Raw genomic sequence first — 461,373 nt, 5'->3', positions numbered from 1 at the left:
AGGCCCTAAGCAGTGGATTCACTCGGAAAACCTAATATTCGTGAGGAATTATTGAAAATCCTCATCGTTTTTTCATGAGGTCTGGCGGGGTCAAAAACATTTATCCCTCTGACGCCTGGACTCTATTGGTCAGTACCGGGAATTTCAGTCACTCGACTTTTGGCAATTCTCCTCAATGGGACATGTGATTGGTTCATCATGATTGGTGATTGTATTCACATGGGGGCTGGCGTAGTGTCAAACGCTCTGGAATGACAGAGCGATGCCGCCTGACAATGCAAAAAGAACGGGGCAACCCGGCTGAAGATGTTATGCCCCCTCATGGGTTTTATGGTGGGGTTCACAATGAGTTTTACGCTTCACAGTGGGCTTTCCAATGTGCGGCAGCTTACAATTGAAGTCGTATAAAACGATGACATGGCGCCAATTGTTTTTCGGTTCACCTGAGGAGATCAACATGATTCAAATTTCGAGAATGATCGCTTGCTCATGCACTGCATTTCTTGTTCTGGCCGGGCTGGTTTCAGTCCAGGCCGCTGAACTTAAGGTTGGGGATCATGTTCCCGCTTTTGAGGCTCAAGACGCCAAGGGAAAGAACTGGAAGTCGAGCGAGCATGTGAGAAAGAAGTTTATTGTGGTCTACTTCTACCCGGCTGACATGACAGGCGGCTGCACGAAGCAGGCGTGTGGTTTCCAGGACGATCTTTCCAAACTGGCCGCAAGCGATGTGGAAATTGTTGGCGTGAGTGGTGACTCGGTTCGCAATCATCAACTGTTCGCCAAGAAGCACAATCTCAATTTTACTTTGCTGGCTGATACTGAAGCAAAAGTCGCCGAGACCTTTGGTGTCCCTTACACGAAAGGAGAGAAATCGGTGAAAGCGGAAGTCGATGGCAAGGAAGAAGTCCTGCTGCGTAACGTCACAATCCAGCGATGGACTTTTATCATCGATAAGGATGGCAAAGTGGCTTACAAAAATACGAAGGTGGCCGCTGCCGATGACAGCAAGGCTGTCGCCGAAGCGATTGCTGGTCTAAAGAAATAACGGCTTCAACGTCCAAGCAAATTGATCATTGTGAATTGCCAGAAGCCCGGCATTGCCTCGCGCATGCCGGGCTATTTCGTCAGTGCTCTTTTAGTCGAGAGATCACATTCCCGCCGAGCGATTGGTTCTCAGCGAACTGCTGGTGCCGCAAGACGAATCTCGATTGTGATAGGTGTTTCTACAGCAGGAATCCGTTCCGTGTAGGCCTCGAAGAGCAGGTCTTCGCCGGAAGAGGTACTGGCAGCCGCGACGTCAATTGTGGCGGAAGAAAAATTTGCGACACAGATTAGATCGCCACCATCGGCTAAGTATCGCTGCTTTCCGCTCTCAGGGTCGGCTTCAAACAGACTACCCACAAAAACAAAATCTGCCTTCATTTCGTGAAACTGAGAGTCGGTGAAAAACTGATCAATCGGCTTCTGGAGGCGAGGGTCAGGGACTTGTTTTTTTAGCTCCTCTTTTTTCTCTGGAGTCATGTGACCGTACCAGAGAAGTTCTTTCTGTCGTTCATCCCAGATGAGTCCGCAATCTTCAGGGAACTTGAGATCGTCTTTAATTTCAGGGAGTTTGGCCACGAAGTAACGTCTTGTGGCGTTTCGCACCCAGGACTGTGCTGGTACGCGGTGTTCTTTCCCTTGATCATCTTTCCAGGTCAGGTGAATCTCCAGTTTCTCACCCGTTGGTGGTTGGAACTTCGGTTGAAACTTGACACCTTTGCCTGTCTTGGCCCCCAGAGCCAGAAGTCCCGCATGCACCAGTTGCGCAGTAGAATCGACTGCAACAATTGACTCGTGTTCCTTTGTCTGTTTCGGGCAGGCCAGCATTTCCAACTGACCTTCCCGCAACACGACACGCCCTTTGACCAGCAACCGCTTATTGGCTGTATCGACCAGGACGGTTCCAGCGGGGTTCAACGGTGTGAGCTTTTCTGCGGACTGCTCTTTTGATGGAATCACTGTTGTTGTGAGAGGGGGCCCTTTCTGTGGAACCTCCTGCTGAGCCTTTTCAAGAGGAGGCTGTGCATTGGGAAGTTGAGAATGTGCCCATTCCGTCGCAGCCAGCCAACTGACGCCAGTCACTGTCAGCACTGCGAACAGTCGGGAAGTCATTTTTAACATCATCGCAGATCTTTCATAAGGCGACTGGCTCACTGGGGACAGCGCTCCAGAGACATGGCAGAACATCCCAACTTTCACATTCGGAAACCTGCCGGAGAGAGTCAAGCCTTAAGCCATCGGATAGTGCTTTTCGCCCGATATGAATAAGACATTGCAAGGTGAACCTGGTTGTCATCAATGAATCATCGAAACGGTATTTGCCCAGTGGTTATGGCGGGTATGGGCAGAACGGTTCTATTTGCCGATACAGAAACGACTGAAAATCCGATCCAATAAATCATCCGTCTGCACCGCTCCAGTGACCAACCCCAGAGCTTCAATGGCTTGTCGCAGGTCAGCGGATAGAAGCTCGTCAGCATCGCCGAATTCTGCGGCTTTCCGAGCGGAATCAAGTCGACTGGCGGCTGTGGCGATTGATTCTTGACACCTTGCAGCGGTTGTTCCCAGCCAGAATTGTGACCGCGTCGATTCACGATTGAGATGAGTCTGCAAAAGCCTGGCGAGTTGATCAAGACCCTCGCCAGTCCTGGCAGATAAACCAAATGAGCTATCTTTAGGCTGTAAATGACTGGCGGGATCGTAAGTGTCGAGTTTAGTCACCACTCGGACGGCTTTGGCTGTCGACTGGGTTGCCAATTCAAACAGCTCATCATCTTGCTGTCGTTCATCCAGGATGGCATTGGCCGATGAGCACCAGATTAACAGGTCGCAGGACTGCATCTGTTCTATTCGCTGCTTCTGAGCGGCCTGCGTAATAGGTTCATCCGAGACTTCCCATCCAGCGGTATCGATCAGATCGAAAGACAAGCCATCCCATTGAATTTCCCAGACAAGATAATCGCGCGTGGTTCCTGCAATGGGCGAAACCAGTGCTGCTTCAATACTTGCCAGACGATTAAGCAGTGTGCTTTTGCCTGTATTGGGGAGACCAGCGAGCACCACACGCTTGCGTGAATTCGATGTCATCCGCGTTGATGACTGCTGTTCTATCGACCGCAGAACTTGCCGCGCAGACTGAATGCGTGAGATCACATCAGCCCGCGAGACAAATTCGATATCCTCATCAACAAAGTCGAGACCTGCTTCCACATCCGCCAGAAGATCCAGAAGATTATTGCGAACATCCGTCAGAGGGCGAGAAATGCCTCCCCCCAACTGTGAAAGAGCAAGACGAAGTTCATCTTCATGCCGGGCGTCAATGACACCCAAGACGGCTTCTGCCTGAAGAAGATCCACTTTGCCGTTCAGAAATGCCCGAAGTGTAAACTCGCCTGGCTGAGCGCCACGTGCTCCATGCCGAAAGCATTCTGCTAATGTCGCTTCGAGAAGAGGCTGACAAGCGACGATCGAGATCTCGGCCTGCGGTTGACCACAATAACTGCGATGATTTGGCCAGACTGCCAGACGGGCAGGGATGCGGATTTGATCACCCGGAATCCAGACAAATCCTTCATAGGCTCCTGCGTTTTGAGCCATGGGCCACAGTCGATTCTGGCTTTCAAACAAGCCACGCACGACTTGAATGGTTTCCGGCCCCGCAAGACGGACGACACCTAGACCGCCGATTCCAGCGGGAGTTGCCATGGCAGCAATGGTGTCACCCAATAATAAATCGAGCACCGGGAAATACCCGCTTCCATAGAGCCGATCAAACGCTTGAGCATGTTTTCAGGTCACACATTTTCGATGCGTTTCCTGACAAAATGCCCGTGAATATCAATGAGCATCAGCGACTAAGGGCGAAGATGGCACGACACTCATCAACCCAAAATTCGCAACCAGCTAATGACCAGCATCGGCTTACTTATTGCGACCCTTGCCTGAATTGTTCCCTTTCTGAGAACTTTGACTCGAGGCAGGGGGGAGTTGGCGGGCCTGTTCAGCTTGTCGATCAGCAGCTTCCAATGCCTGTTGCCAGAATTTGGCCACTGCAGAAGGTTTCTTCTCTTTGACCTCAACAACTTTTTGAGGATACCACTCATTCATCCGGTCAAAGAACCAGCGTTCAGCCATCCCCCAGAGGCTCGAGGTAATAAAGTAAATACAAAGGCCGGCCGGAACGCGATAAAACATGACGCCCATCATGATCATCATGACATTCATCATTTTGTACTGCATCGCTTGTTCTTCATCGGCGGGTGGTGGCATCAGGATCTTCTGCTGAGCCACAAACAGGGCCACCGTGATAAAGGGCAGCAGGTTAAATTCTGTCCAACCCAGGAATGGAACTCGAAACGGCAGCTCAAACAGAGCATCTGGAGCGGCCAGATTATCGATCCACAGAAATGATGCACGACGCAAATCGACAGAGACACTCAAAGACCGATAAAGAGCGAAGAAAATTGGCATCTGCAACAACACAGGCCAGCAACCAGCCAGCGGATTGAAACCGTGTTTGCTGTAAAGCTCCAGTTGGGCACGGCGTAGGCCATCCTGGTCACCAGAGAATTTCTTTTGCAGCTCTTTCAGCTTGGGCTGCATTTCCTTCATCCGCTGTGCACTCTGAGCCTGCTTGCGAGTGAGCGGCATCAGACAGGTACGGACGATAATTGTCAGCAGGATAATGGCAATGCCATAGTTAATTCCCAGTGAATGAAGCCCGTTGAGCAATCCCAGCATAGGGATGACCAGCAAACGAACCAGCGGCTCAAGAAAAAAGAATGGATTCCAGCCAATATGATATTCCGTCACATCTCCGGCACCAATGGCTGCCATCAATTGAGAACGCTTTGGCCCAGCATATAGCTGAAATTTGTGGGTCGCTTCAGCCGCAGCACCATCACCTTTTGCTGCCAATGAGATTGGTACTGACTCCAGAGTGACCGACACGTCTGTAAAATGCTTTTCCTGAGCACGATTAGTGACTTCACTGCTCACCTTGGCGATGGTGCGGTCTTTGGTTTGCACTTCAACCGGATGAATCAGAGAAGCAAAATAAGTGGCGTCAACGCCGACATAAGCAATCGGCCGCGTCCATTCTGATGGCTTACCACTCTCTTCGGCATTAAGAACCTCAGTAGCAGACTGGTGCGACGATTCGACCGAAATCCCATCAGGAAGAAGAAAACCCACACGAACGTCGCGATATTTGGTCACATTCTCGGGATTCTCCAGGGGAACACCGACAGGGCCTTGCATCACATATTCGACCTGCGTGGCTTCGTCGCTCAGGTTACGAACAGTGACGGCATACTCCAAAAGATAGCCTCTGGCCAGTTGATCTCGTTGAGCTTTTGTCGCGGGCTTTCCAGCCAATTCCATAATTTTGGGAAGGCGATACGCTTTCTCGATCTGTAATGAACCATCGGAAGATGTAAAACGGAATGTGACACCTTCCGGGCTTTCGCTTCCGGGAACCACTTCCCAATCAATCGTCGCAAGTGACAGCCCCCGCGCCATCAATTGTTTATTGATCGCAGCGATTTCCAGATCGGTTGTCTGCTGTTTGACCAGCGGGTCGCTTCCTACCACAACCACCGGCTTCTTGCTGTCCTCCAGCGAGCGATATCGCGGATCATTCAGCTCGATCGTTTCAATCGAGGCTCCGCGAGTATTCAACGTCACACCAAGAAAGAATGGCTCATCAACAGACAATGATCCCAAGAGAATTTGTCGATTCGGAAACTTGTCAATTTCAGCCTGTGGTGCTGCATCGGCCTGCTTGTCAGCCAGAGGAGCAACAGATGCTGATAGAACATTGGCAGGCTTCAGAGCATCGGCGGCACGCTCCGCCTGGTTGGCCAATACCCGATCAACCCCTTCAAGCAAATTTTGAGCGTCGACGTTTTCCACCCCTTTGGGTTTCGGTGGAAACATCAGCGGCATCACAAATCCCGACCAGCCAAAAATCACGAGGGCCGAGAGAGTGATGAAAGTCAAAAAACGACGCTGTTCCATGGAAAATGGTGCCGACAATCAGGAAAACGAGAGTGAGCTGGGCAGAACCAGTGGCTTCTGCATCATGAGACTCCCCATGCAGTTCCAGCGCGATCCAGCGAAGATGATACCCGCTGGCCACCAAAGCGGCACCGAACGGGGTGATTTTCTCAATCTCTTCAGCCAGATTGCCGTTGATTTTCGCACAGATGGTAGAGTCGGCGACAGGAAATTACCGGCCATCAGCCAGTCGATCCCCTAAGAAATTATCCAGATCGGAGATTTCGTAGATCTTCTTTTGCGTGATACGGAAGTCATATTCAACACGATGAAACCGGAGAGTATCACCATCAAGTGTGACATAAGATGAGCGGGAATCATTGTTTCGGGGTTGGCCCACCGAACCGACATTCACCATCACCTTCGCATCACGGAGGATGTAATTGAAATCAATCTCTTCGGGGGGCAGGAAGTTCAGATCTTCCGTGAAAACCCCTGGAATGTGCGTGTGGCCCTGAAAACAGTGCCTTTCGATCATTCCGAAAATCTTCTCCATTTTACGCTGATTGTAGATATCTTCCGGGAAGACATATTCATTGAGTGGGTTTCGGGCGCTGCCGTGGACGAACATGAGCGTTCCTTCACGATGCACACGGGGAAGTTCGCCCAAGAACTCCCATCGCTTATCAGCTTGGGCGCCGCGACCACTTTCCAGTTGCTTGCGCGTCCAGAAAATCGCCCGTTCGGCACTGGCATTGAAGCCCATCGGGTCAAATAACGCCCCCTGATCATGATTACCCAGTAAAGACAGCTTACAACTGGACATGACCCGGTCGACGCATTCGCAGGGATTTGGCCCGTAGCCCACGATATCGCCCAGGCAATAAATCTCTGTGATTCCCTGGCGGGCAATGTCTGCTAGAACCGCTTCCAATGCCTCCAGATTGCCATGGATGTCACTGAGGATGGCTTTCAACGCTTAGTTCCGACAGAAGTTACGAGCGAATCAAAAAGAACCGATTGAACGACATTGATCGAACCATTCTGCTGTGAACAGGTCGATTGAGGCCGAGCAAACTCCGAAGGTGTGTGGTACGAACATATTCTATCGTTTTCAACGATCGTCGTAGGTTCGCTGGCCACGATTGGCGAGGATTTCTTCACAGAATTACAGTTCCCGCGACGTTCTCACAACTGTTGAGTCGGCACGACGGACTTGAAAAACCCAGAAATTTTCGATGGGTGGCACAGTCCGCCCTTAATGGCAGTGTAGTTCTGCCGAGAAACCAAGGTCAAGGATTCCCTCCCATGGACTTAACTTCGTCTGTGCCGCTGATGTTGACTTATCAATTGGAACCGGATCTTTCAGCGACTGAGTTTATCGACGTTCTCCTGCGGTCAACACTCGCTGCCCGTCGTCCGATTGATCGTCCAGATCTAATCGAAGGGATGCTACGGCAGGCCGATCTGATCGTGACGGCACGTCTTGACGGTCGGTTGGTCGGCATCTCCCGGGCACTCACCGACTTTTCCTTCTGCATCTATTTGAGCGATCTGGCCGTTGATGAGGCTTACCAGAAACAGGGAATTGGCAAGGAGATGATTCATCGTACACATCAGGCCGGTGGCCTTCACACCACCTTGATTCTGCTCGCCGCTCCCGCTGCCCGGACGTACTACCCTCATATTGGTATGGCGCCGCACGATTCGTGCTGGATCATTCCGAAAGCTGATGCCTGCCCACCACAAGTTCATCAGGAAGTCAATTGATGGGACAGCTTTGACTGAACCCATGCTGCTGATCGGTGCTAATGACATCAAAAGGTATCATTGCGTTGGTGTGTTGAGCGGGCTATGAATGCGGATTCAAAGGGAATTTGCATCAAGGAGAGCTCATGATCAACGATCCGGCGGAGAAATCCACCGCCAATATCGGTGACCCGACCAACACCATGCCTCCCAGTCAGGATCCGGCACCTGCCGGGCTGGCGATGAATCCGCCGACGCGCTGGATGGGTCTGCTGGCTCAACTTGGCCCAGGCATGATTATCGCTGGAAGTATAGTCGGATCTGGAGAATTGATCACAACCACGAAGACTGGTGCTCAAGCCGGTATCTGGTTGTTGTGGCTTCTGCTCATCGGTTGTGTGATCAAGGTTTTTGTGCAGATTGAGTTGGGTCAATACGCCATCACGGCTGGCAAAACCACACTGGCTGCCCTCAATGAAGTGCCAGGGCCAAAATTCAAAGTCGGCTGGCTGGTCTGGTATTGGTACTTCATGATGCTGGTCATGCTGGGCCAATTAGGTGGCATTGTGGGAGGTGTGGGCCAATCCATGGCACTGGCCCTTCCGATTACTGGTGATTATGTCGATGCCATCAGTGTTCCCAGTAAAACTCAACTCACAAGTTACCTGAGTTGGGAAAAAGCTCAGGAGGAAAAATCAACTCAATGGACATCCCTGCCATCTTTTGAGCAATCACGAATATTACGTGGGCAGAAAGTCCTGCGGCAGGAACTCGACCAATTGGGTGAAGAAGGAACTGAGATTCTGGAGAGAGCCCGGCAAGGAATCTTCCCGGCTGAAATCTGGACGCGCGATGACCGCATCTGGGCAACGCTGGTGACGTTCGCGACAAGTCTGCTGCTCTATGTGGGTCGTTACGGCATGATTCAGTGGCTGTCGATGGTCTTGGTCATGACCTTCACCCTGATCACTCTGGGGAATGTCGCTGCCCTCCAGATGACGGCCAATTACCACCTGACATGGAACGAACTACTGGCTGGTCTTTCCTTTCAGTTACCGCCCGCCAGTCCGGGAGTTCGCCCCGTGGCAACGGCATTGGCCACGTTCGGAATTATTGGTGTGGGTGCTTCCGAGTTGGTGGCTTACCCCTATTGGTGTCTGGAAAAAGGTTACGCCAGGTTCGTTGGTCAGCGGGATGGTTCTGACGTCTGGATGAAACGGGCCAAAGGCTGGATTCGCGTGATGCGCATGGACGCTCTGGCATCAATGATGTTTTACACGCTGGCTACAGTCGCCTTTTATATCCTCGGTTCGGTTGTTCTTTATCGTGATGGGCGAGACCCGGATGGCATGCGCATGGTCAGCACATTAGCGACGGCCTACGTCCCGATCTTCGGCAATTTCGCTAATATTCTGTTTCTTGCCGGGGCTTTCGCTGTGCTTTACTCCACGTTTCTGATTGCCTGTGCCGGGCATGCCCGCACGATTACTGATGGCCTGAAACTGATGGGGATCGTCAATCCTGTTCGTCAGGATGCCCATGACGCCTCCGTTCTCTGGTTGAGTACGATCCTTCCATTCTTGTGCCTGTCGCTTTTTCTAATCGGGTTAAGCCCGACACAGTTGATTATTGCCGCCGCAATCACTCAAACCTGGATGTTGCCAATGCTGGCTGGCGCGGCCATTTACTTCCGCTATTTCAAAACAGAAAAAGCGTTGCGAGGTTCCAAGGTCTGGGATATCGGCCTCTTCGTTTCCTCCCTTGGCCTGGCAATCGTCGCAGCTTGGGAAATTGGCAACAAAGTCTGGGGGTTGTAAACGCGACCAAAGCGTGGGGAAAGTTTGTGGTTCCCACCAAAGCCGAAAGGAAATTCATTCCCGCGAACCTTTTCTGCGTATAATGCCTCTCCGTACATGCTCATTAGAAGAGACAGCAAGCAGCCGTCTCCTTCTGGACAATCGCCATGTTCTCCGACACACTCAGCTTTGTCTGACTGGGCATCAATCGTTTGACCAGTCCCTGGCCATTTTCGGGAAAATTTCTGTCTCTTACCTTTTGTGAGAAAGCCCCCTTTGACTCAACCGCTCCGCAACGATCTTCAAACCATTGATAAGACGGCTGTCCTGGTAGCCGTTTCCCTTTCGGATCAGAAACAAGACCGTGAGTTTGTTCTCGATGAATTAAAGGGGCTGGTGAAGACGGCGGGAGTGACGGTGGTCGGAGAACTCGTGCAGTTCCGACAGATGATCCATCCCGGAACCTGCATTGGCCCTGGCAAGATTGAAGAGTTGAAACTGCTACTTGAAAGCACACGAGCCGAACTCGTCATTTTCGATAACAATCTCACACCAGGGCAAGGGCGGCGGCTCGAAGAAGAGACTGGGCGTGTGATTGTTGATCGCAGTGAATTGATTCTCGATATCTTTGCGACTCACGCTCGCACCGCAGAAGCGAAGTTGCAAGTCGAACTGGCTCAGCTTCAATACAATCGAACTCGTCTGAAACGACTGTGGACTCACCTGGAACGAATCGACGGGGGGATCGGTGCCAGCCGCGGCCCTGGGGAAAAGCAGATCGAGACTGACCGTCGCCTCATTGATCAGCGAATTTCGGAACTGCAAGTCTCTTTGAAAGAGGTGGAGCGCCGCCGTGAGCGGATCGTCAAGCAACGCCGGGATCACTCTCTGGTCTCGTTGGTGGGATACACCAACGCCGGTAAAAGTACGCTGATGCGGGCATTGACGGGCGAAGAGGTTTATATCGCTGACCAACTCTTTGCGACGCTCGACACCAAGACACGCCTTTGGAAAATCCCCGGTTGGGGCGAAGCATTGCTCAGCGATACGGTTGGATTTGTCCGTGATTTACCGCACTCTCTAGTGGCCTCCTTCAAATCGACTCTCGAAGAAGCCCGGCATGCTGATCTGCTACTGCATGTCGTGGACGCCAGCAACCCCGACGCCGAGTCCCAGGTGGCAACGGTTGAAGCGGTGCTGGAAGAAATTGGTGTCGAGTTAAATAATTTTATTCTGGTTCTGAACAAAGCAGATCAAGTCCCCGATCGTTCAACTCTTGACATGTTGAGAGCCAAATACGAATGGAGTGTCTCAATCAGCGCCAGAACGGGTGATGGCCTGGATCGATTGGCCGAGCTTGTGGTCGATCGGTTAGGTGATGGCCTCGTTGATGTTACCGTTTCGACTGGCATTGAAGATGGAAAACTTTTTGCATGGCTGTCTGAGCACGCGATTGTGAAAAGTTCAAATTACACGGAGACTTCAGCGACCTTCCAATGCCGCATCTCGCGATCAATGCTGCCCAGGCTCCGCCAACGTGGGGAAGTTCTCGATGAATCTGAGTCGGCCCAATTGTCAACTTCTTCATTCACAAGTGTGAAAACCACAGACTCAGATTCTCATGATAACCTGGCATGAGTTTCCCTTGTCATTTTGGAGTACAGGCCTCGCGATGTTTTACGACACTCATCGTGGGGCCTGATTTTTTCCAGTCAGACTTCTGACAGACTGATGTTTCGATTTTTATCAGGAATGTCAGGAAATTCGCCAAGATTGAACAAGGGAGTCCGTAATCCTGTCCGAACCCGTTCAAAAGAACTATAAAAAGTCGTGCCGTGTCACGGCTTTGTCTTCGGGATGATGTCGCCGCAACGTCCTCCGTTGTCGGACTTAACAACAGAAGAGACCCGAATTTTATACTTTGACAATGCAGTAGTTCTTAAGCGGCTAGCTTAATAGCATGAGGGCTTGAGAAACTTCTAACAACCACGTTGAGCGTCTTAAGGGGAAACGCATGTCTGTTGCCGATGAACTCATCAAATTGCAGCAACTTCGAGATGCCGGGACAATTTCTGAAGAGGAATTCGTACGACAGAAAGCCGCTTTGGTAGATCCCAAACCAGCGTTGAATCTGGATGTAAAGCAATGGTCAGTTCTGCTTCATCTCTCGCAGCTCTTGAATCTTGTGACAGGATTTGGAGGTGTGATTGCCCCGGTCGTGATCTGGATGCTCTTTCGTGATCAGTCACCTGAAATTGATCAACATGGTAAGAACATCATCAACTGGTGGATCTCCAGCTTCATCTATGGGATTGTCTCTGGCTTGCTCTGTTTCCTGCTGATTGGAATTCCACTCTTGATTGCTCTGGTGATTTTGACGATCGCATTCCCGATCATCGGCGCCATTAAAGCCAGTTCTGGAGAAGTCTGGAAATACCCAATGACCATTTCGTTCATCAAGTAAGTCACGTACTTGCATCGCATGACTGGCGCGTCAGTGACGCCCCAGTCGCTTGTCGTGGGAAAGGGCTGTCTTTAAAGAACAGTCACCTTTCCCGTTGACGTTTATGCTGGCGATTTTCGTGGTGAGGAACTGAACCAGGCAAAGACAAACAGGGCACCTAAAATCAGATCCACAATCGCAGCACCCAATAATGGCCATGGCAATCGTCCCTGGGCAGCAATGATTAGAGCGGGGATTGCAAAGCCGACCTTTTCAATCACTGCGGGGAAAATCAGCGGGCGAAATCGGCGGATGTCCCACGACATAATCACATAGGCAATCTGCCAGGCGATGGTGACTCCTAGAAAGCCATAATAAAACTCGGAATGAGTAATCGCCGGTGGAAATTCGGTCGCGAAGGTCGACTCTGCCAAATACATTGGCAAGAGGGCCACGAGGCCATAGATCCCGGCGACAAGAAAGATCATTTTCGCGTAGAGCATTCTGAATCTGCCGGTGATGAATAATGATTGGTTATTGTCAGTTCAGCCTCAACACCCGAGATAAGTGCTGTTGAGAGTGAAAACGCGGGCTTATCGATCAAGATCGAATCGACGGATGAGTTCGCGTTCCACAAATGAAACATCTTGCCCGCTCGCTTTCAGCAAGACCATCCAGTGAAAGAGCAGGTCTGCTGCTGCATGGGGGATATCGCCGGGAGATCCTGATTCCTCCAGAGCGCAGGCTTCTACCATTTGATAAGACTTCTCGACCAGCGTGGTGGCCATCATGTGATGACCAGCTTTCGCCAACTCTGTGACATAGGAACCAGCAGGAAGATCCTTAAGCCGCTGTTCAACTGCGGCTTCCAACTTCATCAGTAAATCAGGCATTCGAGGCAATTTCCCAATAGGGCGTTCCAGGTGAATTCATCTCGGCAAGTCAACTCTTAATTCCGCCAAGATCATCGTCAGGCACCTATCATTCAAAGGATCCCCTGGCACAAGGATCAACGGCGGACACGAGATCCAAGCACTAAACTCCCGTTTTTCAGGGGGAGGGGGGGGGAGTCGTTAGGAAAAAGCCTTCAGCAATGCCTGGCGACGGTAGGCAAAACCATCTTCAAATTGCTCAAGGATTCGCTCGGCAGTGACCATCAAGCCGATCAGTCCACCGGGTGGTTCAAACTCGATACGGTTGGTCAACGTGGAGAGGTTTTCGCCATCTGAGGTAATGATGTAGTCGTGATTAAAAGTCTTGATCGGCCCTTTGATCAGTTCTTCCCGGAACGTGAAAGGCGCTTCAAAAACGGTAATCTGGTGCTCAAGCTGCTGCACCACTCCATGGGCCTGCACGCGGCACACTAACTTGCTACCCAACGAAAGAACCTCGGGCGCTTCAAGGAACACCAATCCCGCTTCGGGGGGACTGATCGCGGCGAGATTCTGTGGCCGGGTAATGAAATCAAAGATTTTTTCAGGGCTGGCAGGAAGTTGAACTTTACTTTCAAACAGTGGCATGAAAAAAACCTTCTGACCGCTGAAGCGGCTGGTGAACGGTGATAATTGGGAATATCAAGCGTTGGGAAGTTGGAAATTGTACTCGGATCGGCACTGCTGCTATAGTGCCAGCCCCGTGAATACTTGGGCAGTGTAAGCCACAACCGCACCGTTGAAAACCACCTTGATGCAGTTTCCCGATGAAGTTCTCAGGCAATGCTGGTTTCTCACCGGAGCAACGGCCAGCGGAAAGTCAGCCATCGCTTTGGAACTGGCAAAGCGGATCAATGCAGAAATCATTGCTCTCGATTCCATGACATTATATCGGGGCATGGATATCGGAACGGCCAAACCCTCACTTGCTGAGCAGCAAGAGGTGCCTCACCACCTTTTTGACGTGATTGATCCGTGGCAAGAATTCAGTGTCGCCCAGTATTTACAGGCGGCTCTGTCAGCTGCTCAAGAAATCCTTCAGCGGGGCCGCACACCGCTCTTTGTGGGTGGCGCAGGGCTTTATTTGCGAAGCTTGCTGCGAGGAGTTTTCGATGGCCCCCCGGCTGATTGGAACCTCCGCCATCAGTGGGAATCTTTTGCGGAACTCCATGGAAATATGGCACTCCATGCCGCACTCGCTCAGAGAGACCCTGCCTCCGCCGCTCGACTGCATATCAACGATCAGCGACGGATCATTCGGGCCATTGAAGTTTTTGAAGTGACTGGCCGGACTCTTTCAGAACAACAAACGAATTTTCCAGTTGAGGGCATACGGCATGTCTATGCCATCATGCGTCCCAGAGAATGGCTGGTTGAACGAATTGAATCTCGGTTACGAGACATGGTCGTTCAGGGACTCGTCGCTGAGAACCTGAGGCTTCTGAGACTGAACCAGCCTTTGAGTCGAACGGCCCGGCAAGCTCTGGGATATAAAGAAATTATTGACTGGCTGGAGCCTTTGCCTGAGTCAGACCGTCACAACGAACTGCCTGTCCCTCAGCAAGTCTTTACCCTCATGCGTGACCGCACCCGGCAATTCGCCAAACGTCAGGAAACCTGGTTTCGCAATCTGGAAGAATGCCAGTTAATCCCAGTCTCTCCAGATGAAACCGCCACAGAAATTGCACGGCGGCTTGCGAGACCAGAAACAAGTGGCCATAAGAGCATTGTCTGAGCGAAAAGCAAACTTCTGGTTTTAGCACAAAAAACAGGTGAGTCCGAAAATAGGCTTTGAGATGCTCTTAACGCTTATTTACCCAGGATCCTGGCGATAAAAAAGTAGACTCGACTTTCATCAGTATTCTATTCTTGTCTCTCAAGAGAAACAAAAACCTGTCCTTGAGATGCAAAGATGCACCATAGTGTTTTCACCAACAACGTGAGCACATGCAGGTGTTTATTGCCAGTAATGAGTAAAGAGACTCAATGAAGGCCAAGAGGTGTTTTTACCTCTCATTGGCCCATTAAATATTGTAAATGATAGGCAAATCATGTCTGTGTCAGTGAGCGGAATTCAGAGTGTTTTAGTAGCAGGCGCTGGCACAATGGGCCAGAATATCGCGGCTGCCTGTATTCGGAACGGGTTTAATGTTCAGATCTTTGATACCAACTCGCAGGCGTTGGTCAATGCCGCAGAAACCAAAGTCCTGCTTGGGCAGCTCTATGAGCAGGATCCGGAGTGGGTCAAGGAGAGGGAAGCGATTCTGCGAACGATGGTGGTTCAGACCGACCTCGCAAAAGCCGCGATTGGTGCTGACCTCGTGATTGAATGTATTCCCGAGAGGCTGCCGCTCAAAAAGCAATTTTTTTCTGACATTAGCCGCATGTGCCCAGCCCCTGCGATTCTGGCAACGAATTCGTCTGCTCTCTTGCCCAGCCAAATGCTTCGCGACGTTGAAGGCCCTGAGCGAGTGGCCGCCATGCACTTTCTGGGAGAGCCATTAGCCGTGGAGATTATGGCTCACCGACGAACCGACCCTGACGTCATCAGGCGACTGGAACTCTTTGTCCGACAGATTCGGCATCGCCCATTTACGATTTTGAAAGAAAATTCGGGACACGTCATCAACTATATCTTGATGCCGATCAACTATATGGCCATGTCGCTGGTCGCTAACGGCGTGTCAACCGTGGAAGATGTCGACCGACTCTTTATGATGTGTTTCGGGACGAAATTTGGCCCCTTCGCAAATTTAGACGCCATTGGATTAGATGTCGCACTGGAGATCACCAAGTCGAGTGTTGTCCTTTCAAAGGATCCCCAGTTCAAACGGAATATTGATTTCCTCGCGAGCTATGTCGATGCAGGGCGATTGGGAATGAAGGCGAAAAAAGGGTTTTATGACTACCCCAATCCGACTTTCAAAGATCCGACATTTATCGAAATTAGTGCACTTCCCGGCCCAAAGAGCGTCGTGGCGCATTGTGAAATCCAGCCTGACAAATCAATGGCACTGGTTAAACATCGAATCGATGGTCATGAGTCGTCACTGACTGCCCGACTGGATCCGATGCGAGATGGTTTCTGGCGAGATTATATCTGGCAAGGTGAGACGCACCTTCCTGCAGCCGCTTTCGTTGAAATGCTGGCAGAGACGATGCAGATGACCTGCTCAAAATCTCCCTGCATGATGGAAGATGTCCATTTCCATCGTGAAGTGTGCTCTTCACTCGGTCAAATTCAAGACTTCTCGATCTCTTGTAACGCCGGTGAATTTTCTATTTATCAAGAAGCTTTGAATCCACCTGAAAATCAATCAGAGACTCGTCAACTCTGCGTTACCGCACGCATCTCTAGCCGCAAGCCTGTTATTCACAAACCGCTCGATGCAACATCTGGTGTTGTTGCGGATATCGCTTATGAAAATCATGGTCGGAATTGGTACGGACTCAGCCTGCGAGGATTACAGCAGATTGTATTAAATGAAAATGGCGGAGCAGGGGAGATTGAAGAAATTCCCATGGGAACTCTCTGCCCCGACAGAACAGAGGGCGAATTTGCTCACTCAATCTCAGTGATTGATGCGGCGCTGCTTAGTTGTGCGATATTCACCGAAGAAAAAAAGAAAGGTCATTGGTTAGTTCCTGTTTCCATGGAACGAATTCAATGGGGGCGGGTTCCTCAAGCCTGGGAGACATGCCGGGTGGAATTTCAATCCACGACTGTTTCCTGCCAGGAGAATGAAGCCTTATTCAACATCCAGATCTATGGCTGTGATAAGACCTGTCTTTTAGCCATCGAGGGATACCGTGCGCGCGTGATCCCCATGAGTCATCCCATCGCGACACAACTCGATTTTATAGAGACCACAAACTGCGAGAGAAAAGCCTAACGAAGCTGGCCAGCCACTGAACGAGCTGACAGTACTCTATCTTTCTCTGACGAATCGTCAGAACCCGACTTATCGCTGTTCTGGATTTGATCGACTTTGGGAAACCGATCTGACTGGAACCATCGCTCATAGAGGGTGGCATGCCGAAGGCGTGGATCGTTCGTCGACACCTGATGGTGCTTACCGCGGCGAGTGACCAAATCTATCAGGCCATCGGCACTGACAGCCGTGACAGCCCAGAATTTGTCAACGTAATAGTTGTAAGTCTCGCCAAAGGGGGCTGGGTGCACATCCCGAGCGCGAGGACCGGGGTCGGTACTAAATTTTGTGATCCGGAAAACCACAAGGTCGCCAACACGAAACTGAGCCATGGAACTTACCCCCACCATGTGCCCCACACAAATGACTTTAGCGGCAATCCTCTGCCACTCATTTCGTTTTACGTCGAATGACCACTTGAGGCAAGTTCGTTTCCACAAAGAAGTTGACTCGGAGTAAAATTTACCGAAAACTCACCACTTGCCAACAACTTCCCCACAATCTATTAACGACTTTTGAACAATCCTGGATGAGAAAAGATTTGGGATGTTAATGTCATTCGGCTCCCTAAGAATTGACGCGGTCATTCAAGAGGCCTGTTTAACCATGGATACGCTTAAACAAGGAGACAAAGGGGGTAAAATGCGAGGTGGCCCAGTTTTTTCCAGCAAGAATCTGCCTGGCAGCCACTCAAAGAAGCCGCACGGGTTTTGTTTGCGTCACTGTATTTTATTCGCCAGAGGATTGTTCACTTCATTTGCTTCAAGCGTGTAGTTCTTAAGGTTTAACGTGTAATGGTTCTTAAAGTAGTCAGAAATCTCTCCTGAATAAGACCGATCCCACGTTCTGTCGGTGTGATGAGTCTGGCCGGCGGTCGCCTTTCGCAGCTCACCGCCATCAACAATGATTTCACCGGCTTTGAGGACATATCGCGGCACTTCAAACATTCGCCTCAAGTCGGTTTGCCGGGAATAAATGGTGATATCCGCATCAGCTCCTGGCCCCAGATGCCCTTTTGATGTCAGTCCCAGCATCCGCGCCGGAGCCGCCCGCGTGATGATGGCAATTTCTCTCAGTGTGTACTCCCTTTTCAACTCGCCCAGAATCGACTTTTTCCGGACAGTTTCAGGAAGTTCCGCTAGCATCTCGGCTCGCAAGGTCTCGCTCATCAGCAGGGCGATAATCTGCGGGTAGGCCAAAAACGAAGCCCCGTTGGGATGATCGGTACTCATGGCAATCCGCCACGGATCATTCATTAACAGATACCACTCCAGACCAATGGCCCATTGCAGAGCATGCACCGCGCTCTTGTTTCGATAAGTGATAGGGACGACGCCACAGCCACCTTCCACTTCACTGTCACCACTGAACCACCGGCGGCCGGTGAGCTTATGGAGGTAATACCCCACCTCGCTGTCCCCCGTCATGGAGACAGTGTCACCGAACATCACTTGCCCCACATCCACCGTCAGTTCTGGATGCTGCTGCACATATTCAACAAGCCGACTGGTTGCTGAACCAAACGTGGCTTGATCATTCGGTTCGCCGTCATAACTGTGATACTGGATGTGGGTCAGATGTCCGCGATGCCCCTCCAGCGACTTCATCGTTTCCAGAGTGGTTTTCCAGTTCCCGGGAATCCCCAGATGATTGCAGTGAATGTGGACAGGGTGCGGGAGTTGAAGCTGATCAGCAGCAGCAGCGAGGTGGCGCACAATAGCTCGCGCGGTGACCCGTTCATCACCAATCGGTTGATCCATGTCATCCAGTGGCTGCCGAGCACTTTTCCAATACTCAGCACCACCAGGATTCACAACTTTCACACCATAGCCATAAGTCGCTTCCAGCATCCAGGCGACGAATGCTGTCAATGCCTGGGAATTGCCTTTTCTAAGACACTCCAGAACAAAGCGGTTGTTTCCCAGCAGGGCATAGAACCCCTTGTCAAGAATTGGAACGTCTGCAAACTCGGCGTGTGTCGCCCGGGCATGGAGCGGAGGGATGGCGGCATCAAAAGCCGTAGTATAACCTAAGCCCGCATAGAGATACCCTGTGGCAAAACTGCTGGGAACTGGCCCGGCATTCCCCGCACGAAAGCCTTCACGTTGTGGTAACTGAGCGGCGGCTTGTGTCGCTCCCGGCAGCATTTTCCTTGCGGCATTGACCTTGTGCCCAGCGATATGGCAATGCATATCCACCCCGCCCGCCATGATCACACAGCCACTGGCATCGATGACTCGGCCAGCACTGATGGCGGGGTCAGCAGGAGCCACGATGACCTTGCCATTTTCAATCCAGAGATCTGCCTGGACTCCATCAAGACCATGAGCGGGATCATAGATTTCTCCATGGCGAATCACGGTGCGTGAGATCGTCATTGCCACATCTGCTCCCAGCCTATTTTTAATTCCCACGACTCACTTTTGGGTCGACAGGGTTTCTCAACAGCATTTCCCTTGAGCATAGTCGCTTCGGAGAAATGGCGGCAGAGAAACGGTAGAGGCCACTCCATTTTTGAGAGCAACATTGTCAACGTCGGGACATGATTTCTAATTTGTCAGTGTGACATCCAGCTTCTCTCGTTGGCTCTTTGATTCTCAGGCAGATGAATTGGCGGGGCAACTTAGTTAGTATCTTGTTGAAATCAAACACAACGTGCTTGAAGGGGAATCGGGTGGCCACAGAGAAGCGGGATTTCGACGACTTCCTTGAAAAGTTTCGCAAACATCGCGAACTGATGCAGGAAGAACTGAGTAAAATCATCGTTGGCCAGAAACCCGTGATTGAGCAGATTTTCGCTGCCATCTTTACCGGTGGGCATTGCCTTCTCGAAGGGGTGCCCGGCTTGGCGAAGACGCTCACGGTGGCGACCATCGCGCAGATTCTTGATGTTCACTTCAAACGCGTTCAGTTCACCCCTGACTTGATGCCCTCGGATATCACGGGAACTAACGTTCTTGATGAAAATGAGAGCGGACGCCGCGAATTTCGATTTGTGGAAGGGCCAGTCTTTACCAATGTGCTGCTGGCAGACGAAATCAACCGCACGCCGCCCAAGACACAAGCTGCGCTGCTCCAGGCCATGCAGGAACGGGAAGTCACGGTCGGGCAAACCACTTATCGTCTCCCGGAGCCATTCTTCGTCATCGCGACACAAAACCCGATTGAGCAGGAAGGAACGTACCCGCTTCCTGAAGCGCAGCTTGACCGTTTCATGTTCAACGTGGTGGTGGATTACCCCAATCTCAGTGAAGAAGAGGAAATTCTCACGGCCACCACACGCGGGGAAAAACCCGAGATTCGCAAAGTGCTCTCAGCCAAGTCGATTTTGTTTCTGCAAAAACAGGTGAGCATGATCGAAATTGGCCCCATGACAGTGAACTACGTGGCTCGACTTGTTCGCGCCACCAGGCCGCGAGACGATACGGCTCCAAAGTTTGTCAAAGAGTTGGTCGATTGGGGAGCAGGCCCGCGCGCGGGACAATTTCTGATTGCCGGGGCAAAAGCCATGGCTGCTATGGATGGTCGCCCCAGTGTCTCACTGGAAGACATTCACCGCGTGGCAATCCCGGTTCTTAGACACCGCATTTCGACCAATTTTCAGGCTCAAGCGGAAGGCCTCACCCGGGAAGCGATTATCTCCAAGCTGCTGGATGCCGTCCCGGAACCGACCGTCAAAAAATATACTTAAGGGAAGAAATGCGCCTGACAATGTCAGAAGTCATTCACCGACTTTTGTCATGACGAGTGAAGAATCACTAATGACAGCTAACGGCATCCAGGTGGCGGAAATCACTTCGCTGGAATAGTTTCGTTGGAACAGTCTGGAAGAGATGCCCGCGCGGGGAGGTTTTTGCCCTTGAACTCTGCAGAGCAGTATTTGAACCCTGCCGTTGTCCGCACGGTCTCGCGACTTGATTTGCGGGCACGATTTATTGTTCAAGGCTTCCTTCAAGGGTTGCATGCCAGCCCATTTCATGGTTTCAGTGTCGAATTCAGCGAACATCGCCGCTACACCCAGGGAGATGACCCTAAGGACATCGACTGGTTAGTCTTCGCAAAAACTGACCGATACTACGTCAAGAAATTTGAGGCTGAGACGAATATCTCGGGCATGCTGCTGATGGATCTGTCCGCCAGCATGGGCTACACCTTTCGGCAACAGCTGACGAAATTTGAATATGGCATCTGCCTCGCAGCTGCACTCAGTTACCTGATGATTCACCAGCAGGATCCCGTGGGCTTAATGACTTTTGGCTCGCGGATCAATGCCGCCCTTCCGCCTCGCAGTCGACGTTCTCAACTGGCTGAATTGCTGGGACTACTGGCCAAACTCAAACCGGAAGGCGAGACCGATTTTTCAGGCTCCATGAAGAGGGCTGCCGGGATGCTCAGGCACCGCCATCTGATCATGGTCGTCTCGGATCTGTTATCTGAACCGGAAGAGGTGATCAAAGGCTTGAGGCATTTGAAACATGGCGGCCATGATGTGATCCTCTTTCATGTCCTGGATGAGGCCGAAGTGACGTTTCCGTTCACTGGGGCCGCGCTCATGGAAGATCTGGAAAGTGATCAAACTCTGACAATCGACGCACAGGGCACGCGCCCTGCCTATCTGGAAGCATTAAAAATTTGGCGGGCAAATTTGGCCGCTGAATCATTGAAGTTGGGAGTCGATTACGTTCCGCTGGATACAAGTCTGCCATTTGACCGTGCCCTTGTCGAATACCTCTCGCAGCGCCGTGCGCGAGGTTAACGCTTCTTTTGAATGCGTTTTGAATATGGCATTTGAAAGTCGGATTGATGCGAAATGTTCTTGCGCTGATTCTCGCTGGTGGTAAAGGGACTCGCCTGGAGCCTTTGACTCGTGATCGAGCCAAGCCGGCTGTGCCGTTTGGTGGCGTCTATCGAATCATCGATTTTGCTCTCTCCAACTGTATCAACAGTGGATTGCGTAAAATTCTGGTCATGACTCAGTACAAAGCTGCCAGTCTGGATCGGCATATCAATCTTGGCTGGCGGTTTCTATGCCGGGAACTGGACGAGTTTGTCGATATTCTGCCGCCTCAGCAGCGAATTGATGAAAGCTGGTATCAAGGAACCGCTGACGCGGTCTATCAGAACATTTACTCCATCGAGAAAACACGGGCTGAGTATGTGCTGATTCTGGCTGGCGATCATATTTACAAGATGGATTATTCGCAGTTGATCGCTGACCACATCGTTTCCGGCGCAAAGGTCACGATTGCCTGCATTCCTGCCACATTAGAAGAAGGAAAACAATTCGGTGTGATGCAGGTCGACTCCAATCGTCGCGTGGTGGAATTTTCTGAGAAGCCGCCAGAACCCAAGCCGATGCCGGACGACTCAACCCGCTGCCTGGCATCGATGGGGATTTACGTCTTTAACGCCCAGTTCCTCTATGATGAATTGTGTCGAGACGCCACAGAACCCGGCAGCAATCATGACTTTGGGAAAGACATCATTCCCAACGCGATTCGAGATCACGTTGTCCGTGCCTGGCCGTTCCGCGATAAAAATACAGGCCAGTCGCTCTATTGGCGCGATGTGGGAACGCTGGATGCGTTTTACGAGGCCAACATGGATCTTGTGACGGTTCACCCGGAACTCAATCTTTACGATCACAACTGGCCCATGCGAACCTATCAGCCACAACTCCCACCACCAAAGTTCGTCTTTGCTGATGGCCACCTGACGCCTCCAAGGATTGGTCAGGCTCGCGATAGCATGATCTGCACCGGTTGTATTCTTTCCGGTGGTTCGGTAACGCGATCCGTCTTATCACCGCGAGTTCGCGTCAACAGTTACGCAACGGTTGAAGGTTCTATCCTCTTTGAGGGAGTCGATATTGGCCGCCATTGCCGCATCCGCAATGCCATTATTGACAAAGGGGTCAAAATTCCTGAAGGAGTCGAAATCGGCTACGACCTGGAAGCTGATCGCGAGAGAGGATTTACCGTGACCGAATCAGGCGTGAGTGTGCTGGGAATGGGATACGACTCTCTGTTGATCAACGACTGGCCGATTGATTAACGGCAATACCGACAGGAAGCAGTTTCATCGCTGACATTGGTTTATGTCCAGAGCGAAAACCCGCCTTGCCTTGGCTCGTCATCATCATGCACACTCAATCGGCTGGCGCGGTTGGCACGAAGGTGAACCGGTGGCGGGGTGACATTGGTGTTCACACCTGACAGCTTTTCACCAAGCAGATTCCAGGTCTCCTGATGGATTTCCAGTATTCTCAACGCATTGGAAACGGCTTCCAGATTCCGCTCCACATCGGCGATGACCAATTGTCTGTAGATGAATGTAAAGAGCGACTTTTGTCTGGCTCCCAGTTCGGGGGCTTCCTCTTCACGAACTCCGTCCATCAGTTCGGCGACACATTCACGGGCTTTGGAAAGCGCGACCAGCACAACATTCCGATCCGGTGAATTCCAATGGTCTCGTGCCAGCCGGGAATTACGAACAGCCGCATCCACGACCAGTTTGTGCAATTGATAAGGAGAGGCTGTCTCGATTTGCGAGAGCAGGTATTCATCGTTGTGAAACGTCACTTCTATTTCCCGATCACCTGATGGAGCGGCGTCAGCATCTGGAAATGGTCTCAGTGCACTTCAGCTTGGTACTTTTGCTGGCGATCCCTCATTAATGGAGTGTTCGCCAGCAAAAGTACCAAGCCCACAGTCGGAGACCCTGCCAACGAATCGTCAACCAGAGGACAGTCCCCTTGATCTTTTCAACGCTCGCATCGTCACTGCCACGACCGGAACAACTTATCATCAAGACGCGATAAGATGCTGAGTAACGAAGGCTCACCGAATCGAAAAATCCGGAATTTAACGATTACTGCTCTGCTGCTGAGTCAGCGCCGTCAGGGCACTCCCCTGGCTTTGGAGAGTATTGAGAATCGTTTCCATCTGACTGAATTGCAAAGTCAAACGCTGACGACGCACAGTCAGACGCGTATCAATCCGCCCCACTTGAGCCGTGATAGTTGCCGCAGTTGATTCCAGTGACTTGGTTGTAGTTGTGAGAGCACCGTCGATGGAATCGGTCATGGACTTGGTGAAGGCCTCAAGCTGCTTGCCCAACCCTGTATCAGTTGTGGTAAAGAAGGCGGCCACACTGTCGGGTGATGCCGTTAACGCATCATTCAACTTCGTGGCATCCAGTTGAAGCTGACCTCCCGTCGTCACCGTGACTCCCAGGTCGGAAAGAGATCGAATATCTCCCGTCGCTCCTGAATTTCGATAATTGGCGATCGAAGACAGGCTCGACTGCATTCTCAGGGCGGACGCTTCCCCCTGGAGAATCGACCGTGTGTTGGTCGCTGTATTGAACGCTGTCAATGAACTGACGGTCGATAAGACGGTGTTATAGTTCGTGACAAACTCTGTCACGATTTGTGAAATCGCCGAGTTGTTTCTCGCCACAGTGACCGATGTTGGTGCGGCTCCCAGCCCTTTAATCGTCACATCGACCGAGGCGACAGTGTTATTAAAAACGTTCGTCGATGATGTCAAAAAATACGACGTGGAGTTGGTGTTTCCGACACGCAGAACAGCATCCTGGCCAACAGCTGGGCCGGAAAAATCGAAGAGGTTGTCAGGGTCTTCAATCTGAAAATCGCCACGTGAACCGCTGAACGTGGCATTAATACTGAGCTTATACGGACTGACCAGCGAGCCTGTATTCACGGCTGACCCGCGAACTCGTCCCCCCAGGGAATTCAGCTTGGTAATGACGCTGTTCAGCGTGTCGTCAGCCGCCACATTGACCGACAGCACACGCCGGGCATCGATCATCTGTTTGCCGGTTCCATCATCGACAGCAGTTCCAATCAGATTCAATTCCATCGCCGTCTTGCCGGACGTTTCCGACACAGAAAGTGTTCCGCTCCCACCGGCTTGGTCAACCAGTTCAATCCCATCACCTGAACGACTCAACTGAGCGACAACAGTCCCACCAGTCGCCTGGTTGATCGCATCAATCACATCACCAATCTTTCTGGTCGTTGAACTGACAGTCACAATGGATTGGCCACCGTTAGAATCGGTGATGCGAAACGATCCCGTAGGAACAGAAACTCCAGCCGTCGAATACGTGGAAAGCAGCGTCGCCTCGTTGATATTTCGCTGTTTCAGTGATCCTGAAGAAACGGAATTTGAACTGCCGTCAAATTCTAATCCCAGATCAGCAGCGATCGTGCTGCCGCCTACATCGGTGATGATCAGGTTTGAACTCGTACTCCCTGACGTGTCTGTCAGAGTGATGCCCGTTCTCTGGGTATTGACTTCAGCCCGGAGAGACAATTTGTCTCCACCAGGAGTGGTCGCTGAATTAATGGCCTCTAAAACCTCTTCAAGAGTTTCAGCGGTGGTTAAATCAATCTGAGAAGTTCTTCCTGAACGATCAGTCAGTTCGAGAATTCCCTGGGCATCAATCCCCTGACCTCCATTCAGGTTTTTCAGAAGGACTGTCCCCAAGCCAGCTGCAAGCTTTGACCCTGTCAGTACGCCGGAGTTTGTCGCAGTCTTCAGACCAAGAACGTCCGTGGCATTAGATGAATTCAGGTTGGTGGCAATTAGCGAACCGCTGCCGGATGTCTGGTCAGACAACACCAGACGGCCATTCTGAAGGCTCGCTGACACTTTCCCTTCGTTGTCTGAGTCTTCATTGATGCGGGTCACGATATCGCCAATCGTCGCAACCCCATCAAAATTCACATCAAGCTGTGAACCATCAGCCAGTGTGAGTCGAAGATCATCGACACTGTCCTTTTGATAGAGACCATTACCGTCATTAAGAAGGCCTAGAGAAAAATTCTCAGTCACTTCAAACAAACTGGCTCCCGTGAGCGATGAACCAGTCGCGGTTCCAGCAATTCCGAGGTTGGCAGCTGTTTTCCCCCCGGAAATTTCGGAGATGCTCAGCGTGCCACTACTCTGAGTCTGGTCGTCAATCACGAGACGATTCTGGCTAATCCGAGCGGTCACATTCACATCACTGGAGTCATTGATTGTCCTGACCACATCTTCAATCGTGACAGCACGGGAGAGATCAATTGTTGCCGTGGAGCCAGAACGATCGGTGACACGGATACTGCCCCGCGACACACCAACTCCACCATTTAATAACTCCAGTCGCGTTTCATTCAGAAGTTTACCAGGAGAGGAGACAGTGACCGTACCAGCTTTGCCAACTGTCTGTGTGTCAGCGTTCGCAAAACCACGTGACGTCGTCTGAGCAAAACTGGATTCGCGAATCGCCTGCATCTGGTAGTTGCCAGCCAACGCTCCCGATCGAGTCGCCACTGACAACTGTGCAGAATCCGCAACGGACGCGCTGGTTCCGCGAAAAGTCGAGGCAGTCGCCAGCTTGCTGACAGAAGCCTGCAAATTGAGAAGTGTGGCTGAAAGCTGAGTGAATGCCGCCTGCTTGGACTGAACATTCTTCAGCTTGGATTCGAGACGGGCCGCGGGCGCTCGTTCGGCATTAATGATAGCATCAATTAAAGCGGCATGATCAATACCGCTGATTAATCCGACTCCCGTGGTGATGCCGGTCATAATCTCACCTGCAACAGACTCGGCCCGGAATATCTAAAAATCAAAGAGCAGCCAGGAACTGCCTCAACCTTTCGATATTCATCTCAACTCATAGGGAAATACACCCCCTCATCGGATAGCCCCTGATTTCGACATCACAAGAAATCGGCATTTGGATCAATTCCACAGAAACCACGACGAATAAACAGTTTACGTAAAATGGGTTAAAGTGAAGCGACTTATAAAAAAAAGGAGTCTTCAACAGAATATTCATAAGGAATAGGTGTTTCCTCTTGACGGTTTGGCGACAGTTGGGTTCAATCAGGGTGGGTTAAGTGAAGTTCATATTTCTCGGCTGGGGTTCGTAGGGTTGCGAATTCGAGAAGTGTGATTCTTCAAAATGGAGAAGTCTTCTTGGGCGACAAATGTCTCCTGATGAACAATTTCTCTTTGCATGGTGTGTGACTCGGATTGCAAGGCACGGATGGGGATCTGCTGCATTGCATTAAGAGAAATGTCGCAAGCGACAGCCTGATTTTGCAGTTTCCGTGGCATTCGGTCGATATGACCTCCATGGGAAGCTGATAGTCAAGTTGTGGTAGACTGATCGTTTGCTGGAAGCAATCACTCAGTTTAACGCGGCTTTCCCAATTCTGATCCTTGGAGTGACTTTTTCACTTAAGGAATCGGCAAGCCAGTCGGCGATGGAATGTCCGGCAGGTTCTGAGGGCTGCTATGATGGCAGGCAAATACGACTCAACAAATAAATCACCTCGGATCGTGGTGACGGGCGTTGGAATTGTGTCTCCCATTGGCATTGGGAAAGATGCGTTCTGGCAAAGCCTTAGCACAGGTGTGTGCGGCATCCGCCCGGCAACTAGCAAGATGGGTGGCTCCGAGACGACACGTCTGGGAGCACAAATCAACGGGTTTGACCCGCTGGAACACATCTACCAGAAAAAATTCATCAAAGTCATGCCACGAGAAGTGCAACTCGGCGTGGCCTCTGCTTCGATGGCCATGCGGGATGCCGGAATCACTCTTGGTAGCATCGACCCTTATCGCCTGGGTGTGGAATTCGGCGCCAGCCACATTTCGACAACCGCTGAGGATCTGCTGGATGCAGCCAGAGGCTTAAAGTCAGTCGTTGACCCGGCTTTCTTCGCAACGAGCTTCGGCTCTGAAAATATGGATCAGATCGGCCCCTTGTGGCTCATTAAGCAATTGCCCAATATGCCAGCATGTCATGTGGCTATGGAACATGACGCTCGTGGACCAAACAATACCATCACCAGTTCCGAGTCATCAGCACTGTTGGCATTGGCAGAGGCTGTTCGTGTTATTGAACGAGATGCCGCTGATGTCATGATTGTGGGAGCCAGCAGTTCTCATTTTCATCCTGTCGAATGGACTCGTGTTTCGACCTATGAATCATTAAGCCCAGAATTAGACCCTGACCATGCCTGCTGTCCCTTCGATTTGAATCGTTCAGGGACGGTCATGGGGGAAGGGGCTGGATCGTTTATCATTGAGCGATATGAGCATGCCATCGCTCGTGGCGCCACGATTTATGGCGAGATATTGGGTGTTGGTGCCGGATGCGATGGCTTTGGCGCTGAAAATCGTTCTCAAGGAACGGGCTTGGTTCGCGCCATTGAAAATGTCCTGAGAAGAAGCGATCTGACCCCTAAACACCTGGGCCATATCAACGCCCATGGTAAGGGAACACTGCTCGACGACATGACCGAAGCACGAGCTTATCACCGGGTTCTTGGATCTGTCGCTGAAAGTATTCCAGTGACTGCACTCAAGAGCTACTTTGGCCATTTTGATGCTGGTGCCGGAGCTGTGGAACTTGTGGGAAGTATCCTCGCTCTCCGACATCGCCTGATCCCCCACACTCTGAACTACCGGACTCCTGATCCTGAATGCACGCTTAAAGTCGTCCGTGGTGAGCCTCGTCGCATGACCAGCGATATCGCACTGAGTGTGAATCGTACGCGTATGGGACAGAGCGCAGCGGCCGTCATTCGTGCCATCTAAAAAACTCTAACAAAGCCTCTGATGCTACTGGATCTGAAGAAGCGTTTCGCATTTCCAAACAAGCACTACCGGTTTTGTCAGGGGTTCTCAATTTGCTCCCCATGAGTATCGATCTCTCTTCATCTGCGGCTCCCAAAAAACATCTGGCATTGGGGATCACCATGGGAGATCCCGCAGGCGTTGGCCCGGAGATTTGCCTGCGGTTGCTGGCTTCTCCAGAGATCACTGGGCTATGCCATCCCGTCGTTTTTGGGGATTTGGAGATCCTGAAAGTGGCCTCTCTGGCCATCAACCACCCTTTCCATACGCCGGCAGTTTCACTCGATGAATGGAATCAGTTGAGTGAAATAACGACACCACTCATTGTTGACTGTCGCTCAATCAGACTCAACGATTTCACGCCAGGGCAAATCAATCGACATACTGGCAGGGCAGGCTACTCTTATGTCGATGCAGCGATCACGGCAGCACAGGCCGGGCAGATCGTGGGTGTCACAACAGCCCCTCTTAATAAAGAGGCGTTACATCTGGCAGGAATCCCATTTCCTGGCCATACTGAGATTTTTGCCACTCGGACGCAATCAACGCGCTGGTGCATGATGCAATACTCGGAAGAGATTACATGCACCTTTGTAACTGTTCATTGCGGCTATCATGAAGTCCCCGCGCTACTCACCACAGCCCGTATTCTTGAGGTCATTGAATTAACCGCCACTGCGCTGGAACGCATTCGTCACCGTAAACCCCGGATTGCCGTCTGTGGACTGAACCCCCATGCCGGTGAACATGGATTGTTCGGACGTCGCGAAGAAGAACTGATTATCAAGCCAGCCATCATCCTGGCTCAAGAGCAGGGGATTGATGTCGAAGGGCCGCTGCCTCCTGATACGGCGTTTGTTCCCGCCAAACGCCGCACAACAGATGCCGTTGTCTGCATGTACCATGATCAGGGACATATTCCAGTGAAAGCCCTGGCATTTGACTCTGCCGTCAATACGACCTTGGGCCTACCAATGATTCGCACCAGTGTTGATCACGGCACCGCCCTCGACATTGCATGGAAAGGGTTGGCCAAACCCGACAGCTTGTTTGCTGCGACTCGATTGGCGCTCTTGTTGTCCACTGTTGATTGTTCACCTACAGTCTAAATACGTGAAGACAAAGACTCTTTGACACTCCTGGCAACTGGTGTTTGGATCGCGTCTTTTCACAGCCAAGACAGCCATGCAGGATTTTCTGGGGCGTTGTCATTCTGACGATCAAAATTGCAGAATCGCGGCGCATTCTTTGAATGCCATCGATTGAAATTCACCGTTTTCAGCATAAAAACGCCAGAAGTCCTGCATTTTTTGCCAGTGGCACGGATTGTGCCTTTGAGTCGCATGGGGATCGCAGCGAAGGCCGACAGCGCGAAGTGTCTCTGTGTTGGAGACCCTTCCGGACAGGGCTGTCGGCCTTCGCTGTTTCTTTGATCTGAATGATCGCTGGAGAATAGCCACCAGATCATCAGTCAGATAAGCAGTGTAGAGCGATCAATTCAGGTTAGCCTGAATCTCCAAACAACCAAGTGCATTGTCAAAGTATAAAACTCGGGTCTCTTCTGTTGTTAAGTCCGACAACGGAGGACTTTGCGGCGACATCAACCCTAAGACAAAGCCGTGACACGGCACAAGTTTGCCTTCAATTGATTTCAGCCGTTTCACAACATTTCATCATCTTTTTCCAATGCACCAAGATTTTTCCAAACGAAAGTGAAAGTTCTGGATCAACTTGTGGTATTGCGTTAGTGTCTACTGAAGACTTCCCGTGAGGTGACTGACCATTCGATTGGTCACCACCCGTTAATGGTCAACTTGAAGCAAATGGAGTGAATGGATGAAAAAGTTTTTCTCGACAATGGCCTTGGCCGCTTCTGTGGTTGCCAGTTCAGTTTCTGGTTCGTTCGCTCAGGCCGCTGAAGTTGAATCAGGCCTGTCAGCCGGTCAACGCGTTCCAGCCTTCTATGTGCATGATGTCACTGGCCCACAAAAAGGTGAAGATCTTTGCTACCGCTGCCGTTTCGGCAACCAGCCTGTGATTTCGATCTTCACCAAGGAAGTCGACGATAACGTCGCCAAGCTGACCAAAGCTGTCGATGGTGTAATTGCTCAGAACCGCGATGCCAAAATGGCGGGCTTTCTCGTGCTGACCAGCGATTCGCCCACATCCGCTGAAGCCAAGCTCAGCGAAGTGGCCATCAAGCATTCCATCAAGCAGGTGCCTCTGACCACGTTTGAAGGCGCCGCTGGCCCTAAGAGCTATAAGATCAATCCTGAAGCCGAAGTCACGGTCATGATGTGGGTCGAAGGTAAAGTTAAGGTCAATAAGGGTTATGCCGCCAAGGATCTGACCGACGCCACCATCGCTTCCATCACCAAGGATGCCTCGAAGATCCTCGAATAGTTCAGTATCATCACGACTCGTTGATGACATGAGACCTCGTGTGGAGTTAGACTCTGCACGAGGTTTTTTTGTGTGACAACAAAGCCTGAAAATGATCAAGCAGGGAATACAGCCTCAGATCCAAGCACGTAAAGATTAGCACCATGTCAGGGATAAATGAGATGACAGCAACCTCGCGAAGAGACTGGTTGACACAAGCTTCTACCCTGGTTGCAGCGACTGGTATGGCTGGGGCTTCGCTGGTTGCTCCGCTTTCCAGTGAATGTGTCGCTCAGTCATCGCCGCTCCCCTTAAAAGGAAATATCCATCACTCGCTGGTTCACTGGTGCTATAAGGAACATTGGAAAGATATCCACGAGTTCTGCCGGCAAGCCAAACTGCTGGGCGCAGAAAGTGTAGAGTTGATTGACCCGGTTCACTGGCCAGTCCTGAAATCTCATGGACTCAAGTGTGCGATTTCCAGCAGTCACGGGTTTGTCAAAGGGGTCAATAACCCGGCAAATCATCCAGAATGCCTCGCTATCCTGAAAAAGCGGATCGATCAGGCTGCTGAATTCGGCTGCCCCAGTGTGATCACTTTCACCGGCATGAGAAACACACCTGAGGGAAAGATCATCCCGGATGATGTGGGGCTGGAAAACTGTGTGAAAGCCTATAAAGAAATCGCGGGATATGCGGAAGAAAAAAAGGTGACGCTCTGCCTGGAGCATCTCAACAGCCGAGTCGCCACCCATCCGATGAAAGGGCATCCAGGCTACCAGGGAGACCACGTCGACTACTGTATTGAGATCCTCAAACAGGTTGGTTCACCTCGCGTGAAACTGCTGTTTGATATTTACCATGTCCAGATTATGGATGGTGATCTGATCTCGCGCATCAGGCAACATCGTGACTGGATCGGGCATGTTCATACAGCAGGGAACCCTGGCCGGGGCGAGTTACATATTTCTCAGGAAGTGAATTACCCACCTGTCATGCAGACTTTGGTGGATGTTGGCTACCAGGGGTTTGTGGGACATGAATTCATACCCACCATCGATCCTGCCATAGGACTTCACGAGGCGATCAGGATCTGTGATGTTTGATCGTCGTGTTTAACATCACAATACCAAGGCTTATTCGTCGTCGCCGTCGTCATATCCGCCCTGATGCTTCTGCTTCTTCTTCATATCACGGCGCTGACGTTTTGATAGCCCCTTGAGTTGCTGATGTCCTTCGTCAACCCGAGTGTAATCGTCTTCTTCACCTGATGAGTTACTGGGATCCTCTTCTGGTTCAGGCGGAGGTTGAATTTTGGATTTTCCGGATACCCCTTTGGACGGCTTTTCCTGGCGGCTCGCTGTTTGAACCGAAGAGTTATCAGGGCGCGTCAGTTCTTCCAGACGATCCCAATCTTCTTCATCCATCGCCTTCTGGATTTCCGCATCACGATCGAGTGGTTCATCTGCAGACGAATCGGCATCAGATGTGAAATCCGCAGCTTCATCTTCGGCGTACGAAGCTTCACTTCCCTCTTCTTCCAGCGACTCCAAAGCATCGTCATCATCGGAGACAATGGTTTTGGGTTTGGTCGTCCGTTTCCGGGTGGCCTTTTTACGTGTTGGTTTCTTGGGCGCATCTGTGGTTGCAGTTGCGGCCTTCTTACGTCCCCGTGTGGGCTTGGGGGGAGGTGTCGCTCGTTTCACACCCCACCAGCGCAATAGCTTCATACCTGCCAGCAAACGGGTGAGCCGGTTAAACCGGCGTTCTGTTGATGTGGGAGGATCAGCAGAGAAATAGACCACATGCCGTAAATGCAGCCAACTGGTCACAGCGACTGACGCAGCCGTCCAGACTCTGAGAATTGCCAGCGAAGTTTCTGCCCCCGAGTTCGTCACTCCAGATAAACTGGCCGAACGGTCAATCGCCAGACGGGCACAAAGGCAGATCACGACGAGTGAAACAGAAAGCCGTAAACTCCAGAGCGATAGCTGGCAACCTCGCATATCACGATCAAGATTCCGGACTAAAACCGCAGTGAAAAGCAGAGCCACACCCGTCCAGAGAACATTTGTTGCATTCCAGAACTGCCAGTGAGTCGCATCCAGGAGAATCTCTGCCATCGCCATGTGCATATCGAGTAAACGACAGGCCGCCACGGTCAAAGAAATGATCGCAACCCGGTACCAATAGCGATACTTTCCTTTAAAGTCGAGCAAACTTCGTGAGCGACACCAACCCACCAGCAGGGAAATCTGCCCGGCGACCATCCATCCTAACGATTCCAGAACAACAGCAAAAACAGGATCACTGGAACCAAAAAGACGACGTGTCATGGGATGGAGAAATTGGGGAAGTGACTGAGGTGATGCCAACAACCAACTGGAAATCGCTACCAGCAAGACAAATCCTGCCAGAGTCAACCACATGACCCAAGGGCGAATGGGCAGGCCGGGAACTTGATAAAGCGATCGGCCAGCCATAGATCGTTGCAAAAGTTCAGCGAGCGGAATTGACACATCGCCTGTAGAGCCACCGCCCGTACCGGCATCGTGACCGACAGCCATTCGCCGTCGGCGTCGATCACCTGCGGAGCGTACACCGGCAAACGACATGGAGTTTTCGCGTCGTGAAGAGAGGAAGGGTAGCTGACATCATCTAACGAAGGGTGCTCCATCACACCACCGGATGACTTTGCCATGCCCTGGTGTCGGATTGATCGACAAGGAAGACAGGAGGCTCTCAATCATTCTATTGTGAAAGGCGCGATCCACAAATCTTCACCAGCTTGACATCAAATTGATGGGAAAATCGCATGGGCCGCTCAGGTTACTGAAGGCAAAAAGCGCCGCATTTCAATAAATCCTGATTTTATATCAGCACATCGGCAGCCCCAGCTAAGTGCGTCAGAAACCCGATCATCCCAAACTCATCGCACCCACGACCACAAAAAACTTCAGGGCTGAAGATTCGGAATCCCCATCTGCCGACCATAAGCCAAGACCAGTTGATCAGGAGTAATGCCGAAGGTCAGTTCCAGCGCCTCCTGCCAGGAATATCCTTCCTTAATAGCCGTAATCAACCCGCGATAGGCGTTGGAATCAGTGGAAAGGAGGAATTGCGTCATGGTGGCGGCAACGCCGTATTGCCAGCTTTCCAACTGGCCTTCATCGAGGAAAAGCCCTCCCAGAGAACCCGTCGCGCGGATCATGGGTACGGCAACCGTCATGCGTGTAGAAATATGGTCACTTTGCGGAATAACAACCGAAGAGACCCATTCGGCAATCCCTTCGTTCATCCAGGCAGGAATACGACTGGATGAACGAATTCGATGAAGAAAGCCATGCGCCGTTTCGTGAACCAGCACGACGGCAAAGAACACCGGATCGTCTCCACGACCACAGACGGTCACCACTCGCCCGTCTGGCCATTGATGGCATAAGCCAGCAACTTGATCCGTGTCATTATTATTGAGATGCCTGGCTTCAAAACTACGGAAAGAATTGGGGTTAACAAAGACAATCACCGGACATTTCCCGACCCAGATATTTGTTCCTTGCGGCACGCTGAACAGGGTGCAGAGTTGGTCATACATGCGGTCAAGATTCGCAATGTAACCAGCCACCTGGGCCGGAGGCATATCCGTGAAAAACACGAAATACTGTGTTTCCACCTTACGGAAATGACTTTGTGGATTATCATCCTGAGCCTTTTTCATCAAACCTTGGTAGAAATCCATGGCTTGTGTGACGTTCTCAGGCGAAGGCTCATCCCAAAGTTGATCCCCTTTGGGTTTCAACCGCCGCAACGTGACAGCATCGCGCAGTTTCAGATCAAGCAATTGATAAGACTTGGTGGAAAGATCAAAGACCACTGAATATGCATTCTCAGCCGTCCTGATTTCTTGCATGGAAGCAGGGGCAATTTTTGACGGCACTCCTTTCATCGGCTTAAATAGAATCTGCTTGAAGGTATCTGGTCGATTTCCCAGTTGAAATTGTGTCACCTCCAAATCGGGATATGTCTTCCCGTTGGTGGTCTTAATGGTGATCACAGATCCTTCGCTAATCAGTGGGTTCTTTGCATCCAGATCCGCCACATAATCCCGCTCCAGCTTCATAATCGCACGCGGCACAGGTCTCACAGAAGAAATCTTTGGCGGGGCTGCTTCTGCCAATCGTCCCGTGTGAATCCATAAGACCAATGCCAAAACGGCGACGACAGCAATGCCAATTTGCTGTGATGACTCCCTGCGACCACAACCTGCCCAGCCAAAGTGCAGACAGCGGAATCTTTTGCATCGGGCTAAATGATCGTCCTGCCACATAAATCAACCTCTGAAGCTTGAGAAAATTTTGCAGGAAGCTGGTGAAAACAATGCAAACACAAAGGGGCCCCTGAGCAATTTTGCGCCGCTTCATTTTGCCCGAGGCCAGGAAGGGGTCAAGAGTCAAAACGTGAGTGCTTCGCTTCAATTCATGAGAGATGATATCCTTCATCCTTCGGGAAAGGCTCCATAAACAGTGACTGTCAGAGGAAATTCCGGAACACATGGCCAAGGATCTGAAGTCTTCTGATCCCAGTGAAGTGCGCATTCGCGTACTGATTGTGGATAACGATGAGGCCCATGCTCAGGCGGTTGCAGACAGCCTGATTCGCGTGGGCTATGAATGTACGGTGGCTTCTGCGGGGGCGGAATCCGGTCAGAAAGCGCTGTCGTTGATTGAAGTCGAGAACTTCGATGTGATCATTACCGAACTCATGATGGACGAGGTCGATGGTCTTGAAATCCTGCGACGATCCAAGGCCGAACTACCGGACGCCGAAGTGATTCTGCTGACCGGACACGCGTCTATTAAATCAGCTCTGACTGCGGGACAGCACGGCGCCCATACCTATCTGACAAAGCCACTGGATATCAGCGAATTGCGACAGGCAGTCGATCGTGCCAGTTCCAAAGTGCGACTCTTGCGAAAGACCTTTGAACTCAGTCGACGACTGGACGAAAAGTTTGGCTTTGAAGGGGTGATTGGCAACAGCCCCTCCATGCACCGGTTGATTGAAAAACTGCGAAGTGTCGCTCCCACGGATAGCACCGTTCTCATTCAGGGCGAGAGCGGAACCGGGAAAGAACTTGTCGCCAGAGCACTGCATCAAAATAGTGAACGTAAAAACAAGCCTTTTGTTCCACTCAATATCTCGGCGTTGCCCGAAAGTATTCTGGAAAGTGAGCTGTTTGGCCACGAGGCAGGTGCCTTCACCGGAGCGGCCACCAAGCGAATTGGCAAATTTGAATATGCCAACGGCGGAACGCTCTTTCTTGACGAAGTGGGTGAAATGCCCATGTCGACACAGATCAAACTGCTACGCGTCCTTGAAGAACGCAAGATTACGCGACTGGGTGCCAACGACGAACTGTCCATCAATGTACGTCTCGTGGCGGCCACTAACGCGGACTTACAGGACATGGTCAAGAAAGGGACATTCCGTAAGGATCTCTATTTTCGATTATCGGTCATCACGATTGTGCTTCCTCCATTAAGTGACCGGCGCACGGACATTCCGTTTTTGATCGATCATTTTCTCAAACAGTTTTCTGAACGTAACAAAAAGCCCATCCCCATGATCACACGCCAGGTGCATCAGGCGCTGATGGCCTATTCGTGGCCGGGGAATATTCGCGAGCTTCGCAACGTCGTCGAAGGGATGATGGTGCTGGATATCGATGGCAAACTTGACACCGATGATCTGCCTGAAGGGATTCGTGATCCCGGCATTGAGTCTGGTGAGCAGGAAACCAGTCCCCATCGTTCTGGAAGCGATGGCTTAATCGGGCGATCCCTCAATGACGTAGAAAAATATTATATTGAACGAGCACTAGAACTCGCCGATGGGAAACGCGATGAAGCAGCCAATCTCCTGGGGATCGGTGAGCGCACACTCTACCGGAAAATCAAGGAATTCGGGCTTTAAGTCTCTCATCGAACCGACTGTGACGGCATGAAAGAACTCACGGCTGAATTCATGGCTTCTCTTGAGTATTAAGAATAATTGCCCTCTGTGAACCTGCCGGAAATTCGACTGTCGTATTGAGTGATCTTCAACAATTCACTCGCGCCATCATCGATTGTGCCGTGTCACGGCTTTGTCTTAGGGTTGATGTCGCTGCAACGTCCTCCGTTGTCGGACTTAACAACAAAAGAAACCCGAATTTTATACTTTGACAATGCAGTAGTGATTCATTCAAGAAAGACCGCTGTGACGATTTCTGCGATCAATGATGCTGCCAGCCATGAATTCCCTGGTGACTTCTTTTCGGAAGAAGAAATCAACCAGTTCCATGAACGGGGCTTTGTCGTTGTGCGAGGGTTGGGAACGAGCGAAACTCTCCGGCGCATGATGGCAATTGTCCGCCGAGGTCTTGCGGAACATATCGCACCAGTGGAGTACGAAGCGGAGTTGCAGTATCCAGGCGCTCCGGTCTCGTTTGAAGCGGAGGGTGGGCGAACCATCCGTCGGCTCAAGCAGGCTCTGACCCGCGATTATGTCTTTACCGAATGGCTGGGACAGACCGCCCTGGTGCGACGGCTTCAGCAATTGTTAGGGCCTCGTGTCGTGTGCCCTCTGGCTCACCATAACTGCATCATGACCAAGGAACCGGCTTACAGCAGTGAAACCGGTTGGCACCAGGACATTCGGTACTGGAGCTATACGAAGCCTGATCTGGTCAATGTCTGGCTGGCACTGGGTTCTGAAACAAGAGCCAACGGTTGCCTGCAAATGATTCCCGGTTCACACAGGGAAAAACTGAGTCGCGACCGACTCGACGACGCACTTTTCTTCCGCAGTGATCTCCCGGAAAACGCGGAATGGATCGACAAAAGGGAGTACATTGAACTGGAACCGGGCGATGTTGTGTTCTTCCATTGCCTCGCGCTCCATGCCGCTGACAGCAACACCACTCAGGATACGAAAATCTCTGTTGTCTTCACATTCCGTGGAGGGGACAACCATCCCGTGGCGGGAAGTCGGTCGGCATCCATGCCGGAATTGCTGCTAACCCCGTCTATTACGACATAACTGCCAACACACTGCACTCCACTGAAGGGCAGTTCGCGGATCGCACTGTCACCCCAACAGCATGAGCACCCAATCGTAAATGGTTGCTGGAATCTCAGTTTTCAATGAGTTGACTGGCAATCCGCAATTTTGCGAAACGCTCGCCGCGGGTGTTGTAAAAGTAGAGGTCATTGTTGTCGGCGGCCCAGACAGCATTGAGCCGGACATTACGCGGCCCTTGCAGCATGAACTGAAGCCCGCAAAGTTCACCATTTCTCATGATGCGCGATTCCGAGAGTTGAAACTGCTCGGTCAGCAGATTCTCGAACGCACAGAGTTCCTGATGAACGAAGGTTCGCAGGTCTTCTAACGACCTGACAGAAGAAATGTCACGCACGATGGTTTGCTTCCCAACGCTGATGCGAGTCGACCATGAACTCCTGACAAAACCGCTGGTGCATCTTTGGAAATGCGGACGACGTCGTTAATTCCAGCGACATCAGAGGTTTTGTAAGAGTCTGTAAAGAAATCCAGGTCAGTGCCGTGTCACGGCTTTATCTTGGGGTTGATGTCGCCGCAACGTCCTCCGTTGTCGGACTTGACTGCCTGTTTAACCTCGAATTTTAAACTTTGACAATGCATTAGGTCATTTTGGCCGGCAGCCCAGACCTTGATCTACCAACTTGAAAATCAAAAACGTGGAGAATCGTCTCTCTGAAATCCCCCCTGTCCGCCGTGACATTCGTTGTCATCGGCAAGCAGGGGGTTCTGAGGAAATGCGATCCCTAATACGCCATGCAACTGTTGGATGCGACAAAAGTTGCCGCACCCCACAGTTCCACATGGTCATCAACCACCAGTTGGCGAGAAATGTTCCCTATTGACGATTTTCTTCAGGACGCCTTTGACTACCGCCACGTTAGTGAATGAACTCACTCTGGAGGGTGGTCAAATCAGGCGTGAACGCCTAGCTCGGCATCCGATATTAATCGCGTTCTGGCTGCGTAAAAAACCATTCGTCCCAAGACAAATGGCGCACATACGCAGCCACACCGACCCGGAAACGGGTCTATAGCGGACTTGCGCCATTCACCGGCCTGGTTGCAGAAGCCGGAGTGACTTCCACAGTTCGCTTGGCCATTTCAATATCTGGTCGAACCGATTCCTGGAGACGCCCCTTAAATGCTCCCACGCCTACCATGCCCACAATCCGATCTTCGATGGTCAGGTCAGGTGCCACCACCAGGCAAGTCGGAAGTCCTTTGACTCCGAAAGAACCTACCAGCTCGCGGTGAGCATCGGCATCAAGTTGCACTGCGATAAAGTTCTGGTTGATCATCTGATGCACTTGGGGATGGTTCAGCGTCTGCTGTTCCAGAGTACGGCAGGCTAGACACCACTTGGCTGAGAATGTCACCAGCATCGGCTTGCCAGTCGTTTTAGACTCTTCCCACGCCTTGCGGTAAGACGTACGCCAGACAATTCCATTGGGGGAAGGGGAGGTTGCTCCCGCTTGAGTTGGAGACGTCCCCCCTTGTTCGGCTCCTGAAAGCTCAATCACAAAACTGAGCATGAAAACTGCGGTCACAAAAGACAAGCACATCCTGCGCAAATCAAACACCATTCGTCGTTCACTCCCTGAGGGCTTCCCTTCCTTTTGCCGATGATCAACCGATGGTGACAACCAAGAGAGGCCATAAAGCCAACGGAACCGGCAAAGGTTTCCTAAACTGCCCGAGAAGACTAAGCAAAAGTGCCACTGGACTCCATCCAAATGGCAAAAATTGCCGCAAATTCCGCCAACTTAGGGAGCATGCAAAGCATGAGGGGCTTTTCCCGCGATGGGGAAATTTGAAGATGGGAGGCATACCCTACACAGGAAGTCTGGGGCATCACACAGGTATGTCTACTGTGGCAAATAAAGGCTTCTTAAATCTCACAGCTTAAATCTCACAGTCACCGCTCTAAGCCGCCAGCCTTCAAGATCAGGAGCGAGAGGATAAAGACAGAGAGAGACGAGTAAACCCTTCTTCCATGGAAATCTGGGGGAAGTAATTCAAATCTCGCTGAATCTTCTTTGGGCAATACCAGTGGCTGGTAGAGAGTTGACTGGCAACGAAACGAGTCATGGGTGGCTCTGCCGTCTTTCCCAAAACACTGTAGATCATTTCAAAAGTGACCCCAGCAGCCTTGGCGAAGGGAATCGGAATTGATCTTGTCGTCGGTTTAACGCCGCCGCACTGGAGGATTCGGTTCAACAATGTCCAGAGTTCCCAAGGCTCCTGATTGGTGACGAAATAAGCCTCACCCGCACCCCGTCCTGCAGCCAATGCCTCCATCGCAAGCACATGAGCAGCAGCAGCGTTATCGATATACACGGCATCCACCAGGCACTGTTTGTTACCAAGTTGGCGAAGTTTTCCCTGGCGCCCCCGTTCCAGTACACGAGGAATCAAATGCGGGTCGCCCGGCCCCCAGATCAGGTGCGGCCTGAGTGCGATCGTCTGTAAGGATTCGCTATTGGCAGCCAGAACCCGCCGCTCAGCATCAGCTTTGGTTGCCGGGTAATGAGCGAGATATTTTGCGGGATAAGGAGCGGACTCATCCATTCCCACCTGGTCACTGCCATCAAACACAACACTGGGCGAGCTAGTGAAGATCAAGCGTTTAACGTTGGCTCGACGACAGGCATCGATCACTGCCTGCGTTCCCTGAACATTCACTCGGAAATAATCCAGCCACGAACCCCATACTCCCGCTTTGGCTGCCACATGAAAAACGGTCTCGCATCCTTCTATCGCAGTATCGATAGCCGCGACATCATTGATCGATCCCCGATGACACGTCACACCGGCAGCGGCCAACTCAGGGTAATCTCCCCGCTGCAAACTGATCACCTGGTGCCCCTTGGCAACCAACTGATGGGTAATAGCGCCACCAAGGAACCCGCCGGCTCCCGTCACGAGAATCCGGTGAGAATCCGCTGGCGCAAGCATGTCAGTCATGGTGTTCATCAGTTGGCTGGAGAGAGGCGCATCAATGGTGACGAATCAACTGGGCGATGCCCAAAGGCGGCTACCGCAAAGAAATCACATGCTGGCTTAACCGCTCGTAACCCGTTTCTGTAATCAAGTAGTTATGCTCGATGCGAATCCCGCCGACGCCAGGAACATATAGACCAGGCTCCAGAGTCACAACATCGCCTGCGAGAAGGACATCGGTACTATCTCGAACAAGAATCGGCGATTCCGGGTGAGCCAAACCAATCCCATGGCCAGCATGGTGGCCAAATCGATCTTTCAGGCCAGCTTCAATGATCGGTGCTTCGACAGCAGCAAACACATCCCTGGCCGGACAACCAGCCTTCAAGGTTTGTTCTCCGGCTTGTTGAGCAGCCATGACGATGTCGTAGAGTTTTTGCTGTTCAGCCGTAGGCTCAGAAACGCAGATCGTGTTCGTAAAGTCTGAGCGATACCCATCGAGACAGACGGAGTAGTCGAGGATATACATATCTCCCGGCTGCAAGGCATATGATGTCGGCAAGCCACCCGACTTGGGCGTCGCAGGTGTGGCTGCGCGAAAATCACCATAGACCAGTCCCGCGCGGCCAGCGTTAGAGAGGGCCGCCTCTTGGACTCCCAGATAAATCTCCAGTTCGGTACGTCCTGCCTGGACAAACTCTCGGGCAAAGGCATGGCCTGCATCACAGGCTTGCATGCACTTTTTCAACTGGGCGATTTCATCGGCATCTTTCTGACGTCGCAAAGTCCGAATGGTTGTTCCCAGATCGACAGGATCTTTAGCAGGAAGCCCGTCTCCAACTTCTCGGCTGATCGAGTGAGATTCACGATCCAACCCCAGAACTTCAAAAGCTCCGACAGGGAGCCACTCGGCTTCAACGGCTCCGACACGCCCATAGAGCTTGTCCGCAACCTGTTTGGCAGCAGCCAGAAGCGCATGATCACGGTTAATCACCGAATGCTGATGGTCATACCACTTGATCATAATTTCGTCGTCGACCACGGGATCCATGGCCCGCGAACGAAGCGTGAAGTTATCTCCCAGCAGTGTCGCTTTGCCAGATCGTTCCAGGAGCAGCCAAGCCCGTTCACCAGCCGAAAAACTCAGCGGGTTCACGGCAAAATTCGAGAGATATTGAACATGCCGAGGGTCAGCAATCAGAACCCACTCCATTCGACTGGGAAGTGCATTCCAGAGGCGGCGACGTCGTCCGAGAACACCTTCAGCAGTCAGCATGGTTTTTTCCTGAAAGTCCAGATATCGGGAGGAATGCAGCACAGTGAAACATGCCATCAAGTGACATGAGAAGACTGAGAACTCGTGAACATAACCACTGGTGCCTGCTGGAAAATGCCATGTGATTCACAAAATTCCAGCAGCAGCATGAAGTCTCGTGACTGTTTATTTAATGAATGCCTTGACTTGCGAGCCAGCGTTCAGCATCCAGGGCGGCCATACAACCCGTTCCCGCCGAAGTAATCGCCTGACGATAGTAACTGTCGGCGACATCGCCAGCGGCATAGACACCCTCAACGGATGTCGCAGTGCGGAAGGGCGTCTGATAGACCACATAACCTTTATCATCAGTCTTAATCTGACCGCCGAGAAAATCGGTATTGGGAGTATGACCAATCGCGCAGAACATCCCTGTGGCTTCCAGCGTCCGCTCTGTGTCATCCTTGGTACTCTTAAGGCGCACTCCCGTGACACCTTTTTCGTTACTCCCCAGCACTTCGGTCACATGGGTGTTCCACTCGACCTGAATTTTAGGATTTTCAAGCACACGAGCCACCATAATCTTGCTGGCACGGAATTCATCGCGACGGTGTACCAGATGCACTTTTGATGCAAACTTTGCTAAGTAGGAAGCTTCTTCCATCGCGCTGTCACCGCCGCCGATCACCACGAGAGGTTGGTTGCGGAAACGGGGAAGGGCACCATCACACACAGCGCAGGCCGAAACGCCCATGTTCTTAAATCGATCTTCGCTGGGCAGCCCCAGATAGTTGGCCCGGGCGCCTGTGGCAATAATCAGAGCATGCGCTTCAACTTCTGAGCCGTCGGAAATCTTCAGTTTGAAGGGGCCTTTCGACAAATCGGCTGAAAGGACATCCTCTGTGATCACCCGAGTCCCAAAATTCACGGCCTGCTGTCGCATTAACTCCATCAGTTCCGGCCCAGTGACTCCATGACCGGAATGAGGAGCCATATATTGACGGCGCCCCTTTGGAAGTGCCGTTTCTAGAAACTGAGTCAGATTCGCAGCAGGAAACCCGGCGTAATTCTCAACTTCAGTGGTTAAAGCCAGTTGCCCCAAAGGAAGAGTCCCGCGAATCCGGTTTTCTTCGCTGATGGCTCCTTCAAACACAAGTGGTTCAAGACTGGCACGAGCGGCGTAAATAGCTGCTGACCATCCGGCAGGCCCGGAACCAATAATCACGACGCGCTCTGCCACAGGGTTTCTCCAGACTTTGATGTGTTCAATCAATGGGAATTCGATGATTTCTGGAACGATACAGGTGCCTGACAGATCCATCAACACTGCGACGACTGAAACATCGGAAGACGGAATAGATCGAACATGTCGGCTCAGCCAGCTTACTTGACTAAGTCTGCTATCACATCCCAAGAATGACCCCGACTTGCGAGTCGTCTGGTTAAGTAAAGACTGCCGGGGAATCAGTGGTTTTGCAGCTCATCATCAGGCGTGCCATGGCTTCGTTCGTGGTGGTGTGGAATTCTTCGCCCTTCGACAAACGAAGGCAATTACTGAACGAATCTAAAAGCCACAAAAGCTGAGGAATATCGCTAAACCATTTAGCCTCCAGCAGATCCAGCGAAGATGCTGCCCGCTGCAGTCAACCTCCGGGTGCTCAATCCGTCACTCGCCCTGGGAAAACACCCGGAAACATAAAGCTCCAAGCGACATCCAGAAGGAGGTGTCGCTCTCCGTTCGATGTTGGAGATGAAGACACGGGTTCAAGCCACGGGTTCAAGACACTGAGCCTATGAACGACAACGCCTTCCGGATTGTACCCACTTTTTCATGGGCACAGTCCGGAAGGCGAATCGAAGTAAGTCTAATGCACCCCGGTGGGTTCGAACCACCAACCTTCGGTTCCGTAGACCGATGCTCTATCCAGTTGAGCTAGGGGTGCAGCAATATGGCTGCGTGGCACTCATTATGACCTGAAGTGCTTACGCAATGTAGTCTCCGTCAGCATTAGGGTCAACCGACCACCTGCCATTTATGGACAAGTTTTCGAGCACATTGAGAGGGAGGCGGTACCTCATGAAGGCGCGACGACACAACTCTCTGAGACCATCGCTTTCAAAGCTGAGGCTTACGAAACTCCTTAAGTTCAGTCATCATTAATACCGTGAGGAAAAATGGGAATAAAAAAACCCGTTGCGAGAATGAATGACATTCAGGCAACGGGCTGATCATTTCCGGCTGGAGAGCAAGGAAGCTAACGATGTATCGCGGCCACCTTGCCTTCAAGAAATCATGCAAGCATGTTTCACAACCTCAACGAGTAATTCAGGAATGCAGTGTGCATCCTCAATTGATTAACGACGGCCACCGCCAAAGCGGCTACCACCACCGCCACCGCCGCCACCAAAGCCACCGCTACGCTCTTCGCGTGGGCGAGCTTCGTTGACAGTCAGAGCGCGACCATTCACGTCCTTACCGTTCATGGCAGAGATGGCATCGCTGGCAGACTGTGCGTCACCAAACTCAACAAAGCCGAAGCCCTTTGAGCGGCCGGTGTCGCGATCCATGACAACCTGAGCGGAGCGAACTTCGCCGAACTGGGCGAAGAGCTGCTCGAGAGTGCCGTTGTTGATGTCATATGTCAAATTGCCGACATACAGTTTCGTACCCATGACTTTACGTCCTTTAACAGAAGCGGCCTGCAGTACCCGACATCCGAAAGGACCGGTCATTGCGAGACTCGACACGAAAACCAGCCACTGCGACATTCGCATTGGCGTGGGAAATCTGATTCCAAACTGGAACCAGACAACACTCAGAAAATGAGATCAGAGAATGCGATCCGAGTGACCGCAGAATTAGCGACCAGTAACGGAGTCTCACATGAAGCCATGGGGCGAGTCGAGCTGATTTCAACGGAGGGAAGTTGCTCACTGGAGCCAAGCCATTGAAATTCGCGGACAAAAACACCATGAGCTTGCAAGTTGAAACCAGGCCTGCCAGTGCCATCACTAACTGAAAGCCGGAGAACCGACGATCTGTCTTTCGTGGACTGGGGCGCATTCGGAGAAATTGCGTGGAACTATTCTGCACGACGATCTGCACTAAACCTGACAGCCATTTCCGTCATAACACGGAAGGGTTTGGAATCGATACGGCTGAAAGTGGCAGACGGTTCTTAGAGCCTGTAATTAAAACAGGCTGCCACACAAACGGACACAAAAATTCAAAAATCTTTGGCTCGTTCGTGCTGGTTCCAATTGATTTCCCCAGCGGGAAAGCCACCTGAACCAGGAGGTATGAAAAGAACAGAAACGCAAACTTTCGACAGTGATCAGACATCGGCTAGAGTATCGAGCATTCACGAAGCTGAACAGTCCAGAATTCCTACAAATTTGCCGAATGTTCAAAATCACACCTCTCAGGTTGCGCGGTCTGCCATCATTTTGAGAACAGTGATGACCTGCGTAATGACTTTCATGGCCTGATCGCGTTCATTTTCAGTCAATTCGCTATGCAGACTCAGCCTCAATCGCGATGTTCCCTCTGGAACAGTTGGCGGGCGAATCGCTCCCACAAGAAAACCGGCCTCCTCTATCGCCTGCGCGGCTTTCATGACGTTTTCAGGGTTGTGCATCGCGATTGGGATGATCGGACTGGCAAATTGCCCATCAGGAATCAAATTCGCTTGCCGTAATTGAAAGTCAACCTGTCGAACATGGTGCCAAAGTCTCTGACGGCGCTCAGGTTCACTCTCAATAATGCCAATCGCAGCCGCTGCCGCGGCACAGACAGCTGGAGGGAGTGATGTAGAATAGATCTGTGTACGGGCCTTGTTCAGCAAGAACTCACAAAGGGAGTGGCTTCCCACAACAAAGCCACCCATCGCGCCAAGGGCTTTACTGAGTGTGCCAATCCTGAGAGCCACACGATTCTCTACATGAAAGTGCTCACAAACCCCACGGCCAGAATGGCCAAAGACTCCCGTGCCATGCGCTTCATCGACAACCAAAAGTGCATCATAGGCCTCTGCAAGATCACACAGATCAGGCAGGGGTGCGATATCTCCATCCATGCTGAAAACGGAGTCCGTCACGATCCACCGCCGTCCACCAGCCACGGGTTTCTGTAGTTCTCGCTCCAGACGCTCCAGTTCCAGGTGCCGGTATATCCGCAGCGTTGCTCCACTTTGCCGGCATCCATCGATCAGGCTGGCATGGTTGAGGCGGTCGCAATAAACCGTATCTGAGTCACGCATGACGGCCGTCAACACGCCGACGTTGGCTGCTGCTCCTGTGGGAAAAATCAGGGCATCTTCACAACCCTCAAATGCTGCAATTGTCCGTTCAAGCTGTTCGTGCCAGGGCGAGCGACCGCTGATCAAAGCACTGGCACGTGAACCGACACCCTCTTCCAAAGCGGCATGAGCGGCAGCCAGCACCTGAGGATGGTATGAGAGACCGAGATAGTCATTCCCGGAAAGGTTCACCAACGTGCGAAAATCAGCCTTTAGTAACCCTCTCTTGAGTGGGGTCAGTGTGCGGCGAAACCTGCGCAGTCCAGCTTCGTCGAGCTTGGCGATTTCCTGATCGATGGACTGCTGCCATTGATCAACAGCTCGGAGAGGACGATCCATTATCGCTGTGGGCCGGTAGAGGGAGTGAGGGCTGGTGTTTCCGGAGTCGCCCTTTTGCCAAAAAAGCCGAACTTGCGACCAGCCACCGTCACAACGCCGGCCATATGATCGTGCTCTTTCGTCCATAAATAAGCTTCAGCGGAAACCTGCGCGTTGGCGAGAAAAATCTCAATTCGTGCCTGGTGTGGCAGCGCCGAAACATTTCCCGTGATGTCATACAGGTTCTGGGACTCACGGGATCGAAACTTTCCGGTGATGCGCCCTTCATCATCGACTTTGATTGACCATTCACCATTCCAGCGATTGTCGGCATTTATGATCCAGTCGCCGGCAAAATCCTGTGCCGTTGTCTCGGCTGCTGTCAATGAGCGGGCGGGCACTTCAGATGCTGGGAGAAGTGAGCCGGGCAGGTCAACCATGATCGCAGGCGGGATCACTTCCAGCACACTTTCGGCAGTAAAAGCAATGTCTCCACCGGCTTTGGGTGGTACGACCTGACCGATATCAAAGTCAAACTGAAAACCGGCAAACAGAAGTATGTCATGACCTGTCGCGGTTGTCATATCCGGGCGATCACCTCGATAAGTAACAAACCGCTCAATGAGCAACACGGGGAGACGGTCGTCTCCGTTCTTTCGGAAGCCCCAGCTGATCAGCAGTTTGGCATAATTGCCTTCACTGGTTTTAACGACGAGGCAAGGCGTGCTGATCGATGCGGAGAAGGGCTTCAGCTTGGAAGCTCCTTGCATCGTGATTTTCGTGATGGCAGGCAGTTCTGTGGTTGCGCGCTTGACGACCGAAAAATCATGTTTGTCAAAGAGATCGGCCGCAGACAGATTTCCACTCAGTAACAATGCAGCCGCACCGGTCAATAACCACTTCCAAATAATGGTCATTGAGCAACTGGACGAAGAACGGGAGCAAATCCAGAACATGGTTTGTGCCTTATACTGCTTTTTTATCGCGTTCTTGTCATTTCTGTGACTTCTGATGAGCCGAGAATCTCTCTGGAAGCCGTATCTGTCTGTAACTGGTTCAGATTTCACGATATCAAGTGGCTAAAAACATCGACTGGCAAGACCAATCACCCGGCATGACACGGCTCTGAGCAAGTCCTTACCATTTGGTGCGTCCAGATCGCTCGAGCGAAAGCACGGAACTGCCATTGCGAAAGACGGTCACGGTGCCTGTTGACTGGCTCACAGTGATCGCCATTGCCTGAGTATGCGCCGAGATGGCAGCAGCCGTCTGATGTCGTGCACCCAGGCCATGTGTCACACTTCCTGAGGCGGATTTTGGTGTCAGGTAAGTCCCTGCGGAAAGAACGGTTCCATCCCCCTGGATGATAAACGCGCCGTCAATCAGCGCAAATTCTTTCATCGTCTCTGCCAGACTGGGATCCAGAACATTCCGAAGCTGGCGAGCGTAACCGTGAAACGGGTTGAGAACCAATTGCTGCGAGTGTCGGAGCACCTGGCGGGAATCACCAATTACAAAGAGTGCCCCAATCGGGTGAGCCTCACGGCCCTCTGCCGAGATTTCGATCGCGAGAGTCAGCACCCGAAGCATGACTGCAGGTCGAACAACATCGGTTCCGCGACGATTTTTTTCTGAGAGCATCGCCCGAAAATGAATTTCCGGCTTGGTAACATTGATGCTGTCCAACCTGCGACCGTCAGGCCCCGTCACGCAAACAACGCTGATTTTTTCGATCAGCAGTCCACTTGAAGCTGCCAGCAGAAGACCAAGGTTTGCCCGATCAGATCGCGAGAGAGAAGCGTGTGCCACGTCGAAGATATGCAAATCTTCCCGCTTATGGTCAAAATCCTCGGAATGCTGCGAGGTGATCAACAACAGTCGACCTTTGTACGACGACAAAGCCTCCCAGGGAACATTTTCCACACGCTCGACAGCCAGCAACAAAGCCTGTGCTCCCAAACTTTCCGTCAACTGGATGGCCGTCTTGACCATATTGACTGTCAGTCGCGGAATGCTTGGGCCACGAACTGGTCGATTTTCAGGTTGTATTCCTGCCTGAGTGAGCAACAGGGCATCAATCGCCTTAACGTCTTTCGCGTCAATCAGTGCTTGTCGGAACTCAGGGCTTTTCAGCAATTCGGCCAGTGCCGCCAAAACTTCGACATGGGTCTGCTGCAGTTTGCGACCAATCACGAGAAGCACAATCAGCTGAACATTGATCCCGGCGGGGCCACCATAGTCGACCCGATTTTTGCTGCGACCCAAGACGATACGAAAGTCGCCGTCCCAGTCAATAAAGGCATGTGGAAGCGCAAAATCATTAGCCACAAGAGTTTGCGCTGCAGCTTCACGCTCTTCAATCGCGTCCAGGACATTTTCTGGGTTGATGCCATCATCATCCCAATTTGCTGCTTGAACAAGTGCGCGAATGGCTCCCTGGCGTGTTTTGGCAGTCAGTTCGACAATCCGAATTCCGTTGACAAGATCAGCCAGATCCAAGATGACCACTCTCCCGCCAAAAATGATCCACGCTCGTTAAACGCCTCAACTCCTGAAATATACTGTTGTTATCTCCTGACTGTCGAGAGGCTTTCATCCGGTTGCTCTGGGCAATCTGCTGCCAGGGCAATCTCTCATGGTAAATGATATCGCAAATTGTTCTGAAGGAGTTTGTCAGCCTCTGTCCATACATCTCAGCGGGCAGCCTGGCGCTGTCCAAAGGGAATTCCACTTGGCCGAAACTCTCATGACTTGGGGTACAGAATTCGGCGTCGTGAGGAAAGGTCGTCAAATTGATGATCGACGACGAGATGATTGGTTTTGGAGATAAAGAGAGAGGGTGGCGAGCACACGCATGTGCCAGCCACCCTCTCAAGAGTTACGACAAGTGCGGGCCAACGCCTGTCGCTCCTCTGAAACCAACCACATTGCACCTATCGTGCCATTTAGTGAAAAAGTCAAAAAAGGACGCTTTACCGACGTGCAAAGTGGCATTCAGGCATCACGCTGGTCGACCGGCCCTCGCGCGCATTATTTTGCAACACACCAGCGACCTGAAATAATGCAGCAAAATCAACCACACACTCATTTCGATTGTTTTGGAATCCTTCAGAAGCCAACAATTCGTCAGCAAACAAGAACTTCTGCCAGAAAAACTGAACAAACAAACACAAAGCAAGCCCTCCTGACTTAGGTTCGCATATTTTCCCGGTGATTCTCTCCACAAGGTGGCAACGGAACAGATCTCCCACGAGAATTTCCTGCATCTTCTACTGATTGAAAGCAGCCACAAAAATCGCGAGAACTTTGGCGGCCTGCACCTGTCCTTAGCTCGACATTCGTTTGATTGACCATCCGCCTCACACCTCACAGGTGCTTCTGTTTATGTCACACCATCCTCAGCCCGTTTCTTCTGCGACAGGGTTATCTGGTTCGCGAATGACCGTCCCCAGGTTCATCAATGCCAAGGCCAAGGGGGAAAAAATCGCTATGGCGACCGCTTATGACTTCCTGATGGCCCGAGCTTTTGATGACTCGGGAGTTGATTCGATCCTTGTCGGTGATTCATTGGGAATGGTGGTTCAAGGACACAACTCCACGTTGCCCGTCACTATTGAGCAGATGATCTATCATGGCGAGATCGTGGCACGCGCCTGCCGGCGGGCACTTGTGATTGTGGATCTTCCTTTTTTGAGCTACCAGGTGAATGGAGATCAGGCGGTTGCCAATGCGGGTCGGATCTTAAAAGAAACGGGGGCAGCCGCCGTCAAACTGGAAGGGGGCGCATTACAGGCCAGCACAATTCGCCGGATCGCCGACGCAGATATCCCTGTCATGGCCCATGTGGGGCTGAGACCTCAGGCCATTCACATGTTGGGTGGGCTGGGACGCATTCAACGGAACGCTGAAGTGATTCTGGCCGATGCGAAAGCAGCAGAAGAAGCGGGGGCCTTTGGTATTGTGTTGGAACTCATCCCCGAAGAAATCGCAGCTCAGGTCACCAGAGAATTACGAATCCCCACAATTGGAATTGGAGCTGGCCCTCATTGTGATGGTCAGGTTCTGGTTGGCCCCGACCTGCTGGGTATAACACCTGGGTTTTCCCCCAAGTTCCTAAAACGCTTTGCGGAAATTGATACTCAAATTCGGCAGGCGGCTTCCGCCTATGTCCAAGAGGTTCACCAAGGAACCTTCCCAGGCCCTGAACATAGCCACACATAATGGCCACACAAAATAGCCAGCGGGGATATCGCAAACATAGCCTCAGAGTACACGCAGCCTTTTGGGACTCTCTGGCTATGGGACTCTCTGGCCTGCTGAATGACACAATAAAAGAATAGGACCGGCGGGATTCGAACCTGCAACCAAGGGATTATGCGTGCCACTTCGGCTTTCGCCGCCCCTTTCGGGTTTGTGGTCTGGACTATACCTTCACATTACGTGTCTGCCGTCTAGTCTCTACACCTTCCGCTTTGCAGCGGTTTGGCTCGGGATTGGCATGCCTCAAAGAGGTTTAGCGTTCCCCGAATTTGACAGATTCTACTGAAGTCCTCTCGAAGAAGACGACAGCAACCCAATTGGACTCAACCATGCCTGAAAGGTTTAGGTCAGTCCTCTTAAGTCCCCTGCTCTAACCGTTGAGCTACGGTCCCCAACATTCTTCGCTTCTATTTATCAGATTTGTGAAGCATCGTCGACTCCGCAGGCACCACGAATCTCTGTTCACTGATCTCACTTTTCAGCGGCAAGTCTCCACGCCTCCATTGAGTCAGCGATCCAGACAGAACATGATGTGAGCTGCCACACCATCTTTCAGCCTCAAGATGACGATTTGCCCGGCAGTCCACGACAGATTGCCACTTTTCAATTTGAGCCTGAACTTTGACTTCTCTCAGGCATGGGATCATCACCATTGAATGATTTGCATCAACCCTTCCGTCAAAACAACGTCCAGACATCCGGACAGGGATCGCAGTTGCCACGCCTGGTGAAAGCCTGGCAGACTGAAGAATTTCTCATGAATTCCACTTCGGAATTCCCTCGAACGTCGGGGCATGGGATCGCTGATCTCACATCACAAACTCCTGCATGGGTGATCGATCGCTGGAACGAAGTTGAACAGCATGGATTTCTCAACTGGTTTGTCCCGGCTTCGTTTGGCGGGACGATGGAATCGCACAGCGAGGCCGAACGCCTGGAATTGGGGATGACACTCGCACGAGGCTGCCTGACCACGTCATTCCTGCTTTCACAAAGAAATGCGTCAGTCATTCGCCTGGCAGCATCGAACAATCAGGAAACCAGGGCCAAATGGTTACGACGGCTCACATCAGGAACAACATTCACCACTGTCGGCATTTCGCATTTCACCACGTCACGCCAATTCAGTCAGCAGCCAACAGTCACAGCAGTGCCTGTCACTGACGGCTACCTTCTTAATGGTGTGGTTCCCTGGGTGAGTGCCGGGCAGAGGGCCGACGCAATTCTCACAGGCGGAACCATCATTCCATTGGATGATACCCCACTTCAAGTGCTGGCCATGGTCGATATGTCTCAGCCCGGCGTCACCGTGCAACCACCAGCACCACTCATGGGACTGCGAGCAACACAGACTGGCCAAGTAGAATTGCAAAACGTCTTGATTGCTCAAGATGATCTTGTGGCAGGGCCAGCGCCACAGGTCATGAAAGGGAGTACCGGGCCTGCGAACCAGAAATCCAAAGGGCAGGGGGCAGGTTCACTATCGACCACTTCACTGGCCCTGGGAGCAACACTGGGAACGATTGACCGATTGGCACTGGAGGTGGCTCATCGTCCGGAACTCCAAGAGATCCACGAGGCCTTGCTGAGTGAATCCTTTGAATTGCACAAGCAACTGTTTGAGGTACTGAATGAGACCACAGATTTGACGCCGGAAATTCTTCGTCAAAGGGCTAACTCACTCGTCTCTCGAGCGGCACAGATCTACCTGTCAGCCTGTAAAGGGGCAGGTTATGTAGAAGGGCATCCTGCAGCCCGACTTGTCTCTGAAGCGATGTTCTTTACCGTTTGGTCATGCCCACAAGCCGTTGTTCTTGCCAGCTTGCGGCAACTTTCCTGCAGCACTGGGGAAGGGTGGTAACAGGGGAGGTTAAATTACTTCACTGATTCTCACCGCGACCCATCTTGAGTTCTGGCAATAAAAAACGTTGCAAGCCAGGATCTCTCCCAACTCGCAACGTCTCATCAATCCGAAATTTTTTAGCGTTCCTGCCACATCATTACAGCGGACAACCGCGGTCACGTTGTCGTTATTTCGCAGTTTTTTCGGCAGCCTCTTCTTTGGCCGCAGCAGCCTTCTTCTCGGCTTGCTCCTTTCGGCGGAGTTCCTCCTGATGCTCTCGCATCGGGTTTGTTGACTCGTTTCCGGGAGGAGTGTTGCCTGGAGCATTGGGCGTGCCTGGCCGTGGTGCCGCCCGCGTTTCCCCGGTCGCTGGCTTAGTAATCGTCAGATCCGTTTCACCAATGGTTCGCGGGAAACGATTATTGGAAAAGTTTGTATCCGCAGTTTCGTTGTAAGGGTCAATCACCACCGCTTTCAAAGGCTTGGCAGTGATGATCAGTTTGCCGATCTCGCTTCCTTCCAAGCGCCAGATCTCGGCAGGATAACGCCGAATTTCCTTTGTGCCGTCCTCAAATTCCAACTGGAGAATCAGCGGCATGGGCAATTCACCGTTGTTTCTCATTCGCACTTCATAGAGTAAGTCACTGCTTTCAAGAACGGCTTTCTCTTCAGGCGTCAGACGCTCCATAAACTTCTGAAAACGATCCTGCTTCTTCTCTGTCACAGCATGCGGATCATAGGTGTCATAGAAGTCTTTAAGCGATTCATGTTTTTCCACTCGCTGCGGCAGCATGGCGTCGCGTTCATCCATCAGATTGAGAGACAGCCTGGCCTCGTTGCGATCGGCTCGCTCTTTCTCTTTGGCAGGATCGCCTGTCTGGAGCAGGCGGCGATTGACCGACAGCAACTCCACCTCATTGGATGATGTCGAAAAGAACCAGCCTCGCCAGAACCAGTCAAGATCCACGCCTGAGGCATCTTCCATCGTTCGGAAGAAGTCGGCAGGCTCAGGGCGTTTAAAAGCCCATCGTCGGCAATACTCCTTGAATGCCACATCGAACAACTCTCGGCCAAGAATCGTTTCCCTCAACATCGTCAGACCGACCGACGTCTTGGCGTAAGCATTTTTGGCGACATCCTTAAGGTTATCCGGCTGCGTCATGATCGGCTGATGAGCAGGATTCTGGAGGTATTCCGCAATACGCGATGGCTCACCGGTCTTCCCCATCCGACGCTTCCAGGATCGTTCGGCAAAGCCCTGCACAAACTGATTGAAGCCTTCATCCAGCCACATCCAGTGCCGTTCATCGTTGTTGATGATCATGGGGAACCAGTTGTGACCGGTTTCATGAATGATTACAGAAATGAGTCGATTCTTGACAGCTTCAGTATAAGTGCCATCCTTCTCGGGGCGCGGCCCGTTGAAGTTGATCATCGGATATTCCATCCCACCACTGACGACTCCCATGACTGCGGTGCAATGAGGCCAGGGATAAGGAATGCCAGTCACTTCAGAATAGACTTCAATCGCCTGAGCCACGGCATGTGTTGAGTATTTATCCCAAAGAGGCATCCCTTCCTTCGGATAGAGAGACATACAGAGAACAACCCGGCCGTTCAAAGGGACACCCCAGGTATCCATGACAAAAGTTCGCGAAGTGGCAAAAGCAAAGTCACGAACGTTTTCGGCCTTAAAATGCCAGGCCTTCATTTCCGGGGAGCTTGTCACCTTCCGTTTGGCTTCAGCTTCTTCCTTGGTGATAATGAAGATCGGCGCATCTGAAGTCTCTGATTTTTTCAGAAGCTCTTTCTGAGTGGCTGTAAAGACATCATTAATGTTGACCAGTTCTCCCGTCGCAGAAAGAGCATGATCTGCGGGGACATGGAGGGTGACATCATAGTCGCCGAACTCGACAGTGAACTCGCCACGGCCAATGAACTGCTTGGTTCGCCAACCCCCGTAATCGGTGTAAGCGCAGAGGCGGGGATACCAATAGGCCAGGCCATAGATGGCATTGCCGTCATCGAGCATTTCATAGCCCGTTCGCCCTGGCATCAACTTGGTATCGTTGATCAGGTATTGCCAGTCGAGTTCAAACTCATAGGACGACTTTGGCCCAATCCCGCCGGGAATGGAAATCCGCATCATTCCCTGATGGATATGAAACGATAAAGGTTTCCCGGATTTATCAACCACTCGAGAAATCTTCATTCCGCCATCAAACGTTTCGGGAATCGTCGTTTGACGCAACGTATTAATCGAGACTGAACCGTTATCGCTCCACGTTCGTGTCAGATGACCAATTGATTCTGGAGTGTAGGTATCTGGCTGTAATTGAAGCCAGAGATAATCAAGTTTGTGAGGAGAATGATTTTCGTAAAGGACTTTCTCTGTCCCCCTGATCGTTTTTTTTGCTTCATCGAGCGTGGCGTCAATCTTGTAGTTGGCTCGTTGCTGCCAATAGGCCGGCCCAGGGGCACCGGAAGCCAGTCGTGCTTCGGTCGGTGTTGGTAAGAGGCTATCAATCTGCTGGAACGCATCAGGCCCCACTGGTGAAGTGTTGTTTGCAACGGGTGCATCAGTGCCCTGAGCGATTTCCAATCCGGAACTGGTGACCAATGCCAAACCTGCCACGATCAGACAGCCAAACGTGACACATTTTCCAGGACGCGACTGTCGCCAACGTGAAGAATCTCGAACGCCAAAAAAAGACATGATAACAGGCATCATAAAGGCGGGATGTCCTTCGTAGAGAATGTGAGTTAACAGTCGCCCCGACTACCAGCAGAGGCCCCTTGGTGACACTTTATAAGACCCCCACCGATGGACACAGAAAATTTGTTGTTTCCCATGGAATCAATGAGCTTATGAAAGTGCAGCAATATGCCTGACACAACCTTTTGTTCAGTTTAATCCCGATTCTTTAGGAGAATCGGGATTGCCTGAAAGGCCTGGTGACCAGCGCATCCAAAGAGACCTGCGGGACAATCAGCGAACCGAAAATCGCCAAGTGATGCGGGAGCGCGTCATCACAACGAATCTCCATGAACCTAAAAAGGGCACGGGGGCTACGTCAACAGCATTGGCAAAAAACTGGTGACTCAATGAGGGATGAATCACTCAGCCTGTTCTATCACAAGCCCACATCGAATGACTCTGCCAGAGAAGGGGACAGGCAAACGCTGTCATATGGCAGCATCTTGACAAACTGAAGTGAGTCAGAGGTGATGATCGGGCGACTTTGTCAGACGAGTCATTCATCGCCTTTACGAATAATCGGTTCGTGTGCCAGTCTCATCAGGTGGAGAACCACCAGGCGGTTCTTTCTTCGGCCCCTCGTGTGGCGTCTCTGAAGCCGACTGGTCAGTGACTGGCTTCTGTCCCTCAGAGGCTTCAGCAGAAGTTTTAGAGATCACCGAAGGAGTCTTATTGACGAACCAATATTCCGGTAAACGATGCTGAGCAGGCAAGGGACGCCGGTTCATCCGTTTCAGCCGACGAGCCCAAACCAGCACTAAGACCATCAGCATGACACCCGCGATCACAATCCCAGCCAATGCCGCCAGTCCGGCCCAGGCGCGCGCCCTCATCTCTTTTCGGGAAGCTTCCGATTTGCGTGCCTGATCACGAACGGGTTGATCAGTGGCGAGTTCTTCGGCAGGTCGACTTTCGGTGACTGGTGTTAAGGCAGCTTCTGGCTGTACTTCGGGTGGTTTCGCCCCGGCTGATAATTGCTCGGAAGGTAAGCCCTCTGTTTTCAGTTCGGAGGAAACTTGAACTTCTGCCGCCGCTGCAATGTTCTGCAGCTTTGATGAAAAAGCCAATGACGGCTCGAAGAAGGCGAGAACCGCCATCATCCCTGCCAGAACAGTCCACCTCACCACAGTCGCGAATCTCTGAGTCCATCGCGAAATTCGTGATTGAAACACAGGCTTCATAACCAGATCCCAGTTCGTGGCGCGGGTTGACCATGCTGCTGGAGTTGTTCGTAAGCCGCTTTTTCTTCAGGACTGAGCGTTTTGGGAACAACAATTTTCACAATCACAAACTGATCTCCGGCAGGTTGGGACTTTGAAGCCGCAACACCTTTTCCCCGTAAGCGCAACCTGGCATTGGACGACGTTCCCGGCGGAATAGTCAGTGTCATCAGGCCTTCTTCAAGCGTCGGCACATCGACTTTCGCCCCCAAAGCGGCTTCAGCCGGTGTCAAAGGCAAGTCAATCAACAGGTCACGTCCGTCCCGCTTGAAGAATTTGTGCGGCGAAACGTGAACTTCCAAAAGGACATCACCTTCCTGGTTAGGGCCCATTCCCGATAAACGGATCTTTTTTCCCGACTCAATCCCGGCAGGAATTGTCACCGAGACATTGTCACCTCCTTCGAGATGAGCCAGGTGAACATCGATCTTCCCTCCGAGAATTGCTTTTTCAAAGGGAACATTGACCGGCATTTCAATGTCGCGGGGAGGCCGCCGTGATCGCGATCGCTCACCACGAGAACTGCCGCCACCAAACCCGCCGAAGCCGAAACTTCCCAAAAGATCTTCAATATCGACAGCTGACGCACCGCCGCCGCCACCGGCCCCACCAAACGGAGAACGACCGTAGGGCGCACCGCCGCCTTCTCCATTGGAAGCCCGATAAAAATCATGGCCTAGCTGGTCATATTTTTTACGTTTGTCCTCATCTCCAACCGCGTCGTAAGCCTCCTGGATCTCCTTGAACCGTTGAGCGGCTGCCGCATCACCGGGCTTGGCATCAGGATGATATTCCCGAGCCAGCTTGCGATAAGCCTTGCGGATTTCGTCCGTGGTTGCAGTTTTTGTAACACCAAGTACCGAGTAATAGTCCTGTCCTGGCATGCTGTATGGATTCCTGACGTCCGTAAATTTCACCGTTCCCAAAGTATACGATAAAACGTTTTCAATTGTGGACTCATGAGTTAGGTTCTCACGGCAGTTGTTTCAAAGAATTCTGCTCATAAATTGTCCCTCATCTGGAACATGCTTTGCACTGTTTGGGAACTGGACACGACGTTTGCCAGGAGAGGCGATGTCTCGTGGAGCTTCAAACCTGATTTGACAGATTAAACATTGAACTGTGAGCAGGCCAACGAGACTGCAGCACAGTTCAACAATCTGTCAGGGCAGGGGTGTTGTCCCACCAGAAATTCACCTCGGCTCAAGGGAGTTTGCAGAAGAACAAAATGCTGTCTGCCAATTTGTGTTCCAGTGACACAAATTGAGCGAAAACAGACGGAATTTGATCCTTCATGCAAACTGCTGTCAGTATGTGACGGTTTTAACGATCGGCGAAAGAACGCAAAGAAGAAGCAATTTGACCTGTGCTCAGGGCGACCTATAGTCGTTTTGTCGGGGCAACGAAAGTTTCGTTAAAGAAACATTGCTGCCACCCGGTTACACACGTCACGCTATCTTTGGCTACATTGCCACGCGGGTAATTGCAATGGGCACGGTTTGCGGACGCTCTCGTTAGATCCTTGAGGGGGGCTTCAAGGTGCATCCACCATTTGGACTGCGCTCAAAATCTGTTTGGACATATCTTGCCTTTGCGGCGATCGGCTGGGCAGTTGCCTTTGCCGCCGAAGCCAAGGCAGAGACTCCACTTCCAGCCACTGAATCAGCAGCTCTTGAAAGGGCGGCTGACTTTGAGCGAAGCCGGCAGTGGGCTGAAGCCATCGGACTCTATGAGAAAGGGCTTAAACAATGGCCCGAAAATCCGCAGCTGAAATACGGCCTTCGGCGAACACGCATTCAGTATTCAGTTGATCGCCGCTATGCCGATCGCAGCTACACAGAAGGGCTGACGACCGTTTCGCTGAACGACTCGCTGGTCTTCCTGGACGACGCGATCCTCAAAGTCCGAAAATACTACGTCGACACCATCAGCCCCACAGCATTTGTCGCCCATGGAACAGAGAGTTTGTATATCGCTCTGGCCAATGAAAAATTTATTGCACAAAACGCGGCATCTATTCCGCCAAGAACGATTAGTTCGTTTCGAGTGATGTTGAGGGATCGATACTGGAATAAGCCATGCGGCAGCATGGAAGAGGCCCGGATGGTTGTCAGCGAAGTCGCTCGCCTGGCCTCCAGTGAATTGAAGATTGCTCCCGGTGCCACGGTCATGGAATACGTCTTTGGCGGTTGCAATGCCCTGGATGAATACAGCAGTTTCCTCACCCCTGGCCGCCTGGATGACCTCTACAGCAACATCGAAGGCGAGTTCGTCGGCATCGGCATCGAAATGAAGGCCGAGCCTGGTAAAGGAATGTTTCTGATCAATGTCCTCAGCGATAGCCCCGCAGAAGAAGGGGGAGCCGCTCCGGGTGACTTCATCGTCAGCATCGATGGTGTCAACTGCCAAAACATGAGTACTGAAGAAGCCGCACAACTCCTCCAGGGGTCACCAGACAGCCGGGTGCGTCTGGATCTGAAAAATCCTCGCACAGAACAAATCCGCCAGGCCGACTTGAAACGCCGGGCAGTTAAAGTCAAAAGCATTCCCATCGTGCGAATCGTCGATCCCGTCAATGGCATCGGCTACATTAAAATGACTGGCTTCCAGAAAAATTCGGCAGCAGAACTCGACGCCGCACTCAATGAATTGCACGGCCAGGGAATGAGAGCGCTCATTTGGGATCTTCGTGGTAATCCGGGAGGACTGCTGACAGCCGCTGTCGAAGTTCTCGACCGTTTTCTTGATGACGGCATGATCGTCTCGACCAAGGGACGCACACAGGATCAGAACTGGAGCTACACCGCCACTCGCGGAAACGACTGGAATGTCCCTCTGGCGATTCTCGTTGACGGTGACAGTGCCAGCGCCAGCGAGATTGTCGCGGGTGCCATTCACGATCATGGTCGTGGCGTGCTTGTGGGACGCAAAACTTATGGAAAATGGAGCGTCCAGAGTATTCTGCCAGGGCGTTCATCAACAGGTCTGCGATTAACGACTGCCAAGTTCTATTCGCCCAAAGGGAACACCTATGGAAAAATTGGTGTCGAGCCTGACGTCGCCGTCAAGCTGGCAGAAGAACAATTCGCGGGCTACCGTGGCTTGAGAAACGAAAACCCCGAGGATGATCAGGATCTGGCTGCTGGGATGAACTCACTGCGACGCCAACTCGCCCGAAGGTAATCACCTCAAAAAAGTAAGACGAACCCGCTGTCTTACGACAGAAGGCGCCTATCAACACCAAGCCCGTCATTCCCTATGAATGACGGGCTTGGTTCGTTTCCTGCACACTCGTAATGAAAAACTCTTTGCAAACAACGGTGATGTTTAGCAAAAGGGCAAGAGAATTCATGCAGAAAAATAGTGTTTCAGGATCGTCGACTCAATGACTTCATAACAGCGATTCCAGTGCGACTTCTCTCATATCAGTCACGTTCTGGCGGCGTAAATAACTATACTTTCCAGGACAAATGACGAATATACGCCGCCATACCGAATTGGAAACGGGTCTAAAAGTCCCAATTCACTCGCATTCCAACAAAATTAGCAGTGCTGGTGCCAAAGCCCTGTTTTCTCAGAATCGGATGAATGTAGTTAAACTGAACTTTCATGTAGGGGTTCAAATACCAATTGACACCTACTGTCAGGTCATGCAACTCACCGCCGGCAATGTTGACATCCTGCAAGTCGATCCATGACCAGCGGGCCGCTAATTCCCAAGCACCAGGGCCAGCCGGAACAGGGGTACTTCCGGGAGCGGGAAGAACATTCGTCTTCGGAATGGGTCGCCCGAACATTCCTGTGGGATGCACGACCGAAGCGCTGCGGGTGACATAAGGCCGGTGCTCACCAGTAATAAACCAACTGACAAAAGCATAAGCTCCATGAAACTGCGCTTGTGGGCCATCGATCTGATCGACCTGCACAAGGTTGTATTCTGACTGAAACGATAAAGGCCCGCGGACAAAGGCCATCTCAAAGTTGATCAAATCTACGGTACCCGCGGGAATGTTGCCCGTATCGACGAAGTTGGGAATGCTGGCCCCTCCGGTTTCAGCCATGCGGATTTCGGGCGTGGTCGCAATCCGGTATTGCCGGTCATCAGGACGACGAATGCTATGTGCAAAACCAAAATGATTAAGATAACGAGTATTCGCAGGGTCAAATCCTGGCGCCCAGACGATGCGATGACTAAATGCCCAATCGGGGGAATCGCCCACATCGTCACCGTAATTATCACTGCCTGATTTGAAAAAGCCGTATTGCCACATCAAGCGATCCGACTCAGTCGAGTTAATCGCAATGATTCCCGTATTACGAGCAGGCGCCATCGCGTCGGCCAAACCACGCTCTAAAAATGTGCTGAATCGGTTCGCGGATAACCGTTCAAGGCTAAATGGCTCAAAGAAGTGCCCGACACGCACTGTTCCAAAGAAAGGGACATGCTGGTGTCCAACCCAGACGTCCAGAAAGCTGGGTCGACCTGCCAGCGCAAAATCCATTTCGATACGGTATTCATACCACTCCTCAAATCGACCGATTGCCCCCAAACGTGCACGGCGAAAGTCAGTTCCATTGGGAGCATCGCCGACAGCTAACCGATTTTCCTCTGATTGATCAGAAAAAACGGTGTCAATCTGCAACTGCCCAGTCCACTCGACAGTGGGCAAGTTCTTCTTGGAAGTATTGATGGGTGATGTTTCTTTTTGGATCGAGCGTGCGTGCTCCGCTTCAAGTTGTTTTTCGACATGATCCAGACGCTCGCGAAGACGCCTGAGTTCGTCAGCGATTTCGCTCTCAGCGGCAGTATCCGCCTTTGGGGAAACAACCTCGTTGAAAGGTAATGAGTCTTGAAACGGAATCAGAGGTTCTGAAAGTTGCTCAATACCAGGCGGAGACGAGAAGCCATACGAATCAGTGGGCATCGTGGCAGAAGCGACCGACTGTGATTCGCGGCGCACCTCATCTTGCGCGCAAGCAATTCTGCTACAGAGGTTCAAGCTGACCGCGATGATCACGATCAAGCCGAATCGTGCTGGCATAAGAATCATGTCGCCAAATAAGGCACGCGACAACAACTGATCACGCATCCAGAATTTCAGCATCACAGACGAGATTCTGCACAGTCCAGCAGTCATCCCGCAGTAGGACAGCACACGATGCGATCCAAACGTAGCCGAAACAAGTCACCGTTTCTGTAGGTATCGGTTGTAACGGCTAGCCAGGTGGAGCACTGAGCGGTCAAAGATAGAAAATTACGATGAGACTCCGGATTGCAACGCGCGAAGTCCGGCAAAAGTCGCCACGCGATCATCTCTCAGTTCTCAGCTGATTGGTTCACTGGCCAAAAAAACCACAAATTATTATTGACGGTTGACCACTCAAGTGAACACCAGTAACGTGCGACACAGACTGGCCTGGGGCTTGGATATCATCACTCCCAAGACAACCACGACAGGTTGAACGAGGACTATCCCAAGATGGCCGATTCCGAACAACTGCTTCGCCAATGGTCGATACTCCGGACGCTCACTGCTCGTCGGCACGGAGTGACGTTGAAAGAACTGGCGGCAGAAACCTCGGTCTCTCAAAAAACCGTTCAACGCGACCTGCGTCTGATGCAGCGTCTGGCCTTTCCGATCAAAGAACGTGTGGGAGATCATGGCCGCAAGCACTGGATGATGGACAGCACAGCGGGCCTGCCAGCATTGACGTTTACGCTGGAAGAAGCCGCCGCCCTCTACCTGGGCCGGCAGTTCCTGGAAGGATTAGCAGGCACCATGTTCTGGCAAGGCTCGCAAAGTGCTTTTTCCAAAGTCAAAGCTGCTCTGGGTGAGCCGGCACTCAGGCACCTGCAAAAGCTGGCCACCAGTTTCTATATGACTTCGCACGCCCTGATTGATTATCAATCGCGCGGCGAGCTAATTGACAACCTGATGATTGCTATCGAGGATCGCAAACTGACGGTCATCACTTACCAAAGCCTCAGAGCCACTGAACCAGTCACTTTCTACGACATTCATCCCTACTCTTTAGTCCATCATCGCGGCGCGTTATATATTATTGCCTGGTCGAAAGACCATGAAGCCATTCGGACATTCAAGATCGATCGCATTGCCTCGGCAGAGCATCTCGGCTTGCAATTTGAACGCCCGGACGATTTTGACACAGCCAGTCACCTGGCCCACTCTTTCGGCATTTTTTCTGGTGACGGCCCGCCTCAAGCCGTCCGCGTTCGTTTTTCGCCCAAGGTTGTCCGCATCCTGGAAGAAAAACAGTTTCATCCCAGCCAAAAGCTCATCTCACAACGTGATGGCAGCATTCTGGCTGAATACAACTTATCCAGCTTTGAAGAATTCAAATCCTGGATTCTCAGCTTCGGCCACCTGGCTGAAGTCCTGGAACCGGACACATTGCGAGAAGGTGTCGTTGCCAGCTTATCAAAGGCCTTATCACAATACAGCCAGCAACCGAGTCCACATCATCATCGTAGGCAATCTGCTGATCACAGAAATTAGCCAGGATACGAGCAAATATTAAATCATCACAACAGCAAGTAAACAGATACACACCAGGTAAATAGATAATGACTTTTCAGAAATTCTTCCATACCGCCACCAAAGGGTGCACCCCTTATCCTTATCAGGAGCAGTTCGCGACGGCGGAAGAACTGCCGTTATTATTAAATGCTCCCACCGGAGCCGGAAAGACAGCCACCGCGATTCTTGGCTGGTTGTGGAGACGGCAATCGCGACCGGAGAGCACTCCACGGCGTCTTGTCTATTGCCTGCCCATGCGTGTTCTGGTTGAGCAAACCGCTCGGGAAGCCCGAGAATGGATTCAGCAACTTGCAAAAGTATTAAAGACCCCCGTAGGCGTCCATGTATTGATGGGGGGAATTGAATCGGAACGTTGGTTTCTCCATCCCGAACGACCATCCATACTGATTGGCACTCAGGATATGCTATTATCCCGAGCGCTGAATCGGGGCTATGCTGCCAGCCGCTTTCACTGGCCCATCGATTTTGGGCTGCTCAATAACGATTGCTTGTGGGTCTTTGACGAGCCACAGCTCATGGCAGGCGGTGTCAGCACCTCCTCGCAGATGGCTGGCTTACGAAAAGCCTTTCCACTTACGGTGCTTGCCAATCATTATGGATGTCAGCCACGCTCGAACCCGCGTGGTTAGATACAGTCGATTTTCGCGGGCAATTCAACACCTCTCCCCAAGAATTGACAGAGGCTGACTATGCTCCCGAGCTTCCATTATTCAAAAAAATGACTGCGGCAAAGACACTTTCAAAATTAAGTGCGACTTCATCAAAAGACATGAAGGATGTCGCAAAATCAGCATGGGAAAAGCATCAACCGGGGACACAAACTCTCATTGTATTGAATACCGTTGATCGAGCCAAAGCGGTCTATGATGAGCTACTCAAACTGCGTAAAAAAAACGAACGTCCCACTCTCCTTCTTATTCATTCACGGTACCGTCCCAAAGAACGTGAAGAACGCAATACGCTTCTTCAGGAAAAAGGGGATTCAGCCAATGATCGAATCATTGTTGCCACGCAAGTTGTTGAAGCCGGCGTTGATATTTCAGCAAGAACTTTAATGACTGAACTCAGTCCCTGGGCCAGCCTTGTCCAACGTTTTGGCCGTTGTAACCGAACAGGAGACGATGGAACCTCTGCTGATCCAGCACAGGTTTTCTGGATCAATTTTGATGACAAACTGGCTCTTCCTTACACGACCATTGATCTTGAATTCGCCAGAGAGCAGTTGCTCAAACTGGATGGCCACAATGTCTCGCCTCAGGCACTGACAGAGTTCAAGCGGCAGCAAAAAATTGAACTTCCCTTTGAACACAAGCATGTTCTTCGTCGGCGCGACTTGATCGATCTGTTTGATACCGCTCCTGATCTTTCAGGGAACGATATTGATGTCTCTCGATTCATCCGAGGGGACGATCCTGAAACGGATGTGCAGATTTTCTGGAGAAAATGGGTGGAAAATATTCCCGGTGAATCTCAACCAGAACGCCGGGAGCTTTGCTCGGTTCCCATTGGTCAGGCGATCAAATTTCTGGAAACAATCTCTGAAAAAAAACGAGGCAAGGCCTTCATTTGGGATCATCTCGATGCGGAGTGGGTCGAACTGAATTCACGTGCTGTTCGCCCTGGTATGGTCATTCTGCTCCCCTGTGAGGTGGGAGGCTATTCCGATCTCGGTTGGGATCCCGATTCCACCTCGCTTGTCATAGAACTTCCGCTGGAGCAACGTCCTCAAGCAGAAGAATCGATTGATTCTGATCCCCATTCTTTAACGGATGAAACACCCTATACCATTGAAGAGCACACCGATCATGTTGTCGCCAAGTTAGAAGCAATGTTGCAAACTCTGCCGGAAACGCTCCAGGCAGAAACTCTGCTCCTGGCTGCTCGCTGGCACGATCTGGGGAAGGCCCATCCTGCATTTCAAGATGGATTGCGAGGTGTGAACCCGGAACTCCTGACTGATAAACTGTGGGCCAAATCCGGCAAACAAGGAAGATTGACTTACGGAGACCGCAAACACTTCCGACACGAACTGGCCTCCTCCTTGGCAGCACTTCAATCGGGTTTGTCTTTTGAAGCCGTCTACCTGATGGCATCTCACCATGGCCGAGTCCGCCTGAGCATTCGGAGTCTGCCGGGTGAAACATTGCCAGATGACCCGCAGATGCTTTTCGCACTCGGAATTCAACAAGGTGATGAGTTACCTGTTACGCAGTTGGGAGCAGACACGCTGACCCCAACAATCACACTTGACCTCTCCCCGATGCAATTGGGAGGGGATGCCAGTTGGACAGGTCAAGCCTTGGAATTTTTAGCACAGCTGGGGCCATTCAAGCTGGCTTATCTGGAAGCTTTGCTGCGAGCAGCTGATGTGCAGGCCAGCCAAGAGGAGGCAGGACGATGAATCAGATAGAGCTAACGGGCTGTACGCCAGAACCATTGATGAATTACCTCAAGGCGTTGGGGATTTTCCGTCTGGTGACCGAAGACACCAAACACGGCGACCCCAAAGCCAAGCTCTCCTGGTCAGGCGGCGTAGCCGTTCTCCACACTGAGTTTGATCGTGAACGCCTCATCAAATTCTTCCTGCAGGATTATCATCCCACACCGATTGTGGCACCCTGGAACGGAGGAAGCGGCTTCTATGGAGGCGGGGCAGAACCACTCGAAGCCATTGCCGCTTCATCGTCCCGGCGTCTGGCGCCCTATCGCGAGACCATCGCCACCATCCGGCAGTTAATTCCTTCACAAAAGCCAAAAGACGAAGACAAGCTTCGGCTACTCGTCGCCTGTCGTAACGAACTGAATGATCAGGTCGGTGGATGGCTGGATTGCTGTTTCGTTCTTCGTGACGATGCTGCGGGCTTCTTTCCTTTGCTAGGGACAGGTGGCAATGATGGCCGACTCGACTTTACGAATAATTTCTTTCAGAGACTGGCTGATGTCATTCGATTTGACGAGCAAAGCTCTTCGTCAGACACATCAGAACAACTCCTCAACGCAGCCCTGTTTGCAGACACTATCGTTTCCTTGGGGAAATCTGCGATTGGTCAATTCAATCCCGGAGGCATTGGAGGAGCGAACGGTATTCAGGGGAAATTTGAAGCCGATTCCCGCGTGAATCCTTGGGAATATGTCCTGATGGTGGAAGGAGCAGTGCTGTTTGCAGGCTCCGTCGCACGCCGGCTCGACTCTTCGGGAATGCTGAAAGCATCTTTCCCTTTTACTGTCGACTCCGTAGCCGTTGGCTATGGTTCCGCTATCGGGAATGAAGAGACAACAGACGGTTCCCGCGCTGAACTCTGGTTGCCGCTTTGGAATCCCCCCACATCATACGCTGAAGTGCGAAAACTCTTCGCTGAAGGGCGAGCACAATTAGGTCGCCACCAAGCCCGCAATGCCGTGGAGTTTGCATTATCCATTAACCTCCTGGGCGTCAGCCGGGGAATTGCCTCTTTTGTTCGCTATGGTTTTTTGAAACGCAATGGTCTGGCATTCCTCGCGACACCATTGGGGCGTATCAACGTCACACCTCGTCCCCAGGCGAAATTGCTCGATGACCCCCGATTGACCCAATGGCTAAATCAATGGCGATCAGCCTGCCGGGATAAAGACAAGACACCTCAGAGATATCAATCGGCTCTTCGCAGTATTGATCAGGTGATGTTTGAATTCTCTATTCGTAGCGAACAGGGGAATGATGCCAAGTATTTATTAAACATTCTTCGCACTCTGGGACGTGCCGAAAAGACCCTCGCCACGGGTTTGAAATTTGCGCAAGAAAAACGAATTTCTCCGCTGGGCGGCTTAAATTCTGATTGGCTCGTGCAGACGAACGACAACAGCGCTGAGTTTCGATTGGCCCTATCACTCGCTGGAATCCAGGGGATTCGCGGCAGTGACGTTGGGCCAATCCGCACCTATCTTGAAGAAGTCGTCACACTTCCTTTTCCCAAATGGCAGCCAGGAAGTACCTCTGCAGTCTGGTCGAATCAGTCGTTCGAAAACAACTTGGCCTCAGTTTTTCGACGCCGACAGCTAGAAACCTTTCGCAATGAACGCCAGAGTGAATCGCACAATTCCTATTGTTATGCCAACCTCGACGACATTACTCACTTCCTGCGAGGAAACGTCGATGACACTAAGATTGACGAGTTATTGTGGGGCCTGCTGGGCGTTATCGCTCCGAGCCAGCCGATTTTTGGCAGTCGGTCAGAATTGAATCCGCCATTTGAATATGGCTGCCCACGATTGGTGGCTCAAAATCGCCTGATTGAGGCCGCTAATCATTATTGGACATCGTCTGCATCTCAGAATGCCAATGTCAAGACTGATGGAGAAGTCTTCCATTGCCTGGCATCCAGACGCCCCACAGCGATTGCCGAATCTGTCCACCGAGCAGCACTCCGTTTGAAATCGGGAGGACTGCTGGTGAATGGCTACCGAAATAGCGGTCAATCCGGGAAAACAATTGATGTCACTTCATCGATCTCACCGCAACGTTTGTTGGCGGCCATGCTCTTTCCTGTCTCCGAAAACGATCTCGGCAAATTAGCAAATTCTGTGCTCTATCCCCCTGAAACTGAGGAATAACTCATGACAGTTGATTTGAAATCTCTGGAAAAGTCACCACGCATTCTGATCGAAGCCCCGCTCAAACCTCTGGCGGGATCTCGAATCCAGCCGACGGGCTTTCCTGATCTGGGCGCAGCGACCTACAGCGCTCCAGATGGCCAGGGGGGCACAATTCCCACATTGCTCGTGGAATCGGCACAATCAATGGCCAACCGATTAGAAGCCGTCTGCTGGGACGAAGCGGCTGAAGATCTTGTGCCAGAACTTCAAGGCCTCCCTTATGTAAAAGTTAAAGTGAATCTGCCAGGGGCTGGTGAAGATAATACAACGTCTAGCATCCTTGAATTTCACCGCTTGAATTCGCCCTACATTATGACCGGAAAAACCAGCGATGGAAAAGCCTTTGCCGATGTGCTGAAACCTGAACTCGGTATGGTTTCCGTTGCTGCAACATCCAAGAAAGCCTCGAAAGGCGCAGCACCCGACGAAACTTCTGGCGATGGTGAACCCAGTGATGTTGCAGGAGTCGTCAATCTGCGCAAACTGGCCGCGGTCTGCTTTAAATACGATCCTGGCTCTCTGATTCACGGTGTCTTTCTCGAAAAGATTGCCGGACGCTTACGACATCCGCGCGCCCTTTCCGCATTTATTGAAGCCACAGGTGTCGAACGTGCTGACAGCGGTGGCGTGAAATTTGATCGTGTTCTTCCGAAACCCAGTGTTGCAGGTGTCGATGCGAAGGGTGGCTACGGTAACGTCCCTTTCCATCGCACTGAATTCACCGCCCAAAATATAACCGCATACTTCAGCATTGATTTAGCTCAGATCCGTGGATATGGCCTGGGAACTGATGCCGAGCAGTTACTGACCGCTCTATCACTTTGGAAAGTCAGAAAATTCCTTGACTCCAACATGCGTCTAAGAACGGCCTGTGAACTCGAAGCCATCGACCCCGATAACATTCCTGGAAAAAGACCTCAAGGATTTATTCTCCCTGCAGCCGAAGAACTTGCCGACTTGATCAGCACTTTGATCAAGAAAAATTCTTCACTCTTTTCCAATCCCGTCGTCACTCAACTGACATGGACAAACCCAAAAGGTTAAAGCCACAAAATAGCCTTTCACGGCAATTACCTTGTGGAACTTCAAACCTGATTTGACAGATTAAAATGGATAACAAGCCAGTAGACGAATTTAATAATCTGTCATGACAGAGTGGTCGTACACTCGGCTTTGGGATACGACAATTTGTTCAACTTATATTTCTGGTTTTAAACGACCACCAGGAGAGATGCATCGATGCCTGTAACAATCGAAGTGAAATTTCCCGGTGGTCGCTACCATGCAACCCCTTGGGGACGCCATGTCAATGAAGGAGTTCCCGAATGGCCTCCCTCTCCCTGGAGGCTCTTACGAGGACTCGTCGCAGTATGGAAGCGAACTATGCCAGAAATCGCTGTTGAGCAAATGCAGCGAATCCTGACAACTCTTGCACTACCACCTTGTTTCAAACTTCCACCACATCGTGTAGCACATACTCGCCACTACATGCCGTGGGAGAAAAAAGGGCCTGATGATCGGACACTCATTTTTGATACGTTTGTCGCTATCAATCGAGAAGCCCCCCTCTATATCGTCTGGAGGGAAGCAGACCTTTCTTCAGATGACCTGAAAGTTCTGGCTCAACTTCTTAACAATTTCACATGGCTGGGAAGAGCTGAAGCATGGATCGAAGCCAATTTGTCCCAGGAAACTGTGGATTGTGACACAATCCTTTCTGATCCCTCCGACCCCAATCCCGTTCCAGTCCTCTGCCTGGATCCCGTAACAGCCTTCTCAAGTGAATACTATCCACGACATGATGCAAAAAAACTGGCTTCAGGAAAAATCAATCCCGCCAGTTATTACTTCGACTGCCCGCCGTGGCACCTTTGCCTGGATACCGAAACGATTCACTCCCAGCGTTGGCCCACTGTTCCAGGGAGCCAAGTCATTAATTATTCCCGCCCTCCAGAAGCAACGGTAGCCCCTACATCCAGACGACGCCCCAAGACCTATACTGTGGCTCGCTTCCTTTTGGATGGCCCAGTACTCCCTCTGATCACAGAGACAATCACAATAGCGGAACAATTCCGCTACGCTGCAATGGGGCAATTTGAAAAATGGTGCCGAGCAAACGTCCGTGCTGCAGACAATTTTAATAGAACCGATGATCCGACAAGGTATTCGTCACCGATTCTCTCCGGACGGTCGCTTGATGGATGTTCCACATTGACTCGACATCAGCACGCACACTATCTGCCAACAGCCGAAGGTGTTGATCCAAAAAGAATTACACATCTCACAATGATTGCCAGGGGAGGACTCGGTGAAGAAGAAGCCAGTGCGCTTTCCAACTTGAAATCTTTATATTGTCGCGATCGTGATCCACTACGCATTCAACTGATAGGACTAGGTGATCCCGCCAATTTTCGTAATGAGCTATTCGAGTCCTCGAAAGTATTCACCTCAATCACTCCCTATCTTGCCCCCTCCCATACAGGGAGCAGAACAGCAGCCAGAGATATGAGGAAATCACTCTCTCGCGAATGGAGACGAATAGCAGAACAACTTCCGGAATATCAGGGAATTCATCTGGAGAAAATTGAACAACTTGAGGCTACTGCCCAAGACTGGAAACCTCGTCCGCATCCCATGGAATACCGCCGCGTCCGTTTGAAACACGCTCGGGATGGTTATCGAGTGAGTGGGATTTTTCGGCTACACTTTAACAAAGAAATTATTGGCCCCCTTTCGCTTGGATATGCCAGCCACTATGGCCTTGGCCTCTTTGCTCCGACAAAATAGGAATGATGCGTAATTTTTATTGAATATCCTTTCTAGGGTCTTTACAACACCCTGGAATAGCCGCCTATACTTGCATGACTTGTTTCGTGTGAGTTGCTCAAGGCGGTTTAGCTCTTTGGCAACTTGGTTGAAGTATCGGGGCCGTGTGGTCTTCCGCGGCTTGTGGCGTTCGTCACGGACGACTCCTTCTGCAATAAGGTGTCGAGTCGTGATCAGTCCCAATTTTGGTCAGTCCGGTTCTGATAGCCCATTTCTTGACCTAGCCGCTCTTTTGACCGGTGAAGGTGAGAACCAGTCTCAGTCCGATGACGATCTCGTCCCGGCCCGCATGCTCAATGAATTCACCTATTGCCCAAGGCTTGCTTATCTTGAGTGGGTTCAAGGTGAGTTTCGCGATAATCCTGAGACAAAAGAAGGGACATTTGGCCACAGGAATGTCGATCGCCCGACGGTAAAGTCTTTTGAAGCACCAGAAAAACTCTCGCACCAACCATCGAATTCTGGAGAAGACGAATCACCCACGAACGAATTGACTGCTGATAGTCTGGCTGCACGAGCACTTCTGTTGTCTGCTCCTTCCGAGGGACTGCTGGGCAAGTTGGATCTGATTGAGCTTTCTGGCCGAAAAGCGGTTCCTGTGGATTACAAACGGGGCAGTGTCCCCGACATCCCCCAGAAAGCCTGGGAACCTGAACGGGTACAGCTTTGTGCTCAAGGCTTGATCTTACGAGCGAATGGATACGACTGTGACTATGGCGAACTCTATTATATTGAATCCCGACGTCGGGTTCGTATTGAGTTTGATGAGACCCTCATCGCTCGCACTCGCCTACTGATTAAAGAGATGCGGCAGATGGCGGCTTCGCGCCAGATGCCACTCCCTTTGTTGGATAGTCCCAAGTGTCCACGTTGCTCACTGGTGAGTATCTGCCTGCCTGATGAAACCAACTGTTTAAAAAGCGGTAGTGACACTCAGGCCAATCCCCCGAACACAGAGAAAATTCGGAAACTCCTCCCTGCGCGCGATGATGCCCTGCCACTCTATATCCAGGACCAGGGAACCTATATTGGCAAAGATGGCGAACGCCTGAAACTCACACCAGTTAAATCAGCTCCGCAATTTATCCCGCTGATTCAAGTTTCTCAGGTTTGTCTAATGGGAAATGTGCAAATCACCTCTGCGACAATTCGGGAGTTAGCTGACCGAAACATCCCCATCAGTCACTTCTCTTATGGGGGATGGTTCACTGCCGTCACCACCGGCATGAGCCACAAAAATGTCGAACTTCGGATGGCTCAGTCGAAAGCCGCTTTTGACCCTCAAGCCTCTCTCTCCATCGCCCGAGGCTTTATTTCCGCCAAAATTAAAAACTCCCGCACCTTATTAAGACGGCACTCAGAAGAGAAATACAAGTTAGACCTTGACCGACTGGCCGACTTCATTCAGAAGCTTGAACAGGTCAATAATCTGAACTCTCTGATGGGTTTGGAAGGAATGGCCGCAAAAATCTATTTTTCTGGCTTTGCCAGATTACTGCGAGGGGGAGAAGAATTCAGCCTCGAAGGACGCAATCGACGTCCTCCGACAGACCCCGTCAATGCGCTTCTCTCTTTTGTCTATTCACTTTTGACCAAAGAATTGACAATCACTCTGCAGGCAGTCGGCTTCGACCCATTCCTTGGTTTCCTGCATCAACCTCGGTACGGCCGTCCTTCATTGGCTTTGGATCTGGCTGAAGAATTTCGTCCTCTCATTGGCGATTCCACGGTTCTCACCCTCATTAACAACGAAGAGGTCAGCCCGAAAAGTTTTATCAGAAGGGCAGGCAGCGTAGCTCTCACTGAACCAGGCAGAAAAGCCGTGATTGCTGCTTACGAACGCCGCATGGAGACAGAGATCACACATCCCATTTTTGGCTATAAGATTAGCTATCGCCGAATATTCGAAGTTCAAGCGAGGCTTCTCTCACGTGTTCTCTTAGGTGAACTCGACAAATACCCCGGTTTTTGTACCCGTTGATCAGTCATCTGAATGACAGCCTCAAAGTCACGCTGAAATGTTTCAGCAAGCAAAAAACTCGCTTTTTGCCTTCAGATATTTTCTGAACATCTCACTTTCTCTCAAGATTATTCCAAGGGACAGAGTTGATGAAGACCGTTTATCTAATATCTTACGATATCGCAGACGCAAAACGACTCCGCCTAACCCACCGTAAATTGTGTGGATTTGGTACGTCCTTACAATACTCAGTCTTTCGTTGTGAGTTGTCTCCCATGCAGTTACTCACACTGAAAGAAGGGCTGTGGTCAATCTTGAATTTGGCGGAAGATCGTGTCATGGTTGTGAACTTGGGCCACGCCGGTGCTCGAGGAGACGATTGTGTTGAATTCTGGGGCGAACCTCGCATGGAGATTCCCGAACGAAAAGCCATGATTTTCTGACCACGAAGCCTTGAGAACGCCTGAGAAACGAACAGCTGATTTTTTTTGCATACTTGGGATTTCGAGCGGTTCAGTGCCGCAACAAACCCCGTGATCGCTCGAAGAACTTAACACCCAACAAAGAAAGGAGTTACTTCAACACCATGTTTTCACATCGCCTATTTCCCCTGCTTCCGACTCGACCTCTCGAAAAGCTGCTGCTAAAGTCTGAAATGACAAGCAGTTGGAACCCGGGCGGTCATCCGCGCTAAAACAGCGCGGCCCCATTGAAGCTGGCCGAGACCGAACGGACTGAATCAAAGGAAAACGGTCATCCGCGCTAAAACAGCGCGGCCCCATTGAAGCCGAATCTCACGTATTGGTATCCAACGAGTCCCATGCTTGTCATCCGCGCTAAAACAGCGCGGCCCCATTGAAGCGATCCTCCGTCTGTTGGGAGCAAAGGGAATATTCGCAGTCATCCGCGCTAAAACAGCGCGGCCCCATTGAAGCGCGTTCATGCGGAAGTTTAGCTGCAAGGATGTGGCCGACGTCATCCGCGCTAAAACAGCGCGGCCCCATTGAAGCATACCCCAATGGATAGGGATAACTGGCATCTCTTCTGTCATCCGCGCTAAAACAGCGCGGCCCCATTGAAGCCAGTCAGCGACCAGGGGAGCGGCGGCTTCCTCAGCAGCTTGTCATCCGCGCTAAAACAGCGCGGCCCCATTGAAGCTGGAGTGCCGATAACGGCAACCTCCTGACCGGTGCCGGTCATCCGCGCTAAAACAGCGCGGCCCCATTGAAGCGATCCTCGCATGGTCGCAGAGATTTCCACGGGTTCACGTCATCCGCGCTAAAACAGCGCGGCCCCATTGAAGCACCGCAATTGTGCGGGTTTGGTCGATTCCAGCAGTGGCGTCATCCGCGCTAAAACAGCGCGGCCCCATTGAAGCCCGGTCATAAGGAATTGTCGGAGCGTTGCCCACTGCTGGTCATCCGCGCTAAAACAGCGCGGCCCCATTGAAGCATCACAGACAACACCAGCGAATTGATCAGCATCGAAGTAGTCATCCGCGCTAAAACAGCGCGGCCCCATTGAAGCACGACGATCCCTATTTAGATTCGTAGATATTGAGGCATCGTCATCCGCGCTAAAACAGCGCGGCCCCATTGAAGCTGCACGACGCACTTTGCAGCGGTCACGTATCCGGTATTGTCATCCGCGCTAAAACAGCGCGGCCCCATTGAAGCGATTCAGATTGGAATGTCAGTTGCCACAGGAGGCTTGACCAGTCATCCGCGCTAAAACAGCGCGGCCCCATTGAAGCACAGGCAAAAATCTGTTAATGCAAAAAGGGATTGTAGGTCATCCGCGCTAAAACAGCGCGGCCCCATTGAAGCCCATTACTGGAACAGGTCACAACGAGAGGATGCACCGCGTCATCCGCGCTAAAACAGCGCGGCCCCATTGAAGCATTGGAAGGGAGAGTACGCACGCATCCGCAACGACTGTCATCCGCGCTAAAACAGCGCGGCCCCATTGAAGCTGCCGGGCTAAGATTCTCAAGTGCGGCTGGATTCTTAGTCATCCGCGCTAAAACAGCGCGGCCCCATTGAAGCGCGGTGGTTGTCGCTCCGTCATGTAAAGACTCATGGAGTCATCCGCGCTAAAACAGCGCGGCCCCATTGAAGCTGAATAATCCAACAAGCTCCCCCAAGTGATGTGGTTGTCATCCGCGCTAAAACAGCGCGGCCCCATTGAAGCAATGTCCTGGTTCGCGTGGCTGAAAATCCTTCTCGCCGTCATCCGCGCTAAAACAGCGCGGCCCCATTGAAGCATATCTCCGGGGACTTCTGCTGTCAGGTGTTCGCCGTCATCCGCGCTAAAACAGCGCGGCCCCATTGAAGCGCAAGACATTCTGGCCGGGCCTCAGCACGCATCGAGTCATCCGCGCTAAAACAGCGCGGCCCCATTGAAGCAATCCGCACAAGATCAATCAACGTGACGGCATGGCCCCGTCATCCGCGCTAAAACAGCGCGGCCCCATTGAAGCAAACAGACTCGCGATGGCGCGAGAGTTGGGACGGTTGTCATCCGCGCTAAAACAGCGCGGCCCCATTGAAGCGCAAATCGAAATGGCCGCAATCGATCGCCCCGACCGAATGTCATCCGCGCTAAAACAGCGCGGCCCCATTGAAGCGGCGGAGAGGAAGGTTATATTCAAGCTAAGTATCGTGTCATCCGCGCTAAAACAGCGCGGCCCCATTGAAGCTCGGCAATGGTTTTGTATGCAACTTTGGCATGACTCGTCATCCGCGCTAAAACAGCGCGGCCCCATTGAAGCACGATTTCATCGTGATGCAGAGGCAGGTTATGAATGATGGGTCATCCGCGCTAAAACAGCGCGGCCCCATTGAAGCTTGGCAAACCACCCACACCGGAGCGCTGGCCCATGCCACGTCATCCGCGCTAAAACAGCGCGGCCCCATTGAAGCCAGGGAGGTGTGGTGCCGTACCGCCGGGTGGTCAACTCGTCATCCGCGCTAAAACAGCGCGGCCCCATTGAAGCTCGCGCAGCTCGCCCGGGTCTTGCCCGAGCAGCTCCATGTCATCCGCGCTAAAACAGCGCGGCCCCATTGAAGCACCTGCTCGCGATAATGCTTCACAGAGGACGATTCGCCGTCATCCGCGCTAAAACAGCGCGGCCCCATTGAAGCCGTCTGGCGTATCTCTAAGAGATCATTTTGCCGGTGTCATCCGCGCTAAAACAGCGCGGCCCCATTGAAGCACCTTCCCTTCGTTCATCGGAGTGGAACGAGCACCGGTCATCCGCGCTAAAACAGCGCGGCCCCATTGAAGCCACCTCTTCGGCCCGACACTCTCCCGGGGACTTTTCCGGTCATCCGCGCTAAAACAGCGCGGCCCCATTGAAGCATGTGAGCAACTAAACGATACTGTGAATCGGACATGGTGTCATCCGCGCTAAAACAGCGCGGCCCCATTGAAGCTGAATGGGCTTGCGGTTGTTCTTCCCGAGTCCAAAGGCGTCATCCGCGCTAAAACAGCGCGGCCCCATTGAAGCTCACCGTCCAGGGGTATGGCAGCCACATCATTAGGCCGTCATCCGCGCTAAAACAGCGCGGCCCCATTGAAGCACTGCCCACACTGACGTCGTGTCGTTGCCTGATCCTTGTCATCCGCGCTAAAACAGCGCGGCCCCATTGAAGCAGCCTTCAGTCGCTCTTCACGGGTCTTGCTGGCAGAGTCATCCGCGCTAAAACAGCGCGGCCCCATTGAAGCTCCATCAGCCGGGCCAACTGGCACGCCGGGGCCAAATGGGTCATCCGCGCTAAAACAGCGCGGCCCCATTGAAGCAGGCAACCCATGTCGTCAGGATCAATCGCTACGTTGTCGTCATCCGCGCTAAAACAGCGCGGCCCCATTGAAGCCGATTGGTCTGCCAGATCCCGGCCAAAGGCCCGTCCTGTCATCCGCGCTAAAACAGCGCGGCCCCATTGAAGCTGCCGCTTGGCACTGATCACGAATTGAACGCAACCAGGTCATCCGCGCTAAAACAGCGCGGCCCCATTGAAGCATGACGATGTTTCGCAGCTCGCCGAACGACTCGAAGTCATCCGCGCTAAAACAGCGCGGCCCCATTGAAGCTCAGATCAGCCAAACGCATTGGCATGCAATTGTCCTGTCATCCGCGCTAAAACAGCGCGGCCCCATTGAAGCTGCAGCACTTCCTGAAGCAATCTTCCACTCAAGACGTCATCCGCGCTAAAACAGCGCGGCCCCATTGAAGCCGGACAATCCGAGCGAATCCGAAGCTCGTAGCGCGGGTCATCCGCGCTAAAACAGCGCGGCCCCATTGAAGCTGTCACGAAGACTCGGTGAGTTTATCCAGATTGGCGAGTCATCCGCGCTAAAACAGCGCGGCCCCATTGAAGCCCGTCATGCCACGGTCTCGGCTCTTATGTAGTTGCCTGCGTCATCCGCGCTAAAACAGCGCGGCCCCATTGAAGCAACTCGCACTTTGAATCTCAACGAAGAGGGAGAAGACGTCATCCGCGCTAAAACAGCGCGGCCCCATTGAAGCTAGTTGACGGCCCTAAGCTGGGTTGTCGGTCTGCTGTCATCCGCGCTAAAACAGCGCGGCCCCATTGAAGCTCGGGCCATCGCAGCAGCTTCCCCGTCCTCGTCGGCCACGTCATCCGCGCTAAAACAGCGCGGCCCCATTGAAGCCAATGTTTGGCCGCGACAAGCCGCGACTTATTACACGTCATCCGCGCTAAAACAGCGCGGCCCCATTGAAGCCGAACTTACAAGACTCAGTAAAGATCGTTTACTCAAGACGTCATCCGCGCTAAAACAGCGCGGCCCCATTGAAGCTTGGCGACAATCACATCCCATTCACCGCCGTTGCGGAACAGTCATCCGCGCTAAAACAGCGCGGCCCCATTGAAGCGTGTGTAACCGTCTCAACAGAGTGTTCTCCATCAAGGTCATCCGCGCTAAAACAGCGCGGCCCCATTGAAGCGGCACTACCAGTAGTACAGTATACAAAATCCGTGAAGTCATCCGCGCTAAAACAGCGCGGCCCCATTGAAGCCCACTCGCCCCACCCGTCAAACCACAGAGAAACTCTCGTCATCCGCGCTAAAACAGCGCGGCCCCATTGAAGCCTTCTCGACCTTATCTTTTCCTACGACTCTGATTTTGTCATCCGCGCTAAAACAGCGCGGCCCCATTGAAGCAAGCGCGCGTCACACGCACGCAAGAAACCACAGGCCCCGTCATCCGCGCTAAAACAGCGCGGCCTCATTGAAGCACGTGGTGCAGTAATAACATTACCCGATGGGTCGAGTCATCCGCGCTAAAACAGCGCGGCCCCATTGAAGCACCAATAAATTCCATATTGATGAGTTTGGACTTCTGTCATCCGCGCTAAAACAGCGCGGCCCCATTGAAGCAAAGCCAAAGATGTACTTGACTGTACCGGGAATCCAGTCATCCGCGCTAAAACAGCGCGGCCCCATTGAAGCGGTTATCTCTCTTTTGGCCGTGAGATCATCACTCGTGTCATCCGCGCTAAAACAGCGCGGCCCCATTGAAGCCAGGGAGGTGTGGTGCCGTACCGCCGGGTGGTCAACTCGTCATCCGCGCTAAAACAGCGCGGCCCCATTGAAGCTACGAACGATTCATGGAGATTTGGCAGGGCATCACAGGTCATCCGCGCTAAAACAGCGCGGCCCCATTGAAGCTGATTGGTTACGCTCGTTATCCACTGGCAACCCAGCGGTCATCCGCGCTAAAACAGCGCGGCCCCATTGAAGCTTGTTAGATTTCTTCTAGTTGTGTGGAATACACTTTGTCATCCGCGCTAAAACAGCGCGGCCCCATTGAAGCCTGACCAGCACTTGCCGGGCTTTGGTGGGGACGTCCTGTCATCCGCGCTAAAACAGCGCGGCCCCATTGAAGCTGCCTATCGGCTAACGAACGTCGCCTAATCCGCATGCGTCATCCGCGCTAAAACAGCGCGGCCCTATTGAAGCCAGTCGCTTTTTGAGAATTGGAGTTTTCCACGAATGGCTTGCTCTCAGACGGAGGCCGGTTTGACGCCGAAGCGGTGAAGAACGTTGTGCATGAGTCGGCCCAGTTGCTCGTCGTAGTACACTCCCCAGGGAGCCGCCACCGATCCCATGTTGAAGACCCTCCCTCCTTCGGGACGCTCCCAGTAGATGATCTCAGAAAGCACTTTTGAAGGGTTCTCCTGGGCCGCATTCGCCTCCGCGAGATAGCTTGCGATCTTAAACGAGGATCGGCATTCCGCTAACACGGCAATCCCAGCGGGATCGCGGATGTCTTCATACCCCGCCGGCATTTGTGGAGTGGCCGCGACGAGAATACTGGGGCGTACATCGTATTCATGACCGACGACGCCAATCCCCTTGAAGTATCCGAACATGTCATCCTGCTTCAAGCCAACCTGATGCGGCGAATGGAAGAGGGCGTGATCCGTGTTGACGGCTGTATATGGCAGAAATTTCATGCCGTCGCACCACCCTGCGGTTTCCAGCCCAATCAATTGCCAGGCGGGTTTTCCACAGAATCGCATCAGCCCGCCTTTCGTAGATTCCACTCCGTGATAAGTCTCGCCCGGATGTGTCCAATTGGATGCGAGCATTCCCGTCCCCAGTTTGCGGCAATCCATCCGTCCTGAAGCATCGTATTCGACGCGCCAGAACAGACTGTTTCCGGAAAGGACTGCGACGCTTCCTCCCTGTATTAAAAAGCGGTCGACCGCGTCATACGCGCGAAACGACCAGTATTCGCTATGGCCGGCAATAAACAAGGTCTTGCGGTCGTCGAGCTGCCCTGGATCCGCGTCCAGATCCTCATCGGTAATAACGTCGAATTCATAGCCTTCACGCTCCAGCCAGAGATGCAGCAGTCGCTCGCAGGCGACCCATTGTCCCCAGAACGGGCTTCCCCGGTAACAGCGATACGGTTCCGCCGATTCACAAGGGATTTTCAGCCCCAGTTGATAAGTCGGTTGTCCGGCATGATGGCCTCGATAGAGACAATATGCGGGGAGCGACGCATCCGACTGTGTCGTCTCAATTTGAGACTGGCCCCAGTTGCGGGGGCCCGGCGGAAGATTCTCCGCGAACGGAAACCAGTTGTAGGCTCTCCAGGTGTTATTGGCCGCCAGCACCAGGATTTGCGATCGGCGCAGGGACTTCGCCCGCTTCACGACCACTGTGGCATTGTGTTGATAGGTCTGACCATCCGCCTCATATTCGAATCGCCCGCAATAAAATCCCGGCTTGGCGTCTTCTGGAACACTTACACGGTGCTTCACCGGCCAGCGACAATCGTAAATGTCGTCACTCGCCAGGCGCAACGCATGTCCCCGCTCCGGGTCTTTGCGGGGATCGTAAGTCGAGTCGTACTTGTCGACCGATTGCGCCAAGAACGAAGGACCGCCGATCATCCAGGTGCCATGATTGAAAATCCACCCGTGGTGTCCCCGTCCGCTAACATCCCGGACTTGAAATCCCTGTTCATCGGAGAAGTCCCAAAATGCGGCGGGCTGCGGGTTCTGGCAAGTGGTCAACCCCCGCGCCTCGAAGATCGCCTTCAGTTGAGACTTGTTCAAGGCAGAGTGGTACACCGCGCAGCAGGATATATCTCCATCGAAAAAGTCGGAGGCCAAGCCGTTCCGAATCGCGGAACCCAACCGTAGAGGAGTTCGCACAGGTTCGAGCAGATCATGCCCGGTGGCCTCCGCTTTCAGAAAAAGCTGCTGCTCCGCAACTTTCCGGCCATCGATCCAAAGAGAAACACTCTTATTGGAGCCTGTCACGGCAATCGCATTCCATTGACGCCGGGCAATCTTTCTGGACGCCTCCAGGCGAATCGGCCGTTGATTGGGGCGGGCCACTTCCAGAAACAGCTTTGCGTCCTCCACAAGCAAGACGAAGGCGGATTGTTCGTCGGGATCGTTCCTGGAGATGATCGCTTGCGTTTCGCCTTTGACGCGAAACGGACGGATCCACATCGAGATCGTGAACTCTTTCATCAAATCGATGTTCGGGGGTTGTTCAATCAGGACGTACGATCCGGGATGAATGGGACGGGCTTCCGCTTTGCCATTTTCCTCCCACAAGATCGTATCTGGAATATCACCATGGGGAACCGACCCCAGCTTGACGAATTGAAATCGGTAGTCGACCGTGCTGCTGACATGGAAATCGATGGCTTCGCCCGCATACACGCTATGGTTCGCATAGGCATGCACTCCGCCGACGTGTTTGGGTCGATGCGGTGGCAACGGGGGAGCCACCATCTGCGAGGGGATATGAGAACCGCTGTGACGAGCAGCCTCTTCGGCGAAGGCTTCGTGCGACCCTGAGAGGAACGATAAGCCGACGACCGAACCGGCTATCGATTCCGTGAGCATCTCGCGGCGGGTCAGCGGCTCTCTGGAAGACATTTCACATCTCCTTGATGCGGTGTCATGATGTCGCGAAAATTCAAATTCTGATGAGGGCAAACATCAATTAGATGACAGCTCAAATGAGAGGAAATTATCTCCGGCATCCCAAATTTCCGCCGAGACCTCTGATTTTTCATTGTAGCGGGCTGGCAACATCTCAACGCTTTCCAATGATCCCTCGCCCATGGAGTCCCTTTTTCCTTTGGGAAACGGGCGTTCCACTGTCGACGAGAACGAGACGAGATATTGCCCGGCGAGCAGTCCTTTCGCCTGGGGGATGAGGAACTTGCCGCCAGTGATTGATCCGCCGGAAAGAGACGAGCCACCGTTCTGAGGTAAAAACAGGATCTCGCCGGTCTGCAAAGGCTTGCCGTCCAGATTCACGGTTCCGCTGACCTGATGCCGCTTCGGAGCAGCAGAACCCAACCAGCCACAACCCACCGGAACGCAGCAGGCAATCCCCAGCAGCAGACAAGACACGCGCCGTATCGTGGTCATAAACTTCCCCTTCAGGAAATCGACGGGATCATACCAATCGTGCCGTATCAGGCTTTAGAATATGTCCGCGAGAGGCTCTCCCTGCCCTTTCGTGCCCAGGGCACGCCACGCCTCGATATCGACACTGTTGCCGACAAACCTGACCGCACCGTCACCCAGCACCACGTGAACCCCTCCCGTATGGCGGCTACGAGCGGAAGTGCCCCAATTGGGATTGTTTCCGGCGGCACATGGGAGATCGTCTGTGTTGCGACAGTAGCCGCTTTCCATCCTGTCGGCGATCGCCGTGTTCGGTGGATAGTGTGCGACAAAAACCGAAAGATTTGAATACAGCAGGATGTTGCGAAGATCCCCCGCGCTGGAGGCGCTGTCCGAAGGCGTTCCGACAGTACCCACCCTGGCTTCGCCGATCATTATCGTGTTTGAAAGACCGTCAGTGATTTCCGCAAAACGATAGGCAGTACCAACACTATTTGTATGGTTGTAATAAAACGCCCCCGGCGAAAACTGGACACCGTTGCGGGCATTGTTATATAAGCCGGTATTCCCGACACAGGCCAGATAGTTGTATTGTGGAATATTGCGAAAGTAGGCCGCCGCCGTGTCGCTGGGACAGCGCATCATGGAAATGACGGGGGTCACCAGATCCAAATTCTGGCCCGAGTTGTAGCCGGCATTTTCATCCCAGCTATTGTAACGGGGCGCCTCGCCGATCTGCGGCCAGATCGCGCGAAACCATGTATATCCGCCAGTTGTGGCTGAAAGTGCGCTTCCCGGTTTGACCACTCCAATGGGAAGCCGTTGGAATACATCGTGATAGTTATGCAAGGCCAGGCCAAGTTGCTTCAAATTGTTTTTGCATTGCGCCCGCCGGGCTGCTTCGCGGGCCTGCTGGACTGCGGGAAGCAAGAGCGCGATCAACACTGCGATGATGGCAATCACCACCAGGAGTTCAATCAACGTAAACGCACCTCGTTTCATGACACTTCCCTTCAGAGAGCAACCAAAGACATCACGATCAGTGTTAACAACGAAGCGATCACCAGAACACGCGCCGTCCTGTTTTCATTTGCCGGAGGCCCTGACAATAAATCGTTGGAGCAACAGGTGAACGACGGTGGTTTGGCGGCGGGTTGGGCCATCATGAATCGTCTAAAAGCCGTCAAGTCGACCGTCTTATGCTATGCAAACTAAAAGTGGAAAGCATTGATTCACTGCGTAAATAAATTGATTGTTCTCGCCGATATTCCTGATTTCTTCATATTTCCAATCGGCATGTAAATAAAACTTAACCTTCCTCGCTCGCTGGAGTCTGATGAGGCTCAAGTGCAAGCTACGGCAGAGGAATTCTCTGCTGTATAGGCCGGGCCACCTTTCCGACAAGTGGCCTTCTATCGACTTTTTTGTGCCTAAGAGGCTGGCAAAAAAACTAATTTAATAAGTACCCGGTAGTTGGTATGAGATTTTTCGCCATCAAGTAGTTATGTATTAATCTGACCTCTTGGGAACCAAATCATGCAGGTGCCGTAGCCCAGGACTGGCCGACGGTGGCAGCAGCAACTCGTCGCGAGGTCGTCTGTGGTAGCGCGAACTACAAACGTTCGCCACCGAGACCGGCCTGACAATCACCATCTGCCACTATCCGCCGGGCACCTTGAAATGGAATTGGAACGAACATCGGCTGTTCCTTTTCATCACGCTCAACTGGGCTGGAGAACCGTTGTGAACGCTCCACGAACTGCTGTCGCTGATTCGCGTATCTCCCACCCTCCCGGTATCTGAAATTCCTGGGCTAGCGCACGTGAAGCGGTGCCCACAGAAACGTTCAAGACAATGAACAATTTGTCAAAAAGGAGAAACACACAATCGTGAAAGGTTTTCAGGGACGAAGCATTTGAGCATCAACACGCTAAAGTCATCACATTCCTCCCAATTGACCGTATTGCAGATGCTCTGAATCTCGGTATTCTTCTCGAAGAGTATTGAATTGCCTGGCATTGGCGCGTTTAGGCCACAGGCAGCTGGAAATCTGGTTGGTTCGATTTTCTGAGATGAGAGCGAATGATGTTTCGAATATTTGCAGCCGCGATCGTTGCTGGAACTTTGGCGATGTCGTTGAATACCAACAATGACAACCGCCTGGAAGCCGGGCATCGACATCGAGCCAATTGCTCTGGATGCTCAGCACCCTCTTGTGCAGGCTCATCCTGTGCGGGTTCCAGCTGTGCTGGATCGAGTTATGTAGGAAACGGTTATTCCGGCCCGGTCTGGGTAGGAAGCGGTTGTAGTGCTCCCTCCTGTGCGCGATCGAACTGCTCCGGTGCTGTTTGCTCTCGCCCGGTTTGCTCTTCTCCAGCCTGTTCTGCCCCGATGTGTAGTGGCTCTATCACCACATGCAATGGCTGTTCAGGCTCTCATCGTCGTTGGCATTCTGCTCGTCGTGTTTTAGTTTGTAGTTCTCCAGCGCTGGATATGAGCCTGGAATCAGGCGCTACCTGGGCAGCCGATGACCTGACTTTCACTGGCAGTGGCAGTGAAGGGAATGGGGACGTGAATTGGGACGCTCAAGCGTATACAGAATCTGTTGTACCAGCCCCAGCCCTCTGTGCTCAGCCTGCGATGGTGAATGGTGACTTCACTGGATCAAGCCATCTCGTTGTTGATAGCAACGCCGCCACATACACACTTCCTGCGATGGGCCAAACCACTGTTCGCTACATTTCGCCTTATGACGCTCCTCTTCCGCTGTCCTATCCTGCGATCCCACAGGCTCCTGCCGCCGAAGAACTGGTCTGGTAAGGGAGAGGGAACGCCAATCCCTGTTTTATTATCTGGACGGTTATCCTGTGGATATTCCTCTGGCAAAAAGCATTTGAGAATCTGTGACTTTTATCAATCCTTGCTGCTGACAGAGTGCTTCTGTTGACAGCAAGGATGTTTTTTTGAAGGAAAACCTCCCGTTGTCAGTTCAGAATACGAGAAGTTTCTCTTGAGGGAATGTGAGCCTCGCTCTGGACACTCTCTATCGGTTCGATTACTAAGAGCCGCAACCCCAACAAGGAGTACTGTGCGGGATGTCGCGGCAATCGCCCAATGAGGCCTTGGTTAAACTCGCTCGTCAACTGGGCGTGAGCCGAGCGGTCGCTTTTGCTGTCTTTTCACGAGGATGGCAACTGCTGAGTGGCCCCATCACAGTCCTTCTGGTTGCATCTCACCTCACCGAAAATGAGCAGGGGTTCTTTTACACATTCGGCAGCCTTCTGAATTTGCAAAATCTCTTTGAACTGGGGCTTGCCCTCGTCTTTATGAATCTGTCAGGACACGCTCTGGCCAACAGTCGCTTCGTCCGGACTCTTTCACCAGGGAGGTGGTCAGCAGACCAGGTGACTTGGCAAGCCAGTGAGAAGAACAAGTCACTGGCAGCCAGCCTGCTACGCCAGGGTCTGGTTTGCAGTTCAATACAGGCTGGCTTCTTCCTGATCGCGGTGCTGAGTCTGGGGATCTGGTTTTTCGTCAATCGTCCCGAGAGCACCGCCATCTCTTGGCAGGGGCCATGGATGACCGTAGTGGCTTGCGCTGCGATTTCTCAGGTTGAAAGTATTCCGATCGTCTTTCTGGAATCTGCCGGAGAAGTCCTTTCCGTTCAGCGGATGCGATTCATCATGGCTTTGCTGGGAACGGCCACGATGTGGATTGCGTTGACCTTGAATCTTGGTGTGTGGAGTGCGGCGGCCGTCGCGATCACGCGTGTTGCGGTCGAGACCACCTATCTGGTTTTGATTCAGCGCAGGATTCTGGGGGCTGTCTTCTCTCAGCCTGTGCATACTGTTTATGACTGGTGGGGTACAGCCTGGCCCATTCAATTGCGGGCTGGCCTTCAAGGAATCCTGTTGACAATCTCCCATGCCCCCATGATTCCCGTGGTCTTCGCTTATCAAGGATCGGCCATGGCCGGGCGCCTGGGGTTGGTCTATGCGATCCTGACATCCATTCAGACAGCTGCTAGTGCATGGTTGCAAACGCGGCTACCAACACTCACCACGTTGGCGGCACAAAAAAAATATCGTTCATTTAGCGAATTGTTTTCTCGATCCTATCAGCAGTCCAATTTTTTCCTCATCACAGCGATCCTCACGTTTCTAGCGGCAGTGGCCTTGCTGCCGGTTCTTGCTGACCCTCCCGAGATAATCCGGCCGGGAACCATCGGATGGCTAACTCAAAAGGTCAAGCCCAGGCTGCTCCCTCTTGTTCCGACGATTCTTCTGGCGATCACTCTGGCCATTCAACATCAGTGTGCGGCGAACATTCTTTATGTCCGCGCGCACTTGTATGATCCATTCTTCCGGGCCGCGCTGGCCACTCATCCTTTAGCCGGTTTTCTTATTTGGCTGGGAGCGAGCCAGTTTGGCGTGATTGGTGCGATTCTCGGCTTTCTCGGGCCAATGGCTTTAATTCTCTGGCCATGGACGGCATATCTCAAACACAAATGCCGCTTGACATTTTCCACCGAAAATACAGATTCAAGTGGCGAGACTCTTACGAACGAGACCCAAAAAGATAGCGGGCAGCCACCGGGATCCAGTACAACGTTGTCAGTTCAGCAGCCAAATTCACCTCAGTAATTTTTCAACCCGATCAAAACAGGAAAAGGCATCATGGGAGAACGGATTCTCAGTATTTCGGGCCTTCGCGGCATCATTGGCAACGGGCTTGATGCCGAATATGTCACACGCTTTGCCGCTGCTCTGGGAACATGGCTGCAAGGTGGGCACGTTGTCCTCTCACGGGATGGGCGAACAACGGGAACTATGCTGAGGCATGCGGCGATTGCCGGGCTGACGGGCGCTGGCTGCAAGGTGACCGATCTGGGGATTGCCTCCACTCCCACTTGTGGTGTGGCTGTCACAGAACTGAAAGCCGCTGGCGGACTACAAATCACCGCGAGCCACAACCCCATCGAATGGAATGGACTCAAGCCTTTTTCGTCGCGAGGTTCTGTCCTGAATGCCGCTCAAGGAACCGAATTACTGGCGATCCTTGAGAAAACCGGCCCCGTTTACAAAACCTGGGAATCCATTGGTGAACTGGTCGAAGATCCAACGGCTGCTCTGGCACATATCAAGCGGGTTAACTCCCTTATTGACCTGTCAGCGATTCAATCCAAGAAGTTCAAAGTCGTACTTGATTGCACTCATGGTTCAGGCTCGATTCTCGCACCGGAATGGCTGAAATCACTCGGCTGTGAAGTGATTGTGCTCGGTGGGACTCCCGATGGACGGTTTGAGCATCCTGCGGAACCTCTTAAGGAAAATCTGGTGGCGTTAATTGATGCCGTTAAACTGCATCAAGCAGATGTTGGCTTCGCGCAAGACCCTGACGCCGATCGTCTGGCGATTGTCGATAACAACGGCCAGTACATCGGAGAAGAACTGACACTTGCCCTCTGTGTGGATCATGTCCTTTCACGGAAGAAAGGCTCAGTGGTAGTCAATGGTTCGACAAGTCGTACGACGGCTGATATTGCCGCAAAATATGGCTGCACGTTCTATCGGTCAGCAGTTGGAGAAGCGAATGTTGTCACTCGCATGCTCGAAGTCAATGCCCTCATTGGCGGCGAAGGAAACGGCGGGGTGATTGAACCACAAGTGGGCTATGTCCGAGACAGCTTCGTCAGCATGGCCTATCTCCTGCATGGGCTGGCATTACGACAGGCTCGTCTGGTCGACTGGGTCAGCACGCTTCCCAAGTACATTATCGTGAAGGACAAGCTGACATGCCCCCGTGAGTGCGTGGCTCCTGCGTGTTTATCGCTAAAACAGACCTTCACAGATGCCATTGCGACAGAAGGGGATGGTCTTCGGCTCGATTGGCCAGACCGCTGGGTTCAAATCCGCGCCAGCAATACAGAGCCGATTGTTCGCATCATCGCGGAAGCCCCCGATGAAAACGCGGCCCGGGCACTCTGCGACCAAGCCAAAGCGATCGTTGCCGCTGTCGCTTGATCCGATCGTTGCCAACTCGACCATAATCAGTCGATTGAATTACTTCCCGGACTTCACTGAATCAGATCCAACTGACGACTTGGCAAGATGGAGAATTGCCTGTTTGAGCAGAAGGGGAAATTCGGGTCGGGAAAAATCATCGACATGGCCCAGTGATGTATAGAAAGAAGTGCCCCCGTCCTTTCGGGTATATAACCACGCCACAGGTTCTGCCTGCTCAATAGTATCTGCCCGTCCGGTCAACAACACATTCGCATCGGAAGCCAACGGAGAAACCTGATAGAGGCTTCCGCCAGTCGGAAAAGATGTTTCAGGCAACCCATTCGTGATCGCATGACTCAATGGACTCTTTACAACCTGAGCGGTTGTCTTTAACTGCGCACCGTAGTGATTACGATAGTTACCACCAAAGACCTGCGGATCGAGATTGGGCCAATCGACAGTCCCTTCTGGAGAGGGTTGATTTCGCAATGAGAACGCATGGCTGGCAGTGCGAATTCCCACAACAGGGCGTCCTTCATCGACATATTGACGAATGACTTTCATATCACCTGGTATCAGGGGATGTCGTCGGACGCTTAATAAAAGCACATCTGCATCCTTGATTGCTTCAATCCCTTCAAAATGGTTCTGGGATTGATCATCAAGATGCAGAACTGTCACACGGCAGTCCTTGCCTAAAGATTTGACGGCGAAGGGAGGAAGTGTCAGCGCGGTTTGATACTCAGGTTCCCCAATCAACATCACGACATGATGACGCCGGTCATCGGCAAAACGGAATTCTTCACCGCCTAAAAACTGATTACTGGTGACTGAAGGGCACCAATACTTTTCAATATGCTCAACGACCAGATCGGTTCCGGTGAAATGGCTGACAAAAGGGGATTTAGCGGGATTGTACATACTATCAGTCAAATCACGCACCAGAGCGACGTTTAATCCTTGCTTGACCATCTGGCGAATGGAAAATGGCCGCCCCAAAATGCACATATTCGTATGTACGCCAACAACCAGCAGATTCTTGATTCCTCGAGCCTTCAGGAGATAGTAGGCTTCCTGAGAATCGGTAATCGCATCTCCTTCAACAATTTCAATCGATGCGATCTGCCTCGTCCATGGATAAGGAGGCCCTGATTTTTTTGGCTGTTCGCAATCACAACCGCCGTCGGTGTCGTCGATCGGCAGAGGCGCCTCATGCGTGGCGTCCAAGGGCGACCATGACTTCAGAGGAACAACAGGTTCGACGACAGGAGCAGATTGAGCCAGCGTACGGCCTGGGTATCCCTGATAAAATTTCATGGTGTTACTGGGGGCGTGAATCACCAGTACGCCGCGCTGGCGAAGGGTTTTCAGCAGATCGTTGACACGTGGCGCCATTTCAGCCACGCGTTTGGCTGCATTCGGGCATGTGTGCGTGTCCCACAGATCACAGACCACAATGGCTGTCTCACGAGGGTTCCACTCAGCGGGCTGGAACTGAAGCCGATAGGGGACAGCCAGAGAGGCGTGACCGGACTCGGTGACTGCCAATATCTGAGAAGTCTTCTCCACCAAGGCTGTTCCACCAGCCACCGGCACACGACTTCGCAGCGTTACATGCAGTCCTTCCCCAGCAAATGATGTCATCGAAATGCTGCTGGCCAGCACCACAAGCATCACACGCAGGATATGGCGGAAAGCAATCATCTGAAGTTCTCAGCAGTATTTTTCAGGGAATTTGAACAATCCATCTCACTATGCAACACAGAAATGATGTGAATCGCAAGCAGGTTTCTGCACAGATGCCATCAAGACCATCATTCTTTAATTTCGCAATGCTGTAAGATTCTGGATGATGATCGGTAAAGCTGCCAGCCACATTCTCCGGAAAACCGAGTACGTGAACTCAATGCGGATCTCTGAGTGTCGAGAGTTTCATCTTCACAGGAACAAGGATAAAGATCATGGAATACCGATATCTGGGACGGTCAGGGTTTCGAGTTCCCGCTTTGACGCTGGGAACAGGAACTTTCGGCGGCACCAATGAATTCTTCAAGGCGTGGGGAACGACGGGGCCGGAAGAAGCTCGTAGACTGATTGATCTCTGCCTTGAACATGGCCTGAACATGTTTGATTCGGCTGATATCTATTCTGATGGTGCATCAGAAGAAGTTCTGGGCGCTGCCATTAAAGGCCGGCGTGACCAAGTGCTCATTTCAACAAAGGGAACGTTCCGCGCCGGCAATGGCCCCAACGATGCAGGTTCCTCACGCGAGCGACTCATTCGGGCTGTTGATGGAAGCCTCAAGCGATTGGGGATTGACTATATCGACCTCTATCAACTCCATGGGTTTGATGCAAAAACTCCTATCGAAGAAACCTTACGAGTGCTTGACGATCTCGTCACCGCGGGCAAGATTCGCTATATTGGTGCTTCCAATTTTTCCGGCTGGCACCTGATGAAGTCTCTCGGGGTTTCCGACGTACGCGGTTATTCCCGATATATTGCTCACCAAGCCTACTATTCTCTAGTAGGACGAGACTATGAATGGGAATTAATGCCCCTTGCTCTTGATCAAGGGGTTGGCGCCGTGGTCTGGAGTCCATTAGGCTGGGGCCGTCTGACAGGGAAAATTCGTCGCGGTCAGCCTCTACCAGAAACCAGTCGCCTCCATAGTCAGGTCTCTAACGATAAGGGGCCACCTGTCGATGACGAGTTTCTCTATCACGTGGTGGACGTGCTGGATGAAATCGCAAAAGAGATCGATAAAACGATTCCCCAAGTGGCACTGAACTGGTTGCTAGGCCGCCCCAGTGTCTCCACGGTGGTTATCGGTGCTCGCAACGAAGAACAACTGCGGGCGAACCTGGGATCTGTCGGGTGGTCACTCTCCTCCGAACAAGTCGAGCGGCTTGATAAGGTAAGCTCCCGCCAGATCGCGTACCCCTACTGGCACCAGAATTTCTTCCAGGAACGCAACCCCTCACCGGTCAAGTGGTAGAAGCGATTCATAAAAGATATCAACTTATTTCCTATAAACTTTCACAAGTTAACATCATCTTGAGTGCCATGCCCGGAGATATCCTGGGCATGGCATTTTTTATGTGCGTCCACAATTTCAATAACCCAATAATGAATATCTATTAACCCTTGAAATCGCTAGCATCTCATCAGTGAGTTAGCGTTCTATTGTATTTTTTCATTTACCCCGACGACTTACGAAATTCACCTGGGGTCGTGCCGATTTTTCTGCGAAAACAGCGTATAAATGCGCTTGCATTTTGAAATCCCGAGCGGACTGCCACAGTTTCCAATGGCAAGTCGGTCTTCCTGAGGAGATCCTTTGCCAACCCCAGACGGATATTTCGTAAGACTGATGAAGGTGTTTCGCCAATTTTATTTATAAAGAGATGCTCAAGTTGACGACGACTCAAGCCCATTTCTCTTTCAAGATCCGACACTGAGAAAAGCGAGATGGCACGATCTCTGAGTATTTTAAGTGACCTTTTTATAATGGGATCCATTATTGCAACATAATCCGTAGATAGACGCTCAACAATTTTCAATGGTGGTATCAGAACTGGCTCAGATGGTGACGGATAGCCATACATCATCTGTTCCAAAGTAGCGGCAGCTTTATATCCAACGGCATCACCGTCTTGATCGACAAAAGAAAGAGGAACGGGACAGAGGGCTGAGAGTAGGGGGTCGGCTTCCAGACAAAGTACAGCGATTTGCTCTGGTATTTCCAGACCCGCAGAAAAGCAGGAAAGCACAATTTCGTGACATAAACTCCCATCCCAGACGATTAAAGCAATTGGCTTCGGCAACTCCTTCAGCCATCGAGTCAGACGTGACCGATTCAGGGATGTTCCTGCCGTTTCTGGATCAAACCGAAAAAAACGACAGCCATTCATCTTTAATATAATCGCTTGCTCAAAGCGATTTGAATAGCCTTCACGCCTGGGGCCAACAAAAGCAAACTGATCATATCCTTTCTTTAAAAAATAATCAGTGGCAAGCTCACCGCACAATCGTTCGTCTGAGACAACTTTAGGAACTGAAGGACTGTGTTCAGATAACCAAGCCACATTAATCGCTGGTATCTTGTGACGAACGACGGCAGCGCGAAGCGAAGGGTGTGTTAATCGAAGAATGACGCCATCGGCTCGCCAGTCTTTGGGTAAAGCCATTTGTTCATCGAGTCCACGCGGCTCAAGATAAAAATCCCAGCCTCCCCGCTCATCTGCAAATCTCGCAATCCCAGAAAGCACCTGACGACTCCAATCTGTGGCTGTCTGAATCAGCAATGCCACGCGAAATCGATTAAGGCGTGATTGACGGATTTCAAGAAGACTTTTTTTCATGTGATGGCTCTCTAAACGAAGCATGCGCGAAAAACCACATAAAACATTCACACAAGCTGCCATCCATGTGCAAATGGAACATTGGATTGTAAAAAAGGCCATTGAGAAAGCAACCAGATAAAGGACAATCTGCTGTCTCAATGTCATCTGTGCGTGGTCTTTGTCACATTCATAAAAAGGTTTCCAACATGCCAACACAAAAACGACAAAGTGCAAACGGGTTCACCTTGATCGAACTCCTGGTAGTGATAGCGATCATTGGAATACTCGTCGCGTTGCTACTCCCCGCAGTTCAACAGGCACGCGAGGCAGCCAGACGCAGCCAATGCAAAAACAATCTTAAACAATTAGGCCTGGCCCTTCATAATTATATCGACGCATTTGGTACACTTCCCCCTGGTCAAGTCAATGTCTACCCTACTTCAGTCAGCACTGAACTTGGCAACTGGGCGTGGGGAGCCATGATTCTCCCGCAACTTGAACTCGCTAATACCTATAACACTGCTGGAGTGAGCACCAGCAGGTTGTCCGTTGCTCTACTCGATCAAACGATCGTCTCCATGTTGCAAAAACCAGTCAGTGTTTTTCGCTGCCCCAGCGACATTGGGCCGGATCTGACGGATCGTGACATCAACGCCCTCGGAAGAACAGCGGGAGCAGATAATATTTATCTGACCAAGGGAAACTATGCGGGCAATGGAGGCTCATGGAGACTTTACAGCAGTAAAGCGGCGGCGGCATCTGCAGGGCGTGACATCGGATGTGTCAACGGCGTTTTCTGGGCAGATAGTAAAGTCTCATTTCGCGATATCACCGATGGAAGCAGCAACACAATTCTGCTAGGCGAACGTTGCTGGACGGCCCCACGCTATGGAAGTGCCTCTAAAACGGAATATCCCGGATCTGCCCATGTTTACGGATCATCTTCCAATCAATCAAACAGCTATTACGGCATGGCCGATGCATTAGGCTGTGGAGAATCCTACCTTAACGGCGCCTCTTATCCTCGCAACAGTTTTAGCAGTCTCCACACTGGGGGATGTCATTTTGTATTCATGGACGGTTCAGTACGTTTTATCAGTGAAAACATCGATCATAATAAATCCACGGCAGCGATCGACAGTACTTATGAACGACTTTTAGGACGTGATGACGGTCAGGTTGTTGGTGAAAATTAATAACAACCTATGACGAATCTCCCTTGTCAGGTTTTTGCAAATTCGCACACACAGCATCGGTGCTCGCATGCACTAAACACTTTGCCCCAGCAACAGCTTCGCCATTTCGCGCAAAGGCTACTTATGTATCGGTCAGCTTTATTTTTGATTTGTCTTTGCTATTTTGGCTGCACAAAATCAGATATGCCACCCCTGGGGCATGTCACTGGGATAGTCACAATTAATGGATCGCCACTATCTGGTGCTGAAATTACTTTTCAACCCAGTTCAGGACGCGGTTCTGTTGGTAAAACCGACAATAGTGGTCGATACGCCCTTGAGTACTCTCATCAAACTCCTGGAGCGGCCTTAGGACTGCATACGGTATACATCACCACATCAAAAAGGGCAGATAAAGATACTGGCGAAAAAGAAGTGGCTGAATCTGTCCCTGACCAGTACAACGAAGCCTCGACATTGACTGCCGAAGTCTTTGTTGGCGAGAATGATATCTCGTTCGATCTCACAGGGACTGCTTCCCGCAAATCAACTAAAAATGGAACGAGAAAAGCGACTGAGGCATTCCATTAAACGCTTTGTGAACCTTCTCCAGACATGCCTGTTTAGTGCCCACGAGTAGCACTGCAGCATCGCCTTCAGAGGCGCAGACGACTGGGCATCCATATGTTCAATAAAGTGCTGCTGCATGCAGGCGGTGATCTGTCAGTTCGACAAGATGAAACCCTGTATACCTAATTACTAGCCGGTTCACCTACCCACTTCAGTTTCTCCAGCATGTCGTAATTGCCCCGCGGCAAGGGTGATTTTGCTGATTGATGGAGGTCTGGTGAAATGTCCTTTTCAAATGGCTGCAAATGGCATGGTCATCAGACTGGGATAACGACCAGAGATGACCTAGCTTGCTGTGGCGGCGGACTCCTGTTGGATGGACGCGTCAATCCTGCATGAACACATGCTTCCCGCAGGATCGGTCGGCAAACGATTTTGAGGCTGACTTTTTGCTCACCGGCTTGGGAAAGTTTGTCGATATTAACGACTAGCATAACTTTTCCATTCACACGCCTCGCCAAGTGGCGATATCCGCCGCAAGACAGGCTCCTCTCGCCAATGAAACGGAGCCATGAATAGTTATTCCCAGGTTCCATTCAAGTTCAGGAGTTCGGTGCGCTGGCTGACAGTGTGCCTGATTCTGTTTGCACAGGCGTTCGTACTGGCATTCGCACTGGTTTTTGTACTGGCGTTTACGCTGGCAAATGAATCTTACGGCCAAATGCCCTCATCATTGCCTGCAATCGATTCGCCAGCGTTGGCAGTACAAAATGGTGCAACACAAGTTGGTGCTGAGACGACAGATTCACCAAGTTTCTCGACGCCATTGATTTCTCTCCCGGCTCAGGCAGAGATTCAGCCAGCACAATTCCAGAGCAGTCTTGATACGAACTATCAGTCCGGGCCACAGTTACCGGCTTATCGATCGCCCTATGCAGCGCCATTTCCAGCCGATTTTTATGAATCGTCGCGACGTGCGTATGACTCCTTGGCAGAGCATTATGACGATCTTGCAACGGGAGCTAAGCCTTATGCGGATTATGCCCCTGAAGGCTATTACCCACTCGACTATCAGGAAGCTCCTGGCGCCGGTTTGTATCAGCAGCTGACACCTCCGCCCACCATCAGCCCTGAGGACTTTGGTCGCCTGGTGATCCGTGGGCCAGTTCCGGGATCATTTTTACTGCCGGGGACAGGGACGGCGTTTCGCTTCAGCGGTTTTGTTCGCATGGGAGCGAACTACGACTTTGATCCGATTGGTACTCCTGATCTCTTTGTGACCCGAACAATTCCTGTCCCACAAAGCGCCGGCCAGAACGTTAATTATAGCGCCAGACCCACACGTATCAGTATGGATACCTGGACTCCCACAGAATACAACGACTGGGTTGTGCATACGTTTGTGCAATTTGATTTTCTGAGTGGCAATCCACCCGCCGTCGGTTCCTCTAGTAACCCTCGTCTCCGGTTCGCATTTGTTGATTATGGTTATTTCCGAATCGGGCAGGATACGACGGTATTCATGGACGCGAGCGTCTTTCCTCGAACGGCGGACTTTCAGGGGCCTAACGGGATGGTTAACTCCCGACAAGGATTAGGCCGGGTGACGATTCCTATTGGCGAAAATATGTTTATTGCTGCTGCGTTAGAACAACCGTTTTCGGATATCACAACAGACAATCTCGGGATCAATGTTCAAGACGTTCCCGATTTCACAGCTCATTTTCGCTATCAGCGTGATCTCTGGCATTTTCAGGCTGCGTCGATTGTCCGGTCGATCGGGTTCCGTGAAACAGAGGAGGGGGTCACTCGCCGTACAGGGTGGGGTGTCAATCTGACAGGCAGTCTTCATCCGTGGGCGGTTCTGATGGGAACCAACCCCGTGCGCGACGCCAACCCGACACCTCTCTCTCGTAGTCGGATGCTATTGCAATTTGCTGTCGGTTCGGGGATTGCTCGATACATTCAAGATACGAGCGGCATTGGACTGGATGGGGCTGTCACTGCCAATGGTGGTTTTGAGACATTAGGCATTAACAGCATGACCGCCTCCTATGAACATTGGTGGGCGGATCGCTGGATGACGAACGTCACATACTCCAACGTGAATGTGGATCATACAGATGCCATGCCCGGCACGACGTTCGCTGGCTCTGACTATGTAGCCACCAGCCTTTGGTATATCCCCGTGCGGAATATGTCTGTGGGCGTGGAGTACCTGTGGGGGCGCCGGGAAAATCAGAACGGCCAGTCAGGCCGCGCGGATCGTATCCAGACGGTCTTCCAATACAATTTCTGATGGGCGGGGTCAGGCGTTTTTAACTCAGGAAAATGCCGTTTGACTGGGGATTCAAAACCTGAAAAAGGGGATCTCTGCTTCCATGGCCTCCCTTCAAGCTCTTTGGCGATCCGCTTACTGACGCAAGAATCTCGGTAAAATTCTCGCCTGATAAGAGATGCGAAAATTTCAGGACTTTCTGCCGACAAGCTTTCCAATCTTGCAATCATGGGTGTAGAACAATCCTGTGATTTTCAGGAAAGCTGACTGACAGGCCAACCTGATCGATCTTCTTTTGATGCTCTCCACGTCTGCCATGGAATCGACATGACGTTTGAATTAGGCATGGTGCTTGCGCTCTTGGCGTTGGCAATCTTCATGTTTGCCACCAACAAGCCACGGATGGACATCGTCGCATTGATCATGCTGACGGTGCTTCCGTTGACGGGCGTCATTACGATGAATGACGCGCTACGCGGATTCGCCGATCCGAATATTGTGTTGATTGCCGCCCTTTTCGTGATTGGAGATGGCCTTGTCCGCACAGGCGTTGCGCGGAGCCTGGGAGACTGGCTCAGTGCCCGGGCGGGAAGCAGTGAAACGAGACTTCTGGTGCTGTTGATGATCGTTGTTTGTGGGCTGGGTTCCACCATGAGTTCCACGGCAGTCACGGCCATCTTCATTCCCGTTGTGCTTCGCATCTGCCATAGCACGGGAACGCCACCCAGTCGGCTGATGATGCCATTGAGCTGTGCTGCTTTGATCAGCGGGATGATGACACTGGTGGCGACGGCGCCAAACCTTGTCGTCAACAGCGAATTGATCCGTTTCGCAGAACAGCACTCGACAGATAGTACCGGCTTTCGTTTTTTCAGCTTTGCCCCATTCGGTGCCCCAATCTTGGTGGCAGCGATTGTCTACATGTATTTTGCCCGTCACTGGCTGCCCGCTGGCACGGCTTCCTCAACCACTCCACAGTCGCAGCGGCCGACACTGGCGAGTTGGGTCGAAACGTATCACCTGGCTCATCGTGAACAGCGTGTGCGAGTGAAAGCCGGGTCTCCACTGGTGGGGAAATCCATTGACGAAGTGGGCCTGCGTGACTCCATTAATGCCAGTGTGGTGGCCATTGAGCGTGAACGGTCGATGCTGCAACCCACTGCCAAAACGATCCTGAACGCTGGTGATATTCTGCTGGTCGACTTCTATGGCCCACCGGCGGATTCCGAGGCGCTCCGGGAAAAATACATCCTCGATGCGTTGCCACTGACTGGCACCTATTTCACCGATCGAGCACAAGAGATCGGCATGGTTGAAGTCATGATTCCCGCTGACTCCGATCTGGTGGGGCAATCACTCTTCTCCAGTGAATTCCGTAGCCGGACGGGATTGACGGCCATTGGACTTCGCCGGGGAAAATCAGCTATTTCAGAGGGATTGAGAAAAGAGACATTAAAAGTTGGCGATACCTTACTGGTCATCGGAAAATGGAAGTCCATCCGCTATCTCAATAACGAAGGAAATCTTGTCATCCCTCTTCAGCTTCCGGCTGAGTACGACGACATTCTTCCGGCGCATGGTAAAGCCCCACAGGCTGTGGCCTGCCTGCTGCTTGTGATCGGACTGATGATTAGCGGTCTCGTTCCTAACGTGCAGGCGGCTCTGATTGGCTGTCTCCTGATGGGGTTGTTCCGCTGCATCACCATCGAGACGGCTTATCGCTGTATTGATTGGAAAACGTTGATCCTGATTGTCGGTATGCTTCCCTTTTCCACGGCTCTACAGAATACAGGGGGAGTCGAGTTAGCCGCTGATGGGCTGATGGTGATCACTGATGGCCTCGGGCCGCGCGGGGTGTTGACGCTTCTCTTTCTGATCACTGCGATTCTGGGAATGTTTATTTCTAATACCGCCACAGCCGTTCTCATGGCACCAGTCGCGCTAGCAATGGCTGCTGACATGAATGCGTCACCTTATCCTTTTGCGATGATTGTGGCACTGGCGGCTTCCACCGCGTTCATGACTCCCGTTTCATCTCCCGTGAATACTCTGGTCGTCACGCCTGGCAATTACTCTTTTGGTGACTTTGTTAAAGTGGGTATTCCCCTGAGTCTGATTGTGCTGATCATCAGCGTGGCGATGGTTCCCTGGTTGTTGCCATTTTATCCGGCCACTCACTAATGCCTGGTATCGCTTTATTGATTTTTTGTCAGATGCTGACAGCGACGCTCTTTCACGGTCTTCTGGCCTGGATCCGTTCAATGCGACATGACTTTTTCGTTCAAAACATCCCGGCCTCATGTCGCTGATAATTTATTGAGGATTTTTCTGGCTAGAGATCCAGCCGCAAGCTTCAATCTGTTTGAATTTCTGTGATTGATGTTTTTCAAGGCAGGCCTGATGAATCAAGTTCCTGACTCGGCACCCACGGCATCTGTCGAAACTCGCCCTTCAGTCATGCAACAACTGCTTGACTTTGTTGAGGCCGTCGGCAATCGGGTTCCTCACCCCGCCGTCATTTTCCTCATCCTGATTGGTCTTGTGATTGTGCTCTCTCATGTCATGGAAATGACTGGAGTGGCTGTTAATTACGAAATTCTCAACGCAGAAACACATGCTGTTGAACAAGCGAGTGCTAAAGCGAACAGCCTGCTGACAGGCAGTGGTCTCCGTTTCATTTACACATCGTTAATTCCGAATTTCATGGGTTTTTCCGCTGTTGGTCTGATGATTGTCGCGATGGTGGGCGCGGGGGTTGCCGAAGAAGCAGGGCTGGTGCAGGCACTCATCCGCAAATTGGTAATTCTCTCTCCGCGGGCCATACTGGCCTATATTCTTGTCTTCGTGGGAATTCTTTCGAGCGTGGGGGCCGATGCCGGTTATCTGGTGCTGATCCCTCTTGCAGGCACGGCGTTCCTCAGTATTGGAAGGCATCCTCTCGCGGGTCTGGCTGCTGGTTTTGCCGCTGTGGCTGGTGCTTTTACCGTAAATATGCTTATTAAGCCGCTGGATGCGGTGTTAACCGAATTTACTAATGACGCGATTCATCTAGTCAATCCCGAATTGTCCATTGGGCTGACAGCCAATCTCTGGTTCTCTTTAGTCTCGGTTCCATTTTTGACTGTCATCATCACGCTGATTACAGAACGAGTGATTGAACCGAGACTGGGAAGTTACACTGGCGAAAAACCGCAGGAGACGGGGGGAACCTTGTCGCCAGAAGAATCAAAAGGACTGCTCTACGCTGGCCTTGCGCTTGTGGGCGTTCTGATTTTCTTTGGGTTATTGACATTTCCGCCGGGTGCTCCGCTCCGCGATCCGGTCACCGGAGCGATCATTGGTAATTCTCCGTTCATGAACGGCCTGATTGCCGTGATTATGGTGCTCTTTCTGGCGACGGGAATTAGCTATGGGGTGGGAGCAGGGACGATCACCAAGACGAATGACGTGATTAATGCGATCAATAAAGCAATCAGTGGATTGGGGGGAACGATCTTTCTGCTATTAATTATTAGTCAGTTCGTGGCCTACTTTAATTATACAAATATGGGAACAATCCTCGCGATCAATATGGCTAATGTCCTTAAGGATGCGAATGTCGGTCCTTTCTGGCTGCTTTTGGGACTGATCGGTGTTGTGGCTTTGCTCGACTTTCTCATCACGGGTGCCATTGCCAAATGGGCGATCTTCGCCCCTATCTTTGTGCCGGTGCTTGTCAAGCTGGATGTTGATCCTGAAGCGGCCTTGGCGGCATATCGTATCGGTGATTCACCTATCAATATGATCACTCCCCTCAATGCCTACTTTGCACTCGTGGTTGGTTTTGCCCAGAAGTACGATAAAAACGCTGGCGTGGGGACTGTTGTTTCTTTGATGCTGCCCTATGTCTTCGTGATCTTCTTTGCGTGGACGGCCCTCTTTATTGCGTGGTACCTGCTTGGGTTGCCATGGGGGCTGTAGTGTTGGCCATTTTGAACTCATCACTTATCAGTACACACGCCCCTATCGAGGAACCTTCCATGGGTGCTAACACATCACCAATTGATACTGAAGCAACGATTGAACTGCTATTGCGACTTCTGAAAGTCCCTGGCCTCAGTGGTCAGGAACAGGACATAGCCGATGCTGTGCGAAATGAATTGATTGCAGTGGGTGTTCCTGCTGATTGCATTCTCAATGACGATGCGCCGTCTCGAATCGATCTGCCTTGTCAACTGGGCAATCTGTTCGTGACGCTACCGGGAACAACAAGCGGCCCGAGAATTGTCCTGTCGACTCATCTGGATACTGTTCCGATCTGCGCGGGTGCTCAACCGATTCGTGAAGGGAATTGCATCAAGACCGATGGTAGCACAGGGCTTGGTGGCGATAACCGCACAGGCTGCGCCGTCCTGATTGCGACAGTGGCCACGCTGTTTAAACAGAATTTGCCACATCCGCCGATTACGCTCCTGTTCACCATTCGTGAGGAAAGTGGCATTCAGGGTGCCCGTTATCTCGACCCAGCGGCTCTCTCGGGGGCTGAAATGTGCTTTAATTTTGACAGTCAAGTTCCCGCTAATCTGATCACGGGAGCTGTGGGACAGGAAAGCTTTACCGTGGAGATTCACGGTCTGGCCTCTCATGCTGGCGTGGCTCCCGAGAAAGGGGTCTCCGCGACACTCATCGCGTCATTGGCTCTCGCCGATCTTCATGCTCAGGGATGGTTCGGCAAGGTCAAAAAACCAGAGGGACACGGCACGAGCAATCTTGGCGTTTTCGGGGGTAAGAAAGGTTTGGCGGCCGGCGACGCGACCAATGTCGTGACGGACTATGTTTTCCTCAAAGGGGAATCCCGTAGTCCAGACGAGGCTTTTACCTCACAAATCACAGCCGCTTACCAGAAAGCCTTTGAAAGAGCCATCGAACAAGTGACAAGTGCCGATGGGCAGAAAGCGACGCTCAAATTCACGTCGCATGCCGCTTATCCGCCCTTTCATCTTGCGGATGATGCTCCCGTGGTTCAACGCGCCATCCTGGCGGCTCAATCGCTGGGACTTGAAGCGACAACCAACTTCTCCAATGGTGGTCTCGACGCCAACTGGCTGGTGAAGCATGGTGTTCCCACAGTGACGATGGGGGCCGGACAACATGAAATTCACACGGTAAAAGAGTTTATTGATTTAGATCAGTTTATTGAGGGTTGCCAACTGGCACTCGCGATTGCCACACTGGTGACGCATGACTGAATGCCTGATGGTTTAGAGACAGTGGCCTGATTACTGGCATTCGGTCTGTTTTCCGATTGGAATACTTCAAAGGAACCTCTGATGGCATCGCTTGTTGTAATTGGTTACGAAAACGAACTGACCGCTGAAGAGGTGCGTCTGGCACTCCTGAAGATGCAGAAGGAATATCTGATCGATCTGGCCGATGCTGTGGTGGCCGTTCGTGACGACAAGGGCAAGGTCAAGCTGCGTCAGATGTATGATCTGACGACCGCTGGTGCCTTGAGCGGTGGTTTCTGGGGGACACTGGTCGGGATGATTTTCCTCAACCCGCTGTTTGGTTTGGCTGTCGGAGCCGGGGCAGGGGCACTTTCCGGTTCTTTGACCGATGTCGGGATCAACGACAATTTTATGAAGCAGCTTGGTGAGACCCTCAAGCCGGGAACAGCTGCTCTGTTCGTTCTGATTCGTCAGATGACAGCTGATAAAGTGCTGGCTGAAATTGAAAAATTTGGTGGTACGTTAATCCAGACGAGCCTCTCGCATGAAAGCGAAGAAAAACTGCGAGCGGGTCTTGCCGCTGCGGTGCCTGTGGCTCCTGCGACTTAATCTGTTTCAAGTGACGTTACTGTGATACTCATGCGGCGACACTCACGCGGTGTGCTTGATACCAGGCACGCCGCGTGTTTTTTTGACACGGGTTCAGTCATGTCGCGTTTCAAATAGCTCACGCAGTATGTCCGCCGAAATACGTCATCAATATCCCTTAGGCCACAATGATGGATACCAGTTCCCTCCGCGATTATGCGACGGTTGTGGCTGCAACGGTTGCGCTTCTGGTCTTTATTCTCAATTCCTTCTCGCTCGTGCGGAACCGAAGAATTGAGAACCTTGCCCGCTTTATCGAAACACACGACCGCCTCTTTGCACCCAACGGTTATCTTGCATCCAACATTATTGCATTGGAGAAGGGAGAACTGGTTCGAGACTTCGCAGATGCCGAAATGGAAAAGCGGTTTCTGCTGATGCTATTGGAGATCGAACAAATGGCGCTTCTCGCGAATAACCATGCTGTCTCTCGACACACACAGGTCTATATGTTTGGTGCTTATTCCCGAAGACTACAGAAATTGTTTACGGCCAAAGAACGCGAAAGTATGTTCTGGGAACTGGCGATTGGTTACCTGGATGAACTCGTCAGCGATACCGATCGCTACGAAAAACTCACCCGAAAAGACCGTGAGCGCTTCTGGCATTGATGAGACCCGAATTTTAAGCATTTGACAATGCACTACTTGTCTCGCATGTTCTGCTGATTTGAAAGAGATGTCTCTGATGACCACCTCCCTGATTTCCTTTGGGCAATCCCTCTCTCGCTGGATTCTAGGTTTTGGCATGCTTTCTATCAGCCTGGCAGGTTGTGGGACGCAAACGGCTGCTCCAAAAACGGGGACGCCAACCGCCAATCCGCCATTGATCAAGTCAGAAACAAACATTCCCGCACTTGAAATGGCACCACTGGAAAATGGTGAATTGCGATTGAGTCTGGCAGACTTTGACTCTTTTCCCGAAGGCCCTCACACGTGGAGTGAAGAGGGCGCGATCCTGCGGACAGTCGGCAAGCCCAAAGGTTACCTCTCTACCAAAGCTTCGTTTAATGACTTCAGGCTCCGGTATGAGATCAGATTCCCGAATGCCAGCTTGTCACCATCCGATGATCTGAAAGAAAACTCGGGCGTGCTGGTGTTTATCACGGGTGAGCACAAGGTCTGGCCCCTGTCTATGGAAATTCAAGGGAAGTATGTTGACCTGGGATCAGTGAAAGAGAACGGGGGAGCCGCTCCCGCTCAGCAGGAGTTTCAACGGGAGCGCCAGAAGCAGGTGATCCGACCTCCCCAGGAATGGAATGAGATTGAAGTCATGGCCAAGGGGGGGGCACTGACGGTGAAGCTTAATGGCAAAGAGATCACGACTTCACAGCCAAATTTCTTAAGCAGTGGTGCGATTGGCTTACAAGCTGAAGGGTTTCCTGTCGAGTTTGCGAATTTGCGTATTTTGCCGCTGGAATCGAATTAAGCGAGCAAGTTAAGTGATGTCATCGGCATGGAAAACCAGCCGAAAAAACAGGTGAGAGGGGTTGCGGCCACGGCCTCGGGAGTGATGTTCCTTTCGTGAAAAATCTTACAGTGCTCCATCGGTTGGTAAATATTTTTCACGAAAGGGTTTTTCTCAGCCCGTGGACATGGTAACACATCAGCACTTTCCGATTGATTGTTTGGGAATTTTCACCTCGCATCTCAATCGGGAGGAGAAAGGCCTTGTGAATGTGGTTTGAGTGCAAAGATCTCGTTTGATTGCCCACCGACCGTTGGCACCTGAAATTCATCCCGCTGCCGCCAGATGTTCCGCAACTTCAGGATACTACCAGCTGTGAAATTGACGTTACGTGTTCCCAGAGATTTCTCGTTTCGACGCTCCCTTACTCAATGGGCCACTCAATGGGCCACAGTGGCAAGTGGGCTACTGGTCTCTAGGCTAATGGCCTCAGGGCTGATGGTCATGGGATTGATGCTGGCTGATGGCCGGCTCGGCCATGGCGCAGAAGCTGGCCCCCTGGCGAGTGTTTCTCCTCGAGTCGCTGGTTATGACCGCTATCATGGTACCGTCCTTGGTGACGCCTCTGATGAAGAGGAAGATCGAAAGCCAGTTGATGAATTGGCACTGGGACGTTTACTGATTGGAGAATTGAACTGTACTGCCTGCCACGCGGCTAATCATGACTGGAAAAAGACATGGAATGCGAAGCAGGCTCCGCGTCTCACTGATGTGGCTCAGCGGGTCAAACCTCAATGGATTCTGGAATATTTGAAGAACCCTCATGGTTCCAAACCGGGAACCACGATGCCGCATCTGTTGGGGAATTTGCCCGAAGAGGAACGGGACTCAGCGGCGTTGGCGCTGACGCATTTTCTGGCATCAAATGCGCCGATCACGAATCGTTTTGTCGATCGAAGTCTGGCCAGTCAGGGTGCTAAAACATTCAGCAGAATCGGGTGTGCGGCATGCCATAATCTGTTGAAGGACGACGCCAAAGACTGGAATACGTCGATCTCGCTCGCTCATGTCGGACAAAAATATACTGTCGAGAGTTTGAGCCAGTTTCTCCGAAATCCGCATGAGGCGCGTCCTGCCAGTCGGATGCCGAATTTGAATCTGAAAGATCCCGAGATTCGTCAAATCACGGCGTGGTTCTTCCGTGATGTCGTTGCTCCTGCAAATCTCCAGTTCGATTACTACGAAGGAACGTGGGATCGCTTGCCCAATTTTTCTTCGCTTAAGCCCAAGGCTCAAGGAGAAGCCTCTGCCTTTGACCTTGAGGTGGCGCTTCGCGACAAGGATTATGGGCTGGTCTTCCGGGGGACAGTCAAAATCCCGACCACTGGTGAGTATCAATTCTGGATCACCTCGGATGACGGCAGCCGATTGAAAATCGGCGACAAGACCATCGTCACGATGGATGGGATTCACCCGGCCCAAACGCAAGATGCCAAACACAAACTGACGGCAGGGGAATATCCGCTGGCTGTGGAATTCTTTCAGCAGGGTGGAGGTGCTGAACTGCGGGTGGAAGTCCAGGGGCCTAAACTGACGCGGCAAGCACTGGAATCGCTTTTGATGCCACTGCCCGGTTCAAACCAAAAACCAACGGTCGAACCACCCTTTGAAGTTGACGATCAGTTAGCGATGAAAGGTCGTGAGCTATTTACGACTTTGAATTGTGCCTCATGCCACGAATACAAGTCCAACGGAGAGGCGTTAAAACCCAGCCAGTCGGCCAAAGCACTGGCGTCACTCGATCTCTCAAAAGGTTGCCTTGCAGATGCTGTGACTGGCAAGGCGGCTCACTACCAGCTTCGAGCCGATCAGAAAAAGTCGATCCAGGAGTCACTCACCAACCTGAAGCAAGCCGCCGCTTCTCCTGAAACATGGGAGGCATTAGTCACTGGGCCGGCAAAGATTCATCAGACAATGCTTGCTTTTAACTGCTATGCCTGTCATCAGCGCGGTGAGTATGGCGGGGCAGAGGCACAGCGGGATGACGTCTTTGATACGACAATGAAGGAAATGGGGGATGAAGGCCGGTTGCCACCTGCACTCAATGGAGTGGGGGATAAACTTCGCGATGACTGGCTGGAAAAGTTGCTCAATGAAGGAGCGGCTCATCGTCAGAACTATATGCTCACGCGGATGCCGCGCTACGGGACAGGGGCGATTGGACACTTGAAGGATCTGTTTGTTGCAACGGATCGTCGCCCTGAACCGGATCCGAAAACCATCCCTCCTTTCACTGAACCTGATTATCGTGTTAAAGCTGCGGGACGTCATATGGTGGGTGGCAATTCATTATCGTGCATTAAATGCCACGATTTTGGTCAATACCCGTCGATTGGCATCCGCGCGATTAACTTGACATCGATGCACAGCCGTCTGCGCGAAGACTGGTTTGTCCGCTATCTGGGCAATCCTCAGGAATATCGCCCTGGGACACGCATGCCTGCGGCCTGGCCTTTTGGCACAACAAGCCTTCCTGATCTTTTGGGAGGTCAGGCGGATCAACAGATTCGGGCCGTCTGGCGGTATCTTGAAGATGGGGATAAGGCTGCGATTCCTTCGGGGCTTGTTCGCGAACCCATTGAACTGGTGGCCACGAACGGCCCGCTGGTCTATCGCAATTTCATCGAGGGTGTTGGGCCACGCGCCATTGGCGTGGCTTTTCCAGAGAAAGTTAATCTGGCCTGGGATGCCAACGACATGCGATTGTCTATGATTTGGCATGGCGCGTTTATCGATGCCTCACGACATTGGAGCGGTCGCGGACAAGGTTTTACCGGCCCTTCCGGCGACGACATCCTGACTTTCCCCGCAGGTCGCTCTTTGGCCTATCTGGATCATCCTGATCAGGCCTGGCCAGTTGGTGCGGCGAGAGAGCAGGGCTTTAAGTTCCAAGGCTATGCCCTGACACCGATCAACTCCTCTGCCTCTGCTAAGGGCAATACTTCGTCAAAGGCTCCTCATTCGCCCCAGGGAGTTACATTCCGCTTTGGAATGGACGAGCAGAAGATTTCCGATGAATTCGCCCCTTTCAAAGTGAATCCTCAAGATTCAACAACGGATCTTGTTCGCACTATCCAGGTAGAACCCGCGAACAATGCGACGACCAAGAAAGCTGATGCCGATAAAGCTGATACAGACAAGCAACTCATGTTCCGGTTGGCAACGGCCAAGAAGATCGAACTTGATCCGACATCCCCCACGGATGCTACGAACCGGGAGCGTGTTTACCTCATCGATGGGATCTGGAGACTCTCGATCCAGGCCTTGTCCCCAACACCGACAGACCCTGTCATTCGGACTTCAGGTGATCAGCGGGAAATTCTGCTGCCACTTAACCCAGGAGCGACCCCTACGGGTTGGAAGATTAAGTACATATGGTAAACCCAATCGTTTTTTATCATCCTGACGAGTGCCGTGTCACAGCTATGTCTTCGGTTTGATGCCACAGTATCGTCCTCTGTTATCGAACTTAGCAACCTGTATCTACCCACTATTCAAGTTTGACGAACCACTCGCTTCTTATGTTCCGCCGAAAGAGTCTTCCGATGAATCTGCCCCCTGCCATTTTCAGAGCTGTCTATCGAAGCACGATTTGCAGCTTACTTCTGGTCGCACTCATCGCCACACCAAGCTCTCTCTCCCTCGCTGCGGATGAATCAACTTACTATCCGCTGGAGGCTGTTCCCCTTCCCAAGGATGTTATGCTTGAAGTGGGGGCACTGGAATTTCTTCCGGATCGTCAACTGGCAGTCTCGACACGGCGGGGCGAAATCTGGTTGGCAACAGGAACCGGTGAAAAGGATTTGACCCATGTGAAATGGAAACGGTTTGCAGAAGGATTACATGAAGTTCTCGGTCTGGCCTGGAAGGATCATGCTCTCTACGCCACGCAACGAGGCGAGCTAACCCGCGTCAAAGATACGAATGGCGACGGGACAGCCGATACGTTCGAGACCGTGAACGATTCCTGGCAAATCAACGGGGATTATCACGAATACGCGTTTGGTTCCAAGTTCGATAAAGAGGGGCACCTGTGGGTGGCTCTTTGTCTGACGGGATCATTTAGCAGCGAAGTCCAGTTTCGTGGCTGGTGCTTGCGGATTAGTCCTGAAGGTGTGGCGATTCCCACTTGCAGTGGCCTTCGCTCACCCGGTGGGATTGGTGCGAATGCAGACGGAGAGATGTTTTTTACAGATAATCAAGGGCCCTGGAATGGCACGTGTTCTCTGAAGCATTTACAGCCCGGCAAGTTTGTCGGACACCCCGGGGGCAACAAATGGTACGACAAGGCTCCCAACATGGGGCCGAAGCCTGTTGAGCCAGTTTCCGGCAGCCGTTTTATGACAGAAGCCGCGAAGATTCCGGAATACGAACCAGCGGCTATTCTGTTCCCTTATAAAAAAATGGGACAGTCTGCCTCGGGGATCGCCTGTGATCTTTCTCAGGGGAAATTTGGGCCTTTCAGCGAACAGATGTTTGTGGGAGACCAGACTCACAGCACGGTGATGCGATGTTTCCTTGAGAAGGTGGATGGCCACTATCAGGGAGCCTGCTTTCCGTTCCGTGCGGGGACAGGTTCTGGCTCTCTGGCACTTCAATTCAATCCCCAGGGAGAATTGTTCGTGGGCGGAACCAATCGTGGTTGGGGATCACGCGGGCCTAAACCTTTTGCTCTTGACCGGATTCGCTGGAGTGGAGAAATCCCGTTTGAAATTCAGAAGATGGAAGCACAGCCGGACGGATTTCTGCTGACCTTTACCAAGCCCGTCGATGCCTCTGTTGCTGGCAACCCTGACAATTACAAGATGACCAGCTACACGTTCATCTATCAATCATCCTATGGTAGCCCGGAAGTGGATCATGCCACACAGAAAATCACGCGGGCCGAAGTCAGTAAAGACGGCAAGCAGGTCAAAATCATTGTTGAGAATCTGCAGGCTGGCTCTGTCCATGAACTTCATGCTGAAGGAGTCAAGTCTGCGGTCGGAGAACCGCTGCTCCATCCGGAAGCTTATTACACATTGAACCGGATTCCCGGACAGTCGTTAGCCGCTGGCCAGTAAGTTTCATATTTCATGTCGAAGAGAGTGTCCTGTCGTCAGCCTGTCTTCCTGCTGGTCACTCACGGATGAATCATCGATTTCGTAATTGGCTGGGTCGGGTGCTGCCCAAGATCGCTGCGCCAATTTTTGACAGCGCGCTGTGGGAATTTCCGCCTGTTTCGTCGCATGACAAACAACCCTTTGACCTGAACTTACCCGCACTGTTTCGGCCAGCAGCACTCACCTTTGATGATGGGCCTCATCCGGTCACGACTCCATTAATTCTGGAGGCGCTGAGTCGTCGGAAAATTCCTGCGACATTTTTTCTTCGTGGTGACCAGGCAGAGCGTTATCCCCAATTAGTTCGTGAGATTGTGGCTCAAGGTCACGCGGTTGGTAACCACTCTTATGGTCATCTCGATGCCTGGCGAACGCCACGGCAAGTCATGAAGGATGATCTGTTGCATGCCACGCAGATCATCGAACAAATCACTGGCCAGCCGTTGATGTGGTATCGCCCTCCCTTTGGGCATCTCACTTTGGCCACGATTCGCTGGTCACGAGAATATGCCCAGCGGATCGTGATGTGGAATACGCTTCCTCCCGATTATGACCCTCGACTATCAGCTGATGTAATCGTTGAACTTGGTCAACGGTCACTCCCCAAGCGTCCATTGATCTGTTTGCACGACAATGAGACGATTGCTCAACAGCAGCGTGTCACCACAGTTCTGAACCCGCTACTGGATCACTGGGCAGAGCAGGGGCTTCAATTTCTGCCGTTGCCGCAACAGGAAGCGGGACAACGTCAGATAAAACACCCGGCCAGCCACTGATCGTCATCGATCAGTTTTGCTAATTTGTCTCGGGCGGATGCTTCAGCCAGCATGGAAAAATAGTGAGGTTTCATGCCTGGAGCCTGCTCAATGGCAGCCAACCATTCGTTTCGCAGGAACGGGTCACGGCGGATTTCATGCCAGAAGCCGGTTTCGTCAAATAGTCTGGCAATCTGCTCAGCGCCGATCTTCTGGAGTCGTGCCATGAGATAGGTCGCGACTCCGACTTGCAGGCCATGCAGCCGGGGACGCACGGAGATTTGGTCGAGGGCGTGAGAGATCAAATGCTCGCTGCCACTGGCGGGGCGGGAGTTGCCGCTGATTTCCATGGCAATCCCATTCAGCATGAGCGCGGTCGCCAGTAGTTTCATCCCATCCAGATCATGCAAAGGACGAGAAATAAACTGGTAGACGGTGGCATCTGAGAGTAAGGCCGCCAAGTCATTCACAGGTTCGCCGCACGCATGAAAAGCGATCTTCCATTCATGAACTGCGGTCAGCTTGGCAGCCAGATCTCCGACCCCAGAAAGCCAGAGTGCTCGTGGCGCCTGAAGGCAGACCAGAGTATCAATCACAACCCCATAAGGGAGTCTGGCTCCCATCGATTTTCTTTTACCTGCCAACGTCAGGCTCGATTGAGGGCTGCAGAAACCGTCATTGGAAAGTGAGGTTGGTACAGCGCAATACGGCTTTCCTGCCAGAAACGCGACAAACTTCGCTAAATCGAGGGCTTTGCCGCCGCCCATTCCGATAACGGCATCGGCATCGCCTGGAATTCTTGCCAGTAACTCCAGAGCGGCCTCACCCGATGCGATCTCGACCTCTTCACAAAGGAGAATCGAAATGCCAGAGGCCGCTAGCGAATGTTGAAGACTATTTAACAACGATTCCTGTAAACCATGACTGATCAGCAGGACGACGCGCCGATATCCTGCGCGCTCCAGATAGACCCCTACGCGTTGCAAGGCTCCGGGTTTGATTCGGAGGAGAGCTGGTAACGCAATCGTCGGGATTAACATGGAGAAGCCGCTCTTATGCCTGGAATTGCGAAGATGATCGTCTGGTGCCGTGTCACGGCACTGTCACGGCACTGGGCCACAAGAAATCCGTCATCAGAAGTCAGGATTATTCTGCTCAGGCGGGCCAAGAAAACGTCCGCCATCAACGCGAAGTGTTTCTCCGGTGACGAAGTCTGTCCCCTCAAGGAGATAGAGTACGGCCTGACTGACATCATCAGGCGAGCCAACCCGCTTCATTGCGCCGCTTAGACGAATGGCTTCCAGATCTTCCCCGGAAATTCCCGGTGGAGGCAAAATGGTTCCTGGTGCGATGGCATTCACTGTGATTGACGGGGCCAGTTCCACTGCCAGCGCTTTGGTGAAAGTGGCCAGACCGCCTTTAGCAACAAGGTACGGCAGATAATCTCGATAGGGACGATCCAATGCCCAATCAGTAAAGTGGATGATCTTCCCGCGAATTCCTGCGTGCCCCTCGCCAACAGGTTCCTGGCTGAGCATCTGGCGAGCGACTTCAACAGCGGTGTAATAAGGTGCCCTCAGGTTGGAGTCGAGCATCTCATCGAAATCGGTTGGCTCCAGTTTGCTCCACGGTGTCCTCGTGTAGATGCTCGTCAGGTTTACCAGGACATCGATGCGGCCAAAGGTCTTGACGACTTCGGCCACAACCCGCTGGTTGTCTTCTAATCGCCTTAAGTCGCTTTGGATATCGAGGGTTCGCACGCCTTGCAATTGGCAAGCGTGGAGAGCATCGCGAACAGGGGACTGGTTTTCAAACCAGGTCATGGCGATATGAGCACCACGACTGGCCAGAAGTTGAGCCAGATGAGCGCCGAGTCGACGTCCACCGGTAATTAACACGACTCGATCGTTGAGTTGCATAAGCGTTCTGTCCTCGAAGGCCCGTCCGGCAGAAACCGCCGACATTGATCACCAGATTGCGATTGCTGTGACTTCGTATTTCCGAGTACCTCTTGTCATGTCTTATTCTTGCTTATCGCCCATTCTTTTTCGCCTCCCTTCAGAAAAACGTTGGAAAACATGGCCTGCCGGTGAACTCAAGTTTCAACTGGCAATCGCTGTTGGTTCAACCCCTCCTGCTATTCCATCCACAGGTTGCCTCTATCATGCCTCACAATCTCCGAGTGCCGTATCACGGCTTTGTTTTCGGGTTGATGTCGCCGCAACGTCTTGCGTTGTCGGGCTTCACTACAGGCGAGACACGAATGATCAACTTTCACAAAGTACGAGTGACTGAGTTCTCGAGAACATCAGCACATTGGGTCGCCATCGTGCTGATGGGATTGACAGCGCTGTTTGCCAGTCATGTTGCCGCCATGGGCCAGGAACTTCGGGTCTACACGACCGTTCGTGACATACGTCTGGATCAGTCAGACAAAGCACCCGTTGTGGCTCGAAGCCTCACGCTGTTTCACGCGGGTAAGGCTTACGACTTTATTGAAGGAGCGCAGGAAGTCACAATTTTTGAGCCAGCGCTGAAACGATTTTCCATTCTTTCTCTGGCACGGGGACTGGTGACTGAGGTCACGCAAGATGAGATTCGCCATTTCCTCTCGTTGGCAGAAACCGAAGCCCAGAAGGTCGTCCTCAGTCTTGAGAAGCAAGATTCAGCGGCCTCGCGAACGGCAGCCGGTAGCTTGTCATTTCAATTGAAACCCGCATTCACTACGGAACTGAATGCCAGGAGTGGTCTGTTGTCAATGAAATCAAATGGTGTGAACTATCAAGTCAAAACAACTCCGTTTGCTCATGAAGATCTCATGGAGTCCTATTTGCGATTTGCCGATTCCACGGCGCAGTTGAATTCGGTGCTCTATCCGCGTGCCCTGCTTCCCGCGCCACGACTGGCTCTTAACGAACAGTTGCGAGCGAGATCTCTGATGCCGCTGACAGTGGAATTGGAAATCACCGACGGCCAGCCCATTCATTGGCGGGCACAGCATGAGATTGCCACCAAGTTTGCGAAGCTCGATCGGGAATATATTCATCACTGGGAATCGAAACTCAACAACGGCACTTTGCGAAGCATTCCGTTTCGTCAGTTTCAGCAGGAACACCTTGGAAGCCTCTCGACATCTCGACGATAAGACGCAGGTGATGTGAAAGGCACAGACAATTTGATCGGCCTAATCCCTACATTCTGCGAGGTAAGAAGCTGGAAATAGCAAGCCGCTCATTTATGAATCGGGAGCGCGCAACCATCTTGATTCTAGATTCGTTAGCACAATTCCGGCTATTAGCAATCAAAGTCCTCCGGAATTGGCCCCCGAGGCTGTCAAATTTGACATAAATGACATAAGCCATTCAAAACATGTAACCTCACCCGATCTGATGTTGATGATGTGGCGGTCAATTGTGTGAGTAAGCAAGTGTAATCCCCTATCTGTTAATCTCTTGCGGCAACATTCTGACTCTGTGAAACGAATGATGTTGATGAGCACGGAGTGATGACATGAAGTCTCAGACGATCTCACAGTGTCGGATTCCGTTGTTTGACCAAGAAACAACACCAATCTTTTGCACACATTCAGTTAACCATCGCCACATTCGCTGAGTTGCGAACTAACTTTCCCATGCAGACTTCCTGAAGTCGCCACATAGGAAAGTAAAGTCGATGGCCAGTATTACAGTCGAACCCGGAACCGAAACTCTCGTGCGGAACGATATCGCGGGAGAAGATCTCTATTTCCCGGGCACAATATCAACTCCCATGGAAGTCTCTTGCCGGGAAATTCTGGCCGAGGCGACAGCAGCGATGGGACTTCCGTCTTTTGTGTGGGTTCCTTCACATCAGGTGCAAGTGACAGGGCAAAATATCCCGTCATGGTTTAGTTTACCCGCCCATTTGTGTGACCAGATTTATCATTCAAACTCATCTGCCGTGGTGAATTATGGCAATGGGGTCTGCCTGCTAGGCTTTACTTTAGCCACTTCCCTGGGGGCAACAGCCGGGGTTGGAGCACTGGCCCGAGAGTCAGAAGGAAGTATTCCCGCAGAATGGGTCCTAGCGGCAACGGAAGCCGGCTGGAACTTGTCTGATCTCATGCTGTTTTATCGTTCGATCCCGGTCATTCCCCGGGCCACATTAGAACGACTTGCCTCGCTGACGGCGGCTCAATTAACCAACCGCAGAGTCGAGCAGCGATTGGAGAACGAAGTCCTCCAGCTCTCTTCGCAAATTGAATATACCTTTGAAGAAATCAGTCTGCTTCACAGTCTCACTCAACGGCTTCAGTTGTCGCGGTCGCCTTTAGAATTGGCTAACCACTGTCTGTCACGATTGCACTCATTGATCCCCGCAGCGGGCAATGCGATCTGGATGCAACTGGATTATGACCGGCATCATTTCTCGGTCGAAGGGGATCTCCCTTTAGACGAGTTTCAACTCGCCCGCCTGACCTCGCGGTTTGAAGACCATGACTGGTCTCGTCCTATCGTCAAGAACCATTTGGCCAAGACGCTCCTGGGAGCCGATTTTCCGGGGATCGATAACTTTATCCTGGTGCCAATTGGTGAGCCGCCGTTCCGGAGAGGGTGGATTGTTAGTTGCAATCTGGCCGGTGACAAAGAATATGGCTCTGTTGAAGCCAGCCTTCTGAATTCAATCGGGACGATTCTCGGAACGCATTTGCGAAATATCGAGCTGTATCGTGAGCATCAAATGCTGGTGATCAGTTTTGTTCGATCGCTGGTTCAGACTTTAGACGCGAAAGATCCTTACACACGTGGTCATAGCGAACGTGTGGCGTTGATTTCCCGGCGTTTGGCCCAGGAACTCTGTCTTCCCATCGATGATCAGGAAGATATTTACCTGGCGAGCATGCTGCATGACATTGGCAAAATTGGTGTGGACGATCGGATTCTTCGTAAGCCCGATCAATTGACCCCCGATGAATTCCGGGAAATCCAGCAACATCCGATGATTGGCTATCGCATTCTTAAGCAGCTCAAAAACCTGCAGCATATTTTGCCGGGGGTTCGCAGCCATCACGAGTCTTTCAACGGGAAAGGATATCCCGACTGTCTCCATGGGGAGGAAATTCCTCTGATGGCCCGAATTATCGCGGTGGCGGACAGTTACGATGCGATGTGCAGCGACCGTCCTTACCGGAAGGGAATGCCACTGGAACGGCTTGAAGAGATTTTCCGGCGTGGTTCTGGCGTTCAATGGGATCCAAATATCATTGACGCTTATTTTGCGGCTCGGGAAGAAATCGCGGAGTTATGCCGGGGGTACTCGCCGACAGGTGTGGATCTCTTCGCCGAATGGCCGACCAACACGGCAACGCTGCGTCGCTTTCTGTAATTCGATGAGTGATTGTTCGCAGTCAATGGCTGATGGTGGACAAATGGAAGCGAGAGTCATTAACACTGAAGCGTTGATTTCTCACGAATCCAGCGGCATCCTGCTTATCGTAGTCACTCCGGCGTCATCTGCATCCTTCGATGTTGTCTGACGAATTCCTGCACCTCTTCCGGAAGACTCACTGCGGAAGTGTGCATGCCCGGCTTGTCAATCATTGAAGCGATTTTCTGTCTTGCCAGTGAAGAGCAGGGCACCGTTCAGATCATGACGGTGCTGACCGTGGCATGGTTTATCATGCTGGGCAGTTCATTGGGCAGCTTTCTGAACGTGATTGTTTATCGCGTTCCACTGGGACGTTCCCTCTGGCGGAGTTCATCGGCCTGTCCCCATTGTGGAACGCCAATTCGCTCTACGGATAATGTGCCGATTTTCGGCTGGATCAAGCTGAAAGGGCGTTGCCGTAATTGCCAATGGGCTATTCCTGTTCGGTATCCGCTGGTTGAACTTGCGGTAGCACTGCAATTCGTGCTTCTGCTTTTCGCCATGGTGGTGACTGGGGGAAAGTCGCTTCCTGTTCGCACTCCCGATTATCTGACGGGTATTTCCTGGATGGTCTGGGAAGCAAAATCTCCCGATCTTTTATTCATCTATGGCTTTCAGCTACTTGGCTTATATCTGCTGTTGGCTGTTTGCCTGATGGGATTTGATGGGCGGCGAATTCCTCAGGGTTTCATCTCCTTCGTGCTGGCGGTGTTGTTTGGTTTTGCCTTTCTCTTTCCCGGAGTTTATCCACAGTCAGGATTTCTGTTGTCCGCCGAGGGTTTCACTTGGGATGATCGATTTTATGCCGTTGGATGCGGCCTGGGAGGTTGGCTGGTCGGTGGATTTTATGGAGCATTAATTGTCTCTGGTCGATTGCCGCATACGGTTTCGTGCCTGCGTTCTGGCTGGATTTTTTCACTGGGGATTTGCGGCGTCATTTTTGGCTGGCAAGCGGCGCTCACTATCGCAATTTTCTCCTTACCTGTCTGGTGGTGTGTGGCTGGCTTCAGTTGGTTGTTACGTGTCAATCACATGCGAATGATGCTGTTGATTCTGCCAGTTCTCGCTACGGTTCTGGCATTGAACTGGAGACAGATTGACGAAACCGTTTCTGCCATTCTTTCAGCACGTCTGGGACTCGTTCTGGTGATTACCGCTATTGTCAGCCTGCTGACATCGGCCATTCCTGTTCCGCCACGTCAGCGATCGTCATCATCGGAGCCGTTCGATTCATCCTGTGATTTAGCTGTTCTCGATCATTCAGGAACACATAATGAAGGCTCGCTTGAAAGCGTCTCTGAGCCATTGGACTTGAAGACTTCGCCAACAGAGAATCCCGTGGTTGATGGATCAGTTTCTTCTGGATCGTCCTCCGCACCTCAGATTTGAAAGCCGGGTCGCATGTCAAAAATCACTCTCGATGCGAGCGGTTGGAAAGGCTGGTTGATTTCACTGGCCAGTGCCCTGGCTTCGTTATTGCTGATTGTGGCTCTGGCCAGTAACGCACCTCCTCGCTGGCGGCTCCTGGGATTGTTCTGGCCAATCGCTGCGGCCACATGCGTGCTGCTTTCTCGCTGGTTTGAAATTGCGATTGAACGGACTCAGGTTTCTTCCGCTGCCCTGGAAGCCAATATTGAGCCAGCAAGTTCACCACAATCCCAAAAGGGGAGGCTTTGGTGGCTTCACGCCGCCGTATTGGGAGTCCTGACGGTGGGCATTGGCGTTGGTTGGGAAGCCTGGCGACAGCCTCCTCCGATGCCCGCGCTGAAGTTGTTTCAAGATATGAAACTGACGACTGAGCAAAGAGAAGCCATGGGAGATGACATGGCGAATTTTCTATCTCCCTCTCATCCTGTGAATCCTGTGGCGGATTTCTTTTTGCACTCGTTCCCCAATTACCTCATGATGCGCATAGGAACAATGCGACCGGCGTTAGCCTCTCTGTTGTTCTTGTGTGAACTGTTGGCCGCTGGAGTGCTCTCGGTTTACGTGGCGAAAGCTCATGAAGATCAGCTGGCATTTGAGATGAGTCTTGACCACAACAAACCATCGAGTTCTGGCATGGCTAAGACAGCAATACCATTATCGACTCTGTCGGCTCCATCGGCTGCTGAGCCGTCTGGTACAGTGAATGACGTGTCTTTGCCTGTTGAATCTGATTCCCCTTAAAAACTGACGACTTGAGGCACACCGTGATCGTTGGCATGGGCACAAGTCTGTGCGAGACCATTCGTATCGGTCGTTTGATCGAGCGGCACGGCGAGCGTTTTCTCCATCGCATCTATTCATCTTCCGAGATTATTGCTTGCCGTGAGCGGACGGAATATCTCCAACACTTCACGATGTTCTGGGCAATTAAAGACGCCACAGTGCGTGCGATTGGCCCTTATGCGGGGCCGGGGCTGAGTTGGCGTGAAGTCCTCGTTCAGGAAGATGGTGGCTACCGGCACGAGATTGTTCTCAGGGGGGAACTGGCACTCGTGGCGGCCCGTCAGAAAATCGGGCCGCTGATGGTTTCGGCGGCTCACTGTCGCACGATGGCAACGGCCACCGTCATTGCCTTGCAGGAGTCAGCGAGTTAAAGGCTACCTGAAAGCGCTCAAATCCTTCTTCGGTTGAGGGATCTCTATAAGTCTTTCTCCCTGAGGGAGAAGGTGGCCTCTGGCCGGATGAGAGGATTGGTCTTGGCTTTGGAAACACGACTGGTTCATCGGCCCTCACCCCAGCCCTCTCCCGCGAGCGCATTGGTCTCTACACATCTCTGAGTCAAGATTGAACTCGAAAAAACATCCTCTGAAAAAGTAGAAAAACGTCCTCAAAGAGATCGTTAGATTCACAGAATAGGCAAGACAGGATGGCTGGGTTTCAGGTGATGTCCCTCTACGCTTCGTGTTTTATCCTATTATTTTGGGGTTTTTGAGATGTGTAGAGACTAATGCGCGAGCGGGAGAGGGAGCCTTCCCGGATAGACTCTTAAAGCGACTTGATATTCAGGTTATTGGCGACGGCAAAGTGCTGCTGGAGAGTGACTTCACAAACGCGTGAAACTGCTCGCCGCGATCCCGGAAATTCTGAAACCAGTCATAGCTGGCACATCCTGGTGAAAGGAGCACGACATCACCGGGCTGAGAGTGATTCCAAGCCGCTGAAAATGCTTCTGCCGGGTTGCTTGTGCGGATCAGTGAGAAGTGGTTCGTATTATTTTGCAGCTGAGACTTTTCCGAACATTCTGCTTCGTCCACGCTCTTAGCATTGCGGGATGAAGCGAGGATCTGTTGCTCAATCTGATCTGCGGTCTGCCCCATCAGAATTGCGACGCGACAACGTTGAGCAATCTCGCGAGACATCACTGACAGATCGACGCCTTTGTCATAGCCACCCGCCAAAATCACGACTGGCCGGTCGAACGCCTGCATTCCGACAATCGCTGATTCGGGAGTCGTGGCGAGGGAATCATTGTAGAAATCTCGTCCTTCCACACTCCCAACGAACTCCAACCGGTGTGGCAATGCCTGATAGGTGTTGAGTGCTGCTTCAATTGTGGCGAGTGGCACTCCACAGGCCAGAGCGCCCGCGGTGGCTCCCATGGCATTCTGGAGATTGTGATTGCCTGGAACAGTCAGCCAACTCTTCAATGGAAAAGAACAGCGAGAATCTGCTGTCCGCCAATGGGTGATCCATTCGCCCGGATCACTTGTCTGTTCGCTGAAAATTTCTGCGGATAACTCTGAAGCGTTTTGACTGGGATGAAGCCCAAACGTGATACGTTTTCCCTGGGTCGTCCATGTGGCGACATCAGAGTCATTGGCATTCAAGACTGCAACGTCGCTCACAGTCTGCCATCGGAAAAGGGACTGTTTCGCAGTTCGATAGTGGCTGAGAGTCTCGTGCCAGTCAAGATGATTGGGTGAGAAGTTTGTCACGATCCCAAGAGCCGGCGACCAGTGAATGCGATCAAGCCAGTAAAGCTGAAAACTGCTCAGTTCCATCACGATAATATGATCCGGCTTAATTTCCGGCAGCCGGTTTAAGAGGCTGATTCCCAGATTGCCCCCCAACCAGGATTGGCCGCACCTCCCTTGTTGGTGAGCCGTTTGAAAAATTTGATGGATCATCGCCGTGGTGGTCGACTTCCCATTGCTGCCAGTGACAGCCACCACGGGAGCAGGGCAGCGTTCCAGAAAGAGTTGCACTTCTGTCGTGACAGATACCCCCGCCGCCTGAGCCTGCTGCAACAAGGGGTGATCAAAACGGACAGCGGGATTTGCAACGATCAAATCCGTCTCTAAAAAATCATCCAGATCATGACCGCCCAGCGCATAACGATGAATGGGCAGGTCGCTTAATTCCTGAAGGCTGGATCCCAACTGAGCCGCTGACTTTACATCAGTGACAGTGACCAAGGCCCCTGCGTTGGCCAAAAAACGGACGGCTTGTGTCGCACCGCCGAGTGTTCCTAAACCCATCACAGTCACACGCTGGCCCTGAAGCGACGTCGCATGACTGCGAAGATGCCAGGGATAAAGCGGAAATGGTGGCTGGTTTTGGTTCATGCCCGTGAGTTTCCATCACGATGGCGGCGTTTACAAGTGGCACTGACGCGGAAGCTTTTTCAGTTTCACTGACAAGACTTCCGCGTCTCATGCGTTCTGCCATTCAAAAGCTGTCCTTTATCCACAAGTTTTGTCATTTCCTTGAACAGTGTCACGGGATTTACGCCATCAAGGAATGATGGCCAGATCGACCACGGCAGTTCCGGCCTGGGGGAAAAACCCGTGCAACGGGATGACCCCTTCGCGTTCTTCGCGACTTAGCGGTGAAGCAAAGAGTTTTTACCGCGAAGAAAAGAAGATCGCGAAGGAATTCGGAGGAGGTAGGGGAGAAATCAAATGATCTTGGGCGTGAGCTTACCTTACTATTTATAGTTAGTATCAATGCCGTGAATTCACAGTGCTGTGTGCCACTGCTGGGCAAGCCAGCAGTGGCACACAGAATAGCCAGATATTGAGGTGACGACCGCAAGGTACTACGTGCCACTACGATCTACGACTTAAGAAAACTTGTGTATAAACGACAGCATTCGGAGGTGGTGAGGATCAATGAACTTGCGAGGTCTGCTCAATGACATTTCGGGCAAATACTTCATATGGCGCCCACATATTTCGAGCCATTGAGTCAGGGAAGACGTGAAATTCTCCGTTTTCCAAGGCGTGGATCAGCGCATCAGCCACCAGCGTGGGAGGCTCGGCGATTTCAATCAGTCCCGCGTCCACGGCCATGTCCGTGGCAATCGGGCCGGGATGCACACTGACCACAGCCGTTCCCTGACCGGCCAGTTCTTCGCGCAATGCCTGGGTAATGGAATAGGAGGCTGCCTTGGAAGCGGAGTAGGCTGCGACAGCCGGAAATGACTTCAGTGAGACCACGGAGTTCAACTGAGCGAAGGCACCGCCACCATTGGCTTTGAGGATCGGCGCAAAGGCATGAGCCATCTCGATGAGGCCGTAGACATTGACTTGCATCTGTGTTTTGAGTGATTCGATCGCATCTTCACTCATGGTTGAAGAGACGAGTGCGATTCCGGCGTTGTTGACGACAATCTCGACATCTGTCGCTTTGGCAGCCGCTGCTACGATGGTCTCCCGATCGTTCAGATCAATGACGAGAGGAACGACTTGCCCGGAATATTTCTTGACCAGTTCGTTGGCCGCTTCGATCTTCCTCACCCCGGCATAAACCTTGCGGGCGCCTTTTGCCAAAAGGGTTTCCACAATGACTTTGCCAATGCCCCGATTGGCCCCTGTCACTAACGCCACACGATCTTTCACAGAAATCGCCATTTCTATCACCTTAAATTTAATTGGATCACCGGAAAGCCAGTGACCCGGAGAGTCAGCAAGACTGGAATGAATTACTGGCGGTCTTTCAAGACCCTTACAAACTTGCTGAGAATGGCCGTGATTGTGCCTGGAAATTCGTTGACGGGTATGACAGACCTCATCTGCGTGAGCGGGAGGTTGCCGCTGAGGTTAATTGCCTGTAAGAAAGTTTTTGTTCAAATCTTGTCACCTCGACGGCAATCGAAGAAAGGTCATGAGATATTCAGTGGACTCAACACTCATCACCGTATTGGCCACCCACCTTCCAGCGAGGCGGGGGGCGATTGTTTTCTTTTGGATCTCGATGGTCTGCATCAGCTTGAGCATCACTGCTATCGGAGTTGCCGAATTGTTCATGCCTGACAACGTGCATGGACGACAAGCCGTGCTTACGTTCTATCGATCATTTGGATCATTGGCCTTATTTTGGTCGGTCGGAGCCATTAGCTCCCTGTGGTCTCTTCAATTCGTCAAATCGAGAAAGTCAGTTGCTTAGCCATGGCAGCCGGGCTTCTCGGCGCCGAATACCGGCGTTGAAAAATTCAATTGACGCCTTGCGATTCTGAATCTCTGGAAGATGTCGCCCCAGGCTGGAGGCTGGAAGAAGAATGTGTGGCCTTGAAGTTATTCGCATTCACCTCGCGAATGTTGAAACTGAATCTCAATGTCTGTAGTCTCTGGGCGATGTTATGCGTTGGCCTGACACCAGTTCGTTACTCTCTGACTGGAACTTCTGTCTTATGACTGGTCTCCGAGCGCTCGTAATGAGCCTGTTTTTATTGGCTCCGGCCTTTGCTGGTGCTGCCGAACCCGCCTCACCACACACTGGTTCCCCGCACAGTGTTTACCCGCCGATGCCGGAAGCTGTTTCCAGCTTTGGGGCGGCGGTTCTGGATAAGCACCTTTATATCATTGGCGGAAATATGGGACGGATCGGAGGGAACTCTCTCGACTCGCTCTCTCCTCATTTTTCCCGACTGGATCTATCCCAACCCTCCAATGGCTGGGAAGAACTGACCACTTTGCAACCTTCGCAAAGTCCGGGGCTGGTCTCGTGGAACGGCAAGATCTATCGGGTGGGTGGCCTGAGCTTCAATAATCGAAATGGAGAAACGACGAACTATCATTCACTGGATCTCTTCGCCAGCTTTGATCCGAAAACAGGGACGTGGAAAGAGTTGCCATCACTTCCTGAGCCACGTTCGTCGTTAGATGCTGCTGTGGTCGATGGCAAGCTTTATGTTGTGGGTGGGTGGAATCTCCAGGGGGAAAGTCTCATGGATGTTCCCTGGCACAAAGAGGCACTGGTCTTCGATCTTGCCGATGAGCAGGGAAGCTGGAAAACCATTGCTGCCCCGCCATTTCAAACCCGTGCTCTGGCAGCAGCGGCCCACGACCACAAGCTCTATGTGCTGGGCGGCATGAAAAGCAGTAATCAGGTCACCAAGGAAGTGCATGTCTACGACCCTGCCAAGGATCAATGGACACCTGGCCCGGATCTGTCTGCCGCCGGCGATTTCAGCGGATTTGCGATCTCGGCCTTTGGTGCCAATGGCAAGTTGTACTTCTCTGGTGGTTCAGGCACAGTTTTCCAGTTGGCAGCCGATGGCCAAGACTGGCAACCGCTGGAGCGACTCTTCACTTCCCGCATGTTTCATCGACTCGTGATTGGCCCCGAAGGGGAAATCGTCGTGCTGGGTGGTGTGGGCGGACGGACGTATCTGTCGAATGTGGAATCGGTGAAGGTCACAGAGCCAAGTCCATTCAAATCCACCGCGTGGGATGTCGAATTTGGCGGCAACGCCCGGCATAGCCAGTCATTAGTCATCAGTGGAACGACCTTATATGCCTTTGGAGGCAATAAGAGCACTGCTCCGCATGACTTCAAAAACGACAACTTTTCCAACGAAGCCTTTGCTTTTGATCTGGTCGGTCGCAAGGTCGAAGCCTTGGCTCCCATGCCCCACGCCAATCAGAGCGGCGGAGCGTTTGTTGGCGGAACCCGCATTGACCCGATGATCTCTGTGGTTGGCGGACTCGCTCCTGGAGAAGAAAAGTTCGGCCCCACAGATGTCATTCAGCAGTATCGTCTGCGAAGCAAATCGTGGAATGACAACATTCAACATCTGCCAGCCCCTCGCTCCATGTTTCAACTGGTCACCTTCCAAAAAAATGCGTGGATCTTTGGCGGAAGCGCTGGTCGGGAATTGGCCAAAGAGACCTGGTCCTGGAACACTCAGGATGAACAGGGAATCGAAGTGATTCCCGAAGCGGCTGTTCCTTCGGCTCGTCGCTCATTCGCGGGAGCCGTTCTGGGCAACAAGTTCTATGCCATTGGCGGTCTGGGTGAGAAAAAAAAGGTAGCCGAGAAGTCGTATGCCTTTGACTTTGAGACAAAAACCTGGAGTGAAATCCCATCACCTCAAAGCTCACGTGTCTTCGGCCAAGTGGCTGTCGCTGGTGGCAAGCTGTATCTCTCGGGAGGATTCTCTCAGGTCGATGGTCACTTCGCAGGGGCGACTTCGATTGAAGTGTTTGATCCTGCCACCAACAGCTGGGCCATTGCCTTTGAAGAACTGGCTCCGCAGCTTTCAAAGATGCAACTGCTCAGTTATCAGGATCGGTTACTGTTCTACAGCATTGATGCTGACCAGGCGGGGCTGGCTCATTTTGTGCTGCTGGATCCCGCTCCCACCACCGAAGGTTACGGCCAACCCGCCACACAGAGCGAAGATCGGACGCCGGGTCAGGAACTGATGGCCCAATTGAAAGCCCTCGATAAAAACGGTGATGGTCAACTGACTGTTGATGAGGTCGGTGATCGCTTTCAGCCACTGGTCAAACGACTGGATGCCAATTCTGATGGCACCGCCACCAAAGACGAAATCGCCCAGTTCATCAAAAAGCTGGATGAAGAAGCAGCCAGCCAACAAACAGGCGGGCCAGGTGGCCGGGGTGGAGCAGGTGGCCGGGGTGCAGGTGGCGGTCGCGGTGGAGCAGGTGGCCCTGGTGGAACTCCAGCAGAACGTGTGACACGCCTGTTGGAAGAGCACGATACTGACAAGGATGGCCACTTGAAAAAGGAAGAAGCCTCTGAGCGACTTCAGGCAAACTTCGACGCGATCGACACAAACAAAGATGGCCGTCTGGATCGTGCCGAGCTGGAACACTTCTTCAGTGAACTGGGCAGTGGTCGTCGGAACTCATCAGAAGGTGGTTCAGCCGAAAGGCAAGGTTCTCGTGGTGGAACTCAGTCTGCTCCTTAAGCTGAGATCACACTGAAATCACTGAGAGAGACCGAATGTGATCTCTCAATTCGATCTGTCGCTGGCTTTAGAAATGCAGCCTCTATTTGCGATGAAAGAGAGACAGTGTTCAAGCAACGTCAGGTTGATGACCTGATTGAAGATGCTGACTCTGCTCCACAAATTTCACTCCGATGGGAACATTTTCTGAGAGCTTAGCTGACTTGGCGAGGTGTTAGTTTTCCAAATTCGAATGAATAAATTCCTCTCATTGGAGTTGAGAATGCCAGGTTTGAGTTGGATGCTGCGATTGACCATCGCACCATGGGTTTGTGCTGCGGTTCTTTCGCTAATCAGTCCGCTGAATGCCTCTGAGCGATATGTTTTTGAACATGAATTTGTACTGGGAACGTCCCTGCAACTTCAGGTTGAAGCAGATTCTCGTGAAGCGGCTCAGGGAGCAGAAACTCAGGTTTTAGCCGAGATCCGTCGCCTGGAAGCGATCTTCAGCCGGCATCGACCTGATAGCGAATTGTCGCGCTGGCAGCAGACTTCGCACACACCTGTCAAAATCTCCCCAGAATTGTTCGGAGTGCTGAGTCGCTGCGAACAATGGCGAGAAAAATCGCATGGGGCCTTCAACCCTTCAGTGCAAGCTGCCAGTCTTGTCTGGGAAAAGGGACAACAGCTTCAACAAGTCCCTTCAAAAGTCGAACTTTCTGCGACAGCGCGGCAGATTGCACAATCCCACTGGGTGCTTGACCCCGTCAATCAGACAGCAGCACGGATCACTGCGATCCCCGTCACGCTCGATGCGATCGCTAAAGGAACGATCATTGATCGGGCTGTGGATGTCGCTATGGCATCTTCTCAGCAGATTCATGGGGCCTGCGTCGCCATCGGCGGCGACCTCTGCATGCAAGGGCGAATGACATCGACCGTGCAGATCACTCATCCGTTCCATGATGCGATCAACGCAGAACCTCTCTGCCAGATTCATCTGCATAATCAAGGGGTCGCGACCAGTGGGGGATACCGCCGTGGATTCCAGATCGGCAACCAGACTTACTCACACCTTATTGATCCCCGCACTGCGATGCCCGTGGATCATTTCGCCAGCATGACGGTCGTTGCGAGTGACGCAGAAACGGCTGATGCGCTGGCCACATCGTTCAGTATTTTATCCGTCAGTGACTGTCAGTCTCTCGCGAGCACGCTCCCGGGTGTCCATTTTCTGGCGGTGACAAAAGATGGTGAGACGTTGACCAGTCCTGACTGGGACGAACTTCGTCAGCCACGTCTGCATCGGATGATTGAAGTCGCTCAAGTGACTGAACCTGCCAAAGCCCCTGCCGTAGCTGCTCAGGCTTCCAAGACTGAAGTGAAGACGGATGGCGTGCTGGAACTGGAAGTCAAATTTGAGTTGGCCAAGCCAACCGGTGCACAATACCGCCGCCCTTATCTGGCCATCTGGCTGGAAGACAAAGATGGGTTTCCAGTTCGCACAGGCGCTCTGTGGATGATGACCAAGCAGCCGGGACCACGCTGGCACCGCGATCTGCTGCGATGGTACCGCAACGATCGTACCCGCAAGCTGGCCGACCAGAAGGATTTGATTGGTGTGATTTCTGAAGCGACTCGTGGCCCTGGTGAATACAAGGTGGTGTTTGACGGCAAAGACGATTCTGGCGCTCCGCTTAAGCCCGGCAAGTACACACTTTACTTTGAAGTGGCCCGCGAGCACGGAACTTATCAGTTAATCACTCACCCCCTTGAACTTGGTGCCGAACCTATCGCTGAGGCGAAGCTAAAGAACAATGTCGAAATCAAATCCGCCACCGTCGAGTACCGTCGACCCATCGCATCCGGCAAGTAGTCAGCCAGCCAAGCGAGCACTTCCAGAGGCATTGCGAAGGCCAGCCGTTCGACATGCCTCTGCTCATCTTCCACCGCGCCGCAACCCATTTTATACGTGGTTTGCGGGCACGGTGAGATGGTTGCATATCTATATCTCGCTACTCGGGTTTGCCGCACTGATCTTCTTTGCGGTCACGGGCATCACGTTAAACCATCCCACATGGTTTGGTGGAGATCTTCAGACGACGACTGAGTTTCAGGGAACCATGAATGGAAGCTGGCTCAAACGGCCAATTCCTCAGGGTTCACTTTCTCAGTCCGAGAATGCCACCGCTGAAATAAAGGATGATCAGACTGCTGACGAATCAGTTGATGAGTCATTGACCATCGACCGATTGTCAGTCGTCGAACATCTGCGAAACACCCATCAAATTCGCGGTGCAGTGACCGAGTTTCGGGCAGATGAAGCAGAATGCATGATTCTCTTCAAAGGCCCGGCTTATGCCGCCGATTTTTATATCAATCGTGAATCAGGCCAATACAGTGGCACACTGACCACGATGGGGATTGTGGCCCTGATGAACGACCTGCATAAGGGGCGTGATTCAGGAACTGTCTGGGCGTGGGTCATTGATCTGAGCGCCGTGGTCACGGTGATCATTTCAGTCACCGGCATCATCCTGATCTTCTATCTCAAGAAGAAGAGAAATTCCGGCGTATTGACCGCAGTGGCAGGGACGATACTGCTGGTCGTGATCTATTACATCTGGGTTCCGTAACCGGGCAAAATTTTCGGGTAAGTGATAAGTCTTTGATCTGTCTCCTATCGGCCCCTTGCGGGGTTTGTGGCGGCGTATGTGGGTCAGTTGTTGATCCGCGTTTGGGTCTTACGCCGCCAGGGCGGTGGTGGTTGATGGGGTTGATTGATTTGCTCCTCGCCCATTCCGATGGGAGAGGCTGGGTGAGGGCGAGCCGCTGCTGGAATGGCGATCATGACCTCAGCGATGCGAATAGATACCCAGGCACACTTCTCTGTTGAGAAAGCCTATTGGAAAATCCCTCACCCGTCCCCTGTCGGCCCCTTGCGGGGTTTGGGGCGACGTATGAGGGTCAGTCGTTCATTCGCGAATGGGGCTTACGCCGCCAGGGTGCCGGAATGAGAAGGGAAAGAAGGATGCTTTTCGCGCAACAAAGGGCGTTAGTGTAGAGAGGCTTCGTTTTGGGTGCACCTCGCAGGTTGAGGTCTTTTTCGCCTGTGATTCCGGACAGAAGGCTCTCTCTCGGCTCGGTCAGGGCCAACCCTTTGCCAACAGGAACTCCTTCCTGCTGGCGGAAGCGCCGATTGTGGACGCTTCCCTCGAATTCGAGACTGACAAACAGTCAAACAACAGATGCGAACTGCTCGCGCAGAACACCTCTGATGCCCGACTGAATGTTTTTTATTGGCACTTATTCATTCGCCACTTCTTGTGACGAGGGATTGCCAACACAATCATGTTTGATTCAGCCCAACACTGAATCAGACAGGCCGACGGAATGTTGTCAGCGAGGGTGACTTCGTGGAATGATGTTTCGTGGATTGGCCCTGATCTCTGCTGTTTTTTCACAGCCCCCGATTGCTCGCAAGAGCGGTCGGGGGCCACTTTCGTCCCCTTGCGGGGTTTGGGGCGGCGTATGAGGGCCGGTTGTTTATATACGAATGGGTCTTACGCCGCCAGGGTGGTAGTAGAGATGGTGGGTTGCGCAAAGCCTTAACCCACCCTACTGTTTAATAACGGCTTATAGCTACTTGTAACGAGTCGTTCGGAGTTGGTGCATTGCGCTGCGCTTCATGCACCCTACTTAGATACATAAGATCTGCTTGCTGATAGATAGGCGGTGGTCGTGATTATAAGGATGGAGTGAGGGATGTTGAAAGCTCGGCTCGCCCTCACCCCGGCCCTCTCCCATCGGTATGGGCGAGGGAGCTAATTCTCTCACGCGCGTCATCGTTGGAGAGCGACTCTCTTGAAAATCAACCCTCTCTTTGGCGGCGTAAAACCCATTCGCGGATCAACAACTGGCTTCATACGCCGCCACGAAGCCCGCAAGGGCACCGAAAGGGGGCGGTGTCAGGCCGATTTGCGAATCAACAACCGGCTAGCAGGCCAACGAGCCTGCGGATCTTTGCCCACGTCCCGGCCGTTAGGCCCAAACCCCGCAAGGGGGTCGGGTGGAGGGAGAGGCGAAAACTGGCTATAGTCGAAATTGGCCTGTCGCGACATTGTCTGTTGCCGGTTGACGCCGCTCGGTTCTCATTTTGCTCTCTGATCAAGGTTGACCCGGTGATGGACTTCCTCAAGAAGCTGTTTCAGAGCAGGCCACGTGTCCCGAAAATCGATATCAGCAAGCGATTTGAACTGTATGGGCGTGTCGGGCAGGGGAGCATGTCCAAGGTCTGGAAGGCTCGTGATTCAAAAATCGGCAAAACGGTGGCCCTGAAGATTCTGGATATCGACAAGACAAACCGTCTGGAGGCCCGTTTCAAAGGACTGAAAAAGCCCTCGGAAGGCGAAATCGCGATCACGCTCAAGCATCCTTACATTGTCAAAACGCTTGAGCATGGAATGACCACCAAGAATGAAGCCTATCTTGTGATGGAGTATGTCGAAGGGGTGGCCTTGAGCTTTCTGATTGACTCCCAGAACGATGTGATGAAGCAGAATTGTCTGCGAATGACGATCGAACTGGGTGAAGCGATCAATTATTTTCACCGCCAGAACTGGATACACCGCGATATCTGCCCGCGAAATGTGCTGCTTGATGAGAATAACAAAATCAAGTTGATCGACTTTGGCCTGGTTGTCCCGAACACGCCTCCTTTTCAGGCCCCTGGCAATCGCACGGGAACAGCCAACTATATGGCTCCCGAACTGATCCGGCGGCAGCGAACCGATCAGCGAATCGATATTTTCTCGTATGCGGTGACCTGCTTTGAAATGTTCGCCGGGCAGCTTCCGTGGGAGTCGGGGCAGACGTTGGAAGCGATTCTTTCCCACATCAATTCGCCCCCAGCTGATCTCAAGGTTTATTGCCCTGACCTTGATTCCAGAATCGTGGAGACCGTCATGAAAGGACTGGCGGTTAACCCTGGTGAGCGTTGGTCGCGAATCAGTGAAATGATCGAAGTGCTGCGAACTGTTCATTCCGAACAGAATTCATGAGAATAGACCCGTTTCCGGGTCATCGTGGCGGCGTATGAGTGTTATTAGTCCTGAAAAGTCTGGGTTCTTACGCCGCCAGGACGCTACACTTTTGCGGAAATCGCATTAGCCGGATGTTCTCGGGCAGGCAGATCAGGACTGCCGGGCAGGAAGCCACTTTTTTTCATGTGCGAACGCAATGCTTGAACTCTCGACTTTAAATCCTCCACAGCGGCAAGCTGTTCAATTGCATCAGGGGCCACTTCTGGTGCTTGCAGGGGCAGGAACCGGAAAAACCCGCGTCATCACGTATCGGATGGCGGATCTGATTTCATCGGGGGTTGATCCGACACGAATTCTTTCGGTCACTTTTACTAATAAAGCCGCTAAAGAAATGCTTGAGCGGACGACGCATCTGCTGGGGCGTTCGCTCAAAAAACGTCCCATGATCTCGACATTTCACAGTTGGTGCGTGGGCATTTTGCGGCAGGAAATCGAAGCTCTCGGATACCCTAAGCAATTTGTTATTTATGACCGGGGGGATCAGGAATCGTCGGCCCGCAAGGCGCTTCAAGCATTGAAGATGACAGACACAGCGATGAAGCCCAGCGACCTGCTGTCGCAGATCAGTCGCTGGAAGATGCAGGGGCTACCGCCCGATGTGGCCCAGGAAGTGGCCGATTCTGATCACGAACAGCTCGCCGGGATGGCTTATCGGCGGTATCAATTGGCGCTCAAAGCTTCGGGGGCCGTTGACTTTGATGATCTGTTGTATCTGACATGGCAGCTTTTCAAGAATCATCCGGAAGCGCTGACACGCCAGCAAGACCGCTTTGATTTTGTACAGATTGATGAATATCAGGACACGAATGAGCTTCAGTTCCAACTGGTCGAGTCGATTGTCCGCCGGCACCATAACCTCTGCGTGGTTGGTGATGATGACCAGTCGATTTATGGCTGGCGCGGAGCAGAAGTGAAGCATATTCTGGGTTTCAAGAACGCTTTTCCAACGGCTCGCATCGTGCGGTTGGAAGACAACTACCGATGTACGGCTCCGATCATCCAATTGGCGAACCAACTGGTGAGTCACAATCGTGGTCGTCATGAAAAAACTCTGATTGCCCACAAAGAGGGGCCGAGCGCGACCTTTCGTGAATATCCAGATGAGCAGGCAGAGGCCGAGGGAGTGGTTCGAGACATTGCCTATCTGATTGGACAATTGAATGTGAAGCCATGTGAAATCGCAATACTTTTCCGAACGAACGAGCAGCCTCGCATTTTCGAGCAGGAACTCCGCCGCAAGCAGATTCATTATCGTCTGGTGGGTGGTCAGTCGTTCTTCGATCGGAAAGAAATCAAGGATCTTCAGGCTTATTTGAAGGTACTGGTCAATCCGAAAGATGATTTATCATTACTCCGGATTATCAACGTGCCACCCCGCGGGATTGGTGATGCGACCTGCGAGCGGCTGTTAGCCCGGTCTGTCAAAGAAAAACGCCGGTTCTGGGATGTGATTCCTGATGCAGCGCAGGCCGGGGAAATCACCACCAAGGCATTGGGGAATCTTCGCCTGTTTGAGCAGCAACTGAAGGAGATGCGCGAGGCGTTCAAAAATCGCGGAGCCAAACTGAGTGAAAGTTTCACCAAGCTTGTGGAAGCCATCGGATACAGTCGAGAAATTGAGCGAACTTATAAAAACGCCGAACAGCAAGAGATGCGGAATCTGATTCTGGGGGAATTCACTAATTCGATTGCCCAGTATGAAGGTCAATCACGTGATCCGTCGTTGACTGAATACCTCGATGAAATCTCTTTAGGTGGCAGTGATTTTGCGCCGGCAGAACGTCCTGACGAAAATGCGATTACCCTGATGACACTGCATAGTGCTAAAGGGCTGGAGTTCTCTCGCGTCTATCTGGTCGGGTTGGAAGAAGGAATTCTGCCGCATAAACGGAGCGTTGACGAAGAGTTTGAGAAGCCGTCTTCTATCGAAGAAGAACGCCGTTTGTGCTATGTGGGGATCACTCGTGCGAAGGATTATCTCACAATAACAAGGCCGCAAAGCCGGATTAAGTGGGGTAAAAAGCGGGAAACCAAGCCATCGCGGTTCTTAAAAGAGATGGTCACACCGATTGAGCGACCGGTGGTTCTTGATGGGCCTGCCAAGCTGGCGGCAACCGGTTCCCGTCCCGTCGTTCGCACTGGTGGCTCTCCACAATCGGGAGGAACGCGGTAATGGTTAAACCTTGCGTCACGTTAGGCATTGAAACCGCAGGGGTTGGTGGATCGTTGGCACTTCTGCGAGATGGCCAGCTTCTGGTGGAACGCGTGCTGGAGGTGGCCGGGCGTCGGCATGCCCAGACGCTGGTGGCAGAACTTTCACAGCTTTGCATACTCGCGGGCGTGACGCCTCATGAGATAGGGTTGGTCGCTGTCAGCGTCGGGCCGGGGAGTTTCACGGGCCTGCGCGTCGGGTGTACGCTCGCAAAAACGCTGTGTTATGCCACAGGAGCGAAGTTAGTAGCCGTCGACAGTCTGCTGGCGTCCTCAACCGCCTGGGGTGACGGGCATCAGCGCGTGTGGGCGATTGAAGATGCCCAGCGTGGCGAACTTTTTCTTGGCGAATACCACTTCGCACAGGAGAGTTTCCATCGGCAGGGCGAGATCACGATTGTGAAAGCGGCTCCCTGGCTGGAACAGCTTTCGGCCAATGATGTTGTTCTGGGGCCGGGACTGTCGAAGATTCTCACACTGACGACTCAGGGGTTGCGTCTTGAGTCGAGTGTGGCTCCGCCACCGGCAAGGGTTGTCGCGGAACTGGCAATCCAAGCAGCCCAACGTGAGAAATATGTCGATCCGTGGACGCTGGAACCTTTTTATCTGCGGCTGAGCGCTGCTGAAGAGAAAGCCGCGTTGGCTTCTGGGAGATAGCCTATCAAGGAGCTGATCAGAAGGTTCTATCCGATGAAATTCGACAACAATTGTCCTTACGATAGAGACTTCAAGGAACAGTTGGACGCCATTTCCCCCGAGTTATCCAGCAACCTTTGTCTGGCAACAGAGCTGCCGCCCAGTGCTGTTGATCTCCTGATCTCGCTGATCCTTGAGCATGCGTGCCAATGCCAGAACATCCGCAATATCACTCTGGGCCGGGAAGCTGCGGCATCCATTCCCAGACAGTGGTTTCTCGAACGCATCGAAAGAGTGGCCGAACAATGTCTTGATCTCGACAATGACGAATGGGAGTGTCGTCGATTTCTTGAAATGGTTCAGCCTCTCGATTCCGAATTGTTCATGCGATTAATCTACCGAGGACTGACAAGCCACAACCCTGAAATCATTCAAGCCGCTAAAAAGCAGATTGAGGTAAATTGAAGTGGGCGCAATTCGATATGATGCCCCTCTCGTATCTGTATCGCGTAGCTGATACTTGAGCCTCTTCATGTACACATAAAGTTGAGAGTATGTCGCGGTTAAAATTGCTATTTGTAGCTTTTCTTCTGGTGGCGACGATCACCAATTGGTTACTATACCCACGGATTGCCCGGACAATTGCCTATAGAGAGCTGATTTCAGGCCCTCACGCCTCTTCTCGCCTCGCAATTCAGCCATCCCCGACAGACTTCCAGGTGACTTCTAACACTCAGGTCATCGACACTTTCTACTCGCAATTTGAAGTCCCTGCTGGCGCGTTTACGCAACTTGATTCCCACAAAACCTGGTTAAAACTACACAACTCTGGTGAATGTGAAGTATTACTGACCCAGCTTCATTACGACACAGCATTTTCGGCAGATGGCAACTATACGTTCATCCGACAGTCACTTCATGAGCAGCCTGTCAGCCTATGGAAAGTGATGTTGATGACGGATGACGACTATTTATCACACTGGAAATTGATCGCAGCGAAAATTGCGATCCCGTATGCCGACCATGAGGTATCGACATTTCAGACACCCCATACAAAGGGCATCATTCGTTATGGATCTGCCTCCTCTTACCCACATGTCGTCAACATTGTCGTCTGGGATAATATGTATCCCATTTCTCAAGAGTTGATCCTGACAATTACGGATTCGCAGTTGAAGAAATTAACGGTGCAATCGATCGTCGCTAGTTATCGGTTCACAATTGATACCGTTCCAGCACACGATGTGCTACTGAAACTGGCTGATGAGGCGAGTCAGTCGTTTACGGCTCATGTCGAACAATAAGCTAACACGAGCAACGTATGGCTATCTAACCCGCGTCCGGGCAAACACAAACGCACATGTACACAACTCATTCTGATAAGTATGTTTTATTATGCCTCCAGAACACGCAGGCTGTGCATCAGCTAACCTCAGTTTGAGGATGCTAAGAGTCAGGGTTGGCGCGCTGTGCCTGTTCAATCCCTATGATACCATTCACAAGAAAAAACTGCGCTGTGCGTTGTTCCGAAGTCCAGCCTGTGAAAAGACATGTGGAATTCGAGCAGCGCAGTTATTTCATGGAAACCGTATGAGTTGGTGCATTGGCATGCACCCTACTTTTGAGTTAAATATCTCTCTATTGAATAAATAGACCCTCAATAAAAACATCCCTCGATACAATTTCTCGTATCGAGGGATGTTGCATTCCATCCAATTAAAAAAGCGAACTATTCTGTCGCGGCAGTGCGTGAGAATTGCTTGCGTTCGGATTCTGTCAGACGAATCTTTCGCAGGCGGATCACTGATGGCGTGACTTCGACGTATTCGTCATCTTCAATGTACTCAAGAGCCGCTTCGAGTGAGAGACGACGGGGCGGCTTCAGGATGATGTTTTCATCAGTCCCCGAAGCCCGCATGTTGGTCAGCTTCTTTTCACGGATCGGATTGACGGTCATATCCGAATCGCGTGAGTTTTCGCCGACGATCATCCCTTCATAGACTTCATCGCCAGGTGCAACGAAGAGTTCTGAACGCTCCTGCAACTTACCCAGAGCAAACGCGACCACCTTGCCACGATCCTGAGAAATCAGCACGCCGTTGGCACGGTGAGGAACTTCCCCTTCAACAGGCTTGTAGCAGTCGAACTGGTGGTGAATGATGGCCTCGCCGCGGGTGGCGTTGAGCATTCGGGTACGGATCCCGATCAGGCCGCGGGCCGGAATCGAGAATTCCAGATGCGACATGCCAGTGCTGTTGGTGGTCATGTTGGTCACTTCACCGCGGCGATTGCCGACAATTTCCATGACTGGCCCCACTTCGGTCTGGGGCACATCAACCACTAACACTTCGAATGGTTCGTGGATCTTGCCATCGATCCGCTTACGGATCACCTGAGGCTTGCCAACGGAAAGCTCATAACCTTCGCGTCGCATCTGCTCAATCAACACGGAGAGATGGAGCACGCCGCGACCAGAGACATTAAACGCCTCCTTATCGCTGGCTTCTGTCACACGGAGAGCCACGTTGGATTCGAGTTCGCGATCCAGGCGATCACGGATATGGCGTGTTGTCAGGAACTTGCCGCCCCCGTCTTTCGCTCCGGCAAATGGAGAGCTGTTAATGGTGAAGACCATCGAAATGGTGGGTTCATCCACTGTGATCCGGGGCAAGGCTTTGGGAAAGGCAGGATCGGAGACCGTGTCGCCAATTTCCGGCTTGGTAAGACCGGTCAACGCCACAATGTCACCGGCAAAGGCTTCTTGAACCGGCGTGCGGCCCAGCTTATCGAAGACTTCGACGGCCACCACTTTTTCGTTCTTGATGGTGCCGTCTTCTTTCATGAGGGCAATTGTCTGTCCCACTTTGACTTTGCCACTCGAAATTCGTCCCGTAGTAATACGGCCCACGAACTCTGAGTAAGTCAGTGAAGTGACCATATACTGAAGAGGGGATTCCTCGTCGACTTCCGGGCCGGGGATCTTTTCGATGATCAGGTCAAGCAGAGGACGGATATCGCCTTCACGGGCGGCTGGATCATGCGAGGCATATCCGGCACGACCGCTGGCGAAAACATAAGGAAAATCAAGTGTCGAATCGTCGGCACCCAGTTCCACGAAGAGGTCAAATGTCTCGTTGAGAACTTCGAGAGGACGAGCGTCAGGCCGGTCGATCTTGTTCACGACCACGAGTGGCTGAAGACCAACTTCCAGAGCCTTCTGTAACACGAAGCGTGTTTGTGGACGAGGGCCTTCAAAAGAATCGACGAGGACAATCGCACCGTCGGCCATTCTTAGCACGCGTTCAACTTCTCCACCGAAGTCGGCGTGGCCGGGAGTATCAATGATATTGATTTTTGTATCGCCATACATCAGGGCAATGTTTTTGGCGAGGATCGTGATGCCACGTTCACGTTCCTGATCGTTGGAATCGAGAATGCAGGCCTGCTGCAGTTGTGATTCGCGGAACTGGCCGCTGTGCTTGATGAGGCAATCAACCAGAGTGGTCTTGCCGTGGTCAACGTGGGCAATAATGGCCACATTGCGGATGTCGTTGCGTCGCTTCATGTTCCCAAATCAACAAACTGAGCGGGTCGACAGGGCCGAACTCCGCAAGGAAAAAAAGGCTGACATACCTTGTCAGCAGGTCATCTTGGCAGAGACAGTCCCTAGATTGCCGCTTATCAGCCGGGGCGAGAAAGTCCGCCGCCGCTTAATATCGTCTCAACGTGCAGCGTCCAAACGTGCGGCTCTGCCAAGTCAGCCAGTTTATCTCCGCAGATCGTGACTCGAAAGCCTGCCATGGCCCGTGAATCATGATAATCTTGCGAAGGTGCGTCATTTTCCCCTAATAATGTGGAACAATGGCCCGATTTTCCCCGGAAACCGAATAGCATCGGTGACTGTTGATAAGTTGAACCCCTGGAGAATGATGAAGATCAGAGAGCGATTGGCCTCAACAAATCAACTTCTTGTGAGCGTCAAAGACGCCGCCGAAGCCCAATTGGTCGTGAAAGCCGGGGTGACTGTCCTGGATATCAAAGATCCGGGGCAGGGGGCGCTGGGGCGCGCTTCGACGGCCGTCTGGAGCCAGATCTTAGTGACTGTCCAAAACCACTCAAACCCTTCTCCCTTTGAGGAAGAAGGTCGCCGCGGGCCGGTTGAGGAGATTGGTATTGGCTTTGGAAACACGTCTGGTTCATCGGCCCCCTCACCCCAACCCTCTCCCACGAGGGGAGAGGGAGCCTTACCGGACAGGCTCTTAGAGCAAATATCTGACGTTCAGGCCAAATGTCTCGGCCATACAACCAGTAATGAAAGATTTCCGATTCCACTGGTCTCCGCTGCACTGGGAGAACTTCTTGAGACGGAACCAGTCGCAATCCCTGCGGGTATTCAATTGGTGAAGATTGGTTTAGCAAACTGCGCCTATTTCCAGAACGCCCCTATTAATCAGACCAGTGACTCTCCCGGCAATTGGCAGCAACGCTGGCGATGGTTCCGTCAGCGAACTGAAATGCTTTCCGGGCGAACCTTAGAGTGGATCGCCGTGGCCTACTTTGATCCTCATGCGTCAGCCCCGGGATTGTGGGAGGTGGCTGAGCTTGCCGTCAATGAAGGCCTCGCTGGCCTACTTGTTGATAGCTATACGAAAAAAGGACAGACCCTCTTTGACCATTTTTCAATGGAGACACTCTCAAATTTCATCACTCATGTCCGCGATCGAGGACTGAGCATTGCTCTGGCTGGTCAACTCACGGAGACCACTCTGATCAAAGCACGTGACTTGAATCCGAACCTTCTCGCTGTTCGCTCGATGGTTTGCAAAGCGGGAAATCGGTTAAACGGGATTGATGCCGAGCGACTGAAAGCATTGGTTGAAATGCTCACATGATCGCTCCCACTTTCATAAGAGTCATGCTTTTAAAGTCTGTCCAGAGTCTTCAAATCCTTCTCGCTCAGGGAGAAGGTGGCCGCAGGCCGGATGAGGGGGACGCGTTGCTCTCAATGAAAGGGGAGCATATCTAGTCATCGACGAAATGCTATCAATAGCTACCTGAAACACGGAAAGTTAAATACCCCTCAACCCGGCCCTCTCCCGCAAGCGCGAGGGGGTTTTCTCAGGCAGGCTCTTAAGCAATTACTTCAACGATTCCAGATAACTCAGCAAGTCTTGAAACTCCTGTTTTGTGAGCTGGCGAGCCAGCCCCTTGGGCATGAGAGATTCTCTGGATACGCTCTGTTCCTCGACTTGTTCCAACAGAACATCATGAGTGGCTCCTTCGTTATCACGGATCCGGATCATCCCTTTAGGAGAGCCATCAGCCAACATACCGGTCATTGCCCGGCCATCCTTCAATTCCAGCACCAGAGTCGCAAACTGAGGCGAGATTTCCCGGCTGGGTTCCAGAATCGACTCGGCGAGTTTTTGTCGATTCATTGTCCGGGCGATCGCACTCAAGTCTGGCCCGACATTGCCACCAGATCCATCCACGCGATGGCATTTTGAACAATGGACTCCATCCAGTGCAAAAAAGACCCGTCTCCCGGCTTGAACGTCTCCACCAGCCCCTGCATCAGCCAGAGTGTGTTCTTGATTTTGGGCCTGAAAAGCAAGTTCCAATTGAGCAAGAACTTCACTCCTGGCCTGCGCCCGCAATTGAGTCACTTGCTGGGCTAATGCGACATCGCGCGTTGTTTCCATCGGTAAATGGCCGCGCAGCGCACGAATGGCGGCGACCTGTATTTCTGAGTCGTTGGAGAACATCAACCGAATCAGCAACTGCCGGGTTTTATCCTGAATTGATGATTCCGTGCTGGAGTGGCTTGGCGGCTGAATCAGTCCATTCAGGGCATCAAGCCGGAGAGATTTTGGCAATGACTCATTCTCTGTGATTTCACAGAGCACGGGTTCTTTAAAAGACAGGTTTGATCTGCCGAGCAATCGGATCGCAGTGCTCTTCAAAGGTTCTTCTTGAGTCAGAAAATCCCGTCGATAGAGGTCTTCAGTTAAAGCGGGATCGTTAGGACTGAGCAGACCCAATGCCTGAGCACGCAGAGAAACGGGTTTACTCCGATCCAGTGCAAAGGGCTTGGCCAGAGCGCTGGGCGGGGCCTTTTCATATTCTGCTGGAGGCTGGCCACCAATCATGGCACGAGCCGCCAGCGAAGCAAGAAAGAGATCTGACGACATCACATTGCCAGTCAGAACCTGATCGACGAGTGATCCCGCGTTGGCCAGACGGTCTTCCGCCACGGCCTGCACCAGCAGTCGACGAACAGAGGCGAAAGGGCTTTTCGCCGCCAGATCGAGAATATTCGGAGTGAGGCTCTTTCCTTCTCTCAAGGCCAGAAACGCAAGCTCGGCATCATACTGTGTTTTGGCCTGGATAAACTGATCAGCCAGAGCGCTCGCTGAAGATGACTTGACGAGACGATTCAACTCTTGCCGGAAAACAAAAGGGTCTGAGAGGTCGTGTGAGTTGTCTGTCGTTGAAGAGAGATGACCAGTCTCAGTCTTTGAGACAGAATTGGGCTGTTTTGGCGATAACTTCCAGACACGGCCTTGCCCATGGAGTTGATAGTCACGCTTCACCCAGTCACTAAAGTAAATGTTTCCAGCGGCATCCTGCTGAATTGAAACCGGGCGAAAATCTTCTCCGCCCACCACAATCGTCTTATATTCGGCAGCAAAAGAAGTTCCCCGTGGTTTAAGTAGATATTGCTCAATACGATGATCGCCCCAACTGGTGACGAGAAGTGTTTGAGCATAATCACTGGGAAAGCCATGACCGGAATGGACAATGATCCCCGAGGGGGCTTCGCCGGTGCCGCAAACCATTGGTAATGTGCCGGGAATCTCTCCATTCCATGAAGTGAAAGGATGTGTTCCCTTGCGACCATTTCGGAAGCGATACCCGTAATCGCCCCCTTCAATCACATGAAGTAACCGGCAAGGCGGGCGACTGTCGGGATCATTATCAACGGTGAACCAATCGCCTTTCTTAGTAAAGGCACTGGCGTAAGGGTTCCAGAAACCTGTGGCAACACGTGTCAGTCCATGGCCTTCGATATCGATCTGATAGATATTCCCTCCTTCACCACCGCCGGCAATCACGGTGCCATCATTTCCTTTGAGTTCATAGGAGGCCCCGAGATTCTCGCCACAACCGAAAATCAATTTTCCCGAAGGATACCAAGCCAGCCCCGAGAGGCCGTTGTGTGGATAATTCCCCGTGGTCTCAAAATTGGCCAGCACTTTGGTTTCATCACACCGGCCGTCGCCATTCAGATCCTGACACTTGAGAATCTGCGATCGCGTGGCGATATAAACCACGTTCCTGGTGGCATCGCGCGCCAGCGGATCACGCTCGCCCAGCAGTAAGCTCATCGAGTTTTTGAGGTCATCTTTGAAGACCACCACGGGCACTTCACTGGTCTTGGCAGGTTGATCTGCCCCAGGAGCAGACGGTTGAAAAACCAACACACGATCCAAAGGATGGCGAGCGTAACTGCCGGGCCGGAAGTGTGTGTTATTTTCAATGACCCACACACGGCCTTTGGAATCGACTTCTAACCCGGTGGGAGTGGCAATTGCGGGTGACTCAAGAAGACATTCCAGCTTCAGTCGGTCGTCGAGCACTTGTGGTGGCGATTCTGCCGCATGAAGCGAACCGACAATAGCAACCGAAATCCCCCCCAGGAGTGCGGCTGTCCGTAGAGCGAACGTCATGTGCATGCTTTCACAAAGTCGGAGAGATTCGGTTCAACGCATTGGCTGACCATCATCCGCGACTCACATCACAAAAACAATTGCACACACCTTGATCAGTCAAATTCTGGGGAGATGAAGACGATTACCGAGTGCGTTATCAAAGTCGAAAAGCCGGGTTGAACAGGTCGTCAAGTCCGACAACGGAGGACGTTACTGCGCATGAAACCCCGAGATAAAGCCGTGACACGGCACGAGCCTGTTGTCACGATTTTCCCGACCACCATTGCTGAAAGCGTGACCAAAGACGGCGTTGGCCTGTCTTATTCGCAGTGACCACAGGCGAACGATTGAGGTCAGAGTAAGGATAATCGTTGGCAGCCATCAGTCGCTTCAGTAATGCCTGGCCACCATGTTGGCGGGCATATTCCATTTCCTCGCGATGAATTTCCATGATCAGCATGAGACCGAAGTCCGCATGAGCCTCGGTTGTGCCATAAGCATCGAGAATCAGACAACGTCCACCGACAGTTTCCATCTCGGCTGGAAACTCGACCGTTTCAAAAGGATTGAGCTTTGCCTGGGCACTATAGCGTGCCATCATATTTAGCATCGTATTGATGGACTGGTGCATTTGCCCAAAAGGTGTTGCCGGATTCGATGCATCTTCCAGAGAGAGAGCCTCTCGGGTAAACATCACGAATTCATAGCAACTGAAGGCATCGTTTGTTGAACCTTCACGGGGCTTCTCGCTGAGTTCCTTGGTCGCGATGCCGGTGCCTGGAATCAGGTGAGGATAATAGTAGAGATCGAGTCCGCCGCCGACGGCATAGGGAATGATGGCGTGCATGACCATGTCATGTTCCTCACCCAATAATTCCTCCATGCGGGTCGTTTTTTCTTCATACCACTTTGACTCAATCTCATGATCCCCAGACATCGCTTGCTCCTGACCCGTTCCGCCAGAATGGCCTTAGTCGTGAATGGCATGGATTACCCGCAATTCACGCCTGAGGTGCAAGTCATTGAAGAGAGATTATTCCCAGCCTCAGTTCCATTCCCTATCATTGTCACTGTCACTGTCTCGGCCTCTTTGGTTTCAATCTGTAGGATCTTGATCACAAGAGGCCTGAGAGACCATCTGGTTCAGCAGAGATGCCGCCTGAAAGCCAGTCTTGAAGCACTCAAACCCTCCCTGAGGGAGAAGTTGGCCGCAGGCCGGATGAGGGGGGGGACGCATGGCTCGCGAAGAAAGGGAGCAGATAGTCATCGACGAAGTGTTACCAATATCTCTCTGAAACGCGGATCGTTAAATACCCCTCACCCCGGCCCTCTTCCGCGCGGGAGAGGGCGTGTTTTGAACAGGCCCTTAGTGCTGGCTGGCACGACCACCCACCGTGACGATCTTTGAGGGTATGCCACCCACGCGAAACTCAGTGATTGGTTTGCGATCACTGACTGAGAAAACCGTCAGCGTTCCGTCGCCAGGATTGGTGAAAATGGCCCGGCGGCGGTCTGCATCAAAGTCGAGGGCGTGATGCCCGCTGTGTCCGTCGACGCGAGACTTCCCGACATCATATTCTTCTGCTACGCGGGCATCATTCCATTGACCGTCTCCATCGGGATCAAGTTCTAGCAAGGTGAGACGATTCGGAGCCTCGGTTGTTGAGGGATGATCGTGAAAGATGAATGCCAGTGGTGACCCCTTGCGTGGTTTAACAAAGTAGGGGCCAACCGCCCGATTACCGTCAGCAAGCGCCAAAGGAACTCGAATCAATTCCGGCGTTGGCTTTGAGGCATCTAACAGACCCAGCGCTGAATCCTTCCCGCTGCCAGTCGTGCAGGCCACATACTTGCCAAAGGTAGCAAACGAGCCAGTTCTCAGGGGCTTATCATCCACTTTCCCCAGTGATAAATGATGGATAGCAGGGGCCTGACTGTCGCTCCCCTTGCATTGCGAAACATCGACCCAGCAAACCCCGTCTGAGGGAGCAAAGAAGACTTTCCCCTGGCTGGCGGTCGCTCCGTGAATCCCTCCCGTAGGCAGGTTGAATGACGAAGCGACTTTTCTCGGGTGCGCATCAATGGGAGTCACATCGACCCGTCCTTTGTTCGGCCCTTCGCGATCAATCCAACTCGAGAAACCCAGCGATTTGTCAGCGACGGCCAGAGTAATGTGCCCGCCTCCGCCCGGAACAAACGTGGCCTTCTTACGGATGGCGTCAGCATCGTCGTTTGGTGTCACCGAACGTGGATCAAGCCGGGTGTAGCCGCTCAGTCGATCGTTGGCGAGATAAAAGATGTCATCGTAGCAATAGAGATGCGCGGGATTGCCTTGCTTGTCATCCAGCAGGGAAGCGCGAAAGCGAGGCGTTTTGGGATAGTGCCAATGAGAATGGTCGCCGTGCTCTTCTTCATCGACCCCCGTATCAATCAGCACCCAGCCGCTTTGAAAGTTGCCATCGTCATCATCGCGCACGCCAACAAGCAACATCCCGGCGGCGGCTTCCATTTGAACCAATGTCTGTTGTTCAGGATCAAGCTTGGGAAAACCTTCCACCAGAGCGGGAGTCGTCAGTTGTAAGGTATCACCAGCCGTAACATCGGCCCATTTCAGCGTATGAGTCTCATCATCCTGAAAGAACACACGCGTGGCGATCCTTGATTCCGCACTTTGTGCGGCAGGAAACCGCGAGCTATTCATCACAAACAGCAAGGCCATCAGCAAGAGAACACGAGTCATGGGAAAACCCTCTTTTCAGATCAATCTCAAACACCAACCCTCTCATGCACAAAATAACTTAATGCACACCAATTGCAAGTTAATGGCGAGTTTTCTCAAGAGTTCTTTCTGCACAGTGATAAAAGCAAAAAAACGGAGAAGCGGAAAAAAACACCTGCCCGGCAATTCTTGATCGCCAGGCAGGTGCAGCAAACCAGACTCGATACGGTGTTAATCAGACGCGAACGCCTGAAAGAACACCTGGAAATAGCAGTCTCAATCGACGATTCGTAGCTTGAACTCGTGGGAGTTGCCGCGAAGTTCTGGGGCGTACATGGCGTGGCCGCGGGCGGGGAGGGCACTGAATTGACCGGGAATTTCGGCCCTCAGGCGATAGCTCACCTGATGCCGTCCGCGTGGCAATGAGCGGACAAAGAACGCCACCCGTTCATCGCGGAACTCCACGAAAGCCCCCAGTTCGTTGCCGGTGTAGCCACTGCGCAAATCGACCGCTTCGCTCCCCGCTGCCTTGAGGTCTTCAAAGAGGAGATACTCGTAATCATTCTTGGTCTCGATGATCAACTCAACTTCCAGCAGATCACCGCTCTTCAACTCGGCAAGGCTCTCCAGTTCGGTCTTCTTGAATCCCGCTTCATTGACATCCTTGACCGCACCAGTTTGTGTTGGGCGAACGCCTTCTTTAACGATGGGATCGAGTCTATAGAACTTACGTTCCACCTTGACCTCCAGACCGGCGGCAGGGATAGGATCCTCCAGCGAAAAATAACTGGCATCCACATTAAAGTAGACCGGCCCCTGGCCCTGTCGTCGCAGTTCAACACGATGGGAACCAGTGGTGAGTTCTTCACCAGTGATGATCAGCCGTGTTTGAGCGGTAAACAGATTCTCTTTAGAGAGGGCCACTTCCTGCCGCAGTTTGCCATCCAGCCAGACTTCGACCGTCATTTGCGGATTCAATTCGCCCGTTGCCTTGAGGTAATCGATAAAGGCTTCAATGACGAGCGAGGTATCGCGGGTGCTGTTCCAATATGTCGCATGACGACGGTTATTGAGCAGATACTTGACCAGCCGAGGGGCAACTTCGCTTTTAGGATTCGTTCGTACCAGCAGCTTGAGATAAGTCGCCATGGCTTCGATATCGCTGCCATGCCAGAGCCACCAGCGATTGCTGGCGGGGAACTTGAGATAAGCCGTCTCGTTGGAAGCGTCTTCCACCACGAACTGCCCAATGTTCTCAAGTAACATCGCCAGTTTTTCAGCCTGATTTTCCGCGTGCAGGGCCAAAGCAAACAGACTCATGGAATAGACCGAAAGACCGACCCGGTCACGGTAGAGGAACTCACGCATTTCCGCAGAAAAGTGCTTCGCTTCGCCCAGAACAGAATAGACGAGTGCATCGGTATCATCGGCAGCATGTTTATGGTTGAGTTCTTTTTCAGGAAGTTTCAGCCGGCTGAGTTCCTGTGCCTGATGATTCTTGAGCCAGGCAATACCGCGTGCCAATGATTGTTCATTGACAGAAGCCCCGTTTTCCCTGGCCAGCAACAGGCCATGCACGACAACAGCCGTAGTGTGCGACCAGGAGCGTTCGCCGAAGCCGCTGAACCATCCCCAGCCACCATCGGAAAGCTGCATTTCCACAAGAGCATCCAGCCCCTCTTGTGTCATCCTGGCGACTTCCGCTTCATTGAAGACCGGTTCACGGCTGAAGCGTTTCCAGCGAACAGCCCGTTCTTCCGGGCCAGCCGCTTCTTGCGGATTGAGCTGGCTGCGTTTCGCAGCAATGTCCTTGAGCGATAAGTTCATCGACAGCAGCAACCGCTGTGTGGCGAGTGTCGGCAGGAAGCGGTTGAGAGTCTGTTCGGTACATCCATAGGGGAACTCGACCAGATAGGGCAGGGCATCGACAATGGCCCCAGCCAGTGTGGGCGAATAGCGGATGTCGAGCACCGCCGTCTCGGGACGACGTTCAGCCGGAAGGGTGAATTCCACCACAGCGCTGGCGGCTGTCGGTTTGATCGTCCCGGCAAACGGTTCCTGTCGCGGTGCACCATGGACGTAGACCGGGAACTTCATCTGGGCCGCGTCGGATTCCCTATCCGAACGGGCGATCATGCGGATGGTGGCTGTCCCTTCGTGCATCACTTTCACACGCCAATCGACCCTCACTTCCGATTTGGCATCAATGACAACTTCGGAAGTCGCGGGGGTTAACAACTGGAGAGTCTCCCCATCAAATTCGATACTCACGCGAGCCGCGAGGGCCTCTGCGAATTCATTGCGAACGTTAGCCGACAGGACGACTTCGTCCTTCTCAACGAAAAATCGTGGTGCCTGAAGACGAACGATCAGGTTCTTGCGGGTCACAACCTGAGAAGTCGCTTCACCGACCTGCGCCTCTGGCCCCATCGCCCAGGTGCGGAGCTTCCAGCCGGTGATGTTCTCGGGCATTTTGAACTTCACCACAGCGCGGCCAGACTCATCAGTGACAATGGCACCGTTCCAGAAGGCGGTGTCAGCGAACTCCTGGCGAATCGTGACCGGTGCCTCACTCGCGCCCCCCTCGGCCCCTGAAAAATCGCTGGCAAGAACTTCGCTCTTATCGGCAGAACTTTTAGCGATAGCTCCCATGGGAGCAGAGGCAGGCATCATCTGACTTTTGGCCATGGCGTTCATCCCCAGTGCCGCTCCTCCCCGGCCAACAGCACTGAATCGATCACTGCGTGTGGCATCATCGACGTCCATCCGGCCAAAGATCCCGATCGGCTGGAGCACGACCTGATTGCGCTGGCGAGCAGGTTGCGATGTTCTCGTCAGGTTTGTTTCATTGCCGGGTTGATGACTTCGTTTCCAACTCCAGAAGAACTCACGAATATCACCGGAAAGAGGCCCGCCAGCGATGGCATCAATGCTGCGGTCATAGACCGAAAGAGCCAGTTGCCCAACAAACGGTTGGCCGGCTTTGTCCTTGATCTCCAGCGTGGCCTGAGCTTCGCTTCCCGGCAAATACTCGACTTGCGAAGGCGTTATCGAGACATCCAGTAGTTTACCCGAAGGAGGGACAAGAATTTCCCGCACAGCCGAGTGAACCTGGCCATCTGAAATCGTCAGTGCTTCCACAAAAATGTTCGGCCGGTCGGCAGCATCAAGTGGGATCGGGATCAATATTGTCTGGCCAGTCAGCTGCTTGACATCAGCCTTGCCCACGACTCCGTTCGATGCCCTCACAAAGACCAGTACGGTCGCATCGGGACGGTTGGTCGAGACCATCAATTGAACCGTCTCGCCAGGAGTGTATTCCCGTTTATCAGTGACCAATTCCAGATCATTAAAACGGAAGCCACCCGCCACGGCCTGTTCGCCTCGCACGGTGAAAAGATAGGCTCCTTCGACAGTTTCAAACTGTGTCTTATCATCCGTCTTAGCGATCTTCGCGAGGTACGACAGGCGGTATTGCCCCGCTTTGGCCGCGATGAATGATTGCTTCCCAAAGCCATCCTCGCCGCGTGTTGAGGCCCATTCTTCCAGCTTCGTTTCATGGGGAGTCCCATCCTCAGCATAGCGAATGGAATAGAGCGTGAATTGGCCATCCCCTGCGAAAGGAACCCCACCCGGCTGATTCACGGCGACCGTCGCATTGACAGTAGCACCCGCCTGGAAAAAGCCACGATCAACCCAGACCGTCACTTGCAACGGCTGTCGCGTGGTCAGCACCGAGCCACTTCCAGAGACCGTGCGGCGCGAACCATCCGTCACATCGGCCTGGATGGTGTATTTGTGATCGGTCTTACCAAATAATTCCTTGGCAATGGCCGTATCGATTTCAATCTCATACGTACCATCGGCTGCCAGCGGTGCCTCGCCCGAAGCGATCAATTCGGGGGCTTCCACGGGCCGTGGCCACCAACCGCGATCCGGCCCAAAGCAACCCCAGCGTTCAAAGCCTGGATACCACGTGGCATCAGAGGCGAACCACCACGCGCCACGGCCATAGAGCCAATCCCAAGGAGAAACAGGGAAGAACCGCTCATGCGATGCACGGCGTTCGATCTTATAGCTGACCGTTCCCTGTGATACAGGCGACCCAAAATAATACTTGGCCGTAATCCTGGCTTTGAACTTTTCGCCCAGCCTCGTGGGGGTTTCCGGGCCGTCGACCAGAACTTCAAACTCCGGCTTCTTGTATTCTTCGACGCGGAAGCGGCCCCAGTCGGAATTCTCAACTTCAACGGCATATTCACCCAGAGCAGCGTCTGCGGGTAGTTCGTAATCGAAATCAACGCCACCAAAGCGATCCATCGCCAGCGTTTTTTCTAAAACCACCTCGCCCTGCGGCTTGCGAATGCGAATGACAAGTGGCTGACCTTCAGGAGTGACAGCCGCGCGAATCTCGGCATAAGTCGCCAACTGTTGCCAGATCTTGAAATGGACTGTTTGTGATGGTCGATAAACCGGACGATCCGTCACAACATAGGAACGTTTGCGTTCCTCCTGCTTCATTTCGCGATCGCTATACCAGTAACCCTGCTGGCCCATCTCAGCAAAACGGCCATTTTGAGTCTTTGCCGTAACAAGCCACTGGTATTCGCGAACCGCTTCACGAGGGAAACGGGCTAACCCCTGAGCATCCGTGATCCCCGCCAAAGACTTGGTCACGACATTGACACGCCGGCCGTTCTGTACCCATTCCTGCCTCCAGCCGAAGAGATCCAGTTGGGCGCCCGCGATAGGTTTTCCCGTCACGGAATCGGCCACAAAATAGAGTGGGCCGCCATCCTGAGCCTTCCGCACCACTGCGGTGTCGTTCAGCCACAAGACAATCCGATCCGTGTTCCCATCCGCCATGGTGACGGTAATGAGGTACGCCCCGGCAGGAAGCTTCGGAACCGACACTTCAGCAATGCTGTCACGGTGTTCCGGACGCGGCACAACGTCCTGTGCCCATTGAGCCACGGGCTTACCAACAAACTTGCGGTCACCTTCAGTGACGATCACGTAACCCAATTGATCGATGCTCAACCGCGACCAGTTGAGATCCTTGGGATTGGCCTGAAGCAATCGCTTGATTTCATCGAACACCCCGGAAACATTGATGGGTTCCGCCGTAAAGCTGAGCTTGTTTCCATTACGAAAACGCACACCCAGTTTGGCTTGAGTGGCCGCGACCTGAGTGCGGGCTGGCTCAAACGAGAGCCATTTTCCTGTGATCTGGGCCAGACGCTCCTTGGCCAGTTTTGAATTGGGATCCTGCTTGAGCAGCGCCTGCCACTCAAGAGCCGCCTGCGGATATTGGCGTCGGTTCTCGAAGCACTGAGCCAGCAGGGTTCGAGCACGCTGAGAATAGGTATCGTTGGGGCCATCCGCCAGTTGACGGAAGCTGGGGACAAACGCATAGTCGTCTCGGAGTTGAAAGCGTCGGACGCCAGTCGCCAAACGGGCAACCGTTTCCTTCTCGGTCAAGGTATCGAGCGTGAGAATCGCACCGGTATTTTCGCCTTCATCGGGATCAGGCAGGCGGAACCAACCGCGTGACATGAGCGTTGTCACATCAAACTGTGACTGGGAAAATTGGGCGAACTCCAGATCAACCTGCGGCCCATCGGTTGGCTGAACCTGCTTCTGTTGATCCAGCAACCAGCGGTAACGTTCGCCATCAGACTGAGCGGCTTCCCAACTGGCAGGAATCGAATAATACAGCGGCTCTCCTTCATCCGTGACGGGGGCATCAGAGCCTTGATTCCGTCCAAACCAGGGGGGTGTTTCGTCAAAATCTGGGAGCTTGGAGAGGTCAGTGAGTCGTTGAAGCTGCCAGGCTTGCCGGTCGCTCCGATTCGTCATGAGTGCTTGCTTTAATGTTCGCAGCACACGGACTTTCGATTTCGTCTGATTTTCAGGAGTAAGTTGCAACGCCTCAACCAGAAGTTGCATCGCACGAACACGGTCGCGTTCACTTGTCCAGACATTGCGGCCCTGACCATTGCTATTCCCACGGGAATAAACGCCTCCCACCATTTGACCGTTAGAGGGCAGCGTGAGGTAACTTTCCCCCGCCATGGAGAGCACTTCAGGCTGTTTAATATGGGTGGCAATCGTTTTTTCAAGCAGGGCATCTGTTTCAGAGATTCGGTCAAGCCGTGCCAGGCACTGGATGGCCTGGTGCAAGAATTTAGCAGCCGCTTCCGGAGCGGTCTGGGGGCTGGCAAGCTGTGGTGAAATCAGTTCAAGAGCCTGCTTGAAATTGCCCTGCTTCATCAGCGCGGCCGTTTGATCTACGGTTGCGGATCCCTGCTCCTTCGCTGCCACGCCCAGCCTCCATGTCGTTATTACAAAGAAAAGCGTCAGGCCAATCATCGCCAGCCGAGAGCGGCGGCACGCACGAAAAAGAGCGTTGAGTCGCATGGCAATCCATTCTTCAAGCGAACAGGTACTCTCCCCATGAATAGATCATGGCAAAAGCCCCGGCAAGGGTGTCAATTTTGTTGGTGAATAAGCGGCACGAAACAGAGGGACTCACTCCGTTGAAGTCGAGTTGTTTCTCTCCAGACCATAGCAATTACCGTCGGTATTCGCGGTGAATTTTTGGCAGAGATTTTTTGAATGAAGAGTGCAACAGCGACTGAAAACGTGTCATCCCACTCAATGGAGAGGCATTGCACTGGGAAAGTTCCCAGAAACTGCGAGCACTTTCAAAGAAATTGGAGGCACTCTCAAAAAATGCACCAACTAGCACTCAGAGCAACCTGCCTGATGGCGTTTCCTCACGGTTTCCCACTCGCTCAGCAACACTGTAGGCATCGCTTTCCCGACTGCTGAAATGAACAATCAGTTCAGCCAGAAAGCCCAGCGACATCGCTTGTCCACCCAGCACGGTGAGCGCCAGAGAATAAGCCAGTAATGGGCGACCACCAATCGGTGTCGAAGGCCATGCGTGGAACAGATTCATCAGCACCCATTCACCGGCGAGCCAGGAGAGGCCGACAATCCCGATAGCGAACAGAAATAATCCGGTGGCACCCAGCAAATGTTGTGGCCGCTGTCGGTAAAACGAGAGAAAGGAGACCGTCAGCAGATCAAGAAACCCGCGCGTAAATCTGCGAAAGCCATACTTGGAATGGCCATGTTGCCGCGAGCGGTGATGGACATCAATTTCTGTCACACGGAAGCCACGCATATGCGCCAGAACAGGAATGAAGCGGTGCAATTCGCCATAAAGGCGGATTTCTTTCGCCACATCTGACCTGAAAAGCTTGATCCCGCAATTGTGGTCATGCAGTCGCAAACCTGTCAGGCGGCTGACCATCGCATTGAACACCCATGACGGATAGACCTTGTGCCAGGGATCAAGCCGCCGGATTTTCCAGCCGTTGACCACATCCCAGTCGTCACCGAGAGTTTCCAGAAAACGCGGAATGCCAGCCGGATCATCCTGGAGATCAGCATCCAGCATCATGACCAGTTCACCGCGAGCTGCCAGCATGCCAGCACTCAAGGCAGCCGCTTTACCAAAATTGCGACGAAAACGAATGCCGCGGACACGAGAATCAACGCCAGCCAAAGATTTAATGGCAGTCCACGAAGTATCTCGAGATCCATCATCTACGAACAGAATCTCGCTCGCAAACGGCTGCGCATCAAGCACTGCCGTCAGTTCACGATGCAATTCAGAAAGACTCTCAGACTCGTTGTAAACCGGAATCAAAATCGACAGCCGCATGCAGTCCCTTTTCCGGGTGATTTCACGGGAAGCAGGGCGCCTATCAACGCACCAGCCGGTAGGGTGCATGAAGCGACAGCGCAATGCACCAATCTTCGCGTTTTTTGTAATTGGTGCATTCCAGGAATTTCCTGCACCTGACTTCTTATGATTTCTGGTGCATCAGCATGCACCCTACAAAATAATGACCCTAAGATCATCACTTCGCAGGCTCCAGCAAACTTCTGCGCAACACGTCTTGTGCATCAGCAAAGAACGGCTGCCAGACGATTTCCGGCCGCATGTCTCGCAGGGCATCACGTACTTTTTGCAATGTATTTCGGGCCATGTGAGGACAGCTATTACAAGCGCAAGTTTCGCCCGTGCTGGTCATGATTCCTGGAACAGGAATAAACGTATGCTGCGGCGCAATCTTCTGAAGCGGATGAATCATGTTCGCTTCCGTCGCGACAAGAAACGTCGTGGGTTCTGTAATGGCAGCGACATGGCGACGCATTTTTTCTGTCCCACCAATGACATCCGCGTGCTCCAGAATGTTACGCGGACACTCCGGGTGTGCCATCACCACCGCTTGAGGGTTATTTTTCTTGGCCCGTAACAGATCCTGAATACTGAAGACCTCATGCACCATACATGATCCCGGCCAGAGAATCATTTTCCGACCGGTCACTTCGCTGAGGTAACGCCCCAGATGCTGATCGGGGACGAACAGAATTTCCTTATCCGCAGGAACCCTGTCAATGATTTCCCGTGCGTTGCCACTGGTGACAATCCAGTCACACAAACTCTTCACCGCAGCCGACGTGTTGATATAGGCCACCGTCTGAATATCACGGCCAGAAGCTCGTAACTCGTTCTGGAAACGGGCCAGATCTTCTGGCTGGCAACTTTCTGCGAGCGAACATCCCGCCTGCATGTCGGGCATCAGAACGGTTTTTTCCGGGCTGAGAATCTTCGCCGATTCTCCCATAAAATGGACACCACAGAACACAATGACGGGATTGGTGATTGTCGTGGCATCCCGGGCCAGCTTCAGGCTGTCACCCGTAAAATCCGCAATTTCCTGCAAGTCACCCTCTGTATAAAAGTGTGCGAGAATGGCGGCGTTACGCTCTTTTTTCAGGGCGTCGATTTCATCCATCAATTCCAATGGATCTTCCTCGATCGCCGGACGAAAATTGGCGGAAGGAAAAACCGGCCCCTGAATCACTGGTAAAGACATGGTCAACTCTTTCAACTCTCTGCAGGGCAGGGCCGTGATTTATTGGTGCGGCTGTGCGTGCATTGTACGTCTGACGGCTCTGACAACTGAAGTTTAATGAGGTTTCTGCTGTGAATCGACCCCTCCGCATTCTTGTAATCGGCGCTCATCCAGATGACTGCGAACTCAAAGCCGGAGGAATCACCGCATTATACCGTAAAGCAGGCCACCACGTGACATTTGTTTCCGTGAGTTGTGGCAATGCCGGCCATCATCGTTTGGCTCCTGATGAACTGGCGGCGCTGCGAAAGACCGAGACCGAAGCCGTCACCCGCTTGATGGGCATAAACTATCTCATCATGGGCCAGAATGATGGCGAAGTACTTCCCACGCTGGAACTCCGCCAGCAGATGATCGCCCTGATTCGCAAAGAGCAACCCGACCTCGTCCTGACTCATCGCCCCAACGACTATCACCCGGATCATCGCGGGACGTCACAGGTCGTGGCCGATGCGGCTTACCTTTTGATCGTGCCCAATATTGTTCCCGAGGTTCCCGCTCTGCGCGAGAACCCCGTGATCATGTACCTCTCGGACAATTTCCAAAAGCCGACTCTCTTTGACCCGGCAGTCGTCGTTGATGTGACCCCCGTCTTTGACTCCATTCTCGACCAGTTAGCCTGCCACGCCTGCCAGTTTGGCCAATGGCTCCCTTACACCATGCTGAAGCCGGAAGTCGAAGGTGCAACCGCCATCCGCCAGGCAGCACAGGACTTCTATGAAAGCTTCAACGGCCCACTGGCCACTCGCTTCAAAAAGCAGATCGAAGCCACCTACGGCTCAGAAAAAGCGGCTCAGGTCAAGTTCATTGAAGCCTTCGAGCCTTGTGAATACGGCGCCCCATTAACCGAAGAAAACAAAAAAACACTCTTCCCATTCTTGCCGTAACCACGATTTTTTATAGCAGAGTAGCAGGGTAGCCCCGGTTGAAATTCCGATTTCTACCGGGGTGGCAACGCCACAAGAGGTTTTCACAAAAAAACTCCACAGTGCCATGTGACCCAGACACAAACCTCTTTTGCCTCTGGCACACAGGTAGCCCGATGACGGGCAACCTGTGCGACTCATTTCAACAGAGCGTAAACATCATTCCGCAGCAGGGTAGCCCCGGTTGAAATTCCGATTTCTACCGGGGTGGCAACGCCACAAGAGGTTTTCACAAAATATTTTCACAGTGCCATGTGACCCAGACACAAACCTCTTTTGCCTCTGGCACACAGGTAGCCCGATGACGGGCAACCTGTGCGACTCATTTCAACAGAGCGTAAACATCATTCCGCAGCGACATGCGCACCCTTTTCCTGAGTCGATTTCTTCATGAAAAGCAGCAACAGCAATAGTGAGATAGCCAGAACAGCAAAGAGATAAAAGTCATCGAAGTAGGCCAGCGAAGCGGCTTGAATCTGGCGTTGATTGGCCAGCGTCTGAAGGGCCATCGCCTTGGCCTCGGACGGATCCGCCGTGAATGACTGAAAGTAGAGGGATGTCTGGTTGAGGAAATCTGCCACAGCCGGATTGAGTGGATCAAGAAACTCGCCCATACGGGTTGTGTGAAACTGTTCTCTCCGGATCTCCATCGTCTGAGCAATCGACGTTCCCACGCTGCCACCTTCGTTTCGCAGCAGAGCAAAAATCCCGACGGCTGATGCTCGGAGTTCGCGGGGAATGTAGTGGTAAGCTGCCACGTTGAGCGGAGCGAACATCATCGACAACCCCATAATCATCACAACTCTCGGCCACACCACCTGCCACGGGCTGATATCCATAGTCATGATCGACATCCAGTAGCATCCCGCCGCCATCAACAGCAGGCCGCAGGCGATGAACCAGCGTGAGTCCACACCCCTCGCAAAAATCGCCCCGGTGATCAGAATAGTAATAATGGCAAACACACCCGAAGGCGAGAGCACCAGCCCCGAAGCCAGAGCATCATATCCATAAAGAGCCTGCAGCATCCCGGGCAGTGTCGTGCTTGCCCCATATAGTACCGCATAGGCACTGAAGCAGATCGCACAGCAAACAGCAAAATTGGCATCGCCCAGAGGTTTGAGGTTAATCAGCGGTCGCGAAATGCTCAGTTGTCGCCAGATCAACAATCCCAGGCCAATCACGAAACATCCCACCAGTGTCTGAACGCGCCAGAAGGGATCACCAAACCAGTCCCATTCCTGACCTTTGCTGAGAACCACCTCCCAGGACGAAATGGCGATGATCAGCAGACCCAGGCCAATCCCATCAAACTTCAGCCCCTCTTTAAGAAGTGACTTGCGTTGTTCCTTCAGATATTCGGGATCCTTCAGCACCACAGCCGCAGCGATAACGCCCACCAGTCCGATCGGCACATTGATGAGAAAAATCCATCGCCAGTCATAATTGACGGTCAGATAGCCACCTAATGTCGGCCCCACAATCGGGGCGATTAGAGCGGCCAAACCAAACAACGTCATGGCCGCACCTTGTTTTTCTTGGGGAAAAGAGTCGAGGAGCACCGCTTGGCTTGAAGGTTGTAATCCACCTCCCGCCAATCCCTGAATGATGCGGAAGAGGATCAGTTGCTCCAGACTGGTCGCCATGCCGCACAGCCCCGAAGCGATCGTAAAAACCGCAATGGATCCCAGAAAGTAATTACGCCTCCCCAGGCGTGACGATAGCCAGCCAGAGATCGGCAAGACGGTAGCATTCGCAGCCAGATAGCTAGTAATGACCCACTCGCTATCTGTCACAGCGGCTGACAATCCACCAGCAATATAGCGAAGCGCCACGTTGGCAATCGTCGTATCCAGAACCTCCATGAAAGTCGGAATAACAACGACAGCAGCGATGATCCAGGGGTTGAACTCGCGAGGTAAAACGACCATTTTCTGTAAGGCGGGAGCAACGGCAACAGCCATAAAATGTTCCGCTTGCGAGACCCGATCAGAACTGAAAAACAAAGTAAAGCACGTATTTTCAATAATCAGTAGCGAAAACTTTTACTGATCAATCACTGAGTTCTGGGGAATCATCGGCAATTTTTGAAAAGGTTGTAATACGCGACCAGAATTGGGGCCAGTGGGCGGTTCTTTATAATAAACATAAGGGACAACAGAAAGCCCGGCAAAGATTGGCAACTTGTCGGGATCATAATCAGTCAACTCAATTCGGACGGGAAGCCGCTGAACAATTTTAATAAAGTTGCCCGTTGCATTTTGTGGAGGTAAAAGTGCCAGGGTTTGTCCGGTTCCCATTGTAAATCCAGAAATCCGACCATTAAATCGGTGTTGACTCCCGTACATATCCAGATCCAGCTCTACACGCTGACCAATCCTGAGGTCTCGCAGCTGCGTTTCTTTAAAGTTCGCATTGATCCAGATTTCCGTCAGTGAACGAATCGCCATCAGGCTCTGGCCAATCTGAACAAAGTTCCCCGGATTCACGTTGCGTCTGGTAACTACGCCATCAATTTCGCTGACGACTTGACAATAAGAAAGATTCAATTCCGCCAGCGAGAGATCCTGCTTGGCCTGCATCAATTTAGCCTCAGCTTGTTTAATCAGCGGAGCATTAGGAATCAGCTGGTCATAGATCCGGTCAATATTTCCTTGAGAATCAAGTTGATAGAATTCGGCAATGGCTTGCTCAGGAGTCAGATCCCATGACCGGGGCTTGTAACCAAAAAGAGCAGCGGCTTGCAACAAATTGGCAAGCGACTCTTTTACCAGTGAAAAAGTCTGTGAAAGGTCACTAGGGACATCGAGAGGATTCTTTGTATTTACCGGTAAACCAAGACTCGCACGAGTTTCCTGTACCACCTCAGAAGCGCTGTCAACACGACTGCGAGTTTCATCCCTCTTAGCCTGGAACGAATCAAAATCAGCCTGCGTAATGACGTTTTTTTCCAGAAGCTGCCGATTCCGTTCAAAGTCTCGGTCTGCGAGTGTGTATGTCGCCTCTGCCACTTTCAATTGAGCCACATTCGACCTAAGCAGCGCTATCTGGTTTTGAACATTCTCAATCGCGTGTAATAAAGTAAATTTGGCGCTGCGTGCCTGGCCGACATAGGCCTCAACTTGAGCGCGCGCCGCAGCCACATCTGACAGAGCCACCTCGACCATTGCCCGTTTGATATCGACTTGCACCTGAAAAGGTTCGGGATCAATTTCGATGAGTAAATCACCCCGTTTGACTCGCATATTGTCGTCAACAAGAACCCGAAGAACCTGACCTGCCACACGTGGCGCAACAAACGTGACATGGCCATCCACAAAGGCATCATCGGTAGAAATGGTGTTGAACGACTTGATGACCCATGGCTCCAGAAACCAGATCGATAACCCCACCAGTCCAATTGCCGCAAAGGGAATCAGCCACGGATACTGACTTGTCAAAGAAGAACCCGGTTCGCTTTTTGTGGGAATCGCAGGAGGTGTGGCCACGATGGGCGTAGGAGATGCCGAGCCAAAAGCCTCAGCCTGGTTAGCAGTTGGAGGCGTCTCAGGCAATGTGGGCTTGATATTGCTGCTCATCATCAAATTCCGTCTTTAATCTGCCACGGGGACGGTACCTGAAGCATGTCTTACGATGAGTTACCTCCCGAGTTTCGGACGTCTTACATCACCACATGGCCCAGCAGCATGCAATTCTCATTTTTCTTTTTTGTATAACAGCTTGAATTAAAAACTCGAACGCAACGTCCGCATTGCACCAGCAGGGTAACCCCGGTTGAAATTCCGATTTCTACCGGGGTGGCGCAGCCACAAGAGGGTGTGTATCACCCCGCGTCCCCTACCAACGAGCCGGAAGCGTCAGCGACGGACACTCGCATTAGTGATCTCACAATCAGGAGCAACTAAATTCAAGAAAAATGTTTTCGGTTCGGAGGGGTGTTGAAGATGAACTTGTGGCGGCGGAGTGATTAATAAGTCATGCCCGTCGCTGACGCTACCGGCTCGTAACGCAGGGTAGCCCCGGTTGAAATTCTGATTTCTACCGAGGTGGCAACGCCACCAGAGGTTTTCACAAGTAATCTTCACAGTGCCTTGTGACCCCCGCAACACAAACCTCATTTGCCTCTGGAACACAGGTAGCCCGCAGACGGGCAACCTGTGCTACTCATTTTTGTGGCAACAGCAATAGTGAGATGGCCAGAACCTGGCGTTGATTGGCCAGTTTCGCACACAACTCGAAAATCAAGCCGTAACATGCCACCTAGCCGGCTGCTCCCTGCAATTTCTCCAATCGCTCGCGAGTATCTTTATAGCTATAGTCAACCGCCAGAATTTCATTATAATGGTCTTCCGCCTTGAGGGAATCTTTGGCCTGTTCATAAAGCCGCGCCAGGATGTAATGACATTCCTTATAAGGATCAGGCGTATCCTGATAATTCAGCTTAATGACAGCTTTCTCAAACTGCCGACGAGCGAGATCATTCCGGCTTTCTGCCAAGAAGCATTTCCCCAGATTCACAAGTATCGAGGCTTCATTGCGTGGGTCGTTAGCTGCCTGCTGGTAAAGAGGAATGGCATCTGAATACCGCTTCAGACGGAAGTAGCGTTCTGCCAGCTCATATTTAATTTTCAGATCCGCCGGGTAGCGGTCAATTCGCCGAGCGAAGACATCCACTTCGCGAGCAATCAGTTCTTTGGAGAGTTCAACACCTTTCGCTTTGGCTTCGGCGTTGCCTTTGTTAGCCGCATCGCGTAGCTGCTCCAGTTGCCGCCTGGTCATGAGAATCTCGGCGTCTTCCCATTGTTCCCGCAGGTTAGGGTCATTGGAAAGATCAAGACCTTTCTTAAGAATCTCGACTTGTTCACTGAGTTTATTTTCTTTGCGGTAGTATTCCGCCAGCTTGATGAAATGGCCAACGTTATCGGGTTCTTTACGGATCTGCCGCTGAAGATCGGCCTCAACGGACATCCCGGGGCCGTCAGCTTCATCAGACTTGGTCAATCGGTCATGCTCATAACCTCGCTTGACTTCTTGAGTATCTTTCGCTTTCTCATAACCGCCACGATCGATGGTCTGGCTGGCGCCCAGTTGAGTGATCTTGGAACGATAAGCTCCATTTAATGGTTCCAGGCGTGCCAATCGCTGATAGATACCAACTGCCGCTTGATAGTTACCACGCATTTCGTAGATATCACCGAGCGAGATAAGAAAGACCTTGTTTTCGGGTTCCGACTCAACGGCCTTTTCATAGGCCCATGTGGCCACTTCTTCAAAGCCACGTTCACGACACGCTTCACCGATATTGTGATTAAACTGGCCATCCCAGGGATTGAGCGCCAACCCCTCTTCAGCCGCCTTATCCAGTTCGACCCAGTCTTTCGCACCGCGAGCTTTTTTAACACGGCTACGTAAGCTGTTAACTTTCAAAAAGACCATTTTTGCGCCGGTCTTATTATTGTTATATTTTTTTTCCTCTACTCCACGGAGCGCTTGTCGATAGTTGAGAAACTCGGGAAAAAACTGGACGGCGTTGCCAAACATCTCGATGGCAAAATCCCAGTTTTGCTTGGACATCGCCTCGGTGCCCTTTTTCCACCATTCATTGGCGATTTTTTTTCGACGGGTGATTTCATCCTGAGTTCCGAAGTCGACCATTACTGAAATCCTGGCGTTTGAAACGTGTCCGAATGAGAATGCAGCGACGCAAGAGATTTCAAAGTAACGATTTTGACTTGTCTTTCCAACAGCAGCCACTAACCAGTAGAAGCCAGTGAAAACAATCGCAGCCGGTCGATGATCAGCGTTATCACACAGATTTTCTCGAAATCAACGTCTTCTCCGGCAACGACAACACCTTGTTTCTAACGCGGGGTGAGTCCATCATCGTCCGACACATTGCCTGCCGGGAACGATTCGATCAACCAAGAACTCTCCGCTTCACTGAAAGACCATCTCATGCAGAGGAAATTCTTCATGACTCAACAATCTTGTCGCCTGAATCACGGCACGGCGTTGTGGTGTTCTCAGTTCTGGCCCCGGTTGGCAAAAGTTCTGTTCGCGTGCTGGTTGGTTGTGACACAGGGGTTAGCGTTATTTGCTGCGGGTGAAATTGATCCCAAACAAGTGGATGCTGACTTCGCGTTTCAAGGTGAATACCTGGGAGCCATCACGCTGGAAACGGGAAAAGTCCCTGTGGGCGCCCAGATCGTGGCGAAAGGGAAGGGGGCGTTCCAACTGGTGGGTTACCCGTTCGGGCTTCCCGGAGAAGGGTGGGACACCACCCGCAAATACGAAATCGAGAGTTCAAAAACAGAAAGCGAGACCACACTCCAGTTCAAAGGTGATGAACTCAGCGCCGAGCTTGAAAATGGGCTGATCAGCATCAAGAACGCCTCAGGCGCAATGATTGGCGAGCTAAAAAGAGTCACTCGGGCCAGTCCGACAGCAGGGGTGATTCCTCCCGAGGGAGCCATCATCCTGTTTGATGAAAAAGGAACCAACCAGTTTCCCGGCAGTAAAGTTTCCAAAGAAGGGTGGCTTCAACAGGGAGCGACCAGCGAACCATTGTTCAATGATTTTTTTCTGCATCTGGAATTTCTGCTGTCCTATGCGCCCGACCAGACTGGTCAAAAACGAAGCAACAGCGGTGTCTACCTACAGGGGCGATACGAGGTGCAGATCCTCGATTCATTTGGTCTGGAAGGGAAAGACAATGAATGCGGCGCGATCTACACCGTCAAAGCTCCATCCGTTAACGCCTGCTTTCCACCACTTCAATGGCAGACATATGACATTGATTTTATAGCAGCCAGGTATGATGAAGCCGGGAATAAGACGTCTGACGCACGAGTGACAGTTCGCCACAATGGCGTTCTCATCCATAAAAACGTGAAAATCCCCAATGCGACTCGGGCCGCTCCACTCAAGGAAGGGCCGACCAGCGGGCCGATCTATTTACAAAACCACGGCGACGAAGTCCGCTTCTGTAATATCTGGATCAAGCCTCAGCCTGAAAAGAAGTAAACACATCAATAATTCCTCTCAGCCCCCCATGGTGATTGTACAACATAGGACAAAATCTCTTACTTGACTTTGACCCAACAAAAAGAATACATATGTTCCGCAACAGCAATGACGTGAAATCACGCTGATTTCGTTTTATCAGCCAGAAATAAAACTTCAAAATGGTGTATGACCGGAATAGCAATGGCAAAGTTTCTTAACACAAGCGCTACCAATTACTTTCTAGAAGAATTGATAAAACAGTCTCGAGAACGACTGATTCTTATCAGCCCCTACTTAAAACTGAATGAACGAATTAAAGAGCTGATTGCAGACAAAGATCGCTTAAAAATCGACGTTCGTGTTGTATTTGGTAAAAATGAGCTTCAACCGGAAGAAATCAACTGGCTGAAAGAACTTACTTATATTCGCACCAGTTTCTGTAAAAACCTGCACGCTAAATGCTATCTCAATGAGGATTCTTGCATTATAACAAGTTTAAACCTCTATGAATTCAGCCAAGTCAATAACAATGAAATGGGTGTCTTCATATCCAAAGAATCAGACGGAGAACTCTATCGAGATGCATATGAGGAAGCTCAACGGCTTATTCGGGTTAGTGAAGAAATCCGAACCAGCGTTGAGAAAATCATTGAAGAACCTTCAAGTACCATTGAAGATAGCGAACGAAATAGCAAAATCACCTCATCAAAACTTGCACAAAAAATCGGCATTAAGACCTCAATTCTCATGGAAAAGTTTGTCTCTCTTGGATTGCTCGATTTCCGAGATGGAAAACATTACCTCACTGACAAGGGAAAACAGATGGGGGGCGAATTCCGTATGAGCCAGAAATTTGGCCCCTTTTTCCTTTGGCCTGAAGATCTCAACACCTAGCTTATCGTTAAGTAAAGCATTGCGGCAGCGTAATGATGGCGTCGAACAGGTCGCGGGTGACGTGGGTCTCAACCGCTGTCCGGGGAACCGCGTGAGGATCCAGACGAGAGGCCTGGCCATAACCACCAAAATAGGTAAATGACCAGTCAAACCCATGATAAGCTAATAACTCGCGCGTATCGTTATTAAAACTCCCTTGCCCCCCCACGGGAAAGCTGAACCAGCGGCAAGGTTGCCCCAGTTCTTCAGTCAACCTTGCCTGACAGGTGCCGATTTCAAAATCCTGCTCGGCTCGCGAAAGATTGGCCAGAATAGGATGAGTCGTGGTATGCCCGCCAAATGCCATGCCGCCGCGTTGCATTTCGCGAATCTGATTCCAGTCCATCCACAGTCGGTCACCAATTTCGACCGGTGCCCGTCCTGTCCCGAGTGCATCGGCCAAAAAATTGATATAAGCCCCCGTACGATTGCCATTAAGGATTTTATATCGCTTTAATAATCGCTTAACAGCCTGCTGTCTGTTGGGTTCATCGAAGACAATGTCTTCAAAAATCCACTCATTCGCGTTGAGCTTGTCTTTTTGTGACGTTCTGACCATCCAGGCGATTTCATCCCACCAGGGAACCGTGTGATGGTCAATGAAGCCTGTTGTCAGAAAGAATAAGCAGGTCGTGTTGTAAGACTTGAGAATGGGATATGCAAATTCATAATTATCAATATAGCCATCGTCAAACGTCAGCATGACATAACGACCGCGTGTCTGATTAAATGCGTAAGTCAGATCAGCAGGCCCGATCACATCGAAATCGAGCGAGACACGCTTGACCTGATATTCAAAATCTTCAATTGAGGCGCTCCACAATTCACGATCCAACAAGGAGTTGGAACCGTCACCAATACGGTGATAATTGAGGATCAAGACACCTTTCCAGGCAGGGCAACGGCGAAGAAATGGCCCACAACCTGAAGTATTCAGGGCTTTCGCCAGCAACTCCTGTTTTGAATATCCCCATGGCATCGAAAACGGCCCTACTACTGTACTAACTCTTCATCATGAATTCTGACACAACACTTTAGTGTCAATGCAAATCATGACGACAAAGCACGCCCTATCAGCGGTTGGTGATCTCTGTTGAGAAAAACACTTTTTTCAGATCGATGGCACACGACAAAGATAGCTTTTCCTTAAGGTTGAGCTTCCGGTTTCTTAAGATTTTGTCCATTACTCATGGTGCCACCCTCAAACACAGTTTCATCATCCCTAAGTCTACGTCTTATTCCTCTCGCTCATTCTGACAGGCAAATGATTGGTGGGAATTGGTCTGAGATTCAGGGTTTTCTATCAGATCAAGGTAAGGGAAGACGTTCGCTTCTGGAAGCGATGAAATCGGCTTATCCGTCAGTATCGTTATTATCGATACGATTGATCCTTGCGTCAGGTAAATCACTTAGTCTTTTTCTAAATAATCCTTACAACTGTAATGTTCTGCGACCAATCTTAAGGCTCTCTCAATGTTGAGGTTAGCAGGCAGCAGATGTTGCCAAAATGCAACCTAGGTTTGCTCTAGCCGGCCAGTCCTTCCGAAGTGTCCTTGCCGGTGGGGAATCACTGCCGCACTCCAGTGATTATCACCCGGTATTACTTCGGTTGATTCCCTGCTGGCAGACGAAATGCTCGAACCAACTCAAGCAATTTCACTTCTCTGGGTGACGTGCGCCTCCGTGCTGGTGTTCATGATGCAGGGGGGATTTTGTCTCCTCGAAGCAGGAGTGACCCGCACAAAAAACAGTATTAATGTCGCTCTAAAAAATCTGACCAACTTCTGTGTTGCCGCATTGATTTTCTGGACTTTTGGTTACGGACTGATGTTTGGTGCCTCGGCGCATGGCTGGATTGGCACAACAAATTTCATGCCGGATGAGAGCTTCCGAATTTTGCCTGCTCCCGACACGCTGGCAAGTCGTGGAGCTACAGTTGCCCTGGGCTTCTTTTTATTCCAGATGATGATTTGTGGAATCTCGACAACGATTGCTTCCGGAGCTGTCGCAGAACGCATCCGCTTTGCTGGCTATCTCGTTTTGACGCTGGTGCTCTCGAGCATCGTTTATCCCATCTTTGGGCATTGGGCCTGGGGTGGCACAGAGACAGGAACGCCGACCGGCTGGCTGGCGAAAATGGGATTTGTCGATTTCGCCGGTTCAACCGTCGTGCATGCCATCGGCGGCTGGTTTTCTCTCGCGGCTGTGATGATTATCGGGCCACGGCTGGGACGATTCGATATTAAAGCCCCGCGTATTCGTGGTCATAATCTCGTGCTGGCCACATGTGGCGTGATGCTGCTCTGGGTCTGCTGGTTTGGTTTCAATGGCGGTCGCACTTTCGCCATGAATTATCAAGTGCCACGGATTCTTGTCGCAACAAATCTTGCCGCCATTGCCAGTTGCCTGACCGCTCTGTTTATGTCCTGCTGGATTGAAAAGCGTGCCGTTGTCGAAGTCACACTGAATGGAGTGCTGGGAGGACTTGTCGCAGTGACGGCATCCTGCCATATCATTCCTTTCTGGGGAGCCATTCTGCTGGGAATTGGTGCAGGAGTGATTTCTGTCGCAGTCACTTATCTTCTTGATGACCTCCGAATTGATGATGTCGTTTCCGCAGTGCCCGTGAATGCCGCTTGCGGACTGTTTGGAACCCTTTTCTGGCCGCTATTTACTTCTTCTGAACACTTTCAACACGGCATGACCTGCCTGCAGCAGTGTGGTGTTCAACTTGTAGGATCGATCGCTGCCTTTGGCTGGGCGTTTGGAGTTGGTGGAGGATGCCTTTATCTCATTAACAAAGTGATGCCTTTACGTGTCCGGGCACGCGATGAAATCGTGGGGCTGAACTTTGTTGAACATGGCGCCATGAACGAACTTTCCGATCTGATCGGCACCATGAGTGATCATCGGATTCGTGGCGATTTTTCGCAGCATGTCTATGTTGAACCTCATGGTGAAGTCGGGCAGGTCGCAGCGGAATACAATCGCGTTCTTGATCGAGTCAACGATGAAATACGCGCTCGGGAAGATACGACCCGCGCCTTGAAATCGGCTGAAGAAAAGTATCGCAGCATTTTTGAAAACGCGATTGAAGGGATCTTTCAGACATCGCCTAGCGGTGTCTATATGAATGTCAATCCCGCATTAGCTGAGATCTATGGTTACTCTTCGCCCAATGAGTTGATCGCATCGGTTACTGATATTGGCGCGAATCTTTACGTTGATCCGGGGCGTCGCGAAGAATTTTGCCGCCTGATGGATCGCGACGGCCGTGTCAAGGCGTTTGTATCCGAAGTCCGCCGGCAAGATGGTTCCATTATCTGGATTTCGGAGAACGCTCATGCCGTCAAAAATCACTCTGGCCGGATTCTTTACTATGAAGGCTCTGTCGAAGATGTGACAGAAGTTCAAAAAGCTGAACAATGGCGTGCTGAAAAGGCCGAAGCGGAAGCTGCCAACGAAGCCAAGAGCCATTTTCTTGCAAAAATGAGCCATGAAATTCGCACACCGCTCAATGGTGTGATTGGAATGCTCGACCTGCTCAAGGCAACCTCGCTAGATGAACGGCAACGGCGCTATCTGACAATAGGTCGCAACTCGGCTGACACGCTACTGGGATTGATCAACGATATCCTTGATCTTTCCAAGATTGAAGCTGGCCGGATGGAACTGGATATCATCGATTTTGATCTTCATCAACTCGTCGAAGATATCTCTGATATGTTTGTGCATCGTGCCGAGGGCAAAGGGATTGAGTTAGCTTGCCATATCGCTCCGGATGTACCGATCCGTATCGAAGGTGACCCCGAACGTTTGCGCCAGATTCTGGTGAATCTTGTTGGAAATGCGATTAAATTTACCTCAGAAGGCTATGTCCTTATTAAGGTTTGCGTCAAAAAGAATAAAGAAGGTCAGACCCTCCTTCAGTTTCTTGTCAAAGATACAGGGATTGGAATTTCTCTTGCTAATCAGCAGAAGCTGTTCATGCCGTTCCAGCAAGCGGATGTGACGACATCTCGCCGATTTGGCGGTACGGGGCTTGGGCTGTCGATCTGCCGGCAACTCACGGATCTGATGGATGGAGAGATTCACATCGAGAGCGAAGCGGGAAAAGGGACAGAATTCACTGTAGAGATCCCAATCGCTCAATCGTGTACTTCACCCATGATTCTGGAACATGAAACACTCGCCGGCGTTCGGGTTCTTTTGGTTGATGACAATGAGATCAACCTGGAGATTTTGAGCGAGCATTTAACGGCCTGGGGCTGCCGTGTAAGCCGGTGTTTGTCAGCTGATTCGGCGATGTCGCTGTTATCAAAATCAGTAGGCACTGCGCAACCTTATTCGATCGCGATCATTGATAAGCAGATGCCGGGAACTGATGGCGAGACGCTGGCCAGCCATATCCGGCGTCTCCCTGGAAGCGAAGAGCTTCGCATCCTGATGCTGACCAGTGTTGATTTCAGCGATAACACGCTGACCGGCCACCCTCCCTGGGATGCCTGGATCAATAAACCTGTCCGTGCTGGCCGGCTTCTGGAAACGCTTCAAAAGTTAAGGGATTATGTACCGGTAGTACCTGTCAACAATGTGCCGCCTGAAAGCGAAAGCTATCAGCCACAGCCACGATCGGCACGAATTCTGGTGGCAGATGACAATGAAGTAAATCAATTAGTCACAACAGAACTTTTACAGGCCCATGGTTTTGAAACGGAAACAGCGGACGATGGTGCGGTCGCCGTCGAGAAGATCAAAATTCATGACTATGATCTGATCCTCATGGATTGTCAGATGCCCATGATGGATGGTTTTGAAGCCACCCGGCAAATTCGCCTCTGGGAACAATCACAACAGGCAAGACCTCGTATTCCCATTGTAGCGTTGACTGCTAACGCTATTCATGGTGACCGTGACCGATGTCTGGCCGCTGGGATGGACGGTTATCTGACAAAACCTATCAACTCGGCAGAACTCAACGCAACCATCATCAAGCTACTTGTCACATCACATAAAATCTCATCTGCCCTGGATTCAGGCCCGCAGGAGATTGCAGGTTCAATATCAGCATCAGCGATTCCCTCACCACCGAGTGTGACCCATCGTGCTCCAGAAAATTCCTCAAAAAAATCGATAGAATTCAAGGTCAACTCAACCTTAGTATCCTCTGTTACCCCTGAAACCACTCAAGGCGATGGATCTCATTCAGTGGCGGTTGATTTTCAAGAGCTTCTAGGGAGATGCCGTCGTGATACAGACTTCGCGATCAAGATTTTACAGAAGTTTTTAATTCGAATTCGGGCTGATAAAGCACAACTCGCACTCGCGATGGCATGCGATGATATCAATACTCTCAAATCCGTATCACATTCTTTGAAAGGGGCGGCCGCTAACGTGGGTGCTCGCAAGCTTTCTCAAATAGCAGGAAGTCTTGAAACACAACTTCGCTCCGATTCTCCCTTGCCTCTCGACCACCTTCTGTCCGATCTTATTCATGAAGTTGACTGTGTCGGGAATTGGATAGAAGACAAATTGATGTCTCATTCACTTTCCACTAGCACAATGAGTCAGACAACATGATTTCCGGCCTAAAAATTTCTCAGCAAGGACAGGCGAGATGAAAATCTTGATCGTCGATGACGACGATATGATGCTGGAAATGCTGGAACATGTCCTGGTGCCAGCAGGGTATGAGGTTTTACGTGCCAGTGATGGCCGGCGGGCCTTAGAGATTCTTTCCCAGGAAGCGTGCCGTCTTGTGATCTCCGACTGGGATATGCCAGGCATGACGGGAATCGAACTGTGTCGTGCTGTCCGTTCACAAGATTTTGTCAGCTATGTCTACGTGCTATTACTGACGAGCCATGATGGGCGAGAGTCATTGGTTGAAGGAATGATCGCCGGGGCCGATGACTTTTTAAGCAAGCCGTTTGATCCTGATGAGCTTCTGGTGCGATTGCGTGCCGGAGTCCGTGTGCTTTCGCTGGAAACACGTGAAGTTTTAATTCACTCACTGGCAAAATTGACCGAATCTCGTGACCCGGATACAGGGCATCATCTGGAGCGGGTTCAGCACTACTCGCGAGTTTTGACCGATGAACTGAGTCGTTCGGAAACTTATGAAGACCAGATTGACGCCGAATTTATCCGCCTGGTCTTTCTCACCAGCCCACTTCACGATATCGGCAAAGTCGGCGTCCCTGACAGTGTGCTTCTTAAACCAGGAAAACTGACTCACGAAGAATTCGAGATCATGAAGCGGCATACGTCTCTCGGTGCAGAGACGCTCTCGTCTGCCCTGGAATTGATGCCTGAAGCCCGTTTTTTACAGGTGGCTCGGGATATTGCAGCGAGCCATCATGAAAAATTTGACGGTCAAGGCTATCCGGCGGGCTTAAAAGGTTCCGAGATCCCGCTTGCTGCCCGAATTGTGGCACTGGCCGATGTTTATGATGCGTTGACCACGAAGCGGGTTTATAAAGATGCCTTTTCACCAGAAGAAACCCGTAAAATTATCGTTGAGTCTTCCGGGACTCATTTCGACCCCGTGATCGTTGATGCCTTTCTTGCCTGCGAACATATGTTTGACGTCATCCGGGAACGTTTTACCGACTCGTCTTCCCTGTCTTAACTGGCCGCGCCTTAACTGGCGGGTGCTCATTATTGGCTTGGGCTGTGTGCTAACAATCCATTATCAACGAACAAGCCCGGAATCCACAGGGAACACCGGGCTTGAACAGTTTCTGGATTTATCGCGGCCACCACTACTTACGGCAGCAGATCTTTCACGGTATCTCGCTCAGACTTGAGTTCGTTGACGGTGACGTCGATTTTGGCTCGGCTGAAATCGTCGATCTGGAACCCCTGGATGATCTTCCAGTTCTTACCGTCGCTGGAGAGTGGGAAGCCACTGATGATTCCTTCTTCCACGCCATAACTGCCGTCGCTCAAGACGGCGGCGGAAATACAGGTTCCCGCAGGGGTGGGGTTGACCAGGCTCTTGACGGTATCGAGAGCCGCATTGGCAGCCGATGCGGCACTGGAAGCCCCACGAGCAGCAATCACCGCAGCACCGCGCTGCTGCACTGTCGAAATAAAGCCAGATTTGAGCCACTCATGATCGGTGATGACCTGAGATGCGGGTTTTCCATCAATCTTGGCATTCATGAAGTCGGGATACTGAGTCGCTGAATGGTTACCCCAAATCGCCACGTTCTGCACGGCTGCCACAGGAGTCCCGGCTTTATTGGCCAGTTGAGAGACGGCCCGGTTCTGATCCAGACGGGTCATCGCGAACCAATTGGCACGAGGAATGTCTGGAGCATGGGACATGGCAATCAGGCAGTTGGTATTGCAGGGGTTGCCGACCACCAGGATTTTGGCATCGCGCGAGGCCGCTGCGTTAATGGCTTTGCCTGTGTTCGTGAAAATTGGCCCGTTGATCTTGATGAGATCGCTGCGTTCCATCCCTTTGCCACGCGGAATCGAACCAATGAGAAGCACCCAATCGACATCCTTGAAGGCGGCTTCGAGGTTATCGCTGGAAAATTTTTCCACGCCAGCCAGAGTCGTGAACGCACAGTCATCCAATTCCATGTGGATGCCATCAAGTGCCCCCTGAGCTTGCGGCAACTCGATCAGATGCAGGATGACCGGTTGATTGGCCCCAAAAATCTCACCCGAAGCGAGACGGAACAGCGTGGCATAGCCAATTTGGCCGGCAGCACCCGTGACAGCAACACGGAGAGGCTTGGTCATGTCAGAAATCTCCTCTGATGCCGGAAAGTTGTCCCGGCCGATGGGTGTTCATTCTCAGTAATCATTTCGCACGATGCTTGGCCGTCTAAGGTATCCGTCACCACGGGCGTCGGCAATTGAACGCGAATTTCCCGACTCTCGCCAGCCGTCTCAATTGATGGCATCGTGGACAGTCAGCCATCCAATATCTACGCTGTGAGTTATCCACGCTGTCAGTCACGATCTCATTTCCCCGGTTGGCCAGAGCGGGCCTGCCAAATCACTTGCTTGTGATCACATCTGGAATCATTTTTCATGCCTCGACAGATTCTCGTCACCTCCGCACTTCCTTACGCAAATGGTCAAATCCATCTTGGCCATCTTGTGGAGTACCTCCAGACCGACATCTGGGTGCGATTCCAGAAACTTCAGGGAAATCGCTGCGTCTACGTCTGTGCAGACGATACCCACGGCACCGCGATCATGATTCGCGCCCGCCAGGAAGGCCGATCGGAGCTGGAACTTATCGCCGATATGCGAGAGGCGCATCTCCGCGACTTTACGGGGTTTGGGATTGCCTTCGACAATTACGGCAGCACACACTCAGAGGAAAACCGCGCGTTGTGCGCCGAGATCTGGCAATCGCTCCGTCAGGCAAATCTGATTGTCGAGCGCCACGTTGAACGCTTTTATGACCCTGTTGAAGAAACGTTCCTGGCTGACCGTTTCGTGAAAGGGACATGCCCCAAGTGCGGATCCGAAAATCAGTACGGCGATAATTGCGATAAATGCGGCTCCACTTATGATGCGACGGAAGTCATCAATCCCGTCAGCACTCTTTCTGGTGCGACGCCTGTTCGCCGTGAGTCGCTGCAACTCTTTGTTGAACTTGAAAAAGTGCATGGGTGGCTCAACGAGTGGACACAAACCGGTGGCCATTTGCAGGAAGAAATCGCCAACTATCTGCAAGGTCATTTTCTGCATGAACCACTGCGTGACTGGGATGTGTCTCGTCCCGCACGCTATTTCGGCTTTGAAATCCCTGACTCGCCCGGCAACTACTGGTACGTCTGGTTCGATGCCCCCATCGGATACATTGCTTCAACGCACCAGTGGTGCAAGCAAAATGGCGAGGAACTGGCCCAATGGTGGAAAAGCCCTGAAACGGAAGTGCATCACTTCATTGGTAAGGACATTACTTACTTCCACACGCTCTTCTGGCCTGCGATGCTCAAGACGTCTGGATTCAGTGTTCCTACGAAAGTTCATATCCATGGGTTTCTGCGAGTCAACGGCGAAAAGATGTCCAAGTCGAAGGGCACTTTCGTCATGGCCTCGACCTATTTGAAACATCTCGATCCGGCCTACCTCAGGTACTACTATGCCTCGAAGCTTAGCAGTAAGGTTGAAGATCTTGATCTGAATCTGGATGAATTTGTCGCTCGTATCAATTCAGATCTGGTGGGGAAAGTTGTGAATCTTGCGAGCCGGACAGCCCGGTTTGCCCAGCCAACGGGTCTGTCGGCCAGCTATCCCGAAGATAGCGGATTGTTTGCCGAAGCCGCCGCAGAAGCCAACCGGATCGCCCAGCTCTATGAAACTTGTGAATTCTCGCAGGCCATGCGAGCCATTATGGTGCTGGCTGAAAAGGCCAATAAATACGTTGAAGACAACGCCCCCTGGACATTAAAGAAAGATCCTGCACAAGCAGGTCGTTTACAGGATGTCTGCACGGTGGCACTCAACCTGTTCCGTCAACTGGCAATTTACCTGGCACCTGTTCTTCCTCAATTGGCAGAGCAGACGGGTAAACTGCTGAGCGCCCCCATGACCTTGTGGGACGAAGCTCAGAAACCTCTGATTGCTTCTCCTGTCAACACGTTCGAGCACCTCATGAAGCGGGTCGATCCCGTACAGGTTCAATCGATGATCGAAGAAAGCCAGTCTGCTCCAGCCGCCGCGCCCGCAGCGACACCTGCTATTGATGGTTCCTCTGCTGCCGCCACACCGGCACCCACAACCGCCAACGCGTTTGGGGATACATTGGAAGCTCTGAACAAGGAACCGCTGACCGAAGCCCATTGCACGATTGACGATTTCGTAAAAGTTGATTTGCGGGTGGGTCGTGTTTTGACAGCAGACCTGGTTGACGGCTCTGACAAGTTGCTCAAGCTCACAATTTCGCTGGGCGGCGACCTGACTAAAACCGTTTTTGCGGGCATCCGTCAAGCGTATGAACCAGCGTCACTGGTAGGCCGGCTGGTGGTCTTCTGTGCCAACCTGGCACCCAGAAAAATGCGGTTTGGCACCAGTGAAGGGATGGTTCTTGCGGCTGGTGAAGGGGGAACACAAGTCTTTGTGCTCAGTCCCGACAGTGGCGCAAAAGTCGGCCATCGCGTCCATTAAATACTCATCGATCACTCCCAACTGGAAACAGCAAACTCAGTCAACGTCTTGCGATGCTTACCGCTTTGAGAGTGACATTCTGCTGGCCTGGAATTCCAGCCACCAGAACACGCCTGCTCAAAGCCGCAAGCATGGCACGAAAGCCGTAAGCGTGGCACTTTGAGAGAGGTCAGGATGTTTCAAGTTGGGTTTGGTATGACAAATTCTATTTGTCATCAGGCTTGCGAAATATCCAGAGGGGAACATGGCTAAAAAAACACGCATGACGCGCGAGAAACTCCCAGCGGGGGAGCATCTTTGCAGTTACTGCACTGCCAAGTGCTGTCGATACTTTGCGCTGCCGATTGACACTCCCACCAGTTGGGATGACTTCGACAACATGCGCTGGTACATCATGCACGGTCGCACGTCGATCTTCGTCGATGATGGAACCTGGTATCTTCTCGTTTATGGTGATTGCAAAAATCTTCTGGAAGATCACCGCTGTGGAGTCTACGAAACCCGTCCCGCTATCTGTCGCAGCTATTCAACGGATAATTGCGAATATGAGATTGGCGGTTGTTACGACAAGTTTTTCGAGGCAGCCGAACAGCTCTGGGAATATGCCGAAGCAACCCTTCCTCCGCGCAAGGTTAAGAGAGAAGCCGCTGCCGGACTTCCGATTCTGAGCCTTTGATCCGTTTCTATATTAATAATATCAACGGAAAAAGCTCTCACTCCGCACGACTTGTCACCCTCTCCCACCTGCGTGGGCGAGGCCGCACGGCGGCTTTGTCTTTCCGGCCCCCTCTCCAATTCCGATGGGAGAGGGCTGGGGTGAGGGCGAACCGCTGCTTGAATAGCGATCACACGACATGTTCGCCGATAGCCACCCAGACACGTTACGATATTGAAAATATCAACTGGAAAATCCCTCACCCGGCACGATGTGCCACCCTCTCAAAATGATTATTGGGCCGAGGAACGGCTGCCGTTGGGAGAACCGGCAATGGGCACACCTTTGGGAAGGGGACGAGCCGCGACCATGAAGCCCTGCTGATGAACGAACTTCCGCAATTGCTGAAACTCATCGAAGCTGTCGGGATAGACCCAGAAAGTCAGCGTGACACTTTCGGGAGCCGTCAATAACGATCGATAAAATTTTGAACCGGGATTCATGGCCTGCTCGACAGTTTCGGGCTGCAGGTCAGACGCAGGTTGGATGATCCACTGCGTCACGCTGATGCTATATAGCCCCGGCCCCATTTCGAGTTCAGCCAGCACACCACCGTTTTCCCGCTGAACGGTATAGCCCATCGTGAAGCCTCCCACGGGGCCAACTTCTCCTTGAGCTTTTGAGGTTTTGATCAACCAGTCTTTGCGACTTTCCATCTGCCGTTTGACGAGAGCAACCAGACTATCGATGGGGACTTCAGAAACCCGACCTTTGTCAAAACGGTAATGCCGTTCCCCCCCGTTCACCACTCGTCCTACGGGAGTCACCCGGTGTTCAATTTTCTCTACATTGGGAGGAGAAAATTCCGTCTCAATCACTTGAACCCGCAGGCGGGCCAGTTTTTCTTTGGCCGTGACCAGTTCTTGATGCGCTGTCACTAATCGATCCTGTTTTCCCCGCAAAATCTCTCGTTTCGAGTTAAGATCTGCCGTCATTTCCAACGCGGCTTCCCGCGTCATCTGCAGGACACGCTCTTGATCGGCGCGTTGGGAGTCGAGCATGGCAATCTCGACCTCTAAGTCACGAGCTTCCTGACTGATTCGTTCAGCTTCCCGCTGGAGGGCAGGGCTGGGAGCAAGGGCGATGACACGTGGCTCAAGCGGCGGTTCTTCCACCGGCGTTTCTTCGATTAACTCTGGAGGCATTCGTTCAGGTTCAGCAATTTCCATCGGTTCCGGAAGATGGATTTGAATCGGCAAAGGGTTCTCGACAGGCAGTTCTTTGGGCAACTCGGGAAGAGCAGGAACTTCGTTTTGAAGTGCATCGACAGGTTCAACAAGCGTTACGGCAGACGCTAATGTCGACGGGATCTTCGACACGCTGGGCATTCGCGAGACCTTTAATCCCGCGAGCACGATCAGAATGACGAGAATGCCAACGATGTTCGCAATGACATCCAGAAAGGAATCCGAGCCAAATTCAGATTCACTGGGGGGAGGACGACGGCTCATGGATTCCTCCTGGGGGCCGGGTTCGTGTTCAAAATGAATTCCCGTGAGGATTTCAAACCGGCCCGATTGATTGAGGGATTCAGGCGTTCATAATGCTGAATGCCGCCTGGCTCGACTTGAAATTGAATTTTAGGAACCCAGTAAAAACCTCGGGGAGGACGTCCCCAGTCACGTGCCAGTTCATCAACCGCCAGCAGCAGCATGCGGAGTGTGTCCGCTTTGTTTTCTCCCTGACCAACACGGATCAGAAATTTTTCGTCAACCACCAATGTGTTCGCGGTAACAACCACATTTAAGGGACGCTCCATCCCGATCGTGGCTGATGCTTCAGACATCCCCCAGCGACGCCGCTGGAGATTTTCGGTTGGCATGCCCCGCGCACGGCGACGGCTGTCTTCAGTATCTCCCAATTGCTGCAACGGCGAATTAACGTCTTCCGGCTTGATCTCGGTCGGGCCTTTGGATGCCGAGCCTAACGGGCCACTATTAAGCAGTTTGGCGAACTCCTGATCAGCCTCTTCAATCGCTTTTTCTCGCTGGTTGATCTCTTGATCAATATTCACCATTTGCGAGCCACCATTTTGCCGTCGATGTTCCTGGCCACCGAAATTCTCGACTTTGTTCCAGCTTTCGTCAGAGACGGGAACGTCTGTGAAACCGGTCGACTTTCGTTCGCCGGGCTTGCCGGCTGTTGCAGACTGCCGGTTCTCATGGCGCGAGCCGGTCAGATTCTGCCCAGAGCCGGTGATGGCAGAGTTCTGACCGAGTCCTGTCTCGCTAGAAATTCCTTCGCCACGAAGATCCGATTGCTGACTGGCAACATCCATGCGGGAAGGCATTGTTGAGTCACCTGGCCGCCCTGAAGAGAGATTGCGTGACTGGCCCGAAGAGGAGACGCCTTCCGTTGTTGTGCTTGAGCCAGGTTGACCAGAGGGGCGGCTTTGCCCAGGAATTCCCACCTGAGCCGGCATTCCTCCCATGGCTGACTCGGGGGAGTCCTCTCCGATTCCGACCTTGTTGCCTAGGCGATCTGCGCGAGGATCAATCGCCCCGATATTTCTGGAATGTGCCGTGGAACCGACATGATTTTTGGGAAGCGAATTGCCACCAGAGACATCAAGCTCGCCCTGATCTTGTTCCCCCATAACAAACTCGCCACCTGAACCACCTCCGCGTAATCCCCCCGCCGAGGCGATGGCCTCCCGTTCTTTCAACAAACCCCGCACAGCCAGTTCACAGATCTTGCGGGCTTCGGGATCAGCCATGGGCAAGTGAAGCTGAGTCTCTTCACCGATCAACTCATAGCCGAATGGCTGTCGCATGTTGGAAAGAAGTTGCGTCGCCGCGTAATACGCGACAGTCCCACTGGGACGAACGAGAAGCAGAACATAGGGTTCGCCCGGTGGTTCTCCGGGAAGCCGCGTTCGTGAGGGATTGGCCCAATACCTGGAAAGAGCAATGGCCCCAGAAAGCAGGGGATTGAATTTATTCTGGAAGCCGGCCAGGTCGGCCGCTGTGACAACCACATCTTCAGGCACAAAACGTAACCCGCGCGCGGTGCACTCAATCATGATTGGTCGACGCGTTGTTCCGGTTTGTGTATCGAACGGAACCACCATGAAAACACTGGAACCATTGGAGGGGGGCTTTTCCATCCCTGCCAGTCGTCCTTCCAATGCTGCAATCTGCCGTGTGACGAGATCAATTTCCGCCTGGTCACCTGTCTGGTGCAGCAGTTTGGCCTGTGCCACAAGATCAGCTTGCTCATGGCGCAGCCGATCAACACGATGTTCTTCCTGTTGATTGAGAGACGCCAACTGTTCGATTTGAGAGGCTCGAGAAGCAGCCTGTTTTTCCAATGCCTGCTGGTGAAGCTTCAGCTGATGAATTTGAATTTGCAGTTTTTCCACTGCCGACCGATCAATCACGACTTCCGGTTCAGGGCGGGGAACTTTCACCAGCTTTGGCTCGTGGCTGACTCGTTCTGGCGAGTGAACAACGACGGCGGGTGGTTTGCTGAGGTCTAATTGGGGAAATGCTGGTCTCTCGACGGGATCGATCACAGGTTGAGTCAGCGGCTTGGGCTTTATGATGACCAGAGGCGTCTCAGTGATTGGCTTTGAAAGTTCAGCCGCTGCGACTGCCGCTGCCATCGACTTCTGACGAATCATGCGAGTGGTGACGAGCAATAAAAAAATCAAAGCTCCCATGGCGCAAACGAGAACAGCCAAAAACGGAAAGAGCTGGACTCCTTCGTTTGACTTCGCTCGCGGTTTTGCCATGACTCACCTCTTCTTACCAACTGCCTCTTACCACTGCCGACCAAATTGTCTGTATGGATTAAGGTTAAGCCGCTCGATGAGTCGCACGTGCTGACAGCAGGTGGACTGCGGCGTTCAGGTTGAGCAGCGTTTCTTCAAAGGTGTGTGATTGCTGCAAAGCCGCCAGGTTATTTGCTAATAATTTTTGAGCATCAACCAGTTGTTTCCCGCCATCAGCCAGACTGCCAATCTGAATGGTCTGACGCTCAAGAGCTTCAGCTTGCTCCAGCGAACTTTGGCCAGCGTCTCGAAGCGATGTGGCCAGTGCCACAAAATCTTCGTGCAAAGCAGACGAGGCATTGGTCATCGTGGTTGCTAAAGCGGCCTGGACTTCCCGCTGTGAATCCAGTGCTTCGTTCCATACGTGGAAGACAGTATTCAACTGGCCTGCCACTGATTCAGATAGCTTGGCATGGGTCAATGCCAGTTGCTCTGAAAAAGATCTTCTGAGTTCATCAGCCTGGAATTGTGTGGCATGTTGGACTTCCAGCAATTGCTGACGATGAGCCTCTAAAGTGGAAGCGACGCCTGAGCCTAATGCCGTTGCCAGATCCTGTCCCTGCTGTGTGGCCAACTGATTCCACTGTTGTCGGCAACTGGCAATGGTTTCGTTCCATGCCTCCAGGTGTTGACGTGTCAGCAAATTGGCCTGCTCAAGAAACTGCTGAGCAACTTCGGCTTCGGCCGCCAGTAAAGGTGAAGTGACCGCTTCTTCCTGTGCAGGAAAAATAGCCAGCAAATGCCGCACGGAAAAGTCTTCAACCTGATCAAGGACGCTGGATTCTCCGCGTTCAACCGCGAAGGTTGCAAAGACCAGAATCATCGAGAGAGCAAGTGACAGGGCGGTGGTGTCAAAAGCGACCGCCAGGCCAGATGTCACTTCATTGAGAGAGCTTTCCAGTTGCTCGGGAGTGACGTTTGCAATCGCCATGGTGATCCCGATCACGGTTCCCAAAAAACCGAGAATGGGAATTGCCCAGGTAATTGTCCGGAGAGCACCATAGCTACTGTGAAGGCGAGCCATGGCGGTATCTGCCAGATAGCTCAGATGAGACTCCAGATCAGAGGCGACCTGACGGGTTCGCACATAATAGCAAACGGCACCAATTCGTTTGTACAGTTCCGTTTGCTCATATCGCTTACCGGCGATGCGAAGGTGACTGGCAAGATTTGCCGCTTTGGTCGGCGCATCGGCCTGAGTGTCAGCGAGAAATCCTTCCAGCAGATTTTCACCAAGAACCGCTCGCTCAGTGGGTTGCCGGAGCAATCGACCACCCAATATGGCCATGGCGATACAAAACAGCGTGACGGTCGCGTACTCAATCCAGTGAGATGAAAAGTATCGGTACTTAAAACCTTCATCAATTGGGAGAGATGGCAAAGCCAGATAGAACGACAATGCCATCAAACAGCCGACAATCCAGGAATAATCGCCAGGTTTTTTCGTCGGAACCAATTCAATAGAAACAGGTTGTGCGTTTTTCGACATTCTCATCACTTCCCACATCAAAGATTCATTTCTGAATCATTTGCCCAATAGTTGGCGATCTGGATCTATGGACAAAAGATGGTGTTTTCACCAACAGGCATCTTGAAATCGGACTTGGCAACACCTTTACAATCGTCAAAATCGACAAACCCGACCAGATGAGTTGAATCGAACAGATAAGGTTCTTTGGAAGATTCCGACTTCGTTTCAATTGCTTGTCTGTGGGCTTGTTGTCTATTCTTTGCCATGGAAGTCTTGAACAGGACTGATTTTGCATTCGCAAATGAATTTTGGCTGACGCACTTCGCCCGGCAGGGATCGGCGCATTGAGATCACCTTCGGACAATCAATCTTCAGAAACCGCGCTCCTCGTTCGCGAGATCGCGGGATACCTCAATCTTTCAGGGGGGCGGCCCGATGCGCAGTTCCAGAAACGTCTGGATCAACTGGCGCGTGTGGTTCCTCGCTGGAATGACCAAAGGCAACTTCTCTTAGACACCATGGCCTCGTGTCATGCGTCTCATGAGACGGGATTCGAGAATACTGATCAGGGTGAAGTGGTCGTTACTTTAACGTTTGATCAGGTCTTTCCCGCTTATGTGAATCACCATGCGGATCTCCTGGGACATTTGAAGTCGTCGGACTTTGAATCACCATTCTTTCTTGCTCGCATGTTTGAAGCGGTGCTTCAGCAAGGGGCTCCCTGGAATGAAGACCCGCGGATTATCCATGGTGCGATCACCAAGCTGAATGATTTTCTGGGATACCGCCCGATTGCGGTTCTCGAGAATCGACAAAAGATGGAGCCATATTCGCACGAGCGTTTCCGCCCGCTGCCGCTGTATATCCGTGGGGCAGGTGTCTGTGAATCGCCTTATCGCGAGATCGTAGAGAAGACGATTGAACTCCTTTCGCAAACTCCCCCCGAGATTCTGACTGACGCCTGGTTTCATCTGGAAAACCTGGACGAACTCTCTCTCGACCTGCGTGCCCACGATCATCTTCACCCTGCCAACAAGCGAACCAACTATCTCTTCGGTGAGTGGGATCCTCATCTGATTGACCTCAGTGGCATGTACCGCCGCTTTGTGGTTCGCAAGGTGATTCTTGACTCACTGTTGAAGTGGATGTCTGAACAAAAGAAAGTTCCCAGAGAGGAACTGGTCTACGACGCTGCCGCTGTTCTTTCGGGAACAATTCTGATGGCCTCGGCTATCAGTGGAGCAGGGCCGGAGACCCATGACTCGACTATCACGTTGACATCACTATTGCCACGAGTGGCTCGGCAGCGTGACCGCTTCTATTCCACATTACTGGAATCGGCAGAGGGAGCACGGGCCAAACGACTCCAGCGGCAAGCAAAGATCACGCAACAGCCGTTTGGACATGTCCGGCAATACCTCAATATGTATCTTGCCGAGTATGGGGCACAACAGGTTCAGAGACGCCATCTGGCTTACCTTTTTGCTCGCATGGGATATGCCGAACAAGCCCGGCAACAGGCAGGGATTATCCCGGCTGCCGCCGCCCGGTTTGAGTGCGAAATCCAGTGGCGATTCACCTCTTTCCGAAAGGAAATCGAGAAAGGCGATCTGGATCACGCCTGTCAGTTAATCGACGAGATTGAATTCTACCTGCACCGGGGGATCCGCTGCGGAGCGATCGTTGATCCCTGGAATATCCTGGGTTTCCAGGGTCATTTCCCGTTATTTGCTTCTCGCGAAGATAGTGTTCCTGACCAGCGGGTTGAGCAGCTTCTCAATCTTGTGGAGTTGATTCTGGAAGCCTATGCGATCGCGCTGCAGGATGCTGCTGTCCGTGGGAGAGAAGATCGGCTGTCCGAGCTTAACCGCAAGTTCTCTCGATTTGCAGAATGGTGGGATCGTTTTGGGACACCCACGATTGCCGATCTGCCACTGGTCGCTGGCAAAGAAAGCTATGAATCGGCACTTCATGTGGCGGAAACCCTCGCCGAGTGGCGCACCGCGGGAGAGGCAGCGGGAGATGTGCAGTTCTGGCGTCAGCATGTTGATCGATTTGAGTCATCGAAAGCCTATGCCCAGGTTGTGGAATCGCTGTTGGATCGAAAAGACACAGTGGCTTCGCAGGGGTTGTTGATTCAGTGGCTCAGCCAGGTGGAAGAAGTTGGTCTGGAATCAGGCCCTCATACACTCTTCGGCCTGATGATTGACTGGCTGGAGCTTGCGCTGGATTCGACGTCTCAGCCGCCTCAACCTCAGTGGAAAACCATTCTGAGAATGTTCGACTCGGTGGAGGCCAACGCGGGTGAACTCTGGAATGTCCCACGTTTGACATCCGTGCTGCAAAATGGGCTTGGAAATGATTCTGAGCCACCTGAGGCTGATGAAGATCTGACAGACACGGAAAACACGCTATATGGCGCAGCCTATGATGGCATGGTGTTTCGGGATACAGCGAACGACGGCGGGGAAAGTGATACCGCGGATAGCGGCAGTTCTGAGCCAGGTGAATTTGAAATCATCGAGGCACTGCTTGAGCCACGATTGAAGTTCGCCCGCATGCTGACGCAAATGTGGCAGATTGCCGCCAGTGAATGCACGATGGCGGAAGCCTCGACCCGGATGAAACTTGAACCCGGCGCGGAACGCCCTGCGGCCGTTTTCCCTCCGGAACATGTGGAGGAGTGGCTGAAACAGTGCATTGAACTTCAGCAGCAGCTTAAACTGCTCATGGAAGATCTGGAGAAGCATGGTGTCGTCGAATCCAGCGGCGAGCATGAAGCGAACATCGAGTTCGACATGCAGATACAGACCAAATTCTATCTGCTGCAATCGATCATTCTGATTCAAGTCAGTGCTCAGGTCGCTCAATGGTGCCTGGAGGCGTTGCTGGCAGAGACAACAGGTCATGCGCCTGCCAATGATCGCGACGACCGGTTTATTGTTCAGTCGATTCTGGGAATCCTCCGGCGCGATCCGGCAGAAGTCCGCAAATTACTGCCATCATTACTGAAGGAACTTCAGAAGAGACCTCTGCTTTACATTCCTCTGGAGCATGATGGCGACCCGGGACAGGTACTGACGGCACGCACGGCTCAGGCGATTATCCGCTTCATGCTCTGCCATCTTCCGCGACTGGGATTGCTCAAAGAAACATGGCACCTGCTTCAGGCCGCTCACGACATGGAGCGATCGTCGCGGCCCGCAGGTATGGCTGTGACAGAGTTTGATCGCCTCTTCCGAATTGCACTTCGCAATTCACTGGAAAGCATCATCCATGCGTCACGACAGTGGCAACGCGGCAAGTTTGCCGACGAAGATCTCATTGAAATTGTGGGATCAACTGTCGAACATTATCTCGATCAATGGCTCGATCATAGCGCGACAATGCGGCTCTCGACTGTTGAGTCTCTCAAGCTGGAAGGTGTCTGGGAGCAGACCCGGGACTTCATTAAAAAATATGGCAACGAATTTCTCAATGCGCGGGTTCTGACATTAGGCAACCTGCGAACGATCCTTCATCAAGGGATCGAGAAGTACATTGATTACCTGGAAGAATCGGAAGACCCGCTCAATCCTATTCCTCTTCTGGAAGACTTGAGAACCGAGAAGGTCAACTCGCGCGAAGCCATTGAAACGCTCAAACTGATCTATCAGGTCATCGTTGATCGCTTTGACCGTTTTCTCGAATACAATTCCACAACAACGCAATCTGATTATGGGCAACTGTTCTTTTCTTTGCTCGATTTTCTCCGGTTGGAAACGACCTATGAACGAGACGCCTGGAACCTGCTGCCCGTGGCGATTGCTCATGAAGTCTTGACCCGTCAGGGACGTGAAGAAGCGGCGGAAATCTGGGAAGAAGTCTTTACTGTCAAAACAGAAGATATGTCAGATCGACATCTGGCCGATCTGAAAAAGCTGGAGCGACAGTACGGCATGAGGCTTCCCTCTGTCACCAGTCACTTGCAGGAACGGTTTGTTAAGCCGCTGGCTGTCAACAACATGCTGGGATCAATTCCCCGAGCTGTGGAAGAAGCCCGAAAATCGCCCCCTGAAACGAAGGCGATGGATGCTTTAGTGACCCAGATTGAAGCTTACCTGACAGATTCCGTTGGCTCTGGTCTGGATGTCCCTCATTGGTTACGAGCCTTGGAAGAGGAACTCAACGAAGGCCTGACAGGCGGTGCGTGGACGGGATCCGATGCCGAACCCGAACTGCATCTGCATGGGGTCAATTTCACGTTGAGAGAAATGCGACAGCAACTCAAGACCTGGAAAGCACCGCCCGGCATCCGCAAGAAACCGGATGGAAATGCCGGTGCCTGACCTTCATGAGACTGATGCTGGTTTCCTCTCTTTACCATTCATCTCCGGTGCGGACATCGCTCCATTGTGGTAAGTCATGCGAGAGACTTTTGGTGATCCGGAGTTGAGGTGTCCGTGATAAGTTGATGGTCTCGCGAGTTCCCGGGACATTTTCGCCGAACTGATCGACAATGCGGACGGTGGGTTCTGCAAAGCGTTCCCGGTTGGAAAGCATCACTCGGGCAACGCGTCCATCATTCAACTGCACTGCACTTCCGACAGGAAATAATGAGATCAGGTGCAGCAGGGAACGGACAACCAGAGGATCAAACTGCCCCGCATGCGCCCCTTGCAAGAGATGTTCGATCGCCGCATAAGGCGAGATCCCGGCACGATGAGGGCGGGGCGAGATCAACGCCAGGTAAGTATCCGCCACGGCGGCAATCCGCGATAACGGATGAATCTGGTTACCAGAGCGCTGACGCGGGTACCCCGAACCATCCATGCGTTCATGCATCTGATAGGCGACAAGCTTTGCGCCATGCGTGACGAGGGGATCTTTGCTGAGCAGGTCACAGATATAAATCGGATGCTTCATGATTTCCAACTGACTGCCCGCATTGAGCCGTCGGTCAGAGCGAAGTCTTTGGGCGACTTTGAGCATGCCGGAATCGTGAATCAGGCATCCGAAACTCAGATCCAGTAAGTCTTCTTTCCGATAACCCATGATCGTGGCCATGGCGGTGGCCAGCATGGAGGTCTTCAATCCATGCTGCATCGGATAGCGATCAAGGATGGGTTGTGAACCATTTTCAGCAAACAGATCAAGATCCCGCGTCATCAGAATCAGGTTCTGACGGGCGACTCCGGTAACGGCATTGGAATTGACTTTTCCTTTGGTGCCGATATCGAGAAAAACTTCTTTTAACTGGGCCAGTGACCGCTCCATGCCCTGGTGAAGTTCCTGCACCAGTACCGGCGAGGGATCGACGCCGCTGCGCTGGGAAACATCGTGAATATAAGAATCAGCGTGGACGTTCCATTTTGGCGGTGCAGGAGGCCCTGCTGGTTCAGGCGCCCTGGCGGGTGTTGTTGCTCTCGCTCCGGCACGAAACGATCCACCTAACTTGCCGGGGCCTGAGACATTGTCCAGCTCATTCTTATGGACGTGAACAAACTTGATGCCACGGCGGGCGATCAGGTCGAGAAGCTGTTCGGTGATCTTTGTCCCGGCAGCCAGCAAAAGCGGAGACGCCGGCTTATCGGCATCATAGAGCGGTGAGCGAAGCGTGACGCCAGCTCGCAGGCGATCAATCGCTATAATCTGATAATCAGATCGCAAATTTACGGGGGAAGTATTCGTCGCTGGAACCATACGACAGTAACTTGGTCTCGGTGTGTCGTCGAATTGTGTGTCGTCGAATCGTGGGGTTCATTTTCAAAGCAGATTTCAGGCGTCAACGGGGGCAATCCGTGGCGCCAATGGAACTTTAGCTCATGAAATTCGCGGGGTGAGAAAATCTTGCAATCGTTGGCCATGCGAATCATCACGAAATGCGGATCGCTGGTTACAATGAGGAATCCGAGCGACAATTTTCTTGAGATGACTTTTGGCCTCAGGGGACTTGGCGCAGTCCACGAGTGCCGTGTTACGGCTTTATTTTCGGGTTGTTGTCGCCACAACGTCCTCCGTTGTCGGACTTAACAACAGAAACGACTTGGATTTTGTGCTTTGACAATGCACGAGTCTTAGGGATGAATGGTTCAGGCAGGTTTATGCGACGTATTCAGCAGCTCTCGAACAGTGTCGTCAACAAAATTGCCGCAGGAGAAGTGATCGAGCGTCCCGCCAGCGTGGTGAAAGAGCTAGTGGAAAACAGTATTGATGCGGGGGCCACACGCGTTGAAGTTGATATTGCTGCTGGTGGAAGCGAGCTGATTCGTGTCACGGATGATGGCGGAGGCATCCACGCCGATGACATCACTCTGGCTGTCACAACTCATGCAACCAGCAAGATCGCGACTGCGGAAGATCTTTTTCAGGTCTGCACACTGGGTTTTCGCGGAGAGGCCCTGGCCTCGATTGCAGAAGTGAGCCATCTGCGAATCCGTTCCCGTCAGCCTGAAAGTGAAATCGGCACCGAGCTGGTCGTCAATCTGGGTGAGCGTGGCGATCCCGTTCCTTGCGGTTGTCAGAACGGGACTTGTATCGAGATTCGCCAACTGTTTGCCAACACGCCTGTTCGCAGAAAATTTCTGAAAAGCGCGACGACAGAATTTGGACATATTTCCGAACAGTTCACACGGATCGCGTTGGCGCGGCCTAACGTGCATATGGTTCTCCGTCATAACGAACGCGTGGTCTATGAACTGCCCGCCACTGATGGATTGCTCAGCCGGCTGGAAATGTTCTATGGCAGCGAAATCTCCGAGCAGATGATTTCCATTGAAAACACCGTGGGAACGATGCGTTTATGGGGGTACACAGGGCACCCGGCTCTTAATAAATCGACCCGCAAAATGCAGCATCTCTTTTTGAACGGACGCTGGTTTCAGGATCGTTCCATCCAGCATGCGCTGACAGAAGCCTATCGCGGCCTCATCATGGTTCAGCGGCATCCCGTCTGCTTCCTGTTTCTGGAAGTTGATCCTGCCGATGTTGACGTGAATGTTCATCCCACAAAAATCGAGGTTCGCTTTCAGGACTCTCAGCAAGTTTACCGCTTGCTCCTCTCCTCGTTGCGTCATCGTTTCCTGGGAATGAACCTTGAAAGCAAGTTAAAAGTGCCAGCTGTTTCAGCAGGGACTGCAGAGGGGGCTGTGGCTGAACCCTTCGTCTCTCCCGAAGAACAAAGTCAATTACGGAATGAGTTCTCACAGTGGGCTAAAGCAGAACTCTTTCGGAATGCGGCAAGCAGCGATGTCCCCACAGATCCCTGGGGGGAAGGGGTCGGCCGCCATGAGGGGAATTCTCAATCAGATCATACTTCGGATGACTTGACTGATCACCCGCCTGGCTCCCGGCATCCCCTCTGGTCAGCTCCCGCCTTGCAAAACGATCCTTTGCGTTCCCCTGCCTGGGATGCAGAGAACGATGACGATCAGGAAGGCAGTGCTCTTTCCCCGCCTGAGACTTCGCCCCGAACGGCATTCGCCACGACAATGGTTTCTCGCGAATCATCAATCATGAATCGCAGCCATGATGCCGTGGGGGATCTTGCCGGTTCTCAGACTTTGGGGACTGCCTCACCTTCTGCTGAGATGACTTCAGGGACACTGAGTTCTTCATCCGGAGTGATGCCCACCATCAGCAAGCTGGCCCAGCAACTGGCAGCAGCAGACAACACGTCAAGGGCGATACAGATTCATGACTGTTATCTGGTAGTGGAAACCGCTGAAGGCATGACGGTCATTGATCAGCATGCGCTCCACGAGCGGATTCTCTATGAGGAATTTCGGCGAAGAGTGCATAGCCATGCGATGGAATCACAGCGGCTACTCATTCCCATTCCGATTTCACTGGGGTTTCGAGGGAGCAGCCTGCTGACTGATTGCAGCGAACCTCTGGGGCGGCTGGGTTTTGAAATCTCCGATTTTGGGCAAGGCACCATTCTGCTGTCGGCCTATCCCGCCATGCTGGGAAAACTCGATCAGGAGCAATTGCTGCGTGATCTGGCAGAACAACTGGAGTCATCGTCGCTCGAAAGTGCCCATCGTGATATTCTCGATGAGTTGTTGAACATGATGGCGTGCAAAGCCGCAGTAAAATCGGGTCAAAAGCTGGGCCAGGACGAAATTGACGCGCTGCTGCTCCAACGCCATCTGGTGGACGATGCTCATCATTGCCCACATGGTCGACCAACAGCACTGAATTTGTCGCGAGCCGAACTTGATCGACAATTCGGGCGTCTGGGATCATGAAAACGAGATTTTGAAAACATTGTGTCTTCTGAAACTGACCGTATTTCCTCAGGTGGTTCTATCGTGGCGTCCCAGATCTGTGTTGGCATCGGACGAACCCGTCATCAGATGATGGTGGCGGAACATCAGGCTCTGGCACAAAAAGGTGCCCAGCTGGTTGAGTTGCGGGTGGATTACCTCTCTCGCACGCCCGACATGAAACGGCTTCTGTCAGAGCGCCCGACGCCCACCATCATCACCTGCCGCCGGCTGTCGGATCGTGGCCGCTTTCGTGGAACGGAAGAGGAGCGGCAGACGATCCTGCGAACGGCGATCCTGACTGGTGCGGACTATGTGGATATCGAATACGACATTGCGCCCCAAATCCGCCGGTATGGTGCGACAAAGCGGATTATCAGCCATCATGACTTCGAGCAGACACCCGACGATCTCGAAGACCATTACGCAAAAATGTGCAAGCTTGATCCTGACCTCGTCAAAATTGTGACGATGGCCAACTCGGCTGCCGACTGCGCACGAATGCTGAAACTGGTAGAGAACGCCCAAGTTCCGACCGTTGGCTTCTGTATGGGCGAGAAAGGGATGCTGACCCGTGTGCTTTGCGGGGCCTATGGCTCACCTTTCACCTACGCCACATTCAGTAAAGAGCGGGAACTGGCGCCTGGCCAGTTTTCATTCGATGAGATGCGGAAGATCTTTCGTTACGAAGAGATCACTAGGCAAACGCGATTGCTTGGCGTGCTGGGTGACCCTGTCGCTCATAGCCTCAGTCCGTTGCTCCACAACACGCTGATGCGCAAGGCCAAGTTTGACGGCGTTTATCTTCCGCTGCGCGTCTCATCCTCGGAACTCAACGAAACCCTGGATGCTTATCACCAGTTGGGATTCTCTGGCTACAGTGCCACCATTCCCCACAAAGAGGCCATCCTCGAAAAATACCCGCATTGCGATGACTTTGTCCGTGCCATTGGAGCCGCCAATACAGCCTTCAAAGATGATGGGGGTCATTGGCGTTGCTCCAATACGGACTATCAGGCGGCTCTTGATGCCATTTTGAGTGGCTTAAAGCCGGGCGAAGAATTGTCTGGCAAGCGGGTGATGATCCTTGGGGCAGGGGGAGCCGCCAAGGCGATTGGTATGGCCATGCAGCAGCGGGAAGCTGTGATTGTGGTCTCGAGCAGAACGATGAAACGTGCTCAGGCATTGGCTGAACAGATTGGTGGCCGGGCGGTGACGTGGGAAAATCGGGGAGCGGAGTTTGTCGACATTCTGGTGAACTGCACCCCAGTGGGAATGCATCCCAATGTGAATGAGACACCTTTCCCCATGCATTGGTTACGGGATGACATGCTGGTGTTTGACACGATCTATACTCCTGAGCGTACGCTGCTGATCAAAGAAGCGCGCGACCATGGTTGCCGGACGGTGACGGGGGTGGAGATGTTTGTCCGTCAGGCGACGGCTCAATTCAAGATGTTCACGGGGCTTAAACTGTCACTGGATGATGTCCGAACGATTTTCCGCCGGCTGATTTCCCCCGTCCGTCATGACGATCTTCTCGCTGAACCAGAGGCTGCTGACGGTAACACCACCACTGCCGAACAGGCGGATGCTCCATGATCATTTCTCTCATCGGCTATCGCGGTACCGGGAAAACGTCAGTTGGCCAGCATCTCTCCAGGCTTCTGAATATTCCGTTTATGGATGCCGACAGCCTGCTTCAGGAGCGGGCGGGCGAGACGATTAAAGAGATCTTTGCCCGGGGAGGCGAAGCCGCTTTTCGCCAGTTAGAGACCTCGCTGATCCATGAACTGACCAGCAGCCAGCAACCTGCGGTTCTCTCGACAGGAGGCGGGGTGATCCTGAATCCAGACAATCGGCAAGCGTTGCAGAATGCGGGGCAGGTGGTGTGGCTGCAAGCCTCGCCGGAGGTGATTCGTCAGCGTCTGTTAGATGACCCGATCTCTGCTGCGCAAAGGCCGGCATTACTGGCAGCAGGCTCAGAAACGGGTTCTTCTGCGGCAGGTTCTTCTATCGCTGAGGCGATGCTTCAGGAGATCAAGACCTTATTGCAGGTAAGAACACCGCTCTACCGGGAAACGGCCAGCTTTTCCGTTGAGACCGACCATCGCTCCCCGGAAGAAATTTCACGAGAAATCGTCGCCAGGCTCAATGTGTAAAGAGACTGCCAGACTGTTCTGAATCTCTCCGTTTCTCAAAGTGAGATGATCGATGTCGAGGTTCAGATGCCCCACGATAATGAACTTCCGGTGACGATCGTCACCCAGACGTCCCAAGCGACGCCTGGGTCACCTTGCCAAGTGCCGGGCAAATGAAGATTTGCACAATTGCAACAGGATGCAAGTTACGACAAAGTGTCAGCTTGTCACATTTTATTGTCAGTGCGTGCTTTACTTCACCTCTGGGTGCCCAATGCTTGATCTGCCTCTCTGGTTTATCCTGACGGCGTTGTTCATTCTCGGTTCGGTCGTTGGTAGCTTTCTTAACGTCGCGATCTGGCGCATTCCCCAGCATGAGGACTGGATCCGCTCTCTCAAAGGGGTGGTCTATCCTCCCTCAGCCTGCCCCAAATGCGGCACATTTATCCTTTCCCGCGACAACATTCCCATCATCGGCTGGCTGATGCTGCGTGGTCGTTGCCGAGCCTGTCAGACCCGCATCTCATGGCGATACCCTGCCATCGAGGCGTTGAACGGGATTTTGTGGGTGATCCTCTATCTGGCGATAGTGCCACATGACTGGATCATTGACCCGCTATCCAGTGGCCTCTGGACGCATCTACTTCCCGCAGGAAGTGACACGCTGTCACGAGAGACGATCTTTAATCGTGCGTTATGGCACTATGTCTATTTTCTGGTGCTAGCAGAAGGCTTACTGGTTGCCACGTTTATCGACTTTGACCTGCAAATCATCCCTGATGGCGTCACAGTCCCGATGGCGATCTTCGGGTTGCTGGGAGCAATGATCAGTGGGACAACGGCGCTCTGGCCAATCTGGTTTCATGACCCGGATCTCGTCGGTGCACTCGGGTTGCTCTTTCCTGCGGACTGGTTCAGTTGGTGGGAAAGCTGGAGTGTCCCCTCCTGGATCGAGCACTGGCCAAGACTGCACGCGCTGGCCTTTAGTCTGGCTGGCTTGATTGTGGGAGCAGGAACGGTCTGGTTAGTTCGTGCTCTGGGAAGCTGGGTCTTTGGCCAGGAAGCGATGGGGTTTGGCGATGTGATTCTTGGTGGGGTGATCGGTATCTACATCGGCTGGCAAGCTTCGCTGGTCGTCTTCTTTTTAGCCCCGCTGATCGCTTTGATCGGCGTCGCGGTCAGCTATCCCTTTATTCGCGACCGCACAATTCCCTACGGGCCTTATCTGAGCCTCGCCACACTGGTGGTGATCATTGGCTGGCAGCCGATTATGAACCGGGCCGAGAAGATCTTTGCGCTCGGCCCCCTATTGCCAATGATTGCAGTCATCATGTTCATCATGCTGATTGCTTCACTTTGGCTTGTTCAAGGAGCCAAGCGACTTCTCGGGATCACGGATCCTGCTGAAGAACTTATCTCGGAGTGGAGTAGCGCCGATCAATTGATGTTCTTTTCCAACAGTCGTCCTGAAGCTAACAGCAGCCAGCCAACAGCCGGAATTCCCTGGGATGGTGTGGCCACAGGGCAGGGTCGACTCTATCAGCAAAAATGGCAACCAGGCACCTCGCCCTGGAATCGGTCATAGATCGTCTCTATGGGTGCCTTGGCATGCACTCGACATCACTAAATCATATTCAGCTTACGAGCGACACGGTAATACTGATATTTCGCGGCGTCAAAGAAGGGATACTTGCCGACTTGCGCTGGCTTAAAACCGCGCTGGCGTAGCAACCAGTTAATAGTGTGCACGCCCAACCGACGATCCAGATCTGGTGTCCGGAAAGTGATACTCAATGAGACCGAAACTTCGTCACAGTTCTGCACGAAGTGAGGGTAGGTCACAGGGAAATGAAGTCCATATCCGGGTTCGAGATCAAAGACCCAGGACTTGGAACGATTCTCGTCAGCCAGAGTCATATTGCGAACGCGTCCGCCATAAAATCGTTCAAATTCTTCCTGAGAGATGATCGAGGGATCGTTGCCGTCAAACATATGAACGATCTTACTTCCATGAACCTGGAGCAGAAAATTGTGCTCAGGATCCATGTGATAAGGCGTAATTGATCCAGGCGAAGTCAAAAAGATATAAGCATGAGCTGACCGCATACCGGGAACAATCGCTTCTGATTGTTTACGAACTTCGGCCAGGCAATCATCGAGAATTCTCCCGTAAGCGGGATCGTTCTCGACATGCTTAAGCACCATCCAGGACTTGCATTCCTTAATACGACTGACAGTCTCCGCCACGCTTAATCCATTGCGGGGAGTAAGGTTCGGATCCTGATTGATAGGCAATGTTCCGGCGTTGTACTCGATATCCTTTTCTGGAAGTTCTTGAGCCAATTGCAACAATCGCTCAATATTGAATAACGGATGCCCGGAAAGGCTGTGACGAATGAGAAAAGGCTGCCTATTGAAGCAACGGTCAAACTCGGCGACATCCCATTCCAGCAGCGGTGTGCCATTAGCAGGAACAGATGAAGTTTGTAAAGGTTCAAGAAGTGCTGTGGCCATTGCAAAAAGCCTTCCAAAAGAACGAGGCACTCACTACGAAATATTGAATCACAGAGAAACTTTTTTCATCTCACGACTTGTCGCCAACGCGATGACCACGCTAATCAACCGTGATGCTGACACAACTATTTAATGAGCTGACTTTTAGTTTTAAGGTAACCTGAATTATTCGGGTTTAGACTGATCTGATTTAGGCTGAGATCGTTTGAAGATACGCCGCATGGCACGCAGTCCAAATCGGGCCGCTAATGAGAGATCACCGATTCGCCCATTTGAAATGAACAGTTTTTGTATCAGCCTGCGATCGGGCCAGAGGCGAGAAATCATGAAATGGCCAGGCGCAGCACAGGAGTCGAGCCACTGAAGATCTGATTTCTGATGCGCAGCGCCGATATTTTCAATTTCCAGTTGAACACCCGGAGAGAACTTGGCAAAGCTTTCATCAAAACCTATTTTGAACGTAAACCCTCCGGTTCCCGAGAGAAAATTACATTTAGCGGCTATCGGTCGATCATTAACGAAGAGTCCCAGCATCATCAACTGGCCTCTGGCATGGGCCGACCGGCAGACTTCCCGAAACCATTGACAATCGGCGGGTGAGGCAGAGAGCGAGGTCTGCTCCAGGCCCTTCCATCCACTAGCTTCCAGTTGCAAAAATGTATTGACCCATGGCTCTATATTTTCGCCTGCCATCAGGCTTCGGATTTCAAAGTGACCCTGCTCTGAGAGTCGTCTGCGTTGCCGCCTAAGTTCCTGACGGTGATGAGATGTCGTGGCTTTTTCTAAATAAGCTTCTGCCGACGGCGCCTTGCGAAACAAAGCTCTGCCGTAAAGGTGAGATGTTAATGTCAACGAGGGCTGCTGGCTGAGAGCTTCCAGAAGTGCGTATTGAAACGGGCCTTCCCCATGAATGTGGGGGAGTTCCAGAACATGGGACTGACACTGAGAACTTTTCGACCATTTCAAGACTTCGCTGAGAATCGCGGCTGTATTTTCGCTATGGATGAGCGGAGTACATAAATAGGTATATGCGTGCTGCCATAGCCGATCGTATTGCAGAGGGTGCTTCCATGAACTGGGCCGCTGCTCCCAGGGGATGAGTGCCACAAGGCGTTCAGGTTCACCGGGTTTATGTCCTGACTGCCAGATCAACATGACGCGCCAGGAGGTTTGCCTTGCAAGATGTTCAATCGAAGGCAGCAGAAACCAATGCTCATAAAAGGGGTTGGGTTCGACCGCATGATCCGCCAGTTCACTCCATTGAGGAACAATCTCTTCGAGTCGTTCTTTCTGAGTGGTGAACTCAATGCGGTAATCGCCTTCGCTCACCCGGCGTTTCGTCTTTTGGACGTGTCCATCCGATGCCGGGATCGATGTGACTCCTCCGGCCAAAGGTGGTTTTTCTGAAGTTGGGGCAATCGACGCCGATCCCATACAATCGTCCTCATGGGAATAATGCGTTGGCCCTGGCGGTCTACACCACAGGTTCAACTTGCCAGACATTATTGCCGCATAAGAGAAGGTTAGGTCAGGAACCCCACAAGGCAAGTTGGATGAGGACTCGAGTGGTTTTACGGCGCAGTTTATTCGGAAACTGCTCCCAGCCTGACTAGCTTCAACGACTGTAAAGATAAGGAGTTGCGCGCATCTGGTGAGAGCCGCAATACACAAGGAAGAAAGACGGGACGCGCGGGAGCTTCGCGTGGAATCTCTTCTGAAACAGGGATGCGAGGCGGTGGTACGACCAATTCATGTGCCGGATGGACTAATCGAAGATACAGCCTTCGTGACGAAAAAAGTTCACTGAGAATCGTCGCAAATTCTTTTGAGAATCCCGTCGCCACGAGTACGCCGGCAGGTTGTTTCAGCCTCAGACCATAGTCGCCAGAAACAGGGATCCAGGGAGCGAAGTTTTCTAACAACTTCCCGAACCCTGACTCACCTGCCTGCCTCACCAATTCCACAACGGCCGCTTTAATCTGGCCATGAATGGCCAGTTGTTGCCATGCTTGCAGGGATGCTTCCGGTGGAAGGGGCGCCGTCAGAGAATGCTTGACTTCGGCTTGCCGTTCGTCATCCAGCATACGCACGACGCGATGGTCACTGGTGGCTTTGCGGCAGCGACTTTCGGCCCATTGTCTCAAGGAAAAAATCTGGTCTTCTGCGGTCAATGAGAGAGGAATCAACGAACGGCGAGCGGCCACTAAATCGGTGAACTCCAGCACGCGCCCCTGACTAAAAGACTCAACAATTGCCGAACTGATTAATTGCTCTAATTCAGCACCGCTGTACCCTTCAGTCTGTCGAGCCAGGGATTCCACATCGAACAAGCCGGGATTCCAGTTACGCTTTTGCAAGTGAATTTCCAGTATCCGCTGGCGTTCATCGATGTTGGGCAAATCAATGAAGAAGAGTTCGTCGAAGCGTCCCCGTCGTAATAATTCCGGCGGAAGAGATTGCACTGAATTCGCTGTAGCGACCAGAAACACAGGCCGATCCAGTTCGATAATCCAGGTCAAAAAACTTCCTAAAAGTCGGGCCATGGTGGCATCAGCAGCACCTCCGGCCTGTTGTTCGGCTCCGGCAAATCCTTTTTCAATTTCATCAAGCCACAAGACGGCTGGGGAAATGTTTTCCACCGTTTGTAGCACTTGTCGTAAGTTTTCTTCAGGGCCACCGCGCTGGCCGGTCATTAAGTGGGTGAGATCCAGTCGAACCAGAGGGAACCCCAAAACTCGCGCCGTCACGCGAGCGGACAAGCTTTTTCCGCAACCCTGCACTCCCAGGAGGAAAACACCTTTGGGGGAAGGAATCCCCTGCTCACGCGCGGAAGGTGAGAGCGCCCGTGATCGCTGAGTCAGCCAATCCTTCAGTTGATCCAGTCCGCCAACGTCATTAGCTCCCTCGGCGAGATCGTAGAAGGTCAGAAAATCTGATCCCGCAGCTAACGCTCTCTTCTCGGAAATTAATAAAGAAATGGCTTGTTCGTCCACTTCCGTTCGATCCAGCATCGCCCGGCGAATCGCCATTCGGGCTTCATGGATTGTCAGTCCAGACATCGTTTTGAGCAGCGCATCTTCGTCTTCCTGAGACCATGGGAGGACGTCCTTTTCCTGTGAAGCTTCCTGCTGATACTCCTGAAGAATTGACCTTAATTCTGCTGTTCCAGGGAGTGGCAAGGACATGGTGATTGCCAGTTTCTCAAGATCGATCGGTAATTGTGGATCAGGGTCGATCACGATTAACGTCTGTCGGCGCCCCATCGCCATGACGACGGTCTCGCGAAAATCGCGAGCGGCCTGGGGAGTGCCCAGAAAACGGCCAATACGGCAGATCAACCAGAGAATCCCTTCATCCGCCAGACGCGCCCCCTCAACCCAGGTTTTTGAATCCTCCACGTTTTGCCCGGAAGCGACTTCTGCGATGGATGGCATGCCTGGTTTCGACTCCCATGACTCTTCAAAAGCCATCTGACGAATCAGTTCCAGGCAGCGCTCTTCCTCATGTGTTCGTACGACCAGAAGCGGATAGCCTGCGCGAATCCTGGCGACCAGATTCTCGGTAAAAGTCGACATATTGCCCCCTACGTTCTTCAAATCGCCTAGACCCTCAAAACTTTTGACACCGTGCGATGTGGCTTGCCCCTGGGGTTTGATCGGCGTCGTGCCCGCGGTGTATTGCACTTAAGGACTTATCCAGCCCTATCTCCCAACTCTGACAGTCTCTGCGTCTTTTTTACCGATGGGATGGTTCTGAAATTCGGGAAGATATCCAGATAGCTTCAGCTTCTCTCAAACGGCTGGCAAGACAAAAGCCACCAGAAATCGATCTTGTTAAATTTTCCGAATGGCAATAGTCTCCACGAGTTAGGTTCAGGAAAAGGGTTCTGTTCTATCAGAATGCTTTGTGAACTTGGCGACACTCACCAGTGCTTGTTGCAAAGGGAATTGCCGTGGTGAGCTGAGATTGTTCAGGATGGATTCTGAACGGGAGCGGCCGCAATGATTTTGCGTGCCTGTGGTTGGGCCGCACAGTTCGTAAAAGCAACACTCCTCCTGACAATGGCCGTCTGTGGCGGTGAAGTCGGGTTGCGAGTCTGGGAGATGTACGCGCCGGATCATAGCCCGAAGCCGACCTCTTCGCTGGAAGCATTAACGATCCCGTCTGCCAGGCAATACCTCGAGTTCATTCCACGCAGCGAACGAAAGTGGACGGGACTTAACCAACTGCCAGTTCGATTCCGGACAAACAGCCTGGGGGGACGCGGCGAAGAACCACAAGCCCCCAAGCCTCAAGGAACATTCCGCATTGTCTGGCTGGGGAATCAAACGGTTCTCGGCCCCAATGTTAACGAAAGCATGTCGCCGCCTGAAATTTTGCGTGAGCAACTTCAGGCTCGCACATCGGCAACGATTGAAGTCTTTAACGCTGGCTTTCCAGACAACTGCCCGATGCTGATGGCGATTGAATATGCCAATTCCTGGGCCACGGCTGAAGCTGACCTGATATTAATTCATGTTGACCAATCATCGCTTGAACGGGATCGTCAACTTCGCAGGTACTTGCACACTTCAGTGGAGGGGCGACCTCTCTGTTGCATTCACCCCTCCCTTCAAGCCAGTGGCACCTCACGCGCTGCGACAGATTGGCGGGAGCGATGGAGGCTGATTGACCTGACTTTCGCCTGGACGGCTCATCTCTGGCACGCGCAGACAACTCAGCAGCTTGATGACTCCAGTGCAGCCAAAAAACGACTGAAATCATTCAGCGACCACTCGAACGATCATCTTTCCAACACAGAAACTGAATATTGTTTCAAGCCGATTCTCGCTATTGCGGAATCAGCTCAAAGGCAAGGGGCGCGGGTTGTCATCATCACGTCCCCACACACCAAGCTCGAAGCCAGCGACCAAAAGTTCTCTCAGACAGTGTCGGCCTTTTGCCAGAGAAACCGCTTGCCGCTAGTTAATGTGACCTCTGCATGGGAACTCTCCCCCCACACTGAAGCTCTGGCCACAGAAACCGGCAAAGAACTTTCGATTGAAGGTCTCAGGTTCTATGCAGTGGCTGTTGGTGAAACCCTTCTTCAGAACTGGCCAGGCCCGTGGCAACAGCAGGGGGGGATCGCTTATCCCCGGCCACCAGAACTCTCTCAACGAAGAGTCGAACCGCTCCAGGGCACTCACCAGAACTTGCCAACCTCTGCACAACCAGTGCACTCAGAATCGCATGGCATGAACCAGTCTGGATCTCATACCAGCCCACTTCCTGGCTCAGAAATCCAACCGGCGGGTTTTCAGGAGAGATCACAACTTCCCGCCTGGCCTCATGGGCAATAAAAAAGCCTCGCGTCACAATCGACACGAGGCTTTCTTATCATCGTTGGTCAAAAAGACCTTTGATTAGAAGCAATAAAACTGATCAGAGGCAATAAAGCAGGAGAGATCAACCAGCAAGGCTGATCAAACGGCTTTACGCCTTGGCACCACGAGCCAGCCGGGCCAGCATTTCGGCGGGGCCATGGTCGTAGCAGTCATCGTTGTTCCAAAGTGGAACACCAGCCGAGTAACGAGCAGCAAGCATCAGAACTTTATCTTCTGAACCGGGCTTGGCAGATGTCGGACGAGCTGGATCGATACCGAGCGATTCGAAATCAATTTCGTCGAATTCCCCCTCAAATCCTTCGCCACCTTCATCGCCAAGGGAATCCTCTTCTTCAAACTCGCTCATATCAAAATCACGTGCCATCGTCGAACACTCCTTTCTTCTTAAGTAATCGAATCTTGTCTTCAGATATCTATTTTTGAAATTTACTCTTAACGATCAGGCGGTCATTGATGCTTGTTACGCTTCGCTCGGCTCAATTTCGTGAATCAATTTGTTTTTCACTCCCAAAGCCGCGCCCAAACCAGCTGCAATCACCCCTCCACCCCTTATCCGACCTCACAAAAGCCTGAAGTTCAACATCATCATCAGGACAGATTAGACATCGAACCCGGAAAGGATTCCGCCTCCATCATTATGGACAGAAACGGACGATTTACGGGAACTTCAAAGCACTGACATCACAACAACGACAGCCCATCCGGCTTTGTGAACTGGCTGATGAATGACACGGGCTGCAAGACGCTATTGAAAACAATCAACAAGAGCTTTGACCCACCACATGTCGACTCAACCACCCACCGGCGAAATCACTCCGATCCATCAACACGTATTGGAAACCTCGCGGGCATCATGCCGGCGGATCCATTTGACGCACATCGTTCACTCAAACCGATGTTGTGCAATAGTGCGGGATGCGAAATTAACAGCACCCATCGGCAAACTACTGCGAGCAGCGTCACAAAATTCGTGCGATTTCAAGGCGTAGGCTTCGAGGCAGGACTCCTTACGAACCCCCGTATTGTGCGTTGATCGAAAGATTTGTCAATAATTTTTTCACAAGAACTGCACGCAGTTTCTGCCCCCGACCTGCCTGGCCCGTCATAAAAGCCCAATTTTCAGCAGATCAACGAAATATTTTGGCTTTTTTCTTCAGTCATCTTTTTTAAAAATTCTTTTCTTTAGGCCGCTCCACATCGTACCTCTTGAGCTTGCGATCCAGGGTCGATCGTTCAATGCCAAGAATCTGAGCCGCTTGAGATTTGTTCCAGCCAGTCCATTCCAATGTTGCCAGAATGTGTTGCTGCTCGACGATCTCCAGGGGAAGGGCCTCAAAGGTCTGCCGGGTTGAAATATCCTTGGAAGGCTCGGTTAACTTTGAAACAGCCCCTAGTGCTGACAGGTGCAGATCGGCCTGGCCAACGGCCTCGTGTGGACATAGGATCACGGCTCGCTCAATGGTGTGCTGTAATTCCCGAACATTCCCTGGCCATTCATACTCAATGAGAGCCTGCATCGCCCCGGGGGTGAAGCCCACCATATTGCGTGACATTTTGCGGGCAAAGCGGTTCAGAAAAAAATTGGCAAGGAGCGGGATGTCGGAACGCCGTCGGCGCAAAGGCTCGACAACCAACTCCACAACCTGTAGTCGGAAGTACAGGTCTTGCCGGAATGTGGCTTCGGCAACAGCTTTCTCAAGATCCCGGTTGGTGGCTGCTACAACCCGGACATCAGCATGCACGGGGTCACCACCGCCGACGCGTTCAAAAGGATGCCCTTCGAGAACACGCAGGAATTTGGCCTGAACTCCCGGACTCATTTCCCCGACTTCATCGAGGAAGATTGTCCCCTGGTGGGCCTGCTCAAACTTCCCGAACTTTCTGCCGACCGCGCCGGTAAACGAGCCTTTTTCGTGGCCGAACAATTCACTTTCCAGCAAGCTTTCCGACAGCGCGGCACAGTTCATTGTGATGAAGGGGCCGTTTTTGCGATTGCTGTGAACGTGTATGGCCCTGGCAATCAGTTCTTTACCCGACCCGCTTTCGCCTCGAATCAGCGTGGTGGCATCGGTGGGTGCGATCCGGGCAATGCGGCCTTTGAGTTGCTGCATCGCAGTGCTTTCGCCGATCAAATCCATTTCGCTGCGAAGCTGTTCACGCAGCGTCTGGTTCTCGACTTCAGCCCGCTGTAAGCCCGCCTGCAATTTCTCAACCCGCTGAAGTTGCTCCAGCCCGGCAGCCATCTGATCGGCCACGGCGAGAGTAAATTCCAGATCATCCACTTCAAGCTGTGTCGCGGAATCTGTGGAATAGAGATGAATCAACCCGTAGACTTTTTCCGGAGTCCGCACAGGAGCACAAATCACGCTTTGCGCCTGAATTTCCCCCAGACTGTCCCGGTCGAGAAACCGGGCATCAGAAGCAATATCACGAGCAAGAACGGCTTCTTGTTCATTCAAGACAATTTGCGAGAGATACTCAGAAACAGGGTGGTAGGGCTGATGGTTCTGTGCCCGGTAAGCCACCACTCCCAGTTGGTCTGCTGTGGCCCCTTTTTTGCTATTTCCGGGGGTCGTCAAGAGAATCGCACCGATATTTGCCGCTGTGGCGTTTAACAAGCCCTCCAGGACAATTTCAGCCAACGTCTGCGCGGTGACTGCGGCTCCCATCTCCAATGCCAGTCGGTACAACCGTGAAAGCTCCAGTGACATCTTATCACGAGCCGCGGTATCAACAGGCTGTCGGAAGCGCGACTGCCTTCGTCGATGCAAAATTTCAGGGTTGCTGTCACTTTCGTGACGCTCCCGCATGGCATCTACGGTATCCGACTCCAGAGGTTCATCGACTCCTGCGTCATCATCCCAACGTTGCGAAAGGCTTCCTGCCAGTCCAAAAATGGTGCTTCCAATCTGAAAAGATTGGCCAAAGCGTAATTCCACATCACCAACGATGGGTTCGCCCCGCAGTTTGGTTCCATTCCTGCTGCCACAGTCACGCAAACGCCAGTAGCCAGCATTGAAGAACAGTTCGCAATGATTACGGCTGCATATTTCATCCTGAACCACGACCCGACTCGTTGTGGCGCGGCCGATCGTTGTCACCTGATTGGCTGGAAGACGATAAACGTCTCCGCGCGAGACCCCGGTACGCACCACCAGGTATGCAAGCTCGGCTGTGGGTGAATTCGCCTCTTCTGACATAAACTCAGCAACTTGTGGTAATGCCGCTTTTGGCAGCATGAAGTAAGCAAGCCCGCCTGGATCAAAACCTCCGTGAGACAATCAACGAAGGAATCTTGGTTCCCACTAGAATGGGGCATCTTCCAGTGATCGTCAACGGGAGGGGGTATCACGCTTCTCCCTAAAAGCATAAAAACTGCTTGCAGTTCCTCATATTCCTAGCCATCCTCAGGAAAAAACCATTCACGAGATGAAGCAGGAAATACATGTCCCGCCAGACAATCAGCCAAAAAAAGGACAAATTCATGAATCATCACATGGCTATCAGGAGGCTTCCTCAACCACTGATCTCGTGCTATCTCTGGTTGGCGATGGGGGGGATGGTTTTGTGCAGTCTGCCCCCGTCACCTGCCGCTGCCGAAAACTGGCCTCGCTTTCGTGGGCCAAACGGCTCTGGACACTCTCCTGAAAAAGGGTTCCCGGTCGAATGGGATGCCAAGTCCATCACGTGGAAAAAAGAGATTCCCGGAGTGAGCCATTCGTCTCCTGTGATCTGGGATAATCGCGTCTTCGTGACTTCGGCTGAAGTGCTGCCGGGCAATACACAGACGCGACGCTGGTTGCATGCTGTGAAAACCGACACGGGCGAAATGGCCTGGTCAAAATCAACACTTCTCGGAATCAACGGCAAGCACGCAAAAAGCAGCTTTGCCAACGCCAGCCCTACAACCGATGGCGAACGGGTCTATGCCGTCTGTGCAGATAGCGAGCAATATCTCATCAAGGCGTTTGATTTTGGCGGTAACGAGCTGTGGACGGTCGATCTGGGGCCGTTTGCCTCGCAACATGGCCAGGGGGCCTCGCCGATCCTCTTTGAGAACCAGCTCATTGTGGTGAATGACCAGGATACAACCAGTTTTATCGTGGCACTTGATCGAAAGACGGGCAAAACGCTCTGGAAAATCCCGCGACAGTCACGAGAAACCTCCTATGCAACCCCGACAATTTTTGAACCGACCGGCGGGGGGAACCCGCAACTGATCTGTGTGAATGGCATCTCGGGAGTAACGGCCCTTGATCCCTGGACAGGCGAAACTCAATGGGCCAGCGAACAATTCAAGCAGCGAACGGTGGCCTCGCCGGTGGTTAACGCCAATCGGATCTATGCCGGAGCAGGGCAGGGCGGACGCGGGACAAGCTATTTTGTGATCGATCCTTTTGCCAAACTTGTGGATGGGAAGATCCCTCCTGTTCAAAAGCTGGAGCGAATGCTCCCCTATGTCCCCTGCTGCGTTGTCGAGGGCGACCTGCTTTTTTTGTGGGGCGACGGCGGGGTTGTCAGCTGTTTAGACGCAACCACTGGTAAGGTGCACTGGACGGAACGGGTGGGCGGGAAATTCACAGCCTCACCAATTCTGCTTGAGGGACGACTTTATAACATTGATGAAGCGGGCCGAATCAGTTGTGTCTCTGCCAGCAAGACCTATGAACTGCTGGGCACAACCTCTTTGGGCGAAGAGTCCTATTCGACTTTGGCAGTGGCTCACGGAGCCGTTTACGCCAAGACTTTTACGAAGCTGTTTTGTCTCCCGACTACAAAAAAATAGTGCCGTATCAAGGCTTTGTCTTTGGGTTGAAGTCGCGGGAAGGTTCTTCGTTGCCAGACTTCACCACAGACGAGACCCGAATTTTAGACTTCGACACAGCACATGGTAGAGTTTTGAATACTCAACCATTCTCCGGGTACGGATCAGTCTATTGGCATGGGAACTGCTCTTAATTTTGTGATCGTCTCTTTTTTTTGACATATTGCCCGCACGACAGTTTCCAAAAAGCGAAGGTCAGCATATGCCCGCATGGCCAGGGGGCGCCTGCCCCAGTTGCGGAGAAGACGTCCCAGCGAACCTTGTCCGCTGCCGGAGTTGTCGCCACCTCTTGAACGAAGACCTCCGCCCCGAACAGATCGTGGTGCCGGAATTTGTGCCACTCCCCATTATCGAATCGGTGATTGAATTAAATTTTGAGGGATATTTTGTCCCGTGTCCGGGGTGCAGCAAAGAGCTTCGCATCCACCGCAAATATGTGGGCCATCAAGTCAGTTGCAAGCACTGCCACACGAACTTCTTCTTTGATCTCACCAACCCGAAACTGAGGGATCTCAGTGTTTTCGCGGATTGTCCTCATTGTCAGGAGTCGATGAGATTTGCTCCCAAATACCTGGGAGCCAAAGCGGCTTGCCGGTTCTGTGATGGCCATTTGAAAATCCTGCCAGCTGACTCCTCAATGGCGTCAACAACAGGTCTGAACGGTAGCTCTGGCAATCGTTCGTCAGCCCAGTTTTCCGCGACTTCGCGTCACCAACGATAGTAGCGCCTCACGTCATTAGCAGCGATTCCAAACCGTTGCACGTCCAGAGAAAGCGTGCCTGGGCTTACTATAGATACCTCCTCTATCTTGGTGCTGCATACAGGACTGGCAACATTTGCACAGTCATATGGCAAGCCCCGATTCAGGGGAGAAATGGGTCAGTCGTTGTTTCATTTTGACCGGCTGGCGCGTCATTTTGCGCTGCCGGGGACTTTCCCTGAGCCGAGCGAGGGCTTTCAACCATTTGCCCGGAAGTATCTGGCATGGTGGCGTAAATCCGCCCCTCTTCATCGAACAGCAGGGCGACATTGATGTGCCAGATCACCTCATCCCGCTTCCAGACATCGCAGTAATAGATGGAATCGTTCGCCCCATAATTCCCTTGAATACCAGCTTTGTTCAGACGCTTCAAAACCTCGGCACGTTCAGTACCCACGGGAACCACGCTAAGAACCTCTTGAACCTGCTGACCCGCTGGCCAGGGGCAAGACTGGAACGTGACCTTGCGGTCGTTCTGCCAGGTTGCGCAGGAGGAAGCCATTGCCAGTACGCTCATCAAAAAAGTGAGCCACCAGCCATGATGTCGAGCTGGAAAATGGCACAAGCGCATGGCGTCCCTTTGGGATATCCTGAAAATCACTTCTAAAAATCGGGATCCTCTAAACAGGAGGCCGAAGTTCCAGAAGCTGCGTTGCTGGATAGGCTCCTGATGGAAGCTCCCCGAGATTTGACGCGATGCTTGTACCTTGCATCTTCCCCATGAGTCCAGATCAGTTGGGCACCCTGGCCATGGCTGGCAAATAGATCAGCAAATGGGAACTTCGTGCATTGTTATATGCTCAAAAGCAGGGTTAAACAGGTTGCAAAGTCCGACAACGGAGGACGTTGCGGCCATCAACCCCAAGACAAAGCCGTGACACGGCACTTAGGCCGCTTGCCGGTTCGTGCTTCTTTGAGCTACGACCTTCTGCCAACTGTCACTCACAGAAGGCTGCCTGCTCGCATCGACCCCAAGGTGATCCCGTAAATGGGTTGGCCCGACAAGGGAGTCGGCCACTTGATCAACGGTTGCCGACAACCATCGTCGCAAGGCAAGATTGATTGTGGGCGTCTCATGCCGCCATGCGGCTTCGTAATCCCAGACTTCACACGACTTGGCGATCCCTAATTGCTCAAGCTGCCAGGCATTGACCTGCTGTTCCCATTGGTTCGGCAAGGGAACAACCGTGACAGGCAGCCCTAACAGAAAAGCTTCCACGGGCGTTGTAAAGCCGGCGCTGGTCATCACGGCTCTGGCTCTTTGCAGATCCCGCAGCATTTGCTGACGGCTGGGTGATCGAAAGACAACCCATGGTTGCTCTATCCATTCTGAAGCAGGAAAACCATAGGCAACGACACGTACCCGGGAGGCTGCCGCCCATTCCACCAAGGGAGCTACCGCAGCAAAGTGAGCATATACCAGAAGGTGCCCCGCCTCGCTCCGTCCTGCACTTGATGACGTCGCCAACGACGACAAGTCAGGTCGGATCACAGGAGGGATGCAGCGGTAATTTGTTGGAGCGTAGTGATAGCCATAAAAACGATCCGCCCCAAGTGTGAATAACCGCATGGCGGCTCGGGCCAGACGCGCTTCCCGGGCAATGTGACCGGGAATCTCCAGATCGCGATCCAGCAAAGCCACCTGCCGACTGACAGCCAACACTTCACAACGTGGTGCCAATAACGGGCTGGCAGTGAGGGGTTCAAAATCACTGATGATCAGTTCGGGTTCAAACTCCTGCACAATCCGACGGACAGACATCAGGCTGGCCATTGTCCGGGGTGACTGCACCAGCCAGTCGCGGGCTGTGCGGGAAAAGTCGGTTTTCCCTCGGGTCACCGCATAAGGCATTCCTGCAAAATGACGATGCCATTTGAACTGATAGGGGGCGGGCAGAGGAGGGCCGGAAGAGACCAGACGGACTTCATGACCACGTTCTTCCAACGCGGGAATCAGACTGGCAGCCTTTGAAAGATGCCCCTGTCCTTGCGAATTGGCTCCGTAGAGAATCCGCATGATCGAATGACTCCCTGAAGACACAAGATCCCGGAATCTCGCCTGATTGCCCTGCGGCAAAAACATCAGCAACAATCAAGGCAACTCTCGCTGACAGCTCTCAACCCGTTCTCAACGAATAGAGACTAACGTCATGATATAGGCCATCGACTCAATACCATCAGTGGCTTGAATCGACCTGTTTCAATTGTTGTGATGCGATGCGCCAATATCGGCAATAATCGCCACTCAAGTAGAAGTGTGCTCTCCTGAGTTCACGTAACAGAGGCTTATTCAGTTTGCTCGTAGATACGCGACGCCAGCATGCCCAAACGAGAAAACGTCAGGGTGCAGGATCTCAGCCAGAATCTCGGCTGACTCCACCAGTCGCGGCCCAGGACGATTAAAATACTGATTTCCATCGACAATATAGACTTCGCCAGTCTGCACGGCCCGGAGTTCTTTCCAGCGAGGATGCTCAGCCAGGCAGGGCCATTCCTGCTGAATTCGCGGGATATCAAAACCACAGGGCATGACCAGCACAACATCAGGTTCCGACGCAACCAGTTCGTCCCATGTCATCCAGGGGGAATGCTCACCAGCCACGCCGAACAAATTGTCGCCGCCGGCCATCCTCACCAGTTCTGGCACCCAATTGCCGGCCGCCATGATCGGTTCCATCCATTCGATACAAGCCACACGTGGCTTTCGTTCCAGCGCAGTGGCTTGTCGCTCGATTTCTGCCAGACGCTGCTGTGAGCGAGTAATCAGATCGCGGCCTCGTTCTTCGACACCAGCCGCAATGGCCACACGCTCGATGTCACTCCAGACATCTTTCAGCCAGTTCGGCTCACAAGCCACAATCCGTGGCTGGCTCAACACGACAGCACACATCGCGGCTTCCACATCCTTCAGACTCACGGCACAAACTTCGCATTGAGTCTGCGTGATAATCAACGTGGGGGCCAATTCATTCAACAGGTCTACATCAACGTTATAAACGGATGTAGCACTCCGCAGCACCTCTTTGACTCGTTCATCGATTTCCAGACTTGAACCATGCACATCGAGTTTAGCTGACGAACACATGGGGAGGGGAAGAATACGAGGTGGATAGTCACATTCGTGGGATCGCCCCACCAGTTCATCCGTCAGGCCCAAGCCATCAACAATTTCCGTGGCACTGGCAATCAGTGAGACAATCCGCTCGGGCCGACGCATACTCTCTCCCAGCTATCAAATGCAACAGGCTTCAGCGAAGCACCAATTGGCGATAAACCCCTTCGTCACGAATTCCGCTGGCTTCCCATCGAATCCGTTTGCGAAACAGAGGGCCATCTACAACAAAGCTGTGAAATTCGCCATTCTCACCCGCGAGATCGATCCCTTCGGGAAGATCGCGGATAAAGTCATCGTCCAGAAATCGCCCAAGGAAACGATCATCTAACAGACTCGCCATAACGCTACACACGATAGCCGTGTATTTTCGTTCTCTCAACTGGCGAAGCACTGCATCGCTGGAAACCTGCCAAACGGGAAAGAGTGGAGTCACATCCCAGGATTGATAGAGTTGCTCGCGGTATTGACGAATATCATCGAGAAATAAATCGCCGAACGCACATGTAGCGATCTGCTCTCTTTTAAGCGAACCCCAGACCTTGCCAAGGATCTCTTCATACATCGTATTCGGGCAGTCTTTCGGCAAAGGAACAGCAAGCAGCGGCAATCGAAGTGCCTCTGCCTGCTGCTCAATCAGCGAAAGCGGAATGCCATGAATGGCCGAGCGACGGGTGGCATCGCAGTAAGTCGTCAATAATCCACGAACATCATATATAGCGGGTTGCTGTAACAGCGCTTCCAGCGCCAGCAGACTGTCTTTCCCACCACTCCAGGAAACAACCAACGGAATAGCATGCTCTGGAGATGGAGTACCACTTGCCATTCCGTTGATTTCACCCCTAAGTCACAAAACCGATGAGTTTGAAAGCTCTATTGCCCGAGGAAAATTAGCCCGGTTTTACTTAATGGAGAGATTCTTCGTCGCGTACAATCACCATGGGAATCCGGTGGATCGGACAATTTCTTGTAGCCGGGTTGGACTGCATGTTATCGAGGTTGGGCACCAATCGCCATTTATCACATTTGCTGCAATATGCCCCGGGAAACAAGGTTTTTTCTCCACTTACTGGGTGCTTTTCAATTCTTTCCTGTGAGCGTATGGGAAAGACTTCTCCCGAGCGAGTATCAATAAAATGCACTAGTGGCACTTCATCGTCACGCACTGGTGTAATCTGTCCTCTTCCTCCCAGGATCGGCCACCAGACCAACATGACCAGAACGAGCACTCCTCCAAAAAACCAATAGCGTGAATTCGACAATGATCACCATCCTCTCACAGAATAGACTCAGATAAACCGTGTCAAATGATCCTGCTTAATTAAAGAATCATTCCCGGTCGTAGAGTTCATCTTGCAGAAGAGAGTTTCCAAGATTGCCGTTACTGATATAGCCCAACCGATGCTCTTCCATTTTTCCCAGTTGAACCGGTGTGAAGCCTGTCGGTGCCAGAAAATGGCGGGGGCGAGATTCGACATGCCCATCCATAAAGGCCACATTCGCGTTGTCATGGTGCCGAAAATGGACATTGGGAAAATTGTTGCTGGGAGGTTCCAGTTGAAACACTTCCCCAAAATTGGCGCTGAAATTGACCTGTGCACTATCAGCAAAGGCCACCGTCTGTGTCAGTTGAGTAATGTCTTTGAGTTGATAGGCAACAGGTCGACTGCCAAGCGCTGCTGACCATGTCGGTGGCGCATAATCATAATTCGTCCCTGGAGATATCACGCCATTGATTGCATAGCCGGACGCTGGTTGCCCAAATCGAATGACCTCCATTTGAGCAGGCCCAAAGTCAGGGCACTGATAGCTGGCACGATTCGATTCCATATAGGGCGCTAACGGCCCCCGTTTGAAATCCAGCTGCCTTGACTGATCAGGTTCGTCCTCGTTGACATTCCCGAACCAGTAAAGAATATTTCCTCTCACGCTCGAGGAAAAGCCCCCCAGGACATAAGCCTGTTGATTGACATCATCAATCTTATAGGGCACCAGATACCCGCGATGTGTCTCGGCATAGTTATGCGTCGCGAGAATCAGTTGTTTCAGATTATTCCGACACTGCGTTGTGCGGGCCGCCGCTCGTGCCTGTTGCACAGCAGGCAACAGCAACCCAATTAACACCGCAATGATGGCAATCACGACGAGCAGTTCAATTAGCGTAAAGCCGCGACGTGAAGTGCGTACCGATAGAGCACCATTGGCACCACACGGGAGCCATGTTGAAACAAACATTTCCAGCAACCTCGACCACGAAGGAGTGCCGACGCTACGAATTTGACGAGTGATCTCTGGCTATTTATCGATCCGAATTGCGGCACCTCAATTTCAGGAGGCAGCACAAAATCACATCAGACAGACAAAGCTTAAAGAACACTCACCTCAGCGCACGTCGGCCAACAAACACGTTGAATGGGCAGGTCTTCTGACTCCCGGATCATCCTACTGGCCGCACCTTCCCGCGCGATTCCGCGCAGTGGCATCTTGCGACGTTCGTCCCCGGATACAGCGGCGGGTCCGCGACGGGTTCACACCGTCTTCCCTATTCTTCAAATGAGCAACACGCCCACTCGACACCCATACGTCCCTCCGAGGTTACCACAGATAAAACGGTTTGCAAATGGACTGGATTTTCTACCCACAGAGACATCTGATCGACCGTGAATGACTGTCACGCTGAATAACTGCCAGAACGTCAATCAATCCCTGTGAGTCGCGGCTGCCCGCAAAAGCCGGTCGTTCAAGGCCAGCCCTAACCCCTGCTCAGGAAATCGGAGAGCGACAATCCTCGGGACACCCGCACGATCCAGTTGATGCAGGGCTTCAAAAAATTGGCTGGCCGCTTCCTTCAGATTTCCTTTGGGCGAGAGAACGACCATAGGGCCAACATGTCCTGCGGGAACCTCGCTGAATGTCAACACTCCATCCGTAGGCAAAAGTTGCCCCCAATGATCAATCACAACCACAGGGGTTACCGGCGCATAATGTTGCGGCAATAGCCCCGGTGCAGACTGCCCCGGTGCAGACTGGCCGATAGCAGACTGTTCTTTGCTGGCCGATGCCGGGCGTTTTAATGGCCCGATCATTCGCTCAATCCGCTCAATCGGCAGCCCGCCGGGTCTGAGAAGGTAAACACCATCGGACAGAAAACCGACAATGGTAGATTCCACGCCAACTTCACAGGCGCCACCATCCAGAACAAATGGGATTCGCCCCTCTAATTGCTCGACAACATGGGCAGCGGTGGTTGGACTCAGTCTACCAAAAAGATTGGCACTGGGAGCCGCCAACGGTGCCCCCACCCGTTCAATCACTTGTCGCATCAATGGATGCCCCGGGCATCGAATCGCCACTGTCCCTAACCCTGCGGTGGCCAATTCAGGAACATGCGGCTTCTTCGGCACGACAAGCGTCAATGGCCCTGGCCAGAAGTTATCAACCAACCGACGGGCATCATGAGGAACTTCACTCGCCAGTTGTGAAATCTGCCCCGGCCGGGCGATGTGCAAAATCAACGGATCAAATGTCGGACGATCCTTGGCAGCGAAAATCTTCGCCAGAACATCACTGTCTAACCCCAGACCCGCAAGCCCATACACGGTCTCAGTCGGAACCGCGACCAATTCCCCGGCCTTAAGTGCTTTTACGGCCTCATCGACCTTCTGAATAATCGCTGTTTGCATCCGCCTCGACTCCGGTTTCATAGAATTCCTGTGGGGAATTCCAGCAACCTGACCTGAGTCTGGCAAGCGACACAGAAGATTAATGAGACGAATCATTATCCGCAGCAGCAGTGATCAGAACAGTTTTAACCTAACGAGAACTCTGATTCATCCACTGTTCATTCTGAACCGGATTCAAGCCCGAAGGTGGCGGGATTTTTTCCGTGCGATAGACCGTGTTCTCAGCACTAAACCCACTCTGGGGAGTGTCGCTCGCCTGACTGGAGACTTGCTTGACCTTCGCAGGGCCGGTTGCCCGCTCAGCGAGTACCGTATCGGCACCGTTGATTTGAGCCTTACGATATTGAGCCAACATCGTACTGGCCGCCTGCAGATCGGGATTGAATTGTAAGGCTCGCGCAAAATGAACTTGCGCAGCCTGATCATCACCTTTTTCACGAAGGATGTAGCCGATATTGTAATGAGCCACTGCTGGGCCTTGGGCTTTCGAGAACTCATTAAAACCGGCATCGAGATCGCCACTTTTAGCTAAAGCTGCTGCCAGATGAAAATGGCAGCCCGCATCTTCCGGGGCCGCCATCACAGCAGACCGATATTCAGCAATCGCGCTCTCCCAATCACTACGCGTTTCGTGTAGCTGACCAATAGCGATGTAAACCTGAGGATTTCTTGGCGCCTGTTTAGCGGCTTTGTTAATCAATGTTTCCGCTTCGGATAATCGCCCCCCCATGATCTCCAGACGGGCTAACCCTAACATGGCGTCAATCGATTTAGGGTCTTTATCAATCGCCTCCTGATAGGATTCACGGGCAGCTTTGATATTCCCTGAACTCTCGTTCCATTTCCCATAGGCGACATGAATCTTGACCGGGTCACGCAATTTGACCGGGCCATGATCTGAACTGCTCATCGAGCTTGGCCAGATCGATGTCGCAGCTTGTCCTGGGGTCGTTGTGCATCCTGCGTTTGAGAATACCAACCAGACTAATGCGAGATAGAAAAGTGCCCATGTGGCATTTTGCTGGAAAATGCCCCGAGCATTCCCAACACCCGCAGCTCCTTGAAGAGCGCTGTTCCGAAAGAGAACGGAATAGGAACTATCAGAACAACTCATGCTGGTTTCTCGTCCTTGATGACCGGCAAGTTAGGCAACCGAACCCGCGAAGACATCTCGACAAAGCCCGCCATCAGCCCGTATAGAAAAAACGGGCTGCGGCATCGGCGATCAACTGCTCGCTCAACTGAATGCTTTCATTCCTGAATCGGCAGATTGCAACCGCAATCTCTAGTAAATCTCGCGGGTCGCTCGATCTGGGCAATCTGCCACGGTCGTAATGATTTTGATAAAGATACTCAACAGCCTCATCACGATAAGGAATCTGTCGTTGTTCACATGTCAGTTTGAATATTTCTGTAAATAACGAACGGTTCGGTGCTTCGATTTTAATCTTGTGGCGGATTCGACGCAGAAACGCATCATCGACTAGATCGCCAGGATCAAGGTTCGTTGAGAAAATTGTCAGCTGCTCGAAAGGGACAGCAAATTTTCGACCAGTCGCCAACGTCAGATAGTCCAGCCGCTCTTCCAGCGGCAGAATCCACCGATTCAACAGATCACGTGGACTGACAAGTTGCCGACCAAAGTCATCAATGAGAAACACTCCGCCATTCGCTTTAATATGTAGCGGTGCCGCATAAAACTGAGAAACCCGGCTATATTGAAGCTCCAGCATCTCTAATGTCAGCTCACCACCGGTCACTACAACTGGACGCCGAATTCTTCGCCAGCGAGGATCAGAGGCTCCGTTGCCGACAACTAGCGATCCGCCGCCGTTACCTGCACTGGGAGAAGCAATATTTGCCGAATTGATTGTGGCCTGCTGTTCTGACTCGTCTGTCGCTTTATGCAGAATGGGATCGTAAACCGTAATAATGCTATTTTCGGTCTGGATCGCATAAGGGACGTAGATTTCGCCACAGAACATATTCAGGTAACGGCCAAGTCCTTTAGCAATCATGGTTTTGCCGTTACCAGGTGGCCCATAGACAAAAATAGAACGCCCACTGCAAACAGCGGGGCCAATCTCATCGAGCAGACCTTTCCGCAAAATCATTCCTTGAAATGCCTGCATAATCGTCTGGGGATTACAGTACACCCCAGAGACAGCCTGTCGCCGGCATTGCTCGACGTATTGTTCGAGCGTCACTGGGGCCGGCCCGACATATCGGCAATTCTCGAAGCTTTCCCGGGCACGGACACGGCCCATGTCGGTCAAACTGAACCGGTAGGAAACTCGCCCCAGCAGATCCCCCTGAGATACCTCAATACACCTTTGATCCTTCAAAAAACGAAGGGCTTCATCGAGAATCGGGAAGGGGAGGCGCAGTTGCCGAGCGATATCCGCGCCAAACATATTTCCGTGAACGTAAAGCTCTTTCAGCACGAACTCGGCCAGATTTCCGACTCCCAGCCCGGTTTCTTTCAGGTTGGCAGGAACACGAGGAGCCGGAACCGTCATCACCGGGACTTGCCCATGACCTCGGTTGGAATTGGGAAGCGGCATCCCCTCGGGATCATCCGAGTCATCGCTGGCATCCACCCTGGGAACGATCACCGGTGGCCGAATCGCTGATGGCCTTGAAGGCATCGTAAACAAATCACTTGCAGTCTCAGACGAATGACTTCCTCGTGAAGGAGCGCTGCCCTGTGACCGCAATGGGGGCGCCGGGCCGATGGGAGGCTGCGATCCTGTCATGTCAGCCATGCCAAATTCCCTCATTCAATTGCAGGCTGCACAGTTGCGACAACAGCCTGAGTTTGAAGCAGTCTGCTATCGCCCGCGCACCACGAGAAGGCGACGCTCCATCGCCTCACGGTTGGTGGGACTAAACAAGGCAGAGATCAAGGGCTGGCACCGGTTCCCTTGCTCTCATTTCCTTGATGCCAAACAAGACATCATTTGCTTACCATTCACGGCATTTCATAAGGGTTCTTCTGCTGAAAAGTCACAGAAGGCCCCCGTGAGCTGAAACATCACCAAAGGGCCAATATCTAGGGAGCAATAGCGGCTCCCATAGTTCCCCCTGTGGAAGTCGCGGCTCCAGACGATGGTGTTCCCGAACCAACCCCCACCGTCATCTGAAGACGTGGCTTAGGCATGCTGCGAAGTTCCATATTCTGAAGGCGATCAATCTCCTGGGCAGGACGGCCAACCGGATCATCAATCCGCTGTTGGATCAAGCTCATCGCTCCCGGATCGATCTCTCCGACTAACTGCTGAACCTGCGCCATGCGTACCTGATCAATATCAGCCCGGCCTGTCCGCGCCACAAAGATCGAGCGGTGCTCTGGGGGAACAGACGTAAGAATCCACTGAATCTGACGCATTCCCGAAGTATTCAGCGCATTACTTTCTTCGTCGAAATGATATTCATGAATTGTGGTGGCATCAGCCCAGCCATTGCCGGCCTGAATTGCCAGTGCGGCGCGGATCGAGTCCTGATCCTCACAGCGGTAAGGATGCGGCCAATAATGTGCATGGTGATATTGATGCACAAACGTCTGACCGCGCCCCGCGGGACGAGGATAGGGGGGCCAGTATTTCCCATCTTTATAAACCTGGCGAGAACCGGCAGGATCGGTTGAACGATCGGCCCACCAGTCTTTCGACCAGATTCGTGGCCCATCACCCGCAATTGTCGTTGTCCCCGCCTGCACGAGCAGAATGAGTACGGACAACCATAAAATGATTGATCGAGTCATAGAGACGCCCTCCATGGGCTCACTGACGAAGTTCTACCGGAGATCAGCGTCCTCTAACCAAAGCGCCTTCATCAGTAGAAAGCTGGTCACAAGAAATCACTGATCCATCAAAAATTCGAGATAGAAGCCGTTCCTTCATGAACAAGCCTCTGATCAGCCAGCCATGGTGCCTTCCTGGCGTACCACAGCCGTCATCGTCGAATATCGACGCCCGGTCGCATCAATCATGACGCAAAAATCGCTCATGACGCAAATAGCACCCGCACTCTTTGCCGCTTATCACCGCTAAGAATCCGGCCATTCGATGCAAATCACGCCAGCCTCCACAACCACGCCGAACTTCTGCAGTTTCAGCCGCGGAGAAAGTGCATGCTCGCCTGTACGAAGGTCATACTGCCATCCATGCCAGGGGCAGGTGACAAGGCAACCGGTCACAGTTCCTTTCGCAATCGGGCCGCCTGCATGCAGACACATCCCATCGACAGCAGACAATCCGTCTTTGGTGTGAAACAGGGCAATAATCCGCCCTTCAACCACATACTCTCCTGCCGAATCTTCAGGAAATTCAACGAGGGAAACCAAAGGAATACGCTTCACGGAACGAACCTATTGCATTGTCAAAGTATAAAATTCGGGTCTCTTCTGTTGTTAAGTCCGACAACGGAGGACGTTGTGGCGACATCAACCTGAAGACAAAGCCGTGACACGGCACTATCCTGATCGAGATGCCGTCAGTTTTTATCTCAATACGCGTCATGCCGCTTTTCGGCGCACACGCGGTTCACTCTTCCAACGGCGATGAACCCAGAAATACTGCTCCGGCGAACGACGGATCATGCGCTCCAGAGCCTGAGTATATTGTTCTGTAATCTCTCGCACAGGATCATTTGCCGAAATCGCCCGGGGATCAATCAGTGCTTCACAACCCATTTCAAACTCGACCCAATGCTGCTTTGAAAAATGATCGCTAGCACGGGTTGAATATCCCACCATCAGCAGCGCGTCATACTCCAGAGCCAGCAGCGCAATCGATTTAAATGTCGAAGCAGGATGCCCAAAGAAATCAACAAATAACCCGCGTGACCCCGCATCCTGATCTCCCAGCAAAGCCAGGTGTCCGCCACGCGACAACATTTTCAGCATGTCGTCAAAATCACCCTGCTTAAGCATCAAACGATGCCCGGTCGATTCGCGATACTCTTTGAACCAGTCATGCAGATAAGGGTTATCCAGTGCTCGGGCAATGACGCCCAGTGGAAATCCCCAAAGCCCGAAAATGCTGGTTCCGACCTCCCAATTACCGAAGTGTCCCCCGACAAAGATAACCCGTCGACCTGAGCACATCGCTTCCACTGTCGGATGAAAGTTCCCAAATCGGACGATGCGTCGATAGGAATAGACATGCAGTTTTCGCGGAGCCTGCACCATTTCAGGAATCATACGGAAAAGATGAACCCACATTCCCCGCAGAATCGCTGCCTGCTGTTCAACGGAGTGTGTCTCACCAAACGCCTTGGCAATGTTTTCCATCGCCACATCTTTTCTCGTCCATTTTGCTGGTAACACATCACAAAGGAGAACTGCAAGCGTCTGGGCGATGGCTTCCACCCAGGCAACCGGGAGCACTTCACAAGCGCAAACGGCCACACGGAAAGCGAGAAATTCGCACCAATATCGCCAGCGGCGTTTCATGAGCCTGATCCATGGCATCGCGCAACCAAATTGTTCACCTCCCAATAGAGCGGGAGATAAACGTTACATCTTGTGGGCTACATTCTGCCGGAAACTCGGGTAAACTGCCAGTAGACTTTGCCAGCCGCCGCCAGCAAGAGTTCTCTCCAGAGTTCAAAAACCAATTTCAACACCGGAATCAACGCGAAATGCTGGCTAATCAAGTCTTTCAAACATTACGTCACCTGCCCGGCTTACGCTCTCTGCGATGGACTTTGAATCTCTTCCTGGCTGGCTTCATCACCCTCAGCTTTCAGGGACAAAGTCCGCTTTCAGCGGCTGAGCCATCCAGCGCCTATTGGCCAGCATTTTTAGGGCAAGGTCGTGGAGAAATTGATCCCGAATCCATCCCCCTCGAATGGAATGAATCGAAAAATATCGCCTGGAGCGTCAAGCTCCCCGGCTATGGTCAATCCAGCCCGGTGATCTGGAAAGATCACGTTTACGTCACTTCGGTCGAAGGGCCTAAGAAAGATACTTATCACCTGGTTTGCCTGAATTTGGCCGACGGTTCTGAGAAATGGCGAACGTCCATCGCCAACACCGCTCCTGTAGATTCCAGTCTTTATGTCAGTCGGGCCGCCCCGACACCCGTCGTCGATGATGCCGGTGTTTATGTCTTTTATGAAAGCGGCGATCTCTTGGCCTGCGATCACACGGGCAAGCACAAATGGCAGCGCTCATTAACAAAAGACTACGGCCAAATGGTCAGCGAATTTGGTCTGGCCGCCTCTCCTGTCCAGGGAAAAGACTGGATCGCGATTCTGCTCGATCTGGACGCGGGGGGATATCTCATTGAACTCGACAAAGCCACCGGTGCCACCCGCTGGAAGGTCGATCGGACTGGACGTCGCAGCTGGTCATCGCCCGCCCTCACCAACATCGACGGCACCACTTATATCGTTTGCAGTTCAGCGGGCAGCGTCGATGTCTATGACCCCGCCGACGGAAAACTTCTCGCTTCACAGACAGATGTCGGCGGCAACACGTCATCGACCCCGATCTCGACCGATGATGGAATCTTCCTGGTTGGCGCTTCCGTTGGCCGAGAAGATGCAGGGCGTGCCGCGGCCGCTAAAAAATCCAATCGGGCCGTACAACTCGTAAAGAACGAGAACGGCGTCGAACTCAAAACACTCTGGATCGCAGCCAGCGCCACCCCAACATTCGGCTCACCAGTCACCTACGCGGGCTATTCTTACTGGGTGAATCGTACAGGGGTCGTCTACTGCATCGACACCAAAACTGGCGAACAAAAGTACGCCGAACGTTTGCCGCAAAGCATGTGGGCCACCCCCCTGGGCGTGGGTGATCGACTTTACATCTTTGGAAAAGAAGGGATCACGACGGTTCTTGCAACAGGGCCAGAATTTCGCGTTCTCAGTGAAAACCGCCTTTGGGATCCTGAAAAAGTGGTTGTTGACCCAAACCTTGGGGCGAATGAGAAAACCGAAGGCCGCCGACAAGCTGCTGCAAATTTTGCGACACCCACCCAGTATGGAGTGGCCGCTGTCTCCGGCAGTCTGCTGGTCAGAAAAGGTTCCGAATTAGTTTGTATTCGTAACACGCCCCGTTAATCACAAAAAGCTCCAGATCCGCAGCAGATTTTCAATCGCAATTGAGAAAATGGGGTGGAGAGAAGTGAGTCATAAACTTCTCTCCACCCTACATCCACACCCGCATTCTCAACTCCCAACCATCAGCCCTCAACATGCCCACCCAACGGGAACTTGCCACCGATATCGTCACAACTCTCCGGCAGGCAGGGCACATCGCTCTGTTTGCCGGTGGATGCGTGCGAGATCTGCTCCTTGGTAAAATCCCCAAAGATTACGACGTCGCGACATCGGCCAATCCCGAAGAGGTTCAGCAGTTGTTTGGCCATCGCCGGACAAAGGCCGTGGGAGCAAGTTTCGGGGTGATCATGGTTCTTCCACCACGAAAACGGGGGGAACCGCATGCAACCGCCGAACAACCTGCTGTTCCGCCAGTGGAAGTTGCCACCTTTCGCAAAGATGGCCTTTATGTCGATGGCCGCCATCCGGAAACAGTGACTTTCTCCACCCCCGAAGAAGACGCCCAACGACGCGACTTTACCATCAACGGCATGTTCTTCGATCCCTTGACTGAAACCGTTCATGATTATGTCGGTGGCCGCGCCGACCTGGAATTGCATCAACTTCGTGCCATTGGCAACGCCGCTGACCGGTTCAGAGAAGACAAGCTGAGATTGCTCCGCGCCATTCGCTTCAATGCGATTCTTGACTTTTCCATAGAACCCTCCACCTGGCTGGCAATTCAGGAACTGGCACCCGAAATTCAAGCTGTCAGTTATGAGCGAATTGCGGCAGAGCTTCGTCGTATGCTGGCCCATTCCAGCCGACACCATTCGGTGCAATTACTCGACCAATCCGGTTTAACAGAGGCCATTTTCCAGGGCCATGTTCCCACAAGTTCCGACTCTCTATCAACAACTCTGAAAGCGTTGCAGACTCATCATTTTGAAACTGCAATGGCCATCTGGTGGGGAGACCTTTCTCAAACGGTTCTCAGTCAACTTGGCAACTTGCTCAAACTTTCCAATCAGGAACGCGACAATCTGCGATGGCTCACTTCACAACAGAAGGTCTGGACTGAGTTCAGCCACTGGCCCATCGCCCGGCAAAAAAAACTGCTGGCCCACTCACTGATTCATGAATTAATCGCCATCGGTGAAGCTCTGAATTCAGCAAGCCAGATCATCCCGGATCATCTTCAAACCATGAAAGCACGTCTGGCCACATGGTCAGCATCCGAGATCAATCCGCCGTTACTTGTCTCGGGAAATGACCTGATTCGCTGGGGATTCTCCCCCAGTCCCCAATTTCGTGACCTTCTGGAAACACTTCGCGATCAACAGCTGGAAGGCAAAATTTCTTCAATAGAAGAAGCCCGCGACTGGCTGAAAAAAGCAGGTCATCTGCATGGCAATTGATGACTGGCGACACACATTTTGAGATTGTGACTGACGCTCACTTCCCATCCACGCATGCAGTCGCGATGATGTCCTTTTCAGACGCGTTTCAATATGAAACAGCGCCCGGAGGACTTGCTTGCAGCAGCTTTGGGCAAGCATGTAGAACACATCCCGCGACGCGCCGTTGATTTTCGGAATGCGGATGACAGCTTGAGCAATGGGCAGTAAGCAGACCCACAAGCCTGACAAAAAGTGAAATAACCTGCCAGAATAATTGGTCAGACCACACAGATTTGAAAGCATGACTCATGGCCGCTCCCGTTCGTATCGCCATCATTGGTGCCGGGCTGGTCTCCGATTTCCATCATGTTCCCGGTATCAGGATCGACAACCGGAGCGTGCTCACTGCTGTCTGCGATCCCAACGAGGAATTGCTGAATAAGCGCAAGGCCGAGTGGGGAAATGCCCTTTACACGACAAATGTCGAAGAGATCGCCAACTCGCCCGACATCGACGCGGTGATCATCGCCACTCCCAACTTCACTCATTTACCGATCACGAAGGCTTGCCTCGAAGGGGGCAAGCATGTCATGTGCGAGAAACCTCTGGGCGTCACCGCAGCCGAAGCCTGGGAGATGTTTCATCTGGCCGACAAGCTGAAACTCAAACACATGACCGCTTTCACCTACCGTTTCGCCCCGTCGATGATCTATCTCCGTTACCTGCTAAAATCAGGCGGACTGGGGGAACCGCGTCATTTCCGCAGCCAACGATTCCTTGATTGGCCAGAAACCAGTTGGGGTTGGCGACAATATAAGAAGCTGGCCGGGGCAGGGGATCTTTATGACATGACAATCCACCGCATCGATTTCGCTCAGGATCTGCTCGGCCCGATTCAAAGCGTCTGCGGCGCCGTCAAGACGTTTGTCCCACGTGACAAAACAGCCGACGGTAAACCCTGCGAACCCTCCGATGTCGACGACTGGTCAGCCATGATCGGCCGCTTTGAATCTGGAGCCGTGGGTGTCTGGGAAGGCAGCACGCTCATGAAAGGCCACCACAATAAAGGGGTGGGCTATGAATGGGCCGAAATTAACGGCAGTGAAGGCTCGGCGGCTTATCTCCTCAATGAACCCCATCACATCATGCTCGGCAAGCATGGCGGATCCATGGAGAAGGTCGAAGTCCCGGCCCAATACCTCAAACCCGCTGGCAGCCCACGCAGCACGACCGACGGCTTGCCAACAACACTCTTCCGCTATGACCTGGTCTATGAATTCGTCTCGGCCATTCTGGAAGATCGCCCTGCGGTTCCGGGCTTCGACCATGGTGCCCATGCTCAAACCGTCGCTGACGCTGTCCTGAAATCTTCCGACGCCGGCCAATGGATCAACGTGCCCAAGATTTCGTGAGACGCATCAAAGAGATCCACCACAATCAATCAGCGGCCCCGGTCTCATCGCTCTTCATCGGTGCGACCGACCGCGGATTGGGGGTGACCAATGCCTGATAGCGATTTTTGATCCCACGGTAGCACGTTTTCGCCATTTGGTAGACCTTGCCACGGCGTGACCACGAAAACGTCCCGGAACACATCAGTTGGCGATCCGACCAGACAGATTCCACATAAGAGCCGCTCAAAGCGCAACTGTCGATTTGATGGATTTCCGGATACTGCCGACTCACGGCCCCAGCCAGTTCAATTTCCGACCATAAACCCGGTGCTCCCGCCCCATAGGCAGGGTCCCAACCAATCTTAAAGCCAATCAAGGTATTCCCACTGCGCAGATTGCAAGTACTTGCGATGGGGTTCCCGTTCAGACAGAGTTCTCCAAACAGAACCTCGCCACGCAAGGACAAACGATCAATCATCCCACGAAAAAACTTTTCATGGGAAGTCTGCAAACCAATGGCAGTTCCTTCCTGACCTTTCCAGCCCATCATTTCCAGCCGAAGAAACCGGTCGACGCAAGGATCATCCCCACCATGAGCGGCCATCAGCCGATAGTTGACCTGCCCCAGGCTTTCCAGTGACCTCCGACTGCGCCTCAATGATTTGCGCCGACCTTTAGAACAACCGCTCAGCAAGTCATCCACGGATTGATTTCTTCGCGCGATATACTCCGCCCGTTCCCAGCGGCAGGAGATCGTCAGCGAAATTCCCAATTGCCTGGCCACTGTCTCCATCAGATAGGTCTGAATAGAACCCATGGGCAGGTTTTTGAAATGAAAACCGTGCCATTGCCGCTGCTGCAACTGGTGTTCAAATAATGTTCCAATCGCACGCCGGGCATTTCGAGCCGCAATTAACCAGTTCTGCTGGAACACATACGGAGAAGTAAGCCCTGTGGCCAGAGGGAAGGGATTAAAGACATTCCAGGGAGAGACTTCAAACAGCGACAGCCCTAACCATTCTCCACTTCTCAGGTCTTCCACCACCAGTAATGAAGGCTCGCGAGCCGTTTTCACTTCCCTCAGCAAGGGCTGCACGAACTCCGGCGACAAAAACACGTTCGGTTCAATCGCTCGGTCAGCCAGTGTTTGCCATCGTGCCACATCCAAAGCCGTAGCATCAAGCGGATGCAGTCTGCGGACACAGAGCGGCCCGTCAGTCGCCGGAGCGTCAACTTCTAAAGGCACGCTTGAGACCACAAGAGACAATTCCATCACTCCAGACAACACACATTAAGAAAATGAAAGGCTCACCCTATTAACATCACTCCGCCAAAGGAACCTTAAGGACAACTTCAGGCAGACAAACCTAACTTTTCTGAAAGCCACTATCACCAGAACATTACCCGCCGAAAATTCGTCATAACCGGTAAGGCAAATACCTGCCGTTGAAGTAACCCTTCGCCCGAATTCCTAAAGACTCACACTGACTCTCGCTGGGAAATACGTCTCAACCACCACAGGCACCAGCGTTCATGAATCAGCCACTCTCTCAACGAAGACAGCCCTCGACCACTGTTTCCAGCAATCGAGGGCTGCACTGTCAGGCGATAGATCAGAGCGGTGCGCAGAACTTCCGTTCCGGACAAACCGGACGCAATCAAAAAACGAAAAGGCTCTGCCTGGAAGTACCACAAAACGAATTCACACTCATTTGCGGCAGCAACCAGCAAAAATCTCATTGCGTTCATTCCCCCTGCGAGTTCATCAGATCATTGTGATCGGCGAGGTCTCGTCACTGATCGTGTCGAAGGTCGCTGATGGAGACAACTCACTGATGAACGGCTTAAGCAGAGGCGGCGGTCAGTCATTCTCGAATTCGAGTGAGGCAAACGCCCCAACTGGTGCGATTAACACCAGCAATTGGTGGCTCTGATCGAGCCTTCAGAAAAGACTTCTGCCGGATTCATGAACTCTGATTTTGCAACCACAGTTCATGAGGCGCGCCCTGACGAAGTCCCTCTAACATAACCACCTTTGTTGCGCAGAACCTGGCCGCGAACATCAAGTGACATCAACACAACCACCGATTTCAGTGAGGATTCGTTTTTTGAAGGGCCAGAGCACGTCAAACAGTTATAATGCTGATTGAGCAAATTCACTCCAGAAATGCACCATTGTCAACAAGCTCACCGTGACGACAGCTCAGGAATTCACCACATGACAGCCACTCTTGCTCCCATTCAAAAGTACGCCGCACCAGCCATCCGGCAAACAAGGCTCCTGATCGGCGGTGAATGGTGCGATGCCGCCGATGGCCGTACGTTCGCCACATACAATCCTGTCAACGAAGAAAAAATCGCCGATGTGGCTTTGGCCACTAAAGTCGATGTCGATCGCGCCGTCGGCGCTGCCCGCCGTGCCTTTGAATCAGGCCCCTGGCACACGATGGATGCCCGTGATCGTGGCAGGCTGATTGCCAAACTCGCCGATCTGATTGAAGCCAACTTTGATGAACTGGCCGCATTGGAAACACTCGACAACGGCAAGCCCATCCGCGACAGCCGCGAAGCCGATCTGCCGCTGGTCATCGACTGCCTCCGCTATTACGCCGGCTGGGCTGATAAAATCGTGGGACAAACCATCCCCGTCCGCGGCGAATTCTTCACCTACACCCGCCGCGAACCCACCGGCGTCTGTGGCCAGATCATCCCCTGGAATTTCCCGATGCTGATGGTCGCCTGGAAGTGGGGTCCCGCACTGGCCGCCGGCTGCACCATCGTCATGAAACCTGCCGAACAAACGCCACTCACCTGCCTGCGTCTGGCCGAACTTGCCACAGAAGCAGGCTTCCCACCCGGCGTGATTAACGTCGTCACCGGCTTTGGGGAAACCGGCGCCGCCATCGTCAAACATTCCGATGTCGACAAAATCGCCTTCACAGGCTCAGGTGAGACCGCCCAGCGGATCATGGTCGACGCTGCCGCCACGCTCAAACGCCTCACTTTTGAACTGGGTGGCAAAAGCCCGAACATTATCTTTGCCGACGCCAATCTGGACGCCGCCGTGGCAGGGGCTGAGTTCGGACTCTTCTTCAATCAGGGACAATGTTGCTGTGCAGGCAGCCGCCTGTTTGTTGAAAAATCAATCCACGAAGAATTCGTGGCCAAAGTCGTTGCCAGAGCCAAGGCTCGCAAACTGGGCGATCCGCTCGAACTGGAAACCACTCAAGGCCCACAGGTCGATCGCGACCAGTTCGACAAGATCATGAAATACATTGAACTCGGCAAGTCTCAAGGAGCAACTTGTGCCACGGGCGGCCATCGTGTGGGAGACAAGGGCTTCTATGTCGCCCCGACGGTCTTTGATCACGTCACCGATGACATGGCCATCGCCACCGACGAAATCTTCGGGCCAGTCCTCAGCATCCTCACGTTTGAATCGATTGAGGAAGTCACCCGCCGCGCCAACGCCACCAGTTTCGGCCTCGCCGCCGCCGTCTGGACACAAGACGTCGCCAAAGCTCATCGGATTGCCCACAGCGTGAGAGCCGGGACCGTCTGGATCAACTGTTACGACGTCTTTGATGCCGCCGCACCATTCGGTGGTTTCAAAATGAGCGGCATGGGAAGAGAACTCGGCGAAGCCGCCCTCGCCAGCTACACCGAACTGAAAACAGTCACTATGGCATTGCAATAACCCACCAGACTCTTTTCAGAAATGGCATGCCTAAAAAAACTGGGCATGCCATTTTCTACGTCAGAATCACGCGTGATAGCACAAGCTGCCCACATACGGTCGACCTGTATGCTGAAAACGCAAAAGGCCAATTGTCGATGAGCCATGAGCCGCACCGCCACTCCCATGACGTCTTTGCCCAATTCAGTGAGCCAAGGCAGAGATAGCCTTCAGCAAGCCCATTTCAACCTCGTTGACCTCTTGGGGCGTTGCCACCCAGCGATTCTGTCCGGGCATCCCGGTTTCAGATGTTGAACTGTCCGTAACATCGTTGGCACCTCAACCTTTTCGGCATTGCCATAGAGGAATGCTGAGACGGGAATGTTCTATTGTGTCGATGCTCGATTACGGGTTGAATAACGAGTGAACGCATGCTGCCGGGTATGATGCCTGCCCTTGATGCTGGATGAGTGGCTGCTTGGGTGTGTTTGTTGCTGAAAGTGTTGACATGCCGGTTTTTGTTTATGTGACGATCACTCCCGCTTCATGGCTGGTCGGGCGGCGTTGTCTTTTCAATGGTGGCGGCTATTTCGCTGTGCTGACTTCCGTTCTGCTGACTTGTTGGTGGCTGGTCGGTGGAGCCGCTCCGGTTGTGGCACAGGATGCTGATGCGAATGAAAAGCCCAAGGTCGATTTGCCACTCATCCTTTATCAATTCGCGAGTATTGATCGCGTAAAAAAGAGCTCGATGTCCCTGTTCACAAAGTGCGAACGGCTCGACGCGATTACAAATTTCAATCAACGATTCATTGGCAATGGGGATCCCAAAGAACTCAAACCATTTGAGCACTCAAAACCGATAGGGTACATGTACTATCTGGGCGACACGGTGACAGCCCCCATGTGGGATGCCATATGCCTTCCCGTGCACAGTGTCGAAGAATTTCTCAAGGCGATAATTCCATTAGGGGATTTTAAGATCGAAAAAACTCCCGAAGGAGGGAGCCAGAAATACTACGCACGATTATTCTCATCAGACAACGACATTGACGGATTATATGTCATTGAACGGCAGGAGTATGTCATTATTGTGCTCAAGGAAGCTCACGCGAACTATAACTTCCCTGAGCCATTGGAACTAACAAAGCCCTACGTTGATCGCTACGACATCAGCGTGAGTGCATTCCCGAGAAATGTCCCACCTGAATTGAAGACCGCAGCCATCGAACTTTTCAAGGGGACTGCGCGTGCCTATCTGCAACAGCGGGATGGTGAAGATGAGACGGACTATAAACTTCGCCGTCTGGCCGGCGACAGTCTGCTGAAGCAGTGTGAATGTATTCTCAGTGACACGGAAGAAGTTACTTTGGGGGTAAAGCTTGATTGCGAGACGCTCAAAGCCAGGCTTGAGCTGGAGATGATCGCGACCCCTGATAGCAAGCTCATGAAAGCGTTTCATGCATTCCCCGGGCAGCATCGCCAATTTGGCCAAGTGCTAAAGAATGACTCTTCACTAACGCTCGGTATTTCAACTCGCCTTGGAACTGATCAGCAACAGCTACTTAATCACACTTGGAATGCCGCTGAAAATTTTCTCCAGCGAGAGATTCATCGATATGTCGCGGAGCGAAGACCGGGACAAGCACCTGGGGATGCCAACACCTTTGAACCAGTCCTTGCCGCGATATGCCGCTGGAGTGAATCTGGCGTGTTTGATGCCTTTCTGCAAATGGAGGGAGATCATCCTGAGAATTATCAGGTGATGGGTGGTCTCCGTCTGCCGGGTGGCGAAGACTTTCCGTTGGCGTTCATGCAACTCGTGAAGATGATCAAGGACCGCCAGCCAGAGGATAAGCGATTGCAGAAATGGGAACTTGATGTCTCGCGAATTCTGGATCTTCCAGTACACCGGCTGTCCTTTGGAAAAGACCTTGGTACTGAAAGCCTCTTGGGGAAAGATGGCGGCGAATTCTCCTTAATGGTAACGGCTGACGCGATCTGGTTTGCAGCAGCCAGCTCTGGGCAGTCCATTGCCGCCCTGCGAAAAATCGTTGAGGCAGCAGCAGAACCGCCAACAGAAACCAGTATTGCCAAGCGAGCACCGATTTTCGTTACCGGCGATATCTCACGCTGGACTGCGATTGAGTTGGGTAATCTTCCACACGCCAAGCTCACTCAAGAAGAAGCGGCAATCGCCTTGAAAAAATCAGAACGGCGTTTTCATTTTCAAGTGAAGCCTGAGGGCAATTCGCTCAAGCTGCAATTGGATCTGGATGATGGAATCGTCAAACTCTATGGCCGAGTTTGGGCACGGGTGATTGTTGGCGAGGAGCTATAATTCCCTCGCGGTGTGACCCACGTTGGCGGTTCTCAATCTCCTTGGGTAGCGGAGCGACAAGAAATTGACATATTCAAATAGGCTTGCTGAAGATTTTCAGGGCCTTCATCCACAGGTCGGTAAACGACACTTAACTTGTGCCACTGTGTATACCGAGTTTGTCGATAATTTGCTTCCTGTGCTTTCAGCACACAGCCAGCCTGTCTTCAAGCAACCTCTATCAGCTGTGAAAGTATGGAATCCTGACGGCAGACCAAACCATTTACTTCTTACTTCCTCACCAATCACGCCCATCAACGGGAATTGTTCCCCAGATCGGGGCCAGCCCAAGATGTTCGGCAATAATCACTGAGACTTATTCAAACGCCGGGATTGGCTTGTTGGGTGGCACAGGTTGGTCGTCGGCGACCTACCTGTGTGCCGTAGGCAGAAGAGGTTTGTTGCCAGAAATCACTCTTGTAAAATCATTAGGGATCTCAAGTTAAACTCAGTGAGGCGGGGTGATACACACTCTCTTGTGGCTTCGCCACCCCGGTAGAAATCAGAATTTCAACCGGGGCTACCCAGCTATCATCACAATCACACATTGAACATCTCGCAACGTCTTTCAACGGTCAGACATTTTTTGCACACTCGCCCGGTCGCATCGCAGATCAAATTTATTCAAACGCCGGGATTGGTTCCGCCTGATCCGGCGAAGATGTCGTCCCTTCAGGAACATCCGAGACCTCTGGCGCATTAGGCTCGTCGTCGCGGAACAGACGTGTGATTGACATCCAGCCAATCCGGTTAGTCAATGGCAGAGGATTGCCGTCAACATCCGTCAGCGGCAACGGTTTATCCCACTTCCAGGTCAACAGCGAGACCACATACATCACGATGATCGAGATAAAAAAGGCCGGTGGCGTGCTGACATACACAGCATCCCACACCGCATCCAGAAACTCGTCCCACACCAGAACGCCATCTTCACCCACATTGGCAGCATAGGTCGCTGGGTAGAAGTAAATCGATTCCCCAGCCCAGATCACAAAGCCCACAATGCAAGCCGCCATGGCCCCACAGCGATTCGCTTTCTTCCAGTACATACCGAACGCAAACGGCGCAAACAGGCCCACCAGCAAGACCGACCAGGCCAGCATCGCCAGCTGATAGGTTTCGCCAATCAGTAATGCGATACCAATACATGTCGTACCGATAATCAGCACCATCAATCGCGTCCACCACAACTTTTCTACATCGTTCGTTTCTTTCTTGAACGATGGCAGAATGTTTTCAGTGAAGACCGAAGCACCAGCCAGAATCGCACTGTCCGAGGTACTCATCATCGCCGACGTCAAGGCAGAGATGAACAGCACATTCAGCCACACCGGCAGATATTGCACCGACACCATCACCAGCAGGCTTTCCACATGGGCATCGGGAATATTCGGATTTAGCTTATAAACCATAATTCCAATCAGCGGCGACATGATCCCGAAGACAAGATAGAGCAGGGCGGCCACATAGCTTCCATACACCGAAGTGGCTTCGTTCCGGGCCGACATCGAACGCTGCATTAGATCCTGTGTAGCAACACTTCCCAACCCGATCGTGATCCATTGAGAAACCCAGTAAGACCAGCCCATAAAGCCGTTGTATCCGAGATAACCAAAATCGTTCTGTAATGGGAACAGTGCAAACGGCTCGGGAACTTCTCGTGTTCCCGCATGGTTGAACAGTCCCTCAAAACCACCCACCGCATAGAGGACGCAGACGAACACCGCCGTAATCCCGCCGGCAGTAAAGACCATCTGAATCGAATCCAGCAGCGTATCCGCCAGCATCCCGCCAAATGTCGTGTAGACAGTCACAACGACGCCAATCAGCACCACACCCACCCACAGATCCCAGCCCAGCAGTGAGTGCACGACCACCCCACCCGCCACGAACTGCGCCGCCGTCCAGGCAAGATAAGCGATAATCTGCACCACAGACCCCAGCAGACTCACTTCCGTCCCGAACCGCTTCTCGAAAAAATCCATCACCGTCAGGTATCGGGCGCGCCGCATCAGACGGATGAAAAAGAAACCGGAAACCACCAGGCAAAGCACAGCGCCAAAGGGATCAAAAATCACCCCCTGAAACCCATATTCATAAGCATTGGCACTCGCCCCCATCAGCGTTTCAGCGGCAAACCATGTCGCCATAATCGACGAGGCCGTCATGTAAAGCCCCAGCCCTCGCCCCGCCACGACAAAGTCGGTGGCGTTGTTAACCCGTGCGGCTGCCCACACGCCCACACCCAACCGAAGAAAAAAGAAACCGATAATGCCTGCAATCACATAGCCGGTATAAGGGTAATCGGACAGATCCATCGTCTTGATATTCTCCGGAGTATCAGGGCATACAGTGGGTTGAGGGAAAAACAACGCAGCGCAGCACACTTCAGAATCGGAACAATTTTGGCCACCGATTTTGAATCGCCCATAAAATAGCGTTCTTCACCTGAACAGTCCTGCTGAGATTCAGAAAAAATCTCCCGGATCAACAGGTATCGAAATGTCCCTATATTGGCTCGTTCTGCGCATTGGAATCCCCAAACCTGATTGCGCCTTTCCCCGATAGAATGGGGAATTAAGTTTGCAAGAAATGGACTCTGTCCGTATTCCAACGTTCCAGAGTCCTCCACAGCCATTGACTTGCTGGGGACAACGGATAATCTTACGGATGCAGCACTTGCGAAATGCCAATGAGCGATGGGATTTCGCCGGACTGTGACCGAACCGGGGGCGATCGGAATCGACTGGATCGTTATACGGAATGGTGGCGTGTCGTGGTTGATCAGAAGGCCACGTAAATAATCTGATCAAACAACAACTGCCAACACTGGCAACTACGCTCTGGCTGCCTAGAAATAGGTAACCGCGACTGAGAAAGCCCCGCCTGTGGCGTTCAAAAGTCGTTCGTAAATACGGGCTGGCTGCGGGTCAATGCGACCTACGCTCGCGGCAAGACTTGTGGGACGCTGGCACCAGAGAAGCCTTGTCCGGCGAGCTTTGAGGTGTGAGATTGATCAACGGACTACACACGTAGAGGCTGTTCCCGCGGCATCACAGGACGGGGGTTCAATTCCCCCCGCCTCCACTCAAAGGCACTTACGATTCGTCGTAAGTGCCTTTTTCTATTGGTGGTTACGCCAAATCCAGCTTCCGCAAGGCTTTGCGAAATCGCCCGCTTTTCTGATAAGGGCGAGGATTTTTTCTGATAAGGAGTCGAGTCCGATCTGAAACCGCTCTTTGGGACCAACAAGCCGCCGCCATCAGAAACCAACTCCAACCTCGGTTTTGCGGTGGCGGGTCATGCGGAAGAAGAGTCTCACCCCGGATCAGAACGGACAAATCTGGGTCAACATCGGCTGGAAGCTGACCAAGGGCGGCAAGCGGTCGCAGGCGAAAATTTGCCTTGGCGACTCGCTGAAGGATGCCGAGCGTCGGCTGGCTCGCTTGGAACAGTTCTGGGAAGACATCGAGAAGAAGTCGAAAGACCCGCTCTGGGACGAGTTCACCTTCGAAATCGCCAAAACCCTCGGCAAGGGTGAGCTTCAGTTCCTCGTCGAGCGTCTGGCTGGCGAAGAGCCAGACGACTACGCCCAGCGTTTGAATATCCTGTCGCTGAAGTACCCCTCGGTCAAATTCGTAGCTGGCGATGATGACGCCTACGAGGACGGGCAGGAAAAGATCACCGACTACGCTGAAGACGCAATCGCCAGCGTCAAGGAAATGTACGGACTCACCGGTAACGTGGGAGTCGCTTCGACCGGAACCCTGCATCAGGCGATGGACTCCTACATCGAATGGATCAAGAAGGACTACTTCGACATTGAGGAGCAGCACGTCAATGACAACGGCATGACCAAGATCAAGCAGGTCGTCTCGTTGAGGGAATTCCTGCCAGATGTCCCATTGTCCGAGCTTGGGTATCAGGGCGTTGATGACCTTTTTGGGACGCTCCGCAGGCGTCCTGTGAGCAAGCGAACCGGCTCGCCTCTGAAAGCGAAGACGTGCAAGAACTACCTCGGCGAACTGAAGCGGTTTCTCGAATGGCTTGACCTGAGCGACGATTTTGAATGGCTGATGCCCCACAAGTTCGCACGGATCAAACGACAGCCAATCGAACTCGAATCCGACATTGCGGCGGAAGCACGTGAGATTTTCACGTTCTCGGTCGAGCATTGCCGGACTCTGTACCGGTACGCCTCTCCGCTCGACCGGCTCTTCATCATCCTCGGACTGAACTGTGCCTACGGCGTCGATCAGACGGGACGACTGAAACTCGATGAAATCATGTTGGACGAAGACCCGCCGCAGATCGGTCGCATTCGTCGCAAGAAGAAGGTCTTCGGTCAGCATCGCCTCTGGAACCACACCTGCGTCTTGCTTCGTTGGGCACTGGATCGCAGGGAGGAATTCAAGAATGAACAATCCCAAGAGTTTCTGCTCCTAAAGCGGTCTGGTGTCCCGTTCTGGCGAAAAACCGCTGGCGGCAACCGAGCACGGGACATTCCAAACTATTGGGATCGACTGATCGTCCGCATTCGAGAGGACATTCCCGAATTCCCAAAGGTAGGTTTCAACACGTTGCGGGATACTTCGGTGAACGAAATCCGCAAGATCGGCGGCGAGGAGATCGCTTCCGTTCATGCAACTCACAAGCACCATTCATCCGACAAGAACCTTCGCCGTTACAGCAATGCTCCGTGGGAAAAGGTGTTTGAGGCACAATCAGAGCTTGGAAAGGTCTTTGTGCCAGTTTTCGCTGCCGTCCCCGATCCTACCGTTGTCCCAATGCAGGCGTATGTCTCTCTTGGAAAACGAGACCAGATGATTGAGCTTCGGGAGCGAGGGCTTTCCGTTCGGGAGATCGCAAAGGAAGTTGGCGTCAGCGTGATGACAGTTTATCGCACCTTTGAAGCCGGTAAGTCTGGGGAGCCGAGTGATGGTGCCGACTGACAGCATGGCGAGCGACCATCGGTCTGGACCGACTGAATCTGCTGAAGTAAAATCGCCCCAAAAAGGAACTTCCTCATGGGTCGAGTTACAACTTCTGCAACTCCATTTCAGTTGATGCCCGACCTGCCGAGTTGGGAATTCGAGGCACTGAAGGAGTCGATTCGGCAGCACGGCGTCATCGTGCCCGTCGTGCGAGACGAACACGGCACGATCATCGACGGGCATCATCGAGACCGAGCTTGTCGGGAACTCAAGATCAGGGATGTGCCGACGATCACGCTGGGAGGACTGACTGATGAGCAGAAGCGAGATCACGCTCTCGTTTTAAATCTGGTGCGGCGGAAGATCACTCGGAAGCAGATGCGAGCGATCATCGCCACAGAACTTCGCCGCACCCCCGACATCTCGAATCGCTGGCTCGCCGAAATCGTGGGAACCACGAACAAGACAGTCGAGTCCGTGCGACAGGAGCTTCTGAGCATTGGGGAAATTCCTCAATGCGATTCGTACCGTGCGAAGGACGGCAGAAGGTATCCTGCCACACGCCTCTACACCGAACGGGCGAAGCAAGCGGATCGTGCCAGAACCGCCCTTGCCACGTTGGGGAACCACGCACCACGCAAGGCGGTCACGCTGAAACAACTCGAACGGGAAGCGAAGAAACGGCAGCGTCTCGATCAGGCAAGAGGGCGATACCAACAGCCAGACGACCACGCCCCGATCCGGCTTTACCACTCGGATTTTCGTGACCTCGAACAAGTTGCTCGCATTGAGCCGGGCAGCGTAGACCTCGTACTAACCGACGTTCCTTACAACCGAGAATTCACGAAACAGTTCGACGATCTCGGAGCATTCGTCGCCCGTGTCCTCAAGGACGGCGGCGTCTTTGCCGTCTACGTCGGCGTCATTCAGGTCGCCGATGCGATCAAGGCATTCACTCGACATCTCGAATACCGAGCGACTGCGTTCTCGTCATGGCTTGGAGATGGACCAGTAATCCAGCCTCTCCAATGCGTCACCCAGACGACGCCAGTGCTGGTCTTCTCGAAAGGGAAATGGACTCGCACCACTCGCTGGTACAACGCATTTCACAATTCGGCGGCTGAACAAGACTTCCACGAGTGGCAAAAGCCATTGGCAGATGTCGAACACTGGCTGCTGTCATTCAGCGATCCGGGCGACCTCATCTGCGATCCATGTGCAGCTTCGGGTTCGACTGCCGTTTGTTGCATGAACCACGGAAGGGAATTCGTCGGCGGCGATTGTGATCGGGATGCCGTCCGACTTGCTCAACATCGCCTCAGAACGGCGACAAGGACAACCGAACAGCCCAAACTGACGCTGGGAAGCCCTCGGTAAGCCCCAATCGACAATCTGACAACTTCCGAAGCCGCCTGAGTTTTCTCAGGCGGCTTTTTTCGTGCCCAACGGACCCAAACGAAACGACATCAACGGTGACTACACCGTCTTTCAAACCTCAGTAACAAGGAGACCAGACATGACCGAGAACACGCAAACCGCTTCCTTGACCGACGAACAAATCGAAGAAGCCAAGAAGCAAGAGCAGATCATCGACAACGGACTGAGCAGTTATGTCGAGATCGGATTCGCACTTCGGAAGATTCAGGATGACAAGTTGCACGAAGGGAAGTTCATCGACTACGCAATGGATCGCTTCGCACTCAAGAAGCACACGATCTACCGGCTGATCCGTGCGGCAGACGTGGCGAAGACTCTCATGGACGCCGGTTTGCCCTGTCCGAAGAACGCCGGGCAAGCTCACCGAATCCACGATCTCGCCAATGACGACCCTGCGAAGCAGATCGAACTGTGGACGAAGGTGATCGAGAGCGGTGTGCCGGTCGCCTTGTCACAGATTGACCGTTTCGCCAACCAGCCAGAGAAGACCGACACAATCACAGACGAAGGCGACTCGGAATTGGTCGGCGAAGTGGACATGGATTCGGCACATCACATCGAGCCGATCACGGTTCCGCCAACCGAAGCCGATCCTCTTCCCTGCCTGCGTCGTGCCGCACAGGAACTCCGTTCCGTGGCAAACGCCATCGACGACGGCTTCGACGAACTCGAACCGTTGGAGGAAGAGATCGAACGGATCGCCGAACTGCTCGAAGGAATCCGCTCCAAGCTGGGAGCAGTGAGCCTCGCAGCCTGATCCGGCATCACGATTTGTTCCGTTTCAAAGGCGGCTGTTGCCCTTCATTGGGTGACAGCCGCCTTTTTCGTTTATCAACTGAAAGGAGAACTCATGCCAGCAAGTTACAACTTTTGCAACAAACTCTTCCACGGATGCGGCATCGCCGGAATGCGAATGCTGGAAGCCGATTCGATTCCGCTCGTCGTCACGTCGCCGCCGTATGGCTCGATTCGAGACTACGGCGGTCACCCATTTTATTTCAGTCCGATGGCTCGTGACTTGTGGCGAGTGATCATGCCGGGGGGCGTGGTGTGCTGGCATGTCCAAGACCAGATAGACAAAGGAACTGAATCCTGTGAGTCGTGCGAACAAAAGCTCTTTTTTCGTGACCTTGGATTTCACCTGCACCAAACGCTGATCGTGGATGGAGGACGCATCAACCAGCACGCCAATCGGTACGGCGTCAGCCCGCAATACGTGTTCATCTTGAGCAAGGGAAAGCCTCGGACTTTCCATGCCGTCAAGAAGGAACCGAACCAGTCAGCCGGTCGCACGCAAACCTATAAGGAGCTTGATGAGTCGGGATCGGTAATCCGCCAAAGCACAAAAAGAACTGCACCGTTTCGGAAGTGCGGCGAAATCTGGAAGTATTCGACAGGTTCGCACAATGCTGCGGACAAGATACTTCGACGGGAACGACATCCGGCTCTCATGCCGGAAGCTCTCGCCAGAGACTTGATCCTGTCGTGGTCGAACGAGGGTGACCTCGTTCTCGATCCGATGAGCGGTGCAGCGACCACGGCGAAAATGGCACTGCTGTCGAACCGATGTTACGTCGGCTTCGAGATCAATCGTGAGTACCACGATCTCGCCGTCGCACGGATAGAAGCGGCTGTTGCCAAGGCTCATGCGGCTGCGTAGTTGCTCGCCACCTTCATTCACTCGATTTCACACCTGATTCAAGGAGACCAATCATGATCGCATTTCACAACAGGCTCTACCACGGGTGCGGCATTGCCGGGATGCGATTGCTTCCCGACCACACCATTCCCCTGACCGTCACATCACCGCCATACGACGGAATCCGTGAGTTCGGCGGGCATCCCTTCTACTTTAAGCCAATGGCACGGGAACTGTGGCGAGTGACTGCCGAGGGAGGCGTCGTGTGCTGGCATGTTCAAGAGGGGATCAGCAACGGTTCCGAGTCGGGAACCAGCAGCGAACAGCGACTCTACTTCCGTGATCTTGGCTTCCGGCTGCATCACACGATGATCGTCGAGACGGTGGGCGGACACATCAGCCGCCAAAATCGGTACGGTGCTTCGCTGCAATACGTCTTTGTTCTGAGCAAAGGGAAGCCTCGCACGTTCAATCCCATCTGCGATGTTCCGAACAAGCACGCCGGAAAGAAAACGGGGTTCTACCAACGCCGCACAGATGGCTCGATCCGTCATCAGGCGACCGTCGAAATCAAGGAGATGCGTGTCAGAGGACCAGTCTGGCGATTGAATCCCGGCGTTCACACTACCCGTGACCCGGAAGCTCGACAGCACCCAGCCCTGATGCACGAGGAACTGGCTCGTGATCTGATCGTGTCGTGGTCGAATGAGGGTGACTTAATACTCGATCCGATGAGTGGTGCTGGCACAACTGCGAAGATGGCGTTTCTCAATGGACGCCGATACTTGGGTTTTGAAATCTTCCGTGAATACCACGACCTCGCTACGGCTCGTCTCAAAACAACAGCCGAATCACTGCTGATTCAACGGGAGCCTCATAAGAGAATCCGAAAGCTTGGACGACGAGTTGAGAATGACGAGATCGACGCCGCCTGAAGGTTGCAGACGGCTGACGGAAAATGGCGAGGCGTTGATAACCGTCCTTGAAGAAGCACATGGCGTTCACAATCAAACGACAGCGGTCTATAGCCGTTATCAGCCGCCTCGACAGGTTCCACGCAACTCCTTGCTGCTGTGGCACTTACCTGTCCTTGAGCGGGATTGGCGGCGGCTAATAGTCGGCACCGTCTCACACGCTCGCACGTCAAATCGTCCGATTGTTGTGGCGACCGGATTCTTCTGATTACCACGAGGAAATCGAATCGCTCCTGCATAGATACCTGCAAAAGGAGGTTGCCAATGCAGCAGCTATTAGGACTTTCCGGCGTGAGCAAGGTCGTTGGTGTTGCGAGACATCGAATCGACTATGCCATCGCAAATGGGTCGATCCCTGAGCCGAAGCTCAGGGTCGCAAACAAAAGGGTCTTCACAGAGGAAGACCTGCAACGGATCGCTGACTACTTCGGCGTGAGCATCAAGAACGGCGACAACGCCGAGGAGGGAGGAGAATGAAATACCGTCGTGATTACATGGATATGAACGAACTCGGTCGCTTGTTTGGCGTGAGCGGACGTGTCGTTGGTTCACGCCTGAAAGAGCTTGGCTTGAGAGATCGATGGGGGAACCCAACATGGCAAGCCGAGAGCCAACGCCTTACTGATTACAACTACGAGCGGCATGGAACTTACACCAAGCTCTGGCACGTCGAACGGACGGTCATGATTCTCGAAGATGCTGGATTGGAACTCGCATCTCCGGCACCGACTGATTTGATTGAACCGCCTGAGATTGCTGGACCGTTTTCGCTCAAAGAAGCGGATTGTGACCAGTGGCAAATCATCGGAAAGGACGACGCAGTTGCAATTGTTGTAACTGGCGAAGCCAACGCAAGAGTCGTTCAGAGGGTGATGAACATCGCTCATCGAGCCGGAATGCTCGACAAGATTCTCGAAACGACAATGTGATCAACAAACCAAGACCCCGGCGACCGCATTCACCTTGGTCGCCGGAGTTTTGCATTCAAAGAAAGGAACCTTCCCATGTCCCTTGCCATAGATAGAGTCTTCAAATCCGATTCTCGTCCCGAAAAAATCGAAACCGATGGGTTCGTGTTGTTCGAGGGCGAGCCAACACCGCCCAAGCCGAAGAAGAAGTCGGTCACGCCGTTGCCTGCCCTCTACGTCCCCGAACACTTTGAGCCTGAACAATACCTTGATCGAAGTCGCCGACATTGTGGAGATCGAGCAAGATACCTGCTGCACATGATTCATACCCAGACCATCTTCAATCATCGAAATCGACAAGATGGCGTGCGGTTGAAGGCTGCATACCTGCGGAAGTTCATGACGAAAAAGCATTACCGTGGCATCATCGCCGATCTCGAAGCTGGTGGCGTCATTGAGGTTGAGCGTAAGGCGATCCAAGGGAAGCACTCCTACAAGTTTCGGTTGGCTGGCGACTATCGGACACAAAGTTGTCGGCGGTACTTCCCGAAAGACGCTTATCTCGTCCGGGCGTTACAAAAATGGCGTTCGGACACAGACAGGGAAATCACATGTCCGACCCGCAAGCACCTGCGGGAGCAGTTGTGGAGGGTACGAGTCGAATTCGAGGATGCCCGCACGCTGTTGGCGGGCTTGCCCCTGAACGACGAAGGACACGCTGACACCCTGAGTTGTCTAGAACGATTGCATGAAGAGGATTGGTACTTTGTAGCTGATCGTCAGGGTCGTGTGCATCACAACGTCAGTTGTCTCAAGCGTGAGCTTCGTCAATTCCTGCGGGTTGACGGTGAGCCGCTTGTTGAACTGGACATTTCAAACAGCCAACCCTTGTTCTGCGGGCTGACTTACTTCATTTGGCTCAAAAATGGTCGTTCATTTGGAGACATCCACTCATCTGATTCTTTGTCTGAGGTTTTGCGTCTTAAAGAAGACAATCTCGAAATTCTCATCTCTATGCGTTCCTCTCTTTCCTCCTCAAAGAAACAAAAAGAAGGAAAGGGAAAGGGAATTCCTTTACGGTGTCCACCTTTGGACATCGTTAATAACGATGCGATGAAATACCTCGTGCTTTGTGAACAAGGACAACTCTATGAGTATCTCGCAGAAAAGGCAGGTGAAGACCTGACAGACAATGCCACGAGGAACAAGTTCAAGCAGAAGGTGTTTAGCCATGTGATGTTCGCCATAAAGAAGCACATGGGCAATCCACTGGCAAGGGTCTTCAAACAAGAGTTCCCCTCGATCTATGAACTGGTGATGGACGCTAAGCACAAGGACAAAAGCCGACTGGCAGGGTGGATGCAACAGGTTGAGTCAGACCTCGTAATTGACCGAGTGGTTAAGCGGTTTATCGAAGAGCGACCCACAGCGTTCATCCTCACGATCCACGACTCCGTTCTGACAAAGAGGCGTGATGCCAAGTTCGTGCGACAGCTATTCATGCAGGAGTTCGGCAGGTTCAGGGTAAGCCCCAAGCTGAACGTGAAATGAGAATGCCTCTTGAAGGGGTCAAACACTTACGAATCTTCACGTTTTCCAAGAAGACGGGAAATGAGCCGTGCGGACCGAGGAAATGAACTGAGATGAAGGATTGGCATTCGGCGGCCACGGATGACTCTCTCGTATCGAGCGATTCTGAACTTTAGAACCGAAAGTCAGAAACGGTAATGAAACCGCTTTTTGACCTTTTCGTGGATTTGCGATATGTTGCTCGTATCCTAACGACTCAAGGAAAGGGATTTACAATGAGTGCAAATAAGACGGCAAACAACTGGTATCTTCGCTCCAAGCCACCGACCGCAGATGGCAGTATCACGTTCGACCATTCGGGGATGCACCCGGCATGGCACGACCCGAGTTCTACTGTGGACGACCTGCTGGCAGTGACCGAAGAAGGCAGGCGACAGACGCTTCCTGCCGGAGCGACCTATCGCCTCGAAGAAACGACGTACCGGCGTCGAGGGCGGGGCTGGCAACCCGTCACCGTCAAAATGAAGGAGTACGTCCTGACACCTGATGGACAATGGGAGACCAAGCGACCGGAGATGTGTACGCTGCCGACATCAGTTGGGAGCACGCATGATGAGTAAGGCGACATCGAGCAAATCGACCAGATACAACTGGCATCTTCGTCCCGATCCGCCGTCCGGGGATGGCTTCGCATTCGAGCATTCGGGCACCCATCCAGCGTGGTGCGATCCTGACGCCACACTGGATGACCTGCTCGCAGTCACCGAAGAAGATGATCTGTTGTCGCTGACCGCTGGTGCGTGCTATCGCTTGGAGACGACGACGTGCGAATTTCAGGGACGGTTCATGCACCCTGTTACGACCGCTATCAGGGAGTACATTCTGCAACCTGATGGGACGTGGAAGGGCAAGACGGATGACCATTATTCGCTTCCGCTCAAGGCAGGGGCAACGAGTGAGTTATAAGTGTTGTAATGCCCGCTCTTGCGACCTATGTCGAAGGCATCTTCTTCAAAAGACAGTTCGAGCACGCTTGACTTGAGGTCGATAACGTGATCATCGCCCGACGATGCCCGCCCGACCACGGCAGCGTGGAGGCGACGTTCGAGTTTCGACCGGCGAAGACGTGATCGGCAGTTCGATCTTCGGAGCAATCAGTCCTTCGGTGAAATGATGACTCGCACGGTCAGATCGGGATCGTCACGGGAGAGATCGGCTTCCAGCCCGGCTGGGTTGGCGATTCGGTTTTCGGGATCGTAGACGAAGCAGATCAGCGTGTGGCAGTCGGAATGGTTGCGGTAGTGTGCCATGTCGATGATCAGTTCCTCACCGAGACGCTTCGCATCCAACCCTTTCCGAGTTTTCTTGACCTCGATGACGACCTTCTCCTTCTTCAGCAAAAAATCCATTCGGGTCGATTTCCCAGCGTAGCTGGGTGTCCATTCCTCTGGTCGGATGTCATCAAAATGCAGCCGCAGGAGTGCGTGCAGAAGGTCTTGCACGTCGTACTCGTCCTCCACATCGAACGTTGGACGCTCATCGTGTCTCGTGCGAAGCTGCCTGACGACACCATGAAATCGAAGGCAGAGTGACTGGACCGCCTTGAATGCCCGTTGTGGATCGTCTGCGTGTTGGACGGCAGGAACACCGAATTGTTCGATTTCCCAGATGAATGTTCGGAGAACCTCTTTCGACTTTTCAACGCCCCGGTCGTAGGCTTCGATCAGAGGACGATTGTCACTGATGTTTCGAATCCCGTTGAATCGAAAGCTCACCTTGGCGAGATCGGCAGACTGTTTTGAGTCTTCTCCGAAGATTCGATCCAAAGCGGTACGACACTTTCGCCGCCACGCATCGAAGGTGTTACGGTCTCGACGAAGCTTCTCGGTATCGTCGATGAGGTGGTTGATCAGCGAGATGGCTTCATCTGATTCCATTCGTCCAATTTCCTTTGAAGATTAGCCACTACACATACTCGACAAGCGGTGTGTCGAACGTACCAACCTCGCCCGCCTTCAGCAGTGTTTGGACATCTCTTGATAAGTCCCGCACGCCGCTATGCCACATGTCTTGTAAAGCACGATAGCGATCAGTGGGACGAAAGCGGTAAGTGATGAGACAGAACCGCAGGTCTTTGCATGATCCGAGGGCATGAGACATTATTCGAAGAATGCCGAGGTAATACTCTCGCTTGGCGTCGTCGCAATCAAAGCAGTGATAAACGACCACCCTTCGGTCTGCGTTTTCGCTGCATACAGAAGCGGTGCGATGGAGTAGCTGGTACGTGCAGTTGCCCACGACTTCTACGCCCAGCGTCCTTCCCGTGGCGGACGCAATCATGTCCAGCCACCCTCCAAGAACGAGAGTCTTGTTTGAGGAAGCTGGTTCGCCCAACCATTTGGAAACAAGGTCGTACTTTGATTCTGTGTATTTCGCTTCGACGCCAATCACGGCTTCCGCTGACCGGATTAGAAGGTCGGTATGCGAATCGTTTCCGATACCTTTGCTGGGAGGGACTCGATGTTCGAAAACGAGGCAGGCGTCGGCTGGAACCGGAATGGTCAATGCCGCACAAAAGTCACTCAGAGCGTGCTCGACATCTCTCCAATAGGCGAGATGCAGAGCCGTCGAACGGAACGGTGACTTCAGGTCGAACGGTTGCTCGACAAGTTCGGGAAAGTCAACGACTGAAAGGTTCATGAATTGGAGGGAAATCATCAAAACCTCTGCTTCAGGTAACCCTGAACCTCGCTTGGTTTGAGTTCCGTGGTCGCCGCACCGGTTCGAACGTAGAACTGCTCGGTGCTGCCGTCTTTCAGGAACACGGGCAGGTTTGAAGGCTGGCACTTTACGACGAGAACTCGCTTGTCGGCAAATGTCTCGAAGCGTGGCTCGACATGAACGAGATGCTCGGCACCGAGACGCTGCTTCAAAAGGTTGACCAGATGCAGGTTCATCTTGTCTTCATTCGGGAACCCGTCCTTCTCAAGCCCAAGGGCAACACCGTCATCGTTGACGCCGACCAGCAAGTATCCACCGTGAGAGTTCAGGAACGCCGCAATCGTCTTGAGGCAGGCGTGCTCCATTTTCTTGTCGTGTTCGTTCGTGTGCAGATTCAGCCGCAGTGTCGATTTGAACTCGCAACGGGTTGTCTCGCCAAGAGCCACGAGATCGATGGCTGATACCTTGTCGTCTTCGATCAGCGATTTACCTTGTGCTCCCTCAGCGATGTGTTCAAAGCCTTCACGGATGATCTTCGCCATCAACTTCCGACGAGCTTCCAGAAACTCGCCGTACTCCATCTTCTCCCAATTGATCGGAAGTGCGTGCCAATGACGCATACGAGACATCTCTGCGTCAGTGAACCTTTCGGCGTACTTGGGAAAGTAGTCGGCGGGTGGCGTGCCAGAAATGGCGATGTTGTCATCCCATTCAACCAGTGCGTAGTTGGCAATCTGGTTGGTGATGCGAGTTTGTGTGATTCCCAGCTTCTTCAGGTGCTTCTTCGGGAAGAGGTGATGACGCTCCACCGCAGACTTGTTCGCTTTGTGAGCAGGGTCGAGCAGATCGGTGATTTTCTTGTTCGAGAACAACCCCTTGGCGTGCAGTAGGTTCAACGAAGCGTAATAGGCGAACTGGTAAGGACTCGTCGCCGACGACGTGTCCATTCGGTTCGGCAACGTGATGTTCCAGAAGTCGTCGGTGAACTCGGTGCAGATCGTCTTTTCCATCCACTGAACGAACTGATCGGCGGTGGTGAAGTCACGGATGTCGGCAAGGTCTCGTTCCATCGCAGACTCAGGTGAGCCGGTGTAGCGACCTGTTACCAACACCATGAAGAACCAGCGTGACATCAGAGTGGAAAGAGCAAAGCTGTCGATGCCGAACACTTTCTTGCCGATCAGGTAGAACGTGTAGCAGTAGATGATCGCAGTTTGCGAACTGATCATCTTCGAGCTTCGGAAGCCCGCCATTTGGAGCGTCTTCAAGAAATCGTGCCAGTGCTGCAAGTTCAGCACGGTCGCCTGAGCTTCCTTCAGAATGCCGAACTGCTCATCTCGGCGTTCCTCGCTGTACTGTTCCGTTTCCAAGTCCTTACCACGCAACAGCGAATAACCGTATTGGAGCCGAGCACGTCGGAAACCATAGCCGATGCTGACCCGCAGAAGTTGCGATGGGTCAGGTTCGATGAAGTAGTTGAATGGACTCGGCTTTCCCTTGGAAGGTATTCGGGCATCCCGACAAAAGTCTTCGAGCTTGGTGCGACCCTCGTCCCAGAAGACGGACATCAACGTCAGAATGAAGTCCGACTGATTGAGGACTTTCCCCTTACTGTTGATACGGACGAAGACCTCGGCAACCTGCTCTTCGTCGATGGTGGAGGACAACTCCAAGGCAGTGAATGGGTAACTCAGCAGGCTCGAAACATTCTGAATGCTGCTCTGGATTCGCTTGACCTCTTCTGGTTCAAGCGTCTTGTCGTTTGCTTCCCGATGTTTCCGCAGCTTCTCGATGTAAGTTCCGACAATTTCGAACAGGTCGGCGTTCTTCGCCCAAAGCACGGAAATGTTCGGGATGTACTCGGCGTTCTTTCGGATGGCGGCGTCAGCGACCTCGAAGGTGCTGTCGAGCGGGTGGAAGGCGATCTCGATGGTTTCCTTCTCGTAGTTCTCACGAACGACTGAAATGCCCTTCACGACGGCGTAGAGCGACGTGAGCCGCTGCTGACCGTCAACGATCAGCAGGTTCGGCACCTTCTGTTTGGACTCTGAGCCGATCTGCTTCTGTGAGCCATCGTAGGCGTTTTGCCAGAAGAGAAAGTATCCCACCGGATACCCTCGAAAGATCGAGTCGAACAGGTCTCGGATTTTCGAGTTCTTCCACACAAATGGACGCTGGATGTCAGGCAAGCCGATGGTGCCCATCTCGATGTCGTCCATCAGCTTCGACATCGAGTAATCGACTTTTTTGAATAGTGTTTCACTCATGGCATCCACGTTCCTATTTCAGTTTACTCAGACACTTGCCTACGCATTCACACAACTCCTGAATCTTCGCTTCGGCGATTTGCCCTGTTGAGTAAAGAAACATCATGTGCTGTGGTTTCCGGTGATCACTTCCGGGGCATACTACCCCCCAAAAAGCCTCGATGTCTTTGGCGATCTGCTCAACGTGAACGGTAAATAGTGAGTGGCTACTATCAGCAATCAGCTTATGAATTTCTGGGTGGAACGTCTTGTTGTTGTCATCGTCATAGAGAACTCCATGTGAAGTCCCAAGGTGGCTCAGAATGTTCATGAAGCGATGTATGTTGAACTTGCCCATGCAATCGAGAACATAGAGACCACTTGCAGGTGGCTGAATTCTTCCCTCAAATATCAACCTCGAAATAAGAGCTTGTTCAGTCGGACCCTCAACAAGAAGCACATTATTTGAGAAGAACGCACTGGCTCGATCTGGGTTCATCCACAAGCAATACTTAACCCCCTCCATCTCAGGCTTAAAATCGTCAGCTTCGAGCTTCTGTTTTAGCTGCGGATACTTGCCTGCGATTGCGTTGAGTTGTTGATTCGCATCTACAATCTTATCCCAATCGGCTTTCCTGACCTGAAATGCTTGCACGTGACCGTCAGTTCGCTTCATCCGAACGATTGAAGGAAGTTCCATCATGTTACGGCTAACGAAATGAGAGGAATGTGTGGAGCAAATGACCTGACGGTATTGGTTATCGGACAGAGTACGCAGGCTTGACGCCAGCACGTCCTGCTGGGGAGGGTGCAAAAAAGCTTCAGGTTCCTCAAATAGGATCAAAGTCAAATCTGGTGAAAAGTCTTTCGCCTTCTTTGTCTTCTTCTTTAGCAGGTATCTTGGGCTAATGCTGATTAGTGAGTAGATGAAATGGCGTTGAAACCCGGAGCCATATTGGTCTGGTCGTACCGCTCTGTCGTGACTTGAATCTCGACATTCATAGTCAACTAATTGCTTAACGATATCAGACACGGAAGGGGACTTCATTTGAAGTCCGAACGACACACCCCAAGAAGAGAGCAATTGACTGAATTCGACCTCGAAGCCGGATAGTGAGCGGTCATCTTTTGTCTTTTCTTCTTTAACTGAGCCAGCAAATGATGCAAATGCAGTGGTCAATGCGTTGAATGACTCGCTGTCTTCGACGACATCTTCGAGGACACTTGAAAGCAAATCCCGTAGGGCTGATGGTCCGCTGAGCTTGGTATGATCATCCACTCGGCTTACCGCTGGGATATAGATTACCTCACCGAACTTACCCTGTTGGACATTCTTCTCACCATAAAACTGTTTGTCGCTCAAGCCAGACGGAGTATATCCAAATATGCAACCGGTCTTCTTTGCTTCGTCGGCTTTGAAGAATTTTCGTACTCGAAGTGTGCGATTCCCAAGAAGATACTCATCTGCGAGTGTTTCGACTTCACCTTCTGACAGGGAAAACTCAATCTCAATCCACGATTCGGTGTCATCCGGGCTGAGAAATGGAAAGTCAGCATCCTTCTTAAAGGTAAATTTGTCTTTCTCGTAGAATGCTCGGAGGGCATCAATGACCGTGCTCTTTCCAGCGTTGTTTGGACCGACGAGCAAGGTGTAATCGTTCAGAGCGATGACGGCGTCTTTGATTCCACGAAAATTGTGAAGTGATACTTCAACGAGTTTCATTGTAACTGTGCCCTATTGTTCTAAACGTACTGACCAAGTTATTCCGCTGGTACTTCAAACTGTGCCGCCAAGCCTGCGAGGGACTTTGATTCATCGACGGCGTTGTGCGGGATCAGGAGGTAGTGCCACGGTTTGCTGCTGACGGTGGTGGCGTGTTTGCACCATTCGGCGGCGGCACGGGCTTTGGCTTGGATGGTGTCGTCGTCCATCTCGGATTCTGCCTTCGGTTCGCAGAGGTAGTAGGCTTGCTCGGTCTCGGCAACGAAGTCGGGTTCGTAGTTCGAGTCACCGCTGTAGTGAATCTGGAATGTGTTCTTGTTGGGTTTGACCCATTTCAGAACTGGCTTGTCGTTCTCAAGGATCACTGCAAAACGACGTTCAGTGTCCGAGTCGAACTTCTGGACCGGGAACAGGCACTTCTCGAAGCCGCCGAACAGCATCGAGCGGATGTTCTTCTTCTCGTCTACCGGCGTGCGGAACGGGCGAGGCTCTTCATCTGCCGGGGCGTTGAAGGCACTCGGCGTCAGGGTGGTGAATCCCTTGCTGATATGAACCTCGTACTCGGTGGCGTCTTCGACGAAATGTTCCTGCATCTGGGCATGGATCAGGCGGACGTACTGGTCGTTGCAGTACAGCAGGACGTTCCGAATCTCACCCTCTTCGGTGAGGTACGTGCGGAGCTTGGCGATCAGTTGCCCGCTCAACTTGTAGAGCAAGGCGGCGTGTTCGTCGTAGCTGATGTCGTCGTAATCGATCAGACCACGGACAAGGTAGTTCTCCAAGCGTTCCTCGGTGCTCGTGGCGAGACTGACCAGACGGTACTGCTTGTTCTCACGCAGCGTCTGGATGAGGATGTCGTTGGCGACGGGCTTTTGGTTGATGCTGCTGGTGTCGAGGTCGAAGTCCTTGTAGCCGCATGTCACTTCGCCGGTCGGCACGACGACGATGCGGGGAATGTCGATGGACATCTTCACGTAGACTTCGGTCGTCTTCTTGACGACCTCTTCAACCTGCTTGTCGTCGAGCTTCTCTTCCATGCCGGGAAGCTGCATTTGCGGAACTCGAATCGCTTCCTTGACCTTCTTGACCAGTTCCTCACGCACAGCAGGCGAGTTCAGGTCAGAGGATCGGGGTAACCGCTCGAATTCCTTCTTGATGATGTCGAGCGTGGTCTTGGCGACTTCGACCTCTCGCTTGTCGTCGAACAGCGGTTTCTGCTTCGATGTGTCTGAACCGGTGCCAGTCTGACCTGTGATGATCTGGACCGCTTTAGGAACGACCTCAACCACCTTTGATTTCTTCTCAGGGATGTCCTTCCCGATGACGACGCCTGTCACGAGGATCGAATCGCCACGGTTGGCTTCATCAACGATCTCCTGAAACTTGTCGTGAGCAACGATGGTCAGGCGATCCACCGCTTCGTTGCCGGTGCGTTTGCCGTAGGGGAGTCGCAAACCACGTCCAATCGATTGTTCGACCAGCGTGCGAGAATCGGCTTTGCGAAGGGGGACGATGGTGTAGAGGTTGGTTACGTCCCAGCCTTCCTTGAGCATGTTGACGTGGATGACGATCTCGACGGGGTTCTTCGGGTCTTCAACCGTCAACAACTGCTGGACAACTTCGTCGTTCTCCTCCCCGGTTTGCTTGGAGTGAACCGTGATGACCTTCCCCTTGTAGTCGCCATCAAAGAAGTCGGGCGACTCGATGGTCGTCATCAGGGCGTTGGCGTGTTCGGTGTCACGGGCGACCACCAGCATGAATGGCTTGACCCGTTTGAGGTTGTTTTCACGTGAGTAGACTTCGAGTTGAACCTTGGTCTCCTCATGAACCCGGATGCCATCCTTGAGCTTCAGCGTTTCCAGACCATCTTCGTCGTAGCTGCTGGCATTGAAGTTCTCTCGTGTGGCGACGGCTGGTTGCTTGACGAAACCGTCTGTCAGTGCCGATGAGAGCGGATAGCTGTAGATGGCGTTCTTGAATGCTTCCGACTTGTTCCCTTTCTCAACCTGCGGCGTGGCGGTCAGTTCCAGTCCGAGAATTGGCTTCAGTTCGTTGATCGCCTTGACCCCGGCAGAGGCTCGGTAGCGATGCGACTCGTCCATCAGCAGGACCAAGTCTTCCAAGCCAGCCAAGTAGTCGAAGTAGCTGTCGCCGATGTACTCGTTCAGTCGCTTGATGCGAGGAGAGTTGCCGCCACGGACTTCCGAGTTGATTTTTGAGATATTGAAGATGTTGATGTGGATTGGCGAGTCGTCGAACATCACTCGTTGACCACGCACATCCATGCCGTCAGCACGAACGCCGACACCACTTTCGTAGTTGTCGCTTGTGATGATCTGAGGCGGCTTCAGGGCGAACTCCTGAATGCCTTGGAAGACATACTTCGCCGTGTTGGGGGTGAAGTCAGCGATCAGCTTACGGTAGATCGTTAGGTTCGGTGCCAGCACGAAAAAGTGCTGCACCTTTTCGGCTCGATGCAGGTAAGCGATGAACGCTCCCATCAGCCGAGTCTTACCGACACCGGTTGCCAGTGCGAAACAGAGTGACGGGAAGTCCCGTTCGAAATCTTCGACCGTAGGGAATTCGGACTTGATGATCGCAAGCTGCTGAGCCACATTGACGGTCTTGTCGAGGTCGATGATCTCGCAAATGCGGGCGAGTATCTCAAGCGAGTCTCGTTGTGGTTTTCGCAGGCTGAGTCGCTGAGCGATGGAATTGACGTGCTGGTTCATTGGGCGTCCTCCATCGGGAACAGCGTGGGACTACTCTCAAGCATTTTTCGGGCTTTCCGTTTGTTCTTGGGCAGGTCGGCGAGAACCTCATCAACCGGTTCCGACTCCGATGGTCGTGCGTCTGGCAGTGCCTTGATTTCGAGGCTGTAGTCATCCTTGCCCCATTCGCATTTCTGCATCACGGCTCTGGGAATCTTCTTGAGCGTCAGGTTGGGGAAGTCGTCGAGCTTCTTTGTCCTGTACGCACCGCAACAGATGAGGAGTGACCGATGTGAGCCAACTTCGTCGCTGAGCTTCTGAAGTTGCTCACGTGTGAGGGTCTGTGTCGTCACGTAGATGAAGTCGGTCTCAGTCGAATGACCGTGCTGCCAGTAGAACTCGGTGCTTGGGGAGTAATTGAAGCCTTCGAGCTTGCACATCGCTTCAGCAAGCATCTCGGCGTTATACTTCTTATTGATGACCCATTGCCCAAAATCGTCTTGCTCAAGCAACGATGGAGCGAGTGTATAGTAACGGAAACCTCCTCCCCCATTCCAGTTGCAAGAGTCGGTGACGCCACCGCCATCATCGCCGTCTATTACCTTCTTAAGTCGTGACGACACATGTGTGTGGCAATGGTCACCAAGTTCCACCATAATCCATTTACGACCCATCTTATGTGCAACTGCACCAGTCGTTCCTGAACCGGCAAAACTGTCGAGAACCCAATCACCCGGCTGGCTCGCAATTCCAACAATTCGCTTAATCAGCCGTTCCGGTTTTGGAGTCGGGAATGAGTTCGTTTTGCCAAATAGCTTGTGGATTTCGTTTTTCGACTCGCCCGTATGTCCCACATCTTCATGTGGCCACCATGTCCACGGAACCAGTCCATTGACTTCCGATAAATATCTTTTGACTCGTGGGACACCGTTCCCATCTTTTCCAAACCAAAACCGTCCTTCTTCGATCATTTGCTTGCATTGAGGTTCCAGCGTAGCCCAATGCCGCCCTTCCGGCGGAATATGGACGTTGCCGTTAGGGGCAACGATTTCGTACATCTGATTTGGACGAAAGCCTTCGCCGGTGAACGAAATTGACTGCCACGGACCATTTGCGTCATTGTCAGGATTCGAATACGGCTTCCTCGATTTTGCGTCGAGTTCGACGAGATTGCGGGTAGACTTAAACAGTTCTGGGTCACGAGCATACGTCAAGATGTATTCGTGGACGTCACCGATAGCTGAATTGTTGTCTCTCGAATACCGCTTTTGCCAAACGTTACAAGCAATGAAGTTATTTCGCCCAAACAGTTCGTCAAGCATAACCTTGAGATAAGCCATTTCCCTGTCGTCGATCGAAATCCAAATCGACCCATCGCTTGTGAGAAGCCTCCAAAGTATGTCGAGGCGTTCTCGTAGTAGAGAGAGCCAAAGCGAATGCTCTACCCCATCGTCATAGTGCTGAAACGCTGATCCAGTGTTGTACGGTGGATCGATGTAAATGCACTTGATCTTCCCAGCAAACTCCTGCTCCAACGCCTTCAACGCCAGCAGGTTGTCGCCGAAGATCAGACGATTGTCGAAGATGTCGTTGTCGCTGACTCGATGCGGAGCGTGATACGACTTCTCCGGGTCTTCCAGAAGAATTCGTGGTTCGAGACGTGGACGGCTCTCTTTTCCGATCCACGTCAGTTCGAGCTTTTGTTTCCCTGCCATTGTGCTGAGTTCCGTCCTTCGTATTTATTTGCGTGAGGTTCGTGCTTGGGGCTTCAGGCTCTTTCGAGCCGCCAACGTACCGAGAAGAGCGAAGTGACACTCTTCTGCTGACCAAGCTGAACTTCAATTTGTCCAATCAGTTCATCCCGGCGACTGTCGATCTCGTCTTGAGCTTCGTACAGCCGCTTCCGTTTTTCTTTGCGGTTGTGTTCCAACAATTTGATTTGTTTTTGGGCTTCGAGCTTCTCGCTGAGCGATGCCGCCAATGCCGCCACTTTGCGAGCTTCCCGAATCTCCTTGTCGAGTTCCTTGATCTCCCGCTCCAAACCCTGCTTGAGATCGTCGGACCAGTGGTCCAGTTTCAGCACTTCTTCGTCAAAGTGCTTCATGTTACGTTGCTCGACCTCACGGACACGTTTGGTCATTTCGGCGTCTCGTGTCGCTGAAAGATCAGGCGACGAACCATCGACGGTGTCAGACACCGAAGCCGGGATCAGGAGCAACTTCGCACAGAGGTCAGCATCCATCTCGATGCCGCTGTCCGTTCGACCTGCCAACAGCAGGAACTCTTCGGTATCGAGCGATGTGATCGACAATTTAGAGAGTTCCAGCCAGCCGGATTCGCCGATCAGCGGTTCGAGCAGGCTGACGACTGATCCATACGCCGAGTAGTTGAAAGTCAGGGTCGCCGTGTTCAACTTCCGCTCAAGAGCGGATTCGATGATGCTGGTCGCCAGTGGATGACCTTGGCGGTAGAAGGTGTCCCCGTTGTCGTTCGCCTTCTTCCAGTCGAAGTGGTAGTAGCCGTGTCGTGCTACGTCCCCGGTGTAACGAAACCGAGGTTCGGAGGGTTCGAACGCCGCCTCGCCGTTCAACTCGCTGCGAGTGAGATTCAGCAGCCAGCGTTCCCGGTCGGAGAGACTTTCGAGGGTGCGATCTCGATGGACTTTAAGGCGAGTGGTGACTTCTTCGTCAAAGTTCTCTAAAAGAACCTGTCGGGTATCTTCCAATCGAGTCTGAATTTCACCATCGAGGTCGGACTGCAACAGGTCGAATGCGGCGGCAATTTGCTCCGGGGTGCGGCATGTCTGGTAGACAGCAGCAATGCGGCGTTCAATATCGACACCGGATTCCAAGGCACCAAGCACCTGATCGCTGACGCCAAACACGCCGTCGAACAGGTTGAACTTCTCGCTGAGTAGCTCGAAGACCCGTTCGTCCGCCTGATTGCGTCGGTTCAGGAAGTTGACCACGACAACATCATGCTGCTGACCGTAGCGGTGACAGCGACCGATACGCTGCTCGATTCTCTGGGGATTCCAAGGCAAGTCAAAGTTGACGACCAACGAACAGAACTGAAGGTTGATCCCTTCAGCGGCGGCTTCGGTTGCGATCAGCACCGATGCTCGGTCTCGGAACTCTTCGACAATCGCCGCTTTGATGTCAACGGGCTTGGAGCCACTGACGCAGTCCTGCCCCTCGTGTCGCTTCAACCAGTCTTCGTAGATTTGCTTCGACAACGGGTCGGCATTCGAGCCGTTCATCAGCACAAGTTGACCGGCGTATCCCTTATGCGAAAGGAGTTCGAAGAGGTAGGTCTGTGTGCGGCGAGACTCTGTGAAGATGACGGCTTTGCGTTTCGCTCCAAGTTGTTCCGCTCGATTGAGGGCAGTCTCCAACGCAGGCAGCAACGCTTCTCCCTTGGCATTGATCGTGATACGACTGGCAAGCTGTGAGAAACCGAGAAGCTCTGCGAGTTCTTCTTCGATCTTCTTCGGGTCGATGTACTCGCCGGGCTTGAGCGTTGCTTCGTGCTCTTGCTGAGTTGCAACTTTTGTAACTTCTGCGGTCGCCTCGGCTGGGTTGTCTGAAGAGTCCTCGTCTTCAGCTTCCCATTCGTCCTGCAATTCGCAGATCGATTCAAAATCGGATTCGTCGATGAGGAGGGAATCGTCTTCTTCCTCCGGTTCCCGAACAACAGGTGCGATTGGAGCGGGTTGCTGACGCTGAGCAGCACGCTGCATCACTCGAAGGCGATCCACCAGACCATGCAGGGTTCCGGCGATGGCAAACGTCGAGGACGCCAGCAGTTTTCGCAGCACCAGTGTGATCAGATGTCGCTGGCTGGCTGGAAGCGACACGAGGGATTCTCGTTGCAGAAATGCGGAGACGCTTTCGTAGAGTTGGTGTTCTTCGTCGCTCGGCGTGAAGTCCTGAGTGATCGGGATGCGTTTGGTGTACGAGACATATTCGACCACCTGCTTCCGCAGCGTGCGGATACAGACGGGATTAAGGCGAGAGCGAAGCTGCTGGTTGCGTTCGGCTTCGCTACCCGCTTTGACGAACTGGTCTCGAAACGAAGCGGCATCCCCGAAGACATGTTCGTCAATGATGCTGACCAGCCCGTACAACTCCATCAGCGAGTTCTGAAGGGGCGTGGCGGTCAGCAGGAGCTTGTGAGCCGGTCCAATCGAGTCGGCGATCTGGCGAGCCATTCGGCTCTGCGGTTTGAAGACGTTCCGAAGACGATGTGCTTCGTCGATCACGACCAAGTCCCACGGAACGCCCTGAACGCTGGAAGCCTTGGCGGAAACGAAGTGGTAAGAGCAGATGACAATGGCGTCATCCTGCATGAACGGGTTGCCGTTTCCAGCTTTCCGCAGTTGGTTGAAACGTGGACCGTCGAGCACGACCGATGGCAGGTAGAACTTCTCGTCGAGTTCCTGTTGCCACTGTTTTCTCAAGGTGGCAGGAACGATGAGCAGGATGCGACGTTTGCGTTCTGCCCATCGCTGCGACAGGACGATTCCGGCTTCGATGGTTTTGCCGAGTCCGACTTCGTCGGCGAGAATGGCACCTTTGGAAAGTGGCGAGCGAAGGGCGAACAAGGCGGCATCGACCTGATGCGGATTCAGATCGACCCGTGCGTTCGAAATCGAACGTGTCAGGTTCTCGATGCTGCCGCCTGCACCCTTGAGGGTCAGCAGATGTGCCCAGTATTGACTGTGATACGGTGTCATCGCCGCCGTGATTGCCTTCCATTGTTGACCAAACTGTACCACTACCATACAGTAGAGGGGGCTTTCAGGCAATCAAGGCACAGGCGAAGCGATGCGTTTCGGCGACCGAGTTCGAGAACTCCGAAAACTGCGAGGTCTAACCCAGCAAAAGCTCGCCGAGCGGCTGTCGGTCAGCTTGTCCTACGTCTCGAAGGTCGAGAACGAGCGACTGAACGTGGGTGACTATCCCAGCGAGAGCTTCGTCCTCAAGCTGGCTGAAGCCCTCGATGCCGATGCGGACGAGTTGTTGCTCCTGACCGACCGGGTGCCAGAAGTGCTTCTCAGGCGAATTCAGCAGCGACCGGAAGTTTTTCGAGAACTGGCGGCGTTGTCCGATGGGGAGTTAGACGCATTGATTGCATTACGATCACGAAGACGGTGACGATTGCCCGGCAATGGAGTTTCGATACTGATGGCACGCCCGAATCCCAGAGATGTCTTCGACGACCCGGCATCACATTGGTCGTTCTTGACCACTCCTCGTGATGACGATTTCGAAGGAAAACACTTCGACAGGAAACAGGCTGGTCAGATTCAAGCGGGCGGCGGGATCGACAAAAAAGAACTCGACAACGTTCGAAAGCTCGTCACTAAGACAGCTTCAGCATTTGCGAATTCAAACCAGCAGGGTGGGTTGCTGGTACTCGGCATCACATCCTCTGGTCAGGTCGAAGGAGTCGATCATCTGAGTGAGACTGAACTGAACAGCATCACCGATATAGGTTCGTTGCTACGGTGCCAGCGTGCAGAAGTCAGCTACTATTCCTGTGCAGACCACAGCGGCAAACCGAACAATCTCTGTCTCATCTTCAGCGGGTGGTCCACGACGGGCATTTGCGAAACACACGGAACGCCACCAGAGGCGTGGGTGCGGAACGGCACACAGAGCGTGCCTGTCAAAACAGACGAGATGCGAGAGCATCTCCGAGTTCAGAAGGGGCTGGTGAATTTCGAGAATGACCCTGTTTGTGAATTCGACGAAGCCGATATTGATCACGATGTTCTGGCTGAATTCCGTAAAGTGTTCTGTACTGAAGCTGGCGACCGTTTTGATGATGTGCGGTTGCTGAAAGAAGCGGGAGCGATTATCTCACGCAATGAAAATTGGTGGTTCACGGCTCCGGGCGTCCTGTTCTTTTCAGCAAATCCACAACGAGTCTACCCATACGCCCATATTCGCTTGCTCAGGTTCGGAGTGCCTGCGAGCGACCACAAGAACCGAGGCAAACACACGTTTGAAAAGGAATTCAAGGGTCCACTTGCCTCGCAAATCAGAGCCACTCGTTCGTTCTTTCGGGAATCCGGTTTCTTTAAGAGATTCGACATTCGCAGACCTGAAGGTGGATTTGTCGAAGAGCCAGAGTTGCCGCCAGTCGCCGTTGACGAAGCAATTGTAAATGCTGTTGCTCATCGGGATTATCGTCGAAACACACCAATCGAATGCGAGGCTTACCTCGATGCTTTCGTCGTCAAGAACGCTGGACGGATTGTCCAGCGAGACCTCGACTTGCCTGACGATTTCCAGCTTGATCGCCAATCGCTTGACTCGACTCCCGTGAACTCCAAGCTGTTGAGTTGGCTTAAGCTGATGCGTGACCCGGACGGAAAGGCGTTTGTTTTAGCCATCAGTGAGGGCACCAAGACGATGACGAGGGAGATGCAAGCTCTTAAGCTTCCCGCTCCATTCGTGCATCTCACCAAATCTGAAACGATTGTGAGGTTGCAAAGTAACGCACAGCAGCGTGAAGCCGCCATCCTCGCTGCATCCCAAACAAAAGCAACGGAGACTCTAAATCACTATCCGCTGCATATTCGTCGGGGAACAGAGAACGTACCTGCATTTGAGTTTCGGCAACGCAGCGGCGAATTCATGAACACCGTGCGAGATGCTCTCGACGCACAAGGCTGGTACATCGACCGCTCCTCCTTCAGTCGGATCACCTGCCACCGCAAGGGAAATGAGTTGCCCCTGATTCGGGAAGCCCATGCCTTCGTCCGATTGTACCCGGCATACACCATCCAGCACGCAGAGTCTTTCGGCACTCACTCACTGTCCGTTGACTATCGGTGCGAAGTATTGAATGTTGCCAAACTGAATAAGGTTCTGAACCACCTGCCACTTAGCGAGGTTGTGGGAAGAACATGCACCGCAAATGCATCCGGTTGGCGAAAAGGAAGAATCATTGCGAATGACGCTGATTGGACTACGGTGCAATTCTTTGATACGGAATCTGAAGAACGAGTTGCCACTTCAGAAGTGATCCCCAACCTGTCGCTTAGTCAGATTGAGACACTCCTTCAAGCGGAGAAGATCACCGTTGATCTTCATGCGGCAATCAAACGTGCCAGCCTCGCATCTGAGAAGGCGGCAGCAAGGATGCGTGCCGAAAAGATTCAGCAGTTTATTGCTGATATTGCTGCCCATGCATTTCCGATTGCATTTGGGGAATATGAAGTCTCCCTGTCCTCCTCGCCCGTCGAACTGCGTGAACAGGGACGCAACGGAACCTCGCTTGCTGTCTATCGCCTCAATGAACCCCAAGTGCTATTTAGGGACCGGAACGCTTCATCTGATGTTCGTGAGGGTATCACAAAGTTTGGGTCATTCGACAATGACGAACATGCAATTGAAATCATTCCTCTCTGCATCGACCACTTCAGGTCAGGAATGGAAGGACTCATCCATCGGCTGATGGAGGGCAAGTTCAAGTATCGTGGATCGGAGCGGACGTTCAGCACACGCTTCTCATACCGAAGTATTCTCAATGCCACTTCGGCGAGAGAACTTGACGGAGAGACGGAGCGTTTGCTGAAGCAGAATCCAGATTGGATCGGCGACAGGAAACTGAATCGTATCTTTCTGGTTCAAAGTCCAGAAGCAGGATATTCCAGCGACGATGAATCGTCGCCGTACTATGTGATCAAGCGGAGATTGCTTGAGGCTGGTATTCCATGTCAAATGGTCGATTCACCGACTATCAGCAATCCCGACTGGAAAGACTTGAATCTCGCCCTAAACATCACGGCGAAGTGTGGAATTACTCCGTGGGTCTTGCCTGACCGCATTCCTGACGCCAACTTCTTCATAGGACTTTCGTATACCGAATCAAGAGACGGCACACGAATCATGGGGTTCGCTAACGTTTTCAACAACTATGGACGATGGGTCTTCTACACAGGCAACACGAGCACATTCGAGGTAAGTGAACGTTCCCGGCATTTGAGCGGTCTGGCAAAGGGAACACTTGAACGCCTGAAGCAGGCACATTCGTTGCCGAGTTCTGCGAGTCTGGTCATCCACCACTCGGTAAGAATTGCGAGGGAAGACCGGACCGCCATTCTGAAAGCAGTACGGGAAGTCGCACCAGATTCGACGGTCACATTTGTCTGGATCAATAGCCACGGCAACAGTCGCATGTTTGATACGAAACCAGAGACTGATGGCAGTGTGCGTCGTGGAAGTTATGTGCCGCTCTCTCGTCAGAGGATTCTGCTTTCGACCACCGGATCAAACCCATATCGGAAAGCGATGGGCACTCCTCACCCGCTTGAATTGACGGCTTTACATTTCGCAGCGAAGGACGACGCACCGAGCGATTACGATCAACGCAGCCTCGCTCTGCAAGTCCTCAGCCTTACCAAACTCAATTGGGCTTCAACGGATTCGTTTTGTGGCGAGCCAATCACGATCAAATATGCAAGTGACATCGCATACCTGACAGCAGCATTCCTCCGGCAGCGAGAGCCGTTCAAGCTGCATCCAACACTAGAAGCTACGCCTTGGTTTATCTGAGTGCCAATGAAAGTCCTCTTCCTCCACGGTTGGCACTCAGTTCCGGGCGGCGTCAAACCGACGTATCTCAAAGACGCCGGTCACGAGGTACTTAACCCGAAACTTGATGATGACGATTTCGATGCGGCGGTTCGCACTGCTCAAGCCGAGTTTGATCAGCACCGACCGGATGTGATCGTTGGCTCTTCCCGTGGCGGTGCAGTCGCCATGAACATTGAGTCGGGCGAAATACCGCTCGTCCTTCTTTGTCCGGCGTGGAAGAATTGGGGAACCGCCAGAACCCTCAAGGCGAACTCAGTCATCCTTCACAGCCGAGCCGACGATGTGATTCCTTTCAGCGATTCGGAAGAGCTTGTCGCCCATAGCAGCCTTCCATCTGAAACGCTCATTGAGATTGGAAGCGATCATCGTCTCGCTGATCCAGAACCGTTGGCAAAGATGCTTGAGGAATGTGTGAGCCTTGGCAGACAAGCCGTGACTGAACAGACCGAACCTTCGATGGAGATGATGTTCTCGTTCTTCGAGGGTGTCAGCCGAAAGGGACCGGGGAGCGAAGCCTCCACATTGAAAGCTCTTTCGCTGCTGAAAGACCTTCCGCCAAGACCCCAAATCGTTGAGTTCGGTTGCGGCACTGGTGTTGCGTCGATCCCGTTGGCTCGCAGTATCGAATGCGAATTGACCGCCGTTGAAATCCATCAGCCGTTTCTCGACACACTTGTGGATGCCGCAGTTCAGAATGGCATCGCAGATCGGATCAAGACAGTTCGAGCCGATATGGGAGAACCGCCGTTCCCAGAGAACTCGTTTGATATGGTCTGGTCCGAAGCAGCGATTTACAACATCGGCTTTGAGCATGGATTGCGGCTCTGGAAACCACTATTGCGTTCAGGCGGATACATCGCAGTCTCGGAAGCTGTGTGGCTGACACAGAAACCGCCGCAAAGGGCAAAAGATTTCTGGGACTCGGAATATCCCTCGATGATGACTGTGGATGACAACCTCGCCATGATTCGAGTAGCAGGCTTTGACCACGTTGAGCACTTCATCTTGCCATCCGATGATTGGCAGAACTACTACGGTCCGTTGCAGGAGAATATCACGACGTACCGGTCGAGCCATTCCGACAATCCCGCAGCACAATCCTTGGCTGACAGCTTGCAGCATGAGATTGATCTGTGGAAGGAATGCGGCGACAGTTTCGGCTACTGCTTCTTTGTCGGTAGGGCGAACTGAGGAGTCAAGAGAACGGACCAAGGTCGTCAATCATCGCCAATCTCATCCACTCAGGAGACGATGATGAACGCCCAAGCCCTTCTCGCCAAGCATTGGAAGAACGAAGAACTGAATCTGTCCGAAGGACGGCACCAGATCGACGAAGAGTTCGTTGTTCGTGTCCGTGGCTCGGTCGTCAAACATGCGGACCAGATGATTGCTCCTACCGTCAGCATCCCGCTCGTCACGACACTGGCGTTGTTCTGGGAGAAGGCAGGCATCAATCAGGATGTCGCTCTGGACCTGTTGCGTGAAGCTCTGACGGAAGCGATGGACGATGGACTCGATGACAATCACGTCATCAAGAATCGCATTGAGCAGGTCGAGACAGCAATCAAAGCCGTGAAGAACGATCTCATCGCTCAGCTTCCCAAGATGCCACGCACGGGCAAGGTCGTCACGGACAATCTGATCGTCGAACTCGTTCCAGTTCAAGACGAGGCACTCGCCGTCGCCTGATCGATTCCTGAAACATCAACTCAAAGGGCTGGACATCTTCATTGGTGACCAGCCCTTTTTGCGTTTCATGGTCAGTTGCAAAGTTGCAACTGCCAGAGGGACCAACAGCAGCCATTGTCACCAACCAACCTTCAACGGGAGAACGACAATGGGCAAGTCCACGAAAGACATTCAGGCGGAAATCACCAACAAGATCATCGAGTCGCTCAAGGCTGGAACCATTCCTTGGCGGAAGCCTTGGTCGTCATCGCCGAACTGCGGCTCGCCTGCAAACGTCGTCAGCGGGAAGCGATACCGAGGCATCAACCCACTGCTCTTGGAACTGCACCGGCAGGAGCACGGCTTCACAAACAAGTGGTACGCCACTTTCAACCAATGGCGTGACCTCAGTGCTTCGGTCATGAAAAGACCGGACCATGTGAAGCCCGGAGAATGGGGTTGCTCCATTATTTATTTTGCCCCAGTAAAGAAGACCAAGGAAGACCCGAAGACCGGCGAAGAGATCGAAGTCGAGTTCGCCATGCTCAAGCAGTACACGGTGTTCTCTGCTGAGCAGGTCGAATTGCCGGACCACCTGCGGCATTTACACGACACCGAGCCTGATGCAATGGCACCGAGTTTCATCGATTATGAACCGGCTGAGCAAGCCATCGCTGCGACACAAGCGAACATTCGATTCGGTGGTGACAAGTGTTTCTACGTTCCGTCGAAGGACTACATCCAGATGGTTCCGAAACATCAGTTCGCCAGTGAGAAGGAATTCTACGCCACCTGCTTGCACGAACTGAGTCATTGGAGCGAGAAGCGATGCAACTGGACCGGCAGCTACGCTGAGGGCGAATTGCGAGCGGAAATGTCCGCAGCGTTCCTGTGTGCTGAGTTGGAGATTCCAAACAGCGACGATCTCACCAACGTCAACGCCTACCTGCAAAACTGGCTCAAGGCGTTGAACGATGATCCCCGCTTCATCTTCAAGGCGAGTACCGCTGCCAGCAAAGCGGCTGACTTCGTGCTGAGCTTTTCACGCCAAGCCGAATCGGTCTTGGCGTGACTCAACTCTCCCAAGAGCCAGCGACTCACCCTCGCTGGCTCTTTCTGTTTCTACGCCAACCAATGTCGGACCAATCGCAGTTCACCGTGACGGTAACCAACCACAAACGGAGAACGAGCGATGGCGACAGCAATACATCTCGGTGATCAGACGATTGAGGATGCGGCGACGGAATCGGCTGGCAACTGGCGTGACTTCGACTGTTTCGTGTGGTGGCGGAAGGACGAACTCGAACGACCAGAAAACTGGATGATTCACTATAGCCAGCATCGTGACAGCGGTCTGCTGGACCAGTCCAACGCAGAGCAGATTCGACAGGCACTCGCATCGTTCACCGAGGGTGATGATCCCGATGTTGTGGAAGAATCCCACAGCCATTGGGCTGTAGGTCACATCGACGGGTTCTCAATGCGAGTCTTCCGAGACGGTGAAATAACCAAGGCATTTCGGACCTTCCACAAGCTGATGGAGTCGCTGGCTGCGTATCCGATTCTGGATGAAGAAGACTTAAGCAATCGGGAATACGAAGCGACCGTCGAGAACATTGTCGATGCTGCTTGGCGGCTGCGGGATGACTACGAACTGCCGGACAACTGGCAGTACGAAGTCTACGACTGGTTGTCCGACAACGAATGCAGCGAGATCGAATGCTGCGGTGACCAAGGCGGCTACCCGTCTGAAGACTCGCTGCGTCGTGCGATGGACGCTCTCTTCGAGCGAATCGAAGACGAAGAGTAAGCGGACCGGAATGGTGAGGCATCAAGATCGAACTCGATGCCTCACCTTCACCCGGAGCCAACGCATGATCGATGACGCCGACCGCATTCTGCTTTCACCTAAATCGCTGCAACGAAAGATTCGTGAGAACCAGCGGTTCCACAGATACGAACGAATGCTGCGGCGAATCCGCCTTCGCATCTTCGAGTACGAGGATCAAGGCAAGCTGGAAAAGGCTTATCGAGTCATCGCCAGAATCAAAGTCATCTGCGGACCAATGTGGGAACGCAGAGCGAAGCGACTCGAAGAGGAACGCCTCTCACGTCTTCGCTGGCACTAACGGAGAACCACAATCATGCCCATGTACGAGATCGAGCAGTATGAGCTTCACTCGTCCAAGTATCGAGTCGAAGCCAGCAGCGAAGCGGAAGCCATCGCAAAGCTCCTCTATGGCGAAGCGGACCCGGTGGATGACTCTCTCGAATACATCGAGGTCGCTGACGACTTCGGCTTGTCCGTGGATGAGAACCGAGAACTTGCCGAGCAGCTTCACGAATTCGGCGTCCCCGTCAGCGAGCATGTCATTCCCTCAATTCGCTCCGTAGAGGAAGTCGAGTGAACCGGACCACCAAACAAACAGAGGAGAACTCAGCGTGAAAGCGAAAACAGAAAGGACGTTCGTGATCTTCCGCAGATGGAAGGACACCGGCACCATCATCGCCCTGTTCCCGACGATCCCTTCGGATCGGCATGGCTGGTACTGCTTGAGCTATGAACACATCGGGCAGCATGGCGGTGCCGATTTTCACGGCGTCATGCAAGCGACGACGCCTGCCAGACGACAGGACACGCTCCCGTTGCGGCGTGAACTACGGCGGCGAGGTTACCGGCTCGCACCGATCCAGCGGACCACGGCGACGATGCACGAGCAGAGAAAAACAGAAGCTCGACGTTATCGAACATCTGCCGCTTGACAAATCACGACAGGACCGGACCAATCCGAGGATGAACCATTCAATGAACAACACCGAACCGATCATCACCAGCCTCAACCACGTCGTCGGGCAACAACGTGCCGTCTCAGTGCTTCGCACCGCTCTCGATGCCTACTGGCACGACCGATCAAGGAGCGGTGGAAAGGAAGCGTTCCCGCATCTCCTGATGTGCGGACCGGGTGGAACCGGCAAGACGCTGCTGACGGAACTGATCGCCAAGGAACTCTGTACTGAATGCCACGTTGAGTTGGCTCAGAACATCGGCAGCATCGCTCAGATGCAAGGTCTGTTGATGATGCTGGAACCCGAACACATTCTGCTCGTGGACGAGATACACGAATTGAGCGAGACCGTTCAGGTGTCTCTGTACCGTGCCATCGAAGAACGCAAGCTGTTCCTTGGTGGCAATCGGAAGCCGGTGACACTTCCGCCGTTCACGTTGATCGGTGCAACGACGGACGAGTACCTGCTCACGACAAGCATGAGGGACCGCTTCAAGATACTGCTGCGATTACAGCACTACAGCGACGACGAAATGCTGCTGCTGATTTCTCAGCGAGCCACAAGGCTCGGTTGGGAGATCGATCTGAAGTCGGTGCAGGAGTTGGCGTATCGAAGTCGTGGCGTTCCACGCTTGGCGGTTCGCCTGCTCGACAGTGCGAAGCGAACGGCATCATCCAAATCGTCCGACACAATCGAGCCGTCGCACGTTGAAGAGATGCTCGCCATCGAAGGTTTCGACTCGCTCGGATTCGATCCGGTTGAACAGCGATACCTGACACTCCTCAAGGAACATCAGGGACCGGTTCGCTTGAACGTGATCGCCACACATCTTGGTTTGCCGAGGCAGACCATCGAGATGTTCGAGCGGGATTTCATTCGTCTCGGTCTGATCACCAAAGGCGACAAGGGAAGAGCCTTGACGCCGAAGGGTGTCGAGCATTTGAGCAGGCATGGTGCCTGATCTTTTTGTGCGGGAACAGTCCGGTTTTTGTGAGGAGATCATTCGATGAGTGTGGGGACCATGACCGAGAATCAACCGAAAGCTGCCATCACCGTGTCCAAGATGTGTTCGCTTCTGGGCATGAGTCGCAGTCAGTTTTACTGGCACGTTCGCAAAGGGACGTTTCATGCTCCGCTCAAGCTGAGTAATGGACGACCGTACTACAACGCCAGTCAGGTCGAAGACAACATCAAGGCGAAGGAACTCGGCATCGGGGTGAACGGCGAGTACGTCTTGTTCTACCAACGGGACAACGAGACGCCCAAAGAGACAAAGACGACGACGCCGAAGCCCAAGCCGAAGCAGGACCACGCCGAGTTGATGGACGGTCTGGCGGCACTCGGTTTGTCGGGTCTGACGACCTCGATGGTCGCCGGTGCGGTTGAGCAGTGCTATCCGCAGGGGACTGCCGGGCAGGACGAAAATGACATTCTTCGCACAGTCTTCCGACACTTGAAGCGTGCGGGGTCTGCGTGATTGTCCGGCGAAGTGTGAAGCGGGTTCGTGCGAAGTCTGTTTAGAGTTTGGCAGGATTCGTTCGGACCATGTGCGGGAAGCGTCGGAGATTGAGCGAGGTCTGTGTGATCTCCGTGTGATGTGTGTGGCAAAGCCGTGTGAACTCTGTACGAAAGGTGTGCGAAAGATGTCCGATGACCGATCCGAAAACTGTGCGGAATTATGCACGATAAGTGCCATTATCATGCGTTCGCCCGAATCTGGCAGCGAAGTCGTCGGACCGGTCGTCCAACAAGCCGACACCGATGACCAACTCATCGAACTGTGGCTGCACGGTCGCCCGAAGAACACGCAGCGAGCGTACCGACGAGAGATTGCGAAGTTTCTTGAATCGACGAATAAGCCGTTGCGTTCAATCAAGCTGATCGACATTCAGAATTACACGGACGACATTCCGTCCTGCCTGAAGCCATCTTCTGTGAGGCGTGCATTGACCGCAATCAAAAGTCTGTTTGCCTTCGGATTCCGCCTGGGCTATCTGACGTTTGATGTTGGACGTGCGATGAGACTGCCGTCGTCCCGTGATGAATTAGCGGACCGAATCCTGTCTGAAGTGGACGTACTACGAATTATTTCGCTCGAACCGCAACCACGAAATCGTGCGATCCTGTTGACACTTTATGCCGGGGGCTTTCGAGTCTCGGAAATCTGCTCACTCAAGTGGCGTCATTTACAGGAACGTGATTCCGCAGGTCAGATCACCGTCTATGGAAAGGGCGGCAAGACTCGGACCGTCCTGATGCCTCAAGCTGTTTGGGAAGCATTACAAAAGTTGGATTCCAACGCTTCACCAGAAGCTCCGGTTTTCCGAAGCAGAAAGAAAGGTCATCTCGATGAGTCTGCCGTGTGGCGAATTGTCAGCAAGGCGTCCGAACGAGCTGGCATCGACAAGAACGTATCGTGTCACTGGTTCCGCCACGCCCATGCTTCACACGCACTGGACCGAGGATGCCCGATTCATCTGGTGCAGGCGACTTTGGGGCATTCGTCGATCTCGACGACGGGGCGATACCTTCATGCACGACCAACTGATTCGAGCGGAAATTACTTGCCGTTCTGATTGTTTTGGGACCAACCGCAGTCGTCATCAACAACTCACACTTTCAAGGAGAAATCGATGACGACCACGAGAAATATGACAAGGAACACTAATTTCCTTCTTGCTCGATCACCGCTCTGTCGCACCCTTGCCAGAAATAATCTTCGCTCGAAACTGGATAATTCGAGATACTCGTGTTGCGACCTTCTTCGCTGAATTGAGGGAAATAACGTAGCTCTTCTGTCTTCCCGGCGTAAGCCTGTGAAAGGCATCAGCTAACTCATTGTCACATTCCAGTGCCTCCACGAGTTCCACGGGCAATTCAATCTTGCTCGTCTGCCTACTGGGCTTAACGCCAGCCTTCGCATAGCCAATTGCTTCCATCAAGTACGACACGATTGTCGATTTCAACGCCGCTACTTGCTGCATCTCATTGAATCGAAACATATCAGGATGAGGGGTATTTGGACCCTGTCTCTCCAAGACGCAATCAGGATCTTTCATTAGTGAAGCGTTGAAGAAGCTGAGCCGAAAGTCTGTGCGAAATGCACCAATAACAACAATGTTCCGATTGCTATGCATATAGCAAGGGTGACCCCACTTCACTGTCTCTTCGAGTCCAGACTCGATGCAAATGTGACGGAGTTCCTCTAAGCCATGGACCCACTTGCGAGTAGAACAATCAGCCGTGGCAAACCGATCACAACGTCCACAACCATTTGAAAAGTATTCTTCGATGTTGCTGATCATGGTCTTTAGTTCCATACGACAGAACCGGCGAGATAAGCTCAAGGACGATTCGATGCAAAGTCTTGCAGTCAGACTACCTATTGAATTCAGTTTGAATTTGAGAACTATGCTTCGCCTGCTACACATGAGAATCTTCTGTATGCAATCACACCGGACACTATTGCCACAATGAGCCAATAGACGACAGGACCGAAAGCCTTGTCGCCAGAACGAAAGTGTAAACAGGCAAAAAGCAACATCTCGGCTACGATCAATACTGCGGCAATTGGGACCAACTGAGATACTGGCTTGTAGACAAAGGGCATCAGTAAGCAGATTGAGACAAGAATCTCGATCCCACTGAGTCCCAACCACATAGCGTTCGGAATCGCTCGCAATGAAGGCATTGTTTGTTCGGCGGTATTGGAGAATTTCCAGACGGCACCAATGGCTGTGTGGATAGCAAGGAGAACTTGGAGAACTGAGCTTAGAGTGTTCATTTTATTTTGCCTTAGGTAGTCGTGATGTGGACCGCTAGAGTGATTCGTTCAGCTTATCCAGCATCGTGCCCCATCCATGTCTTGCACCGTGGAAAGCCTGCTTGCCGAAAGGGTGCGAAATATCGAAGCCAGAATGTTCAAAGAGCAGTCGTGTACCAATTCCTTCGGGCTGTAGCTCAAAACTGACTTTCGTGTCCTTCAGGTGTCCAGCCGCCCAAGAGAAGACAAGCCGAGTTGCAACGTCACAGACTAGCACTTCGCACTGAATGCTAAGTCCTTCAAAACCGACTTCTGGCTTTGGTGGAACTTCAAAAGTAAAGCGATGACCAATCTTTGGCTCGAAATTGTTTGGATACATCCAGCCAGCAAGCGATTCACTGGTTGCTATCGCACGCCAAACTACATCTGGTGGCTTGGGAATCATCAATACTCTGCGAACCGATTCCGTCACTCTTTGTTTCCTTCCATCAGTTGGTTGTGAAGCCGCTGCAATCGCTCATCCCAGAATCGCTCATACTTGGCAATCCACTGTTTAACATGAGATAATTGATCTGGTGCCAGTCGATAAATCCGCTCTCGACCATTCCGCTTTTCTGTAACAAGCCCCGTATCGAGCAACACACGAAGGTGTTGTGACACTGCCGGACGACTCATTTCGAATCTTGCTGCTAGAGTCTTGACTGCACATTCTGAGTCTGCCAATAAGTCGAGCATTTGCCGCCGTGCGGGGTGGCTAATAGCTACGAAAACGTCAGGAGCAGTTTGTTGTGTCATCATTCAATGATAATAGGTAAGCAATAGCTTACCAGTCAAGCCCCAAATGAAAATTCTATTGGGGTGGTCGCTTCTTGGGACCAACCGCTGTCGTCATCAACAACTCTCACTCTCAAGGAGAAAACGATGACGACGACAATGAGAACAGCGGTAGCAAACGGAGCGGACGAGATTCAGCGAAAAGCGGCGAGCGATGCGGACGCCGTGCAATGCGGCGTGAACATCGTCGCCATCGTCGGATCATTCCATCGGCATCTGCTCGCCCTGCAACAGAGCGGCGTTCGTGGCGAAGAACTCTTCAATCATCCGGTCGCTCTCAGCTTCACCAGCAAGCTAAACTCTCTGTGTCGGATGACACTCGACCGAGAACTCGACGCTTTGGGTGCCGTTCGTCGCATCGAGCAAGGCGATGCCGTTGAGTATGAAGTGATCCCGCTGTGAAACTCCTAATCTGGGATTTGATGAATCTCCCAATTGCTGGCATTGTGGATGAGCAGATGCCCCATTTTTCCTTCCGGGGAAGCGAACGACAAGTGACCGCTGATGAACCGGTCAGCATACTCTCTGAGCATACACGTGTCTTTCGAACCCGGAAGTGCGGCTGCGTCAGCGATGGCTTCGTCCACAATTGCCACTCTCGTGATGTTGGCTAGGTTCTCGTACTGGTACGTTTCGATGGTTGGTTCTTCCGTGACACGCACAGCATCGGCGAGACGGGACCAGATTCCTTCACCATGCTTTCGAAAGAAGAATCGCACGTCGCCTGCCAACACACCAGCAAGCCTAGCAATTGCAGCACGCTCCCCGTCCGCCACATGCGAAAACGAAACATTTCCCGAAATGTCACCAAACGACGGGTGCGACCGGTAGTAATCTCGAAGTTCATCGCAGTATTTCTGCAACTGTTCCAAATCCGTTCGGCGATCCCAGCAGACCTGTATTGTGCGACCCACTCCTCCTGAATAAGTGATGACACACGAGGCGAAATAGCCCAAAAACACCTGAAGGTGTGCATCGCCGTCGCCGCCCCGAATGGCTTCGGCAATACTTGCCGTTACGCCTTGATCATCGGTGCCGAGAAAGCTCATTTCTTGGACCGCTCGATCCTACTCATTGAGTAGGGAAGCTCCGGGCGAGTAGAACCCAAAAACGCCTGCGGGTCGAACGAGTGGCATCACTGCTTCGACGAAAACACGTCGAGCATCAGTATTGGACTGGACGTGTTTGTACTTGTAGTCTTTCTTATTGACCAAATCGCCAATCTGTCGGGCTGCATCAACAAGTCGGCTCGTATCTGCTGCCTCAAAGATGACTCCACCGACCCCGAAATCGCTTTCCCCAGAGAGGTCTGGTCGATTGGTCGTCCCTGTTTCGTCAATGACAAATAGTAAATCGTCGTCCATCTCACTTACCTACTTGCGGATTGTGTTCCACGGCGTTCCGCCCCTGATTCTAACCGACAACAAATCGGTGGGGGAGGTTCGGACCGCCCTGTCGTGGTGTTGGCAACTCAACATCACCACGACGGGAGACGGACATGACAAGCACTCGTTGCGAACGACAGGGACAAATCGAGATTGGCATCATCGAACACGAAGGTCGGGAGTTCGCCGCTCTCGGTGGTTCCGTCGTCGGGCGGAACATCACCGGGTACACCAAAGGGGACCGCTACGGCATCACGCTGACGACATGGTGCGGCAAGACCATGCTGGACTGCCGCTGCGAGATCATCGAGCGGTTCTGGTCGGGATCACTCGCTCTGATGTTCCGTCTCCCTCGTGGTCGGTTCATCATCGGCTACGCTCTCGGCGAAAGCGGAATGCTGTTCCGGGGCGAGTTGATCGACGATTGCACCGACGACGAAGCACGTCGTCAAGCAGCGTATCTCGCCAAGTATTTCGGCGATGTTGATGCCGAAGATGAAGAGGCGTTTCAAGCGGAACTCGCCGAAGCGTGATCGGACCGCAGCCATGCTCGTATCACCAACCTCAAACAGGAGACACGAGCATGGCGACAATCATTGCAAGCGGAACATTCCACGGTCACGAACTCAAAGACATTCCAGTCATCAATCCCGGCGATTGGTTTGGCAAGACGTGGCTCATCGAGATCGGCGGCAGCTACTCCCCGTTCTTCCTCATCGTCGAAGCTGACAGCATGTCAGACGCCATCGACGAACTGGCGGACAATGAGAAGTACGGGCATCACGTTGTCGTCGAGGAAGCAAACCTCGGCGATTACCCGGAAGAGGATCGGCACTACGGACCGAGCGGTCAGGTTCTCGATCTGGATCACCTGATGATCCACGGGCAGGAAGGGAACAAGACACCGTTCCCCTGCACGTACCACGGCGAGGGATTGCCTGCGGAAGGTATGAAGCCGACTGAGTTCTGCTGGGATGAAATCGAAGCATAGCGAACAACTGAGGGACGAAGAGCCGGGGCAAGGATGCCTCGGCTCTTTTCGTTTGGCGAACAGATCAATCCGTCATGGGACCAACCAGTTGAAGCATCACCAACCCTCTTCAACACAAGGAGACATAATGGTCACCGCCAACAACAAGAAGCCACGCTTCGCATTGGGTCAGGTTGTTGCTACGCCCGGAGCACTCGGAGCCTTGGAATCCACGGGGCAAACTCCGATGGAGTTCCTTCAACGTCATGTCGTTCTCGATTCGGGCGAACTCGACGAAGAGGACCAACAGACCAACGAGGAAGCAGTCACCAACGGCGAGCGAATCCTGTCGAGCTATCTGCTCAAGGATGGGACGAAGCTGTGGGTCATCACCGAAGCCGACCGCTCTTCGACATGTCTGCTTCTCCCCGACGAATACTGATCGGACCGCATCCCAGTACCAGAACAATCACCTTCACCTTTCGGGAGTCGCACGAATGACTGACGCCACTGAATCGATCCGCCGTGAGATGGTCGCCGAGATCAACGCCGAGCCGGGGAGTCGAGAGTATCTGGAAGCCAAACACGGGCAGGTCTGGGACACGAGCCAGCTTCAGGATGAGTTCGAGGTTCTCGGCTTCATGGCACCTTTCGTCGTCGCCCGCCGACGCAGCGACGGGACCAAGGGAAGCCTGATGTTTCAAGCCAACCCAAGGTTTTACTTCGGCTGGTCTCGTGAGTGATGGCTTGGTTGATCGAGGTTCGCCGGGCTTCGGCTCGGCGGACCTTTATTCCTCCACAGAAAGGAATACTTGATGACAACTGCAACACGATTTCCCCGACTGTGCCCGATCTCAAAGCAGCAGTTTCGGACCCACGCACCAGCGGGCACCGAGGTCGTTGCCAAGATTGCGGAAGTGATCGACGTTACGGCGAAAGAGTTCTCAACCGGAGGCTTCGGCTTCGTTGGCTGCGGCAAGATCGTCTTGGACATTGACGGCGTGCCGGTGAAATGCCGGGTCATGCTCTCTGCCTCAGTGATCGACAGCAATCACGCCGAAGACGCCGACTCGCAGGTTCGCTGACACCGGACCGGGCGTCCGTTGCAGAACTTCAAATGCAACAATTCCAGACGTTTTCTCGAATGCGAGTTCCCCACCCCCGGTCGGTAGGGCGATACCGCTGGTTACATTTTTGTGAACTCGCAAATTGAGAATCTGGCAGTGGGGACTGAGACTTCTACCGGAAGTCGAATCTAAAAATCGCCGCCGCTCCGACTCTCGTCGGGGGCGAAGGTTTTGAAGGCTCACACGTCAGCGTCTTCGGGGAATTCGGTGGTCGTCCAGTATTGTTCGACGATCTCACGTGCCGACACTCGGTCGCACCGAAGGAGTGATGCCAGTTCACCTTCGCTTAGTTCACCTTGATCGAATGCCTGAACTGCGAGGAACACATGCGGATCAGGAAAGCGGGCGTCCGTCACCGGATTAGGGGGATCGGCAAGCGGCTCTCCACCACGGACAATTTCGCTGACCTGCCGTCCGTAGAGCTTCGCCAGAGCGACTATTTCTTCGCCGCTGGGCTGTCGAGTACCTTGTTCGATGGCAATCAGCGTCGGTAGACCGCACCCAAGATAGTTAGCGGCATCCTCTTGAGTGATCCCTCGTTTCCTTCGAGCTTCCGCAAGGCGAGTTCCGACGATGTTGGGATCGATTTGATCAGAGGCGGGCATCTTGAACCTCCCAAGAATCAGATAGATTGCTGCCATACCGGGTTCGCTCTCGTGACGATCAGCATTCGATCTGCTCGGCACCGATACCCTTGCCGCAGATTGTGCAGTGGAAGATCGCCCCAGTTCGCTTCATGTGAGTGAAGGTGCGACGGCTGAACGTGCAGCGTTCATCTTCGGGCTTTGGGCACCCCAGCACCCGAAACAGTACGATCCCGAAGAGATTGACATCGTGGCAGCGGATCGGTTCGACACCGCACTTCGCCATTGCCGCCTTCCACTCTGCACCGTGCGGCTTGATCTCCGTGCCGTGCAGGTGAAATGCAACGATGTGACAGGTCTCGTGAATGATTGTCTTACGGCGTTCCGTCTCCGAAGCACGTTCCCAAATCCGGGTTCCGATACGAATGATGCCACGAGGGGGATTTTTGCCGTACCCGGTATCGGCAAACTTTTTGATGAACCTTTTGTTCCAGCGAACACGGATCATGTTCGACAGGTAAGCCACTTCGTTTCGGTCGAGAGCAAAGTCGATCCATTCTCGGATTTGCTGCATCGTTGATTTCTGCGGCTGTGAGGCGTTGACCATGCGGTTCCTGATGATTGCGAGATTGGAAGCGATGCTGCTTCAGACACGAGCGACGAACTTTCGGATCGGTGGGTGCTGGTCCAAAAACTTGTTCAAAAGTGATCGCATCTCTTCCATCGTCGCCTGAAACAGCTTTGTCGCCTGCCGACGCTTCTCGTCGATCTCGGCGTTGTCGGCATCGATCTTCTGGTTTGCTATTGCGATCTTGGATTCTTCCTCCCGCTTCTTGCCTTCCCAACTCTTCAACATTGTTTTGTGATTGAGTACGTGCTGGCGTTGTGCTTCGTTCCGCTCTTGCTCCGCTTGCTCTTTAAGCACCTTTCTCTCCTCACGTCCTCGAAAGAACATCAGCAGAAGTGCCGCTCCACCCACACAAAGCAGGAGGTAGAAGACGATAGGACCGATGGGGTTTGTCGAATCACCTTCGCCCGTGAGAAAAAGCGACACCATCATGAGAACGCCGAGACCTCCGATCACCGAAAGGCATCCACCACATCCAGCTTGGAAAACCGCCTTTGAGTCCGCCTTGTTTGCTACGGTCAGCGAGTGCGATGGTTTTGGCGGAGGAGGGCTGGCTGGTTCCTGCCGAAACTCCTTCGACAACTTGACGTGCTGTTTCTTCGGGAATGCCCTTTCTGCATTGAACCCGGTGGCTCTTCGTTCGTAATAGACGCCGAGCAACTGTTCGAACTGCTCCATCTCGTCGAACTGTTGGCGGGGCAAACCCGTCAGTAGTCCTTTGGCTCTCGTCGTGAGTCCGTCGAAGTGCCGCTTGTCGCCGAGGTCAGACAGGTCAGCCGTCGAGAACCCGTTGCCGGGTTGATCGAGAACCTCGAACAGTCGTTTCATGCCGAAAGCAGCAGCGACCGGATCACCATACGCCTCGGTCTCATCGAGAAATTTCTCGAATTGGAACATGACTTCTTTGAGAGATCGCTCCCGCTGCACCTGCTCGAAGTGAGTCGCCTGCATGTGGGCGATCTGATCGAGCGTACCTGCCATGTGACCGAGGAACTGATTCGTGCGGCAGGCTTCACTGTGGACCTGAGCAAGAATCTGGTTGGTCTGGAACTGCTGGATGTTTTGGGTGACCAGCAGTCCAATCTTGGCGGCGTCGGTCATCTTCCGTCGCCGGATTTCTTTCTGATACTCGTTGTCTCGCCGGATCAGATCATAGTCGCTCATGTGCCGATTCGTTTCCTGTTGCTGTTGTCCCTTCAATGGTTCTGGGCGGACAACACTGGTCCGATACCCTCCTCTTGGTTGAGCGAGTACCGGAAACGACATAGCTCAAAATGGACCATGTCTTCACACGTTTTTCACAGTCGGTTGAGCCATTGGCAGGCGGACCCTCGCTCAGAAGAACGAGGAGACAATCAACATGACCGCAGAACACAAAGAATTCCGGCAGCAGCTTCCGGTACTGCTGCGATTGCTCGCCAACCCAACAACGCCGCACACCACTCTCGAACTTTGTTGCCGCATCAGGTCGTTCGGTTGGGAAGAATGTGAGCCGACACTCATGACAGAACTCGAAACCGGTGCAGGCGAAGTGAAGCGGCTGGTACTCGGCGTCATCAGAGTGGAAGCTGAGCAGATGGGAATCGAGTCGGTGCAGTCATTCGTGCCGCAGGTCGTTTCGTTGCTTAAAGACGAAGATCGACTTGTCCGAATGACAGCCATTCATACGGTCGAGAGCTTGCTCGTCTTCGATGAAAATGTGGTCGCTGCACTTCGTCACATCATCGCCAACGACGAGCCACTCTTGGCACGTCAAGCCTTGGTGACGCTACTGGAACTTGACCTCGATCACACGGTCATACAGGAGATCGCCGTTCAGTTTCGTGATGGGTCACATTGAATCCACATGCTGCCATTTCGCTCCGTCCCACTTCCACCATTGGTTGTTGTGCCAGTGAGCGTTGCAGTTGGGGCAAACGGATTTCACGTTCCGCTGTATGCACACCGGTTCCCAGCATTCAGGACAAAGCTTGTCCGTCTGGTTCCCTTGATTCGGCTCATGCCCGTACATGCGAACTGTGTCGCTATCGTTGTTCAGCGGAGTTCCCAGACTGTTGTAAAACGGATCAATCCCCCGTTCCTGCAACTGCTGATACCCTTTTGGATCGAAGAACCAGACGAACGTGTTGGTGAAGAGCCGTGAGCCGTGCCAAAACAAGAACAGTGTGATGCCAAAACCGAGGAGCAGCGGCAGGGCGAACGGAGCGAGCAGGATCGCAGCGATGATTCCTACTGGCGAACACATCAGAAAAAAGCGTAGTTGGATCAACCACGGCGGAGTGCGGTCGTCGGGCAAATGCGTCTCCTTCTATTGGGTCAGAAAGGAATGTCGTCTTGGTCCGATTCATCTGGCGGATCGAGCGGCATGTCAAGGATGAAGCCAACGCAGTTGCAAACTTTGCAACGATCCGCCCAATGTGTTTCGCCGTCGTATCCCCACAGCACACCGTTGCCCTCACATTCCGGGCAGATGCCGATAACTCGGCGACCGAGGATTTGCGAAGGAATGGATCGGTCGGCGGCGTCACTCATCTCGATCAGCCTCCAAGAGTCCGCCGAGATGACTTGCTGCTTCTTCAGCCTTGGTCGAACGAAAACCGCTCTTCACCAGTGATCCGTCGAGCAGTTCCGTGAGGAAGGATTGGCACAGACGCTCAAGCCCTGAACGCTCATCTGGCACTGCTTTTGAAATCTGGCTCGCCAATCCAGCGAACGGCGTTCCTTCAACCTCGGAAGCATTCGAGCGGTGGAGCAGTTGCAGACACGCCAAGGCACGGATTTCATTTTGATGCGAGTCAGACCATTCTTGGCAGAGAGCCAAGTCAGTCAGGACAAGATCGCCTCGTGTGAGTCTGACTCTTAACGCCGCACGAAAAAGTCGAGCTTCGGGGAATGGAACCGGCTTGAAATCCTGATAGACCTCGAATTGCACGTCTTCGAGCGGCTCACCGATTTTGACGCACAAGTCGGCGGCATCCATCGCCTTTTGGAAATCGCCGATGGCTGCATGTGAAATCGCCAATCGCAAGAGGAACGCATCGCAGCCACGATCCAGCGTCCCGGTCGGAAGGAAGTCGCCGTAGGAGTCGATGTTTCCAGCCTCAGCGATGGCATGACGCCACTCAAATCCATCGTTCCCGCCGAGCATATACATCTCGACCAGCCGCACGAAAGCAGCGGTCACTGGCGACGAGCCTTCGTCTGGCTGATGACGCAGTTCCACGAAGCACCGTTGCAAGAAGGCAGCAGCTTTGGCGTAGTCTCCTGCATCGAAGTACAACCATCCAATCCAACCGAGGAGCCGTGTGACATCGGCTTGACTCGGATATTCCCACCAAAACTCCGCCGATGGACTCACCAATGCTGCGGCAAGTGAATCAGCAGCGTTCTTGGGGTCGCCGCTCAGGTAATACGCTAAGGCAAGACGATCCAGAGCAACCCCGATCAGGTCGATCTCCTTCTGGTTCTCGCCGCACAGGGGAATGCGTGGGTCTGACAACATTCCGTTGTAAAACCCGTTCAGATCAAACCCGAACGTCGCCCACCATTCCTTGTTCAAGTCGGGAAGTTCGATCTCCTCGTCGCCGACCATCAGCCGGAAGCACGGTCGATTTGAGGACTTCAAAAAGGCAGTGAAGTGATCGATTACCTCAACGCTGACGTTTGCCTCCGCATCGGGCAGAGCAGCCTTGACGGGAAAACCGTCGCCCCAGAATTTGCCGCCGTAGTGGAATCCCAACAGAAAATGTGCTGCGGGGAACCATTCGGTTCGTTCGCCCGGTTTGAGGCTACCGAGTAGCCCTTCCAACTTTGCTGCGGACTCTTCCGTCAGCCGTCCGCCGTCGCTGGCTGCGATCTCCAAAAACAGTTCTTGGGATGATTTCGTCACGTGGCGGCGTCCTGATCGGGGATGGCAAGGAATTCACAAGTTGTCAATGCTCACTCACTCTTGATGGTGATGACTTGCTTCCTACCAGCCCGCTCGATCTCAAGTGTCGCCGTGTCGCCAAGCACGGTATTGCTGAGTAGTTTCGTCGCCTCCTCGATACTGGTCGGCTTCTCGTTGTTGACCGAAACGATCACGTCGCCGGTTTGAATGCCCGCCTGTTCTGCCAGACTTCCCTTGACGACCTGCTTGGCGAAGACCACGCCTCGCCGTTCGTCAAATCCCACGCCGTACAACGGCGTGATTTTCCCTTCGATCAGGAGACCGGCGATTTCCTGAACTGAATGCTGAAGGCTCTTCCCCTTGAGCGATAGGAAGCACGGCGTCTCGATCTTTGCGTTTGGTAGTGGAAGTCGGAAGGTTTTGCTGACACCCTTGTCGAGCTTGAATTCGAAGGGATCGATCAACTGAATGCGGTCCTGCTGACCGTTTGGTTTCGTCTCGATCCAGAAAGCTGCCAGCTTCGCCGACGACTTGTCACTCCTGTTGAGCGAGAACAGGTTGATGTGCAGGGAATCTTCAAGCGTCCCCAAGCCGATTGCCGTTAGCAGCACCGTGTCGTCTGTGAGTGGATAGCGGTCGTAGATGACCGTAAATGGCGGCTTGAAACGGTAGGCGTAGGTGACGAGTGCGTCGTCCTCCCTCGTCGATGTCAGCGTCAATGCTTTGAATCGCTGATCGAATCGAGCGTTCTGCGGCTTTCCCAAAACCTCCGTGAACAGTACGTCGAACTCGTCCGGGTTGGAGAAATCGTGGACGAGACGGACCAAACCCTTCTTGTTATTGAGGATCGTCGTCTTCGGCAGTCGGGATGACTTAACCGCCTCACCAGTGAACTCGGTCGCCTTGTCCAGCGGATCACCGGTGGACTCGACGCTGACTGTGCAGTTGCCGAATTCATCCATCGCCAGCTTCATGCGAATCATCTCGTCGGCGTGTACGACCGTGCCGACCTGAGTCAAAAGGACGACGGCTGCAAACAGCCCGAAGGCGGGGAACCTCATTTGGTTTCTCCTCGTGGTGATCCGGTGATTTTTCCGTGGGCTGCGACGAGACAAGCCCCTCCCATGTGAAGGCGAGTGCCGAAGCTCAAGTAGCTCAGCCTTCACACAAAGCTCACATTTCTGGTCCCTCGTGAGCTACTCGCCGTTCGGCACCCGCTTCAGGAAATAGGCGGACCAACAACCACTCCTCAGACCGCCCTCATTGGGAACGTCCACGGGAGAGGAAGTTGGGACACACCACCGATTTACAGAATGAACTGAAGCGGCTCTCGGCAGGGTGCCTCGATAGCCGTCGCACGATCTTGGAAAAGACCTGCGAACGTCTGCGACTGATGGCGAGCCGGATGCTCAAGCGGTTTCCCGGCGTCGGAAGATGGAGCGAAACGGATGACATTCTGCAAAACGCACTGCTGCGACTTCACCGATCACTGCATGTCGTCCGACCGGAATCGGCACGGAAGTATTACGGATTTGCCGCAGTCCAGATCAGGCGAGAACTCATCGATCTGGCACGCAGCTACGCCGGACCGCAAGGACTCGGAACGAAGCATGACAGCGATGGCGGCGAAGCCGCAGAACAGCAACCCGACGAGCGAGACGAGCCAGCATCTTTGGCGGCTTGGTCCGCTTTCCACGAAACGGTTGAACAACTGCCCGACCCCGAACAGGAAGTCTTCGGACTGCTGTATTACGACGGATTGTGCCAGAGCGATGCGGCACAAGTCTTGGGCGTCAGTCTCGCAACACTGAAACGTCGCTGGCAATCGGCTCGATTGCTGTTGAAGGAAATGCACGGTGGAGAATTCCTTGACTGACGACGAAAAAGACCTGCTCGCCGACCTGCTGGTGAAGTGGGAAGAGGCGTTTGATGAAGGGAAGGACATCCCAGCGGCGGAACTCTGCACCGACTGCCCACATCTGACCACCGAGTTACAGACCAAGATCGAAGGGTTGAAGGCGACTTCGTGGGTGAAACGAGACCCAGCACGTCCACTGACCGGTCGTCGAGAAGCGGATTCCAAGGACTTCAGTGGTACGGTGCTGGCAAACCGATACCGACTCGACGAACTCTTGGGGCGTGGCGGTTATGGTCAGGTCTACAAGGGATATGACATTAAACTTGAACGGCAGGTCGCCGTGAAGATCGGACATGCCCGCACGTCCAGCGATCTGCTTCTGGACGAGGCTCGACGTGTTGCTCGACTCAAACACTCCTGCATCGTCGCCGTGCATGATTGTGGAGAACATGACGGGAGGATGTTTCTCGTGTTCGAGTTGATCGAGGGAAAGAGCCTTGCCGACGTGATTCGAGACAAAAAACTCCCCGTCCGTGACGCCGTGACTCTTGTCGCTACGGTCGCCGAAGGGCTTCACTACGCTCATCAGCAAGGTTGCCTCCATCGAGACATCAAGCCCGAAAACATCCTCATCAATGCCGAGGGAAAACCTCTGATTGCCGATTTCGGAGTCGCCTGCACCCTCGAAGAGATCGAGAAGGGGCGGTCAGTGTCGAGTGGCACGTTGGCGTACATGGCTCCCGAACAGATTGCTCAAGAGACGCAACTTCTCGATGGTCGCTGCGATGTTCACGCCCTTGGAGTGCTGTTGTTCGAGCTTTTGACTGGACGTTCGCCGTTTCAGGCTCGAACCCAAGCGGCTTTGCGGGAACAGATTCTTTTCAGACAACCAACGATGCTGCGTACCGCAGACTCGTCACTCCCGAAGGAACTCGAAGCGATTTGCTCGAAGGCGATGGCAAAGCATCCTGCCGACCGACACGAGTCCGCAGCAGTCCTTGCGACTGAGCTTCGGGACTGGCTCGAAGAGTCGAAGAAGCGGCGGCTGACGATGTGGATCATCGCAGCCCTCGTGGTGCTGGGAATGCTCGTCGCTGGTGTGGTGATAGCATTGGGCAGCGGTCAGGACGAAGGTGATTCCTTCATCCAAAACGGAATCATGCACTTCGACGGTCGCACGAGGATCGTCACTGAGATCGAGCGGACGCTGCCCTGCACAACGGAGGCATGGATTAAACCGGAAGAGTACACCGGTGAGAACTGTCAGTTCGTGATCGGGAGCGATGTTCCCGGCAAATGCGGTTTGGGAATCGCCATCTGCGGCTCGCAGCTTTCCGCCGAGTACATCGATGACATGATCAACTCGCCCGCATCGGTCGTTCCGGGTGAATGGTCGCACGTGTGCGGCGTCTATACCGAATCCGAGACTCGGCTCTATCTCAATGGAAAACTGGTCGCCACGGGACCGGGGTCAGGAGAAGGCGTTCCCGCCAAGTTCGTCATTGGGAACGTAGGCGAGGACAACCTGTTGTACTTCTACCGGGGACAAGTCCGAGCCGTTCGGGTTTCGAAGGGCGAGCGTTACAACGGCGACAGGTTCGATCCACCCGCAGATTTGGACAGTGACGAAACGACGCTGTTGGTGATCTCCGATCCTCGGCTCGATGGGAATTCGGTAGGGACTGCGAGCGGAGTAGTTTTGGGCAGTTTTGAGAGGCTACCGACTGAAGCCCGTTGAGTCCGTCGCCATCACTTTGTTTGGCAAACCTTCGAGCGAGTACAAGCGATTGTGCTCCGAAATCGCCAGACGGTGTCTGGCGATTTCTGTCTCTCAGATTTCCTGTGCGATTTCCCAGTAGGTGGCGGTCATGATTGAGTTGATGTCGAACCTTGGAATTTTGCAGACGGTGTCTGCAAAATTCTCGAACCACGGGTTCGAGGCACTGAGCCTCCATCGGGATTCTGCGAAATGGTGTTTTCTGATAATTCGCCGCTGTTTTTCTGATAAGCGGCATTTTTGACAGTGTGCGGTTTGTGTGCTTATTGACGTAAGTGATTTCGGAATAGACTGTTAGCGTCAGTGTGCGAAAGGTGTCCGATTTCGAATGTGTAAGCCCCCCGCCTCCACTTTGATGAACAAGAGGCCCTTCGATGAGCACATCGAAGGGCTTTCTTATTTCTGGGCATAGTGTTCCTTTCCTGCTCCACCACCCCCAGGCAGAGGCGGTCGGGGGTGACTGCCAGCGAGATATGATCGTAGCCACCGAATCGTGTGACCTGATCCAGGCAACGAGCGTCGTGCGGAGAGTGTGAGGTGAAGTCAAGTTCAGGGTGTCTTGAACAATCAGCACGACAGGTTGCCGCCGCATCCGCTCGCGCGGGGCTAAGATTTTTTCTGGCGAGACCTGTGGATTGTCGAATAAGCGATAGGCCCCTTGTGTTTCGGCCCAACCCTGGCAAGCGGAATTAATACTGGCTTGCGGCTTGGCTGCAAGGGTTTGCAGAACTTTAAGACTTCGCTGATTCAACCGTTGATCCCCCAAGTCGATCCCATGCAACTCGGCTGCAATGTCGGTCATCGTCCCTGCGCCCATGATGCCTGCTCCCTGCCAATTTGACAGATCAAAATCTGTTAAATTGCCTGGCGCAAATCTCGTGCCGTAGGTAAATAAATTTCCGAAAAGATGTGTGTAATAGACAGCTCAGAACCACAAGCATGGCACGCAACTCGCCGTGGATTTCTGGAAAGCGTATCATCGCTGACTTCGGTGTCGTCTGCATCCACCAGCAGTCCCTGCCAAATCGGGCCACTCGATTGACCGCACTCGCTTTCATGGAAATATAGTTTTGTGGCCATGGTAGGATTGAATACTCGCTTGATGATTGGCGACTATTTTTTTTAAAGCGGCAACAACGGATTCAGTATTGTGCAAGCCCATTTACAGCGTGAAGTCGGCGTCTTTGGGGCGTTGATGATGGGACTTGGTTCTATCGTCGGCACGGGCGTTTTTGTCAGCATCGGGATTGCTGCGGGAGTCACTGGCCCTTCAGTTGTGTTGGCTATTGTGGTCGCTGCATTAGTGGCGACTTTCAACGGTTTGAGCAGTGCCCAACTGGCCGCCAATCATCCCGTGAGTGGTGGCACCTACGAATATGGTTATCGTTGGCTGCATCCCTCTCTTGGCTTCACCGCAGGTTGGATGTTTCTCTGTGCCAAGAGTGCTTCTGCAGCAACAGCCGCCCTGGGGTTTGCCGGGTATGCTCTGAACTTGTTGGAGTCGCAGCAGACAACTTGGAAAGTGCCACTTGCCGCGACCATTGTCGTCGTGATGACCATGCTTGTTTTGACCGGTATCCGGCAATCTAACCGCACAAATATCGCGATCGTTTCCGTGACACTGATCTCACTGGTTTGCTTTGTGGTCGCAGGGCTTCCGACTCTGTGGAAAAATGGTTTCGCCCACCTGGAGCCGTTCTTCTTGCCCGGTGAGTCCCGCCTGCCGGTGAGTGGTTTTCTCGAAGCCTGTGCCTTGATGTTTGTGGCGTTTACCGGCTACGGCAGGATTGCCACGTTGGGTGAGGAAGTTGTTGATCCCAAAACGACAATTCCCAAGGCGATTATCATCACCCTGATCGCGTCATCCTTGCTGTATATCGCTGTGGGATTGATTGGAGTTGCCGCTGTTGGATCAGAAGCAATCGCAGCAATGACCACTCAGCAGGCGGCACCGCTGGAAGTTGTCGCCAGATTGTTTCAGATACCGTATGTCCCACACTTTGTCGCCATCGGTGCAATGACGGCGATGTTGGGCGTGCTTTTGAATTTGATTCTGGGACTCTCCCGTGTCCTGCTGGCAATGGGGAGGCGGGGAGACATGCCAAGCCGTTTCGCCAAGATCAGTGGGTCGAACTCAACGCCGACCGCTGCCGTGATAGGTGTCGGGATCCTGATCACTTTGCTGACTCTGATCGGAAACATGAAAACAACGTGGTCGTTCAGTGCCTTCACTGTGCTTGTGTACTATGCTCTGACGAACCTTGCTGCCATTCGCTTGAACGAGAACGAGCGCCTCTATCCAAAAGTGATTCCGTGGTTCGGACTATTCACCTGTCTGTCGCTGGCGTTCTGGGTGGAGCCTCACATCTGGATGATCGGCTTGGGGTTCATCATGGGAGGATTGGTTCTCCAAGTGGCGATTCACCGCTTGTCCAGCTTTTGGGCACCAGTCTCGCCTGACCCGACCAAGGAACACCTCTGATGAATTGGCGTCAAAAAATCGCTGTGACCCATGTTCCTGCATCGGTCGTGCTGATTCGGCTCATGGTCGGACTGGTGTTCTCTCGGAAGGCATCCAGAAGTTTCTGTCTCCTGATGCGAATGGTGTCGGGCGATTTGCGAAGATCGGCTTCCCGGAACCGGAGTTCCTGGCGTATTTCGTTGCCAGCTTCGAGATCGTTTCCGGTGTGCTCATCGTGCTCGGCCTGCTGACACGATTGGCTGTTCTGCCGACGATCACCATTATGCTCGTCGCCCTTGCTACTACGAAATTTCCCATTTTGATGGAAAAGGGCTTCTGGCAGATGGCGCACGACGCTCGCACCGATTTCTCGATGCTCATGGGGTCGGTCTATCTGTTAATCGTCGGTGCTGGTCGCTGGTCAGTGGATCAACGAATCGGCAGAAAGGATGAATCGTGAAGGGACGACAGAGCGGGATCTCTGATGAAGACGACTGGAACTCGTTCTTCGATCCGGCGTGTATCCTGTCGAATCTCGGTTGCGACAAACAGTGCGGCGATGTCGTCGAGTTCATCTGCGCAGGTGTGTCACAGGAAGCCTGAAGACAGGCAACCTGTGACACACCAATCCGTTACTTAGCAACACCAGAAGTAGTTCCGCAGTGACTCATACCTGAAGAGATCCATCACGCCGGTAGCTCCTGGCATTAAAAACCTGAAGCCATCAAGGATCAATGACAGAAGTGTGAAGTAGAGACTCATCTATCAAGCGGGAGGACACCACAACTTGTATAGATAGCGAAATCGACGCTCGCTATTCATCGCCAGCCGAAAGCCACGGGGCCAGAGGCTCAGTCGCATCAACGATTTCATTGGCTTGGAAATAAATGGCGATCTCTTTTGCCGCGGCTTCCGGGCCATCACTCCCATGAACAAGGTTCATCTGACGACTGGTGCCGTAATCGCCACGAATTGTTCCTGGGGCCGCATCACGACCATTGGTTGGCCCCATCATACCGCGTACCACGCTAATGGCTGACTTTCCTTCGAGAACCAGCGCAACCGTAGGCCCCGCGGTAACAAAGCTTTCCAGCAAGGGATAAAACGGTTTCTGAACGTGTTCCGCGTAGTGCTTCTTTGAAAGTTCAGGAGTAATCTGGAGCAACTTCAGAGCTGCAATACGCAACCCCTTCTGCTCAAAACGGGTCAGGATCGGGCCGGCAAGACGACGGGCAACGGCATCCGGCTTCAGAAGAACAAGAGTACGTTCGGTCGGCATGTTTCTATAATTCCAGTGAGTTTCAATAAATTTAATGGTCGAGAAAACTTACGGTATTGAACCGGATTGTAAAGAGACTCAGAGCTTCGTGCTATTGATTAATGTGTTGCTGCGGGAACAACGTCTCTGGAGGTGGCAGCGTGCTGATCCATTAAGGCACAAAACTCCGCGAACAGGTAAGCACTATCATGTGGGCCTGCCGCTGCTTCAGGATGGTACTGAACGCTGAAGGCAGGGACGTTCTTGAGTTGCATCCCTTCAATGGTCTGATCATTCAAATTGATATGCGTCACTTCAACATTGCCGGGAAGTGTATCCGCGTCGATGGCAAACCCATGGTTTTGCGATGTGATTTCCACCCGGGAGGTTCGCAGATTCAGGACAGGTTGATTGGCTCCACGATGACCAAACTTCAGCTTATAAGTCTTGGCTCCAGCCGCCAGACCCAGTAACTGATGACCAAGGCAGATCCCGAATACGGGAACCTTGCCCAGCAACTGACGAATCGTATCAATCGCGTAAGTCAAGGGTTCTGGATCCCCGGGGCCGTTGGAGAGAAACACACCATCGGGCTTCATCTCAAGTATCGCTTCGGCACCCATGCTACCGGGAACGACCGAGACACGGCAGCCGCTTTCCTTAAGGTGACGCAGGATGTTCCACTTCATCCCATAGTCCACAGCCACAACATGGTAAGCCTCTGGTTTGGCTTCAGCGGGGGGAGCTAAAGTCGCCAGAGGGCCGAGTCGTTCAGACCAGGAAAACGAAGCGGATGGCATGACTTCTTTGACAAGATCCTGCCCAACAATGTTGGGGGCCTTCTGAGCCTTGGCCACCAGCGAAGCAGCATCAAGATCGATTGTGGAGATCACTCCCGTCACGGCTCCCTGTGTCCTCAAGCGTCTGACAAGCGAACGCGTGTCAATTCCCTCAATTCCCATGATGCCAGACTTCTTCAGAAAGTCATCCAGAGAGAGTTCGGAGCGGAAGTTACTGGGAGTCCGGCAAAGCTCACGAACAAGGAATGCCTTGAGTCGTGGCCCCCGACTTTCAGCATCTTCAAAATTAATGCCATAGTTTCCGATGAGTGGGTAAGTCATGGTGACAATCTGGCCGCAATATGATGGGTCGGTCAGGATCTCTCCGTATCCCGTCATACTGGTATTGAAAACGACTTCACCACTGACTTCACCCGTGGCACCGAATGACGAGCCATAGAATACAGACCCATCCGCCAGAGCCAGACAAGCCGACGCTTTCGTCAGTTCGGACATCAGCAAACATCTCACTTTCGCACTAGAGCCGTGTTACGACTTTGTCCTGGAGTTTCATGCGTTGATAACGCCATTCAATGTCGGACGTTACAAACGGTGATATAACAGCGTATCGAAGTGCGCTGCGCAAAAAAAGGAACCGCAGTGTTTCCACTACGGCTCCTCTTTGAACAGTCATCATCGCCACGAATACTGCGTGAGCAGGTCGTGGTCAATCACGGTCTTAGGCATTCTCTTCTTGAGAGAGAACGAAGTTCTTGAAGCGAATGCGATCGCCTTCCCCTTCGCCCATGCTGGCAAAGAGTTCACCCATAATGCGGTGGAAGTGCTTCTGGCGAACGCTGTAGAAGTTGTGCTTACCATCGCGGCGGGCTTCAATCAGGCCAGCGACGCGGAGCAGTGCCAAGTGATGGCTGACCGCTGGCTGGCTTTGGCCAAGCCGCTCACAAAGAGCAGTCACGTGGAGTTCGTGATCCTTCATGAGATACATGAGGATCCGCAGGCGGGTTTCGTCTGCCAGCAACTTGAAGACCTGAACCAGATCTTTTTCAAGTTGATTGGACAGATCAGGGAAGGACGAACCTTTTTCTTCCAAAGGCTCAGCAACGTTCGAAATCATTATGAATCGCTCTCTTGAAAAGGGATCGCAACCGTGACGCCGATCCATTCGGCGAGGAATTTGGTTCGATCCTAAGTTTTAAAATCCAACATCAAGCTGAGTTGATGTTTACTCTTTAACATTTCATCAGAAACAGCGTGCGTGGTGACGTTGACTGTTCCTGCAAACCCACAAAACATCAATTCAATTAACCAATCCGTGAACTCTTCTTTGAAATCGCAGCAGTGATTTAAGAGAAGTTCCCCAAGCATCACCGCACAAGAAAACACTCTCGTTCACCCCTGAATCATAAAGTAGTTCCACCAACCAGCACAGAGAAAACCCTAGGGTCATCATACCGAAACACAGGAAGCCATGGGGACAAACTTTTCACTTTCATCCCTTGGTGACTGCCCAGCATTTGTGCAATCGTTGGCATTCACAGGAAGAAATCAAAAGACAGACTTCTCCAACAGGCCAAAACCTCATCCCTTGATCAACTCTGAAACACCCAGTCACATATTCTCATATGTTCGATGCGTTCTTTGTTGTTCCGTGGCATTTTGCAATGATTTATCGAGTCCGTCAATAACCCTCTTCCTTCTGAATCGATTTCTCCCAAAAGTGATACAACTGTAAATCTCTGGGAGAATTGACGTTAAATCATCTTCATAAACAATCATCAAACCTGTGATCATTTGTTTTCAGCCTGATTTCCGCCTCCCTACCACCAGCAGATTGCGTGCCACACATGTGGACACTCTGGTGCGTCGATATGTTCAGAGAATCTGCGGCATTGCTAAACTCTGCGATCCGGAAGGTCTTCAGCAGCGATTCCCCCGTGTTAACGAGAAAGTAATACAGTGAAAAACCCTAGATTTTGTGATCTTTCCGGCCGCAAAGCCATGGTCACAGGCAGCTCTTCTGGCATTGGGGCGGCCATCGCTAAAGAACTGGCATCAGCGGGTGCTGATGTCTGTTTGCACACTCGGCAGGCAGTCAATGCAATGGAACAAATCCGCACAGAAATCTTGCAGACAGGACGAACATCGCATGCTTTTCAGGCAGACCTGCAAAATCCCGATGCCTGCCTGGGCCTGATCGATCAAGTCTGGAATATCTTCTCTGGTATTGACATCTGGGTGAACAATGCGGGGGTGGATTTGCTCACCACCCCTCAGGCGAAATCGCATTACATCAATAAAATTGATCTTCTCTACGAGGTTGATATCAGAGCAACCTATGTCCTCTCCCGAGAAGTGGCCGTCAGAATGCGTGAGGCAGGCTCGGGATGTATCATCAATATTGGCTGGGATCAGGCCGATCGGGGAATGGAAGGGGAGAGCGGAGAGTTATTCTCGGCAGCCAAAAACGCTATCATGGGTGTAACTCGATCAATGGCTGTGACTTACGCACCTCATGTCCGGCTAAACTGTGTCGCGCCAGGCTGGATTAAAACGGCTTGGGGTGAAACGGCCAGTCCCGCATGGCAAGAACGAGTCATGCGAGAAACCCCTCTCAAACGCTGGGGGCTTCCCGAGGATATTGCACGCACTGTCCGATTTCTGGCCAGCGATGAGGCTTCTTTTATTACCGGACAGGTGATCAATGTGAATGGTGGAGCGATTCGCTAACAACCGTCCGCAATGACCTCTATCATTTTGCTGCCAAGCTGAAACATTTGTGCACATCATGAAAAGTGTATGGTGGGAACCTCACCTGGCTGGGGACGAGTCGCTTGGGTAATGAACCGCAACGAATTCTTTTCGTGACTGGAAAACTGGCCGAGTATTCACTTCGCCAGATTCTGCCCCCGTTGTCTGAGAAGGTCGGCTTTCAGTATGAAATCCAGGTTTTAGGGATCACGGTGGCAGCTCTGATGACCACTCCCTGGATCGCTCGAAAGCTGGCAGACATCCCTCTTCAAACGGAAAGTGCGCCATTCGATCGGGTCATCTTGCCCGGTGCGGTCGCTGGTGATCTGGAACTTTTAATTCAACTGCTGAAGATTCCCGTCGAACGTGGGCCTCGTGATTTGTTTGACCTGCCAGAATTTTTTGGTCAACAGCGGCGACCCCTCCCAGACCTTTCCCTGCATGCCATCGAAATTCTGGCAGAAATCAACCACGCTCCGCGGCTGACCCTTTCAGAAATTCTGGCAATCGCCGAACGGTATCGCTCCGCAGGAGCCGATGTGATCGACGTGGGCTGTCTTCCCGGAGAAACCTGGGAAAGATGCGGTGCCACGGTCCAAGCATTGAGACAAGAAGGGCATCGCGTCTCAATCGACAGCTTTAATCCTGCTGAGGTCATTGCCGCCGTCGAGCAGGGGGCCGAACTGGTTCTCAGTGCCAATGCGACGAACGCCACCTGGGCCGCCGACCTTCCCGCCGAGTTCGTTCTGATTCCTGATCAACCGCGCGAATTGGAAACTCTCACCACCACTCGAGACTTTTTTCATAGCCGGAACCGACCATTTCGCCTTGATCCAATTCTTGAGCCAATCGGTTTTGGATTTGGCGAGTCACTTCATCGCTACCGCCAGACTCGCCAGCAATTTCCCCAAGACAAGATGCTGATGGGGATCGGCAATCTGACGGAAATGACCGAGGTTGATAGCAGCGGCGTCAATTTCCTACTGGCAGCACTCTGTGCCGAGTGGCGTATTGAAAGCGTGCTGGCCACTGAAGTCATCAATTGGGGGCGATCCGCCATTCGGGAATTTGACATCGCTCGCCGGTTGACTCATTACGCCATTCGCGAGCAAAGGGTTCCTAAACACTTGGGGGGAACGCTAGTTCTCTTGCGTGACCCCAAACTCAAGGAACAGGGAGAAGAAGGGCTGGCTCGCTTAAGGCAATATGTGACAGACCCGAATTATCGCATCTTCGCCGAGCGAGGGGAAATTCACCTTTTTAATCGTGACGGATATTGGCACGGAAGCGATCCTTACGAACTCTTTGACCGCATCGTTCAGACAGCAGGCGTCCTGACACCCGAACACTCGTTCTATCTGGGTTACGAACTCTGTAAAGCCAAAACCGCCCTCACACTCGGGAAGCATTATCAGCAGGATCAATCTCTTCGCTGGGGTTTTCTGACTGAAGAAGAGATCAGCGCTGTTGAACGCCGAAAAAAAGAGCGGCAGCATCTTCACTCGTCATCGCATCCCGGCACAGCACCGGTTCCTGATGCACCGGTTCCTGATACGACGATTTCTCCGCAGCCCATAGTGACGCAACCCATAGCAACGTTGCCTCAGAGTGACCAGGAGAACGTGATATGAATGCTCCTCTCGTAATCCCCTTGTCCAGCGATCTGACTCCCGAATTGGCTGCTCAAAAATTCCAACATGTTCCAGGGTTGTGCGTGCTGGATAGTGCCATGCGAAGCTCCCACCTCGGGCGATTTTCGTATGTCATGGCTGATCCATGGCATGGCCAGAGCCAGGATCAAGTTCCTGAACGAACCGATCCTTTTAACGACATCAGTCACCAACTCGCGGCCCTCCCATTTGTCCGCGATCCTCAATTGCCTCCTTTTCAGGGAGGACTCATCGGATGCTTGTCCTATGAAGCGGGCAGGGCCTTTGATCAAATGCCTTCAGCGGCAATCCGGGATGCTTTAGTCCCCGAGTTTGCCATCAGCTGCTTTGATGTTGTGCTGGCGTGGGATCATGAACTGGGGCAGGGGTGGCTGATTTCTCAGGGCTGGCCAGAGTCCCACCCTGAAGCAAGATCTCAGCGAGCCGAAACACGTGCCCAACAATTCCTTGGCTGGCTGAACAACCCGCCAGCGGCTTCAATCCCCTCCTTAAGACAAACGCAGACCACGCCCATAAAAAACAATTGGGCCACACCGACATTTGAAGTCGATGGCCACCCCGGAGTCTGGAGTAATTTTTGCCGTGAGGATTACATTGCCAGCGTCGCACGTGTGATTGAATACATTCGCGCAGGCGACATTTTCCAGGCAAATCTCACTCAAAGGCTACTGATCCAGCAAACGCAGTCTCCTTTTGACATCTGGCAATCTCTTCGACAAAAAAATCCTGCTCCGTTTATGGCCTTCTGGAATCATCCCGACTGGTCATTGATCAGCGCGTCCCCGGAACGATTTCTTAAAGTGGAAAACAGGTTTGTGGAAACCCGCCCGATCAAAGGGACGCGTCGCCGACGACGAGGTGAAGCTGACCTGTTTTTGCGAGACGAACTTCGCGAAAGCCGGAAAGACACCGCTGAGAACGTGATGATCGTCGACCTGCTCCGTAACGATCTCTCGCGCGTCTGCCGCCCGGGGACGGTGAAAGTTCCGTCACTGTGTGAGGTCGAAACTTATCAAACCGTCCAGCATCTGGTCAGTGTTGTCACCGGCGAACTGGCGGAAGGATACGACACCTGGGATGCACTGAGAGCCACGTTCCCCGGCGGTTCCATCACCGGTGCCCCCAAGATTCGCGCGACGGAAATCATTGCAGAACTGGAACCTTGTGTCCGTGGGCCATACACAGGCACCTTATTTTACATGACCCCCGATTTATGGTGCGACAGCAGCATCCTGATCCGCTCATTTGTGGCCTCTGAGGGGTGGTTGCAACTGGGAGTCGGCGGGGGAGTTGTGGTTAACTCTGATCCTGTCGCCGAATATGAAGAAACGCTGACGAAAGCCTCTGGTATGCTGGCCGCCTTGGTATCAGACTCATAATCACCCTGTCATTCCCACGAGACAGAGTCATTCCCATAAGACAGAACCGTTCCATCTTGACCGCAACTCGTTTGACCGTTTTCAGCATCGCCAACACCGCTTTTTTTGAAGGGACATTTTCTAGAGATGCTGCTGGTCATCGATAATTACGACAGCTTTGTACAAAACATCGCCCGCTACCTGGTGGAACTGGGACAGAGCGTCCGTGTGGTTCGTAACGACGAAATCACCATCCCCGAAATTCAACGCCTGAAGCCCGATGCCATTGTCATTTCACCGGGGCCATGCACCCCCAATGAAGCGGGAATCTCACTCGAAGTCATTCATCAACTGACTGGCAAATTTCCCATTTTAGGTATCTGCTTGGGACATCAAGCCATCGGTGCAGCCTTTGGTGGTTCTGTCGTTCGAGCTGTTCAACCGATCCACGGAGAAGCCTCGGAAATCACTCATCAAGGGCATCTCTTGTTTGCGGGAATCCCTCAGACGTTTCTTGCTGCCCGCTATCACTCGCTGATTGTCGAACAGACCACACTCCCCGCCGAACTCGAACCTTTGGCGTGGACGATGGACGGGGCCAGTGAAACTCCCGTGCTCATGGCATTAAGGCATCGCCAATACCCGGTGTTTGGCCTGCAATTTCACCCGGAATCGATTCTCACTCAGGGCGGACACCGCCTGCTGGCAAACTTCCTTAAACTTTGCGGCCTCGAAACATCCGCACTCCCTCAGATGCCCATTCATTCCCCCCATTCCCCTGATGCAGGGCGATCTTTAGCTGGGCCGGCGGCTGTCTTCTGGTAAATCATTTTCCCTCGGAATAGCCCGCAAAGTTTATCTCGCTGTGCCGCTTTCTCCAGACGGAAGACTTTATCTCATTTGCAGAACAGGGCGAAGCCGTGAGGTTCTTGCGGGATTCTCATCAGCTCACTCACACGCACCCGGCACCAACCATTCTGTAGCGCAAGATCGAGTGACCGCATCGTGATTGTGCGGTTTGCACTGCATTGGCCTTGGGAGTGACTCGTCCATGAGAATTTCACGGATTCAGATTTTGACTGAAGCAACGTCCCATGGCCTGAAACGCTCATTAGCGGCGATGGCCTTTCCGATGCTCATGGGGTTGTCATTCGGAGCAGCCTTTGTGCTCCCATGCTTCGATCACCCGGGCTTTCGCAATGTGGCGTTGGCCCAAATGCAGCCTCTGGCACAAAACTCTGTCTGGCACCCCTCTTTCAACGTCGCGTTGCAGGAAGCCTCTCGACAGAACAAGCCCGTCTTACTTCACTTTTCGGCAACATGGTGCGGCCCATGTCAGCAAATGGAGAGGGCCGTCTTTCCACATCCGCAAGTGCAGCAAATGCTTCGTACATCGGTGGCTGCCGTCAAAGTCGATTCCGACCAGAATCCGCAACTCGTCCAGCAATACGGCGTGCGTGGATTGCCAGCTGACGTGATGGTCGATCCTCGAAATGGCCGGGTATTGCTCCATTCAGAAAACTTTCTGGACGTGGGGACGTATACCGCAACCATCCAGGGAGTCGCACAAAAATATGCCGTGTCCGTTGCTCAGACAACGCCCCCAGCTTCACAGCCTCGCCGTGAAGGCGCGGGCATGCCGCGCGACAACAACTTCCAGAAAAAATCTCATCCCTCGGTCAATCCTGACGATGTGGGGTTGGATGGCTTCAGTCCTGTCGCCTTACAGCAAACACGAGACTGGGTGCGTGGCGTTCCTCAATTTGCCTGGGAGCACCAGGGCGTGACTTACCTCATGAAAAGCGAACAGGAACTGGCAGATTTCAAGTTGAACCCGGATCAATTCGCCCCGCAATTTTTGGGATGCGATCCTGTCGTCCTGTGGGATACGACAAAGGCTGTCTCTGGTTCGACACAACATGCCGCATTCTTCGATGACAGCCTTTTCCTGTTTGTCTCGCGTGAATCCCGCAATCGTTTCAAAGAGAATCCCAAGCGTTACATGCGTACCGAACAGGCGCTCCGCCGATCCGATGTTCAACGATTGGTGCAAGCCATGCCGGAAGTGACAGGCAATGAGACCCGACAGGCCGAACTCACCCCGGATGCCGAAGTTCAGCGCCAATAACAGCCACGCCAGACACCATCTGCCTGTTGGCTCCTGGCCAAAAGCCCCCACCGCCATTGATCGCCATGAAAATTCTTCATGGGCCATCAATGGCGTTCATTTTTGTTGAGGCAGCTTGGTTGAGGCTGTGCACCAGCCACAAATCATGATTCATTGACAATCTTGATCACCATGAATCTGAAGCTGCACCACCTGTCATCAGGGGATGCGAACCTCAAATTCCCCGGGAGCAGGCTTGGGCAGACGAGCTTGATATTTCCTGGCAAGGCGATGCTGGCGAGAGTCAATCGGCACGGCTGCGCCCCCAATGATCACACCATGGATCTGCGTTCCCTGCTGAAGAATTGATCCATCAGCAATCACAAGATCAGCCCGCTTTCCGACAGTGATCGAGCCGGTTTGCTCGGCAACTCCCAGAATTTCAGCGGCAGAAAGCGTGATGGCCCTGATCGCCACATCTTCCGGCAAGCCATACGCGACAGACGTGGCTGCATGGAAGGGAGTATTACGGCTGTCGGGTGCTCCATCTGATCGAAATGCGATTTTCACGCCCGCTTCGTGCAACCGTCCGGCATTGGCATAATTCGCATCAAACGGATCCCAGGGATGAGTGGGGCGTCCAATCACGCTTCCCACAATCACCGGAATGTTCTGCGATTTGATTTCCGCTGCCAGTTTCCAGGCATCAGTACAGCCAGTCAGTACGGCACGAATCTTTTCAACTTCAATGAACTGCAATGCCTCAGCAATCTGCCGCTCGGTTTCGGCTTCGATGAAAACAGTCTTTTGGCCCAGAGCATAAGGAACCATCGTTTCCAGCCGCAGGTCTCGCTGAAGCAACAGATTGGCTTCAGGAGTTGCCATAGCAGCCCCGTAAGTTCGAGCCGCGCTGAACAAGTCCTTCAGCTCTCGGATGGCTGCCTCAGTGGAATCCCCCCGAGGCCATTGAATCTGCAAACCGGCATCCCGCACGAGTGTCATCTCGGCAGATGTCCAGCCATTCAAGGCGACAATCGAATTCTGGCCACTGACTCGGCCTCCTTGCGGTCTGAGTCCTGCCAACGTAATGCCACCCGATCGTGCTGTGAAAATGTGCTCGGAATCAGGGTTCACTGCGGCGGCGGCGGCGAGATCCGGTTGGAATGCCCCTGTTTCCGCATAATCGGATGTCACCGACAACTGGCTGATCTCGGTCAACCCGACCGTTGTGCTGGCATCAATCATGCCGGGATAGACACGCCGTCCTTTCAGATCAATCTGAGGTCGTCCCTCGGGGATTGCCAGCGTCGAGCCAATGCCTGCGATCTTTCCATTTTCTACTGAAATCATGCCGTTGGGCTGCATGGGGCCATCGATGGGATAAATATTGGCATTGGTCAGTACGTAGCTCTCGCCCAATGACTCTGGCCACTCAATGACAGGCAGCCGATCTTTCGTGGCAGGCCAATCGGGTGCTGGCAAACGTTCAGAAGCCCTGGCAGCCGCCTCGGACATGACGGCAGGCTGCAAAGAGCGATCAAAGTAAATCTCACCGCCGATAAAAGCCTTTTCACATCGAGAAAAGCCGCTCATCGGGTGAGTGTTATAGATCGCGATATCTCCCAGCTTCCCCACTTCGATCGTACCAACATGTTCATCGATCCCCAGCTCTCGGGCAGGATTACGAGTCACAAACTGAAGTGCCGTCTCAGGAGGAACATTTCCATAACGAATCGACTTGGCGGCTTCGTGATTCAAAGCATTCGGCGTGACGGGAAAATCGCTTTTGATCACCACATTCGCCCCGGCCTGAAGCAACATCGCCGCGTTGTATGGCGTGGCATCAAAAGCTTCGATCTTGTAGCCCCAATGGTCGGCAAAGGTGCTGGTACTGGCACCGTGTGCCACAATTTCCGGCGCGATTTTGTAGCCTTCCAGCACATGCTGGAGCGACTGAATCCGAATGCCATGAGATTGCGTGACCCGCAGCAACATGAGGATTTCGTCGGATCGATAACAATGCGAGTGGATCAGAATTTCCCCCGCCAATATCCCGGAAAGAGCCTCCAGACGCAGGTCTCGTCGTGGCGGCAATGCCTTGGCCTTCTCATCATCACTCAAACGATTAAAAGCCATCCATCGAGCACGGTAGTCGAGTGATTCCACGAAGGCGCGAGTGACAGTAGCTTCGACACCCAGACGCGTATTCGGGAAGCGTCCGTTCTTACGTTTGACGTTTTCCCCCAGGGCAAACTTCACTCCCTGACGAGCAAAAGGAAAGAAATGCTCGTCGACTGTGGCCCCGATTTTCATCTGAACGACAGCATCCTGGCCACCAATCGTATTCGCAGAACCATGCAACAACCGGGCGGTCGTCAGGCCTGTTGCCAACCAGCGGTATTCATCTGCGTCGTCGCGGGAAACAATATCTTTGACGCGAACTTCACAAGTAATGGAGTTCGTGGCTTCATTCACGCCCCCACCACCGCGCCCCATCATCATGTGGCTATGAGTGTCGATCAATCCGGGGGCCACAAACTGACCCTTGGCATCAACCACTTTAACACCTTCTGGAGCGACCAGATCAGCGCCAATCGCAGTGATCCGCCCCTGTTGAATTAGTAGCGATTGCCCCGGTAGAACCGCTCCCGTTCCGGTCACAATCGTACCGCCGGAAATCAGAACGTGACCATGAACGGCCGGGGGACGTTGCCGACGATGATCGTCAAGTTCCACAGGAAATCGTGGGTCAATCCGATTGGTCTTCGGCTTGGACTTTGCAGAACCTTCCTCCTCTTTTTTGGTCGATGCCTGAGATGCTGCAACGGCAACAGAACTGCCTCGAAGGGGCTTGAGTGCGTCAGCAGGTTTTTCCTGCTCAGAAGCCTCGGTCTCTTCGACAACCACTTCAATGGCCTGAAGAACAGCCTCTCCTTGCGTTGATATGGCTTCCGGCTTTCTTTCAGCCGTAAATTCGGTGGCAGCACCAAACAGAGACTTGAGCTGCCCTGTCATCCTGTGATTTTCGACCTTTCCAGAAAACTCCAGCGTGACATCCCGATCACCCACACCGATCAACACGGTAAGTTCCAGCTGATCGCCACGAACTGTGCCTTTGCTGATTCGGCCTTCCCCTTGCTCGCTGGAAAAGCGGCCTGTAAGCCGATTCTCGGTTTGAACAATCGAAAGGGTCGCCGACAAAGGGCTGTCGCTGGCCCGCCCTTTAACTTTCCATGTCCCCGCCACTTGAAGGCCAGAGCCTGATTTATCGCCTTGCCCGGAGCCATTCTTCGATTGATTTCCAGCATCAAGAGACTTGGCATCATGAGCAAATTCAAAGACACGTCCTTCGATCACCACAAAGCGGATCACGCTTTTGGCGTTTGAAAGCGGGCCATTCAAAATGGTGAAATTCCCGAGTTGCCCGGCAGCCACACGCCCCAATCGATCGGATTGCCCGAGAATGGCAGCCGGCTGCGAGGTCAGCAGTGCGGTCATCTCTGCATCACTCAAACCGCGTTCCATCATCTTTCGCAGGGTCGGAAGCAGCTTCTGAGGCTGATCAGAGAAACGTCGACTGGAAATGGCGACAGGAACTCCGGCCTGAAGCAACACTTTGGCGGTGTCAAGATCTCGATGGTATTCCGCTAACGCCTCCTCCTGCACAGCCTGAGGCGGCTTCTTTCCACGTCCAGGCAGTCCGGAAGCGGGTTCTTCAACCTTGGGTGCATCGTCAGCATTCAATGCCACAATCACGGAGGCTCCTGCCGCTTTGAGCAGATCGATGCAGCGACCGGACTCGCGACCACCCCAGATGACGACTTTCAATTTCTGTTCGGCACCGAGCTTGAGCACGCGTTCGATATCGTCAGCCGTATCAGCGACAAAAATGGCAGGGCGTTGGCTGTTTTTCAGGGAAATTAAGGCCTGCCAGCCAGCGTCGACAGGGGGGCGTTCCAGCCCGGCAACACCTGCACTGGCCAGTGCCAGGTGCTGCTCATGCCTGAGAGCATCCAGCCACACCTGCCGAAAAAGAGCCACTCGCCCCATGGGAGTCGAAGGATAAACCCCGCTGTAAGGCTGAGGCGAAAAATCAAAAACCAGCCCGCCCTGAGAAGCCAGCAGTTGCTCTCGCGGCGGTCGTTCTCCCAGTTGCAAGACAACGCCTTCTCCGCTGGCCAGTCGCCCTGCAGGCCAGATGGCAACCGTCGCGAAACCGGCACTGCGCAGCTTGGACGACAGAGCAAAATCTCGCGGTAATCGTGAGGCCAGATCCCATTCGGGAGTGAAGGAGTTTCGCAGATCAGGTGGCAGGTGCGCCAGCGAGGTTTGATCCAGATTCAGGTCAGCAGCCGGAATGATGGAGACATTCTGTTCAAGACCACTCGGGACGCCTGCGTTAATCCAGCCGGGATAAATATGTAATCCTTCAGCCTGGATCCTGCGGGCACCATCTTTGGGGCCAGACGCGTCCTTCCCGGCATTTTCAAGGATCACTCCGTCACGCACATGAATACGGAGTGGAGCAGAAGGGGTCGCCTGAGGTGATGACGGCTCTTTTGAAACTGGCTGTTGAGACTTTTGATCGGTATGGAGCGTTCCCCCTTCGATCACCAGATCACGAAAGGGAAGGGGAATGGTCTCTGCTGCCTGGCAAGCTTCCGCTGGCCAGACTCCACAGGCCAACAGGAACAAGCCCAGGGAGTATGGCGCCAAGACCCGCCGAACAATAAAACTCAAAGGACGATCGTGTGTGAAAGCTGGCATTGGAGACAACGAGACCCTTTCTTGAGTGTCCGTTGAAGTCGGAAACTTCAAAAGACTCTATGTATTCTACCCAATCGCTAGCGCATGCCTTCGACGATACGGAAGAACTCCAGGCTCTCGCCAGCCTCGAATTGTGTCAAAAAAAGAAAAAGGGGAATCAAGCAGAAGACTTTAGGATTGACAGATTCGCAGGTTCCGATACCATGTGAAAACGTGATGTTGCTGATTTCGCTCAGCGAAAGTGTTTGCAGCCACTCTCTTTCAGGTGATCCTGACCTTTGTCGATGGGTCCCTGTCTTATTGATCAAGGGCTTGCTGCTCTTGATTGATTGTGGTGGTTCCGATTCTTTGTATTCGTTGCCTTCATCGCTTTTCGACACAGCTCTGGGTGACTTCTGCATCAGCAGGGGAGCGGGGATTGGTTTATCCCGCTTCGATGAGTGACCTGAGAGACCCGTCTACGAGTGATTCTGCAGCGGGTGGCACTCGTTAATTCCCGGCATTCCGGTGCGGGTCTTTCGGAGTTCCGTCGCACTAAACGTCAGTCGTTTTGTTTATCAGAAATGACCAGTATTTTTAGCAAAATTGTTCAGTGAGTCCTCCCCATATCAAGGCAGGTTCTTATTACACATTCTGGCGGAACCTTCTCACGCAGAGGTTTAACTCACGATAGAAGTCTGTCCCTATCAGAGTCTGTTAATACACTGAAATCCAAAAACACCTGATCTCCAGACTCTGATCTCCAGGCCCTGATTTCCAGACTTGGGGGTAATCAGATTGGTGAGTAGAAAAATCCAGGCAGATTTCAAAGTTGCAAGGGCTTCAAAGGATTGAGTCAAAACAAAACGCAGCCCGGTCTCTCATTACAGGCCAGTGCCCGACCAAGCCACTGATGCAAGCACATCAAGTTACTGGTACAAAATCACTAGTATCAAGCCACTGGCAAGGTGCATGGCATTAAAAAAGTGGGAGCCTGGCAAAGTCAGTCATGTTTTCAGGCAATTCGTTCGAGCAAGTCAAGATACTCAAGTCAAGACACTGGAGAGCATCGGAGCTGACAGGTTTCCGATTGTGATGCTTGACAGTCAACATGTTTCTGGAAGTTGATCCTTCAAGGATCAGTCGAATGTTTCTTTCCGATGTGGTCTGCACCGGATTGAAACCTGTTGGAAAAGAGTGCTCTCATCCAACGCCTTTTCAGTGGTTCCTGTTGATCAACAGGAACCACACCTGACCGCGTTTCGATTTGCGGGCTGATTCTGATCTCAGGAAAAGCCATCTGACCGGAACAAATCGTGATGAACAGTCTTATTCAAATGATAGCCACGATGTTGTGACTTCTCTGAAGAAACTCGAAGTCGCCCTGACTCCTTCGATATCTGGATCTGAGATTACGCATGTCTGAAAAACGCCCAGGGGCAAGACGCCCAACTCGCCGTCGCAGTGAAGATGTTGAAACGTCTTCCGTGGATGCTCCCCGACCGGTGATTGAAGAGGTTTTTGAAGAAGTTGCTGGCTTGCGTCAGGAACTGAACTCAGAACTTCCCAAACCAAAACGAACCAGAACGCCACGTGTCGCTGAATCGACAGCGCCAGGCGAAGCAGTTCCAGCTCCACGGCCTGTTCGCTCCACGCGGCGTAAACCCGCCCCGACTGACATCGAGCCTGCTCCTGTCGCCGGCAGTGCGATGTTCTATGACCCCGTGGATGACGACTTCTCACCAGCACCTCGCCGTAAATCCACGACTCGAGATGCCTCTCCTGCGGCTGAAGAACCAGCCAGCTTCAGCGCCGCAGCGCACTCCGATGACGATCAATCGCCGGCACGTCCCCGCCGCCGAACCTCGACGCGATCAACGTCTGTCAGAAGTGAGTCCAGTTCCTCAGCCACCAATGATGAAACGTCCGGTGAAACTCGTGGGACAGGCAGAGGACGCCGTCCTGCTCCTGAACGTCTTTCAAGCGATCAGGATCGTGGCGCTGAGCGTCGTGAACCGGCTAAAGCCGATGATGCCAGTGACTTTGGCGCTGGACTGGATGATGATTTCAGCTCATCAGCGACAAGTCGTTCGCGATCCTCTCGAAGTGATCGTCCTGCTGCGAACGACCGCTTTGTGACTGAAGCCGCCTCATCAGAATCTGGCGGTGGCCGGCATGAAAGTGGATCTGAAAGCAGAGGCCAAGACAGCAGAGGGCAAGAAAACGCGGGACGCGATGACAACCGCCCCCCTGTTGACCGCTCACAAGATGAAACCGGTTCTGGAAACAGAGGGCGGTATTCGCAAGATCGTCGCCGATCGACATATTCTGGTCGTGGCCCACGGAATTATTCCGAAGAAAGTGGCGCCTCGTCATTTGACTCACGCGATTCTGGCAGCCAGAACTCTGGTGGTCAGAGCTATGGCAGCGAAGAATCCAGCTCCTCTGATCGCAACCGCGAATATCCAGCGACAGGTGATACAGGACACGATAACTCCGGTAGCCCGTCAGATCTCGCTGGGCAGGAAGGTTTCCCACCTCGCCGCCCTGGTGGATTTCATGATGGGGATGACGGTGGAGACCAAGGTGAAAACGGCCGTCGCCGTCGCCGTCGCCGTCGTGGCCGTGGACGTGGCCCGGAAGGCACCGGCCCTGAAAGTAGACCCCTCGATAATCGATCGCCTGGAGGAAGAGGCCCTGGAAATGCAGGCCTTGGAGCTTCTCAGCCAGCACGCGGTCAGTTTGCTCCCCAGGGTAACAACGGCCCACGCGGTCGAAATAACGGCCCAGGCCGCAACCAGGGAGGCGGACAGCGGTATCAGGGGGGAAATCGCCCTTATGATCAGCAAAGACGTGGCGGATCACCCCATTCACAGGGTGCTCCCTATTCATCAGCACCGCGTGGCCCTGAAGTGATTGAGCCAACCAGCGGCGTTCTTGAACTCCACCCGAAAGGCTATGGATTCTTACGCGACCCGAAAGTCGGTTATGTCTCCCAGGAATCGGATTCTTTTGTCTCAGCCACGCTGATTCAGAAATTCTTATTGCGTGAAGGCGTGCTGATTCAAGGGGAAATGATACAGGGAAGCCGAGGACAAGGCCCCCGATTGAAGACGATCGAATACATCGATGGTCGAACCCCGGAAGAGTACCTCCAGGTCAAGTCTTTTGATGACCTGACACCGATTAACCCCTTCGAGCAGATTCGGCTGGAAACCGGGCCTACGCCCATCACCATGCGAATCATGGATCTGCTGACGCCCATTGGCAAAGGCCAGCGTGCTTTGATTGTGGCTCCGCCGCGAAGTGGTAAGACCATGCTCCTTCAGGAAATTGCCGACTCCGTCAGCAAGAATCATCCTGAGGTCTATCTCATTGTGTTGCTCATTGATGAGCGTCCTGAAGAAGTCACGGAAATGCGCCGCCGTGTTCGTGGCGATGTGATCGCTTCTTCGATGGATCGCGAAGTTGAAAATCATGTTCGCGTCAGCCAGTTAATTTTTGAACGCGCCAAACGATTGACCGAATCTGGCCGGGATGTCTTCATCCTGCTTGATTCGATCACAAGAACGGCCCGTGCGTTTAACAAATGGACTGGTAATACGGGTCGGACAATGTCAGGTGGCCTGGACATCAAGGCCATGGACATTCCCAAGAAGATGTTTGGCCAGGCACGCCGTTTTGAAGAAGGGGGATCGCTGACAGTTGTCGGCACCGCTCTTGTCGAAACCGGCAGCAAGATGGACGACGTGATCTTCCAGGAGTTCAAGGGAACCGGCAACATGGAAATGGTCTTGAGCCGGGATCTGGCCGATCGCCGGATCTGGCCTGCCATCGATGTTTCCAAGTCGGGTACACGTCGCGAAGAAAAGATTCTTTCACCGGAAGTCATGGAAGGTGTGACACTCCTCCGCCGCAGCTTGATCTCGCTCAGTTCGGTCGAGGCGATGGAACAAATGGTTCGTATTCTCACCAAATACAAGACCAACGAAGAGTTTCTGGCAAAGGTTCGTTCGATCCTATAACAAAGAGTTGATTGACCCCTGAGTGCATCGCACAAAAAAACCGGCGGCATCTGAATCAGGTGCCTGCCGGTTTTCTTATTTTTATCGTGTGAAAGTCTGGCTTATCGCCATTGAGAAAATTCTGGCAATTTCTCATTTCCCCAATGTTGCGGGGGCTGTTGAGGGACAGACTTGGGATTGAAAGGAGGCGAATATCGCGGGCGATATCCCTGCTGTCGCCTGGCGGCAAGGCGTCTCGCCCGTTCTTCTGCTTCACGAGCCGCTCGCTCGTGAATGAGCCGCTGAGTGATCTCAAGTGAGACCGGGTTTGGCCGAACTCCACGTATAAATTCAGGCTCAACCGGTTGGCCGACACGTGAACGAAGCGGATCTTTGGCCTCGATTTCAGGATTTGGCATTTCAGGTAGAAGTAACGCGGGTGCCAGTTGCTGATGATTGGCTGGCATCGCATGGGAAAGATCGGATGCATTCAATGGCGTGCGAGTCACGACCGATTCCACCGTTGGCTTAGCCATACCAGAGACAGTTGGCTTCGCCATGCCTGAGACTGGTGGCTCAGTCATATCAGTGGCGGGAACTGACGGCTTCTCATCGAACATCAGAAGCGGCAGCGGCCCCAGTTTCTCTTCAAGATTTTCGGGCAAGGATTTGGGTCTCACCAAAGCCGCATCTTTGGGAAATGAAAGTATTTCCTGGGCACATACCGGAGTTGACATAATAGCCCACCCCATGACGACGGGAAGGCAAGAGGCAGCAGCAGTGATTATAAAAGGTCGCATGCCACCAGACTCCACCACATCCCATTTGCCACAAGACCACCTTGCCTGTGAACGAAAAACAACCGGCCTTGTCTGTCAAAATCGACAAGAGGTCGCGACAAACTTGAATGACTTTTCCGGTTATAATGAATTCACCCCTGCTTCTTCGGCAGAATTCGCCTGCCAGACATCTCTGATGGTGCTGAAGGTGTCACACGGTGGCTTCGGGGCGCGGTTGCGAATGCCCCACCGACTCTTCTGGAATGATCTCGTGACCCGCGACGCTTGAGGTGGTATCGGTCATCGTGTTTTGAGGAGCGGTGTGGTGGAGTTCATGCTCCAGTTGAATTCGCTGCTGATGAATCGCTTCGTCAAATTGATTGAGTACATCAATCGCGCGATCACGTGAAGTCACCAGCCCGATAATCAGATACTGGAGAATTGCCAGGCCATAGCAGGCCCAGCCCACCCAGCCATCCTGAAAGACCGCCATAATGGCAAAGACGGGCGACGAGCGGTTGAGATGCTTACACAACAACCCGCGAATCAGCAGAGGCAGGTAAGAGAGAATCGCTTTGAGTCGATGTGTGCGGGGAAGTTTGAAAGGCGGCGGGCCGGGGTGAATGATGGCAAATAACGACTGATCCGGCATGCCTTCAATCACGCCAATCGCCAGCATCAGTCTCCCTGCCAGAATCATCCAGCCTTTTTCTTCCCGCAAGTCGAGAGGCACCCAGCCGAAGAATGCCTGCTCCATATTGGCGCTGGCCACCAACAGAAGAATGGCCCCCCGAAACCAAAGCTCCAGATCCCGCTCAAGCTCTTCATCAAGTCCGTTGACTCTCACAACCCTGCGAAGAAACCAGCGAAAAGCCGGCACTGCCATCAGACCAATGATCAGACGCGTCGCGGGCTTTAATACCGGCGCCAGAAGCTGCGGCGGAATGAGAAGTCGCAGCAGTTCCAGCATTTAATTGCCCTCCTGTCACCTGCAACACCAACGAAAAAATCACCACACGGGATCACTGATCCCAGGAAATCTTGTGAAATAACTTGAGCAAAATTGCCCCACGGTTGGGATTCAGATGATGGATATGCGCTACCCGGCCACGCAAATGTGACTGAAAATCTGCGTGATTCTGGCGGTTTTGAGAACGCCAGCCCTGCTGACAACAGTTGTGAAGAATGGCCTTCAACGAATCAAAGTCTCGCCGTGAGCAGTTGAGATGTTCATTCACCACAACCCCCGCAACCACCTGCCTGTTGGACTGCCGCAGCACGCGACGCTTCGAGCGATTTGTGTGAAACCGGCACTGAAGAATGATCTTTTCACAGAGAGGAATAAAACGAGCCAACTGCTTGAGAAATCGGTGATCGCCTGAGAATGTCAGATCGTCGGCGTAGCGGGTGTATGTCGCTCCAAACTTGCGAGCCAAACCGGACAATCGCACATCCATCGCGAAAGCCGCCAGATTGGCCAATGCCGGCGAAGTCGGCGCCCCTTGAGGCAGATGTCGTTTTAAATAAGGGGTGAGCGCATAAGGGTTCTTATCCGGGAATTGGCAGCGCGGTGGTAACGAAGACGTCGTCAACCGACTCAGCCAGAGGGCAATCTCACGGGAATAGCCGAGAGAGCGAAAAATCGCCACCACTTTTGAAAAAGTGACCGACGGATAAAAGTCAATCAAATCAAATTTGACAATCACGGCCTGAGCCAGATGAGGCTCAGCGTTGGAGAGAATCCCACGTCCCGGGACAAAACCATGCGAAGCCGTATGAGAGGGAACCAAATCCAGAATCTCGCGCAGTATTTTCTGCTGCACACGCTTGAGTGTCGGCTTGGGAGCTTCGATTAATCGATGGCCTGTTTTCCGCTTCTTCACCCACTTCAACCAGTAGTGAGACTGTTTTTCACTGGGTGGTCGACCGCGATGGGTCAGATGAGTCAGACCAGCCATTTTCGGAAGAGGGACACCCAACAACTGGCTCAATTCCTGAGGAACAGCGACAACAGGCAGTCCCCATTTTTGCAGTTCAGCGACATTGATATCGCCGGTCATACTGAGATAGTGCTTTTTCCCCTGAAATTGCGCATAAGGGTAGGGGGGGCGATCAACGACCACGCCTGCTCTTGAATCACGCCAGCGCAATAAACTGCCGCGTGAACGATATCGCAGCGGTGCTAACTGATTTTTGCGGCCGGTATCAAACTGATAGCGAAGCGCGGTCTGAGATGGCGTGACTGGTCTGCTTGATTCGCCTGGTGAGAACCACCATCCGAACAGCCAGTTCCAAAGCCCCATCCCTGCGTCCCTCAATGGATTTCTATCGCTCTCGGAAAAATCGGCCCATGGGTCGCACAACCAATGCCTGTTTCGAATCGACGGTTGCAGTGGAACCACTGCAACCGTTGATTCCCGTCAAGTATGGGAGCAATTATTCGAGCACGGGGTAACCCCGTACCGGCCAGGCTTCTCAGCGATATGGCCTCTTCTTGTGCGACCCATGAGCCGATGTGCGCAGTCTACACGCCGGCGTCAGCATCACCAAGCGGGTTTTTTCCAGCAAAAACAGGCGAATTCTGGCCATCATCCTTCATCATGACGCTGAAAGACTTATCTCCAGAGCCAATGAGTGTTACAACAAATCACGATTCTGGATGACAGAAGGCCTTGTCACGGCATTGTTTTTAGCTTTGATCTGCGGCTCGAGTCCTCTGTTGTCGGACGCATCCTCTGGTTCAAACCTGAATTCTTAACTGTGACAACTTAAGAACGTGACAACTTAAGAATATCCCTCCGCCCCTATGCAGTCTCAACTGCTCAGCCTGAAAAGCGAAGCCGCATGTTTTCGTTTGCTCCGACACCTCTGGATCTGACGTTTGTTCTCTTCGGAATTCCGATTCGAGTGAACCCCATGTTCTGGCTAATGGCTGCGGCTTTGGGATGGAGTTCCGGTGACATCCCCAGCACGGTGATCTGGGTCTGGTGTGTCTTCTTTTCGGTACTGATCCACGAACTGGGGCATGCACTGACCGCCGAGTGGTTTGGCTGGAGAAGTGCCATTCTTCTCTACTTCGGGGGTGGGCTGGCTTTCTCGGAACGGTACATCAACAACACGCCGGGCCGCTCTGTTGTGATGTCACTCATGGGGCCGATGGCCCAGTTTATTCTTTTGGGGATCGTGGTGGCTGTGGCCATTGGTCTGGATACGGCCGGAGTGGAGACTGACCCTCATGTCGATACAGCCATTCGCTTTCTGATCATTATCAACATTTTCTGGCCTGTCTTGAATCTGTTGCCGATCCTGCCTCTGGATGGCGGGCGCATCCTTCAGGGGATGCTGGATGTCTTCAGGATCAGAAACCGAACGACGATTGTTCGTGTTTTCAGCGTCGTCCTTGGTGCGGCCGTTGCGGCCTGGTGCTTCTCGCTAGGCCAACCCTTCGGCACCATCATGTTCGGCCTCATCGCCTGGCAAAACGCCAGCGGGGCATTTGATTCCAGGGCGTATTGATCGGGCTTCAATGACGGTTAAAGCTCGGTGATATCAATCCCTCACAACTAGAACGGCTTCAGACTGAGCGGCCACATCATGATAAAACTCCTGAAGTGATGTGAAATCTCTCGCAATCTGATCGAACAGATTTTCTAAATCGATTTCAGCCATGGAATTCCACTTGTAGAGGTTCGCCTGATCCATCTCTTGTGGATCGAAGTGTCCGTTCAGATCGCGAACCGTTAAGCCACTCAGCCATAAGTGAATCTGCTCAACTCGCGCAGCGGACGTCAAACGGATCGGAAATCCCTGAGTGCTGATGGCACTGGGAAAGGTCTGAGCCTCGCCGGAAATCGCTTCCATGGCCAACTGCTCTTCTCCTCGACCGCAGGCACACTTCATTAATAGCCATTTGAGCCAGTCATATCGCCGATCTAAATCGCAGAAGCGATCTTCGATTTGTGGGTGCAACACCACGAGTTCTTCCAGCGCGTCGATAAGCCTTTCATATTCCCCATCGCCTTGCGTCATCTCATTGACACGGCGACTAAAGAGACGCCTCTGTCGAAAATAATCTGGCACGACTTGCAGTAATTCTGCGTTGATCACCCCCTGATTTATCAGTTCCATGAGTTGGCATGGTATCGGGAGTGCATGCAGTCTGAGTTCCCATCCCATAATGTCCACACCCGCAATTCTCAGAATGACCCATGACCCATTGTGAGAGAAAAGAAAAGAGTCGCACAGGTTGCCCATGAAAGCGACCTGTGCGACTCATCGATCATTCAAACTCAGCCATTATTCTTTCGTCGCTGTGAAGGTGAATTCCCCGTGATGGGAGTCAACCCGGACAACTTTCGATTCGTTGAACTCTCCAGCAAGCAAGGAATTTGCCAGTTCGTTCTGTAACCGTTGCTGGATCACTCGTTTGAGCGGCCTGGCTCCATAAGTCGGGTCATAACCTTCGCTCGCGAGGACATCCTTCACGCTATCACTGATTTCCAAACGAATGTCGTGCTCCTCCAATCGCTTGATCAGTTTGGCGAGCTGCAGATCGACAATCTGTCGGATCTCCTTTTTGCCCAGCGGATGGAAGACGATCACCTCATCGACCCGGTTCAAAAACTCCGGCAGGAACTCCTTGCGGAGCGCCCCCATCACGCGGTTGTGGATCTCGCCTTCATCATCCGTGCCCGTCAGATCCATAATGAGCGAACTGCCGATATTCGAAGTCATGACGATAATCGTGTTCGTAAAATCGACCGTCCGGCCCTGGCCATCCGTGAGCCGCCCATCATCCAGAACTTGCAGCAACACGTTGAAGACATCACGGTGTGCCTTCTCGACTTCATCCAGTAGTAGCACACTATAAGGCTTGCGGCGGACAGCTTCTGTCAGCTTGCCGCCTTCCTCATAACCGACGTACCCCGGAGGAGCACCGATGAGCCGTGCCACAGAATGCTTCTCCATGAACTCGCTCATGTCGATGCGAACCATCGCCTTTTCATCGTCGAACAGGAACTCGGCCAACGCCTTACAAAGTTCGGTCTTTCCCACCCCCGTCGGGCCGAGAAACATAAACGAACCAATCGGCCGGTTGGGATCCTGCATTCCCGAGCGCGCCCGACGGACGGCATTGGAAACCGCCGTCACGGCTTCTTCCTGGTTGATCATCCGACGGTGGATCTGGTCTTCCATAACCAGCAACTTGGCCCGTTCGGTCTGCATCATTCGGGCCACGGGAATTCCCGTCCAATGGCTGACAACCTTCGCAATGTCTTCGTCGGTCACTTCTTCACGAAGCAACCGCTGCGTGTTATCCAGCGTAGCCACACGAGATTCAGCGGCCTCTAACGAAGCTTGCGCAGCCTTCAGCTCTTTTTCAGCCTGAAATGCCCGCACAAAATCTTCGTTATTATTGGTTCGCTGAGCCTGGGAGAACGCCTGCTCATAGGCTGTCCGCAGTTTCTCGATGTTCTCCTTTAACGGTCGAATGCCAGAAAGAGCCTCTTTTTCAGTTTGCCAGCGGGCCTTGAGAGCGGTGACTGATTCTTCGCGTTCGGCGATTTCCCTCTTGATCGTCGCCAGCCGCTGCTGACTATCTGGAGATGTCTCGCGGACAAGAGCCGTCGCTTCAATCTGCAGCCGGGTCAAGAGGCGCGTCGCCTCGTCGATCTCGGCTGGCATGGAATCCATCTCCAAACGGAGTTTGCTGGCTGCCTCATCAACCAGATCGATCGCCTTGTCAGGCAGGAAACGATCAGCGATGTAGCGATCCGAAAGCTTCGCCGCACTGATGAGCGCGTCATCGGTGATTCGCACACCATGATGCGACTCATACCGCTCTTTGAGACCACGCAGGATCGAAATCGTATCTTCCACGCTTGGCTCATTGACCAGTACCGGCTGGAAGCGTCGCTCTAAAGCCGGGTCTTTTTCGATGTACTTACGGTATTCATCGAGGGTCGTCGCTCCGACGCAATGCAGTTCACCACGGGCCAGGGCGGGCTTCAGTAAGTTGGAAGCATCTACGGCTCCTTCCGATGAACCAGCCCCCACAACAGTGTGCAATTCATCGATGAAAAGGATGACCTTTCCTTCGGACTCTGTCACTTCTTTAAGCACCGCTTTCAGGCGATCTTCAAACTCGCCACGATACTTGGCCCCTGCGATGAGCGCCCCCATATCCAGCGAGATGACCCGCTTGTTCTTGAGGTTCTGCGGCACGTCCTCAAGGACTATTCGATGGGCCAGACCTTCCACAATCGCCGTCTTGCCGACGCCAGCATCCCCGATCAGCACCGGATTGTTCTTGCGGCGACGCGACAAGACCTGAATCACCCGGCGAATCTCGCTGTCGCGGCCAATCACGGGATCAATCTTTCCCTGGCGAGCCAACGCGACAAGATCCTTGCCGTACTTTTCGAGAGCTTGATATTTATCCTCTGGATTCTGGTCAGTGACCTGCTGATGACCACGAATCGTCTGAAGTGCCTTCAGAACATCTGATTCTTCGACAGCGTTCAGCTTGAGCAACCGCCCGGCCACATCATCCGTCTTGATCAGCGAAAGGAGCAGGTGCTCTGTCGAAACAAATTGATCCTTCATCTGATCAGCCAATTGCTGACTTTGATTCAGAACATTCATGAAAGCGTTAGAAGCACCAACTTGTGCAGCATTCCCCGAAACCTTTGGCAGTCGGCCAATCTCACTGTCGATCAACCCGGACAACTGCGGCACGCGCACACCGATCTTCTCAAGAATCGGGCGCACAATCCCTCCCGATTCATCAATCAGTGCTTTCAATAAATGCAGCGGCTGCACTTGCGGCTGGCCGTTGTTCTCCGCCAGTTGCTGTGCATTTTGAACAGCCTCTTGAGCCTTCACGGTCAATTTGTCAGGTCGAAAAGCCATGGGAATTCCTCAATAGAAAACTGTCACACTCAGTGACAGAGTTCTGATGAACATCATGTGCCATTTTCCATTGGCGAGATGCCTCAGAATGGCACGTTCTGAGGCTCAAAGCCATTGCAGAATTGAAGATTGCAAAATCAATTTCAGCCTACGACATGACCCTGCGACCGAGATGTTACTCTCGGCGTCACAGGGTCATGGTGTTGTCAAAAACGACGTCGGAAGAGAGTGGCTGGTGAATTGGCGTGAGTGCTAAAGCCTGTCTGGAAACTCCCAGATCCTTCTCTCTGAGGGAGAAGGTGTTTTCTCGGACAGGCTCTTAGGTATTTGTCGTCCTTACGAGAATGTTGAAGTTCCTTTCTCGCTGGCACAAATGCCCAACATCAAAAACCAGATACCAACATCACCAATTAACTCTTCTTCTCAAATTCTGCATCGATCACGTCGTCTCCCCCGTTAGGAGCGGCTCCAGCGTCAGGTGCCCCGCCAGCGGCAGCACCGGGCGCGTTCATGTGCTGCGCCATGGCATAGCTGGCTTGCTGGAGAGCTTCCACAGCTGAGTTGATGGCGGCAACATCGTCACCGTTTTCCGTCTGACGAACACGGGCGATCGCTGCTTCAATGGCCGACTTCGAGCCGGCATCGAGCTTCTCGCCATGCTCCTTCAGCATCTTTTCCACTTCGTAAGCTGAGGTCGAAGCTTTGTTCTTGGCTTCGGCCAACTCACGCTTCTTCTTGTCATCGTTTGCATGCGATTCCGCATCGCGTTTCATGCGTTCGATTTCAGCCGTATCCAGACCGCTGGCGTTCTGAATCTTGACGACTTGTTCCTTACCCGTGCCCAGATCTTTCGCCTTGACGCTCACGATACCGTTCACATCAATGTCGAAAGAGACTTCGACCTGTGGCACACCACGAGGTGCTGGTGGAATCCCATCCAGGTTGAACTGGCTGAGAAGCCGGTTGTCGCGCGCCATGGGGCGTTCGCCCTGGAAGACGCTGACAGTCACGGCGGTCTGACCATCGGCCGCTGTCGAGAATGTCTGCTTCTTAGTGACAGGAATCGTGGTGTTACGTTCGACGAGGGCGGTCATGATACCACCTTCCGTTTCGATCCCCATTGAGAGAGGAGTCACGTCGAGCAGCAGCATTTCCTTGACATCGCCGGCGATGATCCCACCCTGAATGGCAGCACCAATCGACACAACTTCATCAGGATTGACCGAACGGTTTGGTTCTTTGCCGAAGTAGCTCTTAACAAATTCCTGTACCTTCGGCACGCGGGTCGAACCACCCACCAGCACGACTTCATCGATATCGGATGGCTTGAGCTTGGCATCTTTCAGAGCCTGCTCAACGGGCTTCTTGCAGCGATCAATCAGATGATCGACGAGCTTTTCAAATTCGGCCCGAGTCACGTTGAGTTGGAGGTGCTTGGCCCCCGAAGCGTCAGCCGTGATGAAGGGGAGGTTGATATCCGTCGTCTGAGAAGACGAGAGTTCCTTTTTAGCCTTTTCAGCCGCTTCGCGCAGACGCTGAAGGGCCATGGCATCCTTACGGAGATCAATGCCGTTTTCAGCTTTGAACTTATCTGCAATGAAATCCAGCAGTGCCTGATCGAAGTCGTCGCCACCCAGGTGGGTATCCCCGTTGGTACTGAGCACTTCAACAAGATCGCCCGAAACTTCGAGAACCGAGATATCGAATGTCCCGCCACCCAGGTCAAAGACGGCGATCTTCTCGTCCTTCTTGGTCTGCAGGCCATAGGCCAGAGCCGCAGCGGTTGGCTCGTTAATAATACGCTCAACCTTGAGACCAGCAATTTCGCCGGCATCCTTCGTGGCCTGACGCTGGGCATCGTTGAAGTAAGCGGGGACAGTGATCACAGCGCGGGTGACGGTGTGGCCCAGGTAAGCTTCAGCAGCTTCTTTGAGCTTACGCAGCACAAGCGCAGAGACTTCTGGTGGTGTGTATTCCTTGCCACCGGCTTCTACGCGAACATATTCGCTAGGCCCGCCCACCACTTTGTAGGGAACGAGCTTTTCTTCCGACTCGACTTCGCTGTGCCGGCGACCCATGAAGCGCTTAACAGAGTAGATCGTGTTCCTGGGGTTTGTCACAGCCTGCCGCTTGGCAGGATCGCCCACAAGGCGGTCACCTTTGTCGGTGAAGGCTACGATACTGGGGGTGAGACGATTTCCTTCCTGGTTGGCGATGACTTTGACTTCGCCACCTTCCATCACGGAGACCACGGAGTTGGTCGTCCCCAAATCGATACCAATGATTTTTTCTTGAACGGCCATAAAACCGGGCTCCTTGCGATTCAATCTTCAGGTGTGTGTGGTTTGTGGAAAACTGCGACGGGATCTCAGATGGTAGAGCGACTGATCATAAGAACGAAGAATCTTCAGTCACGGGATCAAAGGCCAATCCAGACGAAGCCAGAGCTTTGAATGGAATCACTGAGAAGATTTGCAGGTATTTTGACGGAACTGTTCATTTCGGAACGGCGACCATATCCAAGCAAACTGCGGGCCAAAAGAAAAAAAACAAGACGAGACAACACATCTCATTACCAATAAATGCCTTACAAGCATTGACCTTCCAGACTCTCAACAAAGCCACCTAAAAAAACCGCCAAAATGGCACTTCCTGAAGTTTTGTCACGCCAAGTCAACAATGCCATTTTGGCAGTCTCGCAGAAAACTCCCGGGAACCGAACCCTCGCACGCACTGCCAACTTGACAAAGCAGGAAACGTACCTGTAAAAGATCGTAACATGCTGTTTCTTCAAGAGTTATGTTACCGATTGAGCTGCGGCGTGGTCGCAACGGTTTAAGTGTTGACGTGGAATTACGTTACGCCCACTAGATTCTGGAAATTGCGGGAATGGCCACTAAGCCTCAGCCGACGAAGAAACCAGCCAAAGTACCGTCCAGTGGTTCAGTCAAAACCGCGAGCAACGTCGCCAAATCAACGGCGTCAATCGAAACTGAGATTGAAAAGCTCGATGGCGAAATCGTGAAGCTGCTTAACCAGCGTGCGGCGGCGACACTCAAGCTCATCGAAGCGGCTCCTGACAAAAAAGCCGCTCTGTTTGACCCCAAAGCCGATGACCTTCTGGCGAGCCGGCTCGAAGAAAAATCCAACGGCCCATTGCCTGCCCACGCGCTTCGCGGTGTCCTCCGAAATGTTCTGAGCGCTGTCCGTAATCAGGTGCGTACTCAACGTGTGGCTTACCTTGGCCCTGCGTTCAGCTTTACTCATATGGCTGCCATTGAGCGCTTTGGTGAAGCTGCTGACCTGATTCCTGTGAACACCATTGCTGCTGTTTTTGAAGAAGTGAACCGGGGGCATGCCGACTATGGCCTGGTTCCCATTGAAAACAGCACTGACGGCCGAATTATCGACACGCTGGATATGTTCACCCGGCTTCCATTAAGAATCTGTGGTGAAGTGCAACTGGCCATTCACCACAACCTTCTGGGCCGCTCAGCCAGAGGGGAAATCACTGAAATTTACAGCAAGCCACAGGCGCTTTCACAGTGCCGTGAGTGGCTCAGTCGAAACATGCCACAAGCGCGACTGATCGAAGTCACCAGTACATCAACTGCCGCCCAATTGGGTCGTGATAAGCCTGGTGCGGCAGCCGTGGCCAGTCGTCAGGCTGCGACTGAATACGGGCTTGAGATTCTCGCAGCGAATATTGAAGACAACTCTCAGAACGTCACCCGCTTCGCTGTACTGGGTGACAAGACGATGGCCCCGACCGGGCAGGATCGAACATCAATTCTTCTTCAAACCGCTGACAAACCCGGGGCTTTGGCAAACGCTCTGGAGATTTTCAAACGGCTGAAAATCAACTTGACCTGGATTGAATCATTCCCGCTGCGAGGGACTGAAAGTGGCTATATTTTCTTTATTGATGGTGAAGGCCACATGAAAGATACCCGCATCAAGAAGGCTCTTGATGAACTTGTTTCCCAAGCCGTCCGGATGGAGATTCTGGGGTCGTACCCCAGAAGCGAGCCAATTGAATAGATCTCTTAAAGGATGATGCCTCTGATCACAGTGGGGCGCCAAAGAGTTGGGCACGTCTCTGTTTTCCAGTTAGCATCGCAACGATGTTTGTAGATTAAAAATTGCAGATCGGTGATTGACCTCTCATCAAATCAAATACCGGTCAGGCGATGATCCTTCCCGGACATCGACATTGATTACAGAAGCTTTTGTCTTAAGTCGAACGAGGACTCCGCTATGCGTCGCCTGTTTGTAGCTGGCAACTGGAAGATGAATACGAATCTCGCCAGCGGAAAAGAGCTGGCAAAGGCCGTTGCTGCGGAAGCCACTCGCCTGGGTGATACGATTGATGTCGCTGTCTGCCCACCATTTCCATACCTGCCTAGCATCAAGGAAGAGCTGCAAGGCTCGAAGGTGACGCTGGGTGCTCAAAATGTCTGGTTTGCTGCCCCAGGTGCTTTTACTGGTGAAGTCGCCGTCGAAATGCTAAAGGATATTGGCTGCGCCTGGGTCATTCTGGGCCACAGTGAGCGTCGCCAGATCCTGGGTGAAAAGGACGAACTGATCAATAAAAAGATCGCAGCCGCCACTTCTGAAGATCTGGGTGTCATTTTCTGTATTGGTGAACTGCTTGAAGACCGTCAAGGTGGCCGGACTGAGACGGTTTTAGAAACGCAACTCTCTGGCGGCCTAGCGAACCTTGATGCGGCGGTGATGGGGCAGATTGTCATTGCCTACGAACCCGTCTGGGCTATCGGGACAGGTGTTACCGCTTCCCCTGAGCAGGCTGAAGGTGCTCACGCCTTCATTCGCGGCTGGCTGACCAAGCAATATGGAGCCAAAGTCGCTGATGGCGTGCGTATCCTTTACGGCGGCAGCGTGAAGGCCGACAATGCAGAAATTCTGCTGTCGCAGCCTAACGTTGACGGCGCTCTCGTCGGTGGTGCCAGCTTGACGGCCGCTCAGTTTGGGCCCATTCTGCAGGCTGCGGCCAAGTGTGCCGCTGCCTGCTGAAGGTGTTGTCACCCGTCAGCATGAGTTGCCCGGTGACTTTTCCTCGCTGGACTGCACAAGTTCGGTCGCTGTCGGTATATTTGTGTCGTTCAGCCGCCTTGATGGATCTGGTGGAAGCTTCGAAAGATCAGCATGTCGTATTTCATTTACTTTCTGATGTCCTTGCTCGGTTTCGTCAGCTTTCTGATGATTGCTGTTATCCTGCTGCAGCGTGGCCGCGGTGGTGGGTTGGCTGGGGCTTTGGGTGGAGCAGGAGGCCAGAGTGCATTTGGCACAAAAGCCGGTGACATGTTCACGCGCATCACGATTGCGATGGCTTCGTTCTGGTTCATTCTCGCCGGACTTTGCGTCTTCCTGATGTCAGACAACCACTACACAGGTGGCTCCCGCGCTGTGACATCCCCCTCGGCCTCCTCACTAGAGGCACCGAATAAGCCGGCTGATCCTGAAGCACCAGAAGGAAATCCCTCTGCTGGCAATGGAGCGACAGTCGCTCCTCTCGAAAGCAATACGACTCCAGCAACAGCTAACCCAGCAGCAACCAATCCTGTCGATGCACCAACCGGTACAGAACCCGCTGTCAAAACGGAATCTCCAGCTTCTACAGTGTCGCCAACACCAGAAAAGCCCGCTGAAGATCCCAAGGTGGAAACACCTGCTGCCAAAGAAACTGGAACCCCGGCAGAAGCTCCTCAGCCTTAATCGGGTTTTGGTGACGGCACCCATTTGGAAAAGTCGGTTAACCACAGCTTATCAATCTGGCCAAATTCAGCGGCTTTGGGCGATGCAAACGCCCAAAGCCGCATTGGTCTTCATGGTCTTAGTTCAAGGTAGTATTCGTTGCTTCTCAGCATGACGGGAATCGGCCTTGGTGCCGCGGAATCGGGAACGAGTCGGATTTCAGTGGAAATCCGTTCTGTCAATAATCGATATTTCAAGTTGGCACTGCGCTGTCCTGACCGGCTTTCAAGCTTTGAACCTGATGTGGAAAAGTTACTACGGGAGAAGATCTCCCGGGGAACGCTCAATGTCAGTGTCCGACTGGAAAACCACGGGGGACTCCCGACAACACGAATTCAACCGGAAGTCCTTAAGGCGTATTGGACTCAGCTTACTCCTCTGGCCAAAGACCTCAAAGCCAAACCACCACGTCTTTCTGAACTGTTGATGTTGCCTGGTGTGCTGAGTGATGACACTCAAGATGATCAGGAAACCAATTGTCATGCGAGTCTGCTGAAGGAAGCTTTGGCACGGGCACTCTCCGAGTTTGAAGCCTTCCGTATCCGTGAGGGAGCTGCCATGCAGGCGGACCTCTGCAAAAGTCAGGAAACCATTACTTCACAGGTGCAGACTGTCGCCGATTCAGCGCCCCGTGTGATCAGCGAATATCGCGATAAGCTTCTGGAGCGGGTCAACCAACTGCTGGCATCCACCTCATCGACGGTCACTCCCGCTGATGTGATTCGGGAAGTCAGCCTGTTTGCCGACAAGTGCGATATCAACGAAGAATTAGCCCGTTTGGCGAGCCATTTTCAACAGTTTGAAAAATATCTGGCAGATGCGACATCGCAAGGGCGAAAGATTGAGTTTCTGCTACAGGAAATGTTCCGAGAGATTAACACCATCGGCTCGAAAGCCAACCAGGCCTCAATTGCTCATTGCGTGGTTGAAATGAAAGCTGCTTTGGAGCGGATGCGTGAAGTGATTCAAAACGTGGAGTAAAACGTTCACCGGGGTCAACTTGCTCTGAAGCTCACGTCGAGTTTCAAGACGACTGTTCCTATTTCATTTGTTCTGGGTCTCACTATTTCCACCTTTCATGGCCAACAGGATCAGCAAGTCATGATCAAGGCACCGGAAACATCCTCCGCGGCCTCCAGCGTGCCGTTCCGTGTGGTGGTCTTGTCTGGCCCCAGCGGCAGTGGCAAAACAACGATCGTCAATCAACTGATCCGTCGGTCGCCTGTCCCGATCGTCAAGGCCATTTCCGCCACGACGCGCCCTCCCCGCAAAGGAGAGCAGGATGGGGAAGACTATTACTTTCTGACGCATGAGCAGTTTCAGGCCAGTCAGGCCAAAGGCGAATTTGTTGAAACAGCTGAGGTTTACGGGGCCGGTTACTGGTACGGAACATTGTTATCAGAGGTTGACCGTGCCCGACGCCTGAACTCCTGGTCATTTCTGGAAATTGATGTGGAAGGAGCCTTGCATGTCATGCAGCTTTTTCCGGATGCGATTACAATTTTCCTGAAGACCCCTTCACCAGAAATTTTTGAACAACGACTTCGCGGTCGAGGAACAGACTCCGAAGAAACCATCCAGCGACGCTTGCGGCAAGCTCATCATGAACTTGCGCAAGCCGAGAAATATCGACACCAGGTTGTTAATGACGACCTGGAACTGGCAGTCACTCGCATCATCAGCCTTTTGGAACACGAGGTTACGTTATGCTCGAAGAACTGAAAGAAGAAGCCATCGTCCGTAAGGTCGGTGGGCGATTCAAGCTCTCCACACTGATTCAGAAGCGGATGGTGGCACTCAATCGTGGTGCTCGTCCATTGGTTGAAATTCAGACCAAGAATCCCATGGAAGTCGTCGTTCAGGAAATTCTCCAGGACAAGATTTTCCTGGATGCGTCTGGAAACCTCCAGACAGCGCCCAGCGTGCCTCGTGAGATGGATGCTGGCCCATCGCTTGACGATCTCTAAGATTACCGGTGACGCTCTTGCCTTGATTGCGTCGCCCTTGATCGTGTCACAACGGATGATCCCGTCTTGCTGCCAATACCTGCTGACTGGGCAATTCATAAAAACGGTGTCAGCGTACAAACCGCTGACGCCGTTTTTTTATGACAAGGCCAGGAACGACAACCAGTTTCCCCCTGATAAACAGGATAGAATGAAGTGAGATGAGTGGTTGGACTTCTCTCAATCTCTTATTGGCTACTGACAACTTCCATGGATCGACTCATGGCACGCTTTGAAATTCTGTTGGGTGTCACAGGAGGAATTGCCGCTTATAAAACGGCCGATCTCTGTAGCAAACTCGTTCAACGAGGAGCAGCCGTTTCGGTTGTCATGACCGCTGCTGCCGAAAAATTTATCGGCCCCAGCACCTTTGAGGCATTAACCGGTCGGCCAGTCATTCGAGACCTGTTTGAACCCAAAGAACATTTCCGAGGCGAACATATTGGATTGGCAGAACGAGCCAACGTCTATTTGATTGCTCCCGCAACGGCCAACACCATGGCCCAGATTGCTCATGGTTTCGCGCCAGATCTCGTCAGCACATTAGCACTGACAGTCACTTGTCCCCTTGTGCTGGCACCCGCCATGAATTGCGAAATGTGGGCGAAACCCAGCGTGGCGAGGAACGTCGAACGCCTGAAGAATGATGGAGCGCTCATTATCGAGCCGGGAGAAGGGTGGTTAAGTTGCGGCCAAATCGGGCGAGGGCGAATGGCTGAACCCCTCGAGATTCAATCCTTCCTGGAACAGCGATTCCCGGAACTTCCCGCAAAGGCAATCAACTGACCACCTTCAGCAAACGGTTTCAGTTTCGTTCGGATAGGCAACGGACAGCTTCCTGCCAATGACGCGTCAGAACACTGCGTTCGCTCCCTTCACAAGTGCGCAGGCAATCTTCGAGCAGTTGTACGGCCAAGCCATAATGCCTGGCTTTGAAAGCAATCAACCCCAGATCCCGATGCTGGTCAAACCGGCCAGGCAACAGCGCTGTCAGACGCTTCTGCACCTGATGAGCCATCTCCCAATCCCCATGCTTCACATGGAGAACTTTCAAATTATTGAGCATTCGTGTGATGACTTCTCGTGGTCGGGCAGGGGTCAGCATGGGTTCAATTTCGCTGGCCTCAAGCTCACTGAGTTCCACAAGCCACTGGAGGCAGTCGTCCCAGTCAAGAATGACTCCCCCTCGAAACGCATCAATAAAGAGCGGACCGAGATCGGTTTCCATCCGCAATAAAAACTGCAGGGGCGCCGAGACGCCATCCAGCCAGATTCCCGCTGCTCGCGCCACTTCCTGCCAGACGAGAGACAGACTGATCGGTAAACCGGTTCCGGTGCTGATGACCCGATTGAGATAACTTGCTTCAGCCTGATCATAGGCACTCGTCGTGCCATGCAGACCATGTGTCCCTGAAAGACAGGACGCGAGAGCCTCCAATTGATCACGCGGTTGATCCGCATGGGCGATGAGAGTACGCACTTCGTTTGCCCGTCGACCGATCCATTCCAAAGTGGGCTGAAAATCCAGCCCTGGTTGGGCATCCCGAGCGATTTCCAATGCTGCGATCGTGAGATTGGCCTCGCGATCGCGTTTGATCAGCTTGGTAAATTCTGCGTCACCGGGAAAATCGAACTTCAACGTCATCGGAGACTGCCCGCAAACTGATGGATCGAGCTTGTCTTGAGGAACCAGAACCTCAGGCATCAGAGCCAGTGCGGAAACTCAATCACTCCGTCACAAAAACTCTGATTCTTGTATTCTCCAGTTGTTTCTCGATAGAGCTGCCACGATTTTACACAACCGTCCAGCAGACTCGAAGTCGAAATCAGCGGACATTGAAGAAACTTCGTTATTCCTCAGGAGCGACCCGTAGTTTTTCCAACAGCACCTTGTTGCCAGATTCGTTGTATTCCACCTTCGTCATGAAGGCTCTCATCAGCATGATTCCCCGGCCGCAAGGACGTTCCAGGTTTTCTTCAGCCGTCGGGTCGGGAACGTCACTCCAGTCAAAACCAGGTCCCTGGTCTTCAATCTCCACACGCGCCAGCACATCACTGACGTGGCAAGCAATGCGAACCTGCTTTTCAGGATCCATTCGGTTGCCATGCTTAATGGCGTTTACCAGCCCTTCCTCCAGCGCCAGCCTCATGCCAAAGACATCACGAGGGGAAAATTCAGCTGTTTCCATAGCGGCAATAATCCGCTCCTGGACAATCTGTCCCTCCGCAGTATCACTGGGAATATGAATTTCAAACTCTTCATAAATCGGCATGGCGCTACTGCTGTCGAGGATAATCCGGGGCTTGGTTGAACCAATCACTTGATGCCAAATTGACTCAAGGATTATTTCAACCCCTTCAACACACCATTGTTACGTGTTATGGAGTTCCTTTACGGGAAATCGCCAAAAGATCATACGGCGTTTCCTGTCAGAAAATCCCCCATGACTCAGCCCCCAGAGCATTCAAACGCGAAGTCAGGCTCGACGTCTTGATTGACTCAAAGAGATGATCGTTACGCACCAATGACAGCTCTGCGGGGATCAGATCCCTTCCAGGGCCTGCTCCTGAGTCGACTTGATGTCAAAAATTTTGTCCAGACGGGTGATCTGGAAGACTTCCAGAATTTCAGGACGAATGGCACACAAACGGAGCTTCCCGCGTGCGGCCTTCACCTTCTTGTCCATCGTGATCAGTTTGCCAAGAGCAGCACTTGAGAGATACTCAACCGTCGAGAAATCGAGAACGATCTTCTTGCGACCATCCTCATCGACGAGGCCGAACATCTGATTGCCAATCAATTGGATATTGGTTTCGTCAAGAATTTTCCTGTCGATAAACTTAGCTACGGTCACGTCGCCAACTTCTTCGATGTCCAGACGTCTTGTGCTCGACATGGGATTTCCTGCTAGTAGATGAGAACCTGCCAGAATTGGCCCGAGAAAACTTCTGCGATCACAAGTTTTCCTGATGAACGGCAACAATCATCAACACCGCACCTGTGGTCTCTCAACCCTGGTACCATGAATATGGGATCATTGTTGGCCGTTCAGTGCAAGTCAAGCGTTTTCCATGACTTGACTTACGGCGACTTGCATTGAGATATTTCATCGGTGCGGTGGCCCAGGGAGGCCACCCGACTTCAAACATTTCGCTTTATACCCGATCTTTCAAAAGAAGATGGCTCGTCTTGCCGGTGAACGCGAGCAAAAAATAATTCCTTTGGGTCAACCAAGGGAATTAAGCGGGACATCGGAAAACTCGCCGTCCCCGACAAATGCCACTTTAACGTCGATAAAATGCAACATTCTGTCCGAAAGGCCTTTAATTGTCTGAGGCATTACCCTTACTTTTTTGCCCCTGACGCCAACATACCCAAGAAATGGTAGCTCAAATTCTTTCGTATTTTTCTGCGCATTGTGAATTACCCACGACAAATCAGGAGATTGGGCAGGAATCGGGCCGTCAAAAACAGGATTTTCCTAAACTCTCCCAGAGATCTCGCACCAACTCGTTGCCTCAAGCATGTTTTTCAGAATACTTATCTGTGTGAATTGCCTTCGCTGAGTCCTCCGCCTCTCCAACCCAGGTGGATCCGCACCCTTTCAAATCAGGCGAACTTTCGTATGAGTGGGAATTTTGATGATCGCCTCGAGAAAGCCATTCAACGCGGCAATCGTCAGCGCGATGAAGAAGGGAGTCAGCGGGCGAAAGCCGCTCGTACGGATGAAGACTACCGCCAGCAGCACGGGGCACTCCGGCTGGAGTTGTCCGATCACATTGAATTGGCCATGAAAAAAATGGTGGATCATTTTCCGGGATTCAACTTCAAAACCGTGGTCTCACCGGATGGCTGGGGAGCCAGAGCCAGTCGAGATGACGTTTCGGGAACGTCTCGACGGGATGTTCAACAGTTATATTCTTATCTCGAAGTTCTGGTGCGTCCTTACAACAGTGCGGCCCGAATCATTGATATTGTGGTTCGCGGAACCATTCGGAACAAAGAGATTCTCAGGCGAAATGAATTTGCCCTCCTTGATGAAGCCGATGCTGTCACATTCCGCACCAGTATTGACCAATGGGTTGTTCAATATGCCGAACGGTACGCCGCTCAGGGCTGAGATGACTCTCGCCTGTCAAACTCGATGAGACATTCGGTTGAGTCGTGAGAGAGTCATTGCCTCCCTTTAATTGATGTTGATCTTGACCAGGAATTGTTGGATATGAGTCGTCACTCCAGTATTACCCGGATTCTTGAGTCTGGTCTGGTCGCGATCCTCCGGGCCGATGCGCCCGACACGCTTGTTCCTCTGTGCCATGGACTCTCCAAAGGAGGTATCGATGTCATCGAAATTACGATGACAGTTCCTGGCGCCCTGGATGTTATTCGCCAGTTGAGTCGAGAACTGGGTGATCGCGTGCTGGTTGGCGCGGGAACGATTCTTGACCCGGAAACGGCACGACTGGCCATTCTGGCTGGAGCCGAGTTTCTGGTTACGCCGTCATTGAATCTGGAAACCATCAAGCTGAGCCATCGTTACGACAAACTGATCCTCCCCGGCATTCTCAGCCCCACCGAGTTGATCACCGCGCTGGAAACCGGGGCATCGATGGTCAAACTGTTTCCTGCTGATGCGGTAGGCCCCACCTTTCTCTCGGCACTCACACGGCCATTTCCGCAAGCGATGATTGTCCCGACCGGCGGTGTCACGCTGGAAACGCTGAAATCATTTGTAGACGCGGGTGCTGCCGCCGTCGGATTGGCCACAAGTTTGGTGGATAAAGCGTTGGCCGCCTCAGGAGATGCCGAAGAAGCGCAACGCCGAGCCGCAACTTTTGTCGCAAAATATGCCGAAGTGCGACGTCGATAGCAGAGTTCAGTACGAACGCCTGCTCTTTCCGGCATAAACCACCGCCATTGACTGAAAGTCTGCACTCATGCGCGCATCTGGTCGGCATTAACAGGGCAATGTCATCTCAATGACCACCCGATGATCAGATCACATTGAGGTTTGCATGAAGTCATAGGCCGTCAACAGACGATATGAAACTGTACCACGTTTAGCGGCCGTGGCAGTTTTTCCGAGTCTAGTGCCGTGTCACGGCTTTGTCTTCAGGTTGATGTCGCCGTAACGTCCTCCGTTGTCGGACTTAACAACAGAAGAGACCCGAATTTTATACTTTGACAATGCACTAGTAACATCAACCGAGTTCGTTTTACGAATCGAATCTGTGACTGCTCCGGAACAATTGTTTTCCGATTACATATGACCCGCTAGTGGAATGACGACTCCGTTTTGACAGGTTGCTGAACTCAGCCGCAGGCTTGTTGGCCTGCACGTCGATTAAGGCTTAACCTGCCAAATCGGGTTTGAAGCTCCACTAGATTACGAGTTCTCGAAGAGGCCCGACATGGGGAGGTTTGCTCAAGCGTGTTTGTATTTCTGCCTGATGGCGGGGATGACAACGTCTGCGCTGGCAGCCAACCCCATCGTCACCAGCAAGAACCGTTTCCGAATCCCTTTCAAAGTCGACCCTGCAGCGCTTCAGCGAATGAATGCGCAGGAATTGAGGCTCTACGTCTCTTCTGATCAGGGAGCCACATGGAATCTGGCTCAGGCGATCAACCCGGAGATCGGTAAATTTGAGTACCAGTCACCGGGTGATGGTGAGTTCTGGTTCTCGGTCAAGACTCTTGATGGTGATAATCAACTTCAACCAAATGGCCGTGTGTTTGAGCCGGGGCTGATGGTCATTGTTGATACACAAGAACCTCGTGTTGATCTTTCATTACAAGAAGTTTCTCAAGGAAAAGTTCAACTTTCCTGGCACTTGCACGATCAGAATCTTGATCCATCAACGCTGAAACTGGAATATTCCCAGCCCGGAGTTTCAGGGTGGCAGGCCATGAGCGTCGCGCCGCGAGCAACCGGTCAGACCGCATGGAGTGTCCCTCAGGGAGGGATTGTGGCAGTGCGTGGTTCGGTGCTGGATCGAGCGGGGAACTCCGGGCGAGGAACGGTTCAATCCACTGTTCGCGGAGCTGACGGGGCCGGAAAAGCTGCCACACCAGACTTAAGGCAACCGATTGCCAGTACCACTCCGGGGAATTCTTCACTCGGATTTGGCGGGCCATTGATCGAGCCTTCACCCCGTGTCCCCTTGTCTCAGCCACAAATGGGCCTGATCGGACGACCTGTCTCCAGTGATGTCCAGTCTCGTCCTGACATTGTGCAGAATCCTTACGGCTTGCCGGGTGACAACTTTGATCAGCTACCAAATAACCCGCCAGCAGTAGAAAACAGTCCACCCCGCGCTTCAAACGCGATTGCTGCGGCTGACAAAAACTTCACTGGGAAACTCGTCGCCACACGCAAATTTCAGTTGGCTTATCGAGTGGATGATCTGGGGCCTTCTGGTATTGGAGCTGTCGAACTCTTCATCACGCAGGACAACGGCCAGAAATGGTATCGTTATGGCGAAGATGCCGATCTCAAAAGCCCCTTTGATGTGCAGGTTCCGCACGATGGTGTCTATGGATTTGAAATTCGGGTTCGCAGTGGTGCAGGGCTGTCAGCTGATCCCCCTGTCAACGGCATGCCCCCCTCGATCTTAGTAAAAGTTGATCAGACTCCTCCTGCGCTGGAACTTCAGGGAGTCGAACAAGGGACTGGCCTCAAGCAAAATCAGATCATCATTCGCTGGAGAGTGCAGGATGCCAACATCGCTGAAGCTCCGATTTCTCTCTATGCCGCTCCTTCACCGGGAGGCCCCTGGAACATGATCAGCGACTGGCGGCCTGACACGGGAAGCTTCCAGTGGGAATTGCCACCAAATGGCCCCAGCGAGGTTTTTGTCCGCGTGGTGGCTCGTGACGCCGTCGGAAATTTCACAAAGGCTGAATCAACTCAAGCTGTGGTGATTGATCTGAAACGGCCTTCCGCACGGATTGTCGATATCGCCCCCGGCCTGCCTCGCGATTAAGCCTTCCAGGCGAAAATTGGTGGTGATCCTGAAAAAACAGGAATCACAACCAACAGGAACGCAACGGAGTCCTCGTTCCCGGCAAGAAGTCGCAACATCAACCAAACCCCATCAATAATACACGATGGGAGATTTTGAGTTGATGTCGCGACAAATGGCAAAGCCGTTACTGAGCGAGAGCAATACGCGGCAACAGTTCAGGAATCAGTTTTGCCAGCTTGGCCCCCCCTTTGGCGGCCACTTCCAGAATCTTGGATAACTCAACCGGCTCCAGTGCATCGGGAAGACACAGGTCAGTGACAACTGAAAATCCCAATACGCGCAGGTTCGAGTGAACTGCGACAAGGACTTCAGGAACTGTCGACATTCCGACGACATCAGCTCCCATCAACTTCAGCATGCGATACTCAGCCCGAGTCTCTAGATTCGGCCCGCTGACAGCCACGAAAACACCCTTGGGACAATTAATCCCCAGTTCCAGTGCCACAGCGCGAGCCGTGCTGAGATGCTCGCGATCATAAGGGTGGCTCATATCCGGGAAGCGAGGCCCCAGTTCTTCGTCATTGGGGCCACGCAAGGGGTTTTCAGGCATCAGGTTGATGTGGTCTTCAATGATCAGCACATCCGATAGCTCAAGCTGAGGATTGATCCCTCCGGCGGCATTGGTCACGAGAAGTGTTGTAATTCCCAACGCCTTCATCACCCGAACAGGGAACGTCACCTGCTCAAGGCTATAGCCTTCATAGTAGTGGAAGCGACCTTCCATCACGACAACAGGAACACCACGAAGCTTGCCGCAGACCAGTCGGCCCGCGTGCGATTGCACAGTTGATGTGGGGAAGTGCGGGATCTCCGCATAAGGGATAGCGGCCTCCTGCTCAATCTGCTCAGCCAGGCCGCCCAGGCCTGTGCCCAAAATCATGCCGACCACAGGTTGCCCCTGCCAGCGGCTGAGAATCGCTTGTTTTGCTTCGTTGATGCGTTGGCGAAGTGGTGAAGTCATGCTGAATTCCAAATGCGAAAACTGCGGGATATCAGATTCTGCGTTATATCCAAGGCACTGGCATGGTGAAGGAACCGAGTCAAAAAAACAAAGGAGAGCCGGTGTAAAACCAACTCTCCTTTGAATGTTTTTGCGCAGGTGAAACAACAGGCTTGCTGTTCTTTCAAAACTAAACTGTGCCAGCCACGTTTTGCAGAATCAGTGATGCCTGCTTCACCAACAAATCCAGGAGGGACAAGCCCCCATCAGGGACAAGTGCCTTCGCTAAGAAGTCACGATTAGCCCAACGCGATCAACGATTAGTGCCGTGTCACGGCTTTGCCTTCGGGTTAATGTCGCCGCAACGTCCTCCGTTGTCGGACTTAACAACAGAAGATTCCCGAATTTTATACTTTGACAATGCACTAGTAATCATCGTCTTCATCAAGTTCGTCGTCGTCATCGTCATCATCGTCGTCGCTATCGTCATCAAATTCTTCTTCGTCTTCGTATTCGTCATCGAAGTCATCGTCGTCGTCGAAGTCATCCAGATCATCATCATCCAGATCGTCGACATCTTCTTCGTCAAGATCATCGACTTCGTCATCTTCTTCGTCGTCGCTGTCTTCATCGAAGTCTTCGTCCTCGTCGTCATCTCGCGCGCAGACCGGCGATGGAAACAGAGATGTTCCAAAGGCCGTTGCCAGCGAATTTTCAAAGAGGTGGTTCAAACTGTTTGGTGAAATCGAAGATACGGCCAAGCTCATGAATACGAACCCTCAATCCTGATTGGTGTCGTTCCTGTGTCCACAAAGTTCCTGCCCGAAGCAGCGATATGTCGAACGTCAACTCACGTTTTTCGATCGGTCAAATTGCCTTTGGGGGAGTAGGATTTTCCTGCCACTGGTATTCGAGCGAAGTGCCGATGTCAAGGCCCATCAATCGAACGAATTTCAAGAATTTTTGGTGTACCGAAAAATGCGGAAATAGAGAGACTGAATCAGGGCGATATTCAGAGCATCGCCTGCTCAGCGCGGTCAATATAATCAGGCAATCGCGGCAGGCAAGGGTGGAACCCTGTTGCCGGTTAAAATTTCCTTCGAAGTTTTTAGATTCCTTGAAACGAATCGCTTATTTCCAGCGTCCCGTTCATTGCCCACGCCATGTCATTAACCTCTATTTTTCTGGACGAAGCGGGCTTTTCTCCTCTGATTGATGAGAGAAAAGCCTGATGACAGCAGGAAAAGCCGTTCAGGCAACCGTTATCGTGAACAGAGGCGTGTTGCTGGCCGATGCTGAATAAAGAACCAGTACCGCCAGCACTTCGAGAAAGCATTCCTGAATCATTTCATTAAACTGGTGATGCCTGTCAGAAAACGCCAAACGCTTTATCGCTCTCTGTCGCACGATTGTTTTGTTAAAACTGACGAAGTGGCCTTCATGTTCAAAACAAGTGGTGACTCCCACGTGATTTGAAAAACACTTTAAAAGTTCGGCACGATCGATGACGGGATTGTGGGGAGGCTGGAATGAAATGTGAGACCCACACCGCAAAACAGCCTTCATCCGGAGAATCTCCTGCGGAAGCCATGGTGTCGATCGTGACTTCAAATCCTTCTCTCAGATCATGGCGTGTCATCCCGGCAGAGAAGGGTGCGGTCGTTCAACGACTCGAGAAAATTCCCCATGGCTGTGACGAGAGATTGAACCAGTTGCCCCTCCTGCCAGCCCAATCCAGGGAAAGCTCCGAAGAGAATCAGAACCGCTCGATTCCGCTTGTCAAAAGTCCGCTCTGGCGAGTGATTTATCAGTGTCTGGGATGGTTATGCGTGGGCCTGGCTTTCCTCGGAGCGATTCTTCCGGGATTGCCGACTACACCATTTTTGCTTTTGGCCAGCTATCTGTTTTTCCGTTCGTCTCCGGCCCTGCACGCGTGGCTCTATCGAAGCCCCATTGCTGGACAGATTCTGCGAAAATGGGATCGCGACCGGGGTGTCAGTGTGAAGATCAAGTGCTTCGCGATTCTCATTGTGGCGTTCACCGTAGGAGCGACCCTCCTTTTCAGTCCATTGGCAGAATTGCTGAAATGGGGGGTGGGAGCTCTGGCTGCGATCGGAATTACGGTCATTATTTTGCTGCCGCCCCCTCGCTCCTGCCATGTGCCGACTGATACTGCCATTGCCCATCAAGGTGAGTCCCACCCATGAACAGTCGGTGAAACGCCCCCCCGATCAAAAAAATCCAGCGGAACAAAACGCTTCGTACAATCGCTAAAAATCTGTGGTGCCCCCTGTATCAAGCCTTCATATCGATGTTGGCTGATCCCAAAAGTGCGCCCGAAGATTGTGCCGTGAATTCCCAGTGGCCTGAGATTTGATCTTCTCTAAATTCAGGAATTTCCGTACCAGTGATCTTTGTTTTGAAGAGTTCCTCTTCACTTCAGGATTCACTGATGGGGACGCGACACGCTCTTGTGATTGATGATAACCGCATCTGGGTGCGACATCGGGGGCGTACGTTTGGCCCCTTTGATTATGAGTGGAGTTCCGACTTTTGTGGTGCCGAGTTTCATTATGCCGGTCAAAAGTTCGGTGAGTTTTGCAGTGTGGATGAAATTTTTGTCGACACGAGTGAACTGGGGGTGCCGCGAACGGTTTCACAAGTTGCCGTCGTGGCGATTGGCACCATGATCTGCGGTATTTTAGCCGGAGAAAGCTCATCCAGCCGGCAGCAACGCATCCAGGAACGTTTGATTGTTTTGGGTTTTGACAGTTATCTGCCGTTAGAATGTCGGGAAGCTTGAACGATAGAAGTTTGGGTAACTTTCCGAGTCAGGTAAGATCTGATAGAACCCATGCCGGTGGCATCGAGGGACTCTTCCACCAAAGTTGGCCGTCGATAATTCGTTGACGCCCCCCTCGATGAATTTGCCGAGCTAGCTGTCATGACTGCCGTTGTATCGAACGGTTCCGTGGCCCGCGATGAAGTTCCTCCAACTTTGCACCAGCCTGTCCGCCGCAATCTGGCGGCCAGTATGGGGGATGGTGCGTCGTATGGTGTCATGGTGGGGATCGGGGAAACTTATGTCCCCGCCTTTGTTCTGGCAGCAGGACTTGGTGATGTCTTTTCCGGGTTGATCGCCAGTGTCCCGGTCTTTGTGGGCAGCTTGTTGCAACTGGTGTCACCCAGTGCGATTCGCGTATTGGGATCGAATAAACGCTGGGTCATCCTGAATGCCTCGATTCAGGCGGCCTGTTTCATTCCGCTGATAGTCGCAGCGGCACAAGGCACCATTTCTCACTGGCAGGCTTTGTTCATTACCTCCGTTTACTGGGCCACGAGTCTGGCCACCGGGCCAGCCTGGAATACCTGGATGGGGGCGGTGGTTCCGCCTTCTGTTCGCGCCCACTTTTTTGCCAAACGGGCGCGATTCAGCCAAGCCATGACTTTGGCGGGCTTTTTAACTGGAGGACTGATTCTTCAACTGGGAAGCTCATGGGAGTCTCGGACTCAGGCATTTATTTTTCTATTTTTGATTGCTGGCATCAGCCGGTTCATTTCGACAGTCTGCCTTTCTCGTAAGACGGAACCACAACCGGTTCACCTAGCCGATGACACGCCGTTTCTCCAACGAGCCAGAGACTTTGGAAAAGGACGATCAGGGCGGCTGCTTCTGTTTGTCGTTTGCATGCAAGTCGGTGTCTGTATTTCGGGGCCGTTCTTTGTCCCTTATATGCTCAAAGGACTGCATTTAACGTATGTGGAATACGTGATTCTGATTGGAACCTCGTTCGTCGCCAAATTTTTGACGCTCCCCTACTGGGGACGGTTGGCCAAGAAGGTGGGGGCACAGCAACTGCTGTGGATTGGTGCCATTTGTATTACCCCCCTGGCAGCGGCCTGGGATGTCAGTTTTCATTATGGATGGTTAGTTGTCGTCCAGGCGCTGGCGGGAACGGCTTGGGCTGCCTATGAATTGGCTGTCACGTTGTTGTTCCTGGAGGCCATTCCGGAAAAAGAACGTACCGGAACGCTGACCATTTATAACGTGGCCAATAACGCCGCATTGCTTGTCGGATCGCTCATTGGGACAGGGATGCTGCGTTCGATGGGAGTGACAATCGAGGCTTACTTATGGGTCTTTGCGGTCTCGACCCTGGCACGCTGTGCCAGCCTGTTAATTCTGGCCACGGTTCCCAAAATGTCTTCAGGGGTGGTTGAACCGACCTTCCGACCACTTTCTGTTCAACCCTCGATGGGATCGATTGACCAACCGGTGCTTGCCAGTCTTCCGGCAGATGCCGAACAACAGGTGGCCGAAAACGAGCAGCCGGCTTTATCTGACGAAAATCTCGACGAAACAGATCTCAACCAGAAACAGGCAGCCAATTCTCTCGATTCTCATATTGAGTATCCGGCTGAAACTGAAAGTTCGATATCACGCACAGACCGAAGGAATTTCAGCTAGAAAAAGTTGTTCCACCTCCCTTCGCCCCCAAAAGACACGCGGTTGATCATCTTGGGAAAAAATCGGGTGATTGACAGTGCCTCGCGAGTGACGACAATATCAATGCACAGCCGTTCCACAGGAGAAAGAAAGAGCATGAAGGCCGAATTGACGCCGCTCAAAGGTGGCCCGGCGATTCCCATTACACGTGACATCACGTTAATTGGGCGGCAGGAAGACCTCTGTGATGTTTTTATTGATAAATCGAGCATCTCTAAGTTGCACTGTCTGATTGTCCGTACGGATGGCCTGCTTTTCATTCGCGACTTGGGAAGCACTAATGGAACGAAGGTGAATGGCCAGCGGGTGGTTCGGGGAGCGTTGCTGCCGGGGGACGAACTCTCGATCGCGAGCGAGAAATTCCGAGTCATGATGGGGCCATCTGATGCTGTCGTCACACAGCAGGAGGCTCATACCGAAGCCATTCCTGTATCACAGATCCCTGAAGATCGTTTGCATCTCTCGCCAGAAACACCGCTTCCCTTGAATGCTCCCAGCCTCAGTGACGTCCGTCTGGTTGATGAGAATTGATGCTGCCCTGCTGCAAAAGAGCCAATCTCAGGAACCGTGTTTGTCAGCTTCGATCTGTGAGATCTCTTCCAGCGAAAAAGGCCCCAGAGCTTCCAGCTGCCCCAACAGATCTCGATGAATGAGCATCAGTTCTCCCCGCAGGCTTTGGCGGTTATCGATGTAGCCGGAATGTTCTGAGCCATTTTTTAGCGTCATGCGCCAGGGGTGGCTTTCGTCAAACCCGAGTTCGGGGTGGACGATGGCCCCAAAGCGTTCCCACGCCCACCACCAGAGTGTGTGTTTTGGACTGACTTGCCCTGCCAGATCAGTCCATTGAAATTCGGCAAGACGAAGTGATGCGAGATCTGCGGTTGCGCACCAGGGTCGCAGCACACGTTCAATCCAATCCCGTCGTGAAACAATCAGGCTGGGAAAGTCAGGATCAATGGGACAGGGAAGTGGCTTTGCCGGGACAATTTCATTGAGAGGAATGAACGGGCGGGCCGCAGAGGCCATGGATGCTTCGAGTTCGTCCATTGTCAGTCTCTACCATCCCCGGCACTGCCTGCGGTTTGTCACTTCATTCAAGCGTTGAGGTGCCAATTGAATCAGACGCAACCTATTGCATTGTCAAAGTATAAAATTCGTTTTTTCTGTTGTTAAGTCCGACAACGGAGGACGTTGTGGCGACATAAACCCGAAGACAAAGCCGCGACGCGGCACTATTTTGAATCAAGGTAGTGGGTGACTAGCTGAAGAACATCCTGTGCAATCTCCGTCTTGCTCCGGAGTTGCTGTTCGCTCAGGCAACCAATTTTTCGCCAATTTTGGCTGGTTGCTGCCATCTTGCGATATTCCTGCAGAACGGATTCAAGATAGGGTTGATCGGATTCGTGCAGGTCCGCTTTAGATGTTGTGTATTCGCGCGGGGCTTTCCGGTCAATGAGATCAGTCGCGGTTTCCGTCGTCGTGTCGAGGAGCAATGTCAGGTCTGCGAGTGGCAGGCCGAATAATTGATATTCGACATGTTCAATCCAGCGTCTAAGTTCATCACGCTCTTGCAGAGGAGCTTTGATCAACTGGTGTGCCAGATTAGAGGTCACGTAGCGATCACAAAGCACAATCTTTCCCTCTGAAAGTGCATGGATCAATAATCCGCGACTTTCAAAACGGTCTCCCGCATAGAGCAGTGATGCGAGGAAGGGGTGGACTTGTTCCATTGACCCGAAGTGACCATTGAGAAAGTCCCCGACGCGCTGGCCGAAAAACGTCTGCTGGTACCTGGGAAAGCTGAAGACCACGACGTCATGGCCCAAGGTGCCCAGCGAATTTCGCAACAGTTCTGTCTGGGTTCCTTTTCCTGCCCCATCGATCCCTTCAATGACAATCAGGCTGCCGGGATAAACCGGCGTCATGGGGTGAAGATGATCAACAACAGAAGAGGGGCTGGGCAGATCAGAGTTCAAGGACACAACGGCTTTCCAATGTGAACAAAACATCTTTCAAGATTGTGATCACATTATCGTCATTCGCGATGGTAAGGGCGATGGCTATGCCATCGAACTTGATAATGCTCGAAAACTCTCACAATAAAATCGATACAAGTTCGCTCGTGGCAGACTTGTTCTCACGAGAAGCTAACTCGTGGCATAGCGGCATAAGCCATCAGGACGACTATTTATGTGGCTTGCAACTGCGTGACTCCGGATTGGACATCCGTCGCCATCGAAAAATAATCCTGCAAACGGCTGAGTTTCAGAACATCTGCCACTCCTCCATTGGCCGCAGCAAGAATCATCCTGCCGTCTTTACGATGAAGCCGGCGGTGAAGCGTGATTAACCGCCCCAGTGCCGCACTGGTCATGAAAGTGACACGTTCGAGGCTGACCACCAGCTTACGACAATTGAAAATCTCAATGATCGAAAGCAGTTCCTGAGACATCTGTTCCAGGTTTTCGTCTTCCGTCAGTTGTTTACAACTGATCGTAGCCACATAAACATCCCCTGCGGGATGCAGATCAAAGAAACTCGCTTGAAAGTCTTGCTGACTCATACAAACCGTCCTCGCTCATCCGCGAGCGTAATTCTCACCACGATGCTGAGCCGGGATCTTACAAATCAACCATGTGAATAATGTGAAAACAGGACGAAGACACTCGTTGGTCAACTGCGGTTCCGATGACCGCAGTATCGAGATCCACTCCCCAGATATCATTCACCAATCAGCATACCTTCTAAAGCGCCAATCACCAACGATTCTCTCAGACTCCCCAAATCTGCCGCACTTCCAGGAATGAGCGCCTGACAGTAGCGGCGATCGGTTCCAACCACATACCCCTCACGGGTGGGGTGAATTCCTTCCACCATCACTTCCGTCTGTGTGCCAATCAGTGATTCACAGAATGATTGTGAAAGCCTGGATTCCAGCTCTCTCAATTGAGCCAGGCGGGCATCAATGACATCACCATGCACACGTCCAGGCAGTGTTGCAGCGACTGTCCCTGCACGGGCACTAAAAGAAAAACCGTGTATTTTGGTAAAGCCGACTTCCTGGCACAGAGTCATGGTTTCTTCAAACTCAGCGTCGGTTTCACCCGGAAAGCCCACGATCACATCGGTGGAAAAACCCGGACGGGGTAATCGGTGCTTAAGCTGATCAATCACATGGAGAAATTTTTCCCGTGTGTAGCGTCTTCGCATCCGGTTCAGCACTGCATCGGAACCACTTTGAAGGGCCGGATGAAACTGTGGGCACAGGTGCTCGCTGGAGGCCGCACACTCAATAAATTCCGCAGGCATTTCAGCGGCTTCAATGCTGGAAAGCCGCATCCGCCAATGCCCAGGAATCTTGTCGAGCCGGTCAAGCAGGTGCCAAAGACGTATGCGAGGCTGGTTTGGTGCTCTGCGGTGCAGATCAACTCCATAATGCCCGATATGGACGCCAGTCATCACAATTTCCTGGCAACCATTTTCGATCAGTCGCCGTACTTCCTGCTCGATGACTTCAGGTTCCCGGCTGATCAGATTGGGGCGCACTTGCGGAATGATGCAATAGGTGCAACGCAGAACACAACCATCCTGAATCTTGACGTATGCCCGCTTACGACCTTCAAAACGCTCAATGCCACGAGGAAAATCGATCACCCCGTAACGCTGCAAAACGTCGGGGAGTTCTCTCCGGTCAGTCACGACGTCAAAGACCGATGGCAATTTACGAAAATCGTCAGGGGCACGTGTGGCCCCACAGCCAACCACAATGGTGCGAGTGCCGGGATTGGCCTTTGCCAGTTGCCTGACTACTTGCCGCGAGCGAGATTCTCCGTTGGCGGTCACAGTGCAGGTATTGACAAAGCACAAATCGGCAATTTCATGATCAGCCGCTTCACGGTAACCAGACTTGGCAAGAGCCTCGCGCACCTGCTGGGTTTCGTACTGATTCACTTTACACCCAAGCGTGACCAGCCGGCATGTCCGATGAGATGACTCAGTTTCGAGAGCCGCCTGAGGTGTCTGGTCGATACCTGCTGACGGGCAACAGCCTTCCTCCGAGGCAGAAGAGGGAAGAATCGCAAGTGATGGGAATGACGTTGTCATAGGGTCGCTGCATGATGAAAAAACCTGCGACCAGTTGCTGTCAGCTGGCCGCAGGTTGAATGGAAATTCAAAAAATCCACGATCCAATCGAACGACTATCGTCGTGGCCGATCATCTCGTCGTGGTGGGCGTGGCGTCCGTTCACCGACAGGAGTTTTCACCAGCAAACCAATGGCTTCTTCCCAAGTGGGAATGTCGTCATAGTTCGCGGGTGTGATGGGATCGGGCGATGTATCTTCCACAGCCTGTTGTGCAACAGGTGTTGGCCGGCGAGAAGGAGGAACTTCCAGATCACGAGGTGATCGCTCGGAATAGTTTTCATCAGTGACAGGACGCCTTGAACGACTGCGTGGTTCATCCACGAACTCATTGTCACGGTCACCGATTTCCTGAGGGACACGGGCAGGGCGGGGTGAGTCGCTGCGTGCCGCTGAGGGACGAGTTCTTTCACCGCGGGGAGGCCGCTGTCGTTCAGCACCTTCACGAACACCGGATCGTGGCTCATCGCGGCGTGGTTCATCACGACGTGGTCGCTCAGCCCGACGCGGCGATGGCTCGCGAGAAACCACATCGCGTGTCGTCAGCTCAGACTTGGGAGCATGGCTTTCTGCGATGTCTTCTTCCAATTCATCGCTATCGATACCGAACTCTTCGCCAATTGTCGATTCCCCGGTGGTTTCAGCAGGCCGTGGCCCCGAACGGCGGCGACGGCGGCGGCGGCGACGACGGGGACGATCTTCACCGTCTTCAACAGCCTCTTCGCCTTCAAATTCTTCGGCGTCTTCAGAGACGAATGCGACGTCGTCGATTTCATCCGAAGTGGACTCAAAAATGTCTCCAGCAAAATCATCAACCGGCGGGGCAGGACGCCTTGCCGGTGGGGCTGACTTAATGGGACGACGTGAGGCTGGTGCGGGACGCTCTTCGGCTGTTGCCCCTAAACCAAAGCCGAAGTCGTCAGTGCGTACTTCCTGGGATGCCGCAACGGCCCGATGCTCTGGACGTTGTTCTGGGCGGTGTTCCGGACGACGATCCTGTCCGCGTTCTCGTGGGCCACGACGGGAACGATTTTCTTCGCGGGGCTGATCAGCCCGGGCATGTTCGGGACGGGGATTTTCAGCCCGGGGACTTTCGGGGCGGGACGTACGTTCTTCTGTGGCGACAGTCCGATCACGTCCTGTCCGTTCACGGCCAGCACGTTCACGACCACCGGCATCATCGCGCCGACGTGGCCTCCCACCTTCCTGGCTGGTGCGTGCTTCCTGGCCAGAACGTGGCGAAGAAGACTTTTCTGGTGATGAAGAAGGAGCACTCACGGCTTCACGGGATCGGCCACGTGGAGCAGGAGCTTCAGCACGATCACGGGCATGCCGGGAGTGCTGGGCAACTTCTGCCTCAAGAGTCTTTAAGAGATCTTGAGGACGACCTTCACGCGAGCGACTGGGTGACTCTTCCCAGTTCCAGCTTTCCAGAGCATCCCAATAGTCGTCACCCTGTTCGGCAACGGTCATCGGGAACTGCTTCTCGACTTCCACTTCGTCATCGGCGTCATCAAAATCCGTCGAGGCAGAGACGACTTCCTGAATCTCATCATCTTCAAGTACATCGTCTTCAAGCGTATCGTCTTCCGGTTCATCGTCGAGTAGATCGCCTCCGAAGAGGTCTCCCCCAAACTCATCGGAAGCAACCGCTTGAGATCGAGAACTTGTCGCACGCGGTGTTGGTTCAACCACAGTTGGTGCGGTCATTGTCACGGGTTCATCCGCAGCTTTGGCTGCGACAGGTGCGGATTCATTCAATTCATCCGGATCTGGCAAATCCAGTTCATCATCCACACCAAATTCTATCCCGAACAGATCCGATGCCAGCTTACCCCAGGAGTCATCATCGCTCGCTAGTGGTCGTTTTGGCTTATTTGTCATGTTTGCTCGCAGTCCATTGAAAAGCCGGAAGACATCGCAGGAACGCAGTACGCTGCGCTCAAACTGGTCGCCTTTCCACGGCGTCTTCGGATCATCCCATAAGGGGCCGCGAACCGCAAACGTGATATTGTCAGGTTATGACGATTTCGTACATCTCTCAATAAGAAATTGCCCGTTTCGTGACCGGGGAATCGCTGTACCGCAAGAAAACGTTGTTATCCCGGGTCAACTCGCTTGAAGCAACGGTTGGTAACAACCATTGAGCCAGCTTTGGCGATTACGACGGTCTTGCGGCAGTGGTGTGCCGGGCCTGGAGAATTTCCGATTGGCGACGGAGCGCTGACTGGAGTATTTCTGTATACTTGTCGGCAACATAAAAACCCGTCGATCGAGCAAGAAGCTCAGCCTCGGTGTTAATAACAACGGTGGCTGGCAAGTTCTCGACTTCGAGGATTTTTGCCGCCTTATCGTCTTTATCAAAATCCAGTTTCACCGGGACGAACTCGCGAAGCACGAACTGAGCGAGTTTCTTATCGCCCAGGGTCTCTTTTTCCAGTTTATGACAGTAGCCGCACCAACTGGCGCCAAAGATGATCAATAGGGGCTTTTGCCGTGCGATGGCTTGAACATGCGCCTGTTTCAGCGATGTGTACCATTCGATTTTGAGAGGTTCTGCCGCAGAAAGCAGAGAACCCAACAGAGGCTGGCTGGCAATCGCTCCCAGCGACAAATGAAGGAATGAACGACGTTGCATGTTCTGGCCCCCGTTTTACGGGTTACCCACGCCCATTTGCGGCGGCAGCCCGTCATTCGGAACTATCGGCAGAACTGAAACGCACTCTGTTTTCGATTTTAGAACGATCAGGCCAAGTGAGGATTTGTACCCACACACTAAAACAGGCCTCATCGGCAAATACCGCCGACTTCATCATTCACTGGATCTCTGGATGAGAGGGGCTTGTTCCCCGTTTTCTCCTGTAAGCTCATCCTTCAGACGAACCACGAATCATTCACTGGATCTACAATGAACAGTGGCCAGCATCCTTGAAATATGTCTTGGTGCTCAATCGGCAGTTATTGTGGAATCTGTGGAATAGTCGGTACGGGAGGAGCGGGAAAAGCGGGATTCAATCCCGAGTTGCCTGTCGGAGGTGCTTCTTCGGTCTTGGGTTTAACCAAAGATTTTCGTCCCAGTTGCAGGGCGTCGAAGCTGTCGGCACTGATGACATAGTACCAGTCGGCAAAACGTTCATTGAGCTGTTTGACTTGACGTTCACCTTCAAGCTTGCGGTCTTCCCAGTCGCGGAGATCGTCCTTGTACTTGCGCGAGGCCTCAAGATAACGCGCCTGGGCTTCCGCAGCGGCTTGTTTCGCTGCGGTGATTTCGCCCTCATTTTTTGTCGCGTTTGCAGGGGTTGCAGCGCTCGCCGGGCCATCACTTGCGGCAGTGTTGTCGGTTGTGGACACATTTCCTTCGGGCATCACAAAAGGCTTCGGCTCAACAGGTGGTGCGGGCTGAGGGCCAAGCGCTTCGGGATTAAAATGGGCCATAACAAAGAGATAACGGTTACGACTTTTTGCCGAATCTGACTTTTTGTCAGCCTCTGCCTCTTTAGTTGCATCGCCGGGTTTCTCTCCGTCAGGTTTCTCTCCGTCAGGTTTCTCTCCGTCTGGCTGATTCGCAAAACCGAATTCGATTTCTTCCTCGGTGCCACTAAAAACATTACCAAAGCGGAGCATATAGACCACGCCCTGATCGGTGATGGCAGCGAGATCCCCTTCTTTGGAATAGATCTCCATGCCGCCATCTTCATCCTTGATGGGAAAGAAGCCGCTCATGGAAAGATCGGCCAGCGTATTGGCGTCGAGTTTAATCCCCTTGGCCACTTTGAGATCACGGCTCAACCGGGCGGGCTTCGGGCGAACGCCGACGATTTTCATATCGCCGAGGGCTTTAACGAGCTTGCCGACTTCTTCTTCATTGACCTGCTCTGTCGCAGGATTGATGTTTGCCAGAGTCCAGGGATCATTCGGGCCATCACGGTGCAACTGGTTGACATCCTTCCCAGTAATCCGGCCGCGGACTTCATCCACCGTGTATTTATCGATAGTAATCGTATCGAGTCTAGTTGGATCAAGCTTCAGAAGATCTGGCTCGATCCAGTCTGTGAAGCGAGTTGAAAGATTCATGTTCAACTTGGCGGCGTAGACATTTTTGTCGTTGGAATCCAGCGGACGAACATAAAACTGTCCGCTCCGCCCCGGCACCGCCTTGCCAACGACATACGAGGCGAGAACTTTTCCATCGCCATCTTTCAGTGTAATGCGTTGCCCACGTCCTGTGAGTTGAGTGGAGTCTTCGCTCAAAGGATCAATGACATCGAATTCGCTATATAGCGACGCCTGACGACTGATCAAATTCTCTCGTTTGATGCCTATGACAGAAGCAGCTGTTTTCGCCAGTCGATCCTTACCATCAGCCGGGTAGTTGTGCCGGGATGGAATGCGCCAGGCACCATCTTTGAAGTCCACCACGAAGACTCGCGCTTCGGCGGTGTCTTTATCGTAGGAGACAACCTCCAGGGCTTTGGCATCGTTGGGATTGGTGAAGTTCGGAAAGAACTCCTTCCCAACGACATCGTATTCCTTTGGTGGTTTCGGTGTGGCTGGCCCTGCCATCAAGGCGGCGATCAGAGCGACCACAGCCACGCCGGCAAAAATGAGAGTTCGTTGTGTTTCACGCATGGGAGAAACCTTGCTGCAATCTATGTGGATTTGCTCGTTTGCCTTGAGCCTCTTGCCGGAAGAATGCGGCAAAAGGCTGGTGGCTGGAGTCATTCAGGACACGGGAAATAACAAGTGAGTGAGAGTCGATCACACCGAATCTCTCTCAAGGTACCTGGCTTTTAATGCTTAACCGGGGTTCTTCGTGACGGACTGATGTCTTGCTGTTCGTTTCTGATCCGGAAGAGCAGGACAAACAGCCCGAGCATTGCCGGCGGGATGATCGCAAGCAGGAAGGCCATGCGGAAAAAGCTCTGCTCGACGCGACGGATCTGACGATCTGTCTCCCGCTGAATTTTCTCCAGTTTGGCCTGTTTAACTTGCTCGATGTTGCTTTCCGTCACCTGGACGCGACGGGTTTCGTTTTCCTGGGCGATCGAAAGAGCCTGCAATTTGGCAATGTCATCCAGTGAATCGTCTTTGCGAATTTTTTCCACTTCGGTTTTCAACCGTTCCTTCGCTTCATCCAGCGCGGTTTTGGCTTCTTCATTGGCCTTCTGCTGCTCATCCGAGCGTTCTTTGACGAAGCGGGATGTCTGTCGTTCCACGCCTGCCAGAGTTCGGGCTTTGGCACGACGTTTTCTTAATTCAATAAACGTCTTGTCATCTGCCAGCAAATCCACGGCATTCAAAACAAATGTGACGTTATCGAGATCCAGATTGAGCATCCGCCGCTCGCGAACAGAAAAGAACCAGTCAGCGATCAGGTCGGTATCTGCCACATAAATCACATTGATCGGTGGCCCACCCGCTTTGGTGTCTCCTTCAATCTGGCAAGCGACAATATGAGAGTACTCGTCCTTAATGCGGGGTGGGTCTTCAACGATCTGCAGACCACCGCCAAAGAAGCCGGGACGAATGAGGTCACTCCAGCCAATCAGACCGGAATCAGGGCCAGTCTGCATCAGAGGCGTGATTTTGACATTGGCTTTATCGCGTTTGCGAATGGTGCCCGAGAAGAAGAGGAGCACTTCCTGCAAGCCACTGGTAATAGGGCTGACTTCGGAAAAGGCGTTCTTGATGCCGCTCTTGGTGCTGATGGCCACAATTTCGGGTCGGACAACGTCCGAGAATTCCGGGTGCAGCACTTTGATCGTATTGTCAAAGACCACTTCATCGAAGTTCCATTGGATTCCCAGAAGGTTAACAAGGGACGTGGCTTTTCCCCCATCGGCTTTTGGCTCGCCGGGCGGGTTCATCCCCATCATGCCTCCTCCCGCACGGGGACGCGGCTGGCGTGGGGCCAGTTCCACATTCGTTGCAGGAATCGGGTCATCAAAAATCAGGGTTGGGCGGCCCTTGCGGACATAGTCCACCAGATTTCCCATCTCGGGCGTTGTCAACGAAGAGGGCAAAACAGCAATCAGCACATCGAACTTCTTGTCATCGATGGCAGAAGCTGGCGAGACAGCCTCTACGTTGTATTGCTTCTTGAGTTCCGTCACGATCCGCCATTCCGGCGAACTGCGGAAACTCTGCATATCAAAGCCGCCGGTGAGTTTGGCTTCTGTTTCCAGTATCCCGATTGTTCGGCGTTTCTTTTCTGACACCGTTTGAATCGAGCGAGTCAGCTCATATTCAATGGGAAGTGAGACATCAAAGAAGGGGATGACCACTTCATTGGCACCACTATTGATCACGGCCCCCAGGTAGACATCATCCATCTGGATGCGGCCACCACGTTCTGACTGCACTTTGCGAGCTTCAATTCCGAAGGCTTTGGCTTCTTCGGCCGCTTCACTGAATGGCTCGACATCGACAATACGAACCGAGAGTTTTCCGCGTCCTGTCTGCTCGTACTGGCTGAGCAGTCCAATCAACGACGTTCGGACAGGAGCATATTCGCGCGGGACATGCCGACTGATGAAAGCCTGAATTGTGACAGGGCGATCGGCACTCAGCGAGGTGAGCGTCTTTCGGGTGGTTTCCGAAATGGTGTAGAGCTTCTCGTTGGTGAAGTCGAAGGCAAAATTGACGTTGGCAAGCACCACGTTGACCGAGAGCAGAATCACGGCCAGAGCCAATGTTCGTACAAGGTATTGAAGCCCCATCGTCGATCCGTGACGACCGCCAGACCAATGACGGTAGCCAATGAGGACTCGGTTGATGTACAGCATCAATACGATAAACGAAACAAAGTAGACCAGCGAGGAGAAACGAACGATCCCGTTACCGAAAGGACGGAAATGGTAAGGGATTCCAAAAGCTTCCAGGGAAATCTCGTTCCCGAAAATTCCGGATAGCGGGGAAGGAATTGACAGATTCATGGCGAAGATGGCAGGCAGGCACAACACCAGGCCAATGATAAAAGCCACTGTTGCACTGCTGGTTAAATAAGAAGCCAGCATCCCGGCACTCAGCAGGGCGCATCCCGCCAGCCAGAATCCCAAATAATTCGCAGCCAGTTGCCAGAGGTCTGGACTGCCGATCATGACAAGAACCAGGCAATGGGTCAGCGAGAATAGCAACGTGACGGAATAGACACCGATTACCGCCAGGTATTTCCCTAGCAGCACCTCTGTATCAGAAACCGGCAGCGTAAAGAGCAGTTCATCCGTCCCGAGCTTGCGCTCTTCTGACCAGACACTCATTGTGATGGCGGGCACCACGAACAGCAGCAACTGAGGAAAGTAGAGATTCAGTTGTGCCAGGTTCGCCTGATTATAGGTAAAGAACTGGTCATTAAAGGCAAACCAGGCACCAGCCGCCACGAAGACGATGATGAAGAGGTAGCCAATCGCACCAGAGAAATAGCTCCAGAAATTGCGTTGGAAGACGGAGAGGACGACATGAGCACGAATCATATGGCCGAGCACCTCAACGTGGTTACTGGCAGGACAGTTCGTTCTTTGGAAATCGTACGCGAGACGTCTTTTGACGATTTCTGAAAAATGACTGCCTGAGTATTCGCGGGGTTAATAAGTTGTTGTCTGTTAAAAAAACGTTGTCATACCTAAGGCAGATAGCAATGGATTGTTGGAAAAATCCTTCGATGGCAGTGATGAAAGTTCATCCCGACTGCTCACTATTTTGAACCGCTGGTCAGTTGGCGGAAGCGTGTTTCCATGTCTGAGGTGCCCATCATTTCAGCCGTAGTTCCGTCAAAGACAACCCGCCCTTCGTTAATCAGCACGACATGAGAACAAACGGCTGTCACTTCGGTCAGAATATGCGTGGACAGGAGAATTGTCTTTGATTGCGACAGGCTAAGAATCAGCTCGCGAACATCGTGCGTCTGATTCGGATCAAGACCACTTGTCGGCTCATCAAGAATAAGCACTTGCGGATCGTGGAGCAGGGCTTGCGCCATGCCCACCCGCTGACGATAGCCCTTGGAAAGCTTCGCAATGGACTTTCGCCACACAGACGTCAGCGAACATCGCGTAGCAACATATTCCAGCCGACTCTTCAGTAAAGCTGGCGCCATTCCGCGAGTTTGCCCCGCGAACCGGAGCATTGATTCAGGCGTCATCTCCAGATAGAGCGGCCCATTTTCCGGAAGGTATCCCAGCAAAGCAGCTGCTGCCAGCCGGTCGGTTTCCATTTCATGGCCGGCCAGAAACGCCGTCCCTTCGGTGGGAGCCAGATATCCCGTCAGCATTTTCATGGTGGTGGATTTCCCGGCACCGTTGGGGCCGAGAAAAGCACAGACCTGACCTGCGGGGACAGAGAATGAAACATTTTGAGCGGCGGCAAATGAACCGTAAAACTTACTGAGTCCCCGAGCTTCAATCATCACTCGTGAACTGGATGAGTTCGGAGACAATGATGGCTGCGATCCCTCTTGACGTCCTGCGGATATCACCATGAGCGGGGTCTTTCTAGCAGACTCTGTAGAACCTTTGACAGTGCCTGATCAAACCGATGTGTCTATCAAAAACTTCCCATGCTCCCCTTATGAGGAGAAGAACTTGAAAGCTCTCAGATAGACTCCTGGAGCTAAATCGTATTCAGTTTGAGTCAGTTGTTCTCAAGATTGATGAGTTTAACATGTCTGAGAGCAGGAATTCGAGTTTGACAAGAAACGTCAGGCCCCCCCCCCGAGGATTGAAATCGAGGGGGCAACAACGCGACGGCTGAGGCTATTACTCTTCGACAAACTCCACTTCACCACCAGGGAACTGGATATCGTATTTCTGACGGAATTCTTCAAACCAGCGCCGCTGAAGCTCCATGCTTTCAGGGACGGACAGATACTGATACGTCGTCGGCAGACCAATCATTGGGCCTTCTGAAAGAAACGCCGTCTTGAGAAATTCGTTATGGAGTTCATTTAATGACTTCAGAGGAGTTTCAGGAAGACCTGCCCGATTCATGACTTCGACAAGGTAGAAAATGGAACGATCATCGTTAGGAGCCGATCCTACCTGACCGACAGAAAGATCCTGGAAAACGACCTTCATAAAATCGTTACCGGCACCAGTGACCCCTGTCACATTGGAAATTGAAGGGCGCTGATACATCTTGAAGAAAGCCATCTGAGGATCACTGGTTTCTGTCGTCATCCAGCTGAACGCAGGCGTTTCCCGCAAGGTGAGTGCCGGTGATTCCGGCTTGCCGGTGATGGTCTGATCTTTGATGATCTCAGCCAGAGGCTTTTTGCTTTCCTGAGCCTGCTTGACCAATTCCGCAACTCGCTTTTGTGCCAGCTCCCGAGCCTTATCGCGTTTCCAGGCGGCAACAACCTGATCCCGGACAGCTCCTTCAGTGAGTTCAGGGGCGCGTGCTGGCTTGCTATCAATGACCCAGTAAATGAAGTCACGGTTGACATGGCGGTCTTCTGCCAGGCGTGCCCGGAAGGGGTCGACCAGGAAAGCCGCTTCGTGCACAGCGACTGGCTGGCGCGAATTGTTCGGGTCGAGTGAAGTTTCCAAAGCCACACCGATGTGACCAGCGGTCTTGGCTCGAAGTTCCAGCTCGGAAAGCAGAGCGGTCTCTTCGTATTTCAGATGATACCGTTCGGCGATTTCCTTGACCTTCGCGGTAATTTCAGCGACCAGAGTTTCCCGCTTGGAATCATCACCCTGGGCTTTGGGGTCTTTATTACTGCTGACATCAGCCGGTGTGTAAAGTCGGAATGCCGCTTCGATTTCCGGGCTGGCTTTTCCAATGGCATTTCTCATGGCAGCAAATGCACGCTGCTTCAAGAGAATTTCTTCAATCTGTGAGCGAACGTCTTCAAACGGAAGAACCGCATCTTTTTCGATCATTGATGCAGTCCCCCCTGGGAGAACCGTGCCTGTGGGAAGGGCTGGATCAATCGTCAACGGCGTGTTGACATTGGGTTGCTCGACCAATGGAGAACTGGTGGATTCAGCGGAAGCCGGGGGCGTTGCAGCAGGAGTTTCTGTGGCTGGTGTTGTTGCTGCTGGAGTTGTTGGGACAGCCACGGGGGAATCTGGAGTTGATTCCGCAGCGGGAGGAGTTTCCTGTTCGTCACAGGAGGAAATCTCGGCAGCCTGCTCGTTGCTGGCTGTTTCCTGCTTAGGTGCAGCTTCGGCTGGGGCGGTGGAGTCTTTGGACTCGGGTGGAGTCGCTGCTGGAGTTTCAGACTTGGGAGCTTCGGCGGCTGGCTCTGGCTGAGTTACTGGCTCTGGCTGGGTGGCGGGAGCCGGTTCTTTTTTGTCAGGAGCCGGTGTTTCCGAAGGTGTTTTCGTTTCAGAAGGTGTCCCGGGAAGTTCCGGCGCTTTTTCTTGAGTAGTCTGATTAGTCGGAGTCAGTGCACTGGCTGGCTCTGATACTTTATCTCCCGTTTTATCTTCGGGAGAATGAATCAAATCATCGGGCAGCGTGCGGGCACGAAACTGTTGCTTATTTTGTTCGTAGTAGAGCTTTAACTCATCTTCGAGCGGGCGAGTCACTTCTCGTTCAAAGACTTCAAAATCGGCGGCGAGCGAACCCAAAGCGACTCGAGGAGCCTGCAGGAAGCCTGGGGTTCCATCGCTCAGAGGAGCCGTATTTTGATACTTACGGAAGAAAGCGTTGAGTTCACTTTCCGAAGGTTCTGGAATCTCGCTCAGGAATGCAGCCACCGGAAATGCCGAAACACGCAATTCTTCCTGAACGTTCAGCTTGGAAAAATCTGACCAATACTGGTCAGGCGTCGGGGTGAGCGTTGTCATGGCTCCTTGACGAGCCACGGGCGGGCGGAGCATCCGAGCAGCGAGATTGGCTGTCAGTTCTTCCCGCAGAATATTAAAGAGGCGGCTTTCATCAACCCCCAGTCGACGGATCTGCTTGCGGAAATCTTCGACACTCAGTTTTTCATCGGAAATCCGACGGATAAATCGATCAACAGCGGTGTCGTCGACCACGATTTGCAGCCGCTTGGCTTCGGCGAGGAAGATGTCTTTCATCACCAGTTCGTTGGGGTCGAGCGAGCCAAAATATCCATTCTGGAATTCAGCCGCTTCTCTTTGACGAATCGCGGGATCAACCACGGCCTGAACAAATTGTTCGGCGATGATACGACGATTCCGCAAAGCAATCAGGTCGTTGTCAGTGTAATCCCTGATCGAGGTCGTGATTTGAGGCGTCGCGCCGCTGACCGAACTGAGGCCAATAAAAGCGCAAATGGCTCCCACGGCTGCACCGCCCAAGCCATATTCGGTTCCTTTGCCACGCTGGGCGCCCACAAACCAGAGGCCACCACCGCAAATCAAAGCGACCAGGGCCACACTGAGCGTCATGGGAAGTTGACCACTTCCCATAGCCGACTGGTCAAAGAAAATAAAAGAAAACATGGCCATGCCAGTGACAGCGACCATGAGCGTCTTTTGATTCCGTCGAAATACGTCAAACGGCGATCCTGCCATGCCTGCTTCCTCTGCCTGATGTCAGTCAATTGCTTGATGCGGGTGAATTCTAGCCGTTTTAGGCCGACCTACGATTTCGAGATGCCTGTCTTCGCTGTTCTCTGTCTGAAAAGAAACTTACGGATGTCATCAATCCAAACTATTTTCCGAAATGACTTCATTTGCCCGGTCTTTGCTCAATCATCCTGGGTGAAAAGGCCTGTTGAATGATGAGCGTTGCTGCATTTCCCTTACAAATGACCAGGAACTGGGGTTGATGAAGCCACATTCTGGACATTAATCGCACATTGCCCCGCCAGTCGAACGTGAAACCCTTTGTACGTCAACCATCAGGTGAGCGCTTGACATGTGCCAGAACAATTCCTTATGCCTTGGCATTGGGAAGCCTGACCTGTGCACACCTTATCACGCCCATCGGTGGCACGCATTCTAGCCTCCCACATAACCCGCACAAGTTTCACGACCCGGACTCTTGAGGTTTCTAACCCAGTAGTCAGAATTTCCGCAAGCGATTTCAGCAAACGGACTTTGAATTATCGTCGGCTCCTTTAACCAGGTCAGGTATTTTCCGTGGCAGCGAAGCAACACAAAGCCCTCGTGATCGTCGAATCGCCTGCCAAGGCCCGCAAAATTGGCGAATATCTGGGGAAGGATTACATCGTGATGGCCAGCATGGGTCATGTGCGTGATCTTCCTTCCGGTGCAGCGGAGGTGCCTCTCGAGCTGAAAAAAGAGAGTTGGGCCACGCTGGGTGTGAACATTGACCAGCGGTTTGAGCCTCTCTATGTGGTTCCGAAAGAAAAGAAAAAAACCGTCAAGGAACTCAAAGACGCATTAAAAACCTGTGCTGAACTCATTCTGGCAACCGACGAAGACCGCGAAGGGGAAAGCATTGGCTGGCATCTGATGCAGTTGCTGGAACCCAAAGTTCCTGTCAAGCGGATGGTGTTTTCAGAAATCACCAAAGACGCCATCAAGAAAGCCATTGCCAATACGCGAGAACTCGACCAAAACCTGGTGGAAGCTCAGGAAACGCGGCGCGTGGTTGATCGGCTCTATGGTTACCGGTTAAGCCCTCTCCTGTGGAAAAAAGTGGCGCCACGCCTTTCGGCCGGTCGCGTGCAATCAGTGGCAGTGCGCGTGCTCGTTCGTCGTGAGCTTGAGCGACTCGCGTTTCGCAAAGGATCTTATTGGGATCTCAAAGCCGCCCTGACGACGGCTTCCGCGGCGACCTTTGAAGCCAACCTTCATGCTGTTGGCGGCAAACGGGTGGCTCAGGGACGCGATTTCGACGAAAAAACCGGCAAGCTCAAGACCGACGCCGATGTCCTGTTGCTGGGAGAGGATCAATCACGCGCATTGCAGGAAAAGCTGCGATCCACCAGGGAATGGCTGGTTTCCAATGTGGAAACTCGACTTCAAACGCGCAAACCCTACCCACCGTTCACAACAAGTACACTCCAGCAAGAGGCCAACCGGAAGCTGAGCCTCTCGGCCCGCGAGACGATGCAGGTCGCCCAGCGGCTCTATGAAAACGGTTACATCACCTACATGCGTACCGACAGCGTCAGTTTGTCGCAGGAAGCGATTTCCGCTTCTCGATCCTGTGTAACCACACGCTACGGGAAGGACTATCTCCATTCGGAAGTTCGGCAATTTACCACGAAGGCCAAATCGGCCCAGGAGGCTCACGAAGCCATTCGCCCGGCTGGAACTGAAATGAAAACCGCCGAAGAACTGGGACTGAATGGGCGAGAAGGGGCCCTCTATGCCATGATCTGGAAGCGCACGGTCGCCACCCAGATGGCAGAAGCTCAATTGCGATTCCAGACGGTCTCGTTAACAGCTCAGGAAGCCGAATTCCGGGCAACGGGACGACATGTGGAGTTTGCGGGCTTTTTCCGAGCCTACGTTGAAGGGAATGATGATCCCGAAGGAGCACTGGAAGACAGCGAAGCCGCACTTCCACCTCTGGATAAGAATCAGACGGTAAATTGCAAGGATGTCATGGCAGTGGCCCATGAAACCAAGCCCCCCGCCCGATTCACGGAAGCGACACTGGTCAAGACTCTGGAAGAAGAAGGGATTGGCCGCCCCAGTACTTATGCCTCGATCATTGGGACAGTCCAGGATCGTGGATATGTCCGTAAGCAGGGAAACCAACTGATTCCCACGTTTACTGCAATGGCCGTGACAAAACTCCTGGAGAAAAACTTTTCCCGACTGGTTGACCTGCAATTTACGGCTCGAATGGAGCAGGATCTCGACGATATTGCCAACGGGCAAGCCGAGCGACTGCCTTACCTGAAACTGTTCTACTCAGGCGATTCAGGTCTGGATGAACAGGTCAAACAGAACGAAGCGGGGATTGATCCTCGTGAAGCCTGCACGCTGGATATTGATGGCGTGACGGCCAAAGTTCGCCTGGGCAAGTTTGGTGCGTTTTTTGAAGGGGAAAAAGACGGACAACCAGTCACGGCCACCATCCCTGACGATGTGGCTCCCGCCGATCTTTCTAACGAGCTGGCGGAAAAGCTGATCCTGCAAAAGAGTCAAGGGCCGCAATCGCTGGGAACAGATCCGGACAGTGGCTTGCCAATCTATCTGTTAATTGGCCCGTTTGGCCCGTATCTGCAATTGGGAGAAATGAAAGACGGCGTGAAGCCCCGCCGCGTCTCGATCCCTAAAACTCGTGACGTTTCTACGGTTCAACTGGCTGATGCCCTCGATTATCTCCAATTGCCGAAGACTTTGGGGCAGCATCCCGAAACGGGGAAGGTCGTCAAGGCTGGCATCGGCATGTACGGGCCTTACGTCCAGCATGAAAAGACCTATAAGTCGTTAGATAAAACTGACGACATCCTCAAGATGACCATGGAACGTGCTCTGGAACTTCTGTCCCAGGCAAAAGTCCGGGTTCCCGTTGTCCCGCTCAAAGATCTGGGTGTGCATCCGGTTGATGGCGAACCGGTTCAAGTCTTTGAAGGACGGTACGGCCCTTATGTGAAGCATGGAAAAGTCAACGCCACGATCCCCAAGGATCGGGAACTTGACTCGGTCTCTTTAGAAGAGGCTGTCCAACTGCTGGATGAACGGGCGGCGAAGGGCGGGGGGACAGGTGGCCGTCGCGGTAAGAAAGCGACTAAGAAAGCCGCTGTGAAAAAGGTGGCCACTCCTGCTGCGGACGCTGCTCCCAAAAAGAAAGCGGCTGCCAAGAAGAAGACGGCGAAAAAGTCAACGAAAAAGACTGCCAGCTGAAAAAGCTGTTCGCAAACAGAAAGCTTTTTCCGCTGACTCAAGTGATGCTAACTCATGTGATTCCATCAGGTTAATCACATGAGTTGCGCCATTTTACAGGTAGGCGAAGTCGTTGATTTCCAAATTGCCGCCTGTAGAAATTTTGCGATGTGAAAAGCCCTCCGTGCTTGTGGCCTATTCACTGAAAATCAACAAATAACATTGCATGCGTCATCTCAGGAGTTTCCAACACCCGCCACGACATTCCAACATTTTGTGAAATGTCGTATTGTCCAAATCCCCGTCATCCGATAAGTTCAGTATCCAGTGAACAGGCTGATTGCCGTTTTCGGTAATTCGCTGTTGTCTTGTGCCTGAAGTGGGGAGGTTCCAACGCATGTGGAATTTTGGCCGGTTCCTCCCATGTCTTCTGTTGCTTGCCTCGCCGTGGCTTGCTCCACAACTTCAGCAGGTGGGCAGCCTCTGGTCATCGCGTGAAGAACCCACGAATTATCTGTTTATTCGTGCGGAACATGTGCCCCAAAGTCCGGCGTTGTTTCACCTCTGTGCCATTTCAGCAACAACATCGGAAGAGACCCCGCCAAATCTCCTGGCCAATGACTTTCGTGAGGGGCGAGTTGAATTCGAGTTATGGGCGACAGAGCGTCAGACCGGTATTCAAACGAAAATCGCCGCATCGATTGGGACTGATGGTGCCGCTTTACTCTTAAAGCCGCTCCAGCCAATTCCTGATCACGCCACCTGTGTGGCTCGGCTACGCTGGAATCGACTGCTCACTGGCCAAACGGAATTTCCGCTCCAGTTCAATTTTCCACTCTATGCTCCCCATGAACTGCGGTTTTAGGCCCGGTTCCGGGTCGGTGTGGCGGCGAATGGGCGTCATTTGTTCTGGGATGTCTGTTTTATTTCGCCCCCAGAACGCGACAGATCAGAGGGAAACCTCACTGGTGCCCAGTGGCTGAGCGGCCCCGGGTTTTGGCTACCGGATCTCTCATTGGCCATCTGGCTGGCAGTCGTTTCTATTTGTCGCTCGGGTTGAGATGTTCTGGCAATGAATAAAAAATTGTCAAATCTCTGACCTTGCTGGTCTCCCGACTCGTTCATTGGGACGCTACCCTTGTTGTTATGCGGCGTCCACAGGCGCTTCCTGAACGACTCACACGATTTCTCAGCCGGGTGTCTTTCGCATGCCGATCGAGTTTTTGTGCAGCCATTGCAATGCACACATTCGCGTTCCTGACAACAATAGCGGACGAGGGGGGAATTGCCCGCGGTGCCGTAAGAAAATCAAAGTTCCGAAAGCGTCAACGCTTCCGGCGACTCCTTCCGTGGCACCCATCGTTCCCGAGGGATTTCCGGAAGCTTTCTCTGCTCCTCTCGCAGCAACTTCACCGAAGCCAGCGGCGGTTCGTCCTAAAGCTGTAACATCAGAAACCAGAACGCCAGCTCCCACGGCAAAAAGAGCGGCGACTACACCGACAAAACCAGCGGCCAATCCCACAACGCCCGTCACTCAGGCGGTGACGACACCAGCGCCGGCGATCTCCACAACTTCACCAGTGAAATCGAAGCCGGTAGCCACTGATATTCCCCCGCCTGAACCATTGGAAGAGCCAGAACTCGAGGTGGAATTCGCATCGCTGGATGCCACGACCGGCGAAGAAGTGCCTGCCACCAGCAAAACGCTCCCTCCCCCAGAGGAGGTGCCTGGCTTTTTAGACTCTGCGGCAACCAGTTTTAACGACCCATTTGAGAAGACATTTACGTCTGCCAGAACTCAGCCGCGCACAGTGAAGGTTCGCCGTAAAAAATCGAATCCTGCCTTGATTATTGGCCTGATTGCGTGTGTCTGTGTGCTTGTCCTGGGGGGGGCAGGTTATTGGTGGGTGACTCAGGGGTCACTGATTCATGAACAGGTGCGTGCTTTTGCGACCGCGCCGGCGTTGCCACTTCAGGCAACGATTCGCGGGCCTTCCATTCCTGTCGATGCGTCTCTGCGCGAACGGGTGCTGATGGCCCTTGTCCGGTCTCCTTTGCCATTGCTCAGTTCGATGATGGAAGTTTCGATTGGTTCCACCGATGGCAATCTGGATATTCAAGTAAAGCCAGGGCAAAAAACGCAGTTCGTGGCAGTTGAAATCCCTCAGAATTCTCCGGTTCGTGCCTACTTCAAGCAGAATTTTAAGGGGCTTTCCAGACCGCACAGCGAATTGCTGGAAACGTCCGCCAAAGATTTTGTGGAGGCTTACGGCCGCCAGCTATCCGGACAAGGAAAGCCCAATGAGATTGCTCCATTTCGTGATTCTTTTGCTTTAACACATCTGGTCGGGCCGCTGGGATTTCATCTTGCGGCGATCACTAACGATGCGACTCCTTATCGATGTGTGGCAGAAGATGGTGATCTCTTCTGGTTTCTGATTCCTCACGGCGTGAAGTCTTTTACGATTGTCGGGAGAAAAGTTGGTGAAGAACCCGTCCTGCCGATTCAACTCCAGGCCAAGGTTACATCGGCACCTTTGCCTGTCACGAAGTCAAAACCAAAATCGACAAAGTCATCTCCCCCAGCATCATCCACGGAAGAAATGAGTTCGCCCAAAGACGCCAATGCCACAGAGTCGGAAAAGATGATGAATGAGACCATGCCCAGTGATGCCGAAATGATGAAAGAGAAAAACTGAACAGACTTGCCATTTGACAGAGTGAAAAGCTCACGATTCAAAACACTTCGTATTGCGTTTTTCAGATTTGGAGAAATCTACGGAACGCACTTGATGCGATGAACTTTTAAGGGCTTCGCGGAAGCATGCTTGCCTCAAAGCCGCAAGCATGGCACGAATACCGCAAGCATGGCGCTTTGGCTTGTTCGCAACACCATGCTTAACCGGTCAAATCAAAGTGGAAGCTCCATTCGACTCTGGCGGTAAAGTCTTCCCAGTTGTTACACTTCGCCATCTTGCCCAGAGAATCTCAGCACCTTGAAAATGTGGACATGGCCGATTGGCCTGCGAACACATTGCGGTTCGTTTTCTTCGCCATCAAGCAGGTTGATCACGTCCTATGATTCCGTTGTACGACACGATTGTCGCCCGCAGGCTCTGTGTCACCAACTATGGGATTATTGCCGCTTGTGTGGCCATTTTTCTGGTTCAGTTCTTTGCGGTTGATCGCGGGCTGAAGCTTGCTGAAGACTTTGGGATGATTCCCCGCCGGATTACTGTGGGGAATCAAACTTATCATGCGACGCTTTCGCCCTCTGAATTCAGTTCCCGGCAAGGCCCAAGAGGAGATGGTGAGTCCAACGATGGCCATCTCGCACCTGTCCCGATTGTCCTGACCATTGAACCATCGCCCATTCCCCCATTAGCAACGTTAATCACGAGCCTTTTTCTCCATGCCGGCTGGCTTCAATTGCTGGTGAATCTCTGGTTTCTGGCCATCTTTGGCGATAATGTCGAAGATCGTTTTGGCCATGTGGCGTATCTTGGTTTTTATCTTTTGTGTGGGTTATTTTCCGGCCTGCTCGTGCTCTTTATCAGTAGCAATTCACTATTGATCACAATAGGAGCCTCAGGGGCGGTAGGGGGAGTTCTTGGTGCTTATCTGGTGATCTTCCCGAACTCCCGAATTGTCACGCTGACCCCGTTTGGAAAGATGTTCCGCCGAATTCATATCCCGGCACAATATCTGTTTATCGTCTGGATTGTGCTTCAGGGAGCGCTGGCCACGGTGACACATCCTCAATGGTTGGCAATGACCTGGTGGGGACACCTGGGAGGTGTTACAGGGGGGATTCTCTTGTCTCTGATTCTTCGTGCCTTCGGTTGGCTGCAACCCGGCCTGATCGATGATGCCAGCTCAGAACGTGGTTACTTTTAATGCCGTGTCACGGCTTTGTCTTCAGGTTGATGTCGCCGCAACGTCCTCTGTTGTCGGACTTGACTACCTGTTCAACCCCGCTCTTAAGCTTTGACAATGCACTGGTCAACGTTCCCTGAGAAGATGATTTCAGGTCACTCTCATATTTCCGCCTTCTTATCAAACCCCAGGGCCTGTTGATGACGATGCCACCCCGGTTGATTCTGGCCAGCACCTCCCAATATCGTCGCGAGCTTCTTGAACGTCTGGCCATTCCTTTCACCTGCGAGTCCCCCGGCGTCGATGAATCCGCGTGGAAGCAGAAAAAACTGCCACCGTTAGAACTGGCTCGTGAACTGGCGATTGCCAAATCACAAGCTGTCTGGTCGAACCATCGCGATGCTGTGGTTGTGGGGAGTGATCAGGTGGCTGAAGTCGATGGGCAAGTTCTCGACAAGCCCATGACATCTACCCGTGCAGCCCAACAACTAGGGCAACTTGCGGGCAAGACACATTGCCTCTGGACGGCTGTGGCGATTTCTTCACCAGTGGGTTGTGAGGTGTTTTTTGACAAAACCACGCTCACCATGCGGCCGTTATCGATGGAAGAAATTGCCCGATACGTTGCTCACGACCAGCCATGGGATTGTGCGGGAAGTTATCGTCTGGAATCGCTGGGGATTGCGCTCTTTGAAGAAATCCACTCCGCCGATCAAACGGCAATTATTGGGTTGCCTCTGATAGAAACCGCGCGCCACTTACGGGCGCACGGTTTTCAGCTTCCTTAAAATTGAAATGCGTATTAGCCAGCCGTCATTTGAGCGGTCAGCTTTTCAAATTCCTCAACCTTCTCGGCCAGCACATCAATACTGCGCGACCAGAAGTCTGGCTGAGTCAGGTCATAACCAAACGACGATTTGACCGCGTCTTCTGCGTCCATCGCTCCGGAGAGTTCCAGCAATTTGACAAAGTCTTTGGCAAACGCCTCCCCTCGGCTTTTTCCGTCGGAAAACAGTCCCAGAGACAGCAGGTAACCAAAGGTGTAAGGGAAATTGTAGAACGGAATTCCTGTAATATAGAAATGGAGCTTTGAAGCCCAGAATCGTGGGTTCCAGCCATCTTCCGCGAGGGAATCTAAATAGGCTTCTTTCTGGGCATTGACCATCAAATCACTCAACTGATCTGCTGAGAGTTCGCCCTGTTGCCGTGCTTGATGGAATCGATCTTCAAAAATGAATCTCGCATGGATGTTCATCAGGAATGCAACACCATCAGCCAGTGACGCATCCAGTTGGCAAAGCTTATCATAAGGTTTGACGGCCAGCTTCATTCGGTAGTCAGCCAGAACGGCTTCGGCGAATGTGCTAGCCGTTTCCGCCAGATTCATCGGGTAATCGGCCAAAAGATAGGGTTGATCTTTCAGTACATACGAATGATAGGCATGCCCCAACTCATGCGCTAATGTCGACATGCTGTCGGCTGTTTCAGTAAAAGTCATAAAGATGCGGGATTGACTGGCGGCCCGATAACCGGTGCAGAATGCGCCTTGTCGCTTCCCGGCACGATTGACGGCTTCCACCCAGCCCTCGGCCAGTGCCATTGTGGTAAAAGAAGCGAGATCGCCGCTGAATTCCTGGAAGGCCTCCACCACCTGCTGGCAGGCGAGTTGATATGTCAGCTTCTCTGGTGCCTGACCCGGCAAGGGAGGAAGGGGGGCGGTCAGGTCATACCAAGCCAACTGTTTGACACCCAGAAGCGTGGCTTTGGCTTTCAAATAGCGAGTCAGCACCGATTTTTTCTCAGAGACGACCTGCCACATCTGATCCAGCGTGGCCCGGCTCATCCGATTCCAGACAAGGGGCGAAACCAGATGATCCTCGACACCAAGTTTCGAATAGATCGATAGCCTGGTTCCGGCCAGGTGGTTCAGTGATTCGGCACAGATGGGTTCAATGGACTTCCATGCGACATCCGCCGCAAAGAAATTCGATTGACGTTCTGATCGATCAGGGCTGTCAAACTGCACCTGACTGCACGACTTGGCGACAACGTTTCCCTTTTCCAGCAATTGGATCTTGAGGGCACCGGAGACCCGATCATAAAGTCGTCCCCAGGCATGCAAGCCATCAACGGCCAGTTGATTCGCAAGACTTTCTTCGGCTTCTGGCAACCGCATGCGAGCTGCCCGACGTCGCAATTTCCAGGCGTAAGTCCGCTCGTTGATCCAGGGGTCGGTGGCAACGAACGCTTCAAAGTCTGAATCTGACAATTCACGAAATGCCAGCTCAATTTCAGTGGCAATCTGCTCTCGCAGTGGTGCCAATGCGGCCAACTCGGCTTCAATTCGTTGATACTGGGCGTTGGTGGCGTCACCTGCACAATAACACTCGACATGCGACCGGAGATCCGACAACGTGGTTTCCAGTTCTTCAAATTGTTGAAGCAAACCGCGCCAGACCATGGCATGAGACGGTTCCAGCCTGGGAGCCTCGGCGAGTTTGGTCACAAGCCCCTCGAGTTGCTCCTTTGCATTTTGCAGCGACTGCTGGAATTCGGGAGTTCCCGGCTGAGGAAGCAATGAAGCAAGCTCCCACTCTTCTTTGAAAGCTGCGGATAAAGCGGCGGCTGAGGATGAGGAGCGGGCCGACATGTCATTCTTCTCCGAAGTTCATAAGCAGGAAGGCTTGTATCAGCCACAAGCTTGAAAAGGTTTGTGAATTGTGGACGAAATGACGTCTGACAACCAGTCAGTTTCTCATCTGTGGTGGCATCGAATCGTGCGTCTGATTACGCTCCGCCCGTATGAATTTTCTTCCCCTTTTGATTGCCTGCCCTGAATATGACGACTCCACCTGCTGTTGAACCTGTGGCTTCTCGTAAAAGCTCTCAAGGCGCCTTGGGGATCATTTTCCTGACGGTCTTTATCGACCTGCTGGGCTTTGGGATTGTGCTGCCTTTGTTGCCGCGCTATGGCGAATACTTCCAGGCGACGGGTTTCCAGTTGGGAGCCCTTTCGGCCTGTTTTTCGGCGATGCAGTTTCTTTTTTCGCCCCTCTGGGGACGGCTATCAGATCGAATTGGTCGCCGGCCGGTTCTGGTTTTTGGTCTGGCCAGCACGGCATTCTTTTATCTGATGTTTGGTCTGGTCACGCAATGGGGCGTTGAGGGAACGATCCTGGGCTTCTCACCGCTTTTCTGGCTCTTTGTGACGCGGTGTGGTGCAGGCATTTCGGGAGCGACCATCTCGACGGCCCAGGCTTATATCGCCGATTGCACGGGAAAAAAGGAACGTGGCAAAGGGATGGCCTTGATTGGCGCGGCCTTTGGCATGGGGTTCACGTTTGGCCCATTGCTGGGAGCCATGTTTGTTTCTAACGATTTAAGCCGTGCTCCGGCTGCGTCGCCCGCCTATGCGGCTGCCGCGCTCTCGGGTCTCGCGTTTCTGGCGGCATTGTTCATCCTTCCTGAGTCACTCAAAGCGGCTGATCGAACCAATCATCAGGATGCGACGGAAGCCGCTTCTCTGTGGCAACGGCTGGTGTCGACTTTATCCCAGCCATTAACAGTGATTCTCCTGTTGACCAGCTTTATTGCCACTTTTGCCTTTTCGATTTTTGAGACCACACTGGCCATTCTCACGGAACAGCTGGGATATGGTGATCGTTCCAATTTCTTTATTTTCGCGTTTGTGGGCATCACTCTCACGCTGGCTCAAGGGTTATTGGTGCGGCGACTCCTGCCACGTGTGGGTGAATTTCGCATGGCCGTTGCAGGTATTTTTTTGATGGGTATTGGTCTGGCAGGAGTGGCTCTTCTCGGAATGATCGACAATCGTGTCCTCTTGTGGATCGCGATGCCGCTGGCAGTGATCGGATTTGCGGCAACGACACCTTCACTTCAGTCATTGCTGTCTTTATCAGCCACGAAGTCAGAGCAGGGGGGGACGCTGGGATTGGGACAAAGCGCCTCTGCGATGGCCCGGATCTGTGGCCCGCTGCTTGGTTTGCAACTGATTAAGGTCGATATCGGGCTGCCTTACTGGGTTTCGACGGGGCTGCTTGTGGTCAGTTTCCTCGTCTTTCTTCAGATCGCGAATCGGCTGCCCAGCAAAGTTGATGATGCTGCACCACCGATTTCTCACTGATCATTTTGTGTTGTCAGTCTTTCATTTTGTTGGACTTTGCCGCAGTCATAACTCTTCAAAAAATAACGGTCGGATCTTTTGATGAATCATCAAGAGATCCGACCGTTTCAGTTCGTTTTGAAAACCATCAGCAGGAATTACTGCTTGAGGGTTTCCAGATAGGCCATCAACGAGGCCAATTCTTTGACTGTCAACCGGCTGACCAGATCAACGGGCATCATCGACAACTCTCGCCGGGTTCGTTCTTCGATCTCGGCTTTGCGAATGACTGTTGGCACCCCCGTGATACTGCGCAATTCGACTTCATCTCCCGATTCTCGTGTGACGAAGCCATCGAACGACCGTCCATCTTCCAGCAGGAATGATTGCGTTTCAAAGCCTTGAGCAATTTTCTTACTGGGCAGAATGATGGATTCTGCCAATTCGGCCCGGCTGTATCTGGCAGTAATCCCAGCGAGAAGCGGCCCCTTGATGGCCTCTTTGCTGGACACAGAATGGCAGGCCACGCAACCTTGTCGACTGAACAAGCGAGCCCCCAACTTGGGATCGCCTTTGGCTTTATCGAGTTCCGCCACTACTTTTTCGATGGGCAGTGTCCCGATCAAAGGTTGCTTGGGATCCACCGGGCGATCAAGTTCCATTTTTTCGGCTGCAAATTTGGCTGCCGCTGCAATGGCCCCGTTTTCATTGGTCATCAGGGCGCGGACTTGAATGGCTTGTGACTCCGCCTGTGTCCGGGCGATGGCCTTGAGCAATTGAATGGTCGCGTTGGGGGACGCATAGGCTTTCTGCAAAGCGACCAGAATCTGGTCTCGGGCAGAATTGGGAGTGCGATTGGCTTCGACAAGCGACAATAGCACGCTCCAGGCCACTTCCTGCTCTCCTGCTGTCCCGTCGAAAGCGGTTTGAATCAGCAATGAGACCAGGTCGGCATGCTTGGCGTCCTGCAGATACTCCGTCCAGAGAGAAGACTGGTCATTGGGGAGTTCATCCTGAGGAATGGTCTTGGCGAATGCGGCAACCAGCCCCGAAGCGGCGTTCATCACGGGAAGTCGTGCCGAAAGCCCACGAATGGCAGCGGCTCGTGTTACCCAGTCGTCTCGATCAGAGCAGGCGGTTTCTGTCAGCAGAGTGATCACGGCATCCGACTTGTCTGCTGTCGATGCAATCAACCGAATGGCTTGAGGACGGAATTCGCGATCCTTCGCGGCAAGCTGTACCAGAGTTGGAACCAGTTGAGGAGATTCCACCCGGTGGCGACGGAACTCCTTGACGAGATGATTTAGCGTCACCCCCTGATCTGTCTTCAGTGCTGCTTCTAATGCTGCACCAATCTTATCACTTTGATCCCAGGTGACGGGCTTGAAGTAAGGGCCAGTGGTATCCGGGCGAGTCCCCCACCACTTTTTATCCCAGGGAGCTTCCTGGAAATAGAGTCGGCAAAGGGCGGTTCGTACTAACTGCTGACGTTCAGGCGAACCGGTAGAAGCCAGTGACAGCAATCGAGCGACGACCCTGGGATCGTGCAGGCGTTTAGCCACATCGACAACGCCGGCAAAGACAACGTCATTCGTTGTTGCCAATGAGTCGACCACCACATCAATCGCGTTCAAGCTGACAAGAACTTCTCTCGCGACGTGTGCCACCGTGATGTCATCGCTGGACAATACGGGAATCACCTGCGCGGCCAGATCTGTCCAGCCTCTACGGCCAATGACCGTCAATGCTGCTCTGACCACACGTGGGTCTGATGACGTCAGGCCAGCCACAATCAGGTTCTTGGGCGCATTGGCTGACTCTCCCGAAGCCAGTATGACCGCTTCCTGGAGGTCTTCTGAGGAAGAGAGCGATTCCAGAACCTTCATCGCTTCAGGAGAAGCGATTTGTCCCAGTGTATAGACGGCAGCCAGGCGGCTTCCTTTAGAAAGTAAGTCTTTCTTTAGTGCGATGGCTTTTAGTGCTGCTATCGATTGGCTGACATCGGGGCGTCGTAACAGTTCTCGCTGAGCTGCCAGACGGGTCACTCCCTGGCCATGTCCGACAAGAGTCGCCAATTCACTTGTAGACAGTTTCTTAAACTGAGGGATTGCCGCATGACCGGAAGAGTCGCGAGGCGTCAGCAGCAGTATATAGCCTACTTCTGGTTTATCGAAGTTGAAACCGCCGTCTTTCCAACTGGAAATGTAAATACGGCCAGACGCATCGACTTCCATATCAGTTGGACGAGGCACGGAGACAAATGGCTCCTGCTCAGCCTTGAAGCTCGACCCGGTTGCGACCAGAGGATGGCGGTAAATGACGCTACGGCCCCAGTCGCAAGTGTAAAACGTCTCACCAAATGGAGCGGGAAGGGCTGGGTCGCTAATGAATACTGAGCCGCATGGAGAACCGCCGCCGTAGTCTGCCAAGCACTCAAGCCGGTCTTCCGGGAAGTTCATGTATTGTGAGGGATAGCCGTAGTTTCCAAAGGGAACGACATGGGAAAGTCGCACATTCCACCCGCCCCCATCGTTGGTGTTATCTCGAGTCAGCAGGTTCATTTCGGGATCGATGGCCACGTCATAAATGTTGCGCTGGCCACGGGAGACGATCTCGAGATTTGTGCCGTCGGGCTTCACACGAACCACGCCGCCACCGTGAAGTTGCAGTGTTTTTCCATCTTTCGTTTTTGCTTCGTAGAAGCCGTAATCACCCACTGCGACATAGAGATATCCATCAATCCCCAGTTGCATGCCGTTCGTTGTATGGTCTGCGCCGCGGAATTTGAGATCAAAGCCAATCCCATCGACCAGAACTTCACTTTTCTCGGACTTGCCATCGCCATCACGGTCGTAGAATGCCGTAATAAATGGCGGATGTTGCACATAGAGCACCCCATCATCCCAGACGAGGCCGCGCGGGCTATCAAGTTCACAGAATGTGATGAACTCATCGGCCTTGCCATCGCTATTCGTATCACGGCAACGGATGATCTTGCCTTTTTCTGGCTTGGCACCGAGAGAGCCGTTGAGATCAACACCCACGAAGACAAATCCCTCAGGCGAGGTTGTCAGGCAGGTGGGGTAAGATATCTCAGGTGGAGCAGCGAAGACCGTGGCCTCAAAAGCGGGAGGAACGCGTACTCCTGCCAACAATGGCTCGCCCGCGACCGGTTGAGGTTTTGCTTCAGTCAGGGGATCTACCACCTGCTCAATCAATTTCCCGGAATGGACTTCAAACTCCCAGAAGCTGCCCCAGCCACCGTGGGTGCTTCCCAGGTATTCCAGCCGGACATATTTCACTTTATCAGCAGCCACTGGAAATGTGGAATCGCTGCCAGCGACGGGAGTCTGGCTTTGGTCAACGAGTGTTTTCCAATCGGTGCCATCGGTTGAAGTGGCAATACGGAATTTGTATTTGCCTTCTGAGCTTTCCCAAGCCACTTTCACACCGGTAATTGACTGTGGCTCCCCCAGATCGACCTGCCATGTATATCCTGCCCCACCATTGGGCGCACACCAGCGAGTCTCCAGATCGCCATCCACGGCAAATTTGGGATCACGTCCTGCTTGAGAGCCTGAAGCGGTGGCGTTTTTTCCCAGCGCCAGATTTTCGGCCACTTTTATAGTCCGGGGCTTGGAAGCAGAAATCAGATAGTCATCGTTGAGCTTATCCGCCGACCAGAGCAGCCCCCGGGTCACGTAATTCAGGAAAATAGGATCCTGCATTTCTTCGGCATAGTGGCCAACGGTTGTCCCAAACACACGGGTTTTCTTATCACCGTATTCGTTGACCCAGATGACGCATTCATCCTTCAAGGCTGAGCTTTTGCCAAAGGCCAACGGCGTGGCTGTCTCCCACATTTTGGCAATATTGTAGAGTTCTCCTTTAGGAGTCATCCACTTGTTGCCAAAGCCCTGCATGATGGGGTGCTTGGGAGCCGCATTGATCACTTCATAGGCATAATGGGCGCCATGGCCATGAGAGGTGACGCCGAGGAATTTGAACCACTCGTCGGTCTTGTCGCGATAGCAGTGCATGGCGCAATGAATCACGACTGCGGGCAGGCCGGCCTTATGCGGTGCCAACACCCGTTGAGTCCAGGTGGGATCCGGGATACTGGCAAAGCATTCATTATGAACGACAACGTCGAATCCTTTGGCCCAATCGGGGTTTTCATACAAAGGAATCTTAGCGTCAGAGCTGCTTCCTCCCTGATGCACAATTTCCCACTCGACATTGGCGCGAGCTGAAATGCCTTCACTGAGGAGTTTTTTCTGCCGCTGATAATCGTGGCAGCATCCTCCAGTGACAAGGAGGGCTTTCAGCGTTTTGGCTGCGCGAGGAGCAGGGGCAGAGGTCTCTTGAGCCAGAGAGATTTTGAATACCAGCAACTGACAGGCCAGCGCCAGCAGGGCTGTCCATCGAGACCATTGTCTCGGTGCTGGATCGGCAAGGCTTAAGGAGGAAGCTTTTCGTTGATTGACATTCTGCATGTAAACGGGCCTCACGGTGTTTGGGCGACTGTCATCTGGTTTGGGACAAGCATGGCAAAATCATGGCGAGCAGGGGAAGGACGTATCCCGGGCATATCGCAAAAATCAGGCTCACCGCCGATTTTCACACGGCATAAAGGTGCCAGCAAATTCTGAAATACACCATCGCAATGAAATATTGAAACACAGGCTTTCGGCAATTTCAAAAAATACCGGTCTCATCTCAAAAACATGGCGAGGTGGAATCACAGATAAGAAATATCGATTTTACGGGCACAAATCGAGACAGTTTCTTGGACTTTGGCAAACTATCACATCATGAAACGTCACACATTCTCTGAGGGAGTGAACCGTTATCGAGACCTTCTCATGCGAAAAGTTTCTCAGATCTGTAGAAAAGAGACTTGCATCAACAGCGTTTCTGGATTCAAACACTGTACTCGGGAACTCTGTATTCAGGAAAGGTGTCAGGCTACTGTACTGTTAACCGTGTTCAACCCTGCGGTATCATCTCGTTTGGTAGAGCGCTGTTAGACATTCAACGCGATGATTGACAGGCGCTTCATTCGCTTTCTGATGAATTCTCAATCCTATCGAATTTTGATGACCTCAATTCCGCGTGCTTTCATCGCGGATGGCACTTCTGATTCGTGGTTTATTTTCCATCCCCACATTTTGCAGCAACAAAGAGGCTTCCATGAGCCTGGCCAATTACATTGAGCGAGATCTTGAATCAAGGATTCGGAATCATCGGGAGTTGCCTTGCGCAATGACGCTTCAGTCATTGGCTTCGCACTACGAAGTGAGTCTGACTCCGGTTCGTGAGGCCACTGAATCGCTGCTTCAGCGGGAGTTGCTGGTCAAATTGGAGAATCGCCGCCTTGTGGTGAACCCACGTCTGGCAGAGATCGCCTCTGAGCTTGATGACATGCTGACTCCTCCTCCCCCGATTGATTGGGATGGGGTGATTACAAAACACATCCTGCTGTTGAGCTTGCGGGGTGAACCGGTCTTTATGCGGGAAGAGGCACTGGCCGAACGTCTGGAGATTGGCCGCACGTTACTTCGGCAGGTCTTCAGCCGTTTGGCAGGGGCGGGAATTATCGACCACGTCCCCCGGCGTGGCTGGAGAGTCCGCCCGTTGAATGCTTCCGACCTGGGAGCCTATCTGGACATTCGAGTGACCCTGGAAAAGCGTGCTCTCGAGCTTGCCATCCCCCGGTTAGTCCCTGCTGATCTGGAAACGATGCTGGCGGGCAACTTGCCGTTGGTGGGAACGAACATGCCCCGGCTGGATAATCAACTCCATCAGTACTTCATCGAGAAAAGTGAAAACCGATATATTCGGGATTTCTTTGCTCGACACGGGGGATATTACCGGGCGTTGTTCGACTATGCGGCTCTTGGGGCTGATGTGGTTTCCGAGATGGCGATGCAGCACCGGGAAATTCTGGCTCATCTTTTGAAAAATGAACACTCACATGCGACGGCTGCCCTGGAGAAGCATATTCGCAGCCAGAAACCTGCCGTGCAACAAGTGATGCAGCATCTGGAAATGCAGTCATCGGCTCTCCCGGCGCAGGACATTCAGGAGACGACGGAGAGCACCCTTCAAGAGCTTTCCGAAGAATACCACGAAGTCTCTTGAGCACAGAGACTGTGCGCAATGGCCTATGTGCCGGGGCATCGTCGTTGAGAGGCTATTCAGTCTTGGGTGGCCGGATTCTTTCTGCCCATTGCGCTGCCGCTATAAAATTTTCCAGTTTCAATGTTCCAAGAACCAGACTGGAAACCGCCGATTCACTCATCACAAATTCGATGGCCGATTGAGGGTTGAGTTGCCCTGAGGCCAACCCTTTCTTGACCAGAATGAGAAGACCAGCGGCGTGTGCCTGACGCATCACATCCTGATGGCTGGTATTCTGCTGGTGAAACTCCACCATCACCGCGTCAGCCCAGTCAATGGCCAGACTGAGACCGGCGGATGTTTTCCCTGACAGACCGATTTTTGCGACATGCCCCTGGTCACGAAAGCGGGTGAGCGTTTCCACAACGGGTGTCTGTGTGAGAATCTCTTCATCGTTGCCGGGGGAGTGAATCAGCACAAGATCGAGGATGTCTGTTTTCAGCAGCTTCAAGCTTCGATGGAGGCTTTGCTCGACGGCAGTCCGTGAGAAGTCATAGGTGGACTTGCCATTGATAAAGGTTTCTCCCACTTTCGTGGTTAGCAGAAACTCGCTTCGTCGATGACTGATGGACTCCCCGATCCTGGCTTCGCTCAGACCATAGGCGGGCGCGGTATCGATGGCGCGGCATCCCTGATCTAACAGTTGATTCAATAGCTTGAAGGCGGTCGCTGTATCAGGCAGGTCGTAGCCTTGCGGGTATTTGACGCCTTCATTGCGTCCGAGTTTGAACGCACCAAAGCTGATCAGTGGCCAAGTGAGACTCAACTCAGGCGACATGGCGCACCGGCGTGGTTACGGGGTATTTGACCCAGTCAGCGGTCGTCATCCATGGCGGCTGAGCGATCGCAGGGCGCTGCCAATCCGTTAATGGCTTCGTATCAAACCGGAATTCAGGCTCATGAGCGTGAATGCCTTGTGCCAGTTCATTGGCCAGAACAGGTGCCAAAACGAGCTTCGTCGGCCAGCCGGTGGTGACATTGCCAGCAAACAGAATCTGTACGTTTTCAGGGCGTGTCCCTCCTGAAACCGCACCTTCCGCGCGATCCACACGGTAGGTCGCCCATTCGGTGTTTTCCAAAGCAAGTCCGGGAAGGACGGTTGCGATTTCCTTCTGCACATGAGCAATAAGAGCTTCCCGCTCAAGACCGACGCCATCTTCAGCAACCTGGCCACCAATTTGCCAGACACGCTGGCCTGTGGGTGCGACATCAGATGTGATTGTCACGCGGGTGCGGGAACCATCGACACAATGGCCGTTAAGCTCAGGGAGATCCCCTCGAACCATGACCATATGCAAAGGACGACGCTGCATGACTGAGGTTGAAAGCCCGGCGCGTTCACGAAGTTCGGCATTCCCTGCACCAGCAGTCAAGACGACATGATGTGGTTTCAATACCAGTTGGCGGGCTGTTTCTGGATCTTTCAACCGGATGGCACGAACTTCACCAGGAGAAACCAGGTCAAACTCCAAAGAGCTTGAGTCGAATTTCAAGATGCGGTCGCGATACTGCTCAAAGAGGTCTGCCATTAAAGAAGCGGGTGAGATGACCTGCTCACCTAATCTGGCAACTCCTCCGGGAACACTTGCCAGGCACTCTGGCCGCTCATGAGGAGGAACCATTTCTGGTGTGACGGACAGACCGACTCTGGCACCAATCATACCGGCACGGGAAGCCAGGCTTTGCGTGTGCCATAAGTAACAAAACTCGCTGCGTATGGTGGTTTTTTGTAGAGAAGGAAGCCCGGCTGAACCATTCAAAGCCTTCCGCCAAATTCCCGGCATCTCACGAATCTGGCTGGCGGAACGAGTCAAAATTCCTTGAAGCGTGTACTTCAGGCCTCCATGCAGAATTCCCTGAGAAGCGACAGTCTGTCCGTAGCCCAATTCATGAGCTTCCAGAAGCACCACGTGCCGACCACGTCGTGAGAGAACATCAAGGAGCCACAGTCCTGCGACCCCTCCGCCAAAAATCACTGTATCAAGTTTCATCACCACGCTCCGCGTGCATCCGACCGCCTCCCAGGCAGTGCTTGTTTCTTAATCGTATCCTGAAGCAGCGTTTGGGAAAAGATCGATGTTGTGTGTGCCATGAAAGCGTCAAAAATCAAAATTCGGAGCCATTGGCTGAATCAGATCGTTTTCCTGCGAATCAGTTTTTCACGATGGGATCGAGAACCCCTAAGTAATCCCGGAGATTTGCATGCGAGAGATCGACAAACAGGTTATGCTGCTCCCCAACGGTCAACAGGTCGGACTTATCTGAAAAAACAGTAGTCCTTGATGTTGCCGTCTCAACAGTCATGAAAAACAACACTCGAGATATGGGCTTCGGCATCCATGGCGAAATGTCTGGTTACAGGCGGCGCAGGCTTTATTGGCAGCCACATGACAAAGGCACTCCTGAGTGCCGGGCATGAAGTTACCATTCTTGACAACTTGTCAACCGGGCAGGCGGTCAATCTCCAGCCCTTTCGTGATCACCCCCATTTCAAGATGGCTGTCGGATCGATCACAGACTCCGTGCTATTATCAGAAGTGATGGTCGGCCAAGAAATCGTCTTTCACCTGGCGGCTGCGGTGGGGGTGAAACTGGTCGCTGATGATCCTGTTCGCACGATCCAAACGAATATCTATCCGACAGAAGAATTGCTCAGGCAGGCAGTTCAGAATCGTTGCCGGGTGTTCCTGGCCTCGACAAGTGAGGTCTATGGGAAGAATTCCAAGGAACGCTGGAGCGAGGAAGACGATCTTCAGTTTGGCCCAACCGCCAAGCCTCGCTGGGCCTATGGTTGCTCGAAGGCTATTGATGAATTTCTGGCGTTGGCTTATCACCGCAAATATAACCTTCCGGTTGTGATCGGTCGATTTTTCAATGTGGTCGGCCCGGCCCAGGTGGGACACTACGGCATGGTTGTTCCACGATTTGTGGATCAGGCTCTCCAAGGTGGCCCGATTGTTATCTATGATGATGGTTCACAGGTGCGCTGCTTTGGCCATGTCGAAGAAGTGGTGCGCTGTGTGATTGATCTCGTGAATACTCCAGCCGCTTATGGAAAAGTATTTAACATTGGCAGTGACCAACCAGTCAGTGTTCGCCAACTGGCCGAACGCGTGATCGCTCTGGTTGGAAAACCATGCAAGATTGAACATATCCCGTACACTGAAGCGTATGGTGCTGACTTTGAAGACGTTCAGCGACGAGTTCCTGATTTAACACGGCTTGAAACGACATTGGGCCGCAAGCCAGTCAAGACTCTGGATGAGATTCTCAAAGACATCATCAATTGGAAACAAAAGTAAGTCTTAGGTATTCCCAATCGGCAGGAAGTCAGATCCATTAAGCTCATGATTTCCTGCCGGTTGCTTGTTATGACGGAGTCCCTCTCCCACGCCTCCATTGCTTGCCCGCTAACTGGCGAGCGACGTTGGCCGCATTAACAGGACATGCATGTCCCTGCCTGATTCCATCGGTACCAAGCTGTTACAAGAGCAGAAGCGGGCTGCCGCGTCATTTCCTCTGGATACAGTTGAAGATCTCTCTCCTCTGCTCAAGCAAGGGCGAGAGATTGAACCACTGATACTGGCTGTGGCTTTCCTCGCTCTCTTGCCGCCACTTTCCCTCGCTTCACCGGATGTGGAGGGATCAGCGTGGATGCTGCGAGCGGTGTCACTGGTTAATGCCGGGTCGTTTTCAGACTGGATGATTCCCGGCCACAACGAAAATCTGCCGACACAGTATCTGCCTCCCGGATCGACCTGGATTCAGGCGTTGCTGCTGAAGGGAGTGGGTGTCGACTTTTTCTGGCACTTGCCGATTCTCTCTTATCTGGCAGGCGCCTGCGGCATCTGGTGGAGTTGGCATCTGGTTCGCTTGCTGGCTGACTCCCGCATGGCCCTTTTAATGGTCGCCATGCTCTCCGTTCATGGACAGCTATTTCGGATTGTTGGTTCCGCCACTCCCTGGGCTTTGTGCTGGGCAATCACGATTGGATCGTTATTACTCCTTTGCCGGCATCTTACCAAAGCCTCGGGCTATTGGTCGTGGCGCTTGCTGGCTGCGGGGATCGTGCTGGGTCTAGGAATTCTCTGTGGCGGGTTGGCTCCTTTGGCGCTCGTGCTGCCTGTCGGATTGTCCTGCTGGTTGCTGCATGTGACCCCATCATCGAACACCAATACTCCCGATCATTCCAAGAATCTCAAGCTGTCGATGCCTTGGCGCGGGGTGGTGGGAACCTCCGTGGTGATTCTCATCGCGGCCATGATCAGCGGCTGGTGGACGATCAATATCGTTCGTGTTGGTGGATGGGGAGCCTTGGAAAGCTGGTTAACGGGACAGTGGCTGCACTCCGAATCAACAGAAGAATTATTGAATCTGGGTGATTTTGTCGCCTCATCGGCACGATTAAAAACGGATCGAACCTGGCTGGTCTGGATTGCACCGCTGGTTGGCTGGCAGCTTCTGGGCGCGATTGTGCTGCTCAATTGGAAAGAGCATCGGTGGCCACAATCGATGACACAGTTCGTCCGTCCCTGGCTGATCATGACGATCAGCATTGGATTGGCGGGGTGGGGTTTCGTTGAAATGCAGGGGCTTGAAGCTCAGCTTTCACTGACGATGTGGCAAACAATTCTCCTGTTCACAACCACGATGCTGGCCGTGATTGGCCTTGAATCGATTCTTCGGCGAGAGACTCGCGGAAGAGCACTGGCAATCACCGCGGTCATTACGGCGATGTGGTCAGTTTGGGGCATCTACCAGAACCAGCATGCTCGTCTGAGCTTTGCGATGTCCTCATTATTTCTGCTTTTTTTCGCTGTCGCGGCTGGTTTGATCTGGTGGAGAACGATTCAACTCAGTCATGAAAATCAACGACGCCGAGTGATACAGGCCGTTATCGGTTCGCTGTTAGCGATTCAGTTTGTCTGGGGATATTTAATGCTTGAGCATCCTCAGGAGGATGTCCGTTGCCTGCGAATATTTACGGAAGTACTAAGAAAAACTTCTCCGGCGGAAAGTATTTGCATTGTCTCGCCTCAAGGGGTGATTCCTCCTCAAATCGAGTTAGCAGTGCGTGTGGCGCAGCCAAAGGCACAGGTGGCCATTCACCACGAAGCCTGCGAGTTTACGAACAGCCCTTCGCATGCCACCCATCTGATTATTGAATGGAGTCGCCGCGACCGGAAGGGAGGCTACCGTGGCCCGGCGGGTCATGTAATTGAAGCGATTGGCGAACCGCTCCGTTTTCGAGGGCGCCGCCTGTTGGCCTGGCAAGTTCGGCCTCAACCAGCAATGACTCAAGCCCAGCGAAATTAGGCCGAGTCACGGCTTTACCCACTGCTGCATTGTCAATGTATAAAATTCGGGTCTCTTCTGTCGTTAAGTCCGACAACGGAGGACATTGCGGCGACATCAACCCTAAGACAAAGCCGTGACACGGCACTACACAGAAGTCTCAGGTGTCGCTGGCGCGGCGTTGAGATCCATGTAGAAGTATTCCCAGATATGGCCATCCAGATCCTGAAAACCTTGAGAATACATGAAACCCATGTCTTGAGCAGGGCGATAGGTATTAGCCCCAGCGGCGACGGCTTTACGAATCATTTCATCAACATCTTCCCGGCTATCACAATTTAATGCGATAAGTGCCTCTGTCGATTTCCTGGCGTCGGAAATTTCGCCGGGAATGAAGGTCTGAAAAAATGGCTTTGTTAACAACATGGCGTAGATAGTGTCACTAATCACCAGGCAAGCCGCCACGTCATTCGTAAATTGCGGGTTAAATGTATAGCCCAGATCGAGAAAGAACTCCTTGGATCGCGGCAGGTCTTCTACGGGAAGGTTAACAAATATCATTTGGCTCATTATTCACCATCAATCAAAATGAGGGGAGTCTGAGAGACCTTTTCGCAAAACACTCTTGCTGCGCTGTTTTGCCGATAAGTGATGAATGCCAATATGAGAGTTCACTGACAAACACACGTTCTTGTGACTGCGGCACCCAGTAGTAGTAGGGCAGGCTCCCGCCTGCCGATGTTTCTTGCGGACATCATTTACTGTGAAGTACATCGAACTGGCAGGCAGGAGCCTGCCCTACATGACTGCGTCACCCAGACGTGCAAAGCCACGTCTGGGCCACCCCGCCAATTGTATCGCTGATCCTATCGGGATGCACGATGCCAGAACGACGGTGAAAGTGATGCCAGAGGGTTCGTCCCAAATTTGGGACGGTGCGAGCGAAACCTGTCCGCCCTCATCAGCGAACCGCCTTTGGCATCGATCGGGATCAGATGCTATACTGTTTGCGTAACCACCCTTAGTGAGAGAGACCGCTGAGATGGCAATCACCAAAACTGAACTCGACCGCTTTCATGATTTCGCCAGTCGTCGAATTGAGGCCAGTGAGGAAGGTCTCGATCTGGAAGATCTGGCAGTGGAATGGGAATCCAGAAATCATCGTGACGAAATCAACGTAGCCATTCGTGAGGGACTGGATGACATCACTGCCGGACGAGTTCGACCGGCAGAAGAGGTCACCGATGAACTCGAATGCCGGCTCGGTCTCTCGAAATGACGTACCGCGTTGTCCTGTCACGACGTGCTCAGATGGATCTCAACAGAATCGCCACTTGGCTCCATTCCCGCTCACAGGAAGGAGCAGCGACCTGGCTGGCAAGTTGGCGGCAGGTGCTTCTTGATCTGGCAGAAAATCCTCAGCGGTATTCGTTGGCCCCAGAGAATGAAGACCACCTGGAAGAGATCAGGAACGTCCTGTTCAAAACCCCGCGCGGCAAAAAATATCGGGTAATCTATGTGATTGAAGATGACGTGGTTTCGATCACTCACCTACGTGGCCCGGGACAGGATCTCATGTCTCCGGAAGACTTTTGATTGGTGAGTGAATTGGAATGACGATTCAGCAGTAGTAGGGCAGGCTCCCGCCTGCCGATGTTTTTAGCGGACATCATTTACGGTGAAGTACATCGCACCGGCAGGCAGGAGCCTGCCCTACATGACTGGGCCACGCAGTCACAAGCGTTACGAACCGGAAGAGTCAGCGACGGGCATGGCTTATTAATCATTCCGCCGCCACAAGTTCTTCTTCAACAACCCTCCGACCCATAACATTTTTCTTAAATCCATCTCGCTCCCGATGGCAAGATCACTAATGCGAGTGTCCGTCGCTAACGCTTCCGACTCGTTGGTAGGGACGCGGGGTGGAAGCGGCACAGTAGTAGGGCAGGCTCCCGCCTGCCGATGTTTCTAGCGGACATCATTTACTGTGAAGTACATCGCACCGGCAGACAGGAGCCTGCCCTACATGACTGGGCCACCCCGTCGATCCTCTTTCGTTTCAAAGAGCAGCCTGCCTCAAAGCCGCAAGCTTGGCACCTGGAGGGCTAGCTACGGCGGTAATCGCCCTTCATGAATGGAACCCATTCACCGGTTTCCATTTTCATCTGAGAGCGCAGGACGAAATGATCCTTATCGATAAACTGGATGATGTCCTGATAATCCACCAGTTTGGCAGGGTCACCAAAACCTGGGCCTTTGGCATCCAACGTCAGGGTGTTGCTGCTGGTCTCAAGCTGGCCGCTATAAGACCAGAAATAGGTCATGGCTGAACAGACGAACGATCCGACAAACCGCTCCTGGTGTGGGTCAAACCCCAGAGTCCACAGGCTTTGCACCCTGCCTCCGCCCGGTTCTTCGGAATCCGCTTCCATCACGACCCAGACATCACCCAACCCGCGGGCTGACATTGGCCCGGTCGATTTTTCAGGCGGTGAATCCGGCCCCATGGAACATTCAAAGTCGTAAATCCAGTTTCCGACGATCTGTTGCAACCATTCATGCTCAACGCGGGGAGTGACTTTTTCCATGATGCGATCCTCGTTTCAGATAGTGCGTCAACAGAGTCTATGCTCGACGACCTTACAGTTTAATCTCTGATTTTTTTACATCTAACCAGAAATCCATGATTGTAGAAGCTTCATCATAAATTCTGAATTCGGAGTGACTTCTCAAACACTCTTTTCAAACTCAAGAGTTTTCTAAAGCGGTTTTACCTCAGGGAAAGTCGACCAGGGGGCGTGGACGGTTGGCCCAATGACCTGAGGGGTCGTGACCACTCACCAGGACGCCTTTCTGGTTCCAATCCATCGCAGCGCGGACTTCAGACGCTGCATAGCGGAGAGTGAGTCCACACCGGCGACGATGGGAGACGTTTGGCTCGGAGCCGTGAAGCAGCAGATCGGAATGCAGCGAGATGGCTCCCGCGGAAAGATCATCAATCACTTCATGGCCAAACTGGAACGGATCTTCAATTGTCTGGTTGAGCACATTGTGTTCGTTGGGATCACTTTCGCGGAACGTCATCTGGCCATGATGATGCGATCCCGAAATGAATCGCATGCAGCCGTTGTCGATATCGGCATCATCGATCGCGAGCCAGGCTGTCACGTTGCGGGAAGGGCTGAGGGGCCAATAGCTGGCATCCTGATGCCAGGCCACGGCCTTTCCATCGCCGGGCATCTTGCAAAAGAAATGCGATCCCCATGCGACCACGTCTTCTCCCAACAGATCTCGCACATACGCTACGATCTTTGCGTTGGTCAGCAGATCCCAACAACGTCCATATTTCAAATGGGCAGAACTGATCGAATAACTGTCTGCCCCTCTGGCGAGAGTCAGTGAAAGGAGTTCATCGAAGTAACCACGGATGCCTGCGATCTCCTCGGGTGTAAAGACCGGCAGATCTTTGATGTACCCCTCACGATTGAATTGTTCAATCTGGGCTTTTGTCAGCACGTGGGGGGTGCTGTTCACTGTGGGATGAAAACTCAGGTCTCGTTCGAGATGACGAAGGATCGCCGCATCAGGAACCGCTGCAAAGTCTGTCTTGGGAAGAGTCATGATCTCAAGAAGAATCCCGGAGAGATGGAAACCATTCATTTGTATGAGCAACAATTGATGCGATTGAAGCCGATCTGTGGAATGAAATCCAGCAGAATCGTTCCCGGCTTCATCAACAACTCCTGTTTTGCCCCATTTTTTTGGGCAATGGAGCGGTAGGAAAACAAGTTTTGACGATTGATTTTTCCGGAAGGGTTGCGATTAAAGCGACTTTCCGCCCATGATCTCACAAACGAGACCCCGTCAACCACTGTTGCTTCCTCTCCTCTGGTAGCGCTCTCATCAGGGCGATGAGCTGATGTCTGAATCTTTGATTACCCGTCAGGATGAGTTTGAAGTCTTCTGCAAGTCCGTACGTGACGTCGGAATTGTCGGCTTCGACACGGAATTCATCTCCGAGTTTACCTGGCGTCCCGAGCTTTGCCTGCTTCAACTGTCGACACCGGATCAAGCGGTGCTTGTCGACCCGTTTGAAGTGCATGATCTCTCTCCCTGGTGGGACATCATGCTTGATCCGGAGATTGTCGTTGTGGCCCATGGAGGGCGTGAGGAAGCCCGATTTTGTGTGACCGTGACAGGGCAGGGGCCGGCGAATTTTAAGGATATTCAGATTGCTGAAGGGTTCCGCGGGCGGAGCTTTCCTCTGGGTTATGACGCGCTGGTCAAACGGGTTCTCGGGCATAAATCTCATGGCAAAGAGACACGCTCTGACTGGCGGAGGCGTCCGCTTACGAAACCTCAATTGATGTACGCCATTGAGGATGTCCGCCACATCCTGCCGATCTGGGCGAAACAGTCGACTGATCTCAAAAAGAAGAATCGCCTGGGTTGGGTTGAAGATGAATTCAGCCGCCTGATCCGTGATGTCCTGCTGGAACGGGAAGATGCGGCCTGGCTTAAGTTGCCTGGCCTGCAAAAGCTCCATGCTCGCGAACTTGCCGTGGCCAAGAACGTCTTCTGGTGGCGCGAAAACGAGGCAGAAGCCCGGAACAAACCTGCCCGTCGTATTCTGAGAGACGATCTCATCATCGAACTGGCACGCCGGCAACCGACTAACGCTGATGATCTGGTGGCGACACGAGACATGAATCGCTCGGAGTATCGAAAGGCTGCTCCAGAAATTCTGGCCGCCATTGCTCAAGCACTGGAACTGAGTGAGGATCTGTTACCTTGCCGGCCCTCAGAACCAGAAGACGATCAGTCTCATGACGAGCAACTGCTGGGTCAATTGCTGGGCATTGCCCTGGCGAATCGTTGTGCCGAGATGAACGTGGCGATGTCGATTGTTGGTAAAACCGCCGACCTGCGGCATCTGGTCAGGTGGCACGTCTTTGGTGACCAGAGGCATGGTTCACCACGACTGATGCAGGGCTGGCGTGCCGAGGTTTGCGGCGACCTGCTGAGCAACGTTCTCGATGGAAAAATTGCCTTACGAGTCGCTGATCCTCAATCAGATCATCCGCTGGTCTTTGAACATCGGGGGGATGATGGTGTGGTTGAGAAAACATCGCGACTGGGGCCAGCGAAGCGTCCCAAGCGTTCTCCACGCCGAAAGCCATTGTCGTAATTCGACGAATTGTAGAATTCAGTTCCACTGGGGATTGGGGCTGCGATGAGGGATGATGCGGTGAGCCGCATAGACCTCTTGAAGCATCGTGTCGTATATCTCGTAGGGATCATCCGCGAAGACGATCTGTCGACCGGCTGGTGCGACCAACCAGTCTCCGTGAGCAATCTCACCTTCTAACTGACCAGGCGACCAACCTGCGCATCCACAGAACACCCGAAATCTGACAGCCGGGTCATCGGGATCGGTGGTTCGCAACACATCTTCAAACGCTTCGCCAGAATTTCCCAGCCAGACCCCGTTGATCACCGTGGTTTTGTCGTGGCTGAGTTCGTCAATGTTATGCAGGATGAACAGAGCAGCCGGCTCGACAGGCCCGCCCACGTGAACTAACTCGGGGGAATCGGGAAGCTGAAAATGCTCGCTGAGTGCATGGCTGACAAGGATGGATGAAGGGCGATTCAACACCAATCCCATGGATCCATGTTCGTTGTCTTCCACGATCAGGATCACGGTTTTATAGAAATGAGGATCTTTCAACAGCTTGGTCGCAACCAGCAGCTTTCCACGTAATGACTCAGCCATGTGCCTTCTTCGACACTCCCAATTTCGTACAACACCAGCGCAATTTGAGTGGTCAAACCACTCTGTCCTCACCGATTGTTGAACTTGTCTAAAAGCTTGTTGGCCTGGTTGCAACTCGTTGCTTCACCTGTCAATTCAGATGCAATTTTCACAGTTCTTCATTTCAGGAAACTGGCGGCGAGGATACCGCACAGAACACCAACTGTCGCCAATAAATTGCCACCATTGTTCAGAAACACCGGGACTGGCCAAACGAAGCTCTATTCCGTAAGCAGATTTGAGAAATTCTTCAGAATCAGGCAATAAGTTGCGGGGAAAAGCTCGATCAAAAAGCGAACATCAGTAAAGATCGTCCCGCTGTGTGAATTTTCGCATCGAATCACCAAAAGGAAAGGCGAGACGTGCAACGCTGGATCGATGCGCTCAAACAAAACGGCTGGGGAACAACGGGACAATGGTTCATTCTCTCCACATTGGTGGGGATCGTGGCCGGACTGGGAGGCGTAGCCTTTCAATTCGTTTGCCAGCTTGTTGCCTGGGGCACATTGGGGGCGATCGCCGGCTATGCTCCTCCTGAACCAGCTGGAGAACATCGCCGATTCGAACATGTGGAAGTCGCCTTTCAGCCATGGCTGCTTGTGGCTGTCGCGGTGGGTGGCGGGCTGGCTTCAGGTTTGCTGGTCTTCACGTTCGCTCCTGAAGCCGAAGGACATGGCACCGATAATGTGATTGATGCTTATCATCACAAACGGGGTCGGATTCGCGCTCGGGTTCCGCTCATCAAGATGCTGGCCTCGGCCATCACGATTGGAACGGGCGGGTCGGGAGGACGGGAAGGGCCAATTGCACAAATTGGAGCCGGGTTTGGATCGAACCTTGCCAGCGTCCTCAAAATCTCGGCTCGTGATCGCCGTATCTTGATGGCTGCGGGGATGGGGGCAGGGATTGGAGCCATCTTCCGGGCGCCGCTGGCGGGAGCATTGTTCGCTGCTGAAATTCTCTATAGCGATGCCGAGATTGAGAGCGAGGTCATCATTCCCGCCGCCATGGCTTCGATTATCAGTTATGCGGTTTTTTCGCTATTTCTTCCCGCAGAAATGCACAACATCCCGCTCTTTGGAACTCATCTGCACTATACGATGAATTCCTTTTGGGAACTGGTTCCTCTTTCGTTTATGGCCATCGTTTTGACGGGAGCTTCATGGCTCTATGTGAACACGTTCTACGGCGTTTTCAAGATTTCAAAACAAATCGCGATTGTTCCTCATGTTAAGCCGGCGATTGGTGCGGGGCTTTCGGCCCTTATTGGTGTGGGGATGTACTATTTGTTCGCCGAGAACAAGCTGGCGCTGGGTGTGCTCTCGACGGGTTATGAGACTCTGGAAGTCGCCCTCACTCAGGCTGCCCACGCAGGCCCATGGCTACTTTGCGCCGTGGCATTGATGAAAATTGTCACGACGTCACTCACGATCAGCACGGGTGGTTCCGGCGGGGTGTTTGGCCCGTCGATGGTGATTGGAGGCTGTCTGGGAGCGGCATGCGGGTTGGTCTTTCAACAACTCTGGCCGGAAGTGGTAAAACAGCCGGAAGCGTTTGCGATTATTGGCATGGCGGGATTTTTTGCCGGCTCGGCTCGTGCGCCGATTTCGACGGTGATCATGGTTTCTGAAATTACGGGCGATTATCAGTTGCTTCTGCCGACGTTATGGGTCGCGGTTCTGTGTTTTCTTCTTTGCCGGCACTGGACACTTTACCGTATGCAGGTTCCCTCGCGACTGGATTCGCCAGCCCATCGTGGGGAGTTGCTAATTGACGTTCTGGAGGGAATGACTGTCGATCATGTGCCGCTCAGGCAGCGGCATGTTGTCAATGAAGCGGCGTCACTCAGTACGATTCTGGAACTGTTGGCTCAATCACAACAGAACTATTATCCGGTCGTTGATCATCGAGGCGAGTTTGTGGGTATTTTCTCGACCAGCGACGTGCGAGCTTATCTTTACGACCGAACGATCTGGCCGCTGACGATTGCTCGTGATGTGATGACGACCGAACTTCTCACGCTGACACCCGAGGATGATCTCAATACGGCGATGCGTCGCTTCACTCAGAAAAATCTCGATGAGATTCCCGTGGTTTCAAGAGAAAATCCTCACAAACTGTTGGGGATGCTCCGACGTAAAGATGTGCTTGATCAATACAACCGCAGGGTCTTTGAGCATCAAAAAATCGTGGTCGAACATGCCCAACCTTAAATAACAGGCGAATTGCCGGAATCACTTGCGACAACTGGTTGGAAATGACCTGATTCGCGAGAGGCGGGTTGATGCCTGTCTTGAAGAACGAGTGATAGGCTTCAGGTCTTGTGACGTTGTATTTCTGTCCTGCCGTTCCCGAGAAGATGTCAGGGAGACTGTCTGCGGGGCGATGCGGCGGTGTCATTTCTCGTGTCTTACGAAAAAGCCATCGATTGACAGCCGATTTGAAGCGGAAACAGTCAGTAAACGTTGGCATTTGTTCAACGCCATGTTGACAACAACAAATCAACACATGACAATGTGGTGGATCCCATCTGGTCTTCAAACTTCCTGAGTAGTCAGGTACGTATATCCACTTGACATGAGAGTCTGCCGTGATTCCACGGCTGGCCCTGATTTGATTTCAAGATCTCTGGATTTGGTTTCGTTCGTCTTGTTTCTCTCATTTCACTTCGTTCGATCTGACTGCTGGTTCTCAGCGACAAAGAGAGGTTTTCGATGATCAACAAACGCGCTGCGTCTATCAAGGGATTTACGTTAATTGAACTACTGGTGGTGATCGCGATTATCGCGATCCTGATTGCCCTGCTGCTCCCTGCGGTTCAACAGGCGCGTGAGGCGGCCCGCCGCACTCAATGTCGGAACAACCTTAAGCAGATTGGCTTGGGACTGCACAATTACCTGGACACCCACAGCGTCTTTCCTGCGTCGGTACTCAGCCCTGGGCCTATCCCGAGCAATGGACGCATCAGTAACGCCACGGGCTGGATTATGATTCTGCCCTACCTTGATCAAGGCCCACTCTACAACCAGTTCAATTTCAGTCATGCGACCGGAATCTACGGTGGAGAAGGGAACTGCCCTGACGCCGGTCTTTATCCCGTGACGGGGACGGCTCCCATGCTGGCGGGGACTGATGCCGGAATTCTTGCCAATGTGATTCTGGGTGCCCAGATTATTCCTGGATACTACTGTCCCTCTGACCCTGGGCAAAAACTTCATACCAGCGCTTGTCACTCCGATACGACCATGACTCCCCGTCCCCAAGCGGCACGCTCGAATTACGAATTCAGCACTCACACTCCGGCCCCAAACTCCCTATGGGCAACAGCCGCATCTGCGACACGTCATATGTTTGGAGTTAATTCCAATAGCCAGATGAGAGATCTGATCGATGGCTCCAGTAATACGATTGCGGTCGCGGAATCGACTCTGGAACTTGTTCAGCACAACTGGAAAACATGGAGTAGTACGGGTTGGTCTACCGCCGGAGTTTCGGTCGGGGATGCAGCTCGCCCCCTCAATGAGCGTCGCTGCTGCAGTTGGGCTCCTGTATTTGCCACAGCCAGTACAGCGTCCAATAAACTTTCGGACGGTGGCTTTGCCGGCAGTATGCACACCGGTGGCTTGCATGTTCTGTTAGGAGACGGCGGCGTTCGCTTCCTGTCAGATAATTCCGACCTCGCTGTGCGGCAAGCACTCTCCCGAATTGCTGATGGCGTGGTGGTTGGCGAATGGTAATGACTCTGATCCAGCAGTCATGTTGAAATTCTAGTAGATGGCATTGCTGGATCTCTTTTTTCATGGTCGATCAGACCACTTTTTGAGTTTATCCTGATTTCAACGAAGAGACAGTGCCCATCGGCTATGCCTGATGAACACTGTCTCTTTATTTAGGCCGAGTGAAATCCTTTTTATAAACGACGGTGTTTAATATGTCACAATGGCGATTAATGATGCTGGCGGTGCTATCTCTTCAGGGGCTATGGCTGACTGGATGCCAGGGAGGGAATTCTGCTTTACCCGAACGATATCCCGTCACTGGCACTGTGACTTTGAACGAAAAACCCGCTGACGGTGTGCTCGTTCAATTCATCCCCAAGCAAGGGACTCCCGGAAACGGCTGTACTAGCATGACTGATCAGAAGGGGCGATTCATTCTGGAATTTCCCGGGCAAAAAGAGGGGGTTGAAGCGGGGGAATACACGGTGGTCTTTTTCAAATTTGCGATGCCCGATGGCTCGAGTGTCCCACTGGGGACTCAGCCTGAATCCGTGGGAGCCAAGCAGATTCTCCCGGTACGTTACACCTCCGCAGAGAAGTCCGGCAACCTGGCCTCGGTCAATAAAGGCCCTAACAACTTTGATTTTGCACTGAAATCGAAATGAAGCGTTGCTCTATCAAAGCATGATCATTTTGAAAAGGGGAGCTATCAACACTCAACTCCCCGTAGGAACTCCCTAGCGAACCTGTAGAGACGAACAAGGCCTACTCGAACAGTGTTTTTGATTGTTGAGCGCTGTAGCGGCGGAGGTATTCTTTGACGGGGAGTTTTCTGGCGGTGTTGTCCGAACTCATGTAGCGGATGGTGCCGAAGATAGGACGTTCTGGCCCCCAGGCGCGGTCGTAACGTCCGAAGATCCAGAAGATCCCTGAGTAGGAATTGGGGTTCCGCCCATCGACGGCATACTTATTATTAAGATGGATCAGCCACTCAATCGCCTGCTGAGGAGAAGGTGACCACTCCAAGACCTTCTTTCCCCAGAGCATTCTGAGATAGTTCTGCATCTGGCCCTCGCGAACCAGTTGACGCTGAGCCGCATTCCAGAGTTCATCGAGTGTCTGCGCCTGCTCCAGTTGTTCCAGCGAATAAAGTGATGGCCGGTGATCACGGGAATGCTTCTCGAGCGTGCTTCGTGCCCAATCGGGAAGCGAACCGTATTGATCGTAGTCATCTCGATGAGACGTCATGTTATAACCCAGCTCACGCCAGGTGATTAATTCGTCCAGGAATGACTCTGCTGCCGGTGACATCTGCCACCAGCCTTCGCGACTGCCCGAGGCCTTTGCGGGAAGTGAGTCGGGCTTCCATCCTTCGGACTTTACCAGTCTGGCGAAGATCTCATGGGCAGAAATGTGTCCAAAATGGAGGTAAGGGGAGAGGCCGCTTGCGGCTTCGGCCTCGGGATTGTTGCGTTCTTCGGCATATCGAGGAAGCCGACTGGCGAAGAATCTCTTCAGTGCAGAAGAGGCGGCGGCTGGCCCGCCATCAAACGCTGCGGCTTTCACCGTCTGATCGATCGGAAGCTTCGACAATGCCTGATCATCCAACGAAAGAAGCTCGTCGGTCGCTGCTGGCCATTGTTTGAGAATTGATTCAGGGAGGTCGACTTTCTGTTTTAACGCAGCGAGCGGCTCCCGGACTGGGAACTCGGTCAGGTGTGGAGTGAGATTTTTTTGCAGAAACCGGCGGAAGGCGTGGGCTGTCGGAAAGACCTGGTCGGTGGCGTGCATCGGAAAGAGGCCGTTGGTGTCGACGCAATCCAGCCTGATGTCGATTCGCCTTGCCAACGCATCGACCATTTTCGGCAGGAAATAGCAGGGGAAGTCGTCAGTCACGATGCAAGTCGCCGCCTGGGCGTATGCTTCAACCAGACCAACCGCGTGCTTGGGCTTCAGCTCGACATAAGGATGATATGCCACGTTCAAATTGGCGCAGTGGTCTCGATGCTCAGCCATCCCTTGTAAGACAAAGCGATGAAACCTGACACATGACCATTCCGCCCGGCAGCCGATGGGTTCGAGAATGATCAGAGGGACATTGTGAGATTGGGCCATCCAAACGGCGTGTTGCAGGCTGAAATTCCATGTCAGCCGTCTGGCTGAGATCATCCAATAAAGGACATAGCGTCCGTTGGCGGCGACGGGGTGCCCGTTCAAAGTCCGTACGCGCAGTGCCGGAACGGCTGGGACAGAGGGCATGTTTCAGATTCCGTGTGAGAGAACGGTTTATTCACTGACCATGGAGAACACGACTCAGACTCGATGCCAATCAACCCATGCCAATTGCAGGGGTTCCTTACCGGTCAAAAGGCCAGCAGGCAACTTGACCAGAATGCCGCCCGCTTCTTTCGAGACCCCGATCTTGAGCGTCCCAGCCGGTGGTTGTCGCTGACCACTGCCATCCTTTTGCGTTTCTGGAGCGGCCGGAAGGGGAAGAAACTGAAACGGAAAGCTTCCGGCTTCGGTACGCCCCCCGTTGGTGGAGATCCGCGACGTGGTGATGTGCAGGTTCTCAAGCTCGGTTAATCCGGGAAACAGAATCTCCACCTGCTGTGGCCAGGGATCTTTTTCAGGAACCGCCTGGCAACGACCAATTCCGCGACTGGAAAGAATCGTGATCCGCATCCGCCCGTCTTTTGTGGCGGCCTCGGCCAGATCTTCAGGTCGCTGAAATCGAGAAAAACGGAGCGGGGGGACTGCTTCATCACCCCAAGTGATCATCGAGAACGGAAGCAAGATCATTGCTGTCAGGACTCGAAGAGTCGATCGGCGAGTCCACTTCTTCGCGTCCCCATCTTTGTGTGACATGTTTGCAAGATCCGATCAGGTGCCATAGGGGGTCGTTGCGATACCGAGAGGGGACATCCCCGGTGAGAGAGTCTGTCCGAGAAAACGTGCTCCCCGACTTGCGGAACAGGGGCAGGGTGAGAGTAAGCCCCCCCCAACTCCTTCTCCCTCGGGGAGAAGGAGTTGGGGGGCATTCCCCTGATTGCGGAGAAGATCCTGGCCTGTTGTGGTCTATAAACTGGTGGGATCCATGAGTTCGATAGCGTTGCCGGAGGGGTCGTGGAGATAGCAGGAGCGGGTTCCATCGCGATGGGGTTTAAGTTCCCCGAACTCGGCGGCGCGCTCGTTCACAAAAGCAATGTGCGGCGGATGCTGTTCAGGGATGACCAGCGCCAGGCTCAGATTGCCGAATTTCAGCAGTGCCCAGGTGCTGTCCTGATAGGCGATCTGGCACTTAAAAGTCGACGTGTACCAATCGACCGAGCTTTGGACATCTTTGACAGAAATCGCGATGTGATGCAGGTCATCCAGCAGAGCAGGGGCGGTGGTGGCAGCAACACTCATGGTTTATCTCCTTTAAGGGATATTGCATTCTAGCACCCAGCCCTGCTTCAAACAGGGATGGCCAGTGGTTGCCATCAAAAAACACTCCTCCGTGTTGTTTCCCCTTCATTGCACCGAGTTGACGACGATGGCAAGAAAATGTCACGAAATGACAACAGAGTTGGTCATCGATCATGTGTCACGAGGCGGGCAGCACCTCATTATTTTCATTAACACCTTCTGGAGGAAACCTCCCACGGCTCTGCCGCCCAGGTTGCAAAGCAACCTGGGCCACCCACGGTAAAGTTATTTTCGCAAAAAGAACTTACAGGGGAAGAGTAGCTCCTGCTCGACTTGGCATTCCAGTTTATCTATGCTGTTTCCAGGAGCAGTCCTGAGATCCTGTAACGTCCTGGGGAAATCTCTCCGACCGAGAATCGCTTCGACTGGTACTCACCTTGAAATGACCACCGAAAGATCTCGATCGGTTTGGTAATGGCTTGATATGACAAGTCCAGCAGTTCCTTTCCACACACCGGATGAGCGTTCCGTCGGAATTGTTTCCACACGGTTCATTGATCTTTTCTCGACTGAAGATCCCTTGCGACTGGAGAGCGGCGTCACGCTGGCTCCTGTGCGGATCGCTTACGAGACTTATGGCGAGCTGAACTCGGATGCGTCGAACGCCATTTACATCTGCCATGCCCTCACGGGGGATGCTCATGTGGCTGGTAAGCACAGCCCGGAGAGCAAGAAGTCTGGCTGGTGGGATGGCATGGTCGGCCCCGGCAAGACGTTTGATACCAACAAATACTTTATCATCTGCTCCAACGTCCTTGGCGGATGCCAGGGATCGACTGGCCCTGGTTCGATCAATCCGGCGACCGGTCACCCTTGGGGAAACTCCTTTCCGTTTATCACGATCGGGGACATGGTCGAAGTCCATGCGGCTTTGACGCGTGCCCTGGGAGTGAACCAGCTTCTGGCTGTCGTGGGTGGCAGCCTGGGCGGGATGATGGCGCTTGACTGGGCCGCTCGCTTTCCCGACATGATGCGTGCGATTGTCTGTCTGGCATCGTCCAGCCGGTTGACGGCTCAAGGGATTGCGTTCAATGCCGTGGGACGACGGGCGATCTATGCTGACCCGAACTTCTGCAACGGGGATTATTATACGGAAGATGGCCCCAAATTCGGGCTGGCGCTGGCGCGGATGATCGCTCACATTACTTATCTGTCGGAAACATCGATCGAGACCAAGTTTGGTCGTCGACTCCAGAACAGTGATCAGTTGGGGTATGAACCTCAGCAGGAAATCGAATTTCAGATCGAAAGCTACCTGCATTATCAGGGACAGCGATTTATCGAGCGTTTTGATGCCAATAGCTATCTTTACCTTACCCGAGCCATGGACTATTTCGATATCGCTTTGAAATATGGCTCGATCGCTCAGGCGTTGGGGAAAACCAAAGCCCCGTTCTTCATGTGCTCCTACACCAGTGACTGGCTGTTTCCACCGGCCCAAAGCCGGGAAATAGTGACGGCGCTGCTGGGAGTCGGGCAGCGTGTGACTTATCTTGAGCTGGAAAGTGTCAAAGGGCACGATTCGTTTCTGTTGGAAATTGAGCAACTTGATCAGTTGCTGAGACCGTTTCTGACTTATGTGGATCATCAATCCCCCGTTGTTCCAGCCATTTCCAGCAAGGATCTTTCTGCTCGAGTGGGTTCAGCAGCAGCGATTCCTGCCAGCATAACTGCTCCTGCCAGTGCAGCCGCGGCTGTTGAAGGAGGTGCGTGATGCGTTTCATGCTGCCGGATCCTTCTGCTTCGCTGATTGACCGCATCATCATGGATCAGATCCCGCATGGGAGTCGTGTGCTGGATCTGGGATGTGGTGACGGACGCCTGCTGTGCCGCCTGCGGGATGAATCCCACGCGTCGATCCAAGGTGTTGAACGTGATTTCGGGCAGGTGATTGCCGCGATTTCTAAAGGTGTTCCCGTTTTACAAGCCGACCTTGATCAGGGCTTGGGAGAAATTCCAGACAAGGCGTTCGACTTTGCGGTTCTCAGCCAGACGCTGCAGCAGGTGATTCGGCCTGAAGCGGTCTTGCTCGAAATGCTGCGAGCCGCCAAGAAAGCCATTGTTGTTGTGCCGAATTTCGGCCACTGGCGGATTCGTCTGCAGATTCTAATTAACGGTCGAGTGCCGATTACGTCAGAACTCCCTTATGACTGGTACAACACTCCTAACTTGCATTTTCTGACGATGATCGACTTTATCGCGCTAACGGAACGCCTGAAATTGCAGATTGCCCGGGAGTTGCCGATTGTCGGGGGTGTTGCGAAGCCTTCCCTTTCTTTGGCCAATCTGCGAGCCGAGAGTGCGTTGTTTGTTCTGGAACAAATGACGAATGGGGCGGTGTCGATTAGTATGCCTGAGGAATTGCCACCTCGCCGGGAACTTGAGACCGACTCTGCGGTTTGATCCGCTCAGCCGTAGAAGAAGTCGGACTCTGGCCAACGACATGTTTTTCCACGATTTTCCATGACATCTTGAGCCCGCATCTGACAGGAAATTGACTGTGTCGATCGTTGTACAAAAGTTTGGTGGCACCAGTGTTGCGGACGCCCAGCGGATCATGGCAGCTGCACGAAGAATTGTGGCAGCAAAACAGCAAGGACATCAGGTGGTTGCCGTTGTCAGTGCTCGTGGAGAAAAAACAGACGAGTTGGTGGATCTGGCGAAAAGCATTACCGGTCACCCGCGTCCTCGCGAAATGGACATGCTCCTTTCGACAGGCGAGCAGGAATCGGTCGCTCTCGTCGCGATGGCGGTGCATCAGTTAGGTGAAGATGCCGTCAGTCTGACCGGAGCACAGATCGGGATTCTGACAGACAGCACATTTACCAAAGCACGCATCCGAAGAATCACGACGGAACGGATCCGGGCGGCTCTCGATGCGGGCAAGATTGTGATTGCCGCTGGTTTTCAGGGAGTCGACGAAGACTTCAACATTACGACACTTGGTCGGGGCGGAAGCGATACCACCGCGACGGCGTTGGCGGCAGTGCTGGAAGCCGACGTTTGTGAGATCTACACCGATGTTGAAGGGATTTTCACGACTGATCCCCGCGCCGTGAAATTGGCACGCAAGCTGGATCGCATCTCTTATGACGAAATGCTGGAATTGACGAGCCTGGGTGGCGGGAAAATGCACTCTCGCTCGATTGAGTTCGCCAAGAAGTACCGTGTGCCTCTGCTGGTCAGGCCTTCATTCTCAGAGGGCGAAGGGACTTTGATTGCGCCTCAGCAAGAGGCCGATGCAGCGATGGTTTCTGGAATTGCGCTGGTCAAGAAAGAGGCCATCGTTCATTTGAGAAACATCCCTGATCGTCCCGGTGTGCTTTCCACCGTGTTCCATTGTATGGCCAGCCGGCGAATCCCTATTGATATGGTGATCCAGGACATTGCCGAAGGTGGCGTGGCTCATGTCTCGTTCACGGTTCCTCAGGATGACCTGGCTGACACATTGACCGCAGCTGGCGAGGCGGTTGAGCGGTTGGGGGCAGGGGAAGTGGGAAGCAGCACGAACCTCGCCAAGTTGAGCGTGGTGGGTGCCGGCATGCGAACTCATACCGGGGTCGCGGCACAGCTCTTTCAATCACTGGCTCAGGCGAATGTCAGCATTCGGATGATCACGACCAGCGAGATCAAGATCTCGGTACTTGTGAATCGGGATCAGTCACAAGAGGCCCTTGACGCGGTACATTCGGGATTTTCGCTCCATCTGAATCACTCGCCACAGCCACAGATTGGCTTCCGACAGACCGATCCTGAGCGGCACCGTGAAGGGATTTCACGCGATGAACTGGAGCGAGACGTTGTTCGGCGTCTGCAATCGATGGAAGACATCGTTGTCAGCGACGTTCATCTGGATACGGCTCAGTCACGGATTACGGTCCGGAATGTTGTAGATCAACCCGGAGTCGCGGCTGAAGTCTTCAAGGCGGTGGCCGAAGGGGGCGTGATGGTCGACATGATCGTCCAAAACGTTGGCCACGATCAGCGTACCGATCTGTCATTCACGGTTCCTCGTCCTGATCTCGAACGCTGCTTACTGCTGATGCGAGAACTTCTCGAACCCTGGCCAGAAACGACGCTGCATTTCGATAAGGATATTGCCCTTTTGGCAGTCATCGGAATTGGCCTGCGCAGCCACACGGGAGTCGGTGAAAAGATGTTTACGGCATTGGCCGAAAGTGGCATTAACGTCCAGATGGTCAATACCAGCGAAATCCGAATCAGCGTGGTGTTGGCCACCCAGGAGGCTGATAAGGCTTATGCGACACTGAACCGGGTCTTCAAATTGAATGGTGCTTCGTAACCCCCGATGCAAGCCATCGATGGGGATGTGCCTGTGGAACGCTTATCACATCCCCCAGTGAATGACGGGGATAGGGGTAGTTGGAATGGCAGGCGGGAGCCTGCCCTACCGTGGTGAACGGTCGGTGTGCCGATTTCGTTGGTGGAATGACGCTGTTTGAATGAAGAGAGTGGTTTGTGAAGTGTTTCTTGTGACTGGCGTCACCCAGACGTGCAAAGCCACGTCTGGGCCACCCTGCTCACTCACAAACGCACCCTCTTGTGGCGTTGCCACCCAGGTAGACTGAGTACAGTCAACCTGGGCCACCCCACCATGGATGGGGATGCGCCTGCGGAACGCTTATCACATCCCTGAGTGAATGACGGGGTGCCCCAGACGTGCTTTGAACGTCTGGGTGACGAAAGTAGGGCAGGCTCCTGCCTGCCGTCCTTAACTGGAATGGCTGTGTTTGGAATGGCAGGCGGGAGCCTGCCCTACTAAAGCTGTTTCCCGGTGGGATTATCATTACTCCATGGGGCTGGCTGGCTCAACATGGATAATGACATCCCTTAGCATGGGGTGTCCGGACATGAGTAGTTCTTTGACCTGATGGGCCAGAGCGTGTCCCTCAAAGACTGAGATATCAGCCGGAAGCACCAGGTGGAGTTCGGCAATTTGTTCAATGCCGCTTTTGCGAACGCGAAACTTTTCCGTTCCCACAACGCCTGGAACCTGGCAGACCAGGTTCCGCATCGAATCAACGACATCCCCCTCCACCTGTTGATCCAACATTTCCCGCAGACTTTGACGGAATAGATTTGTGGCAGACCAGGCGACGACGACAATCACGACCATGGAGGCGATTTCATCAGCAGGCAACATGGCCGGGCCGCCGATCATGACAATCGACAACCCGATCAAAACAGCCAGTGAACAGAGTGCGTCGTTTCGATGATCCCAGGCATGAGCAAGAAGTGCCGTGCTGCCGACACTGCGGGCTACCCGAATCTTGTACCAGTAAAGCGATTCCTTGATCACGACGTTGGCTGCCGCCACACCCAGTGTCCAGACGGGAGGAACCGGGTGAACGGAAAACAACCGTTCGATAGCCTCCCACCCGAGCAAGGTGCATGACATGAGGATCAGCAGTGCGACATGCGAACCGGCGAGTGCCTCGGCCTTGGAATAACCATAGGGATGCTTCGGATTGGCTGGTTTTTGTGAAAGATGCAAAGCATAAATCACAGCCGCTGATGTGACACAATCACTGACCGAGTTGAATGCGTCTGTCATCAGAGCAAATGACTGGCCGATTGTCCCAGCGAGCAGTTTGGTGATCCCCAGCCCCAGATTAATCCAGAAGCCGAGCCACGCAGCAAACAGGGCTTCCCGGTATTGCCCTTTGCGAAATTCGAGTGGGCTACTTGAACCCGTTGTGAGATCAACTGCAAGATCGGGATGTGTCATCGAGTTATTCTCGATTCGACTCAAATGAAAGTTCAAATGGCAGCGAGTGTGCCGTACTGTTTTTCAGCAGTGAATGATTGGTGAGATCGAAGTGCAGGGGGGTCACGGTGATGTAGCCATCAACGAGCGCTTCAACATCAGTGCCTGGCACCAATTGATGCCCATGGATCGGTTCCAGCCCTGTCCAATAATATGTTCTTCCTCGGGGATCGATCCGTTTTTCCAGTGTTTCTCGTTGCCGGCGTACTCCCATTGAAGTGAGTTTCACTCCCTTGGGGTGGCTTTGCTCGCGTTCGTTTTCATCCAGCGGCCACTGGGGGAAATTGATATTCCATAACGACCCCTCGGGGGGATTCTGCTGGAGAAGTTGCTGAATCAACTGGGCGCCTAACTGAGCCGCTCGTGGGAAATTGGGTGGTGTATTCCCCAGCCACTGAGATAACGCGATGGAAGTCACGCCGAAAAAGGCTCCTTCAATGGCTGCTGCGACTGTTCCTGAATAGAGGATGTTGATCCCCACATTCGCTCCGTGGTTAATCCCGCTCACGACGAGATCAGGCTTGGGAACCGCCAGTTCCATGATCCCGAGTTTTACGCAGTCTGCTGGACTTCCTTCGACTTTCCAGCCAAAGAATTCGTCGCCGCGATATTCCCGATGTGCCAGCAAGGGATGGAGATAAGTGATCGCATGCCCGACGCCGCTCTGCTCGACGGCAGGGGCGACAACAGTCACGTTGGCAAATTTGATCAGTTCGGCATGAAGGGCATTGATCCCTGGTGCATGAATGCCATCGTCATTAACAAGAAGTATGTGCATCACTGTCAAATTGCCGCCTGGAGTCTGTCACCGAAAACGTTGTGTCATGCCCCACGAAACAAAGGGGAAGGCTGTCCGCCCTGCTGTCGCGGCGCAGTCTGGTGAGCATCCTCTGTTTTGAAAAGTTGTGACAGCTATCGTGTCCTGGCGCCATCTCAGTTACCACCCTCGAGCAAAACTTTCGCGGACGAAAATGAGCGGGCGATTTCTGATTCTGGCTTGTTTTTGGCTTGGGACAGGGCATGATAGTTTTTCGGATCCATTTACGATTGTGGGGTTCAGGTCACTGTCCAACCTGAAGAACCCGGTTTGTTGATACATGCTGACTTTTCGGTGTGATCGTCACGATGGCGACCACCTGACTACCGCACGACGCGGAGCGTCACTCTTCTGAGAAGAAGGGCTTTGCGGCCATGTTTTCAACCTATGCTTGGCAGTATCCCGGCAGCGTTAAACCATGCGTTCTGGGAACTTTGTTCACTGAAGCGAACCGTTTTCATGTCCGGCTCTCACCGGTCATCAACGATTTCCTTTGCAAGCTCTCCGAAAGGCTGCGCATAATGCCAGACTGAGGGGTTTTAGGGGATTCAGCGACTTCAGGTTCAAAGGATAAAATGTTAAAGTCGAGGGCTGGTGACTTCTGTCGTCACAAGCCAGCGCTATGTTGAAGAAGGTTTGCGGATATTTTCAGTAGTGCCGTGTCACGGCTTAATCTTGGGGTTTCATGCGTAGTAACGTCCTCCGATGTCGGACTTTACAACCTGTTGAACCCCGCTTTTAAGCTTTGACAGAGCAGTGGTTTTGCAGCGGGATTCGCAAGAAATTCTGATCGCACGACCACTCACTGAAAATAGCCTTTTTCGGCATGCGCCCGATATTGACTTGCTGCCCGACAACTGGCCAATTATTCAGGGGGAAATGCAATGAAGACTTACTGGATCAGTGCTGCGATCGCGCTGGTCACCATGGCAAGTGGGCAATCTGCTGAAGCGGCACGCTATTGCGGCGCGGCCAGCTATAGCTGTTGCCCGACGACAGCGTGTCAACCAACGGCATGCTATACCACGTGCCGTGTTGAACGGCAGACCTGCTCACGAACCGTGTATGACACTGTTCAAGAGCCGCAACAATTCACCGTTCAGCGAACGGTCTATGACCAGACGTTTGAAGACGTTCAGCAGACCTGCTACCGCAACGTGGTTGAAACCCAGTTTCGCGAACAGACCTATCAGGTTTCTCGCCCTGTGTATGAAACCAGCTGCCGTGAAGAGCGTTTCACCGTTCAGAAGCCTGTTTTTGAAACCAGTTTCCGCGATTGCAGCTACACCGTTCGTCGCCCGGTCTATGAAACACAGATGCGGGAATGCCGCCGTGTTGTTCAGCGTCCTGTGTTCGAGACGATCGAGCGGGAATGCCGACAGACTGTGATGCGCCAGGTGAGCGAGACCATCAATCAGGAACGCTGCTTCACCGTCAATGAGCCTGTCACCACATTCCGGACGATTCGTCAGGATTGTGGCCGGTGGGTCAATCAGCCGGTTCAACTTCCCGGTCGCTGCTGTGCAATGATGGTTCCCGACGCCTGTGGTTGCCCACGGCTCACGATGGTTCAACGTCCTGGGCCTGTGATCTGCCGCCGTGTGTGGTGCCCACAGATTGTTGAACGCCAGATTCCCTGCACAACCTATGTGGCTCGACAGGTTCGCCAGTCCTGCCCCGTTACTGTCTGCCGAATGGTTCCTGAAGTTGTCGTGACCAAGGTTCCTCAACGCGTCTGCCGCATGACCTGCGAAACTGTTGTTGATCAGGTTCCCGTTCAAGTCTGCCGCTGGACAGAACAAGTTGTGGCTCAGAAGGTGCCAGTCCGCACCTGCAAGATGGTCAGCGAAGAATGCGTTCGTCAAGTTCCCGTCCGCACCTGCAAGATTGTTTCGGAAACCAAGACCTGCCGCGTGCCGTTCTGCGTAACTCGCCAGGAACCGTTCACAGTGACTCGTCGCGTGGCACGTTGCGTGCCTCGTACAGAAAACGTGAATTGCACCCGGTATGTGGCTCGCTGCGTGCCTCGTGAAGAAACGTATGAAGTCTGCCGGCTGGTTCCTCAGACGGTCTGCCCAACCACGGCTTGCAACACCGGCTGTGAAACTGGTGCTTGTGCATCCGGCGGTTGTGCGAATGGCAATTGCGGAACTTTTGCTCCAGCCAATGGAGCACCTGTGCCAACCGACACTGCCAAGCCACCGATCGCTCCAATTCCAGAAGGAACTCCTGCTCAGCCAGTGGTTCCAGCTCCAAGCGTCTAGTGCCTTGTGAAGGCTTTGTCCTGACAGTTCTGGACTCAAACGAGATTGCCGCCCAGCCTCATCCGCTGGTGCGGCTTTTTTTATTTCATAGCCAGAGTGATCAAGCTCTTATAGACTCTGTTCAATTAAAAGACGAGGTGTGTTCTCAGGCCGACAACGACAGCCGTATTGTTATCTCGGGCAGCGGGATCAATAATTTGCAAGTTAGGAGTGATGTTAAGCCATTTCGTCACTCCAACATTGTAATAGGCTTCGATCCCCTGATCATTTGCCAGAGGTATATAGGGGCCCACCGTACTTTTCAGTTCGCTGCTGAGTTGGAAGTAGTAATAGCCAACGCCAAACGTATCCAGCGGGCGGGATCGCAAGGGGCTGGAACCGCCAATCCCCACGGTCGCCGACCAGCGGATGGGGTTGGGATTACCGTCCGAGAGGCCGAATTGACCGAAGACTCCCCACCCTCGTTTGGGATCACTTGGATCCATCACCAGGTATTGATCAAAAGCATAGAGCAATGACCACGAATTGCTGATCTTGGGGAGGATTGGTATCGGGCCGATGGGTGTATCGATATAAGCTGAAGGCTCGAGCGAAGTGACGCTACGATTAGACCAACTGAAATAGAGCTGTTGATGACCGGGCCGATTAGCTATCGCGACGGGAATATTGACTTCACCAAAGAGAGAGACGCCGTTGGCGAAGAGATCATCAAAACCACTGGTCGTCGGATGATTCACAGGATCCATGATCATCATACTGAAAATGGGTTCTGCGCCATGTAGCAAAGCGAACCCGGCCCCCAGCGAAGAATAGGGAACGGTTCGCCCCAGAATCGGCGGCAGAACAAACGCCGTATTCATGAACTGAGTCTGGCCTTTGCCCGCTGCAAACGTATTGACATAGCCGTCTACAACGTTGATTTTCCCACCAAAGACAACGAATTGCTCGCTGAGAAACTGAGTCACTTTGACGTTCGTTAATGCGGTGACGTCCTCTCCAGGCACAGGGAATAACAGGCCGGCGTTGACCGGGCTGAGCGATCCTGTGAGGCCGTTCACGCCTTCTCCGTAGCGAGTTTCGCCATGGAGATCGATTATCAATCCTTCATTGAGTCCCAGCTTGCCGCCATCCATGGTGATGTAGTAATCGTTTCGACCACCATATTGAAAAGTCTGCTCACGTCCGCCGGATGCGATTCCCTGGTAATACTGAGTTGTGGTGAGATTGGCTGAAATTCCGTGCTCTGCCAATGCGGGGCGCAAGCCGCCGAAATCACCTAACAGCGTAGGACGTTCAGCCAGGCTTTGTGCTGAAACGATGGGTTCCGAAACTAACTGCGCGGAGAGTTCACCGGGCATACAGAAAGCTTCGTCAGTCTCCAGGAACAGTAGATCCACGTCGTTCGCATCAGCCACGAGAGAAGATGACAGCGTAAGCAGCCAGGCACACAGCCAGTATCCCATGACCAGCAGGGTTCGAGGAGCGTGCATCCGGAGTGCCTTCCGTGGCGATTTCATGAAGTCCCTGGTTCGCCGTAAATCGTGGACGACCATTACCGTCACGTTTCTTCGGCCCCAAGCAATCCCAAGCAATGGACAGATGAAAGGGACTTCGCTCCGAATCTGAAGATTGCCATTGCGATATCGGTTAGGCAAACTTTGCGGGCATCAAGATGAAAAACCATGACGGATCATCGATACAAACAAACACGACTCTCTGGAGACCTCCCTCGTTAATGGCATCGGCTTCTGCTTCAAGCTATTCGCAAAAGCTGCCATGATGCGGCCACAATCAGGGCGATCACGCGACGATGAGTCATCTGATCGAGATGGGCAATGCGACTCTTGCCAAGATCATACTGGCCATGTCGCGGCATCGAGAGTCGCCCTGATGAAACAGGGTGGCCCCGGTGGCAATTCTGAATTCTAACGAGATGGTGAAGCCACAAGAGGTCAAAGAGATTGAAATCAGCGAACTGAAGGCTTTCTCAGCCTTGGCTCACAGGTTGGGAAATGGCACTCAATAGAAGCAACAGTATGCCTTGTATTTTCGACATTCGGCCTCTTCTGCTTCCAGCACACAAGTAGCCAGAAGACGGGCAACCTGTGTTACCCTGCGGGATGTCCAGACATCCTAAACTCCTGTGCCCGCTCTTAGGTCGATTCGCGATCTGCAGCTCTATCTGGCCAGAAAACTCGTTAAAAAATTAACGTAAAACTCTCTAATATATTAGAGAATAACAACAAATCAACGCATTTGTGAAAAATTGTCGCTGTGCGCAGAATCACGCCTAGAGTGCGGTAAAACTCCTAGAAGCAAAGCAGGCATTCAAATAGGATCGTTCGAGAATTGGATAGCTAGAGCGGAATGTGGTTGGCTAATAGTATGCAGTTCGCATGACTTGTGGCGAGCTCAATCTCTGTGGGTTCAACTGCATTGCTGCGGCTGTTTTTTATTAACTTTGAGTTGTTTCTCAAGCCAGATCCAGGAGGATACATGCCGATTATCACGCCGCGCACAGGCACTCGCCACCAAAACGGCTTCACTTTGATTGAATTACTTGTCGTCATTGCCATTATTGCCGTATTGATCGCACTGTTGCTACCTGCTGTTCAACAGGCACGTGAATCGGCTCGCCGAACTCAATGCAAAAACCACCTCAAGCAAATGGGATTGGCGCTGCATAACTACCATGATGTACACTCCGTATTCCCCATGGGAAACATGACTCGCGTTTCTCACGGAGCCACGTTCTGGGTTTATCTACTGCCACACCTGGACATGTCAAATGTCTATAACAAGGTCGATTTCAATCAACCGCTCTACTTACCATCATCAAACTATCATAAGAGCTTGTTTGGTGGCTTGAATGTCACTGTTTACAACTGCCCGTCGAACCCAATTCCTGAAATGGTGGCTCTTTGGGACACTACGTTGCAATGGGGCGCTTACACCGGGATTCGTGGTGCTAACGACCACTCATCCACAGATCATACCGCATCCAATGGCCCTGTCTCCCGAGGTGGTGTTTTTGGCCATAACTCACGTATTGGCTTACGAGACATCACTGATGGCAGTTCCAACACGATGATCATTGGTGAACAAGCCAATTATGTGCAGTCTGGCTCCAACAAAAACTACATCACCCGATATGGCGGTGGACTCTGGATGGGGCATCTATACTCAGGCGATGCCAATGGAAACGGAACCTACGGAAGGGATCCTGGCGGGGCTGTAGATACCCGTTGTTGGGGCATGACCACGATTCATCATCAAGTGCCAATTAACTTGCGAACTGTCGCAGGCTCGACAGTTGATCCGTCCAACAGCGCGATCCGAACCGCTGGTACTCTAGAACGTCAATGCAATACTCCACTGGTCTCTGCTCATACCGGCGGCGTGCAGGTTCTTCTTGCAGATGGCTCGGTTCGATTTCTTTCCGAGAACATCCATATGCAAACCGCTCGCAATCTGGCCAACCGCGACGATGACAATGTTCTTGGTGAATTGTAAGAGCAACATTGCCCGGGATTAATGCAAATTTCATCCTGATAGCCATAATGCCATGTGAGCTTTCCCGTCATTCGGGGCTAGTGCCGTGTCACGGCTTTGTCTTCGGGTTGATGTCGCCGCAACGTCCTCCGTTGTCGGACTTAACAACAGAAGAGACCCGAATTTTATACTTTGACTATGCACTAGTGCTCAACAGCTACCCTGAAATGACAATGCGTGATGACCGATGCTTACAAAATCAATAGCGGGCGACCCATGCGACACTGGCTTTATGTACTAGCAACATGCCTCATCGCTTCTGGCTGCTTTGGCAGTGGTGTTCCCATGGGTTATGTCTCAGGGAAAGTCATGTATAAGGATCAACCCGTCACGGAAGGGGCTGTGATGCTGGTTCCATCTCATGCTGGTCATGCTGGTTATTCTGTAACAGCTGATCTGAATTCTTCTGGCAGGTTTACACTGGAAACATATGATGGTGGCCTGCTATTGGGCAAGTATCATGTCTGTGTTCTCCCTCCGACAGAATTGGTGGCAATCAGCCCAGGCAGCGACCCTCAGGAAGTTGCCCAAAAGGTTAATAACATCCCGATGAAATACCGCTCACCAGCGACATCGGGAATCGTTGTGGATGTTCAGGGCGGTAGCCAGGAACTCGACATCATTATGACAGAATAATCTGTAACGATGTTTTACTTGCAACACGTAATGCAAACAGCCACCGGTTTCCCAGTGGCTGTTTGTTTGTCCGTAACCTTTCTTCATGTGAGGCGGAAGAGGTTACGGCACTGGACAGCGAGCCATATCGCATCCCTGGCCTCTAAACAAAAGCTGAATCAGAACCGCCGTCGACTTGAGGATGAAACCTCTTATGGCTTGGCCAGCCCGGTAGAAATCAGAATTTCAACCGGGGCCACCCTGCGGGATTGTGAAGCCACAAGATGTCAAAGAGATTGAAATCAGCGATCTGAAGGCTTTCAATGCCTTGGCGCACAGGTTGAATTCAGAATTTCAACCAAGGCCACTCTGCCAAGAGACTCTGGTTGACTTTCAGTGAGTTGCATATACAATAATCGTATGGCTACACCACGAGACTCCGCTGTTGAACGAATTTCCCGACAGTGTCTTGGCTTCCGTTTGCGGGCGCTGGGACGCGTGATTACTGGTGTTTATGATGCGGCACTTCGCCCGCATGGCGTGCGCGTGAGTCAGTTCAATATTCTGGTGGCCATCGCGACCAAAGGTCCTGTTCGTGCCGTCGATTTGTGTCAGTATCTGATGCTGGAGCGTTCGACTGTCAGTCGCGATCTCGAACGCCTCATTGCGAGAAACTGGGTCAGTTCTACGCCTGGTCATGGGCGTGCGATCTTTCTCGAAATCACGGGGGAAGGGCACCAACTCCTGGAAGCCGCAGCTGTCGACTGGGAAAAGGCCCAACGAGAATCGGAAGAGATTTGCGGACCAGAGTTCACCTCGCGCCTGTTTCAGATCGTGCAGGATCTCTCCGCAATAGGCGGCGATGCCGCAGCCACAAACAGCGATCCCAACTGAATTCTTCAGAGATAAGGCAACGAGTTTGAAACAATCCGCACCTCAAGTTGTATATACAACAAATAACGCTGGGCGCCGCCTGCCAGCCATCACACATCGAATTTGAAAGCAGAAGGTCATGATGAAACGAAAGTCGTTCTTATTGGGTTTTGCCATCTTCCTCGGAATTGTTGGGGGAGGGGCCTATGTGGTATTTCGTGGAGAAGCCGCTGCGGTTGCGACAGAACTGCCGCAAGTTTCTCACGCCAAGACTGCAGTGGTTGTCCGAGTGCAGACCATCTCTGCCGATGACAGGGGCAGCAAGCAAAATTACACGGGGATTGTGCTGGCTCGCTATGAAAGTGATCTCGCCTTCCGAGTGGGTGCCAAGATCGTTTCGCGAGATGTGGAAGTCGGGCAACATGTCAAAGCCGGAACGCTTCTGTTCCGTCTTGACCCCACCGACTTTGATCTCGCCTTGAAAGCCGCCGACGCTGACCTGATCGCCGCCCAGGCAGAAGCCCGTAACGCTAAGAAAGAAGAAGCTCGAGCCCGCTTACTCATCGCTTCCCGCACCATCAGCCAGGCCGATCTCGACAAAGCCGCCGACACTCGAACCATTGCCGATGCTCGAGTCGATCGTGCTCTGCGAATTCAGGATCAGTCCCGCAACAAACTTCAATATTGCAACCTCGTCGCCGATGCCGACGGCGTGATCACGTCGATCTCTGCAGAAGTGGGGCAGGTGGTGGCTGAAGGCCAACCTGTCGCTCGATTGGCACAGGATGGTGAGCGGGAAGCCGTGGTCAGCCTGCCGGAAAACATGGCGGACATCGTCAAGTTCGTGAAGCCCACCGTTTCCTTATGGGCAGCACCGGGCGAAAGCTACTCGGCAGTGCTGCGGGAACTTTCTCCAATCGCTGACCCCGTCACCAGAACCTATCAGGCTCGATTCTCCATTCATGATCCCAGTTTACGTGTCTCGTTGGGCATGACAGCCACCGTCTATCTGGAATCGAGTGAGACCACGCCGGGATTCGTTTTGCCTCTCTCGTCTCTCTTGCGAAATGGGACTGATCCTGCCGTCTGGGTAGTGAATACCGCCACGGGTGAACTGACATTAACCCCGGTCGTGATCCGTGAGTACCGTCAGGAAAGCGTGGTGATTTCCCAAGGCCTGACTGCTGGTCAGGTCGTGGTCACAGCCGGTGTGCAGAAGCTCGATACCAGTCTGCCTGTCCGCCCATGGGAGGGGAAGTAATGAGCATTCCCAACCTCTCCGCCTGGGCTGTTAAACATCAGTCGTATGTCCTGTTTCTGGTTCTCCTCGTCAGTGTGGCGGGCTTGTATGCCTACCTCGATATGGGCCGGGCCGAAGACCCATCGTTTACCATCAAAACAATGGTGGTTACAGCTGCCTGGCCCGGTGCCACTAGCGATGAAATGCAGCGGCAAGTTGCCGACAAGATTGAAGAAAAACTGCAGGAACTGCCTTATCTCGATTACTTGAAAACTTACTGCCTGCCCGGGTCGGCTTTGGTCACCGTGCAACTGAAAGACTTCACGCCGCCCAAGCTCGTCCCGGATATCTGGTATCAGGTTCGGAAGAAGATTGGTGACATTCAGCAGACTTTTCCCGCTGGCGTCCGCGGGCCGTTTTTCGACGATGAATATGGTGATGTCTATGTCGCCGTTTATGCCTTCACAGGTGATGATTTCTTACCTGCAGAACTGAAGAAATTGGCCGAGAATGCGCGGCAGAGATTGCTTCGCGTGGAAGATGTCAGCAAAGTTGTGCTGATGGGCGAGCGGCCTGAAAAGGTCTTCGTCGAGATCTCTTACAAGAAGCTGGCCACACTGGGGATTTCTCCCCAGCAGGTCTTTGACAGCCTGAGTCGTCAGAACATTCTCACGCCGGCAGGCAGCGTTGAAACACCCACTGACCGGGTACATATCCGTGTCGAAGGACCGTTCGAGACCGTCGAGAAAATCCGTGCTGTCCCCGTGCATGCCAATGGCAGCGTCTTCCGTCTGGGAGACATCGCTCAAGTGAGTCGCAGCTACGAAGACCCGCCCACGTTCATTGTCCGGCATAATGGGAAGCCAGCTGTTGAACTGGTGGTCGCCATGAAAGCTGGCGGCAATGTTTTGACGCTGGGACACGCCCTTGAAACGGAACTCGAACACATTGAAAGCGATCTCCCCGCCGGCGCGGCAATTGAGCAAGTCGCCTTTCAGCCGCACATTGTGGATGAATCGGTTGGCGAGTTCACCCGCTCGTTTGTTGAAGCCCTGGCGATTGTGCTGGTGGTGAGCTTTCTGTCCCTTGGTTGGCGCAGCGGGATTGTCGTGGCCCTCAGTGTGCCGCTGGTGCTCGCAGCCACTATTGTCGTCATGAATGCAATCGGTATGACGTTAGACCGGATCAGCCTGGGGGCTTTGATTCTGGCGCTGGGCCTGTTGGTTGATGATGCCATTATCGCTGTGGAAATGATGGTGGTGAAGCTGGAGGAAGGGTACGACCGCGTCTCGGCGGCCACCTTTGCCTGGTCGAACACCGCTTTCCCGATGCTGACCGGAACGTTGCTGACCGTCATTGGTTTTCTGCCCGTGGGCTTTGCGAAATCGGTGGCTGGTGAATACGCCGGCGGCATCTTCTGGGTGGTGGGTATCGCCTTGATTGCCTCATGGTTTGTGGCCGTGATCTTCACGCCGTATCTCGGATTCCGCATTCTTTCGGATAACACGCACCACGAGCATCATGATCCCTACCATTCACGCATGTACCGCATGCTTCGTTGGGTGATCACTGGTTGTGTGAAGCATCCTTACATGACCGTCGGATCTACGTTTGTCATGTTCGCAGCTTCTATTGTGGGGATGTCGTTTGTCCCCAAGCAGTTCTTCCCACAATCGTCCCGCGCGGAGCTGATGATTGAAGTTCGCATGCCTGGCGGCTCCTCATTCACTGCGACCGAATCGGAAGTTCATCGGCTGGAGGCCATCCTAAAAGATCATGCCGAGATCGACCACTTTACAGCCTATATCGGAGCCGGCCCTCCTCGGTTTTACCTTGCCATGAACCCTGATCTTCCCGACCCCTCGTTTGCCAAGTTTGTGATCCAGACCAAATCGCCCGAGGCCCGCGAGCGACTGCGGACCGAACTGATGGATCGAGTCGCCAGCGACCCGGAACTGGCACATCCCCGAATCCGGATTGTGCGTCTGGAGTTTGGTCCGCCGGTTGGATTCCCCGTGCAGTTTCGCGTTGTGGGCCCCGATCCCGACAAAGTCCGCGAGCTGGCTTATCAGGTTCGCGATCTGATGCGAGAAGACCCATCCACACGCGATGTGCAACTTGACTGGAACGAACCCTCCAAACTCGTTCGATTGAAAGTTGATCAGGATCGCGTTCGGGCACTGGGACTCTCGACACAGGATGTCTCGGGTGTGCTCCAGACATTGCTCAGCGGCACACCGGTCTCTCAATATCGTGAAGGAATTGAGCTGATCGATGTGGTGGCCAGATCTGTTCCAGAAGAGCGGCTGAACCTGGACGTGCTTTCCAGCATGACGGTGGTGACATCGACCGGCCGGACAGTGCCGCTTTCACAGGTGGCCACGATGTCCTACGAGCTGGAGGAACCCATTCTCTGGCGACGAAACCGCGATGTGGTTTTGACCGTTCGCTCAGATGTTGTTGACGGCATTCAAGCCCCGGATGTCACTGGCCATATCCTCCCTCGACTCGAGAAATTGAAGCAGTCACTTCCTTCCGGTTACCGGATCGATACAGGTGGTGCTGTCGAAGAAAGTGAAAAGGCGAACAAGGCCTTGTTCGCCGTCTTTCCCATAATGATCGCCGCCATGTTGACACTGCTGATGGCTCAGGTTCAGAGCTTCAAGAAGCTGTTTCTGGTCTTTGTGATCTCGCCGCTGGGATTGATCGGAGCCGTCGTTTCACTGTTGCTGTTTCATGCTCCGTTTGGCTTCAACGCACTGCTGGGGCTGATTGCTCTGGCGGGAATGGATATGCGGAACTCGGTCATTCTGATCGATCAGATCGAGCATGACCTTGAGCATGGTGCGACTCCCTGGAATGCTGTGATTGAATCCGCAGTCCGCCGCGCACGGCCCGTGGTCTTGACTGCAGCCACTGCGATTCTGGCGATGATTCCGCTGACCCGCAGCGTCTTCTGGGGGCCACTCGCCATGACCATTATGGGTGGCTTAACCGTGGCCACATTTCTGACACTCGGCAACTTGCCGGCACTTTACACGATCATCTTCCGAGTCAAACCCGATGCTGCAACACTGCCACCTGCTCAGGCGCAATCGACAGTAACTCCAACGACAACGCCCGCAACATCAGTCACCGCAGTATCTCACAGCCACGAACTTGTCGCGACAGGAGTCGCCACGTGAACGAGACCACCATCATCGCAACGCACGAAACCGCAGCTACGCCAATACCTGTCACTTCAACACCTGACACGTCAGCACTCGCGACTTCATCGCTGGCAACCGATCGCACACGTCTGTTGCTGGAAGGCCCGGTTCTTCCGGTCTTGCTGCAACTGGCGGCTCCGACCATTGCCTTGACCATGTTCCAGGCGGTTGTGAATGCTGCAGAAGGGATCTTCATTGGTCGGCTGGGGTCGGCCGCACTGGCGGGTGTCTCGTTGAGTTTTCCGCTCATTATGTTAATGACCACACTCTCCGCCGGAGCTTACGGCGGCGGTGTGGCTTCGACGGTCTCGCGTGCACTGGGGGCCGGTCGACAACAGGATGCCGGCTGCCTGGCGGGCACTGCTCTCGCGATCGCCACTATCGCGGGAATCCTCTTTACGACTGTCATGCTCGTCTTCAGTCGGCAGATCTATGGAACTCTGGGAGCACAGGGAGAGGCTCTTGAGAATTCTATCCGTTACTCGAATATCCTCTTCCTGGGAGCCGTGCCCTTCTGGATTTTCCAAGCCTCAGCTAGTTGCTTGCGAGGGACTGGTAACACAGCTTATCCGGCGATTGTTGGGGCACTGGGCGGTGTCCTGACACTGGCGGTTTCACCTTTCTTGATTTTCGGTGTCGGTTCAATGCCAGGTCTGGGTTTGACCGGAGCAGCATGGGCGATCGTTCTCTATAACGTGGGCTGTGCCATTCTTCTAGTGAGAGCGCTGAAAGCTGCCAGCTCACCTTTCCATTTGACAATCCGCAGCCTGATTCCCGATTGGCCGCATACACGGGCCATTTTGCGAATTGCGGTTCCCAGCGCGATTAACACCATTCAATCGAATCTCACGTTTCTGGTGCTCACTGCTCTCGTGACGCCGTTCGGAACCGATGCGATTGCCGGTTATGGAGTGGGTGGTCGACTCGAATATCTGCTGATACCTATTGTCTTTGGTGTTGGCTCGGCACTGGTCCCTCTGATTGGTGCTAATGCTGGTGCTGGGAACTGGGGTCGTGTGAGTCAGGCGACTCGGGCAGGTCTTTTCCTGGGTGCGAGCGCAGGAGCTTTTATTGGGGTGACAGCCGCTCTCCTGCCCGGATTGTGGATGGGATTGTTCACGAACGACCCCATCGTATTTGATACCGGTGCGTCATATCTCCGCATCGTCGGCCCTGCTTATGTCGGGTTTGGTGGCGGCCTGGCCCTTTTCTTCGCCGCACAAGGAAGCGGTCGCGTGCTGCCATCACTGATCGCCGGCTTTGTGAGGCTTGTGATCGCAGCCGTTGGCGGCTACGCCATCATCCGCCTTGCCAATGGAGAACTGCAATCTCTCTACCAGGTCATGGCCGTCGCTTTGATTGCCTACGGACTCACGATGGTCCTCATCACTCACCGCGAACTCGGCTTCTTTCGACGACCCTCAACACCTTCTCAATAACCGACAATCAATGCCTCCATCTCTGCGGTACCTGCTCTCACAAAAGGCAATTGGCATCGTGGCGGGGGCAACCGGATACGAACTGAGCAGTCGCGACGATGTACTGATGGGTGAGATGCTCCACGCGGCGGGCATCCCCCTGACCGCGGGGTGGCACAGGTTGCCCGTTTGCGGTCTACCTGTGTGCTGGAAGCACAAGAGGCTGGCTACCGATAAAACAAGGCATGCCACTGCTTCCATTGAGCATCGTGACCCAACCTGTGGGCCAAGGCTGAGAAAGCTTTTGGCTAACCTATTTCAATCTCGTTAACCTCTTGTGGCGTTGCCACCCAGGTAGACTGAGTACAGTCAACCTGGGCCACCCTGCTATAATGCACAAATGAAGGATCGCCATGGCACATTCACACATAGAGTTTAGAGGTGTAAATATACATGTCGATGATGGATACTTTGTCTGGTTGATGAATACGCTATTGCAAATGCATTCTAACGCCCCTTCCTCACCAGAGCTTGCTAATTTATTTTCATGGTGGGCAGAAAACTGGCCAGACCAAGGAGTAGGATGCCTAGAAGTTCCGTTTGATTTATTCTTAACTTCTAAAGAGTCATGCGAAGCGTTAGGATGTCTTGTAAATAATGTCGAGTCATGCCTACTGCTGAAGAGTGAAGAAATTGTCAGCGACCACAGTTTGAACACTGTTGTCAATGCAAAACGATTTCATTTTGAAGACCAAGGGGTTGGTAAGCTGATTCATGTAACACAGCAACTGAAGAATCTTATGCACGAAACAGGAAATGTATAGACATATCACTGTGTAGTGTTTTTCATGGTTTTGTATATTTAAAATACGGTAACTTACGTGGGGGGGGGGTAAGTTGATTCGCGGGGCGGCTACCTGTGTGCCGTAGGCAGAAGAGATTGCGGCACTGGATCGCGAGCCATATCGCATACCTGACATTAAACAAAGCTGAATCAGAACCGCCGTCGACTTGAGGTGAAACCTCTTATGGTTTGGCCACCCCGGTAGAAATCGGAGTTTCAATCGGGAGTACCCTGCGCTAGACAAAAACACCAGTGTCCGTCGCTGACGCTTCCGGCTCGTTGGGGTGAGGCGATTCATGTCAGATCATTTTTCCGGTGCGGGGGAATTTTCGGCGCGCAACATCTCCTGTTAAAGAGAGGGTGGTTGTTGAGGACGTTGGTGTTCTTCTGGCCGCCCGAATTCTCTGAGACAGGGGGTGGATGGTGGAACATACGGCGGAAGAGATTCTTGAAGAGTTGCGAGGGATGATTCAAGAGGCGAATGGTGCGGAGATCACGCTGCGGGATTTTCGCAAGCAGACCGGGATTTCTGCCTTCAAAGTCCATGACCGGTGGGGATCTTGGACGAAACTTCGTCTGGCGGCGGGACTTTCCCGCAAAGCCCGGATGCCGGTGCTGTATACCGACGACGAACTGCTGACCGAGTTTCACGCCGTGGCGAACCGGTTGAACCAGTATCCGACCATTTCCGAATTTAGCCGGATTTCAGAACGGTCGTGGCACACGCTGGAACACCGCTTTGGACGGAAAGAGGCGGTGGTTGACAGCTATCAAGATTGGTTGCGCATCTACCACCCGCACAGCGTCTGCCACGGGCAGTTTGTCCCGCACAGCGGGTCTGTGCCTGCGGCAGCCGGAGCGGGGTTGGAGTTGGATGCTGAGGGGCGAGCGGAGAATGGGCTGGAACATCGGGAGGAACGAGAGGAAATGCTGGTTTCTTTGAGGGAAACCGCTCAATCCCCTCCGCAGTGTTCCCCGGTCGAAGTGCGGCCTCGCAAGATGTCCGCAGCGGAGGAACAGCAGAAGCTGCGGGAGATTTTTGCGGAGATTCCTCCCGAACGGTGGGGTTCAAGCCGGACGACCGGCGCGGATGTCATGCGCTGGCTCGGAATCGGATGTCTGCTATTCATGCTGATGCTCTTCGGAAATGCTCCAGCCGCTGCGCAAGAGGCGGTTTCGTTCCATGAGATTGATGTCATTAATCGGGGTGTCGTTTACGCGAAGCCGTATTTAGCTGATCTTTTTAATGCATGGAGATCTACGCTCTCTATCAGATGCCGTAAACGGTTCAATACGCCACCAATTGTGCATAGCGCTGCGCTTCATGGCACCCTACGAGATGGAGATGGCGATAGATATTTACTGGAGATGATCCAGGCGTTTGTCCTGGATCTGACCGAAGCGGCAAGCACCGGCGGTATGGTGAATGATCTATGCGCGGCGGGTCATTGCGACAGCTTCTTCGACGTTGATTGTCCCCTCATAGATTGCCCGGCCAATAATGGCACCGACGAGGCTTGGTTGCCGACGATGAATGGCTTCAATCCGCTCGACATCCTGCAATGTGGTCACACCGCCCGAGGCGATCACGGGCAATTCCAGGTTGGCCAGTGTTTCCAGATCATTCAAAGTGGAGGGATCGACACCTTGCATCATCCCGTCATTGGCAATGTTCGTGTAAATCACGGCGGCAATCGGCAAGCCGCGAAACTGAGACACCAGTTCCATCGCCGAGGTCTTGGACGTTTCCAGCCATCCGGCTGTGGCGACCATACCATCACGGGCATCCAATCCCAAAGCCACACGATGAGGATATTTCTCGACCAGCGAACGAAACCAAGCCGGATCTTTCAGAGCCTGCGTGCCAATAATGGCACGATCCAGCCCGACATCTTCCAACATGAAACGGACAGAATCATCGGTCCGAAATCCCCCGCCCAGTTCACAGGGGATCCGCAACGTTTTGACAATTTCCCGCACAATCTCATGATTGACCGGGTGGCCCGCCTTCGCACCATCCAGGTCGACCAGATGCAAGCGATCAGCTCCCAACGATTCCCAGTGTCTGGCCATTGCGAGAGGATCTTCACCGAAGACGGTCTCCTGGGCATAGTCTCCTTGCCGCAATCGGACGCATTTTCCACCCCGAAGGTCGATCGCAGGGAGAATTTCCATAGTTGTGCAGATCCGTTGGCGTGCAGGAGAGGGGGACATCGCTTTTACGCGATAAAAGCAGGGCAAAACGAACAACTTAAGATAGCCGATACCACCTGACTATCGCCACCCAGTGAATCGCTACTCAGAGTCTGTCCGAAAACGCTCAAATCCTTCTCAGGTTGAGGGAGAAGGTCGCCGCAGTCCGTATGAGGGGATTGGTATTGACTTTGGAAACACGGCAGGTTCATCGGCCCCTTCATCCAGGGCAATCTTCTCTCTCATGGGTAAAGAATGGGTTCAATGTGCCGGAAGATTCCCTGCGAAATTCTGGAGCAACTTCAGGCCTGCATTCTGGCTTTTTTCAGGATGGAACTGGGTCGCGAGAAGGTTACCTCGCATGACTGATGAGACAAACGACGTTCCGTGAGTGGTGGTCGTGGCAATGATTGCAGGATCTTCAGGAACCACATAATAACTATGCACGAAATAGAACGTGGCATCGTCGGGCAGCCCGGCGAACTGGGGAGCCTGAATCTTTCGTTCCAGGGTGTTCCATCCCATATGAGGGATTTTCAAACCAGGAACCGAGGCAAACCGCTGTACGCTTCCCCGAAAGATGCCCAGCCCCTCGTATTCGCCATCTTCGTAGCCGACATCAAAGAGCATCTGCAAACCGAGACAGATCCCCAGAAACGGTTTATCAGCAGCGATATGATCCTTGATGGCAGGCACCAGTTCCAGACGTTTCAGTTCATGAATGGCATCACGAAAAGCGCCGACACCTGGCAGCACCAACCGATCAGCCGCAGAAATCTTTGCCGGAGAATTGACGATGACAGCCTCGAAGCCCACACGTTCAAAGCCTTTTTGAACACTCCGCAGATTCCCCATTCCGTAATCGACGATCCCAATCATCCGCCATGCCTTGCCGCTGGAAACCTGTTCGCTGAAACCGATTCTCTGGAATACGGTTTGATCAAGTTGTGTTTGATATGACCATAAAAACGCCCGATGGGCACGATACGCCACTGATTGACTGTTCGTAAAGAGTCACGGCAACTTCCTGAGAGTTTCCCCAGGACTTCGGTTCGCCAGAGAGGCCGCTTTTGAAAGCGATCATTCAGAAAAAGCCAACCCTCTGGCCGATCGCAGGTGTCAGCCAGAGGGTCAACTTCAAAGGAAGGAATATTCCTTCACTCGGTCAATCAAATTTCAGCGAAGATGAGACGAGGTCATTATCAAAGTTAAAAAATCGAGCTTTGCTTGTCGTTAAGTCCAACCAATTGAGGATCTTGCTGAGAAAGTCACTCGAAGGCCAAGCCATGGGACGGCAATCCGTCAGGATGGAGTGGTCTCAGCAACTATTCCAGGCCTGCGGGTGAGGCGTATTTGGCAGGATCCACGACAAACTGTTTATGAGAATCTGAATCACTGAAGAGATAGAGCTTCCCTTTGTACCAGGCGGCGTGGTCGAGCGAGCCTTCCACAACATCCTTGGCATTGGCAAGCACCACAACGTCAGCACCGTATGCAGCCGGGGCGTAGCGAGTGGGTTCCTGCTCGAACTTGGATTTGGCGTCTGAAGTTGAGAACTGGAACTTCTGGCCACGATAGGTGGCATGAAACTGGGTCTGAGTATCTTTCAATTCACGGCTATCCCGCAAAGCCACAGGGCAGAACCCTTTTAAGCCGGAAACTCCTTCGCGAGCCAGAATCTGCTTCATCCGAGGATCGGCCTTTGCCTCAGCCGGCAGTTGAGCGGGAGCTGTTCCCGCAGAGCCAGAAGGAGCCTGAACAGGAGTCGCTGCAATGTCTGTTGCCATGGTGGATGCCGCCGTAGCCGCTGGAGCCGCTGGCTTCGGTTCAGTTGTTGGCACAGCCAATGGAGCAGGGGGCGTCACTGATCCCGGTGCTGGAGCCATCGCAGGTGCTGTGGCCGACACGACCGGCATCTCTTTCGCTGGCAACTCTTTCGCGGGTAAAGCCGGTGTTGCTGCCGCGGATGGAATGGACGTGGCTTCCTGGGGGAGAATCAGGGCTGGGGGTAACGATGGTGCCGTGGCTGGTGGCGTCGTTGCAGATGGTGCATCAACTGGCAACTCCAGAGGAACATTAGGAGCAGCGGTGGTGGCTGCTGGCAGGGCCTCTGGTGTGCCGGAAGACATTCCCGCTTTGGCGTTTTCCTGTGCCCGACGTGCTAATTCGGCTTGCTCGGCAGCTTCTTCGGCCAAGTCTTCCAACTCCCATTCTTCAAGACCTGGTTCACCGGGCTTCTTCGGCAGCACTGTTGCTGCGGCTGCGGCTGGTGCAGTCACTGGATTCGTTTCAATGGCTGGTGGCGTCGCTGATACTGGTGCAGCTGAAGGAACAGCCACGTTTGCTAAAGGAGCAGCGGGTTCAGGCAATGCTTCTCCAGCAAACGGATCAGCGGAAGCTTCAGGCATCTGTGCCATTGAAGGGACAGAAGCAGGGGTGGCGGCTGGTGTTGTTGCAGGGGCTGTCGTCGCTACAGTGACCTGAGCAACCGGGGTCTGAACGACGGGTGTTTGTGAGGCGGAAGATGGTGTCGCATTGACCGCCACCTGGGGCTGAGCCGGAGCAGCAACGATGCCACGATCGGCCATCGCTTCGGAAACTTCGGTGAACGGATCAGGGAAGTCATCAAATCCACCGGCTGCCTCAGCCACTGGCGTTGCTTGGGCCGCTGGTGTTGCCTGAGCTACCGGCCGGGGAGTCGCTGTTGCTTGAGACACTCCTGCGGGAGCAACACCCGGGGCGGCTGAGACTGCTGTCGGATTGCTGACCGGCACTCGCACTTGAGGGGCGGCTTCAGCAGTCACTGCATTTCGGGCACGCGGTGTCGCAGGAATGCGGGTGCTGGTCTGAGCCGTATTTGTATCAGTTGGTGCCAGAGTTCCTTCAGGGACGGGCATTTCAAAAACCGTCTCTGCCGGTGCAATGGGCGTTGCAGGAATCACAGGCTTTGCAGCAATAACTGGCTGTGCAGGAATCACCGGCTGCACGGGAATCACTTTCACAGCCACGGGTACTGCGTTGCCATTAGATCCACCCATTGGAGGCGCCATTGCGGGAACCTGCACTTGGGCAGGAACTGTTAAGGGCGTTGCTGCCGGAACAGTGGCCACCGAAGGTGTCGTGACGACCTGAGGAGCAACTCTCGGGGTTGGAGATGGCGGAATGGTATACGCGCCAATTGGAGGCGATGTCGCTAGCGGAGTTGCTACTATAGGGCTAGATACTATAGGTCTAGCTACTAGCGGAGCCGCGGTGGGTGGAATGGTATTGAGTGGCGTCACCGTTTGTGCCAGACCCGAAGGAATGGGCAAGGCTGATGGCGCATTAGAGACAACCGGTTGACCCGTTGGAGTTGGTGCGCTGATGATTGTTCCTGGAACAGGCCGCACTGCCAGATTGGCGGGAGGAGCCATAACCTGTGGGGTTCCTGCCGGATGACGAGGTGGTAGCTGATAAGTAGGCTGCACAGGTGTCACAGCAGGCCCGGTCACCAGAGGAGCCTGTTGCGGTGATTGAACAAAGCCACCTCGCGGAGGCAGTGGTGCAGCTGGCAAGCGACCAGGAGGAAGCATACTCGGCGGCAGATCGTCACCGACCATGAATTCTGTGGGTGGTACCGAAGGCGTCTGATATTGCGGATAGCCAGCGGGCAGGGATGGCGGCTGTGGAGGTGATTCAGGCCCCTCTGTTGATGAATTTTTCCCAGGAACCAACTTCTTGAAAAACCGCGTCACCGCATTCCCGGAAGGAGCAGGCTTGGCCAGAGTTGCCGCTGTGATTTGACCGGGGGCTAACGGCGAAGGAGGAGCCTGTGACGGCATGGCCTGGATCGAATTGCTGCCAGGAGCATACCACTGCCCCGAAGCCTGCCCCTGTACCTGAGCCTGTTGAGGTGCAGCCACCGCGCTTTCGGCTTGCTGGGCAGGACGCTGGTAATTGGGCGAAGTCTGCTCGGCCGCACCTTCCAACGACATGGCCGGCATTTCTCGGCCACTTTCACGATAAAGCTTTTCCAGCTCTTGCTGGATGGCAGTATTTCCCACAGGGATGATTTGAACCGCCTGCGATGGCTGCCGAATCGCGGGTGAACTGGCAAGAGCCTTAGGCTCGGTGCGTGATGTGGCCAACACAGGTTTGGCCGATGTCGTCCGATTTCCCTGAGCCATCATTCCTGGCCGGGTGACTTGCGCTTCGGCAGGAACCGCCGCAGCCAGAAGACTGCCAGCAGTCAATGTCAGCAACCACTGGTGGTCGTTCATCCCTGAAGACTTTTTCATCTCAGAATCACTCCTCATGACAGCACCGATTTTTTTGACATGACTCTCTCGTTATTCCGGGAGATGGTCATCAATTCTCGGGGACTGCCAGGTCTGTTCCATTCAGCGACATCCACACATCTGGCCCTGGACAACGCTGCTTGAAATGGAGAATCGTCATTCAGGTGGTAGGGAATGATCCGGTTTTGCCGACGTCAGGAGCGATTCAAGTGGTACTTCGCCTAAAGTCGTTACACGACGAACAACAGGAATTCTCTACCCAGTCAACCCATTTTGTTTTTTCGATAGAGAGGGGCGAATTGTCGCTCCATCAAAAAAGGTCGCGACATACCAACAGAACAGACCTCCAAACCCGCGAGATTCTTTAAGGTTGTGCGAACTTTGGTCATCGGAACTGGTGTTCTCGCAATAACATCCGCACATTGCTGAGAGAAAAAAACATCCAGAATTGGCAACACAAAAATGCCTGTCACGGGAACCAGAACATGACAGCGTGGCTGATGGGCCAACGAGGCGAAACATTGCCCCGATCAATCGTAATGGGGTTGCTCGTGGCATGTGCATTGCCACTGCTAACCAACATGGTCGGGCTAAATTGGGGCATCCAGCCAGTCACACAGGGGACTCCGCTCCAACTTGTTCGCGGCGAGATCATTGTCACCTTAATGGCGTGGACAGCGGCCTGTACAGGAATCGTCACCGCAGCCAGCGCGTTCTCGATGTTCCGGCTACGTGGTGATGTCACAACACCAATCTTGGGAACCGCCTTATTATTCTGTGGAGTGATGGATGCCGCTAACGCTTTGGCAATCAATGGAATTCTGGTTTCTGCCTCTGATCCCGCAAGATTCGCCGATTTCACCGATGCCATGACCAGACTGGCTCATGCTTTGATTATTGCGATCGGCACAGCACCGTTCGCTTTGGGATGGAGTGGATCCACCAAGAATCGACATGCGGGCTTTCTTGTCGGTGCGGCGATTGTCTTTGGACTGGGGGCGTTTTCAATCGTCGAGACATGCGCGCTCGTTCCGTCATTGCCGCAAACCATCTTTCCTCATTCAGTAATCCCGCGTCCTTTAGATGCGTTCACACTGGTCGTTTATCTCACCACGGGAGGCTTCTTTCTGCCCAGGTTCTACCGGCGGCATCCCAGCCTGTTCTCACATGGATTGCTATTGAGCCTCTTGCCTCACGTGATCCAGCAGATCTATATGGCCTTTGGATCAACGCGGTTTGACGACAATGCGGCGATCATTGGGCACTATCTGAAAATCGTGGGATACCTAGTTCCGTTCATTGGACTGCTTTGCGATTATACCAGAGCTTCGCAGTCTGAAGCCCGCTGGCTGACCACTCAAGAACAATTGCAGATGGCCCGACAGCTTCAGCAAGGCTTGCTTCCTAAAAACCCACCGATGATTACTGGCTATGAAGTCTCGGGTTTTTCGATACCTGCTGAAGCCGTTGGCGGTGATTATTTCGACTATCTACCCTATAGTGATGGCTCAATAGGTTTAGTTATTGCAGACGTGAGCGGCCACGACCTGGGCGCATCCATCCTGATGTCGCAAACGCGCGCGTTTCTTCGATCAGACCTTTCGTGTAGCCCTGAGCCAGCGATTGTCGCAGAAAGTCTGAATCGTTTTCTTTTAGAGGGAGGCACACTGGGTCACAGGTTTGTCAGCCTGTTCTTCGCCAGGTTAATACCTGACACACATGAATTGTGTTATGTAGCTGCCGGGCAACCCGCGACATGGCTTCAGGCTAATGGAACGACCGTTCCGTTATTGCCGACCGGGCCGGTTCTGGGGTTCGATGAAGACTGCCTCTTCCCTTCTCAATCACTCAAACTTTCGCCGGGAGATGTGTTGCTGCTCTACACCGACGGAATCACTGAAACCACGAACCTCGCAGGGACAGCCTGGGGAGCAAACGAACTCCATGAACTTCTGATGGCAGGATCTCAGCAGCCATCGAGCTATCTCTCAAAGATCGTACAAACCGCCGTATTAAGACACGCCGGTGATAAAGGCCCCATCGACGACCTGACCTGCCTGATCCTTAAAAGAAACCCCACGCCATAGTAGAAGTAGGGTGGGTTAAGGCTTTGCGCAACCCACCATCTTCACTACGCACTATATGAGCAGGATGGCTTGGACTTACCCATGAAATGTGGGCGCGGGATTAGTATTATAGTAGGGTGCATGAAGCGCTAGCGTAATGCACCATCTTCATACCATCCAAGCATCACAGTAGAATTAGTATTCCGCCTCATCTAAAGCGATGTGTATTTACTATCGTTCTCCGACTGCTTTTCATGCGAGTCGATAAAATCAAAATCCACATGATTAACCGAGGTCAAGAAGTAGGGTGGGTTAAGGCTTTGCGCAACCCACCATCTTCACTACGCCCTAAATGAGCAAGATGGCTTAAAACCTCGCGCAACTCACCATTTCCACGACAATAACCGGTTTCTACATCTGCATATAACCCATCATCTTTGTAATCTCCGTGGCATGAACAACGACCGTGGCAACGATGATGACTGCATTATATTAATTATGATTGACACCGAGAGCCATCGTATTGCTCTTGGTAATGTAGGGTGCATGAAGCGCCAGCGTAATGCACCATCTTGGCGTATCCAGATTACGCATAAAATACCTAGCAGAAGTAGGGTGGGTTAAGGCTTTGCGCAACCTACCATCTCCACGATATTTGCCGGGTTCTGCATCTGTATAGAACCCACCATCTTTGCAATTTCCGTGACATGAACAACTACCGTGGTAATGATGATGCCTGATTTATATTAATTATGATTGACACCGAGAGCCATCGTATTACTCCAAGTGCATTGTCAAATGCTTAAAAGTAGAGTTAAACAGGTAGTCAAGCCCGACATCGAAGAACATTACAACGCATGAAACCCCAAGATAATGCCGTAACACGGCACAAGCCTCGCTTGGAAGAGCACGGAAATGCATGCCGTCCGGCACTATCACCTCTTCAGCCTGTGGAATATCGATGTGCCACTGATTGACAACAGCGCCTACGGAGCACACAGTTATTGGCAAGTAGATAGAGTGTAGAGTGTCTCCTGAGCAACGGCAGATGATCCGTGATGCCTACGCGAACTGGTTCAACCCCCATTTTGGCGGCCCGGTTAATGGCACGATTTCGATCAATGCCGTCTATAAATCCTACGGGTGCACAGCGGAGGAAACCTTTGTCCCTCCTCTGGTGAATATCGAATGGTTTACTAGAGGACGGGATCAACTTCCCCATGCCTATCCCTATCCGAGGGCCCCAAATGTGATTCGGCATCCTTATCCTCGGCAAACCACCTCGCATCTGGCCACAGCTCCCGCTCACTGGAATGACCCGCAGCTGGCCTCCGCTACTGTGAATTTTCAGATGTCATTAAATACCGATGAAAATGACGTGACAACACTCAATTCCATCGTCTCCCCGCTTCCCGCAACAACCCCTTAAACGACTGATCTGGAGGATTGCTATGCGATATTCAATTTTTGTATTGATAATTTTGGCCGTTGGGATGCCCATATCCGCACAAGCCCAACAGCAGCAGCCTTATGAAGTGCTGGATTTGCAACATATTGGGCCGGTCATTTCGCTGGCGTGGTCGTCGGATGGACGGTTTTTAGCCAGCGGAGCCTTACCGCAAGGGTATTCGCGACATGATGGGGAACTCGCCGTCTGGGACTTCAAAGAGAAGAAACGTATTGTCTTGCAGGATGATTTTTTGGCTGGACAAGAGATTCTTTATCCACAATTCCAACCGGAGACAGACATTCTTGCCGCCAAATACATTCCAGCTTTTACTTGGGCGTTTTGGTCTGTTGAACGGAAAAAGCTAGACCCCACCTGGCAATTTATCAAGCCGATTCGACAAGATGGAAAGGGTGACTATAGATATCTCGTTCGCTTTCAATGGAGTGGTGATGGTTCGCATTATTTGGCACGTACCGAAGACGGTGACAAAGGGCAGATTGGTTTTATTAATGTCTTCAAAACGTCCACACATGCCCGAGTTTTCTCTATCGACGCTGCTCCTCCTTCCGGGCGCGCAGGAGAGGTGGATCTTTCCGTCAATGGGCAAAAGCTGGCTGTTGACTGGGGGAAAGAAGGCTTCAAGGTGTACGATACCGCTTCGGGGAAGATCTTGAACACCTTCCAGCCGGATCCGATGGCTTCGGACAAGATCTACGAAGAACTGAAATGGGTGCCCGGTACGGACAAACTGGCCATCCGGTCGGGGGAATATCTCTGGCTGGTTGACACCACCACCGGTAAGACCCTCTGGGTGCGGCGGGGACAGAGTGTGCCGCTCTATGACATGGATGTTTCCCGCGATGGAAAATGGATCGCTACCGCCGGGGAGAATTCCACGGTGCTGGTACGTGATATTGCCACAGGTCGCATCCGCCGATCAGTTAGGATCGAGGAGACCACCGGGCGAGGCACGGTGAATGCGATTCTCGCGGTCGCGTTCTCGCCCGATGGGAAACTGGTCGCCTTTGGTGCCAACGACTGCGGCGTCTTTGTCTGGGATCACGAAAAATCACAAGTCGGGCCGTATTCGGATGAAGTCACAGCCAAGCCGGCGAAAGAGGTGACATCCCCCCAACCCACACCCCGGCAACCCACGCCGATTGATCGTTAAATCTATCGTCACGCTCGTTATATAGTACGTTGGCATTGGAGGCATGCATAAGGGACATGCCTATGCACCGGTGTCGATACTATTACAGATTTACTCGAATACTGGTACATTTCGAGGACTTCATGCACCGTACAAAACCAGGGCCGGCTTGTCCCCCTAAACCACGTAAGAGCACTACTGGCCAGCAGTGCTCTCGGTACTAATTTAAGTAGAATGTGTTAGGTGAAGGTGGGTTGCGCAAAGCCTTAACGCCACCCTACCTAGCAACAAGGAGGCCGGTTAACTAGTGCATTGTCAAAGCTTAAAAGTAGGGTTCAACAGGTTGTTAAGTCCGACAACGGAGGACGTTGCGGCGACGTCAACCCGAAAACAAAGCCGTGACACGGCACTAGCTACAGGGGGCAGGTTTAACTGGCAGCGCGGGTTTGATCCCCATTGAGCTTGTTATAGAGCGTCTTGAGGGCAATCCCCAATTCGGCAGCGACTTTGACCTTATCGCCTTTGTGCTTTTCCAGAACCTGGTAGATCACTTCCATTTCAATTTCTCGAAGTGTCTTGGGAGAGCCGTTAGCCATCGCTAGATCTGCGGGATGCCCAGCCTGAGCCATACTGACCTTCTGGCGGGTAATGGCTGCTGGCAGATGCTCAGGAAGTATCACACCTCCATCAGCCAGAATGGTCGCATGCTCCAGCGCATTGGCCAATTCGCGAATGTTTCCGCTCCAATCGTGGGATTGCAGCGCTTCAATCGTTTCAGGAGCCAGAATTTCCAAAGGGACATCGCGGCGTTTGAGATGCCGGGCAATCAGATTGCGGGCAACGTCCGAGAGATCTTCTTTACGCTCTCGCAACGGCGGCAGACGAATTTCAAACGTATTGACACGGAAGAATAAGTCCTCACGGAACGTTCCTTCCCGCACCATCGATTCCAGATCACGATTGGTCGCACAGACAATCCGGACGTCAACATGGAAGGCTTCGTTTTCTCCCACACGCCGCACTTCGCCTGATTCCAGAAATCGCAGCAACTTGACCTGCATGGATTTATCAAGCTCGCCCAATTCATCAAGGAAGAGCGTACCACCGTTTGCGACTTCAATCAGTCCTTTACGTGGAACATCTGCCCCGGTGAAGGCCCCTTTACGGTGGCCAAACAGTTCGCTTTCCACCAGATTGTCGGGAAGGGCACCGCAATTGACTGCCACAAAAGGCATCTGAGCGCGAGTGCTTAACTCATGCACCCGCCGGGCCACTAATTCCTTGCCTGTGCCGGTCTCACCCAGGATCAATACAGCAGAATCAGTCGGAGCAATCTTTTCGATCATTCGCTTGACCCGCTGCATCGAGGGGGTCTTGCCGATGATATCAGGCGAGCCTTCTACCGCTTTAAGACGTGTCTCCAGAGCGATGGTCTTATTGGTGAGCGTGCGCTTCTCAGCCACTCGTTTCAGAACAGCAGCAATCTCGAAAAGTTTGCACGGCTTAGGCAAAAAGTCATAAGCCCCTTTACGCACCGCCTGAATGGCCGCTTCAAGGTCACCGTGCCCGGTACTGATAATCACTTCCGTTTCCGGAGAGACTTTCTTGATGTGATCAATCACATCCCAACCACTGATTCCCGGCATTCGCAGGTCAACAATAGCGGCATCAAAAGTGTGGCCGTCCAGCGTTTTGAGTGCTGACTCACCATCTTCGCAAAACGTGACATCATGTCCCATTCGCGGAAGTTCGATTTTCATCACACTGCGGATCGCTGCTTCATCGTCGACGAACAGAACACGCAATTTGTTGGAAGTCATGGTACCCAACGGGCGATCTCCTTGCCCTACCGGAAACATCATGTCACCGGGCCATTGGCAGGCATTCACGGGGGTTTCAATTCAGAATGGGTATTAACACAAGGGGACATTACCGACAATGCCGCATTTCAACATTATCGTGGGGAGGTAAGGTCATGCAGCAGCAACCTGAACAGCACGTTTAGGCAGATGAATCCTGAAGCGACTCCCCAATCCCGGGCCATCGCTCTGAGCTTCGATCCGGCCCCCATGATCGGTCACGATGCGATGACTGATGGAAAGCCCCAACCCTGTTCCTCTTCCAGACTTTCTCTCAGTAAAGAAAGGCTCAAACAGATTTTCCAGCACACGCGGCGTCATCCCGCAGCCGGTATCTGTGAATGTCATACAGATTTCATCCGAGCGTTCAATCACATCAATCGTGAGGGTGCCCCCCGATGTTCCCATCGACTCCAATGAATTCGCCACGAGATTCAGGACAACCTGTTTAATCTCGGAACCATTCACATCGGCGTGAGCACTTCCCTGTGGCCGGAATACGATGGAGTGCCCGGCAAATCGCCCCATATGCCCAACCATCTGGATGACGTCACTGACAATTTTTGTCACGTCTTGCCGGTAGCGTGGTGCATCCTGCCCGCGAGCAAAATTGAGCAGGCGGGAGGTGATTTCCTGGCAGCGGCCAGCCTCTGTCTGGATCATCGCAAGGTACTGACGGGCCACATCCGCATCGTCGGCAGAGACAACCAGTTCCGTTCCTTCTGTTCCCGAAACCCGGCTTGCCAAAGATTCAGAGGCCATCGAAATAGCCGAAAGGGGGTTATTGATTTCATGAGCAACACCTGCCGCCAGAAAGCCAACACCTGCTAATCTCTCTGAACGCACCAACTGCCGTGAGCGCTCATTAACCTGTCGATCCAGATCCGCCTTAATTTCGCAGAATCGCAACGTCATGGCATTCAGCGCATCAGCCAGATCAACAATCTCATCCTGCCCTTTTAATTCCACACGAACGCTGAAGTCGCCTCTCGCCACCTTGGTGGCACCACGGTGCAAGTCTTTGATCGGCCGAAAAATCCAGACAAAAACCAACCGGGAGACAACAAGCAGCACAGCGACAGTTAACAGAGTCGCGCCGGACAGCAACCAGAGACAAATCTTGTAGGTCGCTCGATCCGCCTGCCAAAGGACTTCCAGTCCATCGATCGGATTGGGAAGATTGACAGCACTTTTATGCAAAGAAGACAGGCGATCTGTCATTTCCTGCTGAGCCACAAACGCAATCTGCTGGCTGTCCAAAGCTGGCAGCTTGTCTTTCATACGAAGAATATCTTCATCCATTTTTTGCAGGATGGCGAACGAGATCGCACCCTGGCCGCGATTCTCCGGCGTGTTCGGCAGCTTGACCAACTGCAAGCGGTACTCGCCCATCACCAATTCCAGCTTACCCAGCAGGTGAGAGAGTAAGAGAGAATCCCGCTTAAGCGTCGGCTCCATCAAACGGGTGACGGCTGCCAGTATTTCATACCGCTTGGGGCCGGCACGAAGGTTCCGCTCGATCTCGTTGACCATGCCGCGATAAGAAAGCAGGCCATAAAATCCAGCACCGAACAACAGGCTCAGCAATGACACGAGCACGAAAAGCACCACGCACAGTTTGCGGCGAATCGATCGTGTCAGGAACACTTCGGCCTCCTTGCCGTTATCTTTCCGATGAGCAGCGTTCAATATCCTATCGAACGCATTCCAGGCGGATCATCTGCATCGCGTGCCAATCGCATCAAATGCGACACAGGTTTGCAAACCTTACAAGGAACGGCTGTCGCACAGCAAGAGAGATTTGTCTCACTGACGACGTCTCCTCTTGCTTCACAGTTGGCAAGCACCTCGTCGTCACGCGGGGTTGGAAGGGGAATCCTTACTTTGGCGAACATTTCCCCACCGCGACTCCCGTTTCATTCGCTTTCTCTGAACCTGCACACCATTCATCAGAATGCCGATCGCTTTGGAAAGATCGCGGAAAGCACGGCTCAATTTCTTCTCGAGAATCGCTGTTGAAAATTTCTGAGCCAACTCATCGTGTTGAACCCAGTCAATCCCCCAGTTTTCTTCACGAGCCGCTTTTTGTAACTCGGTGTGTAACCGTACCAAACGTTCCAAAACATCGGGTGTCGCGCGAGCACTTGCTGTCCGATAAGGACGCCACAGAACCGTCGCTGAGTCATCCGCGCGATCACGGGGTGCCTCTAAAGAAAGTGCTTTTCGCCGCATCGAGATCATCCCGATGATCCAGATCATGATGCTGACAAAAGCCAGTGCCAGCCCGGGAACCAGACGCGGCCCTCCCAACAGCATCAGGCCGGTACCGATCAATCCACAGGCACAAACGCTGAACAATAACAGGGCGGCCTGCTTCGATGACGAACGAAAGGAATCCGCAATGGGATCGGGAGCATTTTCTTCAGTAGTCACCATCTCCGGTAGCGCACCAACTCGCACCACAATCACAGTGATGTTATCAAGCCCACCACGGAGGTTAGCCAGATTCACCAGAAAACGGCACGCATCCGAAGGAGGCAACTCGCGAACGGCAAGACCCAATTCCTGGTCACTCACAAGATTCGTCAGGCCATCCGAACAGAGGAGATAAGCATCCCCTGGAAAGGCAGGGAAGGGGCCTTCAATATCAGCGTTGACAGTAGGTTCCACCCCCAAAGAACGGGTAATGATATTCTTGGGAACCACAGTGCTGGCGTCTTTGGGATGAACTCGCCGCTGCTGGATCATCTCCCAGACCAGACTGTGATCTGCCGTGACCTGGTCAATCTGGCTTCCGCGAATCCGGTAAGCCCGGCTGTCACCCACATGACCGATCAGCACTCCTTCCAATCCCAGCGTGAGGACTGTGCATGTTGTCCCCATTCGCTCGAATTCACGATTCTGGGTTCCCCGGTCATTGATCACGCGATTGGCGTCAACAATCGCGGCTCTCAGGGCATCGCGGGAATTCGATTCAACCGATTTTTGAAACGCATGAGGAATCGTATCGACCGCCAGTTTACTAGCCAATTCCCCGACAGCATGCCCACCCATGCCATCACAGACAACAAAAAGATGCCCGCGCCGCCCCCAATCTTCGGGATCCTTACAGAGGTGAACCGCGAAGGCGTCCTGATTATTTTGTCGCCGAAACCCGATGTCACTCAGGCTGGCAAATTGCACGGACTGCTCAAAGAGCATGTCCTGGCCCCGAGATAAGGAATGTGTCCAACGGTTGATACAGCGATACGCAGTCGTATCGTAGCCAGGATGCTATCAAGTCGAGCAATGCAGCGTAAAGCCGTCCTCTCAGGAAACAAACGCATCCTGAAGGCGTCTTACCCACAATCAAAAGAACCGAGTCCGCGATTTTTAGCCGATCAAAGCGATTTCACCGCGGCCTTCAGCTGAAAAGCTCGACAACAGGCGTCCCCCCATCGGTAATTGGCACAGGCCGCTCACCCGCATAGAGTTCTTCGCGGGGATTAATGCCGAGCGTGGCATACATTGTGGCGTGCAGGTCAGGAACCGAAACCGGACGGCTGACAACTTTCATCGCCAACTCATCGGTTTCGCCAACAGCAACTCCCGTCTTGATCCCACCCCCCGCGCAGGCAACAGAGAAGCACCGCCCATGATGCCCGCGTCCGCCACCGCCATCAAACCCGGCCGGACGGCCAAACTCGGTAGAGACCACAATCAAAGTCTTATCCAGCAGCTTCACGCGTTCCAAATCCAGCACCAGTGCTGCCAGAGCCTGATCAAGTTCCTGAATCAGGAGATGCTGGTTAAAGATGCCTTCGTTATGCACATCCCAACCAGTCCCATTCAAAAAGTTGAGGTTATGGGACACTTCCACAAAACGGACACCTGATTGAAGCAGTCGGCGCGTCAACAGACACCGCTGGCCAAACTCGCCACCGTATTCATTCCGAAGGGAGTCGGGTTCAGACTTCAGGTTGAAGATCTTCATGAATTGCGGCCCAGCCAGACGCTGCGCCTCTTCAATCATCTTCTCATAATTTTCAAGCATCACGTTCCGATGCTCGCTGCTGGAAGCCTTTCGCATTTGACCAAGCAACTCAAATCGTCGATCCTGACGATCCTTTTTCACCACAGAAGCCGGTTGAAACCCTTGAGGGCCACTTTCCGTATCTGTCAGATAGATATACCCCGCGCTGCTCCCCAGAAAACCCGGCCCGCGTGTCGTGCTGGGATACCCAATCAGAACATACGCAGGAACACCATCGCCAGCGGCACCACGCTGATGGGCAATCACAGATCCCACCGAAGGATAGATCACCGTTTCGCTCACAGGACGGCCGGTATGCATACGGTTGGTCGCAGCGGCATGCTCGTCGATCACATCGTGGTGAACTGTCCGAAAGAGAGTGAATCGATCAAGAATCGGCGCACAGTGCGAAAGGTGTTCACAGACTTCCACACCAGGAATCGCGGTCTTGATTTTGTCATAATAAGAACCCGGCTTCTTCCCCTTGGGATCCCCTTTGACTTTCGGATCCCAGGTGTCAATCTGCCCGGCTCCACCTCCCAGCCAGATCATGACACAATGCTCGGCTTTCCCCATGGGAAACACAGGCTTATGCCCATCCGTTGCCATCGCTGAGGGGAGGAACAAAGAAGCCTGACCGCCAGCAGTCAATCCAGAGGCTGCTCCAAGCATTCCCATGCCTGCTGCAGTGGTTTTTACAAAGTCTCGTCGTCCCAGATCTGTTGACATCTCTTTGCCCTATCTTTAACCGACGTACTTTTGCCTGATGATTGCTAGAAAGACTTTGAAATTCTGCTGACGGAGGGATCAACCGTTACGGGTCATTTCCCTCAGAACGATTTCAGTTGATCAGTATAAACTCGGGCATATTGATCAACGCCCATGTCGCGTCTTCCGCACGTTCACGCCAGGCCGGCGAGAGACGCTGAGTCGGTGTGTCTCCCTTCTCGACCGAAATTGCATACTGAACTTTGAGATCATTGGCTTCAGGTCGGAGATGATTAGTCCAGCTGACTCCAGTGGCTCGCGGCCGTGTCGTCACCTCAGCAGAAGCACCGGCCACCACACGGTCACTAAATCCGGGGGTTAGATACGCCACCAAAGTCTGCTTTTCCTGTTGAGTCGGCTCCCTCGTCAAGAAAATCTGGAAGAGCAGCTCGGCAAAGGCTTCTGGCGATTCCGCGTCGAGGGCCAACCTTGTCAATTGACTATCATCCGAGAACTGGGAAGCCCGAAGGGTCAATGTGCCATTAGCCAACGTGGCCGGTTGTAAAACCGTGGTTTCATTCGCACGCAGGCTGACAGGATCAGGACGCGAAGGACGCCAGCCAAAAGTTTCCAGCACATTCAGAAATGATTGAATCCCCGGCAGCGACAAACTCGGACGATCTCGCTCATTATTGGTGGCAACAAACTCCCAGGCCCGTTGCGGGAAACCAAAGCCAAGAGACTGATGATAGTCACGCAGTCCATCCAGATCGATGTTGAGCTCCTCCGTTCGGAACGACTTTCCAGAGGCAATAAAGAGGGAGTCGACAAGCTGCTCAGCCGTGAGTTTACGAGGCCGGGGGCCAGCAAACAGCATCGCCCGGCGTTCATCGCCCAACCCTTGGCCATCAGCCACGCGTTGGTAGACCTGCGAGTTCAAAATAATCCTCGCAACATGTTTCAGGTCATACCCTGAACGGATCAGTTCCGCCTCGAGAAATTCCAGAAGCTCGGGATGGGTCGGTTCAGGATTCTCCCAGTCGTCCACTGGCTCAACAATGCCGCGTCCCAGGTATCGCTGCCAGAGACGATTAACAACGACTTGACCAAACCGCCGATTCAGCGGCGATGTCACCAGCGCGGCCAACTGTTCCCGTTGATCACTGGGACGTTCCAGAATATCGGGAGAAACCTTTGATGAAAGAAGCTCAGCAAAAGGCCACGCGGGAGGGACAGGTTCACCAGGCTTGAGCGTCACCTTGACCAGCAGCGATTTCAGGGCATCATCGTCTCCGGGAATGGTACTGGTTTTAGGCACCGATTCCGAAGAACGATTCAGCATCGCCGCGATACTGAAAAGATCTTTCTGAAGAAAATCGTGGTAAGGCGCGTCGTGACAGCGGGCACATTTCATTTCCATGCCGAGAAATGCCTGTGCCAGAATATGAGCTTTGGCAGCCATCGGGCTGTCGTTTTGAGTAGCCAGGGCAAACCCTGCCGGCCCACCGAAATAGGCACTTCCTTCCATGAGAATCAGTTCCGTCGCAAACCGGTCAAAGGGTTTGTTATCAGTAAATGACTCATGAATCCAATAGCGGAAAGGCCCGGTATTATTCAGCGTGGGGTTCACGAGATTCGGATTTTCTGCCAGCACATCCTGCCAATATGCCACCCAATGATCAGCCCACCCATCCTGCGCAAGCAACCACTCAACCCACTCCTGACGGCGGGTCGCCTCAGGGAGCGATCGAAAATGAGCGGCTTGCTCACGCGTCGGAATGGTTCCCAGGACATCGAGAGTCGAACGGCGCAAGAAAGTCGCGTCATCAATCAGCGGCAGAGGCTCCGTTTCAGCGACAGTTAATCGATCCGCGATGATTCGATCAATGACAGCCGAAAGCTGCCGGCGGTCAAGATTTCTGAGACCGGATTCCGGGCTGTTGGCCAGACGCTGTTCCAGAAGATCCCGACCATCGGCGTGCCGTCGTTCCCAGTATTTGGCATAGTTGGTTCCAGCAGCTAGCCGACGGACGGTGTTGACGGTTTGCAGCCGCGCCAACTCTTGCACAGACCATGTTTCCCAGGCCGAATCAGTTAAAGGAAATGGCTTCTCTGTCGAAAGAACCTGAAAATTCTCTCCGTCCTGACTGACAGCAAAGCAGAGTTCTCCGACTTCAGGACGCCGCGTTTTCCCGCCCACCCAGAAATCGATCTGCACCTGATGCAGACCCGATGATGGCCGAAACTCCACCGCCTGTTCATAGTCTCCGGGTTGAAGTGGGCGAATTTTTGAGGAAATCTGACTTTCCACACGATAGAGCGGCCCATGCCCATCACTACCGCGACCGGGATGCCGGTTATCCAGCACCAGAGCACCATCAACCCACAGACGGGCGCCGCTGCGGGCACGCAACATGGCTCGGGTGACCCCCTCGGGAAATTCCACCAGACCACTCATCCGCACCACGATGGGATTGCTGCGATCCTCGCGCACTCCATGATTGTTATAAAGCTGGGGAATGCCAACCATGGCCCAATCCCGCTGCTCGAAAGATTCAAACGGGGCAGGAAGGCTGAACGTCCAGTTGTGCTTGTCAGGGACACCGTGGAAAACCTCGACAAGCAGGCGATCTTTCGACAGCCGGTTCTTATCCGTTATATATGACGGGACGGCCTGAATTCGTGCATGTTCCTGAATGCGATCCAAAGAGAGCGCATGCCGATAAATCGCGACTTCATCGATTTTCCCGCGAAACGTACTACCAGAATTCCCTCCCAACGAGGAACCGATCCAGAGCTGGTCATCATCGACTACCGGCCCCTGAGTCGTCGCACCGCCATAATCCCAGGTCCCCGTGGCAAGTTCGCCGTCAATGTAACCCCGAATGGACTTGGGATCGCCAAATTTGTAACTCACAGCAATATGATGCCACCCCGTATCCTTGGCAAAACCCTGTTGAGAGTTCCAACGATGATAGCTATCGCTGGAACCCTTCTTGTTTTCTGCATCCCGAAAGAGAAAGCTGACCACGGCCTGCTTGTCTTTGCCTGCCAGTCGCAGGGCATAGTTCTGGTTTTCATCGGGATAGCCGGCTCGCTTGGTACGACCTTTCCCGACAACATACATCTGCTGGCCATCCGCGATGTTCTGAACATCCACCCACGCTTCCAGAGTGATCGTGTCACCCAGGCCAAACTGTAACGGGCTGGCCGGCCCCTTGGCCTCAATGCTGTTCTTGGCAGGAAGATCGTTCACAAACAGATAGCCCGCACCGGCGGGAAAATCGATGGCCTGATTCTTGTCTGCGAACAGCGGATAGCGCTTTCCTCGTGGTCCCTCGGCTTGGGATTTCACCGTCCCTTTTTTCTCCAGAGCCAATTGACCCTGTGAATCAACCCATTGGCCCCCCTCAAAGCTCCAATGAGCAACCGGCCGGTCCTGCTTCACAATCGCATGGTAGGTGTCAGCAACGGGCACCGTTGAAGAACCACCATCTCCGTGATCTGCGGTTCCCCCAGCACTGGCTTTCGCCGCTGCACTGGCTTTTGTCGCAGATGCAGGACTTGCAGTCGCACCATCTGCTGCTGACTCTCCTCCCTGAACAACAGCCGCCGGCACCAGAATCAGGCAAAGGCCGAATGCAAGCAGGCACGCTCTGGCAACACTGTAAGATTTGTAAGATCTGGAAACAGTGGCCATGCAGTCACCCGGACTCAACGAAACGCTTGGTCGAAATGGAAATCGCGGCATGGAACCATCCAGCGAAGATCAGGCGGCGGGAGTTGATACTCATCAAATCATAAACAATCGCCGGGGTGTTGTGCTACATATGAACCCTGAGTTGTGAGTTTTTCAGGGATCATTCGTCCGTTTTGCCTTGCCTTTGGGTGCCATACCAAAACCTTTGGCTGACTCAGGGATCTCCAGATCGCACGTCGGGGACAATTTCTCCAGAGGAATGCTGTACATCACAAACAGCGGCGGGGCATTAGGAGTCACGACCGTTTCGTCACCCGAGCCAGCAACGGGTTTTGCCGTATAACCAGTGATCCGAGCCACATGCGGCCCCAAAATCACTCCTCGCCCGCTCTTACGGGTTGAGTAATAGCCATTCACGATTTCCGCTTCGCCCATTGGCCCTTTGTGCCCCTTGGTAACATCCGGAACAAACTCCACCGTTCCATAAACTAAGGGGGCGCCAGCGAACTGAACCTTCCCTTGAAGGTTCGCAATCGGCACATCGCTTCCCCCGCAGCCAAGTGCTGTTAACCCCAGGATTACGGCACCACTCCAGACCTTTCTGATCATGATATCACCAGAAGTTTCCCTCACAGCCATCACTCCTGTATTTCAGAGGCGACCAGAACAAGCCCGGCCAATGTTCTTTCTCACAGGAAAAAACATTGGCCGGAGGAATACATACGCAACACATAACACTTCACACATCGCTACTGAAGTGCGGTCGATTCACCGCTACTGCGACTGGCAGCAGCTTGGTAAGTCGCAAAATCAATATTTTCAGAAATAAACCGCACCGTACCATCGCCCATCAAAAAATGGGCACCTCCCACATGCTGACTGCTGAAACGAACGTCATTAAAAAGCCGCCCCGCAGTACCACCCTGATATCCTGAGTTCTTACCAATCTGGTTGGAAACGTTCTTCGAGGAGTAAACCGCGGCTGCGTCCGAGTTATTACTGACACCCTGTGTCCAGGCACGAAAACTGGAAGTCCAGCCAGAGGCAGGATCTGCTGAAACTTCACCGACGAGCAAAGTGTTTGATAACCCATCAGTACAATCGCCAAACCGCACGCAAATGTTGCGAGGCAACATCCCATTCGTGGCCCCGCCACCATGATCCGTCGTTGGCAAGGGTGTCGCAGGAAAAGCAGGGTAATAGGCCGTAGTTGAGCCAGATAGCAAACCCTTTGCACCAGCCACACCTAAATAATGCACATTAACAACATCATGAGTCACAGCATTAACCGCAGTGCCATAGGTAGCCGTTTCTGTTGAAGTCTGATCCGCCAGCCTGGCGCTTGGACAATGAAGCACAGGAATTCTCTGCCGCTTCAAAGCAAAGTTGGGAACATCATTATAGAACCGCGACATATCAAACTGGTTGTAAAGTGGAGCTTGGTCAAGAAAAGGCAGCGTCCGGACATGAAAACTTAAATGATTTTTTTGGTTATTGGCGGGTGATCCATCGACCGCCATGCCAGCACTAGGAAGGGCATTATATGTGTCGTGATAGTTGTGGAGTGCCAAGCCCCACTGTTTCAGCAGATTTTTGCATTCCGTACGGCGTGCCGCTTCACGAGCCTGCTGAACTGCGGGAAGTAGCAACGCAATCAAAATCGCGATAATCGCAATCACTACCAGCAACTCAATCAGGGTGAATCCCTTGCGTTCTAACCGACACATTACGTCCCTTTCATAAATAGAAAAAAAATAACAACCACACATCAAAGATAATCAGACGACAAAACCGGTTATGTACAGAAAGGCTTAACAGGCACAATATGCTCAGGGGTCATTCGCACGGGCACGAGGCCCCACCAATTCAATCTGGGGCTTCTGGCCATTCGTCGTTAATGAAAACTCAGCCGGTGAAATCCCCGCTGAAGTCACTTCAGCAGCCAATGTTGACGAAGCCGGGTCAGCATAAGATTTCGGAACCACCCATTTGTAGGTGATATTGACAGAGGAGTTGGTTTCTTCACCTGGGTTAACCGGTGGCTTACCCACAATCTCTCGTTTTTCCACACCCACCTGATACTTCCCGTAAGGCAATCCATCATTGGCATCATAAGTGCGAACGGTGAATTCACCAGCAGCATTTGTCACCCCTGACGAGGGACGTTGGAAGCTGTCTTTCTCTTGAGAAACTCTTTGAAAGAGCACCATCGCCCCTTCAATCGGTTTGCCATCGAGTAATACAATCCCTTTGACCTGGGCAAGTTTCGGTCTCCCATTACCACATCCGGGAAGGATTAAAAAAACGAGCAATGAGAGTATTGAAACAGAGAGGATGGTTCGCTTCACAAGACCGCCTTTACTACGGTGATGATGATCGTCACGTTCGATAGTTTTCAGGTGATCAGGCGCGGATCAGAATTCCCCGATCGTGTTGCGGTCATTAAGCTGAAACAGATTCTGATAAAGAAAATTACCAGTCTCAGTCGCGACCGCAGGGTTTGACTGAATATTTTCGCTGACAAAGCGAACGGTTCCATCGCACATCAATAAATGGGCTCCCCCGGTATGTGAGCTTGTGACCGCAACGCGCGAATACAGCGAGACCGGGGTTGCGTTCTCTAGATAACAATTGGTGGCCGTATCTAGCGTCCCATCAAACGGCGTATTGATCTCCGCATGAGACGAAACAATATTGAGCCGATATTGGCACATTTTTCCAGAACTCCATGTCGAGCCAATCGACACGAACGGCGCCGTCAACAGGGCCTTTTCCCCCGCAAGTACGGTATTGGATGTGCCATCAAGAATGTCCGAAATCGGAATCGCTCTGGGAGGATTAGGGACAGGGAAAATGTTGTTATTCCCGGCGTACATCATCACGCCCAGATTCTTATGATGCGGATTAACATCCCCACCATTCGCCGAAGGACAGATGAATGCGGCCAGTCGCGTCGTCATTAACTTTTCCGGCGTCCCGCCATTAGCCGTCGCATAGTCATTGACGTTGGTCATATTGGCGCTGTTCTGGGGTATCAAATTGGTGTTACCGACACCGATTGCCGTATAGAGCGGTGCCTGGTCAATGTAGGGAAGGATCATCTGAGACCACGTCCAGGAACGGGAGACATCCTGATTGGTGCCAGCCCCGCCAGCCACGCCTGACACGGGAAATCGCCGGTGAGTGTCGTGGTAGTTGTGAAACGCGAGTCCCAACTGCTTCAAATTGTTTTTACACTGGGTGCGCCGCGCAGACTCGCGGGCTTGCTGGACAGCGGGTAACAGGAGAGCAATGAGAATCGCAATGATTGCAATCACAACCAAAAGCTCAATCAAAGTGAAAGCACGGCGAGACATCAGAAACCTCGCGAAAGAAAAGAGGGGGAAACGCCCACAAGAACAGTGGGAAACAAGAAAGGCGAAAGGCACTCAGCGAAATCAGCGTATCAGTATGTATCGATCCGTTCAATCGTTATTCTTGCTGAGAATTGAGAAATCCCACAGAACTCTCATGGGGAATTTGACGTAAACCCCATATTGGCCTCTGGCAACGCCTGATTAGAGCGCTCTCAATGCCAGATTTCGCCTAAAACGCTGGAAAATCGCATCAGGTGGTCACCTGCAAAAGATCTTCTGCCACGAACGTTGGCGAGAAAATCTGGCGAGCCAAGGCCAGATCGATGGGATCGTCGCCTGTTTCTCTCGGGTCGATATGTGTGAGATAAAGCTCCTTAACAGCCGCTTTTTTCGCAAGCTCAGCAACCAGACTCGTGTGGCTATGTCCGGTCGGCTCGCACCATTTCGCATCGGCGTCCCGAAAAGAACATTCATGGATGAGCAGATCGACACCCGCGATAAAGTCGAGATAACGATCACTGGCCGTGGTATCAGTGACATAAGCCAGGCGAGACTTGCCGTCAGTCACCCGATACGCGAGTGAACCACCGGGATGGATCATCGCCTGTGAAGTGACCAGAAAATCGCCAATTTGCACTTCATCTAACATCGGCTGAAATTCAAATGCAGGCAATATTGGAAAGATCGCCGGTGAAAACAAATGCTCGCGGACAGCTTCAATCGTGGCTGCTGACGCGAAGATCCGGCAATGAGTGAAATAGCCCGTCAAGAGGGGCCCCAGGAGATAAGTCAGCCCGCAAATGTGATCGAGATGCGCATGTGTCAGAAAGACGTTCAAGTCACCGGGAGGAAGAACTTTCGCAATACGAAAGGCACTGGTTCCTGCATCGAACACAATCCGAGCTTCAGGAATAGCAACGCCAGCAGTGTGCCGACGCTCATTCGGATGATATCCGCCCGTCCCCAGGAACACAGCTTCCATGATAGTGAATCTCTGCGTGATGGAAGATTTATTCATCAAGAACGGACGATAAGTCTGACTACGCCCTTCTTGACCGATCCGCATGGAGTTTGTCAATGCCTCCAGGCGTGATCCCTTCACCATCACGCATGAAGAAAAGGATTGTCTCTAGGAAAGCTCAGCGTCTGAACAGTAGACTTTGATGTGGAACGGGACGAACGTCAACTCCCATCCACAGCGGTATCGGAGAGGATGCGATGCTCGGGACGACGACAACATGTCCAAAATGTGCGAAACGGTTGCGGGTCACCGCTGAACAAATAGGGCTAAAAGCCCGCTGTTCATGTTGTCAAACAGCCTTCTTGGTGTCGTCCCTGAACCTCGGAGGGAGTGTCGATGTCAGCCAGTCGGCCACGCCCACGCTGTCTCCCGACGAGACGGACGCCTTCCAGCCGATCGTCAACATTCCCACAACATCAGACGCCGCCGCGTCCTCAACGAAGACCATCGGCCGCTTTCAACTGCGTAAAAAACTGGGGCACGGTGCGTTCGGGGTCGTCTATCTGGCAGAAGACCCGGAGTTGTCCCGCTCCGTCGCCCTGAAAGTTCCTCGGTTTTCAGCAGACGATCACCGTCGCATGAAGCGTTTCGCCGCCGAGGCCAGGGCCGCCGCCAGACTGCGGCATCCCAACATTGTGGCCGTGTTTGACGCCGGGAACGCGGGGCAGCAGCCCTATATTGCCTACGAATACATCGATGGAGAAACCCTGGCCGCGCGGCTAAAGCGCTCGCCTCCCGACCTACCCACCCTCGTGGGCTGGATGCAAAAGCTCGCCGACGCGATGGCCTATGCTCATGAAGAAGGGATTATCCATCGCGACTTGAAACCGGACAACATTCTTCTTAACGCCAGGGATCAGCCGCAGATTCTCGACTTCGGCCTTGCCAAACAGGTCGACGACGATTCGTCCATGACTGTGGAAGGGAGCCTGCTGGGGACGCCGGTCTATATGTCGCCAGAACAGGCCCGCGGCGACATCGCCCAGGTCGGCCCCTTGAGCGATCAATACAGCTTGGGAGCGATCTTCTACGAACTTCTGACGGGACAGAAGCCATTCGATGGTTCCCCGCATGTCGTCATTGATCAAGTCATCAAGCACGACCCACCGAACCCTGCCCGACTCAAGCCCCGACTGCCACGCGAACTGGTCGCCATTTGCCTCAAGACGATGGAGAAGGATCCTGCCAAACGCTACGCCTCCTGCAGGAAGTTTGGCGATGATCTGACCCGATGGCAGGAAGGACGTCCCATCAAGGCGCGCCGCCCAACATATATGGGGGTGGCGGTGAAGTGGGTGAGTCGGAACCCTGTTATCGCCGGTTTGGCGACAACCGTGTTGCTGCTGCTGCTTGCAGGAACCGCGATCTCGTCCTACTTCGCTGTGGAAGCAAATAACAGGGCCTCCGCCGAGACAAAGGCGCTGGCGTTGGCGAAGTCCGAAACCAAACGGGCCGAAGCCCAGGCGAGGTTGGCGGAGGCCGAAAAAGACCGGGCCACTGAGGCACAACTCCTGGCAGACCACCAAAAGGCCCGTGTCGAACAGCAGCGCACCCTGGTGGAACGACAGCTAAAGGCCACTCAGAAACAACGCCTCATCGCGGAGGCGGAAAAGCAGCGTGCCGAGGAACAAAGTGAAATTGCGAAAGAGCAGAGTAAGCTTGCGGAAGAGCAGCGTCAGCGCGCTGAAACGGAACTACGCCGTACGGAAACAGCGTATTACGCCGTGAACATCGACCGTGCGCAAAAGTCCCTGAAACAAGAATCTCCCGCTGCAACGTTGAAGTACTTGAAAGACTGCCCATTGCACCTTCGCGGCTGGGAGCACGACTACCTGTCAGGACAGGCGGACACCAGCCTGCGCACTCTAAAACGGGGCGGCAAAAATGGGATCGCAAGTATCTGTTTCAGCTCCGACGGCAAGAAACTCGTTACTGCAGGTGCTGGCGACGCCAACACGATCGAAGTATGGGATGTAGCCTCCGGCGCACAAATACAAACCCTGATAGGGCACAAGGATCGAGTAAGCTGTGTTTCCTTCAAACCGGGTTACACCCAAGTCATCAGCGGAGCAATAGACAACTCCATTAAAATATGGGATACCACCACCGGGCAGGAACTGCGGACACTCAACGGACATTCAGGGTACATAAATAGTGTGTGCTTCAGTCCGGACGGGAAATTGATTGCCAGCTGTAGTGCTGACAAAAACATTAAGATTTGGAGTGCGGTCAACGGACAAGTCCTACATACCCTGACAAGTCACACAAATAATGTAACGGACGTAAAGTTCAGCTCTGATGGCCGACGGATTGTCAGCGGAGGATTGGACAAGACCGTCAAGATATGGAACACGACGACAGGTCAGGAATTAGAAACACTTTTGGGCCACACGGAGGTAGTCGATAGCGTTTCCTTTAGTCCAGATAATCGGCTAATCGCCAGCGGAAGCTGTGATCAAACGATAAAGTTATGGGAAACATCCACTGGCATGATGCTACACACGATCAACAGCGACACCGCTACGGATGGCTTGAGTATGAATGTTGCTTTTAGTACAGATGGAAAAACCCTCATCACTGGAGGTGATGAGGGAATCATCAAGTTATGGAATCCATTTACGGGGAAGGCACTACGGACGCTTCTTGGTCACACCGGTGGAATTACAAGTCTGAGCATAAGCCCAGATGGTAAGCAAATTGCAAGTGCAAGTAGAGACGCCACGTGCAAAATTTGGGGTGCCAACGAAAGCAAAGACTGGGACACACTTAATGGGCATACGAGAGGCGTCGTGGATGTCTGCTACAGTCCTGACAGCCAGCAAATTTTCAGCGCGGGAGGTCAAGACACTTCAATCAGAGCCTGGAATTCGACCACCGGGAAGCAATTGTTGGCATTTGCCGGGCACACCGCTCATGTATCCTCGGTGCGAGTGAGCCCTGATGGCAAGTGGGTCGCCGCCGGCGGTTTCGATAAAACCATCAAAGTTTGGGAGGCGGCAACTGGCAAGTTACAACATACGCTAACCGGACACACCAGTGCTGTAACTGGAGTTGATTTCAGTCCGGACGGCCTTCGAATTGTCAGTGGCAGTCTTGACAGCGCGATCAAAGTGTGGGATGTGGCGACCCAGAAGGAATTACTAAATTTCAATGGCCACTCGCCTTTTGTATATGCCGTTTGCTTTCGACCGGACGGCGCGCAGATCGCCAGCGGAGGGGGTGACAAGTTTCTGAAAACTTGGAACGCGAATACCGGTCAGGATCGAAAATTTTTCCTTGGCCACTCAAGTTCTCCATGCAGTGTTTGCTACAGCCCGGACGGCGAACGGCTCGCTAGCGGGGATTTTGAAGGAGGGATTAAACTCTGGAAGGCTGCGACGGCGCAAGTACTTATAACACTTACCGGTCACACCAAGGCTGTCACAGGTATCTGTTTCAGCCCTGACGGACGACGGATTGTCAGCGGAAGCAGTGACCGCACTGTCAAGGTGTGGGATGCATCGACCGGACAGGAATTACTCACCTTGACTGGTCACACGGACGCTATAAATAGCGTCTGCTTCAGCCCCGATGGACGGCAAGTTGCCAGTGCAAGTGATGACAAGACCGTTCGTGTGTGGGGCAAGAGAAATTAATCGGGCAAATCACAGGCCTAGGTCAAGCAGTTGCGATCAGACATATTTCGGACTTCATATCCACCCCTGTGCGAATGGAATTATCGCCGTACGCATGGCGGCTGCGCTGCCAGGTCGGTTTTTCGGTTCTTTCGCGAGTGACTGGTCGATGATATCCGCCAGCATCGTGGGAATTGCGGGAATCAACCCATCGGCCCTGCGCGGGGTGTCTTCCAGAATCATTCGCATCGCGCTCGACTGGCCAGTGAAGACGAAGGGCAACTCTCCCGTCAGATAATGAAACAGCGTTACCCCCACGGCGTAGATGTCCGCCGGTGGTTTCGCCGAGCGGCAGTCGACCACCTGCTCGGGTGGCATGTAGGCCAGCGATCCGCGACCCGTCCCTTCCTGTGTCAACCCGCTCATCCCGGCGGTCAGATAATTCTTGGCCAAACCAAAGTCGGCCAGCTTCACCTGGACTCGCTGACTCTCGCTGGTTAACAGGATGTTAGACGGTTTGACGTCGCGATGCACGAATCCCCGCTGGTGGGCGAAATCTAAAGCGTCCAACACCCGACAGATGATGCCGCACGCAAGTTGAATCCGTTTGGCGATCGGGAGTTTTTCCGCCAACTGCGGGAACGAGATTGAAGGCACATACTCCATCACCAGATACAGTAGCGAGTCGCATATTCCCAACTCGTGGAATTGCACGATGCGGGGGTGTTGGAGCTGACTGAGAACAGTCGCCTCACGCAGAAACAGCCGTGTCGCATCCATATCCGTCGCTTGGGCAGGCAGGATGAATTTGACAGCGTAGATAGTGCCAGTGGCCTGTTGCCGGGCGCGGTACACTACCCCCAGCCCGCCACGCCCCAATTCCTCCAACAGTTCATATCCGGCGATAGACGGCATGATCAACCCGTTCGTGGATTGCCACGCGGCGGGCGACACTTCGGCGGGCGCTGCTGAAATTACGGTCTGCATCAGTTCCGCACGTGTCGGGGCCTGAGGATGGAGGATCCGCACCAGACATTCGGATCGGCCGACACCCAGTCGATCTTCATGCCGCAAGTCCTGTTGTTGAACTTTCCGGCCGTTGACGAACGTCCCGTTGCGGCTGTCGAGGTCGATGAGTTGTATCTGGGGAGGATTGAACTCAATTCGGCAATGATGGCGGGACAGATGTCCGTCCTGGTTCAGAGAGACCTGTGTCTCGTCCGCCCGTCCGATCAAAAGTGTTTGGTGTCCGGTGAATTCGTAGACATCATTGGCATGGGGGCCTGAAACAATATCCAGCGACACGGAGACAGCAGTCGGCAAGGTGCGGAAAACATCGATCACCTGCTGCTGGTATTGCGGAAACCCCGCGAGATATTCAGCCGCTAAGAGCGTCTCTCCTCGAACGCGACGCCACCACAACTCGATCGTGAGCAACATGGAGAACAACGTCGCCTGCTCTTCCGCAGAGACCTTCGTCAGAAACTCCGCGAGCGGCGGTGGAACACGCACCTTCCAGCCGTCCTCGAAACGACGGCGGAGTTCTACAAACAACCCTGTCGGTGGCCTTTGAGGGAATTCACCAGGAGTTCCAGAAGTCATGCCAGCTCGAACTCCCGGCGACCACCACATGAGATTGTTTCCGACACCATGCAAGGCGATTGCAAAATTTTATACAGACTAACACTAAGCTTGACTCTGAACAACAGACACCTGCTTGAAGACAAGGCGACCAGCGTTTGGGACGCGACGGTATTAGCTGTGCCCAGATCCTGTTTGATCATTGAGGTCTAAGCAACAGCGTTTTCTGCGAGACTTGACTTTCGTGCCGTCAGCAGTGAAACCACAATCACGGTCAAAAAACCCAGTGGGATTGTGACAATACCGGGCTGACTGAACGGAACAAACGCCATCGCAGCAGCATCGGCTTTCCCATAGCCATAGACATTTTGAAACGACTCCTGACTCGCCAGAATCCAGGCTAAAGAGGAAGCCATTCCCATCAGCACAGCCGCAGCCACGCCCGGCCCTGTGGTTCGCTTCCAGAAGAGAACCATGACTAATGCCGGAAGGTTGGCAGATGCAGCCACGCTGAATGCCCAACCAACCAGAAAGCTGGCATTAAACTTCTGGAACCAGATTCCCAGCCCAATTGCGACCAGACTGACCAGCATTGCCACCAGTTTTCCAAAGCGGACTTTCTGGTGATCGGTCAAAGGAATCTGGAGCCAGCCAACCATAAGGTCATGAACCACAGCGCCACTGGCCGCGACAATCAGGCCGCTGACGGTGCCAAGCACCGTGGTAAAAGCAATTGCAGAGACCAGAGCAAAAGGAAGCTCACCAAAGGTGCGAGCGAGCAGGGGGGCCGCCATGTTGCTATCGGTGAGGTCAATGTTACCTCCGGTCATGGCGCCCAACCCCAGGAACAATGTCAGAACATAGAACACGCCAATGGTGGCAATCCCCACGACCGTACTTTGCCGGGCCGCACGACCATCTTTAACCGTATAATACCGAATCAGCACATGCGGCAATGACGCTGTTCCCGCAAAGAGAGCCAGCATAAGCGAGATAAAATTCAGTTTGGGCCACAGAGAATCAGACTTGATCCCTTGAAAGAGAGGACTGCGACCAGGCATCAGAACTTCACTTCCGGAAACCACCACCGGAGAGTAGGTCGTCTCGGTTCCTGCCTCGGAAACCTTCGTGCTTTCCGACCAGAGAATGACTTGAGAATTATTTAACTCTTGAAGAAATCCCAGGGGGCTAAGCGGCCCCGTACTTTGACGGACTTCTCCATCAGGCCCTTTTCCCAATGCCGCGATTTCCCCAACGCCACGAATGCGGGATTTGCCTTCACCAGTTCCCCAGGGTTGACCATCGATCAGTTTTTCACCGAGGGCGGTTGTCGTGACCACTTGAGGCTGTTGCGCGAGCGGATCCGTCGTTGCCGTTAATCCTCGATTGAGGATTAAAATGGTGATCAGACCACTGAAAAGGACTAGCAAGCCTCCTTTAATGAACTGCACATAGGTCGTGCTGACCATGCCGGCTGAAACCACAATGATCGTGACAACCAGCCCCACGGCAATAACGCCCATCCAGTGGGGTAACCCAAAGAGTGGCATGATCAGCGAACCTGCTCCCACCATTTGGGGAATGAGGTAAAAAGCGCTGACAACCAGCGCACTCAACCCGGCCGAGAAGGTCACCGCACGTGATTGAAACTTGCTGTTGAGAGCATCAGCGAAGGTATACCGTCCCAATCGCTTGAGAGGTTCTGCGATCACAAAGAGCGCCACCACCCATCCCGCTAAAAAGCCGATTGAGTAAAGAAATCCATCATAGCCATAGCGGGCAATCATGCCGCAAATACCGAGAAACGACGCGGCAGAAAGATAGTCACCTGCAAACGCGACACCGTTGATAAACCAGGGGATCTGTCCACCAGCGGCAAAATAGGATGCCGATGATTTACTTCTGGCAGCGAACCAGAAACTAATGGCCAACGTAATCGCCACAAAGACCAGAAAGATCACCATAGCTAACGGAGAGGGATCTGTGAGCACGCCGCAACCTTCTTCCTGAGCGATAAATTGAGAAGAATCAAAAGGCCGGATGAATCGCCTTTTCAGGCAATGCCACGCTTAATCGGAAGTGCAGGCACTGGCATAGAGGAGAGAGAGGATCAGCGCGCCAAAAATCAGGCCAAACCCTGCCGTGACGGAGGCCGGAATGCCCAGAATCGGAATAGCCAGCCACGCCAGCGAAAAGGCACTGATCAAGACAAAAGCGATATAAAACGCCGTGTATGCCAGAAAGAACCAGATTCCCAGGCGAGCGTTCCAGGCAATCGATCGGGCACCTTGCTGAGGTGTTTCAGAACTCGGCTGATGATCGAAGTGCATGGAGATACCTTCTATGAAAGAGTGATTCGAGATGTGACATGGCTACCAGAATCAATCGCCAGCAGCGAGAACTTTTTCGTTAGCGACCCGGAGTCGGACTGATCGAAGCCGGTAGTTCGTGCATTCCCCTGGTCGTTGTGCATTCTCGTAGTTGTGCATTCTCACTGCGACAAGAGCCTGCCTGACAAACGCCCTCTCCGTCTTGAAAGAGGGCTGGGGTGAAGGCTGATAATTCACCAACGTTCCAAATACGCATTGCCATTTGAAATAACGCTCTCAGTGCCATGCTTGCGGCTCTGAGCAAGCATGCTCCGACAGCATTTCAGGATCAATGTCAAACACAAGGTCGGCATACTCACTCAAGGCCGTAAGCATGTCACCTGCATCCCTCAACGCGCCATGAAATCCTGGGATCGACCTTCTCACTCAGAGAGAAGGATCCGAAAGCTTACGGACAAACTCCAGAGAAAGATCTCACACGGAATAAGACCAACCGAAGCTTTGCTAGCCACAAGAACCGCCGGAAGGAATCAAACGAATTCCTCCCGGCGTTCGTGACACAACAGACCCCAATGGTTCGTCAAACTTGAAAAACGGGGTTGAACAGGTCGTCAAGTCTCACAAAGGAGGACGTGACGACGCATAAAACCCCAAAATAAAACAGTGACACAGCTCTAACGCTGCACGCGAGCCGAACCACCCTTCGCAAGAGCTTCCACTTCAGGCAGCTTGGCAATGGTGGTATCGCCGGGGAAAGTGGTCAGCAGAGCACCATGTGCCCAGCCCAATCGCAGAGCCTGCTCAGGAGTCTTGCCATTCAAGAGGCCGTAAATCAGGCCAGCGCAGAAGCCATCGCCGCCGCCAATGCGGTCGACCACGTCGAGGGCCATCGTCGGACTGACAAACTTCTGGCCATTGAGCCACAGCACCGCCGCCCAGTCATGACGGTTGGTGGTATGAACTTCCCGCAGTGTGGTGGCAACCAGTTTCACATTCGGGAACTTCTTGGTGGCCTTGTCGATCAGTTGGAAAAAGGATTCCGGATCGAGTGTCGACTTATGCTCGACGTCCTGTCCTTCGATCCCCAAGCCCTTCTGGAGATCTTCTTCGTTACCAATCAGGCAGTCTACGTGCTCGACAATTCTGGCAATAGTTTCCTGCCCCTTGGCATCGCCACCCACCGAAGCCCACAACTTGGCTCGATAGTTGAGGTCAAACGAAGTGATAGCCCCAGCAGCCTTGGCAGCCTTCATTCCTTCGATGATCACTTCGGAGGTTGTTTCCGACAATGCCGCGAAAATCCCGCCCGAATGGAACCACTTCACGCCGTTCGCGAAGATTTCTGACCAATTGAAATCGCCGGGCTTCAGCATCGCCCCCGCTTCATTCGCGCGGTTATAGAAGACAACAGGGGGGCGGACTCCCAAGCCACGATCGCTATAGACCGTCGCAATATTTGGCCCGCGGACTCCGTCGTGCTTGAACCACTTGTAATAAGGCTTAACGCCCATCTCACGCACACGGGCCTGCACAAGCTCACCAATGCCGTAATCGACCATCGCTGTCGCAACGGCTGTCTTCTGACCAAAGCAGTCAGCCAGGTTGGCGGCAACGTTGTACTCACCACCCGAAACGTGAATGTCAAAGCTTTTGGCCTTGCGAAAAGGGATGATGCCGGGATCCAGACGGTGCACCAGAGCGCCCAGCGCCAGGAAATCCAATTCACAGGCATCTTGACGAATTGCGAGGTCGGCCATGAGTCGAAAACTTTCTGTTTAATGAAGGAGGAACTGAGTTTGTCGGAAAGTATTTTTGTCTCAAAAGTAGAGAAGCCAGCAGTCTTGTTAGATCGTCACCGAGGAAAATCCGCCATCAACGACAATATTCTGACCGGTCACAAAAGACGCTGCGGTGGAAGAGGCCAACCACACGACAGCTCCCGAAAGTTCTTCCGCAGTCCCAAAGCGGGCCATAGGAGTGTGCGAGATGATTTGCTGACCGCGGGCCGTGTAGCCACCATCCGGGTTAAACAGCAGTGCCTTGTTCTGTTCAGCAGGAAAAAAGCCGGGACTGATCGCATTCACACGCACACCTGTCGTGGCCCATTCACGGGCGAGAAACTTGGTCAGATTCAACACAGCAGCTTTAGCGGCGGAATACGCGACCACTCTTGAAAGGGGGATCATTCCAGACATCGAGGCAATGTTGATGATCGAGCCACGTCGATTCCGAACCATTGTCTCGCCAAAAATCTGGCTGGGAAGTAGCACTCCGGCTGTCAAATTGAGATCAAAAACTTCGTTCCACGCGCTAATGGGGAGCTTGCAGAAGTCGGCTCCGGGAGGAAGGGTCGCCTCTGGCCGGTTTCCGCCCGCCGCATTCACCAGCACAGTCGCGGCTCCGACAGTATCCTCAATTTCTTTACGGGCGTTCAGTAGCGATTCGGCATTCCCAGCATCAGCCAGGACAAAACTGGCACGCCCCCCATCGGCTTTAATCGACGCCACACGGGCTTCGCCACGTTCCTGGTTTCGGCCCATGACGATAATGTGAGCACCAAAATCAGCCAGTGCGCTCGCCATGGAGCCACCCAGAACGCCGGTGGCCCCGATGACCACTGCAACATCGTTTGAAAGATCAAAGAGTTTACGCATGTTGTTTACAGCTCAGTAGATAGACATCACGATCCAGCCAGGCTTCACCGCCTCTCTGGGGGACGACCACTCGATCCTGACAGGTGACTCAACTTGTCCGCGGGCTCGTTGACCGGCTCGCAACCCATTGCTTGACCTGTCAATTCAGGTTGGCAGCTCCAACAGCCTGGATTCTTTTTTTGAATCCGCTGGGCTTCCGAAGCCGTTATTACCTGTCAGGTGGAATTTCCCATCGCTCGCAAGATTAGCAACCGACCGATCTTTTCGCACGCATGGATACATGCAAGGGAGATCATTTGATGGTGGAGCAGAATTCTCCAACGGAAGCCGACAATTCTTGTGGTTCAGCGAAACCGTCGCCAGCACAAGAAGACACGCAGATGCTCGCGTCCCCACAGAATCACACTCACGCGCCAATCGTCCCTGCGATTCATCGGCCATCATTTTGGAGAGGAATACGGTACAAGCTTCGGCAATGGCAGCGAAAAATCCGTTCTTACCCTAAACCAGTGCGCAGGATCATGATCGGTGGAATGGGGATATCAGTCATTATTGTGGGAATAATCATGCTGATTGCCCCCGGCCCAGGCGTTCTGACGATTCTTCTGGGGCTGGGCATTTTGGCGACGGAATTCCGCTGGGCGGCAGGGGCACTTAAAAAAACTGGTCAACTGGCGGCCCCTTTTATCAAATGGATCCAGAATTGCCGCGGAACAACGCCATCCCCCACACAAAACCGTTAAGATGATGCAACATCAGGATGACGCAACATCAGAATTCAGGCATTGGAATTCAGACAGAGGACTCTCTCCCTCATCGCATCCGCATGTAATGTGCACGTAATGTGATAGCGTGATGGGATCTTTGATATTGGGACGATTGAGTTTGCCAAACCCTTCTTTCAATTCCTCAGCCGGTGGTCTTTCAGATTCACAATCGAACGCTGCGCCAACCGTGGCCTCTCAGGTGATGGCACCAGCTTCGGCCAAAGCGATCCATGTTCCTGTCCTGTTACGTGAGGTGATCCAACAACTTCAGTTGGCCCCTGGGCTAAGAGTGGTTGATGGAACCGTCGGAGCAGGGGGGCACAGCCGCGAGATTTTGAAAAAAGTGGGCGCAGAAGGGGAGGTTATTGGCATCGACCGTGACCCCATGATGCTGCGGCATGCCGCGAAAGCTGTGGTTGGCTCTAATGTCATTTTACACCACGGAAGTTATGTCGAACTGCTGGAGATTCTCAAACAGAAGAGTATCGAAAGCGGTTTACCCTCACGGGTGGATCGAATTCTGGTAGATCTCGGTTATTCATCTGACCAGCTGGCGGATCGCTCACGCGGATTCAGTTTTCAGGAAGAAGGCCCTCTTGATCTGAGATTCTCCACAAAAGAGGGCCTTTCGGCGGCTCACTGGCTGGCACAGGCCGACGCCGCAGAAATCACCCACGCTCTGCAAACGTATGGCGAAGAACCGAATGCCGCCCGTCTGGGGCCAGCGCTCTCTCTCGCTGCAAGAAACGGCGAGATTCGCAGCACGGCTGATCTGGTACGGGCTGTGGAAAGCACGGTGCCCGCAGCGCAATTAAGGAGCGCAGAAAAGCATCCGGCGACACGTGTCTTCCAGGCCTTGCGAATTCAGGTCAATGCCGAGTTGGAACACGTCGAACGCCTGCTGAACGAGATTGCCCCCGCCGCTTTGAATCCAGGAGGATTGTTCGCCGTCATCACCTTTCATTCCCTGGAAGATCGTCTGGCGAAACAAGCCTTCAAAAATGCGGAGCTGTGGGAAGAACTGACCCCCAAGCCAATCATCCCCAGCCCGGCAGAAGTCCGATTCAATCCCCGCAGTCGTTCAGCAAAATTACGTGTGGCCAAACGTCGGTAATCAATGTGAAGTTCAGTCAGGCCGAGTCGCGCGTGGAGACCTTTTGATCATATGCGGCAGCATGACGGACTTCCCTCAGGTCGAGACGGCATAAATCTCGATGACGGGGCCAAGGCGAAGGGCCTGCTCTAAACGATAAACCATCGGTTTCAATACAGTTCCCAACGGAAATCGACTGGATGTTGAACGATTGCGACGAGGAGTTGCAGAATGCAGAACGTGAAAACCGTTTTGCCTCAGCAGTCGGCCAAGTGTCCTGGGCGTGTAAAAGACGAGATGTGGGGAAGGAACTTGAACGGGAGTCATCTGACGTCTCAGTACTGACTGCTGGAACCAGGAAAACAAATCTCCCATTTCGCTCGGGACTTCAATCGCAATAATCCCGCCCGGCTTAAGCAGCCTTCTGGCATGACCTAAAAAAGCCTGTGGGTCGGGGAGATGTTCGAGCACATGACTGGCATGAACCACATCAAACGCCCCGGAAGGGAATGGCGCCGTTTCAATAGATCCATGATAGAGGTTGATGTTAAAAAGATTTCGTGCGGCCTGAACACCTTCATCACCAAGTTCAATGCCGAAAACGTCCCATCCCAACTGTCGCGCCAACGCCAGAAACGTCCCTTTGGATGCTCCCACGTCAAGCAGCTTACCAGCCGATCCCAGTTGTCTTTTCAGGTAGTTGAGACGTGTCAGAAGGCCCTCTTTGACAGATGGATCTTCAGTGACCACGGAAACACCGGCTGCGGAAAATCCCGAAAGATATGACTCGCCCGAATAGTATTCAGCCAGCTTGTCGTTGGTGGGAAATTCCGAGAGCCGAGCGAATCCGCAACGCTGGCATTGAATGATCGTTCCGGCAAATGCCAGATTTGCGAACACGGTCAATTGATCGAGCGATTTCCAGTGGGTTTTGCCGCAGAGTATGCAGGCTGGCAAGGACATCGCGTTGTCTCTCTCAATCATGAGTTCCATGACATTTCTGCGCGGCCAACAACTTGGAAACATGCTCGGCCAATTAACGATACGGCGAGGAACATCGGTTTGAATCTGGCCTTAGTTCAATTCCCTGATTGCAAGTCATCGTTGTGGCATTTGCTCTTTCCAGCGGCTAGCCAGGATGCCGCAGATGACCAGTTGCAGCGGATGGTAAATCATGATCGGTAGGAGAATCAGACCCAGAGCAGGGGTGCCACCAAACATCAAATTAGCCATCGGGACTGCAGTGGTCATGGATTTTTTGGAGCCGCAAAAAATGGTGGCAATTGCGTCTTCCCGTGAAAACTTTAATCCCCAGCAAATGACCTTCAGAAGATAGAAAACCACATAAAACAAGGCTAATGCGAGCACCATTGTTGCTATTACCACCTGAAAACCATGCTTCGTCCAGATTCCCAGCACCATCGAATCGCAGAACGAAGTGTAGATCAGCAGGAGGATCGTGCCGCGGTCGACTTGACTGACAAATCGACGATGCCTGGTGACCCATTTACCCAGCCATTGCCGGCAAAGCTGTCCAAGAATCAGAGGCAAAACCAGCCAAATCGACAGTTCTAAAATGACTTCGCCAAAAGGGAGTTGGCCACCTTGTGACTCCCCTGAAATTGACTGAGCCATGGCCGTCATCCAGAGCGGTGTCAACACCACCCCCAGAAGGCTGGAGATTGTGGCATTAAAGATTGCTGCCGCGATGTTCCCCCCAGCCACTGCCGTCAAGGCGACTGATGAAGAAACGGTAGAAGGTGACGCGCAGAGAAAAAACAGGCCCAGGCGTAAATCATCAGGTAACCAGCCGTGAGTGACTGTCATCAATCCCCATCCGATGAGGGGGAACAGCACAAACACAGCCCCCTGAACAACAAGATGGATTTTCCATTTCATGGTTCCTTCGCGAAGGTCAGCGAAGCTTAAAGAAACCCCATTCAGGAAAAAAATCAGAGCCACCCCCAGGTTTGTCAGCAACTCGGGATAAAGCCACCCCCCCCGAGCACCTGGCGCAGGAAACAGCCAGGCCAAACCAATAGCCATCAGCATTCCAACAAGAAACCAGTCAATTTTGGGCTTCATCCGGCGGGAAAGTCCTGAGGAATTTGGTGAAACAGTGAAACAGAATCCTCCTGAAGCGATTGCAAGAAAATTCCAGGGGGAGCGTCATACCTAACTGAACAGGTTAAGCAAAAGCCTAGGAACAGGCCATCCAGCCCGCTCTTGAGTGCCCAGGACAGGAATCGAACCCGCACGGAAGTGATCCCACTGGCTCCTGAAGCTGTCTCCCTGATCGGCCTTTCTGCCAATAGAGCGGCGGCACAAACGAAAAAAGCCGAGGAACTTTCCCCGGCCAGGCCGTCGAATTGGTCTTTTCACTGAATACGATAACTGTCTTTTTCCTTCAGGCAGCGTCCTTCAGCTCGATCTCCAGGCACTCCACCAGACTGTTCACCTGGTTGGTACTTAATTCCCCCTCCCCCTCAAACCAGGCGATGAAAACCGGCTTCTCGATACCGGTCTCACGCAGAATTTTCAGTAACGATTTCCCTCGTTGTGCGTGAATCCTCCGACGCAACCACCCAGAAAACGAATGCTCAGCAGCAGCGATCTTCGCCTTCTCCAAACGTTCTTCGATTTCTGGCGCCTCCGCCTCAGCAGCGGCAATTTTCTCCCGCATCTCCTCCGGCGTGATTTCAAACCGCTTCATTTTTCACCTCTTGGTCGGCTCGTAGCCGGTGATGGGGAATTTCGTGATGTCATCGATTTCCTCGTAGACACAAATCAGCCAACGACCAGCTTCAGTATACCCTTTGGCAATCAAGCGATCGCTGGATTTGCTGATTTCCAGCTCTTCGGGAAAACAAACGACCTGCTCGAATTCCTCGACCGTCACCCCATGCTGGGCCAGCTTTTCAATCGCCTTATCAGTCCACAGGAAATCGAACCAGGCCATTCACACTTCCTCTTTCGCGTTGATTGTTTATTGAATATACCATCTCTCTCAGGATGAGTCACATGATAAATAATGAAAACAACCATTCTGAAAAAAGTTGCGAGGAGGATGGCGGCCCGGTTCCGGTCGACCATTCACTGGGCGTGCCCGGTTCACTTTTTCACTCTCGCCGGAACTTATGGAAGAAGTCAAAACGCGAGCCAAAGAGAAAGGCAAGAGCCTCTCCGCCTGGGCGTCCGAAGCCTTTATCTCGGCTCTGGGGCGGGGATCGGAAAAGTGATTCCGCGTGCAATCACTCGCACAGATAGGCACGCAGGGCATCAGCGACGATCCCGGACTGGCTTTTACCTGATTCACTCGCCTTCTCTTTGACCCGCTCCATCAGATCAGGCGGCAGCGAAAGCATGTAACGCTTATGCCCAGTCACCGGGCGACCCGAGCCAGGCCGGACACCGCCGCGTTTCTTTTTTTCAGCCGATTGGTTTGTTGTAGCTTTTTTCAATTGACGCCCTTTTACTGTTTGGTAGAATGTACACTAAACCAAACAAAAGGGCAAGACGATGGCTTGGTTTGAATTCTTCTGGACACCGGAAATCGAAGAGCATGTTGCCGAACATGGCGTCAGTGTGGAAGAATTTGAATACGTCGTCTGCTTTCCCGAATCCCGTGAAGCAAGCCGATCCAACCCTGACCGCACGGTCGCCATGGGTTATGACAGGACAGGCCGCTGGCTGGTCTGTGTCTACGAAGAAATCGACGATACCACCATCCTGCCGGTCACGGCCTACGAACCAGAATAGGACAAGACAATGAAAGAGTTCAGCATTAGCCCGGAAGAACTCCGGGCAAAACAGGAAGCAGCAATTGCTGAGAGGCCACAGGTGGAAGCAGGTTTGAAAAAGGCTGCTGAAGCGGCCAGAGAACCCGGGTTCTCTGGCTGGCTGCGTCGTCAGATTCACGCCACGCCCCAGGTATCGCTCAAGAAAATCTGGCAGGCAGCAGGGATCACTCACAACCAGCTCAACGATTTCCTCGAAGGAAGCGGCGAACTGACTACCGGCCAGGTTGATGCCATCTGCCATGCTCTGGGCATCGTTCCGGCTGGAGCAGAACGCGTTGCGTGACACGCACTGCCCATTTTTTTCGGCATGAAATATTCTTCATTCACCGCCGCACGTAATCCCCCGAGTCGAAAACGATAGGCGGCAATTTCGCTCCGTCACTAGCCATTTCTTCACCCCCGTGAAAAAGAAACACGCCGAACCCGCACGCCCAATCGGGCCGCCGGTTCGGCGTACTTTTTTCAGTTACGAAACCCACCTCCCAAATCCCCTAATTCGCGAAAGCCGAACTAGGTTGCCCGGGATTGTGTTTGCCGTAAGTCGAGTGCCCAGGACAGGAATCGAACCTGCACGGGAGTTATCCCACTAGCTCCTGAAAGCTGTGGGAACTCATCCTGTCCGCTCCTGGCAGCCCGCTTTTCCTGTCCGCGTGACGTCCGCGTGACAGTCACGGAAAAGTCGCCCCAGAGACAGATACAGAAGTCAGATCCAGAGAAGATCTGAAGAAATACTTCAGAAGCCAGAATCTTACGGAGCGCGCAACAGCGGCTTGGCGAGGTCTCGCCGGATCAGGCTGGCATCTGGGTTGTGGATTCTCTTTGAGGCTGGCAGGGAATTTCTGGCGGGAAGGCGTCAGAATCGCTCCCACAATGCGAATTGCCAACGATCGATCATCCCAGTGGAATCTGCCGCAAAATGCGTTTTGGCGCAATCCTGACCATTTTCTTTAAGTCAGCAAAATGGTGAACGTATTGACACACGGTGTTTCCGCTTGGTAAACAGTCGTGCATGCCAACACACCGCACCGTTGGCCACTTGGATTGCGACTGCTTTTACGTTTCAGCTGAGCGTGTGAGATGGCCTCACTTGCGCGGCAGGCCCGTAATTGTGCTTGGCAACCAAGGGGCCTGCACCATCGCCAAGTCTTACGAAGCCCGTGCGGCCGGAATCAAAACCGGCACCGCAATCTGGGATGCGGTGAAATTGTGCCCACAGGTCATTGCGGTGAAGCGTGACTTCGCCTGGTATGAGGTGCTTTCTCGCAAATTACTGGATCTGATCCGCAGCGAGAGTCCGACCGTCGAGTATTACTCAATTGACGAGATGTTCTTTGAGGCTGATCAGATCGCCCCGGAACGCCTCAAGCAACGCATCCTGAACGATCTTGGCCTGTCAGTCAGCATTGGAATCGCCCCCACCAGGTCACTGGCGAAACTGGCGTCGGATGTCCATAAGCCCGGCGGGGTCAAGATCCTCGACACGCCCGCAGAGATTGAGGAATTACTTCGCCGGCTGCCGGTGGATGATCTGTGTGGGATTGCTCGGGCATCCGTCGCCCGCCTCGAGCCGTACGGGATAAAGACATGCTGGGACTTCGCCCAGGCGGATCATGTCCTCATTCGTCGCCTGCTGACCGTCAAGGGTGAGGGGATCCTCTGGGAGCTGCGGGGGCAACCAGTGCTCTCACTCCACACGGAAAGGCCTGCTCACAAGGCGGTCTCTCGTGGTGGATCGATGGGGGAAACCACAACCGACCCCGTGCGTCTGAGGGCCTGGATTGCACGGCACTCAGAACGACTTGTGGATGAGCTGAACTATCACGAAGTGCTGACTGGCCAACTCTCGATTCACCTGGCTTTCAAACATGGCGGTGGTGTGTCGGGAAGAATCCCGTTTGATCCACCACAATCTGCTTTCTCAGCCATTTCTCAGGCTGCGTTGCAAATATTCGATCATGATCTGATGGCAAGAATACAGCCCACAACTCACGTGCATCTGATCGCAGAGCACCTTGTATCGCGGCAGTCCTACCAGCGAGGATTGTTTGACTCGCCCGAATCGGCTCGCGTGGACGATCTGAGGCGGTCGATCAATGCGAAACTGGGAATCGCGGCGGTGAGAAGCGCGGCCACACTGCCTCTGGAGGGCGTGTATCAAGATCCGCTCGCTTTGTACGACGTCTGCGATATTCGCGGCAAGCAGTGCTTTTGAGGTGATGAGATGTGTACAGGACTTGTGCTGCCACCACGCGAGGCCACTGATGAAGTTGTTGAGAAATACAACCTCTCGTCACGTCGATGCACCGACATGTTTTCTGGGTTGGTTGAATACAAGTTTATGTACCGCGACAGGAAAGCCCAGTTGCCGGTCATCTATGAAGGCCAGTTGCAGATCCTCGAATGGGGCAATCGTGACAACAAAGAGTCGAAGCTCTATCGAACCGGCTGGGCAAAGACAGAGAGCCTTCAAGCAGGCAAGTGGAGTTGGTTGCAGCCGGAACCAGTGGTCATACCAGCCTGCTTGGGTTTGGAGAAAGGTGTGTGGTTTCAGATTACCCAAGGGATTCAGGGAATTTTAGTTCGAGACGAAAAATCGCTACCCCATGTCTATATGTTGACAGAAGCCGCAACGCACTACTACGAAGTGATGACCAGGCATGACCGTATGCCGGTCTTAATCGATCAGGTCATTTGAGGTGTTCCATGCTCCGCACTCTTATCTGCTGCCTGATGTTTGTAATTCCTACACTCGGTTTTGCTGACGAACTTACCGGACGGGTGGTCAAGGTGACTGACGGTGACACGATCACTGTGCTGGATTCGGCGAAGACTCAACACAAGATCCGCCTGCTGGGGATTGATGCCCCTGAGTCAAAGCAACCGTTCGGCGAGGTCTCAAGAAAGCATCTGGCCGAACTTGTGGCGGGTAAGGATGTGCGAGTGGTCTGGTCTGAGAAAGACCGATATGGCCGCATTCTTGGGGACGTCTACGTTGGCGAGACGTGGGCTAATAAAGAGATGGTCGCATCTGGATTGGCCTGGCATTTTAAGCGATATGACAAGCGGGCGGAATTGGCTGAGTCAGAACTGGCTGCTCGAGAGAAGAAGCACGGCATGTGGGCTGAGAAACAACCCATCCCTCCGTGGGAGTGGCGGGCGAATAAGCCGGTTGCCAAATAGTATTTCGGCACGCCTCTTGCGTAAATGAGTTTACAGATCGGTGAACAGCGGTTTTTGCAGATTTTACTGCAAGATTGTGTTGTTCAGCACCGATAACTACACCAGCCATGGTGGCTGATCAGAACTTTTACCACGGAAGGTGCGTCGTATGAGATTTCTAAATATCACGTTAGTTGGACTGGCAGCATTGTTAATAGGACGCTTTGCATTTGTGTCGTCTGACAGCCTCGAAGAGTGCATGTCGTATTATAGTTTGGCGTTGCCAGAAGGGCGACAAGCAAGTTGGGACTGCATCCAGGCAGCTCTAACGCCGCTCTTTTTCGAGACAACGTATAAGCCATTAGCTAGTATTGTGGTGGCTATTATCTTTGTGAATGCAGTGTCTTTCACTTCTCCACGGAAGTCACCTCATGCGGGGTAGCCATAAGCCACGCATGAATCTCCCGCATCCGCTTATCTCAACTGGGAGTGGTGCTCCTGCTCAAACGAGCTAAGTCCCGCTCCCAGTTGCTGATGAAAGCTCTCTGGACGCAATCGACCCATCGCCGTCATCCTGTCGCAGGCGGAAGTAGCCCGCGATGTCGCTGTGCATGGCGGGTTTGGCCGATGACCACGTCAACAGGCCTTGCCTGTCGGTGATGAGATCCACGGCAGGGTTATATCCATGCTTTGTGAGCCACTTCATCCTCTCGATATAAAATCGATTCTTCATATGCCCGTGCCACAAGTGCTGAATCTTGCCGGGCAGGAATCCCAGTTGCCCCTTCACTGCCGGGTAGGCGGTTTTCTCCCATTCAACAATTGACTGTTTCCAGCCAGTCGAACGCAGCTTCTCCAAATATGGCGGGTCGACTCCCAGCCAACTGTGGAGCATCGAGGTGTCACCGCCCCCGACGATGTCGTATTCGTAAAGTCCCGATGGGAGTGCATCACGCCGGGCGGCCCAGGCGAAGCCCGGATGCGCGAACTGCACCGAATGGTCTCCCGTCTGCTGGTATCGTGAGACAATGCTGGGTCGAGTCCCCAGCACACTGCCGTCTTGATCCAGTAACTCGACCTCATCGAACAATTGGACAATCGGGTATTTAGTGAGCATTTCTTCGGTGCGAGCCAGCCAATCAGGATCGTGGAAAAGAATGTCCGCGTCGATCCAGACCACCGCGTTGTACTGCTGGGGCACCGCAGCAATGGCCATGTTGAGCAGTCGCTCCTTCTGCCAGAGCGTGTGTTTGCCGGGATCACCCACCAAATGGATGGCGTCCGGTACATGGAACTGGCCGTCGTAGGAGAGTTCCACCGTCACTAATGGAGCGTTGATACTCGCTCGGAATCGATCATAGTTCTGCCAAATCCGCTGGTATCGCTGCGGGTTAAACAGGCAGGTCACCACGGCCAATGATCGGCGTGGCTCAGGAGTCTTCACTGTGGCGGCAGGCACCGGACGGACGGTGGTTTTCTGGGTCAATTCAGCGTGGATGGTTCGCATCCTGTCCGGTGTTACATAGTGGGCGGTGACCTGCTGATTGTCGGCTTGCGGCACCACCTTGCTGCCAGCGGAGAACCTCCCGCTCTCCTTCAGTGTGATGCCTTTTTTGTGGAGCAGTTCTCCCACCAGCACGTCATCGCGGTGACTGCGCTCGCAGCGTGTCGCTGCGGCCACAATCCCCACAGCTTTGGGTGAGAGCAGGTATCCCGCCCCTCCGCTCGCTCGCCTGAATGGCCGCTGTTTCCCCTGGGGATCGGGGATCCAGTGTCCCACGTAATCAGCGGTCTTTTTGTCGCGTCCCACCAGCCTGCGGACGTTCACGAAAGTATCATCGTCGCACCGCATGGCCCGCTCGAATGTCCGCTGTGACTCAAGCCAGCGACAGAACCAGACCGTCTTGTCGGTCAGATCCTGATAGGTGTCGCCACAGGGCAGCGCGAGCATATCTCCGTGCAGCGTGGGGTGCTTGACCAGATCCACCCTGCCCACGAGAAACACGACCTCTACGCCGGGCGGCAGATCCTTCGCCCAAGTTTCACGAATGGCGGCTCTCTGCTCAACGTGCGAACGTGCGGAGGTCGCAGCTGTGGCCACGCCGATGATGAGCTTCTTAGCGGTCTTTTCCACTGGGGTTGGTATTGTTTTGGGGATAGCGGCTCGCACCTCGGGACGTGGCACTGTGGTAATGCGGGGCCATCTACCAGTTTGATTTCTGGTCAAGGCTCCCGTTTCGGCGGCCAGTTTCTGGAATCGCTCCACAGACAACCGCCCTTTGGCCGTGTAGTTCGCCTTGATCATTTCAAACGATGGATAGCCTAACTCAGCATAACCCAGCAGGTCGTTGCGGGCTTTGGTTGACCACTCGAAGCCTTTATATGGCGCGCGGTCGACGTAGCCATACAAGTGAATCCAGCGGAGCCAGGGCAAGCACATTACTGTGCGTCCTGCCTGCCGGTACTTCTCAGGCAAATAAGCTTCCACGCCGCCGTGGCCCCGCACCTGCGGGTGGAAGTTGAGAAAGGTTTCCCGTTTGGCCAGGAAACATCCCAGCCCGCACGAATTGACCTCAAACGGCGGGGCCATGGCGTTGTGCGCGTTGGGGTGAACAGCCCATCGGCCCCAGTTCCCTTTTTGGGTGTACTGGGCTTCGTAATGCGATCCCACAATCGCGGGCTTGCCGTCTGGTTGAATCAACTTTCGCCGTAGATTTGGGCCAAAATAAAGACCATCATCGATCGTCAGTGCGAACGCGAACAGCCGCATTATCACGCCACGATCGAACACGACATGGCCGTCTATCTTGCACACGGCAAGCCCACGGGCGTGGTTAAAGACGGCTTGCTTCGCCGGCCCGGAACCTTGAGGGTGAGGCTCTGGCAGATGGACATATCGGGCGTTGGGGATGACCTCGATATGCTCGCGCTCCGCTTTGATGTGAGCCTCATTTTTGCTCTGCGACACAAGCAGCACTTCAATCTGATCGAACAGCCCCAGGTCTCTGAGCGTCAGTTGTAAGTCGAGTAAAGCAAAGAACAGCGCACGCTGGTCGTCGACAGTGGCCAGGCCAATTGTCAGTTTTGGGACACTCATTAACTACATCCTGTTAGATATAAGCGTAATACTCTGTACCCTCGAAATAGCCGCCGCCAAAGTCGACGAGATTATCGAGGAGGGTATCACTACCGACGTACTTGAGAACGAAGCCGCCGCTCACGCAGTTGAGGTGTGTATACGGCTCAGCTTCGGAGTAGTATTTCATTCCGTGGGCACCCTCTCCCCACGTAAAAGTCGACCCCTCGGGGTACAGCGTTCCATACACAGTGAAATTGAGGATTCCCTCAAAGCAGGGTTCCCCGCTTTCGGTGCCGCTGCTGGTGGCTGATTCACTCCCTGACTCAGAGCCTGATTCGCTGGCTGACTCGGTGGCTGATTCGCTGCCCGACTCAGATCCCGACTCGCTCCCCTCAGTCCCTGAGCCATCACCGCCGCCGCCTGAACAATCAGGGGTCGGTGATCCCCAGTTGTCGCCCGCCAGATCGTTGAGTGATCGGCCTTTTCCACAATTCCATAGCCACTCCATGATCGTGTCGTCAATCGCAGAGCGAGTCACAAGCACCTTGGTGACCTGCCCTTCGTATCCGGCGTTTGCCCAACTGCCACCGCCCACAATGAACGGGCCGTCGTCAATCGTGCCCAAGCCTGTCACGTAGGCGCCGCTGTTGATCCCCGAGGGCTTGAGTCGTTGGAAAACATCGTCGATAAACTCAGGGATTGGAGTTGAAATGTTCGTGCGACCATCCCACGAGTTGTATCTGACCCCAATCAATAACCACTTGTGCTCAGCGACCAGCGGGCTTCCGTTGGGCTGGAAGCCGGACGGGTGCTGGATCTCGCCGCCGCCCCAATCAATCTCTGGTGTCCCCAGGCCAATAATACCGGGGTGATCGCCCTGCGAAGTGGTGTTCGTCCAGAACGCGGCTGCCGGATTCAAGAAGCCTGATCCCCAGTGACTGAGGTCGTTGACGGGTTCACCCACGAGGCCCGCGACCCACTCACGCCGTGTACCACTCTCAGATTCTTTGGCGACGATAGCTGCGTTGCCGTCAGTCGAGCGGAACCAGAAAAACAGCGAGAAACCCTCGGCCCGCGTCCGCAATTCCACCGGCGGTTTGGCGGGTGACGTGACCAGCGGATTCGAGCCGCTGAATTCGGCCGCCCAGCCCAGATTGGGCACTGACTCATGGTCACTGGCGGTGACGATCTGATCGGGAGCAGCAGATCGGTACAGGTCGTTGCCTGCTATCAGATCGACACGACCAATGTTGGCCATGTCCGGTTCGTCCAGTGGCCACAGACCCTGTATATAGTCTGGCTGAACGGCCCCCCAGCCGTAGAAATTGCCCTTGTACTGGCAGTTGTATTTTGTCGCGAGACACTGCTCCACGCCGTCCAGCGTCTCTTGCCCCAAGCCTTCGGAGAACACCACGATTTCGGCGAGATAGCCTCTGAACGGCGAGCCGAAATTGCGATCACCGCCCACGCAGAGCTTGCCCTGATTGAGTTCGGCCTGCGTCCACCCAGCATCGACGCTGTCATAGTGGCTGGCCTGATAGCCACGCCATTTTCCGTGCACGCGGAAGTCATCAATCGTCCGTCTGGCAAAGCCACTCGTGACCCCGTTGACCACGTAGGTGCGCCTCCTCCAGGTCAGCACAAAATAAGCACCGTGCGACGTGAGGTGCCCCGCAATCTCACCACCTGACCGCCCGCCTGTGATCGGCGATTGGTGCAATTCCAGCGTTCCTGGCTCGTCGCCACAGAGGATCTGGCGGGGCGTCGAGGTCGTAGCATGATCCAAGTAGAGAACCATCACGACGGTGTCCATCTGGATGTCAGGCCCGTCCTGCCGCAACTGATACTGATCGTCAGCGCCGGAGAAGTGCACCACCTTGTGCCCGTTGGCTGCCTCGTGGATCAGCGTGGGGAAGGTCGCCGATTCGCCACTGCTGGCCAGCCCCAGCCAGTCACCCACTCGTGCCGGCCAGCCTGAGACGTCGCTGTTGTCAGCCTGATCAATATCGTCTGCCACCAGCCAAGTCACGCAGCCAGCAATTGACCCCAGCTCATCACAATCAATCTCGGTGCCGCTGCCGGTGGAGGATCCATCGTCAGTGCCGGACTCAGACCCCGACTCAGTCCCCGAGCCATCCGAGCCACTGCCCGACTCACTGCCGCTCTCAGATCCCGACTCACTGCCTGACTCTGAACCCGACTCAGATCCTGATTCGCTCCCTGACTCACTGCCGGACTCAGATACCGATTCCGAACCCGATTCACTGCCAGTGCCACCGCAGTCCAGCGGCATTGGCTGGCAAGGTGTCTCGGCATATTGTCCGCTGTATTCGCCGTCGTAATCAGGTGGGCAAGCCGCACAGCCAGCCTCCAGTGAACTACAAGGGCTGGAACCGAATTGCACCCACGAACCAGGCTCCCCGGACTGCCATTCCCAAGCCTGTGTGGACACGCAATCAGGCACCTCCTCAGTGCCAGTACCTGTACCAGATTCAGTCCCGGTTCCAGTTTCAGTGCTTGAACCTGATCCCGTCCCGCCTGTACCCGTGCCGGTTGATGTCCCTGATTCTGAACCCGACTCAGTGCCTGACTCGGATCCGCTCTCGCTCCCTGACTCGCTACCTGTGCCGGGTTCGCACGAGGCTGGAGCAACAGTGATCGTGACCGGCGTGTCATCATCAGACCCGCAAATTGTTCTCGGTAGAATGTTTACGCCAGAGCAATTCGGAGAGACATTTAAGTAGCTACAAGATGGGATACCGGACGGGTTCAGGCTCGTCAGTCCAGCTAGCAGAGATCCACCACCGAAGCCTCTAGACAGATGCCATCCCCTCAACGTATCTATCTCATGTGCGTAGGTAGCCATCCATTCACACGGCGCATGCGGAATTTTGTTGAGCAGCCACGTGCCGTTGTACGATGCAAGATCCCCCGAAAATCCACTTGCCACTAACTCCCAGCAATCAACATCGCAGTCAGTACAGATCAGCTCATCAGTCCCCGTTCCCGACTCAGTCCCTGACTCCGTCCCAGTCGGCTCGCTCGGCTCTGGCTCCCATGGCTGCACCGTAATCCCCGGTGGCCATGGCCCACTCCCTGAGTAGTCCGGAACAGGGTCATCCTCAGTGCCTGCCTCAATCTCAAAGGCCCACTTGGCGTATTCAGCCACCAGCGAGATCTGCTCCATGACCTGCCGTGTGGCGTCAGCGGCTGTGTGATTGATTTCTGTGATGCGGGCCAGCTGCCCGTCCAGAATGGTTTGTGACTCACCGTCTGCCCAATCGACTTCAATCAGATCCCCCGGCTGGATCTGCAAGCCGTGCAGGTACACATCCACCCGGATCTGCCGCTGTGTTTCAAGGTAATACCGCAGCCAGAATTCGGTGATATAAGCCGCACTTGTGGGGTATTGAGTGGCCCACAGATCCAGTTCTTTCTCACGCCGTTCGTAGGCTGTGATGGCTGCTGCTGACTCACGAAACAGTTTGCGTTCCGGCTCACCCACTCCTAACCGGAACTTGCTGACAATGCGTGTGGTCACTTCACGCAGATCGAGGTGCTCTATCTGGAGTGACGCCCTGCGTCCATTGCCGGGAGTGATCGTCATCACGGCATCGCCACTGCTCCAGGTCGAGGTACTGGTGAGCTTCCTCAAGTGGAGCTTGCCGCCGTCCCAGAAGATCAGGCAAGTGGCCTGAAACGCGAGCTGCTGGATCAGATCGGTGCTCTTCTGGATGGCGCGAAGTGCGAAGCCGAACCGCACTGGTGTGGCTGCTGCCGCTGCTGCGAAGCTCGCTGTATGGATGAGAGACGGATCTAACCGGCCAATACGAGGATCAGTGAGCAGGTGCTTGATTATATCAGCAGGATTGTTGATAGCATCGGATGTGTAATCATTATCCGCCGTGCTCGCTCGCACGGTGCCATAGATGTTGTTGTCCTGGAAGCCGAACGATGAGGGCGGGGCTTCCACTTGCACCGTGGTGATGCCCGGATCGTCGATAGTGCGACCCAGGGCCTCGTTGTACGTGCGGTTGTCGAGGTTGACGACGTACCCGGCAGGGTTCCATTCGTACCAGAGATCAATCGGTGGAGCGTCTGGTTCGGTGCTCTGCTGGTCTTGCTCCTGTGCGTGGCACTCGATGGCCATCACTTCGTTTGATGGCAGGTGGTTCAGGCAATAGGTCAGAGGTGCCATCTCGGTGACGCCGGTTCCGCCTGGCCACTGAGTGAACCCGCCAATCTGGTTGCAGATTCGCCAGGGCATGCCGCCCGTGAAGACCATGCCTTCACCTTCTTGCACAGTCTTGATCGATTCGCCAATCACCTCCCATTGGTCGATAAAGTATTGCAACCAGACCCCGTTGTAGAGGATCAGCATCAGATACCCGTTGCGGCTGCTCTCTGGGCTTGGCACATCGAATTTGCTGATGGCGAAGTATTGATTCCCTTCGCTGGCAGTCACACCAGTGCTGTAACCCTGGCAATCCACGTTGCCACGCGAAATGATCACGAATTCCTGGCTTTCATCATTGTCGAAAAAACCGACGAACATCTCATTGCCAACCACAACGCTGATCTCAGCACCTGTGGTAAAGCCCGCTTGTCCCGCCGGCTGGTTGATGAAAAACGAAGTGGGCCACAGACCGATCCAACTAGCAGTGAGTGCGTAGCCGGGTCGGTCAATCAGAGTCCCCGGATATCGATAGCAGGGATTGCCATAAACGATTGGCAAGCACTGATCGTCCTTGGTGTAGATGGAGCGATCAGGAAACGCTGTCTTGGTGAGACGATGGCCGATATCTCGGTCGAGCACGTCTTCCATGCCGCGAATCGTGGCTTCCCATGCGCCTGTCGAGTCGCTCCACTTCATCGGCGAGCAGAGCACTCCCCGGAAAAGGCAGACGCGGTCTTCCTCCCATGACGTGCCATCGAAGTAGAGCCAGACGAAAGCCGGAGCAGAGAGCACCCCCGGCGGTATATCGAACCATTGCTGCAACTGGTGATCGACATCAAAGAGGGTGAGCGTTTGCTGGCCAAAGCCGCCCACCTGATCCGGCACCGCTTGTATCTGGAGTGAGCCAAAGTCCTTCACGATCCCTGCCGCTGTGACGGGCGAGCTGAGCGGTTGCGTCGAGAAATACTTGGTGCCGATCTCCCCACCGAACTGCACCTCGAGTATTCGGACGAATGCCGCTCCCTGGTTGCGGTTCTTTTCGGTGGTTACTGCTGATGTAAGCGAGCGGGCCATGGCATCCTCACGAGTGTTGCCCGTGTGATACGCATGGCCCGGAAGTCGTCAATCAGAGGCAGATCAGCGAAACATGCCCCTCCGCTGTTGCTCCCGGCTGATCTTGTCCGCCAGGTCGTAGATCTGTGTCTGCGTCAGATTGGTGACGTGGGGCATGGTCAGATTGTTGGTGATGGTGACGCTGCCCGGATCCTCAAACCGGCTGTTCCCCTGAGGCGTGAAGAACTTCGGGGCCGTCTGCTGGTAGGCGGCTGAGAGCTGCTCATTCAGTTCCGCAATCTGATCAGCCAATCGCTTCTGAATGGTGTAGGTGGGGGCTGCCTTCATCGAGTTGCTCAAGATCTGGATGGCCTGTTGCAAGCCTTGGATGCGATCCCAGATGACAGGGTTGTTGTTGATCTGGTCGTTGATAAAAGTCACCGTGCTGTTCATCCCAGTCCTGATCGTCTGACCCACCGAACGGATGGTGTCTCCCAGCCCAGAAATCGCCCCCCCAAGGCCGGTCATACGTTGCACGATGCCATCCACTGCCGCTCCGAATTGCTGACGGCGGATGTTCAATAGACGCTCTTGAATGGCGTTCTGGATATTGAAGTCCGACCCGGCGTTAGCCCAGTCGCCCCGCAGGAGTGCATCGCGTTGAGCCGCCTCCCATCGGGCTTTGGCGTTGTCCCGGGCGATCTCGGCATCACGCTGCAACGAGTCACCCAGTTTGTCGATCCCATCGTTGAACTCATCGACTGAGATGCGGCCTTCCCTGAGCTGATTCTGCAACCGGGTGACCTGCTCCCGTGCGTGCCTCGCCTCCTGTTCAGTGGGAGCCATGCCGTTCTTATTCAGACTATCGAGCACATTCTCCAGTCTGCGGGCCCCATGAGAGATAGCTGTGTTCTTCTGTGTCTGATTCGTCATCAGGTTGTTGAGCTTCTTCATTTCCGACTCATAGGCGAAGGTCGTGATCTGACCGGTCGCCAGTTGAGCCTGCAATGCCTTCATGCTCTCGATAAAGCCTTTGGCTTGATCTTCTGTGAGTTTCCCGTCAGTCACGTGTTCTTCGGCGCGTACCGTGAAATCACGTCGCTGATCAGTCATCCGCCCCACGACGCTCGCACGTTCAGTGAGTTCCGATTTATTGCGGTCGTACTGATCCTCGGTGATCTGGCCCGTCTGGAACTGCGTGGCGAGCCTGGCCATCGCGTCTTTGAGTTGATCGGCGAATGCTTGAGGAAGTCCTTCATCGACGGCCTTGGCCATTCTTTCGCCGAAGTCCCGCACATCACCGCCGCTCTGAGCTGTACGGTCGGCTGTGGTACTCAGTGACTCCACGGCTTGCTCGAATTCCTCAGTGCTGATTGCCCCATTCTTGAATGACTCTGCGAGAGCATCGAACCGCTTCTGAAAGCCCATGGCCAGCGACTCGGGCAGACCACCCTGGAACAGATCTCCGATGTGATGCACAAACTGCTTCGAGGCAGACGCGATGTCCTTCTCAATCTCGGCAGCCGCCTTCGCGTTCTTCTTCTGGTTGGGATCGAAGGGCGGGACATCGCCTGGAGGAACAGGTGGAGCAGAGCCAGTCGGTGGCTGCGGTTGCTTTGCTGCTGTTCTTGCGGCTTCGAGTTCCTTATCGAGCGATTCCATTCGCCGGGCTTGCTCTTCAACAAGCCTCTTAGCATGCTCCTCTGCCGCAATATATGGAGTTCTCGGATCAGATTCGGCCCCAGTTGTCGCCGACAGCCCAACTGCATTTAAGCCATCGCGGATTGTACCAGTGATGAGGAGCGATGTCCGCTCGTTGAAATCCAGAGATGCCTCAGCGTTTTCCCTGGACTTCTTCTGCTTGTTCTTTTCATTATCCAGGCGGATGAACTCTTCCTGCTCTTTAGCTTGTTGTTTTTCAAGTCTGGCGACACGCTGCGCTGGCGTCTCATCAACAGGAGCCTGCATTGTTTCATCAAGTTTCAACAAGTTTTTCTGGCGGGCATCATCCAGCAGTTTCAATGTTCTTCTTATTTGCTCATTGATGGCTTCCGCTTTTGGAATGAACTGATCCAATAAAACAAAACCAACGCCCGCAGTGAGAGCAGCGATCCCGCCTTTCAGCGCGAGCATCCCAGCCGCTGCCCCTTTAGAACTTCTCGCCAGGTCGTTGAGTTGCGAGATGTACATTGTGAGTGTCGGTAGTCCTTCAAGGACTATCCACCTCCCAATCGCTTTCAGTGATGTGTATAGAGATCCTAGACTTGATACAGCTCGTATGCTCGGACTGACGAGCGATATCACTACCTGAGACAATGCAATGACGGCCTCTGTCACACCAAATATCTGAGCCGTCTTAAACAGCGCGAAAAACATCACCAACTGCGGGTGGGCCGCGATGATCTGGCCAATCGGCTTCAACCAACTCCCCAGCGCCGCACCCCAGTCCGCAATCGCTCCCCGGTTGTCGCGGATCCAGCCAATGGCGTCCCGGATCACCTCCAGCAGACTGAGAATCATCGACTGGACTTGCTGAGCCGCATTCCCGCCGCCCATGTCTCGCAGCAGACCGTTGACCTCATTGACCATGAGTTGAATTTGACTGGTCACCTGCGACACGAACTGTTTGAATCCGGTCGACGTGATGTAGTCCGTGATCCTTTGCAACCATCCCTTGGCGGCAATAAACAGAGGCTTCATCACATCGCCGGACTTCTCCCGGACGGTGTCCATGAAGGCATTCCACATGCCCGTCCAGTTGCTCGTCATCTTGAGCGACAGGCCACCGAATTTCTTCTCGATGCCCCCCAGAATGGCCGCAATGGCGACCTCCGAGCTAACGGCCCGATCCTCGACCAGCTTCATGGCAGTGGGGATATCGACGCCAATCGAGTCGGCCAAAATCTGCCACGCAGGAATTCCACTCTCTGCGAGTTGCAGCATCTCTTGCGAAGCGACAACACCCTTAGCTTTGATCTGACCCAAAGCGATCGATACTCGATCAATCAGCTCCGTGCCGCCGCCCATGGCAGCAATCGCATCACTGATTGCTCGCAACACACGGGGGATCTCTTTGCCCGCGTAACCCATACCAAGCAACTTCCGGGCTGAATCGGTCACTCCCTCTAAATCGAATGGGCTGTCACGAGCGATCTGCCTGAGTTCCGTCCACATCTTCTTGGCTTCTTCCGCACTGCCCAGCAGTGTGGTGAAGCTGGTCATGGCGTTCTCTTCCAGCACCAGGAAGTTCCCGCCCATGGTGGCTGTCGCACCGCCCACAACAGCTGCGACAGAGAGCGTTCCTGCAGCCAGTCGGGTGAACATGTTGTCGACGGCGGAAAGTGCCCGCCCAACCGCAACACCGACCTCACCCGACTTGCGGATGACCTTGTTCGCTCCAAAGATAAATCCGTCGTACTCCGAGCCGAATACGGCAGAAAGAACATGGATCTTTTCGCCCATGGTGAGACACTCCTTGCCCACATCAGGGCTTAGCTATTGATGGGTGAAGCCGATTCCAGGATCAGTTGAACTGACCAGAACGCATCGTTCTGTCGGCTGAAGTTGAGAGAGGTCTGCGAGAAACGAACCGTGTAGGTCGCCCCGTCAGTGTGCCTGTAGGCAAACGTGTTGGTTGGCCCTTTGGCCACCGTGCGAAAGAACGTCAACAGTGCGTTCTTCTGTGCCACCGTGATATCGGAGCAGTCCATCTTCCACGTGTGGAGCGTGGTGCTGGTCGGTCGGTAGACAATGCGGGTGTTGTCCGCTGTCAGATCAGTGACCCACTCCGGCAGAGATTCAACGGGTTGTTCCGAATTGTTCGGCCCGTTGATCTCGACGCCGGTCGTTTCCGGGTTGCCCAGAATGATGGTTGTGTAATGAGCCATTGGCTAACTCCGGACAGGCTTCCAAGATCGACCTGCCCAGAAGTCTTTGCCCTTGAGCTGGCTGTAATGCCGCTCGTGCAGGGCGATTGCCTCAGCTTCACTGACCCCCTGACGAGCGAGCCAGTCGAGCAGTTGCCGGTTCTTCCGGGCCCACGGCTGCCCAATCTTCTTGAGCATGCCGCCGATCATGCGGGCCTTCTGCGAATCGTCCATCAGTTCCACGGCTGACTTCTTCCGTCGACCGACTTCGCCGATGGCGATCACACTGGCCTGGATCTCTTTGGCTGACTTCTTGTCTCCATGGGGAAAGGCTGAGATCCGCAGTGCCCAGAGCCGGTCTTGAGACTCCTGCTGCTTGATCACCACGAAGTGCTCAAACACCTCCCGGACTTCCAGCGAGCGAATGCAGGCTGGCGTCCAGGAGTAAGTGCGAGCGAGTTGTGATTCCCAGACTATGCTTGATCTGGGCTGGAGGAGGGGTTCGTGCCAAACATCTTGCCTGCTTCGTTCGCCAGGCCGATCCACCAGTTTTTTTCGAGCGCCACCAGTTCTGCGAAGCCCACTTGCTGGATGGCTGTTGACCGAAGTTGCAGCACTTCAGCAGCGGTTAGTCCCTCGGTCTGAATGGGAGTCCTGACGCATCCTTCCAGCACCAGCTGAGCGAACTCATCGCTGGTCACCATCAGGTCTTCGATCACCACGGACAGATGCTGTTCATAAAACTCACGCAGTTCAGGCAAATGAGCCTGAAATTCAGTGAGCGTTGATTCACCCGACTGAAACGTCGCGAACAACGATCTACCAGCCTCGCTGCTGAGGAAATCGATCACTCGCCGAACGACCCGACCGCTCAGCGTCTGCTGGAGCAACGCTTTGAGCTTGACATAACTGCCCCACGTCAGGGGGCCAAACTGCACTTCGACTTCGTTAATCAACATGAGCGGTGTCCTTCAAGAAACAGAACAGTGGGATTGAAAAAAGCATTACTCAGCCGGTTGTGGCTCAGGAGTTGGATTGGTCGGTTTCACAGCCTTAGCCGTTCGCCGCTTGACGGGGGTGGCCTTTTCAGGCGGTACAATCAACTCGGCCAGCGTCCGTGCTGCAGCCTGTGCGTCTTGCAGAGACTGGCGTCCGTCGATGAACGCACCGAGCTGAGATTGCAGCAGTCTGGCAGCCTGCTGAAGGCCATCCGGGAAGCGGCCATCTCTCGCCTTGGCCCACGCCACCAGGTCAGTGCGGAGGTCCTTGGCTGACTGTTTCGCCTCGGCGGTCGCAACATCAATTTCCAGAGAAATGAAGTTGGACAGTGAAATGATCGCTGCGACCTTCGCACCGAACTCGGTTTCTTCTTTCATGGCGTTTCCAAATTGAGAGGTGGGGTGGGAAACAAACCCGCCCGACAGGTCGTGAGTGATCTATCGGGCGGGATAAAATGCATCACGATTAACCGCCGCCGCCTTCCTCAACATGAGTCAGCTGCATCCGTCCAATCAACTCGCCGTCATCCTTGGACTCATCCACCAGACAAGCGAACTCAGACTCAAAGATGCGGTCATTCTCCGCGTTGTCGAAGGTGAGCGTGAGCGCACCAATCGGGCAAGAACGATAGAACTGGAAGCGTTTGCCGGTGTCACTGGTCAGCAGCGGCACCACCTTGAGATCCAGCGTTGGGTAGAGAAATCCGGCACTGCGACCGATCCCCATATACTTGCTGCCACTCACAGCCGCAGTCTCATCGGCACCGGAAGCGTAGACCGCCCCCATCGTGGCAGCCGTCCATTCAGCGAGTGGTGCATTGACGCGCACCTCATCGCCCAGGTGGATCATGGCACACTCGCCAGATCCGAACTTGTCGACGTTCCGAGCACGGGTGTTTGGGGTGATCACCACCTCAATCCCCCCCTCGGTGTGCCCCATGGCATCGTCATCGAGCAGCAGCTCGGCGGGCCCGCTTACGCAATTATCAAAATCAGCCATGCTTCACTCCCTCGATGACCCAATTGCCCGCAACAAACAGTGTTGACGCGGGCAGTCTGAATCAGAGGGGGATTGCGTCAAGGAGTGGGAGCGTAGGCTGATCGCAATGAAAAACGCAGGTCACATTCAAACGTGTGGTGCAGGATGACCTGGCTGGTATCGAGCACCTCGAGATACCCGATTTCACGCCGCTGACCGAAGCTCATTTTGCTCACCCGGAAGTGGCTGAGATCTAGGGGAGTGGCTCTGCGTACCGGAATTGACCACTCAAATTCCAACCGCCAGTAGAGCTTTTCGAGCACCCGGGGATCCGGGCCGTAAGCATTGATCTGAGCATTCGCCAACCAGATTCCCGGATGGCGTGTGCCTTGGGAACTGGTGGACGCATTGATGGTCAGAATCGGGTACTGAACTGCGATGTTTGGCCAGACACGAAATATCCCGTCCACCTGGCCAAGGCTTTGCCTTATCTCATCATCTGCCAGCCAGGCCGTGCGAATCCCTGCCCAGACCTCAGACAGGTTGAAAGTGTAATCGACCATCACGCGACTCCTGTGCGACCGCCTCCCCCGAGGTCACGCAGCACAGCACGCAATTCGTTGATGGCAATCTGCTCGATGGCCATCCAACTGGGCCTGAGCCAGGGCATCTGCTCCCGCTCGCCACCGTCCTTTTCCTTGGCGGGCCAGTTCTTGATCGCTGCAGCATCAGTGATGCGAGGATTCCTACCCAGCGCGAGCACACGACCGCCCGCGATGTACTCCGTTCCGAACTCCACGTGCAACGGGTAGTCCGCGACGTTGGTGCCCGTCTCGGTGATGATGTGGTCACCTTCCCGGTACGTGTTGGTCAGGATCCGCTGCTTGAGATTGCTGGTATCGACAGGCACACGTTTGACCGCTCCCGATCGATGCCGCTCTCCGATGCGTCGATGAGCCTTGATGATCCGCTTTACGATGTCGCCCTGCATGCGGCGAACATCGCGGGTCAGGATATCGATGCCGCTTTGGAAGCTCTTGTTGACGTGGATTCTTGGCATCGCTTATTCCTGCCGACCGACATAAGACCCACAGAGCAGGCTCGTTATTCCAAAAATCCCTATCTGGCTGTAATAAGCCTGATCATCCCTGCCTCAATCGCTCCAGATAGGCCGTCTTGTGATCTCCCATGCCGCTCTCATCAACCACCAATTTGACGAGGTATTTCCGTCCTGCGAGGGCAGGTGGAGCCGTCAGAATCAATTGGTCTCGCTGATCGTTGAGATTGTCAGGTCTGACGTCGGCATCGGGTGGAATGAATGCAGTGGCGTCGTACTCAAGGCCTGCTCCTGAGCCGTCGCGCCTGACCGTCCCAGATCCCTCCTGGACGAGCAGTGGCATGTTGGCTCTCACGATCGAGAGGGATGGGATGGGCACACCCTCAGAGTTGATCACTGTGTTCCGCCGAACGTTCGCCAGGTGCTTCATCAATGATCGACTGGACATATCAGGCCTCACACTTCTCGGTACCGCCCCAGGACTGACCGGCATGTGAGCATTTCGAGACTGCTTGTCTCGGTCAGGATCTCGTAGGAGTACTTGCCGAGTGTCTCTGTCTTGAGCACCCCGCCTTTATCCAATCCCTTGATTGTCGCAGCGGCGAGTTGGCAGACGGCCAGCGTCAGATCGGCGGGAGCCGTCTCGTAACCAGCGGTGTAAGTGACCTTGATCGATCCCGGTTCGTCACACCAAGTTCCAGACAACTTGCGGAGGATTGATCCGTTTTCCTCTGTTTCATCGAGTCTCTGTGGTGCATAGAAGACTCCGAGAACCAGCGGTTCATTGGTGAATGCTTCAGGGCCATGGCCATAGGCTCCCGCAGGATCGAACCACACATCCTCGACTGCTGTGAGTGGCCGACGCCGCAGAGCGATCCGTTTGCTGCCGTTCCCGGTGTAATACTCGGTTGACTCGACCGATTCGAGCGGGTGATATCCCGGCACCCGCTCGCGCCCGATGTAGCTGGCGACCAACTCATCCATCTCGACCAGCAATGCTTCAAACAAAGCATCCCGAGTGGTATCGCCCTCAGGAATTCCCAGGTGCTGCTTGAGTTGCTCCACAGTGCAGAGAAACGCCATTTTTGCACCTCAGACAGAAATTTAGTGAAAAATAATTAGCTTACGGATGGCGTCGTTTCGCCTAAAACAGGAGGCGGCAACCAGTCACCCAGTTGCCGCCTCAACCGTCCTCACCGCACCGCAAACAGCGAGGATCCTTAGAACCGCTCTTTCTGTCCTCGCACCGAGGCTGCCACTGGGGCTGTCGGAGACGAACCGCTGACAAATGCTGGCGTGGCCACCGCTCGCACATACCGCTTCGTTCGGAGTCCCCGGACAAACCCGAACTCTCCTGCGGCATCCAGAACAACGGCATCGGTCTGAGTCACGATGTCCTGCGAGCCAGAACCACCGCTGGTGTCAGCCTCCTGCAACTTGCAGGTGACGGTAAACGAGGTCGGTGATCCGGTAGCCGTCCCGACCAGGAAATCGCCATACACCGGGCCGACCAGATCCTTGCAGTCGATCCAGCTGCCATTCGCTGCCGTCGTGCCCGACAGAGCCACACCTGGCAGGATCGATGTCCCGCCGCCCAGGTTGGCTGAAGGGTCAATTGCTGCTCCGTTGCTCATCACTACCTCACTTCACTCGCCGGGAGAACTGATCGAAATTTGGACTCAACATGGCAGCCGGTCGATTTCTCAACCGGCTGCCGATTCACCAAGGGTCATGCTGTCCGATTAACCGACAGCGGAGAGTGACAGGTTGTCGCAGATGACGAAGGAGTCTTCGTAACGAACACCGATGTCGACGTGCTGGATGGCCCTGAACCAAGTTTGGTCTGTCTGGAATGGAGTATCGCCGCTGTTGGTCGAAGCGAATTCCAGAACACCTGCTCGTGCGATAATCATATTCTCAAATAGACCACCAATCACGTAGCTAAGATTGGAGCTGCTGCCTTTCGCGCGAGTCTTGCTGATCTGTGTCGTCTTGTAGACCTGATCGCCAGACAGCATCGGACGAACCGCGTTATTGATGTCTGAACGGTTCACGCTGAAGAGGAACGGCCCCTTCTGGTCACCAGCAGTCACAGCATCGGCTCGACAGTCGATGATGTTGTTCCACATTATTGGACGCATGCCCCAAGACCAGGTGCTCCCTTCGGTGTCATGATCGGCTTCTTCCACCAGAGCCTTCATCCGATTGACGTCCTTTGGCCCGAAGGTGTCGCCATCCGTGCCGACTGTTGCAGCCGTATGGGGCAGGATGTTGAAATTAATCAGACCCTTTGGACGATTGGACGAGCCGGGGCTTTCCAGTCCCGACTTATCGACCTCCAGAGCCATGGTCTTGGCCATATCCATCCGGAAGAAGGCTTCGGTCTCCGCGCTCGTGAACCGCAACAGATCGTTCGGACACTTCACCAGAGTGGCCAACTTCTTGGCAATCAGATCCATCGCACCTGTCTTCGGTCGGCTGGCCGTGATCTTTGGTGAGTCCCGGTCATCAGGCACCTCGCCAATCCAGTAGGCTGTGGTGGCACCGGTCTGCCGATCAAATTTGAGGCGCCCGTTGGCTGGCAACACCAATTGGCGAGCACCAGCACGAGTGAGGAATTCCCGAGCACGCACCAGTTCGATCAGATCTCCCTTTTGTGTGGGGCCAAGGAAGACCCCCAGCCCGGTATCATCGAACTGGCTGAGTGCTTGCGTGTAAGTCAGACCCTGCTGCATCCCCTGATTGATCACCATCGCCCGGTAGCGATCAGGATCGAATCCCACCATTGATTGCAGCATCGACTGCTGAATGAAGCTTGCGTCCTCGGCTTCAATGTCCTCCAGCATGTTCACGCCGAAGGGCACCAGGTACGAATTTTCGCTTTCCAGGGACATGCCGCCCCGCTGGACATAGTGCTTCTTGAGCCGCTGATGGACGTCCATTTCCACCTTGCAGCGGTCGGCGGCGTAGGCCCCGGTGCGCAGGCCCATGATGTTCTGGAACCGGTACGGCCGGCTGCTGAGTGGATCCTCACCAGTGCGAACGCCAGGGGCACCGTGGAGCCAGCCAGACTGATGCACAGGCTTGGATAGTTCCTCCAGCCGATCACTGAGTTTCTTGTTCTCGGCCCGTAGTTCAGTGACCGACTGTGTCACAGTGCCCTGCACCTGGGTGATGATGGGGCCTGTGATTGACTGCAACTGTTCTGCGGTCAGTGCCAGGGCACCACTCTTGTTGCCAGTTTCTCCGGGAGCGACATCGAAGAGACTCGCCACCATTGACCAGATAGTTCGCCGCTGCATTGTCGCCACTCCTTGCCGACTGTATCAAAGAAGCAGCCCACCCCTCACCATGAGGAGCGGGCCGGTGATCCCTGCCCGATGCGGCTATCGAACCGCAGGGGCAGAACTTGGCAAGAAGTGGGAGGCTCTAATCGAGCTTGCCAGTGAGTGTTTTAAGTCGCTCCCCAAGCTGCTGCTGTTGCTCTCGAATCGGGGCAAAGGCGTCCTGGATTGTCTTCACCAGGCTGCTTGCAACGCCTTCCATCGCCTGCTTGAAATCGACGGCTGCCAGTTCGGCTTGCTGAGAACTGGCCAGTGCTTGAGTGACATGCTCGCGGATCTGATCGGCGGTCAGGCCAGCTGGCTGTTGTGGCTGCTCAGGAGGAGCAGGGGGAACGGCCGGCGGTGGAGCGGCAGGAGTCTCCACAGCAGTCTGCACAACTGGAGTCGGAGGAGTTGGCGGAACGAAGCCAACTCCGTGAGCCTTCTTCTCCTCGGCAAGTGGTTCCCATGACTGCCGCAGGAACAGTGGCAGTTTGACATCATGGATCTTGCCGCGTTCGATGGCCTGCCTCAGCGAACCGCGATCTGCACCAATCGGGGTAATGCTCCACTCCAACATTTCTGATTCAACGAAGTCCATCCCTCTCCACTGACGCCACACTTCAACACCAGCTGCGAGCTTTTCGTTGCTCTGTTCCAGTGACATCGCCTTAGTCGCGTTATAAGCAATCGAAGCCATCCTTAAGATGCCTTCGTTTACTGCCGCAAAGATAGGCTCTGCGTGTGGCAGCCTTGAGAAAAAGCAGGTGGCAACAATTCTGGTAGCCGACATTTTCAGGCTTAGCTCACCTGTTGGCGTTTTACTCAGCCCGACAGGCAGTGTCAGTCCGCTGAATCCATGATCGTAGAGAACGACAGGGTTTTTAGCATAGAAATCTGTCATGACCCCCTTGCCATTAACTGAGGGGAGAATCTGCACTTGATTGCCGTTCCGATTTGGCTGCTTAGTACGCGTAACGATGATGAAGTCAGCCGTCATCGCCCCTGCATCTGCGGACTGGAAGACAGCATCATCCAGTCGCTGAGTCACATACCCACTAGACAACACAGACTCAGGAGATCTTTCAGCAAGTGCCTGGAGTATCTCATCCCTACCAATGAATGAGGCTTCACTGCCAGTTTCCGGTTCGATCACAGCGCCAGTCATTTCATCGCCTCACTTCACTTAACATTGTTAAAAACCTAAACGCACGACTGAGCAGCAGGGTTACTTCTTGGCAGCTGTCTTCGGCTCTTTGGGCGTCGGAGCTGGTGCTTGCTCAGGAGATGGGGCAGGCGGTTCGACTGGAGCTGGTGAGGGAACTGGTGGCGTCGGAGCTGGGGGAGCTTCTTCACTCTTTGGCACAGTGTGACTCAAAATCGTGACAGCGTCTGGAAGGACACCATACGACTGAGCCAGGCTGACTTTCAGTTGAGCATCCACGATCTCAGCAGGGCACTCGACATACTCCATGCGGCGTGTATCGCTGATCACCCGCTCTTTGTTGATGCGGATCTTGAAATTGGCGTTGCAAAAGGGCATGAAAAAACCTCCGTGGAGTGAACCGTACGGAGGTGAGTTTGTGAAAGGAGAGCAGAGCGTCAAGACGCTGTGGCAAGATCCTTCCGGATGATCTTATGAGTCCCATCTCCAAGGAGATGCAGTTCGTTAAATGCCCAACCCGCAAAAGTCTGCCCTGGTTTCATGATAAACCCTTCAGTGACCATCATCCCTTCGGGGCGGGCTGATGATGTACTCGGATCAATGAGGATGTAGTCATCACCGACATCAATCGTCACTTCTAGGGTGTCTGTGGTGGATTCAGCCATTTCTGGTACTTCTCTTTCAGCAGTTTTGTAGTCTCAGGGAAAAGTTCCCTGACTTTTTTGGGGCGATCCCATGCACGACCGACCCCCGGAAATTCCAGTTCAAAGAAGTTGGCCACCATCTCTTTATATCCGTATTGCCCAAACAAAGTATAAATCTTTCTCCTCACTTTTGTGGTGAGTGTCTTATTTTTGATCGCGGCTTGCAGGTCTGCATCGAAGGCATCATGAAGGTCTTTGGCATCTGACCACTTCACTACCTTATCGATGGCATGACCGATTTCGTGGTTTGCTGTGCCACGCCAATGCGGGTGATCAAGTTTCACCCGTCCTGCCAAGAGGATTGGCTCTTCAGCGACGTAAGCCTCTTTGTTGTAATACATTCCGTAGGCATCAATCGGGTCGCTAGGGAACTCATCTATGAGGTTTCCCACAGCCTTCACTTTGACTCCGTTGTCGGTCAGGAACCGAGTCACTTGAGCGGGGAGGCTGTTCACATGCTTCTGGAGGTCTTTCACGAATTGTGCCGATGCCTTGCTAATGGCACCGTTTTCGATGGTTGTCTGGGGTGATGGCTGCCCTTTATTGCCACTTGAAGGAGAGGTGGTGACAGGCTCATCGTCGAAGGCACTGACCGCAGCACACCGGCAATTGCAGATATTTCCCGCTGACGCCCCGTGGCTTGAATCCCCCGGATAAGCCAGCTGCTGCCCAGAGACAGGGAACAGTTCGTTGTTTCCCACCGTCTTGCCGTCTGCGGCTCGATGATTGAACGAGTCGCCAGGCTTGCTACCACGCGTCTTGATATCGAGCGTTGACACCCACTCCTTTTTCTCGATGCCGATGTCGTCCCGCTCCAGTTGCTGGCCATGATTCATGGCACTGGTGGTTTCAGTGCGGGCAATGCGGGCGGCTTGATATTTCTCAGCGTTCTTCAGGACTTCGCCGACTCGCTTTTGCAACTGACGTGGGTTGTCCCCGTCCTTCAATGCCCGTTGCAAAGCTCGCCTTAATCGGTCATGCACAGTCGATCCAACCTGTGCCCACACGCCCACCTCACGTGACTTGAGGAATTCGCGGATGTGCTGCTGCATGGCAGGGGAGAGGTCGACATGGAACGAGGGTGGTAGATCAGCCTCGTTGAGCTGGTAGATCATCCCCAGCAGTGCTTCGTGAAACCGCTGGCGTTTGGTATCACCGATCCATGTGGCCTCGAAGCGGGCACCCTGCATGGTGATCTGTGCCCATTGCGGCACCATCACGCGATTGAAGGCTTCGCTGAATTCCGCTGGCGAATACAGTTCATCGACAATGGCCACACGGCCAGTCTTCTTGAGCCGGCTCATCACCTTGCTGGTGATTGTCCGGAAGAACCGAGTCAGCTGCCGCTGCGTGTCGGTCTCCAGTTGTGCGTGCAGACCTCGCCACGTGCTGATCAGATTGCGACGTCGGGAAGAGCGGTTCTTTTGCCGAACGATGATCTCAGGGCCATGCTGAGGAACTGTGCCATAGGCATGACCGACAGTTCCCCAGGGCAATATGATCTTCTTCGATGGAACGAGCAGGGGCATGTTTCCCCCTTACTCTTCATCGTCTGGAGATTCATCGTCATCCGCAGGCTTCTTAGGCGGATCCTCATCATCCTTCTGCTCGTCATCATCCGTGGGCA

General features: G+C 53.0%; 346 protein-coding genes, 1 tRNA gene, 1 other RNA gene, 4 pseudogenes, 1 CRISPR repeat array and 1 riboswitch (1 of these 354 cut by a window edge). Of the genes and pseudogenes, 176 read left to right on the top strand and 176 right to left on the bottom strand.

Going from position 1 to position 461,373, the window contains the following annotated elements; translation table 11 throughout:
• Window positions 1-457: 457 nt before the first annotated feature.
• Entirely contained in the window at window positions 458-1,045 is a 588-nt protein-coding gene (locus SH287x_RS07130; RefSeq protein WP_479517912.1) for a peroxiredoxin, read from the top strand.
• A 128-nt stretch (window positions 1,046-1,173) separates the two neighbouring features.
• On the opposite strand, the gene SH287x_RS07125 is transcribed toward SH287x_RS07130, so the two are convergent.
• From SH287x_RS07125 to yidC, 3 genes are all read right to left on the bottom strand, one after another.
• Entirely contained in the window at window positions 1,174-2,154 is a 981-nt protein-coding gene (locus tag SH287x_RS07125; RefSeq protein WP_479517911.1) for a YdjY domain-containing protein, read from the bottom strand.
• 243 nt (window positions 2,155-2,397) lie between these two features.
• Window positions 2,398-3,783, bottom strand: a complete 1,386-nt coding sequence (locus SH287x_RS07120) for a tRNA modification GTPase (RefSeq protein ID WP_479517909.1) — start codon at window positions 3,781-3,783, stop codon at window positions 2,398-2,400.
• A gap of 180 nt (window positions 3,784-3,963) precedes the next feature.
• Window positions 3,964-6,060: a membrane protein insertase YidC gene (gene yidC / locus SH287x_RS07115; RefSeq protein WP_479517908.1), complete on the bottom strand. Its 2,097-nt coding sequence runs from the start codon at window positions 6,058-6,060 to the stop codon at window positions 3,964-3,966.
• A 76-nt stretch (window positions 6,061-6,136) separates the two neighbouring features.
• Here yidC and SH287x_RS07110 point away from each other — a divergent pair, with 76 nt between their 5' ends.
• Entirely contained in the window at window positions 6,137-6,301 is a 165-nt protein-coding gene (locus tag SH287x_RS07110) for a hypothetical protein (protein ID WP_479517907.1), read from the top strand.
• Here SH287x_RS07110 and SH287x_RS07105 read toward each other — a convergent pair.
• Window positions 6,272-7,015, bottom strand: a complete 744-nt coding sequence (locus SH287x_RS07105; protein ID WP_479517906.1) for a metallophosphoesterase family protein — start codon at window positions 7,013-7,015, stop codon at window positions 6,272-6,274. The genes SH287x_RS07110 and SH287x_RS07105 overlap by 30 nt on opposite strands.
• Before the next feature lie 332 nt (window positions 7,016-7,347).
• Here SH287x_RS07105 and SH287x_RS07100 point away from each other — a divergent pair, with 332 nt between their 5' ends.
• The 4 genes from SH287x_RS07100 to SH287x_RS07085 all read left to right on the top strand — a co-directional run bounded on the left by SH287x_RS07100 (window position 7,348) and on the right by SH287x_RS07085 (window position 12,048).
• Window positions 7,348-7,809 carry a GNAT family N-acetyltransferase gene (locus tag SH287x_RS07100; protein WP_479517905.1) on the top strand — a complete coding sequence of 154 codons (462 nt, stop codon included), beginning with the start codon at window positions 7,348-7,350 and terminating at the stop codon, window positions 7,807-7,809.
• 125 nt (window positions 7,810-7,934) lie between these two features.
• Window positions 7,935-9,605 carry an Nramp family divalent metal transporter gene (locus SH287x_RS07095; protein ID WP_479517904.1) on the top strand — a complete coding sequence of 557 codons (1,671 nt, stop codon included), beginning with the start codon at window positions 7,935-7,937 and terminating at the stop codon, window positions 9,603-9,605.
• A 255-nt stretch (window positions 9,606-9,860) separates the two neighbouring features.
• Entirely contained in the window at window positions 9,861-11,222 is a 1,362-nt protein-coding gene (hflX, locus tag SH287x_RS07090) for a GTPase HflX (protein WP_479517903.1), read from the top strand.
• 376 nt (window positions 11,223-11,598) lie between these two features.
• A complete protein-coding gene (locus SH287x_RS07085) occupies window positions 11,599-12,048 on the top strand; it encodes a magnetosome magnetite crystal formation protein family (RefSeq protein ID WP_479517902.1) in 450 nt (149 codons plus the stop codon).
• Between the two features lie 101 nt (window positions 12,049-12,149).
• Here SH287x_RS07085 and SH287x_RS07080 read toward each other — a convergent pair whose 3' ends face one another.
• From SH287x_RS07080 to SH287x_RS07070, 3 genes are all read right to left on the bottom strand, one after another.
• Window positions 12,150-12,530, bottom strand: a complete 381-nt coding sequence (locus SH287x_RS07080; protein WP_479517901.1) for a hypothetical protein — start codon at window positions 12,528-12,530, stop codon at window positions 12,150-12,152.
• Between the two features lie 90 nt (window positions 12,531-12,620).
• Window positions 12,621-12,920 (bottom strand): phosphoribosyl-ATP diphosphatase, encoded by a 300-nt coding sequence (gene hisE / locus SH287x_RS07075; RefSeq protein ID WP_479517900.1) that lies wholly within the window; start codon window positions 12,918-12,920, stop codon window positions 12,621-12,623.
• Window positions 12,921-13,100: 180 nt separating this feature from the next.
• Complete coding sequence (locus SH287x_RS07070) at window positions 13,101-13,547, bottom strand: SRPBCC family protein (protein WP_479517899.1); 447 nt, start codon at window positions 13,545-13,547, stop codon at window positions 13,101-13,103.
• A 166-nt stretch (window positions 13,548-13,713) separates the two neighbouring features.
• On the opposite strand from SH287x_RS07070, the gene miaA reads away from it, so the two are divergent.
• Both miaA and SH287x_RS07060 read left to right on the top strand, forming a co-directional pair.
• On the top strand, window positions 13,714-14,694 hold the full coding sequence (gene miaA, locus SH287x_RS07065) for a tRNA (adenosine(37)-N6)-dimethylallyltransferase MiaA (protein ID WP_479517898.1): 981 nt from the start codon (window positions 13,714-13,716) through the stop codon (window positions 14,692-14,694).
• A gap of 316 nt (window positions 14,695-15,010) precedes the next feature.
• Window positions 15,011-16,852, top strand: coding sequence for a 3-hydroxyacyl-CoA dehydrogenase NAD-binding domain-containing protein (locus SH287x_RS07060; RefSeq protein ID WP_479517897.1), 1,842 nt, complete (start codon window positions 15,011-15,013; stop codon window positions 16,850-16,852).
• Here SH287x_RS07060 and SH287x_RS07055 read toward each other — a convergent pair.
• Both SH287x_RS07055 and SH287x_RS07050 read right to left on the bottom strand, forming a co-directional pair.
• Window positions 16,849-17,223, bottom strand: a complete 375-nt coding sequence (locus tag SH287x_RS07055; protein ID WP_479517896.1) for a hypothetical protein — start codon at window positions 17,221-17,223, stop codon at window positions 16,849-16,851. The two genes, SH287x_RS07060 and SH287x_RS07055, sit on opposite strands and share 4 nt — an antisense overlap.
• A 387-nt stretch (window positions 17,224-17,610) precedes the next feature.
• A complete protein-coding gene (locus SH287x_RS07050; RefSeq protein ID WP_479517895.1) occupies window positions 17,611-19,269 on the bottom strand; it encodes a formylmethanofuran dehydrogenase subunit A in 1,659 nt (552 codons plus the stop codon).
• Between the two features lie 296 nt (window positions 19,270-19,565).
• On the opposite strand from SH287x_RS07050, the gene SH287x_RS07045 reads away from it, so the two are divergent.
• The 3 genes from SH287x_RS07045 (at window position 19,566) to glgC (ending at window position 22,945) form a co-directional block, all read left to right on the top strand.
• The gene (locus SH287x_RS07045) at window positions 19,566-20,582 is read left to right on the top strand and encodes an AAA family ATPase (protein WP_479517894.1); all 1,017 of its coding nucleotides are present in this window, start codon (window positions 19,566-19,568) and stop codon (window positions 20,580-20,582) included.
• Window positions 20,583-20,750: 168 nt separating this feature from the next.
• Entirely contained in the window at window positions 20,751-21,647 is an 897-nt protein-coding gene (locus SH287x_RS07040) for a DUF58 domain-containing protein (RefSeq protein WP_479517892.1), read from the top strand.
• 47 nt (window positions 21,648-21,694) lie between these two features.
• Complete coding sequence (glgC, locus tag SH287x_RS07035; RefSeq protein ID WP_479517891.1) at window positions 21,695-22,945, top strand: glucose-1-phosphate adenylyltransferase; 1,251 nt, start codon at window positions 21,695-21,697, stop codon at window positions 22,943-22,945.
• 41 nt (window positions 22,946-22,986) lie between these two features.
• Here the strand turns inward: glgC and SH287x_RS07030 are convergent, their stop codons facing one another.
• Together SH287x_RS07030 and fliD are read right to left on the bottom strand one after the other, a co-directional pair.
• A complete protein-coding gene (locus SH287x_RS07030; RefSeq protein ID WP_479517890.1) occupies window positions 22,987-23,472 on the bottom strand; it encodes a flagellar export chaperone FliS in 486 nt (161 codons plus the stop codon).
• Window positions 23,473-23,754: 282 nt separating this feature from the next.
• A complete protein-coding gene (fliD, locus tag SH287x_RS07025) occupies window positions 23,755-26,487 on the bottom strand; it encodes a flagellar filament capping protein FliD (protein ID WP_479517889.1) in 2,733 nt (910 codons plus the stop codon).
• Window positions 26,488-27,201: 714 nt separating this feature from the next.
• Between fliD and SH287x_RS07020 the strand changes: the two genes are divergently transcribed.
• The 4 genes from SH287x_RS07020 to SH287x_RS07005 all read left to right on the top strand — a co-directional run bounded on the left by SH287x_RS07020 (window position 27,202) and on the right by SH287x_RS07005 (window position 32,036).
• Window positions 27,202-28,509 (top strand): beta-ketoacyl-[acyl-carrier-protein] synthase family protein, encoded by a 1,308-nt coding sequence (locus SH287x_RS07020; protein WP_479517888.1) that lies wholly within the window; start codon window positions 27,202-27,204, stop codon window positions 28,507-28,509.
• A 101-nt stretch (window positions 28,510-28,610) separates the two neighbouring features.
• A complete protein-coding gene (pdxA, locus tag SH287x_RS07015) occupies window positions 28,611-29,657 on the top strand; it encodes a 4-hydroxythreonine-4-phosphate dehydrogenase PdxA (protein WP_479517887.1) in 1,047 nt (348 codons plus the stop codon).
• 727 nt (window positions 29,658-30,384) lie between these two features.
• A complete protein-coding gene (locus SH287x_RS07010) occupies window positions 30,385-30,951 on the top strand; it encodes a hypothetical protein (protein ID WP_479517886.1) in 567 nt (188 codons plus the stop codon).
• Window positions 30,952-31,112: 161 nt separating this feature from the next.
• Window positions 31,113-32,036 carry a hydroxypyruvate isomerase family protein gene (locus SH287x_RS07005; RefSeq protein WP_479517885.1) on the top strand — a complete coding sequence of 308 codons (924 nt, stop codon included), beginning with the start codon at window positions 31,113-31,115 and terminating at the stop codon, window positions 32,034-32,036.
• Between the two features lie 30 nt (window positions 32,037-32,066).
• On the opposite strand, the gene SH287x_RS07000 is transcribed toward SH287x_RS07005, so the two are convergent.
• Both SH287x_RS07000 and SH287x_RS06995 read right to left on the bottom strand, forming a co-directional pair.
• Entirely contained in the window at window positions 32,067-33,545 is a 1,479-nt protein-coding gene (locus SH287x_RS07000; RefSeq protein ID WP_479517883.1) for a hypothetical protein, read from the bottom strand.
• Between the two features lie 341 nt (window positions 33,546-33,886).
• Window positions 33,887-35,257 (bottom strand): hypothetical protein, encoded by a 1,371-nt coding sequence (locus tag SH287x_RS06995; protein WP_479517882.1) that lies wholly within the window; start codon window positions 35,255-35,257, stop codon window positions 33,887-33,889.
• A gap of 224 nt (window positions 35,258-35,481) precedes the next feature.
• Between SH287x_RS06995 and SH287x_RS06990 the strand changes: the two genes are divergently transcribed.
• Together SH287x_RS06990 and SH287x_RS06985 are read left to right on the top strand one after the other, a co-directional pair.
• A complete protein-coding gene (locus SH287x_RS06990; RefSeq protein WP_479517881.1) occupies window positions 35,482-36,903 on the top strand; it encodes a sigma-54-dependent transcriptional regulator in 1,422 nt (473 codons plus the stop codon).
• A gap of 285 nt (window positions 36,904-37,188) precedes the next feature.
• Complete coding sequence (locus SH287x_RS06985) at window positions 37,189-38,010, top strand: phytanoyl-CoA dioxygenase family protein (RefSeq protein ID WP_479517879.1); 822 nt, start codon at window positions 37,189-37,191, stop codon at window positions 38,008-38,010.
• A 94-nt stretch (window positions 38,011-38,104) separates the two neighbouring features.
• Here the strand turns inward: SH287x_RS06985 and SH287x_RS06980 are convergent, their stop codons facing one another.
• From SH287x_RS06980 to SH287x_RS06930, 11 genes are all read right to left on the bottom strand, one after another.
• Window positions 38,105-38,386 (bottom strand): hypothetical protein, encoded by a 282-nt coding sequence (locus SH287x_RS06980; protein WP_479517877.1) that lies wholly within the window; start codon window positions 38,384-38,386, stop codon window positions 38,105-38,107.
• Window positions 38,387-39,058: 672 nt separating this feature from the next.
• Window positions 39,059-39,577, bottom strand: coding sequence for a thioredoxin family protein (locus tag SH287x_RS06975; RefSeq protein ID WP_479517876.1), 519 nt, complete (start codon window positions 39,575-39,577; stop codon window positions 39,059-39,061).
• 397 nt (window positions 39,578-39,974) lie between these two features.
• Window positions 39,975-40,994 (bottom strand): NAD-dependent epimerase/dehydratase family protein, encoded by a 1,020-nt coding sequence (locus SH287x_RS06970; protein ID WP_479517875.1) that lies wholly within the window; start codon window positions 40,992-40,994, stop codon window positions 39,975-39,977.
• 70 nt (window positions 40,995-41,064) lie between these two features.
• A complete protein-coding gene (locus SH287x_RS06965; RefSeq protein ID WP_479517873.1) occupies window positions 41,065-42,246 on the bottom strand; it encodes a M24 family metallopeptidase in 1,182 nt (393 codons plus the stop codon).
• A 169-nt stretch (window positions 42,247-42,415) separates the two neighbouring features.
• A complete protein-coding gene (locus SH287x_RS06960; RefSeq protein WP_479517872.1) occupies window positions 42,416-43,465 on the bottom strand; it encodes an NAD(P)/FAD-dependent oxidoreductase in 1,050 nt (349 codons plus the stop codon).
• Between the two features lie 629 nt (window positions 43,466-44,094).
• A tRNA-Arg gene (locus tag SH287x_RS06955) sits at window positions 44,095-44,168 on the bottom strand.
• Between the two features lie 412 nt (window positions 44,169-44,580).
• Window positions 44,581-44,898, bottom strand: a complete 318-nt coding sequence (rbp, locus tag SH287x_RS06950) for an RNA-binding regulator (RefSeq protein ID WP_479517871.1) — start codon at window positions 44,896-44,898, stop codon at window positions 44,581-44,583.
• 749 nt (window positions 44,899-45,647) lie between these two features.
• Window positions 45,648-46,862, bottom strand: a complete 1,215-nt coding sequence (locus tag SH287x_RS06945; protein ID WP_479517870.1) for an aminotransferase class I/II-fold pyridoxal phosphate-dependent enzyme — start codon at window positions 46,860-46,862, stop codon at window positions 45,648-45,650.
• Window positions 46,862-47,797 (bottom strand): hypothetical protein, encoded by a 936-nt coding sequence (locus tag SH287x_RS06940; protein ID WP_479517869.1) that lies wholly within the window; start codon window positions 47,795-47,797, stop codon window positions 46,862-46,864. The genes SH287x_RS06945 and SH287x_RS06940 overlap by 1 nt, the downstream gene beginning before the upstream one ends.
• Before the next feature lie 181 nt (window positions 47,798-47,978).
• Entirely contained in the window at window positions 47,979-49,349 is a 1,371-nt protein-coding gene (locus SH287x_RS06935) for a diadenylate cyclase (protein ID WP_479517868.1), read from the bottom strand.
• Window positions 49,350-49,813: 464 nt separating this feature from the next.
• The gene (locus SH287x_RS06930; protein WP_479517867.1) at window positions 49,814-50,092 is read right to left on the bottom strand and encodes a hypothetical protein; all 279 of its coding nucleotides are present in this window, start codon (window positions 50,090-50,092) and stop codon (window positions 49,814-49,816) included.
• Between the two features lie 133 nt (window positions 50,093-50,225).
• Here SH287x_RS06930 and panB point away from each other — a divergent pair, with 133 nt between their 5' ends.
• Entirely contained in the window at window positions 50,226-51,062 is an 837-nt protein-coding gene (gene panB / locus SH287x_RS06925) for a 3-methyl-2-oxobutanoate hydroxymethyltransferase (protein ID WP_479517866.1), read from the top strand.
• 796 nt (window positions 51,063-51,858) lie between these two features.
• A complete protein-coding gene (locus tag SH287x_RS06920; RefSeq protein WP_479517865.1) occupies window positions 51,859-52,962 on the top strand; it encodes an acyl-CoA dehydrogenase family protein in 1,104 nt (367 codons plus the stop codon).
• Between the two features lie 169 nt (window positions 52,963-53,131).
• Here the strand turns inward: SH287x_RS06920 and SH287x_RS06915 are convergent, their stop codons facing one another.
• The 3 genes from SH287x_RS06915 to SH287x_RS06905 form a co-directional block, all read right to left on the bottom strand.
• Window positions 53,132-55,675 carry a M1 family metallopeptidase gene (locus tag SH287x_RS06915; protein WP_479517864.1) on the bottom strand — a complete coding sequence of 848 codons (2,544 nt, stop codon included), beginning with the start codon at window positions 55,673-55,675 and terminating at the stop codon, window positions 53,132-53,134.
• 536 nt (window positions 55,676-56,211) lie between these two features.
• Window positions 56,212-56,883, bottom strand: a complete 672-nt coding sequence (locus tag SH287x_RS06910; RefSeq protein WP_479517862.1) for a hypothetical protein — start codon at window positions 56,881-56,883, stop codon at window positions 56,212-56,214.
• The gene (locus SH287x_RS06905) at window positions 56,880-57,806 is read right to left on the bottom strand and encodes a DnaJ C-terminal domain-containing protein (protein ID WP_479517861.1); all 927 of its coding nucleotides are present in this window, start codon (window positions 57,804-57,806) and stop codon (window positions 56,880-56,882) included. Before SH287x_RS06905 ends, SH287x_RS06910 begins: the two co-directional genes overlap by 4 nt.
• 655 nt (window positions 57,807-58,461) lie before the next feature.
• On the opposite strand from SH287x_RS06905, the gene SH287x_RS06900 reads away from it, so the two are divergent.
• Window positions 58,462-60,105: a S41 family peptidase gene (locus SH287x_RS06900; protein ID WP_479517860.1), complete on the top strand. Its 1,644-nt coding sequence runs from the start codon at window positions 58,462-58,464 to the stop codon at window positions 60,103-60,105.
• 326 nt (window positions 60,106-60,431) lie between these two features.
• Here the strand turns inward: SH287x_RS06900 and SH287x_RS06895 are convergent, their stop codons facing one another.
• Window positions 60,432-62,012: an OprO/OprP family phosphate-selective porin gene (locus SH287x_RS06895; protein ID WP_479517859.1), complete on the bottom strand. Its 1,581-nt coding sequence runs from the start codon at window positions 62,010-62,012 to the stop codon at window positions 60,432-60,434.
• Between the two features lie 390 nt (window positions 62,013-62,402).
• Between SH287x_RS06895 and SH287x_RS06890 the strand changes: the two genes are divergently transcribed.
• The 8 genes from SH287x_RS06890 (at window position 62,403) to cas2 (ending at window position 73,343) form a co-directional block, all read left to right on the top strand.
• Window positions 62,403-63,440: a helix-turn-helix transcriptional regulator gene (locus tag SH287x_RS06890; protein WP_479517858.1), complete on the top strand. Its 1,038-nt coding sequence runs from the start codon at window positions 62,403-62,405 to the stop codon at window positions 63,438-63,440.
• A 68-nt stretch (window positions 63,441-63,508) separates the two neighbouring features.
• Window positions 63,509-64,111, top strand: a complete 603-nt coding sequence (locus SH287x_RS06885; RefSeq protein ID WP_479517857.1) for a DEAD/DEAH box helicase — start codon at window positions 63,509-63,511, stop codon at window positions 64,109-64,111.
• Window positions 64,081-65,883, top strand: coding sequence for a CRISPR-associated helicase Cas3' (gene cas3 / locus SH287x_RS06880; RefSeq protein ID WP_479517856.1), 1,803 nt, complete (start codon window positions 64,081-64,083; stop codon window positions 65,881-65,883). The genes SH287x_RS06885 and cas3 overlap by 31 nt, the downstream gene beginning before the upstream one ends.
• The gene (cas8g1, locus tag SH287x_RS06875; RefSeq protein ID WP_479517855.1) at window positions 65,880-68,072 is read left to right on the top strand and encodes a type I-G CRISPR-associated protein Cas8g1/Csx17; all 2,193 of its coding nucleotides are present in this window, start codon (window positions 65,880-65,882) and stop codon (window positions 68,070-68,072) included. Before cas3 ends, cas8g1 begins: the two co-directional genes overlap by 4 nt.
• 3 nt (window positions 68,073-68,075) lie before the next feature.
• Window positions 68,076-69,158 (top strand): type I-G CRISPR-associated RAMP protein Csb1/Cas7g, encoded by a 1,083-nt coding sequence (gene cas7g / locus SH287x_RS06870; RefSeq protein WP_479517853.1) that lies wholly within the window; start codon window positions 68,076-68,078, stop codon window positions 69,156-69,158.
• Window positions 69,159-69,353: 195 nt separating this feature from the next.
• Window positions 69,354-70,901 (top strand): type I-G CRISPR-associated protein Csb2, encoded by a 1,548-nt coding sequence (csb2, locus tag SH287x_RS06865; RefSeq protein WP_479517852.1) that lies wholly within the window; start codon window positions 69,354-69,356, stop codon window positions 70,899-70,901.
• Between the two features lie 208 nt (window positions 70,902-71,109).
• Window positions 71,110-72,921, top strand: coding sequence for a CRISPR-associated endonuclease Cas4g/Cas1g (cas4g/cas1g, locus tag SH287x_RS06860; RefSeq protein ID WP_479517851.1), 1,812 nt, complete (start codon window positions 71,110-71,112; stop codon window positions 72,919-72,921).
• Window positions 72,922-73,049: 128 nt separating this feature from the next.
• Window positions 73,050-73,343 (top strand): CRISPR-associated endonuclease Cas2, encoded by a 294-nt coding sequence (gene cas2 / locus SH287x_RS06855; RefSeq protein ID WP_479517850.1) that lies wholly within the window; start codon window positions 73,050-73,052, stop codon window positions 73,341-73,343.
• Window positions 73,344-73,580: 237 nt separating this feature from the next.
• A CRISPR array of direct repeats spans window positions 73,581-78,884; the repeat unit is 36 nt; unit sequence GTCATCCGCGCTAAAACAGCGCGGCCCCATTGAAGC.
• Between the two features lie 44 nt (window positions 78,885-78,928).
• Here cas2 and SH287x_RS06850 read toward each other — a convergent pair.
• From SH287x_RS06850 to SH287x_RS06840, 3 genes are all read right to left on the bottom strand, one after another.
• Complete coding sequence (locus tag SH287x_RS06850) at window positions 78,929-81,328, bottom strand: N,N-dimethylformamidase beta subunit family domain-containing protein (protein WP_479517849.1); 2,400 nt, start codon at window positions 81,326-81,328, stop codon at window positions 78,929-78,931.
• Between the two features lie 63 nt (window positions 81,329-81,391).
• Window positions 81,392-81,829, bottom strand: a complete 438-nt coding sequence (locus SH287x_RS06845) for a hypothetical protein (RefSeq protein WP_479517848.1) — start codon at window positions 81,827-81,829, stop codon at window positions 81,392-81,394.
• 54 nt (window positions 81,830-81,883) lie between these two features.
• Window positions 81,884-82,810: a DUF1559 family PulG-like putative transporter gene (locus SH287x_RS06840; protein WP_479517847.1), complete on the bottom strand. Its 927-nt coding sequence runs from the start codon at window positions 82,808-82,810 to the stop codon at window positions 81,884-81,886.
• Between the two features lie 559 nt (window positions 82,811-83,369).
• Here SH287x_RS06840 and SH287x_RS06835 point away from each other — a divergent pair.
• From SH287x_RS06835 to glmM, 4 genes and pseudogenes are all read left to right on the top strand, one after another.
• Window positions 83,370-83,552: pseudogene (locus tag SH287x_RS06835) on the top strand (ISAzo13-like element transposase-related protein); the annotation flags it as partial.
• Between the two features lie 749 nt (window positions 83,553-84,301).
• A complete protein-coding gene (locus tag SH287x_RS06830) occupies window positions 84,302-84,628 on the top strand; it encodes a hypothetical protein (protein ID WP_479517846.1) in 327 nt (108 codons plus the stop codon).
• A 275-nt stretch (window positions 84,629-84,903) separates the two neighbouring features.
• A complete protein-coding gene (locus SH287x_RS06825; RefSeq protein WP_479517845.1) occupies window positions 84,904-86,451 on the top strand; it encodes a hypothetical protein in 1,548 nt (515 codons plus the stop codon).
• Window positions 86,452-86,484: 33 nt separating this feature from the next.
• Window positions 86,485-87,831 carry a phosphoglucosamine mutase gene (gene glmM / locus SH287x_RS06820; protein WP_479517844.1) on the top strand — a complete coding sequence of 449 codons (1,347 nt, stop codon included), beginning with the start codon at window positions 86,485-86,487 and terminating at the stop codon, window positions 87,829-87,831.
• A 39-nt stretch (window positions 87,832-87,870) separates the two neighbouring features.
• Here the strand turns inward: glmM and SH287x_RS06815 are convergent, their stop codons facing one another.
• Window positions 87,871-89,517, bottom strand: coding sequence for a ThuA domain-containing protein (locus tag SH287x_RS06815; protein ID WP_479517842.1), 1,647 nt, complete (start codon window positions 89,515-89,517; stop codon window positions 87,871-87,873).
• A 257-nt stretch (window positions 89,518-89,774) separates the two neighbouring features.
• Between SH287x_RS06815 and SH287x_RS06810 the strand changes: the two genes are divergently transcribed.
• On the top strand, window positions 89,775-90,812 hold the full coding sequence (locus SH287x_RS06810; RefSeq protein ID WP_479517841.1) for an aldo/keto reductase: 1,038 nt from the start codon (window positions 89,775-89,777) through the stop codon (window positions 90,810-90,812).
• A 202-nt stretch (window positions 90,813-91,014) separates the two neighbouring features.
• Here SH287x_RS06810 and SH287x_RS06805 read toward each other — a convergent pair whose 3' ends face one another.
• Entirely contained in the window at window positions 91,015-92,325 is a 1,311-nt protein-coding gene (locus SH287x_RS06805) for a XylR family transcriptional regulator (protein ID WP_479517840.1), read from the bottom strand.
• Between the two features lie 41 nt (window positions 92,326-92,366).
• Here SH287x_RS06805 and SH287x_RS06800 point away from each other — a divergent pair, with 41 nt between their 5' ends.
• The 12 genes from SH287x_RS06800 (at window position 92,367) to SH287x_RS06745 (ending at window position 109,383) form a co-directional block, all read left to right on the top strand.
• Window positions 92,367-93,356 (top strand): DUF1559 family PulG-like putative transporter, encoded by a 990-nt coding sequence (locus tag SH287x_RS06800; RefSeq protein ID WP_479517839.1) that lies wholly within the window; start codon window positions 92,367-92,369, stop codon window positions 93,354-93,356.
• 123 nt (window positions 93,357-93,479) lie between these two features.
• A complete protein-coding gene (locus SH287x_RS06795; RefSeq protein WP_479517838.1) occupies window positions 93,480-93,926 on the top strand; it encodes a hypothetical protein in 447 nt (148 codons plus the stop codon).
• Window positions 93,927-94,476: 550 nt separating this feature from the next.
• Window positions 94,477-96,204, top strand: a complete 1,728-nt coding sequence (locus SH287x_RS06790) for a DcaP family trimeric outer membrane transporter (RefSeq protein WP_479517837.1) — start codon at window positions 94,477-94,479, stop codon at window positions 96,202-96,204.
• Window positions 96,205-96,510: 306 nt separating this feature from the next.
• Entirely contained in the window at window positions 96,511-98,364 is a 1,854-nt protein-coding gene (locus SH287x_RS06785) for an SLC13 family permease (protein ID WP_479517836.1), read from the top strand.
• 219 nt (window positions 98,365-98,583) lie between these two features.
• Window positions 98,584-100,143 carry an AbgT family transporter gene (locus SH287x_RS06780; RefSeq protein ID WP_479517835.1) on the top strand — a complete coding sequence of 520 codons (1,560 nt, stop codon included), beginning with the start codon at window positions 98,584-98,586 and terminating at the stop codon, window positions 100,141-100,143.
• 59 nt (window positions 100,144-100,202) lie between these two features.
• A complete protein-coding gene (locus SH287x_RS06775; RefSeq protein WP_479517834.1) occupies window positions 100,203-101,411 on the top strand; it encodes a M20/M25/M40 family metallo-hydrolase in 1,209 nt (402 codons plus the stop codon).
• An 81-nt stretch (window positions 101,412-101,492) separates the two neighbouring features.
• Window positions 101,493-101,999 (top strand): DUF1269 domain-containing protein, encoded by a 507-nt coding sequence (locus SH287x_RS06770; protein ID WP_479517833.1) that lies wholly within the window; start codon window positions 101,493-101,495, stop codon window positions 101,997-101,999.
• Between the two features lie 167 nt (window positions 102,000-102,166).
• Window positions 102,167-102,649 carry a hypothetical protein gene (locus SH287x_RS06765; protein ID WP_479517831.1) on the top strand — a complete coding sequence of 161 codons (483 nt, stop codon included), beginning with the start codon at window positions 102,167-102,169 and terminating at the stop codon, window positions 102,647-102,649.
• Between the two features lie 76 nt (window positions 102,650-102,725).
• Window positions 102,726-103,466 carry a 3-keto-disaccharide hydrolase gene (locus SH287x_RS06760; RefSeq protein ID WP_479517830.1) on the top strand — a complete coding sequence of 247 codons (741 nt, stop codon included), beginning with the start codon at window positions 102,726-102,728 and terminating at the stop codon, window positions 103,464-103,466.
• A gap of 483 nt (window positions 103,467-103,949) precedes the next feature.
• Window positions 103,950-106,886, top strand: a complete 2,937-nt coding sequence (locus tag SH287x_RS06755; protein WP_479517829.1) for a PA14 domain-containing protein — start codon at window positions 103,950-103,952, stop codon at window positions 106,884-106,886.
• Window positions 106,887-107,050: 164 nt separating this feature from the next.
• Window positions 107,051-108,568, top strand: a complete 1,518-nt coding sequence (locus tag SH287x_RS06750) for a DUF7133 domain-containing protein (RefSeq protein WP_479517828.1) — start codon at window positions 107,051-107,053, stop codon at window positions 108,566-108,568.
• Between the two features lie 65 nt (window positions 108,569-108,633).
• Window positions 108,634-109,383 carry a polysaccharide deacetylase family protein gene (locus SH287x_RS06745; RefSeq protein WP_479517827.1) on the top strand — a complete coding sequence of 250 codons (750 nt, stop codon included), beginning with the start codon at window positions 108,634-108,636 and terminating at the stop codon, window positions 109,381-109,383.
• On the opposite strand, the gene SH287x_RS06740 is transcribed toward SH287x_RS06745, so the two are convergent.
• Window positions 109,356-110,402: an iron-containing alcohol dehydrogenase family protein gene (locus SH287x_RS06740; protein WP_479517826.1), complete on the bottom strand. Its 1,047-nt coding sequence runs from the start codon at window positions 110,400-110,402 to the stop codon at window positions 109,356-109,358. The two genes, SH287x_RS06745 and SH287x_RS06740, sit on opposite strands and share 28 nt — an antisense overlap.
• A 93-nt stretch (window positions 110,403-110,495) precedes the next feature.
• Entirely contained in the window at window positions 110,496-111,281 is a 786-nt protein-coding gene (locus SH287x_RS06735) for an SDR family NAD(P)-dependent oxidoreductase (RefSeq protein ID WP_479517825.1), read from the bottom strand.
• A gap of 245 nt (window positions 111,282-111,526) precedes the next feature.
• Here SH287x_RS06735 and SH287x_RS06730 point away from each other — a divergent pair, with 245 nt between their 5' ends.
• From SH287x_RS06730 to SH287x_RS06710, 5 genes are all read left to right on the top strand, one after another.
• Window positions 111,527-112,507, top strand: a complete 981-nt coding sequence (locus SH287x_RS06730) for a hypothetical protein (protein WP_479517823.1) — start codon at window positions 111,527-111,529, stop codon at window positions 112,505-112,507.
• A gap of 527 nt (window positions 112,508-113,034) precedes the next feature.
• Window positions 113,035-114,726: an HD-GYP domain-containing protein gene (locus SH287x_RS06725; RefSeq protein ID WP_479517821.1), complete on the top strand. Its 1,692-nt coding sequence runs from the start codon at window positions 113,035-113,037 to the stop codon at window positions 114,724-114,726.
• 195 nt (window positions 114,727-114,921) lie between these two features.
• A complete protein-coding gene (locus tag SH287x_RS06720) occupies window positions 114,922-116,157 on the top strand; it encodes a prepilin peptidase (protein WP_479517820.1) in 1,236 nt (411 codons plus the stop codon).
• Between the two features lie 12 nt (window positions 116,158-116,169).
• Complete coding sequence (locus SH287x_RS06715; protein WP_479517819.1) at window positions 116,170-116,937, top strand: hypothetical protein; 768 nt, start codon at window positions 116,170-116,172, stop codon at window positions 116,935-116,937.
• A gap of 35 nt (window positions 116,938-116,972) precedes the next feature.
• Window positions 116,973-117,350, top strand: a complete 378-nt coding sequence (locus tag SH287x_RS06710; protein WP_479517818.1) for a holo-ACP synthase — start codon at window positions 116,973-116,975, stop codon at window positions 117,348-117,350.
• Between the two features lie 408 nt (window positions 117,351-117,758).
• Here the strand turns inward: SH287x_RS06710 and murD are convergent, their stop codons facing one another.
• Window positions 117,759-119,321, bottom strand: coding sequence for a UDP-N-acetylmuramoyl-L-alanine--D-glutamate ligase (gene murD, locus SH287x_RS06705; protein WP_479517817.1), 1,563 nt, complete (start codon window positions 119,319-119,321; stop codon window positions 117,759-117,761).
• Window positions 119,322-119,864: 543 nt separating this feature from the next.
• Window positions 119,865-120,608, bottom strand: a complete 744-nt coding sequence (locus tag SH287x_RS06700; RefSeq protein WP_479517816.1) for an SDR family oxidoreductase — start codon at window positions 120,606-120,608, stop codon at window positions 119,865-119,867.
• Window positions 120,609-121,387: 779 nt separating this feature from the next.
• On the opposite strand from SH287x_RS06700, the gene SH287x_RS06695 reads away from it, so the two are divergent.
• The 8 genes from SH287x_RS06695 to SH287x_RS06660 all read left to right on the top strand — a co-directional run bounded on the left by SH287x_RS06695 (window position 121,388) and on the right by SH287x_RS06660 (window position 133,145).
• On the top strand, window positions 121,388-123,913 hold the full coding sequence (locus SH287x_RS06695) for a Kelch repeat-containing protein (RefSeq protein ID WP_479517815.1): 2,526 nt from the start codon (window positions 121,388-121,390) through the stop codon (window positions 123,911-123,913).
• A gap of 262 nt (window positions 123,914-124,175) precedes the next feature.
• A complete protein-coding gene (locus tag SH287x_RS06690; RefSeq protein WP_479517814.1) occupies window positions 124,176-125,768 on the top strand; it encodes a DUF2271 domain-containing protein in 1,593 nt (530 codons plus the stop codon).
• Window positions 125,710-126,528 carry a PepSY-associated TM helix domain-containing protein gene (locus SH287x_RS06685; RefSeq protein ID WP_479517813.1) on the top strand — a complete coding sequence of 273 codons (819 nt, stop codon included), beginning with the start codon at window positions 125,710-125,712 and terminating at the stop codon, window positions 126,526-126,528. Before SH287x_RS06690 ends, SH287x_RS06685 begins: the two co-directional genes overlap by 59 nt.
• A 1,548-nt stretch (window positions 126,529-128,076) precedes the next feature.
• On the top strand, window positions 128,077-128,952 hold the full coding sequence (locus SH287x_RS06680; protein WP_479517811.1) for a serine/threonine protein kinase: 876 nt from the start codon (window positions 128,077-128,079) through the stop codon (window positions 128,950-128,952).
• A gap of 178 nt (window positions 128,953-129,130) precedes the next feature.
• Window positions 129,131-131,167, top strand: a complete 2,037-nt coding sequence (locus tag SH287x_RS06675) for an ATP-dependent helicase (protein WP_479517810.1) — start codon at window positions 129,131-129,133, stop codon at window positions 131,165-131,167.
• The gene (tsaB, locus tag SH287x_RS06670; RefSeq protein WP_479517808.1) at window positions 131,167-131,862 is read left to right on the top strand and encodes a tRNA (adenosine(37)-N6)-threonylcarbamoyltransferase complex dimerization subunit type 1 TsaB; all 696 of its coding nucleotides are present in this window, start codon (window positions 131,167-131,169) and stop codon (window positions 131,860-131,862) included. Before SH287x_RS06675 ends, tsaB begins: the two co-directional genes overlap by 1 nt.
• Before the next feature lie 33 nt (window positions 131,863-131,895).
• On the top strand, window positions 131,896-132,306 hold the full coding sequence (locus SH287x_RS06665) for a hypothetical protein (protein WP_479517807.1): 411 nt from the start codon (window positions 131,896-131,898) through the stop codon (window positions 132,304-132,306).
• An 89-nt stretch (window positions 132,307-132,395) separates the two neighbouring features.
• The gene (locus SH287x_RS06660; protein WP_479517805.1) at window positions 132,396-133,145 is read left to right on the top strand and encodes a hypothetical protein; all 750 of its coding nucleotides are present in this window, start codon (window positions 132,396-132,398) and stop codon (window positions 133,143-133,145) included.
• A gap of 425 nt (window positions 133,146-133,570) precedes the next feature.
• Here SH287x_RS06660 and typA read toward each other — a convergent pair whose 3' ends face one another.
• Window positions 133,571-135,406, bottom strand: a complete 1,836-nt coding sequence (gene typA, locus SH287x_RS06655) for a translational GTPase TypA (protein WP_479517804.1) — start codon at window positions 135,404-135,406, stop codon at window positions 133,571-133,573.
• 361 nt (window positions 135,407-135,767) lie between these two features.
• Between typA and SH287x_RS06650 the strand changes: the two genes are divergently transcribed.
• On the top strand, window positions 135,768-136,733 hold the full coding sequence (locus SH287x_RS06650; protein WP_479517803.1) for a (5-formylfuran-3-yl)methyl phosphate synthase: 966 nt from the start codon (window positions 135,768-135,770) through the stop codon (window positions 136,731-136,733).
• Window positions 136,734-136,979: 246 nt separating this feature from the next.
• On the opposite strand, the gene SH287x_RS06645 is transcribed toward SH287x_RS06650, so the two are convergent.
• The 6 genes from SH287x_RS06645 to nadA all read right to left on the bottom strand — a co-directional run bounded on the left by SH287x_RS06645 (window position 136,980) and on the right by nadA (window position 151,229).
• Window positions 136,980-139,571: a PVC-type heme-binding CxxCH protein gene (locus tag SH287x_RS06645; RefSeq protein ID WP_479517802.1), complete on the bottom strand. Its 2,592-nt coding sequence runs from the start codon at window positions 139,569-139,571 to the stop codon at window positions 136,980-136,982.
• Between the two features lie 244 nt (window positions 139,572-139,815).
• Window positions 139,816-140,490 carry a suppressor of fused domain protein gene (locus SH287x_RS06640; protein ID WP_479517801.1) on the bottom strand — a complete coding sequence of 225 codons (675 nt, stop codon included), beginning with the start codon at window positions 140,488-140,490 and terminating at the stop codon, window positions 139,816-139,818.
• A 429-nt stretch (window positions 140,491-140,919) separates the two neighbouring features.
• Window positions 140,920-142,293 (bottom strand): YncE family protein, encoded by a 1,374-nt coding sequence (locus SH287x_RS06635; RefSeq protein ID WP_479517800.1) that lies wholly within the window; start codon window positions 142,291-142,293, stop codon window positions 140,920-140,922.
• 255 nt (window positions 142,294-142,548) lie between these two features.
• Complete coding sequence (locus tag SH287x_RS06630) at window positions 142,549-148,692, bottom strand: alpha-2-macroglobulin family protein (RefSeq protein WP_479517799.1); 6,144 nt, start codon at window positions 148,690-148,692, stop codon at window positions 142,549-142,551.
• A 331-nt stretch (window positions 148,693-149,023) separates the two neighbouring features.
• Window positions 149,024-150,007, bottom strand: coding sequence for a glycosyltransferase family 2 protein (locus tag SH287x_RS06625; RefSeq protein WP_479517798.1), 984 nt, complete (start codon window positions 150,005-150,007; stop codon window positions 149,024-149,026).
• 199 nt (window positions 150,008-150,206) lie between these two features.
• A complete protein-coding gene (gene nadA / locus SH287x_RS06620) occupies window positions 150,207-151,229 on the bottom strand; it encodes a quinolinate synthase NadA (protein ID WP_479517797.1) in 1,023 nt (340 codons plus the stop codon).
• A gap of 110 nt (window positions 151,230-151,339) precedes the next feature.
• Between nadA and SH287x_RS06615 the strand changes: the two genes are divergently transcribed.
• Window positions 151,340-152,155: a PIG-L deacetylase family protein gene (locus SH287x_RS06615; RefSeq protein WP_479517796.1), complete on the top strand. Its 816-nt coding sequence runs from the start codon at window positions 151,340-151,342 to the stop codon at window positions 152,153-152,155.
• A 383-nt stretch (window positions 152,156-152,538) separates the two neighbouring features.
• Here the strand turns inward: SH287x_RS06615 and SH287x_RS06610 are convergent, their stop codons facing one another.
• The 3 genes from SH287x_RS06610 to SH287x_RS06600 all read right to left on the bottom strand — a co-directional run bounded on the left by SH287x_RS06610 (window position 152,539) and on the right by SH287x_RS06600 (window position 157,849).
• Window positions 152,539-154,158: a DHA2 family efflux MFS transporter permease subunit gene (locus tag SH287x_RS06610; RefSeq protein ID WP_479517795.1), complete on the bottom strand. Its 1,620-nt coding sequence runs from the start codon at window positions 154,156-154,158 to the stop codon at window positions 152,539-152,541.
• An 81-nt stretch (window positions 154,159-154,239) separates the two neighbouring features.
• Entirely contained in the window at window positions 154,240-155,775 is a 1,536-nt protein-coding gene (locus SH287x_RS06605; protein ID WP_479517793.1) for an HlyD family secretion protein, read from the bottom strand.
• 679 nt (window positions 155,776-156,454) lie between these two features.
• Window positions 156,455-157,849: a tetratricopeptide repeat protein gene (locus SH287x_RS06600; protein WP_479517792.1), complete on the bottom strand. Its 1,395-nt coding sequence runs from the start codon at window positions 157,847-157,849 to the stop codon at window positions 156,455-156,457.
• A gap of 318 nt (window positions 157,850-158,167) precedes the next feature.
• On the opposite strand from SH287x_RS06600, the gene SH287x_RS06595 reads away from it, so the two are divergent.
• Window positions 158,168-159,217 carry a 3-keto-disaccharide hydrolase gene (locus SH287x_RS06595; protein ID WP_479517791.1) on the top strand — a complete coding sequence of 350 codons (1,050 nt, stop codon included), beginning with the start codon at window positions 158,168-158,170 and terminating at the stop codon, window positions 159,215-159,217.
• Window positions 159,218-159,400: 183 nt separating this feature from the next.
• Entirely contained in the window at window positions 159,401-160,093 is a 693-nt protein-coding gene (locus SH287x_RS06590) for a phospholipase D family protein (RefSeq protein ID WP_479517790.1), read from the top strand.
• A 7-nt stretch (window positions 160,094-160,100) separates the two neighbouring features.
• Here the strand turns inward: SH287x_RS06590 and SH287x_RS06585 are convergent, their stop codons facing one another.
• A complete protein-coding gene (locus SH287x_RS06585; RefSeq protein WP_479517788.1) occupies window positions 160,101-161,111 on the bottom strand; it encodes a polysaccharide deacetylase family protein in 1,011 nt (336 codons plus the stop codon).
• A 653-nt stretch (window positions 161,112-161,764) separates the two neighbouring features.
• Between SH287x_RS06585 and amt the strand changes: the two genes are divergently transcribed.
• On the top strand, window positions 161,765-165,712 hold the full coding sequence (amt, locus tag SH287x_RS06580; protein WP_479517787.1) for an ammonium transporter: 3,948 nt from the start codon (window positions 161,765-161,767) through the stop codon (window positions 165,710-165,712).
• Window positions 165,713-165,749: 37 nt separating this feature from the next.
• The gene (locus tag SH287x_RS06575; protein WP_479517786.1) at window positions 165,750-166,763 is read left to right on the top strand and encodes an HD-GYP domain-containing protein; all 1,014 of its coding nucleotides are present in this window, start codon (window positions 165,750-165,752) and stop codon (window positions 166,761-166,763) included.
• A 137-nt stretch (window positions 166,764-166,900) separates the two neighbouring features.
• Here the strand turns inward: SH287x_RS06575 and SH287x_RS06570 are convergent, their stop codons facing one another.
• The gene (locus SH287x_RS06570; protein ID WP_479517785.1) at window positions 166,901-167,890 is read right to left on the bottom strand and encodes a malate dehydrogenase; all 990 of its coding nucleotides are present in this window, start codon (window positions 167,888-167,890) and stop codon (window positions 166,901-166,903) included.
• A gap of 294 nt (window positions 167,891-168,184) precedes the next feature.
• On the opposite strand from SH287x_RS06570, the gene metG reads away from it, so the two are divergent.
• Together metG and SH287x_RS06560 are read left to right on the top strand one after the other, a co-directional pair.
• A complete protein-coding gene (gene metG / locus SH287x_RS06565) occupies window positions 168,185-170,275 on the top strand; it encodes a methionine--tRNA ligase (protein ID WP_479517784.1) in 2,091 nt (696 codons plus the stop codon).
• Between the two features lie 244 nt (window positions 170,276-170,519).
• Window positions 170,520-170,951 carry a YkgJ family cysteine cluster protein gene (locus tag SH287x_RS06560; RefSeq protein WP_479517783.1) on the top strand — a complete coding sequence of 144 codons (432 nt, stop codon included), beginning with the start codon at window positions 170,520-170,522 and terminating at the stop codon, window positions 170,949-170,951.
• A gap of 272 nt (window positions 170,952-171,223) precedes the next feature.
• Here the strand turns inward: SH287x_RS06560 and SH287x_RS06555 are convergent, their stop codons facing one another.
• The 3 genes from SH287x_RS06555 to SH287x_RS06545 form a co-directional block, all read right to left on the bottom strand.
• The gene (locus SH287x_RS06555) at window positions 171,224-172,441 is read right to left on the bottom strand and encodes a hypothetical protein (protein ID WP_479517781.1); all 1,218 of its coding nucleotides are present in this window, start codon (window positions 172,439-172,441) and stop codon (window positions 171,224-171,226) included.
• The gene (locus SH287x_RS06550) at window positions 172,438-174,723 is read right to left on the bottom strand and encodes a hypothetical protein (protein WP_479517780.1); all 2,286 of its coding nucleotides are present in this window, start codon (window positions 174,721-174,723) and stop codon (window positions 172,438-172,440) included. The genes SH287x_RS06555 and SH287x_RS06550 overlap by 4 nt, the downstream gene beginning before the upstream one ends.
• Before the next feature lie 64 nt (window positions 174,724-174,787).
• Window positions 174,788-176,251, bottom strand: coding sequence for a MotA/TolQ/ExbB proton channel family protein (locus SH287x_RS06545; protein ID WP_479517778.1), 1,464 nt, complete (start codon window positions 176,249-176,251; stop codon window positions 174,788-174,790).
• 326 nt (window positions 176,252-176,577) lie between these two features.
• Between SH287x_RS06545 and SH287x_RS06540 the strand changes: the two genes are divergently transcribed.
• Window positions 176,578-180,561: a hypothetical protein gene (locus SH287x_RS06540; protein WP_479517777.1), complete on the top strand. Its 3,984-nt coding sequence runs from the start codon at window positions 176,578-176,580 to the stop codon at window positions 180,559-180,561.
• 31 nt (window positions 180,562-180,592) lie between these two features.
• Here SH287x_RS06540 and SH287x_RS06535 read toward each other — a convergent pair whose 3' ends face one another.
• Window positions 180,593-181,915 (bottom strand): HD-GYP domain-containing protein, encoded by a 1,323-nt coding sequence (locus SH287x_RS06535; RefSeq protein ID WP_479517776.1) that lies wholly within the window; start codon window positions 181,913-181,915, stop codon window positions 180,593-180,595.
• 401 nt (window positions 181,916-182,316) lie between these two features.
• Here SH287x_RS06535 and mutL point away from each other — a divergent pair, with 401 nt between their 5' ends.
• The 4 genes from mutL (at window position 182,317) to SH287x_RS06515 (ending at window position 188,205) form a co-directional block, all read left to right on the top strand.
• Window positions 182,317-184,461: a DNA mismatch repair endonuclease MutL gene (gene mutL / locus SH287x_RS06530; RefSeq protein WP_479517775.1), complete on the top strand. Its 2,145-nt coding sequence runs from the start codon at window positions 182,317-182,319 to the stop codon at window positions 184,459-184,461.
• Window positions 184,462-184,524: 63 nt separating this feature from the next.
• On the top strand, window positions 184,525-186,081 hold the full coding sequence (gene aroE, locus SH287x_RS06525) for a shikimate dehydrogenase (protein ID WP_479517774.1): 1,557 nt from the start codon (window positions 184,525-184,527) through the stop codon (window positions 186,079-186,081).
• Window positions 186,078-186,641 carry a shikimate kinase gene (locus tag SH287x_RS06520; protein ID WP_479517773.1) on the top strand — a complete coding sequence of 188 codons (564 nt, stop codon included), beginning with the start codon at window positions 186,078-186,080 and terminating at the stop codon, window positions 186,639-186,641. The genes aroE and SH287x_RS06520 overlap by 4 nt, the downstream gene beginning before the upstream one ends.
• Before the next feature lie 253 nt (window positions 186,642-186,894).
• The gene (locus SH287x_RS06515; protein WP_479517772.1) at window positions 186,895-188,205 is read left to right on the top strand and encodes a prepilin peptidase; all 1,311 of its coding nucleotides are present in this window, start codon (window positions 186,895-186,897) and stop codon (window positions 188,203-188,205) included.
• Between the two features lie 38 nt (window positions 188,206-188,243).
• Here SH287x_RS06515 and SH287x_RS06510 read toward each other — a convergent pair whose 3' ends face one another.
• The 3 genes from SH287x_RS06510 to SH287x_RS06500 form a co-directional block, all read right to left on the bottom strand.
• Window positions 188,244-189,134 (bottom strand): transcription factor, encoded by an 891-nt coding sequence (locus tag SH287x_RS06510; RefSeq protein WP_479517770.1) that lies wholly within the window; start codon window positions 189,132-189,134, stop codon window positions 188,244-188,246.
• Window positions 189,135-189,299: 165 nt separating this feature from the next.
• On the bottom strand, window positions 189,300-190,568 hold the full coding sequence (locus SH287x_RS06505; RefSeq protein WP_479517769.1) for a GNAT family N-acetyltransferase: 1,269 nt from the start codon (window positions 190,566-190,568) through the stop codon (window positions 189,300-189,302).
• Window positions 190,569-190,717: 149 nt separating this feature from the next.
• On the bottom strand, window positions 190,718-192,709 hold the full coding sequence (locus SH287x_RS06500) for an AAA family ATPase (RefSeq protein WP_479517768.1): 1,992 nt from the start codon (window positions 192,707-192,709) through the stop codon (window positions 190,718-190,720).
• A 426-nt stretch (window positions 192,710-193,135) separates the two neighbouring features.
• Here SH287x_RS06500 and SH287x_RS06495 point away from each other — a divergent pair, with 426 nt between their 5' ends.
• Window positions 193,136-194,473, top strand: coding sequence for a hypothetical protein (locus SH287x_RS06495; protein WP_479517767.1), 1,338 nt, complete (start codon window positions 193,136-193,138; stop codon window positions 194,471-194,473).
• 133 nt (window positions 194,474-194,606) lie between these two features.
• Here the strand turns inward: SH287x_RS06495 and SH287x_RS06490 are convergent, their stop codons facing one another.
• Together SH287x_RS06490 and SH287x_RS06485 are read right to left on the bottom strand one after the other, a co-directional pair.
• Window positions 194,607-194,882 (bottom strand): hypothetical protein, encoded by a 276-nt coding sequence (locus SH287x_RS06490; protein ID WP_479517766.1) that lies wholly within the window; start codon window positions 194,880-194,882, stop codon window positions 194,607-194,609.
• 802 nt (window positions 194,883-195,684) lie between these two features.
• On the bottom strand, window positions 195,685-197,757 hold the full coding sequence (locus tag SH287x_RS06485) for a sigma 54-interacting transcriptional regulator (RefSeq protein WP_479517765.1): 2,073 nt from the start codon (window positions 197,755-197,757) through the stop codon (window positions 195,685-195,687).
• Window positions 197,758-198,002: 245 nt separating this feature from the next.
• Here SH287x_RS06485 and SH287x_RS06480 point away from each other — a divergent pair, with 245 nt between their 5' ends.
• Together SH287x_RS06480 and SH287x_RS06475 are read left to right on the top strand one after the other, a co-directional pair.
• A complete protein-coding gene (locus SH287x_RS06480; RefSeq protein WP_479517763.1) occupies window positions 198,003-199,304 on the top strand; it encodes a PQQ-like beta-propeller repeat protein in 1,302 nt (433 codons plus the stop codon).
• Window positions 199,305-199,632: 328 nt separating this feature from the next.
• Window positions 199,633-200,064, top strand: coding sequence for a hypothetical protein (locus tag SH287x_RS06475; protein ID WP_479517762.1), 432 nt, complete (start codon window positions 199,633-199,635; stop codon window positions 200,062-200,064).
• Between the two features lie 142 nt (window positions 200,065-200,206).
• Here SH287x_RS06475 and SH287x_RS06470 read toward each other — a convergent pair whose 3' ends face one another.
• From SH287x_RS06470 to SH287x_RS06420, 11 genes are all read right to left on the bottom strand, one after another.
• The gene (locus SH287x_RS06470; RefSeq protein ID WP_479517761.1) at window positions 200,207-200,605 is read right to left on the bottom strand and encodes a hypothetical protein; all 399 of its coding nucleotides are present in this window, start codon (window positions 200,603-200,605) and stop codon (window positions 200,207-200,209) included.
• A 384-nt stretch (window positions 200,606-200,989) separates the two neighbouring features.
• A complete protein-coding gene (locus tag SH287x_RS06465) occupies window positions 200,990-202,120 on the bottom strand; it encodes a glycosyltransferase family protein (RefSeq protein ID WP_479517760.1) in 1,131 nt (376 codons plus the stop codon).
• A gap of 273 nt (window positions 202,121-202,393) precedes the next feature.
• On the bottom strand, window positions 202,394-203,320 hold the full coding sequence (locus SH287x_RS06460) for a cobalamin-binding protein (RefSeq protein WP_479517759.1): 927 nt from the start codon (window positions 203,318-203,320) through the stop codon (window positions 202,394-202,396).
• Between the two features lie 31 nt (window positions 203,321-203,351).
• Window positions 203,352-204,041, bottom strand: a complete 690-nt coding sequence (locus SH287x_RS06455; RefSeq protein WP_479517758.1) for a Dph6-related ATP pyrophosphatase — start codon at window positions 204,039-204,041, stop codon at window positions 203,352-203,354.
• Between the two features lie 503 nt (window positions 204,042-204,544).
• A complete protein-coding gene (locus SH287x_RS06450; RefSeq protein ID WP_479517757.1) occupies window positions 204,545-205,450 on the bottom strand; it encodes a DUF1559 family PulG-like putative transporter in 906 nt (301 codons plus the stop codon).
• Window positions 205,451-205,613: 163 nt separating this feature from the next.
• Window positions 205,614-205,811, bottom strand: a riboswitch (cobalamin riboswitch).
• Between the two features lie 103 nt (window positions 205,812-205,914).
• Complete coding sequence (locus SH287x_RS06445; RefSeq protein ID WP_479517756.1) at window positions 205,915-206,898, bottom strand: L-threonylcarbamoyladenylate synthase; 984 nt, start codon at window positions 206,896-206,898, stop codon at window positions 205,915-205,917.
• A gap of 130 nt (window positions 206,899-207,028) precedes the next feature.
• Window positions 207,029-208,012 (bottom strand): tetratricopeptide repeat protein, encoded by a 984-nt coding sequence (locus tag SH287x_RS06440; protein ID WP_479517754.1) that lies wholly within the window; start codon window positions 208,010-208,012, stop codon window positions 207,029-207,031.
• Window positions 208,013-208,085: 73 nt separating this feature from the next.
• Window positions 208,086-209,663, bottom strand: a complete 1,578-nt coding sequence (locus SH287x_RS06435) for an ATPase (protein WP_479517753.1) — start codon at window positions 209,661-209,663, stop codon at window positions 208,086-208,088.
• 287 nt (window positions 209,664-209,950) lie between these two features.
• Window positions 209,951-210,661 (bottom strand): hypothetical protein, encoded by a 711-nt coding sequence (locus SH287x_RS06430; protein ID WP_479517752.1) that lies wholly within the window; start codon window positions 210,659-210,661, stop codon window positions 209,951-209,953.
• Between the two features lie 285 nt (window positions 210,662-210,946).
• Window positions 210,947-211,258 carry a Rieske (2Fe-2S) protein gene (locus SH287x_RS06425; RefSeq protein WP_479517751.1) on the bottom strand — a complete coding sequence of 104 codons (312 nt, stop codon included), beginning with the start codon at window positions 211,256-211,258 and terminating at the stop codon, window positions 210,947-210,949.
• 156 nt (window positions 211,259-211,414) lie between these two features.
• On the bottom strand, window positions 211,415-212,353 hold the full coding sequence (locus tag SH287x_RS06420) for a lysophospholipid acyltransferase family protein (protein WP_479517749.1): 939 nt from the start codon (window positions 212,351-212,353) through the stop codon (window positions 211,415-211,417).
• 188 nt (window positions 212,354-212,541) lie between these two features.
• Between SH287x_RS06420 and SH287x_RS06415 the strand changes: the two genes are divergently transcribed.
• The 3 genes from SH287x_RS06415 (at window position 212,542) to SH287x_RS06405 (ending at window position 216,760) form a co-directional block, all read left to right on the top strand.
• Window positions 212,542-213,969, top strand: coding sequence for an outer membrane protein assembly factor BamB family protein (locus tag SH287x_RS06415; protein WP_479517747.1), 1,428 nt, complete (start codon window positions 212,542-212,544; stop codon window positions 213,967-213,969).
• Between the two features lie 134 nt (window positions 213,970-214,103).
• Window positions 214,104-215,366, top strand: a complete 1,263-nt coding sequence (locus SH287x_RS06410) for a CCA tRNA nucleotidyltransferase (protein WP_479517746.1) — start codon at window positions 214,104-214,106, stop codon at window positions 215,364-215,366.
• Window positions 215,367-215,656: 290 nt separating this feature from the next.
• Complete coding sequence (locus SH287x_RS06405; protein ID WP_479517744.1) at window positions 215,657-216,760, top strand: Gfo/Idh/MocA family protein; 1,104 nt, start codon at window positions 215,657-215,659, stop codon at window positions 216,758-216,760.
• Window positions 216,761-216,785: 25 nt separating this feature from the next.
• Here SH287x_RS06405 and SH287x_RS06400 read toward each other — a convergent pair whose 3' ends face one another.
• The gene (locus SH287x_RS06400) at window positions 216,786-218,000 is read right to left on the bottom strand and encodes a GNAT family N-acetyltransferase (protein WP_479518674.1); all 1,215 of its coding nucleotides are present in this window, start codon (window positions 217,998-218,000) and stop codon (window positions 216,786-216,788) included.
• A gap of 960 nt (window positions 218,001-218,960) precedes the next feature.
• On the opposite strand from SH287x_RS06400, the gene SH287x_RS06395 reads away from it, so the two are divergent.
• Window positions 218,961-220,439: an aldehyde dehydrogenase family protein gene (locus SH287x_RS06395; RefSeq protein WP_479517743.1), complete on the top strand. Its 1,479-nt coding sequence runs from the start codon at window positions 218,961-218,963 to the stop codon at window positions 220,437-220,439.
• Between the two features lie 487 nt (window positions 220,440-220,926).
• Window positions 220,927-222,756, top strand: coding sequence for a hypothetical protein (locus tag SH287x_RS06390; RefSeq protein WP_479517742.1), 1,830 nt, complete (start codon window positions 220,927-220,929; stop codon window positions 222,754-222,756).
• A gap of 659 nt (window positions 222,757-223,415) precedes the next feature.
• Here the strand turns inward: SH287x_RS06390 and SH287x_RS06385 are convergent.
• Window positions 223,416-225,113, bottom strand: a complete 1,698-nt coding sequence (locus SH287x_RS06385) for a high affinity choline transporter 1 (RefSeq protein WP_479517741.1) — start codon at window positions 225,111-225,113, stop codon at window positions 223,416-223,418.
• A gap of 410 nt (window positions 225,114-225,523) precedes the next feature.
• Between SH287x_RS06385 and ssrA the strand changes: the two genes are divergently transcribed.
• From ssrA to SH287x_RS06325, 12 genes are all read left to right on the top strand, one after another.
• Window positions 225,524-225,885, top strand: a transfer-messenger RNA (tmRNA) gene (ssrA, locus tag SH287x_RS06380).
• 212 nt (window positions 225,886-226,097) lie between these two features.
• Window positions 226,098-227,747, top strand: a complete 1,650-nt coding sequence (locus tag SH287x_RS06375; protein ID WP_479517739.1) for a helix-turn-helix domain-containing protein — start codon at window positions 226,098-226,100, stop codon at window positions 227,745-227,747.
• A gap of 75 nt (window positions 227,748-227,822) precedes the next feature.
• On the top strand, window positions 227,823-229,106 hold the full coding sequence (locus tag SH287x_RS06370) for a DNA methyltransferase (RefSeq protein ID WP_479517738.1): 1,284 nt from the start codon (window positions 227,823-227,825) through the stop codon (window positions 229,104-229,106).
• Between the two features lie 139 nt (window positions 229,107-229,245).
• On the top strand, window positions 229,246-229,923 hold the full coding sequence (locus tag SH287x_RS06365; protein WP_479517737.1) for a hypothetical protein: 678 nt from the start codon (window positions 229,246-229,248) through the stop codon (window positions 229,921-229,923).
• Window positions 229,924-230,016: 93 nt separating this feature from the next.
• On the top strand, window positions 230,017-230,826 hold the full coding sequence (locus tag SH287x_RS06360) for a DNA-methyltransferase (protein ID WP_479517735.1): 810 nt from the start codon (window positions 230,017-230,019) through the stop codon (window positions 230,824-230,826).
• Between the two features lie 53 nt (window positions 230,827-230,879).
• Window positions 230,880-231,740: a DNA-methyltransferase gene (locus SH287x_RS06355; RefSeq protein ID WP_479517734.1), complete on the top strand. Its 861-nt coding sequence runs from the start codon at window positions 230,880-230,882 to the stop codon at window positions 231,738-231,740.
• A complete protein-coding gene (locus SH287x_RS06350; RefSeq protein WP_479517732.1) occupies window positions 231,718-231,987 on the top strand; it encodes a hypothetical protein in 270 nt (89 codons plus the stop codon). The genes SH287x_RS06355 and SH287x_RS06350 overlap by 23 nt, the downstream gene beginning before the upstream one ends.
• 56 nt (window positions 231,988-232,043) lie before the next feature.
• Window positions 232,044-232,256: a hypothetical protein gene (locus SH287x_RS06345; protein ID WP_479517731.1), complete on the top strand. Its 213-nt coding sequence runs from the start codon at window positions 232,044-232,046 to the stop codon at window positions 232,254-232,256.
• On the top strand, window positions 232,253-232,708 hold the full coding sequence (locus SH287x_RS06340; RefSeq protein ID WP_479517730.1) for a hypothetical protein: 456 nt from the start codon (window positions 232,253-232,255) through the stop codon (window positions 232,706-232,708). The genes SH287x_RS06345 and SH287x_RS06340 overlap by 4 nt, the downstream gene beginning before the upstream one ends.
• A gap of 75 nt (window positions 232,709-232,783) precedes the next feature.
• Complete coding sequence (locus tag SH287x_RS06335) at window positions 232,784-234,238, top strand: hypothetical protein (protein WP_479517729.1); 1,455 nt, start codon at window positions 232,784-232,786, stop codon at window positions 234,236-234,238.
• 254 nt (window positions 234,239-234,492) lie between these two features.
• A complete protein-coding gene (locus tag SH287x_RS06330) occupies window positions 234,493-234,837 on the top strand; it encodes a hypothetical protein (protein WP_479517728.1) in 345 nt (114 codons plus the stop codon).
• Window positions 234,827-235,183, top strand: coding sequence for a hypothetical protein (locus SH287x_RS06325; protein WP_479517727.1), 357 nt, complete (start codon window positions 234,827-234,829; stop codon window positions 235,181-235,183). The genes SH287x_RS06330 and SH287x_RS06325 overlap by 11 nt, the downstream gene beginning before the upstream one ends.
• Window positions 235,184-235,371: 188 nt before the next feature.
• Here SH287x_RS06325 and SH287x_RS06320 read toward each other — a convergent pair whose 3' ends face one another.
• From SH287x_RS06320 to SH287x_RS06290, 7 genes are read right to left on the bottom strand one after another with little or no spacing between them, the layout of a single operon-like run.
• Window positions 235,372-236,154 carry a PD-(D/E)XK nuclease domain-containing protein gene (locus SH287x_RS06320; protein ID WP_479517726.1) on the bottom strand — a complete coding sequence of 261 codons (783 nt, stop codon included), beginning with the start codon at window positions 236,152-236,154 and terminating at the stop codon, window positions 235,372-235,374.
• Window positions 236,155-236,182: 28 nt separating this feature from the next.
• Window positions 236,183-236,935 carry a DUF6946 family protein gene (locus SH287x_RS06315; RefSeq protein ID WP_479517725.1) on the bottom strand — a complete coding sequence of 251 codons (753 nt, stop codon included), beginning with the start codon at window positions 236,933-236,935 and terminating at the stop codon, window positions 236,183-236,185.
• Window positions 236,935-239,205, bottom strand: a complete 2,271-nt coding sequence (locus SH287x_RS06310) for a GmrSD restriction endonuclease domain-containing protein (protein WP_479517724.1) — start codon at window positions 239,203-239,205, stop codon at window positions 236,935-236,937. Before SH287x_RS06310 ends, SH287x_RS06315 begins: the two co-directional genes overlap by 1 nt.
• 13 nt (window positions 239,206-239,218) lie before the next feature.
• Complete coding sequence (locus SH287x_RS06305) at window positions 239,219-240,907, bottom strand: ATP-dependent nuclease (RefSeq protein ID WP_479517723.1); 1,689 nt, start codon at window positions 240,905-240,907, stop codon at window positions 239,219-239,221.
• Between the two features lie 38 nt (window positions 240,908-240,945).
• Entirely contained in the window at window positions 240,946-243,639 is a 2,694-nt protein-coding gene (locus SH287x_RS06300) for a DEAD/DEAH box helicase (protein ID WP_479517722.1), read from the bottom strand.
• Window positions 243,636-245,333 carry a site-specific DNA-methyltransferase gene (locus tag SH287x_RS06295; protein WP_479517721.1) on the bottom strand — a complete coding sequence of 566 codons (1,698 nt, stop codon included), beginning with the start codon at window positions 245,331-245,333 and terminating at the stop codon, window positions 243,636-243,638. The genes SH287x_RS06300 and SH287x_RS06295 overlap by 4 nt, the downstream gene beginning before the upstream one ends.
• A 53-nt stretch (window positions 245,334-245,386) precedes the next feature.
• On the bottom strand, window positions 245,387-248,353 hold the full coding sequence (locus SH287x_RS06290; protein ID WP_479517720.1) for an SNF2-related protein: 2,967 nt from the start codon (window positions 248,351-248,353) through the stop codon (window positions 245,387-245,389).
• Window positions 248,354-248,444: 91 nt separating this feature from the next.
• Between SH287x_RS06290 and SH287x_RS06285 the strand changes: the two genes are divergently transcribed.
• Both SH287x_RS06285 and SH287x_RS06280 read left to right on the top strand, forming a co-directional pair.
• The gene (locus tag SH287x_RS06285) at window positions 248,445-248,774 is read left to right on the top strand and encodes a helix-turn-helix domain-containing protein (RefSeq protein WP_479517719.1); all 330 of its coding nucleotides are present in this window, start codon (window positions 248,445-248,447) and stop codon (window positions 248,772-248,774) included.
• A 30-nt stretch (window positions 248,775-248,804) separates the two neighbouring features.
• Window positions 248,805-249,122, top strand: a pseudogene (locus tag SH287x_RS06280) (AlbA family DNA-binding domain-containing protein); the annotation flags it as partial.
• 408 nt (window positions 249,123-249,530) lie between these two features.
• On the opposite strand, the gene SH287x_RS06275 reads toward SH287x_RS06280, so the two are convergent.
• Entirely contained in the window at window positions 249,531-249,929 is a 399-nt protein-coding gene (locus SH287x_RS06275) for a hypothetical protein (RefSeq protein WP_479518763.1), read from the bottom strand.
• Between the two features lie 18 nt (window positions 249,930-249,947).
• Here SH287x_RS06275 and SH287x_RS06270 point away from each other — a divergent pair, with 18 nt between their 5' ends.
• From SH287x_RS06270 to SH287x_RS06220, 11 genes are all read left to right on the top strand, one after another.
• A complete protein-coding gene (locus SH287x_RS06270; protein WP_479518673.1) occupies window positions 249,948-252,185 on the top strand; it encodes a Piwi domain-containing protein in 2,238 nt (745 codons plus the stop codon).
• Between the two features lie 6 nt (window positions 252,186-252,191).
• On the top strand, window positions 252,192-253,418 hold the full coding sequence (locus SH287x_RS06265) for a methyltransferase domain-containing protein (RefSeq protein WP_479517718.1): 1,227 nt from the start codon (window positions 252,192-252,194) through the stop codon (window positions 253,416-253,418).
• A gap of 60 nt (window positions 253,419-253,478) precedes the next feature.
• Complete coding sequence (locus SH287x_RS06260) at window positions 253,479-253,916, top strand: hypothetical protein (protein WP_479517717.1); 438 nt, start codon at window positions 253,479-253,481, stop codon at window positions 253,914-253,916.
• 148 nt (window positions 253,917-254,064) lie between these two features.
• Window positions 254,065-254,967 (top strand): ArdC family protein, encoded by a 903-nt coding sequence (locus tag SH287x_RS06255; protein WP_479517716.1) that lies wholly within the window; start codon window positions 254,065-254,067, stop codon window positions 254,965-254,967.
• 120 nt (window positions 254,968-255,087) lie between these two features.
• The gene (locus tag SH287x_RS06250) at window positions 255,088-255,705 is read left to right on the top strand and encodes a hypothetical protein (RefSeq protein WP_479517715.1); all 618 of its coding nucleotides are present in this window, start codon (window positions 255,088-255,090) and stop codon (window positions 255,703-255,705) included.
• A gap of 64 nt (window positions 255,706-255,769) precedes the next feature.
• Complete coding sequence (locus SH287x_RS06245; RefSeq protein ID WP_479517714.1) at window positions 255,770-256,024, top strand: hypothetical protein; 255 nt, start codon at window positions 255,770-255,772, stop codon at window positions 256,022-256,024.
• Between the two features lie 15 nt (window positions 256,025-256,039).
• Window positions 256,040-256,303: a hypothetical protein gene (locus SH287x_RS06240; protein WP_479517713.1), complete on the top strand. Its 264-nt coding sequence runs from the start codon at window positions 256,040-256,042 to the stop codon at window positions 256,301-256,303.
• 34 nt (window positions 256,304-256,337) lie between these two features.
• Window positions 256,338-256,658 (top strand): hypothetical protein, encoded by a 321-nt coding sequence (locus SH287x_RS06235; protein WP_479517712.1) that lies wholly within the window; start codon window positions 256,338-256,340, stop codon window positions 256,656-256,658.
• 43 nt (window positions 256,659-256,701) lie between these two features.
• Window positions 256,702-257,643 carry a Holliday junction DNA helicase RuvB C-terminal domain-containing protein gene (locus SH287x_RS06230; protein WP_479517711.1) on the top strand — a complete coding sequence of 314 codons (942 nt, stop codon included), beginning with the start codon at window positions 256,702-256,704 and terminating at the stop codon, window positions 257,641-257,643.
• 45 nt (window positions 257,644-257,688) lie between these two features.
• Complete coding sequence (locus SH287x_RS06225) at window positions 257,689-258,159, top strand: helix-turn-helix transcriptional regulator (RefSeq protein ID WP_479517710.1); 471 nt, start codon at window positions 257,689-257,691, stop codon at window positions 258,157-258,159.
• A gap of 223 nt (window positions 258,160-258,382) precedes the next feature.
• On the top strand, window positions 258,383-259,258 hold the full coding sequence (locus SH287x_RS06220) for a tyrosine-type recombinase/integrase (RefSeq protein ID WP_479517709.1): 876 nt from the start codon (window positions 258,383-258,385) through the stop codon (window positions 259,256-259,258).
• A gap of 108 nt (window positions 259,259-259,366) precedes the next feature.
• Here the strand turns inward: SH287x_RS06220 and SH287x_RS06215 are convergent, their stop codons facing one another.
• The 4 genes from SH287x_RS06215 to SH287x_RS06200 form a co-directional block, all read right to left on the bottom strand.
• Complete coding sequence (locus tag SH287x_RS06215; protein WP_479517708.1) at window positions 259,367-259,987, bottom strand: YdeI/OmpD-associated family protein; 621 nt, start codon at window positions 259,985-259,987, stop codon at window positions 259,367-259,369.
• Window positions 259,988-260,091: 104 nt separating this feature from the next.
• On the bottom strand, window positions 260,092-260,466 hold the full coding sequence (locus SH287x_RS06210) for a DoxX family protein (protein ID WP_479517707.1): 375 nt from the start codon (window positions 260,464-260,466) through the stop codon (window positions 260,092-260,094).
• A gap of 34 nt (window positions 260,467-260,500) precedes the next feature.
• A complete protein-coding gene (locus tag SH287x_RS06205; RefSeq protein ID WP_479517706.1) occupies window positions 260,501-260,917 on the bottom strand; it encodes an SRPBCC family protein in 417 nt (138 codons plus the stop codon).
• Entirely contained in the window at window positions 260,914-261,240 is a 327-nt protein-coding gene (locus SH287x_RS06200) for an ArsR/SmtB family transcription factor (RefSeq protein ID WP_479518672.1), read from the bottom strand. The genes SH287x_RS06205 and SH287x_RS06200 overlap by 4 nt, the downstream gene beginning before the upstream one ends.
• Before the next feature lie 126 nt (window positions 261,241-261,366).
• Between SH287x_RS06200 and SH287x_RS06195 the strand changes: the two genes are divergently transcribed.
• Window positions 261,367-261,681 (top strand): hypothetical protein, encoded by a 315-nt coding sequence (locus tag SH287x_RS06195; protein WP_479517705.1) that lies wholly within the window; start codon window positions 261,367-261,369, stop codon window positions 261,679-261,681.
• Between the two features lie 5 nt (window positions 261,682-261,686).
• Here the strand turns inward: SH287x_RS06195 and SH287x_RS06190 are convergent, their stop codons facing one another.
• Both SH287x_RS06190 and SH287x_RS06185 read right to left on the bottom strand, forming a co-directional pair.
• Window positions 261,687-262,328 (bottom strand): hypothetical protein, encoded by a 642-nt coding sequence (locus SH287x_RS06190; protein WP_479517704.1) that lies wholly within the window; start codon window positions 262,326-262,328, stop codon window positions 261,687-261,689.
• An 18-nt stretch (window positions 262,329-262,346) separates the two neighbouring features.
• The gene (locus tag SH287x_RS06185) at window positions 262,347-262,643 is read right to left on the bottom strand and encodes a hypothetical protein (protein WP_479517703.1); all 297 of its coding nucleotides are present in this window, start codon (window positions 262,641-262,643) and stop codon (window positions 262,347-262,349) included.
• Window positions 262,644-262,777: 134 nt separating this feature from the next.
• Here SH287x_RS06185 and SH287x_RS06180 point away from each other — a divergent pair, with 134 nt between their 5' ends.
• The 5 genes from SH287x_RS06180 (at window position 262,778) to SH287x_RS06160 (ending at window position 264,719) form a co-directional block, all read left to right on the top strand.
• The gene (locus SH287x_RS06180) at window positions 262,778-263,197 is read left to right on the top strand and encodes a hypothetical protein (RefSeq protein WP_479517702.1); all 420 of its coding nucleotides are present in this window, start codon (window positions 262,778-262,780) and stop codon (window positions 263,195-263,197) included.
• A gap of 50 nt (window positions 263,198-263,247) precedes the next feature.
• Window positions 263,248-263,655, top strand: a complete 408-nt coding sequence (locus tag SH287x_RS06175; RefSeq protein ID WP_479517701.1) for a hypothetical protein — start codon at window positions 263,248-263,250, stop codon at window positions 263,653-263,655.
• 127 nt (window positions 263,656-263,782) lie between these two features.
• Window positions 263,783-264,076 carry a hypothetical protein gene (locus SH287x_RS06170; protein ID WP_479517699.1) on the top strand — a complete coding sequence of 98 codons (294 nt, stop codon included), beginning with the start codon at window positions 263,783-263,785 and terminating at the stop codon, window positions 264,074-264,076.
• A 55-nt stretch (window positions 264,077-264,131) separates the two neighbouring features.
• Window positions 264,132-264,377, top strand: a complete 246-nt coding sequence (locus SH287x_RS06165; RefSeq protein ID WP_479517698.1) for a hypothetical protein — start codon at window positions 264,132-264,134, stop codon at window positions 264,375-264,377.
• 72 nt (window positions 264,378-264,449) lie between these two features.
• A complete protein-coding gene (locus SH287x_RS06160; protein WP_479517697.1) occupies window positions 264,450-264,719 on the top strand; it encodes a hypothetical protein in 270 nt (89 codons plus the stop codon).
• Window positions 264,720-264,940: 221 nt separating this feature from the next.
• On the opposite strand, the gene SH287x_RS06155 is transcribed toward SH287x_RS06160, so the two are convergent.
• Genes SH287x_RS06155 through SH287x_RS06145 form a run of 3 tightly spaced genes read right to left on the bottom strand, consistent with a single transcriptional unit; the run spans window position 264,941 to window position 267,137 of the window.
• Window positions 264,941-265,366 carry a helix-turn-helix domain-containing protein gene (locus SH287x_RS06155; RefSeq protein WP_479517696.1) on the bottom strand — a complete coding sequence of 142 codons (426 nt, stop codon included), beginning with the start codon at window positions 265,364-265,366 and terminating at the stop codon, window positions 264,941-264,943.
• A 58-nt stretch (window positions 265,367-265,424) separates the two neighbouring features.
• Window positions 265,425-265,952 carry a SprT family zinc-dependent metalloprotease gene (locus SH287x_RS06150; RefSeq protein ID WP_479517695.1) on the bottom strand — a complete coding sequence of 176 codons (528 nt, stop codon included), beginning with the start codon at window positions 265,950-265,952 and terminating at the stop codon, window positions 265,425-265,427.
• A gap of 39 nt (window positions 265,953-265,991) precedes the next feature.
• Window positions 265,992-267,137, bottom strand: a complete 1,146-nt coding sequence (locus tag SH287x_RS06145; protein WP_479517694.1) for a hypothetical protein — start codon at window positions 267,135-267,137, stop codon at window positions 265,992-265,994.
• 196 nt (window positions 267,138-267,333) lie between these two features.
• On the opposite strand from SH287x_RS06145, the gene SH287x_RS06140 reads away from it, so the two are divergent.
• The gene (locus tag SH287x_RS06140) at window positions 267,334-267,813 is read left to right on the top strand and encodes a HEAT repeat domain-containing protein (RefSeq protein WP_479517693.1); all 480 of its coding nucleotides are present in this window, start codon (window positions 267,334-267,336) and stop codon (window positions 267,811-267,813) included.
• Here the strand turns inward: SH287x_RS06140 and SH287x_RS06135 are convergent.
• The 4 genes from SH287x_RS06135 to SH287x_RS06120 are packed head-to-tail and all read right to left on the bottom strand — an operon-like array spanning window position 267,805 to window position 270,923.
• Window positions 267,805-268,269 (bottom strand): hypothetical protein, encoded by a 465-nt coding sequence (locus SH287x_RS06135; protein WP_479517691.1) that lies wholly within the window; start codon window positions 268,267-268,269, stop codon window positions 267,805-267,807. The two genes, SH287x_RS06140 and SH287x_RS06135, sit on opposite strands and share 9 nt — an antisense overlap.
• A 20-nt stretch (window positions 268,270-268,289) precedes the next feature.
• A complete protein-coding gene (locus SH287x_RS06130; protein ID WP_479517690.1) occupies window positions 268,290-268,505 on the bottom strand; it encodes a hypothetical protein in 216 nt (71 codons plus the stop codon).
• Window positions 268,498-269,862: a tetratricopeptide repeat protein gene (locus SH287x_RS06125; RefSeq protein ID WP_479517689.1), complete on the bottom strand. Its 1,365-nt coding sequence runs from the start codon at window positions 269,860-269,862 to the stop codon at window positions 268,498-268,500. The genes SH287x_RS06130 and SH287x_RS06125 overlap by 8 nt, the downstream gene beginning before the upstream one ends.
• 50 nt (window positions 269,863-269,912) lie before the next feature.
• On the bottom strand, window positions 269,913-270,923 hold the full coding sequence (locus tag SH287x_RS06120) for a PDZ domain-containing protein (RefSeq protein WP_479517688.1): 1,011 nt from the start codon (window positions 270,921-270,923) through the stop codon (window positions 269,913-269,915).
• Window positions 270,924-271,150: 227 nt separating this feature from the next.
• Between SH287x_RS06120 and SH287x_RS06115 the strand changes: the two genes are divergently transcribed.
• Entirely contained in the window at window positions 271,151-271,738 is a 588-nt protein-coding gene (locus SH287x_RS06115) for an RNA polymerase sigma factor (RefSeq protein ID WP_479517686.1), read from the top strand.
• Window positions 271,731-273,458 (top strand): protein kinase domain-containing protein, encoded by a 1,728-nt coding sequence (locus SH287x_RS06110; RefSeq protein ID WP_479517685.1) that lies wholly within the window; start codon window positions 271,731-271,733, stop codon window positions 273,456-273,458. Before SH287x_RS06115 ends, SH287x_RS06110 begins: the two co-directional genes overlap by 8 nt.
• Window positions 273,459-274,134: 676 nt before the next feature.
• Here SH287x_RS06110 and SH287x_RS06105 read toward each other — a convergent pair.
• Window positions 274,135-274,299 (bottom strand): annotated as a pseudogene (locus tag SH287x_RS06105) (IS4/Tn5 family transposase DNA-binding protein); the annotation flags it as partial.
• A gap of 348 nt (window positions 274,300-274,647) precedes the next feature.
• On the opposite strand from SH287x_RS06105, the gene SH287x_RS06100 reads away from it, so the two are divergent.
• Genes SH287x_RS06100 through SH287x_RS06090 form a run of 3 tightly spaced genes read left to right on the top strand, consistent with a single transcriptional unit; the run spans window position 274,648 to window position 276,561 of the window.
• The gene (locus tag SH287x_RS06100; RefSeq protein ID WP_479517684.1) at window positions 274,648-275,979 is read left to right on the top strand and encodes an APC family permease; all 1,332 of its coding nucleotides are present in this window, start codon (window positions 274,648-274,650) and stop codon (window positions 275,977-275,979) included.
• A 4-nt stretch (window positions 275,980-275,983) separates the two neighbouring features.
• Window positions 275,984-276,418, top strand: a complete 435-nt coding sequence (locus tag SH287x_RS06095) for a DoxX family protein (protein WP_479517683.1) — start codon at window positions 275,984-275,986, stop codon at window positions 276,416-276,418.
• Entirely contained in the window at window positions 276,415-276,561 is a 147-nt protein-coding gene (locus SH287x_RS06090) for a hypothetical protein (RefSeq protein ID WP_479517682.1), read from the top strand. The genes SH287x_RS06095 and SH287x_RS06090 overlap by 4 nt, the downstream gene beginning before the upstream one ends.
• Window positions 276,562-276,772: 211 nt before the next feature.
• Here SH287x_RS06090 and ndk read toward each other — a convergent pair whose 3' ends face one another.
• The 3 genes from ndk to SH287x_RS06075 all read right to left on the bottom strand — a co-directional run bounded on the left by ndk (window position 276,773) and on the right by SH287x_RS06075 (window position 279,130).
• Complete coding sequence (ndk, locus tag SH287x_RS06085; RefSeq protein WP_479517680.1) at window positions 276,773-277,237, bottom strand: nucleoside-diphosphate kinase; 465 nt, start codon at window positions 277,235-277,237, stop codon at window positions 276,773-276,775.
• A 98-nt stretch (window positions 277,238-277,335) separates the two neighbouring features.
• Complete coding sequence (gene carA / locus SH287x_RS06080) at window positions 277,336-278,511, bottom strand: glutamine-hydrolyzing carbamoyl-phosphate synthase small subunit (RefSeq protein ID WP_479517679.1); 1,176 nt, start codon at window positions 278,509-278,511, stop codon at window positions 277,336-277,338.
• Between the two features lie 223 nt (window positions 278,512-278,734).
• Window positions 278,735-279,130, bottom strand: a complete 396-nt coding sequence (locus SH287x_RS06075) for an ArsR/SmtB family transcription factor (protein ID WP_479517677.1) — start codon at window positions 279,128-279,130, stop codon at window positions 278,735-278,737.
• Between the two features lie 842 nt (window positions 279,131-279,972).
• On the opposite strand from SH287x_RS06075, the gene SH287x_RS06070 reads away from it, so the two are divergent.
• The 5 genes from SH287x_RS06070 (at window position 279,973) to SH287x_RS06050 (ending at window position 285,920) form a co-directional block, all read left to right on the top strand.
• Window positions 279,973-280,743 (top strand): SDR family NAD(P)-dependent oxidoreductase, encoded by a 771-nt coding sequence (locus tag SH287x_RS06070; protein ID WP_479517675.1) that lies wholly within the window; start codon window positions 279,973-279,975, stop codon window positions 280,741-280,743.
• A 134-nt stretch (window positions 280,744-280,877) separates the two neighbouring features.
• Window positions 280,878-282,395: a DUF6513 domain-containing protein gene (locus SH287x_RS06065; protein WP_479517674.1), complete on the top strand. Its 1,518-nt coding sequence runs from the start codon at window positions 280,878-280,880 to the stop codon at window positions 282,393-282,395.
• Window positions 282,392-283,813: an anthranilate synthase component I family protein gene (locus SH287x_RS06060; protein ID WP_479517672.1), complete on the top strand. Its 1,422-nt coding sequence runs from the start codon at window positions 282,392-282,394 to the stop codon at window positions 283,811-283,813. Before SH287x_RS06065 ends, SH287x_RS06060 begins: the two co-directional genes overlap by 4 nt.
• Window positions 283,814-283,939: 126 nt before the next feature.
• The gene (locus tag SH287x_RS06055; protein ID WP_479517671.1) at window positions 283,940-284,617 is read left to right on the top strand and encodes an anthranilate synthase component II; all 678 of its coding nucleotides are present in this window, start codon (window positions 283,940-283,942) and stop codon (window positions 284,615-284,617) included.
• Window positions 284,618-284,867: 250 nt separating this feature from the next.
• Window positions 284,868-285,920: a thioredoxin family protein gene (locus SH287x_RS06050; RefSeq protein ID WP_479517670.1), complete on the top strand. Its 1,053-nt coding sequence runs from the start codon at window positions 284,868-284,870 to the stop codon at window positions 285,918-285,920.
• A gap of 198 nt (window positions 285,921-286,118) precedes the next feature.
• On the opposite strand, the gene SH287x_RS06045 is transcribed toward SH287x_RS06050, so the two are convergent.
• Window positions 286,119-290,666, bottom strand: coding sequence for an amidohydrolase family protein (locus SH287x_RS06045; protein ID WP_479517668.1), 4,548 nt, complete (start codon window positions 290,664-290,666; stop codon window positions 286,119-286,121).
• 1,397 nt (window positions 290,667-292,063) lie between these two features.
• Between SH287x_RS06045 and rho the strand changes: the two genes are divergently transcribed.
• On the top strand, window positions 292,064-294,670 hold the full coding sequence (gene rho, locus SH287x_RS06040; protein WP_479517667.1) for a transcription termination factor Rho: 2,607 nt from the start codon (window positions 292,064-292,066) through the stop codon (window positions 294,668-294,670).
• 101 nt (window positions 294,671-294,771) lie between these two features.
• Here the strand turns inward: rho and SH287x_RS06035 are convergent, their stop codons facing one another.
• From SH287x_RS06035 to SH287x_RS06025, 3 genes are all read right to left on the bottom strand, one after another.
• A complete protein-coding gene (locus tag SH287x_RS06035; protein WP_479517666.1) occupies window positions 294,772-295,449 on the bottom strand; it encodes a hypothetical protein in 678 nt (225 codons plus the stop codon).
• Window positions 295,450-295,639: 190 nt separating this feature from the next.
• Window positions 295,640-296,398 carry a DNA topoisomerase I gene (locus tag SH287x_RS06030; protein ID WP_479517665.1) on the bottom strand — a complete coding sequence of 253 codons (759 nt, stop codon included), beginning with the start codon at window positions 296,396-296,398 and terminating at the stop codon, window positions 295,640-295,642.
• 52 nt (window positions 296,399-296,450) lie between these two features.
• Window positions 296,451-297,731, bottom strand: a complete 1,281-nt coding sequence (locus SH287x_RS06025) for a reverse transcriptase family protein (protein ID WP_479517664.1) — start codon at window positions 297,729-297,731, stop codon at window positions 296,451-296,453.
• Window positions 297,732-298,272: 541 nt separating this feature from the next.
• Between SH287x_RS06025 and SH287x_RS06020 the strand changes: the two genes are divergently transcribed.
• Window positions 298,273-298,944 carry a site-2 protease family protein gene (locus tag SH287x_RS06020; protein ID WP_479517663.1) on the top strand — a complete coding sequence of 224 codons (672 nt, stop codon included), beginning with the start codon at window positions 298,273-298,275 and terminating at the stop codon, window positions 298,942-298,944.
• Window positions 298,945-298,977: 33 nt separating this feature from the next.
• On the opposite strand, the gene SH287x_RS06015 is transcribed toward SH287x_RS06020, so the two are convergent.
• The 3 genes from SH287x_RS06015 to dnaK form a co-directional block, all read right to left on the bottom strand.
• Window positions 298,978-299,556, bottom strand: a complete 579-nt coding sequence (locus SH287x_RS06015; protein ID WP_479517662.1) for a DUF1877 family protein — start codon at window positions 299,554-299,556, stop codon at window positions 298,978-298,980.
• 168 nt (window positions 299,557-299,724) lie between these two features.
• Window positions 299,725-302,340 carry an ATP-dependent chaperone ClpB gene (gene clpB, locus SH287x_RS06010; RefSeq protein WP_479517661.1) on the bottom strand — a complete coding sequence of 872 codons (2,616 nt, stop codon included), beginning with the start codon at window positions 302,338-302,340 and terminating at the stop codon, window positions 299,725-299,727.
• 410 nt (window positions 302,341-302,750) lie between these two features.
• Entirely contained in the window at window positions 302,751-304,643 is a 1,893-nt protein-coding gene (dnaK, locus tag SH287x_RS06005; protein ID WP_479517660.1) for a molecular chaperone DnaK, read from the bottom strand.
• Between the two features lie 586 nt (window positions 304,644-305,229).
• Between dnaK and pheA the strand changes: the two genes are divergently transcribed.
• The 7 genes from pheA to SH287x_RS05970 all read left to right on the top strand — a co-directional run bounded on the left by pheA (window position 305,230) and on the right by SH287x_RS05970 (window position 310,907).
• Window positions 305,230-306,381 carry a prephenate dehydratase gene (gene pheA, locus SH287x_RS06000; RefSeq protein ID WP_479517659.1) on the top strand — a complete coding sequence of 384 codons (1,152 nt, stop codon included), beginning with the start codon at window positions 305,230-305,232 and terminating at the stop codon, window positions 306,379-306,381.
• 216 nt (window positions 306,382-306,597) lie between these two features.
• Complete coding sequence (gene tpiA, locus SH287x_RS05995; protein WP_479517657.1) at window positions 306,598-307,374, top strand: triose-phosphate isomerase; 777 nt, start codon at window positions 306,598-306,600, stop codon at window positions 307,372-307,374.
• 132 nt (window positions 307,375-307,506) lie between these two features.
• Window positions 307,507-308,076, top strand: a complete 570-nt coding sequence (gene secG / locus SH287x_RS05990) for a preprotein translocase subunit SecG (protein WP_479517655.1) — start codon at window positions 307,507-307,509, stop codon at window positions 308,074-308,076.
• Between the two features lie 138 nt (window positions 308,077-308,214).
• Window positions 308,215-309,096: a YicC/YloC family endoribonuclease gene (locus SH287x_RS05985; protein ID WP_479517653.1), complete on the top strand. Its 882-nt coding sequence runs from the start codon at window positions 308,215-308,217 to the stop codon at window positions 309,094-309,096.
• Between the two features lie 120 nt (window positions 309,097-309,216).
• Entirely contained in the window at window positions 309,217-309,837 is a 621-nt protein-coding gene (gmk, locus tag SH287x_RS05980; RefSeq protein WP_479517651.1) for a guanylate kinase, read from the top strand.
• Window positions 309,822-310,082, top strand: coding sequence for a DNA-directed RNA polymerase subunit omega (locus SH287x_RS05975; protein ID WP_479517649.1), 261 nt, complete (start codon window positions 309,822-309,824; stop codon window positions 310,080-310,082). The genes gmk and SH287x_RS05975 overlap by 16 nt, the downstream gene beginning before the upstream one ends.
• Window positions 310,083-310,343: 261 nt before the next feature.
• Complete coding sequence (locus SH287x_RS05970) at window positions 310,344-310,907, top strand: flavoprotein (protein WP_479517647.1); 564 nt, start codon at window positions 310,344-310,346, stop codon at window positions 310,905-310,907.
• A 19-nt stretch (window positions 310,908-310,926) separates the two neighbouring features.
• Here SH287x_RS05970 and SH287x_RS05965 read toward each other — a convergent pair whose 3' ends face one another.
• From SH287x_RS05965 to SH287x_RS05955, 3 genes are all read right to left on the bottom strand, one after another.
• Complete coding sequence (locus SH287x_RS05965; protein ID WP_479517645.1) at window positions 310,927-311,766, bottom strand: SirB1 family protein; 840 nt, start codon at window positions 311,764-311,766, stop codon at window positions 310,927-310,929.
• Window positions 311,767-311,971: 205 nt separating this feature from the next.
• A complete protein-coding gene (locus SH287x_RS05960) occupies window positions 311,972-312,394 on the bottom strand; it encodes an ATP-binding protein (protein ID WP_479517643.1) in 423 nt (140 codons plus the stop codon).
• Window positions 312,395-312,664: 270 nt separating this feature from the next.
• Window positions 312,665-313,018: an STAS domain-containing protein gene (locus tag SH287x_RS05955; RefSeq protein ID WP_479517641.1), complete on the bottom strand. Its 354-nt coding sequence runs from the start codon at window positions 313,016-313,018 to the stop codon at window positions 312,665-312,667.
• A gap of 729 nt (window positions 313,019-313,747) precedes the next feature.
• Here SH287x_RS05955 and SH287x_RS05950 point away from each other — a divergent pair.
• The 3 genes from SH287x_RS05950 to SH287x_RS05940 all read left to right on the top strand — a co-directional run bounded on the left by SH287x_RS05950 (window position 313,748) and on the right by SH287x_RS05940 (window position 317,105).
• Complete coding sequence (locus SH287x_RS05950; protein ID WP_479517639.1) at window positions 313,748-314,242, top strand: hypothetical protein; 495 nt, start codon at window positions 313,748-313,750, stop codon at window positions 314,240-314,242.
• 102 nt (window positions 314,243-314,344) lie between these two features.
• Window positions 314,345-314,992: a bifunctional 4-hydroxy-2-oxoglutarate aldolase/2-dehydro-3-deoxy-phosphogluconate aldolase gene (locus tag SH287x_RS05945; RefSeq protein WP_479517637.1), complete on the top strand. Its 648-nt coding sequence runs from the start codon at window positions 314,345-314,347 to the stop codon at window positions 314,990-314,992.
• Window positions 314,993-315,581: 589 nt separating this feature from the next.
• Window positions 315,582-317,105, top strand: coding sequence for a hypothetical protein (locus SH287x_RS05940; protein ID WP_479517635.1), 1,524 nt, complete (start codon window positions 315,582-315,584; stop codon window positions 317,103-317,105).
• 166 nt (window positions 317,106-317,271) lie between these two features.
• Here the strand turns inward: SH287x_RS05940 and SH287x_RS05935 are convergent, their stop codons facing one another.
• From SH287x_RS05935 to SH287x_RS05925, 3 genes are all read right to left on the bottom strand, one after another.
• Window positions 317,272-318,108, bottom strand: coding sequence for a purine-nucleoside phosphorylase (locus SH287x_RS05935; protein ID WP_479517633.1), 837 nt, complete (start codon window positions 318,106-318,108; stop codon window positions 317,272-317,274).
• 404 nt (window positions 318,109-318,512) lie between these two features.
• Window positions 318,513-318,854: a hypothetical protein gene (locus SH287x_RS05930; protein WP_479517631.1), complete on the bottom strand. Its 342-nt coding sequence runs from the start codon at window positions 318,852-318,854 to the stop codon at window positions 318,513-318,515.
• A gap of 341 nt (window positions 318,855-319,195) precedes the next feature.
• A complete protein-coding gene (locus SH287x_RS05925) occupies window positions 319,196-319,423 on the bottom strand; it encodes a hypothetical protein (RefSeq protein WP_479517629.1) in 228 nt (75 codons plus the stop codon).
• A gap of 193 nt (window positions 319,424-319,616) precedes the next feature.
• Between SH287x_RS05925 and SH287x_RS05920 the strand changes: the two genes are divergently transcribed.
• The 4 genes from SH287x_RS05920 (at window position 319,617) to SH287x_RS05905 (ending at window position 323,125) form a co-directional block, all read left to right on the top strand.
• Window positions 319,617-320,294: a YbaN family protein gene (locus SH287x_RS05920; protein ID WP_479517627.1), complete on the top strand. Its 678-nt coding sequence runs from the start codon at window positions 319,617-319,619 to the stop codon at window positions 320,292-320,294.
• Between the two features lie 245 nt (window positions 320,295-320,539).
• The gene (locus SH287x_RS05915) at window positions 320,540-320,890 is read left to right on the top strand and encodes a hypothetical protein (protein WP_479517625.1); all 351 of its coding nucleotides are present in this window, start codon (window positions 320,540-320,542) and stop codon (window positions 320,888-320,890) included.
• 141 nt (window positions 320,891-321,031) lie between these two features.
• The gene (locus SH287x_RS05910; RefSeq protein ID WP_479517623.1) at window positions 321,032-322,555 is read left to right on the top strand and encodes an MFS transporter; all 1,524 of its coding nucleotides are present in this window, start codon (window positions 321,032-321,034) and stop codon (window positions 322,553-322,555) included.
• A gap of 135 nt (window positions 322,556-322,690) precedes the next feature.
• Window positions 322,691-323,125 carry an FHA domain-containing protein gene (locus SH287x_RS05905; RefSeq protein ID WP_479517621.1) on the top strand — a complete coding sequence of 145 codons (435 nt, stop codon included), beginning with the start codon at window positions 322,691-322,693 and terminating at the stop codon, window positions 323,123-323,125.
• Window positions 323,126-323,152: 27 nt separating this feature from the next.
• Here SH287x_RS05905 and SH287x_RS05900 read toward each other — a convergent pair whose 3' ends face one another.
• From SH287x_RS05900 to SH287x_RS05855, 10 genes are all read right to left on the bottom strand, one after another.
• Window positions 323,153-323,641, bottom strand: coding sequence for a hypothetical protein (locus tag SH287x_RS05900; RefSeq protein WP_479517619.1), 489 nt, complete (start codon window positions 323,639-323,641; stop codon window positions 323,153-323,155).
• Window positions 323,642-323,826: 185 nt separating this feature from the next.
• Window positions 323,827-324,576, bottom strand: a complete 750-nt coding sequence (locus SH287x_RS05895; protein WP_479517617.1) for a dTMP kinase — start codon at window positions 324,574-324,576, stop codon at window positions 323,827-323,829.
• 206 nt (window positions 324,577-324,782) lie between these two features.
• Complete coding sequence (locus SH287x_RS05890) at window positions 324,783-325,157, bottom strand: STAS domain-containing protein (RefSeq protein WP_479517615.1); 375 nt, start codon at window positions 325,155-325,157, stop codon at window positions 324,783-324,785.
• Between the two features lie 158 nt (window positions 325,158-325,315).
• Window positions 325,316-326,698 (bottom strand): tRNA (N(6)-L-threonylcarbamoyladenosine(37)-C(2))-methylthiotransferase MtaB, encoded by a 1,383-nt coding sequence (gene mtaB, locus SH287x_RS05885; protein ID WP_479517613.1) that lies wholly within the window; start codon window positions 326,696-326,698, stop codon window positions 325,316-325,318.
• Between the two features lie 95 nt (window positions 326,699-326,793).
• A complete protein-coding gene (locus tag SH287x_RS05880; RefSeq protein WP_479517611.1) occupies window positions 326,794-328,620 on the bottom strand; it encodes a hypothetical protein in 1,827 nt (608 codons plus the stop codon).
• Window positions 328,621-328,897: 277 nt separating this feature from the next.
• A complete protein-coding gene (locus SH287x_RS05875; protein ID WP_479517609.1) occupies window positions 328,898-329,374 on the bottom strand; it encodes a thioredoxin family protein in 477 nt (158 codons plus the stop codon).
• A gap of 320 nt (window positions 329,375-329,694) precedes the next feature.
• Entirely contained in the window at window positions 329,695-331,365 is a 1,671-nt protein-coding gene (locus SH287x_RS05870) for a DUF4340 domain-containing protein (RefSeq protein ID WP_479517607.1), read from the bottom strand.
• A gap of 161 nt (window positions 331,366-331,526) precedes the next feature.
• Window positions 331,527-334,208, bottom strand: coding sequence for a Gldg family protein (locus SH287x_RS05865; RefSeq protein WP_479517605.1), 2,682 nt, complete (start codon window positions 334,206-334,208; stop codon window positions 331,527-331,529).
• Between the two features lie 221 nt (window positions 334,209-334,429).
• Entirely contained in the window at window positions 334,430-335,212 is a 783-nt protein-coding gene (locus SH287x_RS05860; RefSeq protein ID WP_479517603.1) for an ABC transporter ATP-binding protein, read from the bottom strand.
• Window positions 335,213-335,489: 277 nt separating this feature from the next.
• Entirely contained in the window at window positions 335,490-338,219 is a 2,730-nt protein-coding gene (locus tag SH287x_RS05855; RefSeq protein ID WP_479517601.1) for a hypothetical protein, read from the bottom strand.
• Between the two features lie 570 nt (window positions 338,220-338,789).
• Between SH287x_RS05855 and topA the strand changes: the two genes are divergently transcribed.
• The 5 genes from topA to SH287x_RS05830 all read left to right on the top strand — a co-directional run bounded on the left by topA (window position 338,790) and on the right by SH287x_RS05830 (window position 346,120).
• Window positions 338,790-341,477, top strand: a complete 2,688-nt coding sequence (topA, locus tag SH287x_RS05850) for a type I DNA topoisomerase (RefSeq protein WP_479517599.1) — start codon at window positions 338,790-338,792, stop codon at window positions 341,475-341,477.
• Window positions 341,478-341,853: 376 nt separating this feature from the next.
• Window positions 341,854-342,321 (top strand): hypothetical protein, encoded by a 468-nt coding sequence (locus tag SH287x_RS05845; protein WP_479517597.1) that lies wholly within the window; start codon window positions 341,854-341,856, stop codon window positions 342,319-342,321.
• Between the two features lie 343 nt (window positions 342,322-342,664).
• On the top strand, window positions 342,665-344,155 hold the full coding sequence (locus SH287x_RS05840; protein ID WP_479517595.1) for a hypothetical protein: 1,491 nt from the start codon (window positions 342,665-342,667) through the stop codon (window positions 344,153-344,155).
• Between the two features lie 379 nt (window positions 344,156-344,534).
• Window positions 344,535-345,353: a rhomboid family intramembrane serine protease gene (locus tag SH287x_RS05835; protein ID WP_479517593.1), complete on the top strand. Its 819-nt coding sequence runs from the start codon at window positions 344,535-344,537 to the stop codon at window positions 345,351-345,353.
• A 179-nt stretch (window positions 345,354-345,532) separates the two neighbouring features.
• Window positions 345,533-346,120 carry a Maf family protein gene (locus SH287x_RS05830; protein ID WP_479517591.1) on the top strand — a complete coding sequence of 196 codons (588 nt, stop codon included), beginning with the start codon at window positions 345,533-345,535 and terminating at the stop codon, window positions 346,118-346,120.
• Between the two features lie 14 nt (window positions 346,121-346,134).
• Here the strand turns inward: SH287x_RS05830 and SH287x_RS05825 are convergent, their stop codons facing one another.
• A complete protein-coding gene (locus SH287x_RS05825) occupies window positions 346,135-347,982 on the bottom strand; it encodes a M3 family oligoendopeptidase (RefSeq protein ID WP_479517589.1) in 1,848 nt (615 codons plus the stop codon).
• Window positions 347,983-348,171: 189 nt separating this feature from the next.
• On the opposite strand from SH287x_RS05825, the gene SH287x_RS05820 reads away from it, so the two are divergent.
• Complete coding sequence (locus SH287x_RS05820) at window positions 348,172-349,476, top strand: MFS transporter (protein ID WP_479517587.1); 1,305 nt, start codon at window positions 348,172-348,174, stop codon at window positions 349,474-349,476.
• Window positions 349,477-349,613: 137 nt separating this feature from the next.
• On the opposite strand, the gene SH287x_RS05815 is transcribed toward SH287x_RS05820, so the two are convergent.
• Window positions 349,614-353,951 (bottom strand): DUF7133 domain-containing protein, encoded by a 4,338-nt coding sequence (locus SH287x_RS05815; protein WP_479517585.1) that lies wholly within the window; start codon window positions 353,949-353,951, stop codon window positions 349,614-349,616.
• A 697-nt stretch (window positions 353,952-354,648) separates the two neighbouring features.
• Here SH287x_RS05815 and SH287x_RS05810 point away from each other — a divergent pair.
• Complete coding sequence (locus tag SH287x_RS05810; RefSeq protein ID WP_479517583.1) at window positions 354,649-355,599, top strand: GntR family transcriptional regulator; 951 nt, start codon at window positions 354,649-354,651, stop codon at window positions 355,597-355,599.
• 52 nt (window positions 355,600-355,651) lie between these two features.
• Here the strand turns inward: SH287x_RS05810 and SH287x_RS05805 are convergent, their stop codons facing one another.
• Window positions 355,652-356,416, bottom strand: coding sequence for an aldo/keto reductase (locus SH287x_RS05805; RefSeq protein ID WP_479517581.1), 765 nt, complete (start codon window positions 356,414-356,416; stop codon window positions 355,652-355,654).
• Window positions 356,406-357,629 (bottom strand): FAD-dependent oxidoreductase, encoded by a 1,224-nt coding sequence (locus tag SH287x_RS05800; RefSeq protein ID WP_479517579.1) that lies wholly within the window; start codon window positions 357,627-357,629, stop codon window positions 356,406-356,408. The genes SH287x_RS05805 and SH287x_RS05800 overlap by 11 nt, the downstream gene beginning before the upstream one ends.
• 348 nt (window positions 357,630-357,977) lie before the next feature.
• Between SH287x_RS05800 and SH287x_RS05795 the strand changes: the two genes are divergently transcribed.
• Together SH287x_RS05795 and SH287x_RS05790 are read left to right on the top strand one after the other, a co-directional pair.
• The gene (locus tag SH287x_RS05795) at window positions 357,978-358,940 is read left to right on the top strand and encodes an NAD-dependent epimerase/dehydratase family protein (protein WP_479517577.1); all 963 of its coding nucleotides are present in this window, start codon (window positions 357,978-357,980) and stop codon (window positions 358,938-358,940) included.
• 148 nt (window positions 358,941-359,088) lie between these two features.
• Entirely contained in the window at window positions 359,089-360,954 is a 1,866-nt protein-coding gene (locus SH287x_RS05790; RefSeq protein WP_479517575.1) for a hypothetical protein, read from the top strand.
• A 126-nt stretch (window positions 360,955-361,080) separates the two neighbouring features.
• On the opposite strand, the gene SH287x_RS05785 is transcribed toward SH287x_RS05790, so the two are convergent.
• The gene (locus SH287x_RS05785) at window positions 361,081-361,503 is read right to left on the bottom strand and encodes a VOC family protein (RefSeq protein WP_479517573.1); all 423 of its coding nucleotides are present in this window, start codon (window positions 361,501-361,503) and stop codon (window positions 361,081-361,083) included.
• Between the two features lie 472 nt (window positions 361,504-361,975).
• On the opposite strand from SH287x_RS05785, the gene SH287x_RS05780 reads away from it, so the two are divergent.
• Both SH287x_RS05780 and SH287x_RS05775 read left to right on the top strand, forming a co-directional pair.
• Window positions 361,976-362,212, top strand: coding sequence for a hypothetical protein (locus SH287x_RS05780; RefSeq protein ID WP_479517571.1), 237 nt, complete (start codon window positions 361,976-361,978; stop codon window positions 362,210-362,212).
• A complete protein-coding gene (locus tag SH287x_RS05775; protein ID WP_479517569.1) occupies window positions 362,188-362,529 on the top strand; it encodes a type II toxin-antitoxin system RelE/ParE family toxin in 342 nt (113 codons plus the stop codon). The genes SH287x_RS05780 and SH287x_RS05775 overlap by 25 nt, the downstream gene beginning before the upstream one ends.
• Before the next feature lie 509 nt (window positions 362,530-363,038).
• Here the strand turns inward: SH287x_RS05775 and SH287x_RS05770 are convergent.
• Window positions 363,039-363,521, bottom strand: a complete 483-nt coding sequence (locus SH287x_RS05770) for a DUF1579 domain-containing protein (RefSeq protein WP_479517567.1) — start codon at window positions 363,519-363,521, stop codon at window positions 363,039-363,041.
• Window positions 363,522-363,708: 187 nt separating this feature from the next.
• Window positions 363,709-364,554: a phytanoyl-CoA dioxygenase family protein gene (locus SH287x_RS05765; protein ID WP_479517565.1), complete on the bottom strand. Its 846-nt coding sequence runs from the start codon at window positions 364,552-364,554 to the stop codon at window positions 363,709-363,711.
• A gap of 298 nt (window positions 364,555-364,852) precedes the next feature.
• Between SH287x_RS05765 and SH287x_RS05760 the strand changes: the two genes are divergently transcribed.
• On the top strand, window positions 364,853-366,121 hold the full coding sequence (locus SH287x_RS05760; protein ID WP_479517564.1) for a ribonuclease D: 1,269 nt from the start codon (window positions 364,853-364,855) through the stop codon (window positions 366,119-366,121).
• A gap of 18 nt (window positions 366,122-366,139) precedes the next feature.
• Here the strand turns inward: SH287x_RS05760 and SH287x_RS05755 are convergent, their stop codons facing one another.
• Window positions 366,140-366,706 (bottom strand): YqgE/AlgH family protein, encoded by a 567-nt coding sequence (locus tag SH287x_RS05755; protein ID WP_479517562.1) that lies wholly within the window; start codon window positions 366,704-366,706, stop codon window positions 366,140-366,142.
• Between the two features lie 401 nt (window positions 366,707-367,107).
• On the opposite strand from SH287x_RS05755, the gene SH287x_RS05750 reads away from it, so the two are divergent.
• The 3 genes from SH287x_RS05750 to SH287x_RS05740 all read left to right on the top strand — a co-directional run bounded on the left by SH287x_RS05750 (window position 367,108) and on the right by SH287x_RS05740 (window position 371,129).
• Window positions 367,108-368,958, top strand: coding sequence for a chloride channel protein (locus SH287x_RS05750; RefSeq protein WP_479517560.1), 1,851 nt, complete (start codon window positions 367,108-367,110; stop codon window positions 368,956-368,958).
• Window positions 368,959-369,459: 501 nt separating this feature from the next.
• Window positions 369,460-370,482, top strand: coding sequence for a DUF1559 domain-containing protein (locus tag SH287x_RS05745; RefSeq protein ID WP_479517558.1), 1,023 nt, complete (start codon window positions 369,460-369,462; stop codon window positions 370,480-370,482).
• A 194-nt stretch (window positions 370,483-370,676) separates the two neighbouring features.
• Window positions 370,677-371,129: a hypothetical protein gene (locus SH287x_RS05740; protein ID WP_479517556.1), complete on the top strand. Its 453-nt coding sequence runs from the start codon at window positions 370,677-370,679 to the stop codon at window positions 371,127-371,129.
• Between the two features lie 100 nt (window positions 371,130-371,229).
• On the opposite strand, the gene SH287x_RS05735 is transcribed toward SH287x_RS05740, so the two are convergent.
• The 3 genes from SH287x_RS05735 to SH287x_RS05725 all read right to left on the bottom strand — a co-directional run bounded on the left by SH287x_RS05735 (window position 371,230) and on the right by SH287x_RS05725 (window position 373,875).
• Window positions 371,230-372,723, bottom strand: coding sequence for a cryptochrome/DNA photolyase family protein (locus tag SH287x_RS05735; protein ID WP_479517554.1), 1,494 nt, complete (start codon window positions 372,721-372,723; stop codon window positions 371,230-371,232).
• Window positions 372,724-372,777: 54 nt separating this feature from the next.
• Window positions 372,778-373,332 carry a hypothetical protein gene (locus SH287x_RS05730; protein WP_479517552.1) on the bottom strand — a complete coding sequence of 185 codons (555 nt, stop codon included), beginning with the start codon at window positions 373,330-373,332 and terminating at the stop codon, window positions 372,778-372,780.
• Window positions 373,333-373,542: 210 nt separating this feature from the next.
• A complete protein-coding gene (locus SH287x_RS05725; RefSeq protein ID WP_479517550.1) occupies window positions 373,543-373,875 on the bottom strand; it encodes a VOC family protein in 333 nt (110 codons plus the stop codon).
• A 484-nt stretch (window positions 373,876-374,359) separates the two neighbouring features.
• On the opposite strand from SH287x_RS05725, the gene metX reads away from it, so the two are divergent.
• The 3 genes from metX to SH287x_RS05710 all read left to right on the top strand — a co-directional run bounded on the left by metX (window position 374,360) and on the right by SH287x_RS05710 (window position 378,238).
• On the top strand, window positions 374,360-375,649 hold the full coding sequence (metX, locus tag SH287x_RS05720; protein ID WP_479517548.1) for a homoserine O-acetyltransferase MetX: 1,290 nt from the start codon (window positions 374,360-374,362) through the stop codon (window positions 375,647-375,649).
• Window positions 375,649-376,338 carry a methionine biosynthesis protein MetW gene (metW, locus tag SH287x_RS05715; RefSeq protein ID WP_479517546.1) on the top strand — a complete coding sequence of 230 codons (690 nt, stop codon included), beginning with the start codon at window positions 375,649-375,651 and terminating at the stop codon, window positions 376,336-376,338. The genes metX and metW overlap by 1 nt, the downstream gene beginning before the upstream one ends.
• 97 nt (window positions 376,339-376,435) lie before the next feature.
• Entirely contained in the window at window positions 376,436-378,238 is a 1,803-nt protein-coding gene (locus SH287x_RS05710) for an aspartate kinase (protein WP_479517544.1), read from the top strand.
• A 504-nt stretch (window positions 378,239-378,742) separates the two neighbouring features.
• On the opposite strand, the gene SH287x_RS05705 is transcribed toward SH287x_RS05710, so the two are convergent.
• Together SH287x_RS05705 and surE are read right to left on the bottom strand one after the other, a co-directional pair.
• Entirely contained in the window at window positions 378,743-379,684 is a 942-nt protein-coding gene (locus SH287x_RS05705) for a cation diffusion facilitator family transporter (RefSeq protein ID WP_479517542.1), read from the bottom strand.
• Window positions 379,685-379,688: 4 nt separating this feature from the next.
• The gene (gene surE, locus SH287x_RS05700; RefSeq protein WP_479518671.1) at window positions 379,689-380,501 is read right to left on the bottom strand and encodes a 5'/3'-nucleotidase SurE; all 813 of its coding nucleotides are present in this window, start codon (window positions 380,499-380,501) and stop codon (window positions 379,689-379,691) included.
• Between the two features lie 923 nt (window positions 380,502-381,424).
• On the opposite strand from surE, the gene SH287x_RS05695 reads away from it, so the two are divergent.
• On the top strand, window positions 381,425-382,804 hold the full coding sequence (locus tag SH287x_RS05695) for a hypothetical protein (protein WP_479517540.1): 1,380 nt from the start codon (window positions 381,425-381,427) through the stop codon (window positions 382,802-382,804).
• A 125-nt stretch (window positions 382,805-382,929) separates the two neighbouring features.
• Here the strand turns inward: SH287x_RS05695 and SH287x_RS05690 are convergent, their stop codons facing one another.
• Entirely contained in the window at window positions 382,930-384,321 is a 1,392-nt protein-coding gene (locus tag SH287x_RS05690; protein ID WP_479517538.1) for a carbohydrate porin, read from the bottom strand.
• Window positions 384,322-384,557: 236 nt separating this feature from the next.
• Entirely contained in the window at window positions 384,558-384,680 is a 123-nt protein-coding gene (locus SH287x_RS05685) for a hypothetical protein (RefSeq protein WP_479517536.1), read from the bottom strand.
• A gap of 620 nt (window positions 384,681-385,300) precedes the next feature.
• On the opposite strand from SH287x_RS05685, the gene SH287x_RS05680 reads away from it, so the two are divergent.
• From SH287x_RS05680 to SH287x_RS05645, 8 genes and pseudogenes are all read left to right on the top strand, one after another.
• Window positions 385,301-386,317 carry a DUF1559 family PulG-like putative transporter gene (locus tag SH287x_RS05680; RefSeq protein ID WP_479517535.1) on the top strand — a complete coding sequence of 339 codons (1,017 nt, stop codon included), beginning with the start codon at window positions 385,301-385,303 and terminating at the stop codon, window positions 386,315-386,317.
• Between the two features lie 219 nt (window positions 386,318-386,536).
• A complete protein-coding gene (locus SH287x_RS05675) occupies window positions 386,537-386,992 on the top strand; it encodes a hypothetical protein (protein WP_479517534.1) in 456 nt (151 codons plus the stop codon).
• Window positions 386,993-387,391: 399 nt separating this feature from the next.
• On the top strand, window positions 387,392-387,865 hold the full coding sequence (locus tag SH287x_RS05670; RefSeq protein ID WP_479517533.1) for a MarR family winged helix-turn-helix transcriptional regulator: 474 nt from the start codon (window positions 387,392-387,394) through the stop codon (window positions 387,863-387,865).
• A 118-nt stretch (window positions 387,866-387,983) separates the two neighbouring features.
• Window positions 387,984-389,105 carry an efflux RND transporter periplasmic adaptor subunit gene (locus SH287x_RS05665; RefSeq protein WP_479517532.1) on the top strand — a complete coding sequence of 374 codons (1,122 nt, stop codon included), beginning with the start codon at window positions 387,984-387,986 and terminating at the stop codon, window positions 389,103-389,105.
• Window positions 389,105-392,269: an efflux RND transporter permease subunit gene (locus tag SH287x_RS05660; RefSeq protein ID WP_479517530.1), complete on the top strand. Its 3,165-nt coding sequence runs from the start codon at window positions 389,105-389,107 to the stop codon at window positions 392,267-392,269. The genes SH287x_RS05665 and SH287x_RS05660 overlap by 1 nt, the downstream gene beginning before the upstream one ends.
• Window positions 392,266-393,732, top strand: coding sequence for an MATE family efflux transporter (locus tag SH287x_RS05655; protein WP_479517528.1), 1,467 nt, complete (start codon window positions 392,266-392,268; stop codon window positions 393,730-393,732). Before SH287x_RS05660 ends, SH287x_RS05655 begins: the two co-directional genes overlap by 4 nt.
• Before the next feature lie 392 nt (window positions 393,733-394,124).
• Window positions 394,125-394,535, top strand: coding sequence for a hypothetical protein (locus SH287x_RS05650; RefSeq protein WP_479517526.1), 411 nt, complete (start codon window positions 394,125-394,127; stop codon window positions 394,533-394,535).
• Window positions 394,536-394,975: 440 nt separating this feature from the next.
• Window positions 394,976-395,287 (top strand): annotated as a pseudogene (locus SH287x_RS05645) (hypothetical protein); the annotation flags it as partial.
• Window positions 395,288-395,986: 699 nt separating this feature from the next.
• Here the strand turns inward: SH287x_RS05645 and hisA are convergent.
• The 3 genes from hisA to SH287x_RS05630 all read right to left on the bottom strand — a co-directional run bounded on the left by hisA (window position 395,987) and on the right by SH287x_RS05630 (window position 401,025).
• The gene (gene hisA, locus SH287x_RS05640; protein ID WP_479518670.1) at window positions 395,987-396,730 is read right to left on the bottom strand and encodes a 1-(5-phosphoribosyl)-5-[(5-phosphoribosylamino)methylideneamino]imidazole-4-carboxamide isomerase; all 744 of its coding nucleotides are present in this window, start codon (window positions 396,728-396,730) and stop codon (window positions 395,987-395,989) included.
• A gap of 279 nt (window positions 396,731-397,009) precedes the next feature.
• Window positions 397,010-397,627: an imidazole glycerol phosphate synthase subunit HisH gene (gene hisH / locus SH287x_RS05635; protein ID WP_479518669.1), complete on the bottom strand. Its 618-nt coding sequence runs from the start codon at window positions 397,625-397,627 to the stop codon at window positions 397,010-397,012.
• A 446-nt stretch (window positions 397,628-398,073) separates the two neighbouring features.
• Window positions 398,074-401,025: a hypothetical protein gene (locus SH287x_RS05630; protein WP_479517525.1), complete on the bottom strand. Its 2,952-nt coding sequence runs from the start codon at window positions 401,023-401,025 to the stop codon at window positions 398,074-398,076.
• A 485-nt stretch (window positions 401,026-401,510) separates the two neighbouring features.
• Between SH287x_RS05630 and SH287x_RS05625 the strand changes: the two genes are divergently transcribed.
• The 3 genes from SH287x_RS05625 to SH287x_RS05615 all read left to right on the top strand — a co-directional run bounded on the left by SH287x_RS05625 (window position 401,511) and on the right by SH287x_RS05615 (window position 405,712).
• The gene (locus SH287x_RS05625; protein ID WP_479517523.1) at window positions 401,511-403,112 is read left to right on the top strand and encodes a PP2C family protein-serine/threonine phosphatase; all 1,602 of its coding nucleotides are present in this window, start codon (window positions 401,511-401,513) and stop codon (window positions 403,110-403,112) included.
• 1,006 nt (window positions 403,113-404,118) lie between these two features.
• Window positions 404,119-404,520, top strand: a complete 402-nt coding sequence (locus SH287x_RS05620; RefSeq protein WP_479517521.1) for a hypothetical protein — start codon at window positions 404,119-404,121, stop codon at window positions 404,518-404,520.
• A 22-nt stretch (window positions 404,521-404,542) separates the two neighbouring features.
• Window positions 404,543-405,712, top strand: coding sequence for a WD40 repeat domain-containing protein (locus SH287x_RS05615; protein ID WP_479517519.1), 1,170 nt, complete (start codon window positions 404,543-404,545; stop codon window positions 405,710-405,712).
• A 407-nt stretch (window positions 405,713-406,119) separates the two neighbouring features.
• Here SH287x_RS05615 and SH287x_RS05610 read toward each other — a convergent pair whose 3' ends face one another.
• The 5 genes from SH287x_RS05610 to SH287x_RS05590 all read right to left on the bottom strand — a co-directional run bounded on the left by SH287x_RS05610 (window position 406,120) and on the right by SH287x_RS05590 (window position 415,970).
• The gene (locus tag SH287x_RS05610; protein ID WP_479518668.1) at window positions 406,120-407,511 is read right to left on the bottom strand and encodes a sigma-54-dependent transcriptional regulator; all 1,392 of its coding nucleotides are present in this window, start codon (window positions 407,509-407,511) and stop codon (window positions 406,120-406,122) included.
• 153 nt (window positions 407,512-407,664) lie between these two features.
• The gene (locus SH287x_RS05605) at window positions 407,665-409,197 is read right to left on the bottom strand and encodes a sensor histidine kinase (RefSeq protein WP_479517518.1); all 1,533 of its coding nucleotides are present in this window, start codon (window positions 409,195-409,197) and stop codon (window positions 407,665-407,667) included.
• Window positions 409,198-409,404: 207 nt separating this feature from the next.
• A complete protein-coding gene (locus SH287x_RS05600; RefSeq protein ID WP_479517517.1) occupies window positions 409,405-410,751 on the bottom strand; it encodes a PP2C family protein-serine/threonine phosphatase in 1,347 nt (448 codons plus the stop codon).
• 202 nt (window positions 410,752-410,953) lie between these two features.
• The gene (locus tag SH287x_RS05595) at window positions 410,954-412,291 is read right to left on the bottom strand and encodes a DUF1501 domain-containing protein (protein WP_479517516.1); all 1,338 of its coding nucleotides are present in this window, start codon (window positions 412,289-412,291) and stop codon (window positions 410,954-410,956) included.
• Between the two features lie 112 nt (window positions 412,292-412,403).
• Window positions 412,404-415,970, bottom strand: coding sequence for a DUF1553 domain-containing protein (locus tag SH287x_RS05590; protein ID WP_479517514.1), 3,567 nt, complete (start codon window positions 415,968-415,970; stop codon window positions 412,404-412,406).
• Between SH287x_RS05590 and SH287x_RS05585 the strand changes: the two genes are divergently transcribed.
• Window positions 415,969-416,118, top strand: a complete 150-nt coding sequence (locus tag SH287x_RS05585; protein ID WP_479517513.1) for a hypothetical protein — start codon at window positions 415,969-415,971, stop codon at window positions 416,116-416,118. The two genes, SH287x_RS05590 and SH287x_RS05585, sit on opposite strands and share 2 nt — an antisense overlap.
• 5 nt (window positions 416,119-416,123) lie before the next feature.
• Here SH287x_RS05585 and SH287x_RS05580 read toward each other — a convergent pair whose 3' ends face one another.
• The 5 genes from SH287x_RS05580 to SH287x_RS05560 all read right to left on the bottom strand — a co-directional run bounded on the left by SH287x_RS05580 (window position 416,124) and on the right by SH287x_RS05560 (window position 420,308).
• On the bottom strand, window positions 416,124-416,579 hold the full coding sequence (locus SH287x_RS05580; RefSeq protein WP_479517511.1) for a hypothetical protein: 456 nt from the start codon (window positions 416,577-416,579) through the stop codon (window positions 416,124-416,126).
• Window positions 416,580-416,719: 140 nt separating this feature from the next.
• Entirely contained in the window at window positions 416,720-417,697 is a 978-nt protein-coding gene (locus SH287x_RS05575; RefSeq protein ID WP_479517510.1) for a DUF1559 domain-containing protein, read from the bottom strand.
• Window positions 417,698-417,799: 102 nt separating this feature from the next.
• Window positions 417,800-418,318, bottom strand: a complete 519-nt coding sequence (locus SH287x_RS05570) for a hypothetical protein (RefSeq protein ID WP_479517509.1) — start codon at window positions 418,316-418,318, stop codon at window positions 417,800-417,802.
• Between the two features lie 66 nt (window positions 418,319-418,384).
• Window positions 418,385-419,326 carry a DUF1559 domain-containing protein gene (locus tag SH287x_RS05565; RefSeq protein ID WP_479517508.1) on the bottom strand — a complete coding sequence of 314 codons (942 nt, stop codon included), beginning with the start codon at window positions 419,324-419,326 and terminating at the stop codon, window positions 418,385-418,387.
• A gap of 250 nt (window positions 419,327-419,576) precedes the next feature.
• Window positions 419,577-420,308 (bottom strand): MBL fold metallo-hydrolase, encoded by a 732-nt coding sequence (locus SH287x_RS05560; RefSeq protein WP_479517506.1) that lies wholly within the window; start codon window positions 420,306-420,308, stop codon window positions 419,577-419,579.
• A 344-nt stretch (window positions 420,309-420,652) separates the two neighbouring features.
• On the opposite strand from SH287x_RS05560, the gene SH287x_RS05555 reads away from it, so the two are divergent.
• Window positions 420,653-423,982 (top strand): protein kinase domain-containing protein, encoded by a 3,330-nt coding sequence (locus SH287x_RS05555; RefSeq protein WP_479517505.1) that lies wholly within the window; start codon window positions 420,653-420,655, stop codon window positions 423,980-423,982.
• 54 nt (window positions 423,983-424,036) lie between these two features.
• Here SH287x_RS05555 and SH287x_RS05550 read toward each other — a convergent pair whose 3' ends face one another.
• The 5 genes from SH287x_RS05550 to SH287x_RS05530 form a co-directional block, all read right to left on the bottom strand.
• Complete coding sequence (locus SH287x_RS05550; protein ID WP_479517503.1) at window positions 424,037-425,563, bottom strand: protein kinase domain-containing protein; 1,527 nt, start codon at window positions 425,561-425,563, stop codon at window positions 424,037-424,039.
• A gap of 188 nt (window positions 425,564-425,751) precedes the next feature.
• On the bottom strand, window positions 425,752-427,533 hold the full coding sequence (locus SH287x_RS05545) for a solute symporter family protein (RefSeq protein ID WP_479517502.1): 1,782 nt from the start codon (window positions 427,531-427,533) through the stop codon (window positions 425,752-425,754).
• A 78-nt stretch (window positions 427,534-427,611) separates the two neighbouring features.
• On the bottom strand, window positions 427,612-427,872 hold the full coding sequence (locus tag SH287x_RS05540) for a DUF485 domain-containing protein (RefSeq protein ID WP_479517501.1): 261 nt from the start codon (window positions 427,870-427,872) through the stop codon (window positions 427,612-427,614).
• Between the two features lie 674 nt (window positions 427,873-428,546).
• A complete protein-coding gene (locus tag SH287x_RS05535; RefSeq protein ID WP_479517500.1) occupies window positions 428,547-429,629 on the bottom strand; it encodes a PfkB family carbohydrate kinase in 1,083 nt (360 codons plus the stop codon).
• An 87-nt stretch (window positions 429,630-429,716) separates the two neighbouring features.
• On the bottom strand, window positions 429,717-430,526 hold the full coding sequence (locus tag SH287x_RS05530; protein WP_479517499.1) for an SDR family oxidoreductase: 810 nt from the start codon (window positions 430,524-430,526) through the stop codon (window positions 429,717-429,719).
• Between the two features lie 272 nt (window positions 430,527-430,798).
• Here SH287x_RS05530 and SH287x_RS05525 point away from each other — a divergent pair, with 272 nt between their 5' ends.
• Together SH287x_RS05525 and rsmH are read left to right on the top strand one after the other, a co-directional pair.
• Window positions 430,799-431,269, top strand: coding sequence for a PGPGW domain-containing protein (locus SH287x_RS05525; RefSeq protein WP_479517498.1), 471 nt, complete (start codon window positions 430,799-430,801; stop codon window positions 431,267-431,269).
• 112 nt (window positions 431,270-431,381) lie between these two features.
• Window positions 431,382-432,407, top strand: coding sequence for a 16S rRNA (cytosine(1402)-N(4))-methyltransferase RsmH (rsmH, locus tag SH287x_RS05520; RefSeq protein ID WP_479517497.1), 1,026 nt, complete (start codon window positions 431,382-431,384; stop codon window positions 432,405-432,407).
• 75 nt (window positions 432,408-432,482) lie between these two features.
• Here rsmH and SH287x_RS05515 read toward each other — a convergent pair whose 3' ends face one another.
• From SH287x_RS05515 to SH287x_RS05495, 5 genes are all read right to left on the bottom strand, one after another.
• Entirely contained in the window at window positions 432,483-433,379 is an 897-nt protein-coding gene (locus tag SH287x_RS05515; protein WP_479517496.1) for a class I SAM-dependent methyltransferase, read from the bottom strand.
• Window positions 433,380-433,484: 105 nt separating this feature from the next.
• Window positions 433,485-434,471 carry a bile acid:sodium symporter family protein gene (locus SH287x_RS05510; RefSeq protein ID WP_479517495.1) on the bottom strand — a complete coding sequence of 329 codons (987 nt, stop codon included), beginning with the start codon at window positions 434,469-434,471 and terminating at the stop codon, window positions 433,485-433,487.
• Between the two features lie 322 nt (window positions 434,472-434,793).
• Window positions 434,794-435,099, bottom strand: coding sequence for a hypothetical protein (locus SH287x_RS05505; RefSeq protein ID WP_479517494.1), 306 nt, complete (start codon window positions 435,097-435,099; stop codon window positions 434,794-434,796).
• 3 nt (window positions 435,100-435,102) lie between these two features.
• Complete coding sequence (locus SH287x_RS05500; RefSeq protein WP_479517492.1) at window positions 435,103-435,345, bottom strand: hypothetical protein; 243 nt, start codon at window positions 435,343-435,345, stop codon at window positions 435,103-435,105.
• 292 nt (window positions 435,346-435,637) lie between these two features.
• Window positions 435,638-435,751, bottom strand: a complete 114-nt coding sequence (locus SH287x_RS05495) for a ribbon-helix-helix domain-containing protein (RefSeq protein WP_479517490.1) — start codon at window positions 435,749-435,751, stop codon at window positions 435,638-435,640.
• A gap of 154 nt (window positions 435,752-435,905) precedes the next feature.
• Between SH287x_RS05495 and SH287x_RS05490 the strand changes: the two genes are divergently transcribed.
• The 5 genes from SH287x_RS05490 to SH287x_RS05470 all read left to right on the top strand — a co-directional run bounded on the left by SH287x_RS05490 (window position 435,906) and on the right by SH287x_RS05470 (window position 439,366).
• The gene (locus SH287x_RS05490; RefSeq protein ID WP_479517489.1) at window positions 435,906-436,145 is read left to right on the top strand and encodes a hypothetical protein; all 240 of its coding nucleotides are present in this window, start codon (window positions 435,906-435,908) and stop codon (window positions 436,143-436,145) included.
• 9 nt (window positions 436,146-436,154) lie between these two features.
• Window positions 436,155-436,469, top strand: a complete 315-nt coding sequence (locus tag SH287x_RS05485; RefSeq protein WP_479517488.1) for a helix-turn-helix domain-containing protein — start codon at window positions 436,155-436,157, stop codon at window positions 436,467-436,469.
• Between the two features lie 726 nt (window positions 436,470-437,195).
• A complete protein-coding gene (locus tag SH287x_RS05480; RefSeq protein WP_479517486.1) occupies window positions 437,196-438,398 on the top strand; it encodes a DNA polymerase Y family protein in 1,203 nt (400 codons plus the stop codon).
• A gap of 9 nt (window positions 438,399-438,407) precedes the next feature.
• A complete protein-coding gene (locus SH287x_RS05475; RefSeq protein ID WP_479517484.1) occupies window positions 438,408-438,881 on the top strand; it encodes a hypothetical protein in 474 nt (157 codons plus the stop codon).
• A gap of 8 nt (window positions 438,882-438,889) precedes the next feature.
• Window positions 438,890-439,366 (top strand): thermonuclease family protein, encoded by a 477-nt coding sequence (locus SH287x_RS05470; protein WP_479517482.1) that lies wholly within the window; start codon window positions 438,890-438,892, stop codon window positions 439,364-439,366.
• A 490-nt stretch (window positions 439,367-439,856) separates the two neighbouring features.
• Here the strand turns inward: SH287x_RS05470 and SH287x_RS05465 are convergent, their stop codons facing one another.
• From SH287x_RS05465 to SH287x_RS05375, 19 genes are all read right to left on the bottom strand, one after another.
• Window positions 439,857-442,442 carry a glycosyltransferase family protein gene (locus tag SH287x_RS05465; protein WP_479517480.1) on the bottom strand — a complete coding sequence of 862 codons (2,586 nt, stop codon included), beginning with the start codon at window positions 442,440-442,442 and terminating at the stop codon, window positions 439,857-439,859.
• Between the two features lie 13 nt (window positions 442,443-442,455).
• The gene (locus SH287x_RS05460) at window positions 442,456-447,675 is read right to left on the bottom strand and encodes a hypothetical protein (protein WP_479517479.1); all 5,220 of its coding nucleotides are present in this window, start codon (window positions 447,673-447,675) and stop codon (window positions 442,456-442,458) included.
• A gap of 63 nt (window positions 447,676-447,738) precedes the next feature.
• Window positions 447,739-451,116 (bottom strand): tape measure protein, encoded by a 3,378-nt coding sequence (locus tag SH287x_RS05455; RefSeq protein ID WP_479517477.1) that lies wholly within the window; start codon window positions 451,114-451,116, stop codon window positions 447,739-447,741.
• Window positions 451,117-451,145: 29 nt separating this feature from the next.
• A complete protein-coding gene (locus SH287x_RS05450) occupies window positions 451,146-451,541 on the bottom strand; it encodes a hypothetical protein (RefSeq protein ID WP_479517475.1) in 396 nt (131 codons plus the stop codon).
• A gap of 3 nt (window positions 451,542-451,544) precedes the next feature.
• Complete coding sequence (locus SH287x_RS05445; protein ID WP_479517474.1) at window positions 451,545-451,922, bottom strand: hypothetical protein; 378 nt, start codon at window positions 451,920-451,922, stop codon at window positions 451,545-451,547.
• Between the two features lie 71 nt (window positions 451,923-451,993).
• Window positions 451,994-452,479 carry a hypothetical protein gene (locus SH287x_RS05440; RefSeq protein ID WP_479517473.1) on the bottom strand — a complete coding sequence of 162 codons (486 nt, stop codon included), beginning with the start codon at window positions 452,477-452,479 and terminating at the stop codon, window positions 451,994-451,996.
• Window positions 452,480-452,524: 45 nt separating this feature from the next.
• Window positions 452,525-452,896: a hypothetical protein gene (locus SH287x_RS05435; protein WP_479517472.1), complete on the bottom strand. Its 372-nt coding sequence runs from the start codon at window positions 452,894-452,896 to the stop codon at window positions 452,525-452,527.
• An 88-nt stretch (window positions 452,897-452,984) separates the two neighbouring features.
• Complete coding sequence (locus SH287x_RS05430) at window positions 452,985-453,518, bottom strand: hypothetical protein (RefSeq protein WP_479517471.1); 534 nt, start codon at window positions 453,516-453,518, stop codon at window positions 452,985-452,987.
• Window positions 453,519-453,595: 77 nt separating this feature from the next.
• Window positions 453,596-454,060 (bottom strand): hypothetical protein, encoded by a 465-nt coding sequence (locus SH287x_RS05425; RefSeq protein ID WP_479517469.1) that lies wholly within the window; start codon window positions 454,058-454,060, stop codon window positions 453,596-453,598.
• Entirely contained in the window at window positions 454,060-454,557 is a 498-nt protein-coding gene (locus SH287x_RS05420) for a hypothetical protein (protein ID WP_479517468.1), read from the bottom strand. The genes SH287x_RS05425 and SH287x_RS05420 overlap by 1 nt, the downstream gene beginning before the upstream one ends.
• An 82-nt stretch (window positions 454,558-454,639) precedes the next feature.
• Window positions 454,640-454,897, bottom strand: coding sequence for a hypothetical protein (locus tag SH287x_RS05415; RefSeq protein ID WP_479517466.1), 258 nt, complete (start codon window positions 454,895-454,897; stop codon window positions 454,640-454,642).
• Between the two features lie 113 nt (window positions 454,898-455,010).
• Window positions 455,011-455,637: a hypothetical protein gene (locus tag SH287x_RS05410; RefSeq protein ID WP_479517465.1), complete on the bottom strand. Its 627-nt coding sequence runs from the start codon at window positions 455,635-455,637 to the stop codon at window positions 455,011-455,013.
• A 137-nt stretch (window positions 455,638-455,774) separates the two neighbouring features.
• Window positions 455,775-456,188 (bottom strand): hypothetical protein, encoded by a 414-nt coding sequence (locus tag SH287x_RS05405; RefSeq protein ID WP_479517464.1) that lies wholly within the window; start codon window positions 456,186-456,188, stop codon window positions 455,775-455,777.
• A 108-nt stretch (window positions 456,189-456,296) separates the two neighbouring features.
• On the bottom strand, window positions 456,297-457,856 hold the full coding sequence (locus SH287x_RS05400; RefSeq protein WP_479517462.1) for a phage major capsid protein: 1,560 nt from the start codon (window positions 457,854-457,856) through the stop codon (window positions 456,297-456,299).
• A gap of 127 nt (window positions 457,857-457,983) precedes the next feature.
• Window positions 457,984-459,045 (bottom strand): hypothetical protein, encoded by a 1,062-nt coding sequence (locus SH287x_RS05395; RefSeq protein ID WP_479517461.1) that lies wholly within the window; start codon window positions 459,043-459,045, stop codon window positions 457,984-457,986.
• Between the two features lie 60 nt (window positions 459,046-459,105).
• The gene (locus SH287x_RS05390) at window positions 459,106-459,420 is read right to left on the bottom strand and encodes a hypothetical protein (RefSeq protein WP_479517460.1); all 315 of its coding nucleotides are present in this window, start codon (window positions 459,418-459,420) and stop codon (window positions 459,106-459,108) included.
• Between the two features lie 59 nt (window positions 459,421-459,479).
• The gene (locus tag SH287x_RS05385) at window positions 459,480-459,707 is read right to left on the bottom strand and encodes a hypothetical protein (RefSeq protein ID WP_479517458.1); all 228 of its coding nucleotides are present in this window, start codon (window positions 459,705-459,707) and stop codon (window positions 459,480-459,482) included.
• Entirely contained in the window at window positions 459,680-461,275 is a 1,596-nt protein-coding gene (locus tag SH287x_RS05380) for a phage minor head protein (RefSeq protein ID WP_479517457.1), read from the bottom strand. Before SH287x_RS05380 ends, SH287x_RS05385 begins: the two co-directional genes overlap by 28 nt.
• Window positions 461,276-461,284: 9 nt before the next feature.
• Window positions 461,285-461,373 carry the final stretch of a phage portal protein gene (locus SH287x_RS05375; protein WP_479517455.1) on the bottom strand. Its footprint extends 1,342 nt past the window's final position, so only the last 89 of its 1,431 coding nucleotides appear in the window; its start codon lies beyond the right edge, outside the window; its stop codon occupies window positions 461,285-461,287.

This window comes from Planctopirus sp. SH287, assembly GCF_056500625.1.
This window is presented reverse-complemented; position numbering and strand designations above follow the sequence as displayed.

What these genes read in the sequence shown, in the direction of transcription:
- SH287x_RS07130 (WP_479517912.1), top strand. Translation starts at nt 458, where the DNA reads ATGATTCAAATTTCGAGAATGATCGCTTGCTCATGCACTGCATTTCTT.
- SH287x_RS07125 (WP_479517911.1), bottom strand. Translation starts at nt 2,154, where the DNA reads ATGACTTCCCGACTGTTCGCAGTGCTGACAGTGACTGGCGTCAGTTGG.
- yidC (WP_479517908.1), bottom strand. Translation starts at nt 6,060, where the DNA reads ATGGAACAGCGTCGTTTTTTGACTTTCATCACTCTCTCGGCCCTCGTG.
- SH287x_RS07110 (WP_479517907.1), top strand. Translation starts at nt 6,137, where the DNA reads ATGCAGTTCCAGCGCGATCCAGCGAAGATGATACCCGCTGGCCACCAA.
- SH287x_RS07100 (WP_479517905.1), top strand. Translation starts at nt 7,348, where the DNA reads ATGGACTTAACTTCGTCTGTGCCGCTGATGTTGACTTATCAATTGGAA.
- SH287x_RS07095 (WP_479517904.1), top strand. Translation starts at nt 7,935, where the DNA reads ATGATCAACGATCCGGCGGAGAAATCCACCGCCAATATCGGTGACCCG.
- SH287x_RS07085 (WP_479517902.1), top strand. Translation starts at nt 11,599, where the DNA reads ATGTCTGTTGCCGATGAACTCATCAAATTGCAGCAACTTCGAGATGCC.
- SH287x_RS07080 (WP_479517901.1), bottom strand. Translation starts at nt 12,530, where the DNA reads ATGCTCTACGCGAAAATGATCTTTCTTGTCGCCGGGATCTATGGCCTC.
- hisE (WP_479517900.1), bottom strand. Translation starts at nt 12,920, where the DNA reads ATGCCTGATTTACTGATGAAGTTGGAAGCCGCAGTTGAACAGCGGCTT.
- SH287x_RS07070 (WP_479517899.1), bottom strand. Translation starts at nt 13,547, where the DNA reads ATGCCACTGTTTGAAAGTAAAGTTCAACTTCCTGCCAGCCCTGAAAAA.
- miaA (WP_479517898.1), top strand. Translation starts at nt 13,714, where the DNA reads ATGCAGTTTCCCGATGAAGTTCTCAGGCAATGCTGGTTTCTCACCGGA.
- SH287x_RS07060 (WP_479517897.1), top strand. Translation starts at nt 15,011, where the DNA reads ATGTCTGTGTCAGTGAGCGGAATTCAGAGTGTTTTAGTAGCAGGCGCT.
- SH287x_RS07055 (WP_479517896.1), bottom strand. Translation starts at nt 17,223, where the DNA reads ATGGCTCAGTTTCGTGTTGGCGACCTTGTGGTTTTCCGGATCACAAAA.
- SH287x_RS07050 (WP_479517895.1), bottom strand. Translation starts at nt 19,269, where the DNA reads ATGACGATCTCACGCACCGTGATTCGCCATGGAGAAATCTATGATCCC.
- glgC (WP_479517891.1), top strand. Translation starts at nt 21,695, where the DNA reads ATGCGAAATGTTCTTGCGCTGATTCTCGCTGGTGGTAAAGGGACTCGC.
- fliD (WP_479517889.1), bottom strand. Translation starts at nt 26,487, where the DNA reads ATGACCGGCATCACCACGGGAGTCGGATTAATCAGCGGTATTGATCAT.
- SH287x_RS07020 (WP_479517888.1), top strand. Translation starts at nt 27,202, where the DNA reads ATGATGGCAGGCAAATACGACTCAACAAATAAATCACCTCGGATCGTG.
- pdxA (WP_479517887.1), top strand. Translation starts at nt 28,611, where the DNA reads ATGAGTATCGATCTCTCTTCATCTGCGGCTCCCAAAAAACATCTGGCA.
- SH287x_RS07010 (WP_479517886.1), top strand. Translation starts at nt 30,385, where the DNA reads ATGAAAAAGTTTTTCTCGACAATGGCCTTGGCCGCTTCTGTGGTTGCC.
- SH287x_RS07005 (WP_479517885.1), top strand. Translation starts at nt 31,113, where the DNA reads ATGACAGCAACCTCGCGAAGAGACTGGTTGACACAAGCTTCTACCCTG.
- SH287x_RS07000 (WP_479517883.1), bottom strand. Translation starts at nt 33,545, where the DNA reads ATGTCGTTTGCCGGTGTACGCTCCGCAGGTGATCGACGCCGACGGCGA.
- SH287x_RS06995 (WP_479517882.1), bottom strand. Translation starts at nt 35,257, where the DNA reads ATGTGGCAGGACGATCATTTAGCCCGATGCAAAAGATTCCGCTGTCTG.
- SH287x_RS06990 (WP_479517881.1), top strand. Translation starts at nt 35,482, where the DNA reads ATGGCCAAGGATCTGAAGTCTTCTGATCCCAGTGAAGTGCGCATTCGC.
- SH287x_RS06970 (WP_479517875.1), bottom strand. Translation starts at nt 40,994, where the DNA reads ATGACTGACATGCTTGCGCCAGCGGATTCTCACCGGATTCTCGTGACG.
- SH287x_RS06965 (WP_479517873.1), bottom strand. Translation starts at nt 42,246, where the DNA reads ATGCTGACTGCTGAAGGTGTTCTCGGACGACGTCGCCGCCTCTGGAAT.
- rbp (WP_479517871.1), bottom strand. Translation starts at nt 44,898, where the DNA reads ATGGGTACGAAACTGTATGTCGGCAATTTGACATATGACATCAACAAC.
- SH287x_RS06945 (WP_479517870.1), bottom strand. Translation starts at nt 46,862, where the DNA reads ATGGATCGTCCTCTCCGAGCTGTTGATCAATGGCAGCAGTCCATCGAT.
- SH287x_RS06940 (WP_479517869.1), bottom strand. Translation starts at nt 47,797, where the DNA reads ATGTTCTGGATTTGCTCCCGTTCTTCGTCCAGTTGCTCAATGACCATT.
- panB (WP_479517866.1), top strand. Translation starts at nt 50,226, where the DNA reads ATGTCACACCATCCTCAGCCCGTTTCTTCTGCGACAGGGTTATCTGGT.
- SH287x_RS06920 (WP_479517865.1), top strand. Translation starts at nt 51,859, where the DNA reads ATGAATTCCACTTCGGAATTCCCTCGAACGTCGGGGCATGGGATCGCT.
- SH287x_RS06915 (WP_479517864.1), bottom strand. Translation starts at nt 55,675, where the DNA reads ATGATGCCTGTTATCATGTCTTTTTTTGGCGTTCGAGATTCTTCACGT.
- SH287x_RS06910 (WP_479517862.1), bottom strand. Translation starts at nt 56,883, where the DNA reads ATGAAGCCTGTGTTTCAATCACGAATTTCGCGATGGACTCAGAGATTC.
- SH287x_RS06905 (WP_479517861.1), bottom strand. Translation starts at nt 57,806, where the DNA reads ATGCCAGGACAGGACTATTACTCGGTACTTGGTGTTACAAAAACTGCA.
- SH287x_RS06895 (WP_479517859.1), bottom strand. Translation starts at nt 62,012, where the DNA reads ATGCGTGATCAGTTGTTGTCGCGTGCCTTATTTGGCGACATGATTCTT.
- SH287x_RS06890 (WP_479517858.1), top strand. Translation starts at nt 62,403, where the DNA reads ATGGCCGATTCCGAACAACTGCTTCGCCAATGGTCGATACTCCGGACG.
- SH287x_RS06885 (WP_479517857.1), top strand. Translation starts at nt 63,509, where the DNA reads ATGACTTTTCAGAAATTCTTCCATACCGCCACCAAAGGGTGCACCCCT.
- cas3 (WP_479517856.1), top strand. Translation starts at nt 64,081, where the DNA reads ATGTCAGCCACGCTCGAACCCGCGTGGTTAGATACAGTCGATTTTCGC.
- cas8g1 (WP_479517855.1), top strand. Translation starts at nt 65,880, where the DNA reads ATGAATCAGATAGAGCTAACGGGCTGTACGCCAGAACCATTGATGAAT.
- cas7g (WP_479517853.1), top strand. Translation starts at nt 68,076, where the DNA reads ATGACAGTTGATTTGAAATCTCTGGAAAAGTCACCACGCATTCTGATC.
- csb2 (WP_479517852.1), top strand. Translation starts at nt 69,354, where the DNA reads ATGCCTGTAACAATCGAAGTGAAATTTCCCGGTGGTCGCTACCATGCA.
- cas2 (WP_479517850.1), top strand. Translation starts at nt 73,050, where the DNA reads ATGAAGACCGTTTATCTAATATCTTACGATATCGCAGACGCAAAACGA.
- SH287x_RS06850 (WP_479517849.1), bottom strand. Translation starts at nt 81,328, where the DNA reads ATGTCTTCCAGAGAGCCGCTGACCCGCCGCGAGATGCTCACGGAATCG.
- SH287x_RS06845 (WP_479517848.1), bottom strand. Translation starts at nt 81,829, where the DNA reads ATGACCACGATACGGCGCGTGTCTTGTCTGCTGCTGGGGATTGCCTGC.
- SH287x_RS06840 (WP_479517847.1), bottom strand. Translation starts at nt 82,810, where the DNA reads ATGAAACGAGGTGCGTTTACGTTGATTGAACTCCTGGTGGTGATTGCC.
- SH287x_RS06830 (WP_479517846.1), top strand. Translation starts at nt 84,302, where the DNA reads ATGAGCCTGGAATCAGGCGCTACCTGGGCAGCCGATGACCTGACTTTC.
- SH287x_RS06825 (WP_479517845.1), top strand. Translation starts at nt 84,904, where the DNA reads ATGTCGCGGCAATCGCCCAATGAGGCCTTGGTTAAACTCGCTCGTCAA.
- glmM (WP_479517844.1), top strand. Translation starts at nt 86,485, where the DNA reads ATGGGAGAACGGATTCTCAGTATTTCGGGCCTTCGCGGCATCATTGGC.
- SH287x_RS06815 (WP_479517842.1), bottom strand. Translation starts at nt 89,517, where the DNA reads ATGATTGCTTTCCGCCATATCCTGCGTGTGATGCTTGTGGTGCTGGCC.
- SH287x_RS06810 (WP_479517841.1), top strand. Translation starts at nt 89,775, where the DNA reads ATGGAATACCGATATCTGGGACGGTCAGGGTTTCGAGTTCCCGCTTTG.
- SH287x_RS06805 (WP_479517840.1), bottom strand. Translation starts at nt 92,325, where the DNA reads ATGACATTGAGACAGCAGATTGTCCTTTATCTGGTTGCTTTCTCAATG.
- SH287x_RS06800 (WP_479517839.1), top strand. Translation starts at nt 92,367, where the DNA reads ATGCCAACACAAAAACGACAAAGTGCAAACGGGTTCACCTTGATCGAA.
- SH287x_RS06795 (WP_479517838.1), top strand. Translation starts at nt 93,480, where the DNA reads ATGTATCGGTCAGCTTTATTTTTGATTTGTCTTTGCTATTTTGGCTGC.
- SH287x_RS06790 (WP_479517837.1), top strand. Translation starts at nt 94,477, where the DNA reads ATGAATAGTTATTCCCAGGTTCCATTCAAGTTCAGGAGTTCGGTGCGC.
- SH287x_RS06785 (WP_479517836.1), top strand. Translation starts at nt 96,511, where the DNA reads ATGACGTTTGAATTAGGCATGGTGCTTGCGCTCTTGGCGTTGGCAATC.
- SH287x_RS06780 (WP_479517835.1), top strand. Translation starts at nt 98,584, where the DNA reads ATGAATCAAGTTCCTGACTCGGCACCCACGGCATCTGTCGAAACTCGC.
- SH287x_RS06775 (WP_479517834.1), top strand. Translation starts at nt 100,203, where the DNA reads ATGGGTGCTAACACATCACCAATTGATACTGAAGCAACGATTGAACTG.
- SH287x_RS06770 (WP_479517833.1), top strand. Translation starts at nt 101,493, where the DNA reads ATGGCATCGCTTGTTGTAATTGGTTACGAAAACGAACTGACCGCTGAA.
- SH287x_RS06765 (WP_479517831.1), top strand. Translation starts at nt 102,167, where the DNA reads ATGATGGATACCAGTTCCCTCCGCGATTATGCGACGGTTGTGGCTGCA.
- SH287x_RS06760 (WP_479517830.1), top strand. Translation starts at nt 102,726, where the DNA reads ATGACCACCTCCCTGATTTCCTTTGGGCAATCCCTCTCTCGCTGGATT.
- SH287x_RS06755 (WP_479517829.1), top strand. Translation starts at nt 103,950, where the DNA reads ATGGGATTGATGCTGGCTGATGGCCGGCTCGGCCATGGCGCAGAAGCT.
- SH287x_RS06750 (WP_479517828.1), top strand. Translation starts at nt 107,051, where the DNA reads ATGAATCTGCCCCCTGCCATTTTCAGAGCTGTCTATCGAAGCACGATT.
- SH287x_RS06745 (WP_479517827.1), top strand. Translation starts at nt 108,634, where the DNA reads ATGAATCATCGATTTCGTAATTGGCTGGGTCGGGTGCTGCCCAAGATC.
- SH287x_RS06740 (WP_479517826.1), bottom strand. Translation starts at nt 110,402, where the DNA reads ATGTTAATCCCGACGATTGCGTTACCAGCTCTCCTCCGAATCAAACCC.
- SH287x_RS06735 (WP_479517825.1), bottom strand. Translation starts at nt 111,281, where the DNA reads ATGCAACTCAACGATCGAGTCGTGTTAATTACCGGTGGACGTCGACTC.
- SH287x_RS06730 (WP_479517823.1), top strand. Translation starts at nt 111,527, where the DNA reads ATGCCTCACAATCTCCGAGTGCCGTATCACGGCTTTGTTTTCGGGTTG.
- SH287x_RS06725 (WP_479517821.1), top strand. Translation starts at nt 113,035, where the DNA reads ATGGCCAGTATTACAGTCGAACCCGGAACCGAAACTCTCGTGCGGAAC.
- SH287x_RS06720 (WP_479517820.1), top strand. Translation starts at nt 114,922, where the DNA reads ATGCCCGGCTTGTCAATCATTGAAGCGATTTTCTGTCTTGCCAGTGAA.
- SH287x_RS06715 (WP_479517819.1), top strand. Translation starts at nt 116,170, where the DNA reads ATGTCAAAAATCACTCTCGATGCGAGCGGTTGGAAAGGCTGGTTGATT.
- SH287x_RS06710 (WP_479517818.1), top strand. Translation starts at nt 116,973, where the DNA reads ATGGGCACAAGTCTGTGCGAGACCATTCGTATCGGTCGTTTGATCGAG.
- murD (WP_479517817.1), bottom strand. Translation starts at nt 119,321, where the DNA reads ATGAACCAAAACCAGCCACCATTTCCGCTTTATCCCTGGCATCTTCGC.
- SH287x_RS06700 (WP_479517816.1), bottom strand. Translation starts at nt 120,608, where the DNA reads ATGGCGATTTCTGTGAAAGATCGTGTGGCGTTAGTGACAGGGGCCAAT.
- SH287x_RS06695 (WP_479517815.1), top strand. Translation starts at nt 121,388, where the DNA reads ATGACTGGTCTCCGAGCGCTCGTAATGAGCCTGTTTTTATTGGCTCCG.
- SH287x_RS06690 (WP_479517814.1), top strand. Translation starts at nt 124,176, where the DNA reads ATGCCAGGTTTGAGTTGGATGCTGCGATTGACCATCGCACCATGGGTT.
- SH287x_RS06685 (WP_479517813.1), top strand. Translation starts at nt 125,710, where the DNA reads ATGTCGAAATCAAATCCGCCACCGTCGAGTACCGTCGACCCATCGCAT.
- SH287x_RS06680 (WP_479517811.1), top strand. Translation starts at nt 128,077, where the DNA reads ATGGACTTCCTCAAGAAGCTGTTTCAGAGCAGGCCACGTGTCCCGAAA.
- SH287x_RS06675 (WP_479517810.1), top strand. Translation starts at nt 129,131, where the DNA reads ATGCTTGAACTCTCGACTTTAAATCCTCCACAGCGGCAAGCTGTTCAA.
- tsaB (WP_479517808.1), top strand. Translation starts at nt 131,167, where the DNA reads ATGGTTAAACCTTGCGTCACGTTAGGCATTGAAACCGCAGGGGTTGGT.
- SH287x_RS06665 (WP_479517807.1), top strand. Translation starts at nt 131,896, where the DNA reads ATGAAATTCGACAACAATTGTCCTTACGATAGAGACTTCAAGGAACAG.
- SH287x_RS06660 (WP_479517805.1), top strand. Translation starts at nt 132,396, where the DNA reads ATGTCGCGGTTAAAATTGCTATTTGTAGCTTTTCTTCTGGTGGCGACG.
- typA (WP_479517804.1), bottom strand. Translation starts at nt 135,406, where the DNA reads ATGAAGCGACGCAACGACATCCGCAATGTGGCCATTATTGCCCACGTT.
- SH287x_RS06650 (WP_479517803.1), top strand. Translation starts at nt 135,768, where the DNA reads ATGATGAAGATCAGAGAGCGATTGGCCTCAACAAATCAACTTCTTGTG.
- SH287x_RS06645 (WP_479517802.1), bottom strand. Translation starts at nt 139,571, where the DNA reads ATGACGTTCGCTCTACGGACAGCCGCACTCCTGGGGGGGATTTCGGTT.
- SH287x_RS06640 (WP_479517801.1), bottom strand. Translation starts at nt 140,490, where the DNA reads ATGTCTGGGGATCATGAGATTGAGTCAAAGTGGTATGAAGAAAAAACG.
- SH287x_RS06635 (WP_479517800.1), bottom strand. Translation starts at nt 142,293, where the DNA reads ATGACTCGTGTTCTCTTGCTGATGGCCTTGCTGTTTGTGATGAATAGC.
- SH287x_RS06630 (WP_479517799.1), bottom strand. Translation starts at nt 148,692, where the DNA reads ATGCGACTCAACGCTCTTTTTCGTGCGTGCCGCCGCTCTCGGCTGGCG.
- SH287x_RS06625 (WP_479517798.1), bottom strand. Translation starts at nt 150,007, where the DNA reads ATGCGGCTGTCGATTTTGATTCCGGTTTACAACGAGTCTGAGAGTCTT.
- nadA (WP_479517797.1), bottom strand. Translation starts at nt 151,229, where the DNA reads ATGTCTTTACCAGTGATTCAGGGGCCGGTTTTTCCTTCCGCCAATTTT.
- SH287x_RS06610 (WP_479517795.1), bottom strand. Translation starts at nt 154,158, where the DNA reads ATGGCTGTTGCCGTTGCTCCCGCCTTACAGAAAATGGTCGTTTTACCT.
- SH287x_RS06605 (WP_479517793.1), bottom strand. Translation starts at nt 155,775, where the DNA reads ATGATGAGCAGCAATATCAAGCCCACATTGCCTGAGACGCCTCCAACT.
- SH287x_RS06600 (WP_479517792.1), bottom strand. Translation starts at nt 157,849, where the DNA reads ATGGTCGACTTCGGAACTCAGGATGAAATCACCCGTCGAAAAAAAATC.
- SH287x_RS06595 (WP_479517791.1), top strand. Translation starts at nt 158,168, where the DNA reads ATGACTCAACAATCTTGTCGCCTGAATCACGGCACGGCGTTGTGGTGT.
- SH287x_RS06590 (WP_479517790.1), top strand. Translation starts at nt 159,401, where the DNA reads ATGGCAAAGTTTCTTAACACAAGCGCTACCAATTACTTTCTAGAAGAA.
- SH287x_RS06585 (WP_479517788.1), bottom strand. Translation starts at nt 161,111, where the DNA reads ATGCCATGGGGATATTCAAAACAGGAGTTGCTGGCGAAAGCCCTGAAT.
- amt (WP_479517787.1), top strand. Translation starts at nt 161,765, where the DNA reads ATGCTCGAACCAACTCAAGCAATTTCACTTCTCTGGGTGACGTGCGCC.
- SH287x_RS06575 (WP_479517786.1), top strand. Translation starts at nt 165,750, where the DNA reads ATGAAAATCTTGATCGTCGATGACGACGATATGATGCTGGAAATGCTG.
- SH287x_RS06570 (WP_479517785.1), bottom strand. Translation starts at nt 167,890, where the DNA reads ATGACCAAGCCTCTCCGTGTTGCTGTCACGGGTGCTGCCGGCCAAATT.
- metG (WP_479517784.1), top strand. Translation starts at nt 168,185, where the DNA reads ATGCCTCGACAGATTCTCGTCACCTCCGCACTTCCTTACGCAAATGGT.
- SH287x_RS06560 (WP_479517783.1), top strand. Translation starts at nt 170,520, where the DNA reads ATGGCTAAAAAAACACGCATGACGCGCGAGAAACTCCCAGCGGGGGAG.
- SH287x_RS06555 (WP_479517781.1), bottom strand. Translation starts at nt 172,441, where the DNA reads ATGAGCCGTCGTCCTCCCCCCAGTGAATCTGAATTTGGCTCGGATTCC.
- SH287x_RS06550 (WP_479517780.1), bottom strand. Translation starts at nt 174,723, where the DNA reads ATGGCAAAACCGCGAGCGAAGTCAAACGAAGGAGTCCAGCTCTTTCCG.
- SH287x_RS06545 (WP_479517778.1), bottom strand. Translation starts at nt 176,251, where the DNA reads ATGTCGAAAAACGCACAACCTGTTTCTATTGAATTGGTTCCGACGAAA.
- SH287x_RS06535 (WP_479517776.1), bottom strand. Translation starts at nt 181,915, where the DNA reads ATGGTTCCAGCGACGAATACTTCCCCCGTAAATTTGCGATCTGATTAT.
- mutL (WP_479517775.1), top strand. Translation starts at nt 182,317, where the DNA reads ATGCGACGTATTCAGCAGCTCTCGAACAGTGTCGTCAACAAAATTGCC.
- SH287x_RS06520 (WP_479517773.1), top strand. Translation starts at nt 186,078, where the DNA reads ATGATCATTTCTCTCATCGGCTATCGCGGTACCGGGAAAACGTCAGTT.
- SH287x_RS06515 (WP_479517772.1), top strand. Translation starts at nt 186,895, where the DNA reads ATGCTTGATCTGCCTCTCTGGTTTATCCTGACGGCGTTGTTCATTCTC.
- SH287x_RS06510 (WP_479517770.1), bottom strand. Translation starts at nt 189,134, where the DNA reads ATGGCCACAGCACTTCTTGAACCTTTACAAACTTCATCTGTTCCTGCT.
- SH287x_RS06505 (WP_479517769.1), bottom strand. Translation starts at nt 190,568, where the DNA reads ATGGGATCGGCGTCGATTGCCCCAACTTCAGAAAAACCACCTTTGGCC.
- SH287x_RS06500 (WP_479517768.1), bottom strand. Translation starts at nt 192,709, where the DNA reads ATGTCGACTTTTACCGAGAATCTGGTCGCCAGGATTCGCGCAGGCTAT.
- SH287x_RS06495 (WP_479517767.1), top strand. Translation starts at nt 193,136, where the DNA reads ATGATTTTGCGTGCCTGTGGTTGGGCCGCACAGTTCGTAAAAGCAACA.
- SH287x_RS06490 (WP_479517766.1), bottom strand. Translation starts at nt 194,882, where the DNA reads ATGGCACGTGATTTTGATATGAGCGAGTTTGAAGAAGAGGATTCCCTT.
- SH287x_RS06485 (WP_479517765.1), bottom strand. Translation starts at nt 197,757, where the DNA reads ATGCTGCCAAAAGCGGCATTACCACAAGTTGCTGAGTTTATGTCAGAA.
- SH287x_RS06480 (WP_479517763.1), top strand. Translation starts at nt 198,003, where the DNA reads ATGAATCATCACATGGCTATCAGGAGGCTTCCTCAACCACTGATCTCG.
- SH287x_RS06470 (WP_479517761.1), bottom strand. Translation starts at nt 200,605, where the DNA reads ATGGCTTCCTCCTGCGCAACCTGGCAGAACGACCGCAAGGTCACGTTC.
- SH287x_RS06465 (WP_479517760.1), bottom strand. Translation starts at nt 202,120, where the DNA reads ATGCGGATTCTCTACGGAGCCAATTCGCAAGGACAGGGGCATCTTTCA.
- SH287x_RS06460 (WP_479517759.1), bottom strand. Translation starts at nt 203,320, where the DNA reads ATGCGTCGGCCCGAGCGGATTGTCTCACTGATTGCCAGTGCCACGGAA.
- SH287x_RS06455 (WP_479517758.1), bottom strand. Translation starts at nt 204,041, where the DNA reads ATGGCAAGTGGTACTCCATCTCCAGAGCATGCTATTCCGTTGGTTGTT.
- SH287x_RS06450 (WP_479517757.1), bottom strand. Translation starts at nt 205,450, where the DNA reads ATGTTTGTTTCAACATGGCTCCCGTGTGGTGCCAATGGTGCTCTATCG.
- SH287x_RS06445 (WP_479517756.1), bottom strand. Translation starts at nt 206,898, where the DNA reads ATGCAAACAGCGATTATTCAGAAGGTCGATGAGGCCGTAAAAGCACTT.
- SH287x_RS06440 (WP_479517754.1), bottom strand. Translation starts at nt 208,012, where the DNA reads ATGAGTTGTTCTGATAGTTCCTATTCCGTTCTCTTTCGGAACAGCGCT.
- SH287x_RS06435 (WP_479517753.1), bottom strand. Translation starts at nt 209,663, where the DNA reads ATGGCTGACATGACAGGATCGCAGCCTCCCATCGGCCCGGCGCCCCCA.
- SH287x_RS06430 (WP_479517752.1), bottom strand. Translation starts at nt 210,661, where the DNA reads ATGACTCGATCAATCATTTTATGGTTGTCCGTACTCATTCTGCTCGTG.
- SH287x_RS06420 (WP_479517749.1), bottom strand. Translation starts at nt 212,353, where the DNA reads ATGAAACGCCGCTGGCGATATTGGTGCGAATTTCTCGCTTTCCGTGTG.
- SH287x_RS06415 (WP_479517747.1), top strand. Translation starts at nt 212,542, where the DNA reads ATGCTGGCTAATCAAGTCTTTCAAACATTACGTCACCTGCCCGGCTTA.
- SH287x_RS06410 (WP_479517746.1), top strand. Translation starts at nt 214,104, where the DNA reads ATGCCCACCCAACGGGAACTTGCCACCGATATCGTCACAACTCTCCGG.
- SH287x_RS06405 (WP_479517744.1), top strand. Translation starts at nt 215,657, where the DNA reads ATGGCCGCTCCCGTTCGTATCGCCATCATTGGTGCCGGGCTGGTCTCC.
- SH287x_RS06395 (WP_479517743.1), top strand. Translation starts at nt 218,961, where the DNA reads ATGACAGCCACTCTTGCTCCCATTCAAAAGTACGCCGCACCAGCCATC.
- SH287x_RS06390 (WP_479517742.1), top strand. Translation starts at nt 220,927, where the DNA reads ATGCCGGTTTTTGTTTATGTGACGATCACTCCCGCTTCATGGCTGGTC.
- SH287x_RS06385 (WP_479517741.1), bottom strand. Translation starts at nt 225,113, where the DNA reads ATGGATCTGTCCGATTACCCTTATACCGGCTATGTGATTGCAGGCATT.
- SH287x_RS06375 (WP_479517739.1), top strand. Translation starts at nt 226,098, where the DNA reads ATGCGGAAGAAGAGTCTCACCCCGGATCAGAACGGACAAATCTGGGTC.
- SH287x_RS06370 (WP_479517738.1), top strand. Translation starts at nt 227,823, where the DNA reads ATGGGTCGAGTTACAACTTCTGCAACTCCATTTCAGTTGATGCCCGAC.
- SH287x_RS06365 (WP_479517737.1), top strand. Translation starts at nt 229,246, where the DNA reads ATGACCGAGAACACGCAAACCGCTTCCTTGACCGACGAACAAATCGAA.
- SH287x_RS06360 (WP_479517735.1), top strand. Translation starts at nt 230,017, where the DNA reads ATGCCAGCAAGTTACAACTTTTGCAACAAACTCTTCCACGGATGCGGC.
- SH287x_RS06355 (WP_479517734.1), top strand. Translation starts at nt 230,880, where the DNA reads ATGATCGCATTTCACAACAGGCTCTACCACGGGTGCGGCATTGCCGGG.
- SH287x_RS06350 (WP_479517732.1), top strand. Translation starts at nt 231,718, where the DNA reads ATGACGAGATCGACGCCGCCTGAAGGTTGCAGACGGCTGACGGAAAAT.
- SH287x_RS06345 (WP_479517731.1), top strand. Translation starts at nt 232,044, where the DNA reads ATGCAGCAGCTATTAGGACTTTCCGGCGTGAGCAAGGTCGTTGGTGTT.
- SH287x_RS06340 (WP_479517730.1), top strand. Translation starts at nt 232,253, where the DNA reads ATGAAATACCGTCGTGATTACATGGATATGAACGAACTCGGTCGCTTG.
- SH287x_RS06335 (WP_479517729.1), top strand. Translation starts at nt 232,784, where the DNA reads ATGTCCCTTGCCATAGATAGAGTCTTCAAATCCGATTCTCGTCCCGAA.
- SH287x_RS06330 (WP_479517728.1), top strand. Translation starts at nt 234,493, where the DNA reads ATGAGTGCAAATAAGACGGCAAACAACTGGTATCTTCGCTCCAAGCCA.
- SH287x_RS06325 (WP_479517727.1), top strand. Translation starts at nt 234,827, where the DNA reads ATGATGAGTAAGGCGACATCGAGCAAATCGACCAGATACAACTGGCAT.
- SH287x_RS06320 (WP_479517726.1), bottom strand. Translation starts at nt 236,154, where the DNA reads ATGGAATCAGATGAAGCCATCTCGCTGATCAACCACCTCATCGACGAT.
- SH287x_RS06315 (WP_479517725.1), bottom strand. Translation starts at nt 236,935, where the DNA reads ATGATTTCCCTCCAATTCATGAACCTTTCAGTCGTTGACTTTCCCGAA.
- SH287x_RS06310 (WP_479517724.1), bottom strand. Translation starts at nt 239,205, where the DNA reads ATGAGTGAAACACTATTCAAAAAAGTCGATTACTCGATGTCGAAGCTG.
- SH287x_RS06305 (WP_479517723.1), bottom strand. Translation starts at nt 240,907, where the DNA reads ATGAAACTCGTTGAAGTATCACTTCACAATTTTCGTGGAATCAAAGAC.
- SH287x_RS06300 (WP_479517722.1), bottom strand. Translation starts at nt 243,639, where the DNA reads ATGAACCAGCACGTCAATTCCATCGCTCAGCGACTCAGCCTGCGAAAA.
- SH287x_RS06295 (WP_479517721.1), bottom strand. Translation starts at nt 245,333, where the DNA reads ATGGCAGGGAAACAAAAGCTCGAACTGACGTGGATCGGAAAAGAGAGC.
- SH287x_RS06290 (WP_479517720.1), bottom strand. Translation starts at nt 248,353, where the DNA reads ATGACACCGTATCACAGTCAATACTGGGCACATCTGCTGACCCTCAAG.
- SH287x_RS06285 (WP_479517719.1), top strand. Translation starts at nt 248,445, where the DNA reads ATGCGTTTCGGCGACCGAGTTCGAGAACTCCGAAAACTGCGAGGTCTA.
- SH287x_RS06265 (WP_479517718.1), top strand. Translation starts at nt 252,192, where the DNA reads ATGAAAGTCCTCTTCCTCCACGGTTGGCACTCAGTTCCGGGCGGCGTC.
- SH287x_RS06260 (WP_479517717.1), top strand. Translation starts at nt 253,479, where the DNA reads ATGATGAACGCCCAAGCCCTTCTCGCCAAGCATTGGAAGAACGAAGAA.
- SH287x_RS06255 (WP_479517716.1), top strand. Translation starts at nt 254,065, where the DNA reads ATGGGCAAGTCCACGAAAGACATTCAGGCGGAAATCACCAACAAGATC.
- SH287x_RS06250 (WP_479517715.1), top strand. Translation starts at nt 255,088, where the DNA reads ATGGCGACAGCAATACATCTCGGTGATCAGACGATTGAGGATGCGGCG.
- SH287x_RS06245 (WP_479517714.1), top strand. Translation starts at nt 255,770, where the DNA reads ATGATCGATGACGCCGACCGCATTCTGCTTTCACCTAAATCGCTGCAA.
- SH287x_RS06240 (WP_479517713.1), top strand. Translation starts at nt 256,040, where the DNA reads ATGCCCATGTACGAGATCGAGCAGTATGAGCTTCACTCGTCCAAGTAT.
- SH287x_RS06230 (WP_479517711.1), top strand. Translation starts at nt 256,702, where the DNA reads ATGAACAACACCGAACCGATCATCACCAGCCTCAACCACGTCGTCGGG.
- SH287x_RS06225 (WP_479517710.1), top strand. Translation starts at nt 257,689, where the DNA reads ATGAGTGTGGGGACCATGACCGAGAATCAACCGAAAGCTGCCATCACC.
- SH287x_RS06220 (WP_479517709.1), top strand. Translation starts at nt 258,383, where the DNA reads ATGCGTTCGCCCGAATCTGGCAGCGAAGTCGTCGGACCGGTCGTCCAA.
- SH287x_RS06215 (WP_479517708.1), bottom strand. Translation starts at nt 259,987, where the DNA reads ATGATCAGCAACATCGAAGAATACTTTTCAAATGGTTGTGGACGTTGT.
- SH287x_RS06210 (WP_479517707.1), bottom strand. Translation starts at nt 260,466, where the DNA reads ATGAACACTCTAAGCTCAGTTCTCCAAGTTCTCCTTGCTATCCACACA.
- SH287x_RS06200 (WP_479518672.1), bottom strand. Translation starts at nt 261,240, where the DNA reads ATGACACAACAAACTGCTCCTGACGTTTTCGTAGCTATTAGCCACCCC.
- SH287x_RS06195 (WP_479517705.1), top strand. Translation starts at nt 261,367, where the DNA reads ATGACGACGACAATGAGAACAGCGGTAGCAAACGGAGCGGACGAGATT.
- SH287x_RS06190 (WP_479517704.1), bottom strand. Translation starts at nt 262,328, where the DNA reads ATGAGCTTTCTCGGCACCGATGATCAAGGCGTAACGGCAAGTATTGCC.
- SH287x_RS06185 (WP_479517703.1), bottom strand. Translation starts at nt 262,643, where the DNA reads ATGGACGACGATTTACTATTTGTCATTGACGAAACAGGGACGACCAAT.
- SH287x_RS06180 (WP_479517702.1), top strand. Translation starts at nt 262,778, where the DNA reads ATGACAAGCACTCGTTGCGAACGACAGGGACAAATCGAGATTGGCATC.
- SH287x_RS06175 (WP_479517701.1), top strand. Translation starts at nt 263,248, where the DNA reads ATGGCGACAATCATTGCAAGCGGAACATTCCACGGTCACGAACTCAAA.
- SH287x_RS06170 (WP_479517699.1), top strand. Translation starts at nt 263,783, where the DNA reads ATGGTCACCGCCAACAACAAGAAGCCACGCTTCGCATTGGGTCAGGTT.
- SH287x_RS06165 (WP_479517698.1), top strand. Translation starts at nt 264,132, where the DNA reads ATGACTGACGCCACTGAATCGATCCGCCGTGAGATGGTCGCCGAGATC.
- SH287x_RS06160 (WP_479517697.1), top strand. Translation starts at nt 264,450, where the DNA reads ATGACAACTGCAACACGATTTCCCCGACTGTGCCCGATCTCAAAGCAG.
- SH287x_RS06155 (WP_479517696.1), bottom strand. Translation starts at nt 265,366, where the DNA reads ATGCCCGCCTCTGATCAAATCGATCCCAACATCGTCGGAACTCGCCTT.
- SH287x_RS06150 (WP_479517695.1), bottom strand. Translation starts at nt 265,952, where the DNA reads ATGGTCAACGCCTCACAGCCGCAGAAATCAACGATGCAGCAAATCCGA.
- SH287x_RS06145 (WP_479517694.1), bottom strand. Translation starts at nt 267,137, where the DNA reads ATGAGCGACTATGATCTGATCCGGCGAGACAACGAGTATCAGAAAGAA.
- SH287x_RS06140 (WP_479517693.1), top strand. Translation starts at nt 267,334, where the DNA reads ATGACCGCAGAACACAAAGAATTCCGGCAGCAGCTTCCGGTACTGCTG.
- SH287x_RS06130 (WP_479517690.1), bottom strand. Translation starts at nt 268,505, where the DNA reads ATGAGTGACGCCGCCGACCGATCCATTCCTTCGCAAATCCTCGGTCGC.
- SH287x_RS06120 (WP_479517688.1), bottom strand. Translation starts at nt 270,923, where the DNA reads ATGAGGTTCCCCGCCTTCGGGCTGTTTGCAGCCGTCGTCCTTTTGACT.
- ndk (WP_479517680.1), bottom strand. Translation starts at nt 277,237, where the DNA reads ATGCCGACCGAACGTACTCTTGTTCTTCTGAAGCCGGATGCCGTTGCC.
- carA (WP_479517679.1), bottom strand. Translation starts at nt 278,511, where the DNA reads ATGTCCGAACTGACGAAAGCGTCGGCTTGTCTGGCTCTGGCGGATGGG.
- SH287x_RS06075 (WP_479517677.1), bottom strand. Translation starts at nt 279,130, where the DNA reads ATGATTTCGAACGTTGCTGAGCCTTTGGAAGAAAAAGGTTCGTCCTTC.
- SH287x_RS06060 (WP_479517672.1), top strand. Translation starts at nt 282,392, where the DNA reads ATGAATGCTCCTCTCGTAATCCCCTTGTCCAGCGATCTGACTCCCGAA.
- SH287x_RS06055 (WP_479517671.1), top strand. Translation starts at nt 283,940, where the DNA reads ATGCTGCTGGTCATCGATAATTACGACAGCTTTGTACAAAACATCGCC.
- SH287x_RS06045 (WP_479517668.1), bottom strand. Translation starts at nt 290,666, where the DNA reads ATGCCAGCTTTCACACACGATCGTCCTTTGAGTTTTATTGTTCGGCGG.
- rho (WP_479517667.1), top strand. Translation starts at nt 292,064, where the DNA reads ATGTCTGAAAAACGCCCAGGGGCAAGACGCCCAACTCGCCGTCGCAGT.
- SH287x_RS06035 (WP_479517666.1), bottom strand. Translation starts at nt 295,449, where the DNA reads ATGCGACCTTTTATAATCACTGCTGCTGCCTCTTGCCTTCCCGTCGTC.
- SH287x_RS06030 (WP_479517665.1), bottom strand. Translation starts at nt 296,398, where the DNA reads ATGCTGGAACTGCTGCGACTTCTCATTCCGCCGCAGCTTCTGGCGCCG.
- SH287x_RS06025 (WP_479517664.1), bottom strand. Translation starts at nt 297,731, where the DNA reads ATGGGGCTTTGGAACTGGCTGTTCGGATGGTGGTTCTCACCAGGCGAA.
- SH287x_RS06020 (WP_479517663.1), top strand. Translation starts at nt 298,273, where the DNA reads ATGTTTTCGTTTGCTCCGACACCTCTGGATCTGACGTTTGTTCTCTTC.
- SH287x_RS06015 (WP_479517662.1), bottom strand. Translation starts at nt 299,556, where the DNA reads ATGGAACTGATAAATCAGGGGGTGATCAACGCAGAATTACTGCAAGTC.
- clpB (WP_479517661.1), bottom strand. Translation starts at nt 302,340, where the DNA reads ATGGCTTTTCGACCTGACAAATTGACCGTGAAGGCTCAAGAGGCTGTT.
- dnaK (WP_479517660.1), bottom strand. Translation starts at nt 304,643, where the DNA reads ATGGCCGTTCAAGAAAAAATCATTGGTATCGATTTGGGGACGACCAAC.
- pheA (WP_479517659.1), top strand. Translation starts at nt 305,230, where the DNA reads ATGGCCACTAAGCCTCAGCCGACGAAGAAACCAGCCAAAGTACCGTCC.
- tpiA (WP_479517657.1), top strand. Translation starts at nt 306,598, where the DNA reads ATGCGTCGCCTGTTTGTAGCTGGCAACTGGAAGATGAATACGAATCTC.
- secG (WP_479517655.1), top strand. Translation starts at nt 307,507, where the DNA reads ATGTCGTATTTCATTTACTTTCTGATGTCCTTGCTCGGTTTCGTCAGC.
- gmk (WP_479517651.1), top strand. Translation starts at nt 309,217, where the DNA reads ATGATCAAGGCACCGGAAACATCCTCCGCGGCCTCCAGCGTGCCGTTC.
- SH287x_RS05975 (WP_479517649.1), top strand. Translation starts at nt 309,822, where the DNA reads ATGCTCGAAGAACTGAAAGAAGAAGCCATCGTCCGTAAGGTCGGTGGG.
- SH287x_RS05970 (WP_479517647.1), top strand. Translation starts at nt 310,344, where the DNA reads ATGGCACGCTTTGAAATTCTGTTGGGTGTCACAGGAGGAATTGCCGCT.
- SH287x_RS05965 (WP_479517645.1), bottom strand. Translation starts at nt 311,766, where the DNA reads ATGACGTTGAAGTTCGATTTTCCCGGTGACGCAGAATTTACCAAGCTG.
- SH287x_RS05960 (WP_479517643.1), bottom strand. Translation starts at nt 312,394, where the DNA reads ATGCCGATTTATGAAGAGTTTGAAATTCATATTCCCAGTGATACTGCG.
- SH287x_RS05955 (WP_479517641.1), bottom strand. Translation starts at nt 313,018, where the DNA reads ATGTCGAGCACAAGACGTCTGGACATCGAAGAAGTTGGCGACGTGACC.
- SH287x_RS05950 (WP_479517639.1), top strand. Translation starts at nt 313,748, where the DNA reads ATGAGTGGGAATTTTGATGATCGCCTCGAGAAAGCCATTCAACGCGGC.
- SH287x_RS05945 (WP_479517637.1), top strand. Translation starts at nt 314,345, where the DNA reads ATGAGTCGTCACTCCAGTATTACCCGGATTCTTGAGTCTGGTCTGGTC.
- SH287x_RS05940 (WP_479517635.1), top strand. Translation starts at nt 315,582, where the DNA reads ATGACAACGTCTGCGCTGGCAGCCAACCCCATCGTCACCAGCAAGAAC.
- SH287x_RS05935 (WP_479517633.1), bottom strand. Translation starts at nt 318,108, where the DNA reads ATGACTTCACCACTTCGCCAACGCATCAACGAAGCAAAACAAGCGATT.
- SH287x_RS05930 (WP_479517631.1), bottom strand. Translation starts at nt 318,854, where the DNA reads ATGAGCTTGGCCGTATCTTCGATTTCACCAAACAGTTTGAACCACCTC.
- SH287x_RS05925 (WP_479517629.1), bottom strand. Translation starts at nt 319,423, where the DNA reads ATGCTTTCTCGAAGTGCTGGCGGTACTGGTTCTTTATTCAGCATCGGC.
- SH287x_RS05920 (WP_479517627.1), top strand. Translation starts at nt 319,617, where the DNA reads ATGAAATGTGAGACCCACACCGCAAAACAGCCTTCATCCGGAGAATCT.
- SH287x_RS05915 (WP_479517625.1), top strand. Translation starts at nt 320,540, where the DNA reads ATGGGGACGCGACACGCTCTTGTGATTGATGATAACCGCATCTGGGTG.
- SH287x_RS05910 (WP_479517623.1), top strand. Translation starts at nt 321,032, where the DNA reads ATGACTGCCGTTGTATCGAACGGTTCCGTGGCCCGCGATGAAGTTCCT.
- SH287x_RS05905 (WP_479517621.1), top strand. Translation starts at nt 322,691, where the DNA reads ATGAAGGCCGAATTGACGCCGCTCAAAGGTGGCCCGGCGATTCCCATT.
- SH287x_RS05900 (WP_479517619.1), bottom strand. Translation starts at nt 323,641, where the DNA reads ATGGACGAACTCGAAGCATCCATGGCCTCTGCGGCCCGCCCGTTCATT.
- SH287x_RS05890 (WP_479517615.1), bottom strand. Translation starts at nt 325,157, where the DNA reads ATGAGTCAGCAAGACTTTCAAGCGAGTTTCTTTGATCTGCATCCCGCA.
- mtaB (WP_479517613.1), bottom strand. Translation starts at nt 326,698, where the DNA reads ATGACAACGTCATTCCCATCACTTGCGATTCTTCCCTCTTCTGCCTCG.
- SH287x_RS05880 (WP_479517611.1), bottom strand. Translation starts at nt 328,620, where the DNA reads ATGACAAATAAGCCAAAACGACCACTAGCGAGCGATGATGACTCCTGG.
- SH287x_RS05875 (WP_479517609.1), bottom strand. Translation starts at nt 329,374, where the DNA reads ATGCAACGTCGTTCATTCCTTCATTTGTCGCTGGGAGCGATTGCCAGC.
- SH287x_RS05870 (WP_479517607.1), bottom strand. Translation starts at nt 331,365, where the DNA reads ATGCGTGAAACACAACGAACTCTCATTTTTGCCGGCGTGGCTGTGGTC.
- SH287x_RS05865 (WP_479517605.1), bottom strand. Translation starts at nt 334,208, where the DNA reads ATGATTCGTGCTCATGTCGTCCTCTCCGTCTTCCAACGCAATTTCTGG.
- SH287x_RS05860 (WP_479517603.1), bottom strand. Translation starts at nt 335,212, where the DNA reads ATGGTGATATCCGCAGGACGTCAAGAGGGATCGCAGCCATCATTGTCT.
- SH287x_RS05855 (WP_479517601.1), bottom strand. Translation starts at nt 338,219, where the DNA reads ATGGCAGGATCGCCGTTTGACGTATTTCGACGGAATCAAAAGACGCTC.
- SH287x_RS05845 (WP_479517597.1), top strand. Translation starts at nt 341,854, where the DNA reads ATGTGGAATTTTGGCCGGTTCCTCCCATGTCTTCTGTTGCTTGCCTCG.
- SH287x_RS05840 (WP_479517595.1), top strand. Translation starts at nt 342,665, where the DNA reads ATGCCGATCGAGTTTTTGTGCAGCCATTGCAATGCACACATTCGCGTT.
- SH287x_RS05835 (WP_479517593.1), top strand. Translation starts at nt 344,535, where the DNA reads ATGATTCCGTTGTACGACACGATTGTCGCCCGCAGGCTCTGTGTCACC.
- SH287x_RS05830 (WP_479517591.1), top strand. Translation starts at nt 345,533, where the DNA reads ATGACGATGCCACCCCGGTTGATTCTGGCCAGCACCTCCCAATATCGT.
- SH287x_RS05825 (WP_479517589.1), bottom strand. Translation starts at nt 347,982, where the DNA reads ATGTCGGCCCGCTCCTCATCCTCAGCCGCCGCTTTATCCGCAGCTTTC.
- SH287x_RS05820 (WP_479517587.1), top strand. Translation starts at nt 348,172, where the DNA reads ATGACGACTCCACCTGCTGTTGAACCTGTGGCTTCTCGTAAAAGCTCT.
- SH287x_RS05815 (WP_479517585.1), bottom strand. Translation starts at nt 353,951, where the DNA reads ATGCAGAATGTCAATCAACGAAAAGCTTCCTCCTTAAGCCTTGCCGAT.
- SH287x_RS05810 (WP_479517583.1), top strand. Translation starts at nt 354,649, where the DNA reads ATGAGCCTGGCCAATTACATTGAGCGAGATCTTGAATCAAGGATTCGG.
- SH287x_RS05805 (WP_479517581.1), bottom strand. Translation starts at nt 356,416, where the DNA reads ATGTCGCCTGAGTTGAGTCTCACTTGGCCACTGATCAGCTTTGGTGCG.
- SH287x_RS05800 (WP_479517579.1), bottom strand. Translation starts at nt 357,629, where the DNA reads ATGAAACTTGATACAGTGATTTTTGGCGGAGGGGTCGCAGGACTGTGG.
- SH287x_RS05795 (WP_479517577.1), top strand. Translation starts at nt 357,978, where the DNA reads ATGGCGAAATGTCTGGTTACAGGCGGCGCAGGCTTTATTGGCAGCCAC.
- SH287x_RS05790 (WP_479517575.1), top strand. Translation starts at nt 359,089, where the DNA reads ATGTCCCTGCCTGATTCCATCGGTACCAAGCTGTTACAAGAGCAGAAG.
- SH287x_RS05785 (WP_479517573.1), bottom strand. Translation starts at nt 361,503, where the DNA reads ATGAGCCAAATGATATTTGTTAACCTTCCCGTAGAAGACCTGCCGCGA.
- SH287x_RS05780 (WP_479517571.1), top strand. Translation starts at nt 361,976, where the DNA reads ATGGCAATCACCAAAACTGAACTCGACCGCTTTCATGATTTCGCCAGT.
- SH287x_RS05775 (WP_479517569.1), top strand. Translation starts at nt 362,188, where the DNA reads ATGCCGGCTCGGTCTCTCGAAATGACGTACCGCGTTGTCCTGTCACGA.
- SH287x_RS05770 (WP_479517567.1), bottom strand. Translation starts at nt 363,521, where the DNA reads ATGGAAAAAGTCACTCCCCGCGTTGAGCATGAATGGTTGCAACAGATC.
- SH287x_RS05765 (WP_479517565.1), bottom strand. Translation starts at nt 364,554, where the DNA reads ATGACTCTTCCCAAGACAGACTTTGCAGCGGTTCCTGATGCGGCGATC.
- SH287x_RS05760 (WP_479517564.1), top strand. Translation starts at nt 364,853, where the DNA reads ATGTCTGAATCTTTGATTACCCGTCAGGATGAGTTTGAAGTCTTCTGC.
- SH287x_RS05755 (WP_479517562.1), bottom strand. Translation starts at nt 366,706, where the DNA reads ATGGCTGAGTCATTACGTGGAAAGCTGCTGGTTGCGACCAAGCTGTTG.
- SH287x_RS05745 (WP_479517558.1), top strand. Translation starts at nt 369,460, where the DNA reads ATGATCAACAAACGCGCTGCGTCTATCAAGGGATTTACGTTAATTGAA.
- SH287x_RS05740 (WP_479517556.1), top strand. Translation starts at nt 370,677, where the DNA reads ATGTCACAATGGCGATTAATGATGCTGGCGGTGCTATCTCTTCAGGGG.
- SH287x_RS05735 (WP_479517554.1), bottom strand. Translation starts at nt 372,723, where the DNA reads ATGCCCTCTGTCCCAGCCGTTCCGGCACTGCGCGTACGGACTTTGAAC.
- SH287x_RS05730 (WP_479517552.1), bottom strand. Translation starts at nt 373,332, where the DNA reads ATGTCACACAAAGATGGGGACGCGAAGAAGTGGACTCGCCGATCGACT.
- SH287x_RS05725 (WP_479517550.1), bottom strand. Translation starts at nt 373,875, where the DNA reads ATGAGTGTTGCTGCCACCACCGCCCCTGCTCTGCTGGATGACCTGCAT.
- metX (WP_479517548.1), top strand. Translation starts at nt 374,360, where the DNA reads ATGACAAGTCCAGCAGTTCCTTTCCACACACCGGATGAGCGTTCCGTC.
- metW (WP_479517546.1), top strand. Translation starts at nt 375,649, where the DNA reads ATGCGTTTCATGCTGCCGGATCCTTCTGCTTCGCTGATTGACCGCATC.
- SH287x_RS05705 (WP_479517542.1), bottom strand. Translation starts at nt 379,684, where the DNA reads ATGACACATCCCGATCTTGCAGTTGATCTCACAACGGGTTCAAGTAGC.
- surE (WP_479518671.1), bottom strand. Translation starts at nt 380,501, where the DNA reads ATGCACATACTTCTTGTTAATGACGATGGCATTCATGCACCAGGGATC.
- SH287x_RS05695 (WP_479517540.1), top strand. Translation starts at nt 381,425, where the DNA reads ATGAAGACTTACTGGATCAGTGCTGCGATCGCGCTGGTCACCATGGCA.
- SH287x_RS05690 (WP_479517538.1), bottom strand. Translation starts at nt 384,321, where the DNA reads ATGAAATCGCCACGGAAGGCACTCCGGATGCACGCTCCTCGAACCCTG.
- SH287x_RS05685 (WP_479517536.1), bottom strand. Translation starts at nt 384,680, where the DNA reads ATGCCGCGACATGGCCAGTATGATCTTGGCAAGAGTCGCATTGCCCAT.
- SH287x_RS05680 (WP_479517535.1), top strand. Translation starts at nt 385,301, where the DNA reads ATGCCGATTATCACGCCGCGCACAGGCACTCGCCACCAAAACGGCTTC.
- SH287x_RS05675 (WP_479517534.1), top strand. Translation starts at nt 386,537, where the DNA reads ATGACCGATGCTTACAAAATCAATAGCGGGCGACCCATGCGACACTGG.
- SH287x_RS05670 (WP_479517533.1), top strand. Translation starts at nt 387,392, where the DNA reads ATGGCTACACCACGAGACTCCGCTGTTGAACGAATTTCCCGACAGTGT.
- SH287x_RS05665 (WP_479517532.1), top strand. Translation starts at nt 387,984, where the DNA reads ATGATGAAACGAAAGTCGTTCTTATTGGGTTTTGCCATCTTCCTCGGA.
- SH287x_RS05660 (WP_479517530.1), top strand. Translation starts at nt 389,105, where the DNA reads ATGAGCATTCCCAACCTCTCCGCCTGGGCTGTTAAACATCAGTCGTAT.
- SH287x_RS05650 (WP_479517526.1), top strand. Translation starts at nt 394,125, where the DNA reads ATGGCACATTCACACATAGAGTTTAGAGGTGTAAATATACATGTCGAT.
- hisA (WP_479518670.1), bottom strand. Translation starts at nt 396,730, where the DNA reads ATGGAAATTCTCCCTGCGATCGACCTTCGGGGTGGAAAATGCGTCCGA.
- hisH (WP_479518669.1), bottom strand. Translation starts at nt 397,627, where the DNA reads ATGATTGGGATCGTCGATTACGGAATGGGGAATCTGCGGAGTGTTCAA.
- SH287x_RS05630 (WP_479517525.1), bottom strand. Translation starts at nt 401,025, where the DNA reads ATGAAAAAGTCTTCAGGGATGAACGACCACCAGTGGTTGCTGACATTG.
- SH287x_RS05625 (WP_479517523.1), top strand. Translation starts at nt 401,511, where the DNA reads ATGACAGCGTGGCTGATGGGCCAACGAGGCGAAACATTGCCCCGATCA.
- SH287x_RS05615 (WP_479517519.1), top strand. Translation starts at nt 404,543, where the DNA reads ATGCGATATTCAATTTTTGTATTGATAATTTTGGCCGTTGGGATGCCC.
- SH287x_RS05610 (WP_479518668.1), bottom strand. Translation starts at nt 407,511, where the DNA reads ATGACTTCCAACAAATTGCGTGTTCTGTTCGTCGACGATGAAGCAGCG.
- SH287x_RS05600 (WP_479517517.1), bottom strand. Translation starts at nt 410,751, where the DNA reads ATGCTCTTTGAGCAGTCCGTGCAATTTGCCAGCCTGAGTGACATCGGG.
- SH287x_RS05595 (WP_479517516.1), bottom strand. Translation starts at nt 412,291, where the DNA reads ATGTCAACAGATCTGGGACGACGAGACTTTGTAAAAACCACTGCAGCA.
- SH287x_RS05585 (WP_479517513.1), top strand. Translation starts at nt 415,969, where the DNA reads ATGCAGTCACCCGGACTCAACGAAACGCTTGGTCGAAATGGAAATCGC.
- SH287x_RS05590 (WP_479517514.1), bottom strand. Translation starts at nt 415,970, where the DNA reads ATGGCCACTGTTTCCAGATCTTACAAATCTTACAGTGTTGCCAGAGCG.
- SH287x_RS05580 (WP_479517511.1), bottom strand. Translation starts at nt 416,579, where the DNA reads ATGATCAGAAAGGTCTGGAGTGGTGCCGTAATCCTGGGGTTAACAGCA.
- SH287x_RS05575 (WP_479517510.1), bottom strand. Translation starts at nt 417,697, where the DNA reads ATGTGTCGGTTAGAACGCAAGGGATTCACCCTGATTGAGTTGCTGGTA.
- SH287x_RS05565 (WP_479517508.1), bottom strand. Translation starts at nt 419,326, where the DNA reads ATGTCTCGCCGTGCTTTCACTTTGATTGAGCTTTTGGTTGTGATTGCA.
- SH287x_RS05560 (WP_479517506.1), bottom strand. Translation starts at nt 420,308, where the DNA reads ATGGAAGCTGTGTTCCTGGGGACGGGCGGATATCATCCGAATGAGCGT.
- SH287x_RS05550 (WP_479517503.1), bottom strand. Translation starts at nt 425,563, where the DNA reads ATGACTTCTGGAACTCCTGGTGAATTCCCTCAAAGGCCACCGACAGGG.
- SH287x_RS05540 (WP_479517501.1), bottom strand. Translation starts at nt 427,872, where the DNA reads ATGCACTTCGATCATCAGCCGAGTTCTGAAACACCTCAGCAAGGTGCC.
- SH287x_RS05535 (WP_479517500.1), bottom strand. Translation starts at nt 429,629, where the DNA reads ATGGCCGACCTCGCAATTCGTCAAGATGCCTGTGAATTGGATTTCCTG.
- SH287x_RS05530 (WP_479517499.1), bottom strand. Translation starts at nt 430,526, where the DNA reads ATGCGTAAACTCTTTGATCTTTCAAACGATGTTGCAGTGGTCATCGGG.
- SH287x_RS05525 (WP_479517498.1), top strand. Translation starts at nt 430,799, where the DNA reads ATGGATACATGCAAGGGAGATCATTTGATGGTGGAGCAGAATTCTCCA.
- rsmH (WP_479517497.1), top strand. Translation starts at nt 431,382, where the DNA reads ATGGGATCTTTGATATTGGGACGATTGAGTTTGCCAAACCCTTCTTTC.
- SH287x_RS05515 (WP_479517496.1), bottom strand. Translation starts at nt 433,379, where the DNA reads ATGGAACTCATGATTGAGAGAGACAACGCGATGTCCTTGCCAGCCTGC.
- SH287x_RS05510 (WP_479517495.1), bottom strand. Translation starts at nt 434,471, where the DNA reads ATGAAGCCCAAAATTGACTGGTTTCTTGTTGGAATGCTGATGGCTATT.
- SH287x_RS05505 (WP_479517494.1), bottom strand. Translation starts at nt 435,099, where the DNA reads ATGAAGCGGTTTGAAATCACGCCGGAGGAGATGCGGGAGAAAATTGCC.
- SH287x_RS05500 (WP_479517492.1), bottom strand. Translation starts at nt 435,345, where the DNA reads ATGGCCTGGTTCGATTTCCTGTGGACTGATAAGGCGATTGAAAAGCTG.
- SH287x_RS05495 (WP_479517490.1), bottom strand. Translation starts at nt 435,751, where the DNA reads ATGCTTTCGCTGCCGCCTGATCTGATGGAGCGGGTCAAAGAGAAGGCG.
- SH287x_RS05490 (WP_479517489.1), top strand. Translation starts at nt 435,906, where the DNA reads ATGGCTTGGTTTGAATTCTTCTGGACACCGGAAATCGAAGAGCATGTT.
- SH287x_RS05485 (WP_479517488.1), top strand. Translation starts at nt 436,155, where the DNA reads ATGAAAGAGTTCAGCATTAGCCCGGAAGAACTCCGGGCAAAACAGGAA.
- SH287x_RS05480 (WP_479517486.1), top strand. Translation starts at nt 437,196, where the DNA reads ATGCCAACACACCGCACCGTTGGCCACTTGGATTGCGACTGCTTTTAC.
- SH287x_RS05475 (WP_479517484.1), top strand. Translation starts at nt 438,408, where the DNA reads ATGTGTACAGGACTTGTGCTGCCACCACGCGAGGCCACTGATGAAGTT.
- SH287x_RS05470 (WP_479517482.1), top strand. Translation starts at nt 438,890, where the DNA reads ATGCTCCGCACTCTTATCTGCTGCCTGATGTTTGTAATTCCTACACTC.
- SH287x_RS05465 (WP_479517480.1), bottom strand. Translation starts at nt 442,442, where the DNA reads ATGAGTGTCCCAAAACTGACAATTGGCCTGGCCACTGTCGACGACCAG.
- SH287x_RS05460 (WP_479517479.1), bottom strand. Translation starts at nt 447,675, where the DNA reads ATGGCCCGCTCGCTTACATCAGCAGTAACCACCGAAAAGAACCGCAAC.
- SH287x_RS05455 (WP_479517477.1), bottom strand. Translation starts at nt 451,116, where the DNA reads ATGGGCGAAAAGATCCATGTTCTTTCTGCCGTATTCGGCTCGGAGTAC.
- SH287x_RS05450 (WP_479517475.1), bottom strand. Translation starts at nt 451,541, where the DNA reads ATGGCTCATTACACAACCATCATTCTGGGCAACCCGGAAACGACCGGC.
- SH287x_RS05440 (WP_479517473.1), bottom strand. Translation starts at nt 452,479, where the DNA reads ATGTTGATTAACGAAGTCGAAGTGCAGTTTGGCCCCCTGACGTGGGGC.
- SH287x_RS05435 (WP_479517472.1), bottom strand. Translation starts at nt 452,896, where the DNA reads ATGAAAGAAGAAACCGAGTTCGGTGCGAAGGTCGCAGCGATCATTTCA.
- SH287x_RS05430 (WP_479517471.1), bottom strand. Translation starts at nt 453,518, where the DNA reads ATGGCTGATTTTGATAATTGCGTAAGCGGGCCCGCCGAGCTGCTGCTC.
- SH287x_RS05425 (WP_479517469.1), bottom strand. Translation starts at nt 454,060, where the DNA reads ATGGTCGATTACACTTTCAACCTGTCTGAGGTCTGGGCAGGGATTCGC.
- SH287x_RS05420 (WP_479517468.1), bottom strand. Translation starts at nt 454,557, where the DNA reads ATGCCAAGAATCCACGTCAACAAGAGCTTCCAAAGCGGCATCGATATC.
- SH287x_RS05415 (WP_479517466.1), bottom strand. Translation starts at nt 454,897, where the DNA reads ATGCCACTGCTCGTCCAGGAGGGATCTGGGACGGTCAGGCGCGACGGC.
- SH287x_RS05410 (WP_479517465.1), bottom strand. Translation starts at nt 455,637, where the DNA reads ATGGCGTTTCTCTGCACTGTGGAGCAACTCAAGCAGCACCTGGGAATT.
- SH287x_RS05405 (WP_479517464.1), bottom strand. Translation starts at nt 456,188, where the DNA reads ATGAGCAACGGAGCAGCAATTGACCCTTCAGCCAACCTGGGCGGCGGG.
- SH287x_RS05400 (WP_479517462.1), bottom strand. Translation starts at nt 457,856, where the DNA reads ATGCAGCGGCGAACTATCTGGTCAATGGTGGCGAGTCTCTTCGATGTC.
- SH287x_RS05395 (WP_479517461.1), bottom strand. Translation starts at nt 459,045, where the DNA reads ATGACTGGCGCTGTGATCGAACCGGAAACTGGCAGTGAAGCCTCATTC.
- SH287x_RS05390 (WP_479517460.1), bottom strand. Translation starts at nt 459,420, where the DNA reads ATGCCCTTTTGCAACGCCAATTTCAAGATCCGCATCAACAAAGAGCGG.
- SH287x_RS05385 (WP_479517458.1), bottom strand. Translation starts at nt 459,707, where the DNA reads ATGGCTGAATCCACCACAGACACCCTAGAAGTGACGATTGATGTCGGT.
- SH287x_RS05380 (WP_479517457.1), bottom strand. Translation starts at nt 461,275, where the DNA reads ATGCCCCTGCTCGTTCCATCGAAGAAGATCATATTGCCCTGGGGAACT.